Origin of the sequence: Klebsiella sp. A52 (assembly GCF_018388785.1) — a bacterium.
GTDB lineage: Bacteria > Pseudomonadota > Gammaproteobacteria > Enterobacterales > Enterobacteriaceae > Klebsiella > Klebsiella aerogenes.
The window spans coordinates 3331824-3793196 of sequence record NZ_CP074437.1 but is presented as its reverse complement, the minus strand read 5'-3'; the positions used below and the strand labels follow the sequence as shown (position 1 = coordinate 3793196).

The window sequence follows — 461373 nt, the reverse complement described above, 5'->3', positions numbered from 1 at the left end:
ATAAAAAACGCAAGCCGACGATGCTGGTAACGGACCTGACGCTGCGCTTCGACCCGGAATTCGGCAAAATCTCGCGCCGTTTCCTGAACGATCCGCAGGCCTTCAACGAAGCCTTCGCACGCGCCTGGTTTAAGCTGATTCACCGCGATATGGGGCCAAAATCCCGTTATCTCGGCCCTGAAGTACCAAAAGAAGATCTGATTTGGCAAGATCCGTTACCGGCACCGACGCATAACCCAACCGCCTCCGACATCGCCACGCTGAAAACGGCCATTGCGGATTCAGGCCTGTCGGTTAGCGAACTGGTCTCCGTTGCCTGGGCTTCCGCCTCAACCTTCCGCGGCGGTGATAAACGCGGCGGCGCTAACGGCGCGCGTCTGGCCCTGCTGCCGCAAAGAGAGTGGCCGGTAAACGCCATCGCCAGCAAAGTGCTGCCAACTCTGCAGGCCATCCAGAAAGCGTCGGGTAAAGCTTCTCTGGCGGATATCATCGTTCTGGCTGGGGTCGTGGGCGTTGAGCAGGCTGCCGCCGCTGCCGGCGTTCGCGTAAACGTGCCGTTTGCGCCGGGTCGCGTTGATGCGCGCCAGGATCAGACCGATGTTGAAGCAATGGATCTGCTGCAGCCGCTGGCCGACGGTTTCCGTAATTACCGTCGCATCGAAGGCGGCGTGTCGACGGAGACTCTGCTGATCGATAAAGCGCAGCAGCTAACCCTGACGGCGCCGGAAATGACGGCGCTGGTCGGCGGCCTGCGCGTGCTGGGCGCTAACTTCGACGGCAGCCAACATGGCGTCTTCACCGATCGCGTCGGCGTCCTCAGCACTGACTTCTTCGTCAACCTGCTGGATATGGCCACCGTATGGAAAGCCGCCGATGAACAGGCTGAGCTGTTTACCGGTCGCGACCGTAAGAGCGGCGAAGAGAAATATACCGCCACTCGCGTTGATCTGGTGTTCGGTTCTAACTCAGTCCTGCGCGCGCTGGCCGAAGTCTATGCCTGCGCCGATGCGCAACAGAAATTCGTTACTGATTTCGTTGCCGCATGGACGAAAGTGATGAATCTGGACCGCTTCGATCTGTAATTCCCCTGCCCGCCGGTGAATAATCGGCGGCAGGTTACTCTGTTAAAGCGCCGCTCATTATCGAGAGGCGCTTTTTTTATGCTTCCCGCGCGAGCTGCTGTAACCGGCTGTAGGTGCGCTGAATATCATCCAGCTCCACATCCGCCACCAGTGTTTCCAGCCCGCAATCGGTAATTAATATTAAGCGGCACTGTTTTTCATACAAAATATCCACCACGTTGATAAAGCGCTGCTGTGCCGCCGGGCTAACTCGCGCCAACGGCGGAACATTCTCGACGAGCCAGTTCTGGTGCTGCTCACATAGCGTCAGGTAATCCATGACCGAAGTGGGCGCAAGGCAGAGCTGCTCGAAAGTGAAATGCAGATAGGTCCCTTGCGGCGATGCCGTGTGCAGGGTTCGATAACCTACCTGCAGAGCCTGCGCCTGCGGGGCAATAGCCGGCAAACCGAGCGCCGCGCGGCTGCTGAGAGCTGGCTGCACCAACAATTTTCCCTGGCAGAAATCATTCTCTAGCGAGGTATGTCGCTCGCGATAATCCTGTTCGCCGTTGAGCGCCGTTACCGTCATATGCCGTTTAATGAGGTTAATGGAAGGCAAAAAACGTTCGTGATAAAGCGGATTCGCCAGCAAACGGTCGGGCGGATAATTGGAGGTCGCTAATAAGACGATATTTCGCGCGAATAAATGTTCCAGTAGCACCTTCATCAACATCGCGTCAGCCGGATCATGAAGGTGAAACTCATCAAAACAGAGCAGACGACAGTTGTCGGTCATTTGCGCGACGACCTGCGGCAATCGCGGCGCCGAAGGGGCGTTCAGCCGCTGATGGAGCTCGCGGAAAAAGTGATGAAAATGCACCCGCCGCTTTTCACGCAACGGCAAACTGGCAAAGAAACTATCGAGAATAAAGCTTTTCCCGCGCCCGGTTCGCCCCCAGACGTACAAGCCTTGTGTTGCCGTTTGCTGCCGGAATAACTGCTGACTCAGCGTTTGCAAATCGGCGACTAACGCGAGCTGGTCGGCATCAAGGGTGAGATTTTCTTTTGCCGCCCGTTGGGCCATCACGGCGCTAAAACAGAAATCAGCGTACTGTTGCATGGGATTCACTAACGCTATTTTTATCGAGAATGGTCGCCATGACATGGTCAAAGTGCGGCAGATCCTTAGCCACGCTAAATGCGGGATTCATCGCTTTACGGCCAATCAAACCATCGATTAACGCAAAGATGGTAAGCGTTGCTTCTTCGACATTAACGTGTGGGCTGAGCTCACCTGCGGCAATTCCGCGAGTAATAATCTGTGCCATTCCGTCGCGCATGATCCTGTCGCTATTGACGAAAATCTGCCGCAGCGCCGGCTTTCTTGCCGACTCAGCAATAATTTCCACCCACAGCTGGTGAGATGAGGGATATCCCACTTCTTCAATACAGGAAACGGCTAAGGCGCAAATCTGCGCAAAATGGGAACCTTCAAAGCGCTCCTGATGCTTAGCTAATGCCGATTTTTGCTCTTCAAGGATAATCGCCTCAATGAGTTCATCTTTGCCCTTGAAGTAGGTGTACATCGCGCCGAGGCTAATACCTGCGCGCAGTGCAATTTCGCGCACGCTGGTTCCATTAAATCCTTTTTCGGCAAAGCACGCCGCCGCGGCGACAATCAGCTTATGGTACGTTTCTGAATTATTTAACATTTCAACTACCTCCGGCGATGGGCAATTCTACCTGCTTCTGCCGTTTTTTGCTTGCCATCGTGCATCGCGCGTTTCATTATAAAATGAATGAACGTTCGTTCATTTAATTGCAAATACCTGAGGCGAGGATGATATGGCTCAAAATACTTACCACACACTGCGTTTACTTTTCCCGCAGTGGCAAGGCGGTAACAATCCGCCCTACTTTTTCGGTTCGCAGCTGCTGGCGTGGCTGGCGCCGCCGGCCCAGGGCGCCGTTGAGGAGGTCAGCGTACCTGCCCCGACCAAGGCTGCGCTGGTTAATGAAGAGGGTATTGTCGGCCGCCGTGCGGTGGTTGAACAGCTGCTTGATGCGCAAGACAAAATCACCAGAACTCAGCCAGAGTCCATTGTCACCTTAGGGGGCGATTGCCTGGTCTCTCTGGCCCCCTTTGCCTGGCTTGCGGAAAGATATGGCGATAAATTGGGGGTGTTATGGATTGATTCTCACCCGGACATTATGACGCCAGAGCAGTTCCCACATGCCCATGCCCACGTTCTTGGGGCGTTGATGGGCAATGGCGACGTGGAACTAACCCAGGTGGTCAGAAAGCCATTATCGCCTGGCAAAGCGCTTATTGCTGGGATCCATAACCCCCTCGATGTCGAAAAACAGTTTATTAGTGAACGCGGTATCGCCACCTTAAGCCCATCAGAGCTGCGTCAGAATCCGCAGGCGATCGACGAGTGGATAGCGCGCGAAGGTGTTGAGTACCTGGCCATCCACCTCGATCTCGATGTTCTCGACCCGGCCCTATTTCGAGCGGTGCTGTTTGCTCGTCCGGGGCGCGGCGTACACGACTTCGGCGATGTCGCCGAAGGGAAACTGACGATTGCCGAAGTGGTTAATTTTATCAATCAAGCTGCCGCTCAGGCCAAACCGGTGGGACTCACCGTCGCCGAACACTTGCCGTGGGATGCCCTAAGCCTGAAGAATATGCTCGAAGCTCTGCCATTATTGAGCTAATCGACGCGTTCCCCGTGGTGGAAAGCGCCAATTGCCATGTTGCAGGAATACCGCAGGCCCGGAGCAATAATGCCCCGGGCCTTAAACTACCTAATCCAGACGGTGAGTAAGACTATCACCACCATCATCAACACAGCCTGGATAAAGATTGGGTCTAATGATGTTTTGCGCATAGTCCCCCCGCTATTCAAAGATTTGCCGTATCGCCAGCGCCAGTACCAGCAAACCGGCCAGTAAAAACATCCAGGCGATGAGATCCTCCGGTGAACGATTCATCGTCATCCCTCCTTTTTGTCATCAGAACCACTGGCCAAAGCGCTTGATATAGAAACGTTTCATACCCTGCGCCACCAGGCAGTAGCTCAGCAGCGTGGCAACCAACCACGGGAAATAACTCAGCGGCAGCGGCTCAAGCCCCACCATGGCGCCAAGCGGCGAGAATGGGATATAAATGCCGATGGCCATAATGGCGGCGGTGGTGAGCAGTACCGGCAGCGTCGCGCGGCTCTGGATGAACGGTATTTTCTGCGTTCTCAACATATGCACCACCAGCGTCTGCGACAGCAGCCCTTCGATAAACCAGCCGGACTGGAACAACGCCTGCGCCTCCACATGATTGGCGGCGAAGACGTACCACATCAGAGCAAAGGTGGTGATATCGAATATCGACGACGTGGGGCCAATCCACAGCATAAAGCGGCCAATGTTCTTCGCATCCCACTTGCGCGGTTTACGCAAAAACTCCTTATCCATTTTGTCCCACGGCAGCGACAGCTGTGAGATGTCGTACATCAGATTCTGGATCAACAGATGAATAGCCAGCATCGGCAGGAACGGGATAAAGGCGCTGGCGACCAGCACCGAAAACACGTTGCCGAAGTTGGAGCTGGCGGTCATGTTCAGGTATTTGATAATGTTGCCAAAGGTCTCGCGTCCTTTAATAACGCCCTCTTCCAGCACCATCAGGTCTTTTTCCAGCAGAATAATATCCGAGGACTCCTTCGCGATATCCGCCGCGCTATCGACAGAAATACCGACATCGGCATCGCGCAGCGCCGGCGCGTCGTTAATGCCATCGCCCAGAAAACCAACGGTATGGCCATTTTTCTGTAGCATCTGTAGAATGCGCGACTTCTGCAGCGGCGTCAGTTTGGCAAACACCGCGCGTTTCTCGACCTCCTGCTGAAGCTGGCGGTCAGTCATTGACTCAACCTGTTGGCCGGTGAGAATGTCGTGCGAATCAATTCCCACTTCAAGACAAATCCGCGCCGTTACGACCGGGTTATCACCGGTAAGCACCTTAACCGCGACACCGTTATCACGCAGTGCGGTGATGGCTTTGCCCGCGCTTTCCTTCGGCGGATCGAGAAACGTTAACATGCCCTCAACGGTGAGCCCCTGTTCATCGGCGGCGGTGAGCGGCACGTTTAGCGCGGTGTCGTCCAGCTTGCGGGTAGCGACCAGCAATACCCGGAAGCCCTGAGCGTTATAATCTTCGGTTTTCGTCAGCAGCAGTTCCCGGCGCAGCGCATCCAGTTCAACGATCTTGTCGCCCTCACGGATATGGGTCGCGGCTTCGAGCATCTCTTCAACCGCCCCTTTGCAAATCAGGCTTTTATCGCCATAGCGGCTGTCTTCCACCGAGACCGATACGCGGCGACGTACAAAATCGAATGGCAATTCATCAAGCTTAACGAAGCGCTCTTTTTCCGTCGGCGCCAGCCGGCCTTCCCCATAACGGAGCACGGCCCTGTCCATCAGATTACGCGCTCCGCTTTGGCTGCTGCTATTCAGCCACGCCAGCATTAATACCCGATTACTTTCCGCGCCGCCGACGTCGAGATGATGCTCAAGAATGATATTGTCCTGGGTCAGGGTGCCGGTTTTATCCGTACACAGCACATCCATTGCACCAAAGTTTTGGATGGCATTAAGACGTTTAACGATCACCTTGCGTCGCGACATGGCAATCGCGCCCTTCGCCAGGTTCGAACTGACGATCATGGGTAACATCTCAGGCGTTAAACCGACCGCCACCGCCAGGGCGAATAGCGAGGCTTCAACCCAATCGCCCTTGCTGAAACCGTTAATCAACAACACGATCGGTACCATAATCAACATGAAGCGGATTAACAGCCAGCTGACGCTATTCACCCCGCGATCGAAGGCGGTCTGCGTGCGGGTGCCGACGATCGATTTTGCCAGTGAGCCAAACCAGGTCCGGTCGCCGGTCGCCACCACCACCGCCTGCGCCCTGCCGCTGGTGACGTTCGTCCCCATCAGACAGATATTGCCCATCTCTAACAGGCTTTTATTTTTATCCGGCGTCGGTAAACGATCGCTGCATTTACCTGAAACGCTGGCCATGAGGTCATATTTTTCCACCGGCAGCGATTCACCGCTTAAAATGGACTGACTGACGAAGAGGTCCCGTGATTCCAGCAGACGAACATCTGCCGGCACCAGATCGCCCGCGGCAAGAAAAATAATATCGCCCGGCACCAGCTCTTCAATGGGTATTTCCTCCTGGCTGGGGCCAATATTTCCCGGCCCGCGACGCAGTACCGTTGCGGTGGTACGGACCATGGATTTTAGCGCCTGCGCGGCTTTATTGGTCCTGAACTCCTGCCAGAAGCGTAATAGACCACTCAGACTCACCATCGTCAGGATAATAATAACTCCGGTGAGGTCGGTCTCTTCACCATTACGCAGCGGTAGCCAGTAATCGGTAATAAAACTGACTGCCGCCAGCGCCATCAGCACGTAAATAAACGGGTTATTAAATGCCTGCAGTAATTGAATAAAAAACGGCGGCGCGGTTTCTCGTGCCACTTCGTTACGGCCATAGTCTTCCAGCCGCTCCAGCGCATCGGCGGTCGTTAGCCCCTGCCGACTGCTATTTAAACGCGACAGCGTGTGATCCGGGCTATTAAAGGCCTCCGTTTCAATCGCAAAGCTCTTTTTATGCTGCTTATCATTTTCTGACGCAGACCGGTTGGTATTCCGGTTTTCTAATTTCATGTCAGTCATGATTCATCCCCAAATTTAGATGTGGTAGTCCCTGCATAAATAAATTATGCATAGTTAGATGTTATTTTTTTCACACTCATAATTGCGCGTATTAAATATCCCTGCGAGGTTAGCCAAACCGCAGTGAGAGAGCCTTAATGGCTAATATGAGCGTGTATTACCGCGGCAAAGGCGGAGGGAACAGTGCGTAAAAAAACAATAGCATGATGAATTACCTCGCAAAAAAGCGAATTCCAGTTCTCAGGAGGCAATCGGGTTCGGGAAAGGATTGCTGCCTGCCGGTTGGCAAACAGCGCAGAATAGATAGCGTCAGTTTGCCTTGATGTTTAAATAAGGGTGACTGTCCAACATATCTCTCCTGTGTGAAGTTGTGCTTAGTATAGACGTGACTTGCCGGGAGTAAAGCTCCGTAAGCCCGTCAGTGAGGTTTGGTTTAGATTTGCTCTCGTTTAACCTCTCTCGTCAGAGGAGTCACAGCGCACAATCGTGTCGGCTGCCCATGCGTCAGACCGCCATCATACAACTCTTATCGTGAACATTGTGCCACCCCCATCACCAAATCAGACAACATACCTATACGATAAACGTTATTTATATTAACATCTTAAATATTCGCATTATTTATTTATCTGTACAAAATACCATCATAATTTAAGCAAATTTACACAACCACGTAAAGGAAACGGTATGAGCAAGAGAGTTTATTTGGTTTCATGTTCCGGAAGACCAAATTATGGCGATGAATTAATCACCGCCACCTGGCTATCTTTCCTTTATAAAAATTATCCACAGTATGAAGTCTGGTTAGATACCCCTGAACCAGGTAACGTGCAATCGTTGTTTATGAAGTATCATCCCAACTTCAAAGCCATTAATACCTTGTGGAAAATCTGCTGGCGTTCCGTAGATATTCTAAATGATATAAATAATAAAACTGCCAGTCTTATTAAGGATTATGGTTCTCCTGATATTGACCTGAATATCGATATTTTACGCTCTGCTGATATTGTACATATTCTCGGCGGTGGCTATATCAATGCCAACTGGAAAGAAAACTATGCCATCCTGTTCGCTTGCCAGGCGCTAAAACAGGTCTCGCAAGCTAAAACGATTGCCACCGGCATCAGCATTTACCCGCACGAAGAGTTCCTTGCCGCTGAAATTTTTAACGATGCGATAACCTCATTTGATTATTTTTCCGTTCGCGATCCTGCAACGGCCAGTCGATTTGCGGTTGAAAATACTCAGGACGATGTGTTCCTGGGTTATGACCTGGATGTGGTATCCAAAAACAATAGCCCCGATCTGCCGGATATTTTATGCTGTATTCAGAATGAACTTTCTGAAGACGATATATTTCAAAAGCTTGTTTCCCTGGTTGCCGATTACCTTCAGCAACAGCATCAATGCGGCAAGAAAATAGGTTATATAGAAGCTATTCCAGGCGCCGACAACACGGCATTTGTCGAACTGCAGAAGGCCATCCCTGATATTCAGTTTTATCCTTTCTCGCATGTCTGGCATGGAGGTATCCCGGTTCAGGCTGATGGTGAGATTATTAGTACCCGTTTTCATCACCATCTGGTAGGCGCTTGCCTTGGAATTAAAGGCACCGCACTTAATATTGATAGTGAATATTATAAGAACAAGCACGAATCGTTGAGCCTGCTGGGTACCGGCTGGAATGTGCAATCGGCAGACACCCTTGCCGGTAATTTACACTCAACAATCAATGACGATTTTCATGCGCAACTCAGTAATATCGCCTCCGCCAAGTTAAACAAGGCTTTGGCGCTGTATCAGGAATAACGACACTCCAGTCCCCCGGCAACGCCGGGGGCTTCAGTTTAATCAAATACGCTATTAATAATCGCGGTGACCACAGCGGTACTGAGCGCAATCAGAACCAGATCGTCCCCGACGACCCGCCATTCATAGCCGGGATAATAAGGTAATTGGTTGAGCATCGTGGCAGGCACCGCTTTTTTGGCAATACCCGGAGGTAATGGTTTTCCACGCGCGAGATTTTTCGCAATCCCCGGAGGCAGCGCCTGATAGCCGGTTAAGCCATAGTTCACCGCTAGCGCGCGAGCGGTGGTATAGCTGATATCACTGTTGACGTGATCCGGTTTGCCGTAGTTCTTACGCTGTCCCTTGCCAGCGCCGTTATCGCTTTGGCCGACGCTATGGCCATTGTTGCCTTTGTCTCCATGGTTGCCGTTATTACCACTATTGCCATGGTTGCCGCTATTACCATGACCACCGTTGCCATTACCGTTGCCATTACCGTTTCCGGGATTAGCAAGCGCCGGTGCCGCAGCCATTGTTAGGGACAGCACCATAGCCAACGCTGCTTTTACTACCTGACGCTTTAACATGATCTTTTCCTTTAAATGCACAGAGTACACGCTGCAAATGTAGGTGATATTCGCCAACGATACCATTTCACTTATTCTGATTTCCATCACCGGTCGTTTACTTCAATTCCGCCGCTACGCCAGGCAAAAAACCAGCATATTTGCCATCTATAAACGCATTAAGCATGATTTCTGACTGTTAAATCGTGATGCCGCTAACAATTAAAAATTTAAAACCATTAACAACCAATTAACATTAGCAGGCAAACATTTCTCCTGAGGAAAATAATAATATGTCTACCACCCAGGTTCTCGGCGACGCCTCCTTTAGCCCGCCAGGACAACATCCCGACAGCTTAACCGCGCGTATCGACGCTCTGCCCTCCTCGCCCGGTCTATGGTCATTTATCACACTGCTGGCATTAGGCGGCTTTTTCGAACTCTACGACCTGTTCCAGACCGGTTATATCAGTACCGGCCTGCTCGCCGAGAATATTTTCCATACCGGGAAAGACGGGGTATTCGGTATCGCGGATCAGGCGGCCTTCGCCTCTTCGACCTTTATGGGCTTGTTTATCGGTGCCAGCCTGCTCGCGCCGCTGGCGGACAGGCTCGGACGCCGTCTGACCTTTATGTTCGCGCTGGCGTGGTATGGCATCTTTTCGCTGATTATGGCGCTGCAAAATAGCGCTGAAGGGGTCATTTTCTTTCGTTTCCTGGTCGGGATCGGCCTGGGAATTGAACTAGTGACTATTGATACTTATCTCAGCGAGTGGATGCCGACGCATTTACGCAATAAAGCCTTCGCGTATGCTTTCTTCATTCAGTTTCTCTCGGTACCGACAGTGGCGCTGATGTCCTGGCTACTGGTGCCAATGACCATCCTCGGCCTGAGCGGCTGGCGCTGGGTGATTATTCTTGGCGCACTGTGCTCATTGGTCATTTGGGTCATCCGCAAAAAGCTGCCGGAATCCGCCCGCTGGCTGGAAAGCAAAGGCCGCCACGATGACGCGCACCGGGTCATGGGTGAAATGGAGCAACGCTGCGGTTTATCGCCTTCCCGGCGCCATGCCAGCCCGGCGGTATCGGCGCCGCAACGCGGTAATTTTAAAGAAATTTGGGCGCCGCAGTACCGGCAACGCACCCTCATGTTAATGGTGATGAACTTCTTCCAGGCCATCGGCTTCTTTGGTTTCGGTAACTGGCTGCCCGCGCTGCTTTCCGGCCAGGGCGCCAGTATTACCCATAGCCTGCTGTACGCCTTCTTTATCACCCTGGCCTACCCGCTTGGCTGCCTGTTCTGCACTCGTTTCGTCCATCGTTTTGAAAACAAATGGCAAATTGTCCTGTCAGCGCTAATGACGGTCATCTTCGGCACACTGTTCGCTTTACAAAATAACCCGATACTGCTGGTTATCTGCGGCTTTATGATCACCTGGTCTAATGCCTGGCTCACCATCAGCTATCACGCCTACCAGGCCGAAGTTTTCCCGACCCATATACGCGCCCGGGCGGTAGGTTTTTGTTACTCCTTTAGCCGTCTGTCTACCGCGGTCACCAGTATTATGATTGGTGTGATCCTGCAATATGCCGGAACGCCAGGGGTGATTAGTTTTATCGTCGCCAGTATGCTGATGGTTATGCTGTCGGTCGGCATATTTGGGCCAAGAACCCGGGGAATTCGCCTGGAAAATATTTAAAGCTCACCAACGCCGCCGGTTACCCGTTCGGCGGCGTTATGTACGAGTATTTTTTCTTGATAGCGCAGTAAAAATGGCAGCAGCAAGGCGCTAGCTCCGCTAAATGCAATCAACCCCGTAGACGCCTGCTGACTCATCTCGCCGTCGGCCAGCCACACTGAACAGAGCACAAAAGCAATCGCCGTACTGAAGGACATGAAACCTCCTTGCAAAGTGGTAAATCCCGCTCGCCAGGTATCGTCCGGGAACCGAATCGCCACCGCCGAGGAGGCAACCAGCCGGCTATAAGATGCTCCCAGGAAGGCAATCATGAACAGCCAACTCGCACCGTCCAGCCAAAGCACCATCAGCAAACTGATGATAAAAACTACGGTTGCCGCCAGGCTCAGCCGATAGCCGCCAAAGCGTTGACACAGACTGCCGCTCAACTTTGTCGCCGCGAATCCCGCTATACCGCCGAGAAAGAACAACCACGGTAGCGCTTCGCTGCTTGCCCGCATATTGCCCATCAGCAAAGGCACCAGGATCGGCAGTAATAGCATCGGGCTAAACTGGGTTAACGCATTGCCGCTGGCGAATAACAGCATCGTTGGCGTGATGCGTATCTTTGTACCAGAGCCTGCACAGCCGGAAGTCTTCGGCAGGCCAACATAGATCATGATAAGCGCCAGCAGGCAGAGAACGCCAATCAATGCCGGCGCCGTCTGCCAGCCGAAACGTGCGCAGAGAAACAACATGGCGGGCATGCCGATAATACTGACCAGCGAAAAGGCCGAAATGACCGTTGCCAACAAGCGCGCGCGTTGTTGCTGGTCCGCCGCGTTGATCAATAAACTGCTGGCCACCCCCATCGTCATTCCGCCAAAGATCCCGGCAAAAAAGCGCAGCACCAACAGTAATATGAAATGCTGGGTGGCCAGCACCATCAGCGTTAACGCTCCCAGTAACGCCATATTAACCAGCAGAAACGTTCGCGGATTAAGCCTCCCCACCCAGCGCCACGCGCCAATGCCAGAAATGACCGATGCGAGCGTGTATATACCGCTGACATAACCTGCCCAGCTCACCGGCACCTGGAAAGTTGGCGCCATGTAGACAAATAGCGGATTGAAAATCATATATTCCAGCGCGTTGGTAAATTGGATAAAAGCGATAATCGCACCCATTCGTCGTAGATTTATGGTCATTACACGTCCTCTCATCAGGGGGAGCATCAGTTTATCGGCTAGTAAAAAAGCGCATAAGGCGGTAAAAATGGGCGGGTTAATTATCAAAAATGGGATAATCGGCGGTGAGTAAACTGGATTTGAATGCACTACGCGTGTTTGTGAATGTCGTGGAAAACGGCAGCTTCAGCGGGGCGGCGCGGGCGTTACGTATGCCTTCGTCAAATGTCAGTCGCCAGATTTCTCAACTGGAAGAAAAACTGCAATTGCGGCTTATCCAGCGCAGCACCAGACACATGCATCTCACCGATGCCGGACAGGCTTTTTTTAACAGCATGCGTCCCCTGCTCGATGAGCTCGCGGCAACCGAAGCGGCCTTGACTCAACAGCAGGCCGATCCTGAGGGGCTGTTGCGCTTATGTCTGCCTAACGAAATTGGACCGACGCTTTTTGGCCCCCTGCTGGCGCAGTTCGCCACGCGTTATCCCAAAATCGAAGTAAGCTGCGTGGTCAGCCTTGCCGGTGCCGATGCGCTTAAAGATGATATTGATATTGCCGTCGCCATCGTCCGTGGAAAAATGGAGGATGCCAGCTATATCGCCAGGCCGTTGGCGACGTTTCCCTGTTGTGTTGTCGCTGCGCCTTCGCTGCTGGAAAAATGCGGACAGCCAGTACGTTGCGAGCAGCTTGCCTCGCTTCCCTGCATCACCACCGTCAGCGCGCTGAAGGGGCAAGCCTGGCAATTCATCACCGCACAGAACGCGTTTAAAAAAGTGAACGTACAGGCCCATTTTCGGGTGAATAGCGGAGAGATCGCTCTTCATGCCGCCGTCGCCGGCGTGGGTTTCGCCATCCTTGCTGAACAGGCTTGCCGCCCGTTTATCGCCTCAGGTCAGTTAAAGGTGATTGAACTGGAACTACCGGCGGCACCGCTACATCTCATGGCGCTGTATCGCGAACGCCACTTTTTACCCGCTCGTTCTCGCGTCTGGCTCGATTTCATGCAACAGCATTTTGCCGCCGATTAAGTTTCTGACGTTTCGCCGAAAATCGCCTGCGCATCGGCGAAGCACTTCTCCGCCAGCGACGACACCGGCTCCTGGTTACGCATGATGAGCGCAAGCGTGGAGTCAACCTCGGTTTCCGCGATGGGAATAATCGCCAGGTTGTCGCTCAACGCCTCCAGGCCGTTATTGAGCGGCATGATGGCACAACAGATCCCGGCCTGGACCGCCTGGATTATCTGAAATGTCGAATCGCTTTCAAAGACATATTTCGGCGTTAACCCTTTGGCTTTGAAGCTCATTTCAATCGATTCACGATAATACATTCCCTTGGTAAGGAAACCCAGCGGCAGTCCCGCTAATGTCTCCCACTCGGGGATACCGGCGTCAAACTGGAAATGGCGACTGTCGTGCAGCAGGCCCATTCGCGTTTTCGGCAGCCAGGTGACGTTAAATAATTCGCTATCGACGTGGTGCAGATAGCAGATGCCAAGATCGAGCTGATTACGGCTGACGCCGTCGATAATTTGCTCAGAGGTCATCGACAGCAGACTGAACTGCAGTTCAGGGTATTTTTCCGCCAGCGGTTTGATAAGCTGCATAGGGTTCAGGCTGGCTAACGGCACCATGCCTACGCGTAACTGGCCAACCATCTGGCCGCGACAAATCGCCGCTTCTGCCGCCAGGCCGTCGTGCGCCGCCAGCAGCGCCCGCGCCCAGGCCAGAATGCGCTCCCCCTCCGGGGTAAAACCTTCGAAGCGTTGGCCGCGCTGAATCAGCGTGAGATTAAGTTCGTCTTCCAGGTTGCGAATACGCATTGAAAGCGTCGGTTGGGTGATATGACAGGCCGCCGCGGCCTGACCGAAATGGCGCGTCTGATCGAGCGCGATCAGATATTTCAGCTGTTTAATGTCCATCTTAACTTCCAGAATAGTGACGTCCGCTGGTCATTCGTGGACGCGATGCAGAACACAGCTGCGATAAGATATGTTATTTAAATGTTACTTGCGGTGGGGGCTTATTTCAAGATGCCATTTGCCAGTGGCCCGGTCTTAGGCCACTGGCAACATTCAGCAAATTAACGCAGACCGGGAACGGCGCGCACCTCTTTCGAACGCAGCGTCAGGCGGATAGGAACTGACTTGTACGACGGCGTTCCGCTCTCTTCATCGATGTAATCCAGCGGCACCAGCACGTTGGCTTCCGGGTAATAGGCGCCAACGGTGCCCGGCGCGATGCTGTATGCAACCACGGTGATATCCTCGAGGCGCAGATCGCTGTTCGGCAGCGCGGTGAAAATATCGACGCGGTCGCCATGCTCCAGCCCCTGCTCGGCCATATCCTGCTCGTTCATAAACAGCACATCGCGGCGGCCAAACACTCCGCGATAGCGATCGTCCATCGCGTAAATCGTGGTGTTGTACTGATCGTGGCTGCGCAGCGTAACCAGCCTCATCACGTCGTCGCCGTCAACCCGGCTGTTCTCATGGACGCCTTTGAACACCGAGAACATCGCTTTGCCGGTCGGCGTCGGCCAGATCCGCTCGGTTGGCGGCAGCGGCATTCGGAAACCGCCCGGATGACGAATACGTTCGTTATAATCCTCGAATCCGGGGATAGTGTGCTCGATGAGATCGCGGATGCGGTCGTAATCCGCCACCAACGATAACCAGTCGATCTTACTGTTCGGCAGCGTCGCCGTCGCCATCCCGGCGACGATAGCCGGTTCCGAGCGCAGTCGGTCAGAGGCCGGTTTCAGTTTGCCGGATGAAGCGTGGACCATCGACATCGAATCTTCCACGGTAATCGACTGACGTCCGCTCTCCTGCATATCAAGTTCGGTGCGGCCCAGACAAGGCAGAATAAAGGTCTCTTTCGCCACCAGCAGATGCGAACGGTTCAGTTTGGTGCCAATGTGCACGCTAAGATCGAGCCCGCGCATTGCCGGGAACGCCTGCTCATGATCCGGCATCGCCACCGCGAAATTACCGCCAAGACAGATAAGCGCTTTCGCTTCGCCGGCAACCATTGCCTGCAGCGCTTTCACCGCATCGTGACCATGTCCACGTGGAGCGGCAAAGCCAAACACGCTTTCAAGATTATTCAGAAACTCCGCACTCGGTTTTTCGGTAATGCCGACGGTACGGTTGCCCTGCACGTTAGAGTGACCGCGCAGCGGGCAGATCCCGGCTCCCGGTTTGCCGATATTGCCGCGCATCAGCAGAAGGTCGGCAATCAACCGGACGTTAGAGGTGCCTTTGTTATGCTGGGTGATCCCCATGCCATAGGTCACGATAGTGGCGTTGGATTTGGCGTAGGCAACGGCAACGCGCTGCAGATCGTCGCGGGTTAATCCGGACTCACGCTCAATTTCCGGCCAACTAGTCTGACGTAAATCTTCGGCAAAAGCATCGAAGCCGAGGGTGTGCTCGTTAATAAACGCCTGGTCCAGCACCTGGCCCTGGTCCGCTTCGATCTCCAGTAATGCCTTAGCGATCCCTTTCAGCGCCGCGGCATCGCCGCCCGCTCTCACCTGAAAATAGGTTGAGGCGATATTAGTTGAGCTGTAGGTCGCCATTTCAATAACGTTCTGCGGGTCGGCAAAACGCTCCAGCGCCCTTTCACGCAGCGGGTTAAAGACGATAATCGGCACACCGCGGCGGGACAGTTCATGCAACGTCCCCATCATGCGCGGATGGTTGGTTCCGGGGTTGTGACCGATGGAAATAACCAGTTCGGTTTTATCAAAGTCATCCAAAGACACCGTGCCTTTGCCGATGCCGATCGATTGCGGCAGACCGACGCTGGTCGCCTCGTGGCACATATTAGAGCAGTCCGGGAAGTTATTGGTGCCGAACTCGCGGGCGTAAAGCTGGAACAGATATGCCGCTTCGTTAGAGGCGCGCCCGGAGGTATAGAACTCAACTTCATCGGGCTGCATGCCCTGTAATACTTCGCCAATGCGGGAAAACGCGCTTTCCCAGGAGACCGGGCGCAGCGTGTCGCTTTCGCGATCGTAAGACAAGGGATGGGTAATACGTCCGTACCCTTCCAGTTCAAAGTCGCTTTTCGCCAGCAGCGAGGTCACGGTATTGGCAGCGAGGAACTCTGGCGTCACGCGTTTGCTGGTGGCTTCCCAGGTGACCGCCTTCGCGCCGTTCTCACAAAACTGGAAGGTTGATTTATGTTCTTTATCCGGCCATGCGCAGCCGGGGCAGTCAAAACCGTCAGGCTGGTTGGTACGCAGCAGCGTGACCGGGGCGTCAAGCGTGTCCATTTGCGTACGCACGGCGATGGCGGTCGCTTTTAACGCCCCCCATCCACCCGCTGGGCCATCATAGGGATGAACACCGGGGACAGCGCGTTTTTTCTTATTCATATGAACTCCTGAATACTCTCTTCAGCTAGCGGATGTTATTAACAACATTGGTCACGTTTTTTTGCGGCGATGTTAAATAACCACATTAATTAAGCGGGAAATACCGCATTTCATTTTGCAATGAATAGCAAATGACAGGGTTAACTCGTTGTTTTTAATGTTTAACTAAATGTCTGGTTAAAATGAAATGAGCAACTTTAATCGTTAACTAAATAATAACATCTCATTTCGTGTTGTATAATAGATGTTATCTATCGGGTGTTAAATTTAACCTATTTGATAATTAAAGAATTATTTTTAAACTTTATTATCAAGGGCATTAACATATTTCAATGCCCGTCAACGCCGTAATTTAATTGTCATCAACAGGAGGCTTTGCCCAGGTAAAGCCGTATCCGCTATGCAGAAAATATTCCATAAATACAATGAAGTAATGTCGTACAGGGGTGAGCCATGTTCGGATTAGATGCCTTTTATTTAGCCAGGATACAGTTTGCATTTACTGTATCTTTCCACATCATTTTCCCCGCTATTACCATTGGTCTCGCCAGCTACCTTGCGGTACTGGAAGGGCTGTGGTTAAAAACAAAAGAGGATACCTACCGCCAGCTCTACCATTTCTGGTCAAAAATATTTGCCGTTAATTTTGGTATGGGCGTCGTTTCCGGACTGGTGATGGCCTATCAGTTCGGCACTAACTGGAGCGGGTTCTCGCAGTTCGCCGGTAGTATTACCGGGCCGCTATTGACCTATGAAGTCCTGACCGCCTTCTTCCTCGAAGCCGGCTTTCTTGGCGTCATGCTGTTCGGCTGGCATCGCGTCGGCCGCGGACTGCACTTCTTCGCGACCTGTATGGTGGCGCTGGGCACGCTGTTTTCCACTTTCTGGATCCTCGCGTCCAATAGCTGGATGCATACACCCCAGGGCTACATTATCGAGAATGGCATCGTGGTGCCGGTAGACTGGCTGAAGGTCGTTTTTAACCCTTCATTCCCGTATCGCCTGCTGCACATGTCCACCGCCGCCTTCCTTGCCAGCGCCTTTTTCGTCGGCGCTTCGGCGGCCTGGCATCTGCTGAAAGGCAATGACACGCCGGCAATCCGCAAGATGTTCTCGATGGCGTTGTGGATGGCGCTGATCGTCGCCCCCATTCAGGCGATGATTGGCGATGCGCACGGCCTGAATACGCTCGAACATCAACCGGCAAAAATCGCCGCGATTGAAGGACACTGGGAGAATAAACCGGGTGAAGCCACGCCATTAGTGCTGTTTGGTCTGCCGGATATGGATGAGGAGCGCACCAAATATAAAATTGAGGTTCCCTATCTTGGCAGCATCATCCTGACTCATAGCCTCGATAAACAGGTTCCGGCCTTAAAAAGTTTCCCGAAAGAAGATCGCCCAAATTCCACCATTATCTTCTGGTCGTTCAGGGTGATGGCCGGGCTCGGTATGTTAATGGTACTGCTCGGCGTGGTCAGCGCCTGGCTGCGTTGGCGTGGCCGGCTTTACACGTCAAAACCGTTCCTGCGTTTTGCCCTGTTGATGGGCCCTTCCGGGCTGGTCGCGCTACTGGCAGGCTGGTTTACCACTGAAATTGGCCGCCAGCCGTGGGTAGTCTATGGCGTTCAGCGCACCCGGGATGCGGTCTCCGCCCATGGCGATCTGCATATGTCCCTCAGCCTGCTGGCCTTTATCGTGGTTTACGCCTCGGTGTTTGGCGTCGGCTACGTGTATCTGATTCGCCTGATAAAAAAGGGGCCGGAAAGTGCGCACACGCCGGAGGACCCGACTCAGAACCAAACCCCTGCCCGCCCGCTGTCAGCGGTACGCGAACCTATGAATACTTCGGGGAGAAAATAATATGGGTATCGACCTGTCAATTATCTGGTTCACGATCATCGTTTTTGCCACTCTGATGTATATCGTGATGGACGGTTTCGATCTCGGGATCGGCATTCTGTTCCCGTTTAATAAAAATGAAACCGACCGCGACATGATGATGAATAGCGTGGCGCCGGTGTGGGACGGTAACGAAACCTGGATGGTGCTGGGCGGCGCGGCGCTGTATGGCGCGTTTCCGCTGGCCTACGCGGTGATTATCGATGCGCTCAGCATCCCGTTAACCGCCATGTTACTGGGGCTGATTTTCCGCGGCGTAGCGTTTGAGTTTCGCTTTAAGGCGACGCCGGAACATCGCCCGTTGTGGGATAAGGCGTTTATCGGCGGTTCGCTACTGGCGACGTTTAGTCAGGGGATCGCCGTAGGCACCCTGCTCAACGGCCTCAGCGTCACGGGTCGCGAATTTAGCGGCTCAACCCTCGACTGGCTGGCGCCCTTCCCGCTATTTTGCGGCGTCGGGCTGGTGATTGCCTACGCCTTACTGGGCTGCACCTGGCTGATAATGAAAACTGAAGGCGCTCTGCATCGCAAAATGTCCGAGCTGGCGATCCCGCTGACGCTGGCGTTGTTAGCAGTGGTCGCTATTATCAGCATCTGGACGCCGCTGACTCACCCAGAAATCGCTCACCGCTGGTTTACCTTCCCCAATATCATCTGGTTTATGCCGGTGCCGTTGCTGGTGCTGGTTTGCTGCTGGGGGATTGTCCGTAGCGCCTATAATCGTCAGGCCAGCTATGGGCCGTTTTTACTCACTCTGGCGCTGGTGTTCCTCGGGTTCAGCGGCCTTGGGATCAGCATCTGGCCAAATATTATTCCACCGGCTATCTCTATCTGGCAGGCCGCTTCGCCGCCGCAGAGTCAGGGCTTTATGCTGGTCGGCGGGCTGCTGATCATTCCGGTTATTTTGATGTACACCTGCTGGAGCTACTACGTGTTCCGCGGCAAAATCAAACCCGATGAGGGGTATCATTGATGGCGACTCAATCTGATAAAACGTTAACGACGCATCATCGTCCGTTCTGGCATAAACTGATGTGGCTGGTGATTATCTGGGGGGCCAGCGTGCTGGCGCTCGGCGTGGTCGCCACCTTCTTTAAGCTATTGATGACGGCGGCAGGAATGCGTACTCACTAATACTAAACGCCGGACGGGGTGACCCGCCCGGCGTTTTTTTATGTAAGGTTGTAATAACGGTCAGGTTGCATTTTTTCCGGTAACGGATGTTGCCCGGTCATATCCATCAAATTACGTTCAATGGTATTGCACATTGCATTCAGCGGCAGGTCGTTGGCCGAGGTGCCAAACGGATCTTCCAGCTCTTCCGCCAGGGAATCCCATGACAGGAAGGTGTAGGAGATAAACACCGAAACAAACGGCGTCATGTAATGCAAATCGCCCACCAGCGCGAACGGCAGCAACGTACAAAAAAGATACACCGTGCGCTGTAAAATCAAGGTGTAGGCAAACGGCACCGGCGTACTCGCCAGACGTTCGCAGCCCCCCAGGACATGGGCTAACTCATCGAGTTTATTATCCATCAAGCCGTAGGTAATATCGCTGAGCTTACCCTGCTCTCGCAGCTTACCTAACTCATTACCAATCAATAATAATATTCGGTTAGTCGGCATTGAGCTGGCGAGAATTTCCGCCACTTTTTCTTTCGGCAACAGGCGATAGAGGTCGACCGCCGGGTCGGTTTTACGCAACTGGTGCTTAAGGCTCCAGCTGAACGCCACCAGGTAACTGACTAATGTTTTATGCGTTTCATCCTCGGCTGGAAGGATATTTTTCAGCTGCCGCACCAGCGTTCGTTCGGCAATCAGCACGGTTCCCCATAAATTACGCGCCTCAACGAAGCGGCTGTAGCTCGCGCTATTACGAAAGCCGAGAAAAATCGCAATCGCGATCCCCAACAGGCTAAATGGCGCAACGGTTAAATGAATGCCAAGTTGTTCATACCATTGATAGCTGATGATGGCGATGACCGACATCAGGACGTTCAATAGCAGGCGGAAAACAATTTTTGACAGCACGGAACCGTGCCAGTCAAACAGACGAAAAAACCAGTGTTGTTCTGGCCGGATGATCATTGTATTACTTCCTGAAGACCCAATGATGCTCAGTACATACCCTAATGAAAAATGATGGGTATATACCCGTCATACTTCAAGTTGCATGTGCGTTGGCAATAACTCGGCCCATCCCTGGGCCTCGCCCTTACGGGCGCAGTGAACTGCGTTCAAATTCGTTCCTGACGAATTTGTCCTCGCTCACCCCAGTCACTTACTGGAGTAAGCTCCTGGGGATTCCCTGCGTCGCCGCCTTCCTGCAACTCGAATTATTTAGGGTATAGATATTATCTATTAAGCCATTGGTTAATTTTATTGTACACAAACACGACATCGCGTTGATAACCGCCATTAATTAGCGATGAATTAATGGTGTTTTAATTATGGGCTGTTTTTATTTTCCACGCAATATACGGCCTGCAAAGCAGGCCGGAGAAATAAACTATCTGTAGCGGCGTAATGGCCGATATTATGCAGGGTTATTCAGCCTGACGGCTGGATAATTCTTCAAGTAGCGTCGCGGAAGGTACAAAGAACAGACTGCCGGTAACCGGGCGGCTGTAATCGAGCAGTCGATCGTAATTACCGGCCGGGCGACCGACGAACATGTTTTCCAGCATCTGTTCGATGGGCGCCGGGCTGCGCGCATAACCGATAAAATAGGTACCAAACTCGCCCATCCCGGGTTTGCCGAACGGCATGTTGTCGCGCAGGATTTTAATCTCCTCGCCGTTCTCTTCAAGCGTGGTCAGCGAACTGTGCGAACAGCTTGGTTTGACGTCGGCATCCAGTTCGATGTTGGTCATTTTTTTACGCCCGATAATACGCTCCTGCTGTTCGACGGTTAGCGCATTCCAGCCCGCCATATCGTGCAGATATTTCTGCACAATCACGTAGCTACCTCCGGCGAAATCCGGGTCTTCTTCGCCGATAATGGTGAAATCCGCCGCCGCGCGCCCCTGCGGGTTTTCACTGCCGTCAACGAAGCCAATCATCGCCCGACGGTCGAAATAGCGGAAGCCGTGAACTTCATCGACAACCGTCACCGCGTCACCCAGTTTATCCATCAACTGCGTCGCCAGCTCGAAGCTAAGCCCCATATCATCGGAACGGATATGCAGCAGCAGATCGCCAGGCGTAGAGACCGCCACGCGCTCTCCGCTGCCCACGCGGCGGAAAGGATGCAGTTGCTGCGGGGTGGGTTGACCAAACAACTGCGGCCAGATCTCAGCGCCAAATCCGCAGATGCAGGAAATTCCTGCCTCCGGCATGCGGGTACCAACGGAACGCACCACCGCGGCAAAATCATCGCACCAGTCGCGCACGCGGCTCAGGCTCTCAGCGCTGCGCGCTACGGTCGCGACGATGAATATCGCCGTTCGCGGCAGCGGTAAAGTAATCGCCTGAGGTTCGTTAATTTTCATATCATCCTCTGTTATTGCCAATTAACGGCAAGGTAGCGTTGGCTCCTGCAGGCAGGAGTCGAAAGTTGTTTACGCGTGAGCCAGTTCGCCGCCGGGCGCTTCGTATGGATCAATGTGAATCATCACCTGTAGCACCTCATGGCGCGCGAGCACATTTTCCCGCACCGCCAGCGCGATAGCATGGCCTGCACGAACCGACAGCTCGCCCGGAACTTCAATATGGACATCGACGAGGATCAGGTCGCCCGCCTTACGCGTTTTTAGATCGTGCAAACCCACTACGCCGCCGGTTGCGGCGATGGTGTCGCGTATCGCATTCTGGGTTTGCGCGTCGACCGAGCGATCCATTAAATCATGCAAAGCATCGCCGGCAAAAGTGTAACCCATTCGTGTAATCAATACCCCTACTAACAATGCCGCCACGGGATCCAACCAGGCAATACCGGCGAGGTTACCCACGATCCCCACCGCCACCACTACCGACGATGCCGCATCCGAGCGCGCATGCCAGGCGTTCGCAATTAATAATGACGATTGAATGCGCTTTGCTACCGCCAGCATGTAACGGAACAGCGTCTCTTTTGCGATCAGCGCCGTCAGGGCCACCCAAAGTGCCGTAATATGCACGGATTGAATGGTTTCCGGATGGAGTAGTTTATCCACCGCCGACCACAACATACCGACGCCGACAACCATTAAAATCGCGCCCAATATCAGCGACGCGCCATTTTCGTAGCGCCAGTGGCCATAATGATGATCGCTGTCTGAAGGTTTACGGCTTTTCTTATTGGCAATCAGAACCACAAAATCAGCAATTAAATCGGAAAGAGAGTGGATGCCATCGGCAATAAGCCCTTGCGATCCTGAAAACAGGCCAGCGATAATTTGCCCGGTCGATAAAAACAGATTAACCACGACGCTGACCAGGGTGCTTTTTCGCGCAGCCTGTGAACGCTGATGATATTTATTATCATTCTGTTGATTTTTATTTTCCATCATCCCTCCCGAATAAAGTGTGGATGATAGCCTGATATGAATCAGCGATATTCAATATTAATGGCTTGTTGATAATAAATTTAAAATAAATAGCCTGAGTTATAATATATAAATGCGAATTATTGCGCTTTAAAAATAGCCGACATTGAGCGGCTATTTTTTTATTTTATGACGTTGCCATTCGACGCATAGCGCAATGATAAGCCCCATTTCGCACCGAGGCGCGGAGCACCCGCGCTACGCCATTGACCGCCACTCTCGCGGTTCGCCGCTGCAGCGGATTGATGGGGATCGCCAGCATCTGCTGCGCCCAATCGGGGAGCAGATCGATTCCGGCGACCATTATCCAGCGCCCTACCGGCTGGCTTAGACGGCCCGGCAGACGGGTGTTGAGCAGCACCTGCGCCACTTCTTGCGTTCGCTCATCACAACGTAACTGTGGGCGCATATCCTGCAAATACTCCGCCACCTGACGTGGCGTTTCGGGGATGTCTTCGGCGCCAAGCCGACGGGCGACCTCCGCCGCTTCGCAGTAGTATTGCTCCTGACGCGCGGCAGTAACGATGGTGCGCTTATAACGCAGATGAGAGGCCATAAAGCTGCTGCACTCGGCCACGTGAACCCAGGTTAAGAGCGCCGGATCGCTGGCGCGATAGGGTGTGCCGTCCGGCGCAACGCCGCTGATGCGCTGATGGATCCCCTGCACTTTGGCGATTAATCTTTCGGCATCTGCGGTAGCGCCAAACGTGGTGGCTGAGATAAATTGACTGGTGCGGCGCAGACGGCCAAAGATATCCTCGCGAAAACGCGAATGATCCCACACACCGGCCAGCGCCAGCGGATGTAGCATCTGCAATAATAGCGCGCTAATGCCGCCGCAGAGCATTGAGGTAAAGTCGCCGTGTACCTGCCAGATAGCCGACTGCGGGCCAAATAAGCCTGGCTCGCCCTTCGGGTTTTCAAAATCAATCTCTTTTAACGCCATCCCGGTTAAACCCAGGACCTGTGATTCAATCATGCCGCGTATGCTGGTCATTGCGTTGCCCGTCGCTATCCGTAACGCCACCAACATAACACCATTCGCGGCGGCAGGCATTTGCCGACGGTGACTTTAAACGCCAACGCGCCCGCGTCCCCGCGGGCACGCCACGGATCAAGCGTTGAGCTGATAATCGAGGGAGATGTCGGCTTTCAGGACCTGCGAAACCGGGCAGCCGGCTTTGGCTTTCTGGATAATCGGATCAAAGGCCGCTTTGTCGATACCCGGCAGGACAATATTGCTCTGCAGCGCAATCTTGGTGATGGCGAAACCGCCGCCGCTCTTATCCAGCGTAACCACCGCAACGGTATCAATAGAGGTCGCCGTATAGCCCTCTTCGCTGAGCATTAATGACAGCGCCATTGAGAAGCAGGCGGCATGGGCCGCGCCGATAAGCTCTTCCGGGTTAGTCCCTTTAACACCTTCAAAGCGGGTATTAAAACCATAAGGTTGTTGGTTCAGCGCGCCGCTTTCCGTCGAGACGGTGCCTTTACCGCTTTTCAGATCCCCTTCCCAATGCGCCTGACCTTTCTTATGAATTGCCATCGTTTCACTCCTTTTTGACGTTAAAGGAGTAAGTATAGACAGCTCTAGCTGACCTGAGCCAACTGTTGCTGAATGGCCTCCAGAAACAACGGCAGCGCGCTGGGCTGATAATCCCGTGACAGATAGATGCCATAGACGGCCAGGGATTTTGGCGTATATCCAGTCAGCACCTGCTTTAGCGCGCCGCTGTTTAGCGCGCGCCGGGCTTCCAGTTCCGGCAGCATGGCGATGCCGCATCCGGCAACCGCCGCTTCCATCAGCAGAGAGGAGATCCCGGCGCTCAGATTGCCGGAGACGGCCACCGACACGGGTTCACCCTGCGGATCGGTAAACTGCCATGTCGGGGTGGCGAAATGGCTATAGTGCAGACAGTTATGTTGACTAAGCTCCTCCGGCGAATTTATCTGGCCATGCTGCTGTAGCCACCTCGGCGAGGCGCAGAGTACCGAGCGGCAAATGCCAAGCCGCCGCGCTATCGCCCCCGGCTCCGGATTATCGGTGATCCGGATGGCGACATCGATACGCTCGCCAATCAGACTCACCGGATGGTTATTGATATCCAGTTCGAGACGCAGTTGCGGGTAGCGGGCCAAAAACTCCGGTAGCAGCGGTGAGAGCAACTGCATGGCGGTAAAGTGCGCGCAGGCGACCCGCAGCGTGCCGCTCGGCACCGCGCGTTCCGTCTGCCCCGCGATCTCATCCGCCAATTGCGTGAGGCTACGCGTTTTCTGTAATACCTTTTCGCCAGCGCTGGTTAAAGTCAGTTTGCGTGTCGAACGATGAATGAGCCGGGTTCCGGCCCAGTGTTCCATCTGCTCCAGATAGCGACTCACCATCGGCCGCGACATACCAAGCGCCCTGGCCGCCGCGCTCAAACTGCCCAGCTCGCATATCCGCATATATACCTGGGCGGCGATCACTCGATCCATATCCGTATCCATCTGCACGTTTTATGAAACTCAGCATCTCTTTTTTCAGGAATTTTCGCAAATCAAGAATGACGTAAAATAAACCTATTCACCTGAAAGAGAGAAAACCAATATGAAAGTATCTGCCCTGGCCATCGCCACCGCCCTGTTCAGCACCACCACTTTTGCCGCGCCGTTGACCCTGCAAACCTACAACCCGCAGGAGAACGCGATCTTCGCGGTGAACTCCACGCTGGCCTCCGGCCCGCACGAGGCGGTGCTTTTTGACGCCCAGTTCAGCGTTAAAGATGGCGAAAAGCTGGTTGAGATGATCAACAAAAGCGGTAAGAAGCTCACGCACATTGTGATCACCTCCGGCGATCCGGATTTCTATTTTGGCCTCGAGCCGCTGGTGAAAGCCTTCCCGCAGGCCAAAGTGGTGGCGACCCCTCAAGTGGTTAAGCATATTGAAGAGACCAAAGCGGCGAAGCTGGCTTACTGGGGCCCGCAGATGAAAGACGGCGCGCCGAAGCAGGTCTATGTTCCACAGGTGTTAGCCGCAGATAGTTTCACCATCGACGGCGAGAAAGTGGAAATTCGTCAGCCGCAGAACTACGGCGCATTCGTCTGGATCCCGGCGAATAAAGCGATTCTTGGCGGCACCGGCGTCGCCTGGGGCATGCACGTCTGGACCGCCGATACCCAAAGCGCGGCGAGCCGTCAGCAGTGGCGCCAGACCCTTAACGATATGGCCGCGCTGCATCCGCAACAGGTGATCCCGGGCCACTACCTCGGCACGCCGCCGGCGGGCGACAAGGCTATCGTCTTTACCCGCGACTATCTGGAGAAATTCGAGCAGGCGCTGAAAGCGCATAAAGATTCCGCCAGCGTCATCAAAGCCATGCAGGCGCAATATCCGGGTCTCGCTGAAGAAAGTTCGCTGGAGTTGAGCGCGAAAGTGAACACCGGCGAAATGAAGTGGTAATCGCCCGCGCCTGAATCGAGAACGCTCTTAATCTGCCGACGCAAGGTTGCTATTCGCAAAAAAATGGACCACGATAATCCCGTCGCGTTAAAAAGCGCGGCGTACTTAGGGTTACGTTTCGTCCGGCTTGCGTCGGGCTTGTCCTTGAAACCAGAACAGGATTAAGGAGTAAGAATGAAATCGAACCATCAGGCACGTCATCTTCTCGGTCTGAACTACAAGCTTTCACGCCAGAAAAAAGTGGTGCTGGAAGGCGACGAAGAAACTACCGTTAACCATATCCATGCTACGGGCCGCAAACGCCGCGGTGGTTAATTTTCCAGCTGAGTGATGATAAAAACACCATCCGCTAAACAGGATGGTGTTTTTTTAAGACAATCCCACGCTTCGCATCCTTCTTTTGTTACCATCTGCTCTATACTCTGCCCGCTGCATTTCCTGCCAGCCCGATCGCTTATCGCCGCGCCCGGGTCTGAAGTGAACATCAAGGAGTTAGTGCGATGCAATTCATCTATAAAAAAAACCGTTCTCTTTATATCCCCTACGCTGGCCCGGTTCTGCTTGAGTTTCCGTTACTCAACAAAGGAAGCGCCTTCAGCATGGAAGAGCGTAGCAGCTTCAACCTGCTGGGCCTGCTGCCGGAAGTGGTCGAAACCATCGAAGAACAAGCTGAACGCGCGTGGATCCAGTATCAGGGATTTAAAACCGAGATCGATAAGCACATTTATCTGCGCAACATCCAGGACACCAACGAAACCCTGTTTTATCGCCTGATTGGTAATCATCTCGATGAGATGATGCCGGTTATCTATACCCCCACCGTCGGCGCCGCCTGTGAGCGTTTCTCGGAAATCTACCGTCGCGCGCGCGGCGTGTTCATCTCTTATCAGAATCGCCACAACCTCGACGATATCCTGCAAAACGTACCGAACCATAACGTCAAAGTGATCGTGGTGACCGACGGCGAGCGTATTCTCGGTCTCGGCGACCAGGGTATCGGCGGGATGGGCATCCCTATCGGTAAGCTGTCGCTCTATACCACTTGCGGCGGTATCAGCCCGGCCTACACCCTGCCTATCGTGCTGGATGTCGGCACCAACAACCAACAACTGCTCGACGACCCGCTGTATATGGGCTGGCGTCACCCGCGCGTGACCGACGATGAGTATTATCAATTCGTTGATGACGTTATCCAGGCCATCAAAAATCGTTGGCCGGACGTGCTGCTGCAGTTTGAAGATTTCGCGCAGAAAAACGCCATGCCGCTGCTTAACCGCTATCGTAACGAGATTTGCTCGTTTAACGATGATATTCAGGGCACCGCGGCGGTCACCGTCGGCACATTGATCGCCGCCAGCCGTGGCGCGGGCAGCCAGCTCAGCGAGCAAAAAATTGTCTTCCTCGGCGCGGGCTCCGCCGGTTGCGGTATTGCTGAACAGATCATCGCGCAAATCATGCGCGAAGGGCTAAGCGAAGAGGAAGCCCGCCAGCGCGTATTTATGGTGGACCGCTTTGGCCTGTTGACCGACGGCATGCCGAATCTGCTGTCGTTCCAGAGCAAGCTGGTGCAGAAGCGCGAAAACCTGCAAGGTTGGGATACGACCAACGAAGCGCTCTCGCTGCTTGACGTGGTGCGTAACGTGAAGCCGAATATTCTGATCGGCGTTTCCGGCCAGCCGGGGCTGTTCACGGAAGAAATTATTCGTGAAATGCACAAGCATTGTCCGCGCCCGATCGTCATGCCGCTGTCGAACCCGACCTCCCGCGTTGAAGCCACACCGCAGAACATCCTGACCTGGACCGACGGCGAAGCGCTGGTGGCCACCGGCAGTCCGTTCACCCCGGTGACGGTTAAAGGCAAGCAGTACGCCATCGCGCAGTGTAATAACTCCTATATCTTCCCGGGCATCGGCCTTGGCGTTATCGCCGCGGGGGCATCGCGCGTCACCGACGAGATGCTGATGGCGGCAAGCGAAACCTTAGCCAACCACTCGCCGCTGGTGAATAACGGCGAAGGCCCGGTACTGCCGGAACTGAAAGATATTCAGGCCGTGTCGCGCGCTATTGCGTTCGCTGTCGGTAAAGTGGCTCAGGAACAGGGCGTGGCGGTGAAAACATCGGCCGAGGCGCTGCTTCAGGCCATTAGCGATAATTTCTGGCAACCGGAATATCGCAACTATCGCCGAACCTCAATTTAATACGTTATCTCTAACCGGGCCAAATATCGGGCCCGGTTATTTTTTTGTCCAATCCGCCTGCCGCTTCTTTATATTTTCCCTCCTGATATTTCTTACGCCAATATATAAATAAAAACACTTGCTACTTTTCCTTACCCATGCAACATTTTCCAACCCCACATCAAACAAAGGAATGCAAAGTGGAAAATGTGACTTTCAAAGAAAACAAAAACACACAGACAATGATCCGCGTCGTATTAATCCTGATAGGTCTTACTGCTATCTTCGCGGGTCTCTCTCTCTTTAGTGGCGATATGTGGCGCATCATACCCGATGCCGACCCAGAAAAAACCGCAACCGGTACTCTCGTTGGTCTTATTATATATTCACCCAGTAAATTCTTTTTTGCGTTGCTTTATATTTTTATCGCCCCCTCTAATATGGCTTTTGCTTGTTCGAAAAATCAATTTTCACCTTCTGCACCACCCTATCATCCCTGCAATTTTGTTTCTCTGCGCAGGCATCTTTGTTTTTCTGCATCCAGAAGTGACACCGGGCGAAGACTTGAGCATTCAGTACAGTCGCCACAATAGTTATCATACTTCTATATTCTGGCGAGAAAGAATAACCCGTATTTATCTTAATAACACAATTAAATACGAAACATTTGTCGAGACTAAAGACTCCAGTTGGGATTTTAGTAAATATAATATTAAAAGCGCCTGGCGCTGCAAAGTCCAACAATATTCAAGTTTTTCAACTCTGGGCTTCAATGAAAGCTGGTACCCGGACGATGATCCGCAGGTAATGGCCGCGAACTGTAGACAAATTACGGATATTGAAGGACTCTCTAAAGAAACACTCTACAGTGCCCAGCGGATTGCCACTCAAAATCCCCCGTCAGCGTCGCAAAAAAAGAACGATGAGTAAAATACGACGAAAACCGACATAAACAGTCTGGCTGGCGCGCAATGCCACTATTACTGGTAAACGCGACTTCACTATCACAGACGAGTTAATAGCAAACTACCCGTTAAGTTAGCTGGCAGGAGTGCAAACAGGTCACTCCTGCCCTGGTTGCAGCCTCAGCAAGCCCCTTTGTTCCGTGCGACATCTCAAACTGCCGTCATCGGCAATAAACCCGTACCTGTCTGCTCCACTTTATTGCAATATTTATCGCCCTGTTTACTAAACACCCGTCCATCCTTACGAGTGGCTTCACATATGCTTTATTAACTCGCTCATCCGCGAGTAAAGGTCTTGCCCGCTTACCCGGTCGCCGATAAATTAGCAGTCAGATAACACGGTGCTGAAATAAGCGCGCAGCAAAAACAGAAGGTTTAGGTATGGCGAATATTCGTGATGTCGCCCGTCGGGCCGGGGTGTCAATTAGTAGCGTGTCCAACGTACTTAATAATCGCACACAGCAGATGCGCGAAGAGACCCGACAGCGGATAGTCAAAACGATGGCTGAGTTAAATTACCGCCCGCCGCGTTGCGCCCCGCCGGTCGCCGATTCAGCAACCAAAATGCTCGGCCTGATGGTACCGTCTATCGTCAATCCGAGCTTTTCAGCGCTGGCACATGAACTGGATACTGCCGCGCGCGCTTTTCGCCATCGCCTTTTATTAGGCATTTGCTGCCGCGATGCCGCCGAGGAGTCGGCATTTATCGCGGATATGTTTTTGCATGGCGTACGCGGATTGATCGTCGCCGCCAGCGACGTACGCAAAACCCACTTTGTACGTGCAGCCGAACAAGGCATGACCATTATTAGCTATGACAATCGGCTGGCCGAAAGCGTCCCGCCTCGGGCGCGCTACTTCGATAGTGTCTCAATGGACAACGTTGAAGCGGGACGTCTGGCGGCGCAACATCTGCTGGACAACGGTTGCCGCAATATCGTCTTTGCCACCGAAAGCGGGTTAACGCTAGGGCGCAGCCATAAAATCCTCGGCTTTCAGTCCGCGCTTGCCCAAAGCGGAACAGCGGCAAGAGGCGTGGTGATAGAAGGCAGAGGCAATCGGGAATTCGGCGACGCCGAGATGTTCGAACTGGGCGTAAGTCTGGCGCAAAAAATTAGCGCCCGCACGCCGCGAGTGGATGGCGTGGTGGCGATTAACGATGCGTTAGCCATCGGCATGATGGTTGGGCTCCGCGCGCAGGGCCTGAGAATTGCGGAAGATATTTCGGTCATTGGCATCGATAACATCGCCCTCTCAGCGCTCTCATCGCCCGGCCTTACCTCGGTAATGGCCCCGCTTTCGACAATGGCGTCGATGATGGTAGAGCGGCTCGTCCAGAGAATTGCTGAGCCGGGATTACAAACCGACGAATTTATCTTCGCTCCGGAAGTGATTCAGCGCCAGTCGGTAAGAATAAAGCAACCATAGTTGTTTTATAAATAAATAACACGATGCAGATAATATTTATTATCAGCAGGGAGGCTTACACCCTTTTAGACTCAATACGCATATTAATATCGGGATTCCCATCCCATTCTTTTGTACTTTAACGAGTATAACCGGAAATAATGATGAACCTACAATCTGCGCAAAATATAGAAAAGAGCGCCATTAAGAAATTGACATGGCACATTGTTCCATTAATGATATTGCTTTATTTTCTGGCTTTTCTTGATCGTAATAATATGGCCTACGCCGCAATGGCGTTAGAGGATAGCCTTGGTCTGACGGCCACCGCCTTTGGCTTTGCTTCGGGAATATTTTTCATCGGTTATTTTATGTTTGAAATCCCCAGCAACGCCGGCACGATTAAGTTCGGTCCGCGGCTGTGGTTCGCGCGTATTCTGATAACCTGGGGAATATTTGCCACCTTGATGGGCTTCGTCAGAACGCCGACCGAACTCTATATCTGTCGTTTTATGCTCGGCGTGTGCGAAGCCGGTTTCTTTCCTTCGGTGGTGTACTACTTCACGATCTTTTTTCCGCCCGCCTGGCGGACCAAAATTCTCGGCATGTTCATTATTGTTCAGCCGCTATCCAACGCCGTCGGTTCACCGATTTCAGGTTTAATTCTGCATATCGATAACGGCTGGTTTGGCCTTGAATCCTGGCAGTGGTTATTTATCCTCGAAGGTATTCCGCCGATCGTTATTGGCCTGTTCATCCCTTTTATTATCAAGAATTCACCACAGGAAGTCGGCTATCTCAACGCTGAAGAAAAAGCGTGGTTAATGAGTAGTACGAACCGTTCAAAATCAGGTAGTAAAGTCTCGCTGGCTGAGTTCGCCAGCGGTATTAAAAATCCCAAATATTTGCTTTATGCACTGCTGAACTTCGGGATGGTTTGCGGGATTTACGGCTTCGGAATGTGGCTACCGTCGATTATTACCGCCATTTCCGGCGATGACATTCTGCGCGTTAGTATGATTGCCCTCATCCCCTACGGCCTGGCGGCGCTACTGGTTTATCCATGGAGCATGCTGGCGAGTAAAACGCGAAAAATCGCCGTTTTTGCCGGTATCAGCATGGTCGTCGCCGCATTAGGACTCGCCGGCGCGGTGGTGTTCTTCAAGTACAACGTCGCGGTTTCACTCTCATTCCTGACCATTGCCGCCATTGGTATCTATACCGCGGTACCGTGTTTCTTATCGATGCCTGCCAACGTCTCGGCGGGCGCGGCGACGGCCGCGGGGCTCGCCGTAGTGAGCTGTATCGGCAACCTGGGCGGCTTCGTCGCCCCCTACGTGGTCGGCCTCCTTAACGACTTCAGCCACAGCAGCACGCCGGGTCTGATATTCCTCGCCATGTGCCTGCTAATCACCGGCCTGATTTGCATTTTCTACTGCGCCAGACAGCGCGAAGGCGTCATTCAATCCTGAAAATTTAAGGAAACATCATGGGAACTCTTATTGGTAAAAAAGCATTTATCACCGGCTCTGAACAAGGTATCGGCTGGGCTACGGCGGAAAAACTGATTCTGGCGGGATGCGATGTCTTTTTACACTATCACAGCGGTGAAGAAGGCCCGCAAGCGCTGGCGGCTATCGCCAGCTCGCGAGGGCAAAAAGCGGCCTGGCGCTATGCGGACTTGATTGACACTGAGGACGCGACCGCCTGCGTGCAGGCCGCCGCGGAATTCCTCGGCGGCATTGACATCCTGGTGAATAACGTCGGCGGCATCGTCGGGCGTAAGTGGCTTGGCGAAATTGACCGTCAGTTCTGGCAAACGGTGTTAGACGTCAATATGACCACCATGCTTAACGTCACCCAGGCGGCGCTTCCCTGGCTCAAATCGGCAACGGATGGCGCCAGCATCATTAACCTCGCCTCGCTGGCTGGGCGCTCCGGCGGGCATGCCGGATCTCTTGCCTATTCAACCACAAAAGGGGCCATCCTGACCTGGACACGCTCTCTGGCGGCTGAACTGGGCGAGCATGGCGTACGCGTCAATGCGGTTGCGCCGGGGCTTATTCTCGGCACCCGTTTTCATAACCGCCACACCACACAGGCATCGGCTGATGAAACCATCCGACAAATTCCGCTAAAGCGCGCGGGAACGCCGGATGACGTCGCCCGCGCCATTGCTTTCCTTGCCGGCGAGTATGACGGATTTATCTCCGGCGCCACTATCGATATTAACGGCGGAATTTATCGCATGTAATGCAAACCGGGCGGCCAGAAATCGCCGCCCGCCAGGGAGTACCTGATGATCAAATTCGAAATTATCCATCCACAACTGCTGGCTGCTCTGGCGTGCTGCGGCCATAAATCACAAATTCTCATCGCGGATAGCAATTTTGCCTGTCGCGTTAATGCCAATGCCGATGCCACGTTGATTCAGCTCAACCTCGCGCCAGGCATGGTACCGGCAACTTATATCGTCGAAAAACTGCTTACCTGCGTTAATGTCGAACACGCGACGCTGATGGCATCACCAGCGGAATTCACTAACACCATCGCCAGTGAATACCGGGAGCTTCTACCGACAAACTGCCCGCTTGAATATGTCGAACGCCAGGCGTTCTACGCTAAGTCCCGGCTGCCATTGACCCAACTGGTCATCGCTTCCGGCGAACAGCGTCGTTTTGCCAACCTACTACTCACCGTGGCCCCGGCCTAATCGTCATACCCGCCGCCGATAAGACCGGCGGCGCGATCCTCAATGCTGGTATCTGGTCAAAAGACAATTTAGCCACTACACTCCCTGCATCCATCAACCTACTGAAAAAATAAGGAGGATCCCCATGCTGTACTGTGAACTGTTTAATGTTTCACATACATTTGGCGATCGCACCAGCTCAAGCGTTATCGGTATCGTGCTGCGATAACTTTAGCTTGAGCGAAGAAGCCAACGACTAAATCCCTTCCTCGGGCTTACCGGGTTATCGTCAGCGATGTTTGACGAGGCATTCTCATGCCTGTAACTCTTGAGTAAGTTCACAATGAGCACATTTTTAAGCGCACAATCTCTCCACGTTGATACGGCCTTTGGCCCACTTTTCAACGACCTCTCCTTTACCCTGAAAAAAGGCGATCGCATTGGCCTGATTGGCTATAACGGTTGCGGGAAAAGCACGCTATTGCAGGTGCTGGACGGCACTCTCACGCCGAATTCTGGCAGCGTATCGCGGGCTAATCACTGCCTGCTGGCGCGAGTAGAACAACATCTTCCTGATGCCCTACTCAGCCAACCGTTATTACAGGTGGTACTGGAAAAACTGGCGCCTGGCGAACGGGATTCGCTGTGCTGGCAAGCGGAGCGGCTGCTCGCTGAAATGGGTTTTACCGTTCAACAGACCCAACAGCAAGCCGCCACCCTGAGCGGCGGACAACATACCCGTCTGTTGCTTGCCCGCGCCTTGATCCAACAGCCCGATTTGCTGTTGCTGGATGAGCCAGGCAACCATCTCGATCTGCCGACCCTGCTGTGGCTGGAAAGCTTTTTACAAACCTGGCAGGGGAGCTTCGTGGTGGTGTCGCACGATAACCTCTTACTGGATGCTGTAACTAATACCAGTTGGATTTTACGCGATAAAACGCTGCACGCTTTCTCACTCCCCTGCAGCGCCGCCCGTCGGGCGCTGGAAGAGCAAGATGCAAGCGATGCTCTGCGCCACAAAGCGGAACAAAAGGAGATCGACCGCGTCGCTGCCAGCGCCAAACGGCTGGCCATCTGGGGCCGGGTTTACGATAACGAAGATCTGGCGCGTAAAGCCAAGCAGATGGAAAGGCAGGTTTCACGCCTGAAGGATAGCCAGACGGAACTCACCGCCGGCACGCCGTGGCGTCTTGAGGTGCATGGCGACGCCGTTCGCGCCGATCGCCTGCTGGAGATGGAAAATCTCCCCGTGCCGCCGGCGCCGGGTCTTCCCGCCCTGTTCACCACCGGTGTGGCGCGGCTGCAAAGCGGCGACCGGGTAGCGATAATGGGTCGCAACGGCGGCGGGAAATCGTCGCTGCTGCGCCTGTTATGGCGGCAAATGCAGCAACCGGCTAGCGAAGCCGGCCTGCGTTTACATCCGCGGCTCCATGCGGGTTATTACGATCAAACCCTGCATCAACTGGCGAATGAGTCCAGCCTGCTGGAGGCGCTGGAGCCCTTTGAGCCTTCACCGGAAACGCGCAAGCGGGCGCTGATTTCCGCCGGCTTCGGCTGGGCGCGACACGGGCAGAAGGTCAGCACTCTCAGCGGCGGCGAACGTTCGCGACTGCTGTTTGTCGGCCTGTCGCTGGCAAGCTATAGCCTTCTGCTGCTCGATGAACCCACCAACCATCTGGATATGGAGGGTAAAGAGGCGCTGGCGGCGACGTTGCGGGAATATCCCGGCGGCCTGCTGCTGGTGAGCCACGATCGACAGCTCATCAGCCAGAGCTGTAACCGCTTCTGGTTAATTGATGAAGACGGGTTAAGCGAGTGGCACGACGTCGACGAGGTGTACCCCCGTCTGCGCGGCAACGAGCGCCTTCAGAGCCCGGCGACCCAAACGCCGCCGCAGGCGACGACCGTCGACGACCTGCAAGAGGGTCTGCTGGAACGTCTGGTGATGCTGGAGCAGTTATTGGCGGACGATCTGCAGCGTAAGCCGAAACATCAGAAACCGCAGCTACAAGCGCAGTGGCGTCAGGAGATTGAGGAAATTAATATACAGTTGAGTTAACACGTTTATGCCACCGGAGCTTTAGCGCCCCGGTGGCATGACGGCTTTAGCGGCGGGTAAACTGTTGCTCAAGCATGGTCTTCCCCCATTGATCGCCCCGCCACTCTTTACTCAGCGTAAACCCAAAGGATTCATATAATTTACGCGCCGCCTGCAAGCCGCTAAATGTCCATAGCTGAACCGCATCGAAGCGCTGATTATCACAAAAGTTGATGGCTTCAGTCAGCAAGCGCCGCCCCACGCCGCTGCCACGACAGCCATCGCCGAGAATAAACCAGCGCAGATGCGCTTCATTATTCCCGAGGTCTTCGCCATCAATGGCGACAGAGCCGACGACGACGCCATTTTTGACCGCCAGCCAAATCTGGTTACGTTGATTGTTCAGCCTGCCAGAAAACTCAGCCAGACCGCTGGCGACTTTACCTTCAAAAAAATGGCCAAAGCCGTAATGCCGGGCGTAATACTCACCGTGCATTTGCGCAATGCGGCCAATCATTCCCGGCTGATAGCCGGTGACTATCGTGATGTCGTTTGGTCTGGTCGTGACCGGCTGCTGACGACAACGCTCAAGCGCCCACGAATAGGCCGTCAACCCCTCGGCAACAATCTGCTGCTGTGCGCTATCCAAATGCGCCAGCGCCTCAATCACCCGCATGGCGCCGTACTCATGAATGCGGGCGACCGTCGCCTGCCCTTTGGTTGTCAACGAGAGTTGTTTAAAACGCCCGTCATCAACACAACCATTTTCCTCTATCTCGTTAGCGGCCTGCAGGCGCGATAGCATTCGGCTGACGCTCGATTTGTCCAGCCCCAATACCTGCACCAGTTGCGCGGCGGTCATCGCGCCATGAGTAGAAATCTCAAGAAGCGCATGCACCGCTGAAGGTGAATAGTCGGTGGCCGCCAGCGTGCTGTTCATAAAGCCGAGCTCGCGCACCATCAATCGTGATGCGCAACGAATTTGATCGATAAGTAAAGTGTCAGACATAGTGACATCCATGAATCGAGATGGTTGCATCATACAACCACTATTCGCTTACCCTGTCAATCACCCTGACGCACGTAGCGCAATGCCGATTAAGCCCCCTAAAATTAGTATAAACGGATGAATATAGTGCCAAATATGCGGCAAATCCCCCCATTCCCAACCATACCGCTTGTAATTAGCGACATAAGATCCAATCCTTAATGAGTATTATTTTCGCTGTTAGCACCTTCGTATCATTAACAAGGAGAAACGCATGAAAGCTGCTGTAGTCACCCACGACCACCAGATTGATGTAACCGACAAAAAGTTACGCCCGCTGGAGCATGGCGAAGCGCTGCTGAAAATGGAATGCTGCGGGGTCTGCCACACTGACCTGCACGTGAAAAACGGCGATTTCGGCGATAAAACCGGCGTCATTCTTGGCCATGAGGGCATCGGCATCGTGGAAAAAGTCGGCCCTGGCGTGACGTCGCTGAAGCCGGGCGATCGCGCGAGCGTGGCCTGGTTCTTCGAAGGCTGCGGCCACTGCGAATACTGTAATAGCGGCAACGAAACCCTGTGCCGCTCGGTGAAAAATGCCGGCTATACCGTCGATGGCGGAATGGCCGAAGAGTGCATCGTCACCGCTGATTACGCGGTCAAAGTGCCGGATGGACTGGATTCGGCCGCCGCCAGCAGCATCACCTGCGCCGGCGTCACCACCTATAAAGCGGTGAAGGTCTCACACATCAAACCCGGCCAGTGGATTGCCATTTATGGCCTCGGCGGCCTGGGTAACCTGGCGCTGCAATATGCCAAAAACGTCTTTAATGCCAAAGTGATCGCCGTTGACGTCAACGACGGACAGCTGGAGCTTGCCGCCTCGATGGGCGCCGACCTGACGGTTAATTCCCGCAACGAAGACGCCGCCAAAATCATTCAGGAAAAAACCGGCGGCGCCCACGCGGCCGTGGTTACCGCCGTTGCTAAAGCGGCATTTAACTCCGCCGTAGATGCGGTTCGCGCCGGCGGCCGCGTCGTCGCCGTTGGCCTACCGCCGGAAGCGATGAGCCTGGATATCCCTCGCCTGGTGCTGGACGGTATTGAAGTAGTGGGTTCGCTGGTCGGTACCCGTCAGGATCTGATTGAAGCCTTCCAGTTTGCCGCCGAAGGCAAAGTGGTGCCGAAAGTCACTCTGCGCCCGCTTGGCGATATCAACGCCATCTTTAAGGAGATGGAACAGGGCCAAATCCGCGGCCGCATGGTTATCGATTTCCGCCGTTAATTCTGTCTGACTCTGCCAGACGAAAAAGTCTAACCTGCTGACTATTCCCGCATGTTGGGAATAGTCAGAATTCGCAAATGCTTAGCGCAAATCGTTGGTTCCTTTGTATTCCGTCGCGCCCGATGATGGCAAGACAATAGATAACAAAGGAATTCACCATGCAAAATCGCTTTCGCCTGGCTACGCTTGCCGCCCTTTTTATCGCAGGCGCATTTTCAGTTTCGGCCGCGCAAACGCCGATCAAAGGCGGCACCTTAATTTATCTGGAACAACAGCCGCACACCAATCTCTATCCGCCGGCCGGCGGTTTTTACCCTAACGGCGGGATCCTCAATCAGATAACCGACAAGCTGACCTGGCAGAACCCGGAAACGCTAGCTATCGAGCCGTGGATCGCCGAAAGCTGGACTAGCAACGACGATAAGACCGAATATACCTTTAAGCTGCGACCTGGCGTCACTTTCTCTGACGGCACCCCACTCGATGCCAACGCGGTCGCAAAGAATTTTGATACTTACGGTTTGGGCAATAAAGCCCTACGTCTGCCGGTTTCCGAAGTGATCAACAATTACGATCGTAGCGAAGTCATCGATCCATTGACCGTCAAATTCTACTTCAAAAAACCCTCACCGGGATTCCTGCAAGGGACCGCAACGATTGGCTCCGGGCTGGTTTCCCTCAGCACCCTGGCGCGGAGCTTTGAGGCGCTGGGCGATGCCCGCCATATCATTGGTTCCGGCCCCTTTACGGTAAAAGATGAAAAACCCGGACGCGAACTAACCCTGGTGGCGCGGAAAGATTATCAGTGGGGGCCGAAAAATCTTGCTCAGCAAGGCCCGGCGAACCTCGACGGTATTACCTATATCGTCACGCCGGAAGATAGCGTACGTATTGGCGCGCTGCTGGCGGGACAGGCCGGGTTTATTCGCCAGGTACAGGCCTATGATGAAAAACAGGCGACCGACCAGGGCTTTAATATTTATGCCGCACCGACGCGTGGCGTTAACGATAGCCTGAGCTTCCGCCCTGATAATCCGCTGGTTGCCGACCTGCGGGTACGCCAGGCGCTACTGCATGCGACCAACGCCAAACAGGTTGTCGAAACCCTTTTCTCACCTAACTATCCGCAGGCAAGTTCCGTCATCGCCCGCACCGCCGCGGGATACGTCGACTTAAGCGACAAACTGGCCTTCGATCAGCAGAAAGCCAAACAGCTGCTGGATGAGGCGGGCTGGATCCCGGGCGCGGATGGTATCCGACAAAAAGCGGGGCAACGGCTGGCGCTCACCGTCTATGAATCCCTGCCCCAGCCGCAGAACAAAGAGGTGCTACAGCTGGTCGCGCAGCAGTGGCGTCAGGTTGGCGTGGCCTTAAGCGTGAAAGCCGGCGACGCCGGCAGCCGGGTACTGGATAATCTCGACCCGCTAAAAACGCCATTAACCGTTTCTGAAGTTGGTCGCGCCGACCCGGACGTGGTGAAGAGTATGTTCTTCCCGGCTAATCGCGATGCCTTGCTGCAACAGGGCGGTTCGAGCGACAAAGTAAAATCCTTCCGTGACGATAAGCTCAACGCCCTGTTAACCGCAATCTCTGCCGAAGTGGATGGGCAAAAGCGTCTGCAGCTAACTGGCGATGCACAGCGTTACCTACTGGATAACGCCTACGTCATTCCCATCTTTGAAGAACCGCAGGTCTTTGCCGGCGCGTCATGGGTAAAAGGCGTACGTTTTGAAGCCGTAGGCCGTCCGTCGTTTTACGGCGTATGGCTGGATAAACACTAAGGGGGCGCCATGAGCCACTATCTTTGGCGACGGTTGGGACAAGGCGTGCTGGTGCTGTGGGCGGCCTTCACCCTGACCTTTTTTCTGCTGCAGGTACTTCCCGGCGACGCGATTTTGATTAAGTTTCAGAACCCCGATCTGGGGCTGAGCCCGCAACAGATCGCTGAAATGCGTGTGGCCTATGGTGCAGACAGCCCGCTGTGGCGGCAATATTTGCATACCTTGCTGGCCATGCTGCAGGGGGATTTCGGCTATTCACTCCAGGCGGGACTGCCTGTCAGTTCCCTGATTGCCAGCAATTTACCCGACACGCTGGCGCTGGCGTTGCCGGCCTTTGCGCTGGCGGTTCTGCTGGCCTTTGCGATCGCTATCGCTTCGCGTTTGCCGGGGCTACGCGGTATCAGCAATTTGCTACAGTCGTTGCCGGTGCTGTTTATTTCACTGCCGACCTTTTGGCTCGGCATCGCCTTAATCCAAATCTTTTCATTCCAATTGCACTGGGTCCCGGTTATCAATCCCGGACCTCTGCAAGGCCTGGTGCTACCCGTTATCGCGGTGGCGATACCGATTTCCGCGCCGCTGGCGCAAATTCTGTTACGCACCATGGATCACATCGCCGCACAACCCTTCGTTGCCGTTGCTCGCGCCAAGGGAATGAGCGAAACGTGGGTGTTATGGCGGCATGTCACCGGCAATGCTCTGTTGCCGACATTAAACATTGCCGGCCTGCTGCTGGGAGAACTGATCGCCGGGGTCTTAATTACCGAAACCGTTTTTGGCCGCAGCGGGCTCGGCCAACTGACGCAGCAGGCGGTGAATAATCAGGACATTGCCATTCTTCAGGCCGTGGTGATGATTTCAGCGCTGGGCTTTGTCGCGATCAATCTGCTGGTCGACCTGCTGATGCCGATGCTCGACCCGCGCTTAAAACCCCTGCGCGGAGGTGCGCTATGAGTCTGGTCGATTATGCCTCGGCGGCACGACGCCGTCCGGTGAACTGGCGCCGTTTTTCCTTCCAGCCTGGACTGTGGCTGGCATGGTCGGTGATGACGGTTGCGGTACTAATGGCTTTCGCACCGCAATGGTTCACCGCGTTTAATCCGCTCGACGGCATCGCTGGCGCCCAGCGTCTGGCGCCGCAGGCGGGACACTGGCTGGGTACCGACCAGCTCGGTCGCGATGTGTGGAGCCGAATCGTCTACGGCGCAGGGCATTCGCTTTCCGCGGCCCTGGCCGCCGTCGCCATGGGACTGGTTGTCGGCACGGCGTTGGGCACCGTTGCCGGCGCGCTGGGGGGGCGGGTCGAAGCGGTCGTCATGCGGCTTGTCGATATTCTGCTGGCTATTCCCTCGCTCCTGCTATCACTAACGGTAATCATACTGCTCGGTTTTGGCACCCTGAACGCCGCCATGGCGGTTGGCGTTGCCGCTATCGCCAGTTTCGCCCGACTGTCGCGCGCCGAAGTCGTGCGCATTCGTCACAGCGACTATGTCGAAGCAGCCTACGGAAGCGGAGGCACTTTTTTGTCCGTATTCTGGCGGCATATTCTGCCTAACTCGCTTTCGCCGGTGCTGGCTTTCGCCACCCTACAATTCGGCCAGGCTATTCTCGCCCTCTCAACCCTGAGTTTCCTCGGCTATGGCACTCCACCGCCGGTGCCGGAATGGGGATTACTTATCGCCGAGGGGCGTAACTATCTTTCCACCGCCTGGTGGCTCACCACCTTCCCCGGAATCGCGGTCATTGCCGTGGTACTGGCAGCCAATCGTATCAGCCAACAACTCAATAGGGATCGCCGATGAACGTGCTTAACGTAGAAAATCTGACCATCAGCTACCGCTCGGGCGGGCAGTGGCGCGAAGTGGTTCATCGGGTGAGTTTTACGGTTAAACGCGGCGAGATGCTGGCGTTCGTCGGCGAATCCGGTTCGGGTAAAACCACAACCGCTCAGGCGATTATCGGCCTGCTGGCGGAAAACGCCCGCCTCGATGCCGGGGCGGTTCGCCTCAACGGTGAAGAGATTAGCCGCTGGTCTGGCAAGCGGCTGGATAGCCTGCGCGGGGCCAGAATCAGCCTGGTGCCGCAGGATCCCGGCAACTCGCTGAACCCGGTGCAAACCATTGGCGCACAGGTCGGCGAAATACTCCGCCTGCATCAAAAAAGCAGTAAAACGGAGCGTCGACAGCAAGTTATCGCCCTGCTGGAAAAAGTCGGCTTAAGCCATCCGGAGCTGCGCGTAGACCAATATCCGCACCAGCTCTCCGGCGGTATGAAACAGCGGGTGCTGATCGCCATTGCCATCGCCCTGAAGCCGGATTTGATTATTGCCGACGAACCCACCAGCGCGCTCGACGTGACGGTCCAAAAAAGAATCCTCGATCTGCTCGATCATCTGCGTCGTGAATCCGGCACCGCGGTGCTATTTGTCACCCATGACCTCGCGCTGGCGGCGCAGCGTGCCGACCGGCTGGTAGTTTTTCGTCACGGTGAAATTCAGGAACAGGGCAACACGGGTGATGTTATCCGCACCCCACAGCACGGCTATACCCGCCAGTTGCTGTGCGATCTACAGGGACAAAACCTGCACTTAACCACCGCCATTCACCCGTTTGTTACGCCGGCAATACGGGTTGAAGGCGTGAGCAAACGCTTTACGTTAGGGGGCAGCCATCTGCAGGCGCTGGATAACGTAAGCTTTATTTTACCGCGTGGCAGTACCCATGCGCTGGTCGGCGAATCGGGTTCAGGAAAAACCACCCTCGCCCGCATCTTGCTGGGTTTTGAGCAGGCCGATAGCGGACAGGTGACCATCGATGGTATTGCCAGCGGACAATTGAGCCGCGAGGCCCAGCGCCAGCTGCGGCGCAAAATTCAGTTTGTTTATCAAAACCCTTTCGCCTCTCTCGATCCCCGCCAGACCCTGTTCGACATCATCGAAGAGCCGTTGAAGAATTTTCAGCGCCTGACCAAAGATGCGCGGCGTCGACGGGTAGAGTCCGTCGCCGCCCGCGTCGCGCTGGCGCCGGAGCTACTCAACCGAACCGCTCGCGAGCTCTCCGGCGGCCAGCGTCAGCGGGTCGCTATCGCCAGGGCTCTGATCCTCGAGCCCACGATTCTGGTGCTCGATGAGGCCACCTCAGCGCTGGATGTCACGGTGCAGGCGCAAATTCTCGCCCTGTTGCTGCAATTACAGCAACAGCTTGGGTTGAGTTATCTGTTTATCACCCACGATCTGGCGACGGTGCGTCGCATCGCCCATAGCGTGACGGTGCTGCGCGCCGGGCAAGTCATCGAACAGGGCGAGGTAAAGCAGTTGTTCGCCGCGCCGCAGCACGACTATACCCGCGAGCTGCTCGCCGCCATTCCTCATTATCACGCACCCAGCATGGAGATTGCATGATGCCTAAACGTCTCGGATTTTTCACCCGGCTACTTGATCGCGCCACGCCGCAAGAGCGCTATCGCCTGGCGACGGAGCAGATCCGCCACGCGGAACGGCTGGGCTTTGATAGCGCCTGGGTGGCGCAACACCATTTTCATGAAAATGAAGGCGGATTACCGTCGCCGTTGGTGTTTCTTGCCCATGCGGCGGCCCATACGCAACGGATCCGTCTCGGTACCGCCATCATTACGCTGCCGATGGAAAACCCGCTGCGCGTTGCGGAAGATGCGGCAGTGCTGGATTTACTCGCTGAGGGTCGCCTGGAAGTGGGTTTTGGTTCCGGCGGGACGCCAACCTCTTTTCTCCCCTTTGGCCTGGCCTGCGAACAACGCGGCGCGGTCTTCGCCGATCATCTGCATTTGATTGAAAGCGCCTGGCGCGGCGATACGTTGGCTCATCCGGACAATCATCTTTATCCGCCTGCGCCGCAGCTGGCAAAACGGATTTGGATCGCCACCTTTTCAATTGAAGGCGCTATTCGGGCCGCTAAATCCGGCCATGGGTTGATGCTATCGCGCACACAGCCGCGCCCGCCAGGTCAAAGCGAGCTGCCGCTGGATGCGATTCAGAACCCGATTATCGACGCCTACCTCGCCGCGCTGCCATCCGGCGTGGCGCCGCGAATTCTGGCCTCCCGCACTGCGTTTATTGCCGACAGCCAGGGGTATGCGCTACAGGCCGCAGAGCCGGGTTTAAGTAAACAGGCGGCAGCCCATCGCGCCGCCGGCCACGAGATTATTGGTGACACTGTCACGGATTACGCTCGCCAGCTTGATGCCCACATTGGCGATGCGCCGCATGTGCTTGCATCGCTGGCTAAAGACAGCGTGCTAGCCCGGGTGACTGACATTTCGTTTCAGGTTCATTCGGTGGAGCCATCGCATCAGGACACGCTGCGTTCTATCGAACTCATCGCTAAACACATTGCCCCGCAATTCAGATAAGGAGTCGCTATGAGCTTAAGTCAGGATATTTTGGCTGAACTGGCGGAGATCGCCGCCGATTCACCGCTGGGCAAGGCCCGCGCGTTACGCGACGCTGCGACCCGCCACGCCCAGGGAAGTTACGAGGTGCTATTTAGCCAACAGGATGAGGATTTTCCGCTCGAGGAACGGTTCGCCATCGCCGCAAAAGTGGCCAGACTTCATCAGGCAGACGCGCTGGCGGCGCATTACGCCGGTTTCGGCATTGCCGACCCGACAACCCCACGGCTTGCCGCCGCGCTGGGGTTTGCCCGCCTGCTGACCTTTACTCCGGTGGAAGCGACGCCCGCGGCGTTACAAACGCTTAGCGACGCGGGCTGGAGCCTGCGCGGTATCGTAACGCTGGCGCAGCTTATTGCGTTTGTCAGTTTTCAAAGCCGATTGCTGAGCGGCTTGCGTTTGTTAAATGACAAACCAACCTCCGCGGCCGAGACCCCGGTGGTCGCCGGCTACTGGCACACACATCCCAGGACTGCCAGCGGTAAACCTGCGCCGGTGGCCTTTACGCGCGATGAATTACACTGGGAACCGTGGATTGCCGATAAGCCGCTCGCTGAATTTAATCCCGCCGAGCAGGCGCTGCTGGCGCAGTTCGGCCACAGTGACTCCCCCTACTTCCGCCTGCTGGCGCGCAACCAACCGGTGCTTGAACAGCGCACGCTGACCGATAAAGGGATCTTCTATACGCCGAGTGGCTTGCCGCGCGCCGAACGTGAACTGGCGGCAACGGTGGCCAGTAAAATCAACGGCTGCATCTACTGCGCGTCGGTACACGCGCGCAAGGCGGCGCAGTTGGCAAAAGATGAGCGAGCGGTGGAGACCCTGCTGGCGGTGACGCCTGGGGAGAATCTCAGCGATGGTCAAGAGCCGCGCTGGCAGGCGGAGATTGACGCCGCCGCCGCGCTTTCCGTTACCCCGCCTGCGATAACCTCAGCGCATCTCAGCGCGCTGGAGCAACAGGGTCTGGATATCGTCGAACAGTTGGATCTGCTGCAATCGGCGGCATTCTTCGCCTGGGCTAACCGCCTGATGCTAACCCTTGGCGAACCGTGGCGGGATTAATCAGACCTGCCCTGCCTGGGTAACGCGATGACGCGTTACCCGCCGCTGATATCGCGCATACAGCAGCAACGAGCTCATCGCCAGGAACGACAGCGCTGCCGCCGGCAGCGCCACCGAACGCCAACCTGCGCCAAAGGTAATCATCATTCCGCCGCAGTAGGCGCCTATCGCGCTGCCGAGGTTAAACGCTATTTGCCCGCCCGCCGCCCCGAGCATTTCTCCGCCTCTGGCATTTTGTAGCAGTAATATTTGCAGCGGCGCGGCGAGTGCGAAGAGCCCGGCGCAGCAGATAAACGCCAGCGCCAGCGAAGCCAGCGGCTGTATGCCGAAGGCAAAGATGAGCAGTAACGCCGCGACAATGACGCCGTTAGTCATCGCCGCAATACGCAGCGGACTGTAGCGTCCAGAGATCCTGCCGCTAAAGAGATTACCTAAAACCATCCCCAATCCGACCAGCATCATAATTAACATCATCGCCGACTCGCTAAAGCCGGAGACATTCATCATGAAGGGCTTGATATAGCTAAACCAGGCAAAAACGCCGGCATTGCCGAACATCGTGGCGGCGAAAATAAACCACGGCGCCGGGGTTTTAAGGAAATGGAATTGTTCGCTGAGCCGGGAGGCGGATTTGTCATATAGCGTCGGCACCCAGCGCAGTATCGCCAATAGCACCAGCACATCAAATAGCGCGATGGCCGTGAAGGTATAACGCCAGCTGAACTGATGGCCAAGCCAGGTGCCAGCCGGTACGCCAAGCAGGTTCGCCACCGTCATACCCGCGATCATCCCGGCGACCGCCGCGGTAACCCTGCCCGGCGAGGCGATTTTCGACAAGATAATCGCCCCGACGCCAAAATAAGCACCGTGAGGAAAACCTGAAATAAAGCGACCGAGCGCCAGCATGGGATAACTTGAGGAGAAGGTAAATAACGCGTTGCCTGCCACACATAGCGCCACCAGGAACAGCATCACCGATTTCAGCGAAAAACGGCTGGAAAACAACGCCATGACAGGCGCGCCAAACACCACGCCAAAGGCGTACCACGAGATCATGTTGCCGGCCGCGGGGATGGTAATGCCGACATCATGGGCGATTTCAGGCAATACCCCCATGATGCCAAACTCCGCCATTCCGAGGCCAAAGGTTCCCAGCGCTAAGGAAAAAATCGTTTTCTTCATCTAGTCGGTCACTTTAATGTGCATTCACGACGCTAGTGTAACCGATTTCACACCCTGTTTTCTCCCCTTACGACCGACGAAAACTTAACCCATCCCCAGATAAGCATTTCTGACTTCCGGGTTATCCAGCAACTCTGCGCCGCTACCGCTCAGACGTATTTCGCCGTTGACCAGTACATACGCGCGGTTAGCCAGTTTTAGCGCGTGGTACGCATTTTGCTCCACCAGCAGCAGCGTCATACCCTGGGCGGTCAACTCGCGCAAGATGCTGAAAATCTGCTTCACCACCAGCGGCGCCAGACCCAGGCTCGGTTCATCTAATAGCAATAGCTTTGGCCGACTCATCAGCGCGCGGGCGATCGCCAGCATTTGCTGCTCGCCGCCGGAGAGCGTCATCGCCCGCTGCGCGCGACGCTCTTCCAGCCGCGGAAACAGCCGATACATCCGCGCTTTATCTTCATTCTGATAACGATTACCAATGGGAATAGTGCCCATCAGCAGATTCTCTTCCACCGTCATGTCGGCAAAAATACGTCGTCCTTCCGGCGCCTGGGCAATACCGTTGGTGGCGATATAGTGCGTCGACTGGCGGCTAATATCATGTCCGCGATAGATAATACTGCCAGCGGAAATACGCGGCTGGCCGAAAATGGACATCAGCAGCGTGGATTTTCCGGCGCCGTTAGCGCCGATTAACGCCACCGTTTCGCCTTCATTGACCGTTAGCGATACCAACTTCAGCGCCTGGATTTGCCCGTAAAAAACATTAACCTCGCGAAATTCCAGCAACGGTTGGCTCATCAGGCAATCTCCTGTTCATCGGTACCAAGGTATGCGGCGATCACGCTCAGGTTGGCCTGGATCTCAGCCGGGGTGCCATGAGCAATAACATCGCCGTGGTCGAGCACAATCACGCGATCGGAGATTTCCATCACCATGCTCATATCATGTTCGATCAGCAGTATGGTGACGCCATGATGTTCTCGCAGAAAACGAATAATCCGGCTCAGGGCACGCGTTTCCGCCGGATTGAGTCCGGCTGCGGGTTCGTCAAGACACAGTATTTCCGGCCCGGTACACATCGCGCGGGCGATCTCCAGTCGCCGCTGCTGGCCATAAGAGAGCGTTCCCGCCAGTCGATTGGCGCAGTCAACCATTTCCACCACTTCCAGCCAGTAAAAGGCCCGCTCTAATGCGCGGTTCTCCGCCTGCCGATAGCCGCGGGTGTTCAGGATCCCGGCGATCAGGTGGCGGTTGACCTGCATATGCTGGGCCACCATCAGATTTTCAATCACCGTCATTTCGCGAAACAGGCGGATGTTCTGGAAGGTACGCGCCAGCCCGGCGCGGTTGACCAGATGCGCGCCGCCGAACATTTTGTAGTACATCCGCCGTCCCAGGCGCGCAGGATGGAAAAAATCATCGGCATGCAGTTTCTGCCCGAGAACCTGAATCACATCGGTCATTCGTTGCCGGGCATTAAGACGAATGGCGCCGCCGCTGGCGCGGTAGAATCCGGTCAGGCAATTAAACACCGTGGTCTTCCCCGCGCCGTTCGGGCCAATCAGGGCGGTAATCGATCCGCGTTCAACCTCAAGGTTGACATCATTCAGCGCTTTAATCCCGCCAAAATGCATCATCAGATGCTCGACCTGCAATATTGCATCGCTCATGGCGCGACTCCTTTGCGGATTTCCACCCCGGTACGCCCGGTGCGTACCAGCCCGCGCGGGCGCCAGATCATCATCAGGACCATCAGCACGCCAAAGAGCAGAACCCGGTATTCGTCAAAGCCGCGCAGAAGCTCCGGCGTGACCGTCAGGACGAAAGCCGCCAGCACCACCCCCAATGTCGAGCCCATGCCGCCTAATACCACGATGGCGAGGATCAGCGCCGATTCGAAAAAGGTGAACGACGTCGGGTTGACGAACCCCTGATAAGTCGCGAAAAAGACGCCAGCGATGCCGGCCGTCGACGCGCCAAGCATAAACGCGGACAGCTTAACCAGCACGTGATTCAGCCCCATCGCCCGGCAGGCGATTTCATCTTCCCGCAGCGCCTCCCAGGCCCGGCCAATCGGCATCCGGGTCAGGCGGTGTTTTATCAGCAACACCATTAACACCACGATAAACAACACGGCATAAATAAAGATAAATTTAAGGTTGGGGTTGTAGGCAATATGCAGAAACTCATGAATCGGAGTGCCGCCCTCTTTGGCTCGCCGGGCAAACTCGAGGCCGAAGAGCGTTGGCGATGGCACCGAAACGCCGTTGGGGCCGCCGGTAAAGCTCACCCAGTTGTTGAGCACCAGGCGGATGATTTCGCCGAATCCCAGCGTCACAATAGCCAGGTAGTCGCCATGCATTCGTAATACCGGAAAACCCAATAACGCCCCCGCCAAAGCCGCCATCACCGCCCCCAGCGGCAGCATTGCCCAGAAACCTAAGCCAAGGTATTGATAGCCAAGCGCCAGACCGTAGGCGCCAATGGCGTAGAAGGCGACGTACCCCAAATCAAGTAACCCCGCGAGACCCACCACGATGTTTAATCCCAGCCCCAGCAGGACGTAGATAAGCCCGAGGATCGCAACGGTAAGCAGATACTTGCTGGCCATTAACGGGAAAACGATAGCCACGATCGCCAGCAGCGGCAGGACAAAACGCAGCCGACTACGATAGCCGGGGGGACGGACAAATACCCCCTGGTCGTTGCCTTCAAAACGTCCGACAAACTGCTTCCCCCCGCGGGTTTGCAAAAGCAGACTGAGCAACAGCCGCCCCGCCATTACCACCGCCACCAGCACGATGACGCGCTGTGGAGAAAGCGTAAAGCTGTACCCCTTCAGCACAATGCCGACGATCGGGCCAAAGACTATCAGCGCGCATAAACCGGCCAGCACGCTATCAATAACGCTGCGTTTGACATCGATGCCGTCTAAACGGGAAATATCGGTCATATGTCCCCCTTAGACCTTGGCCACCACAGGACGGCCTAACAGCCCCTGCGGACGAAAAATCAGAATCGCCACCAGCAATGCGAACGAGAAGACATCCTTATAATCCGAGTTCACTAACCCGGCGAACTGCGCCTCGGCGACGCCCAGCAGCAGGCCGCCAAGCATCGCCCCCGGTAGCGAACCGATCCCGCCCAGTACCGCCGCGGTGAAGGCCTTAATGCCGATAATGAAGCCGATATAAAAATCAAACGTGCCGTAATTCATGGTCACCAGCACCCCGGCGAGGCCCGCCATGGCGGCGCCAATCATAAACACCAGCGAGATCACCCGATCGGTGTTAATGCCGAGAATGGCCGCCATCCGCCGATCCTGCTGGGTCGCGCGGCAAACCCGACCTAACTGCGTGTGGTTGATTATCCAGCTCAGTACCACCATGCCGACGAAGGCGGCGAGCAGGATGAAGATTTTGGTCCAGGTGATTTGCACCACGCCATCACCTACCGTAATCCGCAATACGCCGTGCATCAACGTCGGGATCCCCTGTTGATTGGGGCCCTGACTCAGTTGCACGTAGTTTTGTAAAATCAGCGACATACCGATTGCCGAGATCAGCGGCGCCAGACGCGTTGAGTTGCGTAGCGGCCGATAAGCAATGCGTTCGATGGCCCAGCCGTACACCCCGGTGACGATAATCGTAAACACCAGCGTGCCGAAAATAAGCAGCGGGAAGGAGTGAATACCGAAGTAGGCCAGCAGCGCCAGCCCGATAGCACACAGGTAGGCTGAGACCATATATACCTCGCCGTGGGCGAAGTTAATCATACCGATGATGCCATAAACCATGGTGTAGCCAATGGCGATAAGCCCATATACCGCGCCAAGCGTTAAGCCATTGATCAGTTGTTGCAGAAAGAATGCCGCCATATGAACCATCCTGCCAGTCAAGGTGCAGCAGACGCAGAGGCCTTAACGTCTGCTGCTTATGGTGGTACGACGCCCCTCTGATGAGGACGTTATGCGCACTACAATCCCGGGTTACAGCTGATGATATTTGCCTTTATCATCCCATTGATAAACCACGTAATCCGATACTTTCAGGTCGCCTTTGCCATCCCAGGCTTTTTTACCCATCACGGTATCGACGCTATGGTTTTTTAACCATTCGCTGGCTTTGGCATTATCGGTACCGGCGGCGTTATAGGCGGCGGCGATAGCCTGAATCGAAGCATAGGCGTAAAGGGTATAGCCCTCCGGTTCAAAACCGCTGGCGCGGAATTTGTCGATCACCGCTTTACCTTCAGGAATGGTGCGCGGATCCTTACCGAAGGTCATTAACACGCCATTGGTAAACTGCGGCCCGCCCGCGGCGGTAACTAACTCTTCGGTCACCACGCAGTCGCCGGAGAAGAACTTAGCCTGGACGCCCTGCTCGCGCATCTGGCGCACCAGCGGGCCGGCTTCCGGGTGGCAGCCGCCGAAATAAACCACATCCGGTTTCAGGGCGCCGATTTTGGTTACCAGGGCATTAAAGTCTTTTTCCCCGCGGGATAAGCCTTCATACAGCACTTCTTTCGTCCCGCGTTTAGCCAGCGCCGCGCGTGTCGCATCGGCTAATCCCTGACCGTAGGTGTCTTTATCGTGAATGACGGCGATCTTCTTCGCCTTCAGCACATCCAGCATGTAGTTGGCGGCAATCACCCCTTGCTGGTCATCGCGCCCGCACATGCGGAACATATCTTTCATTCCGCGTTCGGTGATTTGCGGATTGGTGGAACCCGGCGTGATGGTCAGGATGCCGGCTTCGTCATAGACCTCGGAGGCGGGCATCGTCGAGGAAGAGCAGAAGTGACCCACCACCGCCGAGACGCCGGAGTCGTCGACCAGGCGGTTAGCCACTGCCACCGCTTGCTTGGGTTCACAGGCATCATCGCCCTGTACCAGCACAATTTTTTCGCCTTTAATTCCCCCGGCTGCATTAATATCAGCCGCCGCCTGCGATGCCCCTTTCCAGTATTGGGCGCCATAGGTCGCATTCGGCCCGGTAAATGGGCCGGCCACGCCAATCTTCACATCCGCCTGTGCATAAAATGCCGCGCTCAAACAACCTGCTATTGCAAAATGCAGAGTCAACTTTTTAAGTTTTAAAGACATTCGGATAGTCCTCAGCGATATCGAACAGACGCCACAAACTGGCGCAGTAAAAACCACTTACAGCGTAACGTGCCAATGCTGGAATAAGCCGTAGCGGCTTCGGTAGATAAAGCAAAAAACCCGCCAGGAAGAGAGGTATCGCCAGATCGATTACTAATAGTCGCGTAGCGTGACCGCAATCGGTACCACCCCGGCAATGCGCCAGTCTTTACAGGTCAGGAGGTCTGTTGCCGTCACGTGGCCTGCCGGGAACGCTGGTGTCCATACCGACAGTGAGCTAAACATAGAACGACTTTAGCAACCTTGCGCACCGGGCTGGTGCAAAAGTGCGGTGATGATCAAAACTAGTGAAAATTTTGCTGCATTAATGTGAAATTAATAACGAGAGGATGGGGAATGCTCGGCAATACAGGTCGCCACCATAAAGAATTGCCGATGAATAGCAACTTTATGCTGCCAGACGGCGTTTACGCTTTGAAACATTAACTTCTTTTACGTATTATCTTAAGCCTTGCTCTTTTACCTGCCGCCGTGGCGGGTTTCGCCTCATGGATGAAAATCATGACTTTAAAAAAATTAATTATTATCGCCATCAGCGCGCTTTCTATTAACGCCTGCGCCTTCGCAGCGGGTAATCTCGCCGACCAGTTACATTATACGCCGCCGGAGCCGGCAGACCTTGCCGTTAATCCACCAGCAGAATCGCCTGAATCGAAAACGGAACAACCAAAATTAACGATGACGCCCGACGTTAATGCCTACACCTATTACAACGAAAAGGTGAATCCCGTTACCAATGATATTGACCGTATTGAACAAGGCGGCGTCGTCGAATTCTGATTTTTACCGGCGCATCGTGCGCGCCGGTAAACATTGACCATGGAGTATTCGCCATGATGAAGGATTATCTGATCATCGCCTGGATTACTATCGTCGCCTGCTGGCCCATTACGTTACCGGTGTTAGCCGTGGTCGCGGGAATACTATTTTATTCCCGCCATCGCGTGGCGGGTCTCGTTGTATCCGGGCTGTTTATCCTCGAAGCCGTGGCGGCATGGCAGTTTGAGCGCTATATGTAACCACGGTTTGTTTTAATTGAGCGGCCCGTGGTTAACCTGGCTGAGCGCTAAATTGACATCGAAAATCTTGTAGAACATCTCCTGCACGCCAAATTGCCGTAGGCGTGCGGCGTGTTTTTTTGCATAAGCCTGCGCGCTCTGTTCATCTTCGAACAGATATATGCCGCCGGCTTCCTGCGTAGCGCTATTCTCCGTCCAAATCTTCCAGATAAAACCGGGCTCCTGGTTAATAGATTGCGCGAGCTCGACTAATTGCGCCGACATTTCATCGCCAAACGGGCCGCTAAAAGCAAAGTGCACCTGCAAAAGTTTTTTCGACATACTCTCTCCCTGAATGATTTTAGCTAATTGACGAGACTATCCTACCCGATTCCTGATTAATCAGCAGTGAGATGATGCGCTTAATGGCTATCTTTCTCTCTCCGCCGGATGAGAAGTTTTCCGCCGCTTTGCCTGGGTCTGATTACACTTTAAACAGCGACCTGCCTTTCAGGCCGTCACGCAATGAGGACTGTCATGGGAAACAAGAAAAAAACCGTTGCGCCCGTCATACCCGCCAAAACGGAGCCGTTAAGCGAGAAAGAGTATCAGCAGGCGTTGCGTAAACTGCACGTCGAGTTGGTCAAGCTACAGCGGTGGGTAGTGCATAAAGGGCTTAAGATATGCATCGTCTTCGAGGGTCGCGATGGCGCAGGCAAAGGCGGCACCATCAAAGCGATAACCGAACGCGTCAGCCCGCGGGTTTTCCGCGTCGTCGCCCTGCCCGCACCAACCGATCGCGAACGCAGCCAGCTCTATTTTCAGCGTTATATCAAACATCTGCCCGCCGCCGGCGAGATAGTGATTTTCGATCGCAGCTGGTACAACCGGGCCGGCGTTGAGCGGGTGATGGGATTTTGTACCGAGGAGGAGGTGCAAAAATTCCTCGACGGCGCGCCGATGGTAGAGCGAGGGATGGTCGATTCCGGCATTATTTTACTGAAATACTGGCTGGAGGTAACGCCGCAGGAGCAAGAACGGCGCCTGCGCGACCGTATTGATGACGGACGCAAAATCTGGAAGCTATCGCCGATGGATATTAAATCCTTCAACCGCTGGGATGACTACACCGTAGCGCGTGATGCGATGTTTGCCGCCACCGATACCGCCTGGGCGCCGTGGTTTGTCGCCCGCTCGGAAGATAAAAAACGCGTACGCCTGAATATTATTACCCATCTGCTTTCGCAGATCCCCTACGAGGCTCTACCAACGGAACACATTACCTTACCGAAACGTAAAATTGGCAAAGTGAAACCGACCCATTTTCCTTTCCGGTTTATTCCTGAGAAGTTTTGAAGGAATAGCTTTATCACCTTTGCGCAGTATTCCCCCTGCGCAGAGGATTATTACAATAAACGTTAATATTTCATCTGTTGCGTTGCTCTGGAACCCGGCTCGCAAAATAAATATTAAAATTACTGCTGAGGTTTATTTTTAAGTGAGTAAAGAGAATAATCACTGAACCACCAGCAAGGAACCTACTATGAAAAGTAATACGCTACGTAAAAGATGTACTGACGTGCCAGCCCAGAAGGAGTCAGCGCAGACAGGAAAGGATTTACGAGAAACAGATAAGCAGCGCCAACATAAGGAATTCATTGCCGCAATGAATGAATTTATTGCAAAAGCAGGTACTCTCACAGATGATGAGTTTTTCAGGGTGCTATGATGCTTGAACAATTCAATGTCTATCGAAATTGTTCTGCGCAAACAAATAACACCCTACCGTATTATATGATAGTGCAGAATGATTACTATGCTGACCTGGCCACTAGAGTCATTATTCCTTTAATGCGGGCGCGACAGTTACCTCGGTGGCATCAGCATGTCGCCCCAAGGATAAATATAGAGTTTGACAGCTTTTTACTTTGTACGCCGATGATCAGTAATTTAAATAATAAACGAATCCAGCCACAGGATTTCGTCTGTAATCTGAGTTGTGCGCGTCAGGGGGTCATTGATTCAATCGATACACTTATCACTAACTGCTGAATGCCGGGAGCCCGCCCCGATATCACCGGAGCGGGTTTACCCCATAAAGGCTTACTTCATTCCCTCACGGCTCTCTTTTTGCGCTTCCAGGCGTTCGACATCGCGATACCAGCGCGGGTGATGTTTCTTCGCCCAACGGCGGCTGACCTTACCCTCAATCATGCCTTTAATCGACCCTTTCACCCAGAATGCCATATACATATGAATGAGGATCGCGTGGATCAGGATAATCGCCGAAGTAGCGTGTATCAGCAGGCTGTAACGGATAACCGGAATCGGGAAATAGTCCGCAAAATACGGGCGCCAGATAATCACCCCGGTCACCAGCAGCACAAAAATCATGCTCATAATGGTCCAGAACATCATCTTCTGCCCGGCGTTATATTTACCGACGCGCGCGACCTTATGTTCATTGCCTTTCAGAACCTCCACAATGCCTTTCAGCCAGGGGATATCCTGTTTATCAGGGATATTGTGGTGGACAAAACGCACAAACATAAACATCAGCGCGACAAAAATCAGCACCCCGAAAAACGGGTGCAGGATACGCCCCATCTGCGGGGTGCCGAAGGTTTCCGTCAACCACTGTAGCGTCGGGAAGAAAAACGAAATCCCCGACAGCGCCACCAGGAAGAAACAGATAACCACCGTCCAGTGACAGGCGCGGTCGATAAATTTGGTGCGCACTATCATTTTCGATTTATTCATCATGTTCCTCCTCATCGTCATCAACTTCCTTGTTCGGCCCGATACCGATGTAGTGGTAAATCAGCCCGGCAAAGGTGGCAATAAAGCCCGCCGCCGACAGCGGTTTCAGCGCCCCCTTCCACAGATTGATACTGGTATCGATCTGCGGCGCTTTCGGCAGCTTGTGATACAACTCCGGCTGGTCGGCATGATGCAGCACGTACATCACGTGGGTGCCGCCTACGCCCTGCGGGTTGTAGATCCCGGCGTTGGCATAACCGCGTTTTTTAAGCTTAGCCACCCGCTCCTGCGCCACTTCCAGCATCTCTTTTTTCGTGCCGAAGTGGATAGCGCCGGTAGGACAGGTTTTCACGCATGCCGGTTCCTGACCAACGCTGACCCTATCCACACACAGGGTGCATTTATAGACCCGGTTATCCTCTTTATTGAGGCGCGGGATATTAAACGGACACCCGGCAATGCAGTAGCCGCAGCCGATGCAGTTTTCCTGCTGGAAATCGACGATGCCGTTGGCGTACTGAATGATCGCCCCGGCGGACGGGCAGGCTTTCAGGCAACCCGGCTCTTCGCAGTGCATACAGCCATCTTTGCGGATAAGCCACTCCAGCTTGCCGTTCTGTTCGGTCTCGCTAAAACGCATTACCGTCCAGGATTTAGCGCTGAGATCCGCCGGGTTGTCGTACACGCCGACGCAGTGCCCCACTTCATCGCGAATGTCATTCCACTCGGAACAGGCCACCTGGCAGGCTTTACAGCCTACGCAGGAGGAGACATCGATAAGCTTGGCGACTTCGGCCTTATAGTCCCGCGCGCGTGGCGCGGGAGTCATCTGGTTGGTCGCGGAGCGTTTAATAATGTCTTGTGTTTCCATCGCCATTTAATCGCTCCTTACGCTTTCTCGATGTTGACCAAAAACGCCTTATACTCCGGCGTTTGCGAGTTGGAATCGCCGACGTTAGGCGTCAGGGTGTTGGCGATGTAACCTTTACGGGCCACGCCTTCAAAACCCCAGTGCAGCGGGATACCGACGGTTTCTACCTGCTGGCCGTTGACGTTCAGCGTGCGCAGTCGGCGGGTCACCACGGCAACCGCGCGAATAAAGCCGCGTTTGCTGCTGACTTTCACCCAGTCGCCGTTAACGATACCTTTGCTTTTCGCCAGCCCTTCGCTGATTTCGACAAACTGTTCCGGCTGCGCAATCGCATTAAGCAGCGCATGCTTGGTCCAGGTATGGAAGTGTTCGGTCAGGCGATAGGTAGTACCGACATACGGGAACTTATCCTTCTTACCTAAGCGAATAGCGTCATCTTCGTATAAACGCACTACCGGGCTGGAGACCACATTCGGGTGCAGCGGGTTGGTGCCAAGCGGCGTTTCCATCGGCTCGTAGTGTTCAGGGAACGGCCCTTCCGCCAGTTTATCGAGCGCAAACAGGCGCCCAAGCCCCTCTTGCTGCATAATAAACGGCCCGGTGTTGCTCCCCGGCGGCGCGGTATTGAAGTCCGGAATATCATTACCGACCCACTTACTGCCGTTCCACTGAATCAGCATTCGCTTCGCATCCCAAGGTTTGCCGTTAATATCGGCCGATGCGCGGTTATACAGCACGCGGCGATTGAGCGGCCAGGCCCAGGCCCAGCCCAGCGTATTGCCAAGCCCAGAAGGATCGGCGTTATCGCGATTCGCCATCTGGTTACCCTGCTCGGTCCAGCAGCCGGTGTAGATCCAGCAAGATGACGCGGTGCTGCCGTCATCGCGCAACAGCGCGAAGCTATTCAGCAACTGTCCTTTTTTCGCCAGTAGCACCCCATTGCCATCGTAGAGATCCGCCAGCGCGTAGCCGTTGTTCTCTTTTGCAACCTCTTCCGATTCCGGATGATCTGGCTGCTTATAACTCCAGCTCATTTTCAGCAGCGGTTCCGCGCCCTTACCGCCTTCGCGACGGTACAGCTCACGCAAACGGTGATAGATCCCGGCAAGAATTTCGCCATCGTTGCGTGCTTCACCCGGCGCGTCCTGGCCTTTCCAGTGCCACTGCAGCCAGCGACCGGAGTTGGCGATCGAACCGTCTTCTTCGGCAAAGCAGGTCGATGGCAGACGGAAGACTTCGGTCTGAATCGTAGCCGGGTCGACATCATTAGACTCGCCGTGGTTCTGCCAGAAAGTCGATGTCTCGGTCACCAACGGATCGATAACCACCATATATTTCAGCTTACTGAGGCTACGCACCACTTTGTTTTTGTCCGGGAAGGACGCAACCGGGTTGAAGCCCTGGCAGATATAGCCGGTGACGTTGCCGTTATCCATCATATTGAAGTACTTGATGACGTCGTAGGCTTGATCCCATTTCGGCAACCAGTTGAAGCCCCAGTCGTTCTCTTTCTGCGCCGCATCGCCGTAGAACGATTTCATCAGGCTGACGAAGAATTTCGGGTAGTTGCTCCAGTAGTTCACCTGGTCGGCCAGCGTCGCTTTCGGCGTGTTGGCGCTAAGATAACTTTGCAGATCGCTCTGTTTATCGGACGGCAGCGTCAAATAACCCGGCAGACTGGTCGACAACAGACCCAAATCGGTGAGCCCCTGAATATTGGAGTGTCCGCGCAGGGCGTTGACGCCGCCGCCAGCCATGCCCATGTTGCCGAGCAGCAGTTGGATCATCGCCATGGTGCGGATGTTCTGCGCGCCGACGGTGTGCTGCGTCCAGCCCAGCGCGTACAGGAAGGTGGTGGTGCGATCCGCGACGCTGGTTGAAGCCAGCACCTCGCATACTTTGAGGAAGTCTTCTTTCGGCGTACCGCAGATGTTTTCAACCACTTCCGGCGTGTAGCGGGAAACGTGCTGCTTGAGCAGATTCCACACGCAGCGCGGATGGCTGAGCGTTTCATCGCGTTTCGCGTAGCCATTTTCATCGAACTGGTAGTTCCAGGACGATTTATCATACTGGCGCTTTTCCGCATCGTAGCCGCTGAACAGGCCATCTTCGAAGGTAAAATCATCCCGTACCAGCAGGCTGGCATTGGTGTAATGCTTTACGTACTCGGCATTAATCTTATTATTTTCGATAAGGTACAACAGCACGCCCGACAGGAACGTAATGTCGGTACCGGAACGAATCGGCGCATAGATATCGGCCACCGACGCGGTACGCGTAAAGCGTGGGTCGACGACGATAAGCGTAGCATCGTTATTGTTCTTCGCTTCCATCGCCCAGCGGAATCCCACCGGATGCGCTTCCGCGGCGTTGCCGCCCATCACCATTACGACGTTTGCGTTTTTGATATCAACCCAGTGGTTGGTCATCGCACCGCGACCAAATGTTGGAGCAAGACTTGCTACCGTTGGTCCGTGTCAGACGCGCGCCTGGTTGTCTACCGCCAGCATGCCGAGCGAGCGCACAAATTTTTGCGTCAGCATGCCGGTCTCATTACTCGCCGCCGAGGCGCACAGCATTCCGGTGGAAAGCCAGCGGTTAACCGTCACGCCCTGTTCGTTCTTTTCAATAAAGTTGGCATCGCGGTCGGCTTTCATCAATTTGGCGATGCGGTTAAAAGCTTCATCCCAGGAGATGCGCTGCCATTTATCCGAACCCGGAGCGCGGTATTGCGGATATCGGAGGCGATTTTCACTGTGGACGTAGTCCAGCAGACCGGCGCCTTTCGGGCACAGCGCGCCGCGGCTTACCGGATGATCCGGATCCCCTTCGATATGATAAATCGCTTCTTTGGCGTTTTTCGCGCCGTCGCCCAGGCTATACATTAATAGCCCGCAGCCCACGGAGCAGTAAGTGCAGGTGTTGCGGATCTCTTTTGCGCGCAGCAATTTGAAATTGCGTGCCTGAGCCAGCGCCATTTTCGGGGCGAAGCCCAGTGCGGCAGCTGTTGTTCCGGCCATACCGCCTGCGCAGATTTTAAAAAACTTTCTGCGGCTGACGTCCATTGATTCCTCCATGCAGGATGTTTGTTCATCGCGCGGAGGAAACTAACAGCAATGTCCCTTTTTTTATTGCGTCAAATCAAGGTCGCCCACGCTAGCCCTCTAAAGAGTCATCGGCGACGAGTTTGACTAACCCCAAAGAGTTATGTGCTACGGAAAAGATCGACCGCCGGGCGCAAAAAGATGTTATAAATTCTGGCTGCGTTTGAGTCACTATCAGGTTAAACATGGAAAAAAAGAGAGCGACGTCAATAGGCTTCGCCGCCATTATATTATGGAGCACGATGGTCGGCTTGATTCGCGGCGTTAGCGAAGGGCTAGGTCCTGTCGGCGGCGCGGCGATGATTTATAGTCTCAGCGGCCTGCTGCTCATTTTTACCGTCGGCTTTCCCAACCTGCGCCAGATCCCGCGCCGCTATCTGTTAGCCGGCAGCGTGCTGTTTGTTAGCTATGAGATCTGCCTCGCCCTGTCGCTGGGCTTCGCCGCCACCCGCCAGCAGGCCATTGAAGTGGGAATGGTCAATTACCTGTGGCCCAGCCTGACCATTTTATTCGCCATTCTTTTTAACGGTCAGAAAAGCAGCTGGCTGGTGATCCCCGGCTTATTGCTGGCGCTGTTCGGCGTGAGCTGGGTGCTCGGCGGCGAGCACGGACTCAACCTCAATGAAATTATCAATAACGTCATCTCCAGCCCGCTGAGCTACTTTCTGGCATTTATCGGCGCATTTATCTGGGCAGCCTACTGCACGGTTACCGCGAAATATGCCAAAGGCAAAAATGGCATTACCCTCTTCGTCTTATTAACGGCGCTGACCCTGTGGCTGAAGTTTTTGGCCAGCGCGCAGCCGCCGATGCAGTTTAGCTGGCCGGTAGTCATTAAGCTGATTACGGTCTCCGTGGCGCTGGGGCTGGCCTACGCGGCGTGGAACGTTGGTATCCTGCACGGCAACGTCAGCCTGCTGGCGGCGGCGTCGTACTTTACGCCGGTACTCTCCTCCGCGCTGGCGGCGGTGCTGCTCAGCGCCGCGCTCTCATGGTCATTCTGGCAGGGGGCCGGGATGGTATGTCTCGGCTCCCTGCTCTGCTGGTATGCCACCCGCCGTTAGCCGAGGTCGCCGCCCGCCACCGGTAGCGTCACGCCGGTGATATAGCTGGCCTCATCGCTGGCGAGAAACAGGATCGCATTCGCCTGTTCCGCCAGCGTGCCGTAACGGCGCATCAGGCTGCTCGCCACCGTCTGATCGACAACCTGCTGATACCACGCCTTTTCCTGCTCGCTCGGCTGCTCTTCATTGCGCGGCGTCAGGCGCGGCGGGGCCTCCGTACCGCCCGGCGCGACGGCGTTAATCCGAATGCCGCTGCCGCTATACTCCATAGCGATAGACCGGGTCAGCGCGTTAACGCCGCCTTTCGCCGCCGAGTAAGGCACCCGGTTCACCCCTGCCGTCGCCACCGACGAGATATTGACGATGCTGCCTTTCCCCTGCTTCAGCATCCAGGGGAGCGCCGCGCGGCAGCCCCACAAGGTGGGGAACAGCGAGCGGCGGATCTCTTTCTCAATTTGTTCTGGCTGATACTCGGCGAAAGGTCGCGCCCAGATGGTGCCGCCGACGTTGTTGATAAGCACGTCGAGGCGGCCAAAATGCGCGACCCCGGCGGCAAACGCCTGTTCAGTACTCTGCCACTGCTCAAGGTCAGCCTCCAGCGCCAGTACCTGACTTCCGGCCTGGGCTAAAACGGCAGCCAGTTCATGTACGTAAGGCGAGCGGTCAATCAGCAACAGGGCGGCGCCTTCAGTTGCCGCCTGTTCCGCGGTCTGGCGACCAATGCCCTGCGCCGCGCCGGTGATAGCGACGACTTTATTGGTAAAACGCATCATGTCTCCTTACGCCGCCGCGCTCTGGCTGGCGATAAATTTTTCATACCAGAACCCTGCCGGGGAAATTCCTCGTTCGCGCAGCGCCGTGGCGACCGCATTCACCATCGGCGGCGGTCCACAAAGATAGATGTCAACGTCGCCGTTATTCAGCATCGCGTCATCGAGATGTTCGGTCACAAAGCCGCGCTGCGGGCAGGAACTGCTTTCATCCGCCACTACCGGCAGCCAGCGATATCCCGTCAGTTGCTGTTTAAACGCATCCAGCGCGTCGGTTTTCACCAGATCGTCGTCACGGGTCACCCCGTACAGTAACGTCACCGAACGCGGGCTACCCTGTGTCTGCAGGGTGTGTAACATGGACAGCAGCGGCGCCAGCCCGGTGCCACCCGCCAGCATGAGCAGCGGGCGTTCGCCACTGCGCAAATAGAAGCTGCCCATCGGGCCGCTGAGGGTCAGGCGGTCGCCGGGCCGCGCCTGCTGGGTTAACCACTGGCTCATCATGCCGCCAGGCACGTTGCGGATCAGAAAGCGCCCTTCGAGAGAACCCGGCAACGAGCTAAATGAGTAGGCGCGCACATGAGGCGTGCCCGGTACCTGAATGTTGATATATTGCCCCGGCAGAAAAGCCAGCGGCTCATCCAGCGCGACCACCAGTTCGATGGCGGTATCGGACAGTAAATTCACCTGTCGTACCTGCGCCCCGGTGTTCGTCAGCGCGGTTTTACACTGCGCGGCGGCCACCGGCACGTCGATCACACAGTCGCTGGTCGGGACCATCTGGCAGGTCAGCACCTGGCGAGCCTGCGCTTCGTCGTCGCTTAACGCCTCGTCGAGATAATCCTCCCCCAAATCGTATTCACCGCTGGCGCAGTGGCATTTGCAGGTGCCGCAAACGCCGTCAGAACAGTCCATCGGCAGGTTTACCTTCTGGCGATAGGCCGCATCCAGCACCTTCTCTCCGGTATTGCATTGAATAAATCGCGTAATGCCGTCCTCAAAATTAAGAACAATATTAAAAGTCATAAGCGCCTCTTAAATGTGGTAAACGTCGATAACCTGACGGATATAGTCGTTATTCAGGCGTACCGTTTTACGAACGATCTGCGGCCTGCCGTCCTGCTCAATTAGCGTGCAGCAGGTAGAGCCGAAATAGGCATCCGTGTGTTGATAGCGATGGCTCCAGGTGACCCAGTTGTAGCGCACCGCAAGCCCCTCATCGCTCTCGCCCATCAGCTCGACATTGCTGATAATGTGCGTGGTACGCGGCTCCGGCGTGCTGGCGCCGGAACGTTCGGTTTTAATGCGATAGACACGATCCTCCAGTCCTTCACGGTTGGGGTAGTAGATAAGTGAAATCTCTTTTTGCGGGTCGCGCGTCAGCTGGTCATCGTCGCCCCATGCCGGCATCCAGTAGACCACCTGCGGGCTGTAACAACTCAGCCACTCATCCCACTGACGGTCATCCAACAGGCGGGCTTCGTAATAGAGAAACTGACGAACTTGTTCGAGATTCAGCATCAGGCCACCTCCACGCGCTGGGTAATGGACTGGTTGTAGCGCTGCTGTTCCTGTTCCAGCGCCGCCAGCATGACCGTTTGCCAGTGGTGATGATGGGCAATATACAGCGCCTCATCTTCCGATTTCACCCCGCTTAGCCGCGGCGTAAAACCCGCGTGCCTGGCGTGTTCATCCGGGCCGTCGACCCAACGTAGCGCGCCGCGGCTGAGGTCGCTCCATGCCAGATTTTCGCCAAGATAGCCGCGCTGGCAGGCGCTGAACTCTTCCAGATCGTCCGGCGTCCCCATTCCGCTGACGTTAAAGAAATCTTCGTACTGGCGGATGCGTAACGCCCGGGCCTGGTCTGATTCCCCTTTCGGCGCAAAACACCAGATGGTGACTTCGGTTTTATCGACCGCAATCGGGCGGATTACGCGGATCTGGGTAGAAAACTGATCCATCAGGTAGACGTTGGGATACAGGCACAGGTTGCGGGTTTCATTGACCATCTGGTCGGCGCGCAGTTCACCGAACTCCGCCTGCAGACGGTCGCGGTGGGCATAGACCGGGCGCACTTCCGGGTTCAACGCGCGGGTCCACAGCAACATGTGGCCGTTGTCAAATCCGTAGCCGCCGCCGACGCTCTTTGACCAGCCGTTGGCGTCAACCGCATGCGTCCCTTCCGCTTCATAGTTGCGGCGTGACATGGTTGAGGCGTAATTCCAGTGTACCACGCTGACGTGATAACCATCGGCGCCGTTCTCCGCGCCCAGCTTCCAGTTGCCTTCGTAAACGTAGCTCGACGAGCCCTTCAGCACTTCCAGTCCTTCCGGCGCCTGATCGACGATCAGATCGATGATTTTGCGGGTTTCGCCGAGATACTCCTCCAGCGGCTGCACGTCCGCATTGAGGCTACCGAATAAGAAACCGCGGTAGGACTGAAAACGCGGCAATTTTTGCAGATCGTGAGACCCTTCATGTTTGAAGGTGTCAGGATAAGCGCCGGTGCTCTCATCTTTGGCTTTTAATAATTTGCCGTTATTGCTGAAGGTCCAACCGTGGAACGGACAGGTAAACGAATTTTTATTCCCGGTTTTGCGTCGACATAACATGGCGCCGCGGTGGGCGCAGCTATTAATTAATGCATGCAATTCATTCTTTTTATCGCGAGTAATAATAACCGGCTGCCGTCCCAGCGTCAGGGTATAATAATCTCCCGGCTCGGCAATCTGGCTTTCGTGGGCGAGAAACACCCAATTACCTTCGAAGATATGTTTCATTTCAAAATCAAATAACTGCTGATCGGTAAATATAGAGCGATGGCAACGGTAAATATGATTTTCACGATCGACAATTAACGCGTTGTTAATTTTGTCTTTAAGCGCTGATAGCGTTTTTTGCATGAGTTAACTCCTCCTGCAGGATTCAGGATTAAAGATATTTGGCAAATATGGTGATTATCGGGTGTAGAGCGCGGCCCGGGCCATCAGCGTGGCCGGGGCCGCTAAAGCAGATTACTCTTTGGCGCGCAGACGGGTGCCGCGGTGCTCTTCGTCGGGGCTCAGCGCTTTACAGAGGGTGAAATCAAAGCGCACTTCGGTGTGCTCGCCGTCCAGTTCACGCTGTGCAATCGTCTCGCGGTCGCTCACTTTCACCGGGTCGGCAATCAGTCCATCGCGGGTGGCAAAGGCAAAATCATCCCACAGGTATTTGTCGCCGCTGAGGTTGATCTGGCTGGTCAGATGTTTATGCCCCGGCGCGGAGACGAAGAAGTGAATGTGCGCCGGACGGTTGCCGTGGCGGCCTAACTGATCCAGCAACTTCTGGGTTGGACCATCCGGCGGGCAGCCGTAGCCGGATGGCATAATGCTGCGCACGCTATAGCGGCCATCGGCGCCGGTGCGAATACGACGACGCAGGTTGTAGTCGCTCTGGCTCTGATCGAAGAACGAGTAATTACCCAGGGTATTGGCGTGCCAGATATCAACGATGGCGTTAGCGATCGGCTGGCCCTGGCTATCTTTAACCTGGCCGTGCAGCCACATCACTTCGCCGGCGTCGGTGCCATCATCCATGCGGGCATGGCGGTCGGCCAGCGGCGCATTGGCCACATACAGCGGCCCTTCGATGGTGCGAGGGGTGCCGGTTTCACGATGCGCCGCCGCGTCGATAGCGTCCTGACGCAGGTCGAGGAAGTGTTCAAGACCCAGCCCCGCCGCCAGCAGCGCCGCTTCCTGGCGCCCACCCAGCTCGTGCAAATAGTTCACCGCATGCCAGAACTCTTCTTCTGTGACGTTATAGTCATCGATCAGCGTGCAGATATTCTCCAGCAAACGGTGGACAATGGCTTTAAAACGTTCGTTACCGCCAGGAACATTTAAACCCGCGCCTTCACGTAATAATTTCTGCACGGCTTCTTGTTGTACGAAAGCATTACTCATAATTATTCTCTCTTATCGTTGTAGGATATTTGCCGGGTGCCCCCGGCATGAGGTCATGTTTTATTATTATTAGCTATCGTCTTCACGAATAGACGAGGGATGACGGCACAGCGCCTCTACGCGAATATCCATAAATGGATATAACGGCAATCCCATTAAAATTTGATGCAACTCTTCGGCATCTTTTACATCGAAAATGCTGACATTGGCGTAAAGACCGGCGACGCGCCAAATATGTCGCCACTTGCCTTCACGTTGTAATTGTTGCGAATAGGCTTTTTCGCGTTGTTTAATTTCATCCGCTTCGGCGGCAGGAAACCCGATCGGAATATTAACGGTCATATCAACTTTAAATAGCATTATTTTCTCCTGTTATGCTTTACGGGAATAGAAGCGCAGCTTGTCTTCATCCAGCTCCACACCAAGCCCTGGCGTTTGCGGCAACGCCACCTGACCGTCGGCAAAGGTCAGCGGCACGCTGACGATATCGTCTTTGAGTAGCAACGGGCCGAACATCTCGGTTCCCCACTGCAGCGGCAATGTCGACCAGGCATGCAGAGAGGCAACGGTCCCCACGGTCCCTTCCAGCATCGTGCCGCCATACAGGCCAATCCCCGCCGCCTGCGCGACGCGGGCCAGCGCCAGCACGCTATTCGGCCCGCCCGCCTTGGCGATTTTCAGCGCGTAAGCGCCGGTAAAGCCCTGGTGCGCCAGTTGGTAACCATCGTAAGCGGTCGCGACCGCTTCATCCGCCAGGATCGCGGTTTCGATTTGCTGGCTCAGGCGCACCAGCGCTGCATTGTCCTGCGCGCTCACCGGCTGTTCGATGAGATCGACCCCCATCGCCGCCAGCTCGCGACAACCCTTCGCGCCGGTCGCGGCGTCCCAGGCCTGATTAACGTCAACGCGAATGCTGGCGCGATCGCCTAAGGCTTCCACAATGGCGCGGGTATGGCGGAGATCGGTGGCTAATTCCCGTGCGCCAATTTTCAGCTTGAATGCCTGATGACGGCGCTCGGCTAACAGCTTTTCCCCTTCGGCAATATCTTTCGCGGTATCGCCGCTGGCTAACGTCCACAGCACCGGCAACGACGTTTGCAGCGCGCCGCCGAGCAGCGCCGATACCGGTAGCCCTAAAGCTTTGCCCTGGGCATCAAGGAGTGCGGTTTCAATGGCAGATTTTGCGAAAGTATTGCCTCTAATGGCGCTATTCATCCGCGCCGTCAGCGCATTCAGGTTATCCGCCGGCTGCCCTTTCAGCAGCGGCGTCAGATAGTGGGTCAAGGCCGATGAGATAGCCTCCGGGCTCTCGACGCCGTAGCTCAGCCCGCCGATGGTCGTCGCTTCACCGATACCGCATACGCCATCGGAACGGGTAATGCGCACGATGACCAGCGTCTGGCAGCCCATGGTGGTCATCGATAATTTATGTGGCCGGATAGTCGGTACATCCACTAACCAGCTCTCAATGCGTTCTACGGTCGCAGTCATTTTTTGTTCCTGAAAGATGCATAACTTTTTGTACCCACATCCATAACGGGGATGTCTGTGCTTTGACAATAGGGTCCAGCCTGGCGGATGGTCAACGGCGATAATCGAAATGTTGTGCGATTATCGGCACGCTTGTTAAATTGCGGTTAATAATGTGATCGAGGTGGTAAAACAGGCACAATTCGCCGCACCCTGGTTTGCGCGCGGTATAGTGATTCCCCGTGAGCTTTACGTTGCAACGGAGAAAGATGCAATGAGCGACAATACCCACACTACGCTGAGCGCCAGGCAGGCCGAGCACGACCCCAATTTTATGCTGTCACTCGCCCGCGGGCTGGAGGTGCTCAATGCTTTTACTCCCCAGCGCCAGCGGCTGACCATTTCGCAGTTAAGTCAAAAAACGCAAATTTCCCGCGCGGCGGTGCGCCGCTGCCTGTATACCCTGGCGGCGCTGGGGATGGTGCATAGCCCGGACGGCCGCAGCTATGAACTGCTGCCGCGCGTGCTGGCAGTGGGCCACGCCTATCTGGCAGGAACCCCGCTGGCGAAGGTGGCGCAAACGGCGCTGGACAATCTTGGTAAGACGTTAGGTGAAAGCTGCTCCGCCGCCACGCTTGATGGCGACAACGTACTGTATATCGCCCGCGCGGCGGTCAATAACTTGCTCAGCGTCGATCTGGGCCGCGGCAGCCGCCTCCCGGCATGGACAACCTCAATGGGACGGGTATTGCTGAGCGCGTTGCCCGAAGATCAACTAGAAGTGACACTGTCACGCGCACATCTTATGCGCTACACCCCGTATACCCTGTGTGATTCTACAGCACTACGCGCGGAAATCGCCAAAGTTCGCATGCAGGGCTATGCGCTGGCGGACAGGCAAATTGAAGTTGGATTATGCTCGCTTGCGGTACCGCTGCTGTCGCGTAGCGGCCAGGTGGTGGCAGCGCTCAACGTTGGCGTCCCCGCCTCTTCGATGAGCGCCGCGGCGCTGAAGGAGAAAGCCCTGGCGCCGCTGCGTCGCGCGGCGATGGAGCTGTCTCTTCAGCTGTGACATTACCGTGGCGCCGGCGTATTGGCCAGCCCGCGCCAGATCCCCAGCGCCAGCAACAACAGCAGAACGCCAGCCGTCGCCAGAGAAATACTGTGAGCGCTGATAAATGCGGTTTTCGCCGCCGCGATTAGTGAATCAGCCGGTATCGCGGGTAATGATTGCGCCACCTTCATCGCCTCGCCAATGGACGATGAGGCCTGTACCGCTGCTTCACCGCCAATCCCGGCAGGCAGTTCAATCGCCGAACTGTAGCTGCGGGTCAGGATCAGGCCGAACAGCGCAATACCAAGCCCCGCGCCCAATTCATAGGCCATGGTTTCAATGGCGCCTGCCGCCGACGCCTTCTCTTTCGGCGCTGCCGCCATGATCGCCGACGTTGACGCCAGCAGCGCGCTGGCGGCGCTAAAGCCCAGCAGCGTCATTAACCCCCACGCCTGCCACTGTTGCGTGCTGAAGTCGGTCATCGACAGTCCCAAAAAGCTTAAAGCGCTCAGCAACATACCGCCGGTCGCCACCTGCCGCAGCCCCAGTTTCGAGACCAGCATTCCGGCAATCGGCCCGCTAAAGCCGCTGGCGACCATCACCGGCAGCATAAACAGCCCGGCCTCAAACGGCGTTTTCTGATGCACGAACTGTAGCTCCTGCGCCATCAGCAATTCAAAACCAACCAGCGTAATGAGCGCGGTCATCGCCATCATCACCCCGCTTAAAATAATGCGGTGGGTGAAGAGACGCATATCCACCATCGGCGTCGGCATCGACAGCTGTTTGCGGACAAACCAGGTCAACATGGCCGCCCCGCCGATGGCCACCAGCGCGATTAGCCACAGCGCCAGCTGCCCCTTTAGCGCCGACTTAGCGCTAAACACCAGCATCAGAATGGCCGCAATCAGGATCAGCGCCTGCGGCAGATTCAGCGGTTGCTCGCGGCGGGCGGGCTGACGGGGCACAACCTTAGCGTTGATGGCAATGACCAGCAGCACGATTGGCACGTTGATCAGGAACACCGATCCCCAGTAGAAGTGTTCCAGCAGCATACCGCCCACCAGCGGGCCAAATGCCGCGCCGCCGGATCCCACCGCGGCCCATAATCCCAGCGCCATGTTACGCTGGCTGGCTTCGGCGAAAGTGCCGCGGATCCCGGCAAGCGTCGCCGGCACAATCATTGCCGCGCCAACCGCCAGCAGCGCGCGGGAGATAATCAGCGTTATCGCCGTCGGTGACAGCGCGGCGCACAGCGAAGCGATACCAAAAATTGCGCTACCGAGCAGCAATAAGCGCTTAAAGCCGATTTTATCGCCCAATGCGCCCATCGGCAGCACCATACCGGCCATCACCAACGAATAGATATCAATGATCCACAGTAGCTCGTTGCCGCTGGTGCCAAGCGCGACGCCGAGCGTCGGGGCGGCCACATGCAGCACCGTTGCGTCAATTGCTACCGGGATATAAACCAGCAAAATCGCCATCAGCGTTAACCATTGCCGAGACATACTACTTTTCCTCAATTTTCGAAATTGGACACGCGTCCAGGATTGCGATCCTGCCGGATTGTTGAACGCCTGTCCAACTTTTTGTTACCATCATCCCATCACCTCTTGGTTACGGGTCGCTATGCACTATTTAAATCGGGAAGCGCGTCGGGAAGTTATCATGCAGGCCGCCATGCGAGTGGCGCTAAATGGCGGCTTCAGCGCCATGACCGTGCGCCAGATAGCCAGCGACGCCGGCGTCGCAGCAGGTCAGTTACATCATCATTTTGCCTCGACCGGCGAGCTAAAAGCGCAGGCCTTTATCCGCTTGATCCGCGAAATGCTCGATATTCAGCTGCTGACCGATGACGCCTCCTGGAGCGAACGCCTGTTTTCATTACTTGGCAGCGAAGATGGCCGTCTCGAACCCTATATCCGCCTGTGGCGGGAAGCGCAGATTTTGTCCGATAGCGATGAGGAAATTAAGGCCGCATATCTGCTTACCATGAGCATGTGGCATGATGAAACGGTCACGGCGATTAACCGCGGCGCCGAAGCCGGTGAATTTCAGCCGCAGGATACGGCTGATAATATCGCCTGGCGTCTGATTGCTCTGGTTTGCGGGCTGGATGGCATTTACGCGCTGGGGATGCAAGCGATTGACGACGCGGCATTTATCCGTTACTTAAAACATTATATCGCGCTGGAACTCCCTCAGGTTTAGGTTACATTTAGTAACAATTGACCGCCCTTCATTGTCGGCGTGAATTCTTTCACGCCTCGATTCTTATCTATCCTCAAACAATACAATTATTAAAAACAGCTGAAGCTTAATTCCAGCCTGCATAGTTTCAGCTGTTTTTTATTTATCCTTTTGATCTCGTACGCTTTAGTGAGGGTGTTATGTCGATAGAAGGTGATAAAAAGAATCATTATCTTTTAAAAGATTGGCGACCAGAAAATGAAGCCTTCTGGGAAAATAAAGGAAAAGCGATTGCGCGCAGGAACTTATGGATTTCCGTATTTTGTCTGTTACTCGCCTTCTGCGTCTGGATGTTATTTAGCGCAGTTGCGGTCAATCTCAATAAAGTGGGTTTTAATTTCACTACTGACCAGCTGTTTTTATTAACGGCGCTACCTTCGCTTTCCGGCGCAATATTACGCGTACCCTACTCCTTTATGGTACCTATTATGGGTGGGCGCTACTGGACGGTTATTAGCACGATTATTCTGGTGATTCCCTGTTTATGGCTGGGTTTGGCAGTACAAAATACAACTACCCCGTACTGGGTATTTATCGCAATTTCGTTACTCTGCGGTTTTGCCGGCGCCAACTTCGCCTCCAGTATGGGCAACATCAGCTTCTTCTTCCCCAAGGCCAAACAAGGCAGCGCATTAGGGATTAACGGCGGACTCGGCAATCTCGGGGTCAGCGTGATGCAACTGGTCTCTCCTATTTTTGTCTTCCTGCCGATTTTTACCTTTCTGGGCGTTCGCGGCGTAGAGCAACCTGGCGGCGCCATGCTGTGGCTCGGCAACTCACCGCTGCTGTGGGTGCCGTTACTGGTTATCGCCACCGTTTTCGCGTGGTTTGGCATGAACGATATTGCCAGTTCCAAAGCTTCAATTCGCGATCAGCTACCGGTGTTGAAACGCCCGCATATGTGGCTGCTAAGTCTGTTGTATCTGGCCACCTTCGGCTCGTTTATTGGCTTCTCTGCCGGCTTCGCGATGCTGGCGAAAACCCAGTTTCCGGATGTCGATATCCTGAAACTGGCCTTCTTCGGCCCGTTTATCGGCGCGCTGGCGCGCTCCTTCGGCGGTATCATTTCCGACCGTCTGGGCGGCGTACGGGTGACGCTGGTCAACTTCATTCTGATGGCGGTCTTTACCGGGCTGCTTTTCCTCACCCTGCCGGGCTCCGGTTCCGGCAGCTTCTTCGCCTTCTACGTGGTGTTTATGGGCCTGTTCTTAACTGCCGGGCTTGGCAGCGGTTCCACCTTCCAGATGATCGCCGTGATCTTCCGCCAGCTCACCATTGATAGCGTGAAAAAGCGCGGCGGCAGCGACGAACAGGCCCAGCATGAAGCGGTGACCGATACCGCCGCCGCGCTCGGTTTCATCGCTGCAATTGGCGCCATCGGCGGCTTCTTTATTCCAAAAGCCTTCGGTACCTCGCTGGCCATGACCGGCTCGCCGGTGGGCGCGATGAAAGTCTTTTTTGTCTTCTATGTGGTTTGCGTGCTGGTGACCTGGCTGGTCTATGGCCGCCGTAAACCAGCACAACCATAACGACCTATTTACCGGATGGCACGATGCCGGACATTAGCGGAGCAGGAGGAATGTCATGAGTAAATTACTGGATCGCTTTCGCTACTTTAAGCAGAAACGCGAGACCTTTGCCAACGGCCACGGTCAGGTCTACGACAATAACCGTGACTGGGAAGATAGCTACCGGCAACGCTGGCAATTCGACAAAATTGTCCGCTCCACGCACGGTGTGAACTGTACCGGCTCCTGTAGCTGGAAAATTTATGTCAAAAACGGTCTGGTCACCTGGGAAACCCAGCAGACCGATTATCCGCGCACCCGACCGGACCTGCCAAATCACGAACCGCGCGGCTGCCCGCGCGGCGCCAGCTACTCCTGGTATCTCTACAGCGCCAACCGCCTGAAGTACCCGCTGGCGCGTAAACGGCTGATTGAGCTGTGGCGCGAAGCCCTGACACAGCATCCCGACCCGGTACAGGCCTGGGATAGCATCATGCAGGACCCGCTGAAAACCCGCAGCTACAAAGAAATTCGCGGTAAAGGCGGCTTTGTACGCTCCAGTTGGAAAGAGTTAAATCAACTGATCGCCGCGGCCAACGTCTGGACCATTAAAAACTACGGTCCGGATCGCGTCGCGGGCTTTTCGCCGATCCCGGCGATGTCGATGGTCTCCTACGCCGCGGGCACCCGTTATTTATCGCTGCTCGGCGGCACCTGTCTGAGCTTCTATGACTGGTATTGCGATCTGCCGCCCGCCTCGCCGATGACCTGGGGCGAACAGACCGACGTGCCGGAATCCGCCGACTGGTACAACTCCAGCTACATTATTGCCTGGGGTTCAAACGTCCCGCAGACGCGAACCCCGGACGCCCACTTCTTCACCGAAGTGCGCTACAAGGGGACCAAAACCATCGCCATTACTCCGGACTATTCGGAAGTCGCCAAGCTCTGCGACCAGTGGCTGGCGCCGAAGCAAGGTACCGACAGCGCGCTGGCGATGGCGATGGGCCACGTGATCCTCAAAACTTTCCACCTCGACAATCCGAGCGATTACTTTCTCAACTACTGCCGTACCTATACCGATATGCCAATGTTGGTGATGCTCGACCGTCGTGACGACGGCAGCTATGCGCCGGGCCGTATGCTACGCGCTGCTGACCTGCTTAACGGACTGGGAGAAAGTAATAACCCGGAATGGAAAACCGTCGCCTTTAACGCCGACGGCGAACTGGTCGCGCCGAACGGATCCATCGGCTTCCGTTGGGGCGAAAAAGGCAAATGGAATCTCGAACAGCGGGCTAACGGCCGTGACGTCGACTTAAAACTGTCGCTGTTGGATATGCACGATAGCGTGGTGTCGGTCGGCTTCCCCTACTTCGGCGGCAATGAAAACCCGCATTTTCGCAGCGTAAAGCAGGAGCCGATAACGCTTCATCAACTGCCAGCGAAACAGCTGCCGTTAGCCAGTGGTGAAAACGCTCTGGTAGTGAGCGTGTATGACCTGGTGCTGGCGAACTACGGTCTGGATCGCGGCCTTGACGATGCCAATGCCGCGCGTGACTTTGCGGATGTCAAAGCCTATACCCCGGCGTGGGCCGAACAGATCACCGGCGTGCCGCGTCACCATATCGAGCAAATCGCCCGCGAGTTCGCCGATACGGCGCATAAAACCCATGGCCGTTCGATGATTATCCTTGGCGCCGGTGTGAACCACTGGTACCACATGGATATGAACTACCGCGGGATGATCAACATGCTGGTATTCTGCGGCTGCGTCGGTCAGAGCGGCGGCGGCTGGTCGCACTATGTCGGCCAGGAGAAACTACGCCCGCAGACCGGATGGCTGCCGCTGGCGTTCGCGCTGGACTGGACTCGTCCACCGCGGCAGATGAACAGTACCTCTTATTTCTACAACCACGCCAGCCAGTGGCGCTACGAAAAACTAACCGCTCAGGAGCTGCTCTCACCGCTGGCCGACGCCAGCAAATTCAGCGGCCATATGATCGACTTCAACGTTCGCGCCGAGCGCATGGGCTGGCTGCCGTCCGCGCCGCAGCTTAACGTTAACCCGCTGAGCATCAAGCAGCAGGCCGACGCTGCTGGGCTGTCCCCCGCAGAGTTCACCGTCCAGTCGTTAAAAGCAGGCGATATTCGCTTTGCCGCCGAGCAGCCGGATAGCGGCCACAACCACCCGCGCAACCTGTTTATCTGGCGTTCTAACCTGCTGGGATCGTCCGGTAAGGGCCATGAGTACATGCTCAAGTACCTGCTCGGTACCGATAACGGTATTCAGGGCGAGGAGTTTGGCGCCACCGCTGACGTGAAGCCGGAGGAAGTCGAGTGGCAGACCGCGGCGATTGAGGGCAAACTCGATCTACTGGTGACCCTCGATTTCCGCATGTCCAGTACCTGCCTGTTCTCAGATATCGTCCTGCCGACCGCCACCTGGTACGAAAAAGACGATATGAACACCTCCGACATGCACCCGTTTATCCACCCGCTTTCCGCCGCCGTCGACCCGGCCTGGGAGGCGAAAAGCGACTGGGAAATCTACAAGGACATTGCGAAAAGTTTTTCTGAAGTCTGCGTCGGTCACCTTGATAAAGAGACCGATGTGGTACTGGTGCCGCTGCAGCATGACTCTCCGGCGGAGCTATCACAGCCGTTTGATGTCCTCGACTGGCGCAAGGGCGAATGCGATCTCATTCCAGGCAAAACCGCGCCGTCAATTGCGCTGGTTGAACGTGACTACCCGGCCACCTGGGAGCGCTTCACCTCGCTGGGGCCGTTACTCGATAAGCTCGGCAACGGCGGTAAAGGCATTTCGTGGAATACGCAAAACGAAGTCGACTTCCTCGGTAAACTCAACTACGTCAAGCCCGACGGTCCGGCCAAAGGCCGCCCGCGCATCGACAGCGCGATCGACGCCAGTGAAGTCATCTTGAGCCTGGCGCCGGAAACCAATGGCCAGGTGGCGGTGAAAGCCTGGAAAGCGCTGGGAGAATTTACCGGCCGCGACCACACCCATCTGGCGCTGAATAAAGAGGATGAGAAAATCCGCTTCCGCGATATTCAGGCGCAGCCGCGCAAGATCATCTCCAGCCCAACGTGGTCTGGTCTGGAAAGCGAACATGTCTCTTATAATGCCGGTTATACCAACGTTCACGAACTGATCCCGTGGCGCACCCTCTCCGGGCGGCAACAGCTCTATCAGGATCATCCCTGGATGCGCGCCTTCGGCGAAAGTCTGGTGGCCTATCGCCCACCTATCGATACGCGCAGCGTCAGCCAGATGAAGGACGTGCCGCCAAACGGCTTCCCGGAAAAAGCGCTCAACTTCCTGACCCCGCATCAGAAATGGGGTATCCACTCTACCTATAGCGAAAACCTGCTGATGCTGACGTTGTCGCGCGGCGGACCCATCGTCTGGCTAAGCGAAACCGACGCAAAAGAACTGGGGATTGAAGATAACGACTGGATTGAAGCCTTCAACGCCAACGGCGCCCTCACCGCGCGTGCGGTGGTGAGCCAGCGCGTGCCGCCGGGAATGACCATGATGTATCACGCCCAGGAACGCATTATGAATATCCCAGGTTCGGAGGTGACCGGTCGTCGCGGCGGTATCCACAACTCCGTCACCCGCGTCTGTCCAAAACCCACGCATATGATTGGCGGCTACGCCCAACTGGCTTACGGCTTTAACTACTACGGCACCGTCGGCTCCAACCGCGACGAGTTCATTATGATCCGCAAAATGAAAAATATTGACTGGCTGGATGGCGAAGGTCGCGACCAGGTACAGGAGGCGAAAAAATGAAAATACGTTCACAAGTCGGAATGGTGCTGAATCTGGATAAATGCATCGGCTGCCATACCTGCTCCGTCACCTGTAAAAACGTCTGGAGCAGCCGCGAAGGGATGGAATATGCGTGGTTCAACAACGTGGAAACCAAGCCCGGTATCGGTTACCCCAAAAACTGGGAAGATCAGGACGAGTGGCAAGGCGGCTGGATCCGCGGTATCAGCGGCAAGCTCACTCCGCGTCTGGGCAACCGCGTCAGCGTGTTGTCGAAGATTTTCGCCAACCCGGTGCTGCCGCAGATTGACGATTATTACGAACCCTTTACCTACGATTATCAGCACCTGCACAACGCGCCGGAAGGCAAATACTTGCCTACCGCCCGTCCGCGTTCGCTGATTAGCGGCGAACGGATGGATAAAATCAGCTGGGGGCCAAACTGGGAGGAACTGCTCGGCGGCGAGTTTGAAAAACGCGCCAAAGACCGCAACTTCGAAGCGATGCAAAAAGAGATGTACGGCCAGTTTGAAAACACCTTCATGATGTATCTGCCGCGTCTTTGCGAACATTGCCTTAATCCGAGCTGCGTGGCGACCTGCCCAAGCGGCGCTATCTACAAGCGCGAAGAAGACGGCATCGTGCTGATCGACCAGGATAAATGCCGCGGCTGGCGGATGTGCATCAGCGGTTGTCCGTACAAAAAAATCTACTTTAACTGGAAGAGCGGCAAATCGGAAAAATGCATCTTCTGCTATCCGCGTATTGAGTCCGGGCAACCGACGGTGTGCTCCGAAACCTGCGTCGGCCGCATCCGCTATCTTGGCGTACTGCTGTACGACGCGGACCGCATCGAAGAGGCGGCCAGTACCGAACATGAAACCGACCTCTACGAGCGCCAGTGCGAGGTGTTCCTCAACCCTAACGACCCGGCGGTCATCGAAGAGGCGTTGAAGCAGGGTATTCCGCATAACGTGATCGAAGCCGCGCAACAATCACCGGTGTATAAACTAGCGATGGACTGGAAGCTGGCGCTGCCGCTGCACCCGGAATACCGCACCTTACCGATGGTCTGGTACGTCCCGCCTCTGTCGCCGATTCAGTCCGTCGCCGACGCCGGCGGCCTGCCGAGTAACGGCAATATCCTGCCAGCGGTCGAAAGCCTGCGTATACCGGTTCAGTATCTGGCGAACCTGCTGAGCGCCGGCGATACCGGCCCGGTCCTGCGCGCGTTAAAACGCATGATGGCGATGCGCCATTACAAACGTTCGCAAACCGTTGAAGGCGTGACCGATACCCGCGCCATTGAAGAAGTGGGCCTCAGCGTCGAGCAGGTGGAAGAGATGTATCGCTACCTGGCGATCGCCAATTACGAAGACCGCTTCGTAATCCCCACCAGCCACCGCGAACTGGCGGAAGACGCCTTCCCTGAACGCAACGGCTGCGGTTTTACCTTCGGCGATGGTTGCCATGGTTCTGATACTAAATTCAACCTGTTCAACAGTCGTCGCATCGACGCGATTGATGTGGGAGACGTTCGTCGACATGGGGAGGGAGAGTAATGCGGCTTCTCAAAGTCATCGCTTTACTGCTGGAGTATCCCGACGACGCGCTGTGGGATAACCGCGAGGAGGCGCTGGCGCTGGTCAGCGCCGATGCGCCCGCCCTGACGCCGTTTGTTACGCGATTACTGGCGGCGCCGCTGCTCGACCGTCAGGCCGAATGGTGTGAGGTGTTTGAGCGCGGTCGCGCCACCTCGCTGCTGCTGTTTGAACACGTTCACGCCGAATCGCGCGACCGCGGCCAGGCGATGGTCGATCTGATGAATCAGTATGAACAGGCGGGTCTGCAGATCGATTGTCGCGAACTCCCGGACCACCTGCCTTTATATCTTGAGTATCTCAGCACTCTCCCGTTGGCCGATGCCCGTGAAGGACTGCAGAACGTCGCGCCCATTCTGGCATTGCTCGGTGGGCGCTTAAAGCAGCGCGAATGCGATTACTATCAACTCTTTGACGCCCTCCTCACGCTGGCGGATAGCCCACTCAATAGTGACAGTGTCACCAGGCAGGTAGCGAGTGAGAAGCGTGACGACACGCGCCAGGCGCTGGATGCGGTGTGGGAAGAAGAACAGGTGAAGTTTATTGAAGATAATGCAACCGCTTGCGATAGCTCGCCAATGCAAGCTTATCAACGACGCTTTAGCCAGGATGTGGCGCCGCAGTACGTCGACATCCGCGCCGGAGGCCCGAAATGATACAGTACTTAAACGTCTTCTTTTACGATATCTACCCTTATCTCTGCGGCACCGTGTTCCTGGTGGGCAGTTGGCTGCGCTATGACTACGGTCAGTATACCTGGCGCGCGTCATCCAGCCAGATGCTCGATAAACGGGGCATGGTGCTGTGGTCGAACTTATTTCACATCGGCATCCTCGGCATCTTCTTCGGCCACTTCTTCGGGATGCTGACGCCGCACTGGGTCTATTCATGGTTCCTGCCGATGTCGCAGAAACAGGTGATGGCGATGGTGCTGGGCGGCGTCTGCGGCGTGCTGACCCTGGTCGGCGGCATAGGCCTGCTGGTGCGTCGTCTGACCAACCCGCGCATTCGCGCCACCTCCACCACTGCGGATATCCTGATCCTGTGCATTCTGCTGATTCAGTGCGCGCTGGGGCTGACGACTATTCCGTTCTCCGCCCAGCATCCGGACGGCAGCGAAATGCTGAAACTGGTAGATTGGGCGCAGGCGGTAGTCACCTTCCACGGCGGCGCATCGGCGCATCTGGATGGCGTCGCGTGGGTGTATCGCGTCCATCTGGTGCTGGGGATGACTATCTTCCTTATTTTCCCGTTCACCCGGCTGGTTCACGTCTGGAGCGCGCCGATAGAGTATTTCACCCGCCGCTATCAGGTGGTGCGTTCCCGGCGCTGAAAGCCAGCGGCTTTTATCATTCATCCATACCGGTAGATACTGTTATAGGTTTGCAACTGTTATGGTCCGGGAAAAACACGTGTTTTGTGTTAATTCAGAGCACATTGCGCTCCCGATATTTTTTCTGCGTTATGGCTCTCATGGCGCAGGGAGCGCACAGAGGGCGGCCAGTCGCCGCCGCCCTCTGTACTCCCGGGCTCTGGCCGCCAAAATCGCCACTTCGTGGTTCCTTCGACTTATCCCGGCAGGCTTCGGGTCGGGCCGAGGCAGCGTCCTTGCAAATCACGGCCCTCAGCCCGCATCCATGCGGGCTGCCCCGGCTTGCCGGGAACGTCTCAGCGATTTTGAGGCCACCAACATCGGCAGTTTCAGTCAGCATTGATGCGGTTGTAGCGGTGTAGCCCAGACGAGGCGCTCGCGCCGACTCCGGGGTCATATTCATCGGCCACGGCTCCAGCCTTTATTCCGGATGGCGGCTACGCCTTATCCGGCCTACGGCGACCATGCGCTTTCCTCGTCCCGTTATAAACGTTACTTCCCGGCTTCCGGATGGGTATCGAACGCCGCCATTACCGCTGCCAGCGCGGCTTCGCTGAACCCGTGTTTTGGGTCGTCTACACCTAATCCGAATCGGGTTTGCAGCGCTTCATACAGCGCCGACACGTCCGCAAGATCCACCTTCTCCACCACGTGGTTGTTCTCCCAGTGGGTAAAATGGAAATTGGTGAGCGTCATTTTCCCGCCGTCAGGCAGATGACGGCACATCAGCAGATGGTGACGAAAGTGGGACTGCGGCCAGTGCGCCGACCAGAAGTTACCCATCACATAATCAGAAGCATACTGTCGACCCAGATCGAAATGGTACATCGACTGCCAGTGCTCATGATGATTAAACTGCAACGTCCACTCATCGCCTTCATGCACCAGGCGATAAATCCCATGCGGCGTATGCTGCGGAATATCCGCCAGCAGCTTAATCGGCGCGGTCAGCGTCTGGCCGCCGAAACCGACGTCGGCGATCCAGCGTTCGCCTTCGACCTCCACCAGCAGCAAGCGATGGGTGCGCGGCGGCATTTGTGGTGGATTAGCCAACACCACGCGCCCCAGCAGGCTGCGAACCGAGAAACCAATCTCACTTAGCGCCCGCTGCAAAAGCCCGTTCTGCTCAAAGCAGTAACCGCCGCGGCGGGCGGTGATTAACTTCTCCTCGAGCGCCCGATCGTCAAGGTGGATTTCACGCGGCAGTAAAACGTCCAGATTCTCAAACGGGATCGCGCTATTGTGATGGCTATGCAACTCCCGCAGGGTGTCAATGGAAACATCGGGGGTTCCCGTCCAGGCCAGACGAGTAAAATACGCGCTTAAAAATGGGGTCATCAACGCCTCCAGCTTTTGGTGTCCGACATTTATAGCGTATTTTTTCCCCGCGACGGCGTATTTTGTGCGATCGCACCAGATGATTTCTGATTTAGGTCGCGGTTGACGTATTGATTACCTTTGTATTGTGAATAAACTACTTACAGGCATTCGCCACTCACCAAGGAACGCTTATGAGCCGTTTTCGCCACGTCGAACTTCAGTACGCCAGTCGCCTGCTCAACCACGGCCCGACCATTATGATCACCAGTTATGACGCGCAGTCAGGGCGGCGCAACGTGATGTCCGCCGCCTGGTCGATGCCGGTTGAATTTGCCCCGCCTCGCGTGGCTATTGTGGTGGATAAAAGCACCTGGACGCGTGATCTCATTGAGCGTAACGGCGCCTTTGGTATCGTGGTGCCAGGCGTGGCCGCCGCCAGTTGGGTCTATGCGGTAGGCAGCGTAAGCGGGCGCGATGAAGATAAGTTCAATGCTTACGGTATCCCGACGGTGCAGGGTCCCGAACTGGGGTTACCGTTAATTGAAGAGAAATGCCTGGCGTGGATGGAATGCCGTCTGCTACCCGCCACCGCGGCACAAGAACAATACGATACGCTGTTTGGCGAAGTGGTTGCCGCCGCGGCCGATGAACGCGTTTTCGTCAGCGGCCGCTGGCAGTTTGACGATGATAAACTCAATACCATTCACCATCTCGGTACCGGTAATTTTGTCGCCAGCGGACGTCACGTGCAGGCCAATACGCCAGAAAACAAATAAGGTTTCCTACGACGCCAGGTGTTGGCGGCGGCGGTCATCGCTGGGAGTCAGGCCAAAGACCTTTTTATACAGCGTCGTGAAGTGATTGCTATTGGCGAAACCGCATAAAAAGGCGATTTCTGTGATCGTCATTTCCGTTTCCCGCAGTTTTACTCGTGCGGATACCAGGCGCAGGCGCTTGACATAATTATCGGGCGTTAATCCAGTCGCCTCTTTAATATGACGAAAAGCAGTGCGTGACGTCAGGTGAAATTGTTCAGCAAGTTGCGGCCAGTTATGTTCCTCAAAGCAATGTTCCTGTAACCAAGTGAGCAGCTTATGGAGTTTGTATTTAGTGGTGCTATATTCGACTTCACTTTCCGCTCGTTGAATAAGCGTAATTAGCTGAAAAAAGGTGGCCTCACGCAGGGCGTTATTCTTAGTTTGTTGGTATTCGGCACTACATATTTTTTCAATCAATAGCTTACACTGTTGCCGGGTCGCCTGCGATAACCAACCGTAGCGCGAGGAGTCGGTGGCCGCAAAGTTTTGCAATAACGGTGCAAGTTCGCGTAAATAGATAAAATCAACCTGCGGATTAATTAATAGATTAATTAACTTCAGCGTCCCAAGCTCATCATAATAATGCGTATCGCCAGGAGAAACATAAAAAACATCCCCTTGTTGAATATACAAAGGCCGGCCATTAATAACGTGGAGGCCATGCCCTTGTTCAACTATCACTAACTCCGCGAATTCATGACCATGTTCGCGGTTATTATCCTCTGGATCGCTGGCGTAAATAGCCAGTTTAGCGAGTGGATTGCTGAAATAAGAATCAATAGTCAACGTCATCATCACTTAATATCCAATACGGCAAGGCAGCTGATAGCACGATAATGCATTTCCCAAACCACTATCGGTAAGATTTATCAAATTGTGATCGTCACCCGCCCCATCCCACTGCCATTGCCAACATGGCCATCGCGTTGGCATTGCCAGAGTGGTTGCCACTCACATCGTCATTTTATGCTGCGAGTCCCCTAACTTTGAGGACGCAGTATGTCACAAACCATGCAATACAACGCCCAAGTTGCGATGATCCGCCATCCGCAGTTTTTACGCACCGCGGAGTCGCTTAAACCCGCACTGCACAGCGAATACCGCGAACCGCAGGCCATTATTGACGCTCATGCCGATGCCAGCGCCCCCTTCGGCTGGCAGGCAGTGGAGCTTTGCACCCCACAGCAATTTTACCAGCGTGAATTCACCAGTGGCGACAGCGTCATCGTGGACTTCGGTAATCACTTTGTTGGCTATGTTGAGCTGGCATGTCTAAGCGTCGGCAGTCCTCCCGATGCCCCGGCGCACCTTCATTTTACCTTCGGCGAGACGCTGAGCGAGGTTTGTGAATCATTTGATGATTACCGGGGCTGGCTCAGCAGCAGCTGGTTGCAACAGCAGGATTTGTGGATTGATGAACTTCCTGGAGAAATCAGACTCCCGCGACGCTATTGCTTTCGTTATCTCAAAGTGGAGGTCAAGGCGGTTTCCAGAAAATTTAATCTGTGTTTCACCCGACTGCGCATCCATGCCGTCAGTTCGGCCCACTGTATCTGCCCCCCATCAACTACCCAAGACCCACGTTTACAGCTTATCGACCAGACAGCCGTACTGACGCTGAAGAATTGTATGCAAGACGTATTCGAAGATGGGCCCAAGCGCGACCGTCGTCTGTGGCTTGGCGATCTCCGCCTGCAGGCGCTGGTTAACGATGTCACGTTCGCGAATCACTCGCTGGTTCGCCGTTGTTTGTATCTTTTTGCTGGCCATACCCGGCAAGACGGTATGGTTTCCGCCAATATTTTCGTTCAGCCGCAAGTCATAGCCGACGACACCTTTTTGTTTGATTATTCGCTGTTTTTTGTTGATACGCTGTTCAACTATCTACGCAGTACCGGCGACGTAGCCACCGCGCAAGAGCTCTGGCCCACCGCCAGACGGCAAATCGAGTTGGCGCTTGAACGTTGCGATAAACAGCATTTGGTTCGCGATAGCGACGACTGGTGGGTATTTATCGACTGGCAAGAGACGCTAAACAAGCAAACTTCGGCCCAGGGCGTCTTAATTTACTGCCTGCAGCGCGCCGTATTGCTCGCCGGACAATTTCAGCCCGAGTTAGTAGCGGGTTATCAGATGCATCTGCAGCAGCTAAAGTCGGCTGCGCTGTCCTGCTTGTGGGACGAAGCGCAAGGATTTTTCATTAGCGGCGCGCAACGTCAAGTCTCCTGGGCATCACAAATCTGGATGGTGCTAGCCGAAGTCGGCAATAGTGCGCAACGAGAAACGCTCATGCGTCATTTGCTTTCCTCCCCGCCGTCGGTGGCCATCAACACGCCCTATCTGCGTCACCATTTTGTTGCTGCTCTGTTGCAATGTGGGCTACGCGCGGAAGCTATTAACGAAATCAAAGCCTACTGGGGCGCGATGATAGATTACGGCGCGGATACGTTCTGGGAGGTTTTTGATCCTGACAACCCTGAGTTTTCACCTTACGGCAGCAAGCTGATTAACAGCTATTGTCACGCGTGGAGCTGTACCCCGGCCTGGTTTATCCGCCAATATAATCTTTAATAACAATTAAATACGAGCATATCATTATGGCAAACAATATATTCACTCTTTGGCGGCAACGCCTGGGCTACGGCATCGCAGATCTCTCCTGCAATTTGGTGTGGCAGCTTATCTCTCTGTACCTGATGTTCTTCTACACCGATGTAATGAACTTACCCGCCTGGTACGTCGGCGTGATGTTCCTGGTGACACGTCTGGTGGATGGCGTGGCCGATGTACTGATGGGACTGGTAATAGACAATACCGCAACCCGTTGGGGCCGCTGTCGTCCCTATTTGCTGATTGGCGCCGTACCGTTCGGCCTGCTATGTATCCTCGCGTTTTACGTCCCCGACTTCTCCACTACCGGAAAATTGATTTACGCCTTTATTACCTATCTGTGTCTGTCGTTTCTTTACACACTGGTCAATATTCCGTTTTGCGCGATGCTGCCGTTTCTGACAAACGATTCCCAGGAGCGCACTACGCTCTCGGCAGTACGAATCTTACTTGGCTCGTTGGGGGCGACCATTGTCGCCGTCACCACGCTGCCGCTTGTCAGCACTCTCGGTCAGGGCGATCAGGCTCGTGGGTTTTTCTATACCGCGGTGATGTTCGGCGTGATTGCCACTTTTTTTCTACTGGTCAGTTTCCGCAACGTCAAAGAAACAATCACCATCACTCAAGAAAAAATGACTCTGAAACGCGCCTGGTTCAGCCTACGCGCCAACCGTCCGTGGTGGGTTTTCGCGATTAACATTTTCCTGATGTGGGGCGCATTTTTCTTCCAGACAGGCGCGTTGGTTTACTTCTTCCACTACTACGTCGGCAATAGAAGTCTGACGGCAATCGTCGCCGGTATTTCGACATTTGTGCCTCTGCTGGGGACATTGACCGTCCCACTGCTGGCCAGTCGGCTAAAAAAACGCCATGTCTACCTGATTGCCAGTGCTATCAATCTCATTGGAATGATCGTAATGATGGCGGCAGGGGTAAATAGTTGGGGTTTGGTTACTGGTGCGGTGATCCTTTCGCTCGGTGCCGGACAACGCACGGCTATTTACTTCTCGATGCAGGCGGATCCGGTGGATTATGGCGTCTGGAAAACCGGAGTGAATACCGCTGGGATCCTGACCTCAATCAATGGTTTTCTTGGCAAAGTGGCCATGGCTGGCGCTGGCGCGATTACGGGCGCCCTGCTCACTTCAGGCGGCTATATCGCCAACCAGGCGCAAAGTGAAACGGCGATGCTGGCGATAAAGTCCTGCTATCTCTACATTCCGGCGCTACTGATCTTTGCCTCGATGTTGTGGATGGGTCGTTTTTATCGGCTTGACGATCATTACGAGCAAATCCGCGCAGACCTCGATGCCGGGCGCTATGCCACGTCCGACATTCATTCAACAGACGGAGAACGTCAGGCGATTTAAGTTCGCCCCCTCTTTTATTACCTCTGAAACTGACAAGGATAAGTATGCGTCTCTCTTTGATTTGCGCAGCAGTTTGCTGCGCCCTTTTTTCGGCCTCCGACGCGTTGGCCGCGCCGCTCACTATCGAGCAGCGGCTGGCCCAACTTGAGGCCAGACTGAAACATGCGGAACACCAGGCAGCCGAAGCAAACCGCCGTGCGCAGCAGGCCGAACAGCGAACCTCCGTCGCGGAACAACGCGCCAGCAATGCCGAAAAACAGATACAAACCCTAAGTAAGCGCACTGATGCCGGCGAACAAAAACAGCAGCAGATCAGTCGTCAATTGGCCAAATCCACCGACGATAACGGTTTTGAATTTAATGCCTACGCCCGTTCCGGAATGCTGGTGAACAGCCACGGTAAAGGCGCGCGCGGCGGACCCGGTATTTCACCGGCCAGTTCGCTTAACGGCGACGCCCACGTGGGTCGTCTTGGCAATGAGAAAGATAACTATGTTGAACTGAGCTTTGGCAAAAAAATGACCTTTAGCGACGGTTCATGGGCACATTTCAAAACAATGCTTGCCGATGGCGCCACCAACCCGGATCCGTGGGTGCAGGATAATAATAGCCACCACCTTAACGTACGCCAACTGTATGTCGAGATGGGTAGCTTCGTTGATTTTAGCGGTCCATTTAACCACGCGTCGATTTGGGCCGGAAAACGCTTTGATCGGGATAACTTCGATATTCACTTTACCGATAGCGATATTATGTTCCTCGGCGGTACCGGCGGCGGAATCAATGATGTGCGTTGGAGTCAACAGCTTCGGGGCGATTATTCAGTCTACGCCCGCAACTTTGGCGATTTAGGTAGCGATAACTATGAAGATAACGATATTCAGAATCTGATGTTTACCGCCAATCATTTCTGGCGAAACTGGCAGTTAATGACCACGGTAATGACCGCGCAGGGTAATGACACGCTAAAAGACAACACCTCAACGACCGGCAGTTATGCGCTACGTAGCGACAACACCGCCAAAAATGGCTATTACGCGATGTTGGCTTATCACGACAAACAGCAGTTCTACGGCCTTGCTCCCGGCATCTCAGAAAGCGCCCTGCAGTACGGTGGCGGTTTAGGCGCAGAAGCTCGCCAGCCGGGCAGCGACGGCGATCTTACCGGGAATGCTAAATCCCTGCGTTTTGCTTCTTACGGCATTTTGCCGCTAGGGAAAAACTGGCAATTGGCGCCATCGGTCATCGCGCAACACAGCGAAAACCGTTATCGTGACGGCGACCGCTACGACTGGGCTACTCTTAACCTGCGTCTTTCCCAAGAGATCACCCGCAACTTTGCCCTGCTATATGAAGCCTCCTGGCAATATATGGATTTGAATCCTAATGGCCGAACCTATCGCTATAACGACAATGTTTATCAGTATCAGGCCGTCAGCGGCGATTTTTACAAGCTTACCTTCGCACCAACGTTTAAAGTCGGCGACATTTTCGATATTAAAGCTCGCCCGGAGATCCGCTTCTTCGCAACATGGATGAACTGGGACAAAGCACTGGATCACTACGCCATTAACGATGATTTTGGCAGTTCCGGTTTTACCGCCGGCGGCAACTGGAATTTTGGCGTACAGACTGAAATCTGGTTTTAAATAGGGTACAAAATGACGGCAACCCTGCCGTCATTCCCGGATGACCATCTTTTACAATAAGTGATAAGACAGCGGGCTTATCATAAAACGATGAAGATGACTGCCGCCTTTAAGGTTGAAGTTAGCTTTAATCTTGTCTAAATGCGCATAAATGGTTTTTACCCGCAGACCTAACACTCTGGCAACGACGTTCACCGACATGCCGGCTACGACATGATCGATAATCATCATCTCTCTTTCACTGAGCGGGGCTCCCCCCTTTGCCTTTATTAGACTAAAGTCCGGCTGACCGCCATGGTCATATAACTGCCGATGCTTAATGTCCAACAACAACTTTTGAATATTGGCTGTCGATTCGCGACTACTCACCCACAATATATTCCCCCGATAAATCAACCGTCCAGGGCGACTACTTCTGGACGTGCTTACTCCCAAAATAATGCCCTTAAACAATTGAGATAACGCATAGAGATGCTTGTAATCTTGATAGCCATGTAGCGGCAAAATAATAAGATCCGCTTGCTGTATAGAATGGTTAGTGTAAGCCAATTCAACGTAAGCGGGCTCATGACACTCAGAAGATATCTGTTGTAGACAATATTCTACACCCAGTCGAAACCAGATATCCTTGCTATTAATTATAACCTTCAATTTTATAACCCTGGCATAAGAACGACAGGCGCACCTTGAATATAGAAAATCCTACTCGGCTGTTAACTTACGTCGGATATTCCACGTAACTGTATGATAGCGCCATCATTCTGGCAGAACGGTTTATCACTTTTCACAGAATAAACAGTTGTAACGTAGTGACTGTTGATATAATAACCCTGAGTCTTGACGCGTAATATAATTTCTTGCTCAATGCCGACATCCTTAAGGAGTCGACGTAAATTTTGCATCACTTGCCATAAACGTTGTGATGAGGGCCTTAAATCATTTTTCTCCCAGACATGTACCATCAACTCTTCATCACTAACCATTCTTTCAAGACCATGTTCAAATAAATACTCAATTAAACAGGCCATCGTTTTTCGTAGACGGATGTTTTTTCTATTACCACTTACAGTAGCTATTTCCCGGTACTTCAAGAAGTAAAAAAAATCATCCTCTAATTGGTAACCAAGTAACGCACTACCTATTATCATTCATCTCTCCATGATAAAAATCATCATTTCAAAGGCAGGTTACATGGCAAATCAGCAATCGCCTAAACAATTTTGATATGCATAATAATCAAAACATAAAACTACATTTAAATACATACAAAGCGCAATGCACTATATAGTGCATTATTATCAGTTATTTATGTTGATTAGGATTATTCTTAAATGGCCAATTACTTTACAAAAGGTAAATTAATGAAAGGTATGGAAATCAAAAAAAAGCCACTTTTATTGATCTGGATCAATAAAGTGGCATATCTTTCGCTCAAGTAAAATTGACCTTGGTCGATAGTAGTCTAATTGGCGCGATGAAAAGCGGCCCGTCCTTTACATTCGGTAGCCCGGTATCTTAATCAAAGAATCCATTTGCGGCGCGATCTCATCATCCCACACCCGCTGCCAGTCGCTCTGCTGTACCTGATTAAGGGCAACGCTAACTGAACTGTCTTTGGTGCTGAGATGACGGATCAGAACCTCAGTGATTTCCGCAGCCAGCGCGCTTTTTTGCTCTTCGCTCAGTTCACGGGGAAAACATTTGATATCGACATGTGGCATAGCAGGCTCCTTATTATTGGGATTTTAAAACTATCACAGATTCCCTAACTCAAATCACGATTTGTGCCTTAGAGAAGATTATTGTCACGCAGTACCTGCTGCAGCTCCGCACGGCGATAAACCGCCTGAGCCACAGCGGCAAACTTTGGCGTATGCGCGGCAAACCACTCGCGCCGCGGCCCCCAGCTGTACATCGCGGCAATATAGCAATCCAACAACGTGATATTCCCGCCTAATGCGTAAGGCTCGGCTGCCAGCTGCTGTTCCAGCCAGAGATAGAGTGATTTGCGGTATTGCTGACAGCTCTCACGCAGTTCGTCAGGCGCTGAGGCTGTCCAGCGTTCGGGATAGTCGGCATAGGTGAAGGTCGGATAAACGTTAGCCACCAGCCAGATCAGCAAACGTTGAAACTGCTGGCGCTGTGGCGTACCGGCTGGCGGCGCCAGATCCGGGCGCTCATCAAGGATCATCAGCGCGATCGCCGCTGTTTCCGTCATCACGCTGCCATCCGCCAGTTGCAGGGTAGGCACCTGACACAGCGGGTTGATCGCCCGTAGTTTCTCTCGCTGCGCGCCTGGCTGGTCAAAGCCATCGACATTGATAAATTGATAAGGGATGTTGGCCAAGGTCAACATCATCTCGCTTATTGCCGAGCCCCACCCCGGCACACCATACAATTTCATGATAGTCAGTTCCCAGGCAGAAAACTTTTAGCGTAGCACTAATTCCGCGCGGCGCTGAATTCGCGCCAGGCGACGATGGCTACCAGTGCTACCGGAATAAGCACCGAGTAGAAACCCGTCAGGATGTAGCCCAGCGCCCCAAGCCCTGCTCCCAGCAGAAAACCGAGCACCGAAGCCCCCGATTTTTTGATTTTTTCTCTATTCTCGCGGTTGGGCGCCTGGCACCAGTTAACCACATCGATGGTTAACTGCGTGACGTTACCGGTCATCATCGTACTCGGGCTGGTGGTGGGTAATAATAATCGGGTGGTGGCGTTCCTCACCCCCATCGCCATCACGCCGGCCATGCCGGTGATTAACGCGGTCGCGCTATCCGCGCCGACAAAGGGCTGCCACAGCAGCCCCAACAGGCCGAAAAGGAGTAACAGCAGAATCTCAACGACGAACAAGCTGCCAAGAAAGCGTGGCGTAATGGTTTTTCGACTTTTGATAACCAGCGTGACGATCGCCACCGCCAGCATAAAAACAGGAATGGCGAGCAGTTTCGATAAAATACCTTCGCTGTTGGTGGCCAGGGCTGCCCCGGCCACTACCAGGTTTCCCGTGACGTGGGCGGTAAACAGGCCAAACAAGGTGATGAAGCTGATAGTGTCGATAGCGCCGCCGGAAGCGGCGAGTAACGCGGGCTCACGATGGTGCTGCCAGCGTTGCTCCAGTAAGAGTTGGTTTTCGGCCACAGAGATTAATCCATTAATAAGACACACGATGTAGCCATGAGTATAGCAATCCCTGGCTATTAATAATCACAGCATCAATATGTTATCCCCGGCGGATTGACCTCCGATTGCCTGACTACCTCCCCCTGTTCCCCCCAGCGCGCGAGAACCTGCTGATACTCGCCACGCGCGATCGCGCCATTCAGCGCCGCCTGCAGCGCGTATACCAGCCCATTGCCTTTTTTAGTGGTGGTGGCCACCCAAGCTTTTTTGGGACCGAGCCCGACAACTTTGGTTTTTCCGTTTAATGCAGCCTTATAAGAGGCCACCGACTGCGGACCAAAAAAGACGTCCGCCCTTCCCGACTGAATATAAAGATTGCCGGAGGCATCGTCGGTAAGATAAACCGGTAACGCCGGTTGCCGTCCCGCGGCTTCGTTTTCCGCATTCCATCCCAGCAGGATCCGCTCCTGGTTGGTACCAGAACCGACAATGACTTTACGTCCTGAGAGATCCTGCGCATTTGAGATCCGCGTAATGTCACTGGTTGATTTCACCGAGAAGGCCAGCGAGTCTACGCGGTAGGTGGCGAAATCGAACTTCTCTTTGCGCTTCTCGGTCACCGCGATGTTAATCAACGCCACATCGTAACGCCCTGACGCGATCCCCAAAGGCCAGTCCTCCCAGGCCGTTGGCACCAGCTTCAGTTTCAGACCAAGGCTACCCGCCAGTATACGGGCGATGTCCGGGTCGCTGCCGATACGCGTGCGGTTGTCGCTGGCCAGCAGCGCCAGCGGCGGTGAATTTAATGCCGAAATCGCCACCGTCAGCACACCGGGCTCCACAAAACGATAGTCCGGAGGAATTTTGCTAATCGCGTTATCATCTCGCGTCACCGGCAATGGCTGTTCATTGGCGCGCAAATCGAGTTCGGCGCGCGCCTCGCCGATGCTCAGGAGCAGCATGAGGGCTGCAGCTAATTTCCTCATGCCAGCACCCGTGATAAAAATTGCCGGGTACGCTGGTGTTGCGGATGATTTAACACTTCATCGCTGCTGCCCTGTTCAACGATTTTGCCATCGACCATAAACACCACCTGGTCGGCAACCTCGCGGGCAAAGCCGATTTCGTGTGTTACCACCACAAGCGTCGTCCCGGAGCGGGCAAGTTTCTTGATAACATCGAGCACTTCGCCAACCAGTTCCGGATCCAGCGCGGAAGTGGGTTCATCAAACAAGATCACGCGCGGATTGAGCGCCAGCGCGCGGGCGATGGCGATGCGCTGCTGCTGGCCGCCGGAAAGATGCCGCGACCAGGCATCGGCTTTGTTGCGCAAACCGACAATGTCCAACAATTCGTAAGCACGAGCGATGGCCTCCTTTCGACTGGCCCGTTTGTGGGCAATCGGCGCTTCAATTAAATTCTCCAGCACCGTCAGATGCGGAAACAAATTGAAGTTCTGAAATACGTATCCCACGTTGACCCGCTGGCGAAGGATCTCTTTTTCTTTCAGCTCGTACAGCTTGTCGCCTTTACGGCGATAGCCGATATAGTCGCCATCAATCTGGATAAACCCTTCATCGACCCGTTCAAGATGGTTAATTGTGCGCAGCAGCGTCGATTTTCCCGAACCGGACGGCCCGAGGATCACCGTCACCGTTCCCGGCGCTATCTCCAGCGAAACATCATCCAGCGCTTTATGACGGCCAAAGTATTTACTGACCCCGGTTATCGAAATATGACCATTACGAGAGTTGAGCATGGACGGCCTCCTGCGGCTGACGAACCGGTTGGGTCACGCGATTATTACGCACGCTGTTCACCGCCGAGCGGCGTTCGCTGCGCGCCAGCGCGCGTTCGACAAGGTACTGAATTGCGGAGAGCACGCTGGTAATCACCAGGTACCACGCGGCGCCCACCATCAGCAGCGGGATCACTTCCTGGGTGCGGTTATAAATCATCTGAATGGTGTAGAACAATTCCGGCATCGCCAGTACGTAAACCATCGCCGTCCCTTTTGCCAGGCTGATGATTTCATTGAACCCTGCCGGCAGAATGGTGCGCAGCGCTTGCGGCAAGATGATCCGCAGCGTGCGTCGCCAGGCGGGGAGTCCCAGCGCGGCGGCGGCCTCATACTGCCCGTGATCCACGCCCAAAAAGCCTCCGCGGATAATTTCAGCGGTATAGGCGCTCTGCACCAGCGTCAGGCCAACTACTGCCGTGGAGAACTGCCCCAGTACATTGATAGTCTGATAGCTCGCCCAGGTTACGCCGGTGAAAGGGATCCCCAGCGATAAGCTGTCGTACAGATAAGAGAAGTTATACAGAATGATCAACACCACAATAAGCGGCAGCGAACGGAACAGCCAGATATACCCCCATGCCAGGCTGCTGAGCAGCCATGACGACGACAGGCGGGCCAGCGCCAACAGGCCGCCGAAGATAACGCTTAAAAAGGTACCAAGTAGCGTGAGCAGCAGCGTTTGCCCCACCCCCTCGAGGATCACCGGGTCGAAGAACCAGTGGGCGAATACCCCCCACTCCCAGCGCGGGTTGAACGCGACCGACTGCACGACGACCGCCAGCACCAGCAGCGCCAATACCGCCCCGGCGACGCGCAGCGGGTAGCGCGCCGGAACCACTTTGATCGTTTCAGATGATTGCATAATGCCTCCTTAAGCGCTGTGGCTGAGGGCGCTAACCGCCAGCGCTTTACTGAACCGCAACCGGCCATCATAGGGCGGCCGGCTGTACTCTTCCGGGTCGCGAGCGAGGTCAAACTGCGCCTCATACCCCTGGCTTAAATAGAGCTTTACCGCTTCCGGCTGACGAAAACCGGTGGTGAGAAAAATATGGCTATAACCTGCCAGCACCGCCCGACGCTCCAGTTCTTGTACAACCCTGGCGGCCAGCCCCTGTTGACGCAGCCGACGATGCGTCCAGATCCGCTTAATTTCCGCGGTGTGCGTGTCTTTCGGCTTGTAGGCGCCGGTGGCGATGATTTCGCCGTCACGCTCCAGCACAATAAACAGCCCCTGCGGCGGCAGATACCATTCGGTTAACTCCACTTCCGCATCACGAGAAAAATAGTCGCCGTAACGAGCGGCGTACTCGGCAAACAGGCCGCTAATAATCGGCTGTAATTCCGGCGCGTCCGGAGAAATATCACGAAATGCTTCGCTCATAGCGCCCCCTGTTAATCGCCCAGCCCGGCGGGGTTGATTTCCGATTGTGGGATACTCTCCACTCCCTCGCCCCAGCGGTTGAGCACTTTGGCATAGTCACCGCTGGCGATAGCGCCGTTGAGCGCCGCCTGTACGGCATTAACCAGCCCGCTGCCTTTCTTCAGCGTCACCGCGATATGCGCCGCCTTCGGCCACCCGCCGTCCACGCTGCCCACCAGCTTGGTTTTGCCAGTAAGGGCCGCTTTCCAGGCGCCTATGACGTTAGGGCCGAAGAATGCGTCGGCGCGGCCCGTTTGCAAAGCCAGCGTCTGCGCGGCGTCGTCTTTGGTATAGACCGGTATAAACGGTTTAAGCCCGCGCTTAACGTTTTCCGCATTCCATGCGAGTAAGATAGCCTCCTGATTGGTGCCGGAGCCGACGATAATCTTCAGCCCGGCAATATCTTCCGCTTTGTCGATCTTGTTCAGTGGGCTGGTGCTTTTAACGTAAAAACCCAGCGAATCTTTACGATAAGTGGCGAAATCGAACTTCTCTTTGCGCTCTTTGGTGACGGTAATATTGCTGATCGCGGCATCATATTTGCCGGAGGCGACGCCGAGCGGCCAGTCTTCCCACGAGGTCGGAACAACGTTGACTTCGAGGCCGAGGCTGTCAGCCACCAGACGCGCAATATCCGCCTCGCTACCGAGCAACGTTTTGTTATCATCAGAAAACACCGTCAGCGGCGGCGAGTTTAGCGCCGCAACCGCGACGGTAAATTTCCCCGGCACCGCCAGGTGCAGATCTTTCGGCAACAGCGCAATTGCCTGCGGATTTTTTGCCGTATGAATCGGGGTTTTATTGGCTTCCAGGCTAACTCCGGTGCCATTGATATTGACGTCCTGCGCCCACGACGGGGCGCTAATTGCCAACGCGAAGGCCAGCAATAGCGTTGATTTCTGCATAGCGCGGTTCTCTTTTATTATTTTTCGAATTGGTTAATGGGCAGATCCAGCCCCAGGCTTTCCCGCAGCGTGGTGCCTGGATAGTCGCGGCGGAACAATCCGCGCGCCTGCAGCAATGGCACCACTTCATCAACAAAACGCGGGAAGGTTTCCGGCGTGCCGCCCTGAATAATGAAGCCATCGGCGGCGCGTTGTTCAAACCACAGCTGCAGGCCGTCGGCGACATCGCTGGCCGTGCCGGAGAAGCGCGGGCGCGGGCTGGCGGCCTCCAGCGCCACCTGGCGCAGGGTTAATCCCCGTTCACGGGCATTGCGTTTAATTTCATCGGTGGTGCTGCGGAAGCTGTTTTGCCCAAGATCGCCAATATCCGGGAAGGGTTCATCCAGCGGATATTGCGCAAAGTCGTGATGCTCGAAATAGCGCCCCAGGTAATTCAACGCGTCGTCGATCGAGACCAGCGCCGCCGTGGTCTGGTATTGACGCTCCGCATCCTCCGCGTCGTCACCGACGATTACGCTGACGCCCTGGAAAATATGCAGTTGATCCGCACTGCGCTGATAGGCAGCCAGTTGGCTTTTGACATCCTGATAAAACGCCTGCGCCTCGGCTAATGATTCCTGGTGGGTAAAAATGGCATCAGCGTGGCGAGCGGCTAATTTTTTGCCGTCATCGGAGGCGCCTGCCTGGAATATAATGGGCCGTCCCTGTGGCGTGCGGGCAATATTCAAAGGACCCGCGACTTTAAAGAAATCGCCATGATGATTAAGCGTATGCAGTTTATTTTTATCAAAAAACTGGCCGCTCTCTTTATTACGCACAAAAGCGCCGTCTTCCCAGGAATCCCACAATCCTTTAACCACCTGAAGATATTCGTCGGCGATACGATAGCGCAGCGCATGATCGGGATGCTGGGCGCGGGAGAAGTTTTTCGCCGAGCCTTCCAGCGGCGACGTCACCACGTTCCAGCCGGCGCGCCCGTGGCTTAAATGGTCAAGGCTGGCGAACTGTCGCGCGGTCGTGAACGGTTCGCTATAGGAGGTGGAGAGCGTGCCGACCAGCCCCAGACGATCGGTCACCGCCGCCAGCGTTGATAATACCGTTAACGGCTCAAAACGATTTAAAAAGTGCGGGATGGATTTTTCGTTAATATATAACCCGTCGGCGACAAAAATAAAATCGAGTTTCCCCTGCTCGGCTTTTTGCGCCGTTTCTTTCACAAATTCAAAATTAATACTGGCATCCGCCAACGCCGCCGGATGACGCCAGGCGGACATATTTCCTGAGGCGCCATGTAAAATCGTCCCCAGACGTAATTGCCGTTTTTCAGACATAGTGACCCCTTACCCTGTCAAAAATTAAATATGGTGTAATGCCTGTTCCGCCAGATCCGCGAAATAGCGCGCGGCTGGGGCAATGGCGTTTTCATCCGGATTAAAAGCCGGATGATGCAGGCCAAACTCGCTGGCGCTACCTATGCTGACGAAAGCGCCCGGAATATGCTGCAGATAGACGGCAAAGTCTTCGCCGCCCAGATGTAAATCGGCGTGATGCGTGCGATAACCGAAGCGGTCGGCCGCCGCGCTGGCGAACGCCGCCCAGCGCTCATCGTTAACCAGCGCCGTTGGCCCGGCATACCAGAAGACATCGATTTGCGCGCCAAAGGCGCTGGCGAAACCGGCGGCGATTTCGCTGACTCTCGCCTTAACCCGCTGCTGCACCTCGCTACTGTGGGTACGCAGCGTCCCTTCGAGCTCCACGCTTTCCGGCAAAACGTTCCAGGTATTCCCCCCCTGGATCCGCGTCACGCTGAGCACCACCGAATCCAGGGTATTCACTTCGCGGCTGGCGACGCTCTGTAGCAGCGTCACCAGTTGGCTCGCTAGCAGGATGGCATCTTTGCCTTCATGCGGCCGGGCGGCATGCGCCCCCTTGCCGGTCACTTTGAATACGAAGCGATCGACGTTGGCATAAAACGGGCCGCCGCGGGTGGCAAACTCGCCAACTGGTAAATTGGGCTCATTGTGCATGCCGAAGATTGCCGATACGCCGTCAAGCGCCCCGGCGCGGATCAACGTTTTTGCGCCGCCGAAACTCTCTTCCGCTGGCTGGAACAGGATCCGCACCCGCCCCGGCAGTTGCGCTTCTCGTTCCTTTAACAGCAACGCCGCGCCAAGCATCACGCTGGTATGTATATCGTGACCGCAGGCATGCATGACGCCGGGATTTTGCGAGCGGAACGGCAGTCCGGTGGCCTCTTCTATCGGTAGCGCGTCAATATCGGCGCGCAGGGCGATGATTTTATCGCCGCTGCCCACTTCCGTCACCGCGCCGGTGGTTAACTCGTAAGGCAGTAACGGCAGGCCGCCGCTTTGCAACCAGTCGCGGATACGCGCGGTAGTTGCCACTTCCTGTAATGAGAGTTCCGGGTTCTGATGCAGTTCGCGCCGCCAGCTAATCAACTGTTGCTCGAAATTCATGGCGTTACCTCCGCGCCAAGATGCGCCTGCGCCAGCAATCCCAACGACGCCAGCCGCGCACGCCCTTCGGCAATAGGGGTATCAATAATAAACTCATCAATGCCCCACTGCGCCTGAAGGGCATCGAGTTGTGCTTTAACCTCTTCTGCGGTACCAAACAACAGCGAGGACTCGCGGCGCTCAATGCGCGTCGGCGGGCTACCGGCCTGACGGGCAAAAGCCGCCGCCTGAGCTTCACTACCCACCGTTACCCGCTGGCCGTTTGCCAGTTCAACGCCCCAGACCTCCACCTGCTTCGCCAGTTCAGCGGCGCTGGCGGCGTCTTGCGCAACGATAACTTGTACGGCCACGATGACCTCCCGGCGGCTCAATTCGCGCCAGTTGGTTAACACTTCCCGCAACAGGTTTTTATCGCCGTTGAGATGCGCGGCAAAAACAAAGTTCCAGTCCAGACGGGCCGCCAGGCGGGCGCTCTCGACGCTGGCGCCGAGCAGGAAACCGTCCGCGCGGCGCGGCGGGATAGGGGTCGCGCGCAGGCTCTCCTCGCCCTGGCTTTCGGTCAACGTTAGCCAGTTATCAAGCTGGGCAAGCTGTTCGGCAAAACTGCCCTTCTCATGCTGATGGACGCCCTGTTGCAGCGCGCGAGTGGCAAGCGGCAGACCGCCTGGCGCCTTGCCAACGCCGAGATCGACGCGTCCTGGCGCAATACTGGCGAGCAAATTAAAGTTTTCGGCGACTTTGTAAGGGCTATAGTGCTGCAGCATCACGCCGCCGGATCCGACGCGGATCTGCCGGGTTTGCCCGAGGATCCAGGCAATCAGCAGCTCCGGCGACGGGCTCGCCAGCTGTTCCGCGTTGTGATGCTCGGCAATCCAGAAACGATGATACCCCCAGCGTTCTGCCTGTTGCGCAAGCGTTAACGTACGCGCCAGCGCCTGAGCAGCAGTTTCGCCAGGAGCAAGAGGACTTTTATCCAGGATACTGATTCGATAAGACATTTCGCAGGCTCGTTTTAATTAACATGCCTGCATTATTAGAATCTGCAGCGCGTACTGAGAAACAATTTATTCACATGTACTCTGCCGGAAATTAGATATGCACCCTGCCAGCCATTGCCTGCTGATGGACAATTTCAGCAATAAAGCGCTCTGTTTGTCGCTGATTACGTAAACGGACGAAACGGATATGACCATACTGCGCAGAATGCATATCCGCTAAATAGCGCTGACGATTAGAGCGCCACGTTTTCATGGTCCACAAAATTATCGAATCACGATTGCAGAAGGTGCGACGAAAGGTTTCGCGATTACCGGTACCCGGCCATAGCTCCTGCTGGTGCCAGGCGCGACTCAGCGCACGGCGAATGGCCTGATATAGTGTGCGAACAAAGCTATAATCTACCCATACCACCAGATCAATATCACGCCATTTGACTGCGCGACTGCGATTATAGTTGCCATCAAGAACCCAGCCAGCAGAGGCCGTGGCCTGCGCGATGCTGGCGAAAAACTCTTCATCCGGCGCCCCCTCCCACTCTGGCCGCCAGTAGAGCCTATCCAGTTCGATGTAGGGCAAAGAAAGCGCTGCCGCCAGGCGTTGCGCAAGTGTCGACTTCCCTACGCCGCTAGTGCCTACCACATTGATTTTCATGATGATTTCAAGCCCCTTTTTCTCCCGATAGTCAGCATATACTCTCTTCAGCTGCGTAGATCCTTGTGGCGAAAGCCGTCTACCGCGTTTAGACTCAATTTCCTGCCATGAATTCGCTAAATTAAATACGGTAACAGCATGTTAAAGGATAACTTCAACGATCTCCTGTCGTTTATGGTAGTCGCCCGCGAACGCAGTTTCACCCGCGCCGCTGCCCAACTTGGGGTATCGCAATCTGCGCTGAGCCATGCGATGCGCAACCTCGAAGCCCGGCTTGATGTTCGTCTGCTGACCCGTACCACCCGCAGCGTCGCCCCCACCGAAGCGGGTGAAAAATTGTTCCAGAATTTACGTCCGCATCTCACGGAAATTGAACGCGAGCTCGGCGCCTTGAGGGATAGCCGCGCCCTTCCGGCGGGTAATATTCGCCTTAACGCCGGTGAACACGCCGTCAGCGCGGTGTTGTGGCCGGCATTAAAGCCATTTATGTTGCGTTATCCGGATATCAATATCGAAATTACCGTCGATAACGGCCTGGCCGATATCGTCGATGGCCGCTTTGACGCCGGTATACGTCTCGGCGATCAGGTGGCAAAGGACATGATTGCGGTGCGCATCGCCCCGGACATGCGCATGGTCGTCGTGGGCTCGCCTGATTATCTTCAACGCCACGGCACACCACAGACGCCTTATCAACTGGATCAGCATCGCTGTATTAATATACGGCTACCGACCCGCGGCGGGCTCTACGCCTGGGAATTCAGCGACAATAATAAAACCTTCCAGGTTTATGTGGACGGACAACTGACGCTGAATAGCTTGCCGCAACGCATTGATGCCGCGGAATCCGGTCTCGGCCTGGCCTATGTCCCTGATGATGTCGTCGAGGAGGCGCTGGTTGCCGGTCGTTTAGTACGGGTACTCGATGCCTGGACACCCACCTTCCCTGGTTATCATCTGTATTATCCCAGCCGTCGTCAGCATACCGCTGCGTTTGCGCTACTCGTCGACGCGTTGCGTCATTGAACTCATTGATATTTAAGTAAGTGCTGTTGTGAAATGTTTTACGTGCGTCACTATCACGTTACGTGTAGGATGCAGCGCCGTGCATGATTTATCTCTACGACAGAATAGTGAGAAAGCCAGCACGATGTATCGCCGCTGCGCGATACGACAACCACTCATGGACATTGACAGGAAAATGGGTACATCAATGAATAACAAACACACTGACGCGGCGGAACATCATGCCGCGAAACGCCACTGGCTCAACTCGCACGAATCGGGTTACCACAAAGCAATGGGCAACCGTCAGGTACAGATGATCGCCATTGGCGGCGCCATCGGGACCGGTCTGTTTCTCGGCGCCGGGGCGCGTTTACAAATGGCGGGTCCGGCGCTGGCGCTGGTTTATCTGGTTTGCGGTATCTTCTCCTTCTTCATCCTTCGCGCCCTCGGCGAACTGGTTCTCCATCGCCCCTCCAGCGGTAGTTTCGTCTCTTACGCTCGTGAATTCCTCGGTGAAAAAGCCGCCTACGTCGCCGGCTGGATGTATTTCGTTAACTGGGCAATGACCGGTATCGTCGATATCACCGCCGTCGCCTTGTATATGCATTATTGGGGCGCTTTCGGCGATGTTCCGCAGTGGGTCTTCGCTCTTGGCGCGCTGGCGATCGTCGGCACCATGAATATGATCGGTGTGAAATGGTTCGCTGAGATGGAGTTCTGGTTCGCGTTGGTAAAAGTACTGGCTATTGTCGCATTCCTGGTAGTCGGCACGATTTTCCTCGGTACCGGAAAACCGCTCGATGGCAATGCCACCGGCTTCCATCTGATTACCGACAACGGCGGTTTCTTCCCCCACGGTCTGTTGCCGGCACTGGTGCTAGTTCAGGGCGTAGTCTTCGCCTTCGCTTCCATCGAGCTGGTGGGTACCGCGGCGGGCGAATGTAAAGACCCGGAAACCATGGTACCGAAAGCGATTAACAGCGTGATCTGGCGTATCGGCCTGTTCTACGTCGGTTCCGTCGTGCTATTGGTGCTGCTGCTGCCGTGGAACGCCTATCAGGCAGGGCAAAGCCCGTTCGTCACCTTCTTCTCGAAGCTCGGCGTACCATACATCGGTAGCGTGATGAACATCGTGGTATTAACGGCCGCCCTCTCCAGCCTGAACTCAGGCCTGTACTGCACCGGGCGAATTCTGCGTTCGATGTCGATGGGAGGTTCAGCGCCGAAGTTTATGTCGAAGATGAGCCGCCATCACGTCCCTTACGCCGGGATCCTCGCGACGCTGGCAGTCTACGTGGTGGGGGTTTTCCTCAACTATCTGGTGCCGTCGCAGGTATTTGAGATCGTGCTTAACGTCGCATCCCTGGGGATTATCGCTTCATGGGGCTTTATCGTGATCTGCCAGATGCGTCTGCGTAAGGCTATCAAGGAAGGCAAAGCGGCGGATGTGAGCTTCAAAATGCCGGGCGCGCCATTTACTTCATGGCTAACGCTGCTGTTCTTGCTGAGCGTACTGGTGTTGATGGCATTTGACTACCCGAACGGCACCTATACCATCGGGTCCATTCCGCTGCTGGCGGTGCTGCTGGTCGCAGGCTGGTTCGGCGTACGTAAACGCGTGGCTGATGTTCACAGCACGGCGCCGGGCGTTGAAAAACGCTAAGCGCTTTTCCATAACGGTTTGCCCCTCAGCGGGCAAACCGTCACCGAAAAATTAATTATCTTCCACCAGTTGAGCAACGTCGCTGCTGTTGATTTCGCGTTTGTTGCCAGACTCATCAATATAGCTGGTCATGCCGGTCTCTTTATCCAACTGCGGTTTGCCGTGGGTCACAATAGTTTGCCCACTTTTTGTCGTCATGACGTAATTAGAGCTGCAGCCTGCCAGAAGCGCCAGCATTGCCGCCGCGCAGATCACCATATATGGCTTTTTCATAATTTCTCCAGAATGATTACCACTCTCCCGCCGCGCGCGGGAAAAAGTAAGTGTATAACCTTTATAGTAATCAGGCTAATAGCGGTTTGTAACAGAGGATGAGACCCGGAGTAAGGAGGGGTCGCCCCCTCCCAGGGGATTACAGGGCAATGCGGATTACGTCGTCCGGCGCGGTGGCCTCTTTTTGACGAGTTGACTCCTGCTTCACGCTAACAAACAGCGTTTTTCCATCGGCGGACAGCGCCAGGCTATTCGGGAAGGTCGGCGTTTTGAAGGTTTTGACAACCTTATAGGTCTTAGCATCAATGACGCTGACTTCACCCGCTTTGCGATGGGTGACGTAGACTTCGTTGCGGGCCGGGTTAAACAGCACCGCTAAAGATTCCGGCGCGGCGATTTTTTGCAGCACTTTCCCGTCACGAATATCCACCACCAGCACTTCCGGCTGCTTGCTGTCGGTAATGAAAGCGCGGTGGCCGGCTGTATCCAGACTCAGGTTCAGGTAGAAATGCTCCTTACCGTCATCCTGCAGCTTCTTACGCGAGAGGATCTTATTGCTATCGGTATCGATAGTCAGCAGTTCGCCATCGGCATTGGTGGTGTAAAGACGTTTAGCGTCAGCATCGAGCGCCAGCCCGGTGGCCATCGCGCCGGTATTGGCAATGGTATCTTTCAGCGTCAGCTTGTCGCCATCCACCACCCAAATCACGCTCTCTTTACCCAGCCCGGAGATATACACGGTATTGGTTTTCTCATTCACCACCAGCTCACGCGGCTGCAGCGGGCGCACGGTATCACTACGTTTACGGTCATCGAGCACCAGTCTCCCTTTCACCGCGCTGGTTTTGGCATCTATTGCGGTCACGCTGCTATCAACGGTGTTGCCAAACCACAACGTCTGGGTGGTGTGATTGATGGTGGCGCCGAACGGTTTCAGGTCGTTATGAATAACCTGGGTGATGTCGAGCGTGGTCGGATCCAGACGATAGACGATGCCGCCCTTATCAAGGGAGCGGCTTTGCGAGGTGGCAACCCACAGCGCATTTTCCTGCTGGCTATACGCCATTTCGTACGCGCCTTTACCGACCGCTTTGCGCAGGAGCTCCTCGGCGGCGTGGGCGCTGAAGCTGCCTGCCAACAGTAACGACGTTAATAACAGAGAACGACGCAGACGCGGCGCGGATAACTGACGTAATGACATAACGATTCCCTTTATAGAACAATTAATTACTGGTTAGAGATGGCTTCCACAGCGTGAAGGTTAACTTCACTCTTTTTGTAAATGAGAATAGTAATCATTATTTATCGTAATGTGGAGTGTTAATTGCCTTTTTTGGTTAAAAGAATCACCTTTACTTGCCATTACTTAACGACCGGTTAGTTAATTCTTTTCAAAGAATTTACAAACGGTGTAACATATATACATATGTTCCATTTGGTACGTTTCTCTTTGCGAGTCGCTCTGATGAAGATTATTGCCATGCGCACGGTCGCGCTCCCCGCTTTATTACTCCCTCTCGTCGCCAACGTGCACGCCAGCACCAACGACGAACAAACCATGGTCGTCACGGCGACGCCTACCGCGGTTTCCGAACTGGATACCCCTGCCGCCGTCAGCGTAGTGAATGGCGATGATATGCGTCAGGCCGCCCCGCGAATTAACCTCTCGGAATCGCTCGGCGCGGTACCCGGTTTGCAGGTACAAAACCGGCAAAACTATGCTCAGGATTTGCAGTTGTCGATTCGTGGTTTCGGTTCCCGCTCCACCTACGGCGTGCGTGGCCTGCGGCTATATGTTGACGGTATCCCTGCCACCATGCCCGATGGCCAGGGGCAGACATCGAATATCGATATCGGCAGTATCGATAGCCTGGAAGTGTTACGCGGACCTTTTTCCGCGCTCTATGGCAACTCTTCCGGCGGCGTAATTAACGTCAATACCCAAACCGGCAGCCAGCCGCCGACCATCGAGGCCAGCAGCTACTACGGCAGCTTCGGTACCTGGCATTACGGACTGAAAGCAACCGGCGCCGTCGGCGACGGTAGCCAGGCAGGCGATGTCGACTACACGGTGTCGACCAACCGTTTCACCACTCATGGTTCTCGCGATCACAGCGGCGCGCGTAAAAATCTCGCCAACGCCAAATTAGGCGTGCGGATTAACGACGTCAGTAAATTAACATTGCTATTCAATAGTGTGGATATCAAAGCTAATGACCCGGGCGGATTGAGCTACGAGGAGTGGCAGAATAATCCGCGCCAATCGCCGCGCGGCGATCAATACAACACGCGTAAAACGGTGAAACAGACCCAGGCCGGGTTACGCTACGAACGCCAGCTTAGCCAGCAGGACGATCTGAGCGTGATGATGTACGCCGGCGAGCGCGAAACCACTCAGTACCAATCAATCCCGATGGCGCCGCAGCTGAAGCCCTCGCATTCCGGGGGCGTCATCGATTTAACTCGCCATTATCAGGGGATCGACACCCGCTGGACCCACCGCGGTGAATTACTGGTGCCGGTGACCTTTACCACCGGTCTTGATTACGAAAACATGAGCGAACGACGTAAGGGCTATGAAAACTACGTTCTGGTGAACGGCGCGCCGCAATACGGCGAACAGGGCGACCTGCGCCGTAATGAACGCAATCTGATGTGGAACCTGGATCCGTACCTGCAAACCCAGTGGCAGTTGACGCAGAAGCTTACCCTAGATGCTGGCGTCCGCTACAGTTCGGTGTGGTTTGACTCTAACGACTATTACGTCACTCCGGGTAACGGCGACGATAGCGGCGATGCCAGCTATCACAAATGGCTGCCAGCCGGTTCATTGAAATATGCCGTCACGGATGCCTGGAATATCTATCTTTCCGCCGGGCGCGGTTTTGAAACGCCGACAATCAATGAACTCTCGTATCGTTCCGGCAATCAGAGCGGATTAAACTTCGATCTCAAACCCTCCACAAATGAGACCGTGGAAATTGGCAGCAAAACGCGGATAGGCAACGGACTGTTCACCGCCGCGCTGTTCCAGACCGATACCGACAATGAGATTGTGGTCGACTCCAGCAGCGGCGGCCGCACCAGCTATAAAAACGCCGGTAAAACCCGTCGTCAGGGAATGGAACTTGGCCTCGACCAGCAGTTTGGCGATAGCTGGAAATTAAAAGCGGCATGGACCTGGCTCGATGCCACCTATCGCACGAACGTTTGCGGTTCGTCAGACTGCAACGGCAACCGCATTCCGGGCATCGCCCGCAATATGGGCTATGCCTCTTTCGGCTACCAGCCGGAACAGGGTTGGTACGCGGGGAGCGATATCCGTTATATGGGCGACATTATGGCCAACGACGCCAACACCGCCAAAGCGCCATCGTGGACCGTGGTTGGCCTGACCACCGGCTATAAGTGGAGCTACGGGAAAATGGATATGGATCTGTTCGGCCGGGTCGATAACCTGTTTGACCGTAATTACGCGGGCTCAGTGATTGTCAACGAATCCAATGGTCGTTATTACGAACCGGCGCCGGGCCGTAACTTCGGCATCGGTATGAATCTCGCCTGGCGTTTCGAGTAACTACGCCCGCCGATGGGTGATGATAAAAAAGGGATCCCAATTGGGATCCCTTTTTGATTCCGCCGCAGTCTGTTAGAACGCGCTTCTCAAGGACAATTCGAAAATAATTTTTTCCGCCTGGCAGGAGAAATTCACCGCCGCGTCCAGTTTCGCCTCATTACCCACCGGCTCAATCGTGTAATCTACGGACGGCGTTTCGCTGGCGGCGGCAACGGCGCGTTCGCGAATGGCCGCTACCGCGGACTCCGCCTCTTCACGGGTAGGGAAAAGTTTCTCGACCCGGTAAACGCAGTCTTCGTTATCGATAATGGTGCCAACATCAATGGCGCAGCCTTTGGTACTGCATTTATCAACTACATCTTTCATCGCATTAACCTCTTAAGTTTCCTTAAGGATAAAAAGCCGCTCACGGAAAAGCAAACCATTAATAAAAGTATGGATTAGTCATTTTGTTGGTTAAAGGCGGCGAAAGCGCCCCCGCACGCGTCTTCGGGGGCGTTAGAGAAGGCGGTGACGTTACTCGTCCGCTGCGACGTTAATCACCACTTTGCCGAAGTTTTCTCCCTTCAGCAGACCAATCAGCGCCTGCGGCGCCTGCGCCAGGCCATCAATCTGCTGCTCGCGATATTTGATTTTACCTTCCTGTACCCAGCGCCCCATTTGCTGCTGGAACTCGGCAATGCGATGGCCGTAATCCTGGCCGATGATAAAGCCCTGCATACGAATGCGTTTTTTAAGGATAGTCGCCATCAGCAGCGGCAGCCGATCCGGTCCATCCGGCAGCGAGGTGGCGTTGTAGCCGCTAACCAATCCGCACACGGGAACCCGCGCCGCGGTATTCAGCAACGGCAGAACCGCATCAAAGACTTTACCGCCGACGTTCTCATAATAGACATCGATTCCCTGCGGACACGCCTGCGCCAGCTGCTGGCTGAAATCCGCAGCGCGGTGATCAAGACAAACATCGAAGCCTAAAGTCTCTACCGCATAACGACATTTCTCGGCGCCGCCGGCAATGCCGACGGTGCGGCAGCCTTTAAGTTTGCCAATCTGCCCGACGGTGGCCCCCACCGGCCCGGTTGCCGCCGCCACCACCAGCGTTTCGCCCGCTTTCGGCTGGCCGATGTCCAGCAGCCCCATATAAGCGGTAAATCCCGGCATACCTAACACCCCCAGCGCCCAGGAAGGGTGTTCAGGATTGTCGCCGAGCTTAACCAAATCGCTACCATCGGAAAGCGCATAATCCTGCCAGCCACTATAGCCAAGCACCCACTCACCGGGTTTAAAATCAGGGTGATTAGAGCTCACCACACGGCTTACCGTCCCCCCGACCATCACCGCGCCAATCTCCACCGGTGGCGAATAAGAAGGCGCATCGCTCATCCGTCCGCGCATATAAGGGTCGAGTGACAAATAAATAGTCCGCAGCAGGATCTGGTTCGCTCCCGGCGTCGGCAGATCGCCCTCTTCCAGTCTGAAATTTTCGGCGGTAGGTTCACCGTGCGGGCGTGAAGCCAATATCCAGCGGTGATGGCGTTGTGGATTAGCGGTCATAGCAAACTCCTCTTGTTAACGGCCTGTACTGAGGCTAGCCGTTTTATGCTTAACGCGCTTTAACATTATGAGCCGGATTGATTCAGGCGTACCACCAGATAGACGCAAGTCTCGCTGGACTCATTGATAAACCGGCAATCGTTGGGCGGCCCCAGTTCCAGACAATCCCCCGCCTGCATCTGATGGCGAGTATTCCCTTCAACAAAAACTAATTCACCCTGCTGTAGCCAGATGAGCTGTCGCGCCAGCGCGTACGAAGAAGCGGGCATCGGTACATCGCTGCCAGCCGGCAACTCTATTTGCACCAGGTCGATCGGCAGATCGCTACGCGGCGAGACGTGCCGGCGCAAATAGTGGCTTTGCGGATCGCGCCACACCGGCTGGTTGGCAAAGCGCAAAAGCTTGCCCTCCTGCATCTCTGCACGCGCAATTAACGTCGACATACTGATGCCAAACGCGCCAGAGAGACGGCCCAGCATCGCCGCGGTGGGGCTACTCTCGCCACGTTCAATTTTATGCACCATTGCCCGCGAGGCCCCGGCGCGTTCAGCCAAATCGCTCAACGACCAGCCGCGGGACTCGCGTTCGATACGAATGCGTGCGCTAATGCGCTGGTTGAGGTTGTCTTCTATAGTATTCATGGCGTAACAATATAGTGCGCACCACCGTATTACACAACTGTCTGCTATCCCCGATACTGCAGCGTTCTGTGTAAAATTTATTGCTAAAACTGATGACAGCCTGCTGTTCATTATTGTAATAATACCGTACTACTATAGTGTACAGACTTTGAGGCTTTCTATGTCCATCCGCCATGCCAGTAAAGACGATTGCGCGGCGATCGCCGAAATCTATAATCACGCCGTACTGCATACCGCTGCCATCTGGAATGACAAAACCGTCGATACCGATAACCGTATTGCCTGGTTTGAAGCCCGGCAGATTGCCGGTTATCCGGTGCTGGTGAGTGAAGAAAACGGCGTCATTACCGGGTACTCCTCGTTCGGCGACTGGCGCGCATTTGACGGTTTCCGCCATACCGTTGAACATTCGGTGTATGTCCATCCCGATCATCAAGGTAAGGGGATCGGCCGCAAGTTGTTAGTCGCGCTTATCGCTGAAGCGCGACGCCTGCGTAAACATGTGATGGTAGCCGGAATTGAATCCCGCAATCACGCTTCGTTGCATCTGCATGAAACCCTGGGATTTATCACCAGTGGGCAGATGCCGCAGGTGGGGACTAAATTCGGCCGCTGGCTGGATCTGACCTTTATGCAGCTGCAGCTCGACGATCGCCTGGATCCGGACGGCGAGGCATGAATCAGTCGCTCACCCTTGCCTGCCTGATAGCGGCGGGTGTCGGTCTGGTGTTGCAAAACACCCTGATGGTCCGCATTACCCAATCCGCCTCGACGATTCTTATCGCCATGTTGCTCAATTCTCTGGTGGGAATTGTTATTTTTGTGACTATTTTGCTATTGCGCCACGGCGCGGCAGGTTTTCAGGAACTGGCGCTGAATATCAAATGGTGGACCCTCATCCCCGGCCTGCTGGGATCGTTTTTCGTCTTCGCCAGCATCAGCGGTTATCAAACCGTAGGGGCGGCGACGACCATTGCGGTACTGGTGGCCAGTCAGCTGGTTGGCGGGTTGATTATTGATTTGATTCGCGCCCACGGCGTGCCGATTAGGGCGTTAATCGGGCCAGTATGCGGGGCGGTGATGCTGGTGGCCGGCGCCTGGTTGGTGGCCAGGCGCCAGTTTTGAGCTCACCCTTAAAGGATCTCGCCGCCCTTGGTTAACTGCTCGCGGCGCGCTTCCTGATCTTCATGATGTTGACGCCCGTGATGGGCTATCGCCGTGCGCAGGCGCTGCTGCTGGGTATAGCGTTCTTCACGGCCCAGTTCAGCATCATCGCTTAACGCTATCAGTAGCTCGTTCATATGGCTAATCACGCCCCCGGCAATGGTCTCATCGACCCTGGCAATGACATCGTCCAGATGGGCCATCCTGCTCTCCTTTTTGATCAATTCAGCTTCGCTTTGGAAAAATCGCTTCCCATCAGACTCACGCTGTAGCCGCTGACGTTGCTGCGGGTGGCGTAGAAAGTTTTACCCGTCGCCAGCGTGATCCACGGCGCCTGCTGATAGAAAATTTCCTGGGCCTGTTGGTAAAGTTTGGCGCGCGCCTGCGGATCGCTTAGCAGAAGCGCTTTTTTCACCAGCGCATCATAGGACTTATCGCACCAGCGCGCCACGTTAGAGCCAGTTTTGATATTATCACAACTCAGCAGCGTGCCGGCGAAGTTATCCGGATCGCCATTATCGGACATCCAGCCAAACAGCGCGCTATCATGCTCGCCCTTGCGCATCCCGGAAAGGTATTCGCCCCATTCATAGCTAACGATTTTCGCTTTAATGCCGACCTTACTCCAGTCGTTCTGAATCATTTCAGCGACCCGCTTCGAGTTCGGGTTATACGGGCGCTGTACTGGCATCGACCACAGGGTCACTTCTGCGCCCTGCTCCAATCCCGCCTGCTTAAGCAGCTCTTTCGCCTTCTGCGGATTGTAGTCGTAATCCGGTAAATCCTTCTTGTAACCGAGCATATTGGCCGGGATCGGCGATTTCGCCACGTTGCCGGAATCAAGGAAGACCGCTTTCACAATCGCCTGTTTGTCGGTGGCGTAGTTCAGCGCCTGACGTACCAGCACGTTATCAAACGGTTTCTTTTCAGTATTAAATGCCAGATACCCCACGTTCAACGCTTCCACCGCGTGTAGCGCCAGATCTTTATTCCCTTTAATCACCGGGAACTGTACCGGCGATGGTGCGGGAATAATCTGGCATTCATTGGTCTGCAGCTTAGCCAGACGAGTCTCAACGTTCGGCGTAATCGAGAAGATCAGATGTTTAGTCGGCACCTCGCCTTCCCAATAGTGCGGGTTGGCAATATAGCGGATTTGTGAATCCACTTTATACTGCTGGAGCGCGTATGGGCCGGTGCCAATCGGCCAGCTATCGACGTATTCCGGCGTTCCTTTTTTCAACATCGCATCGGCATATTCCGCAGAAAGAATCGAAGCGAAGTCCATCCCCCAGTCGGCGAGAAACGCCGCGTTGGGCTCGCTCAGCACAAACTGAACGTGATAATCATCGATCTTCTTCACTTCTTTAATCAGCTTATCAAGACCGACGTCGTGGAAATATTCATAATTGCCCTGCGACACGTTGTGATAAGGATGCTGCGGATCCTGCTGGCGCAGCACCGAGAACAGCACATCATCCGCATTGAAATCGCGGGTCGGCTTAAAGTATTTATTGCTGTTGAACTGCACGCCTTTACGCAGCGTAAAGGTCCAGGTTTTACCATCCGGAGACACTTTCCATTCGGTCGCCAGCGACGGAATCGGCGTGTTTATAAGCGGGTCGAAGGTAATCAGGCGATTATAGAGCACCTGTGAGCTGGCAACGAATGAAGGGCCAGAGCTGGCGATTTGCGGGTTAAAGGATTCCGGCGAGGCTTCCGAGCAGTAGACCAGCGTGTCGTTGGATGCCGCCCACGCGGCGCCGGCCGGTAACAGCGCGCTTAAAGCCAGCGCAAGTAGTGATTTCCCTGTAGACATGGTTATAAACCTTATAAATTTGTTATATGCCTACTAATAACAGCACAGCGGAATACAACCAGCAAATAATGAATCGCTATTAGATTCACACTTTAACTCATAAGGTTAGCGCTGTTTGCTTTGCTTAACGTCACTATCATCAGCGACTCCCGCACCGGTACGACAAAATGATTATTTACGACTAAGATCCAATCGCGTGCCGCATTGTCCCATTTCAGTCAAAGGAGCGTTACATGACGAATTCGATTTATCAGCCTATCACTCTCAACGACCCGCGGTTGTTGCAATTTGCCGAAGAGTTGAATCCTGGCGCCAGTCCAATCTATCTCCCGGTTATTGATAAACCGGGGCCCGAGGGAAACGCCTACTGGAACGTCAGCGCGGCGATCGAACAGGTCGGTGGAAAAATGCTGCTGGGCTGGGAGATAAACTACTGGCCGGGCTGTTTTCTGGTCGCAACGCATCACGCCGCCTTACAGGCCGACGATGGAGGGATTTATGATGTAACCCGACGTTCGCCAGCGGCGGCAATACCCACCGTTAATCTATTCGTTCCCGACGACTCAATTGCTATTGATCTTGATAAAACGCCGGCCGTGAAATCACGATTTTATATATTACATTCCGCCGCGCAAATTACGGACTATCTCAGGGCTTATGACAATCTCAACGCTTTTGAGAAAAAGCTAAGCGATAGGCTTTATGAGATCGGCTATCGCTGTGAAACAAATAAAGCGTTGGCGAGCGGCGTCGTCGGCACAACGCCTGCCTTCGTGGAAGGCAGTTCGGTCGATATTGACGAAATAAAAATGCATATTTCCGAGTTAAGCTGGATTTTAAAAGATAAAATTAAAAGACTAAAACAATATTCTGACGCGCTACAGGAACAGCCATTACATTAACTATCCTCTGTGGGCTGTGGCGAATAGATTGTGTTTGCTGCGGCCCATGTTCGCCGTTCTCATTATTGTACTAAGTTGTGACCCGCTGAGAAATCTGCAAAAAAATTGTGCGATAACCGCCCTTTCGCCGCTACGCAATGAGGTAAGGCGGTAGACTCGACGCTCCGCAGACCAATGAGGTTACGCTAATGACAATAACCTGCAGCTTATATAGCGGCGGCCGCTGGCACGATGCCGAAGGTCACGCCACTTTCACTCGACGTTATCCGCAACATAGCGAGATAGCCTCTACCGCCGCAGCGGCGAGCATCAATGACGCTCGTCGCTGCGCAGAAGCAGCCGCCGCCGCATTCCCCTCATGGCGCGACACCATCCCCTCCGAACGTCGCCGGCTGTTGTTGGAAGCCGCCGAGCAAATGCAGCGTAGAGAGGCGAAATTTATCGCTACTATGGCGGCGGAGACCGGCGCGACAGCGCACTGGGCCGGATTCAACGTACACCTGGCGGCAGATATTTTGCGTGAAGCCGCGGCCTTAACCACGCAAATCGAAGGTCAAATTATTCCCTCCAACGTGGCCGGCAATCTGGCGATGGGCGTACGTCAGGGGGCCGGCGTGGTGCTGGCTATGGCGCCGTGGAATGCGCCGCTCATTCTGGCGACCCGTGCCATCGCCACGCCGCTGGCCTGTGGCAATACGGTTATCCTTAAGGGCTCGGAACTCTCACCGGCGACGCAAAGCTTAATCGTCGATGCCCTCGCGGCGGCGGGATTTCCCGATGGAGTAGTGAATTATCTTACCTGCTCGCCAGCCGATGCGCCTGCGCTGGTGGAGACGCTGATTGCTCACCCAGCCATACGACGGGTCAATTTTACCGGTTCAACGCCAGTGGGGCGCATTATTGCCCGCACCTGCGGAGAGCATCTGAAACCTGCGATACTTGAACTGGGTGGCAAAGCGCCTCTACTGGTACTGGATGATGCCGATCTGCAGCAAGCAGCGGCGGGCGCGATTTTTGGCGCTTTTGCCAACGCCGGACAGATTTGTATGTCCACCGAACGCATTATTGTCGATGAGAGCATCGCGGATGAGTTCGTCGCATTAATCAGCCAACGCGCTTCCGCACTACCTTCTACGCTTCTCGGCCCGGTGGTCGATTTGAAAACGGTACAACGCTGCAACGCGTTGATTGATGATGCGCTAAGTAAAGGCGCACATTTACTCTGCGGTGGAAAAGCGGATTCGACGCAAATGCGCGCCACCCTGCTGGATGGCGTGACGCGTGAAATGCGCATATGGCATGAGGAATCTTTTGGCCCGGTCAAATCGGTGATCCGGGTTAACGGCGAGGAAGAGGCTCTGGCCGTCGCGAACGATAGCGAATACGGCCTGGCGGCAGCGGTTTATAGCCGCGATAGCGCTCGCGCCTGGAATGTAGCGCAAAATCTGCAAACCGGTATTTGCCATATTAACGGCCCTACCGTACATGATGAAGCGCAGATGCCGTTCGGCGGCTGTAAATCGTCCGGCTATGGCCGCTTTGGAGGGCGCGCCGGGATCGCTGAATTCACCGAGCTTCGCTGGATAACCATGCAAACTCGCCCGCGCGAATTACCGTTCTGATTTACCGCGATGCTTTCAGACCAGCCCGGCAATCGCGCGCGCCAGCGCGGCCGGGTTTTCCCAAGCCATCGAATGCCCCGCCTGCGGTATGACAGCCAATGCGATACCCGCAGTTTCGACGTCTTCCGCTTCCTGTGAGGGTAGCGATAAACTACCGTAGATAAGCGTCTTACGGCATTGCAGGTGAATAAAACGCTCAAACCAGGAGGGAGAAACACCTACTACCAGGCTGGTAGCTCCCCGCCATAACGCCCACGGTGCGCTATTTTGTAGGCAACCTTTCCATGGGGACGTTTCTGCCGCCAGCATCGACTGATAGCCGTTGGCGATAAAATCATCTTCCGTCTGCCCGGCGATTTTACAGCTATAGAATCCCCCACCGGCATAGAGATTGGGCTCGGCGACAATTAAGGCCTCAACGCGTTTGCCCAACCGCTGCGCTGCCTCAATAGCCACACTGCCCCCCATACTATGGCCGTAGAGAATGCAGCGGCTGACCTGCAATTTGTTCAGCCACTCCACAACGACCGCAGCCTGGTCAGCAATTCGGTAGCCAAACTGAAGCGGTTTATCGCTGTAACCATAGCCTGGAAGATCAATTAGTAAGGCCCGGCGCCCATTCAATATAGGGTTAGAAACCACTGGCGGGTAATCGTATGAAGAGGCGCAACCTAACCCATGAATGAACACAATAGGGTCCCCCTGGCCTTGGAAATCAAACCAACGGACCGTTGCGCCGGCTAAATGCGAATAGAAGCTGTTCATCAGATGGCAACCTTATTATTTTTAACTGTATTTATATACAGCCATCAAGACAATTAGGCCAGCCATTTCTGTTGTTCAGAATAGAGAAACCAGCAACGCCATAGGAAAGCTGAACGGCCATGTCGCACCAATCAACAGCGCTGCCAGCAGCCGAATGCAACGGCTTTCCTTAGTTAAAAACCAGCTTATCAACGCACAAATACAGCCCATTACGGCATAAAAAACCAGCATCTTCTGGTATAAAGTCATTTTTTCCTTCCCTGTCAGACATCGCGCAACACGCGTTATCCTGTCCCGCACCACTTAGTACGTCAGAGATCAATACTTCACAAAACAAGCAACTGCAAAGACCATGGAAAAACGGTTGATTCAGTGTTGTCCGATAGCGCAACTCTACGCCACCGACTATAAATGTAGGGGCTTACTCATAAAGGTGGCGTTATGGATGTTTCCAGCAAAACCGTAATTCTGATTAATGTCGGCGCAGCGCTTGCGCTTATTAGCCTGTTATCCGTTCGTTTTGGTTGGTTTTAGTAATTTTTCAGCAACTAAACCTAAAAAAGCAGCCTCAACGGCTGCTTTTTTTATGATTTAATTATCGCGCGTTTCCCGTCGGCTTTCTGTTGAAGCACTACAATAGTCTTAAGACTTTCCGGGTTATATGACGGCAAGAAATTAAGCTTTTCGGTATCCCACTCGACCGCTGCACAACCCCCCTCTGTTGCCCCCAGGCTTTCACAGCCGCGAATTCGCTGGGCAGGGAGATTGTCGTAAAGCATTGCGCTTACGCCGATGAGTAACAGGATAAATGCTAGCTTTTTCAAAACCGATTCAACGTCAGAATAACAAATTATGTAAAATTTTCTCATGAGCGAGGCGAAAAAGTCAAATCGCCTACACGATAACAACTGTCCCGTGGCGATTTCATTCAGAATTTAACATTATGGCTACAATCATTCCCTTCCTGGAGAGCATTTCTGAGGAGTGCGATCCGTTATGTCCCCCTTCTGCTAGCGAGAGGATATTTATTTCATTGGAAATAACAAAATGATCTGGCAATCCGCATACCGGATTATGGATAGCTAACTATACTTGGCTTTTATGAGGTGAGAATTTTCTTAAATTAGCGACTGCCGATAATCAGCAATCGACTGCTCAACCTTATGGTTAATGCGGACTGTAGATTTCCAGGTGTTATTTTGTGCTCTATATTCCGGTAAGTGAAAGAAATTATTATTTGCAAACTCACGAACTTCCGCATAGGTTCATTACTATTAGTTATAACGTTTTTGCTTTTCCTGTTACTTATTTTTGAGGTCGCTTATGTCAGGAATACTTGCCCTGCTAATGGCTTTAGTCTTATTGGTGATCGCAATCTACAGTCTTATCTCTTATATTCGTGAGCGCCGCCACTCGGGCCTGCCATCAAAAAAAGACAAACATTGATTATTAAATCGGCATAAAAAGTCGATACGCAAAAAAATCCCCGCATCATCCTGCAGGGATCAACAATTAATAGCATGCTTAGTTGTTTACACCCCATCCGGCGCTTATCTCCGGCACTCACAATGGCTTAGCTCTTGAAGGGGTATAAGAATACTCTCATATTACCCCTTATCTTTTTTAACATTTATTGCTATTGCAACTATTAGCGTGATAATGCTGCCGGCACGTTAATATTCAATGTTTCACCATTACATGACGAACCACCGTGTAGTCCTCCAGGCCATACATCGACATGTCCTTGCCGTAACCAGATAGCTTCTGTCCGCCGTGCGGCATTTCGCTAACCAGCATGAAATGGGTATTCACCCAGGTGCAACCGTACTGCAAACGCGCGCTCAGGCGATGGGCGCGGCCCACGTCCTGCGTCCACACCGAGGAGGCAAGCCCATATTGCGAATCATTAGCCCAGGTTAATACTTGTTCCTCATCGCTAAACGGCGTCACGCTAACTACCGGGCCAAAAACTTCGCGTTGTACGATAGCGTCATCCTGCTGTGCGCCAGCCAACAGCGTGGGCTGGAAATAGTAACCACTCCCCGCCGCGCGGCTGCCGCCGGTTACCACTTTAATATGCGGTAAGGCGCGCGCAGCGTTGACAGCCGCTGTCACCCGTTCGAGATGCGCAAGCGAACTGACCGGCCCCAGTTCCGTGGATGGATCGTCCGGTTGCCCCATTTTCAGGCTGGCCACGGCCGCGCCTAGTTTTTCAACCAGCCGATCGTAGACGCCTTGTTGCGCGTAAATACGGCAAGCGGCAGTACAGTCCTGACCGGCGTTATAAAAACCGAAAGTACGAATGCCCTCGACGACGGCATCGATATCGGCATCATCGAAAACAATGACCGGCGCTTTACCGCCCAGCTCCATATGGGTGCGTTTAATCGAATTCGCCGTGTGACCAATAATATGGGCGCCGGTGGCAATCGAACCAGTCAACGAAACCATACGCACTTTACTATGGCCGGTGAGCGGGTCGCCAACAGTTGGGCCCCGGCCGAAAAGCACGTTGATAACGCCGGCCGGGAAAATGTCTTTTGCAAGTTCCGCCAGCTTCAAGGCCGTCAGTGGGGTGATTTCTGAAGGTTTAATCACCACGCAGTTACCGGCCGCCAGCGCGGGCGCCAGCTTCCACGCCGCCATCATTAGCGGATAGTTCCACGGCGCAATCGAGGCCACCACCCCCACCGGGTCGCGGCGGATCATTGAGGTATGCCCCTCAAGGTACTCCCCAGCAGCCATTCCCGGCAGGCAACGCGCGGCGCCGGCGAAGAAGCGAAATACATCGGCAATCGCCGGCATTTCATCATTGATAACGCAATGTAGCGGTTTACCGCAGTTTAAAGACTCCAGTTTGGCGAGCGTTTCTGCATGTTCAGTAATCACATCCGCCATTTTCAGCAAACATTCGGCGCGGGTTTTCGGCGTTGTCTGGCTCCAGCTGACAAACGCACGATCTGCAGCATTGACGGCGGCATCAACCTGCGCCTCGGTCGCCTCCGCAATCTCAATAATCGTTTCGCCATTGGCAGGATTGAATACCGGCAGCACCTCGCCTTCCCCCGCCACTAATTGACCGTTTATCAAAAGGTTATGTTGCATAGCATGATCCTGTAAAGTGTATTATTTTCCGCTTTCGGCGTTATTCTCACCGTCACGGGTTAGCCACCAGGCCCCCAGGATGGGTACAGTCGTCACTAACATCACCAACAGCGCGACCACGTTGGTGACCGGTACATCGCGCGGGCGCCCCAGTTGATTTAACAACCACAACGGTAACGTCCGCTCATGTCCGGCGGTAAAGGTAGTGACGATAATTTCATCAAAGGACAGAGCGAATGCCAGCATCCCGCCCGCCAGCAGTGCCGAACCCAAATTGGGCAGCACCACGTAACGGAAGGTTTGCCAGCCTGTAGCGCCAAGATCCATCGATGCTTCCACCAGACTCCATGATGTCCGGCGAAATCGGGCAATGACGTTGTTAAACACCACCACCACGCAGAAGGTCGCGTGACCCACCACGATGGTTAGCAAGCCAGGCTCAAGATTGACGGCTTTAAATGCCGTCAGCAGCGCCAGGCCGGTAATGATGCCAGGAAGTGCAATAGGTAATAGCAACAGCAGCGACACGGCATTCTTACCAAAAAACGAACTCCGCCACAGCGCGCCGGCAGCGAGAGTGCCCAACACCAGCGCAATCCCCGTGGATAAAGCGGCGATTTTAAGTGACAACGTCACTGATTCAATGATATCTGCGCGAGCGGCAGCCTCGCTGAACCAGCGGAGCGTCAGCCCTTTCGGCGGGAAGCTGAAAGCGGCATCCTCTGTATTAAAGGCGTACAAGGCGATAATCAGCAGTGGAAAATGGAGAAATACCACTCCGCCCCAGGTGGCGATTTTGAGAAACAACGGTGCGCGTTCAGAGTGCATCAAACGCTCCCAGGCGCTTAACAAACGCCAGATACAGTGCAATAAGAACAATCGGCACCAACGTGAACGCCGCCGCCATCGGCATATTGCCAATCGCGCCTTGCTGCGAATAAACCATGTTGCCGATAAAGAAACCGGGCGGTCCCACCAGTTGCGGCACAATAAAATCGCCAAGGGTGAGGGAAAAGGTAAAGATAGAACCTGCCGCGATACCCGGTATGGCTAAAGGCAGTACCACGTAGCGGAAGGTTTGTTGCGGTCGAGCGCCTAAATCGGCGGAGGCCTGCAGCAGCGACGGCGGCAGGCGTTCCAGCGCCGCCTGTACCGGCAGGATCATGAACGGCAGCCAGATATAGACGAACACCATGAATCGCCCGAGCCCGGAGGTCGATAAGGTATTGCCGCCGACCGCCGGGATGGTCAACACCATATTTAACACGCTCTCCAGACCAAGGTGGCCGAGAAACCATTGCGCCACGCCATCTTTCGCCAGCAATAGCGTCCAGGCGTACGCCTTAACGATATAGCTGGCCCACATCGGCAACATCACCGCGATATAAAAGAAGGCTTTCATCTTGCCGCGGGTATAACGCGCCATATACCACGCCATCGGCAACGCCAGGATTGCGCTGGCAATAGTCACGCAGATGGCCATCACCAGGGTACGGACAATGATGTCGTAGTTGGCGGGATTAAACAGCGCCTTCAGGTTAGCGAGCGTCAAATCCGTGGTGACCGACATCGTAAAGTCATCAAAGGTATAGAAGCTTTGCCACAACAGCGTCAGGAGCGATCCCAGATAGACAATCCCAAACCACATCAACGGGCCCAGCAGCAGTAAAAACAGGCCCAATGACGGTTTTCGCCAGAACAGCCCTGACATCCTCCCGGTCGTTGGTTGTACAAGCGCCATCGTCATCTCAGCCTCCGCTTTCCAGGGAGACCATCGCCGAACGCGACCAGCCGGCCAATACCTGTTGCCCCAACCGCGGCGCGCTCAACGCCGCCCCGCCATCAACGTTGGCCTGGCTGACTAGCAGCTTTTCGCCCGCTGCAAGTTTCAGTTCAATACGCGTTGATGCCCCCTGAAACTGCACCGCCTGCACGGTCCCCTGAACCTGAATATCACCGCCGCCATTCAGTCGAATATGTTCAGGACGGAGTGACCACGCGCCAGACACCCCGCATAGGCGCTGCGAAACTTCTGGGGTAAAAACGTTCGCGGTGCCGACAAATCCGGCGACAAAGGCGGTTTTAGGCTGTAAATAGAGCGAGTGCGGCGAATCGACCTGCTCAATACGGCCATTGTTAAACACCGCCACGCGATCGGACATCGACAGCGCCTCACCCTGATCGTGAGTAACAAAAATGAAAGTAATACCCAGCGACTGCTGAAGTTTTTTTAGCTCTACCTGCATCTGTTCGCGCAGTTTTAAATCCAGCGCGCCAAGCGGTTCATCTAATAACAGCACACGAGGTTGGTTGACCAGCGCGCGGGCAATGGCGACCCGTTGCCGTTGACCGCCGGATAGCTGCGAAGGCTTGCGAGCGTGCACAAACCCAAGCGCCACTTTTTCTAAGGCTTCCTGGGCGCGAAGCTGACGTTCTTTTTTGCCCACGCCTTTCACCATCAGCCCATAGGCGACGTTGTCGATAATCGACATATGCGGAAATAGCGCGTAATCCTGAAAAACCGTATTGACGTCACGCTGCCAGGGCGGTAATTCGCTGGCCTGCTGACCAAAAATACGAATAGAACCGCCGGATAGCTGTTCGAAGCCCGCGATTAAGCGCAGGCAGGTGGTTTTGCCGGAGCCTGACGGCCCCAGCATGGAAAAAAACTCGCCATCGCGAATGGCGATACTCACGCCATCCACCGCGCGTACGTCACCATACAAACGCGAAACGTCATCAAACTCTACCGCGTACGTCATGTTCAGTCTCCAGGCGCTTAGCGGCCACCCATAATCGCGATATAGTCCTGGGTCCAACGGCTATAAGGAACATACTTTCCGCCTTCGGCAATCGGCGTTTTCCAGAACGCAATCTTGTCGAATTGGTTGTAACCGTTGGTTTCACAGCCTTTGTCTCCCAGTAGCGTACTGGCTTTACAGCCCTGCGGCACCACGGGCAGCGACCCAAACCAGGCGGCGACATCGCCCTGTACTTTCGGCGTCAGCGACCAGTTCATCCACTTATAAGCGCATACCGGATGCTTTGCCTCACTATGCAACATCGTCGTATCGGACCAGCCGGTCACGCCTTCTTTTGGGAAGACGGTAGCGATAGGCTGACCTTCACCTTTCAGACCATTGGCCTGATACGGCCAGGAGCCCGAGGCAACCACGCCTTCGTTTTTAAAGTCGCTCATCTGCACGGTTGCATCGTGCCAGTAACGGTGAACCAGCGGATGCTGATCCTGCAGAACCTTCAACACCGCCTGATACTGCGCTTCGGTGAGTTCATAGGGATCGTTAATTCCTAACTGCGGCTGCGTTGCTTTGACAAATAGCGCCGCATCAGCGATATAAATCGGACCATCATAGGCCTGAACTCGCCCCTGATTGCTTTTTCCGTCCGGTAGATCCTGTTTGACGAAAACTACTTTCCAGCTATCAGGCGGCGTCGGGAAGGTTTTGGTGTTGTACATCAGCAGGTTCGGCCCCCATTGATAGGGCGTGCCGTACACTTTATCGCCGACGTTAAACCACGCGCCTTTGGCAACTCGCGGGTCAAGCGTTTTCCAGTTTGGGATCAGCGCGGTATTAATCGCCTGTACACGCTTGCCCATGATAAGGCGCAACGAGGCGTCGCCGGAGGCGGTCACCAGGTCGTAACCGCCCTTCGCCATCAGGCTGACCATTTCGTCTGAAGTGGCGGCAGTCTTCACATTAACCTGGCAGCCGCTCTCTTTTTCGAATTGGCTTACCCAGTCATAATTCTTATCCGTCTGACCGCGTTCGATATAACCCGGCCAGGCAATAATATCGAGCCGCCCTTCTCCTTTATCCAGCGAAGACGGCGGTTCAGCGGCTTGCGCTGTCAGCACAACCATACTCAGCGCGCACAGGCTACCACGGGCAAATTTTTTGCTCATTTGAACTTACTCCTGTCAGAATAAAAGTAGCGGCAGCCGTGCCGTAAAAATATCTCCCTTAATAAGGGTAGACGGCGGCCTGCGGGGCTCTGGGGAAATTTCCTCAGGTTGTGACCAGGTGCGCATTCCGCAAAAATCGCCACCACGATTCGATAATATGGATTATAGACAAGGAGTTATGGCAGGGGGATGAGTATGCATATTCCCTATGACGACCCGGTGCTGGTGGATATTTTAAACTGATTAATGAATACAAGAATGAAGTGGATAAATTGCCGGAAAAATAAAAACCGGCAATTAAAAAAAGCGATGAATAAGCTAAGACAAAAGTTGACGTATAAGTTCGCCGAGCCGTTTGACTCCCTGCTCTTCTTTTTCTCCCCAGCCCCAGGCGGTATTAAACCGGAAAAATGAGGTCCAGTTAGCGGTGGTAGAAAACATTTTACCCGGCGCAATACTGATGTTATCCCGTAACGCCAGAGCGCTGAGTTCGCCAGCATCGACGCCAGCGGGCAGCTCCAGCCACAGGAAATAACCGCTGTCGCTATGATGAATTTTGACCTCGGCGGGTAAAAAACGCAGTAGCGCTTGCCAGGCCAGCTGTTTCCGCTCGGCAAGCTGTCGCCGCAACCGGCGTAAATGCGCGTCGTAACGTTTGGTCGAGAGATAATCGACCAGCGCCAACTGCATCGGCGAACTGGTAGAAAGCGTACTCATCAGCTGTAACTGCTGAATACGGCGGGCATGCCTGCCAGCGGCAACCCAGCCGATACGAAACCCCGGGACAAGGCATTTTGAAAATGAGCTACAGTGCAGCGTCATCTCATCACGATCCCAGTACTTTGCGGGTAGCGGTTTTTCCCGACCAAAGTACAACTCACTGTAAACGTCATCTTCAATCAACATGACGTTGTAGCGTGTCAATAGCGCCACCAGTTGCGCTTTTTTGTCTGCCGTCAGCGTAAATCCGAGCGGGTTCTGGCTATTGGTCATCAGCCAGCAGGCTTTGACCGGGTAGCTCTGCAATGCCTGTTCCAGCGCCGCTAAATCGATCCCCTCTTTCACATCGCTGGCCACCGATAGCGCCTTAAGTCGCAACCGTTCGAGCGCCTGCAGCGCGCCGTAAAAGCATGGATTTTCGACGACGACCCAATCGCCGGGCTCAGTTACCGCCTGCAGGCTGAGGTTCAACGCCTCCAGCGCACCGGCGGTAATGACTATCTCATCCGGCGATACGTTCATTCCCTGCAACGCATAACGCCGGGCAATCGCATGACGAAGCTCATCATTGCCAGGCGGCAGGTTCTCGATCACGCTCATGGCGGTGGCGGTTTTACTCACTTGAGCCAGCGAACGATTTAGCTGCTGCAAGGGAAACAGACGCGGGTCGGGAAAAGCGGAAGCAAAAGGCAGCATCGACGCCTGGCGGCTCGCCTGCAGGACGTCGAAAATATAGGTGTTGATATCAACCGACTCATTGCGCGTCACTTGCGCGGGAGGCTCAGGCTGGCGCTGCTTCACCGGCTGCGGCGCCACATAATAACCGGATTGTGGACGAGCGATAATCCGTCCCTGGCTTTCCAGTAACTGGTAGGCATGGCTGACGGTCATAAAACTCATTCCGCTGCTGACAACCTGTTCGCGTAAGGAGGGTAGCCGATCGCCGGGTTGCCAAACGCCAAGCGCGATTTGTTCAGTTAACTGTCGCGCAAGCTGCTGATACTTTTTCATTACCGCATCCATTTCATCAACGGGATGCCATATCTTATAACAGATGGTCAAAAATGGCAGGTTTTAAAAACTGATATACCTGACAGATGCCACTGAGCGAGTATCTCATAGCACGGCAAGTGGTGATCTTGCCGCTGAAAGAACATGAAATTGTATTATCAATGATGAATTATTCGCATTTGAGGATAGCAATAAAGTATCAGGCAAGTCCGCAAGTTAGAAAAAATATGAATGATGCGCACGACGTATCGATGCCAACTCTAATCGTTTGAACATAGATACGCTTTATTTCTCATGTTGTGAATCAGCGATTAAATCAGCCCGACCGATAAATTCATCACACATCTAAAAATGAAGTGATTTCATGCCGGGATAATAGTAGCTCAAATAAGCAGATAGACTCCGCCGCCCACGGCAAGCCAAAAAATGCTCATGATCAACAATGAGATAAGTAAACTTCGCAGGCCTTTCTTTGACAAACCCTCTCCCTTTCTTTATCAATTAATATATTAAAAAATAATGGATATAAAATTCACATAATGAATACGGATATTTAAGAGGTAAACTTGACGGCAAAACATAACGCCAGCACAGGCTAGCAGAATAATTAACAAAAAACAGCGCAAGTCATAAGGAAAATCGTAAATAAAAGTGTGAAGTATAACTGATATAAATTCACAATACGAAATTGATTATTTATGATGACATGAAAATTAACTTCACAAATATGAAACATCAAGAGAAAGAATAACAATCCGCAACTGTTATCATAAAAAAGCGCTTTTCTGCGTCTGCTATCACGCCTCTCCCCCCTCTAAAATTGCGCAGAATCAATTTTGTTGTGGAGCCTTGCATGTTCGGTCTTGATGCATTTCATCTGGCGCGGATCCAATTCGCCTTTACCGTCTCATTTCATATCATCTTTCCAGCGATCACCATCGGTCTTGCCAGTTACCTGGCGGTACTTGAGGGATTGTGGTTAAAAACAAAAAATCCTGTCTGGCGCTCGCTGTATCATTTCTGGTCGAAAATCTTTGCCGTCAACTTTGGTATGGGAGTGGTCTCAGGGCTGGTTATGGCCTACCAGTTCGGCACAAACTGGAGCGGTTTTTCTCAGTTCGCCGGCAGCATTACCGGCCCATTGCTAACGTATGAAGTCCTTACCGCGTTCTTCCTGGAGGCCGGTTTCCTTGGCGTGATGTTATTTGGCTGGAACCGTGTCGGCCCCGGCCTGCATTTTTTCGCCACCTGTATGGTGGCGCTGGGCACCATCATTTCCACGTTCTGGATCCTGGCCTCAAATAGCTGGATGCAAACACCGCAAGGTTTTGAAATCGTTAACGGCCAGGTCGTACCCGTAGACTGGTTCGCCGTTATCTTTAACCCTTCTTTCCCTTACCGCTTATTCCATATGTCCGTTGCTGCGTTTCTTAGCAGCGCGTTATTCGTGGGCGCATCCGCCGCATGGCATTTGCTGCGCGGCAACCAAACCCATGCCATCCGCGCCATGTTCTCAATGGCGCTATGGATGACGCTGATTGTCGCCCCCATCCAGGCATTAATCGGCGATATGCATGGGCTTAATACCCTGAAACACCAACCGGCGAAGATTGCCGCCATCGAAGGCCACTGGGAAAATCCGCCCGGCGAACCGACGCCGCTGCTGCTGTTCGGCTGGCCGGACATGCAACAAGAGCGCACCCGCTACGGGTTGGAGATCCCCGCCCTCGGCAGTCTGATTCTTACCCATAGCCTCGATAAGCAGGTACCGGCGCTGAAGGAATTCGCCCCGCAAGATCGCCCTAACTCAACCATTGTCTTCTGGTCATTTCGTCTGATGGCCGGTCTGGGAATGCTGATGATATTGCTTGGCGCCATTGCGCTGTGGCTGCGCTATCGCCAGCGTCTGTATACCTCAAAACCTTTCCTGCGCTTCGCGTTATGGATGGGGCCTTCCGGACTGATTGCGATTCTTGCTGGGTGGGTGACCACCGAAGTTGGCCGCCAGCCATGGGTCGTCTACGGCGTACAGCGCACCTCCGAGGCCGTATCAGCTCACGGCGATCTGCATATGACCATTAGCCTGCTGGCCTTTATTGCCGTCTACAGTTCGGTGTTCGGCGTCGGTTATAGCTACATGCTGCGCCTGATCCGCAAAGGACCGCAGGAGCAGACACCGGCGCCAACAGGTACGCCCGCGCGTCCGCTTTCTGCCGTTATGGATGGTTTTCAGCATAAGGAGTCCCGCTAATGGGTATTGATTTATCGGTTATTTGGTTTGTTATCATCGTGTTCGCCACGCTGATGTACATCGTCATGGACGGTTTCGACTTAGGGATTGGGATTCTGTTTGTTACCGTACGCGGCGATGAAGAGCGCGACGTGATGGTCAACAGCGTCGCCCCGGTATGGGATGGCAATGAAACCTGGCTGGTGCTTGGCGGCGCAGGTCTTTTCGGCGCCTTCCCGTTGGCCTATGCGGTGATTATCGACGCGCTGTCGGTACCCTTAACCCTGATGCTGATCGGCCTTATTTTTCGCGGCGTGGCCTTCGAGTTTCGCTTCAAAGCTACCCCTACGCACCGCCCTTTCTGGGATAAAGCTTTTCTTGGCGGATCGCTACTGGCGACATTCAACCAGGGCATGGTCGTTGGCGCGGTCATTCATGGTTTTCCGGTCAGCGGTCGCAGCTTTAGCGGCGGAATGTGGGATTGGTTCACGCCATTTACCCTTTTCTGCGGCCTCGGCCTCACCGTTGCTTACGCGTTGTTGGGCGCCAGTTGGTTGGTGATGAAAAGCGAGAATCCGTTGCAGAATACCATGCGCAGAATTTCACGCTTTCTTCTGCTGGCCTTACTGGTGGCGATAGCCGCGATTAGTCTGTGGACGCCGCTCTCTCTGCCGGCGATCGCCGAGCGCTGGTTTAGCCTGCCGAACCTGTTTTACCTGCTGCCGGTGCCGCTACTGGTTATCGCCATCAGCGCCTGGTTATGGCGCACGCTTGGGAAACGCGACGCTCACGTCCTGCCGTTTATATTGACGCTGGGATTAGTCTTTCTTGGCTTTAGCGGGCTTGGGATCAGCATTTGGCCGAATATTATCCCGCCGGGGATTACGTTGTGGCAGGCCGCGGCGCCGCCGCAAAGCCAGGGCTTTATGCTGGTTGGCGCGCTACTGATTATTCCCGTCATTCTTGGTTATACCTTCTGGAGCTACTACGTATTCCGCGGCAAAGTTCAACCTGGCGAGGGATATCACTGATGGAGAGATCATGGATAAAACGTTTGCTATGGCTGGTGGCCATATGGGGGGCTAGCGTGCTGGCGCTGGGCGCCGTCAGCATGATTTTCCGCCTGCTGATGAACGCCGCCGGGCTTCGCGCCTGAGAAAAGAAACTGTTTCTTAGCCTGGCGCTTGACGCGTCAGGCTTTTTTTTCATCATTCTTCAGCCGCGCCTGACAAAGCCTTGCGCTTCTTTGATAACCATGCAAAAAAGCCGATATTAAATCAACCATATTACTCATGCGTTATCTATTGATATGGAAAATGATATGTGGCGAAAATTTTTGACAGCGGTTGTGTTGATGTGCGGGTTATTGTCCGGCCATGTGTTAGCCCAGCGTCAGGGGCATGAATATTTCCCGGTGCAAAGCCTCGAACAGCAGTTACTGCACGAGGCTGATTGCGATGAGCTACGCAGCCAGGCTGAGGAGACCGCCAGCTCGCTGCGCGAGCATCATCACCGGCAGTATGCGCGCAAAGCAAAGGCGCATAACGGCCCGCTGTGAGAACGGCCCTTACGCGCCTTTACGCTTGGGCAACGTTTTCATCAGCTCGTCCGGGCTAACGGAGGCGACGATGCTGCCCGGATGCGGCATCTTGAGGATATGATTTTTGATTTTACCCACCACGTGCATTTCGCACGGGCGACAATCAAATTTCAGCGTCAGGACTTCATCACCGTGGATCAGCTGCATCGGCGTCGCCTTCCAGCTTTTAATCGAGCCTTTAGCCTGCTTCGGACATAGGTTGAAGGCAAAACGCAGGCAGTGCTTGGTTATCATCACCGGTACGTCGCCCTTCTCTTCATGAGCTTCATACGCCGCATCAATCAGCTGTACGCCGTAACGCTGATAAAAAGCGCGCGCTTTGTGGTTATAAACGTTCGCCAGGAACGACAAATGCGTTTCCGGATACACCGGCGGAGGTACGGAGACCGGTTTACGCGTACCGCGCTGCCAGGCATCAAGGCGCGCCTGATCGAGCATCTCTGCCGTTTCGCGGCGAAGTTGGTTGAGCATACTGTTCGGTACAAACAGCGCCGGCAGATTAATCTGCACATCACGCGGGTAGTAAATAGTCTGCCCGAGCTTCGCCACGCCATCACGCAGATTAGCCAGCGCTTTTTCCGCCTGGGTCGCTTCGGCAAATTCGCCATCCAGCGTATGCGTGACGCTGACGCCGTCTTCACAGGTCATGGTCAGCACCAATTGTTCCTGCCAGCCGCTCAGCGCGATATCAACCGCAATGCGACGCTCGCTGGAAGTTTTCAGTAGCGCCTGCTGCCAGTTATGGTCGAGGTTACGATTAAGCGCCTCATGCGGACGTACTTTATGCAGGTCTGCCGGCATCTCGTTTGGCCAGACGCGATAACGGTTTTCCCCCGTTTTCTCCACCGTATTGGCACGGAAGCCGACAACTTCACGTTTGATCATGACATTCAGACCATCGCCGTTAGTCAACGCGTCGGTCACTTCGACATCGAGATAATCTTTTCCGACTTTTAATACTTCGCCTACCGGCAGACCGATAAATTTCGGCGAATCAAACGCGCCGATATCGCCCTTACGCGCGTTAACAAAATAGTCGGTGCTGCCGCGATGGAATGTTTTATCGGTAGACGGCACGAAAAAGTGCTCGGTGCGCCCGGCGGAAGAACGCGCGAGATCGCCGCGGTCTTCAATAATACGATCCAGCATCTGACGATAGTGAGCGGTGATATTTTTCACATAACTCATATCTTTATAGCGCCCTTCAATCTTAAAGGAGCGCACGCCGGCGTCGATCAATGCCGCCAGGTTGGCAGTTTGATCGTTATCTTTCATCGACAATAAATGTTTTTCATAAGCCACGACGCGCCCCTGATCGTCTTTCAGGGTGTAAGGCAGGCGGCAAGCCTGAGAGCAGTCGCCGCGGTTGGCGCTACGTCCGGTTTGCGCGTGAGAAATATAGCACTGGCCGGAATAGGCAACGCACAGGGCGCCGTGAATAAAGAACTCGATAGTCGCGTCGGTATTGTCGTAGATCGCTTTAATTTGATCGAGGTTGAGTTCGCGAGCCAGAACAATCTGGCTGAAGCCTGCATCAGAGAGAAACTTCGCCTTCTCGACGCTGCGAATATCGCACTGGGTGCTCGCATGCAGCTCGATTGGCGGCAGATCCAGCTCCATTATCCCCATATCCTGCACGATCAGCGCATCGACGCCGGTCTCGTACAGATCGGTAATCAGACGTTGCGCGGGTTCCAGTTCATCATCATGAAGAATGGTATTCAGCGTCACAAACACCTTAGCGCCAAAGCGATGCGCAAACGGCACCAGGTTGGCGATATCGCTCAGGCTATTACTGGCATTATGCCGCGCGCCGAAGCCCGGCCCGCCGATATAGACCGCATCGGCGCCGTGTAAAATCGCTTCACGGGCGATCCCGGCATCGCGGGCGGGACTAAGAAGTTCAAGATGATGGTTTTGCAGGCGCATACGCTCGTCGTTATCCGTTATAGGGGGTCGAAATGGCGGCTATTGTAGTCAGAACTGAGCGCAGACGAAAACATTTTCCGCCGCGCCCGCACAGCGAATTTGCAGAAATCGGCAAAGCATTGAAGAAAAAGCTATTTCTCATGAAAACCCGGCAAGGTTACAGTGGCTGCGTATTCCGGATTTTCCTCGTCACGTTGTGAATTTTAGTCTCAGTCATCTTGATTGGCCGCGGATTAGTCCGCGGCTTTTTCTTTTGGATAATGAATCAGCGAATGAAAGTGCACCGTCTGCGCGCCGCTATTGCGGTAAGCGTGCGTCAGGTCGCCGGCAAAGCGCCGCCCTTCTCCCGCCTGCAATGAATGCCACTGCCCCTGCAGACATAAATCCAGCGTACCGCTAATGACCACCACATGTTCAATGACGCCGGTCTCATGCGGCGTCGATTCGCTCAGCGCGCCGGGGGCGAGGGTAATCGAAAAATGGTCAAAACGCAGTTCGGGATCCCATGGGAAGATGGGCGTCACCACCATCGCCTGCTGCTGCGGGTCGAAGGCGGCGGGCGCTGCGGACTCATCAGCGACAATAAAAGTCGAAAACGCCACATTGAGGCCGGTGGCTATCTTCCACAATGTCGCAACCGTTGGGCTCGATTCATTACGTTCGATTTGCCCGAGCATCGCCTTTGATACTCCGGTTTCTTCCGCCAGCCGCGACAAACTCCAGCCGCGCTGCTGACGCAGGCTTTTCAGCGTCAATGCCAGATGTTGGGCAATATTCATTGGTGCTCCTCGTCATTTTCTTGATATTACCAGTTGTACGCTATAACGCACAATGCTACCTTCGTCGTATGTTATAACGCACAAGAGGTGTTCATGCGCTCCTTTACCCTTCCCATCCCCACGCTGCTCGCGGGATTTGTCGCCGTGCTGGTAGGCTACGCCAGCTCCGCCGCCATCATTTGGCAAGCGGCCGCCGCCGCTGGCGCCGACGCCGGGCAAATAGCCGGTTGGATGACCGCCCTTGGCCTGGCGATGGGCGTCAGCACGCTGGTATTAACGTTATGGCGGAAAGTCCCCATCCTCACCGCATGGTCAACCCCAGGCGCGGCTTTACTGGTCAGTGGATTACAGGGAGCGACGCTGGCGCAGGCGGTGGGAATATTTGTTTTCGCCAACGCGCTGATCCTGCTATGTGGCGTGACGGGACTGTTTGCCCGCCTCATGAAAATCATTCCGCATTCGCTGGCGGCGGCAATGCTGGCGGGAATCCTGCTACGCTTTGGTCTGCAGGCATTTGGCAGTTTGCAGGATAATCTCCTGCTATGCGGCGGGATGTTCGCCGCCTGGCTGTTATGCAAAGCGCTTTATCCACGTTTTGCGGTGGTCGCGGCATTAGCGGCAGGTGGGGTCATCGCCCTGCTAACCGGCGCGCTGTCACCAGTGGCAAACGATATGGTTTTTGTTGCTCCGCAGTGGATTACCCCGCAGTTCACTCCTTCGCTGTTACTCAGCGTCGGTGTACCGTTTTTTCTTGTCACCATGGCTTCGCAGAATGCGCCGGGGCTGGCGACTATTCAGGCATCAGGTTATCGGGTTCCGGTCTCGCCGCTTATCGTATTTACCGGCGCGCTGGCGCTGCTATTTTCACCATTTGGCGTCTATTCCGTATGCATCGCCGCCATTACCGCCGCGATCTGTCAAAGTCCGGATGCGCATCCGGATGCGGATAAGCGCTGGCTCGCCGCAGCGGCGGCCGGTTTTTTTTATCTGTTAGCGGGTCTATTTGGCGGTTCGATAACCGCGCTAATGGCGGCGCTGCCGCCGGTGTGGATCCAGATGCTGGCGGGACTGGCATTGTTGGGAACCATTAGCGGCAGTCTCTATCAGGCGCTGGGGCATGAGAGCGAACGCGATGCCGCAGTCGTAACATTTTTGGTCACCGCCAGCGGCGTTACCCTTGCAGGAGTCGGCTCGGCCTTTTGGGGGCTGGTCCTCGGCGGTATCAGCTATGCGCTGTTAACCGCGCTGCGCCGCGCGTAGCTGGCTTGGCGTAAGCCCCGTGGCGCTTTTTACCCGATGACTAAAATGGCTGGCGGAGCTAAAGCCACAGGCTAACGCTATCTCGGTCAACGGCTGCTGAGTATGGCAAATCAGATGTTGCGCCTTGAGCATCCGCCGCTGCATCACATACTGGTGCGGCGCCATATTCATTGACTGGCGGAACATCCGTGCAAAATGGTATTCGCTAAGCGACGCCTGGGCGGCCAGATCGGCGAGCGTTAGCGGCTGCTCGAGATGCTCCTCAATCCACGCCAACAGATTACGCAACAGATGCGGCGCCAGGCCGCCGGTAACGGTCGGCAACCGCCACTGGACGTTCGAATAGTTTTGAATCAGATGCGTCAACAGCAGCGTACTGGCCGAGCTTAACAGCAGTTGATTAGCCTGCTGGCGCCAGTCGTTGTCGAGCAGAAACTGACGATAGACCGCCGTAATTTTGTCATCGCTGGCAAAGGTCTTTTCCTGCAAGGTGAAAGAAGCAGGACTGCGATCCCAAATTTGCTCGCCGACACGGCGCAGGTGTTCATCGGTGCAATAGAGATGAACGAACGAAAGATCGCCGCGAATATCCCAGGTGCTTTCATCGCCCTTTGGCATCAGACAAAAACGATCCGGCCCGCCGCCGTTCTTCCAGCCGTAGGGCGTTTTTTGGTAGCTTTCGTAACCATCGGCGACATACAGGCTCAACGTGTGGTGGTCGCTGCGCACCGTGATTCGATCGAGGTCGTTGTACCACGCGGCAAGCTGGATCCCGGAATTGAGTTCTACGGTCCCCCGCAGCACCGCATTTTGTTGTTGTAATGTTTCGAACGTCCCGTATGCCATAGCCTTCACATCGTTTTTAATCCGCAGACCTCTAGTCTATAAATTGTCCTCTCCGCTTACCAGCATTGACCATGAGCTTGTGAAAAATAAGCGCAAGATTTTGCAAGTCGGCAACAAAAAGGTGACAGCGCTTTGCCCGGAAAAACCGCACACTCACGCCAGGCATATTAACAGGAGAGACATTTTGAACGCATTACTCTACGGGCTGGTGGTGGTTATCTGGGGTACCACATGGATTGCTATCTTTTTACAACAGGGGCCCGTTGCCGCGCCGGTGTCAATTTTCTGGCGTTTTGCCGTCGCCAGCGTCACCATGCTGACAATTTTGCTGATTACCCGGCGTCTGCGCCCGCTGGCAATGCGCGATCATCTGTTTTGCATGCTGCAAGGCTGCTGCGTCTTTTGCTTTAACTTCTGGTGTTTTTATACCGCCGCGGCGCATATCAATACCGGCCTTGAGTCGGTGATCTTTTCGATGGCGGTATTATTTAACGCGATCAACAGTTTTATTTTCTTCCGCCAGCAGCCGCCGGGGCGCTTTTGGCTGGCGGCGGCGCTGGGGCTCGCCGGAATCGTCACCCTCTTCTGGGACGATCTCCTCGCCAATGGTCTGAACGCGTCGCTACTGTGGGGAATCGGCCTGAGCGCCCTGGGAACGTACGGTTTTTCATTGGGCAACATGCTGAGTATTCGCCACCAGCGCCGCGGGCTTGAGACATTGACCACCAATAGCTGGGCCATGTTTTACGGCACGCTGGTGATGGGCGCGATCGCGCTGCTGCGCGGCGATAACTTTATGCCACAGTGGACCTGGAGTTATATGGGCGCCCTGCTGTATCTGGCGTTGTTCGGTTCTGTGATCGCCTTCGGCGCTTATTTCACCCTGGTAGGACGTATCGGCGCCAGTAAAGCGGCCTATAGCACGCTGCTTTTCCCGCTGGTGGCATTAACTATCTCCACCTTCTATGAAGGTTACATCTGGCATAGCAACGCGGTGATAGGTCTTGCGTTAATACTGGTAGGAAATCTGGTGATGTTCGCCCGCCCCGAGCAGCTATTTATGCGCCGCCGGCTGGCCTGATAATAAGCCCGTCAGGCATCGCGCCAGACGGGCTTAACGCATCAATTACTTCTGCGACGGGTCGAATTTCACCGCGTCGATCGCCATGTCATCAATCACCTGCTTCAACGTATCAGCGGTTAGCGGCGTGCTCTCATTAGACAGCGTTTTACCTTCGCCCTTACGCACAACCTTAATAACCGGCTTATTAGTCTTCGCGTCGATCAGTTCGCCTTCGAAGTAGAGATTCGTGTCCATCGTGCGATGGCCGGTTGCCGCCTGGGTACCCGCGACAATCATCGCTACCGGGATCACTTCATAGAACTGCAGCCCTTCTTTACTGGTATCAACACCGGTGATGGCGCCGCGGAAAATCAGGCTGCGAGGGCCAGCCGTGGTCGCCAACGGTTTACGTTCGCTGATGGCCTGTTTCATCTGCTTATTGGTGTAATTGAGGATGTCCTGCAGCGCTTTCTCCCCTACCTGAGTCGTTGGTTTCGGCACCGGGTAGTAGGTGATTGGACGATAAACAACATTGTCATAGTTGTTCGGATTGTAGTCCGGGGAGATCCAGCGCAGCTCTGGTTTGCCGGAAGCCGAGGTAGTCTCTTTTAACTTAGAGTAATCTTTTAAGAACCCGGAATACTGATCCGGTTGCGCCAGTTTGGATGCACAACCGGTTAATGCCAGTAGCCCGGCCAGAGCGGCTACTTTAAATAACATTTTCGTACGCATGGATGATCCCTGTAAATGCAGTTTGTCGGCAAGATTTATAACAAATTCCCACGCTAAGTTTTGTGACAAAAAAGGTGGTCCGTCAACTCCTTGCAAAAAATAAATCCGCCAACGCGGCGGATTTATTTACGATGCTTATTTTACGTCCACCTGATAAAAAATATGCTTCCCAAACGGGTCGATTTCATACCCGATCACCGATTTATTAACCGGCTCAAAAATAGTTGAGTGCGCAATCATCACGGCCGGCATTTGATCGTGCATCATCTGCTGCGCCTGTTTATACAAGGCTTCTCGTTGCGGCCTGTCGGTGATGGTTTTGGCTTCGGCGATAATTTTATCAAACGGCGCGTAGCACCATTTGGCCGAATTAGAACCGCCGTTGGCCGACTGGCAGGTAAATAATGGGCCAAAGAAGTTATCCGGGTCGCCGGTCGCGGTAGTCCAGCCCATTAACGCCGCCTGATGCTCGCCGTCTTTCACCCGCTTAAGGTATTCGCCCCATTCATAGGTGGTGATTTTGGTCTGCACGCCGATTTTCGCCCAATCGGCCTGGATCATTTCCGCCATTCGTTTCGCATTTGGGTTATAAGGACGCTGAACCGGCATCGCCCACAGGTCGATGGTAATGGGGCTCTTCACGCCGGATTCACGCAGCAGCGCTTTGGCTTTTTCCAGGTCCCAGCTGTAATCTTGCAGATCGGCATCGGCACTCCAGACGCCAGGCGGCAGCAGGTTTTTCGCTACTGTCCCGGTACCGTGGAACACCGCGTCGATAATTGCCGGTTTATTGATCGCCATGGCCAACGCCTGGCGCACCTTAACGTTATCCAGCGGCGCTTTCTGGGTGTTGAAGGCGAGGAAACCGGTATTAAGCCCGGCTTTGCTCATCAGATTGATCTGCGGATTATCTTTCATCCCCGGTAAATCGGCGGGATTGGGGAATGGCATGACCTGACACTCATTTTTCTCAAGCTTAGCGTAACGCACCGAGGCATCAGGCGTAATACTAAATACTAAACGATCGATTTTCGCTTTTCCCTGCCAGTAATCAGGAAATGCGGTAAACAAGATCCGCGAATCTTTTTGGTATTGCGCCAGCTTGAAAGGCCCGGTGCCGATGGGATCCATATCGACGCGCTGCGGGGTTCCGGCTTTCAGCATCGCATCGGCATATTCCGCAGAGAGGATTGAAGCAAAATACCAACCGAGGTCAGCGACAAAAGGCGCCTCGGGGTGCGCGAGGGTAAAACGCACCGTATATTCATCCGGTTTATCAATTGCGGTAATTAACGAACCAAACTCCAGGCTTTCAAAATTGGAGTAGTTGCCATTAGAGACATTATGATAAGGGTTATTCGGATCTTTTTGCCGCATAAAGGAAAAAATAACGTCATCGGCATTAAAATCACGGGTCGGTTTAAAATACTTATTACTTTGGAATTTAACGCCCTTGCGTAAGTGGAAAGTATAAACTTTGCCATCGTCGCTCACCTCCCAGCTTTCCGCCAGGCTGGGCTGCAATTCCGTGGTGCCAACTTTAAAGTCCACCAGCCGGTTATATATCGGTACCGCGCTGGCATCGACGCTGGTCCCGGAAGTATAAAGCTGCGGATTAAAGTTTTCCGGCGAGCCTTCAGAGCAATAAACCAGTGTTTTCGCATTCACAGCGGAACTCACCGCTAATGCCGCTATCGTCAGAGCTATTGAAGTAAATGTGCGTTGCATGCGTTTCCCTTTTCATTTTTTGACTAATGAATAGCTTGTTGTTTTATTGCCCATAGATAACACTAAAGCCAGATTGCAAACACCTTAAAAATAACTATACCCTAAATAATTCGAGTTGCAGGAAGGCGGCGACGCAGCGAATCCCCAGGAGCTTACTCCAGTAAGTGACTGGGGTGAGTGAGGACAAATTCGTCAGGAACGAATTTGAACGCAGTTCACTGCGCCCGTAAGGGCGAGGCCCAGGGATGGGCCGAGTTATTGCCAACGCACATGCAACTTGAAGTATGACGGGTATATAGAAGGAAACACTATGGCCTCGCCCTTAACCAGACAATTAACCCAGCGCTTCTTTCGCTATCTGGCTATCACCAGCCAAAGCGATCCACGAGCAACCACGTTACCCACGACGCCCGGACAACATCAGATGGCGCAGGCGTTAGCCGACGAGCTACGTCAGTTTGGCCTTGACGATATCGTTGTCGACGAGCATGCGACCGTCACGGCGGTAAAAAAAGGCACCGTCCCCGGGGCGCCGCGGATCGGCTTTATCACGCACATTGATACCGTTGATGTCGGGCTGTCGCCGGATATTCATCCGCAAATTCTGCGATTTACTGGTGAAGATCTCTGTCTTAATTCGGAACAGCAAATCTGGCTGCGGGTTGACGAGCATCCGGAAATCCTGGCCTATCGTGATGAAGAGATTATTTTCAGCGACGGCACCAGCGTACTGGGCGCCGATAACAAAGCGGCGGTGACCGTTGTCATGACGCTGCTGGAAAACCTGACCGCCGAACATAAGCATGGCGGTATCGTCGTGGCGTTCGTCCCGGACGAAGAAGTGGGTCTTCGCGGGGCAAAAGCGCTGGATCTCTCGCGTTTCGCCGTCGATTTTGCCTGGACCATCGACTGCTGCGAACTGGGCGAGCTCGTTTATGAAAACTTCAACGCCGCCTCTGCGGAGATACGGTTTACCGGCGTCACGGCGCACCCGATGTCCGCCAAAGGCGTATTAGTTAACCCGGTGTTAATGGCAACCGACTTTATGAGCCATTTCGACCGCCAGCAGACGCCGGAACATACCGCCGGGCGCGAAGGCTACGTGTGGTTTAACGGTATTCATGGCGACCAGAACAGCACACGGTTGCAGGCCAACATTCGCGATTTCGATCTGGACAGCTTTAACCGCCGCAAACAACAGATTGGCGAAGTGGCGGAGAAAATCGCCGCCCAGTACCCCACTGCCAGAGTTGAATTCACGATAAGCGATACTTACAGCAATATCAGCAACGCCATTGGAGAAGACCGCCGGGCTATTGACCTGATGTTCACCGCGATGGAAAGCCTCGGTATAACGCCAAAACCCACGCCGATGCGCGGCGGTACCGACGGCGCAGCGCTATCGGCAAAGGGTCTGCTGACGCCGAACTTCTTCACCGGCGCGCATAATTTCCATTCGAAATTCGAATTTTTGCCGCTGCGCGCCTTTGAGGCCTCCTATCTAACCGCCCTGCAGCTGTGCCTGCTGGCGGCGGATTAAGCCGGTTTACGCGCCAGCATCGTGGCGAAGCGTAGCTTGATGCGGTTGCCGCTGGCGTCGGTGCGGTGCAGTTCGCCGACGTCTTCGTTGTACTTGAGGAACTGCCAGCCAGCATAATAGTCACGCAGTTCTTCAGGTTTGAAGGCGAACGAGAAGCCCACGGTACAGGGGTAATCTTCGGTATCCATGGCGGCAACAATCAGGTTATAGCCGCCAGACTTAGTGCAGCGCTGCATGTTGGCGATAAGACCAGGGATGGTTTTGGCTTCCAGGAACATCATCACCACGGTAGAAAGAATAAAATCATACTCGCCATCAAAGCTCAGCGTATTCAGGTTCTTAATCGCCGTCTGCAGGTTCTCCAGCCCTTCAGCCTGACGAATGTTCTCCAGATTATCGATACTCATGGGATTTTTATCCCACGCCGTGACGTTGTAACCTTTCGCTGCCAGATACAGGCTGTTTCGTCCATTGCCGCAACCAAGGTCGAGCGTCTGTCCCGGCTGCATCAGCGAGGCGGCATACACTACTTCTGAGTGGGTGCGCGTCAGGCCATATTTTTCAGTAAAGTAGTTTTCGTCACGAGTCGTCATGATTAATCCTTGTTTGGCAATAAAGTGGCACGGTCTACGCGAATGAACAGTTTACCTCGCACCAGCAGCAGAAAGGTACGCAGCAGCAGCAGGCCGATAATCAGGTTGCTAAAAATAAATAAGGGGATCGCCAGCGTATGGAAAAAACCGTGCTGCTCACCGTGCCCCAAATGCAGGCCGGTGGTCGCCAGTGCGGAAATCCCGAACGAGAAGCTCCAGAATGAAGCATTAAACGGCTGCTGCAGATACCACGGCATCAGGCGCAGCATAAACAACAATTGCAGCAGACCGTAACCAAACAGCATTTTGGCAAACGTATCGGCTTCACCGCCGTTGACGCTGAGCCACCCGCTACAGGCCACCAGCGCCGGCGCCAGTTGGATGCCCAGCGAAGTCCGCAAAGCCGCCGGTAGCTCGCCGTTGCTGCGCAGCCGCTGCAGGATAACCGGCTCCAGGCTGAGCCAGGAAAAGACGCCAGCGCCGAGAAACGCCAGTCCGGCATCATTAAACCCCAGCGCACCGCAGGCCATGGCGCTGATAAAATTGTTGGCGACGGTCGGCAGATATAAACCGGGCGTCGTTGCCTCTTGCGGATGTTTACCCCGCCACAGCCCCGCGCTCTGCCAGGCCGCATAGCAAAGCTGCAGCGTAACGCCCGCAGCAAATAACGCCAGCGATAACGGTCGGTACCAGGGGACAAAGCCGATTGCCACCAACAGCGTTGTCGCCGGGAGCAAACTGACAAAACTGCTGGCCACCGGATGACGCATCTCCTGCAGCACGCTGCACGGGAAACGAATCGCCCGTGCAATAAACGCTAACATTAATAGCGCCCAGATCCCCGTCGCCAGCACCACCAGCGCATCGCCAATAAGCATGCTCACCGGCCAGAGAGTGCTGGCATAGCGCCAGGCAAACCCCATGCCGATAATTCCCAGCACCATACCAAAATAGCCAGCCGGTAGATTCAGCACCTGGCCGCTCGCTGCGTTTTTATTCATTTTAATTAAACTTTCAATTTAATTTTAAGTTGCATTTTAAAGGAACCTTATAAAACGCGCTACGGAGATTTTTGCTATGTTTGTGTTAACCAACGGTAAAGAGAAATACTGATGAAGAAATATCGTCTGAGCGACCACGTCCGCCTGTATCAGTTTGAAGAAGACGGGATTAAACATAGCGTAACTCTGCGGCAAATCGTGGCGCTGATTGATTTCTCAGACGTTAAGGCGGGTAGCGAAGGCGGCTGGCTCGATGATGAAGCCGCGTTAAGCCAGGGCGGCGACTGCTGGATTTATGATGCCAACAGCGTTGTCTTCGCTGGCGCGCGCGTTGACGACAACGCCCGCCTGACCGGCACCTGTGTAATAAGCCACGGGGCGACAATTAGCGATAACGCCTGGCTTGATAACGTTCAGGCAAGTCACGGCGCCAGAATAAGTGACAACGTCACAATAAAGCATTCACAAATTCGCGGCGTCTGTCGAATCGCCGACCAGGCGCGTGTTCTCCCCCACTGTCTGGTGATTGCCGCTCAGGGACTCACCTCTGATACCGATAAAGTGCTGCAAATTTATCAGCGCGCTACGGTTAGCGCCTCACGGATTGTTCACCAGGCGCAAATTTACGGCGATGCCGTGGTTGAGCACGCTTTTGTTGAACACCGTGCCGAAGTGTTCGATAACGCGCGTATTGAAGGTAATGAAGATAACGACGTATGGATATGTGACAACGCCCGGGTCTACGATTGCGCGCGGCTGGTCGCCGGGCGCGGCGAGGATCAGATCCCAACCCTGCGCTACAGTTCCCAGGTGGGCGAAAACGCCGTGGTCGAAGGCAACTGCTTGTTAAAACATCGTGTGATGGTCGGCGGGCACGCCCATCTTCTCGGCGGCCCCATTCTGCTGGATGACGAGGTCCTTATCGAAGGGCACGCGACGATTCGAGGCGATGTGATTATCGAACATCAGGTAGAAATCTGCGGTAACGCCTGTATCGAAGCGCTGGAGGGTGACAGAATTCATCTTCGCGGGCGCAAAATCGTCAGCGGCGACGAGCATATCACCCGCACACCGCTGCTGGGTTCGCTATAGCCGATTATTGCGGGTCGATAATCCGCGCGTAGATATTCTGATCGTCATACGCGCCATTTAAAAACTCGGCCTGCTTCAGACAACCTTCCAGTTCGAAACCATTACGCAGCGCCACCTGATTACTGCGCTGGTTGGCGACCCGGCATTTAATCACGAAACGGCGCACGACGCCCGTTTGCGCATAATGATGGATAAACGCCTGTAACGCCTGCGACAACAGTCCCTGCCCCTGATGGCTTTGATCGATCCAGTAACCGATATAGGCCGTCTTATTCAATGGTTCAATCTGGTTAAATGACAGAACGCCGATCATCTGCCCCTGTAAAAACAGCAGGAACATTTTTGCATAACCGCGCTGGTGAAGCATCACGTTTCCCTGCACGTGGCGCCGGGTTTCATCTTCACTCAGCACCTCCGCAGGCCAGCTTAACGTATGCTGCAGCCAATTACGGTTTTTGAGCACCAGTTGATGTAGCTCACTGACGTAACGTTCGTCAACCGCACGCAGCTCCAGCTGTTCGTTAACCGGGATAGTTTCGATGGTGGGGCTGTTTTCGCCAGTCATGACAATATCTCACTGATAAACAACAACGCCCGCAGTAGCGCACCGCGGGCGGGTAGCGACGGCCTGGGTTATTTCATAATCCGGTCATCAACGTAGTTACGCCGATCCGCCGCTGGCGGGAAGTACTGATACAGCCAGGTTTCGCTGATAGCGTCGCCGCGACAGCGCAGGAACATGCGCATCTCCACCGGATCGGTGGAATCTGAAGTCGGATACCAGTCAAAGAGAATACGATAGCCGTCAAACGGCTCGACGTAGAGGATCTCTACCTGCTTAGCCTCGCCGCTGGAGAGCGTAATCACCGGCTCAATACCTTTCGGCGCCGCAGCTTTCAGGTCGCCGCCGACAAAGTCGATGGCGAAACGACGCGCCCATTTGTCCGGATAGTGTTCACCCGGCGCCCATCCTTCCGGGAATCCGCCCATTCCGGTGCGTGTCGCCAGCACTCGCGCCAGCGGCGAGCGCACCGGCGGCTGCGCGCTCCAGTACAAGCGGTAGCTAAAGTCCAGTTCATCACCCGCTTTTACCGGTTTTTCCGGCTGCCAGAAGCAGACGATATTATCCAACGTTTCACCGGTGGTCGGGATTTCCATCAGGCTAACGGCGCCTTTACCCCACTGATTACGTGGCTCCACCCACAGGCTCGGGCGCTTGTTATACCAGCCCATCACGTCCTGATAATGACTGAAATCGCGATCCAGCTGCAGCAGGCCAAAACCTTTCGGGTTTTTATCCTGGAACGCGTTGAACTGCAGTTTTTGCGGATTATTCAGCGGACGGCAAATCCACTCGCCGTTGCCGCGCCACATCGACAGGCGGTCAGAATCGTGGATTTGCGGGTGGATGGTATCGCACATCCGGCGCTCATTATTACCGCAGCTGAACATGCTGGTCATTGGCGCAATACCCAACTGCTTAATGTCCTTGCGCGCATAGAGATGATTTTCGACATCCATGATCACCTGCGTTTCCTGGCAATTCACGGTGAACTTATAGGCACCGGTGACGCTCGGACTATCGAGCAGCGCGTAGACGGTGAACACCGTCGCGCCAGGTTTGACGGTTTCAAACCAGAATGACGTGAAATCAGGGAACTCTTCCGGCGTATCGGTAAAGGTGTCGACGGCAAGACCGCGCGCCGACAGGCCGTACTGATAAGTGCTGTCGACCGCGCGGAAGTAGCTGGCGCCCAGGAAAGCGACGATATCGCGGCGCGCCAGTTCAGGCGCCTTAAACACGCGAAAACCGGCGAAACCGAGATCGGTCTGCCCTTCCAGCTGTTTGGTATCAACGCCGGCGTCGTTGTACTGGAACAGCTCCGGACGGAAGTGTATCTCCCGCGCCTGCTGAGACTGGGAGTCCAGCGAGAACATACGCACCCGGCGGCGGAAACCCATACCAACATGGAAAAACTGGATATCCAGCTTGCGCTCTTCAACGTTATTCCACAGCGAATGCGCCGCATCATACTGGATGCTGTTATAGGCCTGAGGGGTCAGATTCGCCAGCGTCGGCGGCAGGTCGCGCGGCGCTCCGCCCCACGGCTGGCGGGCTAAGTCATGAGCCATCGCCTGCAGCACGGAAAAATCAAAGCGGCGCGTCTGACCATCGGCGATAGCGGAATCCGCGGCGAAAGCCGCTTTAGTGAATAACGAGGCGACTCCTGACGTTCCGCATACGGCGGCAACAGCCATGGATGATTTAAGAAAACGTCTGCGGTTCATGCCTGGAAAAGCGTCCTTTTTAAGAGTTCGACGGATACGCAACGTTGCAAACATCTGCGTCGTGAATTCCGCTCACTCTAGACAAAAATGATTGATAATCCAATTGTTGGCAGGCGAAAAGCATGAAAAAAAAGATGTCCACCGGAACAGACTGAATAACCGCCATACGATCGCTATCGCTGACCTGTTTTGGCGAACACACACTGATGCGATACCTACCCATTTTTACCCGCGTTTTGTTTATTTTCAGCACGAACAGGATAAATTTTCATCACACCAGGTGTAATCTCTATTCTCCAGGGAAAAATGTCAGGAGTATCTAATGAAAGTAAAAGCCGCCGTGACGTTGGGTTATCAACAGCCATTCAGCATTAAAAATATTCAGGTTAGCGCCCCTAAAAAAGACGAAGTGATGGTAAAAATTGTCGCTACCGGCGTCTGTCATACCGACGCGGTGATCCGCGATAACGCCGGGATCCTGCCGATGCCGGCCATTCTGGGCCACGAAGGCGCAGGTATCGTGGTTAACGTCGGTGATGCCGTTCGTGGGGTCGAAATTGGCGATCATGTAGTACTGAGCTACGCCGCCTGCCATCGCTGCGAAAACTGCCTCACCAACCATCCTTCCGCGTGCGAAAGTTTCAATGACTTAAACTTTGGTGGACGCTTAGACGATGGCTCCACCCCATATCGTCTTGATGATCAAGAATTATCCGTTTTCTTTGGCCAATCTTCGTTTAGTCAGTATGTGGTCACCAAAGCGACGAATGCTATTGTTGTCGACCGTGAAGTCGAACTTTCGCTTCTTGGTCCGCTGGGTTGCGGAATTCAAACCGGCAGCGGGACGGTGTTGAATCGACTTAAACCGGTTGCCGGGGAGTCGCTGGTGGTATTCGGCTGCGGCGCGGTTGGTTTAAGCGCCATTATGGCCGCAAAGCTTACCGGCTGTAGCCAAATCATCGCCGTCGATATTCATGCCAATCGCCTTGAGCTGGCACGTGAACTCGGCGCAACCCACGTGATCGATGGCAAACAGGAAGATAGCGTTGCGGTCATTCGCCAACTGACCGGCAAAGGGGCGCACTACGCCATCGAAACGACCGGCGTCGCCGCCATCGTCCTGCAGGCGATCCACGCGATTAAGCCGTTAGGCACGGTGGCGGTCGTCGGCTTTACCGGCGATATCACCTTTAATGTGCAAAACGATCTGATGGCGGAAGGTAAATCATTGATTGGAGTCATTGAAGGCGACGCTGTACCGCAGCTGTTTATTCCGCAGCTGGTACAGTTTTATAAACAAGGGAAATTCCCCATTGATAAGCTTATCGAGTTCTATCCGCTCGAAGAGATTAATCAGGCTTTCGCAGATTCAGCTTCCGGTAAAGTCATCAAACCGGTGGTACTGATGTAATGCGGGCGGCTCTTTGCGCAGCAAAGAGCCGCAAATAAAAATTATTTCACACTAACGTCGATACCGGGGAAGTACTTTGCCGCCAGACGGGTGATAGTGCCGTCGGCGCGCACTTTATCAATTGCCGCGTCGAGCTGTTTTTTAGTTGCCTCATCGCCCTTGCGCAAGCCGTAGCCAATACCACTACCCAGAATCGTATCATCAGCCACCGGCTTACCGATAAAGCCGAATCCCTTACCCTGCGGCTTACTGAGGAATCCGGCCTGGCCGGCGGCAGACATCACCAGCGAGGCGTCGATACGGCCGTTAAGCAGATCGGCCCACGCCATGTTCTGGTCTTTGTAGGAAACCACCGTGACGCCGTGTTTTTCCCAGTGCTCCTTGGCAAAGGTCTCCTGAATCGAGCCCTGTAGCACGCCGATGGTTTTGCCCTTCAGCCCTTCCGGCGTCGCCTGCATACCGCTGTCGGCCTTGCCCACCAGTTGTGAAGGAATACGGTAGATCGGCTGGGTGAAATCAATACTCTTGCGCCGCTGTTCGGTAATGTTCATCGCCGAATTAATCGCGTCGAATTTCTTCGCTACCAGCCCCGGAATGAGGGCATCAAAGGAAGTTTCGACCCAACTGCACTTCAACTGCGCGGCCTGACAAATCGCGTTGCCGAGGTCAATATCAAAACCCTGCAACTCCCCTGCCGGATTGCGGCTTTCGAACGGCGGATATTCCGCCTCCACGCCGTAGCGTAACTCGCTGGCGGCAAAGCTTGAAACGGTACACAGCATTCCCAAAGCAAGAGTTAGGGCTTTTATTTTCATCATCAGGCTCCTTAACGCGGCTTAACGCGGCACAGCGCCTGGGCGCCGGCCCGCAATGTGGCTTCATCTTTGGCAAAAGAGAGCCGAATCAGTTTGTTATCAGTGCCATCGGTATAAAATGCCGATAGCGGAATCGTGGCGACGCCGTATTCGGTAATCAGCCGCTTAACCATCTCACTGTCATGCTCATCGCTGAAATGGCGATAGTCCGCCAGCATGAAGAAAGAGCCGGCGCTCGGCAATAAACGGAACGGCGAGTCTTGCAGCAGTTGCTGGAGCAAATCACGCTTTTGCTGATAAAAAGCGGCCAGCGACAGCCATGAAGCCGGATTCTGCATATGCTCTGCGAAAGCGTACTGCATCGGCGTATCGGCAGAAAACATCAGAAACTGATGTACCTTGCAGATCTCATCCATCAGCGCCGCCGGCGCCACGCAGTAGCCAACGCGCCAGCCGGTCACGTGGTAAGTCTTACCGAAGGAAGAGATAATCACGCTGCGTTCCGCCAGCTGCGGATGGGTCGCCATGCCGTGATGCTTTTCGCCGTCGAAGACTACGTGCTCGTAGACTTCGTCGGACAAAACCACGATATCGGTATTGCGGATCAGCATCGCCAGTTGATTAAGGTCGTTGGCGGATAATACCTGGCCGCTTGGATTATGCGGCGTATTAATGATGATCATCCGCGTCCGCGGGGTAATCGCGGCACGCACCTCGTCCCAGTTAATCGCAAAATCCGGCACGGTGAGCTTAATCGCCACCGGCGTCGCGCCTTGCAGACGCACTATCGGGGCATAGCTATCAAACGAAGGCTCAAAGTAAATCACCTCGTCGCCAGCATGCACCAGCCCGGCAATGGCGGAATAGATCCCCTGGCTGGCGCTGGCGGTAACCAACACTTCGTTATCGACATCATATTGCGTGCCATATAACGTAGCGATTTTGTCAGCGATACGCTCTTTTAAAGCCCGCAGACCGGTCATTGGCGCGTATTGGTTATGTCCGGCGTTCATTGCCTGCGTCACGCCGGCCACCAGCTGTGGGTCGCAGGCAAAATTAGGCGCGCCCTGAGAGAGATTAATCGCATTATGCTGCGCTGAAAGCTGGCCGATAACGGTAAAAATCGTGGTGCCGACATCCGGCAATTTCGAGCGAGTGGTGACCGAAGCACTAAGAGCCATGATTAATCCTTTCTCGTTTTATTTGCATATCCATTCAAACCAAAGCGCCTTCAGGCGACAAGCGAATTGTTATCATAAGAGCTATGCATTCCGATCATGGCTCTCAGGACGCCTTTAAAACATGACAGGGCTAACACTCAGGCTATAAACCACAATTTTAGTATGCCTTATGCGATTCAATTCTTTATAATCCCCAGCGGTTCTAAGGCTACTGACCGCCTTAGAGAAATTTAGAATATATCTCTTTCCGGCATTTCAGGTGCTGAATGGGGCAAGAGGCAAATCATATGTTTATTACGTCAGCGTATATCGCGTTATTTTTAATCGCATCATGGGGACTTTTTAAACTCGACCAAAAAAGCAACTCGTTATCAAAAAGCGTTTTTATCGCAATCTTTCTCGGCGCCCTTCTCGGATTATCACTCCATTTCATTGCCAACGAACAACGTAAAACGGTCATTGACTGGTACAGTATCGTCGGCAACGGCTATGTTAATTTGCTGAAACTTGTCGCCGTACCGCTGATTTTTATTTCAATTTTGTCAGCGATTAACAAACTCGAAAATAGCGCCGGTATTGGCCGAATGTCCCTAACCATTGTTGCCTGCATGCTGTGCCTGGTAATGATTGCGGGTTGGGTCGGCCTGTTTACCGCTAACCTGATCGGTCTCGACGCCAGCGCATTCAGCCATATGCAATCGACGCTGACCGCCGAAGACGTCAGCAAAACCGCAGCCGTTTCGCTACCCCAACTGGTCACTTCGCTGATCCCGACAAATATTTTTCTCGACCTGACCGGCGCGCGCAGCGTATCGGTTATCGGCATCGTCATCTTTACCTTGCTGGCCGGCGTGGCGTTATTAAAGGTGAAAAAAGAGGCGCCGGAGGAAGGTCAAAAATTAAGTAGCGGGATTAACGCGATTCAAATTTGGGTGATGAAGATGGTGCGTATCGTCATAGCGCTGACGCCATACGGTGTCCTCGCACTGATGGCAAAAGTCTTTTCAACCTATCAGCTAGCGCAATTCACCAGCCTGCTAGGCTTTATCGCCGCCTGTTATCTGGCAGTCGCCATGATGTTTATCGTGCATGCGATTCTGCTGACTATTAGCGGTCAAAATCCTCTGCGCTACTTTAAAACGGTGTGGCCGGTGCTTACCTTCGCCTTTGTTTCCCGCAGCAGCGCGGCTTCGATTCCATTAGCGATTACCGCACAGGAAAAATTCGGCGTGCCGAATACCATCGCCAACATTGCCGCCTCCTTTGGTTCCAGTATGGGGCAAAACGGCTGCGCCGGGATCTATCCGGCCATCATGGTGGCCATGATCGCGCCAACGCTGGGTATCGACCCACTGTCGTTCTCGTTTTTAGCAAGCTTACTTCCGGCTATCGCTCTGGGCTCAATTGGCGTCGCAGGCGTCGGTGGCGGCGGGACATTTGCGGCGTTGATTGTCCTGTCTACGCTCAACTTCCCGGTGGCGCTGGTCGGCATTTTTATCGCCATTGAGCCAATTGTCGATATGGCGCGTACCGCGCTGAATGTGAATGGGTCGATGATGTCGGGCGTACTGGCGACGCGGCTATTGAAAAATCAACGTGCAAAGTCGCGCCCTGTCGCCTCGATGAGTGAATAATCCCGTCTGATTGAAGCGGCGGCCAGGCCTGAAAACTGGCCGCCAGCTGCTTATTTCTTGCTCAGCAGGTTAAAGCTGGTCATCAGGTTACGGTAGTCCGGAATGTGGTTGGAGAACAGGGTTCCCAATCCTTCGATATCATTGCGCCAGTCGCGGTGCAGCTCACAGGCCACGCCAAACCACGACATTAACTGCACGCCCGCCTGCGACATACGATCCCACGCCGCATCACGGGTGATCGGGTTAAAAGTACCGGACGCATCGGTCACCACAAAGACGTCGAATCCCTCTTCAATCGCCGACAGCGCCGGGAAGGCCACGCAGACTTCAGTGACGACACCGGCAATAATCAGCTGTTTCTTACCGGTGGCTTTTACCGCGTTAACGAAATCTTCGTTATCCCAGGCGTTAATATTGCCGGGACGAGCGATATAAGGGGCGTCAGGGAACTGTTCTTTCAGTTCCGGCACCAGCGGACCATTAGGGCCATTCTCAAAACTGGTGGTCAGAATAGTCGGTAGTTTAAAGTATTTAGCCAGATCGCTGAGGGCCAGGACATTGTTCTTGAATTTATCCGGCTCGATATCACGAACCAGTGACAGCAGCCCGGTCTGGTGGTCAACCAGTAATACTGCCGCATCATTTTTATCCAGACGAACGTAAGGTTTAGACATGATGGCTCCTTTTATACACATCAACTAATCGGTGAGAGACGTTGTATCAACGAGACTAATAATAGTGTAAGCACAGGATGACGATTAGATGGCAAAAACGGAACGCATCGTCCCAATTTCGCAACGATGCGTGGCATACTGCCTATGATCAAAATGCATAGCTGGAGCCAACATGTCGCGTAGCGCCCTGCCTTTTCATACCGTAGAAACGTTTCTGATAACCGCGAGGCATCTCAACTTAACCCATGCCGCGCAGGAGCTGTGCCTGACGCAGGGGGCGGTCAGCCGGCAGATTGCCGCGCTGGAGAGCTGGTTTGGCTTCCCGCTATTTGTACGCCACGCCCGCGGGCTGCGGCTATCTCCGCAGGGCAGCGCGCTTTATCCGGAGCTGCAGTCGGCATTTGGCCGCCTGTTAACGGTAGCCGAGCAGGCGCGCCAGCAGCAAACTGTCGTGCGCCTGAAAGCGCCTACCTGCGCGATCCGCTGGCTGGTGCCGAAACTGCTGGAGATAGAACGACGTTATCCGGAACTGCAGGTGGCGTTGACCACCACCACCGAGCATAACGTTAACTTTAAGACTGAACCCTACGATGCGGCGATTATCTTTGGCACCCATCAGAGCGCCGGGGATCTGCTGTTTGAAGAAGCCCTCACGCCGGTGGCCAGTCCCGATACGCCGTGCGATCCGCAGCTCTCCGCCATCACATTTTTACACCCGACGCGGGATAAAACCGACTGGCTGCTGTGGCTGGCGCACTATCCGCATGAACCAACGTTAAAAATGCATAAAAACCAATATTTCGACACCATGGACCTCGCCATCACCGCCGCGATGCAGGGGCTCGGCGTCGCCATGGCGGACGAGACGCTAATCGCCGAGGATCTTCGTACCGGGCGACTATGCCGCCCCTTCTCGCTCAGCGTCAAAACCGGCGCCAGCTACCGGTTGGTCGTTCGCCGCTCGCAAAGCAAAGCCGACGGCCTGGCGCGCTTTCGCGCCGCGCTGGTTAATCCAGCGTCACATGATGCTTCATCACCCGGCGAAACAGCGCCAGCCGCGCGCGCATAAAGCGGTTCTCGACTTTAAAACCCGCCCGCTTGTTAAGACCGATACGCAGCAACCGATCTCGCCCGCGCAAACAGGCGGGCCAGCGCACCGGGCCGGTTAACTCACTACACTGATTGCCTGCCAGCCTGGCAAAATTGGCCCAGTAGTCGGCGACCTGCGCGGCGAAGGCTCGGTCCGCCTCACTGGCGTACTGACACACCGGTTCGGCGCGGGTCAGATTGTCGAAAACGTAAACCACTTCGTTGCCATGCCACGCGCCGTGGAGATAAGTTTCATGTTCCGCTTGCGCAACATAATCAAACCAGTAGCGCCAGCACGGTTGCCCAACACGCTGCTGCGCCTGCATCACCACGTAACCCAGGGTGGTGAACGCCATATCGCGGCACACTTCTCTGCCTAACGCTTCATCCCCTTTGACGCCAGGATACAGCAGTTTGATAAGCCCAAGGCCAAAACGGCGTTCGCGACGCAGTTTTTGAATTTGGCCGGCAATATCGACGCCAAATACCGCCATCACGCTGGCCTCATCGCTATTGGAGCCAATCATCACCGGCATCGCATGCTGACGGCCCTTAAAGAACGTGTCGAGCATAGGCTCCGGCAGCACCGCATCGCCGACAATCGGCGCCGGGCCGATATTCAGCGGCGCCGTCAGCGCCCAAAAGGCATCGGCGGGGATTGCCCGCAGCTGTTCCGCGCTGGCATCGGCAAGAGAAAAATGTTCCGCCAGCAGCTTTCCCTTCGCCAGCGCCTTTTCCCGTGGTAAATCCGGTAAGGTATAACCGCTTTGCACGATGGCTTTATGGAACAATCCTTTCGCTTTCGGCGACGCCATTAACGACAGGACGCTGCGCGCCCCCGCGGATTCGCCGAACAAGGTGATATTGGCGGCGTCGCCGCCGAAGGCGTGGATATTATCCTGCACCCAGCGCAGCGCGGCTATCTGATCGAGCAGCGCAAAATTATACAACCGCTCGCCCTCTTCGCCTTCCAGGGCCGGATGAGCGAAAAAGCCGAGATGCCCAAGACGATAATTGACGGTGACCACCACCACCTCGCGGCTGGCCAACGCGCTACCGTCGTAGGGAGGCAGGCTGCCGGCGCCGATGGTGTAGCCGCCGCCGTGCAGCCAGACCATCACCGGGAGCGGCTGCGAGCGGGCAGCGGGCGCCCACACGTTGAGATACAGACAGTCTTCGGAAAAACGGCCAGGATCGCCGCCGCCCAGTTCACGACAATATTCGATATCCTGCCAGCTGGCGGCGGCAAAGGTATCGGCCTGACGCACGCCCTGCCAGCGCTCTGGAGGCTGCGGCGAACGCCAACGCAGCTCGCCTACCGGCGGCTGCGCGTAGGGAATACCGCGCCAGATATGGATCCCCTGTTCATTAGTGCCGGATAGCGTGCCCTGCCGCGTTTTTACTAGCGGCATAGATGAATTCTGCATAACAACGTCCTTTTGCAAGTTATGCCATGCAGAGTACCGATTTTAGAGCAGACCGCAACGGCGTTTACTCCGTTCCTCCGCCTGTTGATATAGTTCGAACTCATCGAGGACCTCACAGCCTAACGCCGCTTCAAAAGCGTCACGGCTGGCGTTACCGTGGCTGCGGGCCTGCGTTTCGTTGCCAAGATTTGATTGGAAAATCCCCGCGGCGCTCACCGGTAAAAAATCTTCATAAACAATCGGCTGCGCGACTACCCAACCGCGCTCGATCAGCGGTTGCGGATCGTCGCCGGGGCCAAAAGCATGGCGATGCGCTTCCCCCGCAGGCGTCAGGCGATAGCGGAACCACGCCAGCCCCTGCTGACGCAGCAAAAATTCGCTGTCAGGAAACTGGCTAAAGACCTCCTGCAAATGGCGCTGGTGGTTAAGATTGTCTTTACCGACCCCGGCCTCATTCAGTAAGCGGTCATACAGCGCTCGTCCTTTCGGCGTCAACGCGACGCCGCGTTGTTCAATTTCGCCAAAGCGCGCGCTGTGCGTACCTTTATGTTCGCCGGCGAACATCACCGGCTCTTCCAGCGCTTTAAAACTGGTTTGCCGCAGTAAAATCGGCACCTCGCGGCGCGGCGGTCCCTCAATGAGCGCTTTCGGTTCGATACCGCACTGCGGCATCAACGCCTGAACCCGATCGATATCGAGAGTGCGCGGCGTCAGATGGTTAATGTGGCAACCGGGGAAACAGACCACATCGGCAATCAACCGGTGCTCATTATGCAGCGCGTGATAGGTTTGCTCGTCGACGGTGGCATGACGGTGCCAACGGAAAGTCTCCAACGCTTCGTTGACGAATTCGCGCGCTTCTGCAGCCGTGAATTCCCCCCTATCTTCGTGTAACGCAATCAGCTCACGGCAGCGCGGCGTAAAGATATCGCGACGGGCGAGAATATCCGCCGCTCGCTGACGCAGCGCCTCGTTGCCGATCAGTTCAAGGCGCAGCAACGAGGTGAAAATACGAAACGGGTTACGCGCCAGCGCCGCGTCATCGACCGGGCGAAAGGCGGTAGAATGCACGGGTACCCCAGCCTGCGACAGATCGTAATAGCTAACGGGATACATCCCCATAATGGCAAACATGCGACGCAGGGTCGCCAGTTCTTCCGCCGTTCCCACGCGGATCGCGCCGTGGCGCTCAACGTTCAGCCGTGCCAGTTCGTCGGCATTAGCCAATTGTTCATGTAATTTCGGGTTGTGTTCCAGGACCGCCAGATTCACATCCGCCACCAACTCCAGGAGGGTTCCATACTGCGGAACTTCCTGCTGGTACATTGCCGACATAGCCTGTGAAAAGTTTTCCCGAATCTCATCAGCCGTGATGGTGTTCGCCATGATGTCTTACCTCCAGTGAATACTTCCTGGAGTGTAGGAAAGCGCGTTAAGAGTGGCGGGAAGAATTTACAAACTGTGATGCGGATAACCTGCTACCGCGTTTCGCCTGTACAAATCATAACCGTGGGTTATGAAAAATTAGATTTAATTTCACTTTAAATCAACAAAACATTTACAGAGACTGTTTCTGGCGAAATTACAACAACATGCCTCTCTTCCGTTTGATGGAGTACCCTATGAATAATAAATGGTCACCGCGCGAGGTCGTACATCGCGATTACAATAGCCATCCGCCGGCGCTGGCGCCGGGATACAAAACCAGCGTGCTACGCTCGCCGCGCAATGCGCTCATCTCCCTGCAAAATTCACTTTCTGAGATTACCGGCCCGGTGTTCAGCAGCGACGACCTTGGCCCGCTGGATAACGATCTCATTCTCAACTACGCCAAAGACGGCCTGCCGATTGGCGAACGAATTATCGTCCACGGCTACGTGCGCGACGGCTTTGGCCGGCCAATGAAAAATACGCTGGTCGAAGTATGGCAGGCCAATGCCGGCGGCCGTTACCGTCATAAGAAAGACCAGTATCTGGCGCCGATTGACCCCAACTTCGGCGGCTGCGGACGGGTTCTGACCGATGAAAATGGTTATTACTGCTTTCGCACGATCAAACCCGGCCCCTACCCGTGGCGTAATCAGGTTAGCGACTGGCGACCGGCGCATATTCACTTTTCGCTCTCAGGGGATGCCTGGGCGCAACGGCTGATTACCCAAATGTACTTTGAAGGCGATCCGCTTATCAAACAGTGTCCGATTGTCAGAACCATCAATAACGATGATGCCGTGCGTACCCTGATTGCCGAGCTGGATACCCACGCCGCCGTGCCGCTCGACAGTCTGGCCTATCGTTTTGACCTTGTGCTGCGCGGCCACCGCGCCACGCTGTTCGAAAATCGTACCCAGGGGGTCGCCCAATGAAAGACTATTTAGCTGAAACCGCCTCGCAGACTGCCGGGCCCTATGTGCATATTGGTCTGGCGCCGGACGCTGCAGGATTTCATATTTTTGAGAAAAACTTTGGCCCCAACTTAGTGAGCGCGGAAACCAAAGGCCAACGCATTACGATTGAAGGGCGGGTTTTCGATGGTTCCGGAACCCCGGTACGCGACGTGCTGCTGGAACTCTGGCAGGCTAACGCCGACGGGCGTTATAACCATCCCGACGACCGCCAGCAGAACAAGGCTCTGGACCCGAACTTCCGCGGCTGGGGCCGTACTTGTTCTGACTTTGCATCCGGCGTCTGGCGTTTTCAAACCATCAAACCCGGCGCGGTCGTCGGCCGTGACGGACGCATTATGGCGCCGCACCTCAATCTGTGGGTAGTGGCGCGGGGTATCAACATTGGCCTGAATACGCGGATGTATTTCGCTGATGAACAGGCGGCAAATGAACAGGATCCGGTACTGAATCTGATTGAATGGGAAGTTCGCCGCCAGACGCTTATCGCGCAACGTGAAGTGCGTGGAGATGAAGTCGTGTACCGCTTTGATATTTATTTACAGGGCGATAAAGAGACCGTGTTCTTCGATATTTAATTTCCCCCCCCAAATTACTCCCTTTACCCTGCCCCGCCGAGTGCGGGGCTTTTTATCGCCTCTGGTAGAAATGACTTGTAAGACAATAAGATCAAATGTTAATAATATTTTGCTAACTAGTTATCAAAATTAAACAACTTCGCTTGCTACCGAGACAGCTCTGTTTTTAACATCGATTATGGAAAAAAATGGTCTCTTCAGTCAGCGCATTCGCTTGCGCCATTTACATACTTTCGTCGCCGTCGCACAACAGGGAACCCTGGGGCGGGCGGCAGAAACCCTGAATCTTAGCCAACCTGCGCTATCAAAAACCCTCAACGAGCTTGAGCAGTTGACCGGTACCCGGCTTTTTGAGCGCGGGCGGCTTGGCGCGCAGTTGACGCTGGTTGGCGAACAGTTTCTAACCCATGCGGTCAAGGTGCTGGATGCTCTCAATACCGCAGGCCAGGCTCTCAATCGTAAAGAAGGCATGAATAGCGATGTGGTTAGGATTGGCGCCCTGCCAACCGCAGCGCTCGGTATTTTGCCTACGGTGATTGGTCAATTTCACAAACAGCAAAAAGACATCACCTTACAGGTCGCCACCATGAATAACACCATGCTGCTGGCGGGGCTGAAATCCGGCGATGTCGATATTGGTATTGGGCGCATGTCCGATCCGGAACTGATGAGTGGCCTCAACTATGAACTGCTGTTTCTTGAATCGCTAAAACTGGTCGTCCGCCCCGGCCACCCGCTGCTGCAGGAGACGGTAACGCTCAGCCGGGTGATGGAATGGCCGGTGGTGGTCTCACCAAAAGGGACCATTCCGCGGCAGAATGCGGAAACGCTGCTGCAAAGCCAGGGCTGTAAAATTCCCCCCGGCTGTATTGAAACGCTGTCGGCCTCGCTTTCACGCCAGCTCACCGTCGATTATGACTATGTCTGGTTCGTCCCTTCCGGCGCGGTGAAAGACGACCTGCGTCGCGGTTTGTTAACCTCATTACCTATCGCCACCGAAGGCGCCGGCGAGCCGATCGGTATTCTTACCCGAGTGGACGCCAGCTTGTCGCAGGGGGCGCAAACTCTACTCAGCGCGATACGCAAATCCATGCCTGCCTGATTATTCATGGTCGTTACCCCGAGCGAATACAACGGGGTAACGTACCGCTACGTTCATTCTTCTGCCCCTTAATATATACATCGTGCTAATCAATTAGTGCGAAATCATTCATTAACATTTGCGCTCATTTCATTAACAGATTTATCATAGCCATGATTTCACCATTTGGTTCATGTGAAATGAATTCATCTTTTGAAATCACCTTTATGAAGCTTTATGGAGCTTCACTCAAAAGCAATTTCCATTTGCACTTGATTCATTTGGTACACACCTGGCAAGGGGTGGTAAAAGGAGACAACATGGCTACGGGCAACGTGCCGCGCGGATTCCCCCGGATCCTGCAGTGGCTACTCGCCGGACTGATGTTAATCATCGGTCTGGCAATCGGTATTTTAGGCGCCAAACTGGCAAACGTCGGCGGCACCTGGTATTTCGCCATTATGGGGCTGGTGATGGTTATCGCCTCCCTGCTTATTTTCCGCAATCGTCGCGGCGGCATCATTCTTTATGCCGTCGCCTTCGCAGCTTCCATTGTTTGGGCTATCAGCGACGCCGGCTGGACCTACTGGCCGCTGTTCTCACGCCTGTTCGCGCTTGGCGTTCTGGCTTTTCTGTGCGCTATTGTTTGGCCTTTCCTTTCCAGCGCACCGGCCAAAAAAGGCGCGGCCTTCACCCTCGCGGGCGTGCTGGCCGTGGTACTGCTGGTCAGCTTTGGCTGGATGTTCAAATCCCAGCCGCTGGTCAGCGCCAGCGAACCCGTGCCGGTAAAACCGGTACAACCGGGTGAAGAACAAAAAAACTGGGAGCACTGGGGTAATACCACTCACGGCGACCGCTTCGCCGCGTTGGATCAGATCAATAAAAACAATATCAACCAGCTACAGGTTGCCTGGATTGCCCATACCGGCGATATTCCGCAGAGTAACGGTTCCGGCGCGGAAGACCAGAATACGCCGCTGCAGATTGGCGATACTCTCTATGTTTGTACGCCATATAGCAAAGTCCTGGCGCTGGATGTCGATAGCGGCAAAGAGAAATGGCGCTACGACTCAAAAGCGACGGCGCCGAACTGGCAACGTTGCCGCGGTTTAGGCTACTACGAAGATAGCCAGGCACAGGCTAATGCCGTTGCCGGGACCCAGCCTGCCGCCTGCGCCCGCCGCCTGTTCCTGCCAACTACCGATGCGCGTCTGATCGCAATCGATGCCGATACCGGTAAAGCCTGTGAAGCATTTGGTGAACACGGTACCGTCGATCTCAGCGTCGGCATGGGGGAAATCAAACCCGGTTATTATCAGCAGACCTCTACCCCGCTGGTTGCCGGTAACCTTGTTGTCGTTGGTGGTCGTATAGCGGATAACTACTCCACCGGTGAACCGCCGGGCGTGGTTCGCGCTTTTGACGTGCATACCGGTAAACTGGCCTGGGCCTGGGATCCGGGCAATCCGCAACTGACCGGCGTGCCGCCGGAAGGACAGACCTACACGCGCGGGACGCCGAATGTCTGGTCCGCGATGTCCTATGATGCCAAACTGAATCTTATTTATCTGCCAACCGGTAACGCCACGCCAGACTTCTTCGGCGGCGAACGTACGGCGCTGGATGATAAATACAGTTCCTCTATCGTTGCGGTCGATGCGACCACCGGTAAAGTACGCTGGCATTTCCAGACTACCCATCACGATCTGTGGGATTTCGATCTGCCTTCGCAACCGCTGCTGTACGATCTGCCGGACGGTAAAGGCGGTACGACGCCGGTACTGGTGCAAACCAGCAAGCAGGGCATGATCTTTATGCTTAACCGCGCGACGGGCGAACCGGTCGCTAAAGTGGAAGAACGTCCGGTCCCGGCTGGTAACGTTAAAGGTGAACGCTACTCGCCGACGCAACCGTACTCCGTCGGCATGCCGATGATCGGCAACGAAACGTTGAAAGAATCGGATATGTGGGGCGCCACCCCGGTTGACCTGCTGCTGTGCCGTATTCAGTTCAAAGAGATGCGCCATCAGGGGGTCTTTACTCCGCCGGGTGAGGACCGATCCTTGCAATATCCGGGCTCGCTTGGCGGGATGAACTGGGGCAGCGTGTCGGTTGATCCGAATAACGGCCTGATGTTCGTCAACGACATGCGTCTTGGACTGGCTAACTACATGGTGCCGCGAGCGAAAGTGGCCAAAGATGCCAGCGGTATCGAAATGGGTATCGTACCGATGGAAGGTACGCCGTATGGCGCAATGCGTGAGCGTTTCCTGTCGCCGTTGGGTATCCCCTGCCAGAAGCCGCCGTTCGGCACCATGTCGGCGGTCGATCTGAAAAGCGGTAAGCTGGTCTGGCAGGTTCCGGTAGGTACGGTAGAAGATACCGGTCCGTTGGGTATCCGCATGCATATGCCGATCCCTATCGGCATGCCAACGCTGGGAGCTTCGCTTTCTACCCAGTCTGGCCTGCTGTTCTTCGCCGGCACCCAGGATTTCTATCTGCGCGCCTTTGATACCGCCAACGGCAAAGAGATTTGGAAATCTCGCCTGCCGGTGGGCAGCCAATCCGGCCCAATGACCTACGTTTCACCGAAAACCGGTAAGCAATACATCATTATCAACGCCGGCGGCGCGCGTCAGTCTCCCGATCGCGGCGATTACATCATCGCTTACGCTTTACCCGATCAAAAATAAAACCAGGGCCCCGTTCAGGGGCCTTTCTTTATCTCTCCGGTTTCAGATTCCATTTAGGCGCCGATCTTCAGGCTTTTGTTACTATGGAACCTCATTTCTCAGGCAGAATAAACAGGGAGGAAGCCATTATGGCTTTGATGAAAGGCTCAAGCGCGCTGCTTTTGGCTGCGTTACTAACGGGATGCGCCAACAAGGAACCACCACAACTTTATCGCCACGACTTTGTGTTGAAGAATCCGCGTACGGGTATGCCGCTGCCCTATCTCCCTTACCAAATCACCACACCAGACGGTAGAGTATTTAAGGGCAGAACCGATAAAAACGGTTTAACCGTAGAAGCGATATCAACCATGCCGGGAGAATTTAAGATCAATATAATCCCTGAGTCAGCACTATAAGTTTCTTCGACAGGCTGCGATTTTAGAATGTTTTATTGCGTTATGTTATTATTGCGAACAGTTATCAATAACAACATAACAAGGATAAAAGATGAAAGGAGCCTTCCATCACCTGCCGATCGGCGCACTCTTATTAGCCGCAACCACCTCAGCCCAGGCGCTGAAAGCGCCAGAAGTGGATTTACGCGACCCGACGCTGTGGGAAGAAAAAAAGGTCAATCCGCTAAACGAAATCTCTGCCCCCTGCGAAGTGGCAAGCGGTCCGGATTGTCCAGTCTGGGAGGATCAAAAGTCAGATATTCAACGCGAAAGAGAACGGCGAGAGCAACGACGTTGGCAATCGGGCTATGAGCACTGGCGCAAGTATTAACACAGCCAGAAGTCAACCCGGGCGATAAATGGCCCGGGTTTCGCTATCGGTGATACTTAGTTATCACCGAAGTGAATAACCGTACGAATCGATTTACCTTCATGCATCAGATCGAAGGCTTCGTTGATCTGGTCGAGCGGTAACCGGTGGGTGATAAACGGATCGAGGCGAATCTTACCCGCCATCGCGTCTTCAACCATCCCCGGCAGCTGGCTACGCCCTTTCACGCCGCCGAAGGCGGAACCACGCCATACTCGGCCGGTGACCAACTGGAACGGACGAGTTTTAATTTCCTGACCCGCTCCGGCAACGCCAATGATAACGCTCTCACCCCAACCTTTATGACAGCACTCCAGCGCCGCGCGCATAACGTTGACGTTACCGATACATTCAAAACTGAAATCAACGCCGCCATCGGTTAGCTCGACAATCACGTCCTGAATCGGTTTATCGTAGTCGTTCGGGTTGATAAAGTCGGTGGCGCCCATCTCTTTGGCGAGGTTAAATTTATCCGGATTAGTGTCGACCGCCAGAATGCGTCCGGCCTTCGCCTGCACCGCTCCCTGAATCACCGCCAGGCCAATACCGCCCAGCCCGAACACCGCGACGCTGTCGCCCTCTTTCACCTTCGCCGTGTTATGTACCGCGCCGATACCGGTGGTGACGCCGCAGCCCAACAGACATACTTTTTCCAGCGGCGCCTGCGGGTTTACTTTTGCCAGCGAAATCTCGGCGCAGACGGTGTATTCGCTGAAGGTGCTGGTGCCCATATAGTGATAAATCGGCTCGCCGTTATAGGAGAATCGCGTAGTGCCATCCGGCATCAGACCTTTCCCTTGGGTGGCGCGGACCGCCTGGCAGAGGTTAGTTTTGCCAGACTTGCAGAATTTACATTCGCCGCACTCGGCGGTATACAGCGGAATAACGTGATCGCCAGGTTTCAGGCTGGTCACGCCCTCGCCGACTTCAACGACGATACCGCCGCCTTCATGGCCCAAAACCGCCGGGAACACGCCTTCCGGGTCGTCGCCAGAGAGAGTAAAAGCATCGGTGTGGCAAACACCGGTGTGGGTGATTTTGACCAGGACTTCGCCTTTCTTTGGCGGCGCGACGTCAATCTCCACGATTTTTAACGGCTGGCCGGGGCCAAAGGCAACTGCTGCACGTGATTTCATACTGTCCATTCCTCGTCGTGATTTTACTTTAAATAGGATCGTAGCAGGTGACCGACTTCCGCCATGCGGGCGGCGCGTTGGTCCGGGGTAGTATCGCCGCTAACCAGTTCATCCTGCAGATGCATCTCCACCAGCTCGCCCATCAAACCGTTGGCGGCGCCGCGAATGGAGGCAATCTGTTGCAGGATAGTCATGCAGGGTTCGCCGGACTCCAGCGCACGTTCCAGCGCTTCAACCTGCCCGCGAATACGGCGTACGCGGCTAAGCGCACGCTTCTTGTCTTCTGGTGAATGTGGCACGAGAGGCCCTCCATATCATATAGGGGGGTATACTATATTTATTTAGCTAAAGTGGCAAATTGAAACGCCGCTAACAACCATAGCATAGCGGCGCAAGTTTACCGTTAATCGAGAGTGAGGCTCATGGCTATACAGCGTAGCTCGGCGTTGGCCATTTTCGAATAATGACTCTTTTCACCATGTGAAACAAAGCCATGGCGTAGATAAAAGCCCGCCGCATTGGGGGTCGCCTCAAGCGTAATGGTTTCGAGCCCCCGTCGGCGAGCTTCGGCAATAACCGCCCTCATGATCAAATCCGCGCATCCCTGCCCGCCCCACTCCGGCAGCGTAAAGATCGCTTCCACGCTTAAGGACTCAATATCGAGATAGCCGGTAGCGACGGGTTGGCCCAGCCTATTTTCCACGATATAAAACGGATTATCGGCAACGGCGTGACGATACCCTTCGGGCATCTGTTCCGGCGTCCAGGCGTGAATCACTTCAGCGCCATAGCTTTGACGACAGCCATGGCGAATCGCCTGATTACGGATATTCCACAACGCAGGGGCTTCATCGGGTACCGCGCGTCTCACTCTCATCGCTACTCCTGTTTTTTTATGGCGTCGCTCGTGGACGGCTGGCCTTCATCGGGATGCGCGATACCACCAGCGCCCCCAAAACCAGGAACCCGGCAACGAGGTAAAATCCGGCGTTGAAGCTACCGGTTAAATCCTTCAGCCAGCCGAATAATAACGGACTCATGGCCGATCCCATATTACCTGTCGCGTTAATCACCGCAATGCCGATCGCTCGCGAGCGCAGGCTGATGGATTGATCCGGCGTGGTCCAGAAAATCACCATCGCCGCATAGGCACCCGCCGAGGCCATAATCACCCCCAACAGTTGCATGATGCTATTTGACCCGTGCGCCGCCAGCATCCAGCCCGCGGCGGCAAACAGGTAGGGCAATAACGTGTGCAGCTTACGTTCCTGTAAGCGGTCAGAACGTTTGCTCCACCAGATCATCGCCATAATGGTACAAATATGCGGTACGGCGCTGAGCAGGCCAATGGCGATATTGCTGCTGCCCTGGTTAAAGCTTTTGAGAATGAGAGGCGTCCAGACGCTAAGCGCGCTTAAAGTATTACAGAGAAAGAAATAGGCCAGCGTATACATCAACACCACCGGGGTGAAGACGTCGCGCCAGAGGCTGCCTTTCCCCTGCTGCAGCGCGCTCAGACTGGCGCTACCGTTCGGTTGCACTAGTCGTAGTTTGTCCTTTTCCATCATCTCGTTAAGGCAACGTTTGTCTTCATCGCTCAGCCATTTGGCCTTTTTCGGGCTATCATCGAGATAGAACCAGACCACCGCCCCCAACAGCACCGATGGGAATCCTTCCAGCAGGAACAACCACTGCCAGCCTTTAAGCGCCAGCATACCATCCATACTGAGAATATAGCCGGAGACCAGCGAGCCCAGCGCCATCGTCACCGGCATAGCAATCATAAACAACGCATTGGCGCGCGCCCGGTAGTAGGCCGGAAACCAGTAGGTTAAGTAGAGCAGAAGCCCCGGAAGAAAACCGGCTTCGGCAATCCCCACCAGCATGCGCAGCAGATACAGGCTATTCGGCCCGGTCGCAAACATGGTCGCTGTCGATGCAATCCCCCAAACCACCATAATGCTGGCAATCCAGCGACGGGCGCCAACGATCCCCAGCATGATGTTACTGGGAATACCAAAGATGACATACATCGCGTAGAACAACGTCGTCGCGAGGCCGAACATGGTGCTACTCAGCCCCAAATCCTGGCTCATCGTGAGCCCGGCAAAGCCAATATTGATACGGTCAAGAAACGAAAAGATAAAAAGCAGAAACAGAAAAGGGATCAAGCGCCGGAACAATTTATTGATCACCACCTGCTCGCGCGGGCTCAGGCGTTCAGCGCCACCGGCATCGGCATCGGCGACAGGCGGAGAAGTGGCCGGTATATTATCGGTCATGTCAGGGTTTCCTTTTGCTCATCGGTATTGAAAATGCAGGCGTTTTAGCCAATGACGCTGCGGATACCGCTGAACGTGCCAGGGTATCGTTTCGACGACCTCCCGGCTAGATTCAATCCACCGCACTGAGATTCTTATAGAACCTTTCGTTTCGTTTAGACATTTTTATTTACATAATTGATACAAATTTGCAGCATAAGTAACATTTCGCGAATCATTTATTGGCGAGTGATGGAAACAAAAAACCCGCCGGCCGGCGGGTTCAGTCGTGATAAGCGGGAATTCAGCGCTTACGCGGCATCATGCGCAGCAGCGTATTATCTTTCCATAAATAGTGATGCAGCAGAGCCGCCAGCGCGTGCAGGCCAATGACGAAATAGCCGATATTTGCCAGTACGCCGTGCAGTTCCTTCAGGGTGTTGACCAAAGCGAAGTTGCTTTGCGCCGCAAAGGGCATCGTCAGGCCGAAAGCAAACCACGGGTTACCGCGGTAATACATCATTACCATGCCAATCGCCGGTAGCGCGATAAACAGCAGATATATCACCAGATGGCCAAGATGGGCGAAACCGGTCATCATCGGCGAGGGTTTAGGAACAATCGGCGGCGCCGGAGACTTCAGGCGCACCAGCAGGCGTGCGATCATCAGGACAAAAATGGAAATACCGCAGGAGACGTGGATCATGTTTATCACCGGACGGTCGCTGCGCGGAAAGAAGCCGCGCAGTTCCATCGCCGCGTAGGCGACGACAACCAGTAAAAAGACCAGCCAGTGTATTCCTATCTGCAGGCCAGAATATTTATCGCGCATGAACAAACCTTAATGGAAGTGTGATGTTGTTAACATAACCGCCTTCCCTTAAATTTTCATTAACCTTTACCGAGGATTAAACAACAGCGTTGGCGCGAATTGAAGATCATAGGGCTCTTTTGCAAAGAGCCCTGGGCAATGTTACTGCTCGGTGAGCTGCAGTTCTGCAATGACCGGCAGATGGTCGCTGGCCGCTGACCAGTTAAATTCCGCCGAGTTATGCGGAATCTCCAGCTTCTTCACATCCCACTTTTGTCCTTTGAAGGTGAAAATGTGGTCGATATCAATAGCCGGGTTAACAGCAGGCCAGCTACGCGTATCCGTCCCCTGCTTCGACACTTCGTTAAAGAAATAACCGATCTCTTTCACCGGCTGTTCTTCACGGGTTGAATTAAAATCGCCGGCCAGGATCTTAATTGAGGAGGCGATATCTTTAAAATCAGACGCCGCATCGCCAATACTCAAATCGAGCAGATAGCGAGCCTGCTCTGTACGCATGGTGGGGTCTTTTTGCCAGTCAAGATGAGTCACCATGATAATCGGCGCGGAATCAAAGCCAGGTACGTCGACCTGCGCCAGCAGCGCCACACGCTGTTCCGCATTGCCTGATGGCAGCTTCACCACCTGAGAATGCAGGATTTTGTATTTTGACAGCAGCCCCAGTCCGTATTCGCCACCGTCGAAATCCAACGCTTTACCAAAGGCATAATGCATATTGTTAGCATCGGCAATCGTCTTAAGCTGATCGATTTTCTGGCTGCGCTGAGTTTTGTTATCGACTTCCGGGACGGCAATAATATCGGCGTTAATTTTTTTAATCGCTGAATTAAGTGCCGTAAAATCGGCCACATTATCAGAAGCTTCATTCTTGCCGATATTATAGGTTGCTATGCGCAATTTCGGCTGATGTTGGGTATAGACTTTATCTGGCACCCCGCCTTTTTGTACTGCAAGTATTTCATTACCCGCAAGTTTCTCAGCCGCCAGAACGTTAGCCGACAGACACGCCAGCGCCACCATCGTCAGTGCAATGCTCTTTTTCATTGGTATGTTATTCCCCTATTTAAGTATTCTTATATTAGGGTACCGAGTGAAGACATTGATTATCGTGATGTATGGCGCAAACTTATAACGCAGAGTGAATTAAGTATCCCGAAATATTTTAGGTTATCCACAAAACGGGTCAGTATCAGATCGCATAGTTTGTGGATAACTCGCCTCAGACCGCGTCAGCTCTACCCTCTCGCCATATGTTCATTATTCAACCACATACGCGTACATGCAGGATGGACGCCTGCCTAAATACCGTAACGACATGTAGGTAATGTTTACCATTTAACGCCGCATGATGAAGCAGGCAGGGTTATACTTCCTTCGCACCATCTCGCTCCACGTGACAGTGACCGAAGACGCTTAAGGTAGATAACTTAGCCATTGAAACACCGCAGGTGAATAGCTAAGTCAATGAAAGGAAGAGATATATCCTTCCCCACTCTATCTGAAGATAGTTTTAATGTATCAACTTCACCACCAGGAGAGTACCCATGAGTAAACTTGGTATTAATGGATTTGGTCGTATTGGACGCTTAGTACTTCGTCGTCTGTTGGAAGTAAATAGCCCGCTAGAGGTCGTGGCCATCAACGATCTCACCTCGCCGAAAGTCTTAGCCTATCTGCTTAAACATGACTCTAACTACGGCCCTTTCCCATGGAGCGTTGATTTTACAGAAGATGCGCTAATCGTTGATGGTAAGAAAATTACCGTTTATGCGGAAAAAGAGGCCCAGCATATTCCGTGGAAAGCCGCGGGCGCAGAGGTGATTGTTGAATGTACCGGCTTCTATACGTCGGCTGAAAAATCGCAGGCGCACCTGACCGCCGGCGCGAAGAAAGTGCTGATTTCCGCCCCTGCCGGCGAGATGAAAACCATCGTTTATCACGTCAATGACGACACCATGAGCCCGGATGACACCATTATTTCGGTTGCATCCTGCACCACCAACTGTCTGGCGCCAATGGCTAAAGTGCTGAACGATGCTTTCGGCATTACCGTGGGCACCATGACCACTATTCACGCTTATACCGGTACGCAATCGCTGGTCGACGGCCCCCGTGGCAAAGACCTGCGCGCCTCGCGAGCGGCGGCGGAGAACGTTATTCCCCACACCACCGGCGCGGCAAAAGCCATCGGTCTGGTGATCCCGGAGCTCAGCGGGAAACTGAAAGGTCACGCCCAGCGCGTGCCGACTAAAACCGGCTCAGTCACTGAGCTTGTGTCCGTGCTGGAGAAGAAAGTCACCGCGGAAGAGGTTAATCAGGCCATGAAAAATGCGGCGGCGAACAACGAGTCTTTTGGCTACACCGAAGAAGAAATTGTCTCCTCCGACATTATCGGCAGCCATTTCGGCTCAATCTATGATGCGACCCAGCTGGAGATCGTAGAGGCCGGCGGCGTACAGCTAGTGAAAACCGTGGCCTGGTACGATAACGAGTACGGTTTTGTCACCCAGCTTGTCCGCGTGCTGGATAAATTCGCGAAGTAATCCCAGAATCTGCGGATAGCTGCGGCTATCCGCCTTTCTCCCTACCCCAGCGTTCTGGCGTTCAGCGCCTGGCTCAATAGCGTATCTGCACGCAAGCATTGCCACGCCGCGCTAACATCGCGTGGGAAATCGACATGGGCAATAAAATCTTTACCGTTGGGGCCATAACCCTGCGGGTTATCCAGCAAACGCGGCAGCTCGCCAAGCAGCAGTTCCAGATAACGCCCCACCGGCCACAATCCACTATCATCTCCGCTGAATCTCAGGCCAGTAGCGCTATTTTCGAGCCGCGGCGAACAACCTGGGTAGCTCCACCACTGCGGCGGCGCCGGAGCATCCTGCCAGACGCGGGCAAACGTCGCCATCGTCCGACGCTGCATCGTCGGATCCTGAATCACCACGCCAGAGGTATGATCCAGCCCACGCTCTTCCAGTAACCGGCGGGTAAACCACGCGTTTTCGCCGCAGTTGGTTGAACGGTCTTCCACCACAATGCGATCGCGCGGTATTTGCCAGAAACGTTCGGCGATATCCGCCAGGATATGCGATTCCGGACGCCCCTCTACCTGCAGCGCCTGATAGTGCGGATGCTTTCGTACAGCGTTATATAAAAAGGTCGTCGAATGACCAATGCCGCCGCTTATCAGCAACGGGACCTGCGCCTGCGCCGCCAGGTGACAGGCGGCATCAATCGTCGGGATCACCGCATTGCCGGCCAGCACGACAATTTTCGGCTGTGGCTCCTGCGGTAAATCATCCTGCGCCAACCAGGCGCCAATCTGATTGGCCGCCGCTAACGTCTCGAGCGAAAGCGCCGGGAAATGCTCTGTCATACCCTTTCCTTCTATTGTCCTGGTCCATCAATGAAGTACCGGGCGACATCATAAACCGCGCTAAGGCGAAAAGGAAAATCCGGCAGCCACGCTTAAGCTGCCGGGTATCATCAGGCGTTGACATTATCCAAAGCCAGTTGCCCTTCGCGCTTCTGTTTCACTTTCCAGAAGCACCATAGCGCGATAAACCACAGCGGCGAGGCCATCAGCGCCAGCAGCGTATCCGGGTCGAAAATCATAATGAAGATCGAGAAGGCGAAAAACAGCAGGCTCAGCCAGCACATCACCACTCCCGCCGGCATTTTGAATTTCGACTGCGCGTGCAGGTCCGGGCGTTTATGACGATACACCAGATATGCCACGAGGATCATACCCCAGCTGAAAACCACCATGATCGCCGCCAGCGTCGACACAATGGTAAATAACGTCATCACGTTTGGCACCAGGAACAGCAGTAACGTGCCGCTTAGCATGCAGAAGCAGGAGAACAGCAGGCTACGTACCGGAATACGGGTATTACGCGACAGAATACGGAACTGCCAGTGCGCATGTTTTTCTACCGACAGGCCGTAGAGCATGCGGGTACTGGAGTAAACGCCGCTGTTCGCCGATGACATGGCCGACGTTAGGGCGACAAAGTTAATTACCGCGGCGGCGGCAGGCAGCCCGGCCTTGGCGAACAGGGTCACGAACGGACTGGCATCCGGCGAGACGCCAGGCCATGAAGCCACGGCAATAATGACCACCATCGACAGCAGATAGAAAATAATGATGCGCAGCGGCAGCGCGTTAATCGCCTTCGGCAAGATGCGCTCAGGATCGCGTGTTTCCGCCGTCATGGTGCCGAGCAGCTCAATACCGGTGAAGGAGAAAATCGCTATCTGGAAACCGGCGAAGAAACCGGTCACGCCGTGGGGCATAAAGGCCGTCGGGTCGGTAATATGGCCTAAAGAAGCCTTCACGCCATCCGGCGAAGTCCAGCCAATAGCAATCATCCACGCGCCGGTCAAAATCAGCGCGATGATGGTGATAACTTTAATCAGCGCAAACCAGAACTCGGCCTCGCCGAACATCTTTACCGACAACAGATTAAACAAGAACAGGATGCCAAGCGTACTCAGCGCGGGCATCCACGCCGACATCTCCGGGAACCAGTACTGCATATAGCTGCCGCAAACCACCACGTCGGCGATACAGGTCACCACCCAGCTAAGCCAGTAGGTCCAGCCCAGATAGAAGCTGGCCTGCGGGCCGAGATAATCGCCGACGAAATCCGCAAACGAACGATAATCCAGGCGGGTCAGCAACAGCTCCCCCATCGCCCGCATCACCATATAGGTAAAGAAACCTACCAGTAGATAAATAAGCAGAATGGACGTTCCGGCGACGGCGATGTTTCTGCCCGCCCCCATAAACAGTCCGGTGCCGATAGCGCCGCCCAGCGCAATCATCTGAATGTGCCGGGCGCCAAGGCCGCGTTTGAGCTGCGACGGGCACTCCCCGTCGGCGGCAGGATGAACCTGCCCCTCACGTTGATGTTCAGTCATGTTGATTCCTTCAAGCAGGCATGGAAAGGCTTGGCGCGGTAGCGGTCAGCAGCAGCCCGGCGCGTTGACCGGCGGCGACGCCCGCATTCGGAAACAGGATGTAGGGGGCGTCGGCATTGACCACCCAGGTTTTCTGCGCTTGACGGGCGATTTCATAGCCTGCCGGCAGCGCGGTAAAGTTTTCAATTTTCGGGTCGAGATTAAGGGTGAAACCGTTCTCGCTCTTGATGATGCTCTGCTGCACCACAAAGTATTCGACCGGCGCTTTGCTGCGCGGCGGCATGATGCCATCGGCGATCAGCGCGCCGATGGCCAGTTCGGTGGCGGCAAACAAGCGCAGATCATTTTCACCGAATGGCATCACCTTCCCCAGTTCCAGCGTGGCGCTTTGCGCGCCGAACTTCTCGCTGGTGAAGTGGGTAAAGGTGCCGCCCGGTTCGGTATGGCGCACGATGGCGTCCATACCGCTGGCCTGTAACAGCTGATAAAAATCCGCGCCGTAGTCGCCATCATGAGCGGGCAGCAGCGCAAACTGCCGATATTTCGACCCGCGAATGGCGGTATGCAGATCGAGATGCGTGCGCGGCACCTTGCCGTGGACATCGGCGCTACGGAAGAAGGCCTGTACGGCCATCTCCAGTTCAAAAGTGCGCCGCGATTCGTTACCGGGCATCGCCGCCAGATGGCGACCGCCAAACAGCCGGTTGAGATCGTTATGCAGATAGCGACGGCCGGCGCGAATGGCGGGCAGATTGCCGAACACCACCAGTAGCGCGTGGGTCAGCGGCTGTTCGCCATGGCTTAACCCCTGCAGGATCTGCAGCAACATTTCAATCGGCGCGGTTTCGTTACCGTGCACCCCGGCGGAAAGCACCGTCGCCTGTCGCCAGGGCGTTTTTGGCAGCAGTTGCAGAATGCCATCGCCTAACCAACTGGCTTCGATAGTCGGCGGAAAGGTCCATGTCTGCAGTTTACAATGCAGTAAATCGTTGACGTTTTGTTCCATTCCCGGCCCCTTATCGCTGGAAGTCATAAATCGCGCCCAGATGTAAAATCTGCGTCAGCTCGTCCAGCGCCTGATAAACCTCGCGCAGTAGCTGCGGGTCGGCGAGATCGCTGGCATGCAGGCGGTCGCGATAATGCTTTTCAACCCACGCGGTCAGCTGCCGGTAGCGTTCGTCATTCATCAGACTGTGAGCGTTGACCGCCGCGCGCTCGGCATCGTTAAGCACCACCCGCAGACGTAAACAGGCCGGGCCGCCGCCGTTGCGCATGCTTTCACGTAGATCGAATGCCGCCACTTCATCGATAGGCGATGCGCTATCGGCGGCGAGAGCGGAGAGATAACGCCAGACGTTTTCACGCTGACGACACTCTTCCGGCACCACGATCAGCATTTTGCCATCGGTTTTGCTCAGTAACTGGCTGTTGAACAGATAAGAGGCCACCGCGTCATCGAGGCTAACCTGCTCGTCCGGCACTTCAACGCTGGTAAATGGAATATTCAGACTGGCGTTTCTCTCCTTCAGCGTCGCCAGCACCTCCTGCTGTTGCAGGAAGGCGTGTTGATGATGGAACAGTACGTGACGGTTGCTGACGGCGATAACATCATTGTGGAATACGCCATGGTCGATAGCCTGCGGATTTTGCTGAGCGAATACGGTGTACTGCGGGTCGAGCTGATGCAGACGCGCCACCGCTTCGCTGGCCTCCAGCGTCTGGCGTGCGGGGTATTTTGCTGGCGTAACACCGCCGCTGGCGCGCTTACCGTAAACAAAAAACTGCACGCCCTGGCGGTCATAATCCCCGCAGAAACGGTTATGGTTAGCGGCCCCTTCATCACCTAAATCGCCATGCTGCGGCAGTGCCGCGTGATGCGCAAAGTAGCGCTCATCGGCGAAGGTCGCCCTGAGGATGGCCGAGGTGATCGGCGCTTCCTGCATGCGGTGCAGCTTATTGTTGAGGTTCGCCACCGTAAAATGCACTTTTCTATCAGCGCTATCGGCCGACGGCGACACGGTGGCGGCGTTGGCGGTCCACATCGAGGAAGCGGAGCTAAAAGCCGATAATAACTGCGGGGCCTCTTTGGCCGCACGCTGGATCACCTGCTCATCGCTGCCCTGAAAACCAATGCTGCGCAGCATCGTCATATTTGGCCGCGGCTGCGGCGGCAGAATGCCCTGTACAAAGCCACGATCGGCCAGGGTCTTCATCTTATAAAGTCCCTGCAGCGCCGCCTTCTTCGGGTTAGATAAACCGTCACGGTTGTTTTGTGACGCTTCGTTGCCTACCGACAACCCGGCGTAGTGGTGCGTTGGCCCCACCAGGCCGTCAAAATTCGCTTCAAATCCAGACATAGTGTCCTCACAAAAACGGTTATCAGAATGGCAGACCTGGCGACGTCGTCGCCGGAAGCGTCAGCGTTTCGCTGACCAGAGAAGCCATCGGCCAGGCGCAATAATCGGCGGCATACCACGCCGAGGCGCGATGGTTGCCGGAGGCGCCGACACCGCCGAATGGCGCTTTGCTGGAGGCCCCGGTGAGCGGTTTGTTCCAGTTAACGATCCCGGCGCGCGCTTCGTCGGCCAGCTTGTCGAACAGCGCCGGGTCGGCGGAAATAAGCCCGACCGCCAGACCGTAGCGGGTGTTATTGGCAATCGCGATCGCCTCATCGAACCGGTCGTATCGAATCACGGTAAGCAGCGGGCCGAAGTACTCTTCATCCGGTACCGTAATCCCGGTAACGTCGATAATCCCCGGCGTTAACACGGTAGAGTGAGGGTCCGGCTGGCTCATGCGCAGCAGCACTTTGCCGCCCAGCGCTTCCAGCTTCGCCTGCGCCGCCAGCATGCCCTGCGCCGCGCTTTGCGAAATCACCCCGCCCATAAACGGCTGCGGTTCGGCGTCCCATTTACCGGCGCGGATCTGCCGGCTGGCATCAATCAGTTGTTCGACTAGCGCATCGCCCTGTTCGCCGCGCGGTACCAGTAAACGACGCGCGCAGGTGCAGCGCTGCCCGGCGGAGATAAAGGCCGATTGAATAATCACGTTCAGCGCCGCAACGCTATCGGTAACGTCGGCCACGATCAGCGAGTTATTGCCGCCCATTTCAAGCGCCAACATTTTCTCCGGCTGACCGCCGAGGTAACGGTGGAAGTGGAAGCCAGCGGCGGCGCTACCGGTAAACAGCACGCCGTCGATATCGCGATTTTCCAGCAGCGCCTGGCCGGTATCTTTCGCCCCCTGCACCAGGTTTAGCACCCCATCCGGGATCCCAGCCTGCTGCCATAGCTGAACGGTGAGTTCCGCGGTCGCCGGCGTCAATTCGCTCGGTTTAAATACCACGGTGTTACCGGCGATCAGCGCCGGGATAATATGGCCGTTCGGCAGATGCCCCGGGAAGTTGTAAGGGCCAAACACCGCCATCACGCCGTGCGGCTTATGGCGCAGCAGCGCTTTGCCATCCGGCATAGCGGACTCGCGATAACCGGTGCGTTCGGCGTAGGCATCAATGGAAATCCCGGCTTTGCCGATCATCGCCTGTACTTCAGTGCGGGTTTCCCACAGCGGCTTGCTGGTTTCACGGGAAATTAACGTCGCCAGCGCCTCTTTATTCTCTTCCAGCAGCGCCGCGAAACGCTGAACAACGGCAATGCGTTCGCTTAATGGACGATGCGACCAGCCATAAAACGCCTCGCGCGCGGCGGCGCAGGCGGCCTGCACGTCGGCCGCGCCCGCACTTTGCGCCTGCCATAAAACGGACTGGTCTTCCGGCGCCAGCTTAGTTAACGGCGCGCCTGCGCCCTGCTGCCACTTACCTGCTATAAACTGTGCGTTTACCGCCATGATCTGTTTTCCTCTGGATTGAGTGTCACCGCGTGAACCCGGTCGGTGGCATTGACCTGCAGGGCGTCCAGCGCCTGCTGATCGAGCGCTCCCGGCGTCTCTTGCGCGATGAGCACCGCGCGGAAATTATCAAACTGTCCGTTGGCGACGATGGTTGGCGTCGCCTGCGGCGTCATGAGTTGCAGCGCCGGCAGCGAATAGCTCTCTCTGATAGCGCGAATATTATCGGTTTCAGCTTCCAGTACCGGGCCGGCATCGAAGATGTCGACGGACCCGCGCCAGCTAAACCCTTCTTTTTCGAGAATAGCCCGCGCCGGCGCGGTGTTAGCATGAACCTGGCCTATCACCTCGCGGGCATCATCCGGCAGCAGCGAGATGTAAATCGGGTAAGCCGGCATCAGTTCGGCGATAAAGGTTTTCATCCCTGTACCGGTGAGGCGATCGGCATCGGCGAAAGGAATGTCGAAAAAGTGGTGCCCCAACGCATCCCAGAACGGCGAATTACCCTGCTCGTCGCTGCGCCCGCGCAGCTCGGCAAACAGATGAGGCGAAAACCACTCGCGGAACGCGGCAATAAAGACAAACCGCGCTTTGGAGAGCAGCAGGCCGTTGCGGTTCTTCTGGTACTCCGGGTCCAGAAACAGGGTACAGAGTTCGCTATGGCCGGTATGGTCGTAGCTTAAATTGAGCAATTCCTGATGCTTGTATACCCCAAGCTCTTTAGATGCCCGTACCGTCTTTTGAATACGAAAATTGTAGAACGGTTCGTCGAGCCCCACTGCGACCTCAATGGCGCTGACGCCGACAACCCGGCTCAGTTCGGTATCTTCCAGAACAAACAGAAACCCCTGTTCGCCGCGCGTCAGCTTGCCGGCAAAGGTTTCTACGCTGCGTTTGATCCGTGCGGCGAGGCGCACGGCATCATTGGGCAGCGATGTCATTCCCACGCCCGCCCGGGAGGCCAGGCGGACAATATCATCAAGGTCGTTTTCCCGTACGGGACGAAATAACATCATAGGCCGTCTCCCGGATTAGCTGGTTAAGCGGGCGACGGCGCGCTCAAGGCGCACGAAGGCTTCATCAATATCCGCCAGGGGAATATTGAGCGCCGGGGCGAAACGCAGTACGTCCGGCCCGGCTATCAGCGCGATCAGCCCCTCTTCCGCCGCCAGATTGGTCAGCGCTTTGGCTTTGCCGCGCAGATGGCTAGCCAGTTCGGCGCCAATCAGCAGCCCCATCCCACGCACGGCGCTAAAGACATCATATTTGGCGTTCAGCGCATTGAGTTTATCGACGATAAGGGTATGGCGTTCGCCCACGCCCGCCAGCAGCGCGCTATCCATTTGCGCCAGCACGCTATTAGCGACGGTCGCCGCCAGCGGGTTGCCGCCGAAAGTCGTGCCGTGAGTACCGGGCTGGAACACCTGCGCCCAGGCCTCTTTCGCCAGCATCGCGCCAATTGGGAAGCCGCCGCCCAGCCCTTTCGCGCTGGTGAGAATATCCGGAACCACGTTGTAATGCTGGTAAGCATACAGTTGGCCGGTACGCCCGGCGCCGGTCTGCACTTCATCAAAAATCAGCGTTGCTTCATGCTCATCGCACAGCTCGCGCAGCGCCTGCAGGAATTGCGGATCCGCCGGCATGACGCCGCCTTCGCCGATAATCGGTTCGACGATGACCGCGCAGGTGCGGGAAGAGAACGCCGCTTTCACCGCGTCGATGTCGTTATACGGCAGATGGGTGATGTCCTGCGGTAATGGCGCATAGTCGCTGGAATACTTCGGCTGTCCTCCCACGGTGACGGTAAACAGAGTGCGCCCATGGAAAGAGTTCTTGAAGGCGATGATTTCGCTCTTGTCGGCGCCGAATTTGTCGTGCGCATACTTGCGCGCCAGCTTCAGCGCGGCTTCGTTGGCTTCAGCGCCGGAGTTACAGAAGAAAATTTTATCGGCGAAGGTCGACTCCACCAGGGTTTTCGCCAGCTGCAGCACCGGTTCGTTGGTATAGCCGTTGCCGATGTGCCACAGCTTATCCAGCTGCGCTTTCAGCGCGTTAGCCAGCGCCGGATTCGCATGACCCAGCGCGTTAACCGCAATGCCGCCAGCCACGTCAATGTACTCTTTGCCCCGCTGGTCCCAGACGCGGGAGCCCGCTGCTTTCACCGGGATAAACGGCGCGGGAGCGAAACACGGAACCATATAAGCATCAAAATCTTCGCGAGTGATACTGCCTGACATAACAATTCTCCGGAACGAGGATCGGCGGCATAAATTGGCCAATCGTGAATAGTCGAATTTAACAATTCCCTTTAGCCGTTTTCAGGGCGCAAACGTCCCGCTGCGATGACAAATATTTTCACCACAACTGAAATAAGCCATTTTATTTGTATGGGTATATGTTAATTCACGGTTAATACCTTGTGTATTGCGTGAGCTAATGCTGGGCCCTGACGCGCAACAAAGTCAATACAACCACGAATCATTTTATTCACTTTTAGAGGATCATCAAGATAATGAAAAATATGAAAAAATTATTTCAGTATTCACTTATTTGCATAAAATATGCATATTGATGCATGACATACAGGCGCCAGAGTGTGCTTATTTATTCAAATGCAACCCCAAAAAACTAACAAAAATGTAAAATTCGGAATAGCCGTCAAATACTGGTTTATAAAATTGGTGATAACATTCATCACACAGATTTTACTGCTGTACCTATTCCACGGTTTTACACGACACAAATAACATTGAGATACAGGACTCTTATGGAAAAGTTATCTTACGCATCTGAAAGTAGTACATCTCCATGGACCACTTACCTGCGCCAGATCGACCGCGTCGCGCCGTATCTGGGCGACCTCGCCTACTGGGTGGAAACCCTGCGCCACCCGAAACGCGCGCTAATCGTTGATATTCCAGTGCAGATGGATGATGGCACCATCCGCCATTTCGAAGGCTATCGCGTACAGCACAATCTATCGCGTGGACCGGGTAAAGGTGGTGTTCGCTACCATCCGGATGTCGATCTTAACGAGGTAATGGCGCTTTCTGCCTGGATGACCATCAAGTGCGCCGCGGTCAATATTCCTTACGGCGGGGCCAAAGGCGGCATCCGCGTCGACCCGTTCTCACTGTCAGAAGGCGAGCTGGAACGTCTGACCCGTCGCTATACCAGCGAAATCGGCATTATCATTGGACCACAGAAAGATATTCCGGCGCCGGACGTAGGTACCAACGGTAAAGTGATGGCGTGGATGATGGACACCTACTCCATGAACCACGGCACCACTATCACCGGCGTGGTTACCGGTAAGCCGATTCATCTCGGCGGTTCGCTGGGGCGTGAAAAAGCTACCGGCCGCGGCGTCTTCGTCACCGGTCGTGAAGTGGCTCGTCGTAACGGTATCGAAATCGAAGGCGCGAAAGTCGCGCTGCAAGGTTTTGGTAACGTCGGCAGCGAAGCCGCTCGTCTATTCGCCGACGTTGGCGCGCGTATTGTCGTGATCCAGGACCACACCGCGACTCTGTTCAACGAAGGCGGCATCGACATGCAGGCGCTGACCGCATGGCAGGCCGAGAACAAGAAGATCGCCGGCTTCCCGGGCGCGCGTGAAATCGCTAAAGAAGATTTCTGGACCACCGAGATGGATATCCTGATCCCGGCGGCGCTGGAAGGCCAAATCACCCGTGAACGCGCGGAAAAAATCAGCTGTAAGCTGATCCTCGAAGGCGCCAACGGCCCGACCTATCCGGACGCCGACGACGTGCTCGCCGACCGCGGAGTGATCGTGGTTCCGGACGTTATCTGTAACGCCGGCGGCGTGACCGTCAGCTACTTCGAATGGGTTCAGGATATGGCGAGCTTCTTCTGGAGTGAAGAAGAGATCAACGCCAAGATGGACCGCATCATGACCGATGCTATCGTTCATGTCTGCGATAAAGCCGCCGAGAAAGCCTGTTCTCTGCGTACCGCGGCCTATATCGTCGCCTGTGAGCGCATCCTGCTGGCGCGTAAAGATCGCGGCATCTACCCGGGCTAATGTCCTGGTAATCCAGATGTTCAACCCGGGCTCGCCCGGGTTTTTTATTTTTTTCTCCACGTGTCAGCCGGCCTTTTCCACAAAAAACGCACATTGCGTTAACCTATTTTTATCTTCGTGACTTGAAATCGGTAAATCGCCGCGCCTAAAATCATTAGAGCTCTAATGAATTTGCAGGCGGAACATGGATAACCGACAGCTTAACTTTTCCCATCTCTTATACTTAACCGCGCATCACTGGCGGCTGGCAGTTAACCGGCGGTTGAAAAATCTTGGCATGAGCCAGGCGTCATGGGTGGCGGTCTCAGCCATTGCCCGCAACGAGCAGCCCCTCTCGCAAAGCGAACTGGCGCAGGAACTCGGTGTTGAAAGCGCCACCATCGTCCCGCTCATTAACCGCCTGGTCGAACTTGAACTGGTGGAGCGCGTTAAGCCTGACAGCGATAAACGTAAGCGTCTGCTGGTCGCCACTGAAAAAGGGATGGCGCTTTTCCATCAGGTGAAAGCGGTCGCCGACGACCTGCGCGAGGAGATCCTCACCGCCATCACTGCGGAAGAGCGTGAGCAAACCCACCGGGTACTGGAAAAGCTGCTGCACGAGGTGGAAAAGAAATAATGCCTCGTCGCGATGCTAATCCCTATGTGCCCCACGACTGGGCGCCGCATGAAAAACCGGCGATGCTCGGCTCGCCCTCGACGCCGATTCACAGTACGCCGAAACGCGTCGCTTACGGCATCGTCGGGCTGCTGGTGTGTCTGACCGGCGCGCTGGGTAATGCCGTCGTTACCGCCAATCTGCAGCTGCTGCAGGGCACTTTTGCCGCCTGGTCGACGGAAATTGCGTGGCTGCCGGCGGTCTACGTGATGACTAACGTTTCTATCAACCTGCTGCTGGTGAAATTTCGCCAGCAGTTTGGCCTGCGCGCCTTTACCGAAGGCTTCCTGGTACTGTATGTACTGGTCACTTTCTTCCACCTGTTCGTCAACGACCTCAGCTCGGCAATGATGGTGCGCGCGGCGCACGGCATGGTGGCCGCGGCGCTGAGTTCTCTGGGGATTTACTATCAGGTGCAGGCCTGGCCGGCGCGCCACCGTCTGAAGGCGTTGACCATTGGGATCACCGGATCGTCGCTGGCAATCCCGCTGGCGCGTCTGTTCTCGACCGAACTGCTGCAGATTGACGAATGGCGCGGGCTCTACTTCTTTGAGCTCGGGCTGGCGCTGGTGTCGCTGGCCTGCGTCATCGCGCTGAAACTGCCGCCAAGCGACCGCAAAAAGGTGTTTGAGAAGAAGGATTTTATTACCTTCTTCCTGCTGGCTCCCGGCATGGCTTTGGTCTGCGCGGTGCTGTCGCTGGGCCGTCTGGACTGGTGGTTTGAGGCGCCGTGGCTTGGCTGGTCGCTGGCGGGGGCGGTGGTGCTGATCGTTTCGGCTATCGCCTTTGAACATAATCGAACGAATCCGCTGCTTAACACCAAATGGCTTTCCAGCGGCAGTATCATTCGTCTGGGGCTGATTATGCTGCTGATTCGTATCGTACTGGCGGAACAGAATACCGGGGTCATCGGCTGGCTGCAGTACGTCGGCTTGCAAAACGAGCAGATGACTAACCTGGCGTGGTCGATTTTCGCCGGTATCGTCTGCGGTATCGTCGCCAGTTGTCTGACGCTTAACCCGCAGCGCCTTTACTGGCCCACCGCGACCGCGCTGGCGTTGATCATGATTGCCTCATTGCTTGATAGTCAGTCCACTGCCCTGACCCGTCCGGAACAGTTAATGTTCAGCCAGTTTTTACTTGGTTTCGGCAGCGCCTTCTTCCTCGCGCCGGCCATGCTGGCGGGAATTGGCGGGGTGATTGCCGACCAGCGCAATCTGGTCAGCTTCTCGGTACTGTTTGGCATGAGCCAAAATATCGGTGGCCTACTCGGCTCAGCTATCCTCGGTACCTTTCAGACCTGGCGCGAAAAATTTCATTCCAGCCAGTTGGCCGATCAGATAACCACGCTGAACCCGCTGATCGCCGAGCGACTGCAGCAGTATAGCCAGATGTATCAAAGCCAAATTGGCGACAGCACGCTATTGAACGTGCAGGCTACCACGTTGCTGCAAAACGCCTCGACGCTACAGGCCAATATTCTCGCCTACAATGACACTTATCTCCTGACGGCGGCGATCTCTGCCGCAACGCTGGTGTGGATTTTCTGGCGCTTAATCAGATTGCGAATCACCGCCCGTATCGCGTTAAAACGCGCAACCGGCAACAAATAATAAGATAATTTTTACTCTGGAGTGGTTATGAGTCAGCAGGACGCGGCCAGGCAACAGGCCAATACCCGAAACAACATCCGCGTGGTGTCTATTTTTACCGCCGCGGCGATCGGCATCGTCGGCGTATTGGTTATTCTTTACGCCTGGCAGTTGCCCCCTTTCACCCGGCATAGTCAGTTTACCGATAACGCTTATGTGCGCGGTCAGACGACGTTTATCAGCCCACAGGTTAACGGGTATATCACCGCGGTGAACGTCAAAGATTTTGATACCGTTCAGCCGGGACAGGTACTGTTCCAGATTGACGATCGTATCTATAAGCAGCGGGTACACCAGGCGCAGGCGACGTTGGCGATGAAACAGGCGGCGCTGAAAAACAACCAGCAGCAGCGGAAAAGCGCCGAAGCGACGATCGCCAAAAACGAGGCCGCCTTGCAAAACGCCCGCGCGCAGAATCAGAAAACTCAGGCCGATTTAAAACGCGTCCAGGAGCTTACCGCGGACGGGTCGTTATCCATTCGCGAACGCGATTCCGCGCGGGCCAGCGCGGCTCAAGGCGCTGCCGATATCGAACAGGCGAAAGCCACGCTGGAGATGTCGCGCCAGGATCTGCAGTCCACTATCGTCAATCGCGATTCGCTGGAGGCCGATGTAGCCAGCGCCAAAGCAGCGCTCGAGCTTGCCGAAATCGACCTGCAGAATACGCGGATTATCGCCCCGACGACCGGGCAACTGGGGCAAATCTCCGTACGCCTTGGCGCTTATGTCAGCGCGGGGACGCATTTGACCTCGCTGGTACCGCCTCAGCATTGGGTTATCGCCAACCTGAAAGAGACGCAGCTCGCCGAGGTGCGCGTCGGCCAGCCGGTTACCTTCTCGGTCGATGCGCTGAATAGCGAAACCTTCCACGGCAAGGTACAAAGTATTTCGCCAGCAACCGGCGTCGAATTCAGCGCGATCTCGCCGGATAACGCGACCGGCAACTTTGTCAAAATCGCCCAGCGAATTCCTGTCCGTATCGCGGTCGATGAGGGGCAGAAAAACAGCTATCGTCTGCGTCCGGGTATGTCGGTGCAGGTGACGATTGATACCCGCGCGGAGAATAAACAATGATCCGCCCGTTAACTCTTGCCGTGGCGCTGGCGCTGGTCGGTTGTCAGTCTGCCGATGTACCACGCGCGGATCCCACGCTGGCGATCCCGGCTGCCTGGCGGGCCGATGTGGGTCCATCCAGCCCGGTAGAAGGCGTGTGGTGGCGTAATTTCCACGACAGCGCCCTTAATCAGTATGTCGATCGGGCGTTGCGCTACAACAGCGACGTCCTGATCGCCCGTGAGCGGGTTAACGAGTATCAGGCGCGTGCCTACGCTGCTAATAGCAGCTTATTCCCCTCGCTTGATGCCAGCCTGACCGGTACCCGCGCTCGCGCACAGTCCGCCGCGACTGGCCTGCCCATTCACAGCACGCTGTACAAAGGGGGCCTGACCGCCAGCTATGACGTCGATATATGGGGAGCCAACCGCAGCGCCGCCAGCGCCGCCGAGGCCAGCCTTGAAGCGCAGAAAGCCGCTGCCGCCGCGGCTAATCTGACCGTGGCGACATCGGTCGCCGTCGGCTACGTCACCTTGTTGTCATTAGACGAGCAGTTGCGGGTCACCCGCCAAACGCTGAAATCGCGAGAAGATGCGTGGAATCTGGCTAAACGGCAGTATGAAACCGGCTATACCTCGCGCCTGGAGCTCATGCAGGCGGATTCAGAGCTACGCTCCACGCGGGCGCAGATCCCGCCGTTGCAACATCAAATTGCCCAGCAGGAGAACGCCCTGAGCGTGCTGTTGGGCGACAATCCCGGTACGGTGAAACGCAATGAATTCGCGCAACTTACCCCACTACGGCTGCCCTCGCAGCTGCCATCATCGCTAATGAGCCGCCGTCCTGACATTGTACAGGCTCAACGACAGCTGGTGGCCGCCGATGCCACCCTTGCCTCGTCGCAAGCGCAGTTGCTGCCATCGATTAACCTGACCGCCACCGGCAGCCTGCAGGACCGGACGCTGCCGGAACTGCTCGATAATCCGCTGCGGCTCTGGAGCATCGGCGGCAGCATTCTGGCGCCGTTACTCAACCGCCAGGCGCTAAATGCGCAGGTTGATGTCTCGATGGCCCAGCGCAATCAGGCGCTGTACGGGTATGAGAAAACGGTACGCGGCGCGTTCAAAGAGGTGAACGATAGCCTGGATGCCATCAGCCGCTACGGGGAACAGTTAACCGAGCTCAAGGAGCAGGAATCGGTCGCCGCAGAGACGTTGCGTATCGCGCAGAACCGCTATCGTAACGGCTACTCTTCTTATCTGGACGTGTTGGATGCGCAAAGAACGTTGTTCTCCACTCAATTAAGCGTGGTGCAGGTGAAAAATAATCTTCTGCTGGCGCAGATTGATTTGTACCGGGCGCTGGGAGGCGGCTGGTCTGACTCATCAGGGAGCTAAATGGGGAAGCGTAATATGCAACAACAGTGGTCGGCAGTAGACAATTATTTGATTGAGGCCTTAATCCCCGGCGATCCTATGCTCGATCGGGTACTGGAAAACAACCATCGAGCCGGGCTGCCGGCACACGATGTCGCCGCCAATCAGGGGCAGTTTCTCGCCCTGCTGGTAAGACTTACCCAGGCTAAGCGGATACTGGAGATCGGTACTCTCGGCGGCTATAGCACCATCTGGATGGCGCGCGAGCTTCCTGCCGACGGCCAACTACTCACGCTGGAGGCCGACGCGCATCATGCCCAGGTGGCGCGGGAGAATCTGCAGCTGGCGGGCGTTGACCAGCGGGTCACGCTGCGGGAGGGGCCGGCGCTACAGTCTCTGGAGGCGCTTGGCGAATGTCCCGCTTTCGACCTGATCTTCATCGATGCCGATAAGCCGAATAATCCCCATTATCTGCGCTGGGCGCTACGTTATTCCCGCCCAGGAACCTTAATTATTGGCGATAACGTGGTACGCGACGGCGAAGTGGTTAACCCACAGAGCGCCGACGAGCGCGTTCAGGGCGTGCGTCAATTCATTGAGATGATGGGCGCCGAGCCACGGTTGACGGCAACGGCGCTGCAGACCGTGGGTACTAAAGGCTGGGACGGCTTTACTCTGGCGTGGGTAAACGCTTAAGCGAGTAGCCCCGGTAAGCGCAGCGCCACCGGGGATAACCAGCCAGGCTACGGCGTAATTTGCTCCATCGCCTGTAACACGCGTTTGTCCGAGATCGGATACGGGGTACCCAACTGCTGAGCAAAGAAGCTGACGCGCAGCTCTTCGATCATCCAGCGGATCTCCTGTACGTCGTCATCATCACGGCGATTCGGCGGCAGCTTATTCAACCACTGCTGCCACGCCTGTTGCACGCTCTCGACTTTCAGCATCTGGGCGCGGTCACGGTGTGGATCGATTGCCAGCTTCTCAAGACGCTTTTCAATTGCCTGCAGATAACGCAGCGTATCGCCGAGACGGCGGAAACCGTTGCCGGTCACAAAGCCGCGATAAACCAGACCTGTCATCTGCGCTTTAATATCCGACAGCCCCAGGGCCATCGTCATATCTACCCGCCCTTTCAGACGCTTATTGATGTTAAATACCGCCGTCAGGATCTGCTCGACCTGCTTCGCGATATCGACCACCGTGTCGTTCAGTTCGGCGCGCACTTTATCGTGCAATTTACTAAAGCCCTCTTCAGTCCATACCGGACCGCCGGCTTCATCGATAAGCTTGTCAACGCCGCAGGAGATGCAGTCGTCAATCAAATCCAGCACCTTGCCATAAGGGTTGAAATAGAGTCCCAGCTTGGCTTTGTTTGGCAGTTTCTCGTGCAGATACTTAATCGGCGACGGAATATTGAGCAACAGTAAACGGCGTAAACCACGCCACATTGCCTGCTGCTGTTCCTGTGGATTATCAAACAGTTTGATGGCTACGCTGTCACGCTCGTCCACCAGCGCCGGCCAGGCTTTCACCTTATAATTACCGCGCTTCTGTTCGTAACTCTCCGCCAGCGTGCCGAAACTCCAGATATGCAGCCCACTTTGTTCAATACCGTCGTCGGCCACCGCTGATAGCGTCTCCTGAACTTTGCCTTTCAGCGCGTCCTTCAACGCCTGCAAAGAGCGCCCTTCCTGCAGTTTCTTATTTTTGTCATCCACCACCCGGAAAGTGATTTTCAGGTGATCGGGCACCTGATCCCACTGCCAGGACTCGCGGTCGATAGTCACGCCGGTCATTTTACGCAGCTCACGCTCCAGCGAATCCAGTAACGGCAACGCCAGCGGCGTCGCGCGGCCTAAAAAAGCCTCCGCATAGTTTGGCGCCGGGACAAAATTCCGTCGTACCGGTTTCGGTAGAGATTTGATTAACGCAATGACCAGCTCGCGACGCAGGCCGGGGATCTGCCATTCAAACCCGGCTTCCTCCACCTGATTGAGCAGCGGCAGAGGGATATGCACCGTTACGCCATCGGCATCGGCACCGGGCTCAAACTGATAGCTGAGACGCAGTTTAAGATTGCCCTGATGCCAGAAGTTCGGGTAGTCCAGTTTACTGACCTGCTCCGCCCCCTCTTTAATCAGCATGCTCTTTTCAAAATTGAGCAAGTCTGGCGTTTCGCGGCTGGCCTGCTTCCACCACTTATCAAAGTGGCGAGCGGAGATGACATCGTGGCTAATGCGCTGGTCGTAAAACTCGAACATCGTCTCGTCATCCACCAGGATGTCGCGACGACGCGACTTATGCTCCAGCTCTTCGATTTCAGCGCGCAGCTTCAGGTTATCGCGGAAGAAAGCATGCCGCGTCTGCCAGTCGCCCTCTACCAGCGCGTGGCGGATAAACAGCTCACGGCACAGCGCCGGGTCAATCTGGCTATAGTTCACCTTACGCGCGGCGACGATCGGCAGGCCATAAACGGTCACCTTTTCTGTCGCCATCACCGCACCCTGCGACCGCTCCCAGTGCGGTTCGCTATAGGAGCGTTTGATCAGATGCTGCGCCACCGGCTCAACCCACTCAGGCTCAATGCGGGCGGCAATACGCCCCCACAGGCGGCTGGTCTCGACCAGTTCCGCAACCATCGTCCACTTCGGCGGTTTCTTGAATAGACCGGAACCTGGGAAGATAGAGAACCGCGCATTACGGGCGCCGGTGTACTCCTGTTTATCAGAGTCTTTCATCCCGATATGCGACAATAAACCGGTCAGCAGCGCGGTATGAATCTCCCGGTACTCCGCCGGCTCACTGTTGATAGGCAGGCCGAGTTCTTTCACGACCTGGCGCAGTTGGGTGTAAATATCCTGCCATTCACGCACGCGTAAATAGTTGAGGAAATCCACCCGGCACTGGCGGCGGAACTGATTCGACGAGAGCGCCTTTTGTTGTTCGCCGAGATAGTTCCACAAATTAACAAACGCAAGGAAATCAGACTCTTTATCGTGGAAACGGCGATGTTTCTCATCAGACGCCTGCTGCTTGTCCATGGGACGCTCGCGCGGATCCTGAATCGACAGCGCGGAAGTGATGATCATCGCTTCACGCACGCAGCCATGTTTCTGCGCTTCCAGCACCATCCGCGCCAGACGCGGATCCACCGGTAGCTGGCTGAGCTGACGGCCCAGTGGGGTTAGCCTATAAGCCGTTGCCTGCTCATCGGTGGTGATGGCGCCGAGCTCTTCCAACAGGCGTACGCCATCCTGGATGTTGCGCTTATCCGGCGCTTCGACAAACGGAAACGCGGCGATATCGCCCAGCCCCAGAGCGGTCATTTGCAGAATGACCGAGGCCAGGTTGGTACGCAGAATTTCCGGGTCGGTAAATTCCGGCCGCGACAGGAAATCGTCTTCCGAATAAAGACGAATACAGATACCTTCCGATACGCGCCCGCAGCGACCTTTACGCTGATTAGCGGAGGCCTGTGATACCGGCTCGATAGGCAGGCGCTGCACTTTGGTGCGATAGCTATAGCGACTGATGCGCGCGGTACCCGGATCGATAACGTATTTAATTCCAGGTACCGTCAGCGACGTTTCGGCAACATTGGTCGCCAGGACAATACGCCGCCCGCTATGCGACTGGAAAACCCGGTTTTGCTCGCTGTTAGATAAACGCGCATATAGCGGCAGCACTTCGGTATGACGCAAATTGAGCTTATTCAATGCATCAGCGGTATCGCGGATTTCCCGCTCGCCGCTCATAAAGATCAGGATATCGCCGGGGCCTTCGCGCCCCAGTTCATCGACGGCATCAAAAATCGCCTGCAGCTGATCGCGTTCGGTATCGTCTGCCTCTTCAACAATGGGACGATAACGCACTTCAACCGGATAAGTCCGCCCGGAGACTTCGATAATCGGCGCATGATTAAAATGGCGCGAAAATCGTTCCGGATCGATGGTGGCGGAAGTGATGATAATTTTCAGGTCCGGGCGCCGTGGCAACAGCTCTTTGAGATAGCCCAGCAGAAAATCAATGTTCAGGCTGCGCTCATGCGCTTCATCGATAATGATAGTGTCATACTGCATCAGCAGGCGATCCTGCTGGATTTCCGCCAGCAGGATACCGTCGGTCATCAGCTTAACCATGGTGTTTTCGCTGACGTGGTCGCTGAAGCGGACTTTATATCCGATACAACCGCCCGGCTCGCTCTGCAGCTCTTCAGCAATGCGGTTAGCGACGGTTCGCGCCGCCAGTCTACGCGGCTGGGTGTGCCCAATCAGGCCTTTCAGGCCGCGCCCCAGCTCCATGCAGATTTTAGGTAACTGAGTGGTTTTACCTGAACCGGTCTCACCGGCGACGATCACCACCTGGTGATCGCGCACCGCTTCGAGAATCTCTTGTTTTTTCTGGCTAACCGGCAGGTTTTCCGGATAGGTAATCGTCGGACGCGCGGCTTCTCGCAGCAGGACTTTCCCTGCTGCTTGTTCTATCTCCTGCGTCATCTCCTGCAGAATGGCCTGCTGAGCATCAGGATTTTTAACCTTCTTTACGCCATGCAGGCGACGGCTGTAGCGCGATTTATCGCGCAGCATCAGGTCATCAAGCCGTGCATAAAGCTGCGAGAAAGTAATTTTTTGTTGTTCTGTCATAGCGTTATCGGGCAGTGCTCTGCCGGAAAAATCTCTTATGAAATATTGCTGTAGATTACCACATCTGTTGAACTCATGCCTTGTTCAAAAAAACTGAACATAGGATTCGATATATTGCGCTATCTCTACGGCATGATTGTGAATACAGTGTCACCAGGCACCAGGGCATTGTCCCGTCAATCACATTAAAAAGGAAACACCCATGAGCAAAGTATTAGTTCTGAAGTCCAGTATTCTTGCAGGGTACTCACAATCTGGCCAGCTGTCCGACTATTTTGTTGAACAATGGCGCGAAAAACACCCGGGCGACGTGGTCACCGTGCGCGATCTGGCGGCAAATCCGATTCCGGTACTGGATGGTGAACTGGTTGGCGCGCTGCGTCCGAGCGATGCTCAGCTGACTGCGCGTCAACAGGAAGCGCTGGCGCTCTCCGATGAGCTGATTGCTGAACTGAAAGCTAACGATGTGATTGTTATCGCTGCGCCGATGTACAACTTCAACATCCCGACTCAGCTGAAAAACTATTTTGACCTGGTTGCCCGTGCAGGTGTCACCTTCCGTTACACCGAGAAAGGCCCTGAAGGTCTGGTTACCGGCAAACGTGCAGTGGTTCTGACCAGCCGCGGCGGTATCCATAAAGATACGCCAACCGATCTGGTCACGCCGTATCTCTCTACCTTCCTTGGCTTCATCGGTATCACCGACGTGAACTTCGTATTTGCAGAAGGCATCGCCTATGGTCCAGAAGTTGCGGCCAAAGCACAGTCCGATGCCAAAGCGGCAATCGACAGCGTGGTTGCAGCCTGATAAAACCAACCTCCCGCACCAGCGGGAGGTTTTATTCTTGCCAGGAATTAAACGCTAACGCCATGCGCGGAAGCTAACGCCGCCAGCCCACCCGCAAATCCCTGACCAACCGCTTTAAATTTCCATTCCGCACCGTGACGATAAAGCTCGCCAAAAATCATCGCCGTTTCCGTTGATGCATCTTCGGATAGATCAAAGCGCGCAATTTCCTGGCCATTATCGTGGTTATACACCCGCATATAGCTGTTCTGCACCATGCCAAAGTTTTGTTTCCGCGTTTCTGCGTCGTAGATGGTGACGGAGAAAACCAGCTTCTTGACCTCAGCGGCCACCCGGGAAAGCGTGATTTTGACCTGCTCATCATCGCCATCACCTTCACCGGTGCGGTTGTCGCCCTGATGTTCTACGCCGCCGCAAGGACTCTTCTTATTATTGAAGAAGATAAAATTCGCATCCGATAGCACCTTGCCATCTTCGCCAACCATAAAGACCGATGCATCGAGATCGAAATCTTGCCCATCCGTGACTCGCGCATCCCAACCCAATCCCACCATCGCAATATTCATCGACGGCGCTTCTTTAGTGAGTGATACGTTACCGCCTTTAACGAGGGAAACAGCCATTTTAAACCTCCTGTTATAAACTACTGTATGGCCCGACGGACGGTCGGGCTGCTCGGTTTTTAAGATGCATTAATGCCATACTGGGCGCAGACGCTGGATAATCCGCCAGCGTATCCCTGCCCAACGGCGCGGAATTTCCACTCGCCGTTATGGCGATAAAGTTCACCAAATAGCATTGCCGTCTCGCTGGAAGCGTCTTCCGTCAAATCGTAACGGGCCACTTCAAGTTGTGAATCGTTGTTGACCAGGCGAATAAAAGCGCCTGACACCTGACCAAAACTCTGACGACGCATTTGTGCATCGTGAATGGTAACCACGAAGACGATTTTGGCGACGTTGGCCGGGATCATATCCAGTTTGATGATTAGCGATTCATCATCGCCATCGCCTTCCCCGGTGCGGTTGTCGCCGGTGTGGGTGACCGAACCGTCTGCCGATTTTAAGTTGTTGTAGAAGATGAAATCGCTATCGCTGCGCACCTTTCCCGTCTCTGATAACAGGAAGGCAGATGCATCGAGGTCAAAATCCTGGCCGTCGGTAGTGCGGACATCCCACCCTAATCCAACCAGCACGTTTTTCATTGACGGATCGCTTTTGCTAAGAGAAACGTTACCGCCTTTTGACAGTGATACGCTCATATTAAATCCTTTTTAAAGTGAACATGAAGAAGGACAGCGCGAGGAATTAATGCTCCCCTGGCTGTTCCTCGTTTTTATCCTGAAAGACAAAACTGGCGACAATACCAACAATAAGCACCAGTAGAACGACATACAGACTGGCGGTCGCCGAAATACTATAGCCATGGTGCCAAAGATGATCGGTGGCGTTCAGACCAAGCTTAAAGGCAATAAAGAAAAGCAATACGATGACCGCTTTTTCAAGATGCACTAAATAATGTTTGAGTGCCTCCAATACAAAATAAAGCGTACGTAGGCCAAGGATGGCAAACATCATCGCGCTATAGACAATCAGCGGCTCCTGGCTTATTGCAATAATGGCCGGCACGGAATCAAAAGCAAACATCACATCAGAGAGTTCTACTACTGCCACGCATAGCATCAGCGGCGTTGCATATAACGCGACGCGCTTTCCGGTGCTGATAATGAGATCTTTATTTTCCGGCTTCGCCCGTTCACGCTCGACCTCTTTCGCGGTAAGTAAAAAAGCATGCCCCACTAATTTTGGCCAGATAGGGAATACACGTTTTACAAGACGGTAAGCGAGATGCTGCGAGTAATCTTCAATTTCATCGCTCTCCTCCCCGCTTTTTAACATCATGACGGCCGTCCAAAGCACAATTAAGGCAAAGACTATTTCAACATACGGGCCCAGCGCTAATAGTCCTGTGCCAATGGCGACAAAAATAGCGCGGAAAATAATCGCGCCGATCACTCCCCAGTAAAGGACACGGTGGCGATAGCGTTCCGGAATGCCAAACCAGGAGAAGATCGCCATCATCACGAAAAGATTATCGACCGAAAGCACTTTTTCTAAGGCGTAACCAGTAACAAATAAACTAGCCACTTCCGCGCCGTGGTGCACCAGTAGAAACCCGGCAAAAACCATCGCCACCGCAACCCAAAATAGTGACCATAACGCCGCGCTTTTCAGCGATATGACGCTATCGTTACGATGCATTACGAGGTCAATAACGATCGCCCCAATGGCGAGAATAATAAAAACGCTCACCGTTTCAACGGGAAAACCTAAATGAGTGGAGACCATGAAATACCTTTAAGTGCTGTGGTTAAAGACCAAACTCTTCAGCGTTAAAACCGAGCGCAGCGATTATTTCTCGGGTTGCCGCCTGTTCATCCGGGTCGAAATTACCATCGCTTTTACCCACCGCAATTCCTACCCGTACAGCCAATTGCGCAGCTTCTGGCTGATCCTTTAAGGCCAGAATATATTTCATGGTTTCACCTTTGCCGATTTCCATATCGAAATCGAAGCTGGATACCAATTTATTAAAAAAGTCGATTACTTCGTTGGTATCAAAAACTTTCATTTCTTCCGACGAGCGCAGAAAACCCATCATTTTCTGTTTTTCTTCGGCGCTAACACCATCACTGGAAACGGCAATACGAGCACATACCGCAACAGTTACTTGCATGAATTTCTTATTTTTAAATCGCCCAACCTGTTTGACCAGTTCTACGCGGCTGGCGCTCAATGTCGATTTTACTTTATTGAATAATCCCATCGTTCCCTCACTTGGTTTTCTTTATTTTGAACCGGCTCGCCAGCGGAATCCCCAGCCGAATGCGCGATCCATCTCTTTATGGCCGGTGAAATATTGATTGATACGCTCTACTTTTATGGCGCCGTTATCATTGACTAAGCGAGCAATAGCGCACATTGTTCGACGATTATTGCCTTCGGTCAGTCGGGTTTCGATTGGCGGCTGCCCGGGAACATGTAGCGTGACGACACCATCTGTTTTATCCCAACTGGCGACCCCCTCATAAATAAAGGCATAGATTAATATCTGGTTAATTTTTTGCCATTCGCTACCATTTATCCAGATCCATTCTCCATCGTTAACCGCCCCCGTGCGATCGTCACCCTGAAGCTGAATAAAAGGCGGTTGTTGATATCGCCCAAATGCATTACCCAGTGCTTGTACTACGCTTAAATCGCCATTTTTTAATTCGACAAAAGCGCCCAGATCCAGATCAACGCTGCTGGCGCCTGCCCCTAATAATGAACCAAATAAACCTGTAGCCGAGCTTTGGCGATGCCAATTCAGATTTACGCGTATCTCGCCATAATCGTCACGTTTAGCGAGGCTGATTGCCGGTTTCTCTTTAGTCAAAGTGACCTTACTGAGGTTCACTTTCACGGGTTCATCTGCAGGGGGCAAGGCTTCATCGGCAATATCAACGCCATAGTATTCAGCGAGCGGTTTTAGGCCGCCAGTAAATCCCTGTGCGACAAAGCGAAACTTCCACTCGCCATTACGCCGATAAAGTTCGCCCAGTATCAGCGCTGCTTCATTTCGACCGTGAACATCGACCTGACACTCAATCAGCGTAGTACCGTTATGCTCCACCGCGATCGTCAAATGGCCTAATTCACCGATAGTCCTGTTATTATCGCAGGTTGCGGTAAAGGCCACTTTCTGGACATCCGCCTGCAGCAGCCCTAATGTTACCTGAAATACAGTAGCGGTATTATTAGTACTCAGCTCAATGGTATTATCATCATTTCGCGGCTGGCCGTAAAAACACATATCCGCATCGCCTCTTACCTTATTATTGGCATAGAGACGAAATGACGACACATCAATACTACTGCCCGCGCTTATTTTGATACTAAGGTTAGCAACAGGAACCGCGCTATTTCCTCCGGGTAATAGTTTCATTAGCGCACCACAATGCGTAATACGTCACTTTTCATATCGTCGATGGTGCGCCCCTGAGCTGCTTGACCATGGGCGGTAAAATCCCAACTGCCGTTCTGGCGGCTTAATGAAGCAATAATAATGCCGGTATGAGAACCTTGCTCGGTTAGCTGATAGCGGGCCAATTCCTGATTATTTTGATCGAGCACGCGGCAATGGGCATTCTCAACTTCGTTAAACGTTTGGCCGCAAAAACTATTGACGGTAAAGGCCAGATATTCCACGTTAGCGGAAAGTTTCTCCAGATTAACGCGAATGACTTCATCATCACCGTCACCTTCTCCCGTTAAGTTATCGCCGCTATGCACGACAGCGCCACAGCGAGATTTCAGCTGGCCAAACCAAATGGTATCCAGCACGTTGCCATTCTTATTCAATAGAATGCAGCTTGCATCAAGGTCGATAGAACCTGCGCCACCGGAGAACAACCCGCCGAATAGCCCTTTTTTCTTTGCCCGCAGAGGATCCCAGCCCAGACCAAAAGTCAGCTGCGATAATGCCGGAGATACTTTGCTTAATGATATTGTCTGATTTTTAGTAAGTGAGACCATTTATTCTTCCCTATTAAATACATTTAGCAAATCAATATGCGTTAAAGACTCAAAAAAATCATATCATGATAAAGAACTGACACAAGGCAATTTAGAAAATTAAGAAAAAGAAAAACTCGCCGATGATCAATTATTTTAAAAATCATTACGGAGATATGAACACATTCATTTCATAAATAATCATTCCGAAAACAAAAAAAGCGCCTCATATTATGATTGACATGCCAACATAGCGCTTTTAGACTCCAGTTAAATTTAACGCTGGACGCGTGGAAATAATATCAATGGAAAGAAAAATATGGATTATGGAGGGACTATCTTCCCAACGCGATATCATTTTCGGCATTAATGGTTTCACAATCAATAATAACGAACATCCTATAACCACCTACGCCTCACACAGTCAACCCCGACATGAAATATTATCAACGGCACATTTTTCATTAAGTGAACCCACCGAAATCAATTCACGGATGCCATTTATTTCATCAATAGTAAAAGAGTATGGCATTGCCGCAATTCAGGTTGGCAAAGCGTGCCGCTGGTACGAACAGCACCGACGGCAGATTGAAGCGCTGGGCGTGACTCTCACCACGGGCGCCTGCCAGGTGTCCACATTTGAAATTGCCGATGACAAAGTTAACTTTGCGAAAGCCATGCAAGCATGTGGGCTTCCCGTGGTGCCATCCATACGAGTCAATGATGCCAACACGCTGGAATATCTACTCAAAGCTTCGCCTTTCCCCGGCAGCCGCCTATGTGTGAAACCCGTTACCGGCATTTATGGCGCGGGGTTTTGGCTATTTGATGAGCACGCGCTTTCTACAGGTATTATTAATCATCCGGAACAGCGACGTATCCGCCCGGAACAATATATTGAAGCCGTTAAGACCAGTGAGACGTTTACTCCACTGGTACTCATGCCCTGGCTTCCAGGTCCAGAATACTCTGTCGACATGCTGCTTAGTCATGGCAAAGTACTGACAGCCATTGGCAGGCGAAAAGAAGGTGCATTGCAGTATCTGGAAAATAAAGGAGCGGCGATCGAACTTGCCTGCGCCTGCGCCGAATCACTGCATGCTGATGGTATGGTAAACGTACAGACTCGTCACAATACAGAGGGCAAACCGCTTTTACTGGAGATTAATCTACGCCCCTCCGGTGGTATTGGGTATACCCGCCACAGCGGCGTGAATTTGCCCGGGTTGTTCGCCGCGCAGCGGCTGGGTTTACTGACGGCGGATGACATTGTGCAGCGCGTAGCGCATCAATTCACCCCTGCAACCATCAGAGTCATGACAGAGAGCTGTCAATATCCTCAGCAACTCAATAATGCGCTTGCGCCTTCGCATAATGCGGAGGTGAAATGATGAAAAACGAAAACTGCTACCTCCGTCAGCTCTCAAGTGGCGAATTACGCGTGTTTCACCACGGCGAGGAAAACGAACTTCATGCGCTGTTCGACATCGCTGAACGGCGCAACCCTAAAAGGGCGTTTCTCTTTGTCAGCCATGTTTTAGGTCGGCATATTCCTGTTTCGCCCGCAACCATGCGCGCAGTTTACCAGCGGCTTGCCGTAAGTTTCCCCGCCGACCTCGCCGGTCCGGTGTTGTTCGTCGGGATGGCTGAGACTGCCGTTGGTCTCGGCGCTGGCGTGTTTGACGAACTCCGCAAACGCGTTGACCGGGCAATCTATCTCACCTCTACGCGTCATCCGCAAGAGGCGGAACTACTGTGCGAATTTAAAGAAGCGCACAGCCATGCCACGGACCATTTGATTTATCTCCCCCACGATCGAGAGATGCGCCGACGGGTGCTGGAAGCTAAAACTCTGGTGCTCATCGACGATGAAGCCACGACCGGCAATACCTTCATCAATCTCGTGTCCGCGTTACACCCGCACCTGACACATTTGCAAAGTGCTGTCTCCGTGACGCTTACCGACTGGAGCGGCGATGCCTTCGCCAGGCGTTGTAACCTGCCGGTGAGCCAGATCGCGTTAGTTAAAGGACGTTGGGAATGGCATCCGCTGTCCAACGCTACGCCTCCCGACATGCCTGCCGTCAATATCACCTCGCGTGGGGAGTATGCTCTTTCCCGGCGCCAGACGTGGGGGCGTCTGGGAATGATACGTCCCGCGGCAGACCTTGGCATCGAGATCAACGCAACCACAGGAGAGACTATCCTGGTATTGGGCAGCGGTGAGTTTGTCTGGGAACCATTTTTGCTGGCCGAACGCCTTGAGCAACAAGGCGCCACTGTTAAGTTCAGCGCGACCAGTCGCTCGCCGATTGCGCCTGGCATGGCGATCCAATCGCTGTTGTCATTTAACGATAATTACGGGCTGGGCATCCCAAACTTTGTCTACAACGTCGCCCACCAGCGTTTCGATCGCATTATTTTATGTATAGAGACCCCTACGAAAAGCGTTGATCCCCACCTGGCCCACGCGCTGGAGTCGCTTTGTTCGCGACTGGAGATTTTATCTTATGAATAAGCCAGTAGTATTTTCCGATCTCGACGATACGCTATTTCAGACCAGACGAAAAATGGTCAATGAACTTTCTGCGGCCCCCTTTCGTTGCGCCGCGCTGGACAGTGAAATGCGTCCGCGCAGCTATATGAACGAAGCTCAGGCCATGTTCGTCGATTGGTTGCTTGAACACGCCGAACTGATCCCCGTCACCGCCAGAGGGAGCGAAGAGTTGACGCGGGTGCAAATCCCATTTCGCTCATGGGCTATAACCACCCACGGCGCAGTCATCATGACGCCTGAAGGGCTACCGGATACCGAGTGGCAACATCATATGGTGGCTATCCTGGCGCCCTATGCTGACAGACTTAAAGCCATGCAACACGACATAACTACCCAGATGGCTATTCAAGGTATCGACGGCTGGGCGCGCATCAACGAAGAGTATGACGACGTGCCCGTTTACCTGGTGATGAAACATCGCGACAGCACCAGAATCGCCGAGCTCTACGCCTTTGCCGACTGGCTGACGCAGCGTTTCACGCTGCAGGGGTTTTATCTTCACCGCAACGGCAATAACGTTGCCTGGATACCGGAGCCTGTCGATAAAGGGCTGGCCGTCGGTTGGCTAATAAATAAATTGCAGGCCCAGCGCGGTACGTTCCCGGTGCTCGGGTTTGGCGACAGTCTTAGCGACCATCGCTTTTTGCAACTTTGCCATTGGTTTGCCGTCCCCCAGCAGAGCCAGTTTGCCACAGCTATCAATCACCACATTTTCGCAGGTTCTTAATATGCACAAGCTCCATCACTTTTCCGGCGCTTTTGCGCAAAATGACGTCCGCTTTTTGCTCAATCCTGTGAATATCGCCATGACGTCGGTTGATGAAAAAGAGGCTTTGATTCAATCGGGTAAAGCGCATTATTCCGACTTGCTAAGCCAGGAGCCCGCGCCAAGTCAGTGGCATCTTAATCTTTTTGCCAAAGCCCTACAGCGCGAAACGCCACGTATGGCTAACGAAGTGCAGCAGCTCAGTCACACGCTCATCGCGCAGTTCAACAATACGCCTATCATCCTGGTGAGTTTGGTGCGTGCGGGTGTCCCGCTGGGGGTGATGCTACAGCGGGCGCTGCGCGACGCGGGTAAAACGTCCTTCCACTACGGTATCAGCATTATTCGCGATCGCGGTATTGATAGCGCCGCACTTGAATGGATTGAAAATCGTCACGGTACGCAAGGTATCGTATTTGTCGACGGATGGACCGGTAAAGGCGCCATTCGCTCACAGCTGCAGCGTTCGCTTCACGGCCGAAAAGGCTACCCTCCCGAACCAAAGCTGGTGGTGTTAGCCGACCCCTGCGGCTGCGCATGGTTGTCCGCGTCTGACGATGACTGGTTAATCCCCTTCGGTATCATGGGGGCGCCGGTATCGGGTCTGATTTCTCGCTCACTATGGTCACCGGTCGGCTTTCACGGTTGTGTGCAATGCGATCATTTAGCTGATTTTGAATGCGGCCAACTACTAGTTGATACCGTTGATAATTATCGACAGACGCTAGTTTCTGCCGCGCAGATTAAACCCGATTTAGCGCAGAAAGCCAAACTTCGACGCAAAAGCGAAGCGGTAGTGCTTCATCTCGCTGAACGATATGCCGTCGACAATCTTAACCGCATCAAACCAGGCATCGCAGAAGCAACGCGCGCGGTGCTTCGCAGGGTACCCGATCATGTTCTGGTGCGCGCCATTAACGATCCGGATGTTGCGCTACTGATGGCGTTAGCCCGCGATAAAGGTATTCATATAAGCGAAGTTGGCGATGAAATTGGCCAATACCGCGCCGTCACTATTATTAAGAAGGTATTTTAATGAAAACACGTCTCTCGGCATGGAATCTGGGAGCGACCCTATACATGCCCGCCACTCGCCACGATATTGCCTCCACTATTATTGACGGCAAAATTAAAGGGCTACGCTCATTAGTGATCTGTCTTGAAGATTCGGTTAACGAAAGCGATATCAAACATGCTCTGGTAAACCTCAAAAACCTCTGTATACAGCTAGCCCGTGCCAAAACAACGCAAGAGCATCATTACTGGCCGCTGGTATTTATTCGCCCACGACATCTAACCATGGCGAAACTGCTAATTAAGAACTTTGATTTAACGGCCATTGACGGTCTGGTCATTCCCAAATTTACGCATCATTCATTGGCTGGCTGGTGGCGCGCGATCGGCAGCACGCCTTTGAGCATAATGCCAACGCTGGAAACCGAAGAGGTGTTTGATTGCGAGAAAATGCGCCAGCTTGCCGGAGAGCTCAGCGCCCATCCATGTCGGGCCAGGATAATTGCCTTGCGTATCGGTGGTAACGATCTCATGAATGTTATCTCGCTTCGTCGTTCGCGTAATCTGACGCTGTATGACGGGCCAATGGGATACGTTATCAAAATGCTGGTATCCGTTTTCTCTCCCTATCATTTTGCCCTGACAGCACCGGTCTGCGAACATATCGACAGCCAGGAGATCATGGAGCGGGAATTGCAACTGGATATGGCCCACGGCCTGGTCGGAAAAACAGCCATCCATCCCAATCAGTTACTGACTATTGAGCGTGCGCTAATGGTCACGCCCGGCGAACACGCTGATGCGCTACGGATCCTTAACTCCAGCCAGGCAGTGTTTAAATCTCAGGGAACAATGTGCGAACCGGCCACCCATCGCAACTGGGCAGCGGCAATTCTGGCCAGAGCAGCCTATTACGGCATTGTTAATGATTTCGCCCCTGATGCTTTAGCCCAAGGTTAGATAAATTAATCAACATACCCACTATGGATAATGCGATGGTCTCAGGATGAGATTAAATAGTAAACAAGAGCGCATTTTTAAACTGGCGCTTATTCTCGGCAACGGGCAACCGGTATCCTCAGCGGAACTGCTGGAAAAGCTGGATTGTTCGGATCCAACGTTATCAAGAACGTTGAAAACGTTGCGGGACACCTATGAGGCGGAAATAAAATATAGTAAAGCCGCCCATACCTATCAACTTGTCGCCAGTGGCTCCTTGACTAAGGATATGATGGAGCGAATGGCAGAAGCGCTCCGTGTCAATAGCGGCCTGAAAATGCCGATGCCATCAGGTAAAGTGGTATTGAATAAGGATCAAAAAAAGGCTATTTCGCTGTCGGTTAAACGCTCAGTGCTACGTAAACTGGACCGCCTGGCCTGCCTGGCGATGCTTACCCGTAGCGGCGCTGTAGAGATGCTGGCGCAGAAGTTTATTGATGAATTAATTGATTCCTTTTACAAGCAGAAGCGCTGATTATGACGTTCGCCGCCCCGTGTCCGGGCGGCAACAAACCTGTACCGGAGCGGTCACGCTATAATAAAAACAATAGTCACATTCAGCTCGCCGATTTTGGCCGCAGGTTTTCATCAAATTCCAGACGCTTACGCCCGGCCTCCATCTCTTTTAATGGCTCCACCTGATGCAGCGACTGCTTACAGCGTTCCACCAGCACCTGGTATTCACGGGTACCGTGTTTTTTCCACTCCAGTTCCTGCTCGCTCAGCGTACGAATCGCTTTCGCCGGACTGCCGATAATTAAATGATTGGCGGGCATTTCCGCTTTCGCTTTTACGAAGGCCGATGCGCCGACAATACTGTTTTCGCCAATTACCGCCCCGTCGATAATTACCGCGCTCATCCCCACCAGCGCGTTGCGACCAATCACGCAGCCGTGCAGAATTGCGCCGTGGCCGATGTGACCGTCCTCTTCCACCACGGTATCCTGGCCGGGGAAGCCGTGCATGACGCAATTATCCTGAATATTGGCTCCGTCTTTTACTACAATACGGCCAAAATCGCCGCGCAGGCTGGCATTTGGCCCAACATAGACCCCTTTTCCCAGGATCACATCGCCAATCAGCACCGCCGTCGGATGAACATAGCTCTCGTCCGGCACCACTGGCGTCAGCCCATCAATCTGATAAATCGGCATGCAACCTCCTTAGACGCCCGGCAAACCGCCAAAGCGTTGAAAATAAAGCGGCCCCGGCGCGGGAAGCTCGCCAACCGAGCTTTCGCCTTTTTCGCCGACAAAGGCCAGCGCGCCGGGCGTCACGCGTTGATAAATATTGATACACAGCTGCCGCGCGGTTTGCCCGGCCCAGTGCGCAGGCAGGAGCTCTTCCGGCAGCAGCGGGTCTTTTAATACCACCCGGCGATAGAAATGGATAAGCAGCAGTTGGATCTGGAAACAGCGCTCCGGCGTCAGCTCTGACGGTTCGCTGTCGCGCAGCAGCGGCAGTAACGGTCGGAACAATGCGATAAACGCCTCGTACATCTCATTTTGTTCGGTGAGATGCCAGCACTCTTCTACGCGGTCGCGCAGCGCCGCCCTTGAGAGCGCCAGCGGCGAATGGGCTTCAAAACAGATGACGTTTTCAGCGACGCCCGCTTCATGTAGCAGCGATTGGACATCGGCCAGCTTTTGCGACGGCGAGGCCAGCAGGCTCGGCGCCAGCGCGCCAAATCCCTGCCATAGCAGTTGCTTTTTGACTTCCGCCAGAACCGTTTTTTCTAATCCTTCCGACAGTAGCAGCAGCCAGGTTCCGTCCCATTCGGGAGCGTTCGCCCGATAAATTTTATGTTCCGCGCGCCGGGTCAGACGTAGTCCTTTATCGCTCAGGCGATAAAAGCTGCGCCGGCCGATACGGACGACGTCGAGCCACTCTTCTTTATTGAGACGAAATAGCGCGGTGCGTACAAAGCGCTCGCCGAAACCTAATCCTTCCAGCAGCGCCGCGACGCTACCCAACCACACTTCCCCACCGCGTTGTAATAAGGCGTCGCCATACAGAGAGGCAATTAATGACGTGCCGCTAATCGGCATCGCCGTTACAGCTTGTTGAATAAAGGCGTCGAGTTTACTCATCTGATTCATTCTGTTGTTATATTTTTCCTTTATGAATCATAGCACAGGAAATTCCCGGCTTACGGCGTAAAGGCCTCAGCCGGGTTACCGGGAGAGATTTAACCGCTAACCACCGCTTTACGCAGATCGAATACCCGGCAAGCTTTTCCTTCAGAGCGAGGAATGCTGCCACAGTTGACGATAGTAATATCGGTAGAAATCCCGACCATTGACTTAATACGGTGACGCAACTGATGGCAAATCTGGCAGCGTTGTTCATGACTCAGCGCCAGCCCACTCTCTTTCAGCTCAACGCGTACCGCCAGCGAATCAAGATGACCGCGGCGATTCACCTCTAACTGATAGTGCGGCGCCAGGTGTTCAAACTTGAGGATCTCCTCTTCCAGCTGCGAGGGGAAGACGTTAACTCCGCGGATAATCAACATATCGTCGCTGCGTCCACTGATGCGATCCATGCGGCGCATGGTCCGCGCGGTTCCCGGCAGCAGACGCGTCAGGTCGCGGGTACGATAGCGGATCACCGGCAGCGCTTCTTTGGTCAAGGTGGTAAACAGCAGTTCGCCATGCTCGCCATCTTCCAGCGGCGTACCGTCGTCCGGGTTGACGATTTCCGGGAAGAAGTGGTCTTCCCAGATGGTCGGGCCGTCAACGGTTTCCAGACACTCCATCGCTACGCCCGGACCCATGACTTCCGACAAACCGTAAATATCCAGCGCGGTGATCCCCAGGCGGCGCTCGATTTCCGCGCGCATCGCCAGCGTCCACGGCTCGGCGCCAAACACGCCGACCCGCAATGAACAACCGCGGGCATCGCCGCCCATCTGGCGTTCCAGCTCTTCAATCAGATTCAGGCAGTAGGACGGCGTCACCATGATCATATCCGGCTGAAAATCGCGGATTAACTGCGCCTGTTTCTCGGTCTGACCGCCGGACATCGGGATCACCGTCGCGCCTAAACGTTCCGCGCCGTAGTGCGCGCCAAGGCCGCCGGTAAACAGGCCGTAGCCGTAGGCGACGTGAATTTTGTCTTTCGCTGAACCACCGGCCGCACGCAGCGAACGGGCGACAATATTGGCCCAGTTATCAATATCGTTTTGCGTATAACCCACCACCGTCGGTTTGCCGGTGGTGCCGGATGAGGCGTGAATGCGCACCACCTGCTCCATCGGCACCGCGAAGGTATCGAACGGATAGTTGTCGCGCAGATCTTGTTTGGTAGTACAGGGGAATTTTTTCAGATCGTTTAATTCCCGGAAGTCGTCAGGGTGCACGCCTGCTGCGTCGAATTTGCGGCGATACATCGGCACATTTTCATACGCATGCTTCAGCGTCCATTTCAGGCGCTGGGTTTGCAGGGCCTGCAGTTCGTCACGCGATGCGGTTTCAATCGGATCTAATTTTGTAGTAGTTATCATTGTAGGGTACTCGCAGGTAAATTAGCTCACACTCGCTCAAGGATCATGGCAATGCCCTGACCCACGCCAATACACATCGTACACAGCGCATAGCGCCCGCCCCGGCGTTGCAGCTCAAGGCTGGCGCTCAGCGCCAGCCGCGCGCCGCTCATGCCCAGCGGATGACCTAACGCGATGGCGCCGCCGTTGGGATTCACGTGCGCCGCATCATCCGGCACGCCGAGTTGTCTGAGCACCCCCAGCGCCTGCGCGGCGAAGGCCTCATTCAGCTCTATCAGATCCATATCGTTAATATTGAGTCCGGCGCGCTCCAGCACTTTACGCACCGCCGGTACCGGCCCCAAACCCATCAGGCGCGGCTCAACACCCGCCGTCGCCATCGCCACGATACGCGCGCGCGGCGTGAGTCCCTGTACGCTGGCCTGCTGTTCACTGGCGATAATCAGCGCCGCTGCGCCATCGTTAACGCCGGATGCATTCCCGGCCGTAATGACTCCGCCTTTACGGAACGGCGCTTTTAATAGCGCGAGTTGCTCAAGCGTAGTTTCCGGGCGGGGATGCTCATCATCGCGTACCGCGCTGACCGCGCCTTTCTTGCCGATGATCTGCACCGGCACGATTTCCTGCGCCAGAATGCCATCGCGCTGGGCCTGCGCCGTGCGCTGCTGGCTGCGCCAGGCGAAAGCGTCCTGGTCGGCCCGGCTGATATTTAACAATTCAGCTACATTCTCTGCCGTTTCCGGCATGCTGTCAGTTCCGAATTGTTGCGCCATGAGCGGGTTCACAAAACGCCAGCCAATCGTGGTATCGAAGAGTTCCGCCTGACGCTGATAAGGCGCGCTGGCTTTTCCCATCACGAACGGCGCGCGCGACATCGATTCCACGCCGCCGGCAATCAACAGATCGGCATCGCCGGCTTTGATCGCCCTGGCGGCAAAACCGATTGCATCCAGACCCGATCCGCACAAGCGGTTAATCGTGGTGCCCGGCACGGTATGCGGATAACCGGCCAACAACGTCGCCATATGCGCTACGTTGCGGTTATCTTCACCGGCCTGGTTAGCACAGCCGAAAATCACATCATCAATCGCTGCCGGGTCGAGCCCGGGATTGCGGCTCAGCAGCTCACGCAGCGGGATCACCGCCAGATCGTCGGCGCGGACGCCGGCCAGCGCTCCGCCGTAGCGGCCAATCGGCGTGCGGATCCCGTCACAAATAAAGGCGTCGCGCATTACACTTCTCCCGTGATTGTGCCGCCGATGCGGTGCGATTTGCCGCGAAACAGGGCCACAATCTTTTGCTGTTGATTAACAATTTCGATGTCGTAGACGCCGGTCAGCTTGCCCTGCTGTTTGACCCTGGCGGTAGCGACCAGCCTGTCGCCGGCAAACGCCGGACGAAGAAAATCAATGCTCGCCGCCGAGGCCACCGCCGCCAGCCCCTGGCTGTTACAGGCGTAAGCGAAAGCGGTATCGGCAAGCGTAAATAGCTGACCGCCGTGGCAGGTTTGATGGCCGTTAAGCATGTCCGCCGAGACGGTCATGCTCATCTGCGCAAAGCCGTCGTCCATTTCGATAAGTTCGATCCCCATCTTTCTGGCGCAGGTATCTTTTTCGTACATCACGCGCGCGTTGCGCCACGGATCATTGCTCATGGTGCTTCTCCATCAGCGCCTTCTGGCGCAACAGGGAACAGGGGCGATAGCGCTCCTCGCCATAATGACGTTGCAGGTTCTCCAGCAGTTGCAGCACCCGTCGCCAGCCAAGGCTTTCTCCCCACGCCAGCGGGCCTTGCGGATAGTTGACGCCAAGGCGCATGGCGGTATCGATGTCTTGCGCGCTGGCGACCCCTTTTTGCACCGCATCCAACGCTTCGTTGATTAGCATCGCCACCGTGCGCCACACCAGCAGTCCGGGATAATCGGCGATACGTAGCACTTTCTTGCCCTGCTGTTGGAAGTAATGCACGGCCTTATCAGTGGCCGCTGGCGCGTTGGTCGCCGCTGCGGCCAACACCACCGTATCGCTGGCGCACAGGTCATACACCACCACCGGGCGGTGGTGCTTCACACTCAGCGCCAGCGCCGTCTCGCCTTCGGTCTCCAGCAACAAGAGATCATCTAATTCAGTGACGTTGTCACTTACATCCGTAATGGATTGAGCGCCAGTAGATACCGACGGCAGCGCCGCGTCCGGCTGCGTCTCCGCGGGCCAGCGATAGACGCCGTGACCGCTCTTTTTACCCAATCGCCCGGCCAGCGCCAGCTCTTGCTGGAGGAGCGACGGCAAGTAACGGCGGTCCTGCCAGAAGGCGTTAAACACCGAACAGGTCACGGCGAAGTTGACGTCCTGGCCAATCAGGTCAGTCAACGCCAGCGGTCCCATCGGAAAACCGCCGCCGTCACGCAAAGCGGCATCGATAACCTCAGGGGCGGCAACCTGCTCTTCCAGCGCGCGCCAGGCCTCGGCGTAGAACGGACGCGCTACGCGGTTAACGATAAAACCGGGCGTTGAGCGGCAGTGCACCGGCTGTTTCCCCCAGCCGCTTACGCACTGGCACAGCTGCTCTACCACCTCCGCAGAAGTCTCCAGGCCACTCACCACCTCGACCAGCTTCATCACCGGCGCCGGATTAAAAAAGTGCAGCCCGGCCACCCGCTCCGGGTTTTTGACCCCGGCGGCGATGGCGGTAATCGAAATAGACGAGGTATTACTGGTCAACAACGTTGACGGCGCGCAGATCTCCGCCAGCTGCGCGAACAGCGCCTTTTTTACTTCCAGACGTTCAGAGGCCGCTTCGATCACTAAATCTGCATCGGCAAGCGCGGCTAAATCGTGGGCCGGATGCAGGCGCGCCAGCAGCGCGTCGGCCTGCTCAGGGGCCAGTTTGCCCCGCGCAACGCGCGACGCCAGACGCCCGGCGATACCCTCTATCGCCTGGCCTACGGCCTTAGGGTTAATATCAAAAATACGCACCGGATGTCCGGCTGCGGCGGCCACTTCAGCAATACCAGCTCCCATGGTGCCGCTGCCGATCACTGCCACCGTGGATAAGGATGTTGTCATGGCCTATTTCCCGCTGAACTGTGGTGGTCGTTTGGCCAGAAACGCGCTGACCCCTTCGCGGTAATCATCGCTGCGCCCGGCCAGACGCTGATAATCGCGCTCCAGGTCCAGCTGCGCGTCGAGACTGTTGGTTTCAGAAGCCAGCAGCGCCTTTTTAATCAGCCCAAGACCAAACGTCGGTTGCGCCGCCAGATGGCGCGCCAGCTGCAGACTGGTATCCGCCAGTTCTGAATCGTCCACTAGCTGCCAGATCATTCCCCACTGCGCGGCTTGTTCCGCGCTTAGGCTATCGCCCAGCAGCGCCAGCCCCATTGCGCGCGCGCGACCGGCCACCCGCGGCAGGAACCAGCTGCCGCCGCAGTCCGGCACCAGGCCGAGCTTACTGAACGCCATCACAAATTTGGCCGAACGCGCGGCCAGCACGATATCGCAGCCCAGCGCCAGGGTAGCGCCTGCGCCAGCGGCCACGCCGTTGACCGCGCAGATGACCGGCTTCGGCAGCGCCGCCAGACGGCGCACTAACGGGTTGTAAAAGCGTTCTACCGACATGCCGAGATCCGGCCGCGGGCCGCTGGGGTCGACATTGCGGTCGTTCAAATCCTGGCCGGCGCAAAAGCCGCGACCAGCGCCGGTGATCAGCAAGCAACGTATGCCGTCATCGCGCTCGGCCTGCTTCAGACATTCCGCCAGCTGTTGATGCATCAGATCGTTAAAACTGTTGAGGCGGTCCGGGCGATTGAGGGTAATGGTCATGACGCCCTGTTCCACTGCGCTGAGAATGAAAGCTTCCACGATTAGCGTCCTTTAAATTCCGGTGTACGTTTTTGTAAGAAGGCGTCGATGCCTTCGCGGCGGTCCTCGGTGGCGCTCAGCAGGCTAAACAGCTGGCGCTCCTGTTGCAGACCGGCCTGCAGGCTGACTTCCTGCGACAGGCGCAGCGACTGTTTTGCCGCCCGTAGCGCCAGCGGCGAATGGCGGGCGATGGTGGCAGCCAGTTTCAGGGCGTACTCATCGGTTAACGCCGCCGGATGGATATCGCTGACCAACCCGGCCTGCTGGGCCTGGCGGGCGTCAATACTTTCGCCGCTCAGCACCATCCGGCTGGCCAGCGCCTTACCTACGCTGCGGATCAGCCGCTGGGTGCCGCCAGCGCCCGGCATAATGCCGAGGGTAATTTCCGGCAGGCCAAAACGGGCGTTGTCACCGGCGACAATCAGGTCGCACAGCAGGGCCAGCTCGCAGCCGGCGCCGAGCGCGTAGCCGTTGACCGAAGCGATGAGCGGTTTAGTAAAGGCATCGATTCGCCCCCACAACCGTGGGCGAATATCATCAAGGGTGGCAGGCAGATCTTTTTCAGCCATTTCGTTGAGGTCAGCCCCGGCGGCGAAAAAACGCGCGTTACCGCTGATAACGCAGACGCCGACGCTGTCATCAATTGACGCTGCCTCCAGCACCTCGGCAATCTGGGTTAAGAGGGCATTGTTCAGCGCGTTGCGGGCCTGCGGGCGGTTCAGCGTCAGCTGTAACACCCGGCCATGACGGTGGATCAGCAGGTCACTCATGCCATCCCCCGCGCGTCAAAGTCGACTACCACATCGCCGCTGGTCGGTAACGACTGGCAGCTCAGTACGTAACCCGCCGCCAGCTCATCCGCTTCCAGACTGTAATTGGCGGCCATCGCCACTTCGCCACGCAGCACTTTGCATTTACAGGTGGCGCATACCCCGCCCTTACAGGCAAATGGTAGATCCGCGCCCTGACGCAATGCGGCATCCAGGATGCTGTCGTCTTCGGCGCTGAGGGCGATCAGCCGATCGCGCCCGTCCTGGCGGATGGTTACCGTGCGCCCTTCCGCCTGTACGCCGGCGGCGCGCTTCACATTGCCGCCAGGTGTATTAAAGCGTTCGAGATGAATCGATTTCTCCGCTACGCCAAGTTCACGTAACGTTGCTTCCGCGTCGTCCATCATCGCCGCCGGTCCACAGATAAAGGCGTCATCGAAACGGCTGAAATCCAATAAACGCGCGGAGAGCTGGCGCAGTTTGTCGCCGTCAATGCGCCCCTGTAAAAGATCGCTGTCCATCGACTCCTGGCTAAACAGGTGTATCACCTGCAGGCGCTGCGGATAGCGGTCTTTTAAATCGGCCAGCGCCTGGCGGAACATCATGCTATGGCTGCTGCGGTTGCCGTAGATCAGCGTGAAGCGGCTTTGCGGCTCGGTCGCCAGCGTCGCGCTAATGATTGCCATCATCGGCGTGATCCCGGAACCGGCGGCAATCGCCAGATATTCACCCTGCCGTTCAGCCTGCGGTTGATAACCGAAATGCCCCTGCGGCACCATCACTTCCAGCTCCATACCCTGCTGGATATCGTGCTGGGCGTAGCGCGAAAAGCGCCCGCCGTCGATAGCTTTGACCGCGACGCTAATTTCGCCGGGCGTGCGGCTGCGACAAATGGAATAACAGCGGCGCAGTTCTTCGCCGCCCAGACGGGCTTTTAGCGTCAGATGCTGGCCCGGACGAAAGCAGTACTCCGCCTGCAGGGCTTGCGGAATCGCAAAAGTGATGGTCACCGCATCGCGGGTTTCCGGCTCGACTCTCGCCACCTTAAGCGAATGGAACGTCGTCATGGCAACCTCAAATACATTTAAAGTAATCAAAAGGTTCGCGGCAGCTGTCGCAGCGATAGAGCGCTTTACAGGCCGTGGAACCGAATTCGCTAATCAGCGAGGTATGGATGCTGCCGCAGCGCGGGCAGCTCACCTCGGCGGGCATGTCCGCATGGCAGGCGTGCCCCTGCGGTGGGCTGATGCCGTACTGGCGCAGTCGCTCGCGAGCATCCTGGCTCATCCAGTCGGTGGTCCACGGCGGATCCAGCTGCAGGACGATATGTACCGGCACAAAGCCATGCTCGCTCATGACCGTGCGGATCTCGCCCAGCAGATGCTCCGTCGCCGGACAGCCCGAATAGGTCGGGGTAAAGCCAATCACCCAGCCGTCGCCGTGGCGCGCGACGCTACGCACCATTCCGAGGTCGGTGATGGTGAGTACCGGCACTTCCGGATCCGGGATCGCGCTTAATAATCCCCAGATGGTACGAACCTCTGCTGGAGCGATGTCGGCAAGACGTTGCATAGTCACCTCACTTACCACTGCAGTCCGGGATGCGAACGCTGCAGATACTGCATCTCCGCCAACAGTGGGCCGAGATGTTCACTGTGCAGCCCCTGTTTGCCGCCGCTGCGGAAAGCCGCTTCCTGCGGGATCTGTAAGCCGGAGTCGAGCAGCGCCGTGTGTACCGCGCTTTGCCATTCGGCCTGAAGCTCGCGCGGATCAACCGCAATGCCCTGCTCAACCAGGAGGAGATCCACTTCATCGGCAAGGAACAGTTCGCCGGTGAAGCGCCACAGATTGTCGACCGCCTGCTGCATTTTGCGATTTGATACCTCGGTGCCGTTACCGAGACGCTCCAGCCAGCCGTGGCTAAAGCGCTGGTGGTAACGCACCTCTTTCAGCCCTTTAGCGGCAATGGCCGCCAGCTGCGTATCGCGGCTGTTCACCAGACGGCTGAACAGGGCGACGTGCCAGACGTCGATAAAGAACTGACGGGCGATAGTGTCGGCAAAATTGCCGTTTGGCTGTTCCACCAGCAGCAGGTTGCTGAACTGGCGCTCATCGCGGCCAAAGGCCAGCGTATCTTCGTCGCCGCAGCCGTTAAGCTCGGCGGCATAGCTTAAAAAATTGCGCGCCTGGCCGAGCAGGTCGAGGCCGATGTTGGCCAGCGCAAGATCGATCTCGAGCTCGGGCGCATGGCCGCACCAGGCGCCTAAACGCTGGGACAGAATAAGACCATTGTCGCCAAGACGCAGGGCGTAGGTGGCTACGGGGTTAGGGGTATTCATCGCCGCCTCACATATGTTCCATGCCGTCCGGCACGGTATAGAAAGTCGGATGACGGTAGACTTTGCTTTCCGCCGGGTCGAAGAATTCGCCGCGCTCTTCCGGCTGCGAAGCAACGATTTCGCTGGCCTTCACCACCCAAATCGAGCAGCCTTCGCTGCGGCGGGTATAGGCATCGCGGGCGTTCTCCAGCGCCATTTGATCGTCGGCGGCGTGCAGACTGCCAACGTGGCGATGGGATAATCCCTGTTTGCTACGAACGAACACTTCATATAACGGCCAGTAAACTTTGCTCATGTTCTCTCTCCTCATGCCGCGCTGCGGGCCTGCTGTTTTTGCGCATGAGCCAGCGCGGCCTCGCGCACCCACTCGCCCTCTTCCCAGGCCTTACGCTTGGCGGCCAGCCGTTCGTGATTGCAAATCCCACGGCCGCTAATTACCTCGTTAAATTCCTGCCAGTCGATTTCGCCAAAGCGGTAGTGGCCGCTGGCTTCATCAAAGCGCAAATCCGGGTCCGGTACGGTCATGCCGAGGATCTCTACCTGCGGCACGGTGTTATCGACGAAGCGCTGACGCAGCTCGTCGTTGGAGTGCAGTTTGATTTTCCACGCCATGCTGCGGGCGCTGTTCGGCGAGTTGTCATCGTTGGGGCCAAACATCATCAGCGCCGGCCACCAGAAGCGGTTAATGGCGTCCTGCAGCATCTGCCGCTGCGCGTCATTGCCCTGCGCCAGCGCCATGCAGGCTTCAAATCCCTGACGCTGGTGAAAGCTCTCTTCTTTGCAGATTTTGACCATCGCCCGGGCATAGGGGCCGTAGGAGGTTCGGCACAGCGCCACCTGGTTGACGATGGCCGCGCCATCGACCAGCCAGCCGATCACGCCGATATCCGCCCAGCTGAGGGTCGGGTAGTTAAAAATGGAGGAGTATTTCATCTGCCCGTCGAGCATTTTCTGATACAGGTCTTCCCGCGCGCAGCCCAGCGTTTCCGCGGCGCTATAGAGATAAAGCCCATGCCCGGCCTCATCCTGTACCTTAGCCAGCAGGATCGCTTTGCGGCGCAGCGTCGGCGCGCGGGTGATCCAGTTGCCTTCCGGCAGCATGCCGACAATTTCCGAGTGCGCGTGCTGGCCTATCTGCCGAATCAAGGTCTTACGATAGGCATCCGGCATCCAGTCCTGCGGTTCGATGGCCGTTTCCTGCGCGATGCGCTGGTCAAAGCGTTGTTCTTCTGTCACGTCATCACCTTTATGATTCCGATATTCACAACAAAAACATTTATGTGAATCACTTTGTTTATTGAAGGTTACATATTGGTTAAATAAAACCACAAATTTTGTTTGTTCTTTTTGTGATGATAACCGCAAAACCTTTTGTAAATAGCCGATAAAACAGCGATATAAGTACAACAACCAATTAACCACCGATCACAATGTTAATAAAATATTAAATACGGGCTTGATTTTTATGATTCATAAAAGAACTATTTATAGATATCACACGTAACATATTTGGAGATTTGCGATGCAGCAGTTAGCCAGTTACTTATCCGGCGCCTGGCAGACCGGCCGGGGCAGCGCCCGTACTATCCATCACGCCATTACCGGCGCGGCGCTTTGGGAGGTGACCAGTGAAGGACTGGATATGGCGCAGGCGCGCCGCTTCGCGATTGAACGCGGTGGCAAAGCCCTGCAGGCGATGACCTTTATTGAACGTAGCGCGATGCTGAAAGCAGTGGCGAAACACCTGCTGGAGCAGAAAGCCGAGTTCTACGCCATCTCGGCGCAAACCGGCGCAACCCGCGCCGACAGTTGGGTGGATATTGAAGGCGGTATCGGTACTTTGTTCACTTATGCCGGGCTGGGTAGTCGCGAACTGCCGGACGATATCCTGTGGCCGGAGGACGAGCTAATTCCGCTCTCCAAACAGGGCAGTTTTGCCGCACGTCACGTGCTGACCTCGAAGTCGGGCGTCGCCGTACATATCAACGCCTTCAACTTCCCCTGCTGGGGAATGCTGGAAAAACTGGCGCCCACGTGGCTTGCCGGTATGCCGGCTATCATTAAACCGGCAACCGCTACCGCCCAGCTCACCCAGGCGATGGTAAAAGCGATTGTCGACAGCGGCCTGGTGCCTGAAGGCGCCATCAGCCTGATTTGCGGCGGCGCGGGCGATCTTCTCGACCATCTCGATAGCCAGGACGTGGTGACCTTTACCGGCTCTGCCGCCACCGGCCAGCAGCTACGGTCGCATCCTAACCTGCTGGCCAAATCCATTCCCTTTACCATGGAAGCAGATTCGCTCAACTGCTGCGTATTAGGCGAAGATGTCACCCCGGAGCAACCGGAATTCGCGCTGTTTATTCGGGAAGTGGTCCGCGAGATGACCGCGAAAGCCGGGCAAAAATGTACCGCTATCCGCAGAATCATTGTGCCACTAGCTCAGATTAATGCGGTTAGCGATGCACTGATCTCCCGCCTGCATAAAGTAACCGTCGGTGACCCTGCGCAGGAGGGCGTTAAAATGGGGGCCCTGGTTAATAGCGAACAGCGTCAGGATGTGCAGGATAACGTCAATAAACTGATTGCCGCCGGCTGCGAAGCCCTGCTTGGCGGACAGGCAGATCTTAATGCTGACGGCGCATTCTTCCCGCCGACCCTGTTGTACTGCTCACAGCCAGATGAAACGCCGGCAGTCCACGCCATAGAAGCTTTTGGCCCGGTAGCGACGCTGATGCCATATCGTGACCGCCAGCATGCGCTGACGCTGGCGCGCGCCGGCGGCGGTAGTCTGGCCGGGACGTTGGTCACCGCCAGCGGCGAACTGGCGCGCGAGTTTATCCTTGGCGCCGCGCGCGCGCATGGTCGTATTCAGATCCTTAACGAGGAGTCCTCGGCAGAGTCGACCGGCCACGGCTCGCCGCTGCCGCAGCTGGTACACGGCGGCCCCGGCCGCGCTGGCGGCGGAGAAGAGCTTGGCGGGCTGCGCTCGGTGAAACACTATATGCAGCGTACCGCGGTCCAGGGCAGCCCAACGATGCTGGCGACCATCGGCCAGCAGTGGGTGCGTGGCGCGCAGGTTAGCGAAGACCGCATTCATCCCTTCCGTAAATACTTCGAAGAAATCCAGCCCGGCGATAGCTTATTAACCCCGCGGAGAACCCTGACCGAAGCGGATATCGTTAACTTCGCCTGCCTGAGCGGCGACCATTTCTATGCGCATATGGACAAAATCGCCGCCGCCGAGTCGATTTTCGGCGAGCGGGTGGTTCACGGCTATTTCCTGATCTCCGCAGCGGCCGGGCTGTTCGTCGATGCCGGCGTCGGGCCGGTTATCGCTAACTACGGCATGGAAAACCTGCGCTTTATTGAACCCGTCAAACCGGGAGACACCATTCAGGTTCGCCTGACCTGTAAGCGGAAAACGGTTAAACGTCAGCGCAGCGCCGATGAGAAAGCCACCGGCGTCGTTGAATGGGCTGTTGAGATTTTCAACCAGCACCAGCAGGCGGTGGCGCTGTATTCCATTCTTACCCTGGTGGCGCGCCAGCAGGGAGATTTCCCGACGTGATGCGCTGAAAATCGCCCGGCGGCGCTGCGCTTGCGCGGGCCTACAGACAGTCAGGCCCGGTTGGGTAGGCCGGGTAAGGCGTCAGCCGCCACCCGGCAAAAAAATCGGCGCACGTTCTCAATGCCTCTTCGGAGGCATTTTTTACGTCCGTCTGGCAAAACTGACAAACAAGCTGGCAAAAGCAAACAAACGTTCCTGGGCGGCAGACTGCTAGGGTAAGCGTAACAAAGCCGACATTCGCAGCGGCAATAACAACACAACAATAAGATGAGGTCACAATGGCAAACGGCTTAATGTTTTCCCCTCGTAAAACCGCGCTGGCCCTCGCTGTCGCGGTGATTTGCGCCTGGCAATCACCGGTCTTCGCTCACGGTAGCGAAGCGCACATGGTGCCGTTGGATAAAACGCTGCAGGAATTCGGCGCCGATGTGCAGTGGGATGACTACGCGCAAATGTTTACCCTGATAAAAGACGGCGCTTACGTCAAAGTCAAGCCCGGCGCCAAAACGGCGATCGTCAACGGTAAATCCCTTGATCTACAGGTGCCGGTGGTAATGAAGGAAGGTAAAGCCTGGGTCTCCGATACCTTTATCAACGATGTGTTCCAGTCCGGTCTCGATCAGACCTTCCAGGTAGAAAAGCGCCCTCACCCGTTAAACTCGCTCTCGGCGGCGGAAATCGGTGAAGCGGTGACCATTGTTAAAGCTGCGCCGGAGTTCCAGCCGAATACCCGCTTTACTGAGATTTCCTTACACGAGCCGGACAAGGCGGCGGTATGGGCCTTTGCCCTGCAAGGAACGCCCGTTGATGCCCCGCGCACCGCCGATGTGGTGATGCTCGATGGCAAACATGTCATTGAAGCCGTCGTCGATCTGCAAAACAAAAAAATCCTCTCATGGACGCCAATTAAAGGCGCCCATGGGATGGTGCTGCTCGATGATTTTGTCAGCGTGCAGAACATTATCAATGCCAGCAGCGAATTCGCTGAGGTGCTGAAAAAGCACGGTATCACCGATCCCAGCAAAGTGGTCACCACCCCGCTCACCGTTGGCTACTTTGATGGCAAAGATGGCCTGCAGCAGGATGCGCGTCTGCTGAAGGTCGTCAGTTACCTGGATACCGGCGACGGCAACTACTGGGCGCACCCGATTGAAAACCTGGTGGCGGTGGTCGACCTTGAAGCGAAGAAAATTATCAAAATTGAAGAAGGCCCGGTGATCCCGGTCCCAATGGAACCACGACCTTATGATGGCCGGGACCGCAACGCCGCGGCGGTGAAACCGCTGGATATTACCGAACCGGAAGGCAAAAACTATACGATTACCGGCGATACCATCCACTGGCGGAACTGGGATTTCCACCTGCGCCTTAACTCGCGCGTCGGGCCCATTCTCTCGACGGTGACTTACAACGATAACGGCACAAAACGCCAGGTGATGTATGAAGGTTCCCTCGGCGGGATGATCGTGCCCTACGGCGACCCGGACGTCGGCTGGTATTTCAAAGCCTACCTCGACTCCGGCGATTACGGCATGGGCACTCTGACATCGCCGATCGTCCGCGGCAAAGATGCGCCATCGAATGCGGTACTGCTGGATGAAACTATCGCCGATTACACCGGCAAACCGACCACGATTCCCGGCGCGGTCGCCATATTTGAACGCTACGCCGGGCCGGAATATAAGCATCTGGAAATGGGCAAACCTAACGTCAGCACCGAGCGCCGGGAACTGGTGGTACGCTGGATCAGTACCGTCGGGAACTATGATTATATCTTTGACTGGGTGTTCCACGACAACGGCACCATCGGCATCGATGCCGGCGCCACCGGGATTGAAGCCGTTAAAGGCGTGATGGCGAAGACCATGCACGACCCCAGCGCCAAAGAGGATACCCGCTACGGGACGCTGATCGACCATAATATTGTCGGCACCACCCACCAGCATATTTATAATTTCCGCCTCGATCTCGACGTGGACGGCGAAAACAACACCCTGGTGGCGATGGATCCTGAAGTGAAGCCAAACACCGCCGGCGGCCCGCGCACCAGCACCATGCAGGTGAATCAGTACACAATCGATAGCGAGCAGAAAGCGGCGCAGAAATTCGACCCTGGCACCATCCGCCTGCTGAGCAACACCAGCAAAGAGAACCGCATGGGTAACCCGGTCTCTTACCAGATTATCCCTTATGCCGGCGGCACGCACCCGGCGGCGACCGGCGCCCGGTTCGCCCCGGACGAGTGGATATATCATCGTCTGAGCTTTATGGATAAACAGCTGTGGGTGACGCGCTACCATCCAGGCGAACGTTATCCGGAAGGAAAATATCCCAACCGCTCCGCCCAGGATACCGGCTTAGGCCAGTACGCAAAGGATGATGAGTCGCTGACTAACCACGATGACGTCGTATGGATTACCACCGGCACCACGCACGTCGCGCGCGCCGAAGAGTGGCCGATCATGCCGACCGAGTGGGCGCACGCGCTGCTCAAGCCGTGGAACTTCTTTGACGAAACCCCAACGCTTGGCGAGAAGAAAAAATAATCTTAACCCGCGGTAAAATCGAGCAGGATTTTACCGCTTCTTCCCGGCTGGCCTGCGGCGGCAATCGCTTCACGCCAGTCGCGCAGCTTTATCACCTGCGCTGCAGGCTGCGCCGTGGTCGACAGCTGGCGCCAGATCGCCTTAAAAGCAGCCTGCCAGGCATCGACGCTGAGTGTTGGTAAGGCCTCCCGCAGATGAAATTTGCGTACCGATGCGCTGCCTCGCGTCTGGGTGAGCGGTTTACCGGCTAGCAGGCCGTAAGAGACAAGCGTTGACGACTGCGGCAGTACCGATAGCAGAAAGTCAGCCAGCTCACCGCCCACCGCATCAAACACCAGATCGCTGTACTGACTCACTTGTTCAATCAGCGCCCTGTCACCTTCGAGTAGCGGATAGACGCCATACTGCTGTAAGCGCGGGATGTGCTGCGGCGAGCGAATAATACCGCTTACCGAACGCGCGCCCATGGCGAGCGCCCACTGTCCCAGCAGGCTGGCGCAGGACGATGAAGCAGCGGTCAAAAGCAGATGTTTCCCCGCCACCGGCCAGCGCGTCAGCATCAGCATTGCGGTCAGCGGATTGATATAGCCGCGCGCGGCCAGGATGTCATCTATCTCTTCAGCGACCGGCACCAGCCAGCGCGGGTCAATATCAAGATAACGCTGCCAGGTTCCGGCGCCGCGCAGCGGCAGAACCCGCAGCCCCAGTCGTGGACGCCCACTCGTCGCGTCTTCAATCACCACACCAACACCTTCATAGCCCGCTACCGATGGCAGCGTCGTACGATGGCGGTAAGCGCCGGTAATGGGAATCAGATCGGAAGGGTTGACCGGCGCATAGCGCATTTGCACGCGTACTCGTCCGGGCGCCAGCGGCGGCAACGGCAGGTGATGCAGCGCGAGCGCCGTTTCCGGCGCGCCGTACTGCTGATAGCAAAGCGCATCATTCCACATAGCGGGGCAACATCAGAAAAAAAGAGCGCCGATCATAGCAAATCAGCGCTCGGGGGGAAGAGGTATGTGCGCCTTCTCCGGGCTACCAAATCGCACAGCGCTGTAGCCCCGGTAAGCGGCAGCGCCACCGGGGGGTTTTGAGATCACCAGCACCAGTAGTGTCAGCCAGCGTGGTGAATAAATTAAAGGCAGGCCGCACGAACCGTAGGTCGGATAAGCGTAGCGCCATCCGACAAAAAATCAGTAGCGCACGCACACCGATTTGGTTTCGCACCAGTCGTCCAGCCAATCCGGACCAAAATCGCGCCCGGTACCGGACTGCTTCATCCCGCCGAACGGCAGGTTGGCATCAATCAGCGTATGGCTGTTGACCCATACTGTACCGGCCTGCAGACGATCGGTATAGTTCAGCGCCTGAGTCAGGTCGCGGGTCCAGACGCTGGCGGTGAGGCCAAAATCACTGTCGTTGGCTAAGCGTAGCGCCTCTTCGCCATCGGCGACGCGCACCAGGTTCACCACCGGGCCAAACACCTCTTCGCGATTCAGGCGCAGCCCGGCATCCGGATTAATCACCAGCGTCGGCGCAATATAAAAACCGTTACCATTCGGCCCAACGTTACCGCTGATCAGCTCGGCGTTTTGCTTACGCGCTTCGTCCAGATAAGCGGCCACTTTGGCGCAGTGCGCCTGCGACACCACCGGGTTAATTTGCGTCGTTTCAACCATTCCCGGCCCCACCTGCAGCGACTTGACCGCCTGCTCAAAGCCAGCGACCAGGTTATCAAACAGCGGCGCTTCGATATAGATCCGCGAACTGGCGGCGCATACCTGCCCCTGATTGAGGAAACTTCCGGTCATTAACCCTTCAATCACCCACTGCGGATCGGCATCTTTCAGCACGATGGCCGGGTTTTTGCCGCCGAGTTCAAGGGTTACACGGGTCAGGCGATCGGCCGCCGCGCGGGCAATCTGTTTGCCGGTGGCGGTCGAACCGGTGAAGCTCACTTTCGCCACCTGCGGATGGGTCGTTAAGGCCGCCCCGCACTCGGCGCCGCTACCGGTGACGACGTTAAAGACGCCGTCCGGGATCCCGGCCTCCGTGGCCAGCTCCGCGACTCGCAGCAGGGTTAACGGCGTGGTCTCAGAGGGTTTAATCACAATGGAACAACCGGAGGCCAGCGCCGGCATCACCTTCCACATGCCGATCATCAGGGGGAAGTTCCAGGGAACAATCCCCGCCACCACCCCAACCGGCTCTTTACGGGTCCACGCCTGATAGCGCGCGCCTTCCGGGAACGGAATGGAAACGTCCAGCGTACGGCCGCTGATTTTAGTGGTCAATCCGGCGGTGTAGCGCATCCAGTTGAGGGTGCAACCGACTTCAAACGCGCGCGAAATATTGATCGACTTCCCCTGTTCAAGGGTTTCGAGCTGCGCCAGCTCTTCACCATGCTGTTCCACCAGATCGGCGAAACGTAGCAGGATCCGTTCGCGGTCGGCCGGCGTTCGCCCGGCCCAGCTACGGGCGACAAAAGCGCGCCAGGCGGACATCACCGCGCGGTCAACGTCGGCGGCATTAGCATCTGCCGTAGTGGCAATCGCCTGGCCGGTGGCCGGGTCCCAGACGGTTAAGCGTTTTTCGCTCTGTGCCGCCTGCTGGTTGCCATCAATATATAAGCCATGCTGTCTGTCGAGAAATTGCTGTACGCTGGCGAGCAGCGCGACCTGTGATGTGGACATGCGACTTCCTTATTGTTCGCGGATAGTGCACACAGTCTAGGACGGGTCAGCCATTTGCGCTTTTTTCTCTGTGACAATCATTTTTGCCGCTGTGACAGGTCCCGCAATTAAGCACCCTGGCAGGCGGCGAAATGTGCCGTAGGTAATAGTTCTTTCATATACTCCACGCTGCGCTCTTGCCACTCACGGCGTAAATGCAACAATACAGAAACATTATTTTTACAGGGTGCAGACGATGGCGACGGTAGAAAGCGGGCAGGACTATCAGCGTTGGTTAGCGAAGATTAATCAGGTATGCGGCCATTTTGCCGCCCGTCCGCTGGAAGGCGCGTTCCATGGCGAGATTGATGCAAGCTATACCGGCAGCCTCAAAGTCAGTACCGTCACCGCCCGCGGCGTCAATCTTTACCGCACCCGTAATGAAATTAAACGCGACAACGACGCCTGGTTCTATACCGTTTTTCAGCTCGAGGGCCAGGCGGCTATCGAGCAGGACGAGCGCCAGGTAGTGCTTGAGGCCGGCGATATCACGCTCATTGATGCCTCACGTCCCTGCTCTATATTCTGGCAACAAACGTCAAAACAGGCTTCGCTGCTGCTGCCCCGCCAGCTTGTGGAAAGCCAGCTGCACGGCAGCGACATCAGCATCGCCACCCGGCTGAATAAAACGCTGCCGATGGTCCAGCTTAGCCAACGGCTGCTGCAAGAAAGTATGCGCAGCCCGGCGCTCTCAGAAAGCGAAGGCGAAGCGGCGCTGGAGGCTATCGTCTGTCTGCTGCGGCCAATGCTGCAGCAGCATGACGCGCCGCCGACGCGCCGGGACAAGCAATTTCAAAAAATCATGGCGTTGATAGATGAGTCGATACAGTCGGAGCAGCTGCGTCCGGAGTGGCTGGCCGGGGAAACCGGCATGTCGGTACGCAGCCTGTACCGCCTGTTTGCCGATAAGGGGCTGGTGGTCGCGCAGTATATTAAGAACCGGCGTCTCGACCTGTGCGCACGGGCGCTACAAAACGCTCATGATGAAGAGAAGCTGGCGGGAATTGGCTACAGTTGGGGCTTTACCGACCATAGCCATTTTTCGACAGCGTTTAAGCAGCGCTTCGGCGTATCGCCCGGCGAATACCGTAAGCGCTATCGGTAACTATTTGCGCAGCCATTTGCCGTTAATACCCTGCACATATTCCCCCGGCTGCGCCCGGGCGACCAGCTTCTGCCCGGCCATTTTCGCCACTTCATCCACCGGCAGATTATTGTCATCCGCCAGTTGCTGATAGCTTTCGCTGCGCGCGGCATTAATCTGTTTAACTAACGCCAACGTCTGCGCATCCTGTTTCAGCGGCGCCAGGTAGCCGTTCAGCGTTTCCCCCACCCGCCCCTGCGCCCGCGCCTCATTCAAGGTCAGCGCCAGCGCCGGGCTACTCAACAGCATTAACGCCAGGGTGGCTGTCAGCAGTCGTTTTTTCATTATCGCCTCAGAACAGATCGCTACGCGACTTCAGTAGATTTTCGACGTCCTTATCCACCTTAATATGAATCTCATGCTCAATTTTGACATTCATATTGATGGTGATCGGCTCCTTGGACGCGGCGATTTCAATACGCGGCGTACAGCCTGCCAGCAGCAGGGTCGCCAGCGCCGCGGCGAACAGTTTTATCATTTTGGTTCCTTACATGTATCCGTACAGCGCGGGGCGGGCAGTTTCGCATTCTGCTCAAGCCATGCCTGCAAATTATCGCCGAAGCGCAAGCTGCGCCACAGATCGAAAATATTCTCTTCATGGGTATAGTTTAAATGCACGGTGCTGCTTTTTCCGTCCACCCGGCTGGTGCCGCTAATCGCCGCGCTCATCGTCAGCTTGCCGAGATTATCAAGGTTGATACGCGTCCAGGATTTCGAGACTTCCATATAGCGCAGCCAGTTGATCGCCGCGCCGGCGGAAACGTTGTCGGCCACCAGCGCATCGGCGGTATCTTTATCCAGACGCATGGTCATCGGGCCGGGGTTGCTAAACCAGCCGTCTTTAATAATCCACTGATCGTTGTTCAGCCATAACGGTAACGCGCCGTTAAACGCGCCAGACACCGCAAACTGTTTTACTTTGATGGCGCTGATTAATTCACTACTGGAGATATTCTGCAGACGCAGTAGCGCCGGCTGATGCTGCGGCATCCTTAGCTGCTGCATGGTCAGCTTGCCGCCAAGGATATCAACATTGACGTTGCTCAATTCCAGCGGATCCTGCTCGCTCCAGGGCCATGTTCCCTGGAGATCGGCGCTGAGATTTTTGGCGGTAAACTGGTTGACGATTTCGCCAATGCGCAGCGAAACCGGACGGCGGGTACCGAGCTGCCAGCTTCCGCCGCTGAAGCGGAATGGCAGAACAAAGTCGACGCCGTTGATCTGGTTGTCCGGCATCCAGGCGCTACCGCCTTTTAAGACGCCGTGGCCCCCGGCCTCAAAACCCTGCCCGGCTGCCGCGGAAAATGCTACCTGCGCATACATATCACCTTCACGCAGGGTCATTTTCCAGTCCGGCGGGATCAGCGGCTGGAATACGCTTAGCGACTGTTTCGGCCACCAGGCCTGGCCACGCAGGCGTTCGCCGTCCCAACGGCCGGTCAGACGAATCGGGCCGATTTTCTCCGCGTGTAATGAGCCGTTAAACAGGAACCAGGTCGGATCGCGGCCATCAATATTGAACTTGAGCGTTGACGGCGGCAGAACGCTGCCGCCGCTGAAAGTGGTTTTACCGGCATCAAGCGACAACGCGCCGCTGAATTTTGGATGCTGTTCATTGCGCAGCCAGTGAATGGGTTTATCGAGGGTCAGGCGCGGCGTGCTGACCAGCATGGTGCCGTACTGTAGCTTATCGAACCCGGTCGACAGGCTGTTAAGAATAATGGCGCTGTCCCGCCACTCGCCGGCGCCCTTCACATCCCAGCGCGCCTGCATCGGCGTAAAGTGACCATCTCCCCAGTATCGCCACGACCAGCGACCGCGGTCGGGCATAAAGTTGTCGGCTTGCCCATCCAGGTGCAGGATGAAATCGCCCATTTCCTGTTCGTGGGCGCGCAGTATCGCCTGCAGGCGGCCATCCACCCCCTGCTGAGTCACTTTCACTCCCGCCAACGGCAGGCGGATCTCATCGATATTCAGCGAGTCAATCACCCGCCCGCGCGATCGCAGCAGCGCGCCGGGATGAAAAGCCAGCTCAGGCGTCGTTAGCGGCCCGCTGAGTTTGGCGGGCAGCACGGCGTAAAAAATCATATCGTCGAGCTTGGCTTCGCCGGTCAGGCTGAGCGGCATGTCGCTGTGATCCATGCTTAGCTTACCTGGACCAATGTTCAGCACGGCGTTCCCCTTACCGGCTTCACCGTGCGTTAACACATTGAGCCGGCCGCTGATTTCCATCTCTTCGGTGCCTTTTTGCCAGTCGCCAACCGATAGCGCCACCCGCCCGCTAAGCGGATAGCCGGCATAAACCGCGTTCCAGCGCCCGTCGCTGATGGTGATACGTTCCGGGGTTATCTCCCACGGCAGGTCGAGCATCGGCTCAACCTCACCGCGCGGCGTGACCAGCAGCTGGCCGCGATTTTTCTGCCATTCCAGTTCCGCATCCACCAGACCCGGCGTTTGCGGGAATTCGAAAGTGCTGACCAGATGACCATCGACCGGTAGGCCATCCGGCACCAGCGGCATTTCGAATTCACCGACCAGCTTAACCGGCGCCTGATCTTCCACCAGCCGCGCGCTAAAATTGCTGACCATTAAGGTCTGGCCGCGCAGTTTCGCCTGTAGCGTGACCTCTTTGCCTGAATAACCGATATCCTGCTGCCCAGGCGTCAACGACATCACCAGTTTTCCCTGCCATTTTTCCCACGGCGACAGGCGCAGATTGTCGATAGTTAACCAGCTATATGGCAGCATTGATTGCCACTCGGCGAGGGTTCGCGGCGCGCCGGAGAGCGGTTCGCTGGAGGGGATCTTAGCCAGGCAGGCGCTATTGATATCCAGTTCACTCAGGTGTAACCGCCAGCGGCTGGGATGGGTAAGACGCGCGTTGCTGACGCGAGCAATTTCACAATCGCCCACCAGGTAGCGTAAATCGGGGATAACCAACGAGGAGCGCGTCAGGCGCGGACTTTCGCCAAGCGAGATCCGCGTGCCGACCGGCAGCCAGATACCCGCCAGCGTCGGAACCCAATGCGTTAATGTGGCCAGCAGGGCCAACGGCAGCAAAATTAGAGCTAATAACAGCGCAAGAGCGGCTTTATATTTACCCTTCATGGGCAGTCAAATCCTGATTCTAAGTAAAAGCCGATAAGTGCCTATTGTGGCACGTTCGACCCGCGAGTGAAAGTTAACGTCCAGATTAAGGATAGCCGCACTCATTTCTGCTGAAAAAATATTTAGTCTTCGTTTAAATTATGCCTGCGACACTTGGAAAAACAGGTAATAAGGAGCCGTTATTCCGTGGAGCTCATTATCTCGCTGATCGAACGCGCGCAGAGCCACTATTCATTGGTATTACTGATTGTTTTCCTGCTGACCTTCAGTAAATCCTGCGCCCTCATCTCTTTTGTGATCCCCGGGACCTCCGGTTTGCTGGTGCTCGGGGCGTTGGCGTCAACCAGTATCGGTCATTTCTTGCTAATGTGGCTAAGCGCCAGCCTCGGCGCAATCGGCGGATTCTGGCTCTCATGGCAAATTGGCCGTCGCTATCAGCATCATCTGCAGCGTCTGCGCTGGCTCAGCGCCGAACGAGTGCTGCGCAGCCAGCTATTCCTGCGCCGTCACGGCGGTTGGGCGGTATTCTTTGGCCGCTTTCTGTCGCCGCTGCGAGCAACGTTACCGCTGGTTACCGGCGCCAGCGGTACGCCGCTATGGCGTTTTCAGGTGGCCAACGTTGCATCGGGTTTACTCTGGCCATTTATCCTGCTGGCGCCGGGAGCATTTAGCCTTAGTTTTTGGTGAAACGTATTGTCTTTTAAAGAGATTTCTTAAGACTGCGATATGCTCTAGAATTAATATCATAACCTGATGATTAAACTAATTTTTAATATTTGTAAGATTATTTTAATTATGCTACCGTGACGGTATTATCACTAGAGGAAAGCCTTATGAAAATCGCTGTTTATAGTACCAAGCAGTACGATAAAAAGTATCTGCAGCATGTTAACGACGCATACGGCTTTGAACTGGAATTTTTCGACTTCCTGCTGACCGAAAAGACCGCAAAAACGGCCAACGGTTGTGAAGCGGTATGTATCTTCGTTAACGACGACGGTAGCCGTCCGGTGCTGGAAGAGCTGAAAGCCCACGGCGTGAAATACATCGCGCTGCGCTGCGCCGGGTTTAACAACGTCGATCTTGACGCTGCTAAAGAGCTGGGTCTGCGCGTCGTGCGCGTTCCGGCCTACTCGCCGGAGGCCGTAGCAGAACACGCCATCGGTATGATGATGTCCCTGAACCGCCGTATCCACCGTGCTTACCAACGTACCCGCGATGCCAACTTCTCGCTGGAAGGGCTGACCGGCTTCACGATGTACGGTAAAACCGCGGGAGTGATCGGCACCGGTAAAATCGGCGTCGCGACGCTGCGGATCCTTAAAGGTTTCGGTATGCGCCTGCTGGCGTTTGATCCCTATCCGAGCGCGGCGGCGCTGGATCTCGGCGTTGAATATGTCGACCTGCCGACGCTGTACGCGCAGTCCGACGTTATCTCGCTGCACTGCCCGCTTACCGACGAAAACTATCACCTGCTCAATCAGGCAGCCTTCGATCAGATGAAAGACGGCGTGATGGTCATTAATACCAGCCGCGGCGCGCTAATCGATTCTCAAGCGGCTATCGACGCGCTGAAGCATCAGAAAATCGGCGCGCTGGGAATGGACGTGTATGAAAATGAACGCGATCTGTTCTTTGAAGATAAATCGAACGATGTCATTCAGGATGACGTGTTCCGCCGGCTCTCCGCCTGCCACAACGTGTTGTTTACCGGCCACCAGGCGTTCCTGACGGCTGAAGCGCTGATCGGTATTTCCGAAACAACGTTGAGTAATCTTCAGCAGGTTGCTAAGGGCGAAACCTGCCCGAACGCGCTGGTCTAAGCTTCTTTCCCCTTTTGTGCTCCCCGTTAGCGGGGGGCACATTCAGACAATCCCCACAGATCCTGCCTGCATTACAGTTACACTGTTTTTCGTTTTATTGATATGACAAATGTTTTGGAGTACGAATGAATAAGTTTGCTGCACTGCTGGCGGCGGGAATGCTGCTATCGGGCTGCGTATACAACAGTAAAGTTTCTACCAACGCCGAACAACTGCAACATCATCGTTTTGTGCTGACCAGCGTTAACGGCCAGGCGCTGCCGACAGGCCAGACGCCACCGCCGGAAATTAGCTTCGGCGAAAAAATGTATGTGTCAGGCACGATGTGCAACGGCTTCAGCGGCCAGGGCAAGCTGTCTGACGGCGAGCTAAAAGTTGAACAGCTGGCGATGACGCGTAAGCTGTGCGCGGATCCGCAACGGAACGCGCTGGATAATACCCTCAGCAAAATGCTGCGCGATGGCGCGCAGGTCGATCTGACGGAGAATCAGCTCACGCTGGCGACCGCCGACCAATCACTGGTGTATAAACTCGCCGATTTAATGTAGCGAGACGCGTTGCGTATTAGTAGTTTCCGCAGCTTCCGCCCGCTAATGCCTGCTCGCTGCAGCGTTTACCATTCGGTAGCGCGCACATGCCAATAGCGCTGCCATCAAGCTGGCGGGCAACGGATAATGAACCGCCAACCATCGCGCAATTCGCCTGGCCGCTGTCGCTCATCGCCGCGCGCATGCCGGGCGGTACGTGTGCCGCGGTGGCCTGTTGCACCGGCTCGTTGCTACAAGCCGACAGTAATAACGCAGCGCACCCCACTAAAAACGCAGCTCGCATCCTCTCCCCCTTTCAGAAACATCTTAGAATAAACAAACTCAAGAATAATAGGCAGCGCAGCGCCTGCCGTCGAGAGGCGAAATACGTATTTATGCGCCTCATTAACATTTTCTAGCAAATTTTCCGCTTAAAGCTTGATCTCGGCAGGCAAAGCGCCTTACCAGCGAGGCTTTCATCCCAGCCCGAAATATTTTCCCGACGAAAAAATCACGGTTGCAGCGACCGGGCGGCATAGTTTGCACATGATGATTGCGGTGCCGGGTGCCTCCCGGTGAATTAGCCAGTTCGAGCTAATTCGCGTGCTAATTTTCGCCAACAGGGAACTGAACTGAACGCTCCGCCGCAGAGGGGAATTCACCGCAGCAAATAAATAGCACGCGATTGCCGGTTGGCTAAAAGCTATTAAATTTAAAAATATATTTTGCTTTGTTTAAGCGATGCATCGCCGGTATCCGTCACTACCTTTTGAGCTCTCTGGTCAGCCACTTTTCTGTTTTTCCGCCAAAAAATTGATCCAAACATAGATAAGGACATTCCCAAGGACACAAATGCGAAAATGGTCGCGGCGGGCGTTTGCTAAAATATGGAAATAACAACAGGACTCGTCGCCGTTTCACGAGTCCCTTCTTTTTGCGCAATGTAAGGGTGTCTTCTTATGATTACGATTGACGGTAATGGCGCGGTCGCTTCAGTCGCGTTTCGCACGAGTGAAGTTATCGCCATCTACCCGATTACGCCCAGTTCAACGATGGCGGAGCAGGCCGACGCCTGGTCTGGCGATGGGCTGAAAAACGTCTGGGGGGACGTCCCCCGCGTGGTCGAAATGCAGTCGGAAGCCGGGGCTATCGGCGCCGTGCACGGCGCGCTGCAGACCGGCGCCCTTTCCACTTCCTTTACGTCATCGCAGGGCCTGCTGCTGATGATCCCGACGCTGTACAAGCTGGCCGGCCAGTTGATGCCTTTTGTCCTGCATGTCGCCGCCCGTACCGTCGCCACTCATGCGCTGTCAATTTTCGGCGATCATTCCGACGTGATGGCCGTGCGTCAGACCGGCTGCGCGATGCTCTGCGCCAGCAGCGTCCAGGAAGCGCAGGACTTCGCGCTGATTTCCCATATCGCCACGCTGCAAAGCCGCGTGCCGTTTATTCATTTCTTTGATGGTTTCCGCACCTCGCACGAAATCAACAAAATCGCTCCGCTGGCGGATGACACCATTCGTTCCCTGCTGCCGCAGGATAAAATCGCCGAGCATCGCCAACGCGCCCTTAACCCGGAGCATCCGGTCATTCGCGGCACCTCCGCCAATCCCGACACTTATTTCCAGTCCCGTGAAGCAACCAACCCTTGGTACGACGCGGTGTACGAGCACGTTGAAACGGCGATGAATGATTTCGCCGCCGCCACCGGTCGCCAGTACAAACCGTTCGAATTTTACGGTCATCCGCAGGCGGAACGAGTTATTGTCATCATGGGGTCCGCTATCGGTACCTGTGAAGAGGTCGTTGATGAACTGCTGAGCCGTGGGGAAAAAGTCGGTGTGCTGAAAGTTCGCCTCTATCGCCCGTTCTCCGCCGCGCATCTGCTGCAGGCCTTACCGGAAAGCGCCCGCGCGGTTGCCGTACTGGATCGCACCAAAGAACCCGGCGCGCTGGCCGAACCGCTATACCTCGATGTTATGACCGCACTGGCGGAAGCCTTCAACCGCGGCGAGCGCGAAACGCTACCGCGTACTATTGGCGGCCGTTATGGTCTCTCGTCCAAAGAGTTTGGCCCGGAATGCGTGCTGGCTATCTTCAATGAATTACAAGCCGCACAGCCCAAGCCTCGTTTTACCGTTGGCATTTACGATGATGTGACGAACCTTTCGCTGCCGCTGGCGGAAAACACGTTACCTGCGGAAGCGAAGCTGGAAGCGCTGTTTTACGGCCTCGGCAGCGACGGTAGCGTCTCGGCGACCAAAAACAATATCAAGATTATCGGCAACTCCACGCCGTGGTTCTCGCAGGGCTATTTTGTCTATGATTCGAAGAAGGCCGGCGGCCTGACCGTCTCGCACCTGCGCGTTAGCGAAAAACCGATCCGCTCGTCGTATTTGATCTCACAGGCCGATTTCGTTGGCTGCCACCAGCTGCAATTTATCGATAAATATCAGATGGTAGAGCGGTTGAAGCCCGGAGGCATTTTCCTGCTCAATACGCCCTACAGCGCTGATGAGGTATGGTCCCGCCTGCCGCAGGAAGTACAGGCCGCGCTGAATCAAAAGCAAGCGCGCTTTTATGTGGTTAACGCGGCGAAAATCGCCCGCGAGTGCAGCCTTGGCGCGCGCATCAACACCGTTATGCAGATGGCTTTTTTCCATTTAACCCAAATCCTGCCGGGCGACAGCGCGCTGGCCGAACTGCAGGGTGCGATTGCCAAAAGTTATAGCAGTAAAGGTCAGGAGCTGGTGGAACGCAACTGGCAGGCGCTGGCGCTGGCCCGCGAATCGCTGGCGGAAGTGCCGCTGCAGCCGGTTAACGCCAGCAGCCCTAATCGTCCGCCAGTGGTCTCCGATGCCGCGCCGGACTTTGTCAAAGCCGTCACCGCGGCGATGCTTGCCGGTCTTGGCGATGCGCTGCCGGTCTCCGCGCTGCCGCCAGATGGTACCTGGCCCATGGGCACAACCCGTTGGGAAAAACGCAACATTGCCGAAGAGATCCCTATCTGGAAGGAGGAGCTGTGCACCCAGTGCAACCACTGCGTCGCCGCCTGTCCGCATTCGGCAATCCGCGCCAAAGTGGTCTCACCGCAAGAGATGGAAAACGCCCCTGCCAGCCTGCACTCGCTGGATGTGAAATCACGCGATATGCGCGGGCAGAAGTACGTTTTGCAGGTCGCGCCGGAAGATTGCACCGGCTGCAACCTGTGCGTCGAAGTGTGTCCGGCGAAAGATCGCCAGAATCCTGACATCAAGGCCATCAATATGATGTCGCGCCTTGAGCACGTTGAAGAAGAGAAAGTCAATTATGATTACTTCCTCAATCTGCCGGAAATCGATCGCACGAAACTTGAGCGCATTGATATTCGTACCTCGCAGCTGATTAGTCCGCTGTTTGAATACTCCGGCGCCTGCTCCGGCTGCGGCGAAACGCCGTATATCAAGCTGTTGACCCAGCTGTATGGCGATCGGATGTTGATTGCCAACGCCACCGGCTGTTCCTCTATTTACGGCGGCAACCTTCCCTCAACGCCTTATACCACTGACGCTAACGGCCGCGGTCCGGCGTGGGCCAACTCGTTGTTTGAAGACAACGCCGAATTCGGCCTGGGCTTCCGCTTAACCGTCGATCAACACCGCCAGCGCGTAATGCGGCTGTTGAGCGAATTTGCCGATAAGCTGCCGGCTGAACTGAATGCCGCGCTACATGCGCAAGCGTCGCCGGAAGCGCGCCGCGAACAGGTCGCCGAGCTGCGTCAGGCGCTGACGGGCGTCGCCGGAGCCGAAGAGCTGCTCACCGATGCGGATGCGTTAGTTGAGAAATCGGTCTGGCTTATCGGCGGTGATGGCTGGGCCTATGATATTGGCTTTGGCGGCCTTGACCACGTGCTGAGCCTGACGGAAAACGTCAATATCCTGGTACTCGATACCCAGTGTTATTCTAACACCGGCGGGCAGGCATCGAAGGCGACGCCGCTCGGCGCGGTCACCAAGTTTGGCGAGCACGGTAAACGTAAGGCACGCAAAGATCTCGGCGTGAGCATGATGATGTACGGTCATGTCTATGTGGCGCAGATTTCGCTCGGTGCGCAGCTTAACCAGACGGTGAAAGCCATTCAGGAAGCGGAAGCCTATCCGGGTCCTTCGTTGATTATCGCCTATAGCCCGTGCGAGGAGCACGGCTACGACCTGGCGCTAAGCCATGACCAGATGCGCCAGCTGACGGCCACCGGCTTCTGGCCGCTGTACCGCTTCGACCCGCGTCGCGCCGATGAAGGTAAGCTGCCGCTGGCGCTGGACTCACGCCCGCCGTCAGACGCGCTGGCTGAGACGCTGCTCAACGAGCAACGCTTCCGCCGCCTGAACGCCCAGCAGCCGGAAGTTGCCGAGCAGTTGTGGAAAGACGCGGCCGCCGACCTACAAAAACGCTATGACTTCCTGGCCCAGCTGGCAGGTAAAGCGGAGAAACCGACAACCGAAAGCTAAACCGGCTGACGCAAATCTGGTGCTATAAAAAAAGCCCGAATAGTAAATCTATTCGGGCTTGTCATTTTCCGACAAATTAATCATTCAATATGAATGAGACGGCAACAATATAAGGATTCAATGACAATAAAGGCATATAACGCAGTCAGAATACGATATTCAATCTGTATTGTATAATTTTTATTTTATATATTTACCCGCAAACCATTCATACGGAAAATTATCATTACTGTATATTTGTTTGCTTTAGAATTTACTTATATTGTAACAATTGATACTTATCATATCAGAATGCGCTCCTTTAGCATGGCCGTACTTCCACCCAGGAAGTTAAAACAAAAATAGTTAAAGGAATATCCAAATGAAAAGAAAAGCACTGGCATTGGTTATCCCGGCATTATTGGCTGCCGGCGCTGCTCACGCGGCAGAAATTTATAATAAAGATGGCAACAAATTAGATCTCTACGGCAAGGTAGACGGTTTACATTATTTCTCCAGCGACTCCAGCAAAGACGGCGACCAGACCTACCTGCGTTTCGGCTTTAAAGGTGAAACGCAAATTAACAATATGCTCACCGGCTATGGTCAGTGGGAATACAACGTTCAGGCCAACAACACCGAAAGCTCCGGCGATCAGGCATGGACTCGTCTGGCGTTCGCCGGGATCAAAGCGGGCGACTACGGTTCATTCGACTATGGCCGTAACTACGGCGTCCTGTACGACGTGGAAGCCTGGACCGATATGCTACCAGAGTTCGGCGGCGACTCTTATACCCAGTCCGACAACTTTATGACCGGCCGCGCCAACGGTGTCGCGACCTATCGTAACAGCGATTTCTTCGGCCTGGTTAACGGCCTGAACTTCGCGCTTCAGTATCAGGGTAAAAACGAAAACCAAGCCAGCCATGAATTTAACTCTTCCGCCAGCCAGGAAGGAACCGCTAACGGCGATGGCCGCAGCGTCAAAAACTCCAATGGCGACGGCTTCGGTATCTCCTCTACCTATGATTTAGGTATGGGCGTTAGCTTCGGCGCAGCCTACAGCTCTTCTGACCGTACCAACGAGCAGACCCATCAGTCTACCGCGGGCGGCGATAAAGCCGACGCCTGGACCGCAGGCGTTAAATATGATGCGAACAACATCTATCTGGCGACCATGTATTCCGAAACCCGTAACATGACGCCATACGGCAATCAGAATGGCACCATTGCTAACAAAACGCAGAACTTTGAAGTTACCGCACAGTACCAGTTCGATTTCGGCCTGCGTCCGGCAATTTCCTACCTGCAATCCAAAGGTAAAGATCTGGTCTACAAAGGTCAGTATGCCGATCAAGACCTGGTTAAATATATGGATGTCGGCGCGACCTATTACTTCAACCGTAATATGTCCACCTACGTTGATTACAAAATCAACCTGCTCGACGGCAATGACGACTTCTATAAAGACAACGGTATTTCTACCGACAATATCGTAGCACTGGGTCTGGTATATCAGTTCTAATGCTTGCGCCCGCCGTTCACGGCGGGCGTTTCACTTAAACCAACTATAAATTGCCGGTTGTCGTACCAATTTGTGATTCACGCAGTAGTAGAACCTCAATCCTGATGGCATACTGTTTTGGTGGTTATTAAAACAGGAGGTTTTATGAGTAGAATGATTCTGGTACCCATCGATATTTCTGATAAAGAATTTACTCAACGTGTGATCCGCCACGTTGAATCCGAAGCACGCGTCGATGACGCGCAGGTGCATTTCCTCACCGTTATCCCTTCGCTACCCTACTACGCCTCTCTGGGTATGGCCTATACCGCTGAACTGCCGGCAATGGATGAACTGCGCGCCGAATCGGAAGCGCAACTGCGCGAATTAGCCAAAGGCTTCGCCATTCCGGAAGACAGAATGCATTTCCACGTTGCCGAAGGCTCGCCAAAAGATAAGATCCTGGCGCTGGCTAAATCGCTGCCCGCCGACCTGGTCATTATCGCCTCGCATCGCCCGGACATCACCACTTATCTGCTCGGCTCTAACGCCGCGGCGGTAGTGCGCCATGCCGAGTGCTCGGTACTGGTCGTCAGATAATCGCAAAGCCCGCCGCCCGGCGGGCTTTATTATCTTTACTCCTCGCGGATTAAAGTGCCGGAAAGATGCTGACATTGCCCCCCCGAATCCGTACCATACACGCCACGGTTTTCTATCAGACCTCACTCATTGCTACGCGCCAGCGGGAATTGCTCCAGCGACTGGCACAACGCGTGCTCTTCTGATGCCACACTATGAATTGAGCCACTATTAAATGCTGCAAAATCAAGAAATTAGTAAAAAAGAAAAATACAACATCGACAAGCTGCAGAAACGTCTGCGCCGTAATGTCGGTGAGGCGATCGCCGACTTCAACATGATTGAAGATGGCGACCGTATTATGGTCTGTCTTTCCGGCGGCAAAGACAGCTATACCATGCTGGAAATTCTGCGCAGCCTGCAAAAAAGCGCGCCTATTTCTTTTTCGCTGGTAGCCGTTAACCTCGATCAGAAACAGCCGGGCTTCCCGGAGCACATTCTGCCGGCGTATCTGGAACAGCTGGGCGTTGAGTATAAGATTGTCGAAGAGAACACTTACGGCATCGTTAAAGAGAAAATCCCGGAAGGCAAAACCACTTGCTCACTGTGCTCTCGTCTGCGCCGCGGCATTCTCTACCGTACGGCGACCGAACTGGGCGCGACCAAAATCGCGCTCGGCCATCACCGCGACGATATCCTGCAGACGCTGTTCCTCAACATGTTCTACGGCGGCAAAATGAAAGGTATGCCGCCGAAGCTGATGAGCGATGACGGCAAGCATATCGTTATCCGCCCGCTGGCCTACTGCCGCGAAAAAGATATCGAACGCTTCTCGCAGGCCAAAGGCTTCCCGATCATTCCTTGCAACCTGTGCGGATCCCAACCTAACCTGCAGCGTCAGGTGATCGCCGATATGCTGCGCGATTGGGATAAACGCTATCCTGGCCGTATCGAAACCATGTTTAGCGCAATGCAGAACGTGGTGCCGTCGCACCTGAGCGACGTCAATCTGTTTGATTTTAAATCCATCACTCACGGATCTGCGGTGGTTGACGGCGGCGATCTGGCTTTTGACCGCGAAGAGATCCCGCTGCAGCCTGCGGGCTGGCAACCGGAAGAAGAAGACGCTCAGTTAGATGAACTGCGTCTGAATGTGGTTGAAGTAAAATAACAGGCAACACGTCTCCGGCAACCGCCGGAGACTGTCACTTGCCGCCCCTTACTTCAGCAGACGTACGCGGCAGGACTTGCCTTTAATCTTGCCGTTTTGCAACTGCTTATACGCCTTCTGCGCCACGCCCTGGCGGATAGCGACATAAACATGCGCGGGATGAACGTTAATCTTACCGATATCGGCGCCATCAAACCCCATATCGCCAGTTAACGCCCCCAGCACATCGCCCGGACGCATCTTCGCCTTCTTACCGCCATCGATACACAGGGTCGCCATCTCCGCCTGCAGCGGCGCAATATGATTACCCGCCGGCGCGTTAGCCCAGTTGAGTTTTATCTGCAGCATTTCGGCAAGAATGTTAGCGCGCTGCGCCTCTTCCGGCGCGCAGAAACTAATCGCCAGGCCGCTTTCGCCTGCGCGGGCGGTTCGCCCGATACGGTGGACGTGCACTTCAGGATCCCACGCCAGTTCAAAGTTAACCACCAGCTCCAGCGATTTGATATCCAGGCCGCGCGCCGCGACATCGGTCGCCACCAGTACGCGGGCGCTACCGTTAGCAAAACGTACCAACGTCTGATCGCGGTCACGCTGTTCCAGGTCGCCATGAAGCGACAGCGCGCTCTGGCCGGCAGCGTTCAATGCATCGCACACCGCCTGACAATCGCGCTTAGTATTACAAAATACCACGCAGGAAGCCGGCTGATGCTGGCTGAGCAATTTTTGCAGCAGCTTGATTTTACCGCTTTGCGAAACGTCGAAGAACTGCTGTTCAATAGACGGCAGCGCATCAACGCTATCGATTTCGATCGTCTGCGGATCCCGCTGCACCCGGCCGCTGATCGCGGCGATGGCTTCCGGCCAGGTCGCGGAGAACAGTAAAGTCTGGCGCGAAGCCGGCGCATAACGAATCACTTCATCGATAGCATCGCTGAAGCCCATATCAAGCATGCGATCGGCTTCATCCATAACCAGCGTCTGCAGCGCTTCCAGCGACATGGTCCCCTTCTGCAGGTGGTCAAGCAGGCGACCCGGCGTGGCGACAATAATATGCGGCGCATGCTGTAAGGAATCGCGCTGGGCGCCGAAAGGCTGGCCGCCGCAGAGGGTTAATATTTTAATATTTGGCAAAAAGCGCGCCAGGCGACGCAGTTCGCCAGCAACCTGATCCGCCAGTTCGCGGGTCGGGCACAGAACCAGTGACTGGGTCTGGAACAGACCGGCGTCAACGTGCTGCAGCAATCCCAGACCAAAGGCCGCCGTTTTACCGCTGCCGGTTTTCGCCTGTACGCGCACATCCTTCCCAGCAAGGATTGCCGGCAACGCGGCGGCCTGCACCGGCGTCATCGCGTGGTATCCCAGTTCGTTAAGGTTGTTCAGTTGAGCTTCGGGCAAAAGGTTCAGTGTTGAAAAAGCGGTCACAATGTTTTCTCGCATTAAAGGGCGGACAATCTGCAGGCGCGTATCCTCGCAGATCTCCGCTCTTGATGCGACAATTTAATCGGGTCATCGTCCGGCGGCGGGTCGGGAAGCGGGTGTGGACGAGGCCGCGGATCGGGAACGGGCACCGGATCGTTAGGCTCAGGGCCGATGGGTATCGACTGCAATGATAGCGCCATTTTACGCATAGTTTATCCCCTCTATTTACAGGACTATTCTTTAAGCGTAGAAGTTAGCTGGCAGAGGGCAAAAAAAAGCCGACTCAATAAAGTCGGCGTCGTACGAATCAATTGTGCTATGCAGTAATTCAAAAAAGGAAGTAAGACAATATGGAGCGCAACGCCCATCGCTTGACGTTGCATTCACCTGCGAGAGAGATATTGCCCTGAATGGGTAGAAGGTTTATTGATTTCGCTCAAATATTGCCGGGGTTTCAACGGCAAAATCGCCTGTAAAGACAATTTCTTACAACCATTTACTACGATGTAACCACCAAGTAACACCGCCAATTAGAACAACTAACATTACGCAAAAAATCGAAAAACCAAGATGCCAGCTGTTCCCCGGGATACCGCCAAGGTTGACGCCAAACAGCCCGGTCAGGAAGGTGCTGGGCAAAAAGACCATCGCCATCAACGACATCGTGTAAGTCCGCCGCGACAGCGACTCCTGCATAATCTGTGCGATTTCATCGCTCATGATCGCCGTGCGGGCAATACAGCTGTCAATCTCATCAAGCCCCCGTCCAAGACGGTCGGCAATATCCTGCATCCGGCGACGATGATCGTCACTCATCCACGGCAGGCGTTCACTGGCGAGGCGGGCGTAGACATCGCGCTGCGGGGCCATATAGCGGCGCATCACGATAAGCTGCTTACGCAGCAACGCCAGAAAACCGCGCGGCGGCACCTGCTGGTCAAGCAGGTCATCTTCAAGGTCGATAATCCGGTCGTGCAGCTGTTCAATAAACTCGCTGGCGTGATCGGTCAACGCATCGCAGATTTCCACCAGCCAGCTGCCGCAATCCGTCGGCCCGTTGCCCTCCTGCAGATCGCCCAGCACATCATCCAGCGCCAGTACTTTACGCTGACGGGTGGAGACGATCAGCCGCTCGTCCATATACAGACGCATCGCCACCAGTTGATCGGGGCGTTCATCGGTGCTGCCGTTAATACAACGCAAGGTGATTAGCGCGCCGTCGCCGATGCGCGTTACCCGCGGGCGCGTACTTTCTCCGGCCAGCGCGTCGCGAACGTTATTCGGCAACAGCGGCGTGGCGGCTAACCAGTCGGCGCTGTCGGTATGGGTATAATTGAGATGTAGCCAGCAGGGATTGCTCTTATCGATATTATCGTTATCAGCCAGCGGCTTTACGCCGCCCTGCCCGTCGAGCACCCATGCAAAGATGGCGTCCGGCACTTTCAGCTCCGAGCCCTTAATCGCGTCCACTGAACCTCCATTAATGCATGCCTGTAAAAAGCGTGAATAATCCATAAGGTACGCTATTCGGCTGAATTTCGCCTCCCGCAATCGTCGCAATCGCCTAACAAATAGGCAGCATACCGCTTTTGGCGACAGCTGATCATATTTGTATTACAATTACATCCGTAATTTTAATGAGGTTTTAGTATGAATATTTATCAAGCCCAGCCCCAGGATGTCGATACCGTCCTGCCGCTGTATCTCGCCTATCGTCGTTTCTATCAGGTCGAAGAAAATCTCGTTCAGGCGCGGGAGTTCATCCTTAAGCGCCTGCAACTGAATGAGTCGGTCATTTTCTTCGCAGAAGTGGACGGCAAAGCGGTGGGCTTTACCCAGCTCTATCCCCTGTTCTGCTCGCTGGAAATGAAGCGCATCTGGCTGCTTTACGATCTGTACGTTGATGAGTCTGCCCGCCAGCACGGCGTAGCGCAGCAGTTGATTGCCCGTGCCGAACAGCTGGCAAAAGAGAGTGATTCAGCATTTATTATGCTTAGCACGGCAACCGATAATACTAAAGCGCAGGCGTTATACGAGCGTAGCGGCTTCGTACGTGATACGGATTTTTACGTCTATAACAAAATGCTCAAGTAAGTTGGTCAGGCCGTCATAAAGGGAGAACCCGCCATTGGCGGGTTCTTATTAGTTCGTATCAGTCGTCGGCTAATCCACAGTAGTAACCCTTGCCATCGTCTGGGCGGGCACAGGACGGGATTAGCAGCAAGCGTTCATTTTTTCTCTTCCGCATAGCGGCGGGCGTTATCGTGTAAATTGGTGCACATGGTTATTACTCCATTTTTATAAGCAGACTAAGAGCCTATCCCATTAGGGCTATTTTACTTGCCATTTTGAACCAGGGCAGTGCTCGAAATCCTCACGTACTACGTGTACGCTCCGGTTTCTGCGCGCTGTCCGTGTTCAAACTGGCTGCGCCAATTACGCCTACTGGGATAGGCTCTAATCCTAGAAGCTTCCGTCAGATTTGCCACATTCCTGGCTAAAATTTTTCCCAGCCCAGCACCGATGCCCCCAGTAATCCCCCTTCGCGACTAAATTGCCCGGCGACCAGTAGTGGCTCAGCGCTCTTCAGCAGAATCTTTGCCCGCAACGCGGTATCAAGGCGCGCCAGCAGAGACGTTTCGCTCGCCAGCCCGCCGCCTGCGACGATTTTATGCGGCCCGAGGATATTTACCGCATGTGCCAACGGTTCGCTCACCAGATCAAGCCATACTTCAAGGGTGAACGCCGCTATCTCTTCTCCGGCCATGCCCTGCGTCACGATCTCGACACTGCTTAGCGCCTGACCGCTGAGCAGTTGATGCAGCCGCTGCATCCCTTTTGCCCCGCCAAGGGTGTCAAGACACCCCTGCTGTCCGCAGCCGCAGGGCAGCCGCGGCAACTCAACTCCCCGCAGATGAGTGCGCGTAATGGGTCCGTGCCCCCACTCGGCGCCGATCCCCTGATTGCCGTAGAGGATTTTGCCGTTGATGGCAATCCCGCCGCCGATCCCGCTGCCGAGGATCACCCCTAACACCACCGGCAGATCTTTTGCCGCGCCGAAACGCGCTTCGGCCAGGGTAAAACAGTCAGCATCGTTAGCCATCGCCACCGGGCGCCCGAGCTCAGCCTGCAGGGATTGGATAATATCGATACCGGCAAACGGCGGAATGTTGCTCGACAGAATACGATCGTTGGCAACATCCACCACTCCGGCGCAGGAGAGCGCCAACGGACTCTGTCCGCTAATCGCATCGCCATATTGCGCGATAATCTCCTGTACGGCGTCGATGAATGCCGGCCAGGAAGTCAGCGGCATCGCCCGCTGACGCGGCATTACTACCTGGCCAGGCGCCGGAGAGATAGCGCTTTTAATAAAGGTTCCGCCAATATCCAGGCACAGCACGCTATTACTCATAGGCGAGAGTCCATGATGTCACGCAGGCCATCGCCCAGCAGGTTGAAGCCTAATACCGAAAAGACAATAGCCAGCCCCGGCCACAGCGAAATCCCCAGGCTGATGCCAAGGAAGTTACGCCCGTCGCTCATCATCGTTCCCCACTCCGGCATCGGCGGTTGCACGCCCATGCCGAGGAAGGAGAGCGAAGCGGCGGCCAGGATCACCGAGCCGCCGGTCAATGTCGCCTGCACGGTAATCGGCCCCAGGGTATTACGCAGAATGTAGTGGATTATCTGTCGGCGATAGCCAATTCCCAGCGCCCGCGCCGCTTCCATGTACTCCATATTCTTGATACCCAAGGTCAGGTTACGGCTGAGGCGCGCGTAAACCGGCACGGAGAAGATAGCGATCGCCAACAGCATATTCAGCAACCCTGCGCCGAGGACGCTGACCAGCAGGATAGCCAGCACGATGCCGGGAAAAGCGAAAATGACATCCATCACCCACATAATCAGGTGATCGACACTTTTCCCGCACAACGCGGCGATGATGCCCAGAGGCAGCCCCATCAGTAGCGACAGCGCCACGCTGACCACCACTTCAATCAGTGAGATCCTGGCGCCGTAAATAGTGCGGGAAAAGATATCGCGGCCATAGTCATCGGTGCCCAACCAGTGGTCGGCCGACGGCGCGGAGAGAATATTCAGCAGGTCCTGCGCGTAGGGATCGTAGTGGCTTAACCATGGCGCGAAGATGGCGCATACCACGATTAAGGCGACGATGATGCCGCCGAGGGTCAGCGAGGGATGCTCCATCCCCCAACGCAGGCCGCTGAGTACGCCGCTGCGCGATTTGGCGAGTGAAATTTCCGACATATCAGTCAAACCTTATTTTCGGGTTGATTCTGGCGATAATCATCTCGCCAACCAGGTTCATCACCACCACGCTTGCCACCGTAATCATCGTCACGCCCTGGATAACGGGATAATCGCGATAGCGCACCGAATCCACCAGATAGCGGCCTATCCCCGGCCAGTTAAACACCGACTCGGTCACCACCGCGCCGCCGATCAGGCTGCCGAAATTAAGCGCGATAATGGTCACGATGGGGATCAGCGCATTGCGCAGCGCATGTTTAAAATAGACCTGAAACGGCGCCAGCCCTTTGGCCCGCGCGGTGCGGATATAATCTTCGCCTAACACGTCAACCATACTGGAGCGGGTCATCCGCGACATTACCGCCATTGGGAAAATCCCCAGGCAGACCGACGGCAGGATATAGCTTTTCCAGCCATCCGCGCCCAGCAAAGGCAGCCAGCCCAGCTTCACCGAAAAAGTATCCATGGCGATCAGCGCCAGCCAGAAGTTGGCTATCGACGCGCCGGCAATCGCCACCAGCATCAGCACATGGTCGGCAACATGATTGCGGTAAATGGCCGCGCACATCCCCATGGGAATACCGAGGATCACCGCCATCATCCACGCCAGCAGCGCCAGGCCTAAGGTATAAGGAACCCGCTCGCTCATTTCGGTGGAGACCGGCTGGCCGGACTTCAGCGAGGTGCCAAAATCCCCCTTCAGCATTCCGCTGACGAAATGGCCATACTGCACCGCCAGCGGATCGTCCAGGCCGAGGCGCGTATGCATACGGCTGACATCATCCTGGGTGGCCTGCGGCCCTGCCATCAGGCGGGCCGGGTCACCGGGGAGCATCCTGATCGCCAGAAAGACAATCAGCGATGCGCCCAGTAGGATCAGCGGCAAAGAAAGCAGTTTTTTAATCACATAAGCTTTCATAACAACTCCACCCTGACCCCAGCGTTACGGTTTTTGCGCTTCGGTTACGATAATTTCGCCGCCCGGCTCCATCCGCACGCCTTTAATGGTGGCGCGGGTGGCGTACAGATCGTCCTGGAAATAGAGCATCACATGCGGCGCGTCCTGCATAATGGCCTTTTGCGCCGCCACATATTCGGCGATACGCGCGTTGTTATCCATGGTGGTCGCGGCTTTATCTAACAGCTCATCTACCTGCGGGTTGCGGTAGAAACCAAGGTTAGCCCCGGCCGGCGCGGCGCTCTGTGAGTAGTACAGCGGGCGCAGTTGCAAATCAGAACCATTAAGGCCGGAAGACCAGGAGGCCAGCACCGCATCGGTACGGTTGGCCAACTTTTCCGCCGCCGGGGCAAACGCCGCTTTGCTCCAGACGCCGCTCTCCATCTGCTGGATGTTAAGTTTCACGCCAACTTTGCCCCACATCGCCTGCAGGATTTGCGCGGTACGCGCATCCGGTCCCTGCACGGCGATGTTCATCTCAAAGCCCTGCGGGTACCCGGCCTCTTTTAATAGCGCTTTCGCTTTATCGAGATCCCACGGATAGTCGTTGAGGGTTTTATCATATCCTTCGTTCACCGGCGCCAGCGGCGAGTTGGCGGCAGAAGCAAAACCAAACATCACCGCCTTCAGCAGCGCTTCTTTGTCGGTCGCCAGGTTCAGCGCCTGACGCACGCGGACATCATTCAGCGGCTTTTGCTCAACGTTGAGCGCTACCCAGAATACCGACGCTCCCTGCCCCTGCTCCAGCTTCACCTGCGGGTTGCTTTTCAACTGCAGACCAAACTGCGGCGGTACCGGGTTAATCACATCGACCTGGCCGGAAAGCAGCGCCATGTTCATCACCGACGGCTCCGCGCTCCAGGTCCACTTAATCTCATCCGGGCCGTGATTCTCGCCCCAGTATTTCGGGTTTTTCTTCTCCAGCACATATTCACCGGTTTTATACTCCTGCAGCATATATGGGCCGGTACCGTCCGCTTTACGGCCAATGGTGCCGGCTTTCGCCGCCGTGGGGCTCACCATCTTCGCCGAGCCGCCGGTCAACAGATTGAGGAAAGAGGGATAGACCTTTTTCAGCGTAATCTCGACGTTGTCATCATCGAGCTTCTTCACGGAAGCGATCACGTTGCGCATCCGCGAACTGGCTGCCAGTCCGCCTTTCGGGTCGATATGTCGTTCAATATTGGCGACGACCGCATCGGCATTGAACGGCGAGCCGTCATGGAAAGTGACGTTTTTACGCAGGGTAAAAGTCCAGACTTTACCGTCATCGCTGACCTTCCAGGCGGTGGCCAGCGCCGGGGCGATTTTGAAATCCGGCGACAAATCCACCAGACCTTCATACATCGGTTTTAAAACGGTATCGGTAAAGGTCGCGGTTTGGTCGCCCGGATCCATGCTACGCGGAGGTTCGTTTTGCATCACGTTCAGCGTCGCTGCCTGCAGCGCCGTCGCCCCGCCGGTTGCCAGTAAGCCTGCCAGAATGGCAAGTCGATATTTATTCATAATTGCCTTCATCCGTTAACCCCTACCTGTCTGTTATGTCGCCAGTTGTGGCTGTTATGTTGCGATTAGGTTTTCTTTTTACCCAAAACAGAGTCCCATAAATGTGATATTAGCCATGATTAACGCTTAATTAGGTAATAAATTTAACTTATATGTGATGGTTTAGTTATTTTTGAAAATAAACTGGTTGCTAAAGCGCCAGCCCGCGATTATGTTCAGAAAAAAGCGTTATGGCTGAGTAACTATGCTGAACAAACTCCACCAACAATTGATTCATCTGGTCTGTAGCGAGGAAGGCGCCAGCCGCGCAGACCTCGCCCGCCTGACGGGTATGAGTAAAGCGGCCATTGGCGCACTGGTAAAAGAGATGCTGGCCGATGGGCTGCTAGAGGAGAGCGATATGGCCGCTTCCGGCGGCCAAGGGCGCCCCTCCGTCACCCTTTCGCTGGCGCCGGACGCCGCTTACGCCATCGGCATCTCGCTGATTGATAATCAGCTGGTGTTGGTACTGATGAATGCCAGCGGTGAGAAAATCGCCGAGCGGCTGCTCACGCCGCTGCTTGAAATCCCCGCCTTAATCCAGCAACTGGCGGATGAAATCCGCAGTTTGTTAAACGATACGCTTATCGAGCGCCAACGGCTGGTCGGCATCGGTTTTGCTCTGTCTGCCTTTGTCGACGCCGCGCAATCGGTCTGCGTACAGTCGGCGCTGCTGGGCTGGCATCAGGTACCGCTAGCTGAACTGTTAAGCCGCGCGACCGGCGGGATCCCGGTATTGATTGAAAACGACACCCGGGCGCTGGCGAACTGGGAGAAAACTTTTGGCCATCTACGCAAGCTGGAGAGCGCAGTGGTGATTTCTCACGGCAGCGGCATCGGCAGCGCGGCGGTCATCTGTAACCGAATCTGGCGCGGCGCCCACGGCGGCGCGGGAGAAATAGCCCACTGCACCATCGTACCAGCGGGCACGCCTTGTCGCTGCGGGAAGCGTGGCTGTCTCGACACCATTGCGTCTCTCACCGCCATCTTTGAACAGGCGCGTATGGCCGGTATCGACACTGACCAACTGGATGAACTGGAAGCCATGGCGCGTAAGGGCCACAGCGCCGCCATCCAGATCCTGCATCGGGCCGGCGATGCCTTAGGGTTAGCCATTTCACATCAGATCCAGACTCACGATCCGGCGGCGATCATGCTTGCCCACCAGCCGGAAAGCTTTAACGGTTTACTGAATACCGTGATGCAACAAGCCATTGAAACCAACCTGCTGCCGGGGATGGCGGGAAAAACGCCGCTTATCTATCGTCCGCTGGCTCAGGACAGCTGGGCGCTCGCCGCGGCGAGCGTCGCGCTGACTCACGTTCTCTTTCCAGGATAATTTCGAGGTCCTTATGCGCATTGCCGTTGGCGGAATACATATTGAATGCAGCACGTTTAATCCGGTCCTGACTCATGAAGCGGAGTTTCGCACCGTCAAGGACGAAGCCCTGCTGGAAGCGCCTCACTTTCAGTTTTTACGCGATTATCCGGCGACATTTCTGCCGACGCTGCACACCCGGGCGATTCCCGGAGGCCCGGTGGCGCGAGAGACCTATGAGCAGTTCAAGGCCGAATTCTTAAGCCGGCTGCAGGCGCAACTGCCGATCGACGGCCTGTACCTTGCGATGCACGGCGCAATGTACGTTGAAGGTATGGAAGACGCTGAAGGCGACTGGATCACCGCCGCCCGCGCCTGCGTCGGCGATGACTGCCCGATTGCCGTCAGCTACGATCTTCACGGTAACGTGACCCAGCGCATCATCGACGCCATCGATATCTACTCAACCTATCGCACCGCGCCGCATATCGATATCGAAGAGACCATGCGCCGTTCGGTCAGTATGCTGGTGAATAGTCTGCAAAGCGGCGTGCGCCCGGGCATAGTGTGGGCCCCTATCCCGGTATTACTGCCTGGCGAGCGAACCAGTACGGAAGATGAACCGGCAAAAAGCCTGTACGCCATGTTGCCGCACAGCGACCAGATCGACGGCGTACTCGATAGCTCATTAATGGTCGGCTACGTGTGGGCCGATGAACCGCGCGCCACCGCCGCGGCCATTTTTACCGGCACCGATCGCGCGGTACTGGAGCAACAGGCCGCAAAACTGGCGCAGGCCTATTGGGACGCGCGGGAAGATTTTGTTTTCGGCTGTCGGACGGGCAGCGTCGCCGAATGCGTAGCTCAGGCCATCGCCAGCGCCACGGGCCCGGTTATCCTGGCGGATTCTGGCGATAATCCAACCGGCGGCGGCGTCGGCGATCGCGGCGATGTGCTCGCCGAGCTGCTACGCCAGCAGGCGCAAAATACCCTGGTGGCCGGCATTACCGACGCGCCGGCGACGCGTGCGGCCTTTGAGGCCGGCATTGGCGCAGAACTGCAGTTGACTATCGGCGCCAGCCTCGATCCGGCGGGTATCAGCGCGAGCGCGCGTTTTACCGTCACCGGTCTGCTGGCGGCGGATCCGCAGCGCCCGGCCAATCAGGCGGTGCTACAGACAGGCGGTGTTACCGTGGTGGTAGCCGACCGCCGACGCCCGTATCACGATATCGCTGACTTTAGCGCGTTGGGGCTCAACCCGCGGCAGGTGAAAATCCTGGTGGTCAAATCCGGCTATTTATCGCCGGAGCTGGCGCCGTTGGCCAATCCGAACCTGATGGCGCTCTCGGAAGGGGTGGTCGATCAGGATATTGAACGGGTGGCGCGTCTGCGGATGCTGACACCGACCTGGCCATTTAAGCGTGATCTCGAATTCACCCCACTGGTGCGGGTTTCCGCTCGCGCGCCCTTTGCCGGGGAGTGCTGACTCATGAACCGTGAAACGCCTGCGCCAGTGCTGGCCGTCGACAATCTGAGCGTCGCATTCCGCCACGGCGATAGCTGGCAGAAAGTGGTGCGTAATATCTATTTTAGCCTCTATCCAGGTAAGACGCTGGCGATCGTCGGCGAATCCGGCTCGGGTAAAAGCGTGACGGCGATGGCCATTATGCGTCTGCTTTCTGCCCGGCATAGCCGTACCGAGGGACGGGTGCTGCTCGGCGGCAAATCCCTGCTCGACCTTCCTGAAGAGGAGATGCGTCGCGTGCGCGGCGCCGAGGTGGCGATGATTTTTCAGGAGCCGATGACCAGTCTTAACCCGGCATTTACTATCGGCAACCAGATAGCGGAAGTTTTTATCCGCCATCAGGGCTTATCGGCGCGCCAGGCGAAGCAGGAGGCCATCGCCCTGCTGGAAAAAGTCCGCATTCCGCATGCCGCGCAACGTTTCGATGAATATCCGCATCAGTTTTCCGGGGGTATGCGCCAGCGTGCGATGATCGCGATGGCGCTGGCCCTGAAGCCGAAACTGCTGATCGCCGATGAACCCACGACCGCGCTGGACGTCACTATCCAGGGGCAAATCCTCGATCTGATTAAAACCCTGCAGGCAGAAAACAATACCGCGGTGCTGTTTATTACCCATGATATGGGCGTAGTCGCGGAAACCGCCGACGATACGCTGGTGATGTTTCGCGGCGATGCCATCGAATGCGAGCGTACGCCGACGCTATTCGCCACCCCGCAGCAGCCCTATACCCGTACGCTGCTGGCCTCGGTACCCGCGGCAGGTGAAATGGATATAAGCTCGACCCCCTGTAAGTTCCCATCGGTGAACCTGCAAACCGGGGAAATCCGTCGTTACCCGCCAGAGCCTGACCTCAGCCTGACCAGCAACGAGCCGGTATTATCGGTCAAAAATCTGGTCACCCGTTTTCCAGTTAAAAAAGGCTTTTTTAATCAGTTAGCCGGGCATATCCACGCCGTAGAAAACGTTAGCTTTGATCTATGGCCCGGAGAAACGCTATCGCTGGTGGGCGAATCAGGCTGCGGTAAATCGACCACCGGTCGCAGTCTCATTCGCCTGGTCCAGGCGCAATCCGGCCATGTTCGCCTTAATGGCTATGACGTCCTGCAAGCCGGGCGCCAACAGCAAAAGCGGATGCGTCAGGATATCCAGATGATTTTTCAGGATCCGTTCGCCAGCCTGAATCCACGGCTGAAAATCCAGGAAACGTTGATTGAACCACTGCTGGAAAATGGCCTCGCCACACGCCAGCTGGCGCTGGCGCGCGCCCATGAATTGATTGAGAAAGTGGGACTCAGCGTCGCGGTGCTTAACCGCTATCCGCATGAATTTTCCGGTGGTCAGCGCCAGCGCATCTGCATTGCCCGCGCGCTGGCGATGAATCCCAAGGTGATTATCGCCGACGAGTCGGTGTCGGCGCTGGATGTGTCGGTCAAAGCGCAGGTGGTCAACCTGATTATCGAACTGCAACGAACGATGAAAATCGCCTTTCTGTTCATCTCTCATGATATGGCGGTGATTGAACGCATCAGTCACCGGGTAGCGGTCATGTATCTCGGCGAAATCGTCGAAATTGGCCCGCGGCAGGCAATTTTCGCCAATCCGCAACACCCCTACACGCAGAAGTTAATTGCGGCGATCCCGAAAACCGATCCGTCTCGCCGACATCTTCTGCGCGAAGCCAATAACGATGAACTACCCTCGCCGTTTCGCGATAAAGACTGGCAGCCGCCGACGCGCCGCTACGAACAAGTCGGTAATCAGCACTGGGTAATGCGCTGAGCGGAGTACCTTTAAATAGACCGGCTTAACGCTCTGTAGTCTGCGCTGAGCCGGTCCCCCTTCCCAAAAAGCGATGCACAATCCCCCCTTTTAGCTGGCAACGCATTTTTTGCTGCTTTTTGCGATTCACATTCTCACTTCATGCTGTATTATGCGGTTTATTGCAGTCTTTTGCAGGAACAGCGATTATGCATAAAACCGCCCGACAACAGTTTTTACTCGAACTACTGAGCGAAAACGGTCAAATTAGTATCAGCGAACTGGTCGAACGATTGCAGGTCTCGCCCGATACCGTTCGCCGCGATCTTAGTGACCTGGAAAAACGCGGACTGGTACAGAAAAACCATGGCGGCGCTATCGCTCTCGATCTTCCAGCTATGAATCGTCAGGCGCGCAATGCGCTGCTGCCCGAGACTAAGCAACGCCTCGGCGCGCTGGTCGCCCGTGAGATTCCTCCAGGATCAACGCTATTTTTAGACGCCGGCAGCACGGTACTGGCCGTCGCCGCTCATCTAAAAGGACCGCTGACGGTCATCACCCCTTCGCTGGATATTGCCCAACTATTTAGCGAACGGCCCGATATCGAGTTGGTTTTACTTGGCGGAAAATGGGATATGCGGCAGCGGCTGTTTGCCGGTAGCGCCACGCTGGCGCTGCTTTCTCGTTACCGCGCGGATATCGCCATTCTCGGCGCCTGCGCGATCCATGCGCAACAAGGGCTTAGCGCCAGCCAGGAAGCGGATGCGGAGGTAAAGCGCGCGATGCTGGCAGCCAGCGTCGAGCACTGGCTGGTGGCTGACCATCTGAAACTTAATCGCTGCGAACCATACCTGGTCGCCGAACTGAAACACATCGATCGTCTGTTCCTCGACAAGCCATGGCACGCGCTTGGCGAAGACAATTCAATGCAGGTCAGCATTGCTGACGCTGAATAACGTGGAGAAAGTCATGCATAAAGTTATCACCGGCGCAGGTAAACCTATTAACATTGCGCTGATCGGCTATGGATTTGTCGGCAAAACGTTTCACGCGCCGCTCATTAACTCGGTCGAGGGGTTAAAGCTTGCCGTCGTCGCCTCCCGCGACGAAGCCAAAGTGAAGCAGGACCTGCCAGATGTCACGGTAATCGCTTCTCCGGAAGAGGCCATTCAGCATCCGGATGTCGATCTGGTGGTACTCGCTTCGCCGAACGCCACCCACGCCCCACTGGCTCGACTGGCGTTGAACGCCGGTAAGCACGTGGTGGTGGATAAGCCCTTCACTCTCGATATCCAGGAAGCGCGCGAGCTGATCGCGCTGGCGGACGAAAAGCAACGACTGCTTTCAGTCTTCCACAATCGCCGTTGGGATAGCGATTATCTCGGCGTTAAGCAGGCCATCGAGCAGGGGCTGATCGGCAAGGTTAAGCATTTCGAGTCGCATATCGACCGCTTCCGCCCGGAAGTACGCGTTCGCTGGCGCGAGCAAAACGTGCCGGGCAGCGGCCTGTGGTTTGACATCGGCCCGCACCTGATCGACCAGACGCTACAACTTTTCGGCCTGCCGCAATCGGTACAAGGCAATATCGCTACCCTCCGACAGGGCGCGGAGATCAACGATTGGGCGCACGTGGTGCTGAATTATCCGCAGCACAAAGTGGTTTTGCACTGTAGCATGCTGGTGGCCGGCGGCGTCTCGCGCTTCACGGTCCACGGCGATAGCGGCAGCCTCGTTAAACTGAAAGCAGACCAGCAAGAGAGCCAGCTGCTAGCTGGGGTCATCCCAGGGAGCGAAAGCTGGGGCCAGGATGACGACAGCATGACGCTGTTCGACGCCAGCCTGCAGGCGCACACGCTCGCCACGCCGAAAGGCGATCAGCGTCAGTACTATATTCAGGTTCGCGATGCCCTGCAGGGCAAAATCGCCAACCCGGTGCCGCCGCTACAGGCGCTGGCGGTGATGGCGGTGCTGGAAGCCGCTGTTGCTTCAGCAGAAAGCGGCAGCGTGCAAAAGCTGGCGTTAACCACCGACGAACTGACCGGGCTTCAGTAATCCCTTGATGGAATAGCGGCTGCAGCTCCGCGCGGCCGCTACGCTTATCTCTCCTGTCGGGCGTATAAATAGGCGGTCGCCCGCGAAATGCCGAGATGCTGCGCGACCATTTCCATTGATTTGCGCAGATCCAATAGCCCCTCTTTACGCAATTGTCGAATCACCGTTTTACGATCCGCCGCACTCAGCGCCCTGGCTGTTGTCGCCCGCGCGGCGGCGAATGCATCAATTCGTTGGCGAATGGCCGCTGCGCCGCCCGGTTCAAGATGTTCAACCACCGTGGCGCTTTCCGTGGCGGTAAAGCGCGCCAACGCGCTCTGCATACCGCGAAACAACGTCATATCGACGTTAAGACAGAGGGCGGCAACATATTCACCGTTATCGCCCTTAATACCGATGGAGGTACTTTTCACCGCACGTCCGTCAGCAAACTGATTGGCATAGTTGGCAACGACGGCCGGGAACTCGGCGCTGGCAATCCGCGCTAACCCCATCTCGGTCGCCGGCTGACCAACCTCTCTGCCGGAGAGATTATTGTGGATTGATAAAATGGCCTGTTGAGGATGCGTCAGGTCATGGACGACCACTTCACAAAACGGCGCGAAGGTTTCGCTTAACCCCTGGGCGATGAGATCAAGCTGTGCCAACAAGGGCGACATCTCGCTACTCATAATTCGTTCCCGGTGGCCAATAAAGCGCTGTAACGACTCATATCCACATTACCGCCGCTGATGATAATGCCGACTTTTTTACCCCGCAGATGCGCCATGGCGCCCCTTGCGGCAGCGAAGCCCAGACAGCCGGTCGGTTCGACCACCATTTTCATCCGCTCGGCGAGAAATTTCATCGCTGCGACCAATTCATCGTCACTCACGGTCAGGATATCGTCGACGTGTTGCTGTATTAGCGGAAAAGTATATTGCCCCAGATGCTGGGTCTGCGCGCCGTCGGCGATGGTTTTCGGCGTCTCAATATGCACAATGCTGCCGCAACGAAAAGATTGCTGGCCGTCATTGCCAGCTTCGGGCTCTACGCCATAGATTTTACACCCCGGAGACAGATGACGCGTCGCCAGCGCCGAGCCTGACAACAGCCCACCGCCGCCGAGGCAGACAAATAGCGCATCCAGCGGACCGACCTCTTCTATTAGCTCTTTCGCCGCCGTCCCCTGCCCGGCAATCACGTGCGGATGATCGTAAGGAGGGATAAGGGTTAGCCCATTCTGTTGCGCCAGATCGCGACCGATCTGCTCGCGATCCTCCGTGTAACGGTCATAAAAAACGACTTTACCGCCGTAGCCCCGGGTGGCGGCGACTTTAGCCGCAGGCGCATCGTGTGGCATGACGATAGTCGCCGGAATGTCCAGTAGTTTAGCCGCTAGTGCAATGGCCTGCGCGTGATTGCCAGAAGAAAACGCCACTACCCCGGCCCGTTTTTGCATTGGGCTAAACTGCTGCAACGCGTTCATCGCGCCGCGGAATTTAAATGCCCCCATGCGCTGATAATTTTCACACTTTAAAAACAGCTGCGCTGAGTATTGCTCATCCAGGGTACGGGAGGTCATCACAGGAGTAGAGTTGGCGTAACCGGCAATCCGCCGGGCGGCCGCTGCCACGTCGCGATAATCGGGAAGTTGTAGAGTCATTGTTTCGCCTTGTTGTTCAATGAGTAATCAGGATTTAATACAATTAGTCTAATTAAATACATTATGTGTGATCAATATTCAACCGCAAATGGCATCGATCGCAACCAGAAGAAAATGTGCTCCGCTTGCCTATTACCTGCTGGAAATTTCCCACATTTGGGAGCAGGATATAATCAAATACCTGATTATTTTGGTAACGCCCCATCAGCTTCTGCGGACGCAACCCGACACACTGGACAGGAGAAAGTCATGTATTACACGTTAGGAGAAAAGACCCTCCACTTTTATCGCTATCAGTGCCGTTACTACGTTGCTCATTGGGACGGCGGTCACGTGATGGCCGAGCAGTTCAAGCCGTTTATCGCCGGGATCAGCGAAAAGACCGGCCTGGAAGCAAAGCGTGTGGAAGCAGTCGCTCGCGATTACTTTACTAACGTGGATTAACACAACCCTTTGATATCGCCAGAAAAGACTAAACGGCACCTCAAAGGTGCCGTTTTATATTCACTTTGGTGAGAACCAATCAGGCGGTGGGGATTTTTGAAATAATATATTCGAGTGATTCATCAATATTCTCACCTGCCAGCATTTTCTTGCGCACGTCAAATGCCCGGCCTGTACGTAAGAATTTTAGGGATACAGTGTCATTAGTAACACCTTTGCCTGTTAATACGATTTCATTCAGCGGTACGATAAAAGTATCTGAGTACAATTTTGGTTTAACTATCAATTTATCACCAGAAAGACCAATCATAACGCGCTCCTTGAGGCGTACCCCATTCCAGATATTGAGAATGCCTACTGCGACCAATAAATAGCCAATTCCCACGCCCATCACCAGCACAATAACTCCCATGCATAAAGCAATAGCACCAGTAGGCGCAAATCGGGATGTATCGCATGTTAATTTATAGTTTTTATCTTCAGGCTTAGATATATCAACCTCTGCTTCAGGGTTATAAACATCAAGGTTTGCATTGCAGTATCTTTCGTAGCTAAAAATATAACCGATTAAAAACAACAAACCAATCGGCACCATAGCAATCCCACCGATATAAGCAAACACAATACCAACACGCGGGGCTTTCGGTAATAAAAAAACGCTTACCACCTGAACAACTATAGCAAGGGGAAGTACAATTGTGACCAAATCTTTAATCAAACGCAGCGTTCGATCGTAGCCATAATAATCTGAAAGCGAGTTGACCTCATTGAGCACCAAAAGAAACATGGCTAAGTTAATTATAATACCAATCAATGTCAGACGGTGAATTTTATTCATTCATACTCCATTATGCTTACTCATCGCAACATATTAATTTAATTAATAGGTTTACACTATGCCGCCAATAACAAAAGGCATTTTTAACACCTGGCGCCGTTCAACAATTCGAAATATCCGAATATATTCTCGCATGTAAAAAAGACAATACACACATAAGATAAAGAATATATCCCAAAGATTCGCACGCCAATAAAAAGAGCCAGCCGATATTAACAAATACACCCTCCCCGTCAACAAAAAAAGCAAAACGCAATATTCAGGCGTCATTTCTTTTTAATGTAAACTTCCCTGGTGCGGAATTTAATTCATGCGTTAAATTTATTTCTCTTGATCCGATACATCAGGTCTATATTTTATCGAAATTGCTGCTTTCATTCTTATTCATGCATTAACCATTGGCATTATTCATTTTACCAGGCTATACCTTAGGCATCATTATTCATCAAGGATCTGTTGCAATGGGCAAGAAAATTTTAATGCTGGTGGGTGATTACGCTGAAGATTACGAAACCATGGTCCCGTTTCAGGCATTACAGATGATTGGCCATCAGGTCGATGCTGTCTGCCCGGATAAAAACAAAGGCGACTATATTATGACGGCGATTCATGATTTTGACGGCGCACAAACCTATAGCGAAAAACCCGGTCATCGCTTCGTACTGAACGCTGACTTCGATAGCGCCAATGAGCAAGACTACGACGCACTGCTCATCCCCGGCGGCCGTGCGCCAGAATATCTGCGCCTGAATGAGCAGGTGATTAAGCTGGTACAGGCTTTTGACGCTGCGCGTAAACCGATTGCCGCCGTCTGCCACGGCCCACAGCTTCTCGCGGCCGCCGGCATTCTTAAAGGCCGTACCTGCAGCGCTTATCCAGCTTGCGCTCCCGAAGTTCGCCTCAGTGGCGGACATTACGCCGATATCGGTATCGACCAGGCGCACGTTGATGGCAATCTGGTTACTGCTCCCGCCTGGCCCGCCCACCCGCAGTGGCTTGCTAAATTTGCCGAGGTGTTGCAGCGGTAAGCGCCTTTTCCAGGGCTGGAGTCGCTACGGTACGATATGCCCCCCAGCCCTTACTCCTTGCGCGAAGCTATTCCACGGTTTTATTTTTTACTAGTGCATAAGAGACTATCAGCTGCTGCAGGTGCTGTTCCGCTTGTTGCTGCTGCGCGGCGCGGCTGATTTGCCCTTCTGTCATCGCCGATAGTTGGCGTAACTGTTCTTCAGCCGGAACGGTTCGATTAAGAGACTGAGTAATGGCGAACACCGCGGATTTCAGTTCACTGACCGTCAGGTATTTTCCCTTCTGCTCATCCAGGGCATTCAGACACTGAGTTAATTGCTGCAGTTGCTGCATTCCCTGATACCACCCGGTGAGGTTTTCCGCTGGCAGCGCGGCAGCTATGATCTGCTGCCGCCACTGCGAGGACAATGTTTTCGCCTGCTCCGGCCATAGCGCCAGTGCCTGTTGTACCAGTTGATCGCTATAGTCGATGGCCCAATTAGGTTTGAGTTGAGCCAGATGTGTAAGCTGCTGCCGGGTCTGCTTTATCCCACTGTCTGCTGGCGGTGCGTGCAGAGAAAAGGAGCGTAACTGATCTGGCGAAAGTACCGTCGGCAATGGCGCCAGACTGAGAGCGAATTGCTGCTGTTCCGGATCTGGTTGATTCATCGCCTGCCACCCCCACCCTGCCGCTGCGGTCAGCACCAGCATCGTCAGCATACCGGCCATAAAAGGTCGCCATCGTTTTTCAGAGTTCTGACGCTCATTGCCGACTTGCACGTTTGGCAGCGTTTCCGGCGGCGCAATATAAACCCACTTTGTTCGCTCAACCCGCTCATCCAAATGGGTGGACGCGTTCTCCATCGTGACTACGTGCGGTAGGGTATCAGCGCTGGTCACGCCATCGCTATTCTCCAGCCGTACAGCCGCGTTATGCATCAAATTGAGCAACGCATCAAACTGACTGGCGTGCTTTAATTCCAGACGCTGCAGCGCAGCATCCAGCGCTTTCAGATGCACTTCCGCCTCATAAATCAAACTAAGATCGACATAGGCTAGCGTCAGCGTACGCAGCGCTTGCAGTAGCCGTTTACCCAAACCGCTAAGGATTTCCATCCGCGCGTGTACCGGCTGTGGCCAAAGGCTCCCCCACTGACGGGTAATCAGCGTTTCCAGGATAGCCAGTCCTTCATTCAGCCCGCATAAGCCGGTTAACTGCGTACGGGCAAGCGTATACCAAGCCGCGGTCTGCAGCTCTACGCCGTTACGGTCAAATAATGACAGGCAAAGCCGTTCTGCGTATAGCCAGTCAACGTCGGGGCGCGCCGGGTGGCTGAGTTTGTGCATTTCTTCACGCAGCTTTGCGTAGTCTGCCAGCGTGCGCGGGTCGCCGCCGGTAATCAGGTGACGCTTAGGATAAGTTGTCATAGGGGTAACCAGAGTGAGGGCTAAATAGCGGTGCGGGCATTCAGATACTGTTGCTGTTTCAGATGGCGAAGGAGAACCCTGCCTTCAGGCATAAATTCCGTGCCATAGCGTACCAGACCAATTTCCTTCAGTTCCGCGTCGATGGCATAACGCAGTTCGCCTGGCTGTGTCTGTTCGAGCATCTCCACACGGAGGCTGTTCAGCCGCGGTTCGTATTTGAGCAGTACCGCGGACAGCGTGGTCATTAACTGGTGCGCGCTACCCGGCATCCCCTGGAGAATTTTTGTCATATCCGGCAGACCGTAATCCGGAAGATGCGCCAGCGTGCCAGCCCGGCAGTTGAGGATACGCTGTATATTATCAAGCACCGATAAAATGACCTGATTTTCTTCACCGATCTGATGCAGCTCGAGACCGCCGGAGAAATTACCAAACAGGGTGTCGTAAAGTGAGGGGCGCGGCATTTTAGTTACCTTTTAACGGTTGCAGCGTCAGCCGGTTGTGACCGGCTTCGATAATACGCGGCTTGTCGGGGTCGAGGTCGTCGCGGGTCAACACTAACCGCCAGCTGTCCTTGACCCGATCCGGCGCGATAAACATCCCCGCCACCGCGACGTATTGCGCCGCCGTCTCCAGCGGCATATCCAGCGCCACGGATTCCCCCGGGTGTAGACGGATATCTTTTTGGGCCAGCCAATCGCTTGGTATTGCCCGGCTATCGTCAGCAAATAGCGAGGGATAATCGCTGGCGTCAAACGCTTTGCGCTCTTTGAGTTGGTAAATTCGCACTACGGTTGCCAATGACGCCCCTTGCGCATTGTGGTTCACCCCTTCCCGGGCCCGAATATCCAAATGCAGCGTTTTGATCTGTTTATAAAAAATAGCGTAGGTCACTGAGACGGCTCCATCTTTTACGCTCTGCGTCAGGCCGCAGCCGGTTAAGGCTGCAGTGAGAGTGATGGGCAGCAATGTGGCGCAATTTTTACCAGCGATAGTTGCCATCTTCATCGTTCTCCCTTCGGTGAATATTTTTCGGACGCGCTGATAACGCCCCAGATGAATGGTGATAATGTCAGTAGCAGGGTATTGCGCGTTAAGCGGGCGCAGTACCGCGGTCTGCCCTAACCGCGCCGCGTTTTTGGGTTGGCAAGAGCGTTGCGCAGCCGGTAATAAATGGCGGGCCACATACAGCTGTAGCCGTACATCCAAATGGGCGCCCAGCCAGGGCATTCAGCGTGGAGTCTGCGGTGTCGGACATACGATCTCCTCCTTGATATGTTTGAAAATAACGTTATCTGCTTTTTTATCCTCATCAGGATGAGGAAGTATCGGGTATTTCGGATCTGCGCGACCGTAGCAGGAACGGACTATCCGCACCTTATCGCAGGGGAAAATATGCACATCAAAACCGCACGCCTGCCCCTTCTCCCAGCGTTCAATGGGGACAGTAATCGGCCCATGTTTCTGATAGTGAGTCTCATAATCATCGGGCATCTCACTCGATTTCATCCAGGCATTAGGATCGGAGGTCCAGGTGATTTTTGCCGTCAGTCCCGGGCGCCAGACATCAGGCACCATCACGCAGCAGAATCCGCCACCGCCACCGTAGGGATTCGCCCTGGGCCCTCCGTAGCCATCAACCTGCACCGAAACGATGGCATCAGGTCCGTGGTTTAATACGGCTATATCAGCGCCGCTCATGCCGTCATGACTGTGATCGCGGCAGGCCGTCAATAGACAGAGAAAAACGGCGACCAGTACCGCCAGCCCTGTGGACAAAATACGGGTATGCTTTATCATTGATGTATCCTTACAAAAATAAAATAAAGTAATGAATTATTAAGAGATGACGTAATTTCAGATTTTTATTTTTACGACGCCGTCCATAGTAATATGGTAATTAAAGTGTCAGGGAAGCAGTATTTTAAAAGCCTCGCTTTTTATATCCCGATATATTTTCCCCAGCACGCCCGATACCGTATTCAGATCTTTCATATCCGTTCGCGCCTGCACTAATATATCGCCAACATTAATATCAATAATCGCTTTTACCCGCTGGCCAAATTGTTTCACCGAATCCCACGTATCGTCATCGTTATCGTAAATCGTCCGCGACGCAAAATAACCGTGGGAAAACGAGGAATGCAGCGGATCATGATTATATTTGGCCAGCGTGTCATGCACGTAGTTATCGTAAAAATCCAGCATCGTCGGCGAGCCCATCAGCGCCGCCCGCCGGGCATCGCCGCTTTTCTTGATCTGGATATATTCCGACTCCTGCGCCGCCACCAGCGGACCGCCAAGCTGGTCGGTTTGCGTGGTGGGGATCACATCCAGCAGCACCTGGCCCAGCAGCGCCACGATACCGGTATGGGCAAAGTCATAACCCCACGCCGCGCGGTCCAGCCGATCCTTATCGATAAACGGCACTTCTCGCGGCCCTTCGCTTTCCGCGGGCGCCGTCGCCGACGGCAGCGCGCCGGTCTGCTCATTCAGCGCCTGCTGATAAAAAGGCTTACGCTGATAATACTTATCGGCGTATTGCGGGCTGGCAAAGCGCTCGGTGCGCCAGGCGGTGATCCAGCTCAGCTGGTCCGCCAGCATCACCTCCAGCGCTTTGGCCTTCAGCGGCACATACACCGGATCCGGCAGTTTGCCCAGCGGACCGTTCTCCGGCGGCTTCGCGGCGGCGGCCGCAGCTTTCGCCTTATCGCTATCCGCCTTGTCGTGAGCCGCCTTCAGCGCGGCGACCGGATCCCGGCCCTGAGCCACGGCGATGGCCACCACCTCCGCCTCGTTGACGGCCGGCGTTTCGGTCTTCGCCCCCGCCTGCTGCGCCCCGGCCTGCTGCCAGGCGTTAAACAGGGCGATCGCCTGTTCGGAGATTTTGAAATAATCAGCAACGTAGCCTTGCATTACCCGATATTTTTTGTCCTGAGCCCCACCGGGTAATACTTCTTCAGGTACGCTCAGCGGCGCCCCGGCATCGAAGGCGGCGGCATACATATCATGCAGCACGATCTTTGACAACAGGCTGCGGGCGTCGGTCTGCACCTTGCCGAGCTCCGCAGGCTTACAGTCGCCACCGACATCGGCATGCATCCCGGGGTAGACCACCTCCACCGCTCCCGCCGGGTATTTCCCGTCCGGACCGCGGATAGAGTCCAGCGGCAGGTCGCCGTGCTGCTCGTGGCCGGCGACAAAGTGGTAGCAGCTTTTTAAAAAACCTTTGGTGGTCGGTAGCCGCAGGCTGTTGGCCGCCCAGCCCAGATGACCGGTGGCCGACGGCAGGATATGCGGCACACCAACCGCAGAGACCGAATCCAGCAGTCCCATAAACTCGATACTGATGGGGATGCCCAGCAGCGTGGGTCCCCCCGGAACCACCGTCCCCGCCGGCAGCATATTTGTCGCATCGAGCGGCATTTTAGCGTCATCGAGCAGCGACTCCAGCCCGCGGTCGAAGGCGCGGGCGGTGGCGGCCCCCCGGCAGTAGCCGTAGACGAACAGCTTGATTTTGGCGATGCGCCGCTGCGAGCGCTGCATATACAGCCGCGTCGGCTGCCGCGGCCACTGGTTGACCACGCCCCCCAGATGGTCGTCGCAGAATTTGTCAAGCGCGCTTTTACGGTTGAACTTCTGGGTCAGCCGCGAGAAGGGCCAGACGGTGGCCATCTGAGGCCGAAAGGTATCCAGTTCGCTGTCCTCGATCCTTTCCTTTTTCACCGCATAGCAAATGCTGCTGTAGGTTTTAAGCAGCGCCTGGTTGATACGGTCCTCACCGCCGTTGGCAAACAGCTCGCCGTCCAGCGAGTAGTGCTCTTCGCCAATCTCCGGAAAGCGCGCCCCGCAGCCGGGAAAATAGTAACAAAAGTAACCATCATTCTCCGCCTTATCTAACCAGTTTGCCGCATGGTAGAGTCGGCCGATATTGGTCAGCGGCGGGTTTCGCGAGCCGTAGACTTCATCACCATCTTCTTCGTTACAGCAGGTACCGTCAAAGAACAGGCTGATATGCAGGCTGGCCGGGCAGCCCGGCTCCGTTTTTTTGTCCGAGGGATGATCGGACTCTTTAACATACCCCTCCAGGTACTGCCTGGCGTAGTTGCCTTCGGTCTGCGTTCTGCTCGCTGGCAGGCGGCCGCGCTCGTTGTATTCGGTTTTCTGCTGCGTGGAGTTATCTGCTGGTTTTTCCCCTTTTTTATCATCCGGCCCGGGAAACTTTGGCGGTAAACTGGCCGCTTCTGCGGTGGAGGTTTTAACCGTGACCGGAGTGGCACCGGTCTGGAAGGCCGCAATAAGCGCCTTCAGGGCATTCAGCGTGGAATCTGCGGTGTCGGACATACAACTTCCTCCTTGATATGTTCGATAAGTATTTTGTGTGCCCTTTCCCTCCAGTCAGGTGGAGACTGAGGGACTGGATATTCAGGTTGACCTGGCTGAACCGGCCCCCCCGGGAGCACACAGGAACGCACTATCCGCACCTTATCGCAGGGGAAAATATGCACATGAAAACCGCAGGCCTGACCCTTCTCCCAGCGTTCAATCGGCACGGTAATCGGCCCATGGTGCTGATAGTATTGCGCGTAGTTGTCAGGCATATCGCTTAGCCTCATCCAGGAGTTAGGATCGGAGGTCCAGGTGATTTTTGCCGTCAGCCCCGGCCGCCAGTCGTTGGGCACCATCACACAGCAGAAGCCGCCGCCGCCGCCGTAGGAATTGGCCCTTGGCCCGCCGTAGCCATTCACCTGCACCGAAACGATGGCATCCGGGCCGTGGTTTAACAACGTTATGTCGGCGGCGCTCATGCCGTCGCGACTGTGATCGCGGCAGGCCGTCAGCAGGCAGAGAAAAACGGCGGCCAGCACCGCCAGCCCGCCGGGCAAAATACGGATATGCTTTATCATTGATGTGTCCTTACAAATACAAAGTGATGACTTATTAATAAATGGCGTAATTAAATGCTTGTATTTATGCTAATAGATGAACCTCCATATATAACTGATGATGATATTTGTAGCGGTCAATGAATATTGGCCACGATAAATATTCTCAGCAGTTATTTCATATCCGTTCGTGCGTGTATTAATTATTTCGCCGATATTAAGTTCAATAATTGTTTTACTCGCAGGCCCGGCAGGACGCTATTATCGTAAAAATCCAGCATCTGCGGCGAACCCAGCTGCGCCACGATGCCGGTGTGGGCAAAGTCATAGCCCCACGCCGCGTGGTCCAGCCGATCCTTGTCGATAAACGGTACCTCACGCGGCCCCACGCTCTGCGCAGGCGGCGCAGCAGACGGTATTTTTCGGCCCCAGCGGGCGGGAATATATCTCCAGCCCGGCAGGCACCGTTTCCGCCATCTTCATCGTCGGTAGTTCCGGCGTCAGCGCCACCACCGATAGCCACGGAATGGTGCGCAGATAGTGCGGCCACAGCATGCTAACCAGCCCTTCGGTAAGCTCAGGCAGGTCGTCATCAATCTTTTCCCGCAAGCGCTCCATGGAAAAAGCAACCCCTTCAAACAGACGCTCTACGTAGGGATCCGGCGTACCGGCTTTGTCGAGATCCAGCATCGAAATAGCACAAGGTTAAATCATCGATCGTATGTTATCCGTTACTCGTCCATGACGATCATCAGGCGTTTAAACGCACAGCACCGCCGCGCGGGCGGGGTCAATAGCAATCAGGTCCGCCAGCAAACGGTCCATCTGCGACTGCAGACGAGCTCTTTCCGTTTCGCTGCGTCCGGCCTTACCGCGCAACAGCCGCAGATGACGCGCTCGGACTTCAAACAGTAGTTCCGGTTCCCATTGCGCCAGTGACAGCGTGGCTGCCAGCACGTCCAGTTCCGCCAGCAGATGTTGCGCCAGTTCGTTTTTCCCGCTCTGCTCGGCAATCCGCGCCATCAATAATCGCAGTAACCAGCGGCTTCTGGGGGTGGTGATACCCGGACGATGTTGCAGCCAGGTCAGCGCCGCCTCAGCGCCATCGCTGTCGACCAGAGCCAGCGCCTCCGGCTCTAACTGAAGGATGTTGTCGTCGCCGGAAGCGGTGACGGCGCGGGAAGCGGTGTCGTCCAGCCAGATGGTTGCATTATCCAGCACCTGTTGCTGTATCCAGTTCAGCGTCACCTCATCGGCAAACGGCGTACCATCGTTAAACGCCAACCCTTCCAGGCCGATCAAACGTGCCAGCAGTCCTTGCAGATCATGCTGAATAATAGCGGCCTGCGCGTCGCGCCCGGATTTCAACAGCGCCTGGTGAACATACCACTGCAGATCCAGCCACAGATGGTTTGCGCCGCGGGAAAACATCTCGCTGGCCTGCTCGAGTAATTCCATCCAGCTCTGTTGGAGATACAGCCTTTTCAGCAGCGCCCGCTGGTCCGGTTTTGGCGGATCAATACGAGTTCTGCCGTCCGCCAGTAACGGCGGCAACTGATGCAGCGTATCATGGCGAATGCTCTTTATCAGGTGGTGGGCAGAGAGCCAGCCATCCGGCTGGTCGCTGAGATACTTTGCCAGCACCCGCGCCTGCGTCAGCAGCTCCTGACCAGAGGTGATACCGCTGAGCACTGGCGCGCTGCCCCCCACCGCCGCTAGCGGCGCATCGCTGATATTCTGCGGGACCACAGCTTCTGGCCCGCCGGATTTCATTAACCGGGTTTCGAGGGCGGCGCACAACGCGCCGGGGACCGCCCCTTCTTGCGTCTGCTCCATGATCAGCAACGCGCCGGTGATACGTAGCGCATCGCTGTTGCATACCTCCGGGTATAACGACAGGCTGTCGAGCATGCGCTGGCTCGCCAGCCAGTCAAGGGCAGCTCTCCTGCTGCGATCCCGCTGCGGGTGTAGACTCACGCCAAAACGCTGCATTAATCCAGCCAGTAATTCCAGCCCATCAGCCAGACCCGCTTCGCCATCGCGGTGCAGGCGGGCCCAGGCGTAGTATGAGGCGACGCGGATATCCTGGGTGACGGTGGTCAGCAGCTTTTCCGCAAGCTGACAAATCAGATCGGTATTGGCGCCGGATAGCTTATTCACTTCTTCGCGCATCAACTGGAAATCATCGTCATAGCCGGGATCATCGCCCGTTGGTTGCTCGGTCGTGACCGGCTGCAGCCAGTTTTCCCACAGCAGCAAACGCTGCTGGGTCTGTGCGGCCAGCGCTTCCGGCGCTACCTGGCTCGCACTAATCAATGTAAGAACTGATGCCATTAATAAAGATCCTCCCTGCGCTGTTCACTCTCCGCCTCGCAGCCCCATACGGACTCCGCCCCGCTGTCGCTCATTCCCGACGGGCTGTTGACGGGGAGTGTCTTACCAAATATCAACGTGCGCTGCGCATCGGCGAAATTCACCACTTCGCTCTGCGCCTCTTCCTGCAGGGTGAAATAATAGAATATGCCGACTTCAGCCAGCAGGCGCTGAATAAACGCCAGGTCGCTCTCGCGATACTGGTTTATCTGTTCGCGTTTTGGGTAGCTTTGCTTGAGATTAAATTCATATTCCCAACCATGCAGGTTATGCTCCTGCGGTTGTGTTGCGCTCACGGCCCAACGAACTCATCCAGGTCATATTTTTTCTCCATAAGACCGCAATGCCCTGCAGATAGTGTTCTGCTTGCCCATCGCCCGCGCCATCCTGTACCGGGATGGGGTTGACGCTAAGAAATTCTCATCAGGAGTGGCTAAATTCCATGACCACGTCGCCTTCTTCATCGACATCCAGAGAAAGGCTCTGCGGCTTCAACCCTGCCGCCAGATGGCTCAACAGTTGCTGACTCAGCACCGGTAGAATTTGTTGATTAAGCAGGCTGTCAATGTTACGTGCGCCGGTATCCGGCAACAGGCAGGCGTCCGTCAACGCGTCGTACAAGCCTTCGGCAATATCGGTTGTCATACCGTAGTGACGATACAAACGCTGGCTAACCTGGTTGAGTTTCATGTTGACAATTTTGCGCATCGCCAGCTGGCTGAGCGGACGGTAAATAATGGTCTGGAAACGCGCGAGCAGCGCTGGTTGAAAATGTTCTCGCAGCACCGGGCGCAACAGGTCATGTAAATCGGATTCTGTCGCTTCCGGCCGCTCCTCCAGCCTCTGCATCAGCCGATCGCTGCCGAGGTTTGAGGTCATCAGGATCACCGTATTGCGAAAGTCGATTTCGCGTCCCTCGCCATCGCGCATAAAGCCACGGTCGAACACCTGGTAGAACACATTCATCACATCACGATGCGCTTTTTCCACTTCATCAAGCAGTACCACGCTGTACGGGCGTTTGCGTACCGCTTCGGTGAGAATCCCCCCTTGACCGTAGCCGACATAACCGGGAGGCGAACCTTTCAGTTGGGACACCGTATGCGGCTCCTGATATTCGGAAAGGTTGATGGTAATCAGCGATCTCTCACCACCGAACAGCTCATCAGCCAGCGCCAGCGCGGTTTCCGTTTTTCCAGTGCCGCTCGGACCGACAAGCAGAAATACGCCCTGCGGGCCGTTATCCGGTGCAAGCCCGGTTTTGGTCGCCCGCAGTCTCTTGGCAATGGCGTTTAGCGCCATATCCTGCCCCACCACTCGTTTATCCAAATGAGATTCGAGACTCAGCAGTTCCGTCTGCTCGTCCTTCAGCAATGAAGAGAGCGGTACCCCGGTCCAGTCGGCAATCACCGTTGCTACGGTACGTAAATCGACATCCAGCCCCAACAACGGATGGTTATTCTGGACGCTGGCAAGTTGGCTCTGTAATGCGCCGATCTCCTTGCGGCGGGAAGGATCGGCTCGGCAGCTCAGCAGTTGCTCGGTCAGCTTCAGTTCCAGGCCGTACTGCGTTTCCAGATCACCAAGCTGTAAAATAATACGCGATTCTTCCAGCTCAATTGCCGCCAGCCGCGCTTCGTCGCTACCGCTACCGACCATGGCATCTTCAAGCAACGCCTGTTTTTCCATTTCCAGCGCCGTGATTTGCGCTTTCATACGCGTCAACAATTCCGGCACCGTATCGATTCCCATGCGAATGCGGGCCGATGCGGTATCCAGTAGGTCCACCGCTTTATCTGGCAACTGGCGGCCGGTGAGATAGCGTCGGGAAAGTGTCACGGCAGCGCGAATGGCTTCATCGGTGATATGTACCCCGTGATGCTGAGCATAGCGAGATTTTAGCCCGCGTAGCATCAGACAGGCGGTGTCATCGTCCGGTTCGTCGACTTTGACCATCTGGAAGCGGCGCTCCAGCGCGGCATCACGCTCGAAGTACTGCTTATACTCACTCCAGGTCGTGGCGGCGATAGTTCGCAGTTCGCCGCGCGCCAGGGCCGGTTTGAGCAAATTAGCGGCATCCGCGCCACCGGCCTGGTTGCCTGCGCCGATGATAGTATGAGCTTCATCGATAAACAGCAGCACCGGAACAGGCGACTGCTGTACCGCTTCGATAATGTTCTTAAGCCGCTGTTCGAATTCCCCTTTAACGCCTGCGCCGGCCTGCAGTAAGCCGAGATCCAACGTACGCAATGAAACCGGCTTCAGACTGTCCGGCACGTTGCCCTCCGCGATACGCAACGCCAGCCCTTCGACCAGCGCAGTTTTGCCGACTCCGGGTTCGCCAACCAGGATTGGGTTGTTTTTTCGCCTGCGCGACAGGATATCCACCATTTGACGAATTTCGTTATCGCGACCAAAGACCGGGTCGATTTTGCCTTCGCGGGCGCGAGCAGTGATATCAAGGGTAAATTTGTCCAGCGCGTTCTGTAACGCAGGGGTCATCTCAGCGGACTTCACGGCCGATTCCACGGGGCGGCCGACAAACTCCACATCGCCAACGTGGCCTGGTTCATCTGGCTGTAATTCCGGGCGCTCATCAGACTGCATATCTAATAGTGGTCGCAGGTGTTCAAGCTGCGCTTGTCCCAACGTTAACAGCGGCCACAGACTGTCACAGCGCACCCGCGTTGGGTTGCTGACTAACGCCATCAGTAGATGAACACTGCGTAGAGAGGTCTCGCCCGCCAGTGAAGCCCTTAACCACGCCTCCTGCATCAGGCTCTGGATGCTGCCGGACAGCTGCGGCCGGCTGTGTACCGAGCGCGGAAGCGTTTCCAGAAAAGAGAGCAGATCCTGCCAGATAGCGTCCATATCCCACTCATAACGCCGCGCTAATACGGTCAGGTCTCCCTCGCCCTGCTCCAATAGTTTTAGCAGCCAGTGTTCGGGAAGGATTTGCGCATGCGCGCGGGCCTGGCACAACGAAGCGGCGCCTTCCAGGGCGCGGGCGCAATAAGGGTTTAAACGGCGTAACAGAATGGCTGGGTTTTCCATGAGGCTCTCTCTTTGTCGATTCCGGACACGCTACCGCCCATCGCCGTTTCCCGTGATGCAGGAGACCAAAGCGCACAAGGTCGGGCAGGCTGATTATTTTTGCTAAAAGCCAACGGTCACTGGCGCTTAGCAAAAAAGCAGACGGCGAACCGCCTGCTTCGGGCGTCAGGCTGTCGTTCGTTCATTCCATGAATCGGAATGAATGATGTTGCCGTCTTTATAGGTCCAGGTGATTTTTTCGTAGCGCAGTTCAATCTGCTCAAGATGGCTGTGCTTCTCGTAGGCTGGGTTCTTGATGTCGTGCATCAGCGGATTGACCTTCACCACTTTCACGTTTTCCAGTTTGGTGTTGAAGTATTCCACTTCCTGACCAGCATCATTGATTTTGTACCACTTGAATTCGGCAGACTTCAGCGTCTGGCCGGTAGTCACCGCCTTGTAGAGATAGGGGCTTGAGGAGTCGATTTCCTTGGTAAACAGAAACGGCGTGTGGATACGCGTGCCGGTTAGCTTTCCGGTGTTGTTGTCGGTCGGGATGTACAGGTTATGCTCCTGCGCCACTACTTCGATGCTGCCTTCACGATCTTTCACATCTACGGAACCTTTAATGTCCGCCCCGCCGTCGTCTTTCAACCATAAATAGACTGGTATTGCCATGTTAATTACTCCATTTCATTTTTTAACACGCCATCATCCTGAGATGGCGCGGGTGTGTTGTCTGTCGCCAGACAGGCTGTAGCCTGTCGAGCCAGACGACTTGGATAGTGACAGGCGTGTTACCCTTTCGCCTTCGGCATCTGGCTAACCAGAGACAAATTGACGTCCATGCCTTCCACCTGGAAGTGCGGCACCGCGAACAGCTTGACGCGGAAGAAGCCAGGGTTATCCTCGATATCTTCCACTACCACTTTCGCATCACGCAGCGGATGTGAGGCCTGCAGCTCGTCGCCCGGATCGGTCATTTCCGTAACCAGGCCACGAACCCAGGTATTGAGCTCCAGCTCAAGCAGGCGGCGATCTTTGGTGGTGCCGATGTTCTCGCGTTGGATCAGTTTCAGGTAGTGGGCGATGCGCGATAGCAGGAAGATGTACGGCAGGCGGGCGTTGATACGGCTATTGGCTGTCGCATCCGCGGTGTCGTACAGCGCGGGTTTCTGAGTTGAGTTAGCTGAGAAGAAGCAGGCATAGTCACGGTTCTTATAATAAGACAGCGGAATAAAGCCCAGATTGGCGAATTCGAACTCACGGGTTTCCGGGATCATCACCTCGGAAGGGATTTTCACCTGATTTCCTGTGCCGAGATCATAGAGGTGGATGGGAAGATCTTTCACCGCGCCGCCCGCCTGCGGGCCACGGATTTGCACGCACCAGCCGTTTTGAATAAAGCTGCGTACCATGTTCGAGGCGAAGGCGAATGACGCGCTGGTCCACAGATACTTTTCGTGATCCGGCCCCTTTACCTGCTCAATGTAGTTAAAGCTGCGCACCGGAACCGTGTCCGGCCCATACGGCAGACGGCCCAATACCCGCGGCATGACCAGGCCGATATAGCGCGAGTCATCGGTATCGCGGAACGATTTCCATTTAATGTACTCAGCGCGATCGAAATAGTTGCCGATATCTTTAATTGCCGCGACTTCTTCCATTGAATCCTTGAGGAAAAATTTCGGCCCTACGGCGCCGATAAATGGCATATGCGCCGCAGCGGAGACTTTCGAAATATTACGCAACAGCGCCATGTCCTGCGGGCTGGCGTCAAACTCGTACGCCGATATTACCGATCCTATCGGCTCGCCGCCGGGGGTGTCGTATTCGGCGGTGTAAGTATGCCAGTACAGGCCGCTCTGTATCACCTCTGGCGCATCTTCAAAATCCTGACGTAAATCGTCTTTGGACACATCGAGGATTTCGGTTTTCACGTTCTGGCGATAGTCGGTGTTATCTACCAGTTGCTTCAGGCCGCGCCACAGAGATTCCACCTTCTGGAACTCCGGGTGATGCATAACAGCATCAAGTTGACGGCTTATACGAAAATCCAGGTCCGCGATGTGGTGGTCAATAAGCGTTTTATCGAGTTTCTCCACCTGCTGGCCGGATTGACGAATGCAGTCCATAAAAACCTGCATCGCCGCGGTCAGGCGTTCCCCCGCCGTGGCCTCTGATAGCGCCGTGTCGTCCAGAAAGACATTAATATCGCCAAGGCTTGATGCCGGGCTCAGATTGATTTTTTCAAACAGAGAAGCGTAAACGCTTTCTTTGTTCATTACGGCAGTTTGCCCCTGTGCGGGGTTCGTTTCAGTATTTACAGACATCAGCATATTCCCGGTTAATCCATTAAAAGAGATGACCGCCGTTTACTTCCCGGCAAGGGCACTCATTTCGGCGCGTAATTCGCTGGACAGAGCTGGATCTTTAAGGATTCTCTCAAGCTCTTTTCTGAAAGTAGCGTTATCAAGCAGGTTTGATTTGAGATCGCGTAATAAATTACGCATCGCCAGCATGGCGCGGAGTTGAGGGATTTGCCGGGCAACCTGTTCGGGCTCAAAGTCTTTTATATCGGAAAAACGCAGTTTAACATTGTCTTCTGAGTTATCCCCAGCCAGCGTATTCTCAACGGTGAGATTGATCTCTGGGTTAAATTCAGAAAGCACACTATTAAAATTATTCTTATTGATATCTATTTTCTGGCGCTCGGCCAATGGTCGATGCTCTTTTCCATTACTGAAATCACCAACGGTGAGCAATTTAAGCGGTAGTTCAACCTTCTTCTGCGCCCCCCCGGTATGTAAGGATAATTTTAAATTAATACGTGCCTTCGGCACCTCATTCTGGAATGAATCAGCCATAGCGGTCCCTTTTCCTTAAGGAATGATTGTGGAGTAAATTTCGTTTTATTCACAACGTTATGTTTAAAGAAATCAGGGCAATATATCAACCAGCAGATACGAAGATCCAGAGATAACAAGTCATTTAATTGGCATAGATCAATATCGCCGGCAAGCAATCATTTCAACCAATAACTTATGCAATCTCAACACGATAACCAATATATAATTCACTCAATCACAGATGGAAACTATTTAAATGTGATAAATTCAACTTTCAGCGTCGAAATAAACTCATTCCTTTTAATAAATGAATTATTAAAAGGAACTATTAATAGAGACGTTAATAAAATAGCATTCTGGGTGTCAAAAACTACCAGACTGGCGTAGGCCAGTCTGGTATTCCCGTAAAAAACATTCTCTCAGAACCAGGCCTCAAACATACCGCCGATGTTCAGCGAATCCAGCCGCTCGTCGCTGGTGTCGTTGACCTTCGCGGTGTGCTCGTTATCCACCTGGCCGCCGGTAACATAGAAGCGCAGCATCGGGCGGAACTCCGGCCCCATGCCGATGGCGATGTTCTGCGACAGCGTCAGCTTCCAGCCGTGGTTATCCCCGCCCTGGTCGTAGTCAACGCGCTGGTAGCCCGCTTCCAGCCAGGTCGAGTGCACGTCGTTCCAGAAGTACATCGGCCGGACGATCGCACCGTAGTTTTTACGGTTATCGGTATTGTCCTTGCCGTTGTCGTAATCGTGGAAGGCCAGCAGATACTCGATCTGCGCCTGCTGAGTGAATTTATGGCTGCCCTCGAAGCTGGCATAGACCGTGGTCAGGTCGTCGGTCTTGTTATAGACGCTGTTATCCGAGTTGTCGGAGTAACGCAGAATAACTTTGTTCACCCCGCTGTCGTTGCTATGGCTCAGCACCAGCCCGCCCTGCCAGGCATCGAGGCGCGCGTCGCTGTCCACCGCTTTTGAGTCAAAGCCGTAGTTGGCATATACCTCGACGTCGATCGGCCCGGCCTTGATGTTGTGGGTTTTAGTGGTCAGCGCGTAGTGGCCGTTATCGCCGGTATCGGAGCTGCCGGTACAGGTGATCCGCGACGGGTTGGTCTCGTCGGCCATCACTTCCGGGCTACAGGATTTCACCTGCGACACTGTCGCCACGTCGAACTGCACGCCGCCGATATCGAAATTCTTCACCCCGGCGCCCTGGCCGTCGTGGTTCATCCAGAAGTAGTCGTTGATCCCCTGTTGCGGGCGCTGGTGGAAGTCGCGGCCGGCCCAGATATAGGCGTTGGGGTTAGATTCGAGGACGTTGGTGACGCCGACGTAGGCTTTTTTCAGGTTAACCTCGTCGCTCCAGTGGTCAAACATGACGTTGAGATCCCAGATAGCCCCCTGCGCGCTTTTGAACGCTTTGCTGATCTGGAATTCCCCACCGTTGCTTTCGTTACCGAGACGACCGATCGCTGAGGCGCCGTTATAGGAGCCGTCGACGCCGACATATTTCTGGTCGCCGGTCTGGAAGTGGGCGCCATAGCGGGCGTAACCGCTAAATTTCAGGCCGAAAGGGATCGCCAGATCCGGCGAAGCCGCGGTGGTTTGCGGGTTGGTTATAACATCGACCTTCTTATTAGCCGCGGCGTCGATTTTGGCCTGGCGGTCGGCCAGCGCTTTATCGACAGCTTTCGCGACGATGGCGTCGATCTGCTCCTGGGTAAATTCTTGGGCTGTTACAGAGGTAAGCGGAGAAAACACGGCGATGACCGCCATAGTTAATGGAAGCTTTCTTATCATTGTCATCATTATCTCAATAGAGGTTAATTTTATTCAGGCAATAACAATCTGACTCTGGCCACGCAGAATATGTTGCTACTGTGAGAACAATTTAATTTTTATTTTGTTCGACTACAGAGGTTTTATACGAATAACGTTCTCCTTTCCCACAATTAAATTAATGATTAGCGCTAAAACAAGCAACGCCGCAGAGACTTGCCAGATGAATTTCATTGTATGGTGAACAAAACCATTAATCGCGCTGCACTTGACCTAAGATTGCATGAACACTCCAATATTGGTGGATGTAAGAAATGTAACAACTATGACACATCCTGTATTCTATAAACCGGTTGCTCAATTACGTTATTTCACTCAGCGATTGAGAAAACACTCAAATGTGAGCCATCTCGCAAATATCACTTTCATATATTCAACATCATAAAATCCATATAGAGTACAGAGATAATGCCAAACGGCCTTTGCTTTGAGGATCACAGAAGTAAAAAAACATAATTAATTAATTTAAAAACGTAATAGATTCTTCGCGATCTTTTGTGTCAGAAAGTGTTTCACATTCACACAACAAACCGGAGTCTGCTCAGAATGAGTAAAAACATAATGCAAAATCGCAATGATGAATATCATAAATTAACTCGCGGGGAACGTATTGGCTACGGTATGGGCGATTTTGCGCAAAACCTGGTTTTCGGCACGATCGGCGGCTTTCTTGCTCTACATATGTTGACGGTAAATACGATCAGTACAGCCACTGCGGGGTTCATTTTTCTTTTTGTCCGAATCATCAATGTTTTTTGGGATCCGATGGTTGGAACCTATGTGGACAAAAGGACCTCCGCGGCAGGGAAATATCGTCCCTGGCTATTAAGAGCCGGAGTGCCGCTAGTGATCCTTTCCGCTTTGCTTTTTGCCCCCATTCCGGGCGTCAGAGGCTCCGTACCGTTTGCTTTTATCATCTATTTAGCGCTGGATTTAGTCTATTCCCTGGTCAATATTCCTTACGGTTCTCTTAATGCCTCGCTAACCAGAGATCCCGAATCCATTGATAAATTAACCAGTACGCGAATGATGCTGGCTAATAGCGCCAACCTTTTGGTCTATACCCTGTTTCCGATGTTCGTACAAATGGCTTCACCAAAAGATCGTAGCCTCAAGGATACTGGTTTTTTTGGCATTGAACTCAACCTTGGTAACTATACCGACCCATCAGCGAATTACGCCTGGTTTGGCGTCTACTCCGTTTATATGTTATTAGGCGCGGTGGCACTTTTTATTTGTTATAAATTCACCAAAGAACGCGTCGTTGCAACCGCAGAACAGACGGCGAATGTCAAAACAACCGATCTGTTCCTTGAGCTCAAAAATAACCGTCCTCTTGTCATTCTTGGACTATTTTTCATGCTGGCCTTTACCTTTATGTTCTTTATGAACACGGTAAATGGCTTTTTCAATCAGTATGTGGTTGGTCACTCTGAGTGGATGGGCGCCGTCGGTCTGGTCGCCTCAATACCGGGTATTGCGTTCCCTATTTTTTGGCCAAAACTTAAGAAAATTTTTGGTAAGAAAGGCTTCTTCCACATTTTCCTGGGGATGTTTATTGTCGGTGAGTTATTAACGTATGTCTGGTCACGGGAAGGTATGCACGATGCGCTGTGGCTTGCTTATATCGCCACATTTATTAAACAGTGGGGCTTAACCTCAGCCACCGGATTTATGTGGGCACTGGTACCTGAAGTGATTGCCTATGGCGAATTAAAGTCTGGTAAGCGAAATGCGGCAATCATCAACGCGATTATGGGACTCTTTTTCAAGATTGGCTTTACCATCGGGGGCGCTATTCCTCTGTGGTTGCTGGCCGTCTATGGTTTTAATGAAACCGGCGCGCAACAAAGCGCGAGCGCTATCGACGGGATCATGATGACAGCGGTCTGGATCCCCATCGCCTTAGCGATTGTCTCGATGATCATCATGCAAATTTATCCTATCTCAGACAAACACGTCAGCGACATTAACCGCCAACTTGATGAGATTCGGGTGTAAAACCAATACGATTAAATTTATAAAGGTATAATGATATGTCTCTTATCCAAAACCCTATTTTGCGTGGCTTTAATGCCGACCCCAGCATTATCCGTGTTGAGGACACCTACTATATAGCCAACTCGACGTTTGAATGGTTTCCCGGCGTCCGTTTGCATGAGTCAAAGGATTTGCAGCACTGGAATCTGCTGCCGTCACCATTGTCGACCACTACTCTTTTAGATATGAAAGGCAATCCGTCTTCAGGCGGCATCTGGGCTCCGGCGCTCTCTTATGCGGATGGCAAATTCTGGTTAGTGTATACCGATGTGAAAGTCACCGAGGGTGCCTTTAAAGACATGACAAACTACCTGACCACCGCAACTGATATTCGCGGCCCGTGGAGTTCGCCGGTCAAACTTAATGGCGTAGGTTTTGATGCTTCACTTTTTCATGATGATGATGGCCGTAAATATATCGTGCAGCAAACGTGGGACCATCGAGAGTACAATCATCCTTTTGACGGCATTACCTTGACTGAACTCGATACTAAAACGCTAAAACTGATGCCCGAAACAGCAAGAACCATTTATCGCGGTACCGCAGTGGCGCTCGTTGAGGGGCCGCATCTCTATAAACTGCACGGCTATTACTATCTCTTTGCCGCTCAGGGGGGAACGGTATTTACTCATCAGGAGGTGGTGGCGCGTTCCACGACATTAAACGCCGATAGCTTTGAAACTGAGCCTGGGGAGGTATTTTTAACTAACGTTGATACTCCTGACAGCTATATCCAGAAACAAGGACACGGGGCTTTGGTTTCGACGCCCGAAGGCGAGTGGTATTATGCTTCGCTGTGCGCTCGTCCATGGAATCGCCCTGGTGAGTCAATTTATGATCCACGCGGTTGGTCCACGCTTGGCCGGGAAACGGCTATCCAAAAGGTGTACTGGGATGACGATGGCTGGCCACGAGTGGAAGGCGGTCACGGCGGTAGAACGTTTGTCGAGGGACCAAAAGACGCCATTTATACCGAAAGCACGAAAGACAACAGCCAACATGATGAATTTACAACGCCAGCGCTCAATCTCAACTGGAATACCCTTCGGGTACCTTTTAGCGAAAAAATGGGTAGCACAGGCAACGGAAAGCTAACCTTAATCGGCCAGGGGTCATTAGCGAACACCCATGACCTGTCGTTGATTGCCCGCCGCTGGCAAGCCTTTTACTTTAATGCTGAAGTTAAAGTAGTCTTTAATCCCTTTAGTTACCAACAAATGGCCGGGTTAACAAATTACTACAACGATCGCCACTGGAGTTTTGCTTTTATCACCTGGAATGAAATTAACGGTAGAGTCATTGAGGTCGCCGAAAACAACCGTGGAAAATATACTTCATATTTGAAAGATAATGCGATTAAGGTTCCTGAAAACGTCGAATACGTATGGTTACGGACGAAAGTCAGGAAGCAGACCTATAGCTATGAGTATAGTTTTGACGGCATCGCGTTTATTGAAATCCCGGTGATATTAGATGCCGCTGTTCTTTCTGATGACTATGTCCTGCAGAGCTATGGCGGTTTCTTTACCGGGGCATTTGTAGGTCTTGCTGCAGTAGACTACTCCGGTTATGACGTCAGCGCCGAGTTTTACCATTTCGATTATCAGGAACTGGGCGACTCATTAATTGGCGATGATGTTTATAGCTGGGAGGCTGGCGAGTTACGTGCTGATTAGTTTGATGAACATCTTTTATAGTCAACCTGGCGCAGGTTAACCCGGTAAGATGAAAGCGAAGATCTGTGGATTGGCAATGTTTATATCAGGACGGTGGGTTCCCCCACCGTCTCATTATGACTTTTCTACTGCTTTTTAACCCCCAGACAACCGCGAACAAATTCAGGATTAAAGTGTTTCACCGCTTCACCCACATAGCCTAAATCCAGTGCGCTGATTTGCGCCATTTCGCTGTCAGTCAGTGAGAAATCCCAGATTGCAAAGTTCTCTGCAATCCGTTCCTGCCGAGTGGATTTAGGAATCACCGTGACACCGCGCTGCACGTTCCAGCGCAGGACAACCTGAGCAATGGTTTTTTGATGAGCGGCGGCAATCCCCTGAAGCATTGCATTTTCATAAGGTTTATATCTGCCACCGCCTAACGGCGCCCAGGCTTCAGGCTGAACGTTATAATGCTTCATGGTTTCCAGCGCTGCGGGTTGCGCAAAGTAAGGATGCAGTTCGACTTGATTGACCATAGGTTTAATTCTGACGGTTTCGCAAAAGTTGGCCAAGACATGCGCATAGAAGTTGGACACGCCAATGGCTTTCAATTTACCAGCTTCATAAGCCTGTTCCAACGCGCGCCAGGCGCTGAAATAATCGCCCATGGCCTGATGCAATAAATAGAGATCGAAGTAATCCAGGCCCGATTTTTTCAGTGACGCCTCGATACCGGCTTTGGCCATATCGCCGTTGGCCATGTCCTGAACCCACAGTTTTGAGGTAATAAATAATTCCTCACGGGTACACAGCCCTTCGGCGATAGCTTCACGAACCGCCTCGCCCACGGCGTCTTCATTGCCATAGACGGCAGCGGTATCAATCAGGCGATAACCGGTACGAATAGCGCTTAATACCGACTGCTTACACTCTTCTTTATCGGTAACCTTAAACACGCCAAAACCGACCATCGGCATGTTGAGGTTGTTACTTAAAACTGTGTATTCCATGAAAAGGCTCCCGTCATGTGAAAACATCATTTTAGGACCGGAATGCCAGCATGATTAGTCTGTCATTTCTGATTTGACCTATGCATTGAATTCATAAATACAGGCATGTTTGATTGGCGCAACGCTACAGAGCGGCGAACGTATTGAATTAATGCCGGATATGGAAACGACGATTAAGACTGAACCACAAAATATTGCTGCTATTTACCCTCATGCTCTTCACCCAACGTTAATCGTCAGGGCCGTAATTGATTATTAGATAGTCTTTTTAAGTAACTCTGATAACATGCCTGTAAAAAATGGGCCACCATGGCGACCCATTTTTTACTCGTGGCGATTAGAACAGAATGCAGAAATAATATATGTCGCGATAATAATAACATTCTATTATCACATTACATTGTGAACGCACATCATGTTACGGCATGCCATTATGCATATATCTAACTAATCTTAATATCATCGAAGTTGATATCTTCCTCTTCTTGATCGTTATTGATAACAACATCGCGAGGAACATCTTTTTTGATGACAGCATAAATGGTTGCTGTTACTAATATATTAACTATCAATGCCATAATACCTGCCATGGGATTTGACATTGTTGGGAGCATTAATACCCCGCCAAAAGGTACAGTTGCATCCGCACCATACACCATGGTGATTGCACCACCACAAGCACCGCCGATTGCCGCTGCTGCAATACCGCGAACGATATCATTCATCACTATAGGGATAGATCCTTCAACAATATTCACTACCCCCATAGGAACCGCTGACTTCAACATTTCGATTTCTTCGTTATTATAGATATTTTTGCGAAGCAGCTTAGCGATAAAAAATGCAAGCCCAAAACCGATAGGTGTTGCCGTGTTGACTAACTGAAGGGCCGTAACTGGCTCATTTATACCCTGTGCCTGGAGGGTTAAGACGAATGCAAAGCACGTTTTATTGATCGGCCCACCAAAGTCAACGATACACAACGCCCCAATAACAGCACCTAACACTAAATTAGATGAAGTTCCCATACTTCTCAGGAACGATGTGAGTGCATCGGTAAAAATACCAATAGGCGTGCCGATGATATAGACCATGAGCAGAGCACTGAAAATGGATGCAAAAAATGGCACAATCAATGTCGGCATTAAACCCCGAGCCCAGCCAGGAACCTTCACATTTTTAATGATAGCAAGAGCAATATACCCGGAAATGTAGCCGCCGATCATTCCCCCGATAAAACCCGCACCAATAGCATTAGCGGCCAGACCGACAACAAAACCAGGGGCAATACCGGGCTTACCTGCGATCGAACCGGAAATTCCGATAGCAATAACGACGGGTAATAGTCCGAGCGCCTTAGCTCCCATGGTAGCGAAAGCCTGCCACAGATCAAATTGACCCGATACTAAAGTGTCCTGAACTGTCCCGCCAAAACCCATACCGATGGCAATAATAAACCCAGCGCCACAGACAATCGGAATCAAGAATGAGATGGCAGTCAGCAGATGACCTTTAGGGTTTGCTGCTTTCCATATTTCTTTTATATTCATAAATTACGCCCTTTATTTTATATAGGATACGCATAGGTAGGGGTTATGAATTGACTAATTCACCAAGCTTTTCAATAAGCTTATTTGGTGATTTAACTGCCATTTCCGTTGGTACTTTGACGACTTTCTTTCCGGCAAACCTTTCTTCACCGGAAACTTTAACATCGGCGGCTAACAGAACAATGTCGGCTTGTGCAATTTCTTCAGCGGTCAAGGCATTCTCAATACCTATAGTGCCTTGCGTTTCGATTTTGACATTGTGACCGGCCTTTTTTGCAGCTATTTCAATTTTCTTTTGCGCAATATAGGTGTGTGCAATACCTACAGTGCAGGCTGTAATTCCAACAATATTCATAACTATTCTCCAGAATGGTTTTTTAGATACTATGGCAGATCTGACAATTAATTTAAGCGCTGGTACCTTCAGCATTTAAAAGATCAATAATTTTTTGAGGGGAATCTTCCATCAGCAATTTTTCTACTATCTCTTCATCGGCAAGTGAACCTGAAACCTGGGATAATAATCGGATGTGGGTGGTATTTTGATCCACCAGGCATACAGCAAATAAAATAATACAACGAACGTCACTATCATCCATCGTTTCCCAGGGGATATGATATTGGGTTCGTCCAATGGCCAATGCCGTACGGGCTACGCCTGAGGATTTACCATGCGGGATCGCTATATGATTTTCGAATCCAGTGGAGCCCTGTTCTTCACGTAACCAAACATCTTTCAAAAAAATATCTTTATTAATAACCGCTCCATCACGTACTAATAAGTCAGCTAATTCTTCAATTGCTTCTTCTTTACTCTTAGCCATCATGTTCAATTTGATATTTTTTACGTTCAGTACACTCGAAATATCCATAAGTTACCTTCGTTAATATAAATAATCATCAGTAATCAGCGATACCAGCTTCTGCCACCACGTAGTCTGCCAAACCCGTCGGGGCCGGACAGCATAATAGATAGCATCCACAAGCGTACGAAGAGGCGTCGCAAGCGAACTCCAGATATAAAAAGGGTTACAGCGCTCTCAACCATATAAATCTAACGCGAAGGCAAAGAGACAGACCGGTTAAATAGACTCTTTGCACCGCACAATGGCTCAATACGGCTGAGCGCGCTGCAATTTTCAGGCAGCGATTTCGCGTTGATAGATATCGACCATTTTATCCCATGCATCGCTGACATTATCCGCCAGGGAGAACAGGCCCGAGGTTCCCACAATAAAGACGTCAACGCCCGATTGGGAGATAACATTAAAAGTTTTCTCGTTACAGGAGCCGTCAATTTCGGTCAGATAGTGGTACCCATGCGCTTCGCGCATCGCGATCAGTTGTTTAATTTTATTGAGTGACTCCGGGATAAACTTCTGGCCTGCGTAACCTGGGTCAACCGACATGACGGTCACTTTATCCAGCAGATGCGCATACTCTTTAATAGCTTCCGCCGGAGTCGCTGGGTTCAACACCACGCCGCAGCGACGACCAGCGTCTTTAATCTGGTTCAACAGACGGAATATTTTGTTATTCGCCGTCTCAGGGTGGAAGCTGATAATATCGGCCCCGGCATCAATACACATTGGAATTATATCTTCCGGGTGATTCACCATTAGATGTACGTCGATCGGCACATCGGTAATTTTTTTCAGGTTTTCGATAAAAAACGGTGATAGCGTAATATTCTTCACATAGTTACCGTCCATAATATCGACGTGATAAAAATCAGCCCGACCGTTCATTGCCGTAATTTGCTCTCTGAATTGCGTTAAATCCATACACATTAACGAGGGCGAAAATTTAGCTGCCATACCTCACCTCTTTAAAATTAGTTAGTTAAACAGTGACACGACATGCCCAAGAATGATGCCAACAACGCCAAAGTCCGCATCGCCAAAGGTGGTGGATGCAAAGCCAAGGTCGCCCATCAGGGGCAGCAAAATCGCGGGCAAAAAAGAAATCAACAGACCGTGGGCGAATGCCCCCACCACCGCGCCGCGACGACCGCCGCAGATGTTGCCGTAAACGCCCGCCGTCGCGCCGCAGAAAAAGTGCGGCACCAGGCCGGGAACAATGACGCTCAGGCCAAGCAGCGGACACAGGAACATACTCACCAGACCAGCGGCAAAACTTGACAGGAAGCCGACGATCACCGCGTTCGGGGCGAACGGAAAAACGGTTGGACAGTCGAGCGCCGGTTTCGCGTCTTTCACCAGCTTGTCGGCGATGCCTTTAAAGGCCGGAACAATTTCGGCAATAATCATGCGAACACCCGCAAGGATGATCCACACGCCTGCCGCGAAGGTCAGCGATTGGATAATGGCGAAGATAATAAAGTTCTGGCCACCACTGATGCTGGTCTCAACAAACTCTTTACCTGCGACCAGTACCAGAATCAGGAACAGAATCATCATCGTCAGCGAGATGGCCACCGAGGAGTCACGCAGGAAGTTCAGCGTTTTCGGCACCTTTAGCTCTTCAATCGACGGGCTGCCTTTACCGATCGCCTTCCCCACCAGCGCCGATAGCAGATACCCGGTTGAACCAAAGTGGCCCAGCGCCAGGTCATCAGTGCCTGTAATTTTGCGGGTAAATGGCTGCAGAATAGCCGGAGAGACCACCATCATGATACCGAGGATTACCGCCCCCACCAGTACCACCCAGAACGGCGACAGACCGCCGACAGAAAGAATGACAGCCAGCATCGCCGACATATACAGCGTGTGGTGGCCGGTCAGGAAGATGTATTTCAGCGGCGTAATACGGGCAAGGACGATGTTAAACAACATCCCCAGCACCATGATCATGGCTGTCGCAGTACCGTAGTTTTTCTGCGCCAGCGCCGCCATGGCGTCAGTATTGGGTACAACCCCCTGAATATGGAAGGAGTGCTCAAACAGCTGGCTAAACGTCGTTAACGTCGTGGCGACAATCGCCGCCCCGGATGTTAATATCACAAACCCCATAATGGTTTTGAGGGTTCCGGAAATAACGTCGGAAACTGCTTTTTTCTGCAATAATAAGCCGATCAGGGAGAACAGACCGACCAGTATTGCTGGTGTGCCCAACACATCATGAATAATAAACTGCAGCATAGAATGACTCCGTAAGGCCGCAAATAATTAATCAGAGATTCTCGGAAAGAATTTCTTTGATTTTATTGTTATCCAGCAGGTTAGATAAACCAAAAACCTGTGCAGAATGGCTGGACAGATGTTCAGCTATATCCCTGGCGCTAAGAATAATATCGGCAGTTTCGCTTTTTGCTGAAGTCAGATCGGTATGGGAAACCTCTGCTTCTTTATTTAACTCTGTAATGATTTTTTTTACGTTCATTTCAACGATAAAGCTACTACCTAAACCGTTACCGCAAACAATCAGAATCTTTTTCATCTCTACCTCATTATCCATTGATAACGGCTTGAATTGTTTTCATTGATGATGCTTTCAGCAGTGCTGAGAGTCGTTCATCATCGCTAAAAATGTCCGCCAGTGCTGTAATCATATTGATGTGTTCATCTCCCGAAAGCGCACACAGCATAATCACGACGTAAATAGGGTCATTATCTTCCGAATCAAAAGAAACGCCTTTTTTAATATGTAATAGCGATAGCCCGTTTTTAATAGCCCCTTGCTCCGGGCGAGCATGTGGCATCGCCAGACCAGGCGCTAAAACATAATAAGGACCAAGTTTTTGGTGGCTGTTAAAAATGGCCTGAATATAATTTTCAGTAATCGCCTCTTTCGCCAATAACGGTTGGGCCGATAATGTAATTGCCTGTTTCCAGTCACTAATTGAATCTACAATCTGGATATTTTCCGTGGGTAGCCAGGTCGTAATCATAAATACCCCGATGGCGTTGAAGGTGCGCCTACTATAGTGGAATGCCTTTACGGCTTACCGTGATCTCCCTCGCAAAGTTAGCGCTAACATAGTAACTATGTTAAAATTATTGTTACCGCTAACTTGATAAACCATACTTATCATTACTTTGCTGTTGGGCAATGCGCAAAGCGCTAAATATCATTTACAATGGCTGCCCAGTCAGGCGAAAGGAGGAAATCAGTGCAGACGTTAGAAGCGGACGATGGCGCGAGAGAAAAACGCAGAAAAAATACCGGTAAAATTACGCTCGCTGAAGTAGCAAAACTGGTTGGCGTTAGCACAATGACCGTGTCTCGCGCGTTACGGATGCCTGAAAAAGTGAATCCTGAACTGCGCACACGCATTGAAGCAGCGGTAAGCGAACTGGGTTATGTGCCAAATCTGCAGGCCCGCAACCTTGCCTCCGCTGACTCTAGCCTGGTGATGGGCGTGGTTCCCTCTTTTTCCTCCCCAGGCTTTCTTGCCGTCTCCGAATCACTGCAGACTGTGCTCGCGACCCAGGGCTATAGCATGATGTTTATCGAATCCGGCCAGGGTGGACAGAGTGAAGAAAAAGCTTTTGCGCAAATGCTCGCTTACAACCCGGCTGCGATTGTTCAATTCAATATTGATAACATCAGCAGTTGTTCGCAAATGATAAGTAATACCGGCGTGCCGGTGGTTGAGATTGGCGCCATCAATCGCGATGCGAGCTGGGTTAGCATTGGTGTTGACTATGCTGCAGCCATCAAAAAGTTGGTCACCTCACTTGTACAAGCCGGATATAAAAATATCGGCCTGCTTTGCACGGCTTCCAATAACATTATGTTTCGCCAGGTCCTGAGCGGCTGGAACAGCGCGATGCTCTCCGTTAACCACTCTCCGCATCGCGTGGTGACCTCTCACCTGGCGGCAGGTATTACGACCGGCCTGAACCTGCTCGGCGATATTCGTATCACCTGGCCCGAACTGGATGCGCTGATTTGCACATCCGATGAAATCGCCTGCGGTTGCATTATGGCCTGCCATGGCGCGGGGCAAAAAGTGCCCGACTCTCTGGCACTGGCAAGCCTGAGCGGGGGGACTCTTGCCGCCGTTTGTTCACCGGCGCTGACTGCCGTCGAATTTCCCTGGAGTGAAACGGGAACCCTCGCAGGACAGACATTGCTGGAGCTCCTGGCGGGTAATTCAACGGATAAATTCATTGAATTACCTTCAGCGTTACAAGTTCGCGCCAGCACCAGAAAGCCGTAGTTTTAGTGACATATTTATTGATTTGTTATCCCACCGAATACGGCAGGATAACTATGAGTCAGAAAAGTGATGTTTTCATCTGCGGCGGGAGATGGTCAGAAGGAGAAACTGGCGCTGCAAGCCGCGCCAGCTCTGGGTTTATACGTGGTTACCTTGTGGTATCAGGAAACCAATACCGATTAATGCTTCACAATATACATCGTGCGGCTGTAGGCCACGTCTTCCGGATTGGTGATCGGGTATCCTTTTAACCACGGCTTGATCAGGCGGCCATTGGTATACTGATAAATCGGCGCAATAGGCGCTTTGGCCATGATGATTTTCTCTGCCGCATTGTAATCATCGTTACGCGCTTTTTCCGAGGTTTCCTGCGCCGCCTGAGCGAGGATCTTATCGTATGCCGGATCGTTAAACCGCGAGATATTACCGCTATGAGTAGAAGTGAGTAGCGACAGGAAGGTCGACGGCTCGTTGTAGTCCCCTACCCACGACGCGCGGATAACGTCGAAATTACCGGTATTACGACTATCGATGTAGGTCTTCCACTCCTGGTTTTGCAGTTTCACGTCGACACCGAGGTTTTTCTTCCACATTGACGCCACGGCGATGGCGATCTTTTGGTGATTTTCCGACGTGTTGTACAGCAGCGTCAGCTTCAGCGGACGGTCCGGGCCATATCCTGCCGCCGATAGCAGCGCTTTAGCCTGGGCATTAAGCTCGGCCTGGCTCATACTTTCAAACTGCGAAGGCTGCGGGGTAAAGCCTGCGGTGACATCTGGCGTGAATCGCCAGGCCGGTTTCTCGCCGGTGCCGAGGATCTTCTCCGCCATAATCCGCCGGTCGATAGTCATGCTTAACGCCAGGCGCACGCGCTCATCGGCGGTTGGCCCTTTCTGGGTATTGAAGGCGTAATAATAGGTACCTAACTGCGGCGGCGTGTAGACCTGTCCGGGAATATCCTTCAGCAGCTTCTGATACATATTTTTCGGGAAGGATTCGGTGATATCAATATCCCCCGCCAGATAGCGTTTGGTCGCCGAGGATTCCTGGTTAATCGGCACGAAAGTCACCTGCTTAATCACCGTTTTGGCGTTATCCCAGTACTGTGTATTCGGCACGACGACCAGTTTCTCATTCACCACCCGGTCTTTCAGCACATAGGCGCCGTTGCCGATAAGGCTGCCCGGGCGCGTCCAGTTAGCGCCGCTTTCAACGTTAGCCTTCTGCACCGGGTAGAACGCAAAGCTGGCGGTCAGGTTGCTGAACCACGGCAGCGGTTTATCCAACTGCACGCGCAGCGTGTGGGCATCTACCGCCGTCACCCCGAGGGTGTCTGGCGCCGCTTTACCATCAATAATATTTTGCGCATTACTGATACCCGCTAAGGCGGCAAACCAGGCAAATGGCGAGGTGGTTTTCGGATCGACCAGCCGCTGCCAGCTATAGACGAAATCCTGCGCCGTCACCGGAGTGCCGTCGGACCAGCGCGCATTATCGCGCAGGGTAAAGGTCCAGACGCGGTTATCGTTGCTCTGCCAGCGGGTTGCCACGCCAGGAATAATATTGCCCTTCGCATCCTGGTTCACCAGCCCTTCGAACAGATCGCGGATAACCTGAATTTCCGGCAGGCCGACGGCTTTAGCGGGATCTAATGAAGCGGGCTCGTCTTTGATATGGCGTACCAGCTGCTGTTTTTCAGCTAATACGGTTCCCGGAGGCACGTCAGCCGCCCAGGTAAGAGAAGAAACGCTGGCTAACCACAGCGCGCCGCATGTCAATGTGACAGGATACTTCATGAGATCCCCTTTTAAATGAACAAACCAGTGCTGGCAGAGCGATAATTATTTGTTTCCCCAGCTGAAATTGCAAACGGCTTATGATAGAAAATTGACATGACGAGTTTTTTCGCCAGCCATGGAAACTATTTGATTCCGGGGCGCTTTTCTACAACACTGCTAACAATAACCTGATGACAGGATACCCTATGCCCGTTTCACGCCCTCGCCCCTTGCGCGGCGCTTTCCCGCCAGGCACGCAACGCTACGGCCAGTCGCATCTCGGCGCGCCGCTGCTGTGGTTCCCCGCTCCGCTGGCCGATAGCCGCAGCGGTCTGATTATCGCCGGCACGCACGGCGACGAAAACTCGTCGATCGTCACCCTATCCTGCGCGTTGCGCACGCTAAAACCGGAGCTGCGTCGCCACCACGTCGTTCTCACAGTCAATCCCGATGGCTGTCAGTTAGGGCTACGCGCCAACGCCCGCGGCATCGATCTCAACCGTAACTTTCCGGCCGCTAACTGGAAGGCGGGAGAAACGGTGTATCGCTGGAATAGCGCCGCGGAAGAGCGCGATGTAGTGCTGCTGACCGGTGAAGAGCCAGGTTCGGAACCCGAAACCCAGGCGCTGTGCCAGCTGATCCACCAGATCCACCCGGCGTGGGTGGTCTCCTTCCACGATCCGCTAGCCTGCATTGAAGACCCCGGCCACAGCGAGCTTGGACAATGGCTCGCCGGGGCTTTTAATTTACCGCTGGTGGGCAGCGTTGGTTACGAAACGCCAGGCTCTTTCGGCAGCTGGTGCGCCGATATCGGCCTGCCGTGCATTACCGCCGAATTCCCACCGGTCTCCGCCGACGAGGCCACAGAAAAGTACCTCGCGGCGATGACCGATTTACTGCACTGGCACACTCACAGATGAAGCAGGCCGGTGCTGAACTGCAGCGCCGGCTCGACATCCACCGCCAGCCAGGTCGGTCCATCAAGGTCCGCGAAACGGGCTAACGGCGCCAGCGGCAGCGCGGCGGAAATAGCCCGTGAAGTGCAGAGCATACAGCCCAGCATCCGCGTATAGCCCAGCCGCTCAGCCTCCTGCGCCAATAGCAATGCCTCGGTCAAACCACCGGTTTTATCCAACTTAATGTTGACCATTTCGTAGCGGCCCGCCAGCGCCGGCAGGCTTTCCCGCGTATGACAGCTCTCATCGGCGCAGATCGGCAGCGGATGAATAAAGTTTTCCAACGCCTCATCCGCGCCGGCCGGCAACGGCTGCTCCAGCATCGCCACGCCAAGATCGGCCAGCAGCTGGCAGCGCGCCGCCAGACCCTCGCCACGCCACGCTTCGTTAGCATCCACGATCAAGGTCGCCTGCGGCACCGCGTCGCGAATAGCAACCAGCCGCTCGCTAATCAAATGATCGTCGAGCTTGACCTTCAGCAGCCGCGCGCCTTTCTCCCACAGCGCGGCGGCGCTGGCCGCCATCTGTTCCGGCGTGCCGATTACCACGGTTTGCGCCGTCACTACTTCGCGCGGCAGATTGACGCCAAGCAGCTGCGGCAACGTTTTCCCTGCGCGGCGCGCCTCCAGATCCCACAGCGCACAGTCGACGGCGTTGCGCGCGGCTCCTGCCGGCAGTAGCTGTTGCACCTGCTCGCGGGTAGCGCCGCGCTCAAGCTGCTCGCCGATTGCCATAATCTGCGCCATCACCGAGGCGATGCTCTCACCGTAGCGCGGATAAGGCGTACATTCCCCGGCTCCTTTTACCCCATCCTCTTCTATTTCCACTACGACAACTTTGGCCTCGCTGCGGCTGCCGCGAGAAATAACAAACGGCGTGTGTAGCGGCCATGATTCTTCAAAAACTCGAAGGTTGCGCATTCCCTGGGCCTCTTAGGTAAATGTTAAATAGAGTTTGCCGTGTTGCTGGCTGATGTCATACACTAACTACGACGTTAACTATATGTAAACAGGAAGATAACCATGTCGCAAACCGTACATTTCCAGGGTAACCCAGTGTCCGTTCAGGGCTCCATTCCGCAGGCTGGCGCGAAGGCGCAGCCGTTTACGCTGGTCGCCAAAGATCTCTCTGACGTCACGCTGAGCCAATACGCTGGTAAACGTAAAGTACTGAATATTTTCCCAAGCATCGATACCGGCGTCTGCGCGGCATCGGTTCGCAAATTCAACCAACTGGCTTCTGAGCTGAACAACACCGTGGTGCTGTGCATCTCCGCTGACCTGCCGTTCGCGCAGTCCCGTTTCTGCGGCGCAGAAGGCCTGAGCAATGTGGTCACCCTGTCCACCCTGCGCGCGCCGCAGTTCCTGGCAGATTATGGCGTTGCTATCTCCGCAGGCCCGCTGGCTGGTCTGGCAGCACGTGCAGTCGTCGTTATCGATGAAAACGACCAGGTGGTTTACAGCCAACTGGTTAACGAAATCACCGAAGAGCCGGATTACGATGCGGCGCTGGCTGCGCTGAAAGCGTAATCGCCCTCCTTCTGTTATCAAGCCTCCTTCAACGGAGGCTTTTTTCTTTGCGCGGCGCATAGCGCGAAATCAACCGCGCGGTGGCCGGGCCGGTGAGCAATATGGTAAACAGGCGCAGCGTTTGCATCGCCATGATAAAAGACATATCCGCCCGGGTCCCGACGGCGATTATCGCTACCGTATCCAGGCCGCCGGGGCTGGTCGCCAGATAGGCGGTGAGAAAATCCAGCGGCAGCAGGTGCGTTAACGCTAAAGCCATCAGCGCGCATAGCGCGATCAAGCCAACGATGGCGGCGATGATTTGCGGTAGCGTCTTCAACGCCAGCAGAAAAATCTCGCGATTAAACTGCAGGCCAACCGTCCAGCCGAGCGCGGTATACGCCAGCACCAGTAACCATTCCGGTAGCTCCAGCAACAGCACGCCCTCGCCCTGCGCCAACGCGCCGGCCAGCATCGGTAATAACATTGCCCCGGACGGGATGCGTAAACGTAACCCCAACCAACCGGCGACCGCGGTCAATAGCAGCGTTAAGGGTAGATTAAAAGTCAGTGGCGGGAACCAGACGATATGCTGGGTCATCTCCTGCGCCTCGCCGCCAAGCGCCAAACGCACCACCATCACCGCCGCGCCGACCACAAAGAGCACCCGCAGATACTGCATCAGAGCCACCAGCCGAACATCGGCGCCATACTCCTGCGCCATCACCACCATCGCCGATGCGCCGCCCGGCGAGCTTCCCCACGCGCCGGTTGCCCCGGGTAGCGAACTGTAGCGCACCAGCAGCCAGCCGGTCAGCGCGCTGATGGCTAGCGTGGAAAAGAGGATAATCAACACCAGCGCCCAGTTGGCGGCCAGAACGCCGAAAATAGACGGCGTGAGCGCACGGGCGATCATGCAGCCGATGATAGCCTGAGCGGCGATAAAGAAGGGACGAGGGAGACGAATCGTGGCGCCGCGAAGGCTGAGGATTATTCCGGCGATCAGTGGGCCAAGCAGCGGCGCGGCAGGGAGATGAAAGCGGAACAGCACAAAGGAGAGCACGGCGGAGAGTACCAGTAATATCATCCACTGAGGCCAATCCCGTTGCAGCACCAACCGTCACCTTCCCGGAAAAAAGAATAATAAAATAAGTATATACAGAAATATCGCTAAAAAAACGCAGATAATTGCGGCCGCGCCGAGCCGGCCGCAACCTGTGACTTACTCGTCGCCTTTCTTCTGGCTCAGACCGTACTCACGCAGCTTGTTAGCAATCGCGGTATGCGAAACGCCGAGACGTTTGGCTAATTTACGCGTGCTGGGGAAACTGCGATACAACTGCGTCAATACCGAACGCTCAAAGCGGCGGGTAATATCGTCGAGCGATCCTTCCATCGCCTCTTCGCCAACCGGCAGCGACGACACATCGTGATCTGGCAGCAGGATATCCTGCGGGCGCAGTTCGAAGCCATCAAGCTGGGTTAACGCCCGGTACACTGCGTTTTTCAACTGACGCACGTTGCCCGGCCAGCTATAGCGGGTCAACACGGTATTAAGGTCGGCAGAGAGTTTGGGCCGCGGGATGCCCTGCTCATCGGCAAAGCGCGCGACGAACAGTTCGGTGAGCGGCATGATGTCCTGCGGACAATCACGCAGCGGCGGCAGGTTCAGCGTCAACACATTCAGACGATAATAAAGATCTTCGCGGAACAGCCCTTTCTGCACCAGTTCGACGAGATTTTTTTGCGTCGCGCAGATAACGCGGACATCGACATGCACTTCGTGATCTTCACCGACGCGACGGAAAGTGCCATCGTTGAGAAAGCGCAACAGCTTCGTTTGCATGCCCGGCGACATTTCGCCGATCTCATCCAGCAGCACAGAGCCGCCGTTGGCCTGCTCAAAGAAACCTTTTTTCCCCTGCGACGCATCGCCGAACAGCTCGCTCTCCACCGCGTTTTCCGGAATCGAACCGCAGTTCAGCGCCAGATACGGTTTGCTGGCGCGCGGGCTGGCCAGATGGCAGGCATGGGCCAGCAAATCTTTACCGGTACCGGTATCGCCGACAATCAGCAACGGGGCGCTAAGCATCGCCAGCTTGCGGGCCTGTTCAACGACGTGGCGCATTTTCGGCCCAACGGCGAGGATCTGGCTAAAGGCGCTGGTATCCTGGGTCGTTAGCGTTTGCAGTTGACGCCCCATACGTACGGTGGAGCGCAACATCACCACGGCGCCGGTTAGCACACGTTCGGCGTGTTCACCTTCCAGATACACCGGCGTTACTTCCAGCATAAAGTTTTGGCCATTAACGACCACATGCTCGGTATGCGACTCCAGCGGATTGCCTTCCAGCCAGCGCTGCAGGTTGAAATCAGTAATGAGTTGCGCCACCGGATGGCTGCGTAAGCGGGCCTGGGTTTGACCAAACAGCTGGCAACTGGCCGGGTTGGCAAGCTCTACTTTGCCTTTGGCATCCAGCGACAGCACCGGTTCAGGCATTGCCACCAGCAGCGCGCTCAGCGCCAGATGTTCCCGTTCTGACGGCATCCACGCCACGGTACGTACATCGGTTACGCCGGAGATTCGGCGGATTTCCGCCATTAAACTGCTGAAGCTAGCGAACTCCAGCTCGGCGAAATTAAGGTAGATTCGGCCAATCGGGTCGATATCGATACCGCGCAGGTCAATACCGCGCAGCACCAGCAAATCGAGTAATTCACGGGTCAGACCAAGACGGTCCTGACAAAAGACTTCCAGACGCATAGGAGTTTTCACCCTAAAAAGGCCAATGACGGATGAATGATAGGACAGATATGGGCTTACGTGAAGATAGCTGTCAACAATTATTGACAGTATGGCGGAAAAATGGGCTTTATGCCGTAAAGTTATGCGGGCATTTCTTCTGCGTTATGGCTCTCATGGCACAGAGAGCGCACAGAGGGCTCTGGTCGCCAGGGGGGTTCCCGGGGGCGGCGCGTTGCGCCTTCTCCGGGCTACCAAATCGCAAAGCGCTGTAGCCCTTGTAAGCGGCAGCGCCACCGGGGAGGGTGAGGCCGCCAACACCGGCAGTTTCAGCCAGCGCGGTGAATAAATTAATGACAGGCCGCACGAACCGTAGGCCGGGTAAGGCGCAGCCGCCACCCGGCATTTACGCTTGCCGGCGTTATTTCTCCGCGCCGGTTTTGCTTTTCTGCAGCGTCTCTTTCAACTGGCCGATCAGCTCGCGGCGGAAATCGCCGAGCCGCGGTTTATCATCCGCGATCCACGGCAGCGGACGGCACAGCTCCATCGCTTTAATCCCCAGACGGGCGGTCAACAAGCCGGCACCGATACCCTGGGCGGCGCGCGCCGACAAGCGGGCCGCCAGATCCTGCGACATCCAGTCCATTCCGACTTCACGCACCAGTTCGCTGGCGCCGGCAAAGGCGATATTCAACAACACCAGGCGGAATAAACGCAGGCGGCTATAATAGCCGAGTTCAATACCGTAGAGGGTGGCGATACGGTTAATCAGCCGCAGGTTACGCCAGGCGATAAACGCCATATCGACCAGCGCCAGCGGGCTGACGGCGATCATCAGCGTCGATTCCGCCGCCGAGCGGCTGATTTCCCGCCGCGCCTGCGCGTCCAGCACCGGCTGTACCAGTTGCGCGTACAGGCTCACCACTTCGCGATCGTTTTGCGTTTCATGGATGGCCGCATACCAGCGCTGCAGCGCCGGATGCGATTGATCGAGCCCGGCCTGCTGCGCCAGCTTCTCACAGAACGCGCGCCCTTTGCCCACCGCGTGGCTATGCATCAGATCCCGCGCTTCATCGCGTTCGTGCGCGCGCTGGCGCAAACGCCACAGGCGACGCCATTCGGTCGCCACCGAGCCCACGCCCGCGCCGACAATCAACGCCCCGGCCGCACAGCCGCCGAGCGCAATCCAGTCCTGGGTCTGCCAGGCCGTCGCCGTCCACTGTACGCCCTGCGCCACCACGCTAATGCCAAAAATCGCCAGCCCGGCGCTAACCATCCGCCGCCACAGGCTGCGTTTCGGGCGCAGTACCGATTCCACCACCGCTTCGGCGGCCCCCTCCTCTTCAGCCACCATTTCAGGCAGCATCGGAGAGAAGGTTTGCGCATCGGCCGCGTCAAAGGCGCGGGCCGATTTTAAGGTCTGGCTCTTTTCCGTTTCCAAAGGGCCATCGAAATCGATCCGCGGTTTTATCGGCTCGCTCATCGCAATTTATCTCCAATCAAAAATTCCAGCGCCGCGTCGAGGCGAATATGCGGCAGCGGTTTATCGACATCCATCGCTCTCGGGCGGAAGTTCTCAAACTGGAAGCCCTGCTGTTCCCAGAAGGCCTGACCCGGCAGCCGCGCCGGCACCTCGCCCGGGAAAATGGTGAGCGGCTGCCCATCGCTCAGACGATCGCCGCGCAGCGCCGGGATCTTCTCGCCGTCAACCTCGATAAGCCCGCCCTGGGTAGCCTGAATTGACGCCAGCCCCAGACAATCCATGCTGATGCCCTCAAAGGCGGCATTCTGCCAGGCGTCCTGAATCAGTTGCTGAAGTAGCGACACCATGTTGCCATGCTGATCGACGGTCACGTGATCGGCTTTGGTGGCGGCAAACAGTAACTTGTCGATAACCGGTGAAAACAGGCGGCGGAACAGCGTTCGCTGGCCGTAATGGAAGCTTTGCATCAACTGGGTCAGCGCCAGGCGCATATCGTTAAACGCCTGCGGCCCGCTGTTTAATGGCTGCAGACAGTCCACCAGTACAATCTGGCGGTCAAAGCGCAGGAAGTGATCTTTATAAAAGCCTTTCACCACTTTCTCGCAGTAGTATTTGAAACGCTCGCGCAGCATCCCGGCATTGGTGTGTTTATCAGCCTGCGCCAGTCTGGCTTCGCCAATCGCATCGACATCCGGCCAGGGGAAGAACTGCAGCGCCGGCGCGCCCGCCATGTCGCCGGGAAGCACAAACCGCCCCGGCTGAATAAAGTGCAACCCCTCGCGCTTGCAGGCGTGCAGATAATCGGTCCAGGCGGCGGCGATCTCCGCCAGACGGGTTTCGTCGGCGGGCGCCAGCGGATCGAGCCCATCGCACAGCTGTCGCCAGCGGGCAGACCATTCCCCGCGCTGCCCCTGTAAAAGCCCGGTCATCTGCCGCGACCAGCTTAAATAATCCTGCGCCAGCATCGGCAGGTCGAGCAGCCATTCTCCCGGATAATCCACGATTTCCAGATACAGCGTTGAAGTGTCTTTGAAATGACGTAGCAGAGAATCGTTAGAGCGATAGCGCAGCGCGAGACGAATTTCGCTCACCCCACGGGTCGGCGTCGGCCAGGCCGGGGGCTGGCCATAAAGCTGTGCCAGGCCTTCATCATAGGTAAAACGCGGAATACCGAAATCACGCTGCGGAACCCGTTTCACGCCCAACAGACGTTCTTCGCGCGCCGCGCTCAGCAGCGGCAACCGGGCCCCGGCGTGGATATTCAGCAGTTGATTAACCATCGCGGTGATAAAAGCCGTTTTACCGCTACGGCTTAGCCCGGTCACGGCAAGACGTAAATGCCGGTCAACCCCGCGGTTGACCAGCGCATTGAATTCAGTTTTGAGTCGCTTCATCGCCAGTCCGTTATGCCCAGAAGGAATGTCGTTTAATGATAAGCTAAATAGATGGGGATAATCAGGGCCAATATAAAGCGCACCGGTATTCCTCCCCCTGAGGAATTATTTCATTCCACGAGCAAAACGATTGGCCAGCCGACTGAGCAGCGGCTCAAGCGCTACCGCCAGCAACATTTTCAGCGGCCGACGCGCCACCGATTTCACCGCCCAACCGGCAACGCCCGCCGGGCCGTACCGCAGCGCGGTCAGCAGCACTAGTTTACCGGCGATCTTAAGACCCGGTTTCACTTTTTGCCCTGCCTGTTGCCATTTCATATTCATGCGTTGCCTCATGGGTTATATGGAAAAAGTTTTACAGTTGACGAAAACGGCTGCGCAGCGTGAAGGTATCGGAGGTGATGTAACGCTCCATATCACGCAGGCGCTGTTCGCCGGAAGCCAGTTCGGCATCCACTGCGGCCAGTAAATCGCCATTGCTCGGTCCTTTCTCGCCGTACAGTTCGCTATCCGGTATCGGATCCAGCGCGAAAGTCAGAATGATGTAGGCCACCAGCACAAAAAAGAACAGGCCAAAAATCATCGCCAGTACGGTTATCAAACGCACCAGCTTCACCGGCACATCCAGGTGCTGCGCGATACCGGCGCAGACCCCTTTCACCATGCCGCGCTGCGGAATGCGCCACAGCTTTTTATTAAAATCCAATCCGGCCATTATTTGTCTCTCCAGTTCGGATGTTCCGCATCAAGGATCGCTTCCAGCGCCTGAATACGCTCGCGCATCCGTTTCGCCTCATCGGTCAGCTGCAGCAGGCGCTGCTGTTCATTCTGGGTTAATGCCCCGTCCGCCGAGCGATTGTTGTAGTGCAGCCATAACCAGACCGGCAACACGAACAGCACAAACAGCGTGAGCGGGATGGCAAGAAAAAGCATGCTCATGTGTACTCCTTACAGGTGGTGAGCCGCGGCGCAACACCGCGCCGCGCAATATGCATTACTGGTTATTCTGATTCATTTTGGCTTTCAGCGCCGCCAGTTGCTCGCTGATTTCATCATCCGCTTTCAGTTCGGCAAACTGCTGATCCAGCGATTGTTGTTTGCCAAAACGATGGCTCTCCGCCTCGGCTTCCATTTGGTCAATACGGCGTTCGAACGACTCAAAACGCGCCATCGCTTCATCCATTTTACCGCTATCCAGCTGGCGGCGGACATCGCGCGAAGAGCTGGCAGCCTGATGACGCAGCATCAGCGCCTGCTGACGAGCGCGGGTTTCGCTGAGCTTATTCTCCAGCTCGCCAATCTCTTTTTTCATCCGCGCCAGGGTTTCATCCACCAGTTGCGCTTCGTGCTCCAGGCTGCCGATAAGGTCGGTCAGCTTCTGTTTTTCGATCAGCGCCGCACGCGCCAGATCTTCTTTCTCTTTACGCAGGGCCAGCTCGGCCTTTTCTTGCCATTCCACCTGCTGCGCCTGCGCCTGTTCGATACGACGGGTCAGCTGTTTCTTTTCCGCCAGCGCGCGGGCGGAGGTCGAACGCACTTCAACCAGCGTGTCTTCCATCTCCTGAATCATCAGGCGGACCAGCTTCTGCGGATCCTCCGCTTTCTCCAGCAGGGAGTTGATGTTGGCGTTCACGATGTCGGCAAAGCGAGAAAAAATACCCATAATTTCAATCCTCATAGTTCTGATAGCAGGCAGCGGCCTGTGCAGTAGTTAATACAAATGGCGTGCCAACTTTTTATCTTGTTGATTTTAAACAAGGTAGTTGAGGAATGGCCGCCTGCTTGCTACAGTGAGTTGGTGAATCACACTACTTAATGGCGAAATTCATCATGACGGAATACAAGGATAACCTGCTTGGCGAGGCCAACAGCTTTCTGGAGGTGCTCGAGCAGGTCTCGCAGCTGGCGCCGCTGGATAAACCGGTGCTGGTGATCGGGGAACGCGGGACCGGCAAAGAGCTCATTGCCAACCGACTGCACTTTCTCTCTTCGCGCTGGCAGGGGCCGTTTATTTCGCTCAACTGCGCGGCGCTGAATGAAAACCTTCTCGATTCCGAATTGTTTGGTCATGAAGCCGGCGCCTTTACCGGCGCCAGCAAACGGCATCCGGGGCGCTTTGAACGTGCCGACGGCGGCACGCTGTTTCTCGATGAGCTGGCCACCGCTCCGATGCTGGTGCAGGAAAAATTGCTGCGGGTAATTGAATACGGCGAACTGGAACGCGTCGGCGGCAGTCAACCGCTGCAGGTTAACGTACGGCTGGTGTGCGCCACCAACGCGGATTTACCTAAAATGGTGGAAGAAGGCCATTTTCGCGCCGACCTGCTCGACCGGCTGGCGTTTGACGTCGTGCAACTACCGCCATTGCGTGAGCGCCAGAGCGACATCATGCTGCTTGCCAACCAGTTTGCCATTCAGATGTGCCGCGAACTGGGGCTTCCTCTGTTTCCCGGCTTTAGCGAGCGAGCCGTCGACACGCTGCTCGCATACCGCTGGCCGGGCAATATTCGTGAGCTGAAAAACGTGGTTGAACGTTCGGTTTACCGCCACGGCAGCAGCGATAGCGAGCTGGATAATATCATTATCAACCCATTTCGCCGCGCGGCCCCATCGCCTGCTCCAGGCGATGAATCTGCGCTTCCCAAACTACCACTGGACCTGCGCGCCTTTCAGCTGGAGCAAGAAAAAAGCCTGCTGCAGTCAAGCCTGCAGCAGGCGAAGTACAATCAAAAGCAGGCGGCGGCGCTGCTGGGGCTTACCTACCACCAGCTACGCGCATTACTGAAGAAGCATCAGCTATGAGCGACGCGCGGCAGCATCGCCGCGCTGACCAGCATTGAGCCTAAACACAGCGCGGCGTTAAACCACAGCGCGTACTGCGCGGCGCTGGCCATCCCCAACGGCAGGAATAGCGCAAAAAGTGACGCCGTCACGGCAATACCCATCGCGCCGCCAAGCGAGCTTCCCATCTTATACACCCCTGACGCGACGCCAATTTTATTCTCCGGCGCATTGGCGACGGCGGTGTCGGTCGATGGCGTGGCGTAACAACCGAGCCCGAGGCCAAACAGGATATTGCTGAAGAAGACGGTCCCGATATAGAGCGACTTATCGAGGAAGGTACAGGAGATCAGCAAAATGCCGATGGCGGTAAAGACCGGCCCGGTCATCATCGGCAGCCGTGCGCCGTAGCGCTGGAGCAGCTTTTCCCCGACGCGGATCATCGCCAGTACCGTCACCAGATAGCCCAGCGTCATCATGCCGGTTTCCAGCGGACTGAGATGATGCCCCTGTTGCAGCCAGATGCTGGTAATCATCATGGTGCCGATAGCGCCGTTGAGCATAAAGTTCGATAGCACCGCCGCGCCGTAGGCTCGGTTGCGAAATAAAGCGAAGTCGATCAGTGCCGCTTCACCTTTACGCAGGCCGCTGCGGATAAATACTGCTGCCGCCAGCACCGCGCCACACAGCATCGACAGCGATAAACCACTACTCCAGCCCCATTGATGACCCTTGCTGATAAACAGATTAAGCAGCACCAGCGACGCGATCAGGCTTAATAATCCGCCCACATCCAGCTTATGCCGATCGGCGCTGGCGCTGCGGCTCTCCGGGGTGCCGCGCAGCAGCAGCAACGCCAGCAGCGCCACTGCAATCGAGAACACGAAGATCCACCGCCAGCCAAGACCGGTGGCAATCGCACCGCCGACAAACGAGCAAAGCCCGCTGCCGCCCCAGGAACCAATGACCCAGAAACTCACCGCCCGCTGCCGCGCTTTGCCTTCATACCAGGTTTTAATCAGCGCCAGCGTCGCCGGCATAATGCAGGCCGCCGAGAGCCCTTGCAGGATACGGCCGGTGATAAATAGCCCCGGCCCCTGCGACGCCGCCAGAAATGCGCTACCGATAATACTCAGCGCCAGGCCGAGATAGGTCATCCGCACCCTGCCGAATTTATCCGCCAGCCCGCCGCTGGCCACCACAAAACAGCCGCTGAATAAGGCGCTAAGACTCACCGCCAGGGTTAGCGTCTCCAGTGAAATATCGAGGCTGCTTTTCATCGCCGGAACAACATTGATAACCGATTGCGCAAACAGCCAGAACGTCAGCACGCTGAGCACAATACCCGCCAGCAGGCGATCGCTACCGACGAACTGAGATTCGCTTAACGATACAGAACTCATAATCGGGTCCCCCGTCGCGATAGGTTAACGCAGATAGCGTTCCGTCAGGCCGCACCACAGCGCCGCGCCGGTAAGCAGGATTTGATCGTTAAAATCGTACCCTGGGTTATGCACCATGCAACGGTCGGCTTCATCACCCACGCCGATAGTGAAATAGCAGCCGTTGGGATTGCTCTCCAGCATGAAGGCGAAATCTTCGCTACCCATAAATGGATTCACGGTACCAACCTGTTCTTTGCCAAACAGCGTGGTCGCCACTTCACGGACCAGCTCATTAGCCGCCGGATCGTTACGCAATACCGGGCTGCCGTTGACGTGGGTTAAGGTAGCGCTGGCGTTAAAACTTTCCGCCTGAGCGACCGCGATGTCGTGAATACGCTGCAGCACCGTCTCGCGCACCTGCTGGTTAAGGGTACGTACGGTTAGCTTCATCAATACCTTATCGTTGATGATGTTCGGCGCATGGCCCGCCTGAATGCTGCCGACGGTGACTACCGCGGGTTCAAATGGCGTGATGTTGCGTGAAACGATTGATTGCAGCGCGAGAGTAATGTGGCAGGCCACCAGCGTCGCATCGACGGTATGTTCCGGCACCGCGCCATGGCCGCCAATGCCCTTCACCTCGATATGCAGCGTATCGGAAGAGGCCATCATCGCGCCGTCGCGCAGGCCGATTTTGCCCAGTTTCTGGCCCGGCATGTTATGCAGGCCAAAGATGGCGTCACAGGGGAATTTCGTGAACAGGCCATCTTCGACCATCACCCGTCCGCCGTACAGCAGCTCTTCCGCCGGTTGAAAAATTAAATGCAGCGTACCGTTAAACTGACGCGTACGCGCCAGATATTCCGCGGCATACAGTAGCGTGGTGGTGTGACCGTCATGGCCGCAGCCGTGAAAACGCCCGTCGACCTGGCTTGCCCATGCTTTACCGCTCATTTCCTGCATCGGCAGCGCATCCATATCCGCGCGCAATCCCAGACGTTTTTCGCCGCTGCCGACTTTCAGCGTCCCGACCACGCCGGTACCGGCGAGGCCGCGATGCACTTCATACCCCCACTCAGTAAGCAGCCGGGCGACTTCATCGCTGGTTTTATGTTCTTCAAAGCCAATCTCGGGCTGTTGGTGGAAGCGGCGACGTAACGCCACAAACTGCGCTTCATTAACTTGCAAGGATTCAATCAGTGGATGTGTCATTTTTATTATTCCTGTGTTGTGTTTGCACGACACTTTCGAGTTTATGCGTCCCAACCGGCTTTAAAATGCCTTTTTTTGTTTTATATTGACGAAATATCAATGACTATTTTCTATACAATTCTGTTATGACAAAAAACAGCCTGCTATTTTTTGTCTTTTAAGGAGCGGCGCATGGAACATCATCTCGGCGATTTCAGCCTCACTGTTCGCGATATTCGCCATTTCAGCCCGCCGGAAAACGACGGATTAACGCTGCTATGGCTGCTGGAAGGTAGCGCAACGTTGCAACTCGGCGAATCGTCGCAACCGATGCGGGTTGATGAACTGGCGATTATTAACCGCCGCCAGCGCTGGCAGATTGCCGGCGAAGAGGCCAATGCGGTCATGATCCTCAACCTTGCCGCCGGTTGGCTCACCCGCCTTGATAGCGATTTTTTTGCCAGTGATTATCGGGTTAGCAGCGAAACCAGGGATGCCACAGATAATCTACGCCAGCTGATGCGCCAGTTGCTGGTAGCCGGGCTGGTCAATCATCAGTCGCGCTATCGGCTGGAGGCCAACCGTTGGCTGAGTGAAATTGCCCTGCTGCTGGCAACCCGTTTTACCCAACCTATCGTGCCCAGCCTGCGCCGCGGGGCCGAGAACTGGAGCCGACGAATTACCAACGTGGTAGCGCGCATCGAAGCCAACTATCAGCGGCGGATCTCGCTGCAGGAACTGGCTGCCGCCGAATTTGTCTCTGAGGCCTGGCTTTCGCGCCTGTTCCATAAAGAGGTCGGCATTAGCTTCGTTCAGTACATTACCGCCCTGCGTCTCGGCAAAGCCGCCGAGCAACTGCTGACTACCCGCCGCTCGGTTCAGCAGGTGGCGCAGGATAACGGCTTCGCCAGTACTCGCATCATGAGCGATCTGTTTAAGCGCCAGCACGGCGTCACACCGCGACAATTTCGCCAGCAGCAGCCGCAGTCCAGCGCTCGTCCACGAGCGAACGCCAGCGAAATCTGGCGCCCGGTCGCGGTCGAGAGGCTTTACGCCCGTCTTAACGAGGCGGAAAAAAGCAGCGATGATACGCCGCCGCTGCTGCTCAACCCGCGTCAGACACGGCTGGTGGATATCCGCCAGCTGCCAGCGCGCGCGCCGGTATTGCGCCATACCCGTACCATCGTTACCGTCCGTGAACTCGATGATTTACTCCGCGAAGATGTGCGACGCGAGCTGGAGCAACTGCAGCAAACGCTACCCGTTTACGGCATCGATATTCACGATCCGTTTCTCAGCAGCCGCTTGTTTGGCGAGGGCTGGGACGACCCGACGCTCGCAGGCTATGCCTGTTGGTACAATCTTCAGCAGCTGTTTAGCTGGCTGGCGCAGAAAGGCTGGACGGTGCTGCTACATACCGGCTTAACCACCCGCTGCGATTTATTACAACGTTTTCTGCAACTCGCCGCCAATCACTTCCCACCCGCGACGCTCGCGAGCTGGCGTTTTGTCTGGCACTGGTCGCCGCAGGCCAGTGAAGCGGCGCGACAGCTGGCCTGGCGACAACAGCGAGAAGTGCTCGCGTCCACCTTGCAACAACCGCAAATGGGTATCTGGCATCGTTTCCCGCAAAGCGGTATTGGCGACGATCCGCTACTGTCTTCCCCGCTGCTCAGCGAGGCCGACTTTCTCGCCTGCCAGGCGGATGCCAACGAACTGCTTGACCTGGCGCAGGCCGATAGCAGCAAACTATCCGCCAGCGAAGACTATCCACGACAAAAATTACGCCAAATCCATAATGCCCTACGGCAACGGCAGCTCTCGTTACCGCTGTGGCTGCTATCGTGGAATACCTTAACCGGCGATACACGCGATACCAACGGGCGTTTTTTCCGCGGCGCGCTGTTGATGGATAACCTGTTGGGCATTGCCGATCGGGTGTGGCTGGCCGGCTTCTGGCTTAATTCAGGTCTTCAGGGGGAAGCGCGGGACAACGGTAAACTCGACACCTCCAGCCTGGCGCTGCACTACCTGCATGGTCTGCCGCGCCCGGTGTACTGGGTATTATGGCTGTGGCGGCGTCTACGCGGCGAAGTCTTAATCAATGACAAAAACCTGTTGTTATTGCGCCATAACGGACACTACCAGTTGCTACTGCGCAATACGGTGATTTTCAACCCCTGGCTGTCGAGCGAAGAGGCCTTTACCCAGCGTTTTCGCCAGCCCTATACCCTGCGGCTTGCAGGGCTGAAGGGACGCTGGCGCATCAAACAGCATCTGTTCGATCAGCACCATGGCGCGCTATTCCCGCTATTTGAGGCATTTCGTAGCCGCAGCGGCCCTGACGAAGAAGATTATCGCTGGCTCCAGCACCACGCCCGTCCGGCGCTGAGCGTGCATGAGGAACAACTGGATGATGGCTGGCTACGGGTGGATTCACTGCAGAGCAATGCGCTGGCGTTATATGAATTCACACCGCTGGAGGATTAAAACGTGACAACGTCACTATCAATTCACATATAAAAACGCGAGGAGTTAATAATATGTAACTGGTAAGATGTCTTAATGTGAATTATCATCGACGGTAATATCATTCAATGGATTGAAAATTCACGTGATTCCGGTTAATTCTCATACGCTCACCCGCTATGCCGCCCATGCCAGTTTGATCCACACCATGAAAAATCATCACGCCCCGGCCCTCTCATTAATGATGATTTTCTCGGATCTCTGCGTGCGTTCCACCCGTGATGCCTACAATGAACAAGGCTGGGAGATATCAGAGCGTAAAAGCGGATTCGTGCTGCGTACTTTCGTCGCCATCCATCGCGATGGCGGAGAACTGGAGATCACGCCAAAAGATTATATTGCCCGCTATAATCAGCTCCTTCCGCTCTGATCCCCACAGCCCACCCGCGCCGATACCAGAACGCCTGCAGATGGCTAACTGGAGAAATTGGCAATAAAAAGATACCATGTTTGATAATACTGGTTTAGTTCCGACACTATTTTGACCAACTGGCTGGACAACATGCGCTGCCGGTGACCGCATTATCCCCCTCGATGTCGTAAAGGTGGTGGTAAATGTCATTTAATATTAATAAGATAGAGCTCTGCTCTATGATCAAAAAGAAAATATGCGCCTGAAATTGTCCTCTCTTTTAGCGGCAGCCTCGATGCTGTGCGGGCAGGCTTTTGCCGCGCCGGCCCCGACTCCGGCGCTGCCAGCTAATGCCGATATCCGCGATAGCGGATTTGTCTATTGCGTCAGCGGGCAGGTAAATACCTTTAACCCGCAAAAAGTCAGCAGCGGCCTGATTGTCGACACCCTCGCCGCCCAGATCTACGATCGCCTGCTCGACGTCGACCCTTATACCTACCGTCTGGTGCCTGAACTGGCGGAAAGCTGGGAAGTGCTTGATAACGGCGCCACCTACCGCTTCCATCTGCGCGATAAGGTCCAGTTCCAGACCACCGACTGGTTTAAACCGACCCGCGCTTTTAACGCTGATGATGTCATATTCACCTTCGGGCGCATCTTTAACCGTGACGACCCGTGGCACAGCGTCAACGGCAGTAGCTTCCCCTATTTCGATAGTCTGCAGTTCGCCGACACCGTAGAAAGCGTTCGGAAACTGGATAACCATACCGTCGAGTTTCGCCTGAAACGTCCCGACGCCTCTTTCCTGTGGCACCTGGCGACGCACTATGCTTCGGTCATGTCCGCAGAGTATGCCGCGCAGCTGACCAAAAGCGATCGCGAAGAACAACTCGACCGCCAGCCCGTCGGTACCGGTCCGTTCAAGCTAGAAGAGTATCGTACCGGGCAGTACATCCGCCTGCAGCGCCACGCGGCCTACTGGCGCGGCAAGCCATTGATGCCGCAGGTGGTGGTGGATCTCGGTTCCGGCGGCACCGGCCGGCTGTCAAAACTGCTGACCGGCGAATGCGATGTGCTCGCCTGGCCGGCCGCCAGCCAGCTCACCATCCTGCGCGACGATCCGCGCCTGCGTCTGACGCTGCGCCCGGGTATGAATATCGCCTGGCTGGCTTTCAACACCGCCAAACCGCCGCTGGATAACCCGGAAGTTCGCCACGCGCTGGCGCTGGCGATCAACAACCAGCGGCTGATGCAATCGATCTACTACGGCACCGCGGAAACCGCGGCTTCAATGCTGCCGCGCGCCTCGTGGGCCTACGACAACGACGCTAAAATCACCGAATACAACCCCGCGGAGGCGCGTCGTCGCCTGCAGGCGCTGGGCTTGAGTAATTTGACCTTAAAACTGTGGGTGCCGACCAGTTCTCAGGCGTGGAACCCCAGCCCATTGAAAACCGCCGAGTTGATACAGGCGGATATGGCGCAGGTGGGTGTAAAAGTGATTATTATTCCTGTTGAAGGCCGCTTCCAGGAGGCGCGTTTGATGGACATGAGCCACGATTTGACGCTTTCCGGCTGGGCCACCGACAGTAATGACCCGGATAGTTTCTTCCGCCCGCTGTTGAGCTGCGCGGCGATTGGTTCGCAGACCAACCTCGCCCACTGGTGCAACCGCGAGTTTGACGAGGTGTTACAGAAAGCGCTGATTTCTCAGCAGCTGGCCTCGCGCATCGAAGCCTACAAAGAGGCGCAGCATATTCTCGCCCGCGAACTACCGGTGCTGCCGCTGGCCTCTTCGCTGCGGCTGCAGGCCTATCGTTATGATATGAAAGGACTGGTGCTGAGTCCGTTTGGCAACGCCTCCTTCGCAGGCGTGTCGCGCGAAAAAGAAGAGGTGAAAAAACCATGATTATTTTTACCCTGCGCCGCCTGCTGCTGTTACTTGTGACGCTGTTTTTCCTCACCTTTATCGGCTTTAGCCTCAGCTATTTCACGCCGCACGCGCCGCTGCAGGGTGCATCGCTGTGGAATGCCTGGCTGTTTTGGTTCAAAGGGGTTCTGCACTGGGACTTTGGCGTCTCCAGCATCAATGGCCAACTGATTTCCGAACAGCTGAAAGTGGTCTTCCCGGCCACAATGGAGCTGTGCATTCTGGCATTTGGTTTTGCGCTGCTGGTCGGCATTCCCGTGGGAATGATTGCCGGGATCATGCGTAATAAGTGGCCGGACACGCTCATTAGCGCCCTGGCGCTGGTGGGGTTCTCTATTCCGGTATTCTGGCTGGCATTACTGTTTACCCTGTTCTTCTCGCTGACGCTGGGTTGGTTCCCGGTATCCGGTCGCTTTGACTTATTATACGAAGTGAAGACGGTGACCGGCTTCGCGCTCATCGATGCCTGGCTCTCTGATTCGCCGTGGCGCCATGAGATGATCGTCAGCGCTGCGCGGCATATGGTGCTGCCGGTGTTGACCCTGGCCGTCGCGCCGACCACCGAAGTGATCCGCCTGATGCGCATCAGTACCAGCGAAGTCTACGATACTAACTATGTTAAAGCGGCGGCGACACGCGGCGTCACCCGACGGACAATCCTGCATCGTCACGTGTTGCACAATGCCCTGCCGCCGGTGATCCCACGCCTGGGGCTGCAGTTTTCCACCATGCTAACGCTGGCGATGATTACCGAAATGGTCTTCAGCTGGCCGGGTCTGGGGCGCTGGCTGATCAACGCCATCCGCCAACAGGATTACGCGGCGATTTCCGCCGGAGTGATGGTAATCGGCGCGCTGGTCATTATCGTCAACGTCATCTCGGATATTTTAGGAGCCATGGCTAACCCACTGAAACATAAGGAATGGTATGCCCTACGATAGCGTCTATCTTGAAAAGCGCCCGCCCGGCGCATTGCGCACCGTATGGCGTAAATTCTACGGCGATACCACCGCGATGATTGGTTTATACGGCTGCGGCGCGCTGGTGCTGCTGTGCGTATTCGGCGGCTGGTTCGCGCCTTATGGCATCGATCAGCAGTTCCTCGGCTACCAGCTGCTGCCGCCCTCGTGGTCGCGCTACGGCGAAGTGTCGTTCTTCCTCGGTACCGACGATCTCGGCCGCGACGTTCTGAGCCGCTTGCTCAGCGGCGCGGCGCCGACCGTTGGCGGCGCCTTTGTGGTCACGCTCGGCGCCGCACTGTTCGGCCTGGTGCTTGGCGTCATTGCCGGCTCCACCCATGGTTTGCGTTCAGCGATAATGAACCACATCCTCGACACTCTGCTGTCGATCCCCTCGCTGCTATTGGCGATTATCGTCGTCGCTTTCGCCGGGCCGCATCTGAGCCATGCAATGTTCGCCGTCTGGCTGGCGCTGCTGCCGCGCATGGTGCGTTCGGTCTATAGCATGGTGCACGATGAACTGGAAAAAGAGTACGTGATTGCCGCCCGCCTCGACGGCGCTTCCACGCTCAATATTCTCTGGTTTGCGGTTCTGCCTAATATTACCGCCGGGCTGGTCACCGAAATTACCCGCGCGCTGTCAATGGCGATCCTCGACATTGCCGCACTCGGTTTTCTCGACCTCGGCGCCCAGCTACCGTCTCCGGAATGGGGCGCCATGCTCGGCGACGCGCTGGAACTGATTTACGTCGCTCCCTGGACGGTTATGCTGCCGGGCGCGGCCATCATGATAAGCGTACTGCTCATCAATCTGCTGGGCGACGGTATTCGCCGCGCAATTATTGCCGGGGTTCAATAATGCCGTTACTGGATATTCGTAATCTTACCATTGAGTTTAAAACCAACGAGGGTTGGGTAAAGGCCGTCGACCGGGTCAGCCTGACGCTGGCTGAAGGTGAAGTCCGTGGTCTGGTCGGTGAGTCTGGCTCCGGCAAAAGCTTGATCGCCAAGGCGATTTGCGGCGTCACCAAAGACAACTGGCGGGTTACCGCCGACCGTATGCGTTTTGATGATATCGATCTGCTGCGCCTGTCTAACCGCGAGCGCCGCAAACTGATTGGCCACAACGTGTCAATGATCTTTCAGGAGCCGCAGTCTTGCCTCGACCCTTCCGAGCGTATCGGTCTGCAGTTGATGCAAAATATCCCCGGCTGGACCTTTAAAGGCCACTGGTGGCAACGCTTTGGCTGGCGCAAACGCCGCGCTATCGAACTGCTGCACCGGGTGGGGATTAAAGACCACAAAGATATTATGCGCAGCTTCCCCTACGAGCTGACCGACGGCGAATGTCAGAAGGTCATGATCGCCATCGCGCTTGCCAACCAGCCGCGCCTGCTGATTGCTGATGAACCCACTAACGCCATGGAGCCAACCACCCAGGCGCAAATTATTCGCCTGTTGACCCGGCTCAACCAGAATAACAACACCACCATTTTGCTGATCAGTCACGATATGCAGATGCTCAGCAAATGGGCGGATAAAATTAACGTCATGTACTGCGGGCAGACGGTGGAAACCGCGCCGAGCGAAGAGCTGGTGACCATCCCTCATCACCCCTACACGCAGGCGCTGATTCGCGCGATCCCGGACTTCGGCAGCTCAATGCCGCATAAAAGCCGGCTGAATACCCTGCCCGGCGCCATTCCGCTGCTGGAACAGCTTCCCATCGGTTGTCGGCTGGGGCCGCGCTGTCCCTATGCGCAACGCGAGTGTATCGTTACGCCGCGTTTGACCGGCGCGCGTAATCATCTGTACGCCTGTCATTTCCCGCTGAACATGGAGAAAGAGTGAAATGGTCGAAACATTGCTGGAAGTTCGCAATCTGAGTAAGACCTTTCGCTACCGCACCGGCTGGTTCCATCGCCAGACGGTAGAGGCGGTGAAGCCGCTCAGCTTTACCCTGCGCGAGCGGCAGACGCTGGCAATTATTGGTGAAAACGGCTCCGGGAAATCCACGCTGGCCAAAATGCTGGCCGGCATGGTCGAGCCGACCACCGGCGAACTGTTGATTGACGACCATCCGCTGGAGTTTGGCGACTACTCATTCCGTAGCCAGCGTATTCGTATGATTTTTCAGGATCCCTCGACCTCGCTCAACCCGCGTCAGCGTATTTCGCAGATCCTCGATTTCCCGCTGCGTCTCAATACCGATCTCGAACCGGAAGCCCGGGAAAAGCAGATTATCGAAACCATGCGCATGGTGGGCCTGCTGCCGGACCACGTCAGCTACTATCCGCATATGCTGGCGCCGGGGCAAAAGCAGCGCCTGGGGCTTGCTCGCGCCTTGATCCTGCGCCCGAAAGTCATTATCTGCGATGAGGCGCTGGCCTCGTTGGATATGTCGATGCGTTCGCAGCTAATCAACCTGATGCTGGAGCTGCAGGAGAAACAGGGAATATCCTACATCTACGTGACCCAGCATCTGGGGATGATGAAGCATATCAGCGATCAGGTGCTGGTGATGCATGAGGGCGAAGTAGTCGAACGCGGAAGCACCGCCGATGTGTTGGCCTCGCCGCTCCATGAACTGACCAAACGGCTGATCGCCGGCCATTTCGGCGAGGCGCTGACTGCCGACGCCTGGCGAAAAGATGGCAAATAGCGTTAAGATTCCTTCAGGGGCGGCACAATAGCCGCCCCTGCTGTTTATGACTGCGGGAACACGCTCTGCGCCGGTAATGGACGGCGGTCGAAGCGGCGCAGCGCAAAATACAACCATCCGGTACCTACCCAGCCGATAATCCATGACACATCATTGCCGGCGAATATCCACGTCAGCGAACCATGAAACAGCGGGTTCTCAATAAACGGCAGTTGAATCAGCACGCCAATGATATAAATGGTAATGGCATACCAATTCCAGAAACCATAGCGCTGATGCGGATCGCTCAACGCAGGAATATCGACCGCGCCTTTAGAGATAATGTAGTAATCCGTCAGGCTGATGGCGCTCCAGGGAACGAAAAAGGCCAGCAGGAATAACAGGAAATGGGTAAAGTGCTTTAAGAAAGCCGGTTCGCTGAGCAGCGCGATAATACATGAAGCCGCCACCATCATGACGACGAAAGCAACCCGGCATTGCTGCGACAACGCGGTCTGACGACGAAAACCGGAAACAATGGTAGTCAGAGACATAAAACTGCCGTAAGCGTTGAGCGTCGTGAAGGTGATTTTGCCAAAGCAGATAGCAAAATAGATAACCATCGCCATCACCTGGCTTTTACCTAATCCCACCAGATAACTCACTTCATGACCGGGGAATGCGCTGCCGGCAATCGCGGCGGTAAACACACCCAGCGTCATGGATGTCTGGGTTCCCAATACGGTTCCGAAAAACACCGAGCAGAACGTTTTCGTTGCCGATACATTACGTGGCAGGTAGCGCGAATAGTCGGACACGTACGGGCAGAAAGCGATTTGCCACGACGAAGATAGAGACACCGCCAGCAGGAACATCGGCAGGGAGAAATGGTTATTTTGCGCCAGGGCCGTGAGATCCGCCGACATCAGCAGGGTAACGAACATATAGACGAAGGCCAGAATGCCGATAATGCTCGCCAGTTTACCCAGCTTATGAATCACCTTATAACCCAGCACCGCAATAACAATAATAATTGCACTGAATAGCAGCATTCCAGCTACATTGCTGATACTCAACAGTTTTGCCATTGCCTGCCCCGCCAGTACGGTACCGCTCGCGGAGAAACCGACATACATAATGCAGACCAGTACCAACGGCACTACCGCGCCAAAGACGCCAAACTGGGCGCGGCTTATTATCATCTGCGGCAAACCCAGCCGTGGTCCCTGCAGCGCATGCAGCGACATCACCGCCGCCCCCAGCACCTGTCCAAGAAGAAGACCTATCAGCGACCACACCACGTCACCACCCAGCACTACGGCTAAAGCGCCGGTGACAATAGCGGTAATTTGCAGGTTGCCGCCAAACCATAGGGTAAACTGGCTAAAGGGATGCCCATGCCTTTCGCGCTCGGGGATGTAATCAATCGACCGCGTTTCCTTTAATCCTGCCTCATTACTTTTTGATTGCCCGTCTGTAGACGAAAAAGAAGACATAGGTACCTCGCTATTATTATTTCACTCACTCCCCATCTGACCGATCCTGTATATACAAGCATTGACAACTGCCCGCACCGCACGCATCCTATTTTTGTGATGAATATGTAAATTCTTTGTATTGCAAAAGGTAACAAAACCATAACAATAACGTTGATTAACGCCTGCGCAGGCAGCGCTTAACCGAGGTGTACCGCTCATGATCGTTCCCGTCCAACTATCCACTCTGCCCGTCACACCCTGGAAAAATGGCGCAGGCGAGACCCGTGAGATAGTCTGTGTGCCTTCACCTGATGCCCCTTTTTTATGGCGAGCCAGCATTGCCACTCTGCAAAATGATGGTCCGTTTTCCTGCTTTCCCGGCGTCGATCGGGTCATTACCCTGCTGACCGGGCAACCGCTCCGTCTGAAAGGCGAAGCTATCGATCACCCTTTAGCGTTGTGGCAACCCTGGGCTTTTGCCGGCGAGTGGCAGCTGCGTAGCGAAGGGATCCGCGAGCGCGGTCTCGACTTTAATATCATGACCCAGCGCAGTCGCGCCGCCGCCGAGGTACGCGTCGTGGACGATGTACAGACCCCCGGCGACGAAGGCGTCGCGTGGGTATTACAGGGGCGCTGGCAACTTGGTGAACGGCAATGTGAAGCGCAATCGGGTATTTTCTGGCGCCAACAAGCGCCGGGCGAACTCGCGCCGCTAACGACGGACGCCCTGCTTTTACTAACCACGATCGTGCGCCGTTAACCGCAGAAATTTCGGCAACGCGTTGCGATCTGTCGCTAAAACACAGTGATTATCCGGTGATATACTGGAGCGAGCGCATTTATCATTACGCGCTGCCTTGCGACAGGCGACACAAAAAATCGTGACACAAGGGGTCTTCAGTGGGATATAATTCCCGGCTAAATTTGAGTTATTTTGAAATAACAACGTTAACCTTTTGATTGTTAGAGTAAAAATAAGCAATAACGATAAGGATTAAAGCTATGGGTTTTCTTTCCGGTAAGCGCATTCTGATCACTGGCGTGGCCAGTAAACTGTCCATCGCCTACGGTATTGCGCAAGCAATGCACCGTGAAGGGGCTGAACTGGCATTCACCTATCAGAACGAAAAACTGAAAGGCCGCGTAGAAGAGTTTGCTGCTGCGCTGGGTTCCAACATTGTGCTGCCGTGCGATGTGGCTGAAGACGAAAGCATCACCGCGCTGTTCACTGAGCTTGAGAAAGTATGGCCGAAATTTGATGGTTTCGTGCACTCTATCGGTTATGCGCCGGCTGACCAGTTAGATGGCGACTATGTCAATGTCGTAACTCGCGAAGGTTTCAAAATCGCCCACGACATCAGCGCCTACAGCTTCGTGGCGATGGCGAAAGCCTGCCGCGCGATGCTGAACCCGAACTCCGCGCTGCTGACCCTCTCCTATCTGGGCGCTGAGCGCGCGATCCCGAACTATAACGTTATGGGTCTGGCGAAAGCGTCTCTGGAAGCCAACGTCCGCTATATGGCGAACGCGATGGGTCCGGAAGGTATTCGTGTTAACGCCATCTCCGCTGGTCCGATCCGTACTCTGGCGGCATCCGGTATCAAAGATTTCCGTAAAATGCTGGCTCATTGCGAAGCGGTCACCCCGATCCGTCGCACCGTCACCATCGAAGACGTGGGCAACAGCGCGGCTTTCCTGTGCTCTAACCTGTCTGCAGGTATCTCCGGCGAAGTCGTTCACGTTGACGGCGGCTTTAACATCGCTGCGATGAACGAACTGGAACTGAAATAAGTGCCTTATCCTCCTCACCCCGGTGAGGAGGATGTCTCCTACCCCTCTCTACCTACGCTTTTCCTCTGTTATTCCAATCCGCTATTTATTAGTACGTATCAATATTTTCTCCTGCTTCAGGGTTACGCCAGGATAGTTGTGCATAGAGGTACCGCGAAACGGCGGTTCGCCACCTACCGAACAAGGAACGCCCATGGAGCAACGCCGCGTGTATGGCAAAAACCACTGGTATCACGAGACCCAGTCAACCAACAGCCCGGTCGAGGTTCTTCCTCTGGTGCCAGAAGCCGCTGACGTTGATGACCGTTTTTTGCTCGATCTGTCGCTTGCAGCCGATGTCAGCCACCCACATGAAGGCTGGCTGGCGCCCGCGCGTCAATTGGCAAAGGTACTTTTCCCGGACAGCGTCACGGTAACCCGATTACAAACCTTCAGCGCCTACGACCGTCTCAGCACCGCCCTGACCGTCGCTCAAGTCTACGGCGTACAGCGCTTATGTAACCACTATGCCGCGCGTCTGGCGCCGTTGCCGGGCCCTGACTCCTCACGAGAGAGTAATCGCCGACTGGCGCAGATTACCCAGTACGCACGCCAGTTAGCCAGTTCCCCTTCGGTTATCAACGAGGTCTCCCGCCGCCAGCTTGATGAGGTCGGACTGACCAGCCGCGATATTGTGTTAATTAACCAGATTATTGGTTTCGTGGGCTTTCAGGCCCGCGCGGTAGCTGCCTTTCAGGCCGCGCTCGGACAACCGGTACGCTGGCTTCCGGGTATGCCGCAGCAGGAAGATGCCCCGTCAGAACGCTTCACGGACGTGACAGGAGAGTGGTCTGCGGATATCGATGATGCCGACCTGCGTTACGCCAATGACGATAGGCAAGCAAGGCTCGCCGCATGGCACCGTCATCCCGGCCTACAGCCTCTCGCCCCTATTCTGGCAACGGATGAAGGGGCGTTAGCGCTGCTGCATCAACTGCTAACTGAACTGGATAACTCTGCGCAGCCCTTAAGCACAATGGCGGCGTTGCTGGCGGCGCGAATCAACGGTAGCGTCAGCTGTTTTAACGCCTGGGCAGCGCGCTGGACAGCTGATAACGGATTGTTGCAAGCATTGCGCGGCGATGAACGAACGATTCAGCGCTGGGCGCAAAGCCATTCTTTGGAACACGTTTTCCTGCAGGCGGGGCAGCTATTGACCCGTGCGCCGGACCGTTTTAGCGCCGCACAGCTAACTCCCCTCACTGAATATGGGCTTTCCCGCGTTGAGGCTATCAATCTGCTGGCGTGGTGCGGCCTCTGCGGCTGGCTGAACCGGCTTAAAATCGCCCTCGGCGAGGTACGTCAAGCGACGTAAAATGCTGAAACAGCGCTTGCTGAGGCAGGCATATTCGCGTAAAAATGTCAGCCGCTCTTTTAGCCACGAAAAAACCTAATTATGTTTCAGGACAACCCGCTGCTAGCGCAGCTTAAACAGCAATTGCATTCCCAGACTCCGCGCGTTGAAGGGGTCGTTAAAGGTACGGAAAAAGGTTTTGGCTTCCTCGAAGTCGACTCGCAGAAAAGCTACTTCATTCCGCCGCCGCAAATGAAAAAAGTGATGCATGGCGATCGTATTATCGCCGTGGTCCATACGGAAAAAGAACGTGAAAGCGCCGAGCCGGAAGAGCTGGTTGAGCCTTTCCTGACCCGTTTTGTCGGTAAAGTGCAGAAAAAAGACGATCGCCTGTCTATTGTTCCTGATCATCCGCTGCTGAAAGACGCCATCCCTTGCCGCGCCGCGCGTGGCGTTGAACACGACTTCAAACAGGGTGACTGGGCGGTGGCTGAAATGCGTCGCCATCCGCTGAAAGGCGACCGCGGATTTTATGCCGAATTAACGCAGTTCATCACCTTCAGCGACGATCATTTCGTGCCGTGGTGGGTGACGCTGGCGCGTCATAACCTGGAAAAAGAAGCGCCGAATGGCGTTGCTACCGAGATGCTCGATGAAGGACTGGAACGTCGCGATCTGACGGCGCTTGAGTTCGTGACCATCGACAGCGCCAGCACCGAAGATATGGACGATGCGCTATATGTCGAGCGCGCCGACGACGGTAAACTGCTGCTGACCGTCGCTATCGCCGATCCGACGGCGTGGATTGCCGAGGGCAGCAAACTGGACAACGCGGCGAAAATCCGCGCCTTCACCAACTATCTGCCGGGCTTTAATATCCCGATGCTGCCGCGCGAACTGTCTGATGATTTGTGCTCGCTGCGCGCCAACGAAGTGCGCCCGGTGCTCGCCTGCCGCATGACCCTGGCAGCCGACGGCGCCATTGAAGATAATATCGAATTCTTCGCCGCGACCATCGAATCAAAAGCCAAACTGGCTTATGACGACGTCTCCAACTGGCTGGAAAATATCGGCGCCTGGCAACCTGCCGATGACGCTATCGCGCAGCAAATCAAACTGCTGCAGGAAGTCTGCCAACGCCGCAGCGAATGGCGTCAAACCCACGCCCTGGTGTTCAAAGACCGCCCTGATTATCGCTTCGTGTTGGGTGAGAAAGGTGAAGTACTGGATATCGTTGCCGAACCTCGCCGCATCGCCAACCGCATTGTTGAAGAGTCAATGATTGCCGCTAATATCTGCGCGGCACGCGTGCTGCGCGATAACCTCGGCTTCGGCGTATATAACGTGCATACCGGTTTCGACCCGGCTAACACCGAGCAACTGGCCGCGCTGCTAAAAACGCACGATGTACACGTTGATCCGCAGGAAGTCCTGACGCTCGAAGGTTTCTGTAAACTACGCCGCGAACTGGATGCTCAGCCTTCAGGTTTCCTTGATAGCCGCATCCGCCGCTTCCAGTCGTTCGCTGAGATTAGCACCGAGCCGGGCCCACACTTCGGCCTTGGGCTGGAAGCTTACGCGACCTGGACTTCGCCAATCCGTAAATACGGCGATATGATCAACCACCGTCTGTTAAAGGCCATCATTAAAGGCGAGACCATTGGCCGCCCGCAGGATGATGTCACCGTGCAGATGGCGGAACGTCGTCGTCTGAACCGTATGGCGGAACGCGACGTCGCAGATTGGCTGTACGCTCGCTTCCTCAACGATAAAGCCGGAACCGATACCCGTTATGCGGCAGAAATCATTGATGTCAGCCGCGGCGGCATGCGCGTACGCCTGGTTGATAACGGCGCTGTCGCCTTTATCCCGGCACCTTTCCTGCACGCGGTACGCGATGAACTGGTTTGCAGCCAGGAGAACGGAACCGTACAGATTAAAGGTGAAGTCGTTTATAAAGTCACCGATGTTATCGACGTGACTATCGCTGAAGTCCGTATGGAAACCCGCAGCGTCATCGCCCGTCCGGCGGCGTAACGCTTTTATGGCCCCTGCCCAGGGGCCATACATTTCTCGTTTTGAGTGAATATCGCCAGCTGCGCAAGGATGTGCGTTTTTTTCGCTTCTCTTTTGCAGTCGTTTTTTGCATCATTGATTTCATTCATTTTTGTAACCAGGATAATGCTATGTCTGATCTGAATGCCCGCCTGCTCGCCCAACGTATCGATACCGTGCTGGATATTCTGGTTGCCGGAGATTATCACTCGGCTATCCATAACCTGGAGATCCTCAAAGCCGAGCTGCAGGCGTTGTCTCACGACGAGCCAGAGAAGGACTCAGGGCAAACGAAAGCGCCGTGGGAAATCTGATTCATTCCTGTCCCCCAGCACGCCCGAAGGCCTGCTGGGCGCCGTATAGACCTCTAACTGTGATGTAGCTATGAACGCCCGACAACAAAGTATTTTACAAATGGTCATCGATAAAGGCCGCATGAGCGTTGCCGATCTGGCCAGGATGACCGGTGTCTCCGAAGTCACTATTCGTCAGGATCTGAATTCGCTGGAAAAGCAAAGCTATCTGCGCCGCACCCACGGCTTTGCCGTACCGCTTGATAGCGAAGACGTCGAAACCCGCATGATGACCAACTTTGCCATTAAGCGTGAACTCGCCGCGCGCGCCGCGTCGCTGGTAGCGGCCGGAGAGACGGTGTTCATCGAAAATGGCAGTTCAAACGCCCTGCTGGCCCGCACGCTGGCGGAACGCGGCGATATCACGATCATCACCGTTAGCAGCTATATCGCGCATTTACTCAAGGAAACGCCGGGTGAGGTCATTCTGCTGGGCGGCATTTATCAGAAACGCAGTGAAAGCATGGTTGGCCCGTTAACCCGTCAATGCATCCAGCAGGTGCACTTCAGCAAGGCATTTATCGGCGTTGACGGCTGGCAGAGTGAAACTGGTTTTACCGGCCGCGACATGATGCGCGCCGATGTGGTTAACGCAGTGCTGGAAAAACAGTGCGAAGCTATTGTGCTCAGCGACAGTTCGAAATTCAGCGTCGTGCATCCTTATCCACTGGGCCCAATTGCCCGTTTCAATCGCGTCATCACCGACAATAACCTGAGCGAAACTATTCGCCAGCAGCTCTGCGCAAGCGGTTTAACCCTCGATATTGTCAACCCCGCCTAATCGCTTCCGCCAGCGCCCAGGAATGGCGTTGGCAGCCCCTCTGTGTCTGAGAGTATTCTGACCTGCAATTAAGATTTTTTACCTGACGTTAAATTTTAAAATAAGTAGAATTATTATTAGCGATATAACAGGAAGTGACTATCACCTGCGTGATTAGAGCAACACCTGCGCAACTTAAGTTTCATGGAATAACCCTTAAGTCATAGTCAGTTGCTATGCTTAAAGGAAGTTGTATCCATGAATAGATTATTCAGGAGAATAAAATGATGACTTCGATGAGCAAAAAAATGGCTGCGGCCGTACTGGCGGTTACTGTAGTAATGTCCCTGAGCGCTTGCTCTAACTGGTCTAAACGCGACCGTAACACCGCAATCGGCGCAGGCGCCGGCGCACTGGGCGGCGCGGTATTAACTGACGGCAGCACCCTGGGCACCCTGGGCGGCGCAGCGGTTGGCGGCATCATTGGCCACCAGGTTGGTAAATAACCACCCCGCGTATTAAATTAATAATAATTTCGTAGTTACTGACTCACGCATCTACAAATAATTAAGGCCACGGTAAATACCGTGGCCTTGTTGTTTATTTCGCAGAAATTATCTTAGCCACCCGCTAATTTCACTTTCATCCCTTTGGCTTCCAGCAGTGATTTCAGCAAGTCGCGTTTATCACCCTGAATTTCAATCACTCCATCTTTCAGTGAACCGCCGCAGCCGCATTTCTTTTTCAGCTCAGCGGCCAACTTCGCCAGCGCGTCATCATCGAGATCGATACCGGTAATCAGGCAGACGCCCTTCCCTTTGCGCCCGCTGGTCTGGCGTTGAATACGCACAATACCATCGCCCTTCGCTCTTTGCGGCGCCGCTTTCGGCTCTTCGATACGTCCGCTCTCGGTAGAGTAAACCAGGCGGCTGTTAGAATCGCTCATTACGCCTCCAATTTCAGCGACGCGTTGATCGCCGCAAGCGTTGCAGCCGGATCGGCTGACTGGGTAACCGGTCGGCCGATTACCATATAATCAACCCCCGCCTGCTGCGCCTGTTCCGGAGTCATAATCCGGCGTTGGTCGCCAGCATCACTGCCTGTGGGGCGGATCCCTGGGGTAACTAACTTAAATTCTTGTCCTAACTCTTGTTTAAAGCGGACGGCTTCCTGCGCTGAGCAGACGACGCCGTCGAGACCACAGCGTTTGGTTAGCGCCGCCAGTTTAGCAGCATGATCGGCTGGAGAAAGCGTAATACCGAGATCCTGTAAATCGCTGGCCTCCATGCTGGTCAGTACGGTGACCGCTATCAGTAACGGCGCCTCTTTCCCAAACGGCAGCAGCGCCTCGCGGGCGGCAGTCATCATACGCGCGCCGCCGGAAGCGTGGACGTTTACCATCCATACGCCAAGCTCTGCGGCGGCGGCGACCGCGCGTGCGGTGGTGTTCGGGATATCGTGGAACTTCAGGTCGAGGAATACTTCAAAGCCGCGCTGATGCAGGTCGCGAACAAACTGCGGGCCCAGCAGCGTGAACATCTCCTTACCTACCTTCAACCGGCAATCGCGCGGATCGATTCGATCAACAAAGGCTAACGCCTTATCGCGGTTATCATAATCAAGCGCAACAACCACGGGAGAAGATGTGATAACGCGAGGAGAAGAGCTAGCAGTAGACGTCATGACCGGACCTTAATTGTTGATGAGCGCCTGCACGGCGCAAAAAAGGTAAACGGGCAGCATTCTACCTGCGAACCAGGGAAAATGACAGGCTGGTTTTGCCCGGCTACAGACAAAAGCGGGCACGTGGCAACAGAAGCGGGTACGATAAATTACAGATAAGTATGTTGTAACTAAAGCCAGGCTTTTTTTAGACGTTACTGGCCATCAAGGCCGCGAATCGGCTTGATAGTCGCCCACGAACGGCAGGACGGGCAGTGCCAGTACAGGGTGTGGGAAGTAAAACCGCACTTCTGGCAGCGGTAACGCGGTTTGCTCCGCACCTGCTCGCCAACCATGTTGCGCAGAACCCCCAGGCTCGCCTTCGCGCGCCCTTCTTCCGCCTCATTAAGATGGTAGTCCATCAGTTTATGGAACACGCGCATCGTTGGGTGGCGCTCAAGCTGGCGAGTCACATAGCTCTGTGCGGCTTCGGCGCCTTCCTGCTGCTCGATAATTTGCGCCAGCATAAGCTCCGCGGTCGCCCCGGTGTTCTCTTCAACACAGCGGCGCAGGAACGCTTCCCACTCCTCATGCTTACCCAATTGCTGATAACAGGTTTGCAGCATTTCCAGGGTTTCACCAACCAGTTCTTTATCCTGGCCAATCACCCGTTCCAAGCTTTCTACCGCTTTCGCGTAGTCGCCTTTTTCCATCCACACGCGCCCCATCATAATCGAGACGCGGGCGCTGTTACGGTCAGCTGACGCGCCTTTTTTCAGCAGCGTCATTGCTTTATCGAGATCGTTACTGGCCATCTGCTGCAGCGCCAGCTCACACCAGAAGTTGGCGATATCGCTGCGATGCTTTTCTTTGCCCAATTTTACCAGCCTTTCGGCGACTTCAATGGCGGACTGCCAATCGCTGGTTAGCTGGTAGATTTGTAGCAGTTGCTGTAGCGCGCCCAGGCGGAAGTCGGTTTCATCCACCAGCTGCTTGAACATATCTTCCGCGCGATCGTACAGACCGGCGGCCATGTAATCTCGCCCCAGCTGTTGGACGGCAAGCAGGCGCTGATCGTAGGTGAGCGAGGCGCTCTCCATCAGGCTTTGGTGAATGCGGATGGCGCGGTCGACTTCACCACGCGAACGAAACAGGTTGCCAAGGGTCAAGTGGGCTTCAACGGTGCCGGTATCCTCTTTTAACATATCGAGGAACAGATCTACGGCTTTGTCCTGCTGATTGCTCAGCAGGAAGTTGACCCCGGCCACGTAATCACGCGACAGGCGACTGGCATCGTCCTGTTTGGACTGTTGTGCGCTCCTGCGCCCCATATACCATCCATAGGCAGCGGCAACGGGAAGAAGCAGAAACAACAACTCCAGCATAGAAGGTTATTCCTTGACCGCAGGGACGCCGGCATCAGCAGGCGCTACGGTCACTGGCGCGATCTGCTGCTCCAGGCGTTTAATTTTACGTTCGGCGCGCGCCAGCGATACACGGACCCGCAGCCAGAACAGGCCGCAAATCAGCCAGCCAATCGCAAACCCGGCAGCGAATAACACCGCCAGCAACGTGGAGATGCGGAATTCACCCTGCGCGAGCAAATAGTTGAACGTGACCAGTTGGTCGTTTTGCGCACCCAGCGTCACAGAGATGACGAAGATAGCTAACACCAGTAAGAAAATAAGTAAATATTTCACATGACTTCCCGTTCTGTGGGTTGCGCGAGTAAAACGCGTTCAAGCCCTATAAAGTATCATTTTCACCGCAGTGGTGAAATGGAAAAGCATGACACCCGTCATGATATGCGGCCAGGTGTCGCGAAATTCAACATAAACGGCGTCAGGTTGCGCGTTTTTTGATATCCGTCGCCTCTTCGACAGGCGGGGTTAACGGGCCGCAAAAACGCTGAGTGAGCCAGGTCGCCGCGGTAACCAGCAGCCAGGAAAGACTGGTCGCCACGATAAGATCCTGCGGCCAGTGCATGCCTAACGCCAGACGGCTGCCCATGACCGCTGTAGCCCATCCCAACAGCAGGCCGATAGTCACCCAGCGCCGACGTGGCCACAACAGTCCTACCCCCAGCAGCGCCCAACTGGCGGCAAACATGGTATGGCCGGACGGAAAGGCAAAACCGGTCTCTTTTTGCCAGTGTTTACGCAAGAATCCCGGTATTGTCTGTTGTTCAGCCAATTGCTCATGCACCAGTTTAGCGCGTTCTTTACGTTTTAACTCATAGAATTGCGCCACCGGTACCTGTTGGGTTCTTTCTAACCAAATCACAAATGGCCGTGGTTCCTGCACCCGTTCTTTGATCCAGGATTTAAGCCCCTGACCTGCCAGGATGGCGGCGCCGAGAATGAGAAACAGCACCAGCGCTTCGCGCAGACGAAACCGTAAACACCACAAAAACCAGCCAAATAGCGCTACATGAGTAATTATTCCCCACGGCTGGGTGACGGTTTCAGTCACCCAGTACCACATTTTCAACATGGCCGGGGCTTGACCCGGCTGCCACTGCCAGCCGGAGAGCCAGACTATAACGGGCATAACAAGCAATAGCGCCGCCCCGATGGCGGTCCTTTTGGCAATCAACAGCATCATATCTCCTTCTCTTTCCTTCTGAATATCATAACGGAAAGTAGATCGTTTGTGCGCTTTCCGCGCAGGCGGTCGTTGGTAATTAGGAGAACGTCGCGGCGTTGTGGCAAAATAGTAGTAAACAGAAAGCACATTCAGGTGCTGTCAGAATCTGGAGAATCACATGCAGCTTAAACGTGTGGCAGAAGCCAAACTGCCAACCCCCTGGGGCGATTTCCTGATGGTGGGCTTTGAAGAACTGGCAACCGGGCAGGATCATGTCGCGCTGGTGTATGGCGATATTTCGGGGCAAGCCCCGGTACTGGCTCGCGTACACTCAGAATGTCTGACGGGCGATGCCCTTTTTAGTCTGCGTTGTGATTGCGGTTTTCAGCTGGAAGCGGCGCTGTCGCACATCGCTGAAGAGGGGCGCGGGATCCTGCTTTATCATCGTCAGGAAGGCCGAAATATCGGTTTGCTGAATAAAATTCGCGCCTACGCGCTTCAGGATCAAGGTTACGATACCGTCGAAGCCAACCACCAGCTAGGCTTTGCCGCCGATGAGCGCGATTTTACGCTGTGCGCCGATATGTTCAAACTGCTCGGCGTTGAGCAGGTTCGACTGTTGACCAACAACCCGAAGAAAGTCGAAATTCTGACCGAGGCGGGAATCAATATCGTCGAACGCGTTCCGCTCATCGTCGGCCGTAACCCGAAAAACGAGCACTACCTGGATACCAAAGCGGCCAAGATGGGGCATCTGCTGAATAAATAAGTCAGCTCCAGAATGAATCAGGGCCAGCATTCGCTGGCCCTTTCTTTTACAGCATATTACGAATCACATAATGCAGAATGCCGTCATTCTGATAGTAGGTAAGTTCAGTCGCGGTATCGATACGACAGCGACACTGAATGACCTCCTGCTGTCCATCGGCGCGGGTGATGGTGACTGGAACCGTTGCCGCAGGATGCAGCGCCTGCAGGTTACTGATATCGATCCGCTCTTCGCCGGTCAGCTGTAGCGTTTTACGCGTCACGCCTTGCGGAAACTCCAACGGTAATATCCCCATGCCAATAAGGTTAGAGCGGTGAATACGCTCGAAGGACTCGGCAATCACTACCCGCACGCCCAACAGACGCGGCCCTTTTGCCGCCCAGTCGCGGCTGGAACCTGAACCATATTCTTTACCGGCAATCACCGCCAGAGGCGTGCCCTCGGCTTTATACAGCATAGCCGCATCGTAGATGGCAACAGGCTGCGTGTCTGGTAAATGACGCGTCATCCCCCCTTCCACGCCCGGCACCATTTCGTTACGGATACGAATATTGGCAAAGGTACCGCGCATCATCACCTCATGGTTGCCACGTCGTGAACCATAAGAGTTGAAATCGGCGCGCGCCACGCCGTGCTCCTGCAAATAGCGTCCTGCAGGGCTGTCTGCCTTGATACTTCCTGCCGGAGAGATATGGTCGGTGGTCACCGAATCGCCTAACATCGCCAGGATCCGCGCGCCGTGAATATCTTCTACCGGTTTCGGCTCAACGCCCATCTCATCAAAGAATGGCGACAGGCGAATATAGGTAGAGTCATCCTGCCAGCGATAGGTATCGGAACGGTCTACCTGAATAGCTTTCCACTCCTCGGTACCTTCGAAGACTTCGGCATATTCTTTACGGAACATCTCGGTGGAAACCTGCTGCACCGCGCGAGCAATCTCCTCGCCGCTCGGCCAGATATCCTTCAGGAACACCGGCTTACCGTCTTTACCAACCCCAAGCGGTTCACGGGTCAGGTCAATGTTCATATTGCCAGCCAGCGCATAGGCCACGACCAGCGGTGGCGACGCCAGCCAGTTGGTTTTCACCAACGGATGGATACGACCTTCGAAGTTGCGGTTACCGGAGAGCACCGCCCCCACGGTCAGGTCACCTTTTTTAATTGCCTCTTCGATAGGTTCCGGCAGCGGCCCGGAGTTACCGATACAGGTTGTACAACCATACCCTACGAGGTTAAAGCCCAATTCATCGAGATAAGGCGTCAAACCGGCATGCGCCAGATAATCGGAAACCACTTTCGAACCCGGCGCCAGCGAGGCTTTCACCCACGGCTGCGGTTTCAGGCCGCGCTCAACGGCGTTCTTCGCCAGCAGGCCGGCGGCCATCAACACGCTCGGGTTGGAAGTATTGGTACATGAAGTGATTGCCGCAATCGCCACCGCGCCTTCCGGCAGCGAATAGCGTTGCCCATTGAGAGTATAATCAACCGGCTGACGCGATTTTTGCGTTTGATTCACTTCCAGTTCGTTGCTGGCGGCAAACGCTTTCGGCACATCGCCCAACGCGACGCGGTCCTGCGGCCGTTTCGGCCCGGCGAGGCTGGCCTCAACCGTACCCATATCCAGCGCCAGGGTGCTGGTGAATACCGGCTCATCGCCCGTCTGGCGCCACATCCCCTGCGCTTTGGCATAAGCTTCAACCAATGCCACCTGCTCTTCGCTGCGCCCGCTCAGGCGCATATAGCTGAGGGTTACCGCATCGATCGGGAAGAAGCCGCAGGTCGCGCCATATTCTGGCGACATATTCGCAATGGTGGCCCGGTCGGCCAGCGGTAAGGAGTCGAGACCGTCGCCGTAGAATTCTACGAACTTGCCAACCACACCATGTTTGCGCAGCATCTGGGTCACTGTCAGCACCAGGTCAGTCGCGGTGATCCCCTCACGCAGTTTACCGGTCAGCTTGAAACCGACGACATCAGGTATGAGCATGGATACCGGCTGCCCAAGCATCGCCGCTTCCGCTTCAATCCCGCCGACGCCCCACCCTAATACGCCCAGACCGTTAATCATGGTGGTGTGCGAATCGGTACCCACCAGCGTATCCGGGTAAGCCACCCATTCGCCATCCTGTAGTTCGCTCCACACGGCACGGCCGAGATATTCAAGGTTCACCTGGTGGCAGATCCCGGTTCCCGGCGGCACAACGCTAAAGCGGCTGAAGGCCTGCTGCCCCCAGCGCAGGAAAGCATAACGTTCGTGGTTTCGCTCCATTTCAAGGCGCACGTTATCTTCAAAGGCGTTTTCATTACCAAAACGGTCCACCGTTACCGAGTGGTCAATCACCAGGTCAACCGGCGAGAGCGGATTCACCTTTGCCGTATCGCCGCCCAGCCGTTTTACCGCTTCACGCATGGCGGCTAAATCGACCACCGCCGGTACGCCGGTAAAATCCTGCATCAATACGCGCGCCGGACGATAGGCTATTTCGCGGTCGGCATGCGCTTTCTGCAGCCAGCCGGCCAGCGCCTGAATATCTTGTTCCGTCACCGAGTCGCCATCCTGCCAGCGCAGGAGGTTTTCAAGCAGAACTTTGAGGGATTTGGGCAGTCGGGTGAGATCGCCCAGTTGTTTAGCGGCCAGCGCCAGGCTGTAGTAATGGTAGGTTTTGTCTTTGACCTGTAGCGTATCCTTACTGGCTGCTCGTAGTGTTGACGACATAGCTCCTCCTTTATCACAGGGATGCATGCCCTGAACTCCTCAGGGTCTTTATTAAAGATAACACAAACTTGACATAACACTTTGATAACAACTCAAATTGCTAAAATTGACAAAACCATACAGTTCAGAAATTTTGAAGATAACAGTGTTACAGCACGGAGATATTTGATGAGGTTGAGTAAGTTCCGATCCTATTCTCTGAACGGGAAAAGAAAAAGAGCTAATCACGGATAGACAATGATTAGCTCAGGATGGATTAACATTTAAAGCTGATAAGTCGGAAAATAATTTCTTCCACCGTGTTCCACAATTCCGGGTGCTAATTTTACCAACCTCCTTTTGTCACAAAAGTGAAATATAACCTTCTCTGATAAACTGCTTTAGCTAATAATCCAGATGAATAATGCAACGATGCACCAGAAAGCGCTAAGCCCCATCAGTAGTGAGCCCCAGACCTGACTGCGCAGCGTTGGATCGATTTCCGCTTTGTGACGTTCATACGACATCGCGAGCTTTGCATAATCGATATTGTTTATCATTTCATCACCACCAATTGCTAAAATCATCAGGTACAGATAAATCTTAATAAGATATATAAAATAGATCCAGCTAATTCAGGAACAGGTAAAAGGCTTTTAACCGTTATTTTGATCGCAGCGGGTATATTGGAGAAATAACGAAGTGAAAATCCGTAGAAATGTGATTACAACGAGGTTTATAAGTTCTGATAAGGTCCATAATAGAAAATGGCACTCCCCGGAGGAAATGCCATTTATCAATTCGATTATTTTTCCGGCAGTTTAATATCTTTGAACATGGCCTCTATATCCTCATTCGAACGTAGCGCCACGGCCGTATCGACCACATCTCGCGTCAAATGCGGCGCAAAACGTTGAATAAAATCATACATATAACTTCTGAGGAAGGTGCTTCGGCGGAAGCCTATCTTGGTGGTGCTGTGGCTGAAAATACCATTGGCATCGAGTTTTACCAGGTCTGGATCGGACACGGGATCGACCGCCATGCTGGCAATAACTCCAACGCCAAGCCCTAAGCGCACATAGGTTTTGATAACATCGGCATCAGTCGCCGTGAAGACGATACGCGGAGTCAGCCCGGCGCGATTAAACGCGGTATCCAACTCAGAACGTCCGGTGAAGCCGAAGGTATAAGTTACCAGCGGATACTGCGCCAGCTCTTCAATGGTCACCGAACCTTTCGAAGCGAGCGGGTGGTCCGGCGTCACCACAATTGAACGGTTCCAGTGATAGCACGGCAGCATCACCAAATCGTCGTACAGATGCAGCGCTTCGGTAGCAATGGCAAAGTCGGCATTACCCTTCGAAACCGCTTCTGCAATCTGCGTCGGCGACCCCTGATGCATATGCAAAGAGACCCGAGGATAACGCTCAATAAAGCCTTTAATCACTCCAGGGAGCGCGTAACGCGCCTGCGTATGGGTGGTGGCAACGTACAACGAGCCCTTATCCGGCCAGGTGTGCTCGCCTGCCACGGATTTAATGGCCTCAACTTTAGATAACACTTCACGCGCGATGCGAATAATTTCCTGACCGGCTGGAGTGACCTGAGTTAAATGCTTACCGCTGCGGGCAAATATCTGAATTCCCAACTCATCTTCCAGCATGCGTACCTGCTTGCTGATGCCTGGCTGTGAAGTATACAAGCCTTCGGCGGTAGAGGAGACATTCAGGTTATGGTTAACAACCTCAACGATGTAGCGGAGTTGCTGTAGTTTCATGGCTGATATCCGTAAACGCGTCAAATGAATCCGCTTAATACCCATTACGTTCAGACTGCTGCCTGCCGGCGGCAAAATGCCAGAGATGCCCTGCGGCACGCCGAACCTGCGCCACAACGCGTGCTGAGACCGATGGTGTATAAGACGATTTAATAATAAAAAAGTGATTCGCTATAACCACTATATCATTTATATCTACAGTGTATAGATGGTAACAAAAAATAATAAGTCGGTTATAAAGCGACAATGACGAGGCGGTAGTGCGAGGAAAATCGAAGAAAGAATGGGCCGCATCGCGGCCCATTCAGAAGGTTACTTTTTCGCTTCAGTCCATTTACCGTCGATAAAGAAGGCGGACCAGCCGGTCGCTTTACCCTCTTTCTCGGAGGAAACGTACTGTTGCTTGGTCTTACGACTAAAGCGTACCAGCGTTTTATTGCCCTCAGGATCCTGCTGCGGCGCATCGGCCAGATAACGCAGCTTTTCAGGCAGACGATCGCGGAAGCGGTACAACTCTTCCACTAACGGCGCACGTGTTTCACGTGATTTCGGGAAGGTGTTTGCCGCCAGGAAAACGCCCGCCGCGCCATCGCGCAGGACGAAATAAGCGTCGGACTTCTCGCAGGGCAGTTCCGGTAAAGGCACCGGATCTTCCTTCGGCGGAGCCACTTCGCCATTACGCAGGATCTTACGCGTATTTTTACATTCGTCATTGGTGCAAGCCATGTACTTACCAAAACGCCCCATTTTGAGGTGCATTTCGGAACCACATTTCTCACACTCCACGATAGGGCCGTCATAGCCTTTGATACGGAACTCGCCCTCTTCAATCTCGTAGCCGTCGCAGGTCGGGTTGTTACCGCAGACATGCAGTTTACGCTTCGGATCGATAAGATAGCTGTCCATCGCGGTGCCGCATTTCTGACAGCGACGTTTAGCGCGCAGCGCGTTGGTTTCGGCATCATCGCCTTCCAGCACGTTGAGAACTTCGTTTTCCGGTACCAGGTTAATGGTGGTTTTGCAACGCTCTTTCGGCGACAAAGCGTAGCCAGAGCAGCCGAGGAATACCCCGGTACTGGCGGTACGAATGCCCATTTTACGCCCGCAGGTCGGACAGTCGATGCTGGTCAGCACCATTGGGTTCGGCTGCATACCGCCTTCTTCAGGATCCTTCTCAGCCGTTTGTAGCTGGGAAGTGAAATCGCCAAAGAAGTTATCAAGCACCTGTTTCCACTCGGCCTGATGATTGGCCACCTGATCGAGGCGGTCTTCCATCTGTGCGGTAAAATCGTAGTTCATCAGATCGCGGAAGTTTTCTTCCAGACGGTCGGTGACGATTTCACCCATTTTTTCAGCGTAAAAGCGGCGGTTCTCGGCGCGTACATAACCGCGGTCCTGGATGGTCGAAATGATCGACGCATAAGTGGACGGACGACCGATGCCGCGTTTTTCCAGTTCTTTTACCAGCGAGGCTTCGCTGAAACGCGCAGGCGGTTTGGTGAAGTGCTGCGCAGGTGTCAGTTCCACCAGGCTGAGGCTGTCGCCCTGATTGACCACCGGTAACGTCCGGTCTTCATCGCCTTTACGCAGCGCTGGCATCACTTTCGTCCAGCCGTCAAAGCGCAGCGTACGACCGCGGGCTTTTAGTTTGAACTCGCCAGCCTGTACCGTCAGGGTGGTTGAGTCGTATTTTGCCGGCGTCATCTGACAGGCGACGAACTGACGCCAAATCAGTTGATATAACTTCTGCGCATCGGCTTCCATGTCTTTCAGCGATTCCGCCATCACATTCACGTCAGAAGGACGAATCGCTTCGTGCGCTTCCTGCGAGTTTTCTTTGCTGGCGTACTGATTCGCGCTTTCAGGCAAGTATTTTTTGCCGAAGTTATCGCCGATATAGCCGCGTACCATATTCAGCGCATCCTGACTCAGATTGGTAGAGTCGGTACGCATGTAGGTAATATGGCCGGCCTCATACAGACGCTGGGCCATCATCATGGTTTTCTTCACGCCGAAGCCAAGACGGGTACTGGCGGCCTGCTGCAGCGTGGAGGTGATAAACGGCGCGCCCGGCTTGCTGCTGGTCGGCTTATCTTCGCGCTCCAGCACGCTATATCGCGCTTTTTCCAGCAACGCGACGGCCGCCATGGTTTCGTCACGGTTAACCGGACGGAACGGCTTGTCATTCTTGTGAGTCACCTGCAACGGTAACGCGTCGCCGCCCGGCGTGGTAGTACTGGCGTCGATCTCCCAGAACTCTTCCGGAACGAAGGCTTTAATTTCGCGTTCGCGCTCCACGACCAGGCGGACTGCGACAGACTGCACGCGGCCAGCGGACAGACCGCGGGCAATTTTTTTCCACAGCAGTGGAGAAACCATATACCCCACCACGCGGTCCATAAAGCGGCGCGCCTGCTGGGCATTAACACGATCGATATTCAGCTCGCCCGGCTTCTCAAAGGCCTGACGAATCGCGTTTTTGGTGATTTCGTTGAACACCACGCGGCTGTACCGTTGCTCATCACCACCGATAACTTCCCGCAGGTGCCAGGCAATGGCTTCCCCTTCGCGGTCAAGGTCGGTTGCGAGATAGATGTGGTCGGCTTTTTCCGCCAACTGTTTGAGTTCTGAAACTACCTTTTCTTTACCCGGAAGTACTTCATAATGCGCATTCCAGTCGTGCCATGGGTCTACACCCATGCGGTTGACCAGAGCGCCACGTTCATCCTTTTTAGGCTTTTTAGCCCCTTTGGTGGAGGTAGAGTCGGCGCTCTTTTTGGAAGCTGAGCCACTGGTCGGCAAATCGCGGATATGACCAACGCTGGATTTCACCACGTAGTCATTACCCAGATACTTATTGATCGTTTTGGCTTTTGCCGGGGACTCAACGATAACGAGAGCTTTACCCATATTCACCTTTACCTAATTTAATTCATCCAGGAATACATCGCACATTGATTCACCATCCACTAGCGACGTGCCTGATATGTTGCGGCCACGTCGATGGATATCAACCCTCTGCACGCCCAGTTTCACATCCATAAAACCAGATAGCTGAGTTTGCTGGCTTTAGCGAGCCAGGTTGCATAGCACGAAGAATTTTTGGCCGAATGTCAAGCAAATCTGTTGCCAGATCGCTGAAAGCGTCACACTGTACCTGATAAAATTCGTTACGCAACTTTATTAGCATGCAAAAGCCAACTCCGCCAGTAAAGTGATGTTTCTTAGCCAGTTGCAATTACCCCTGCACAATCAATGGAAAATTTGCCCGTTGCCCTCTCGCGGCGTAGACTACCGGCGAAGAACTACAGGAGTCCGTTATGCAAGGTACAACCCAACCCATCGAACGCCAGGCGTTACTTGAAATTGCCAATCAACTCATTCGCGATCATGAAGATACGTTAGCCGGAATTGAAGCCACCAACGTCGTTCAGCGTAACGGGGTTTTGGTGTTCAGCGGCGAGTTTTATCTTGATGAGCAAGGTTTGCCGACAGCGAAGAGCACCGCGGTATTTAACATGTTCAAGTATCTCGCTCATGAGTTGTCAGATAAGTATCACCTGGTTGATTAATAGCCAGTCATTGATGGGCCGGCTCTCGGCTTAAGCCAGCCAGAAACAGCAACGCGAGGTATCAGCCTCGCGTTGTTTTATCTTACATTAAGGGCTTTTGCCCACGCTGCCACCAGCGAAGTAATAGACGGTCCGCGCTTTCTGCCGCGCTACCGGTAACGCGATCGAGCAACTTCTTACGCTGCTGATAACGCACGCTAATGACTTCATGGTTATCCATCATGCTCAACAGGAGTTCATCGCTGGTCTGTACCGCATCCGCCAGCCCTTTTTCCAGCGCCTGCACGCCGTACCAGTGCTCGCCGGTCGCTACCTTTTCGATATCCAGCGACGGGCGCATCTGATGTACGAAATCTTTAAAAAGCTGATGGGTTTCATTGAGATCTTCGCGGAATTTCTGCCGGCCTTCCTCGGTGTTTTCACCCAACATGGTTAACGTGCGTTTATATTGCCCGGCGGTATGGAGTTCAATATCGATGTCTTTGTTTTTCAGGAAGCGATTGATGTTGGGGATCTGCGCCACTACGCCAATCGAGCCAAGGATAGCAAACGGCGCGCAGACGATTTTGTTCGCCACGCAGGCCATCATATAGCCGCCGCTGGCAGCGACCTTATCGACCGCAACCGTCAGTGGGATCTGTTTATCACGTAAGCGCTGCAGCTGCGATGCAGCCAGGCCATAGCCGTGAACCACCCCGCCGGGGCTTTCCAGACGCACCACCACCTGGTCACGCGCCTTCGCCGAAGCCAGCACCGCCGTAATTTCTTCGCGCAGACCGCTTACCTCGTGGGCATCCATGCTGCCTTTAAAATCCAGCACCCAGATACGCGCCTTGCCGCTGGGCTCCGCGGTGCCCAATTTTGCCCGCGCTTTGGCCTCTTTGGCTTCCTGCTTATGCTTTTTCTTCTGCGCTTTATGCCAGAGTTTTTGCTGCGGGCCATCCAGCAGCGCCACCGCCAGCTCTTCTTTCATCTCCTTATATTGCTCGCTAAGATTCGTCACCCGCAGCTCGCCGCGCTGCTTCTTACGCTGTGTCAGATTAACGATAATGGCGGCGATAACCGCAATGGCAACGACGATAGTCGCAGCCTTGGCTAAAAATAAGCCGTATTGAGCAAGTAATTCCACGTTTTCACCTTGTGTAAAGCACTGACGTTGACGCACAGTGTACATCAGCCTTTATCATCAAGTCTCTGCGCTTTCCGTGCGCTGCGAGGCGCATTCCCGTTTTTTTTTGTCGCAATGAAATCGTTGCAAGATATTAATTCTGCGAAGAGTTTCCCTTTGACTGATTGCAATCATCAATCGTTTGAGGCATAAAGCGCAAAAGTAAGATACCGAATAAGATGTGGCCATAAGCAGGCCAGCAGAGGAGTCGCCGTGCACTATCAACCGCAGTATCACCTACTTAAAGACCGTATCATTCTGGTCACCGGCGCCAGCGACGGCATCGGCCGTGAAGCCGCCCTTACCTATGCGCGCTACAGCGCAAGCGTGGTACTGGTCGGCCGCAATGAAGAAAAGCTGCGCGGCGTCGCGCAAGAAATTGAACAGGCTGGCGGTATTGCGGCACGCTGGTTCACTCTCGACCTGTTGACCTGCACGCCTCAGGAGTGCCAGCAACTGGCGCAGAAAATCGCCATTCACTACCCGCGTCTCGACGGCGTATTGCACAACGCGGGCCTGCTTGGCGACGTATGTCCGATGGACCAGCAGGATCCTGAGGTATGGCAGCAGGTGATGCAGGTGAACGTTAATGGCACTTTTATGCTCACCCAGGCGCTTCTTCCTTTATTACTCAAGTCTGATTCCGGTTCGCTGGTGTTTACCTCTTCCAGCGTTGGCCGCCAGGGCCGCGCCAACTGGGGCGCTTACGCGGCCTCGAAATTCGCCACCGAAGGGATGATGCAGGTACTGGCCGAAGAGTACCAAAGCCGTCATCTGCGGGTAAATTGTATTAATCCTGGCGGGACGCGCACCAAAATGCGCGCCAGCGCTTTCCCGACCGAAGATCCGCAAAAACTGAAAACCCCTGCCGATATCATGCCGGTCTATTTATGGCTGATGGGCGACGATAGCCGACGTAAAACCGGTATGACCTTTGATGCCCAGCCAGGGCGTAAACCAGGGATATCCCAATGAGCGATCAACGTTACCGCGAGCGCCAGCAGCGGGTAAAAGACAAAGTCGATGCGCGGGTCGCCGCCGCCCAGCAAGAACGCGGGCTGATCATGGTATTTACCGGAAACGGCAAAGGCAAAACTACCGCCGCCTTCGGTACCGTCACCCGCGCGGTTGGACACGGCAAAAAAGCCGGCGTGGTGCAATTCATCAAAGGTACCTGGCCTAACGGCGAGCGTAATTTACTGGAGCCGCACGGCGTCGAGTTTCAGGTAATGGCCACTGGATTTACCTGGGATACGCAAAATCGCGAAAGCGATACCGCTGCCTGCCTCGATGTCTGGCAGCACGGGCGGCGTATGCTGGCCGACGACAGCCTGGATCTGGTACTACTGGATGAACTTACCTACATGGTGGCCTATGACTATCTGCCGCTGGAAGAGGTGCTGACGGCGCTGAGAAACCGCCCTGCGCATCAAACGGTGATGATTACCGGGCGCGGCTGCCATCGCGAAATTATCGAGTTAGCCGATACCGTCAGCGAGCTACGCCCGATAAAGCATGCCTTTGACGCGGGGGTTAAAGCGCAGATGGGGATTGATTACTAACCGCCAGCCGCGCCAGCAGTTGGCCGTTTAATGGCAGGCATACACAGTCCTCGCCAAGCGCCAGCTGCTGGTCGAGGACGTTTTGCCGCGAAACAAAGCGTTTACGGTACTCGGTCGGCGTCAGTCCGCAGTATTTGTTAAAGGCGGCGATCAGGTATTTGTGCTCCTGAAAACCGCAGCTATGGCTGATTTCGGTGATCGGCGTACGCGTATCCCGCAGCAGATTACGGGCCTTATTCAGCCGTACCAGGGTCAGATACTCTTTAAAGTTGTAACGACTCACCCGCTTAAACAGCCGGGAAAACCACGAATAGCTCATGCCGCTGTGCTCGGCCACTTCGCTCAACGTCAGTGGCCGATCGTAATGCAGATTAATATAATCAATGCCTTTTTTAATCATCGACTCTTCGCGTAGCGAGCTCTCTTCGCGCTCCTGCGGCTCCCCTGCCGTCACCAGCGCATCAAGCAGTAAATAAATCGCCGCGATGCGCTGGAATGGCGTACGGTTATCGACGAGCTGTTGCAGCAGCGCCGTTAGCCGCTGTCGCACCTGCCAATCCGCGTTCTGCGCAATACGTCCGGCGGTACACCACTCCAGCCGTGGAGAGGGATGCATTTCATCAAACAGACCTGGCGAAAATTGCACGGTGACCAGCTGGCTACCGGCCACCTCCGCGCTGAGTGAATGCACTTCCTCCGCGTTGATATACAGCATATCGCCCTCGCGCAATAGCCACTCCCGCTGACCGACAGCCAGCGTAAAACCGCCATGAAGGACGGTGATAAGCTCCGGCGCCGGGTGCCAGTGAGGTTCGCAGTAGCGTACCTCGGCGGCAAAGACGTTGAGTTTCTCGGCGTCGAAGGCGATCAGCTCGTAGCCGCTATTGGTCGCCGGCTGCCCGCTTTGCGTTACCTGACGAGGATGCGTCACTGAAAACGGGAACACGGATTACCTCCTGAACTTTTGTTTATTGATGACCCGCCAGCACGGCATTGAGTTCATCGCGATCGATATCCAGCGCCAGGAATTCAGTCAATGCAATCAGCAAACCACAGAACAGATCCGGGGCCAGGCGGATAAGCTTTTCCCGTACCAGGTCTGGCGCTACACCGCTTTTCGCCGATATCAGCGTCACCACGCGGGCAAAGGCTTCCGGCTGTTGAATAAGCTGCTGGAGAGAATTGTCGTCGCGCAGCGGTACGTAGCGCGCAGGGCAATCAATCTCAACGCTTGCCGTTAATGGAAGATCGCGTGACGAAGCGCCCACGTAGATTTGCCACTGCCCAGGGGTCACCAGCCAATCCGCCAGCCCCGGATGATAGCAGGCTAAATCAGCGACAGGCAGTGCGAGCTCGACCCGACGCGTTTCTCCCGCCAGCAACGGCACTTTGCTAAAGGCTTTCAGCGCGCGAACCTCGCGGATAAGCTCCCCCTTCGGGGCCGCAACGTAGAGTTGTACAATCTCTTTGCCCTCATAGTCGCCGGTATTCGTTAAATCAAACGCTACATACAGGGTGTCGCCTTCGGCAAGCCGCGCTGTGGAAAGCGAAAGATTGGCATAGCTGAATTGGGTATAGCTCAGGCCAAAGCCAAACGGGAAAAGAGGCGTAAGGCGACGTTTATCATAATAGCGATAGCCGACAAATAGCCCTTCGCCATAATGATGGCGCAGGTTTTCCCCAGGATACTGCAGCCAGGCGGGCGTCTCTTCGAGCGTATTTGGCACCGTGACGGTCAGCTTACCGCAGGGGTTGCGCTTACCGAAGAGAATTTCAGCAACGGCGCGCCCCATCCCCTGTCCGGCAAAGAAGGTTTCCAGCAGCGCCCGGCATTCGCCAAGCCATGGCATCACCACCGCATCGCTGTTGGCCAACACCACCACCACGTTCGGCTGTACCGCAGCGACCTCGCGGATCAGCTGTTCGTGCGCGGGGAGAATATTCAGATCCTGGCGATCGCCATTTTCGCCATCTTCGCCAACCGCCGTGCTGACAAAAACCACTGCCACATCGGCGGCCCCGGCAACATCGCGCGCCTGCGCCAGAGCCTGCTTGTCGCTTTGGTTGTCGTCTGGCGCGCCCGGCGACCACGTAACCTTAAAGTCGTCCCCGGCAAGATCGAAAATCTCATCCAGCGGACGGTCGAGCAAATACGGAACCGTGGTGGCACAACCTGAGCCCTGAATAACCGGCTCCTGTGCGGGCTTACCGATCACCGCGATGCGCGGAGTTTTATCTGGTTTCAGCGGCAGCAGGTTGTCTTCATTTTTCAGCAATACGATGGATTCTGCCGCTAAACGCTGCGATAACGCATGGTGTGCGGCAAAGTCAGCGCGCATTTGCGGCCGGCGATGTCGTTGTACTTTATCGACCAGCTCCAGCATCCGCAAACAAGCCCGGTCAACCACCGACATCGGTACCTCGCCGCGGGTGATGGCCGCCAGCAGGGTTTGTTTGTCCCGGCGGGTTTCCGGCATCGCCAGGTCGTTGCCGGCAAGCAGCGATGCCGGACGGTCTTTAATACCGTACCAGTCGGACATCACCAGACCGTCATATCCCCATTCATCACGCAATACCTGGGTCAGTAAGAACGGATCCTGCGATGTTTGGACGCCATTAAGACGGTTATAAGAAGACATCACCGTCCACGGCCGGGATTTGGCAATCGCTCGTTGAAATCCGGCGAGATAGATTTCACGCAGCGCTCGCTCCTCAATAATCGAATCCATTTCGGTACGCCGATACTCGGAGTTATTGGCGGCAAAATGTTTAAGGCTGGCGCCGACGCCTTCGGCCTGTAAGCCGTTAATTAGCGCCGCAGCGATATCACCGCTGACGATCGGGTCTTCAGAGTAGTATTCATAGCCGCGTCCAGCCAGCGGGGTGCGCCGAATGTTAATTCCCGGCCCCAATAGAATGCCCACCCCCATCTGTTGGCATTCGCGACCCAGCGCTTCCCCCATCTCCCGTACCAGTTCAACATCCCAGCTACAGGCCAGACTGGAGCCATTCGGAAAACAGGTGGCCGGCAGCGACGCGCTGAACAACGCTTCACTGCCGCCCTTCGCGACAGGCTCATCGGCGCTGGCCTGGTCGGCGGTTTGAGTAATCACCGAGATGAAGTCATCCATGCTCCACTTTTCATTACCATCTATTTGCGCGCTGCTATAGCGCACGCCGTAGGTACCATCGGTCATCACGATATCGGGGATACCATGCTGCGGCAACGAAGCCGTGCGCCACAGGCCGCTGCCGGTCAGCAGCGCCACTTTTTCCTCTGCCGTCATGGCGGCGATAAGGGTACTAAAATCGTTATTCATCTCTCTGACTCCTTGAGGTTAAAGCGCGTTTTGCTTACGCAGGCTGATTTTTTGCACAATATCGCGATAGGTTTTTTCATCCAACGAATAGCAGGCCACGAAGATGGCGCTGATGGCGAACATCGCGCCGGGGAAAAGCGTCATCAGAATATTGATGCCATTAATTGCATCGCTGGTCACATTACCCGCATCATAGTGATAGAGATCCAGCATCCAGCCCGCACAACCGCCGCCAATCGCCATCGCAATTTTGGTGATGAAGTTAAAGAAACCGTAGATTGCGCCTTCAGAGCGTACGCCGTGATGCCATTCAGCATATTCGACGGTGTCGGCAATCATCGACCACATGGCGACAAAGCCCATGCCTAGCGTAATGCTGTAAAGGCACACGCCAATCATTATCAGCCACAGATTATTACCGGCGATAAAATATTGCATCAGCACTCCCAGCACGCCAATTAACAATGCCAGTAGCGCCATTTTCTTTTTCCCCATTAGCGCAATCACTTTCTCGGAAACAATGGTACCAATGATATAAGCGCCTGACTGAACCATGAAGAAAGTAGCGGTGAAACCTTCGCTGCCGATGATGTATTTAATAAAGTAAATGGCGATCGCCATCCATACGGTATAAGCGATATAGAAAAATACGGTAAATAATGACAGATGAATTAGTGGCGCATTACCTAATACCGCACGGAACATTTCCCGAAGCGTCGGCGCATTCATTTTATCCTCTTCGCCAACTCGCTCCGTGGTCATGGCAAAACAGGCAAGAAACATAAAAGTCGCTAACAGCGCAAAACAGGAAACGGCAAAGACATAGCCCATTTGTTTATCGTTAAAAGGCGAAATCAGCCAGTCGGCGGTCGTGGAAACAATCAGATAGCCGACAATCGCCAACACAAAGCGGTATACCGACAGCGACGAGCGCGAGGCTTCATGCTGCGTCAGGCGGTTGGTCAATGCCGAATAAGGCGTGTTAACCGCCGTATAGGCCAGACAATAAATGGTATAAGAAGCAAGCGCGAAATAAAATTTAGCCTCCCCGCCAAACGGCACAAAACACAGCACGGTTAAAAAACCTAACGGTATTGCACCATATAATAGCCAGGGACGCAGTTTGCCATATTTACTCTGCGTCTTATCAATTGCAAAGCCAATCAGGATATTAAATATTGCGTCAATCACCCGGGCAATCACAAAGATCAGGCTCGCTTGTACCGCGCTGATGCCATAAATATTCGTATAAAAAAACAGTAGGAATAAAGAGACAAAACCGAACGATAAATTAGAGGCGAAATCACCTAAGCCATAGCCTATCTTTTCTTTTACGCCGATGACCACATAGCTTGCCGATAACTTTGTTGTTGTACTCATTGCGGGCTACCTGTTTTGTAATCAGTGCCAACAGTATATGGCGACGCTAATAACATCACTTTGCGTTATTTGTCTGCGTAATTCCTGTTTCTTGTCTTTATGCAAAAGTGTGAAAAATGTCACAAGCGAAGGGATAAAGGAGGAGCGTTCCGGCGGGAGACCGCCGGAACGGACAGCATTAGCCGTTAGTCTTGTTGCGGGTGCTGGAACGGCGGTTACCGTTATTACCCTGACGCGGATTGCCGCTGGTCTGGCTATGACGCTTGACGGCACGGCGAATCTGATTCGCTTTCATGCGACGGCGATCTTTCTCCACCGCCACTTTGCTTTCGGTTTCCGCCGGCAGCTCCACCAGTTCACGCAGATAGTTGGTCTGAGCCAAATCCAGTTCCGTCCAGCCGCCGCGCGGCAGGCCTTTCGGCAGCAGAATATCGCCGTAGCGTACGCGGATAAGACGGCTAACCTGAACGCCGACCGCTTCCCACAGGCGACGCACTTCGCGGTTGCGGCCTTCGGTCAGAGTGACGTTATACCATTGGTTGATCCCTTCACCGCCGGTGAACTTAATCGTTTTAAATGCTGCAGGGCCATCTTCTAACTGTACCCCACGCGCCAGCTGGCGCAGTTTGTCTTCATCAACCTGGCCGAAAACGCGAACGGCGTACTCACGCTCGACTTCGCGGCTTGGGTGCATCAAACGGTTCGCCAGTTCACCATCGGTGGTAAACAGCAGCAGGCCGCAGGTGTTCACATCAAGGCGACCTACCGCGATCCAGCGCGCGCCGCGCAGTTTCGGCAGACGGTCAAATACCGTCGGGCGCCCTTCCGGGTCGTTACGGGTGCAGAGTTCGCCTTCTGGTTTGTAATAGGCCAATACCCGGCAAATCTGCTCGGCAGATTCTTTTACCGAAATAAGATGACCGTCGATACGAATTTTCAAACCAGGTACGATTTCTACGCGATCGCCGAGGGTTGCGACCTTACCATCCACGCTGACGCGGCCAGCTTCGATGATAGTTTCAATTTCACGGCGGGAGCCATGGCCAGCACGAGCCAGCACTTTCTGTAATTTCTCGCTCATAGAGCTTCCTTTAGGTGTCGCCTTCCCAGGCGTCTGATATGCTTTGGCGACAACAGGTCATTAAAAACATCAACCTGTTGTTATATAAACACTTTACACAATTTAAGGCGCCATTCGTCAGCGCTGTAAAACAGCGCGCGCGCCTGCGTGGGCGAACATACTACACTAACTTCAAAATGAATGCTTCACTGCGATACATTTCTCCGTCTATTGCTCATCATCCGCCGTCAGCGAACTTGCCTGGATGGGAAAGTGGGTAAATGGCGCCGGATGACCAAATAGATAACCTTGCGCTTTCTGGCAGCCGAGGTCGCGTAACTGGTTTTTTATCGCCTCATCTTCAATACCCTCAACAACAACAGGCACCTTAAAACCCTGAGCCAGCACAATCAACGATGCAATCATCGATTCTGCTTTATCCTCATCGGCAAATTGGCAAATCAGTCGGCGGTCAATTTTGATGCTATCAAATGACAGCGAGTGTAAATAAGACAGGCTGGATAAATTGACGCCAAAATCATCCAGCGCTACGGCAATACCATGGCGGCGCAGATAAGCAATCATTCGACTAATTCTGGCAGCATCATTCATCAGTAACCGTTCGGTTATCTCAAGACAAATATTGCCCGTGACCAGACCATGACGATAGATAACATCCATCAAATGCCAGGCAAAATCCTGTTGCAGAAGCTGAATCGCCGATACGTTGATATGCAGTATAAAGTTCGCCGGCGCCCCACGGCGAATCATAGCGGAGAGTTCACGACAGGCCTCTTCAATAATCCAGCGCCCTAACGGGATTATCAGCCCACTCTCTTCCGCCAGGGGAATGAAACGATCGGGTGGAATTTCCCCTTCCGCTTCAGAGCACCAGCGAAGCAAGCACTCTCCTTCCTGAAAAGCGCTCTGATCCTGTAAATCCACAATCGGCTGCAGCACCAGATGAAATTCATGATGCTGGATCGCGTCATGAAGAGACTCATGAAGTTGGATATTATAAAGCTCGGCCTCATGCATCTCACCGCTGAAAAATGTCGCGACGCCATTTCCCTGTTTCTGCGCATGGCGTAGGGCAATCCACGCCTCACGCAGCGTTTGTTCAATATTCTCTTCGCGGATCTCAGCCGTAACCAGGCCTATATTCCCGGTATAAACGTATTTGTTTGCCGTAAGAGACGCTTCATTTTTGACGTCGATAAACAGTGAGGAAAGCAGTTCGCTGTAGCGCCGACGCTCTTTTGGCTGAGTTTGCCCTGGAAAAACCACGATAAGCTTATCCACTTTATCGCGGGCGATCAGCGTATTCGTCGGCAACAAATTACGCAGGCGAAGAATATAATCGCTGATGAATTTTTCACCATACTCCGTACTTAATGAATTGATAACCGTGTTCATGTTGCTGATATGCAGCAACGCAAGTAAATTTCTGCTTTGATATAACGATGCTTGCCGTAATAATCCGGCCCGCGTCAATAAGCCCGTTGGTTGATCTTCCTCTATTTCGCGCCGCTGAGCGTCGAAGCTTTCCGCTAACTGGTACGACAGCGCCATGAAGGTAGTTTCCAGAGAGGCAATTTCCGGGAAATGACGCTTATTATCGGGAGGCAACCAGCGGTGAGTCACCAGTTGTTCTGCTTTACGTACGATATCCCGAAGTGGCTTAACCGCGCGGGATAAGCCACAAAACACCACCAGCAGACCAAGCGAAAAAATGATAAACAACATGCCCATAGTGATGGCTATATATTTTATTATGGTACGAGTAATCATTCTCGCCGGACTAATCACGATCCCTGTCCAGTGTAATAAACCATCACGATCGGTGATAGGGAAAGCATCAATGTAATATTCCTCGTTGCCGGAGGTGAAAAAATGCACTCCGGATTGCTGGTGTGCTTTTAAGATACGACTCGCGGCCACTAGCACCGGTAAATGGGTGTTCTCCAGCGTGGGCAGATTAAGGCTCGAATGTTTTCCTCCCGCCAGCATACTTCGGGTCAACGAGGGGACGGATGAGGAAATTAACTCATTACTTTCATTAACAATGAGTAAAATACTGTCTGGATGAGGTTTGAATTTTTCCAAGCTTTTATTTAATTCGTTGAGGTGCAACTCGCTGGCCACTACGCCAACAAACTGCCCGGCGCGGTTGAAAGCCGGTGAACTGAACGCGACGCCAATTTCATTATCATACTCATAATCGCGAAAGGGTTTTGTCCAGTGAGAACTCTGGTCTTTAGCAACCGCCGCATACCATTCGCGCTGCGTTATTTGATAATCCGGTAGCACCGCTTTTACCAATGAATTCACAGTGAGATGACTATACACCGTCAGATGATGAGCTGTTCGCGCATCTTTTACCGCAAGATAATCATTCGACGCGACTTTACCATGTGCCGCCTGAAGGAAATCGCCATTCACCGCGCCAAATTCAACCAGATTGAGATAATGTTTGTTGCTGAATACGTTATTGGTGATATTGACCATTTCTCCAATCAAACTGCGAACCGGGATCGCCGCACTGGATTGGCGCCCAATGGCATGGACCAGTATCGCATTCGCTTGTACGGGAACATCAATATAATCGTGGATAACTTCCTCGATATTGACTCTTTTCGCGCGCAGAATATCAGCACTCACCTCATCAAAAAAAGCATAACCTTCGTAGTAAAGAAAAGCATATGTCGTCAGCAGCACGACGATAATTGTCGTAACTAAAGTAAATATGATGGCCTGCGTTAAGGTGAACGGGTAGCTGTTGACCGAAAGCTGTTTTTTTAATATTTGCATCGTTATTATCGCCGTTTGTCTGGCACATCACTCGGGGTCAACAACAAATAAACCATTAGTAAATTCAAAGCTATCAAACGTTTTCGGCCGGGAATAATAATACCCCTGCGCCAAATCACAGCCCATCTCCTGCAGTTTTTCCGCCATTTCGCACGTTTCAACGCCTTCGGCCACCAGAGGCACGGAAAAGCTTCGAGCCAGCATTAACACCGAGGCGATAACCGCTTCATTTTTTTTGTCGTCAAGCACATTGCTGACAAACCCACGGTCGATCTTCAAACAATCAAACGGCAGTGAATGCAGATATGAAAGGCTGGAGTAACCGGAGCCAAAATCATCAATCGCGACGCAAACGCCAAGGCGGCGTAAATAAGCCAGTATCTCGACAATTCGCCACGTGTCTTGTAGCAAGACGCTTTCGGTGATTTCAAGGCAAATATTACTGTTCATCAAATCACAAGCGTGAATTGATTCCAGCAGATGCTGAGCAAAATCAGGTTGCTGAAGCTGAATTGGCGAGATATTGACGTGAAGTTTAAAATCCCGTGGCGCGCCGCGCGCGATAAACGCGGCAAGTTCACGACAGGCGGTTTCAATTATCCATTTCCCTAACGGCACAATCATGCCGGTGTTCTCGGCGAGGGAAATGAATTTATCGGGCGGCACGAAGCCAAGCACATTGGATTGCCAGCGAACCAGGCATTCACCTTCTTTACAAGGGCGCAGCGATTCAAATGCGACGATCGGCTGCATAACCAAATGAAAACCTTCTGAACGGAGATCATCGCATAACGCCTGATGCAGACGCAGATTATTGACTTCCTCTTCACGCATAGCGACGGTGAAAAGTTTACTCATGCCGCTACGCTGCATTTGAGCATGCTGTAAAGCCAGGCTAACATTCATCAGACATTCGCTGATATTCTCTGGCGTGAGCGACTCAATCAACATGCCAATATGGCCTGTAAATATATGCGATTCACCCGGCATATCAGAAGTAGACATACGAAAAACGGAAGCAATTAGCGCACTATACCAGGCAACATCTTTTTCGGCATAAATGCCGTCAAAAGCAATGATGAACAAGTCTTCGCGATCGCGGCAACATAGCGCCCCTGCAGGCAACATTTTGCGAATGCGTAAAGCAAACTGATGAATAAACTGCCGCGCCTGGGCGGTACCAAGTACATGCTTTACCGAGTTGTAATTGTTGACGTGAATCATCGCCAACATATTGCGGTGATAGTAAAGAGATTCACAATTCAGTAGACCACTACGGGTTAAAAAGCCGGTTTCGCTATCCTCTTCCAGTTTCCGGCGTTTCAATTCAAACGTATCAGGAATAATTGAACAAAGATTGCTCAAGGCCGTATCCAGTGACGCTATTTCCGGAAATACTCGTTTAGTTTGTTTCTTCCACGGCATCAATCCGAGACGCACTTTATCTGCAACATCCTTTAAGGCGCCGGTAAAATGCGAAATAATCATCAGTAGAACCAACATCAAAATAAAAATAAACAGCGTCGTGGTGAAGGTCAAAAGTAGACGCTGCTTATTCATTTCAGCCATTTCCGCATGCTGCGGGGCGATAAGAACCGCCTTCCAGTTCAACAGATGTTGGCTGTCCTGCACGCTAAAGGCGGTCGCCAGCAAAGTCTTCTCCCCAGCACGTAAGGAAAATGACGTTGGCGACGGTGGCGCGGAAGTCAGTTTTTCTATCAGTTGGCGATCCTGCTGCCAGATCTGTTGGTTACCGGTACGCGCGACAATACGATTGTTGTCATCAATAAGCAGGAGAGCATAGCTTTTGTCCGGCAGGAGACTCTGTAAATAAGCGGTCATATCTGCGGGTGTGGCGCCACTGGCGATCGCCCCGACAAAGCGACCTTGCTTGTCGTACACCGGCTGGTTCCAGCTCATGATGATGCTGCCGGTAGAGAGGGAGCGTTGCCAGAAACCGCTCGTTTGCTGGCGTGCGCGGCGAAACTGCGGAAAATCAGCGACATTAAAGGCGTGATTAACTTTGACAATATTGGTCTGCGGGCTTAAACCGCTGTATTTTACCAGGGAGTGATGATTATCGCGCTGGGTTCGCTGCAAATAAATTTGATTACTGTGATTGTCGCGAATGACAGCAATACAGGCGCCATTTTCTGCAAACCACGACAGGCTTTGAAAGGCAGGCATGGTTTTAAACGCGCTCGCGGTCAAATACACCATTTCAGGAACCAAAGCATCCTTATCGATATTGTTACCTTCCCCCTGAATATATTGTAAAAATAGATTCGTTATTTGTCGCGGGCGGTCAACGGCATCCTCAAGTTTATGCTGAATCAACGCATACTGAGTTCCGATGATTTTTTTATCAATGGCGGTACTGACCTGACGCGACTGATAGTTAAACAGGCCGGTCAGGCTGACAATAATCAGCATTAACGCCAGCAGTGAAACAACCAGCACGCTTTTCACCAGGGTGATGGGATAAGTATTTGGGGTCAGTTTGAGCATAAATTAACTGTATTCAATCACAAGTAAAAGGTCATTATTATTGAGTTTCACCAGCTTAAATCTCGACTATGAGCCGGTAACATTGTTATTTATTAGAGGAGAGGCGCTGATACGATTGCGCCCCGTTTTTTTAGACTGATAAAGATAGCTATCTGCCTCAGATAATAACCGATCAAAGCTGTCAACAATATTCCAGCGCATCACCTGCCCGTAGCTAAGACCAATACTGACGGTTAGCGATAAATTCGCACTTTGCCAGGCAATATTCATCTCTTCAATCGCCTGACGAATATCTTCAGCTAAACGATAGCCATCTTCACCCGGTTTTCCCGTCATTACCACGGCAAACTCTTCACCGCCCAGTCGGGCAATCACCCCTCGATCGGCTACAGTGTTTTTGACCCGCCGGGCGAAAGTCATCAAAACATTATCGCCACAATCATGGCCCCAGGTGTCGTTAATTTTTTTAAAATGGTCAATATCAAGCACCAGCACGTTTAGCGACGTCTCATTGTCCGTTACTTCTAGTTCCCGCAGATGTTCATAAAGACCAAAACGAGAATGAACCCGGGTCAGGTAATCGTAGCGAACCTGTCGCGATAGCTGTTTCACCATCTTGTTGACCGCCTCCACGCTGACCGCGACGATAACCGGACTAATGGCAATAGATGCGATGCCAAGGCGCGTGGAGATAATCATAGGCAGAAATGACGTCATGTTCGATTCAATAGCGTGCCGGTCGATCAGCATCATTTCCACCATACCGGAGCACAAAGTCAGCAAGCAGGTTGTTGATAATGAATAGTTTAGCGCGCACCAAATTAACGCCGGAAGAATCATCGCCAGCGTTCCCATACTTCCCGTCACTCCGCTGAGAATAGAGACCAGCAGCGAGGCCATTAACATGCCAACCGGTACTAACCGCCGCAAAGTCAATGGGCTAAAAAACTCTTTTTTCTGACACAACAGCGTAAAAGGTAGAATGAGCACACTAGTGGTAAACTCCTCGCTAAACCAAACAGGATAGATTTGCCAGAATTCAGCGTGAATACCGCAGGAATAAATATAACTCCCCAGGGCTGAACATATTAACGCGGAGATAAAACAATAGCTGTAAATTCGAAAGATGGTTATTTTTAAATTATCTTCATCTGCCTTCTCTTCTCTGATTATCAGCCAGTACATTATTAACATAAATAGCAAATCGGAGAAATCCACCAGAATACTATAGACTCCTCGCTCACCCGTAGCAAAGCTTGATAATAGCATTGCGGCTAAAACAACTGCGGCGTATTTTTTATAACGCAACGCCTTATTCCTGATAAATAATCCGACAATGACCGCATTCAGTGGCCAGAACAAAGCAATATCGCTATGGCGTATAGCTTTTCCCACCAGATATAAAGTAACGGTAATGCTTGAAAGCATGAAAAAATTGAATAGCACTTTCTCCCTCTTAATAACATCAGAGGGTTGAATAGTCAGCTTATGCATAATGTTGAGTTTCTTTCTGGAAGCGATATCAATGAGTAATATCGTAAGCAGGCTAATAATATACCAGGAAAGAAATGACTCAATATGAAAGGTGTTTTAAATTAAATTTAAGCCGCGGGCGGCGGGTGAAACGCCGCCCGCGAGAAGCATCACAGGAAGGGTTTGATATCACCGACGCCTTCACGCAGCACCACCGGAGCGTCTTCGGTCAGGTCGATAACCGTCGTCGGCTGCTGGCCGAGATAACCGCCGTGAATAATCAGATCGACCACCTTCTCCAGACGGTCTTTAATCTCTTCCGGATCGGACTCCGTGAATTCATTACCTGGCAGCATTAATGATGTCGAAAGCATCGGCTCGCCAAGCGTTTCCAGCAGCATCTGGGCGATAGGGTTCGCCGGCACGCGCATACCAATGGTTTTACGCTTTTCTTGCAACAGGCGTCGCGGCACCTCTTTCGTTCCCTTAAGAATGAACGTGTAGTTGCCCGGCGTGTTGTTTTTGATTAGACGAAACGCCACGTTATCGACAAACGCGTAGGTCGACAACTCGGAGAGATCGCGGCACATCAGGGTGAAATTGTGGCCATCCGGCAACTGACGGATACGGCAGATCCGCTCCATCGCCCCTTTATCTTCGATTTTGCAACCCAGGGCATAGCCAGAGTCCGTTGGATAAACGATAACCCCGCCCTTACGCACGATTTCCACCGCCTGATTAATCAACCGCGCCTGCGGATTATCGGGATGGATATAGAAAAACTGGCTCATACTTCCCTCTCAATTTGTTCAGCGGCCACTTCCCAACTGCGCCAGATCCCTTCCACGCCAGCGGGTAGCCAAAGTTTACGCCCCAGTTCAATCCACGGGCAGGGCTGGTGGAAATCTGAACCCTGCGACGCCATCAAACCAAACTGTTTCGCGTAGCTCGCCAGCTGCGCGCGCTCATGCGGCGCCTGCTGACATTGGGCGACCTCCATCGCGTCGCCGCCCTGCTCGCTAAAATGGGCCAACAGCCGTTTCAACCATTTGGCGGAAAGATCGTAGCGCCCTGGGTGGGCGATCACCGCTTTGCCGCCAGAATGATGAATGACATCAATCGCTTGTTTTATTGTACACCACTGCGGCGGAACGTATCCGGTTTTCCCGCGGGCGAGATATTTTTTGAATACGTCGGCGATATTGCCGGCGAAACCCGCTTCAACCAAAAAGCGCGCGAAATGGCCGCGGGTGACCGCGCCGCCATCGGCGAGCTTTAACGCCCCTTCCCAGGCGCCGGGGATACGCGCTTTCTCCAACCGTTCGGCAATCATCCGCCCGCGCTGGTTGCGCCGCTCTTTCTGTTCGCAAAGGAGTTGCGTCATCGCCGGATGGTCGATATCAATATTCAGTCCGACGATATGAATTTCGTGATTTTCCCATAGGGTGGAAATTTCTACCCCGGTGATAAGCGTGAGCGGCAGTCCAGCCCGCGCAATTTCGGCACGTGCCGCCGGTATGGCCGCCACGCTATCGTGATCGGTGATAGCCAGCGTACCCACCCGCATCTCATGCGCGCGGTGTACCAACTCTTCTGGAGTCAATCGCCCATCGGAGGCGACGGTATGGCTGTGCAGGTCATAAATGACCGCGTAATTAGTGTCGCTCAAGATGGCTCCTGGTGGACCTGAACTGAAATAAGCGCATTATGATAACGACTGAGAAAGAAAATCTGCAAACAAGGGTTGACTTTATTTTCATGAACCAGTTAACTAGTACGCAAGTTCACAAAACGGGTATCTCTGATGAAAACGCAAATTATTACTCTTCATAGCTGGTGGCGTCGTTCCTGGAATCGGGCGGCGTGATCGCGTTTTGCACTCAGCAAACAGATACCTGGCCCGCCACTGAGCGGGCTTTTTTTTGAACAAAATAATGAACAGAACAGGCGAGAATGATAATGCAAACATCAAAACCAGCGCTCGAGCTTCTCACCAGCGACGCCATCTATCGCGAAAACCCGACGGCGTTATTCCATCAATTATGCGGCGCGCGCCCGGCAACCCTGCTGCTGGAATCGGCCGACATCGATAGTAAAGACGATTTAAAAAGCCTGCTGCTGGTGGATAGCGCCCTGCGTATTACCGCGCTTGGCAATACCGTCACTGTCCAGGCGCTGTCGGCGAACGGCGCCGCGCTGCTTGAACTGCTGGATAACGCATTGCCGTCCGGCATTGAGAATCTGCGCCAGCCGAACAGCCGGGTACTCACCTTCCCGCCGGTTAGCGCCCTGCTGGATGAAGACGCTCGCCTGTGTTCGTTATCGGTGTTCGATGCGTTTCGTCTGTTACAGGAGTTAGTCAGCGTCCCGCAGGCCGAGCGCGAAGCGATGTTCTTTGGCGGCCTGTTCGCTTACGACCTGGTGGCCGGTTTCGAGGATTTACCGCCGCTCGACGCCGATACCGCCTGCCCGGATTACTGTTTCTACCTGGCTGAAACCCTGTTGGTGATTGACCATCAGACCAAAAACACCCGCATTCAGGCGAGCCTGTTCACGCCGCTGGAGAATGAGAAACAGCGTCTTCTGCAACGTATCGCCCAGCTTCGCCAGCAGTTAAATGAACCGCCTGCGCCGCTGCCGGTCACTACCGTCGCCGAGATGCGTTGCGACGTCGATCAGAGCGATGAGGAGTACGGCGCCGTGGTGCGCAAAATGCAGCGCGCCATTCGCGCGGGCGAAATCTTCCAGGTCGTGCCGTCGCGCCGTTTCTCCCTCCCCTGCCCGTCGCCGCTGGCCTCGTACGATGTGCTGAAAAAGAGCAATCCCAGCCCATATATGTTCTTTATACAGGATAACGATTTCACCCTGTTCGGCGCCTCGCCGGAAAGCTCGCTGAAATACGACGCCGTCAGCCGCCAGATTGAGATCTACCCCATTGCCGGCACCCGTCCGCGCGGCCGCCGCGCCGACGGTTCGCTGGATCGCGATCTCGATAGCCGTATTGAGCTGGAGATGCGTACCGACCACAAAGAGCTTTCCGAACATCTGATGCTGGTTGACCTGGCCCGTAACGACCTGGCCCGCATCTGTACGCCGGGTAGCCGCTACGTGGCGGATTTGACTAAAGTCGATCGCTACTCCTTTGTGATGCATCTGGTTTCCCGCGTGGTTGGTGAACTGCGCCGCGACCTGGACGTCCTGCACGCCTACCGCGCCTGCATGAATATGGGCACTCTTAGCGGCGCGCCGAAAGTTCGCGCCATGCAGCTAATCGCCGCCGCGGAAGGCAAGCGGCGCGGTAGTTATGGCGGCGCGGTCGGCTACTTTACCGCCCATGGCGACCTCGATACCTGCATCGTGATCCGCTCAGCCTACGTTGAAGATGGTATCGCCACCGTGCAGGCGGGCGCCGGTATCGTGCTCGATTCCGTTCCGCAATCCGAGGCGGATGAAACCCGTAATAAAGCTCGCGCCGTGCTGCGCGCCATTGCTCAGGCCCATCACGCGAAGGAGACTTTCTAATGGCCGACATCCTGCTGCTCGATAATATCGACTCCTTTACCTATAACCTCGCCGACCAGCTGCGGGCTAACGGCCACAACGTGGTTATTTATCGCAATACCGTTCCGGCACAATCGCTGATTGAACGTATCGGCACCATGGATAACCCGGTGCTGATGCTCTCTCCGGGGCCGGGAACCCCAAGCGAAGCCGGCTGCATGCCGGAGCTGCTGACCCGCCTGCGCGGCAAGTTACCGATTATCGGTATCTGCCTCGGCCACCAGGCCATCGTGGAAGCCTACGGCGGCTATGTCGGCCAGGCGGGAGAAATCCTTCACGGCAAAGCCTCCAGCATTGAGCATGACGGCCAGGCGATGTTCGCCGGTCTTGCCAACCCGCTGCCGGTGGCCCGCTACCATTCACTGGTCGGCAGCAATATTCCGGCCGGGCTCACCATTAACGCCAATTTCAACGGTATGGTGATGGCGGTTCGCCACGACGCCGATCGCGTCTGCGGCTTCCAGTTCCATCCGGAGTCGATTCTGACTACCCAGGGGGCGCTGCTGCTGGAGCAAACGCTGGCATGGGCGCTGCAGAAACTGGAACAGACCAATGTCGTACAACCGATTCTGGAAAAATTGTACCAGGCACAGACGCTGAGCCAGCAGGAGAGTCACGTGCTGTTTTCCGCCGTCGTGCGCGGCGAAGTGAAGCCGGAACAGCTGGCCGCCGCGCTGGTGAGCATGAAAGTGCGCGGCGAGCAACCACAGGAAATTGCCGGCGCTGCCACCGCGCTGCTGGAAAACGCCGCGCCCTTCCCGCGTCCGGATTATCAGTTTGCCGATATTGTCGGCACCGGCGGCGATGGCAGCAACAGCATCAATATCTCAACCGCCAGCGCCTTTGTCGCCGCCGCCTGCGGTTTAAAGGTGGCGAAACACGGCAACCGCAGCGTCTCCAGTAAATCCGGTTCGTCCGACCTGCTGGCCGCGTTTGGTATTAATCTGGATATGAATGCCGATAAATCGCGCGCCGCGCTGGATGAACTGGGCGTCTGCTTCCTGTTCGCGCCGAAATACCATACCGGTTTCCGCCACGCGATGCCGGTCCGCCAACAGTTGAAAACGCGCACCCTGTTTAACGTCTTGGGGCCGCTTATTAACCCTGCGCACCCGCCGCTGGCGTTGATTGGCGTCTACAGCCCGGAACTGGTGTTGCCGATTGCCGAAACCTTACGCGTACTCGGCTATCAACGCGCCGCCGTGGTACACAGCGGCGGTATGGACGAGGTCTCGTTGCATGCGCCGACCGTGGTCGCCGAACTCAATAACGGCGAAATTCAGAGCTATCAGCTGACCGCCGCCGACTTCGGCCTGACGCCTTATCATCAAGAGCAACTGGCCGGCGGCACGCCGGAAGAAAACCGTGACATTCTCACGCGCTTGCTACAAGGTAAAGGTGAAGCCGCTCACGAAGCCGCCGTCGCCGCCAACGTCGCCATGTTGATGCGTTTACACGGGCATGAAGACCTGAAAGCCAACGCCCGGCAGGTACTGGATGTGCTGCACAGCGGAGCGGCCTATGACAGAGTGACCGCATTAGCGGCAAGAGGGTAAATAATGCAGACCGTTTTAGCAAAAATCGTTGCCGACAAAGCGATTTGGGTAGAAGCCCGCAAACAACAACAACCGTTAGCCAGTTTTCAGAATGATATCGTGCCGTCCGAACGCCATTTTTACGATGCGCTGGCCGGCGCCCGTACCGCCTTTATTCTTGAGTGCAAAAAGGCGTCGCCGTCGAAGGGACTGATTCGGGAAGATTTCGACCCGGCGACCATCGCCGGGGTTTATAAGCACTACGCTTCGGCAATTTCAGTACTGTGCGATGAGAAATATTTTCAGGGCAGCTTTGATTTTCTGCCGATCGTCAGCAAGGTCGCGCCGCAGCCGATTCTGTGTAAAGACTTCACCATCGATCCTTACCAGATTTACCTCGCGCGTTACTACCAGGCCGATGCCTGCCTGCTGATGCTCTCGGTGCTCGATGATGACCAATATCGGCAGCTCGCCGCTGTCGCCCACAGCCTCAATATGGGCGTTCTGACCGAGGTCAGCAACGAAGAGGAGCTGGAGCGCGCGATTGCGCTGAAGGCCAAAGTCGTCGGCATTAACAACCGCGATCTGCGCGATATGTCGATTGATCTGAACCGCACGCGTCAACTGGCGCCGCGACTCGGCCCGGATGTCACCGTGATCAGCGAATCCGGAATTCATACCTACGGCGAAGTCCGCGAACTGAGCCACTTCGCCAACGGCTTCCTGATTGGCTCGGCGCTAATGGAGCAACCGGACCTAAGCGCTGCGGTGAAGCGCGTGCTGTTAGGTGAGAACAAGGTCTGCGGCCTGACTCGTCCGCAGGATGCGCAAGTCGCCTGGGAGGCGGGCGCTATCTACGGCGGCTTGATTTTCGTCGCCAGTTCGCCGCGCGCAGTTGACGACCAGCAGGCACAGGCGGTAATGGCCGCCGCGCCGCTCAGCTACGTTGGCGTTTTCCGCGATGCAGCCATTGAAGAGGTCGTCACCCGTGCGACCAACTTGAAACTCGCCGCGGTCCAGCTTCATGGGAGCGAAGACCAGGCCTGGATTGATGCCCTGCGCGCGGCGCTGCCGGAGCAGATCCAAATCTGGAAGGCGCTGAGCGTCGGCGAAACGCTGCCGCCGCGTAACCTCAATCATGTGGACAGATATGTCTTTGACAACGGTCAGGGCGGTAGCGGTCAACGCTTCGACTGGTCGCTGCTGCAGGGCCAGGACCTGCGTAACGTGATGCTGGCAGGCGGCCTCAGCGCCGATAACTGCGTAGAAGCCGCGAAAAGCGGCTGTGCCGGACTCGATTTCAACTCAGGCGTAGAGTCGCAGCCGGGAATAAAAGAGGCAAGCCTGGTGGCTGCCGTTTTCCAGACGCTGCGCGCATATTAAGGAGCAATGCAATAATGAGCACTTTACTGAACCCGTATTTCGGCGAATTCGGCGGTATGTACGTTCCGCAGATCCTGATGCCCGCCCTGCGCCAGCTGGAAGAAGCTTTCGTCAGCGCGCAAAAAGATCCTGAGTTTCAGGCCGAATTCACCGACCTGCTGAAAAACTACGCGGGCCGCCCGACGGCGCTGACCAAATGCCGCAATCTGACCGAAGGCACCCGCACCACGCTATACCTCAAGCGTGAAGATCTGCTCCACGGCGGCGCGCACAAAACCAACCAGGTGCTGGGCCAGGCGCTACTGGCCAAACGTATGGGCAAAACGGAAATTATCGCCGAAACCGGCGCCGGCCAACACGGCGTCGCCTCGGCGCTGGCCAGCGCCCTGCTCGGTCTGAAATGCCGCATCTATATGGGCGCCAAAGACGTCGAGCGGCAGTCGCCGAACGTGTTCCGCATGCGCCTGATGGGTGCGGAAGTCATTCCAGTGCACAGCGGTTCCGCCACCCTGAAAGATGCCTGTAACGAAGCGCTGCGCGACTGGTCCGGCAGCTACGAGAAGGCGCACTACATGCTCGGCACCGCCGCTGGCCCGCACCCATTCCCGACTATCGTGCGTGAATTCCAGCGCATGATCGGCGAAGAAACCAAAGCGCAGATCCTCGAGAAAGAAGGACGCCTGCCGGACGCGGTGATCGCCTGCGTTGGCGGTGGTTCTAACGCCATCGGCATGTTCGCTGATTTCATTGATGAATCCCGCGTTGGCCTGATTGGCGTCGAGCCTGCCGGCCACGGTATCGAAACCGGCGAGCACGGCGCGCCGCTGAAGCATGGTCGCGTCGGCATTTATTTCGGCATGAAGTCGCCGATGATGCAAACCTCCGACGGGCAGATTGAAGAATCTTATTCTATCTCCGCCGGGCTGGATTTCCCGTCAGTGGGGCCTCAGCATGCGTTCCTTAATAGCACCGGGCGCGCTGAGTATGTGTCAATTACCGACAACGAAGCGCTGGATGCCTTTAAAGCGCTCTCCCGCCATGAAGGCATTATTCCGGCGCTGGAGTCGTCGCACGCTCTGGCGCACGCGCTGAAGATGATGCGCGAGAATCCGGATAAAGAGCAGCTGCTGGTGGTTAACCTGTCCGGCCGCGGCGATAAAGACATCTTCACCGTACACGACATTTTGAAAGCGCGAGGGGAAATCTGATGGAACGTTACGAGACGCTATTTGCACAGTTAAAAAACCGCCAGGAAGGCGCCTTTGTTCCCTTCGTCACCCTCGGCGATCCGGGGCCGGAACAGTCGCTGAAAATCATCGATGCGCTGATTGAAGCCGGCGCCGATGCGCTGGAATTGGGGATCCCCTTCTCCGACCCGCTGGCCGACGGCCCGACGATTCAGGGCGCCACATTGCGCGCTTTTGCCGCCGGTGTTACCCCGGCGCAGTGCTTCGAGATGCTGGCGGCGATCCGCCACAAGCATCCGACCATTCCAATCGGCCTGTTGATGTACGCGAACCTGGTGTTCAGCCCAGGGATTGATGAGTTCTACGCCGAATGCGCGCGTGTCGGCGTGGATTCCGTGCTGGTCGCCGACGTGCCGGTCGAAGAGTCCGCCCCGTTCCGTCAGGCAGCGCTGCGCCATAACATTGCGCCGATTTTCATCTGCCCGCCAAATGCCGATGACGATTTACTGCGCCAGATTGCCTCCTATGGCCGCGGCTATACCTACCTGCTATCGCGCGCTGGCGTGACAGGCGCGGAAAACCGCGCCGCGCTGCCGCTGCATCATCTGATTGAAAAATTGGCGGAATATAACGCCGCGCCGCCGCTGCAGGGCTTTGGTATCTCGGCGCCGGAGCAGGTTTCGGCCGCTATTGACGCCGGTGCCGCCGGGGCAATATCCGGCTCGGCCATCGTCAAGATTATCGAGCGCAACCTTGAACAGCCGCAAAAAATGCTCGAAGAGCTAAAAACCTTCGTGCAGAGCCTGAAAGCGGCAACCAAAACCGCCTGACCCTTTGTCGCCCGGCCTCACGCCGGGCGGCTATTTCCGCTGCAGGCTGTTGGCGTATTTTCGCGTTAGGCGAAACAGCGCCAGCACCTCGTCTTCTGACCATCCAGCCAGCACCTGATTCATTAACTGCCGCCGCGCAACGGCAATAGCGTCGATCATCCGCTGCCCCTTTTCGCTGAGCGTCACCTCGCTTATCCGCCGGTCTTTGGCATTGGCCTGCTTGCAGGCAAGCCCCTGAGCCTCCAGCTTTTTCACCTGACGACTGACGGTGGTGTAATCGCGGCCTAAATGCTCCGCCAGTTCAACTACCCCCACCGGGCCATAGCGCCCTACCGCCACCAGTAGCGGAAATAGTATCTGTTCAAGCTGCACCCCTGCCGCCTGCAATATCTGCTCATCGCGAAGAGGTTGATTCATCACGCTAATGATATCCAGCAGTGCGCCGTGAAAGTCGGTGATGTCGTAATTATTATGTGCATCTTGCATGTATTAGTTAACCGCGTATAGTGCTCCTGAAGAATATGTGCATATTACACATAATTATCATCAGGAGATAATGTTATGAAAGCCGCCGTGGTATTTGATCTAAGCGAAGGCCCGGTATGGGCCGATTTTAGCGAACCGCAGCCCGCCGTCGGACACACGCTGATCGACGTTCGCGCCGCCGCCATTAGCCACGTGGTTAAAGGCCGGGCATCAGGACATCATTATAGTTTTGACGGCACTCTGCCGTTTGTCGTCGGTATCGATGGCGTCGGTATGACCCCTGACGGCCAGCGCGTCTATTTCGCTTTCCCCGGCGCGCCGTTCGGCAGTATGGCGCAACGCGCGCCGGTCGCAATGCAGAATTGCCTGCCGCTGCCGGATGAACTTGACGATATCAGCGCCGCGGCCATGGCCAATCCGGGCATGTCTGCCTGGGCTGCGCTTGTAAAGCGGGCGCAGTTTCAGGCCGGCGAAACGGTACTGATTAACGGCGCCACCGGCAGCGCCGGGCAGTTGGCGGTGCAGATTGCCCGCTACCTCGGTGCGAAAAAAATCATTGCCACCGGGCGCAATGCGCAAGCGCTGGCCACCCTCGCAGCCGATGAGTGTATTGATTTAACCGCCGATGAGCAGACGCTTAGCGCACAATTCGCCGCCGCCAGCGCCGGGCAAGTTGATGCGATCGTGGATTATTTGTGGGGACGCAGCGCAGAGTTGCTGCTGCCCATGCTGGCGAAATATACCCCCGGCGATAAGCCGGTGCGTTATGTGCAGGTGGGTTCCCTTGCCGGGGCGGATATCGCGTTAACTGGCGCCGTGCTGCGCGCCGCGCCGCTACAGCTTATGGGCAGCGGCATCGGCAGCCTGACCATGCCGCAACTGCTGGCGGCAACCGGGGAGATGCTGCAGGCTGCGGTTCCCGGTCAGTTTACCATCGCCACCACGCCGCTGCCGCTCCGCGATGTCGCTGCGGCCTGGCCGCGTGATAACAGCCAGAAACGTACGGTTTTCACCCTTGATTAAAAAAATTCGCCTCCGCACAAAATCTGGGGTTGATATCTTAAATGAGAAATATTATCTTTCTCATTACCGAATAGTTGAGTGAACAACTCAGGTATTCGGTACGACATTGCTCACATTGCTTCCAGTATTTTTGCCCGCGTTTATCGCGGGCTTTTTTTCGCTCAACTTCGGCCTTTAGTGGTCGAGATACAGATAATGCAACCAGCTGGTCATCCGTAACAGCACCTTACGCATCACCGACACGTGGGCAAAATGGTCGGTATAGACCGCCGCCTGGGCACTGACGCCATCAGGGAGATGGGCGAGATCGCGGCTCGCCGCGAGGTCAATCATCACATAAACCCCTTCCCGACCGGGCGTGGCGCTTAAACCCTGTAACGCGCCGCTGGCCTGGTAGCTGCCGTCGGGAATAGTTGGCAATACTTTTGTGACCTTGCCGGCATACACCTGCCCCGGTAGACCATTGAATACCACCTCTGCCTCGTCCCCTTGCTCCAGGCGCAGGATAGCGTTCTGGCGAAATACCGCCACCACCTGCCGTTTCTGCTGCGGAATAAAAATCATCACCGGTTTGAACGGCAGACGAACTGCCGTGGTTCCCGGTCGCGCCAGCACCTGGGTGACATAACCATCGCTGGGCGCGCGGAATACCGTCTGTTCAAGGTCATAACGCGCCTCGGCAATCTGCGATTTCAGGCTGGCGATTTGCGCATCCTCGCCATTGAAACGCGCAGAAAGTCTTTCTAACTCCTGTTGATACTGTGCCTTAGCCGCCCGCAGGGCCGCGGATTGCGCCTGATATTGCTGCTCGGCGTGATTCACGTCCTGCTCAGAAAAAGGGTTAACCGGCATGGCCGCGCCTTTCGCATAGCGTTGATAATCCTGACGGGCACGTTCATATTCCGCCGTCATCCGCTGGACGTTAGCGGCGGATTCACTTAATGCCGCTTTCCGGGTTCTGATATCCGCTTCGGCGGCGCTGAGATCCGCCTCCAGTTTATTCAGTCGCGCGCGATAGCGGCTATCATCAAGACGAAACAGTACCTCGCCTTTGCGTAATAACACATTCGTTTTATCGGTAACTTCTACGATGGCCCCCGACACCTGCGGCACAATCGGGATCGACAGAGCTATTTTTTGCGCCCGGTCGGTGTACGGGTGATTATAATTCATAGTCAGAATTAGCGCGCCGACAATAAACACCCCACCAAGGACCGCCGTGGGTACCGTCCATTTATTTACCGGGATACGGAAAATTTTAAATACGCCATAGGCCAACGCCACATAGCAAAGAATAATGAGTAAATCCATACATTAGCCTCAGCGGTTATTTGACGAGTTTGTCGTTACAGTTATCTGTTGCTCCTGCAGACGCTTCAGCTCGCTTTCAAGTTGCCTGATTCGCTGATGCATTTCGGCGCTATCTTCGACTTTATGCGCCATTCCCCACCCGCGCTCGGGGCGATACAGCGTTGCCCAGATCCATAACAGCGGCCAAATCGCATGCAGGGTAAACAGGCTCACCCAGCCGGCCACATGGATCGCATCCTGATGAGGATGCTGACGTTTTTTGGCTAATAAATAGGGAATATCATGAATAATAATAATGCCGTAAAATAAAATCAAAAACACGGCAATTAACACGCCTAAGGCGAAGTAGTTAAGGAACATAATAACACCTGGTAATAAAAAAGGTAAACCGTACTAACTACGCTGTTTTATAATTAGCAATGCCACTCACTGTAATCGTGGGGCTGTGCCGAGAATAATCATTTTCCGACTGATAGACCAAATATTGGTAACGGTAAAAATCAGTACTTTTATCTTTCCGGTATAATATCTCTTCCCCCGAAACCGATAGTCCCTTGATAATATCGTCATATTCAATATATTTTTCTTTTTCGGTTACGCTGGAAGCGCACGCAGCCAGCAGCAACATTGCAGATAACGCAGCCATTCTTGTTATTTTCATCGAATTATTTCTCTGTATTTTTCGGCTGTAACAAATAATCCACGCAAATGATACCCAGCTCCCAACCAGAAGTCATATGACAATGACAGCAAAGATGTATATCATTTTTGATATAGCAAAACCAAAAGAAGCGACCTCGTGAAAGAAAAAGACCTGCGCATAGACGAACTCCGCATCGTCCGCGTGATTGCCGAAACGGCAAGCGTTAGCAAAGCCGCCCAGCTACTGGATATGCCGCAGTCGAACGTGTCGCGGGCGCTGAATGCGCTGGAACGGCGCCTGGGGCTGGAAATCTTTATCCGCCACCCACGGGCATTAATCCTGAGCGAGTTTGGCGAGCAGTTCCTGCGCCGGGCGGACATTCTGCTGGATAAGCATAATGACCTGCTTGATATGTCCGGTACCTGGAAACGCAGCCTCAACGGTATGGTGACGCTCGGCGCGCCAATCGGCATTCAGGCTTTCCTTGCCCGATATCTTTTGCCGCCGGTGCTGCGCTCAGCGCCGGAGTTAACCGTCAATCTTCTCACCCGCAATCCCGACGAGCGCGAACAGAAACACGGGACGCTTTTCGATAGCGATTGCGATCTGCTGATTAGCTTTTTCCAGCCCCAGGACGAAAGCCTGATCGCAAGGCCTCTCACCCGCTTTCGCATGGGGCTGTTTGCCTGCGCGGATTATATTACGCAGTCGCCTCTGCACGATGTTGATGAGCTTGCGCAGCATCGTTGCATCACTTTGCGTACGTTGGGCGGGATCCGCAACAGCTGGCATTGCTATAACGCAGCGGGTGAAAGCATTCAGGTGGAGGTCAACGGTTCCAGCGTATGCGATAACATTTTGCCGGCCATCGAGCTTGCCAAGCAGGGTCTGGGCATCGTTTATGCCCCTTTTTACTCCGTCGCGGCGGAATTGGAGGCCGGTACGTTACAACCCTGTCTGCCACGGGAACGCGGCGTGAATATGCAGGCGTGGTTGATTTATCGTCAGCGAGGCGTGTTGCCGCATCGCGTGCAGGTGATAATGGATAGCATTATGGAAAGCGCCAAACTGCACGCCCATCGGCTGGTCTGAAGAGGATAAAACTGGCCGCAGGCGGCCAGTTTTTTTAAAGCATTAGAAGCGATAACCGGCAGAGAACATAAACACCCACGGATCCAGACGGGTGCTGACTTTCTGGTCAACGCCGTTAGCTTTAAATTTCACATCGGTGTCGATATCCATGTACCAGACCGACATGTTAAGCAGCCAGTTGCGGTCAATCAGATAATCCAGGCCAACCTGTCCTGCCGCGCCCCATGAATCTTTCAGACTCAGGTCGGAAAGCCCGGCGTCCTTACCGGTATCGTTGAAATCATTGTTAAAGAAGGTCGTATAGTTAATACCGGCGCCGATATACGGGCGCACTTTACTTTGCGCATCGCCAAAGTACCACTGCGCCATCAGCGTCGGTGGCAGCTGATGTACGGTGGCGATAGTGCCGGTCGGCCCGGTACCGACCTTATGGCGGAACGGCGTTGCCGCCAGCAGTTCGATACCGATATTGTCGGTCGCCATATAGGTAAAGGTTAAACCCAACTGGGTGTTATTACTGACGTTAAAACCGCCGAGACTACCCAGCACGTTGTCAGAGCCCTCAGTCGGGCGAACCGTCGCCGAGCCCGCGCGAATAAAAAACTCCCCCGCTTCATGCGCCCAGGCGCTACCACCAGAAAGCGTACCTAAGATCAATGCCGCCGCTGCTATTTTCTTCATATCCATGTCCCCATTATGGTTTTTATCAGCGGCTGCAAATATACCTACAATGAGTTAGCTTTGATCTGTTTTAGATCACACCAGGCCATTAGATTTAACATTTATTGATCCAGATTAATTTTTGCAGCAGTTAGTAACGTTCTGATTTGTCTTTACATCAATTTTTACCCATGAGAAAAATTTTTGCTTGCCCCTCTTGTCGCCGATCGCGCGGATAGCTAATTTAATTGCCGACAATTTGTGTTGATGCGTTTTTTTCAGGTGTAATTATGAGTGAAATCAACCCGTGCATGACGTGCGGTGCCTGTTGTGCGTATTTTCGAGTCTCCTTCTACTGGGCTGAAGCCGACGACGCTGGCGGCGTGGTACCCACACAGCTCACCGAACCCCTTACCCCTTTTCTGCGCTGCATGAGCGGTACCAATCAGCGGCAAAGCCGCTGTACCGCCTTAAGCGGTGAAATCGGCGAATCGGTACACTGCTCCATCTATCACCAGCGGCCTTCCCCCTGCCGCGAGTTTGCCATGTCAGGCGAAGGCGGCGAACTCAACGAAGCCTGCGATCGCGCCCGTGCCCGCTATGGCCTGCCGCCGCTGGGAACTCTTTACAAAGATATACCTACCGTGACCTCGGCAGAGACTGCTACCCAACCACGTTTTGCGGTACAATCCCCGGCTAGTTAAAACACCTGCAAGACTCAAGGAGAATGCATGTCTATCACGGCGAAGTCCGTCTACCGTGACACGGGGAATTTTTTTCGTAATCAGTTCGTTACTATTCTGCTGATTGCGTTGTTATGCGCGTTCATCACGGTAGTCATTGGCCATGCCTTTTCGCCCAGCGACGAGCAGTTATCGATTCTCAGCGAGGGCGATAACCTCGTGGGCAGCGCCGGCTTGTTTGAGCTGGTGCAGAACATGACGCCGGAACAGCAGCAGATCCTGCTGCGCGCGTCGGCAGCCTCAACCTTCTCGGGCCTGGTGGGGAATGCCATCCTCGTCGGCGGCGTACTGTTGCTGATTCAGCTGATCTCCGCCGGGCATCGCGTCAGCGCGCTGCGGGCGATCGGCGCGGCGGCGCCGGTTCTGCCGAAGCTGTTGCTGCTTATTCTGTTCACCACCTTCGTGGTACAGATGGGGATGATGCTGGTGCTGGTGCCGGGCGTGCTGCTGGCGATAGTTCTGGCGTTCGCGCCGGTGATGCTGGTGCAGGATAAAATCGGCATCTTTAGCGCAATGCGCGGCAGTATGCGTCTGGCGTGGGCGAATATGCGCCTGGTGGCGCCAGCGGTACTCGGCTGGCTGCTGGCAAAAACGGCGCTGCTGCTGCTTGCTTCAAGCTTTGCAACGCTGTCGCCCAACGTTGCCGCCGTGGTCATTAATACCATCAGCAATCTGTTCTCTGCGCTGTTGCTGATCTATTTGTTCCGCTTGTATATGCTTATTCGCAACTAACTTTAATCAGGGCCGGGCATTCCGGCCCTTCCTGAACGACGGAATTGATGTATGAAGCAGTTTCTCGATTTTTTACCGCTCGTAGTCTTCTTCGCTTTTTATAAGATTTACGATATCTACGCCGCAACCACCGCGCTGATCGTCGCCACCGCGGTAGTCCTCATTTATAGCTGGGTGCGCTATCGTAAAGTTGAAAAGATGGCGTTGATCACTTTTGTGCTGGTCGCCGTATTCGGCGGGCTGACAATCTTCTTCCACAACGATGAATTTATTAAGTGGAAAGTGACCGTCATCTACGCCCTGTTTGCCGGCGCCCTGCTGTTCAGCCAGTGGGTAATGAAAAAGCCGCTGATCCAACGCATGCTTGGTAAAGAGCTGACGCTGCCGCAGCAGGTGTGGTCGCGGCTGAATCTGGCCTGGGCGCTGTTCTTTATTCTCTGCGGGCTGGCTAATATCTACATCGCGTTCTGGCTGCCGCAGAATATCTGGGTCAACTTCAAAGTCTTCGGTTTAACGGCATTGACCCTGGTCTTTACCCTGTTGAGCGGCGTTTATATCTACCGCCACATGCCACAGGACGATAAGCACTAATACCCCTTAACGGTACGCGCTAGCCGGCGCGTACCGCCTTCTATTATCAACTCGCGCCCCGACCTTTGCCAAAACCCCGTTTTAACCGTACCGGCGGGCGTATTCCCCTATTCTCTCTGCGCCGTTTTCATAGTAGCATCGCGCCTGATCTCCTTTGACTAGTACAGAGTATAGAATGACAACAACAGATCTCGCCCCGAAGGGCGAATTGGTTTTACGCACCCTGGCCATGCCGGCGGATACCAACGCGAACGGCGATATTTTTGGCGGCTGGCTGATGTCGCAGATGGATATCGGCGGCGCGATTATGGCCAAAGAGATTGCCCGCGGCCGCGTTGTGACTGTCCGTGTTGATGGTATGACTTTTTTACGCCCGGTCGCCGTTGGCGATGTTGTGTGCTGCTATGCCCGCTGCGTAAAGCGCGGCAACACCTCAATCACTATTAATATTGAGGTATGGGTGAAAAAAGTATCGACGGAACCGCTGGGCCAGCGTTATAAGGCGACGGAAGCCTTGTTTATTTATGTGGCGGTAGACAATGAAGGCAAGCCGCGAGCGCTGCCTGCCGAGTAAGACATTGCCCGGCTTGCCGGGCAGATCTTCTGCTTAAAGAAAGCCAAGCAGCGAGAAGAAAATATAACCGATCACAATCACCACAATCGGCAGCACGTAAAGCGTGAAATACTGCTTCAGAATAGTATGACGCGGAACGACAATACGTTCGGCAAGCTGTTCGCGAGACAGGCCTTCCGCGCCTTTAGCCTGTTCCAGAATCAACTGATCTTCCACGCCTTCGCGTAGAAACTTCGCCTGGCGGGCCATCCGCGCGCCGGAAGCCTGCAACGCCATACCGACAAACACCAGCGCGTAGATAATCCAGAAACCGATGTTCAACGCATGTTTGAACTCCGGCAGCGGCGAGTTGTACCAGAAGAAATTCAGGAACGGCGTATTGAAACGCACCATCTCAATCATCAGGTGGGCGAAATCCATCATCACCGCATCAATACCCGGTTTCTTTTCGCTATGCTCGTACATAAACTTCAGTACGGAAATCAGCGTAGACAGCACGGCTGGAATGAAGATGACCCATCCCAAAATGCGTTTAATGACCGCAATGCGTCCAGCTTGTTGATACGTCATGAGTTCCCCTTGTTTAAAACGCCAGACTCTCCATGCCGACATAGAGTCAGGTATAAGTCTATCTTCCGCAGCGAATTTCGCCTGCTTCAGCGCGGTATGATATACCATATGGACAATTTCGTTATCTACTTACGCCAATGGAGAGGAACTTATGTCAGCAAAGCGTCAGATTCTTGCCGCTATTTTCGATATGGATGGCCTGCTTATCGATTCAGAGCCGCTATGGGACCGCGCAGAGCTGGAGGTACTGGAAAGCCTCGGAGTGGATATTAGCCGCCGTGATGAATTACCTGACCTGCTGGGGCTGCGCATCGACCTGGTGGTCGATTTATGGTTTGCGCAACAGCCCTGGCGCGGCCCGGACCGCGCGGAGGTAACCGCCAGCATTATCCGCCGGGCCATTCAGCTGGTCGAGGAGTCACGGCCGCTACTGCCCGGCGTGCGTGAAGCCGTGGCGTTGTGTAAGGCCGAAGGACTAAAAATCGGCCTCGCCTCCGCGTCGCCGCTGCATATGCTGGAAAAAGTGCTGGAAATGTTTGAACTTCGCGACCAGTTCGACGCGCTGGCCTCAGCCGAACATCTGCCTTACAGCAAACCGCATCCCCAGGTTTATCTTGATTGCGCCGCGAAGCTTGGCGTCGCGCCAATGTCCTGCGTGGCGCTGGAGGATTCTGTTAACGGCATGATTGCCAGTAAAGCGGCGCGGATGCGCTCGATTGTGGTTCCGGAAGCAGAAAACAGCCGCGATCCGCGCTTCGTACTGGCCGATGTGAAACTGGCGTCTCTGCAGCAGCTGACGGTAGCAGACCTGCGCGGCTAAACGACTTGCGCTGGCATTAATGTCGTCAAAATATGTCAACCTTGTGACAAAGAGTTACACCGTCACCTCTTCCGTATACTGTATAAAAACCCTATACTGTATGAATTGACAGTTTAGGGTTTTTATCATGACGGCGGAAGGCCACCTCTTCTTTTCTATCGCCTGTGCGGTATTTGCAAAAAATGCAGAATTAACCCCCGTGCTGGCGCAGGGGGACTGGTGGCATATCGTTCCTTCCGCCGTGCTGACCTGCCTGCTGCCCGATATCGACCATCCTAAATCTTTCCTCGGGCAGCGTTTAAGCTGGGTCTCAAAACCGGTAGCCCGCGCCTTTGGCCACCGGGGTTTTACCCACAGCCTGCTGGCGGTATTCGGCGGGCTGGCGCTGTTCTATCTAAAAGTGCCGGAGAGCTGGATAATCCCGGCCGATGCGCTGCAGGGTTTAGTGCTTGGCTACCTCAGTCATATACTCGCCGATATGCTCACCCCGGCCGGCGTACCGCTGCTGTGGCCTTGTCGCTGGCGGTTCCGTCTGCCGATCCTCGCGCCGCGCAAAGGCAATCAACTCGAGCGCGCGCTGTGCATGGCGCTGTTCATTTACGCCGTCTGGATGCCGCAAAGCATGGCCGAAAATAGCGCCGTGCGCTGGTCATCAAATATGATTAATTCGCTGCAAATAACCTTTAATCGTTTTATTAACCATCAGGCTGAACGATAAATACGCTAAATAATTTTTTGGTTATAACCCATTCCATTTGAGTATAAGAAAGCAATAAGGCCTTCTGCTACTCTTGGCGCCATAAGAGTTGGTTTCAGACCAACCCAGGTAACAAGATATCAGGAGAACGGGGATGAATTTTCCATTAATAGCGAACGTTGTCGTGTTCGCGGTTTTACTGTTTGCGCTGGCTCAAACCCGCCACAAACAGTGGAGCCTCGCTAAAAAAGTACTGGTCGGTCTCGTTATCGGCGTTATTTTTGGTCTTGGCCTGCAGCTGGTTTACGGCTCCGACAGTCAGGTTCTGAAAGATTCTATTCAGTGGTTCAATATCGTCGGTAACGGCTACGTGCAACTGCTGCAGATGATTGTCATGCCGCTGGTCTTCGCCTCCATTTTGAGCGCGGTGGCGCGCCTGCACAATGCATCACAGCTGGGGAAAATCAGTTTCCTGAGCATCGGTACGCTGCTGTTCACCACCCTAATCGCCGCGCTGGTCGGCGTGCTGGTGACCAACCTGTTTGGCCTCACCGCTGAAGGCCTGGTGCAGGGCAGCGCGGAAACCGCTCGTCTGAACGCCATCCAGAGCAACTATGTCGGTAAAGTATCAGATCTGAGCGTTCCGCAGCTGATCCTGTCGTTTGTGCCGAAAAACCCGTTTGCCGATCTGACCGGCGCGAACCCGACCTCGATCATCAGTATCGTTATCTTCTCGGCGTTCCTTGGCGTCGCGGCGCTGAAGCTGCTGAAAAACGATGTGGAGAAAGGCCAACGCGTCCTGACCGCCATCGACACGCTGCAGGGCTGGGTGATGAAGCTGGTGCGTCTGGTGATGCAGTTGACCCCGTACGGCGTACTGGCACTGATGACCAAAGTGGTTGCCGGTTCCAACCTGCATGACATCATCAAGCTCGGCGGTTTCGTGGTGGCCTCTTACATCGCGCTGGGGATCATGTTTGTGGTACACGGTCTGCTGTTAGCCGTCAATGGCGTCAGTCCGCTGAAGTATTTCCGTAAAGTCTGGCCGGTGATTACCTTCGCTTTCACCAGCCGTTCCAGCGCGGCGTCTATTCCGCTGAACGTGGAAGCGCAGACGCGCCGTCTGGGCGTGCCGGAATCTATTGCCAGCTTCTCCGCCTCATTTGGCGCGACGATTGGTCAGAACGGCTGCGCCGGTATCTATCCGGCGATGCTGGCGGTAATGGTAGCGCCAACCGTTGGCATCAACCCGCTGGATCCAATGTGGATTGCCACCCTCGTGGGTATCGTCACCGTAAGCTCCGCGGGCGTAGCCGGCGTTGGCGGCGGCGCGACCTTCGCAGCCTTGATCGTGCTGCCGGCGATGGGTCTGCCGGTCACGCTGGTCGCACTGCTGATTTCCGTCGAGCCGCTGATTGATATGGGCCGTACCGCCCTTAACGTTAACGGTTCAATGACCGCCGGCACGCTGACCAGCCAGTGGCTGCGCCAGACGGATAAAGCCATCCTCGATAGCGAAGAAGACGCCGAACTGGCGCATCGCTAACGTTAACAGCCACAAAAAAGCCGCTGAATTTCAGCGGCTTTTTTATTTTACCCGCGAGGTCAGGCCTCTATTTCACCTTCCTGGCGTATCTGATTAGCCCAACGCTGCGCCGATTCCGGCACGGTGAACGCCGGTGAACGGCGGAAACGCTCGCCCATCAGTACAAAGGCGACATATTTGCCCCGCAATATCCAGACATCGCGAAAATGGTCCATTTTAACGGCATGATCCGGCGGCGCAGGCTCGACGCGCGGCACGTAGCTAATGACAGGGCGATTTTGTTGGCGCAATGTTTTCATAACAGATGGATTCACTAAGCAAAGCGGGAACATAAACCCCTATCATAGCCGATCGCCCCCCTTTTCGTCGCCCCTCCTCCGCTAATGCGCATTTTAGGATAACTCTATTCGTTTCTGCCCGGCGAACCCAGAACAATGTTCTATAGTTAGAAGGGTTTTGGTTTAGCAACGACCACTTTTAGCAATGAAAGCAGGAGACGAGCAGATGTCAGAAAAACACCACGACCCACACAGCCGACAGGCTCCGGTACACGATAGCGATGAAGCAAAACCGGGCCTCGATTCACTGGCGCCAGAAGACCGCGAGTGGCGCCCTACTCCCCAGCCAACCGCACCCGGGGAGGAGCCGACGGCGCCCGGCAGCCTGAAAGCGCCGGATACTCACAGCATAAAATTAGATACGCTTGAGCCGCAGCGTAAAGGCGGCGAAAACTTCCCGCTGACCACCAATCAGGGGGTACGCATCGCCGACGATCAAAACTCGTTACGCGCCGGCAACCGCGGACCAACGTTGCTGGAAGATTTTATCTTACGTGAGAAAATTACCCACTTTGACCATGAACGCATTCCCGAGCGTATCGTTCATGCTCGCGGTTCCGCCGCGCACGGCTATTTCCAGCCTTACAAAAGCCTGAAAGAGATTACCAAAGCCGATTTTCTGTCCGCGCCGGAAAAAATCACCCCTGTTTTTGTCCGCTTCTCCACCGTTCAGGGCGGCGCGGGCTCGGCCGATACCGTGCGTGATATCCGCGGCTTCGCCACCAAATTCTATACCGAAGAGGGCATTTTCGACCTGGTGGGCAATAACACGCCTATTTTCTTTATCCAGGATGCGATTAAATTTCCTGACTTTGTCCATGCGGTGAAACCCGAACCGCACTGGGCAATTCCGCAGGGACAAAGCGCCCATGACACCTTCTGGGACTATGTTTCGCTGCAGCCGGAAACATTGCATAACGTGATGTGGGCCATGTCCGACCGCGGCTTGCCGCGCAGCTATCGCACGATGGAAGGTTTCGGCATACATACTTTCCGTTTCATCAACGCCGAAGGCAAAGCCACCTTCGTACGCTTCCACTGGAAGCCGGTGGCCGGTAAAGCATCCCTGGTGTGGGATGAGGCGCAGAAATTGACCGGCCGCGACCCGGATTTTCATCGCCGCGACCTATGGGAAGCCATCGAGGCTGGCGATTATCCGGAGTTTGAGCTCGGCCTGCAGTTAATTCCAGAGGAAAACGAGTTCGATTTCGACTTCGATCTGCTGGATCCGACCAAACTCATTCCGGAAGCGCTGGTGCCCGTGCAACGAGTCGGCAAAATGGTGCTTAACCGTAACCCCGACAACTTCTTCGCTGAGAACGAACAGGCGGCATTCCATCCGGGTCATATCGTGCCGGGTATCGATTTTAGTAACGACCCGCTGCTGCAAGGGCGACTCTTCTCCTATACCGATACGCAAATTAGCCGCCTCGGCGGGCCAAATTTCCACGAAATTCCGATTAACCGCCCTACCTGCCCGTATCATAATTTCCAGCGTGACGGCATGCACCGAATGGAGATTGATACCAATCCAGCAAACTATGAGCCCAACTCTATCAACGATAACTGGCCTCGCGAAACGCCGCCGGCGCCGAAACGCGGCGGCTTTGAATCACTGGCGGAACGCGTTGATGGCGAGAAAATCCGTAACCGTAGCCCCTCCTTCGGCGAGTACTACGCCCAGCCTCGCGTGTTCTGGCTCAGCCAGACGCCGATTGAGCAGCAGCACATTATCGGCGGCTTTAGTTTTGAGCTGAGCAAAGTGGTCAGAGTCTGGATCCGCGAGCGGGTGGTCGATCATCTGGCGCATATTGATATCGGGCTGGCGGAAGCGGTAGCCAACAATCTCGGTATCGAACTCAGCGATGAGCAGAGGAATATTGCCCCGCCAGCGCCGGTTAACGGCGTGGAGAAAGATCCAACCCTCAGTCTTTACGCTGATGGCGATGGCGACGTAAAAGGACGAATTGTCGCGGTATTACTCAACGAGAAGACCTGCGCGCAGGATGTACTCAACCTGTTGCAAGCGCTGCAGGCCAGAGGCGTCCACAGCAAACTGCTCTATTCGCGTATGGGCGAAGTCAGCGCCGATGATGGATCGCAGCTACCGATCGCCGGAACCTTCGCCGGCTCGCCATCGTTGACGGTTGATGCGGTTATCGTTCCCGGCGGCGATCTGAGCAGCATCAGCGATAACGGAGATGCCCGCTACTATCTGCTGGAAGCTTATAAGCATCTGAAGCCTATTTTACTGGCGGGCGATGCGCGGCAGTTTAGTTCGCTGCTACAGGTGCCCGCTGCGGGTGAAGAAGGGGTTATCGAATGCGACGCGATTAATACGCTTAGCGTCGATAAACTGCTGACGCTACTGGCCGCGCATCGCGTCTGGTCAAGAAGCAGTAAAGTTGCGGCCATACCCGCGTAACAAAAAGCCCGGCAGTTCATGGCTGCCGGGCTTTCCTCTCTTTATACGTCGCGATAGTTTCCGAGCCGGTAGCCGCGTTCCGCAATAGCGTACTTCAGTTCGCCGGACGTCAGCACGTCCAGTTCGGTCAGCCGCGGATAGCAGTAAGCGCTGCCCATAATGGTGTTATCGACAAATGCCGGATGACACATCACTTCCAGCGAGTTTTCCTGCCGTTCAAGTGAGGCATCCAGCGTCTGCAGGAACAGCGCTTGTGAAACCGCTTCACCGTAAAATTCGCTGCTGAAGCCATCGCTACTGCGCGCCGCATCCTGATCGAGGCCATTCAGCGCCGCCACCTGGCGGTCGATACGCAAAGCGACGCCCTTTTCGCGCGCAAAAGCGGCGACGATGTGGTAGATCTGCGCGATCATATGCACGTGGTGGTGGCTGTCGATATGGGTCGGTTCGCAACCAAACAGTTCTATAAAACGCCGGTACTGGCACTCCAGTTCGTGGGCGATCTCATCCAGCGGCAGGCTGTCTTCTTCCGCCATCTGCCAAATCCATTTGCCCAACCGCCCGTCGCGGGTTAACCCCGGCATCGCCGATAATGGCTCGCCCAGCGTCAACACAAAGTGCATGCCCACCGCCAGCTCGGGCAGGCTGCGACTCAACTGGGCGGCGTGGCCGATAGCCGCGCCGTTGACCAACGCCGTGGTCGACGTCACCAGTCCGTTCCTGCAGGCTTCGATAATGCCGTAGTTCTGCCCTTTGCTCAGGCCATAATCATCGGCGTTAACGATCAATACGCGTTCCATCGGCCGCTCCCGTTACTGTTTCAGTTTTTCGATAGTCGCTGCAAAGTTCGGCAGCCACTTCTCATGGGCGAGGATCATCTCCCGCGCCAGCTGCTCGGCATCGCGATCCGAATGAATCAGCGGACTTAAATTCAGCGCCAACAGTACGTCATTAAGCTCGCCGCTTATTGCCGCCTGGCTGGCCGCCACTTCAAAGCCTTTGATGGTATAAATCAGCCCCAGCACTTTTTCATCAAAATGCGTGATTCGCGGCGTGGGCTTCGCACCGTCGCGGCCCAGCGTACAGGTCATTTCTACCGCCCAGTCGGCCGGAATATTATCAACGTGGCCATGGTGCGGAATATTCACATAGTGCTCGGCCTGCTTATCATTGTAAATGGCGTTAATCACCTCGCAGGCGGCATCAGAGTAGTAAGCACCGCCTCGCTGCTCAAGCTCCTTCGGCTTAATGTTCAGATCCGGATTTTTGTACAGTTCGAACAGCTGTTTTTCAACCTTCTGTACGACCTGAGCGCGCGCGCCGCCTTTGTAGTACTCGCCCATCTCAATCGCCAGCATCTCTTTTGGCTTGAAGTAATAAAGCAGATACGAGCATGGGATCAGGCGCAGTGAGCGAATCAACCCTTCGCTAAACGGCAGGTCGAAGATATTTTTCACCGAGTTCGCGGTCAGGCGGCCAGAAGCCACGCCGTCCAGCAGTTCATCGAAGCGCGACACGCCATTGACCAGCACATCGCGAACGAACACCAGGTGGTTAAGGCCGAACAGATCGATATTCAGTTCATCGCTCGGGCTCAGCTGCAGCACATCGGTAATAAACATCTTCATACCGATTGGAATGTTGCACACGCCGATAAAGCGTTTGAAATTGGTGTGGCGATATACCGCCTCGGTGACCATACCCGCCGGGTTGGTAAAGTTAATGATCCACGCATCGGGGCAAATTTCCTGCACATCTTTGACGATATCGAAAATCACCGGGATGGTACGCAGGCCTTTAAACAGGCCCCCAGCACCGTTGGTTTCCTGGCCAAGATAGCCATGGCTTAGCGGGATACGTTCATCTTTTTCACGCGCTTTCAGCTGGCCAACGCGCAGCTGCGTGGTGACGAAATCCGCCCCTTCCAGCGCCGCGCGGCGATCCAGCGTTTTGTAGACTTTCATCGGCACGCCGGCTTTTTCCACCATCCTCTGGCACAGCGCATGGATGATATCGAGCTTTTCCTGCCCTTCTTCCACGTCCACCAGCCACAGTTCCGTTACCGGCAGCTCGTGATAGCGTTTGAGGAAACCTTCCAGTAATTCCGGGGTATAGCTGCTGCCGCCGCCGATAGTCACGACTTTTAATTTCTGGCTCATATCTTTCTCCCTTAGGCGCTACGCGTAGACGTAGACCGCTCTCCGCATAAATGCGGACAGTTAACTTGAATGAATAAACCGCGCGGTAAATACCGCTGCGAGTTAATTAATATTGGTCAGTTGTTTGCGATAACTGCTTGGCGTAAAGGAAGTCAGCTTTTTGAATGTTTTAATAAACAGACTTGGGCTGCTATATCCTGATTCATACGCAATATCAGTGACCGAATAGTTGGTAATTTCCAGCTGTTTTTTCGCGAAATTGATGCGGATATCATTAATGATCTGCATCGGCGTCTTACCATAATAGCGCTGGGTCGCCCGGGTTAAATATTCTTGCGTTTTCCCGGACAATTGCACCATATTTTCCAGCGCGCTTTCGCCAAATTTGTTTTTATCGTGCATATCTTCTACGGTATTTTTCAGCCAGTGAGGAATCACATCTTCAACGGGCTCTTCACGATAATGACGTAAGCGGTTAATGGTGTAAAACGAGACCAGTTCAATAAACTCGTCAAATTCAGTCTCGCGAAAATTCAGTGAAGCAATAACCGACTCGATATAACTGAGAAAGGCGCTTTGCACCGCATAGACCTGAGAGGCGACCAGACCGAACGGCAGCAGCGGCAGATAATGTTTCTCAAAGAAGCGTCTGCTGATGCCAACGTTAAGAATGCGCGTCGCACCAAACTCGTAAAAGCTCTGATGGTGCGACCCCATTGGGATAAAGACAAAGTCCCCGCGCTCCAGCAACACCCGCTTGCCATTAATTTCCTGATAATAGCGCCCGGTTAAAACGATAGTGAACTCGTAGTAATCATGCTGGTGAAGCCCGCTCACGCTCTCCGTTTTGTTATAGATGACCACATGAAAGTTTTTCCCGTTGAAGAGCTGTTGTTCCCTGGCGGTACTGATCTCGGTGGTCATCATCTTCGGCTGCCTCATCGTTCGGATAGCCTATTGTACCTTCTCGTGCAGCTCGATCAATTCGGCCACCAGTTCACGGGCCAGCATTGAGGTCATCAGATGATCCTGCGCATGAACCAGCACCAGACTCACCTTCATCTTGCCCTCGCCTTCATCGCTTTCAATAAGCTGGGTCTGGACGCGATGCGCTTCGCTCAGCGCCATCCGCGATTGCTCCATCATCGATTTCGCGGCGGCAAAATCCCCCTGCTTCGCCTGCTTCAGCGCCGCATAGGCCAGGCTACGCGCCTGTCCGGAGTTGATAATCAGCCCCATCACCACCTCTTCGAGGTCATTTTCCGGGGTTTCTACCGCGTCGATGTTATCCAGATCAAACATAATATTTCCCTCGTTTCTCAGGCGGTACGGGGAGAGCCCGTACCGCTCGACATCAGAATTTCAGTGCGTTAGCAATATCTTCTTCGCTTTCTTCCTGCTCGATGGTGCTCTGCGCTTTGTTCGACAGGATGACGAACGGCAGGTACACGGCAGTAGCGACACAAAGGTTGAAGAGCGCGACCAGCAGGGCAGCAACGCTACCGTTACTGTTAAAGAAAGCGCCCAAACCGGTTGGCATCGTCCACGGCGCAAGGTTGGTCACCGGTGGGATAATGCCCAGGCTATAAGCGGCCAGCGTAATCGCGGCCAGAATCGGTTGGACCAGAACGAACGGGATGAACATGACCGGGTTCATGATGATCGGCAGACCGAACAGAATCGGTTCGTTAATCTGGAAGATGCCTGACGGCAGCGCCAGCTTAGCGACCTGACGATGATCGGCGCGGCGAGAAGCGATGAAGATGGCGATAATCAGACCCAGCGTCGCACCGGAACCACCCAGCAGGATGTAGGAGTCGAGCATCGGCTTCGCCCAGAAGTGGAACTGTTTGCCGGCTTCGATGGCCGCGTCGACAGAACCATACTGGTTATACAGCGCGATGTTTTCCAGCGCCCACGGCGTCATAATGCCGTTATCCAGCGCGGTCAGCGCCAGCGAACCGTGCACCCCGAAGAACCACAGCAGGGAGTTAAAGATTACGTACGCCCAGCCAACGACGCTGCCCATCGCCGCCAGCGGCGTGGAGATGGAGTCCATGATGATCTGATGGAAGTTGCTGCCGTAGTTTGACAGAATCCACGAAATAATGCCGAAGACCGACAAAATCAGGAAGCCCGGGATCAGCGCCGAGAAGGAACGCGATACCGATGACGGCACGCTATCCGGCAGTTTAATGACCCAGTTGCGACGAATGACAAAGGTGAACAGTTCCGCCACCACCAGGCCGATAATCATCCCGGAGATAATGTTCTGCCCGCCGAGCCAGTTGGCGCCGACGGCGTAGGCTTCACCCACGCTATAAGGCGTGACGGTCATAAAGGCGGCGACCGCCAGCAGACCGGCAGCCATGGGGTCGACTTTACGCTCTTCGGCCAGCGCGGCGCCGATAAAGAACGGCGCCATCAGCGACATAATGCCCAACGTACCGTTATAGACATTACCGCCGATGGCTTTAAAGCCGTTTAAGGTTTCAATGGTGGAGGCATCCAGGCGAATCCCCATTGAATAAAAGAAAGAACCTTCACCAAAGCTCAGAAAAACGTTGTTGATTAATACGAACATGGCCCCGGCGAGGGTCAGCGGCATTAATTTAATAAAGCCGTTTTTAATCGCATTAATGTGCGGTTGCTTTCCTATTTTAACAGCAAAAGGAAGGAGTACCTTTTCAAGCGAATCGATCACTTTACTCATAGTCAATACCCTTAAAAGCCGCAATAAAATATTACGGCGATGATGTATGAAATTACTCTTTGACGGGAAAATAAACTGTTGAATATAGTGGCGGCTAGTATTAATTAACTACCAGACGCCAGAATATCGCGAGTTTAAAAAATAAAATTATTGTGCAGCAGCTTTCTTAATGGCCGCGACGGCCGCTTTCAATACACCTAAGCCATCAACTTTACCGTACAGAATGGAATCAATGACCTCTACCGGCTTGTTCGGCAGCAAACGTTGGATTTCCGGCAGCATATACGCAATTTGTGGCCCTAATAATACGACATCAGCTTCCGGCCCTTTTTCACCGGCCAGCGTTTCAGGATACGCTTCAATAATTACCGGGACTTCATATTTTTCTGCCTGGGCACGCATTTTGGAGACCAGTAGTGAAGTGGACATGCCAGCCGAGCAGAACAGATAGATATGTTTCTTTTCCATGAACGCTTCCTCAATTTGTAGGACCTGGGCCTCAGCAATGACTGAGAGCCGGTAAGACTGGTAACTTTAGGTTAGTTTTGTTTATGCATTGAGTATACGGCAACATTTGGCGGCAGGATAATTCCCTGTTGAACAGAATTGTCTCTCATTGACCTCGCGTTTTGACTACCCTCACATTTCCCCCAAATAATTCGCGCAATTAAATAAGCATTAGCCGCCATAAAAAAGCCCGACCAATGGTCGGGCTTTCGTAGCTCTCAGCTTGTGACGCGTAGTTATTTGCTGTTACGCGGATCGGTGTCGTACTCGGCGCAGGTCTGGTAGCCGGAGTTCATCACGTGGCCGGTCTCGTCCAGCGCGACGAAGTAGGTTTCAATTTTACCATCCCGTTGACCCAGGATATAAGTCTGGCAAGTTCCGCGAGCGTGAATCATGGTGACTTCAGACGACGGTTTACCGGCAATCTGCATAACCTGGCTGCGGGTCATGCCTTTTTTGACATCCTTAACAACTGGCTGTGTGAACTGGTCTTTGGTGCGGTCATAGGCCGTACACCCCGCCAGCATGGTTAATACTGCCGCTGCGCCCATCAATCCTGCTAATTTTTTGTTCATATTCCGTCCTCATTATGTAATCGGCGTGTTTTAAGCCTGGAATAAAAAGCGTTATTTTTCAAGCCAAACGTCGAATTCATGTAAATTCAGAACTTTTCTGGTAACCAGATATGTGCAAAAAAACAGCGGCGCAGCGCACTCTACTTCCAACTACCTTCCGCACCATAATTAAATGCTATGCCATTGGTTGCCTTCTTTTCCGTCAGTCAGCGGTACCAGCCTTGTCGTTTCAGCAGCAAAGAGGTAGTTTTAGACCATGCTGGTTGCCATACAGGCTCACTTTCCGGAGGGCGTAATGACGCTTCAACAACAAATTATTCAGGCGCTGGGCGCGAAGCCGCAGATTGATGTCGAAGGCGAAATTCGCCGCAGCGTGGATTTCCTGAAATCCTATCTGCAGACCTACCCGTTCATTAAATCACTGGTGCTCGGCATTAGCGGCGGCCAGGATTCGACCCTTACCGGCAAACTATGCCAGATGGCGATCGATGAGCTGCGTGCCGAAAGCGGCGATCGCAGCCTGCAATTTATCGCCGTGCGCCTGCCTTATGGCGTCCAGGCCGATGAGCAGGATTGCCAGGATGCCATCGAATTTATCCAGCCCGACCGCGTGCTGACCGTCAATATTAAAGGCGCGGTGCTGGCCAGCGAGCAGGCGTTGCGAGAAGCGGGTATTGAGCTGAGCGATTTTGTTCGCGGCAACGAGAAAGCCCGTGAGCGAATGAAAGCGCAATACAGTATCGCCGGCATGACCAAAGGCGTGGTCGTGGGAACAGATCATGCCGCAGAAGCGATCACCGGCTTCTTTACCAAATACGGCGATGGCGGTACCGACATTAATCCTATCTTCCGTCTCAATAAACGTCAGGGCAAACAGCTACTGGCGCAGTTGGGCTGTCCTGAGCACCTTTATATGAAGCAGCCGACCGCCGACCTCGAAGATGACCGCCCTTCTCTGCCGGATGAAGTCGCGCTGGGCGTGACCTACGAAAACATTGATGACTATCTGGAAGGCAAAACCCTGGACGAGAACATCGCCAAAACCATCGAAGGCTGGTATCTGAAAACCGAGCATAAGCGCCGCCCGCCGATTACCGTCTTCGACGATTTCTGGAAGAAGTAACTACTCCCCTGTACCCCGGCCAGCGCCGGGGTTATTTTTTGTTCTTTTCGCCATAAAACTCGCCTGCTATACTGGATGTATGAACAGTATCAGGAGTTGTTGTGGCCAGAAAACAATCTGCCCCGCGTCTGGAATTTGAAGCGGCGGCAATCTATGAGTACCCCGAACACTTGCGTCCATGGCTTGAGGCCTTGCCAAAGCTGCCTGGGGTGTATCAGTTCCATGGTGAAAGCGAGACGCTGCCGCTTTATATCGGTAAGAGCGTGAATATCCGCAGCCGGGTGCTGTCGCATTTGCGTACCGCTGATGAAGCCTCCATGCTGCGCCAGGCGCGGCGCATCAGCTGGCAGCGGACCGCCGGGGAATTAGGCGCGCTGTTACTTGAAGCGCGGTTAATTAAAGAACAGCAGCCGCTGTTTAATAAACGACTGCGGCGTAATAAGCAGCTCTGCTCCTGGCTGCTGGAGGCGGGTAAACCGCAAGTTGTGTATGCGCGAGAAGTCGATTTCTCCCATCAGCAGCACCTGTACGGCCTGTTCGCTAACCGCCGCGCGGCATTAAAGGCGCTGCAAACCATCGCCGATGAGCACCGTCTGTGTTATGGCATTCTGGGGCTGGAGCCGCTGAGTCGCGGGCGCGCCTGTTTTCGTTCCGCGCTGGGGCGCTGCGCCGGCGCCTGCTGCGGTAGAGAGCGCGTCGAAGATCATAACCAGCGGCTGCTGGCGCAGATGAGTAAGCTTCAGCTGGTGTGCTGGCCGTGGGCGGGTCCGGTGGCGCTGGAGGAGCGCGGTCCGGATATGGTCCAGTACCACATCATTCATAACTGGCTGTGGCTGGGCGCGGTGGATTCGCTGGCGCAAGCTGCTGAACTCACCGCACTGCCAGCCGGTTTCGATCACGATGGCTACAAGATCCTTTGTAAGCCTTTGCTCAGCGGTGAGTATCAGCTGCACCCGCTTGGCTAATGATATCGTAAACGTAAAAAACCGCCGGCCCTGCCCAAAGCCTTACTGGCAATGATTGGGCAAGACCGGCGGTCTTCATTCTTCGCGCTGAGTTACTCAGCAGGTACAGGCATTTTACCTTCCGGCGCTTTACGTTCTGTCAGATGCTTCTCAAAATTCGCATTGAACTGTTTTTTCTGTTCCGGCGTCAGGATGTTGTAAATCTTGTTCTGGGTTTCCATGCGGGAAAGCATCATCTCTTTATGCTGCGCTTCCATTTTGTCGATCTGCGCGCTGGCTTTCGCTTTGTCGAAAGTATCGCTGGCGATCAGATCGTGCATGGCGCGACGTTCGTCAAGGGACGGACGTTTCATGTTTTGGCGTTGGCTTTTCATGATGTCACGAACCTGCTGTTTTTGCGCATCGGTCAGGTTCAGGTCTTTGAACATCATATCGTGATGACCCGGCATACCTTTATGGTGCATCATCGGTTTGCTATCGGTTTGGGTGGTAGCGGTGGTATCGGCCGCGTGAGCCAGGTTAGCAGCACCCAGAGCCAGAGTAGAGGCAACAAACAGAGCAGTAATCTTCTTCATGGTTATGTCCTTACTATCAGTTATTCTGACGGCGCATTGCCGTGTTGACGAGATTAACTTTACGCGCTTTATCGTCAATTAGTCAGTGCAAGCGTAAAACAATGAAAGTGTAAAAAACATTTTCTCACCAATTGTGGAGAAAATAAGGAAAATGAGGAAGGATATGCAACAAAAAATAAATAACAGGCTGTTTTATAAGGAAAGTATGAAGATTATAAAACAGTGGAGATTAAAAACAAAGCATTTAACCAGGAATAATCCGCAAACTATGCCAATGGCACAAATAAATAAGATCGGCGCGCAGCCATATTTCACTCGATATTCACAACCGCGAACGACAACGGCTGTGAATAGTTAAGAAAGGAAATTACAACCGTTCCAGCATCAGCCCAGCCCGTAGCCCTGGCGCCACGCCGGGGTTGGGAAACAGCACGTACTCCTGCGCCTTTTCGACGACATAGCGCGTTTCGCCATCCTCAGCCAACAGCGTCCCGGCGCTGAACGGCGTAAAATTGAGCGTCTCCCCTGACATATACAACCGGAACTGGTCGCTGTGGCGCGTGATCTGCTGCACCACCCGGTAGCGCAGCGGCGCAGTCGTTTCTTCCACCGCCAAATCGCCCACCAACAGCCTGCTTAACGCCCGCTGCGTCGCTGAGAACTGGGTTAAATCGTTGTCGCCAAAAGGCAGCGCTTTGCCCAACTCCAGCGTACAGGCCAGCGCGGCAAAACGTTCGCAGCTAAAGTGGGTAAAGGTTCCCGCCGGTTGTTGATGGAACACCAGCGCCTCCAGCCCGGCCGCGCCAAGCCAGCTGAGAAAATCTTCGCCCCACGGCTTCTCGCGTGCCGGCAACACGCCAAAGCGCGGATGCAGCGAGCCGCGAATAGCGGTATGCATATCCATGTGCCAGCGCACGCCATGGCTATCGCTAAAAAAACGCGTCACAGCGCTTTCCAACTGCCGCGCCCGCACCGTTTCACCACTGGGCGCGAACTTGCGCCAGCGTTCGCCGAACATGCGGTTCATATCGCTATCGAGATAGCGTTTATTTTGCCGCAGCGCCGGCGGGTTGCCGAATATCACCAAAACACGCCAGCGCAGCGGCAGTTCGCCGCTAAACAACTGCTGAAGCAAAGCGTTGACTATCTCCACCGGCGCGGTTTCATTGCCGTGAATACCGCAGGAGAGCACCAGTGAACGTTCGCAGCGCGCATGCGGGGTCAGCAGCAGGATGCCGCAATCGATCCAGTGCCAACGAAAATGGGCGGTTTCGCCATGAAAATGATGCGGCCAGCGCCCCGCCAGAGTTAGTGCCAGAAAGTCGTCCACGACGCCTCCTCTATTACTGAAACGGATCGAGGAAAACTCGCAGGGCCGAGAATCCCGGCCCCGCGAACTTTCATCAACTTGCCTGCGATGAAAAATCCAGCCCCGGACTGAGCGTCTCCGGTAGCGTCAGTTCGGCGGATTCCAGGCTGGCCATCGGCCAGGCGCAATAATCGGCGGCGTACCAGGCGCCTGGACGATGATTTCCCGAGGCGCCGGTTCCGCCAAACGGCGCGGTACTGGCAGCGCCGGTGAGCGGCTTGTTCCAGTTGACGATCCCGGCGCGGGCCTCCAGCAACAGGCGCTCGAACTTATCGCGCTCGGCGGAAATCAACCCGCAGGAGAGACCAAACCGGGTGGCGTTAGCCATCGCGATCGCTTGCTCGAAATTGTCATAGCGCCACACGCACAACAGCGGGCCAAAAACTTCTTCATCCGCCACCTGCTGCACGTTGCTCATGTCGATGATCCCCGGCGTCAGCAGCGAGGTACCGTCGCGCAGCAGGCGCGGCTCCAGTAACGTCTGTCCGCCGCTCGCCACGTGCCCAAGCCAGGCCTGATGCACCTTTTGCGCGGCCTGCGGCGATACCAGTCCGCCCAGGAACGGCTGCGGCTCCGCATCCCACTCGGCGGGAATAAGACGTTGTGACACCGTCACTAAACGCTGTAAAAACGCATCGCCCGTCGCGCCGCGCTTCACCAACAGACGGCGCGCGCAGGTGCAGCGCTGCCCGGCGGTGATAAACGCCGACTGAATTGTCAGGTGGACCGCAGCGTCAATATCCTGCGGTTCGTCAACAATCAGCGGGTTGTTACCGCCCATTTCGAGGGCGAGGATTTTTTGCGGCTGCCCGGCCAGTTGACGGTGCAGTTGGAAGCCGGTCGCGGAACTGCCGGTGAACAAGAGACCGTCGATATCCGCCTGCCCGCTCAGCGCCTCGCCGGTCTCCCGGCCGCCCTGCAGTAGATTCACGACTCCAGCGGGTAAGCCCGCCTCCGCCCACAGCTTAACCACCGCTTCGCCGCTTTGCGGCGTAAGCTCGCTGGGTTTAAAGACGATGGTATTACCGGCGAGTAGCGCCGGTACAATATGTCCGTTAGGTAAATGGCCCGGGAAATTATAAGGCCCGAATACTGCCAGTACCCCGTGGGGACGGTGGCGCAGGGTGGCGGCGCCGTCGGCCATCGCCGTCTCGCTCTCGCCGGTGCGGCTATGATAGGCGCGCACCGAGATCGCCACCTTATTTATCATGGCGGTAATTTCCGTGGCCGCCTCCCAGCGCGGTTTACCGGTCTCAGCGGCAATAATCGCCGTCAGCTGGCTTTTGTTCGCTTCCAGCAGCGCCGCAAACTTCTCGACGATCGCCTGACGCGCGCTAAATGGCAGGCGGGCCCAGGCGGGAAAAGCCTGACGCGCGGCGCTAACCGCCTGCGCGACCTGCCCGGCGTCGGCGTCATTCCCCTGCCACAGCAGCGCCTGGTTGACCGGGTTATATTTACTGCGCTGCGGGCCGCGCCCGTTTTGCCATTCGCCGTTAATCCATAAACTCATGATGCTTTCTCCTCGGGGATCAGGCGGACCATCCGTACGCGGTCGCCTGGGTGGCATTTCAGCGTATCCAGCTCACGCGCGCTCAGCAGCAACGTTTCGCTATCCGGGTCGGCATGGACCAGGATGGCGCGGAACTGCTGATACTGCTCGTTGGTGACAAGACACTGCGGCCACTCTCCCGGCGCAGGCTGCCCTTCCTCCACCGTCAGCAGGCGACTTTTGCGTATCGCCCGCACCCGGTCAATTTCGCACTCCAGCGTCGGGCCGCCGTCAAAAATGTCGATGTAGTTGTTAAAACGGAAGCCTTCTTTTTCCAGTACCGCACGCGCAGGCGCCGTTTGCGGATGAACCTGGCCGATGACCGCCCGCGCTTCATCGGAGAGAAAGTCGATATATAACGGATGTTTTGGCATTAATGCGGCGATAAACGCTTTTTTACCGGTGCCGGAGAGATAGTCGGCGCGGGAAAATTCTATCGCGAAGAAGCGCTTGCCAAGGCTTTCCCAGAACGGCGAATAACCATGCTCATCAATCACGCCGCGCATCTCGGCGACCACTTTGTCATTAAAGTGGTCGCGGAAACCGGCCATAAACAGCAGTCGCGATTTCGACAACAGGTAGCCGTTGCCCTCTTTACGCCATGCCGGATCGAGAAACAGCGTGCAGAGTTCGCTACAGCCGGTGTGATCGTTGCTAAGGAACAGCGTCGGCAGCGCGTGATAAACATTGAGCTCTTTTGAAGCATGTACCTGGGTGCCGACCCGATAGTTGTACCAGGGATCGTTGAGGCCAACGGCGACTTCAATCGCGCAGATCCCAACGACCGCACCGCTGACGCTATCTTCCAGCACAAAGACATAGCCCTGTTCGCTTTTCGGCAGTTCGCCGCGCCAGGTCCGCTGGGAGCGTTCAATGCGGGCAGCCAGAGTGGGTTCGTCCGCCGGCAGCGACGTCAGGCCGCCGCCGGTTTCTCCCGCCAGGGCCATCAGCCCCGGCAAATCGGCTTTTTCAACCGGTCGGATCACCATCATGATGAAACTCCCGCAAGGAAGTGACGGCAGGCCAGCTCAAAGCGATCGAGACCGGTTTTAACCTCTTCCTCGCTCACGTTAAGGGCCGGGGCGAAGCGAACGACGTTTGCCCCGGCTATCAATACCATCAGCCCGTCTTCCGCCGCCTGGGTACTGATGGCTTTTGCTTTTCCGGCATATTCGTCGTTCAGTACGCAGCCAATCAGCAGCCCCAGTCCGCGAATTTCCTTGAACAGGCCGTATCTGGCGTTAATCGCGCTCAGGCGTTCGCTAAACCACTGATGACGCTGTTTAACGCCGTTCAAAAGCGTCGGGGTATTGACGATAGACAGCAGTTCCCCGGCAACAGCGGTGGCGAGTGGGTTACCGCCGTAGGTCGTGCCATGAGTGCCGACGGTCATCACGCTGGCGCATTTCTCCGTCGCCAACAGCGCGCCGATCGGGAAGCCGCCGCCCAGCGCTTTCGCCGTCGACAGGACATCCGGCGTCACCCCGTAGTGCATATAGGCATACAATTCGCCGGTACGCCCGACGCCGGTTTGTACCTCATCAAAAATCAGCAGCGCGTTGTGCTGGTCACACAATTCGCGCAGGCCGCGCAAAAATTCCGCTTTCGCCGGCACCACGCCGCCCTCGCCCTGCATCGGCTCGACGATTACCGCGCAGGTGTCGTCATTAATCAGCGCGCGCGCCGAGTCGAGGTCGTTATAGGTAGCATGCTGGATCTGCGGCGGCAGCGGCGCAAAATCCTGCGAATAGGAAGGCTGACCGCCGGCGGAGACGGTGAACAACGTGCGCCCGTGGAAAGCGTTTTTGAAGGCGACAATGCCGCTTTTGTGGCTGCCGTAATGATCGTGGGCGTATTTACGCGCCAGTTTCAGCGCCGCTTCGTTGGCTTCGGCGCCGGAGTTACAGAAGAAAACGCGGTCGGCAAAGGTGGCGTCGATCAGCTGTTTGGCAAGGCGCAGCGCCGGTTCATTGGTGTAACCGTTACCGGTATGCCAGAATTTTCCCGCCTGCTCGGTCAGCGCTTTTACTAGCTGTGGGTTAGCGTGTCCCAGCGCATTCACCGCGATACCGCCGGCAAAATCGATATACTCTTTCCCCTGCTGATCCCACAACCGTGAACCTTCGCCGCGTACCGGAATAAAAGCCGCCGGCGCATATACCGGCATCATCCATTGATCAAAATTGCTACGCGTAATTGACTGAGACATATCGACCTCTTCCGGTAAATTAAAAGTAAGAACAATGTTAAAATTTATGAGTTATTACGCTGTAAATGTAGATTGCACGCATCGTGCCAGCCAGAGGCAAAAATGCATAAATTGAGCTCAATCACGTGATATCAACGAGTTACAGGCACTAATTATTCAACAAAAATGCATATCTAGTGAATAATTATCAGGTAAACGGCGCTGGATAGTGGAAAAAGACGATAAGTTATGCAGCGATAAGATATAATTCTGTAATTGTGATCCTCTACGAAATTTATCGTAGATATCTGCGCTTTTTTGGCGCGACATGCGCCAAAACGGTGCATAATTTGTGCGATTCGCTCGCCAACCGCAGTAATCGGTAGAATTAACCACCTGCCGGCAGCCACCATGATGAAATTCTGCTAACATCCTTGCACTATTCACCTTGCACAGTGGCAGCGACTATGAAATTCATCTCTTTTAATATCAACGGCCTGCGTGCCCGCCCCCATCAACTGGCCGCCATCGTCGATAAACATCAGCCCGATGTTATCGGTCTCCAGGAAACCAAAGTTCACGACGATATGTTTCCTCTCGAAGAGGTGGCGAAGCTGGGCTACAACGTCTTTTACCATGGGCAAAAAGGCCATTACGGCGTGGCGCTGCTGACCAAAGAGACTCCGATAGCCGTGCGTCGCGGCTTCCCGGGCGACGGCGAAGATGCGCAGCGCCGCATCATCATGGCGGAAATCCCCTCACCGTTTGGCAATGTCACGGTAATTAACGGCTATTTCCCGCAGGGTGAAAGCCGCGACCACGAGACCAAGTTCCCGGCAAAGGCGGCGTTTTATCAGAATCTGCAGAACTACCTCGATACCGAGCTGAACAAAGAAAATCCGGTGCTTATCATGGGCGATATGAATATTAGCCCTACCGACCTTGATATCGGCATCGGCGAAGAGAACCGCAAGCGCTGGCTGCGCACCGGTAAATGTTCGTTCCTGCCGGAAGAGCGTGAATGGATGGATCGTCTGCTGGGCTGGGGCCTGGTCGATACCTGGCGTCACGCCAACCCGGATAATCATGACCGCTTCTCATGGTTCGATTACCGCTCTAAAGGTTTTGATGACAACCGCGGTCTGCGTATCGACCTGCTGCTGGCAAGCTCGCCGCTGGCCCAGCGCTGCGTCGAAACCGGCATCGATTACGACATCCGCGGCATGGAAAAGCCTTCCGACCATGCGCCGGTATGGGCAACCTTTAAGCCGTAATTCTTCTTTGGGGCTCCGGCGTGGAGCCCCGCTATCCTGAGCAAAATCAATAAAGTGAACGGTATACATTGTCGCTCACGGCAATTTACTATACTGTCGCGCGCACCCGGCGTTTCCTGCCGGGCAAAACGAAGACAGGAGACCCCTCATGCAAAAGAAGCCGTTACCAGGCACGCTATAAACTGCTGTTTGCCGTACTCCTGTTTGCCCTGCTGGCATGGCTTGTTCATCACGCCGGGCTGACGAGACTGTTCAGCCACCTTCACGATCTTCAATTACTTATTCTGCACAGCGGTAGCGCAGGTTATGCGCTTTATATCCTGTTGTTTATCATCGCCACCTTGTGCCTGATGCCCGGCAGCGCGTTGGTCATCGTCGGCGGTATGATATTTGGCCCCTGGTTGGGCACGTTACTGTCGCTTATCGCCGCAACTGTCGCCTCATCGCTGTCGTTCCTGCTGGCCCGCTGGCTGGGGCGCGAAGCGCTGCAGCGCTATTGTGGTCACCATGCCGTTTTTCAGGCGTTCGAGCGCGGTATTGCCCGCAGCGGCTGCGATTTTCTGATTTTCACCAGGCTGGTGCCGCTGTTTCCTTATAATCTGCAGAACTATGCCTATGGACTGACGGCGATCCCCTTCTGGTCCTTTACGTTTATCTCCACCATCGCCACCCTGCCGGGATTGTTTATTTATACTTTTATGGCCAGCGAACTGGCCCGCGATGGCATCACCCCGGCCTTTATTGGCAAACTCAGCATCGCCGGCCTGGCGCTATTTGTATTAACTCAGGCCGCCAGGCGTTATGGCCGCTATAAACACATTAGTGTCGCAACATCCGCGGTAGGCGATGAAAATGGATAACAGAAAACGGCTGTGGCTCTCACGCGGCGCTATCGTCCTGCTGGCGCTGGCAGCACTCGTCGGCTGGTGGTTAATACCGGGCGTACGCTCCTTTCTGCAACATAGCCTTAGCGCGTTTGCCACCCTCGATCAGCAGGCGCTGGAGCGTTTTATTGACGCTTATGGCCCGCTGGCGGCACTGGTCTCTTTCGGTCTGATGATCCTGCAGGCAATTGTCGCGCCGCTGCCGGCGTTTTTAATAACTTTTGCCAACGCTTCGCTGTTCGGCGCACTGTGGGGCGGCGTATTGTCATGGGTCAGCGCGATGGCTGGCGCGGCGCTGTGCTTTTTTATTGCCCGCGTACTGGGCCGTGAAGTGGTAGAAAAACTGACCGGCAAGGCGGTATTACAGAGCGTAGATGGCTTTTTTAGGCGCTACGGCAAGCACACCATCCTGGTTTGCCGCCTGCTGCCCTTCGTCCCTTTCGATCCGGTGAGCTATGCCGCTGGGCTAACCTCAATCCGCTTTCGCCATTTTATGTTTGCCACCGGCGTCGGCCAATTACCGGCGACTATCGTCTACTCGTGGGCCGGAAGCCTGCTGACGGGGGGGCGGTTCTGGCTGCTCAGCGGGTTATCTATTATGTTCGCTTTGGCTATCGTAGTCGCGATAGCCAGGGCGCAATACGTTGTGCATCACAACAGGAAATCGCCATGAATCTACCGCCGTTAACGTCGATTCCATTGATCCTGCGCCCGCAGGCATGGCTACACCGTCGCCATTATGGCGCGGTGCTCAGCCCTATCCGCTGGTGGGGTCGCATCCCGCTGGCGTTTTATCTGGTTTCGATGTTTGTCGGATATCTGGAGCGCCGGCGCTCGCCGCTCGATCCGCTGCTACGCTCGTTGGTGAGCGCCCGTATCGCCCAACTGTGTCACTGTGAATTTTGCATTGATATCACCAGCATGAAACTGGCGCAGCGCGCCGGCGGCAGCGAAAAACTATTGGCGGTTAACGACTGGCGCAATAGCGGATTATTCAGCGATAGCGAACGGTTGGCGCTGGAATATGCCGAAGCGGCGAGCATGACGCCGCCCGCCGTCGATGACGCGCTGCGCGCCCGGCTGGCGCAGCAGTTCGATGCTCAGGCGTTAACCGAGCTAACCGCGCTGATCGGCCTGCAAAATTTATCCGCGCGCTTTAATTCCGCGTTGGCGATCCCGGCGCAGGGCCTGTGCCAAATCCCGAAGCCCGATGTTTCCGACACTCATCCCTAAGGAGTCAATATGCGCAGTCTGCGTTATTGTTTAATTTGGCTTGCCGCGCTGCTGCTGGCCCCGACTCTCGCCAACGCCGACGAGAGCTGGCAGAGCATCAGCCAGCAGGCGCGTGGCCAGACGGTATGGTTCAACGCCTGGGGCGGCGACCCGGCGGTTAACCGCTACCTCGACTGGGTCAGCGCCGAGGTTAAACGTGATTACGCCGTCGATCTGCGTATTGTACATATCGCCGATGCCGCCGATGCGGTTAAGCGTATTCAGACCGAGGCGCGTGCCGGTCGTTCCCGCGGCGGTTCAATCGATTTATTGTGGGTTAATGGCGAGAATTTCCGCACGTTGAAGCAGGCGAATTTACTGCGCAGCGGCTGGGCTGAAAAGCTGCCTAACTGGCGCTACGTCGATACGCGAAAACCGGTTCGGGAAGATTTCTCCCTCGCCACCGATGGCGCGGAGTCCCCGTGGGGTGGCGCGCAGCTGACCTTTATCGCTCGCCGCTCGCAGCTGTCTGCCCCCCTGGACAGCGCACAGGCGCTATTGGCGTTCGCCACAGCGCATCCAGGCAGCGTCACCTATCCGCGGCCGCCGGATTTTACCGGCACCGCTTTCCTTGAGCAGTTGCTGATCTCGCTAACCGATCGACCGGATGCCCTGCGCCAGCCGCCGCAGGCGGCCAGTTTCGCCGCGGTGACCGCGCCGCTATGGGACTATCTCGCCAGGCTACACCCGCTGCTCTGGCGCCAGGGTCGCGATTTTCCGCTGTCACCGGCGCGGATGGACGCGATGCTGTCGCAAGGCACGCTACAACTATCACTCACTTTCAATCCGCTGCATGCGCAGCAAAAAGCCGCCAGCGGCGAACTTCCGCAAGACAGTTATAGCTTCGGTTTCAAACAAGGGATGCTCGGCAACGTGCATTTTGTCGCTATCCCCGCCAACGCCCGCGCTACGGCAGGCGCACAGGTGGTTGCCAACTTCCTGCTATCGCCGCAGGCTCAGCTACGCAAAGCCGATCCGCAAATCTGGGGCGATCCCAGCGTACTCGATCCCGAAAAACTCAACGACGCCCAGCGCGCCGCATTGTACGCCGTGCAACCGAAAGCGACGCCGCCGATGCTGGCTGAACCGCACGCCGCCTGGGTTGACGCGCTGGAGCAGGAATGGTTGCGCCGCTACGGTACCCACTAATTGCGCTGACGTGGGGAGCGATAGCGCTTGTCTATCTCCCTCTGCTTCCCGCCGCCGCGCTGATGGCGGTACCTGCCGTCGACGCCGCGGCCTGGCGGGCGCTATTAAGCGATCCGCAGTTGCCGCAGGCGCTGGCGGCGACGCTAGCTTCTACGCTGCTGGCGGTGGGCGGCGCGCTGTTCATCACCCTGACGGTGATTGGCGCGTTATGGCCAGCCGCCGGCTGGCAGCGCCTGGCGAGAAGATTACCGCTGCTGCTGGCGGTACCCCATGTCGCTTTCGCCACGGCCGCCCTGCTGCTATTTGCCGAAGGCGGCTGGCTGTATCGGCTGTTTCCCGCGTTGAGCCCACCGGCCGATCGCTACGGTATCGGTCTGGGCCTGACGATGGCGGTCAAAGAGAGCGCTTTTTTACTGTGGGTGGCGTATGGCGTACTGGGTGAAAAACAGCTGGCGGCCCACACCGTAGTCATGAAAACCCTCGGCTACAACCGCTGGCAATGTCTGCAGTGGATTATTGTGCCGGCGCTACTGCCATCGATGAGCCTTGTTCTGCTGGCCACCGTTGCATGGAGTCTGTCGGCGGTGGATGTCGCTTTAGTGATCGGTCCGGGAAATCCGCCAACGCTGGCGGTACTGGCGTGGCAGTGGCTTAATCAGGGCGATCCGCTGCAACAGGCGAAAGGTGCGTTGGCCAGCCTGCTGTTGTTGGCGTTCACGTTAATCTTCGCGGCCATAGCATCGGCAGGCTGGCGCCGTTGGCGGCAAACTATTCCCGCACTATGCGGCAAGCGCGCCGCCCCCGCCAACGCTGCGACCGGACGTATTCTGGCGCAGGTGGTACCCGCCTGCGGTCTGGTTTGCGCATTGTTGTTGGCTGGCATTTCGCAATGGACGCAGCCAACGGCTGAGGCGATCGGTAACAGCCTCTGGCTGGCATTGGGCGCAGCGATACTGGGAGCCGCGCTGTGTCTGCTGTGGCTGGAGTTCGGTCCCGCCAGATATAACGGACTCTGGCTGCCATTAATCATCCCGACGCTGCCGCTTGCCGATGGTCAATATCAATTAGCACTCGTGGGCTGGCTCGACGGTCAATTGATGACGGTATTATGGGGGCATCTGTTATGGGTCGTGCCATGGATGCTGTTTATCCTCTCCCCGGCGTGGCGCAATCTTGATCCACGGTTGTTATTAATTGCCCGTACGCTTGGCTGGCGGCGCGGCCGCCTGTTTTGGCGGGTCAAACTGCCGTCAATGGCGCGACCGCTGCTCACCGCGCTGGCGGTCGGATTTTCGGTGAGTATCGCGCAATATCTGCCGACCGTGTGGCTCGGCGGCGGACGGACGCCGACGTTGACCAGCGAAGCGGTAGCGCTGAGCAGCGGCGGCGACAGCACACGGCTTGCCGCACAAGCGCTGTGGCAATTGCTGCTACCGGCGATCTGCTTTATGGTTACTGCGCTGATGGCCTGGTTTATGGGCCGTCGCCGCCGGGGATTACGCTAATGCTAACCGTTAACGACCTGACATTAACCCTCCACCGCCAACCGCTGTTGTGTGGAGTCAATTTTTCTGTCGCTCCCGGCGAAGTGTTGACCCTGATGGGCCCTTCCGGCAGCGGTAAATCAACCCTTTTTGCCTGGATGATCGGCGCGCTTGCCGACACCTTTCGCGCTGAAGGTGAATTATGGCTCAACGAACGCCGCTGCGACGGGCTCGCCACCGAAGCGCGGCGCATTGGCATCCTGTTTCAGGATGCGCTACTGTTTGACCACTTCAGCGTGGGGCACAATTTACAGCTCGCCCTGCCTGCGGAGATCCGCGGCGCGGCGCGGCGGGCCGAAGTCGAGCACGCGCTGGCGCGCGCCGGTATGCCGGGCTTCGCCTCGCGCGATCCGGCCACGCTCTCCGGCGGACAGCGCGCGCGCGTCAGCCTGCTGCGCGCCCTGCTGGCGAGGCCGCAAGCGCTGCTGCTGGATGAGCCTTTTAATCGCCTGGACGCAGAACGCCGCGCCGATTTTCGCCAGTGGGTATTTGCGGAAATTGACCGGCTGGCAATCCCGGCGGTGCTGGTGACTCACGACAGCCAGGATCTCCCGCCGGGCGGACGCTATATTAATATCGCCGCCTGGCAGGCAAATTCCGTCTAACCTGCGTTATCGCAAAGAAATTCCCTTATCAGGAGCAGAGAATGAGCCCTCCTCTTTCTACCGTCGGGCATTTCGATGAAACGTGTTTCTCAATTGACCGCACTCGCCCTGCTCATGGGGCTTGCTGCTTCCTCTTCTTTCGCCGCTGATACCATGCCAACGCTGGACTTTTCAACGCTGCAACAGCGGCACGGCGTGGCGATAGACACCCGCCTCAGCGCTTTCTATAACGGTTGGCCGCAGAGCGCCAACGGGCCACAGGGCCATGAACCTCAGGCGCTAAACCTCTCCGCTACCTGGCTTGGCGCAATGAGCGACGAACAACTGCGCGCATGGGCAACTCAGCACCAGCTGCAGGCCGATACGCCAATCGCGTTATATGGCGGCGCTGAGGATAACGCCAGAGTTGCGGCGCGCCTGAAAGAAGCCGGATTCACGAAGCTCAGCACGCTTAGCGACGCCTTCAGTCAGAGCGAGCGCCTGCAGAAGCTGCCGCACTTTGAGCAGCTGGTGTATCCGCAGTGGATCCACGATTTACAGCAAGGTAAAACCGTTACCGCCGCCCCGCAAGGCGATTGGAAACTGTTTGAAGTGGCCTGGGGCGCGCCGAAATTTTATCTGCTGAATCACATTCCCGGCGCCGGTTATATCGATACCAATGAAGTGGAAAGCGAGCCGCTGTGGAACAAAGTGTCCGATGAACAGCTAAAAGCGATGCTGGCTAAACACGGTATTCGCCATGACACCACGGTGATTCTGTACGGCCGCGACGTCTACGCCGCCGCGCGCGTCGCGCAGATCATGCTGTATGCCGGGGTGAAAGATGTACGCCTGCTCGACGGCGGTTGGAAAAGCTGGTCCGACGCGAATCTGCCGGTCGAACGCGGTATGCCAGCCGCAGAAAAAGCGGCAGCGGATTTCGGCGCGCCGATCCCCGGTCAGCCGCAGTTAATGCTCAATACCGAACAGGCGCGTGGGTTACTACACCGCCAGGATGCTTCGCTGGTCAGCGTCCGCTCGTGGCCGGAATTTATCGGCACCACCAGCGGCTACAGCTACATCAAGCCGAAGGGCGATATTGCCGGCGCGCGCTGGGGCCATGCCGGCAGCGATTCCACCCATATGGAAGACTTCCATAATCCGGACGGCACGATGCGCAGCGCCGACGATATCGCGGCGATGTGGAAACAGTGGAACATTCTGCCCAACCAGCAGGTCTCTTTTTACTGTGGCACAGGCTGGCGCGCCTCAGAGACTTTCATGTACGCCAGAGCGATGGGCTGGAAAAACGTCTCCGTTTACGACGGCGGCTGGTATGAATGGAGCGGTAATCCGCAAAATCCGGTAGCCACCGGCGAACGCGGCCCGGACAGCAGCAAATAATCCGACTACTGAGGGAGGTTCTGGCTTTGCGCCTCCCTCAGCGTCAGGTAGCCGCTCCAGATACGGGTGAAGGTCGTCAGCCAGCATAGCGCGCCGAAGCACCACGCCAGCCAGGTGAAGTGCGCCGGAAACAGGCAACACAGTACAAATAGCAGGATCGTCTCCGTTCCTTCCGTCAACCCGCCAAGATAATAAAATGATTTATGCGCATAGCCCGGATTGGCAATTTGATGCTTTGCCGCGAGGGTCGCAAACGCCAGGAAGCTGCTGCCGGTGCCGATAAACGCAAACAGCAGCCAGCCGCCCGCCAGCGCATTTTGCGTCGGGTCGGCGACAATAAAACCGAACGGCACCAGCGCGTAAAACAAAAAATCGAGCGAAATATCCAAAAACCCGCCCGCATCGCTGAGGCCGCGCCGCCGCGCCAGCGCGCCATCCAGGCCATCCAGCAACCGGTTGAGCAAAATGGCCGCCAGCGCGGCGCCGTACCAGCCGAGCGCCAGAAACGGCAGGGCCAGCACGCCGATAGCAAAACCGAAAAGCGTCAGGCCGTCAGGGGAGATCCCCGGGCGATCGAGCACGCGGGCGATGGCATTCAGTACGGGCTTCAATCGGGGGTGCAGGCGGCTATCAAGCACGGTGACGCTCCATCAGGCTAAAAGGTTGTCGGTACAGGGGAAAGACGGAGATAATACGCCATTATAAGCAAGGCCGGTATTTGAATGATTCAGGACAACTATGCAAAAAATCATTGATGTCGTCGCCGCGATTATCGAACGCGACGGCAAAATTCTCCTGGCGCAGCGCCCGCCGCATGCCGATCAGCCGGGGCTGTGGGAGTTCGCCGGCGGCAAGATCGAACCCGGAGAAAGCCAGGCGCAGGCGTTAGCGCGCGAGCTGGAAGAGGAGCTGGCTATCGTCGCGAGGCCAACCCGCTATATCGCCAGCCATCAGCGGGAAGTTTCCGGACGTTTGATCCACCTGCACGCCTGGTGGGTTGGCGAGTTTAGCGGTGAACCCGTCGCCCATTACCATAGCGAACTGCGCTGGTGTACGCCGTCGCAAGCATTAGAATTTGATCTGGCGCCAGCGGATATTCCTCTGCTGAATGCCTTTATAAACCAACAAGCAGGCTAGCTTCTCTCCCCCTCATCTCCGGCCTGGGTCATCGTTTTTAGTTATGACCCTCGTCGGATTATAAATTTTTCTCCGCGCTCAATTTTTCCTTGTCAGCCTAACTATTTCCGGTGTTATAGTCGGAAAATCGGCTTTTTCAAGGCCGGGTATAAAAAATAACAAGCAACCACAACCGTAAGGGGAAATTACATCTATGGATCAGGCGTGTACTCTGGAAAGTTTTCTCGCCCGCGTTCAACAGCGCGACCCGCATCAAACTGAATTCGCTCAGGCCGTCCGCGAAGTGATGACCACTCTGTGGCCGTTCCTTGAACAGAATCCGCGCTATCGTCAGCTCAATTTGCTGGAACGCCTGGTCGAACCGGAGCGCGTCATCCAGTTCCGCGTCGTCTGGGTTGACGATCGCAATCAGGTTCAGGTTAACCGCGCCTGGCGCGTGCAGTTCAACTCCGCGATTGGCCCGTACAAAGGTGGTATGCGCTTCCATCCGTCGGTCAACCTGTCGATCCTTAAGTTCCTGGGCTTCGAACAGACCTTCAAAAACGCCCTCACCACGCTGCCGATGGGCGGCGGTAAAGGCGGCAGCGATTTCGACCCGAAAGGTAAAAGCGACGGCGAAGTGATGCGCTTCTGCCAGGCTTTGATGACGGAACTGTATCGTCACCTCGGCCCGGATACCGACGTTCCGGCGGGCGATATCGGCGTTGGCGGCCGCGAAGTCGGCTTTATGGCCGGCATGATGCGCAAACTTTCCAACAACAGCGCCTGCGTCTTCACCGGCAAGGGTCTCTCCTTCGGCGGCAGTCTCATCCGCCCGGAGGCCACCGGTTACGGTCTGGTTTACTTTACGGAAGCGATGCTTAAGCGCCACGGTCTGGGCTTCGAAGGGATGCGCGTCGCGGTATCCGGCTCCGGCAACGTGGCGCAGTTCGCCATTGAGAAAGCGATGGAATTCGGCGCGCGCGTCATTACCGCCTCCGACTCCAACGGTACGGTGGTAGACGAAGCCGGCTTCACTAAAGAGAAACTGGCCCGTCTGATCGATATTAAAGAGCGTAGCCACGGCCGCGTCGCCGACTACGCGCGCGAATTCGGTCTGACCTACCTCGAAGGCCAGCAGCCGTGGTCAGTGCCGGTAGATATCGCGCTGCCGTGCGCGACCCAGAACGAACTGGATGTCGATGCCGCGCAAATCCTGATCGCCAATGGCGTTAAGGCGGTTGCAGAAGGCGCCAACATGCCCACCACCATTGCCGCCACCGATCTGTTCCTCGACGCTGGCGTGCTGTTCGCGCCGGGCAAAGCAGCCAACGCCGGCGGCGTTGCCACATCCGGCCTTGAAATGGCGCAAAACGCCGCGCGTATGGGCTGGAAAGCGGAGAAAGTGGATGCGCGTCTGCATCACATCATGTTGGATATTCACCACGCCTGCGTCGAGTACGGCGGTGAAGAGAAACAGACCAACTACGTCCGCGGCGCCAATATCGCCGGCTTCGTCAAGGTCGCTGACGCCATGCTGGCGCAGGGTGTGATTTAATCTGTGTCTTTATCCCCGACGCCTGGCGTCGGGGATATCAACTCTACTCCATGGTAATCACCACTTTCCCCAGATGATTACCGCTATCGAGGCAGGCATGCGCCTGCGCGATTTCAGCCATCGGATAGCTGGCGTAAATCAGCGGCTTACATTTACCCTGCGACAGCAGCGGCCAGACGTGGTCCTTCAACGCCTGAGCGATCTGCCTTTTTTCTTCTGCGCTTCGGCCGCGCATCGTTGAACCGGTCACGGTCGCGCGCTTGAGCATCAAGGTTTGAATATCAACATCATGGGCGATTCGCCCGCCCATAAAGCCGATAATAACCAGCCGCCCGTCTCGTTTCAGCAGTTCCAGGTTACGATTAAAATAGGGTCCACCCACGATATCGAGAATAACGTCGACGCCTTTACCATCGGTCAGCTGAGTGATTTTCTCTGCGAAATCATCGGTTTTATAATTGATGGCCGTGGCATAAGGACGCAGCGCCGCCACTTTTTCTTCCTGCCCGACGGTGGTATAGACTTTCATACCTAACTCATGACACAACAGGATCGCCGTCGTCCCGATGCCGCTGGCCCCGCCGTGAATCAGGACGCTTTCATGAGGTTGCGCCCGGCCCATCTGAAACAGGTTCGCCCACACGGTAAAGAAAGTTTCAGGTATCGCCGCCGCTTCGCTAAAACTCAGCCCAGGCGGTATTGGCAACGTTTGCCCCGCCGGTACCGCGCAATACTCCGCATAGCCGCCGCCGTTGGTCAGGGCGCAAACCTTATCGCCGGGATGAAAATCCGTCACCTGCGATCCTACCGCCGCGACCACCCCAGCGACTTCCAGTCCGGGTATCGGCGTTACCCCTTCCGGCATCGGATAAACGCCCTGTCGCTGTAAGATATCCGGCCGATTGACGCCAGCGGCTTTAACCTGGATCAGGACGTCGTTATCACCGACCGAGGGGATGTCGCCTTCACCAATCTGAAGAACCTCCGGGCCGCCCGGTTGACTAATTGAGATATACTTCACTGCTCCCCCTCATCATCAGATTGCTGTTACTTTGCATATTCGTCGAGCAACGCTTTTGCCGCCAACTGACCGAGCGCATTCGCCGCAAAAGGGCTGTCCCCGGTCAGCACTTTACGGTCCTGATGTACACGACCTTTAATATCGCTGTTTACGATCTCAAGCCCCATTGCTTTTAACGCTTCGCCAAAATACCAGGTCAGGTGACCAGGCATATAGCCGATATCAGGGGTTTGTTTATCGGCGGCATCCGGAAACGCGCAAATAGCATAACCGTTTAACGGATTCTCCCCCTGTCGTAACGCGAGGAACGCCGCCGGGCCGTGACAGAGCGAAATCACAAACCGATCGTGTCGTAGCGCCCAGCGCAGCGTTTCGGCGACGGCTTCGCTCTCCGGCAGGCCGATAAGCGCACCGTGGCCGCCGGGAATAAATACCGCCGCATAATCGCTATCAGCATCCAGCTGCGCTACGACGTCAGAAAGGGCCAGAGGCTGGCGGAACTGCGGAAGATAACGCTCGAAGAACGGCATAATCTTTTGGTCTTCGCGCGGCATCGCCCAGTATTCAAACTTGACCATTTGCCCGGAGAGCGTCGCAATATCAAAATCGAAACCTGCGGCGTGCAGATGGTACATCGGCAGCAGCGTCTCTACCGGATGATTACCGGTCGAAAAGAGCGCGCCGTTATCGGTAGGCAGATAACGTTCATCGGCGGCGATAACCAGCACTTTCCGCCGTCCATTATAGCGCCGCGTGTAATCAGCGCCGCTAAGGTCAGACACCGGGCTGGTAAACTGGCTGAGGGAATAGGCCGAAGGAAAAAAAGCATTCTCTTCAGCATGGTCCACTTGCGGTTGTTTACTGATTTGTTCGCTCATCATCTTTTCCTTTTCATCTGCGGATATAGAGATTATTCACTGTGAGGCGGCGATATTTCACCGTTCAGCATCGCCACCTGGACGGCCTGCGCCGTGGTCACCACTCTCAGGCGACCGCGCGCATGGCGCAAATGATTTTCCACCGTACGTTCAGAGATCCCCAGCACGGCGGCAATGTCTCCCTGCCTAAGCCCTTTGGCTACCAGAGTGAGTACTTCGATTTCTCTCCGGGTCAGTACGGTTGCGTTACCTTCCTCAACAGAGCTCAACAATCTCCGCGCGCAATGAAATGCCTCTATGCCCAGTAACATCAGCAGCATTTCGGCTCGTGGAGAAGCGTCGATGGCCATGCCGCCAAGGCTCAGCGCCCCTTCAATCCCCGTGCGGCCGAAAATGGGGATCTGCATGCCATGAAGCGCGCCTTTCAGGGGAATGTCGACAATTTGATACTCACCGCTGGCCGTGTCACTACCTGTTTTTCGCCACAAAAATGGCCGGGAGGTATGGATGAAATGCTGGTTGACCGGGCAGCGCTGCAGGTAGGTTTGTTCATCTACCTCATCGTCAAACCAGTGCCCTTCAATCCAGTAAATGCGTTCAATATAGGGAGTACGTAGTGGGGAAATAGAAAATAGTACGATCCGGTCATAGCCAAAAGCGGACATCACGTTTCTGACGTGTCGTTGCAGTTCAGCCATAGTGCTGACCGATCTGATTTTGAGGATACTGTCCATTGGATCGTTTGCCATCATCATCCCTTCTTTAACATCAATGACCCTATTTTAGAGCAGGGAGGCGGAAATGATATGCGGGAAAACCCTCAACCGGGTTAAGCGCCCTCAGACGGAAGGGCGTTTTAGCTAAGCCCCTCCGTGGCGAGGGGCGGAGACATTATTGCGGACTTTCCGGCGCGATATCCGCCGCCGGCTTTTTGCCTTTCGGCTTACCCTTCCCTTTACTAAACGATTTTTTCGCTCCGCCTGGCGCAACCAGCCCGCGGAACTGGCGCACCGGCGTGCTCCGCGCCTGATCGATAAGCTGGAAAAGCGTCCCTACCAGCGGCTGCATAAAGTCCTGATAGCGGCACTGTTTTTCGCTGATTTGCGTCAATACCGACTCCCAATGGGCGGTCATATCCGGGCGTGCGGCCATTTCCGGCAGGGAATGGATTAGCGCCCGACCGGCGTCCGATGAGTGGATATAGCGCCCCTTTTTATTCAGAAAACCGCGCTTAAACAGCAGCTCGATAATCCCTGCACGGGTCGCTTCCGTCCCCAAACCGTCGGTTGCGCGGAGGATTTTTTTCAGTTCTTTATCCTGCACAAAGCGGGCAATACCGGTCATCGCCGACAGTAGCGTCGCGTCGGTAAAGTGGCGCGGCGGCTGGGTCTGTCGCTCCACCACTTCACCTTTTTCGCACAATAGCTCATCGCCTTTGGCGACCACCGGCAGCGGCGTACCGTCGTTCTCTTCGTCGCGCTCTTTGTTGCCAAGCAGCGCGCGCCAGCCCGCTTCGGCGAGGAAGCGCGCCTTAGCGACAAATTTGCCGTTAGCAATATCAAGGTCAATCTGACACTTGCGGAATACCGCATCCGGGCAGAACTGCATCAGATACTGACGAGCGATCAGGTTGTACACCTTCTCTTCGTTATCGTTGAGTTTGACCTGACTGCTGCGCGCGGTCGGGATAATCGCGTGGTGCGCATCGACCTTTTTATCATCCCAGCAGCGGTTGCGGATCTCCGGATCCATCACCGGCTGCGGTAGTAGATCCGGCGCATGGACGCTAATCGCGTTCAGTACCGCATGGCGGCCAGCAAAGTGTTCTTCCGGCAGATAGCGGCTATCCGAACGCGGATAGGTAATTAGCTTATGGGTCTCATACAGCTTCTGGCAGATATCCAGCACGTTCTGCGCGCTGAAGCCGAAGCGTTTCGCCGCCTCAATCTGCAACGCCGACAGCGAAAACGGCAGCGGCGCCGGTTCGGAATCGCGTTTATCGTTATAGCCGGTTACGATTGCCGGCTGCCCTTCTATGCGTTTAACGACATGCTCGGCCAGCGGACGATGTAGTAAACGCCCCTCTTCATCCTGATAGGGTTCGCAGGCTTCGCTTGGCACCCAGGTGGCGATAAACCGCTCGTCTTGCGGCGTGACAATATGCGCTTTGACGTCAAAGAAATCTTTGGCGACGAAGTTTTCAATCTCTTCATCGCGACGGACTACCAGCCCCAATACCGGCGTCTGTACGCGGCCAACCGACAACACTCCCTGATAGCCGGCATTACGCCCGAGAATGGTGTAGGCGCGGGTCATGTTGATGCCATACAGCCAGTCGGCGCGAGCGCGGGCCAGCGCCGACACGCACAGCGGGACAAACTCGCTATTCGCGCGCAGGCGGTTAATCGCCCGTTCAACCGCCTGTGGGTTAAGGTCGTTAATCAGGCAACGCTGCACCTGCTGGCGCTTTTCCGGCGCCAGTTGCAGGTAGTCCAGCACTTCATCGACCAGCAGTTGCCCTTCTCTATCCGGGTCACCCGCATGAACCACTTCCTGCGCCTCGCCAAGCAAGCGCTTGATGACGTTCAGCTGTTTCGTGACCGACGGTTTTGGTTGTAGTTGCCACTTTTCCGGAACGATGGGCAGGTCGAGCAGATTCCAGCGCGCATAGCGGCCGTCGTAAACATCCGGCTGCGCCTGCTCCAGCAGGTGGCCGATACACCAGGTGACCACCTGCCCGTTGCCGCACTCAATAAAACCATCACCTTTGCGATGCGGTTTCGGCAACACATCGGCGATAGCGCGACCGAGACTCGGTTTTTCTGCAATAAACAACCGCATCTAATCAACGGATCTCGATCATTGGACGCCCGCCGCGGGCGGTTACCAGCTCGCCAATGGCGGCCAGCTTGATGCCAAATTCCGCGGCAGCGGCCTGGACTTCGGCTTCAGCTTCCGGCGTTACCGCCAGCAGCAGGCCGCCGGAAGTTTGCGGATCGCACAGCAGATCGCGCCATTCCGCCGGCATCTCGCCCATCAAATGACCGTAGCTGGCAAAGTTGCGCCCGGTGCCGCCCGGCACCGCTCCGGCGGCGATATAGGCTTCAACGCCCGGCAGTTTCGGGATATCGGCGTAATTTAGCTGCGCCTGAACGCCCGCGCCGCGGCAGACTTCGCTGAGATGCCCCAGCAGGCCGAAACCGGTGACGTCCGTCATCGCTTTTACCCCTTCGATATTGGCAAATGCGGCGCCGGCAAGGTTCATCTGGCACATGGTCTCCGTCGCCAGCCCCTGATGTTCCGGCTTCAGCAGCGATTTCTTCTCGGCGGTAGTCAGCACGCCAATGCCCAGTGGTTTGGTCAGATACAGCTTACAGCCCGCCTGCGCGGTGCTATTTTTCTTGATACGTTCGGTTGGTACCACGCCGGTCACCGCGAGCCCGAAAATCGGTTCTGGCGCATCGATGGAGTGACCGCCCGCCAGCGCAATTCCGGCCTGCTGGCAGGCAAAACGCCCGCCTTCAACCACTTCGCGAGCAATCTCCGGCGCCAGCGTGTTGATTGGCCAGCCAAGTATCGCAATCGCCATAATCGGTTTGCCGCCCATGGCGAAAATGTCGCTGATGGCGTTAGTCGCCGCAATACGGCCAAAATCAAAAGGATTATCGACGATCGGCATGAAAAAATCGGTGGTGCTGATGATCGACGTCCCGTTACCCAGATCGTAGACCGCCGCATCATCGCTGGTTTCGTTGCCGACAAGCAGGTTCGGGTCGACAAACTTCGCCTGCTCGCTATGCAGAATGGTTTCCAGCACTTTGGGGGAAATTTTACAACCGCAACCGGCTCCGTGGCTGTATTGCGTTAAACGAATAGCTTGCTCGCTCATGGACATCTCCTGTCATTGCAATCCCGCTATGGTAGCGCCCAAACGGCAAGGTGATAAGTGCGACAGTCCGAAATCGCGAGTGGTTGCTCATTAAGCAGACAAATATGCGTTTTTGCGATACCGAACAATTTTTTCAATGTGATTTTAACTTTTACTTACAGATGACAAAAATGTGACTAAAAACAAAACCATTGTTCTGGACATATAACACCGTAAGGAAATGTAGATGAAAAAGCGCGTTCTCGCCCTCTGCCTCGCCAGCCTGTTTTCCGTTAACGCTTTCGCACTGGTCCCTGCCGGCAACGATGCGACAACCAAACCCGATCTCTATTATCTGAAAAATGCCCAGGCCATCGATAGCCTGGCGCTGCTGCCGCCGCCGCCGGAAGTTGGCAGTATCGCATTTTTAAACGATCAGGCGATGTATGAGAAAGGACGACTGCTGCGCAATACCGAACGCGGTAAACTGGCGGCTGAAGATGCCAACCTTAGCGCCGGCGGCGTGGCGAATGCCTTCTCCAGCGCCTTTGGTTCGCCCATCACCGAAAAAGACGCGCCGCAGCTGCATAAGCTGCTGACGAATATGATTGAGGATGCCGGCGATCTGGCCACCCGCAGCGCGAAAGAAAAATATATGCGCATTCGCCCGTTTGCGTTCTACGGCGTCTCAACCTGTAACACCACCGAGCAGGACAAGCTGTCGAAAAACGGCTCTTATCCTTCCGGCCACACCTCAATCGGTTGGGCAACCGCGCTGGTACTGGCGGAGATCAACCCGCAACGACAAAACGAAATTCTCAAGCGCGGCTATGAGCTGGGCGAAAGCCGGGTTATCTGCGGCTATCATTGGCAGAGCGACGTCGATGCGGCGCGTATTGTCGGCTCGGCGGTAGTGGCGACCCTGCATACCAATCCGGCTTTCCAGCAGCAGTTGCAGAAAGCCAAAGATGAATTCGCCAAAACGCAGAAGTAACGTCATCGCCTTTGCATTCCCGGAGGCGGCGCGCTGCGCCTTCTCCGGGCTACCAAATCGCAAAGCGCTGTAGCCCCGGTAAGCGGCAACGCCACCGGGGATTTTGAGATAGCCAGCATCAGTAGTTTCAGCCAGCATGGTGAATAAATTAAAGGCAGGCCGCACGCCCCGTAGGCCGGGTAAGGCGCCAGCCGCCACCCGGCGTAACAAGCGTTGACTCAGAAGCGCGTGACGAACGGCGCGGTATCCGGTCGCGCAAACGTGGTTGCTGCTTTTAACTGCGGCGTGCCGAGGTAAAGGAAACCGACAATTTTGTCCTGCTCGCGGCAGCCAAAGCCTTCGCGGACAACCGGACTCTCGGTTAACGCACCGCTACGCCAGATACCGTTAAAGCCCTGCGCCACTGCGGCCATTTGCATCGCCATCACCGCGCATCCCGCGGACATCTCCTGTTCCCACTGCGGCACCTTCGGATGCTCTTCGCAGCGCGCGACCACCGCGATAATCAGCGGTGCGCGAAACGGCGCATTGCGTGCTTTTTCAATGGCTTTTTCATCCTGCCCGGCGGCCATCGCCCCTTTTTCCAGCAGTTGACTAAAGCGTTCGCGGCCATCATCGGCAATAATAAAGAACCGCCACGGCTGTAACGTACCGTGATCCGGCGCGCGCATCCCCGCATGAAGGATATTTTCCAGCTGTTCGCCAGCCGGAGCCGGGTCGGTCAGGCGCGACGCGCTGCGGCGATTTATCAGTAGTTCGAGAGCATCCATCTGTGTAACTCCTGTGATGTCATTTTGCATAAAATTAACATGCGCATGGATTTTGTTACAGCCCGATGGGTGATTCCTGCTGACAAGCGTCGGCACTCTCTTTAGGATAGCCAGACGCGGCAGCCCCTGCGGCTGACCCATCATCAAAATATTAGGGAGAATACATGCGAACCCTTTGGCGATTTCTTGCCGGATTTTTTAAATGGACATGGCGAATACTCAATTTCATTCGCCAATTCGCGCTGAACCTGGTGTTCCTGGCACTGGTGCTGATTTGCGTCGGCATCTGGGCGCAGTTTAGCAGCAGCACCGCGGAACATACCGCACGCGGCGCGCTGCTGATGAACATCACCGGCGTGGTAGTTGATAAGCCTTCTGCCAGCAGCAAACTGGGAGTCATCGGTCGCCAGCTGTTCGGCGCCAGTTCCGATCGTCTGCAGGAGAACTCACTGTTCGATATCGTGCAGACGATTCGCCAGGCGAAAGACGACCGTAATATCACCGGTATCGTACTGGATCTGAAAAACTTCGTCGGCGGCGATCAGCCTTCGATGCAGTACATCGGTAAAGCGCTTCGCGAGTTCCGCGACAGCGGTAAACCGGTATATGCCGTCGGCAGCAGCTACACCCAGGGGCAATACTACCTGGCGAGCTTCGCCAATAAAATTTGGCTCTCGCCGCAGGGTGAAGTCGACCTGCACGGCTTTGCCACCAACGGTCTGTACTACAAATCGCTGCTGGATAAACTGAAAGTCTCGACCCACGTTTTCCGCGTCGGTACCTACAAATCCGCCGTCGAGCCGTTTATTCGCGACGACATGTCGCCGGCTGCGCGTGAAGCGGACAGCCGTTGGATCGGCGAACTGTGGCAGAACTATCTCAACACTATTGCCGCTAACCGCCAGATCACCGCGCAGCAGCTGTTCCCCGGCGCTCAGGGCGTGATCGACGGCCTGCGTAAAGTCGATGGCGATACCGCGAAATACGCGCTGGATAACAAGCTGGTCGACGAGCTGGCCACCTCGACGGAAGTGGAAAAGGCGCTCACTAAGCAGTTTGGCTGGAGCAAAGCGGATAACAACTATCGCGCCATCAGCTACTACGATTACAACGTCAAAGCGCCTGCTGAACAGGGTTCAGCGGTAGCGGTTATCTTTGCGAACGGCGCCATCATGGATGGTGAAGAAACGCCGGGTAACGTCGGCGGCGACACCACCGCGGCGCAAATCCGCGACGCGCGCCTGGATCCGAAAGTGAAAGCGATCGTTCTGCGCGTCAACAGTCCTGGCGGCAGCGTCAGCGCCTCGGAGGTCATCCGCGAAGAACTGGCGGCGGCGAAAGCGGCGGGTAAACCGGTGGTGGTCTCAATGGGCGGCATGGCGGCATCCGGCGGTTACTGGATCTCCACCCCTGCGGATTACATCGTGGCGAACCCGAGCACCCTTACCGGCTCCATCGGTATCTTTGGCGTGATTAACACGGTGGAAAATACGCTCGGTTCAATTGGCGTCCATACCGATGGCGTCGCCACCTCGCCGTTGGCCGATGTCTCAACCACCAAATCGCTGCCGCCGGAAGTGCAGCAGTTAATACAGCTGAGCATCGAAAACGGCTATAAGCGCTTTATCACCCTGGTGGCTAACGCGCGTAAGAGCACGCCGGAGAAGATTGACCAAATCGCGCAAGGCCACGTCTGGACCGGTGAAGACGCCAAGGCCAACGGTCTGGTGGATAGCCTCGGCGATTTTGACGATGCGGTGGCGAAAGCCGCGGAGCTGGCGAAACTGAAACAGTGGCATATCACCTGGTACCAGGAAGAACCAACGTTCTTCGCGATGGTGATGGATAGCCTGACCGGTTCAGTGCGCGCGGCTCTGCCGGCCGCCATCCAGGCATACCTGCCTGCGCCGGTTGCGGCAGCCGCGGACGTTGTGAAAACGGAAAGCGATAAACTGGCGGCATTTAACGATCCGCAGAATCGCTATGCCTTCTGTCTGACCTGCGCCAATATTCGTTAATCCCCCGTCTGCCCCCGCCGTGGGGCAGCGTTTCAACGACATTAAATTCAAGCGCTTCTCTGCAACTCCCAGGGTTAGCGCTTTATTTTTTTGCCTGCCACTTTATACTGCGCCTGTTCACATCCAACCTAAGCGATGCTATGCAAAAGAAATCGATTTACGTTGCCTACACCGGTGGGACCATCGGTATGCAGCGCTCCGATCACGGTTATATCCCCGTTTCCGGCCACCTGCAGCGCCAGCTGGCGCTGATGCCCGAGTTCCACCGCCCGGAGATGCCGGACTTCACTATTCATGAATATGCGCCGTTGATGGATTCGTCTGATATGACGCCGGAAGACTGGCAGCATATCGCTGACGATATTCGCGACCACTACGACCAATACGATGGCTTTGTTATCCTGCACGGCACCGACACCATGGCCTTTACCGCTTCGGCGCTGTCGTTCATGCTGGAGAATTTAGGTAAGCCGGTGATTGTGACAGGGTCACAAATCCCGCTAGCCGAGCTGCGTTCCGATGGGCAAATCAATTTGCTCAATGCGCTGTACGTCGCCGCCAACTATCCCATCAACGAAGTTTCGCTGTTCTTCAATAATCGTTTGTATCGCGGCAACCGCACGACTAAGGCCCACGCAGACGGTTTTGATGCCTTTGCTTCGCCAAACCTCGCGCCACTGCTGGAGGCCGGCATCCATATCCGCCGTCTCGGTACCCCGCCGGCGCCGCACGGAAATGGCGAGCTGATCGTTCACCCGATTACGCCGCAGCCGATCGGCGTGGTCACCATCTATCCGGGGATTTCTGCCGATGTGGTGCGTAACTTCCTGCGTCAGCCGGTGAAAGCGCTGATCCTGCGCTCTTATGGCGTAGGCAATGCGCCGCAGAACGGCGAGTTTATTCAGGTCCTGGCGGAAGCCAGCCAGCGCGGTATCGTGGTGGTGAATCTGACGCAATGCATGTCGGGTAAGGTGAATATGGGCGGCTACGCCACCGGCAACGCACTGGCGCAGGCCGGTGTCATTAGCGGTTTTGATATGACCGTGGAAGCGACGCTGACCAAGCTACACTATCTGCTCAGTCAGAACCTTGATGGTGCGGCCATTCGGAACGCCATGCAGCAAAACCTGCGCGGCGAGCTGACCCCCGATGAATAAGGAGCATGCTATGAGCCACCGCGCACTGCTATTGGTCGACCTGCAAAACGATTTCTGCGCCGGCGGCGCGCTAGCCGTCCCCGAAGGCGATAGCACCATTGATATCGCAAATCAGCTGATCGACTGGAGCCTGGCGCGCGGCGACGCCATCATCGCAAGCCAGGACTGGCATCCGGCCAACCACGGCAGCTTTGCCAGCCAGCATCAGGCAGAACCCTATGCCCAGGGCGAGCTTGATGGCCTGCCGCAGACTTTCTGGCCCGATCACTGCGTGCAGCATAGCGATGGCGCCGCGCTGCACCCGTTACTGAAACAGCAGGCCATCAACGCCGTGTTTCATAAAGGGCAAAACCCGGCAATCGACAGCTACAGCGCGTTTTTCGACAACGGTCACCGGCAGAAAACCGAACTGGATGGCTGGCTACGCGCGCACGGCGTGACGGAGCTGAACATTCTCGGCCTCGCGACGGATTACTGCGTTAAATTTACCGCGCTCGATGCGCTGGATTTGGGCTACACCGTTAACGTTATCACCGACGGCTGTCGCGGCGTCAACCTGCAGCCGCAGGACAGCGCCGTTGCCTTTATGGACATGGCCGCTGCCGGAGCCACGCTCTACACCCTCGATGACTGGCTGGAAACTCAGCCCTGACGTCTCGCCCGGCGTGCCTCACGCCGGGCGGTATTTACCGCCTCGTTGACCTCGATAAATTGAGCTGTCTCGCAGTTTCCCCGGATAAGGGCTGATACTGTGGGCAGGCTGTTTTTTCGCCACGCCATTTCCGTGGCGTGTGCATTTTTATTATTGTCAAAGAGGAACTCCGATGAAACTTTTGCCCTTGCTGGCAGCATTACCCCTGCTCTGCGCCTCTGTCGTTTCCGCGCAATCTTACATGTCGGTCGGCTACTTTAACGGCGGCGGCGACGTCACCGCTGGCCCCGGCGGCGATATCGACAAGCTTGATGTCCGACAAATAACCCATCTTAACTACTCGTTCGGCCTTATCTACAACGATGAAAAAGACGAGACCAACGACGCGCTGAAAGACCCTGACCATCTCCATCAAATCTGGCTGTCGCCGAAAGTACAGGCGGATTTACAAAAACTGCCGGCGCTACGTCAGCAAAACCCGGATCTAAAAGTCCTGCTCTCCGTCGGCGGCTGGGGCGCGCGTGGATTTTCCGGCGCGGCGGCCACGCCGGAAAGCCGGGCGGTGTTTATTCGTTCGGTTCAGCAGGTCATTAACCAGTATGGCCTTGATGGCATCGATCTTGACTGGGAATTTCCGGTTAACGGCGCCTGGGGATTAGTGGCTAGCCAACCGGCGGATCGCGATAACTTTACCGCGTTGCTTAAAGAACTGCGTGCCGCCGTTGGCACTAAGAAACTGGTGACCATCGCCGTGGGCGCTAATGTTGAAAGTCCAAAAAGCTGGGTCGACGTGAAAGCGGTCGCCCCGCAGCTGGATTACATCAACCTGATGACCTACGACATGGCCTACGGCACGCAATATTTCAACTCCAATCTGTATGACTCCCGCCACTGGCCGACGGCGGCCGCAGCGGATAAATACAGCGCCGATTTTGTGGTTAATAACTATCTGGCTGCTGGTCTCAAACCCAGCCAGATGAATCTCGGTATCGGTTTCTATGGCCGGGTACCGAAACGTGCCGTCGAGCCAGGCATCGACTGGAGTAAGCCGGATGCGCAGAAAAACCCGGCCACCCAACCTTACTTCGGGGCGCAGCAAATCGAGTTGTTTAAATCGCTGGGTTATGACCTTAGCAAAGATACCTATGTGAAATACAACGATATTGTCGCCAAACTACTAAACGATCCGCAGAAACGCTTTACTGAACATTGGGATGACGAAGCGAAGGTGCCGTGGTTATCGGTAAAATCAACCGATGGCAAAGCGCTATTCGCCCTGTCCTACGAGAACCCTCGTTCGGTGGCGATCAAAGCCGATTACATCAAGAGCAAAGGGTTAGCGGGCGGCATGTTCTGGGAATATGGCGCAGATGACAAAAACCAGCTTGCCCGACAGCTGGCCGAGTCGCTAGGTATCAAGACGCAGTAAAGCGCGAGCCCCGGAAGCACGACGCGACCGGGGTGACTTAAAGAGCCGCCCGGTTAAACCGGGCGCTCAGTGCAGCAGATTACTGCGGTTTGAACGTCGCAATCGGCTTCGGCACGATTCCGAAATCCTCTTTCAATTGCTGTTTGCTCTTCATCACCATCTGACCGTTGGTGTCGATGGTCATATGCTGCGCATCCGTGTTATTGCGCGCCTGCCACAACATCACCAGCTGCATGCTGTTTTCTTTTTGTTCCGGGGTCAGCGCAACGCCGTCCGGCCATTTTCCTAACTCCACCGCGGTGGCTAAACGTTGGTACAGTTCCGGCGTCATACTGGCAATAATTTGCTCGATATCCATCTTCTGCTCATCCGACTTGGAATAATTTGCTGAATCGTTTCTTAGCCTTTGGTTCGCTCGCCGTTTTGGTCATCGGTGAAGCTTAATGAGGCCGAATTGACGCAAAAACGCTCGCCGGTCGGCTGCGGGCCATCCGGGAAGACATGCCCCAGGTGTGCATCGCAATTGCCACAGCGAATTTCCGTACGCTGCATACCGTGGGAGTAATCATTGAGATAACGAATCGCGTCGTCGCTCACCGGCTCATAGAAGCTCGGCCAGCCACAGCCGGAGTCATACTTGGATTGTGAGTGAAACAGCGGCGCATCGCAGACCAGGCAGTGGTAGATGCCGTCTTTTTTGTTATGCAGCAACCGACCGGTAAACGGCGGTTCGGTACCGTGATTCTGCGTCACATAAAACTGCATCTCGCTCAATTCTTGTTTGAGCTCGTCAGGAGATGGTTTATTAGCCATGTGATTACTTCTCGCTTTGAAAGGGCAACTTTACCCGTCGATTCTAACAAAACATTAACAATGAAACCTGTACTTTTGTTCTAAACTTATCCGATGCCATCAGGCAGCCAGATAATTGTGATACCAATCACATTTTTATCTTATATGACCTTTAAAATTCCGGACGCAGTCCCCATATGGAATTGGGCTCAAAGGGAGAGTGAGGCAAATCAATCGCGCAAAGGTCTGCTCAGGATTGATTTGTCGCAATGATTGACACGATTCCGCTTGACGCTGCGTAAGGTTTTTGTAATTTTACAGGCAACCTTTTATTCACTAACAAATAGCTGGTGGAATATATGACTATCAAAGTAGGTATCAACGGTTTTGGCCGTATCGGTCGCATTGTTTTCCGTGCTGCTCAGAAACGTTCTGACATCGAGATCGTTGCAATCAACGACCTGTTAGACGCAGAGTACATGGCTTACATGCTGAAGTATGACTCCACTCACGGTCGTTTCGACGGCACCGTTGAAGTGAAAGACGGTCATCTGGTCGTTAACGGTAAAAAAATCCGTGTTACCGCTGAACGTGACCCGGCTAACCTGAAATGGGACGAAGTTGGTGTTGACGTTGTTGCTGAAGCAACCGGTATCTTCCTGACCGACGAAACCGCTCGTAAACACATCACCGCTGGCGCGAAAAAAGTCGTTCTGACTGGCCCGTCCAAAGACAACACTCCGATGTTCGTTCGCGGCGCTAACTTCGACACTTACGCAGGCCAGGACATCGTTTCTAACGCATCCTGCACCACTAACTGCCTGGCTCCGCTGGCTAAAGTTATCAACGACAACTTCGGTATCGTTGAAGGCCTGATGACCACCGTTCACGCTACCACCGCAACTCAGAAAACCGTTGATGGCCCGTCTCACAAAGACTGGCGCGGCGGCCGCGGCGCAGCTCAGAACATCATCCCGTCCTCTACCGGCGCTGCTAAAGCTGTAGGTAAAGTACTGCCAGAACTGAACGGCAAACTGACCGGTATGGCGTTCCGCGTTCCGACTCCGAACGTATCCGTTGTTGACCTGACCGTTCGTCTGGAAAAAGCAGCGTCCTACGAAGAAATCAAGAAAGCAATCAAAGCGGCTTCTGAAGGCGCAATGAAAGGCGTTCTGGGTTACACCGAAGACGACGTTGTATCTACCGATTTCAACGGCGAAGTTTGCACTTCCGTGTTCGATGCTAAAGCTGGTATCGCACTGAACGACAACTTCGTGAAACTGGTTTCCTGGTACGACAACGAAACTGGTTACTCCAACAAAGTTCTGGACCTGATTGCTCACATCTCCAAATAAGTTGAGATGAACAAGTAATTAATAAGAGCGGCTTCGGTCGCTCTTTTTTTTGCCTGAAAGAGGATGGCGTAATGATTAATAAAATTTTTGCTCTCCCGGTGATTGAACAACTTTCTCCTGCTTTATCCCGCCGCCAGCTGGACGATCTTGAACTTATCGTGGTTGACCACCCGCAGGTAAAAGCTTCCGTCGCCCTACAGGGCGCTCACCTGCTCTCCTGGCAACCGGCCGGTGAAGAAGAAGTTTTGTGGTTGAGCAACAATACCCCATTTAAAAGCGGCGTCGCCCTGCGCGGTGGCGTACCCATCTGCTGGCCGTGGTTCGGCCCATCAGCGCAACAGGGGCTGCCGTCGCACGGTTTCGCACGTAACCTGCCGTGGGCGCTAAAATGCCAGGACGAAGATGAAAACGGCGTGATGCTGACCTTCGAACTGCAGAGCAGTGACGAAACCCGCAAATACTGGCCGCACGACTTCACGCTGTATGCGCGCTTCAAGCTGGGTAAGACCTGCGAGATCGAACTGGAAGCCCACGGCGAGTTTGAAACCACTTCTGCCCTGCACACCTATTTCAACGTTGGCGATATCGCGGCGGTGAAAGTTAGCGGCCTTGGCAATCGCTATGTTGATAAAGTGCTGAATGCCGAAGAAGGCGTGCTGAAAGACGGCATCCAGACCTTCCCTGACCGTACCGACCGCGTTTATCTGAACGCCGAAGCCTGCAGCGTGATTCATGATGATGTCCTGAAGCGCAACATCGATGTGATCCATCGCCACCACGGTAACGTCGTTGCCTGGAACCCGGGCCCGGCGCTTTCCGTCAGCATGGGCGATATGCCGGATGATGGCTACAAAACTTTCGTTTGCGTCGAAACCTGCTGCGTGACCGTGCCGCAGAAAGCCAGCGAAGAGAAACCCACCCGCCTGGCGCAGACCATTCGCGTCGTGAAGCGTTAATCAACGCGCAAACCCTGCACGAAAACGCCCGATAACCGTCGGGCGTGAGCGGGTAGCCTATGTGCGCCTGATGGCGCTTCGCTTATCAGGCCTACTTAAATGGGGCGACAGGGAGCGGCCAGTCGCCACCAACACCGGCAGTGTCAGTAACCATGGGTACGAGATAGAGATTTAAGCTCACAATAGCGCGGACCGTAGGCCGGATAAGGCGTAGCCGCCACCCGGCATAAACGCGAATTGTCGTGGGAGTTCGCCACTTTCGCGCCACCGGATAGTAAAACAGGGCATAACGCCCTGTTTTGATGCACAAAAAAGTCTGTCGTAGTGCGCTGTTAGAAGGAGTAGGTAATCCCGGTCGAAATCAGGCCGCTCCAGGATTTGTCCACCATCGGGCTATCGGTGATTTCGTCAGACAAACGAGTGTAGCGGGCGATACCGTAAACGCTCCAGTCGCCGAGGAAACGATAGTTCGCCGCCAGCTCCAGATACGGGTTCCAGCTGCTGTCAGGATCGTAGCTGCGCATGCCGCTGCGATTAGACTCATGCTTCGAGACGCCGTAGTAGTATTCGTTTTGATTGTCGCTGTTCCACTCCACGCCAATACCCGGCGTCAGGGTCAGGTTGCCGTTGGTATAACGGTACAGCCAGGCCAGATCCCAGGTGATACCGTTGCTGTTGTCCAGCGTATCACCAGCAAGCGTCGTACGCAGGAATCCGTACTGAGTGTTATGAACGTAGCTCAAACCCGCCATCATGGTGGATTTGCGGCGGTCCAGCTTGCGCATCTGCGAATTGTCGCTGTCGCCCGGCTTGAAATACATCGGCGACCAGTAAGCGGTCACGGACAGTTTGTCGTTGGTATCATTCCACAGGTAGTAACCACCACCCAAACCGTGGAACCAGAAATTATCACTTTCATAACTAATGACAGGTACCGGATAAACATCTGCATCATATTGTTTATAAGGATGCTCGACGACGCCCACGCCGGCCCCCAGCGTTAACTTCCCGTCAGCGTGCGCTGCGCTAGCTGACGTCGCGATGAACACACCCAGTGCCAGAAGTTTGATTTTAGTCACGATCCATATTCCTGTTGTCAAATAATTAGCGCGTGCAGTTTAACGTCGTAGAGGTCATGCCTCAAATGCTTTACTTGCTCTTACACTAAACCGAACAATTTCCCACTGCTTGATGACCGCCCTCTTGCAACTTCATGACGCATTGATGAACGGCTTTGGCAAGATATGCGAAAAATTGCCTGGTTTCCGGATGAGTTATTGATATGTCATTGAAATTGAGTTTTAGCTGCATGCAAGTTTTCTAAATGCATCTACGCTTAAATTTAGAAGGTGTAGTCGCAGAGCACGTTATCCAAATCGCTTCTGTAACCTGGCACGAGGGTTGCTGAGAAGTGAAGGATGTCGTTCAGCCTGCTCCTTCCGGGGGCCCCTACTATTCATATGAACGGCTCTCAACCTGTGCTAAAAAACGAAAGGACGGCATGCCATGAATATATTCGATCACTATCGCCAGCGCTATGAAGCTGCCAAGGACGAAGAGTTCACACTGCAGGAGTTTCTTACCATCTGCCGGCAAGATCGCAGTGCTTATGCCAACGCGGCTGAGCGGCTATTGACGGCCATTGGTGAACCAGTCATGGTCGATACGGCCCTGGAGCCGCGGCTGTCCCGCCTCTTTTCAAACCGGGTTGTTGCACGCTATCCGGCGTTTGAAGAGTTTTATGGTATGGAAGATGCCATCGAGCAGATTGTTTCCTATCTGAAACATGCTGCGCAGGGTCTGGAAGAGAAAAAACAGATTCTGTATCTGCTGGGGCCGGTCGGCGGTGGTAAGTCCTCGCTGGCGGAACGACTGAAATCGCTGATGCAGCGAGTGCCAATCTATGTACTGAGCGCCAACGGCGAACGCAGCCCGGTCAACGATCATCCGCTGTGCCTGTTTAACCCGCAGGAGGACGCGCAGATCCTCAACAAAGAATACGGTATTCCTAACCGTTATCTCGGCACAATTATGTCGCCATGGGCGGCGAAACGCCTGCACGAGTTCGGCGGCGATATCACTAAATTCCGCGTCGTGAAAGTGTGGCCGTCAATCCTCGAACAGATTGCCATCGCCAAAACGGAACCCGGTGATGAAAATAACCAGGACATTTCGGCGCTGGTGGGGAAAGTGGATATCCGCAAACTGGAACACTATGCGCAAAACGACCCGGATGCCTATGGTTACTCCGGCGCGCTGTGCCGCGCCAACCAGGGGATCATGGAATTCGTCGAGATGTTTAAAGCGCCGATTAAGGTACTGCACCCACTGCTGACGGCGACCCAGGAAGGCAACTATAACGGTACCGAGGGGATCTCCGCCCTGCCGTTCAACGGCATTATCCTCGCGCACTCCAACGAATCCGAGTGGGTAACCTTCCGTAATAACAAAAACAACGAGGCGTTCCTTGACCGTGTCTATATCGTCAAAGTGCCTTATTGCCTGCGCATCTCGGAAGAGATCCGTATTTATGAAAAACTGTTGAATAACAGTGAGCTGACCCATGCGCCATGCGCCCCAGGAACGCTTGAAACGCTGTCGCGCTTCTCTATTCTGTCGCGCCTGAAAGAGCCGGAAAACTCGAGCATCTACTCGAAGATGCGCGTCTATGACGGCGAAAGCCTGAAAGATACCGACCCGAAAGCGAAATCCTACCAGGAGTATCGCGATTACGCCGGCGTCGACGAAGGGATGAACGGTCTCTCTACCCGTTTTGCCTTTAAAATTCTCTCAAGGGTGTTTAACTTCGATCATGCCGAAGTGGCGGCCAATCCGGTCCATCTGTTCTACGTCCTGGAACAGCAAATCGAACGCGAACAGTTCCCGCAAGAGCAGGCCGAACGTTATCTGGAATTCCTCAAAGGCTATCTGATCCCGAAATACGCCGAGTTTATCGGCAAAGAGATCCAGACGGCGTATCTTGAGTCTTATTCCGAATATGGACAGAACATTTTTGACAGATATGTCACTTATGCAGATTTCTGGATTCAGGATCAGGAGTACCGCGATCCGGATACCGGGCAACTGTTCGACCGTGAATCGCTGAATTCGGAACTGGAGAAAATCGAGAAACCTGCGGGGATCAGCAACCCGAAAGATTTCCGTAATGAAATCGTCAACTTCGTGCTCCGCGCCAGAGCGAATAACAGCGGACGTAATCCGAACTGGACCAGCTATGAAAAACTGCGCACGGTTATTGAGAAGAAAATGTTCTCCAATACCGAGGAGCTGTTGCCGGTCATTTCGTTCAATGCCAAAACGTCTACCGACGAGCAGAAAAAACACGACGACTTTGTCGATCGCATGATGGAAAAAGGCTATACCCGTAAACAGGTGCGCCTGCTGTGCGAATGGTACCTGCGGGTACGTAAATCGTCCTGATAGCGACAAACCCGGTAGCCGCGGCTGCCGGGTTTCAGCACCACGGCTCGTATAATGAAAGACATCTACCCTAATCAACATCAGGGTACAGTTGGCAAATGCAGTACAGGAGGGCATATGACCTGGTTCATAGACCGACGCCTGAACGGGAAGAACAAAAGCGCTGTCAATCGTCAGCGCTTTCTGCGCCGTTACAAGGCGCAGATAAAGCAGTCGATCTCCGAAGCCATCAATAAACGTTCGGTGACCGACATTGACAGCGGTGAGTCCGTCTCTATTCCGACGGACGATATTAACGAGCCGATGTTTCATCAGGGGCGCGGCGGGCTACGTAATCGCGTCCATCCCGGCAACGATCACTTTGTGCAGAACGACCGCATTGAACGCCCTCAGGGCGGCGGCGGTGGAGGCGGCGGTGGTCAGGGGCAGGCCAGCGCCGATGGCGAGGGCCAGGATGAATTCGTCTTTCAGATTTCCAAAGATGAATATCTTGACCTGCTGTTTGAAGATCTGGCCCTTCCCAACCTGAAGAAAAACCAGCAACGCCAGTTGAACGAGTTCAAAACCCATCGTGCGGGTTTTACCGCCAACGGCGTACCGGCCAATATCAGCGTGGTGCGCTCGCTACAGAATTCGCTGGCGCGGCGAACCGCGATGACCGCCGGTAAACGGCGCGAACTGCGGGCGCTGGAAGACGATCTCGATACCATTGCCAAAAGCGAACCAGCGCAGTTGCTGGAAGAGGAGCGGCTACGTAAAGAGATTGCTGAACTGCGGGCTAAAATTGAGCGCGTGCCGTTTATCGACACCTTTGATTTACGCTATAAAAACTATGAGAAACGACCGGAGCCTTCAAGCCAGGCGGTAATGTTCTGCCTGATGGATGTTTCTGGTTCAATGGACCAGTCCACAAAAGACATGGCGAAACGTTTTTACATTCTGCTGTATTTGTTCCTCAGCCGAACCTATAAAAACGTTGAGGTGGTCTATATTCGCCACCACACCCAGGCGAAAGAGGTGGATGAACATGAGTTTTTCTATTCCCAGGAAACCGGCGGCACGATCGTTTCAAGCGCCTTAAAGCTGATGGATGAGGTTGTTAAAGCCCGCTATGACCCGGCGCAGTGGAATATTTACGCCGCGCAGGCGTCGGATGGCGATAACTGGGCGGACGACTCGCCGCTGTGTCATGAACTGCTGGCGAAGAAAATATTGCCGGTGGTTCGTTACTACAGCTATATCGAAATCACCCGCCGCGCCCACCAGACGCTGTGGCGCGAGTATGAGCATCTGCAGGCGACGTTTGAGAATTTTGCAATGCAGCATATTCGCGATCAGGAAGATATTTACCCGGTCTTCCGCGAGTTGTTCCATAAACAAGGCGCCACCAGTAATACTTAGTCTCATAAATCAGCCAGATAAATACCCATTCTGGCTGATTTATCTGTCACGAAAACACATTGCCAGGCAGATTCTGGCTCCGTCCATTTACATTTTGATAATTGCCGAATTAATCCTTTACGCATCGGGCCTCCGGACGGCTAAAATAAAGGTTGCACTATTTTTTCTACTATGCGTTAATGGTTGCGTCGATTTGAAAGACAGAAAGATATTACCCAAGCAGTTACTCACACCTCCAGGCGCTATCGCTGATACCACCTTTCCTGAGTCTCTCCAATAGTATTAAGATTCTTCTGCAAATCAAATCCTGTATGCTTTGATACATTAAAAACTGGATAGAAGATGACTAATAAGAGTAATGGCTTAGTAAGACGGTTAAACGCCGGCTAAATTTGATGCGAACTTCTGATTTACGATAACGATGACGGCCTTGACCTGAGTAGATAAATAAGAAGCATCCCATTCAAATCAACACAAAATGGCATAAATTGATAACATAATTTGTCAGGCATGCTATTTTTAGTAGTAACGCAAACGATATTTCCGTTTTGCAGTTCAGCCCATCAGAAATTTACATATCCATCTGTGGGTCAGTAACAAAATGTAAAAAAACATAATAATATAAAAGGATAAAATTATGATTAACAATATTCATTTCCGATGCCCGTGCTGCCATGGGTCACAGTACAGAACCTCACATTTTGATGTGAGCGAAAAAAACCCCTTCGGCGCGAAATGCATTTTTTGCAAATCCGACATGGTGACTTTTGACAATATCGAATCTATCGATGTTTATCAGCCTGTCATGTCACAAGTCGCCGGAAGCAAAATGTTTGCCTCCGCCGCCTCATGAGTGGCCTTTGGCCAGTCCTGCGCACTCTTCAGACACGCGTCATGAAGAGTGCCGCATTTTAGTTAATCTGCCCTGCCTCGCTCTCCACACCTACACTATCTGTCAGCATAGTTAATCTGACCAGCCGTTCGTTCACCCACGCTCTGGTAGCCTGTTTATCCACTATGATAAAATCAGCTAAACGGGTAAGACGAATCCAAACATCATGAAATTACAGAATAAATTACTGCGACATGTTATTTCCGCAGGCGTTGTGGTGTTGACGTCTTCATTTCTTGTATACGAATTAATCGCTACCCATCGCGATATGTCAGGCTATATGCGATACATCATAGAAAAAGGAGAATCGACCTTTCTCTATGATAAGTATCAGAATCAACTCATCATCTCTCAATTTCTGCGCAAACTGGATACTCCCCCAAATCAAACGGAGCTAGAGCAGGTCTGCAATAGCGTACAACACCACGGGGATGTCAGTGGTTTGAATATCGCCGGATATACCTATCCCCAACTGCATGGCACGCTAAGCGCCGCGCATGCCGACTGCGGCAAGTGGCGTGGCGATATTCCTGCGCTCCAGGCATTCGATCGCGCGGTTGCCAGGAATGATAGCTGGCAACCAGAGGTACCTGCGACGCTCAAATCAGAAAAACGCTTTCGCTATTACATAGATCTGGTAAATAAATATATCTATTTTTATGCGCCCGTCAGAATTAAAAGCAATCCGATACAGAACTGGAATTTTCTTCAGGACAGTAAACTGGGTATTAGCCAGGCCAGCCTCGATGGTTTAGAACAGGGTCGCTCGCTCATCTCAACCGTGTATGTTGATGCGATGACGGGAAAGAATATTTTATCGTTTTTAACGCCGGTGTATTTCAAGGATAAGCTAAAAGGCGTAGTGATGGTCGATGTGACCGCGCAAGAGATTGAGGCGTTGTTATATACCAGCGACCGGCCTTTAGTGTGGCGCTATCTGGATATTACCTTGAAGGATTCCGATACTGGCGCCCTCATTGAGGTACATCATAGTAAAACACATCTGTTGAATTACGCCCATTACACCCATCAGGTGGCAGAAAACTTACGGATAAGCTTATCTCTTGATATTATGTATTTTCTGCTCAGTTCGTGGAAACTCTTCCTGTTTTATTTACTCTCTACCGCCGCGTTACTGCATCTGGTGCGGGTTCATTTCCGCCTTTATAACTCGGTATCGAAAGAGAATATCAGCGATACCATGACCGGCCTTTATAATCGTAAGATCCTTACCCCGATGCTGGAGTCGCGCCTGCAACGGCTTACCGCGCAAGGGGTTAACGTGGTAACGATGGCGCTTGACTGCGATGGACTGAAAAAGATCAACGATACCTGGGGGCATACCGCCGGCGACGAAGCGATTATTCTTCTGGCGCGGGCTATTTCCGCTTCCATTCGTAGCAGCGATTATGGCGTGCGCTTAGGAGGTGATGAGTTCTTTCTAATTCTGATCGATTATCCGCATGATGAAGCGGAAAATATCGCGGCGAAGATCCGGCAATATCTGGCGATTCATGACCATCAACAGCGCGTCGATTTTTCCTGGGGCGGGGAACATCTCGCGCCAGAACAATCACTCAGCGACGCAATGAAAGCTGCCGATGCGCGCCTGTATATGAACAAAAAGCAGAAAAAAAGCCCCGACCTTCGCAGATAAGTTTTCATTGCCATCGCGCGGGGTTAAGCTTTGCCTTTTCTGTAGAGGAACTATCGCAACATGCAATCGCCAGAGACCGCAGACATACACCAGCGGTTATGTCGCCTCCTTGATCGGCAACAGGCTCGCTACCGGGTTATGGAACATGAAGCCGTTGGTAAATGTGAAGCCGTATCTGCAATCCGCGGTACCGCGCTGGGACAGGGCGCCAAAGCGCTGGTCTGTAAAGTGAAAGGTAATGGGATAAACCAGCACGTGCTGGCTATCCTTGCCGCCGATCAGCAGGCCGATTTATCCCGCCTGGCGCAGCATATTGGCGGCAGTAAAGCGTCACTCGCCAGCCCGGCAGAAGTCGATGCCCTTACCGCCTGCGTATTCGGCGCTATTCCGCCGTTTAGCTTCCACCCTAAGCTAAAACTGGTCGCCGACCCGTTGCTGTTCGAACGTTTTACAGAGATAGCCTTTAATGCCGGCCTGCTGGAAAAATCGATCATTATGAATACCGACGATTATCTGCGTATCGCCCGTCCTGAGCTGGTAGCGTTCCGTCGCGTCATTTAACGCATCGCCGGTATGCGACAAGGTTCACGGGCGGCGCTGGTAGTCTTATTTGCAGCTAATAAATTAAAAGCCTGTTTATTCACGCGATTATGCGTAGAGTAAGCAGGTTTTCTTTTTTTATTTTGGCAAGGATCTCTGGCATGTTCGATACAACCCTGTTTATTTTGCTGGGGCTGGCGGCGCTCGGCTTTATCAGTCATAACACCACTGTCGCTATCTCAATACTGGTGCTCATCATCGTGCGGGTGACGCCGCTTAATGTTTTCTTCCCCTGGATTGAAAAGCAGGGGCTGACCATTGGTATCATCATTCTGACCATCGGCGTGATGGCTCCCATCGCCAGCGGAACGTTACCGCCCTCGACGCTGATCCACTCTTTTGTGAACTGGAAGTCACTGCTGGCGATTGCCGTGGGCGTGTTCGTCTCGTGGCTTGGCGGACGCGGAGTCGCGCTCATGGGTTCGCAGCCTCAGCTGGTCGCCGGGCTGCTGGTGGGTACCGTGCTGGGCGTGGCGCTGTTTCGCGGCGTCCCGGTCGGGCCGCTTATCGCCGCCGGCATTATTTCACTTTTTATCGGAAAGGCTTAGATAAACTGGCGTGGTAGCGGCCAGGCGTTTGCCCTAATCCTTTTTTAAACATGGTGATAAAGGCGGTTGTTGAATCATAACCGAGCGTCTGAGCGGTTTGCTGTACCGTCTGTCCGCGCACCAGCATCTGCAGCGCCAGAATCAACTGCAGCTGATGCCGCCAGCGGCGAAAGCTTAGCCCGGTTTCCCGCACCACCAGCCGCGCCAGGTTGCGTTCGCTCATGGCGAACGCCGCCGCCCACTGCGACAGCGTCTGCCAGTGCGCCGGATCGCGAGCCATGGTGTCGGCCATCCGGCGGATCTTCGGATGTCCTGAAACCGGCAACTGCAGGTGCTCCTGCGGTTGTTGCGGTAGCTCATCAAATAACACCTGCACCAGGCGCTGCGTAGGCGGCGCGTCAAGCGCCTCCCTGCCGCGTTCGGCAAGGGCCATAATCAACTCTCGCACCAGGGGTGAGATTTTTAACGTGCAGCAATGCTCAGGCATCGGCGCCGCCCCCGGTTCGATAAACAAAAAGCACACCTGCGCCCCTGGCGTTGCGCGATTGCTGTGTGGAAGCTGACCCGGAACCCACACCGCATACAGCGGCGGCACCATCCACATAGCGTTATCCACTTCGCAGGTTAAAGCGCCGTGCAGCGCGAGGATCAGTTGACCTTTGCGGTGCTGATGGCGCGGAATAAACTGCTCGTCGTCCACCACCTGGATGCGAAACGCCAGCGCCGCTTCATGCCCGCTGTCTGGTTCATAGCCGTCTAAACCCAGTCCAATCATCAAATTGTCCGATATTAGCGATAATCTGTCATTTTAGCTTGATTCAAACAGCGGTTAAACAGGCTATTGTTACGACCCTGTTTATTAGTCTGAGAATGTTATGAGTCCTGTTTCTTCCTCTGCCAACGGCAGCAAGCTGCTGCTGATTGTCGGCATTTTATTTATCGCCGCCACGCTACGGGTAACTTTCACCGGTATCGCCCCACTGCTGGATGCGATACGCGCTGAATACCAACTGACGACGGCGCAAACCGGGCTGCTCACTACACTACCTTTGCTGGCCTTCGGACTGGTCTCTCCGCTGGCGGCCGGCGTCGCCCGCCGTTTCGGCATTGAGCGTAGCCTGCTGCTGGCGATGGTGATTATTTGCCTCGGGATCGGATTACGTTCCCTCCCCTCAACAGCCTGGCTATATCTCGGTACAGCGCTCATTGGCTGCGGCATCGCGCTGGGTAACGTGCTGCTGCCTGGGTTAATTAAGCGTGATTTTTCCGGCCATGTGGCCCGTATGACCGGCGCCTACTCCATTACCATGGGCGCGGCGGCGGCGGCAGGTTCCGCAATGGTGGTGCCGCTGGCGCTAGTGGGTTTTGGCTGGCGCGGCGCGCTGCTGCTACTGATGATTTTCCCCCTATTTGCGCTCTTTCTCTGGCTGCCGCAGGCCCGCCGCCAGGCTTCCACGCCGATGACCGGTTCGGGCGCCGCGCATAATCGGGGGATCTGGCGCTCGGCGCTGGCCTGGCAGGTAACGCTGTTCCTCGGCATTAATTCACTGGTCTATTACGTGATCGTTGGTTGGCTGCCCGCAATCCTGCAGAGTATGGGCTACAGCGAAGCGCAGGCTGGCTCTCTGCATGGTCTGTTGCAGCTGGCGACCGCTGCGCCTGGCCTGGCCATCCCGCTGGTACTCCATCGCCTGAAAGATCAGCGTGGCATCGCCGTTCTGGTAGCCTTAATGTGCGTGTTCAGCACGCTCGGTCTGTGGTTACTGCCCGGTCAGGCGGTGATCTGGACATTGATTTTTGGTTTCGGATCCGGCGCTACTATGATCCTTGGCCTGACGTTTATTGGCCTGCGCGCCAGCTCAGCGCATCAGGCCGCGGCGCTCTCCGGCATGGCGCAGACTATCGGTTATCTGCTGGCCGCCTGCGGGCCGCCACTCATCGGTAAAATCCATGATGCTTACGGCGATTGGCATATACCGTTAATTATCGTCGCACTCATCGCAGTGATCATGGCGCTGTTTGGCGCCCTTGCCGGCAGGGCGCGGGAAATTCATTAATCACAAGAGTCGGCAGCCGGGGCTGCCGATTTTTTATTGTCGGGCTGCGTGCAGGAAAGCCTGTACCAGCGGCGCCGGACGCCCTTCCAGCGCGTTGCGCTCGTGCTGGAACAACGTGGCGACGAAGAACGGATGGGTGGTTAACTCCACGGCGCGGATCTCGCCGTTCTCATCCCAACCGGTCACCCGCAGCGCGCCCTGCTCCAGCTCATGGGCAAAGCTTTCGGCAATGCCGTAGTTACAATGATATCCCTCTTCAATGCTGTCCCGGCCATAAGCGCGAGCAATCAGCGTGTTCGCGCGCAGCTCGATAGCGTCTGATTTCTCCACCAGCGAACAGCTTAACGGCGCAATGACCATTCGCCCTTCGCTATCGGTTTCGGCGTGCGCCGCATCCTGCCATCCCATTACATTACGGGCGTATTCGATAATCGCGTGCTGGAAACCGCCGCAGGTGCCGAGGAACGGAATGCCATTTTCACGGGCGTAGCGAATGGCGATAAATGCGCCTTCGGCGTTTTTATACGGGCTGGCGGGAACCACCCAGATAGCGTCATAATCGGTGAGCCGGTCTGCGCTGGTAATCTCGCTGGTGGCTATCCAGTCATAACTCACCGGTTGTTCCAGAACCGCGGCAGCGTCATCAATAGCCAGCGGAATCGCCTTATGGGCAATCACGTCAGGGTTGTAATCGCCAACAAGAGCAATGCGCAAAGGGGTATTCATAGCAGGATCCTTATGTCTGTGGATTATCGGGCAACACAAGGAACCTCAGATTAGCGTTATCATTCGCGGAACACAATGGTTATTTATCGGTGCGCTGCAAGGGCTTGCCGCCAGATTGACATAACGACGGGAGAATAATGATGATTCAATGTAAACGCGTTTTTGACCCTACAGAGGCCAGCGACGGTTACCGCGTGCTGGTCGATCGCCTGTGGCCACGGGGGATAAAAAAAGAGGATTTGCATTATGACGAGTGGTGTAAAACCCTGACGCCTTCCAGCGATTTACGCAAGGCTCTGCATGGAGAAGCGATTGACTTCCCTCACTTCCGCCAGCAGTACCACAAAGAACTGGAAAACCATCGCGATGAAGGGCTACGGCTCGCCAAATTGGCCAACCAGCAACCATTAACCCTGCTCTATGCGGCAAAAGATACGCAACAAAACCATGCGCTGGTGCTGGCGGAGTGGCTAAAGAGCTTAATTTAGCGGCGGCGAATTATTTTTTCGCCGGATGATCGCGCCGCCACAGTTCCCATTCATCGAGCGTTTCGCCACTGGGAAGTTTACAGTCGGTGCGCACGCCCTGAGGTGTCTGGACCGGAACCTGCTTACCGCCCTTCTGGTCGCAATAGACGGCGGCCGGATTGGCCATCCCGATCGAGTTTGGCGGCGGCGGCGCATCAGGCTGTTGTGACTGAGCGCAGCCCGCTAACGCCAGCGGCAACATCATTACTATCCACTTCATAATTGCTCCTGTTTTATTCAAAGCGACCTTTCGCCCTGAATCTCCACGGTTTCTCCATTTTAACTACACTTTTGCCCTTTAGAGTAGCGCTCGTTCTCGAATTGACCAGAGAACAGATCATTCCATAATCAATGAGTTTTGCCCCATCGCCCCCGATGGGGCTTTTTTTTACCGTCGCGATAGCAGATATCCCCCTGCCAAATGTGATACATTCGTTATAAATATGTTTGTTATTAGCTGTTCGCTGCGCCAGCTCGCAGTACTGCGCTAACGTCCGGGGGCCGTTTCATTCATGTCAGACTTCATTCTTGCCCGCGTCTCACAGACGCTTGCTACCGAACGAACGCTCGAAACGTTGGTGCGACAATTGCTGGAAATGCTGGAGCTGGTGACCCGTATGGAGTCAACTTATCTCACCCGCATTGACTTCGAAGCGCAGCGCCAGCTCGTCATGTATGCCCACAACAGCAGCGAAATGCAGATCCCCGAAGGGTTCTCCGTTCCCTGGGACGAGTCGCTTTGCAAACGCGCGCTCGATGATAACTGTATATTTTGCAACGACGTTGGCCAACGTTGGCGCTCCTGTATTGCCGCGCAGGAGCTCGGTATCGCTACGTTCTTCAGTATCCCGGTCCATCTTGCCGATGGTTCCTTATATGGCACGTTGTGCGCCACCAGCCGCGTCAAGCAGCCCTTTAACCTGGAAGGCGAGCAGGTTATGATCCTGTTCGCCAGCCTGATCTCTCATTACGTGGAGAAAGAGACGCTGGTTCAGCAACTGCGCAGCGCGAATGCGGCGCTGGAGATGCACTCCTATACCGATGAGTTGACAGGTTTAGCTAATCGTCGCGCATTGTTTAAACATCTTAAGACGCTGTTTATTACAGCTGGCGCCCAACAACGCAGACTTCTGCTTATCTTCATCGACCTCGATGATTTTAAAGCGATTAACGATAAACTGGGCCACCCCTGCGGCGACAGTTTTCTCATCCAGATAGGCGAACGATTAAGTGCCAGCGTGCGTGACGAAGATACCGTTGGCCGCCTCGGCGGCGATGAGTTTTTAATCATCGGCCCGGCGCTTGAATCATCCGCGCAGGAGGCGTTTATTGCCCACTTACGCCAGCAGCTTACCGGACGTTACCGCCTGGCCGGACACGGTATAGAATATCCTGGCGCCAGCTTTGGGGTGATCGAAGTCGATCCGCGAAATATGGATGTTGAGCAGGCGCTACGCGCGGCGGATGAGGCTATGTACCACGACAAAAACGCACGCCGCATGCTGACCCGGTTCGATATTGACCAAAAAGCATAACTTTCCAGTATGATAGATAACATAACGTTAATAGACAGGAACTGAGCATGAAATTGGGTATTCTTTTTCCGGTGGTGATTTTCATCGTCGCCGTGGTCTTTCTGGGCTGGTTTTTTGTTGGTGGCTATGCGGCGCCAGGGGGGGCATCATGAAAAAGACGACCATTATTATGATTATCGTCGCCATCGTAGTGGTCGCCGGTACCGAATTGGGCTGGTGGTAATCTCATTTTTCCCCTCCGCCCGGTATTGCAGAGTTGTCTTATCTACTCAATAAGTTAAGACGATACACTCACTTCATCAGCCGCTTCGCTGTATTTATTTGCTAAAGCGGGCATTAACTGGAGAAGTGAGTAATGAAAAAACCGATGGTGTTACCGTTGATTATTGCGCTGTGCACGCTGTTATCGGGATGTATCGTAGATGATGGTTATCATCATCGACACCACCACCATCATCATGACCGTGGCTGGTGACAGATAGGATCATTCAAAAAGGCGAACAAGAGTTCGCCTTGTTGCATTTAGTCCTGACGATCAGAACCTAAAAACAGAAAGCCCAGCGGGATAGCAAATAACACGGTGAACACGGTACTGTAAACCATCACCATCGCGCCTTGCAGGAAGAACATTGAAGTTGTCCACTCCGAGTACGGCATGTTGTACTCGCTCACCACGCCACCGAACGTTGCGCGGCCCACGACGGCAAGCGCAATAGCAAATACCGTCGCCATCGACAACAGAAACTTCTTGCCGTTTTTATTACTGAGGATTTTTTGCAGAATCATCCGGGTTCCCTTCTCTGTGAGCGATAATCGGCTGTATATGTAACACCAATGCAATAAAAATTGAAGGGTTTTTGTTACAACACAGCGATTATCGCTGGCAGATAGTTTCCGGGATCAGGACTGCAGCGTCGCCAGGCGTGCGGCAAAGCCGACAAAGACCAGGCCGATCAAGCTGTTGCCCAATTTCGCCAGTTTCTTTTTGGTTTTCACATAGCGCGTAACAAACGAACCAGACAGGATAAGGAAGCTCATGTAGATAAAACTAATGATCTCCAGCGTTAGCGCCAGGATAAAGAACGCGACGCCCGGCGATGTCGCATTAACGTCAATGAACTGGACGAAAAAAGAGACATAGAAAAGGATCGCTTTCGGGTTGGTCAGACTCAGGGTTAACGAGCGTTTGAGGATCGCGCTCCCCGGCTCAGCATCGGCGGCATCATGCCCCTCGCGCTGTTTAAATACCGAGTAGAGCATTTTGGCGCCCAACCAAAGCAGATAAATCGCGCCGAGATAGCGCACAATATTAAACAGCACCGGGGTCGTTTTGATAAGCGTCGCAACGCCAGCAAAAGCCAGGAACATCAGAACCGCATCGCCGATAAATACGCCAGCGGCGGCAAGGTATCCTTTCTTAACGCCGTGCGCGATACCGGTTTTCAGTACAAAAAAAGTATTGGGACCTGGTACGAGAATGATAAAAATAGCCCCGACCAGGTAGGTCAGATAATTCAAAACACCAAACTCAGCGAACACGCTGCACTCCTTCGCTTTCAACAAAAAGTATGATCCGGCTCACGTTAACGCAACTGCGGTCATTTTGAAAGCGTGGAGCGCAACTGTGGTACTAATATACCGAAGTTTCGCCAAGCGGGCGGGTTTTGAACCGGCGATGCACCCACAGGTACTGCTCCGGCGCACGCAGAATTTCGCGTTCAATGACCTTGTTGATATAACTGGCGGCAATCTGTTTATCTTCGCCGGGATAATCATTCATGACTTCACTGATATGCAGGCTGTAGCCTTTACGATCCAGCTTGCGCACCATACTGATACTCAGCATTTTTGAACCGGAGAGGCGCGACAGCACCCAGGTACCATTAGTCGTCGCCGCCTGTGGAACCGAGAAGAACGGCGCAAATACGCTGCCCTTCGGGCCGTAATCCTGATCCGGCGCAAACCACACCGCCTCACCGGATTTCAGCGCATGTACCAGACCGGAGAGATTACGACGGTCGATCATCGCTTTATTCGAGCGCAGACGAGCGCGAGTCTGCACCCACTCCATAAGCGGGCTATTGTGCGGGCGATACGTCGCCATCATCGGACGACACAAGCCCATTGCGCGGCCACCCAGTTCCAGTGACATAAAGTGAATGCCAACAACCATCACGCCTTTATCGGCGCTGAGCGCGTTGTTCAGATTGGCGATACCGTCGACGTCAAACCATTTTTTAACGCGTTCATCGCTCCAGAACCACGCCATACCCGTTTCGATAAGCCCCATGCCGAGAGACATAAAGTTCTCTTCCAACAGCTTTTCGCGGGCAGCGCAGGACATCTCCGGAAAGCACAGCTCAATGTTACGCCGGGCAATGTGTTCCCGACGTTTCAGAAAACGACGTGATAACCGCCCTGCGCTAGTACCGAGCGTATGTAACACGGGATAAGGGAGTTGGACGATTAACCAAAGAATGGCCAGGCCAAACCAGGTCACCCAATAGCGGGGAAGCAATAGATGTTTTTTAAAGGCGCAAGACATGGTTTTTCCTGTAAACATTAAAATATAGGGTAACGCTTAAGGAAAAAACGAGTCCCTTCATCCGTCATTAGGCGATACAGCAAGTCAGACAATAGTAATCCTGGTAAATTCACGGCAGCAAGAAAAAATTACACTTAATGCCAAAATACATAATAGATTCACAGATGTTACAAATTGTAAAGCGGAAATGAAGTCCGTTCATTCATATTCACGCTGATAATCATTTTCGCGCTAATGATTTTTTCTGATATAGGAATGGACTTAAACTGCTATCTGGCGTTTTTACAGGCATGACATCACGCAGGCCGCTGTTGACGCCGCCTTCCGGCACATTAGGCCCTGAACGCGCACGGGCAAAAAACATACATACATCAAATATAGTCAGTGCAAACAATCACTGTGGATAATAATATTTGCGACCGCGCTGGCCGATTAAAAATGTTAGCTATTAATAAATATAAATAAGAACAGGATTATTTATGCTTACTGATAAATACTGACAAAAGTATAACATTGCAATTAACTAATAGTCGCGTTCGCAGGAATCTCAACTATTCCCTGGTTGTTACTTTTTGCTGCACTCCTGGTAATTAAACCGCATTGCCGATGCCATCTCGCAAAATTGAGACTGACAACACATTATCGCTGATTTGGGTTTGTCAGTCCGCGCCTATCGCCTCCTGAAAGGTGATGTAAAAGCAATCACTCCTCATCGCAACTAGATATGAATCAAACTGTGAAAGGATTCATCAAGTGATTAGCAGAATGAAAGCGACTATGTGAGCTAAAATGAATTGTTTACGGAGCGTGGATGAAGCCTCAGATATACATCTCTTCACTCATGCAGCGTCCGGGAGGCATTTGAGCATGCTTTCGGATGCCACAGGATTAACGGCAACAGCGGTTTACATGGACGGAGAGAAAAATGCGTATTGCCTTAAAGTCGGCTTTAATGCTGGTCACGCGCGTCATTAACGCCATCAACCCAAGGTTGGACCTGCATTTACTGCGCACGGCGCTGATAAGCTACAAATTATCGCTGGCGTTGGAGCTTCCAGCACTGCAGCAAAAAACCATCTTTCTGGCCGCGCTGCTGCATGATATCGGCGTACTGGGTGATAAGCGGCGCATTGACTCACTGAATGCGATAGATAACCTTTATGACCCACACCAAATCCGCGGCGTACAGATGCTTGCCGGCCTGGACACTTTTACCCTTATTCGCCCTATTATTGGCGATCACCACTTTGATCCAACCCGCAAAGGCACTCTGGAGCAGCATATCGTCTATTTTGCGGACTGCTTTGAGCGTCTCCTTCCTACGCAAGGCGTCGTTGCCCCGGACCAACAAAAGGCGCTCGTCGCCCGCTTTGTCGATGACTATCGCGATATCGATCCACCACTTTGCGATACTCTGCGTGAACTAGCGCAACACCCTACCTTCTGGCGCCATATGCAAGCAGAGCATATTCAGCGGTTGCTGGAAATTGTGGGGCCGATTAACGACGTATATATTGACATCGATGGTCTGAAAGATATTTGTTTGCTGATCGCGAAAATTGTTGATACCTACAGTAGTTTCACCGCCAGCCACAGCATCATGGTTGGCGAAATTTCTTATGCCCTCGCCGTCTATATGAATTTACCGCCGCTGGTGTGCCGTAAAATTGAAATTGCCGGCTATTTGCATGATATCGGCAAAATATATATTCCACTGGCGATCCTCGAAAAACAGGCTGAACTTAGCGATGACGAAGCCGAATTGATTCGCGAACACAGCTATATGACCGGTGAAATATTACGAGATTTCACCGATCTGGCGGAAATCATCGATTGGGCCGCTAATCACCATGAAAAACTCGATGGCAGCGGCTATCCACTTCATTTGAATCATCGTTATTTGCACCTTCCAGACAGAATTATCGCCGTTGCGGATATCTTTACCGCGCTCGTAGAGGATCGCCCTTATCGGCTCGGTATGCCGTATCAAGAGGCGTTACATCTTATCGAAACTGATGTTATAAATGGCGCTCTGGATAACGATGTGTATCTTGTTTTGCGCCAGCATGCCGAGGAGTTACACCACCTCGTCACCCGCATACCGCGCCTCTGAATCTTCCGGTTGGCTGCGGGGTTCTATAATAAAAAGACGAATGTCTCATTCATCTGCCTGCAAGGAAATATTCGGTGAGAATCGCCACCATGACTAACTGGGCCTACGGGATCACCGTAGGCCTGACCATTGCATCCGGTATGGCGATGCTAATGGCTTCCGGCGCCGATCGCGCTGAACGCCAGGCTGTACAACAACGGGATGCGTTCGTTCGTCTTGCCGATGAGATAGAAAGCGACGCGTGGGAGCTTTCGGACCTCACGCGACTGTACGTCATCGAAAAACAACCAGAGACCCTGCAACAGTATCGTCAGCAGATCCAAACTCTCAAATCAATTGAAGATCGGTTGCTTAAACTAAAAGACATTGGCGCCAGCCAGCAGGAGTTGGCGCTGTTGCGCGACGGCCTGCGTATTGCCGATGAATTACAAGATGAACAGCAGGCCGCCATCGATCGCGTCGCTCGCGGCGAAGAGAAAGAGGCGATTTTGCAGGTTTACGGCAAGCCTTATGAGCAGGAGTTGGATCGGGTGCAAACGCAGATCGATCATTTCCGCCTGCTGCTGGAAGGCCGAACGAACAACGCCATGCAGCAAGCTACTGAAAAATCGCACCTCTGGCGGACGCTTTCGGAAGCGATGGTCGGCCTGACCGCCTTAATGTTTTTATTTGTTCTCGGTTTTATTCTCAAACGCCGGGTACTCACCCCTGTGGTACGACTCAGCGATGTGGTACAACGTCTGGCATCACAGGATTATGCCGTCGAACCACCGCACTTCAAACAGATCGATGAAATCGGCGATATGGCGCAGGCAATCCGCATCTTTCGCGAAAATGGCCTTGCCCGCCAGCGCCTTGAACAACAACGCGATGCCGACTGGGCGGTTCGTGAACTGCTGGCGCGAATGACTCAACGCTTGCAGGGATGTGAGTCATTCGAGGATGTGGTGAAGGTTGCTGAACTTTTCGCGCCCAACATCGCGCCGGACGTTCCTGGCCGACTGTATATTCTGGATACCGATCCCTGGCAAATGCGCTGCGTCGCGCAGTGGCTTTCGCCACCTGACGAGCCCGCAGTCTTTTATCCTGATAACTGCTGGGCAGTACGCCGCGGTCTGAGCCATCCGCCGGTTAACGGCGAGCCGGACATCGCCTGCTATCATCTGCCGCAAGAATGTAACGAGCAATCATTGTGCGTCCCACTGATCGCCCAGGGTGAAGCCATTGGCCTGCTCTCTTTTCGTAATGTCACCAGTGAGACAGCCCCTTCCCGCGCCTATCTCGAACTCATGGCGGAAGCGCTGGGCCTGGCGCTGTCCAATCAGCGTCTGCGCAACGCGCTGCTGGAAAAAGCGTTGTTTGATTCTCTGACCGGGTTGCGAAACCGCCACCATCTTGAGGAAGCGCTGCATACGCAGATGAATCTGGCGGTGCGCAACAACAGTCCGCTGAGCTGCCTGATGATTGATATCGATCACTTTAAGGCGGTTAACGATAATTACGGCCATGAAGCGGGCGATCTGGTGATTAAAAACGTCGCAGCGATCATCCAGCGCGCGGTTCGCGATATTGGCATGGCATTCCGCTATGGCGGCGAAGAGTTTTTGGTGCTGCTTTCCGGCAGCGATGAGGCCAGAGCGGAAGCCTGCGCGACTGAAATCTACAACAACGTGAGAAATATGACTTTACGCTGCGGGCTGACGGATATAGGCCAGGTGAATGTCTCTATCGGTATCGCCAGCTATCCGCAACACGCGCAAAGCGACAGCCTGCTACGTGCTGCAGATGCCGCGCTGTATCGGGCGAAAGAGCTGGGACGTTCGCGGATTATCCGCTTTGATATGCTGAAATCAGCATAACGTGTCACGCCAACCGGGAGTATATTGGCTCCCGCTTGGCGCATTACACCGATTTATCCACCCGGGTATCATTTCCCGACGTCAGGATACGCACCTTATCTCCCTTGTTGAAGATAAGCCGACCGTCGTAACCCTGTAGCACCTGTATCACCTGGCCGCTATTGGTTTTGATTAGCAGTTCAACCTGCTGAGCGCCCTGCTGCCGATCCTGGTGATAGCGTGAAGCGCCAGCTCCGGCCAGGGCGCCTGCGGCGGTCATTGCCGTCTGCCCTTTACCATTACCGAATTGATGGCCGACAACGCCGCCCAGCGTTCCCGCAGCCAGCGTGCGAAGCGGCTGGCGCTGATGCGGGTTGCTAATAATATGGCTTTCCTGTACGACGCCATAATCGACCAACGTTTTAGTCCCGGCGACCCCAGCCTGGCTAAACAACGCGGTCATTCCCAGCGCAATAAAGAGAAACTTCTTCATGATGGCACCCTTGTCTTTTCATTGCGGAAAGTCATTACGCATGTTCCGCCAAAGGGCGGAACATGCGTACATTGTTTAGTTTAGTGCCTGCTGCAGATCTTTTTTTACCTGCTCGCGCTGTTCAGCCGTCAGTACCTGATTAATACCGAAGTAATATTTCACTCGGTAATAACGCGTTTGCTGATCCAATTGCGCAAAAGCGGCTAACTGCTGTTTTACTTTCGCATCATCCCATTTGCCGGATTGAATCACATCAACCAGAGCCCCATCCTGGTAACCACCAATTTTGATATTTTTGAGGTTTGTTTCCAGCTCCTGACGCAGGGCCTGAATTTTGCTGACCTGATCGTTGCTCAGCTTGAGATGTTGCACCACCGGGTCCTGGGATAACGGCGGTACTTCGGTTGTCGTCGCGGCCTGAGCGGCAACGGAAAGACCCGCAGTCATCAACACGGCGGCCAGGGTGTTACGCAAGAAAGTATTCACGATAAATTGTCCTTAATACGCTTTATAAAGAGTGCGGATTATTACCTCCGGAATATGATCCATCTGTAACTAAGCGTTAAATTTAAATCTGAACAAATTTACAATAGATTTTATTTAATAGATAAAATAGCCGGGATGTCAGCAGCGGATCTTTTTTTAACTACACTTATTGCTAAATTGGTTGAATATTCTCTTCGATTCATCAGGAACGCCTTATGTCTCCACGTAGCGCCAGCGATCTGTACGCCGAAATGAAAAATATGTCAGTAGAAGAGCGTATTCGCTTTTTCTCGCTTTCGCTTGCGGAAATGCATCGTGAGCTACAGGAGAGCATCAGCGAGATTGAGTCGATGCAGCGAGCGCTGGCCGAAAGCGAGGAGAACCATCGACAGCTGGTTGAGACTGCACAGGATGCGGTGATTACCATCAATCATGCTGGCGTGGTGATTAACTGGAACCAGGCCGCGGAAAGAATGTTCGGCTGGTCCGCTGGGGAAGCTATCGGCAACAACCTGGGCGAGATGATCGTGCCGGAAGAGTTTCGCGAGCAGCACGCCCGTGGTTTAATGCGCTTTCAGGCGGCTCAGCCGTCGAATATCCTTAATCGCACCATCGAAATTACCGCCCTGCATCGCACTAAAGGCAAATTCCCTATCGAACTGTCGATCTGGCCTCATCAGCAATCAGGCAAGCAGATTTTCTCCGCGTTTATTCGCGATATCACCGACCGTAAACAGCGGGAGCAGGTGGTCTGGTTGCACGCCAACTTCGACGCGCTGACCGGATTACCAAACCGCAGGCTGTTGGTTAATCGCCTGGAGCTGGCGATTACTCAGGCCATCGCCAATGAGACAGAAGTAGCGCTGCTCTTTATCGATCTCGACCGCTTTAAGCCGGTGAATGACGTTTACGGCCACGCCGTGGGTGACGAACTGCTGCGGCTGGTGGCGTTTCGTCTACAAAGCGTTTTACGAGAAGGTGATACGGTGGCCCGCCTCGGTGGCGATGAGTTTATCGCCCTGCTCCCTGGTTTAAAAGCAAACGATCCGCTCCCCCGACAAACGGCGGAAAAAATCAGCAATGCGCTGACTCAGTCATTTTTGATCCACGAGCATGTTATTACGATTTCCGGCAGCATCGGCATTGCGCTTTTCCCTCACGATGCCGCAGATGCCGATACATTGCTGAACAGTGCGGATAAAGCGATGTACAGTAGTAAGAAGGCGACGCCGCGAGAGAGGTAAGTAAGGTATTCAGCCGTTTCAGCGTCAAAATACTGGCCCCGGAAGCGCAGCGGGTTGTTGATACGATCGGCGTAGACCTCCCCTTTTTCTCCCCATACGCCCGTCTTCTCTGACCACACTATCTCGCCCTGCAATGGCGTCAGGCGGTGCTGCCGGCTGCCAGTATCAAAAATACCCTGTGCCGCCGGCTGGAATCTTTTTTCCCGACATTATTCCATTTGCTAAAAGGGCTTTCGCATTGCAAAAACCACACAGTAGCGTGGATTTTTATCATTTAAAGAAATAGTTCTTACTCTCGCTAAAAAATAAACTCTCTCATTTTCGATTACTTTATAAAATTTCCACTATGCCCTTTTATTTAAAAAAAACTCAAGGTACTTCTTAGGTCTGCCTTTAAATGCTCTCTCTTTTCCATAGCTATAAGCATCGTTAAAATATTTGTAAGCTTCATCAAATTGTTCTAGCTCATAACAAACCATACCCAGATCGATCGATGGCGCTGTATCTATCTCCGACCCTCTCGTTTGCAACGTCATTTCGCCCCATTTTTTTGCCTCATTGTAATCACCAAGGTCAAAATAAGCGCTGAATATATTTGCGGAAATCCAGTTAGCAACTTGCCATTCTGGTTTTGGTTCAGGCAAAATACTCCAGGCTTTTTCATATTGCTCTAACGCCTGTGCATATTTTTTGTCATCATGCAACTCATTCCCTTTTTCAACAAAGGAGTTAACTTTGGATTCAATTCTTGGATTTTCGAGTTCTTTCATAGTGCAATACTCCTTTACTGGAAATACTGAGATTTTTCTTCTGGGCCAATAAAATTTTCAAAATGTTTATATCTATCAGGAAGCAAGACTCCCTAAGCCCTATGATTCCATTTATAACTTTTTAATGCTTGACATTATAGATATGCAATCCAATTTATTATTGAACCCTGCATGATAATTAACCAAGCAGGGTATTAAAGAAGTACATCCTTAAATTAAGAATATCATTACAATCCCGTAGATAACATCATTCCTTTATTAACTGTTAGATTCATTATACTTCCAAAAAAATCTGAAAAGGTTTTATTCATAAGATAAAGATGATTTAAATCATCATCATCACTAATATCATAGCTTTGTTTATTATCTTCAGCATGTAGGCAAGTCCGGTCCCAGTAATAAACTCCGGCTAAATCATTTTTAGTTATCAGGACATAACCATTGTCACTTGGATCCATGCCAATTATTAGCGCGCCATCAATAAACGATATTTCATCTAGTAACTCTTCATTAATTTCAATTATATCAAAATTACTATTACTAGTCTTATAACCAAGAAGCACATCGAATGAAATAAAATCATTATCAACCTTGTCGAATGGTAGATCGCAATAGTCAGGTGCAACGATTCTATATCCATTGTGTTTTTTTAAAAAATCTTTGTAATCATCAGGAAAAGCAACAGAGAAATGTCCCTCCAGATAACTAATATCTTGTTTATCAATACTTAATCCAGTCAAAATAGGCATTCTATAACTCCTGATATTATTGACAGTTGCTTTTTATTTTAGATACACCACCTCTATGGGTGAACCGGCGATGAATATTTTTGGGCACTTCCTGCATTGTGATGCCATTTTGATGATGATGCCACGTATTAAGATCATAATTCGCCTGACCTTTTGGCGCTAATGCATCTGCTTTACCAAAATCTCCTCCAGGTGACTTACTATGATCTCCCCTTAAGTCTGGAACATTAACACTCTGCCTTTCATATGGTGTAAAATCTGGAAACCCTTCTGGATAGCGAACAACATTGCCAGCACTATCTTGGTATACCCAAACTTTGCTTTCAACTTCTTGCCAAACCGTTCCCCCTTTATTAAGCCACTTGCTTATATCAGGTGAGTTTAACGGTTTTCCAGTCAGCCCCCACGGATCCACCCATCCCAGCGGGTTCGGCGCATACTGATAAACATTCAGCCCACCGGCTAATCCAATCGGATCAGACGAACAATCCTATCCCCTGGGCCAATCGTACCGTCAACCCGCACCAATCTAAGCTCTAAGATAGAGTTCCCAAAGCGCAGCGTTGCTATAAAGGCCGGGAAGAGTTAATTTATTACCCGGCTTTGCTTTGTTATTTACATGGATTCCAAAATGAAAAATCCCCTATATATATTTCATTCAATTTCAAGTCGGACGGAATGTTATCTATACTGTCAGCTATCTCATCAAATGGTGAGGGTAATATAAATTGAATGCCAAAATCCTCGTCTATAATAATGGAACCATTAAATATTCTTTGCCGATAAGTGAGTTTTTTTATCTCACCAAATTCTTGACCGGCATATAATAAGTTTTTGTATAACCCTTTGTAATTTTGATTGCATCCAATAGAAAATATATTTCCATCAGGTTCGGTTGATATAGTTAAAGTATCATCCAATACATAGGCAAATCTCTTACTCGCATCAGGTAGAAGATACTCTTTGTACTCAACACAATGGTCAGCATACATTTCAGCAAGATAGACAGATATATTTGTATTTAACAGCACATCGCCTAACGAATGAAATGATTTTATTTCTGCAGAAAAATCAAACATTTTACATCCCACCATTTACTAATACACCGTCGACATAAACAGGAGAGTCCTTTATTAGATCATAATTTTCAAAACCACCATGACCTATACGTCCATATACGATATCCTCACCTTCACTATTAGTCCTATAAACCTTCCAGTAATCATTTCCATGAATATTTTGTTGTTTTGCGTTACCACCAGGATGATAATCTAATTTATATGTTGTACCAGATTTTGTCGTTTTCACATATTGTATATGTCGAATAGCCTCAGGCCTACCAGCTTGTGGATAGATCTTCGTCCAACCTTTAGATGTTAAAAGGGAGTCTATTTCAGCCGGAGTTTTACCTGTTAATTTATTTACCCACCTTTGGGTTATATTGTCCTTTTCCGCGAAGCCACATTTTAGTCCCAGCGGATCGATCCAGCTTAATGGGTTCGGCGCATACTGATAAACATTCAGCCCACCGGCTAATCCAATCGGATCCTGGCTAATAAATCCCGCAATTTCAGGATCATAGTAACGATGTCGATTATAGTGCAGCCCCGTTTCAGCGTCAAAATACTGGCCCTGAAAACGCAGCGGGTCACAATGATAGTGCCAGCTCTCCTTCCTGCCCGCTTCCTGCGTCAGCAGCGCCAACAGCTGAAAACTTACAGGATAGTTGTTAATATCACCGGACTTAGAATATTTAAAGAGCGAATATATTATGATAAATTCACTTTAATATCCCGCCTATCCAGATACAGCTGTAAAAAAAAATAAGGTACCCCGCTCTGGGAATCACAATATCACAACAGTACATTTAATTAATTTATAACATAAATGTTTTTGTATTAAACTCTCAATATGCTTCCAATCTCCGCCACCTAATCCAGCTCCAATTTTTGGCATTTGTACAACCAATCGATTAATCAATGCAAACTCCGATAGTTTTTCAAGACATTCCTCAAGTGCGTGATATGATAAATATTGTTTTTTATCAGCATGGTTTTTTCTTATCCCATCTTGAGAAACCATATTAGCCACAAATATTCTATCCTTTTCATCTACAGATATGAACTGTATATCACCCAAAGTTAAATCTGATGTGTTAGAATATTTATCCAAATAAACCTTCTTGGCTGCTGGGTATTTTTTTGATAATGATAAAACAAATCCTTTCCCCCATTTACCTTTGTTATTAACTATATGAGCAATGATAGTGGCAGAACTTAATGGGACAGCAGCATCTCCAGTTACATATTGAATGATTTCTTTTTCTTTGTGATCATTCATAGCTATTAACCACACAGCCTCAAATTCGTCTTTTGATATAATCTGTGAATCAGATAGTTCTAATTCACTTTTTTTTCCATCATAAAGAAGGAAACCTATTTTATCATTTTCATCACTCAACGAGGCTGATGGGTAATATAAGCTATCCAAAACACTTATCTGTCTTGTGGCAATTTCCCCCATAAACTCTGTATACAGGATGCCTTCCCCAGACGTAAATTCCGCATTAGACTTATAATATTCAACCACAACTTGTGGACTTTCCACTGCTGACGATTCTATCCGAAACATTCAGTTCTCCTGTATTTGCAACTCTAAATGTATTTTTTCTTGGTTCTGTGACATTTAGCCCAGTTACATCTATTTCTACAAAATGAGTAATACCATTCAACTTTCTGGAATCACCATATATGTTACTTGCCAGTTGGCCCAGAGACATTTTACCTGTCCCTGAAGCATCTTTTAATGTCCTTCCGCCGATCATGGCTGGTGTAATATCTGTAAAATATTGCCCCTCACCAAAACGCGCATGTATATCACCTGATGAGGCGCGAATAGTCCCACTTTCCATAATCCCATTCATCCCCTCCTCGGTCGTATAATGATACAATGTCTTCGGTGTTAAACCTTTTGGATCTATATAACCCAGCGGGTTCGGCGCATACTGATAAACATTCAGCCCACCGGCTAATCCAATCGGATCCTGGCTAATAAATCCCGCAATTTCAGGATCATAGTAACGATATCGATTATAGTGCAGCCCCGTTTCAGCGTCAAAATACTGGCCCTGGAAACGCAGCGGGTTGCTGATACGATCGGCGTAGATCTCCCCTTTTTCTCCCCATACGCCCGTCTTCTCTGACCACACTATCTCGCCCTGCAATGACGTCAGGCGGACCGGCGCGCCGTTCGGGTCACAATGATAGTGCCAGCTCTCCTTCCTGCCCGCTTCCTGCGTCAGCAGCGCCAGCGGCTGAAAACTTCCCGGATAGTACACGTACTCGCGCATACTGCCGAACAGCGCGGCCTGCGCTTTCTGCCGCTGCAGCCGGCTGCCGGTATCAAAAATGTTCTGTGCCGCCAGCGGTTCGCGGGTGATAGTGACCGTTTCCCCCGCCAGCGCGTCGCCCTGCCAGTAGAACCAGCGCGTCTCTTCCGCCGTCTGCTTGAACACCCGGCGCCCCAGCCCGTCGTAACCGTAGCGCACCAGCCGCTCGCCCTTGCGCACCGCCACCAGCTGGCGGTTATCGTCCCAGCTAAAATCCTCTTTCTCGCCGTTATGCCGGACATCGCGCCGCTGTCGCAGCTCGCCCGCGCGATCGAATACATAACGCACCCCGCGCTGCTGCCCCTCGCGGAACCAGCCTCCGGCGCTCTCATTCACCGCCCGGGTCTGCGTCTGCAGGTGGCTGCCTGCCGCATCCTGCACAAACTGCCGCAGCGTACCGTCCGGCGCGGTATGGGCCGTCAAGCGCCCCACCGGATCGTAAGCGTAACGATCGCTGCCCCACAGGCTGTCATCGCGCCGGGTCAGGTTACCCAGCCTATCCCAGCTGAAGCCGCTGGTGAACAGCGGTAAATCATTCTGCAACACCTGCTGCGACGTCAGCTGGCCGAGCCGGTCGTAGGTGAAATGACGCGTCACTTCAGCCGACAGCTGCTCGCTGACCCGCCGCCCGGCCTCATCGTAACCCAGCACGATCGGCGCATCGTCATTCAGCTGGATCTGGCTCAACCGGTCATACTCATCCATGGCGTAACGCACCTGATGACCGCTGTCGCTGCGCCGGGAGACCAGCAGGCCGCGCTCGTTATAGCCATAATGCAGCTGAAAACCGTCCTGCTCCTCCAGCAGCACCCGCCCGGCGTCATCATAGCGCCACGCCAGCCGCCGCCACGGATTCTCACACAGCACCATCCGCCCGCAGGGATCGTAATGATACTTCGCCTGCAGGGTATCGCCGCTGCGCCGCTCGCTTAGCCGCCCACCGCGGTCGTAACCGTAGCGCACCAGCCGCCCCAGCGGATCCTCACGGCCGATCAGCCGGTTGCCTTTATCCCAGCCATAACGGGTCACCTGTCCCCAGTAATCGGTCTCCGCGGCGATGCGCCCCAGCGCGTCGCGGTCCAGCTGCCAGCGCTGACCGTTCTGGTTGATCACCGCCAGCAGGCGATCTTCCAGGTCGTACTGATAGCCAAGCGTCGCGCCATCCGGCGTCTCGCAGGCGGCCAGCATTCCTGTGCGGTTATAACGAAAACGGGTTATCTGGCCGGCTTCATCGGTGAAGTGAAGCGGTGAATCTTCCCGGTCGTAAGCGACGCGAATTTCGCCACCCTGCGGATTGACCATCGCCACCAGCCTATCCTTGCTGTCCCAGTGGAAACGGCTGCTGCCACCACTAGCGTCAATACGCTCCAGCAGCGTACCGCGCGCGGAATGCCGCAGTTGAGTGGTTCCCGCGCCGGCCTGGCTCAGCGCCTGCAAAAAACCAAACCGATCATAGCGATAACGACTCTGCCCGGAACCCGGCACGTCCGCCGCGCTCAGTTGTCCGTACTCATCATACTGATAGCGCGTGGTGACGCCGGTAGGGTCCGTTCCCGCCAGCAGGTTGCCGCGTTCGTCATAGTCCGAACGCCAGCACGCGCCTTTCTCATCAATCAGCGTCAGCAGATCGCCGTCTTCATTGTAGGCCGCCTGAATCTGGCTACCGTCCGGCAGATGTTCGGCGATCATTCGCCCCTGTTCATCATACTCCCAGCGACGCGCGCTGCCGTCCGGCTCAATGAGTTCGACGGTACGGCCAAAATCATCGTAGTGGAAGACGGTATTGCCGCCGATCGGATCGACCTCCGAAACCGGCAGGCCGTTATCATCAAAGCTGACAGACGTTACATGGCCGTTGGAATCGGTGATTTCCACTTCGTTGAGCAAGTCGTGCCAGGCGAAATGGTAATCCCATACGCCGCCGTCGCCCCAGGCGTGGACCACCTGCCACTCGTCATTGAACTGGTAGTGGAAGCCCTGGCCGTTACGGTCGACATGGCTGGTCATATGACGCTGTTGATAGTAGAAGCGCCGCGGATGCGAAAGCGCATCGATCTCCGCGCTCAACTGATTATCGCTATCGTATTCATAGCGGGTCAACGGCGTGATCTCGTCATCCAGCGCGTTGCGCAGGCGTAGCGCCCGCAGGCGGCCATCCTGCCAGGTGACGAGGATCTCCCTGCCGCTCATGCCGCGCGTGCTGACCTCGCGGATGCGCTCAAGTTCGCGTCCCTGCCAGTCGAACTGCCAGCCGTTACCGTTACGGTCCGCCAGCCGGTAAATCGCCAGCGGCCCGCGCTTACCGCGAAATTGCAGCCGCGCGCTCCCTTCCTGCTCAACATGCCAGAAGCATTCGCCATTGCGGGTTTCCCGCCACAGGCGGCTGCCGTCCGGCAGGCCGACAATAGCCTGCTCGCGGCCGTCGGACTGCGGCAGCGCCGCAAACAGCGTCATCCCTTCCGGCTGAGTCAACACCGCGACGCCTTCATCGGCCAGTATTTCAAGGCGGGTGTCCGCCGGGGTTGACCAGCCGTAACCGCACAGCCCTTCTTCATCGAGATCCGCCGACGAGTAGCTTCGCGTCCACGCCAGCGGCAGGCGGCCGGGTAACAAAAAATCCTCATGCTCCAGGCTCACGCTACCGTCGCGGATATCAACCGGTTCGGCGCGTAGCACCCGGCATTTCAGGACGCCGGGATCCATGTTGCGAAACAGCTTCTGGCGCAGCTTTTTAAACCGCCGCATAAACAGTCGCCACTGCGGCGTTTTTTTAACTTTCTTCAACCCCTTGCCCAACCCGCTTAACCCGGCGCGCATCAGCAGCGCCATCAGGTTGATGGTTGGCGGCCCGCCGACAATCACATTGTTGGGAATCGCGAGGTTAAACGTCAGCGGCAGCGTTAGCGAAAGCGGCTTTGGTTTGCTCAGCCGCTTCAGGCGGAACGGCGGCACCATCCCGAGGATGTTACAGCTCAGCACCGGCATGCCGATACGGGAAAACGGCTCACCGTCGACGGCGACGGTTTTACTGCCTATAAACAGCTCGTCTTCCATCTGCGGGCCGCCGGGCGCGCGCAGCGGCGGTACCCACACGCCGCCGACCGGAATATGTACCGCAATACCGCCGGTCCCCGCGCTGGCGCGTTTGATGCCGTTGACGTGTACGGTAGTGCCCAGCAGCGGCAGATAATCAAACACGTCGAAAACGATGCCAATATGCGGCGTCGGCAGCGGCCAGGGATAAGTATGGATATCCAGGCCAAGCTGCGGGTCGAAGTGAGCGCCGGAGTGCATCAGACGCGCCTCAGAACATGGCGCGCAGCAGCGCGCGCAGGAAGGTGCGCACTTCGGTGGCGAAACCGCCGTCCGAGAGGCTTAAAAACAGGATTGCCAGCAGCGTCACGGCAACAATAATAATAATCCGGGTCTTCATAGCGGGTTGCTCCCTGCAGTTTCAGTGGATGATGCATCGGTATTTCCCCAGGCAGGCAGGCTTTGCCATTCACCCGGCGGGGCATCAAAGGGGTGGGCGATCTCCGGCAGGCCGTTCCAGTGCGGATGCAGCGTCTCCCGCGCCAGACGGATCACGCGGCGAAAGCTGTCATCGCCGCCGCGGATCAGTTTTTCCCGCGCTTCGCGGATCAGCGCGAACGCGGCTTCCAGCTGTAGCTGTAACTGCCGATCCACGCGTTTTACCTGTTCGACGACGGGTTCCCGCGGCAAGCGGTCTTCCGCCTGCTGGATTAAGCGCTGTTTTTCGCTTTGCCAGCGCGTCGCGCAGGCCTCAAGCGCCTCGGTCCGCCGTTTATCATGGATGCGCAGCAGATCCTGAAATGCCAGCGGCAGCGTGGTCTGGGCGCGCTCTTGCCGTGGGATCGGCTCCGCCGCCTGGATGGCGTGGGCATACTCCTCCATCGCTTTTGCCCGATGCCCGGCGAGGTTGAGACAAAAACCGGACATCCGCCAGCCTTCTACGGCAAATACCGGATGTGGAATGGCTTGCGCTTCACCCGCCGCCCGACGATAGCCTTTCGCCGCCTGGAGATACTCTTTGCGCGCGAACCAGGCGCCGGCCTCGCCAAAAGTGCTTTGGGTACGCAGTTGTCCTTTAAGCGCCGGATCGGCAATTTCGCCGCTGATGTTTTGCGCCTGGCGGTAGTGTTCGACGGCCCGTTGATGATCGTTACCTTTCAACCAACCGCCGGCGATCAGGTTATGCATCATCGCCTGCTGGTCGGCCCAACCGCAGCGCTGGGCGACGCCGAGCGCCATGCCGCCGCGCGCGGCCACCTGCGCGGCGCTGCCTTTTTCCAGCAGCAGCATGGCGTCAGCCAGATAGCGGCGAAACAGCAGGCGATCGGGATTCGGATCGCTCTGCCCGCGCGCGGTTTGGTGCATCACTTTCATACTGTCGACATCATCGGTCAGCAGCCGTACCCTGCGCGGATGCGCCTCATACAGCGGCTGCCAGATCGGTTGCTCAAGGGTGTCGATCAGTAACAGTCTGGCGTTGCACGCCTCCTGCGCCAGCCAGCCGTTCAACCAGCGGTTCAACGCCTTTTCATCGCTGACGGCGGAGGGTTTCAGCACCAACACCAGATAACGTAAATCGTCATGAAATGTCGTCGCAAAATCCTGCAGCATCTGCCGCAACTGCGCCGGGCTATAGGTCGGAAGAAAGCGTTCGGCATCCCATATAGCGGCATCCGGCGTCGCTTCGTAATGTTCCACAAACTCGCGCCCAAGCGCGTCGCTGTAGCCATAGCTGGTCTCAAACGGCGTGGTTAGCCCCAGCAGCAGATCCGGCAGCGAGCGCCCTTCAGGGTGCTGCTGCAGCGCGATAAAACCATCAAGCAGCGACTCGCCGCCGGCAGGCACCCGCCAGATAAATAAGCGGATCTGCTCCGCCTGCTCGCTGGCGTCCAGCCAGCTAAGCTCAAGCTCGTTCATCACTTTTTCGGTCGGATTCTTCGCCGCGTTCATTCCTTTTCCCTGTCAGGCATTGAGCTCAATCTTCTTACCATTCACCATCACGCCGGCGGCGTTAATGGTGATCGTCGACCCGCCAGCGGTAATCTCCACGCTGCCGTTGCTTATCAGAATGCCGCTTTCACCCACGTTGATATGTACGGTATCGGTAGCGCTGTCGGTTACGCTCCCTTGCGTAAAGCGGGTATCACCGCCGGTGATGCTCAGGGTACGCCCGGCGCCGATCGTCACCTCTTGCTTGCTGGCAATGGTCTGCGTTTGCTTACCGGTCACGGAAATATCGTGATTGCCGGTCACTCCCAGCGTCTGATTGCCGGTGACCTGCACGTTACGGTTCTGCTGGACGCTGACGCTTTCGTTACCCTGCACCTGACGGGTGCGATCCTGTACGACCGCCAGAGACTGCTTGCCTTCGACGGTCGCGGTATGGTTGCTTTTCACCGTGGTGGTATGGTTGCCGCTAATAGTTTCATCGCGGTTCTGCTCAACGCTTAGGGTCTCATTCCCCTTCACGCTCTCGGTACGGTTCTGCTCAACGGTGGTGGTTTCATTACCATTGATGGTTTTGCTGCGATCTTTGCCGACGGTAACGCTTTCATTGCCATCCACCGTGCGGGTTCGATTCTGTTTGATATGGCTGGTTTCGTCTTTGCCGACGGTTTTGGTGCGGTTATTGCCGACATCATGGGTCTCGTCGTTTTCGACTTCAGTATCCATGTTGCGCTCGGCGTGCAGCCAGAGCTGCTCTTCGCCGGGTTTATCTTCAAAACGCAGGGCGTTGGCGTTGTCCGGCGAACCATCCTTTGAACGGCTCATAAAGCCCATCTGCGTGGCTGCCGCCGGTAGCGCCCACGGCGGCATACTGGCTTCGTTATAGACGCGGCCAATGACAATCGGCCGGTCCGGCTCGCCGTTAATAAAGTCCACCACCACTTCATCACCGACGCGTGGGATCTGAACCCCGCCGTAACCCTGGCCGGCCCAGGCGCTGGAAACGCGCACCCAACAGGAGCTATTTTCATCGCCCTGGCTTTCGCGGTCCCAGTGGAATTTCACCTTAATCCGGCCATATTTATCGGTCCAGATCGATTCTCCTTTCGGCCCTACCACGCGGGCGGTTTGCGGCCCGTAGGTGCGCGGCCAGTCGGTCCTTGACGCAGGGACAAATGGCGTCGCGGCGGGAATGACGGTGAACGCGATGCGGTGCTGCGCGGTATTTCCGCCGCCGGAGGCGTACTGATTCTCTTCAAAATCATAACGGGCGCCCACCACCAGCCATTTAGCGTTATCAGCCATATTGGGCGCATGCGTCAGCGTAAACGTGTGTCCCGGGACGATACCGGTCGCGGTGGCGATACCCTGCGTTTGCTGCTGTTCGGCCTGCCAGGACTGCTGACGAATGCGGGCGTAGGCTTCGCCGTCGCCGTGCTCCATAAAGCGCCCCGGCCAGTCGTAAACGTCGATTTTGCCCGGCGTCGGCGAGACCGGGTTCTGCAGCGTTTGCAGCATCCAGGCGTGGGGCTTGCGAAAATCATAGTCATCGGTGCTGTAAAGCCCCGGCGTGACGACGTGGCTCGCCATCAGCTGGCTGATGCCCTCTTCGCCGACCGCGCCGCCGCCCGGCTGCGCATGCCAGGGAATAGTTTCATAACCGGGGAAGGATTCAGCCTGCTGATAGTCATCCATCAGCACCAGGGTATGGCCGTCTTTATCGTGGCGGAACAGATAGCTAATACCTTCCAGCTCCAGCAAACGGCTGATGAAATGGAAGCTGCTTTCCGCGTACTGCACACAATAATCCCACTGCCGGTAGCTACGCGTAAGTTTGTCCTCAAACTTAACGTTATGCTCGCTAAACAGTTTGGCCACGATATCCGGCACCCGCTGCTGCTGGAAAATACGGAAGTTGCGGTCGCGCATCATCGGCCAAAAATCGGGTTCCAGCGTGGTCTGATAGACGGCGTAGCGCGTCTCGCCAAGATCTTCGGCGCGCACGGTAACGGCGGTGATTTTGCCGGAAAGATAACGCTCCTGCCCCCATTGGCCGGGGACCGCCACCGTCATGTTTTTGCCAAGCATGGCCTGACGGTCGATAGCAAAATCCTGGCTGAGTAAATCGACCTGAAAGTGGAAAGGTTCGGACAGTTTCTCCTGCCCGCTGAATTTCCAGAATAATAACGAGGAGCTGTCGACAGATGACAGGATCGATATCCGATTAACCATATGGATTCCTTTATGGTACAGGCAGCCGCGGGGCAAATTCCTTAAGATTGATAAATTATCCTGAATATTTATCAGAAGTCATCTCTCTGCCCGATAATTCCCCCAGGAATACTCTTAATTATTCAACTCTGTGCTTTTGTTCATCTTTATACCGTCATTATTAGTAGTGGAGCTTTCTTAACAGGCGTTAATTAGTGGTTTGACTTATTAGCAACGGTAATGAGGTAAGTCTGAAAATAGCCTCCTGGCGCGAAGAAATATGTTTAAGCCTGCGCGGACGCTTTAAAATAACCGCGGCTGCGAACTGCCATCACAGCCATTTGCTCACCGGCCAGCTCTTGCATACGGTCGGCCGGTGAGCAATCCCAGCGCGTTAATCGCGCAGACATCCCGGTCTCGTTAATATCAGATCCTTTACCCAGTCATATTCAGATTCTTTTTACATAAAATCGCCGCGCTATTTTCGCCAGCTAAACGGCGAAGTCGTTAATATTAGCGATGAGGTAATCTATTGTTTATCAACCGGCTTCAGACATAAAACCCCCGCCAGCCGGGCGCTGGCGCAGGTTTTGATAAGGTACGCCCCTCTTGATCTCTGCCACCGATCTACAATACTGTATATGCATACAGTAAAAATAATCGGTGATCATCATGCAGTTTTTCACACTAACCGAACTACGCCAGATCGTGGCATTACCGCTGTTCAGCGACCTTGTTCCCTGCGGTTTTCCTAGCCCCGCACAGGATTATGTTGAGCGGCGTATCGACTTGAATGAACTGCTGATTCAGCATCCAGGCGCCACCTACTTTGTGAAATCAAGCGGTGACTCAATGATTGACGCTGGCATTGGCGATGGTGATTTACTGGTGGTGGATAGCTCCCGCAAGGCCGTCCATGGCAGCATCGTTATTGCCGCAGTGGATGGAGAATTCACGGTTAAGCGCCTCCAGTTACATCCTGTTGTCATGCTCAAACCTGACAATCCCGCCTACCAGCCGATTATGCCAGGCAGTGAAGAGTGTCTGGAAATTTTTGGCGTGGTGACCTACATCGTGAAATCGGCGGGCTGATCGTGTTTGCCCTGTGTGATGTGAACTCGTTCTATGCTTCCTGTGAAACCGTCTTTCGCCCGGACTTACGCGGCCGCCCGGTGGTCGTTTTGTCCAATAATGACGGTTGTGTGATTTCACGTTCTGCGGAAGCCAAACCGTTTGTGAAAATGGGTGAACCGTACTTTAAACAAAAAGATATCTTCAGACATCATGGGGTGGTTTGCTTTAGTAGCAACTATGAACTCTACGCCGATATGTCCAACCGGGTAATGACGACGCTTGAAGAGATGTCGCCTCGCTGTGAAAAATACTCCATTGATGAAGTTTTTTGCGATCTTACCGGCGTGCGTAACTGCCGCGTTCTTACCGAGTTTGGACATGAGCTCAGAGCCACGGTGCGGCAACGCACGCACCTGACGGTAGGCGTCGGTATAGCCCAGACAAAAACGCTGGCTAAACTGGCGAATCATGCGGCAAAACGCTGGCAACAGCAGACAGGAGGCGTGGTTGACCTGTCGAATGCGGAGCGGCAAAGAAAATTGATGGCGGCGCTACCGGTGGAAGAGGTTTGGGGAGTGGGTCGACGCATTGCGAAGAAGCTTGAAGCGATGGGGATCCGGACGGTATTGCAGCTGGCTGACACGGATATTCGATTCATCAGAAAACACTTTAATGTCGTACTGGAAAGAACCGTCCGTGAATTACGCGGCGAACCCTGCCTTGAGCTGGAAGAGTTTGCCCCGGTAAAGCAAGAGATCGTCTGCTCCCGTTCGTTCGGCCATCGCATTACGGAGTACGAAGAAATGCGCCAGGCCATCTGTAGTTATGCCTCCCGGGCAGCAGAGAAACTTCGTCAGGAACATCAATACTGCCGGTTTATCTCCGTCTTTGTAAAAACCTCACCCTTCGCGCCTGACGAACGGTATTACGCCAATAATGCCTCGGTGGCCCTGCTTACCCCAACGCAGGACAGCAGAGATATTATCGCCGCCGCGACGCGTTGTCTGGATGCCATCTGGCAAAGTGGCTGCCGGTATCAGAAGGCCGGGGTAATGCTGGGCGATTTTTATAGCCAGGGCGTCGCGCAACTTAATCTGTTTGACGAAAATGCGCCGCGAAAAAACAGCCAAAAATTGATGGAGGTGCTGGACTGCCTGAATGCAGAAGACGGACGTGGGACGCTTTACTTCGCCGGCCAGGGTATCCAGCAACCGTGGCAGATGAAGCGGGAAATGCTCTCCCCGCGATACACCACCCGATATAGCGATCTGCCCACGGTTAAATGATTCCCCAACAGGCCAAACCTTAAATAAAATCAGGTTTGGCCGTCATGGCGTCCGTGAGGTTATTAATTGAATATAAAATTGCGCAGCGCGTTTCTCACTTGTCCTTCTGCGGTTGCAGAACAAGTTGATGATGGCTGGCCTCAATGACGCGCGCGCGGTCCGGGTCAAGATCCTCACGGGCAAGCACCAGCTTCCAGTCGTTTTTCGTCAGATCCGGCGCCCGGAACAGCGCCACCACGGCGACATACTGAGCCTGTTCATCCAGCGGCATGGTGAGACTCATCGCCGTTCCCGGTTTGAGCACCAGGCCGCGGCTGGCCAGTTGGTCGTCTTTTAAAATGTCCTCTCCTTCCACCGCCAGCTGCTGGTACACCGTCTTATCGAAGGTCTTGCGATCTTTCAGCACATAGACCCGCACCATCACCGGCTGGGAGGCGCTGTTATCCTCGCGGTTATCGGTGTTTAACGCATTGCGCGCGCTAAAATCCAGACGCAGCGTTTTCACCTGGCGATAAAATACTGACTTTACGGCGGACGAAGCGCCGTCGCTGATTTTCTGTGTTAGCCCACAACCCGCCAGCATGAACGGCAGAAGAATCAGTGCGGATAGTTTAAGCGAAGTGATATGCAACACGTTGGTTTCCTTGTGATAATGATGCAAGCGGCATGCCGCGGTAGCCGCCCAGTTCCGTGGTAAACGTGGCCGGTAAATCCGGCGGAACCGCGTCCCCCTCCATGCCCAGAACGCCGGTAATACCGAGCATAAACGGCGTTTCGCCGAGCACCGGCGCGGGTAACAGCGGCGTGGGAAGCGTTAAGGTGATTTTGGCCTTATAGCGCCAGCCGAGATAAACCCGCAGCAGAACCAGAAAGTCCGCATAGATTTGCCCTTCCGGCATCCAGCCTGCGGCTTCGGCGATATCATCGGTATACAGCGCGATCAGCAACTGGCTGGCAATCTCGGTCGTTTCATCGCCCAGTAACGTATAGCCATCAAGCAGGAAATCGTTATCGTCGTAAAAACCCAGCGGCTGCGCCGGGTACACCGTCCGTGGGCAGTGCGGCGACGCTTCCGCCCGCGTATGGGGCGCCAACAATCGTACCAGCGCCTGAATTCCCTCTTCAGTGCGCGCGGGCAGGCGCATCACGCTGAGTAATGCCAGAAAGCGAGATACCGGCGCGGCAATATGCTGCGCGGTGCCGGGAATGCCCAGCCCGATCAGCCCCAGCAGGCTCTGCGAAGTACGGTCGCGACCGCCGTCTTCAAAGGTTGCCGGATACGAGTATTTGCGCCAGATGCGATAAAACTGGCTCAGAATGCGGTGGTTGAAAATATCGAGAAATGCTTCCTGCGCCTCATGCCCTTCTCTTTGCTGCGCAATATCATCCAGCCAGGCGGTGGGCAACGGCGAATCGACACCGTATAGCCCCATAAAGGTGGTGCGCAGCGTCGGCGGCGCGTCGGGATGCGCCTCATCATACTCCACCGCTTTGAGTTCGCTGACCGGAAAACCCATCCCCGGATGCGGGCGAAAGCGTACCGGATCATCCGCCGGGTTCAGCGTGCTGCCTAATGCCGGCGCGCCAGGTCGCGATTTTTCCAGTAGCTGACAGAAGCGGTAAAAGTTGATGCGCTGAATATCCCGCTCAAGCCGCGGGCTCAGCCGGGAATGCGGCGTTTGTGGTTCTCCTGCCATTCGAGACGCTCTCCGGTAGGTTGCAGTATCAGAATCAGACGATTAAACAGGTGGATGTCGGTATACAGGGCAAAGAAGCGGTTGAGCATCTCGCCAAACAGACAGATGTCGCCGTGCCCGGCGAAGCCGTTACCGTCAAGCGTCACTTCTATCTGCACGCCGCGTAGAAAATGCCCCTCGGCAAAACGTTCCACCTCACAGTGGCTCACATCGACGATCGCCTGCAGACGACGGCGGTTCATTTCGTTATCCGTCCAGTCATACAACGCCAGCGCGCCGCGCAACACCTCGGCGTTATCCATCATCCACAGGAAGCTGCTGCCGAGATGACTCAACACCCGCCAGTGAAAACGGTCGCGATCCGGTGGATAACACGGCAACGTCGGCGCGGTGAGATTACGCACCTGGAGGCGCGACGTCGTGGATTTCACCACCGTGTCCAGCAGCGTGCTTTGCAGCGCCCGGCGCGGCAGCTGGCCGTTGGTGCCGATCAGGCTCAATGACAGGGTTTCATTCTGCGGCACGCGATGCTGGTCAAACGCCTCGCCGCCAAGCGTCAGCCAGGTATCATGTAGCCCGGACGGGCCACGTTTAACGCGCGTGTGGTAATAATATTCCGGCGCATCATGGCGCAACATGCCGCCTTTGTGGCGAAAACTGGTAAACGGCACATACGCCTGGGTGCCGGAAAGGTGAGAAGAGGTGACGGACTCCACCGAATAGATTTCGGTGTGTCCATCCTGGACGCGCATGGGGCGCAGCAGATACTCACTTTGTAGTGAATCCAGATGCAGCGGGTCCGACTCCAGCGGGAACAGGTTAATAACCGGGGTGCAGTGTAAGCGCAGATGTTTCTCTGACAACGCGTATTCCTGCGGCCACGATTTATCCAGCACCACGTCTATCTCAAACCATCCCGGCGCATCAGGAAACGTCATATTCTCCAGGCCGCACAGCGCGACCGACATAAATTTTTCACGAAAGCTGAAATACTCCAGCAGCAACTGGTAGCCGCTGAACCCGCCGCTTTGAGGCAGCAGCGCCTCATCGTTGGCAAACCCGCAGACGGCAAAATGGGCCGCCAGCGGTCTACTATCAGTCTCCCCCGCCAGACATATGCCGATGTGCGCCACGTTCAGGGTCAGCGCTTCATGCAGCGCGCAGGCCAGCGGCGCATCGGCATTCAGGTATAGCGGGATACGGCGCAGGTCGAGCGTGCTCCAGTCAACCAGCTCGCCACAATCAAAACGCAGACAAATCGCCTGGCGGCCATCCGCCAGCGTCCTGATACTGGCGCGGGAGAGCGCGAGCGGCTGTAAGGTTAGCGGCTGGGTCGTGGTGTAACGGCAGCGGGTGCCCGTCTCGCCGATAGGCCGGGAGATCACCTCCGTCCCCTTCTCCAGCCGCTGTGGCTCTTTCATCTCCCGCCAGTCGATGCTGAACTCCACCATCGCCAGCGACGGAATGGTACGTAGATAATGCGGCCAGATCATACTCACCAGCCCGCCGGTCAGCTCCGGCAGATCGTCGTCGAGCTTTTCGCGCAGCCGCCCTATCAGGAAAGCAAAGCCCTCGAACAGCCGCTCAACATAGGGATCGCGGGCGCCGGCTTTATCGAGGTTTAACGCCGCGGCGCGATCGGGATGGGCGCGGGCAAACTCCTCGCCAGCCTCGCGCAGATAGCGCATTTCAGCGTCAAAATAACGCAGAGTTAAATCGTCCATGGAATATCTCAGATGTCAGAATTAGAAAACTCGCTGCTTGTAAAGCAGCGCTTGCAGAGTGAATGTCGGCCCTTATTCCTCTACGTCACCGTCAGCAAACGGTTCCGCACGGGAGGCCTCCACGATGAAAATCTGTGTCGGCAACGTGAAGTTTCGCAGTTTCAGCAACGCCAGCGGGCCATCGCCGAGTTCGGTACGCAGCAGCCACTGCAGTTGCCGGTTATCCGGCGTATTGACCGTCAGACGAAACAGCCCATCGCCGATCTGCTGGCGCTTCATTCTCTCCAGCATACGCAGCGTGCCCCACGGGCCGCTGTCGTTCGCCAATAGCCGAGCGCCCGCCGCCACTGAGCTCCAGCTCAGCATCGCGCCGGGTTTGTTGAACGTCCCCGGCCAGCGGAAACTTTTCCATTCGGCAAGCTGGTTAAAGTAGTGCAGATTCTGGCCGTCGAGGGTGAGCTGCGTTTCAACAATGCCCGGCGTCGCCACCCCCTGTAGTTCAAACCCCATTCCCTGACTGCCGTCGGTAAACAGGATGTCGGACAAGGAACTCAGTTGATTAATCGCCTTCAGGAAGGCCGGATTGAAAGTCAGCCCCTGACTGTGCGCGCTATCGGCCACCCAGCGGCTACCCTCGCGGTTGAGCACGCCGCCCAACTGTCGGGCAAGAAACTGGTCGATTCGCCCGCTATCGCGACGGATGAATGCCGCCAGCATCGGTAGCGAGACATCGTTTTTGCCCGCGGCAAACGGATAGCGGCCGTCGAAAGCCGAATGCCAGTTAGCGACCACAGAACGCTGCCACGCCTCGTTCAGGCTGGCAGCCGATGGCTGCAGCACCGTTTCCCAGGCCTGCGTCAGCGGCTGGACGAACATGGTCTGGCCGAAACCGCTCCACTCTTCGCCGAGGCTGGCCGCCACCAGGCTGCCGTACTCCTGGGTGTCGGTCAGGTCGACGCTTTTACCCTGGAACACGGTCTGCGCCAGCTGCTGCATCATCGCCTGCGGGTCGGGGGCGTTTGCCACCTGCTGGAGCCGCAGGCGTACGCGGGTCAGGCGCGTCAGCCAGGTCTGTAAACTGAGGGTGCTGTCTGCGGCGACCACGCTCTGAGAGGGATTTTTGCCCATCAGCGCCAGCAGCGGCCCAAAGGTACTTTCCAGCGGGCCGCGCGCGCCGCCGGCCTGCTGATCGATAAACGGCTGCTTATCCTTATCAAGTAGATTTTTAGCCGACTTCACCAGCGAATCCGCCACACCCTCACGCTGCTGCCCGGTCTGCCCCTGCCAGGCAAGGGTATTCATCAACGCAATCAGCGGCGACTGACGAACGTCGCCCGCCAACGTCAGCTGATCGGTCACATCGGCAATATTGCGCGCCGGATTCAAGCGGATGCTATTGAGAAAACCCAGCCACGCCCCGGCGAAATCGGTGAAATAACGATCGGTCAGCCGCTGTTTCAACGCCTCCGGGGAGACGTCGCCGCTGACGGTCTGGCGGCTATCGCTCAGCACCCAGTCGATCTCATCGCGCCTGGTCGCCACCGCCTTATCGATCGCCTCGCGCACGCCGCCCTCCCACGCCTGACGGGTAAACATCCCCGGCACCACCTCTTCCGTGGTAAACAACCGGCTGGCATTGGTCTGCGGCGTCATATCTTCCAGCGTCATGTCGGCATAGTTGCGGCGCACCTGCAGCAACATGTTCTCGTAAAGCGTGCTTTCAGCGTTGCGCCGCCCGATTTGCGCCAGCAGCACCTGACGCGCTTGCGTCACCAGCGCGGCGTCCGGGGTGATTTTCCACGCCGGCTGCGACGGCAAGTTGTCCATATAGAAGGCCCATAGATCGGGGGCGATACTCTGCCATAGCGCCTGGGCGACTCCCTGACGCGTCTGCTGCGCGGCGGTCATTGTCTGGCGGTAAAACGCCGCATCGGCTTTATCCGGACGCGCCATCATCAGATAGGCCTTTAACTGGTCATAACCCGCTTTCGCCAGCTGCGCCCGCTGCGGGCTGCGCGGCGGCAGGTTGACCAACACCGTCAGTTGCCGGGTGAGCGCTTCTGCCGCCGCGTCGCGGATCAGACGCTGGTTAGCCCGCCCATACCACGGCAGCAGCGCGGTAGAAAGCGGCGCATTATGATTAAGACCAAAGCGCTGATACCAGGGCGCGCCGTTGGCGAGCTGATTCTGTAGACGGCCGATATCGTTACGCAGCACCTGCAAATCGATCAGCTGTTGGTCGTTAACGACGGGCTGCCGCAGCAGCTGTACCCGCTGGGTGGCGCTGACAATTTGCTGGCGGTTGACGATAAAAGAGAGCAGGCTTCCCGCCGCCCACAAGCCAAACAGCGCCAGCAGGCCGACGCCGAGGGAGCGGCGCCACGCCCCCCCCACCGGCACGCCGCGCGCGCGGCCGCAGTCTGCGATGATCCCCTGCCAGACGGCCGGGGCCGGCCAATGGTGGGGATAGAGCCCATTGTCCACCGCTTCTTCCGCCTTTAACGAGGGGCTGAACAGCAGACCGCGGAGCGGGATCTGTTGCAGATGCCCGGTAAGCCACGGCGTCAGTAGCGTCTTCCAGCCGCTGATACCGCCCTCCTTCAGCCATTTAGCGATACGCAGCAGGTAATCGTGGGACGAATCAGCGCACAACTGCTGGGTCCCCTGCGCCAGCATGGCGGGCAGAATGGCGCGAAGCTGCCGTTCAACATCCTGCGGGACGGCCCGCGGCGGGAACAACGCCCCCAGCGTCTGGGTAATGCGTGTATCCTGCGGCCAGTCGCTGTCGCGGAGTTGCCACAGATAGACCGGCGGCTGGTAGCGCAGGACCTGCGCAACCTGCTCCAGCGTACGCAAATACTCGTCCAGGGTCGCGGCGGTGGCCTGAGCATTGTCCAGCGCCAGCACGATACCATCCAGCGGCCGGCAGCCGCGCAGCCGACGCAGGGCGCTGAGCCGCTCGTTATCCACCGTCGCCGACAGGCTACCGCCGTGAATTAGCACCGTACCGCGGCCCTCCAGCCATTGCTGTTGCGCAAGGCCTGGAGCGATGGCGGCAATCTGCGACGCCTCGCCAGCGACCCACAGCAGGCGGACCTTATTGCGCCACAATCGGCCGTAGCGGCGACGGAGAAAGTGCTTTAAGGACGCAAACGGCTGCGCCGGTTTTGTCTGCTGGCTAATAAAAGTCCGCGTCTGACGCTGTTGCCCATCGGCTTTTTGCCTGATAAACAGGTGGAAAGCAATAAAGCCCAATATCCAGAGACAGAGACCATACGCCCAGATCAGGCCACAGACGGTCACTATCTCGCGGATCGCCGTCCACTGCAGCGTGCGGTTGGCGTGCCAGTTCCACCATCCCAGACCGCTCAGCAGGACCACAATTGTCCAGACGGCAAGACACAGGGTCGCGGTAGCCGCTACGGTCATTACCGCGGCATTTTTTTCCTTGAACATAAAATTGATGATTCCCTTAGCCACGGGCGTGCATCATCACGCCCGTATAGCGTTATTAAGGATACTTAGCGGATATAATGAATATGGCGATAACGAATTAAGGCAGCAGTATTTTAAAAGCCTCGCTTTTTATATCGCGATATATTTTACCCAACACGCCCGATACCGTATTCAGTTCTTTCATATCCGTTCGCGCCTGCACTAATATATCGCCAACATTAATATCTATAATCGCTTTTACCCGCTGGCCAAATTGTTTCACCGAATCCCACGTATCGTCATCGTTATCGTAAATCGTCCGCGACGCAAAATAACCGTGGGAAAACGAGGAGTGCAGCGGGTCGTGATTATATTTGGCCAGCGTGTCATGCACGTAGTTATCGTAAAAATCCAGCATCGTCGGCGAGCCCATCAGCGCCGCCCGCCGGGCATCGCCGCTTTTCTTGATCTGGATATATTCTGACTCCTGCGCCGCCACCAGCGGACCGCCAAGCTGGTTGGTCTGCGTGGTGGGGATCACATCCAGCAGTACCTGAGCCAGCAGCGCCACGATACCGGTATGGGCAAAGTCATAGCCCCACGCCGCGCGGTCCAGCCGATCCTTATCGATAAACGGCACTTCACGCGGCCCTTCGTTTTCCACGGGCGCCGCCGCCGACGGCAGCGCGCCGGACGATTCATTCAGCGCCTGCTGATAGAAAGGCTTGCGCTGATAATACTTATCGGCGTATTGCGGGCTGGCAAAGCGCTCGGTGCGCCAGGCGGTGATCCAGCTCAGCTGGTCCGCCAGCATCACCTCCAGCGCTTTGGCCTTCAGCGGCACATACACCGGATCCGGCAGTTTACCCAGCGGGCCGTTCTCCGGCGGCTTCGCGGCGGCGGCGGCTTTCGCCTTATCGCTATCCGCCTTGTCGTGAGCCGCCTTCAGCGCGGCAACCGGATCCCGGCCCTGAGCCACGGCGATGGCCACCACCTCCGCCTCGTTGACGGCCGGCGTTTCGCTCTTCGCCCCCGCCTGCTGCGCCCCGGCCTGCTGCCAGGCGTTAAACAGGGCGATGGCCTGGGCGGAGATTTTGAATTGGTCCAATACATAAACAGACATCATTCGATAGGTTTTATCTTTGGCGCCGCCGGGCAATACCTCAGGAGGCACGCTCAGCGGCGCCCCGGCATCAAAGGCAGCGGCATACATATCGTGCAGCACAATCTTTGACAGCAGGCTGGCGGCATCGGTCTGCACTTTGCCGAGTTCGGTGGGTTTACAGTCGCCGCCAACATCGGCATGCATCCCGGGATAGACCACCTCCACCGCTCCTGCCGGGTATTTACCGTCCGGACCGCGGATGGAGTCCAGCGGCAGGTCGCCATGCTGCTCGTGACCGGCGACAAAGTGGTAGCAGCTTTTTAAAAAACCTTTGGTGGCCGGCAGCCGCAGGCTGTTGGCCGCCCAGCCCAGATGCCCGGTGGCCGACGGCAGGATATGCGGCACGCCAACCGCGGAGACCGTATCCAGCAGTCCCATAAACTCGATACTGATGGGGATGCCCAGCAGCGTGGGTCCCCCCGGAATCACCGTCCCCGCCGGCAGCATATTTGTCGCATCGAGCGGCATTTTAGCATCATCGAGCAGCGACTCCAGCCCGCGGGCGAAGGCGCGGGCGGTGGCTGCCCCCCGGCAGTAGCCGTAGACGAACAGCTTGATTTTGGCGATGCGCCGCTGCGAGCGCTGGATATGCAGCCGCGTCGGTTGCCGCGGCCACTGATTGACCACGCAGCCCAGATGATCGTCGCAGAATTTTTCAAGCGCGCTTTTACGGTTAAACTTCTGGGTCAGCCGCGAGAAGGGCCAGACGGTGGCCATCTGTGGCCGAAAGGTATCCAGCTCGCTGTCCTCGATCCTTTCCTTTTTCACCGCATAGCAGATACTGCTGTAGATTTTAAGCAGCGCCTGGTTGATACGATCCTCACCGCCGTTGGCAAACAACTCGCCGTCCAGCGAGTAGTGCTTCTCACCAATCTCCGGAAAGCTTGCGCCACAGCCGGGGAAGTAGTAACAAAAGAATCCGTCATCTTCCGCTGGCGGCAGCTGGCCACTCCAGTTAGCCGCATGGTAGAGCCTGCCGATATTGGTCAGCGGCGGATTACGCGAGCCGTAGACCTCATCGGCCCCCTTTTCATTACAGCAGGTACCGTCGAAGAACAGGCTGATATGCAGGCTGGCCGGGCAGCCCGGTTCCGTTTTTTTGTCCGATGGATGATCGGACTCCCCGATATACCCCTCCAGGTACTGCCTGGCATGGTTGCCTTCGGTCTGCGTTCTGCTCGCCGGCAGGCGGCCGCGCTCGTTGTATTCGGTTTTCTGCTGCGTAGAGTTATCGGCAGGCTTTTCTCCCTTTTTATCATCCGGCTCGGGAAACTTCGGCGGTAAACTGGCGGCTTCCGCGGTGGAGGCTTTAACCGTAACCGGAGTGGCGCCGGTCTGAAAGGCGGCAATAAGCGCCTTCAGGGCATTCAGCGTGGAGTCTGCGGTGTCGGACATACGATCTCCTCCTTAATATGATTTATAAGCACATTTTGCGCTTTTTTTAGTCCGTCAGCCTCAGGCTGTATCGGATATTCAGGGGCCGCTCGACCGTAGCAGGAACGCACTATCCGCACCTTATCGCAAGGGAAAATATGGATATCAAAACCACAAGCCTGCCCTTTCTCCCAGCGTTCAATCGGCACGGTGATCGGTCCATGGTGCTGGTAGTGACTCGCATGATCGCCAGGGATATGTTTCGGGTCTATCCATGCGTTAGGATCGGAGGTCCAGGTGATTTTTGCCGTCAGTCCCGGCCGCCAGACATCCGGCACCATCACACAGCAGAAGCCACCGCCGCCGCCGTAGGAATTGGCGCCTGGCCCGCCGTAGCCATTCACCTGCACCGAAACGATGGCGTCCGGGCCGTGGTTTAAGACGGCTATATCAGCGGCGCTCATGCCGTCGCGACTGTGGTCGCGACAGGCCGTCAGCAGGCAGAGAAAAACAGCGGCCAGCACCGCCAGCCCGCCGGACAAAATACGGGTATGCTTTATCATTGATGTGTCCTTACAAAAGAAATTAAATGCGTCGTTATTAAGAGATAACGTGATGACAGAATTGTATTTTTGCTGATATATATACCTCCCGAATATTTGTGATAATGATATTTATAGCGGTCAAATAAAATTGGCCGCTATAAATATCTTCAGCTGTATTTTCATATCCGTTCGCGCCTGCACTAATATATCGCCAACATTAATATCTATAATCGCTTTTACCCGCTGGCCAAATTGTTTCACCGAATCCCACGTATCATCATCGTTATCGTAAATCGTCCGCGACGCAAAATAACCGTGGGAAAACGAGGAGTGCAGCGGATCATGATTATATTTGGCCAGCGTGTCATGCACGTAGTTATCATAAAAATCCAGCATCGTCGGCGAGCCCATCAGCGCCGCCCGCCGGGCATCGCCGCTTTTCTTGATCTGGATATATTCCGACTCCTGCGCCGCCACCAGCGGACCGCCAAGCTGGTTGGTCTGCGTGGTGGGGATCACATCCAGCAGTACCTGAGCCAGCAGCGCCACGATACCGGTATGGGCAAAGTCATAGCCCCACGCCGCGCGGTCCAGCCGATCCTTATCGATAAACGGCACTTCACGCGGCCCTTCGTTTTCCACGGGCGCCGCCGCCGACGGCAGCGCGCCGGACGATTCATTCAGCGCCTGCTGATAGAAAGGCTTGCGCTGATAATACTTATCGGCGTATTGCGGGCTGGCAAAGCGCTCGGTGCGCCAGGCGGTGATCCAGCTCAGCTGGTCCGCCAGCATCACCTCCAGCGCTTTGGCCTTCAGCGGCACATACACCGGATCCGGCAGTTTACCCAGCGGGCCGTTCTCCGGCGGCTTCGCGGCGGCGGCGGCTTTCGCCTTATCGCTATCCGCCTTGTCGTGAGCCGCCTTCAGCGCGGCAACCGGATCCCGGCCCTGAGCCACGGCGATGGCCACCACCTCCGCCTCGTTGACGGCCGGCGTTTCGCTCTTCGCCCCCGCCTGCTGCGCCCCGGCCTGCTGCCAGGCGTTAAACAGGGCGATGGCCTGGGCGGAGATTTTGAATTGTTTTAATACGTCACCTTGCATTATCCGATAGGTTTTCTCTTTAGCCCCGCCAGGCATCACCTCCTCAGGTACGCTCAGCGGCGCCCCGGCATCAAAGGCGGCGGCATACATATCGTGCAGCACAACCTTTGACAGCAGGCTGGCGGCATCGGTCTGTACCTTACCGAGTTCGGTGGGTTTACAGTCACCGCCGACATCGGCATGCATCCCGGGGTAGACCACCTCCACCGCCCCGGCCGGGTATTTACCGTCCGGCCCGCGGATAGAGTCCAGCGGCAGGTCGCCGTGCTGCTCGTGGCCGGCGACAAAGTGGTAGCAGCTTTTTAAGAAGCCTTTGGTGGTCGGCAGCCGCAGGCTGTTGGCCGCCCAGCCCAGATGCCCGGTGGCCGACGGCAGGATATGCGGCACGCCAACCGCAGAGACCGTATCCAGCAGCCCCATAAACTCGATACTGATGGGGATACCCAGCAGGGTCGGACCGCCGGGCACCACCGTTCCCGCCGGCAGCATATTTGTCGCATCGAGCGGCATTTTTGCATCATCAAGCAGCGACTCCAGCCCGCGGGCGAAGGCGCGGGCGGTGGCGGCCCCCCGGCAGTAGCCGTAGACGAACAGCTTGATTTTGGCGATGCGCCGCTGCGAGCGCTGGATATGCAGCCGCGTGGGCTGCCGCGGCCACTGATTGACCACGGCACCCAGATGCTTGTTGCAGAACTCATCGAGCGCGCTTTTACGGTTGAACTTCTGGGTCAGCCGCGAGAAGGGCCAGACGGTGGCCATACTTTGCCGATATCTGGTCAGTTCGCTGTCTTTGATCGCGGTTTTGTTCACCGCATAGCAGATGCTGCTGTAGGTTTTTAGCAGTGCCTGATTGATACGGTCCTCACCGCCGTTGGCAAACAGTTCGCCGTCCAGCGAGTAGTGCTCTTCGCCAATCTCCGGAAAGCGCGCCCCACAGCCGGGAAAGTAGTAACAAAAGAAACCATCGTTATCAGCTGAAAAGCTCTGATCCGTCCAATTGGCCGCATGGTAAAGGCGGCCAATATTGGTCAGCGGCGGATTGCGCGAGCCGTATATCTCATCAGCCCCTTCTTCATTACAGCAGGTACCGTCAAAGAACAGGCTGATATGCAGGCTGGCGGGGCAGCCCGGTTCCGTTTTTTTATCCGATTGATGATCGGACTCTTTGACATACCCCTCCAGGTACTGCCTGGCATAGTTACCTTCGGTCTGCGTTCTGCTCGCCGGCAGGCGCCCGCGCTCGTTGTATTCGGTTTTCTGCTGCGTGGAGTCATCAGCTGGCGCTTTCCCCTTTTTATCATCCGGCCCGGGAAACTTCGGCGGTAAGCTGGCCGCTTCCGCGGTGGAGGTTTTAACCGTGACCGGGGTAGCACCGGTCTGAAAAGCCGCAATAAGCGCCTTCAGTGAATTCAGCGTGGACTCTGCGGTGTCGGACATACGATGTTCTCCTTAACATGCTTATAAAGTATATTTTTTGCTCTTTCCTTCCAGTCTGGCGGCGACTGGGGAACCGGATACTCCGGTTGTCCCGGTGGAATGCAGGAACGGACTATCCGCACCTTATCGCAGGGGAAAATATGCACATGAAAACCGCAAGCCTGATCCTCCTCCCAGCGTTCGATAGGGACGATGATCGGCCCATGGCGCTGATAGTGAGTTTCATAATCATCGGGCATCTCACTCGATTTCATCCAGGAGTTAGGATCGGAAGTCCAGGTGATTTTTGCCGTCAGGCCCGGCCGCCAGACATCTGGCACCATCACGCAGCAGAAGCCGCCGCCGCCGCCGTAGGAGTTCGCCCTTGGCCCGCCGTAGCCGTTCACCTGCACCGAAACGATGGCATCCGGGCCGTGGTTTAACAACGTTATGTCGGCGGCGCTCATGCCGTCGCGACTGTGGTCGCGACAGCCCGTCAGCAGGCAGAGAAAAACGGCGACCAGCACCGCCAGTCCGCCGGGCAAAATACGGATATGCTTTATCATTGATGTGTCCTTACAAAAGAAATTAAATGCGTCGTTATTAAGAGATGACGTGATGACAGAATTATATTTTTGCTGATATATATACCTCCCGGATATTTGTGATGATGATATTTGTAGCGGTCAAATAAAATGGGCCGCTATAAATATCTTCAGCTGTATTCTCATATCCGTTCGCGCCTGCACTACTATATCGCCGACATTAATATCAATAATCATTTTTACCCGCAGGCTTGCGTGGTGGGAATAATATCCAGCAGCACCTGAGCCAGCAGCGCCACGATACCGGTATGGGCAAAGTCATAGCCCCACGCCGCGCGGTCCAGCCGATCCTTATCGATAAACGGCACTTCACGCGGCCCTTCGCTTTCCGCGGGCGCCGCCGCCGACGGCAGCGCGCTGGTCTGCTCATTCAGCGCCTGCTGATAAAAAGGTTTGCGCTGATAATACTTATCGGCGTATTGCGGGCTGGCAAAGCGCTCGGTGCGCCAGGCGGTGATCCAGCTCAGCTGGTCCGCCAGCATCACCTCCAGCGCTTTGGCCTTCAGCGGCACATACACCGGATCCGGCAGTTTGCCCAGCGGACCGTTCTCCGGCGGCTTCGCGGCGGCGGCTTTCGCCTTATCGCTATCCGCCTTGTCGTGAGCCGCCTTCAGCGCGGCAACCGGATCCCGGCCCTGAGCCACGGCGATGGCCACCACCTCCGCCTCATTGACGGCCGGCGTTAAGCAGGGCAATGGCCTGTTCGGAGATTTTGAAATAATCAGCAACGTAGCCTTGCATAACACGATATTTTTTGTCCTGAGCCCCACCGGGCAATACCTCCTCAAGTACGCTCAGCGGCGCCCCGGCATCGAAGGCGGCGGCATACATATCATGCAGCACAATCTTTGACAGCAGGCTGCGGGAGTCGGTCTGCACCTTACCGAGTTCCGTGGGCTTACAGTCGCCGCCGACATCGGCATGCATCCCGGGGTAGACCACCTCCACCGCCCCGGCCGGGTATTTACCATCCGGACCGCGAATGGAGTCCAGCGGCAGGTCGCCGTGCTGCTCGTGGCCGGCGACAAAGTGGTAGCAGCTTTTTAAAAAACCTTTGGTGGTCGGCAGGCGCAGACTGTTGGCCGCCCAGCCCAGATGCCCGGTGGCCGACGGCAGGATATGCGGCACGCCAACCGCAGAGACCGAATCCAGCAGCCCCATAAACTCGATACTGATGGGGATACCCAGCAGGGTCGGACCGCCGGGCACCACCGTTCCCGCCGGCAGCATATTTGTCGCATCGAGCGGCATCTTTGCATCATCGAGCAGCGACTCCAGCCCGCGGGCGAAGGCGCGCGCGGTGGCGGCCCCCCGGCAGTAGCCGTAGACGAACAGCTTGATTTTGGCGATGCGCCGCTGCGAGCGCTGGATATGCAGCCGCGTTGGCTGCCGCGGCCACTGGTTGACAACGTACCCCAGATGATCGTTGCAGAATTTGTCAAGCGCGCTTTTACGGTTGAACTTCTGGGTCAGCCGCGAGAAGGGCCAGACGGTGGCCATACTGTTCCGGTATCCGGTCAGTTCGCTGTCTTCTATCCTTTCCTTTTTCACCGCATAGCAGATGCTGCTGTAGGTTTTAAGCAGCGCCTGGTTGATACGGTCCTCACCGCCGTTGGCAAACAGCTCGCCGTCCAGCGAGTAGTGCTCTTCACCAATCTCCGGAAAGCGCGCTCCGCAGCCGGGAAAGTAATAACTGAAGTAACCATCATCCTCCGCCTTATCTAACCAGTTTGCCGCATGGTAGAGGCGGCCGATATTGGTCAGCGGCGGGTTTCGCGAGCCATACTCTTCATCACCATCTTCTTCATTACAACAGGTACCGTCGAAGAACAGGCTGATATGCAGGCTGGCCGGGCAGCCCGGTTCCGTTTTTTTGTCCGAGGGATCTTCTGACTCCCCGACATATCCTTCCAGGTACTGCCTGGCGTAGTTACCTTCGGTCTGCGTTCTGCTCGCCGGCAGGCGCCCGCGCTCGTTGTATTCGGTTTTCTGCTGCATGGAGTTATCCGCGGGCTTTTTGTCATCCGGCCCGGGAAACTTCGGCGGTAAACTGGCGGCTTCCGCGGTGGAGACTTTAACCGTAACCGGAGTGGCACCGGTCTGAAAGGCCGCAATAAGCGCCTTCAGGGCATTCAGCGTGGAGTCTGCGGTGTCGGACATACGACTTCCTCCTTGATATGTTTAAAAATGACGTTATCTGCTTTTTTATCCTCATCGGGCGCACGCTGTATCGGATATTCCGGAGATGAACGACCGTAACAGGAACGTACAATTCTTACCTTATCGCAGGGAAAGACATGCACTTCAAAGCCGCAACCCTGCCCTTTCTCCCAGCGCTCAATAGGCACGGTAATCGGTCCATGGCGCTGATAGTATTGTGAATAGTTGTCAGGCATATCGCTTATTTTCATCCAGGAATTAGGATCGGAAGTCCAGGTAATTTTTGCCGTCAGTCCCGGACGCCAGACATCAGGCACCATCACACAGCAGAAGCCGCCGCCGCCGTAGGAATTGGCCCTTGGTCCCCCATAGCCGTTCACCTGCAACGAGACAATGGCATCCGGACCGTGGTTTAAGACGTTTATATCAGCGCCGCTCATGCCGTCGCGACTGTGATCGCGGCAGGCCGTCAGCAGGCAGAACAAAACGGCGGCCAGCACCGCCAGCCCGCCAGGTAAAATACGGATATGCTTTATCATTGATGTGTCCTTACAAATATAAAGTGATGACTTGTTAATAAATGACGTAATTAAATGCTTTTATTTATGCTAATAGATGCCCCCCATATATAACTGGTAATGATATTTGTAGCGGTCAAATAAAATGGGCCGCTACAGACATTAATACCAGTTTTTCAGAGGTTAGAGCCGAGCAATATTGGTCAGCGGCGGGTTTCGCGAGCCATACACTTCATCACCATCTTCTTCATTACAGCAGGTACCGTCGAAGAACAGGCTGATATGCAGGCTGGCCGGGCAGCCCGGCTCCGTTTTTTTGTCCGAGGGATGATCGGACTCTTTAACATACCCCTCCAGGTACTGCCTGGCGTAGTTACCTTCGGTCTGCGTTCTGCTCGCCGGCAGGCGCCCGCGCTCGTTGTATTCGGTTTTCTGCTGCGTGGAGTTATCCGCGGGCTTTTTGTCATCCGGCCCGGGAAACTTTGGCGGTAAGCTGGCCGCTTCTGCGGTGGACGTTTTGACCGCGACCGGGGTGGCGCCGGTCTGAAAGGCGGCAATAAGCGCCTTCAGGGCATTCAGCGTGGACTCTGCGGTGTCGGACATACGATGTTCTCCTTAACATGCTTATAAAGTATATTTTTTGCTCTTTCCTTCCAGTCTGGCGGCGACTGGGGTACCGGGTAGCCCGGCTGTCCCGGCGGGATGCAGGAACGCACTATCCGCACCTTATCGCAGGGGAAAATATGCACATCAAAGCCACAGGCCTGTCCCTTTTCCCAACGTTCAATAGGTACAATAATCGGCCCATGGCGCTGATAGTGAGTTTCATAATCATCCGGCATCTCACTGGATTTCATCCAGTAATTGGGATCGGAGGTCCAGGTAATTTTTGCCATCAGCCCCGGGCGCCAGACATCAGGCACCATCACACAGCAGAAGCCGCCGCCGCCGCCGTAGGAGTTAGCGCCTGGCCCGCCGTAGCCATTCACCTGCACCGAAACGATGGCATCCGGACCGTGATTGTAGAGGTTTAAATCGGCGCCGCTCATGCCGTCGCGACTGTGGTCGCGGCAGGCCGTCAGCAGGCAGAACAAAACGGCGGCCAGCACCGCCAGTCCGCCAGGTAAAATACGGATATGCTTTATCATTGATGTGTCCTTACAAATATAAAGTGATGACTTGTTAATAAATGACGTAATTAAATGCTTTTATTTATGCTAATAGATGCCCCCCATATATAACTGGTAATGATATTTGTAGCGGTCAAATAAAATGGGCCGCTACAGACATTAATACCAGTTTTTCAGAGGTTAGAGCCGAGCAATATTGGTCAGCGGCGGGTTTCGCGAGCCATACACTTCATCACCATCTTCTTCATTACAACAGGTACCGTCGAAGAACAGGCTGATATGCAGGCTGGCCGGGCAGCCCGGTTCCGTTTTTTTGTCCGAGGGATCTTCTGACTCCCCGACATATCCTTCCAGGTACTGCCTGGCGTAGTTACCTTCGGTCTGCGTTCTGCTCGCCGGCAGGCGCCCGCGCTCGTTGTATTCGGTTTTCTGCTGCGTGGAGTTATCCGCGGGCTTTTTGTCATCCGGCCCGGGAAACTTCGGTGGTAAGCTGGCCGCTTCTGCGGTGGAGGTTTTAACAGCGACCGGAGTGGCACCGGTCTGGAAGGCCGCAATAAGCGCCTTCAGGGCATTCAGAGTGGAGTCTGTGTTGTCGGACATACGATCTCCTCCTTAATATGATTTATAAGCACGTTTTGCGCTTTTTTTAGTCCGTCAGTCTCAGGCTGTATCGGATATTCAGGGGCCGCTCGACCGTAGCAGGAACGCACTATCCGCACTTTATCGCAAGGGAAAATATGGATATCAAAACCACAAGCCTGCCCTTTCTCCCAGCGCTCAATCGGCACGGTAATCGGTCCATGGTGCTGGTAGTGAGTCTCATAATCATCTGGCATCTCACTTGATTTCATCCAGGAGTTAGGATCGGAGGTCCAGGTGATTTTTGCCGTCAGTCCCGGGCGCCAGACATCAGGCACCATCACGCAACAGAAGCCGCCTCCGCCGCCGTAAGAATTGGCGCCTGGCCCGCCGTAGCCATTCACCTGCACCGAAACGATGGCGTCCGGGCCGTGGTTTAAAACGGCTATATCAGCAGCGCTCATGCCGTCGCGACTGTGATCGCGACAGGCCGTCAGCAGGCAGAGCAAAACGGCGGTCAGCACCACCAGTCCGCCGGGCAAAATACGGATATGCTTTATCATTGATGTGTCCTTACAAAAAATTAAATGCGTCGTTATTAAGAGATGACGTGATGACAGAATTATATTTTTGCTGATATATATACCTCCCGAATATTTGTGATAATGATATTTGTAGCGGTCAAATAAAATTGGCCGCTACAGACATTAATACCAGTTTTCCAGAGGTTAGAGCCGAGCAATATTGGTCAACGGCGGGTTACGCGAACCGTATACCTCATCGGCTCCCTCTTCATTACAACAGGTACCGTCGAAGAACAGGCTGATATGCAGGCTGGCGGGGCAGCCCGGTTCCGTTTTTTTGTCCGATTGATGATCGGACTCCCCGATATACCCTTCCAGGTACTGCCTGGCATAGTTGCCTTCGGTCTGCGTTCTGCTCGCCGGCAGGCGACCGCGCTCGTTGTATTCGGTTTTCTGCTGCGTGGGGTTATCCGCTGACGTTTTCCCCTTTTTATCATCCGGCCCGGGAAACTTCGGCGGTAAACTAGCCGCTTCTGCGGTGGAGGTTTTAACCGTGACCGGAGTGGCACCGGTCTGAAAGGCCGCAATAAGCGCCTTCAGGGCATTCAGCGTGGAGTCTGCGGTGTCGGACATACAACTTCCTCCTTAATATTTTTCATAATGATATTTTGTGCTCTTTGCTTCCAGTCCGGAGGGGAAGGTGGCACCGGATACCCCGGCTGTCCCGGTGGAATACAGGAACGGACTATCCGCACCTTATCGCAGGGGAAAATATGCACGTCAAAACCGCAGGCCTGCCCCTTCTCCCAACGTTCAATGGGGACGGTGATAGGGCCATGGCGCTGATAATATTGCGAATAGTTGTCAGGCATATCGCTCAGTTTCATCCAGGAGTTAGGGTCGGAGGTCCAGGTAATTTTTGCCGTCAGCCCCGGGCGCCAGACATCTGGCACCATCACACAGCAGAAGCCGCCGCCGCCGCCGTAGGAGTTAGCGCCTGGCCCGCCGTAGCCATTCACCTGCAACGAGACAATGGCATCCGGACCGTGGTTTAAGACGTTTATATCAGCGCCGCTCATGCCGTCGCGACTGTGGTCGCGACAGGCCGTCAGCAGGCAGAGAAAAGCGGCGGCCAGCACCTTCAGTCCGCCGGGCAAAATACGGATATGCTTTATCATTGATGTGTCCATACAGAACTGATAATCGCCTATTGATTATCAAAAGGGAGGATGTTTCATTCCTCAAAGTGACTTTCAAACCAGGAAGCTAAATCACCGATAAAATTCTGCTGATGCGCCTGCCAGCCGAGCTGCCAAAGGGTATTAAATTTGTCCTCCTGAGTCGTAAAAAAGGTGCTGAATTTTTCAGAAACCGTAAATCGCTGGGCATCGATAGCGACATCCAGTTTCATTATTTGCTCATCGCTGAAATTAATCTTGATCGCCTCCGGGATCGTTGCCTGAACTGGCGAACACTCGCCTTCCAGCCAGCAGATCTTGTTGTCTCTATCGCGGTAGCTCCAGAGATAAACCGGTTCTAAAAACCACGCTTTTTGTTCTTCAGTGAGCACATGCTGCATCAGCAAGGGGAACATGCGAGTATCGTAATAGCGCACCAGGCCAGAACGGTCTTCCCAGGCGCCATCGGCCAGATTGCGCAAGTGGGCGGCGAGCGTTGAAAAACTTAGCGGTGAGAGAAAGATCAGCAGACCCGGCTTGTAGGAAAATGCGGCGATCAGATCGGCGAGCCACTGACGATGCTGCCAGCAAGCTAGCTCAAGCCGCATCAATAAAGGCGCCATCTCCAGCAGCGGCTCTTCCGGTTGCCCCTGATAGAGCGAGAACCATTGCACCGGAGGAGAAAGTCTATTTAAGCCATCCAACAACGGATTGCTTAAAACACCTTGATCGGCAATGAGATAGACGTCGCGCAGCGCGAGCTTTCGGGCAAATTGTTCCAGCTTGCTAGTCCATTCCTGATTCATTAACGACATGTTCATTCCTTCTTATCTTAAGGTTGCGGTGCCGGCACGGCTGCGGTGACGATGCCCAGAGAGAGAGCATGACGCGGATCGCGGGCGATCCAGCCGCAAGACTGATGAAAGCGGCGGGCAAATATCGCCGCCAGCGCGATGGTGATGAGCTGCTCCATCTGCCCCGTCTCTCCCCAGTTTTCATCCTGCAGGAGTTGGTTGCTGTTCCAGCCGCTTTGCGCCAGTTCCGGGATTTGCGGCTGTGTAAATGCGATACAGGGATCGGGCGGACGTTCGGCCCCGCTTTGCTGCATCGCCCGCTGACAGACCTGCTGGATATTTTCCACCGCGGCGCCTTCATAAACCTCGCCGCGGGTCAGTCGCGCCTCCCCCTCCCGGGCCAGTAACCACAGCACGGCGGATTCACCCGCCGGTCTTGCGGTATCAGCCGTCGCCGCTACCGACTGGCACCCTGCTACCAGAATGAAACATGCGTCGCCAGCCACATTCATTCGCTCGGTAATCTCCGATAAGCTGGCCTCACCTTGCCAGGGTTCCGCCATATGCGGCAACTGGGCGGTGGGATAGCGCTTTCGCAGCTCGGCGCAAAATTCTCGCCATGCCGGTTCGCTGCCCTGCCAGTAACAGCCACTCAGGCAGGGAAATTGATGGTCGCCTCGCTGAGCCAACCATTGCCGCACCAGCATCCGGGCCAGCTGTTGTTCGCGCAGGTCGATATCAACGATGTCCGAGTGGATCAGCCGCAGCGCCCGCGCACCGGCCTCCAGTTTCTCTTTTGGCGCCTGATGTTCTCGCTTCAGCAGCGTCTGCCAGTGCTCGGGCTCACACCCCACCGGCCCCAGCAGCACCGTTTCCCCCAGCCCTACGCTATATTGATGCCGGGCCCACCACGTTTGATGATCGAGATCGATCAACCGCTGGTAGTACTGGGTGTAGTGGACCGACAGGCGGTAATAAAGCAGACGCAGCATCCAGATGATGAAGACCAAGAGCACGGCGCTAACGATCGCGACGGCAATTAACGCCCCTCCACGCGCTTCGGCAGGCATTAACGCCGCGCCTCCTCCGCTGATAAACGTCAGCCCCGCGCCAAAGGACAACCACCGTCCGTTGTGGGGTGGCGTGGCGGTTTTGTAAGGCAGATAGTCGGTGAGCTGTCTCATAGCGCGACTTCGCAATCAGGGCGTGAACTCACCAGCGTACAGCCGCAGGCGCAACGATGCCCGTCAAGAGCCACCGGAGCACCATCCACTTCATACAGCGAGCTTCCTTCGGCTATGACCGTCAGGCCATGTTTATTGCAGCTCACCTGGTCGCCTTTACAGGCGATACCTTTACCAAAACAGAGGTAATGGCCGCCGATCACCGTACCGCCATGCTCACGCAAGCTATCACCCTGCCGAATAATGGGTTTCAAGGTCTGTTCCTCCGGGTAAGTTATATCAATAAGCGATTGTCAGGCGGCACGCGGAACAAAGGTCTGAGCCAGTTCTTGCGCATGAATCAGGCAATCTTTACAAATCGATGTGGGAAGGTCGGGAAGCGGAAATGTCTCGCCGGCGGGCCCTTGCATCTTATGTGTGCCCTTAAAACTGAGCAGGCTCGGGCTATGAAGGTGGATTTCCCCCTGCGGAGTCAGACGAATGTAGCCGCCGCCGCAGCCCAGGGTGATACCATTTTTGGCGGTAAGCTGCAGATGACCCTGCGTTGACTGAACGGTAATATCTTTCAGTGAAGTGAGCGCCAGAGTATCGCCGTGCGACTCTATCTCCAGCGGGCCTTTCACCGATACCATACGCATCCCTTCGCGGTGGGAAAGCAGTGAGATAGCGTTTTTGGTATTCACCGACAAACGATTACCGCTGGCCAGCGCAATATCGCTGGCGCTTTGCAGATACAGTCCTTTACCACTCTGCAACAGCGTCGTTTCCGCCGTCACCATGCCGATGCCCTTCGGCGCGCTCATCAGCAGGACGGGGCTCGCCAGATTGACGGCTTTGCCGACGAACTGCTTTAACGTGCTGATATCCGGTGGGGTGTTGTAGTGGGTGCGGGCAATCTCCTGCCAGTCGTTGAGCTGAACTGCGGCGGCGCTGAGCAATTTACTGGCGGGCTCCATTTCCGCGACCGCCCCCATCGCTTTCAGCTGTTCGTCAGCGGTGATAAATATCCCTTTGCCTGCGCGGATCGCGCCGTAGCTGTCGGTGCGTAACTCAAACCCTTCTCCCCGCGGCGTGTTCTGATGATTAACCAGATGGCCGAGGTTCAGTTGGCTCTTGCCGCCATATTCGGTGCTGACCTTAACGTGCTCTTTACCTCGGGTATCATCGAGGCGAATTTTGTTGTTCGCTGGCGTGCGCAGCACGTTGCGCTTGTAGTTGTAAAGCGTCACATGGTCCTGGTGCGTGGAATCGTGCAGCGCGCCGGCGATGTAGGGCCGATCCGGATCCCCCTGCTCAAAAGCGATCGCCACTTCGGTTCCCGCTAACAACGGCAGATGCAGGCCAAAAGTTTCACCGGCGTAAGGGCGTGCCTGCCGCACCCACAGGCTTTCCTCACCCGGCTGCCAGCGATCGCGGTCGAATAATAAGTTCACCCGATAACGTCCGTCGCGATCGATATGGCCGTAGAGATCGTTGATTTTGGTGCTGGTGACGCGCGCTGGCAACGTCCCGGCCATCTTGGGTTTGCTGATGATTGCCGGGCGAAAGCAATAGGTTTCTACACTGGGAATGGCCTGAAACGTCACTTCGAAGCTGCGATCGCGGCGGGCGCGACAGTGAATAGCGGTGATCGCCACGCCCCGGCGCCAGACCTCCGTCACCTCCTCGCCGCCGTTCACTTTTAGCAGTTGGCCGGGAGCCAATGTCGCGCAGTTTGTTTCCCCGCTCAGCCGCGTCTGCTGGTTCAGGTAGCGCTCATGGCGAATACGGGCATAAAAGGCCCCGCTCTCCGGGTCCGGCGTATGCTGGTAGCGATTACCCGGCGCCAGATAGTTGTCCGCCCAGTGATAGGCTTCACCATAGGTGGTACTATCGCCGCGGCTGACATTGATGTTGAGATTCATGTCCTCGGGCGCGTTACGATAGTTGTAGTCACGGGTGAAGACCGAACGCTCAACCACGTGGTGTCGGCTCTGCAAATCCCACACCGACTCGCTGCCGCCATCATGCTGCCCTGACGGGGCGACCGAGGGCAACATCAGCCCCGCCTCGTAGTGTTGCTGGTCGTCGAAGAACTCCGCCACATCAATATTTAGCCGGGTATCTGCGGTGAAGCGAAACCAGATCCCCACCTCGCCCAACAGCCGGGAGATAAAAGTCAGATCGTCCTCGCCGTACTGCATCACCTGTTCACGGCGCGGATATTCATGCGCCAGTCGAAATACAAAATCTTCCCCGCGCATGTGGTGACGGGTTCTGAGAATGTGCTCCACAATCTGCGGCACCGACATGTCCTGGTAAATTCGATTCTGATGGCTCTTCGACAGTAACGCCAGACGCGGCTGTAACGTCAAGGCGTAACGCGTTTCCTCCTTTGAGGTGGAAATCCGTTCAAAAGTGGTGATCGTCCCCTGCAGCACGCGCACCGGTTGCTGGATCTTAATGCCAAATCCCTGGTCAACCGGCGCCTGCAAGGTCAGCGAGGTGTTTTGCAGCAACATCTGCTGCGGGGTGATGGCGCGATCGCTGCTGGTAAATTCAATGGTATAGCGGAAAGGCTCGCTTAAGTTTTCCTCGCCTTCGAAGCACAGAACATCCAGCGAGGAGTTACAACCATGCACCTGTAAAAGATGATGACTGTGGTTGAAAAACAAAGGCTTTATGTTACTCATGGTTTATTTTCCCTTATCAAACACCATTTTCTTTATCTCCCTTCCATCACTTTCAGCCACGCTACCGCCCGTCGCTGTTTCCTGTTGATGAGGAGCCCAAAAGCGCACAAGGTTGGGCAGATTGTGTTGACCCCGGTCCCCGGCAACAAAAACGACGGACAGGAAAACCTGCCCGCACGGAGATTGATGAGATAGTCGGTTTAGAAAGCACCATCCGCCGGGGATGAGGCGGAGTTGGTCGCCACCCGGCAGGCATCGGCCTGCGGCACCAGGCTAATTTCGACCCGGCGGTTCAGCGCCCGGCCTTGCTGCGCCTCGTTGCTGGCGATAGGTCGGCTTTCGCCATAACCCTGTACCGCAAAACAACTTTCCGGCACGTCACCGGTGTCGCGCATCCAGTTGCGCACCGATTCGGCACGCTTCAGAGAGAGTGTCTGGTTGGATTTATCATCACCCACGCTGTCGGTATGCCCGGCGATGACGATAAGCCAACCTGGCCTGGCCTTTATCCCCAGCAGCGAGTTCACCAGCAGCTTGGTGGAGCCCGGTTTCAGCGTCCACTTGCCGGTATCGAAAAGTGACATGCTGTCGAGGCGGATAATTTTCGGCACGATTTTTTCTACCGCTTTCGGCGGTGGCGGGGGGACGTAGGAGCGAATCGTTTCCAGTACCGTCTGACGCAGACGCTCGCCGCGATATAGCCCGAGCCCCAGCGCCAGCGGCGCGCCATCACGCGCGAAGGCGTCCAGTTGCGCCGCATCCTGACGTAAAATCTGTACGGCGCGGGCTTTTGCTGCATGGTCGTCCATCGCCGTCCGTTCATAGCGCTGAACATCAAAGCCGATCCGCTGAAGGAGTTGATGGTTATTCCATGCGCTGCAGCACAGCGCGATCATGGCCGCGAGGGAGAACAGGCAGAATGCCCGCCGCAGAGCACGGTTTTTCGGCGTGATGCCACCGCCCAGCGGTAGTATTGGCAAAATGAAATCAGGCAATGCCCGCGCTTCTGAAGTCATTTCCGGCAACCAGCCCGGTAGTGAGTTGAGGGCGGTATGACCAGACAGCCAGCGCTGCCATAAGTTATCCGCCACGACAGGCGCCCCGGCAGGCGTGAAATGATACAGTACGACCGCCGGAGCGATCGGGGGAACATCGTCGGTGCCCGCCGTCAGTACGCTCAACGCTATCTGCTGCGTAAAGCGGGCAAGCGCATTTATCCTAAGCTGCGCCGCCAGGCGATGAGCGCCATCAGCCTGCATCAACCAGCTTGCGCTGCTGCACGGCACGCCGTCAGGCAGCCACACCTGCAACGTCTCTCCAGCACGCGCTGTCTGCCATAACGGTTCCAGCGATGCGCCGGACAGAGAGCTGTTCAGCAGTAACGGTATCGCCCGACGGGTATCGCCCCGCACCTGGGCAAGCTGCCAGCGCAACTCGCGTAGCCGCGTCGCCAGCACCGCGTCATCATCATGTTGTTGCGGCTGCATGCAGAACATCACCGCCAGTTGCGCGATGAGCGCCGGGCGCTCATTGCGCACATAACGCACCGTCTGCTGCAACGCGGCGGTGGCGACTCTCAGCCAGCACCCCTGAGCCGTACGGTAAACCGCTCCTTCTCCCGGCCAGTCCGCCGTGTCGCCGCAGACCAGCACAACCGGCAGTCGGTAAGGCGCCGGCGGTAGCTCAACCATCCAGTCGGCATCCTCTGGTCGCCCGCGTCGTTGCCGCTCGACGTAGACCACTCCGGCCGCTACGCCCGCCACCGTCAACCCAACAGCCAGCAACCGGCCGCCGGTGGTTAACGGCAGAAACAGCAGGCTCAGCAGCACTACCAGCAGCCCCGCCCACAACCATAACAGGCGCTGATAGCGCGCGTTCATTGCCCGCTCCCCAGTTGCAAAGCCGCTACCAGACCATCCAGCCAGTAGTTCAACCCCAGCCACAGCGCGGCCACCGCCGCCAGCGACAATCCAATGCAGATAGGCCAACGGCGCAGCCAGTCAGCCATGCCGTTGCGCCCGGAGAGCGCCGCCAGTATCGGCTGATGCGGGTCGCTCGCAAACGGCGGTACACGCTCGCCGAGCGTGCTGACAAGCGCTGCGCGCGCCGGGTCATTAAGGCTATACCTGCCCTTAAACCCCAGCGCCAGCACCCGATGAAAACAGGTCAGTACGGCTAGATCCGGCGCAGGTTCGCGCAGCACCTGGCGGATGCGCTCATAGAGCGCATCCCCGGCTTCCATGCCGCCAAAATATTTGACCTCCAGCGGTCGATCGTACCAGGTGATACTGGCGTCATCTTCCTCTTTGCGGCCTTTGGCGGTTTCATCCAGCAGCGCGCACCAGCTATAAAGGATATGCTGGCGGTTCGCCTCACTGACATCCGCGGCCACAAGCTGCGCCATCACCTGTTCAATGTTGTTTACACAACGCTGCCAGAGGAGTTTCCCCTCCCCCTCGGCCAGTTTGGCGCCGAGACGCAGTTCCGTCACCGTAAGCCAGCTATCCGCCAGCAGAGCATCAATATTGAGATCCTGAGTCATGAGCGCAGCACCGCATACAGTTCGAGTTCAGGGTCGCCCAGCAGGCCGGGCACATAAAAGACGCAACTCCCTTCCGCCAGCATCGCCTGCGCCGCCGGATGAGTCATATCAAGGGTGAAATACTGATTTTCCAGTCGCAGCGGGATGGCGGCGGGAACATGGCTCATGGCCTTTAGCGGAATACCCGGCTGCGAACCGTTGACCACCCGGTCAACCTCATCGGGGCTACCGGCTTTACACTGTTGCGGAAATTGCTCCAGCAGCTGCGCCGCTGGTAGCGCGGAACGCACCGAGAGATAAAAATCGGCCTCTTCGCGCAACCTTGGATCGTGCAGACGGGCATGCCAGCGCTTACGCCGGTCATCGTGCGTCATTTCAATCGCCACGACCCTGGATGGCAGGCTGGCTTCGAGCAGTACGCCGAGTAATTTGAACAACGGTGGAAAGACTTCTGTCAGCGCCTGATGGCGATAAGGCGGAATATCCGCCGTAGTATGGTCAAGGGAGAAGGTCAGCAGACTGCCCGCCAGGCTGGCCAGCGCTTCATACAGCCGTTCCGGATGTACCTGTGGATGGCGTAGAAAATGGCTCAACACCGGCTCCGCGCTGTTGAGCGCGTTCAGTAGCCAGAACAGTGATACATCCGCTACCGCAAAATCCGCCATCCTGGCGTTGCTCTCCCGGCGCATCGCCATCAGGCGCTGCAGGCGCGCGCGCAGCTGATTCGTCAGCTGTTCCGTCTGTTCGTAAAGCCAGCGGCTGGCCAACACTTTCAGCAGCGGCGGGATAAAGTGCTCATCCAGCGACCAACAGTTCTGACTGTCGCGACGTAGTCTGGCGAGGGCGACGGTTTGATAATCGCCGTTATCGTCATCCGCAGCGCGCAGCGTCAGTTGCGCAAGCAGCACCGCAATTTGTCGACTGTCTTCGCCATATCTGTTGCGCACTTCTCGCCAGGCCAGACGCCAACGTACCGGCCGCTCTGCGCGCTCTTCCATCTGCAGGCAGTTGCCGCCGTTTTCATGCTCATGAGGCAGCGCCAGCACCACGGTTAATTCACGGCAGTCCTCCTGCGGCAATACCATTACCGCAGGAAGCGCATCAGCGTTATCGCTATCGATAAGCGTGCCGTCAGGAAAGCGCACGTACAGGTGGCTGGCTTTCAGTGTCCCTTGCTTTAGCAGGGCGGCGTCAAATTCGACGCGAATGACGCCCCAGGGGTTCATTACTCCCAGACGGGCAATACATTCGCTTTGCCAGGCCGCCTGGTTCACCTGTTGTTGAAAATGTTGTGGGGAGATCATCTGACCCCTGCCCCACAGTGGTCGTAATGTTTTCATCGCACCTCCTGTGCGTTACTTTTGCTTCTTCAATAAGACGTTCTTAAACCCCAGATTTCATTTCACCTTGCTAACTCACGGGCGAACGGCGCTCCAAAAGAGAAAAACTTGAATTATTGTTATTGGTATTTATTTTTTCTTGAACGAATATTGGGTGGGCTTTAATATTATCGAAACGACTAACGGCCAGAAGTTTAACTGTCAACTCGACGGCCCTCGGTTCAATTTCGATATGCAGTGACAATTGTGAATGAATACGGGTATTGAGTCGCTCACCTGGGAAGGCGTTGTTCATTACATCCCTTATATATCCGAACCACATCAGAATGAATCACTAGTTACCGTTAACCACCCAGATTAATGAACCATATTTAGATTGATATCAAGAATATTCACTATAGAAATAACAAACAAAATAACCAGCAATCGCAATATTGCAATATATCGCGTGGGTTCATGTGTTTTTAGTAGGGAATTAAACCAAAAACTCACTGACTAACGGGGCATGCGCCAATGATGCCTATTCCATTGATATAAATCATCACTTACCGCTATGCCGCAACAATATTGACCTGAAAGAATTTCCGGCTCAATTATATTTCTGGCGAATTATTTACAAACATTCTACCTCCCACAAAAGCGCACCAGCCAGAAAAGTCACCTCTTCAACGGCGGCGAATAATTTTATATTCGGCGAATAACATTCATTCAAATAATAAAACCCATTAATTGCGCGCAATTAATGGGTTTTATTAGCCTTGACCCGGCTTATCGTGTTGCCCGCATCAGCAGACTAACAATAAACGCGCCGCCAAGCCCGGCAGTAATAATACCAATCGGTAATTCTTGATTCGCTATCAGGCTTCGGCTAAGTATATCGCCGCCAATGAGCAATATCGCGCCCAGCAGAGCGCACATTGGCACGGCCATTCGGTGCCTGACGCCCACGACCCGACGCGCCAGATAAGGCACCATCAGGCCGACAAAACCAATGACCCCGGTTAAAGAGACCAGCAAAGCGGTAGCCAACGCGCAGCAGAGAAAGGTTTCGCTTCTCAACCGCTCCACGTCGACGCCCAGCGAGCAGGCCGTCTGCTCCCCCGCCAGCAGCGCATCCAACGCCCGCCAGCGAATCAGGGTAAATCCGCTCAACAACGCCAGGCTCAATAACGGAATGAACAGGTTGTCCCATCGCGCCAGTCCCAGACCGCCCAATGACCAGAATAGCAACGAACCGGCCGCTCGCTGATCGCCGGAAAAGACCAGATAGCTGGTCAGCGCGCTGAAAAGAAACGACACCGCCAGGCCGCAGATAATTAACTGTTCCGCTCGCCTTAACTGGTTGACGCGAAACAACATCATCACCGCCAGCGCGGATAATATCCCGCCGATGAAGGCCGAGACCGGAAGCGTAAACGCCCCCAGTATCTCGCCGAAACGGGTGATCACCAGCACCGCGCCGGCGGAAGCGCCTGAAGAGAGACCGAACAAGAATGGATCGGCCAGTTCGTTACGTGT

423 protein-coding genes, 11 pseudogenes and 1 other annotated feature (2 of these 435 running past the window's edge) are annotated in these 461373 nt (G+C 54.7%); of the genes and pseudogenes, 175 read left to right on the top strand and 259 right to left on the bottom strand.

The genetic code is table 11. From position 1 onward, the window contains the following. A protein-coding gene (gene katG / locus KGA69_RS17865) for a catalase/peroxidase HPI (RefSeq protein WP_213292532.1) crosses the window boundary here: on the top strand, nt 1-1082 show its 3' portion. It extends 1096 nt beyond the left edge of the window; 1082 of the gene's 2178 nt are visible here — the last part of the coding sequence; its start codon lies off the left edge, out of view; the stop codon is at nt 1080-1082. Nucleotides 1083-1158: 76 nt separating this feature from the next. Here the strand turns inward: katG and zapE are convergent, their stop codons facing one another. Together zapE and KGA69_RS17855 are read right to left on the bottom strand one after the other, a co-directional pair. Then, the gene (gene zapE, locus KGA69_RS17860) at nt 1159-2181 is read right to left on the bottom strand and encodes a cell division protein ZapE (RefSeq protein WP_045394218.1); all 1023 of its coding nucleotides are present in this window, start codon (nt 2179-2181) and stop codon (nt 1159-1161) included. After that, nucleotides 2165-2773 (bottom strand): TetR/AcrR family transcriptional regulator, encoded by a 609-nt coding sequence (locus KGA69_RS17855; protein WP_045394217.1) that lies wholly within the window; start codon nt 2771-2773, stop codon nt 2165-2167. Before KGA69_RS17855 ends, zapE begins: the two co-directional genes overlap by 17 nt. 133 nt (nt 2774-2906) lie before the next feature. Here KGA69_RS17855 and KGA69_RS17850 point away from each other — a divergent pair, with 133 nt between their 5' ends. After that, nucleotides 2907-3779 (top strand): arginase family protein, encoded by an 873-nt coding sequence (locus tag KGA69_RS17850; protein ID WP_045394216.1) that lies wholly within the window; start codon nt 2907-2909, stop codon nt 3777-3779. 86 nt (nt 3780-3865) lie between these two features. On the opposite strand, the gene mgtU is transcribed toward KGA69_RS17850, so the two are convergent. Genes mgtU through mgtA form a run of 3 tightly spaced genes read right to left on the bottom strand, consistent with a single transcriptional unit; the run spans nt 3866 to nt 6809 of the window. Next, nucleotides 3866-3952 (bottom strand): magnesium transporter protection protein MgtU, encoded by an 87-nt coding sequence (gene mgtU / locus KGA69_RS24245; protein ID WP_257880777.1) that lies wholly within the window; start codon nt 3950-3952, stop codon nt 3866-3868. 10 nt (nt 3953-3962) lie between these two features. After that, on the bottom strand, nt 3963-4055 hold the full coding sequence (mgtR, locus tag KGA69_RS17845; protein ID WP_020078726.1) for a protein MgtR: 93 nt from the start codon (nt 4053-4055) through the stop codon (nt 3963-3965). 21 nt (nt 4056-4076) lie between these two features. Next, nucleotides 4077-6809 (bottom strand): magnesium-translocating P-type ATPase, encoded by a 2733-nt coding sequence (gene mgtA / locus KGA69_RS17840; protein ID WP_047048549.1) that lies wholly within the window; start codon nt 6807-6809, stop codon nt 4077-4079. Nucleotides 6810-7496: 687 nt separating this feature from the next. On the opposite strand from mgtA, the gene KGA69_RS17835 reads away from it, so the two are divergent. After that, on the top strand, nt 7497-8618 hold the full coding sequence (locus KGA69_RS17835; RefSeq protein ID WP_063447134.1) for a polysaccharide pyruvyl transferase family protein: 1122 nt from the start codon (nt 7497-7499) through the stop codon (nt 8616-8618). Between the two features lie 38 nt (nt 8619-8656). Here the strand turns inward: KGA69_RS17835 and KGA69_RS17830 are convergent, their stop codons facing one another. Next, nucleotides 8657-9187, bottom strand: coding sequence for an anti-virulence regulator CigR family protein (locus KGA69_RS17830; protein ID WP_063447135.1), 531 nt, complete (start codon nt 9185-9187; stop codon nt 8657-8659). A gap of 272 nt (nt 9188-9459) precedes the next feature. Here KGA69_RS17830 and KGA69_RS17825 point away from each other — a divergent pair, with 272 nt between their 5' ends. After that, on the top strand, nt 9460-10866 hold the full coding sequence (locus KGA69_RS17825) for an MFS transporter (RefSeq protein WP_045394207.1): 1407 nt from the start codon (nt 9460-9462) through the stop codon (nt 10864-10866). Here KGA69_RS17825 and KGA69_RS17820 read toward each other — a convergent pair. Next, nucleotides 10863-12053, bottom strand: coding sequence for an MFS transporter (locus KGA69_RS17820; RefSeq protein ID WP_045394205.1), 1191 nt, complete (start codon nt 12051-12053; stop codon nt 10863-10865). The two genes, KGA69_RS17825 and KGA69_RS17820, sit on opposite strands and share 4 nt — an antisense overlap. Nucleotides 12054-12157: 104 nt before the next feature. Between KGA69_RS17820 and KGA69_RS17815 the strand changes: the two genes are divergently transcribed. After that, nucleotides 12158-13060, top strand: coding sequence for a LysR family transcriptional regulator (locus KGA69_RS17815; RefSeq protein ID WP_047048560.1), 903 nt, complete (start codon nt 12158-12160; stop codon nt 13058-13060). Here KGA69_RS17815 and KGA69_RS17810 read toward each other — a convergent pair. Both KGA69_RS17810 and KGA69_RS17805 read right to left on the bottom strand, forming a co-directional pair. Continuing rightward, nucleotides 13057-13953, bottom strand: a complete 897-nt coding sequence (locus KGA69_RS17810) for a LysR family transcriptional regulator (RefSeq protein WP_045394200.1) — start codon at nt 13951-13953, stop codon at nt 13057-13059. The genes KGA69_RS17815 and KGA69_RS17810 overlap by 4 nt on opposite strands. A gap of 161 nt (nt 13954-14114) precedes the next feature. Further along, nucleotides 14115-16415, bottom strand: coding sequence for an FdhF/YdeP family oxidoreductase (locus KGA69_RS17805; RefSeq protein WP_045394197.1), 2301 nt, complete (start codon nt 16413-16415; stop codon nt 14115-14117). Nucleotides 16416-16868: 453 nt separating this feature from the next. On the opposite strand from KGA69_RS17805, the gene KGA69_RS17800 reads away from it, so the two are divergent. The 3 genes from KGA69_RS17800 to KGA69_RS17790 are packed head-to-tail and all read left to right on the top strand — an operon-like array spanning nt 16869 to nt 19451. Continuing rightward, the gene (locus tag KGA69_RS17800; protein WP_015366505.1) at nt 16869-18278 is read left to right on the top strand and encodes a cytochrome ubiquinol oxidase subunit I; all 1410 of its coding nucleotides are present in this window, start codon (nt 16869-16871) and stop codon (nt 18276-18278) included. A gap of 1 nt (nt 18279) precedes the next feature. Further along, nucleotides 18280-19290, top strand: a complete 1011-nt coding sequence (gene cydB, locus KGA69_RS17795) for a cytochrome d ubiquinol oxidase subunit II (protein ID WP_015705494.1) — start codon at nt 18280-18282, stop codon at nt 19288-19290. Then, the gene (locus tag KGA69_RS17790; RefSeq protein WP_064568862.1) at nt 19290-19451 is read left to right on the top strand and encodes a DUF2474 domain-containing protein; all 162 of its coding nucleotides are present in this window, start codon (nt 19290-19292) and stop codon (nt 19449-19451) included. The genes cydB (KGA69_RS17795) and KGA69_RS17790 overlap by 1 nt, the downstream gene beginning before the upstream one ends. 38 nt (nt 19452-19489) lie before the next feature. Here the strand turns inward: KGA69_RS17790 and KGA69_RS17785 are convergent, their stop codons facing one another. The 6 genes from KGA69_RS17785 to KGA69_RS17760 form a co-directional block, all read right to left on the bottom strand. Next, nucleotides 19490-20407, bottom strand: a complete 918-nt coding sequence (locus tag KGA69_RS17785; RefSeq protein ID WP_045394194.1) for a bestrophin family protein — start codon at nt 20405-20407, stop codon at nt 19490-19492. Between the two features lie 458 nt (nt 20408-20865). Next, on the bottom strand, nt 20866-21810 hold the full coding sequence (locus tag KGA69_RS17780; RefSeq protein WP_045394192.1) for a Dyp-type peroxidase: 945 nt from the start codon (nt 21808-21810) through the stop codon (nt 20866-20868). Between the two features lie 69 nt (nt 21811-21879). Further along, nucleotides 21880-22806, bottom strand: coding sequence for a cation diffusion facilitator family transporter (locus KGA69_RS17775; protein ID WP_045394190.1), 927 nt, complete (start codon nt 22804-22806; stop codon nt 21880-21882). A gap of 166 nt (nt 22807-22972) precedes the next feature. Continuing rightward, nucleotides 22973-23842, bottom strand: a complete 870-nt coding sequence (locus KGA69_RS17770) for an oxygenase MpaB family protein (protein ID WP_213292531.1) — start codon at nt 23840-23842, stop codon at nt 22973-22975. A 117-nt stretch (nt 23843-23959) separates the two neighbouring features. Beyond that, on the bottom strand, nt 23960-24391 hold the full coding sequence (locus KGA69_RS17765) for an OsmC family protein (protein WP_015366497.1): 432 nt from the start codon (nt 24389-24391) through the stop codon (nt 23960-23962). A 44-nt stretch (nt 24392-24435) separates the two neighbouring features. Beyond that, nucleotides 24436-25320 carry a LysR family transcriptional regulator gene (locus KGA69_RS17760; RefSeq protein ID WP_045394185.1) on the bottom strand — a complete coding sequence of 295 codons (885 nt, stop codon included), beginning with the start codon at nt 25318-25320 and terminating at the stop codon, nt 24436-24438. Between the two features lie 112 nt (nt 25321-25432). Between KGA69_RS17760 and KGA69_RS17755 the strand changes: the two genes are divergently transcribed. The 9 genes and pseudogenes from KGA69_RS17755 (at nt 25433) to KGA69_RS17715 (ending at nt 35584) form a co-directional block, all read left to right on the top strand. Next, entirely contained in the window at nt 25433-26284 is an 852-nt protein-coding gene (locus KGA69_RS17755) for a Vmh family MBL fold metallo-hydrolase (protein ID WP_047048579.1), read from the top strand. 174 nt (nt 26285-26458) lie between these two features. After that, complete coding sequence (gene sra, locus KGA69_RS17750) at nt 26459-26599, top strand: stationary-phase-induced ribosome-associated protein (protein WP_015366494.1); 141 nt, start codon at nt 26459-26461, stop codon at nt 26597-26599. A 185-nt stretch (nt 26600-26784) separates the two neighbouring features. Continuing rightward, nucleotides 26785-28482 (top strand): NAD-dependent malic enzyme, encoded by a 1698-nt coding sequence (locus KGA69_RS17745; protein ID WP_015366493.1) that lies wholly within the window; start codon nt 26785-26787, stop codon nt 28480-28482. Nucleotides 28483-28703: 221 nt separating this feature from the next. Then, nucleotides 28704-29391, top strand: a pseudogene (locus tag KGA69_RS17740) (glycosyl transferase). A 416-nt stretch (nt 29392-29807) separates the two neighbouring features. Continuing rightward, nucleotides 29808-30854, top strand: a complete 1047-nt coding sequence (locus KGA69_RS17735; protein WP_045394180.1) for a LacI family DNA-binding transcriptional regulator — start codon at nt 29808-29810, stop codon at nt 30852-30854. 143 nt (nt 30855-30997) lie between these two features. Beyond that, nucleotides 30998-32305, top strand: coding sequence for an MFS transporter (locus tag KGA69_RS17730; protein ID WP_045394178.1), 1308 nt, complete (start codon nt 30998-31000; stop codon nt 32303-32305). Nucleotides 32306-32322: 17 nt separating this feature from the next. Then, entirely contained in the window at nt 32323-33087 is a 765-nt protein-coding gene (locus tag KGA69_RS17725; protein ID WP_047050876.1) for an SDR family NAD(P)-dependent oxidoreductase, read from the top strand. 45 nt (nt 33088-33132) lie between these two features. Next, nucleotides 33133-33546 carry an RbsD/FucU domain-containing protein gene (locus KGA69_RS17720; protein WP_045394174.1) on the top strand — a complete coding sequence of 138 codons (414 nt, stop codon included), beginning with the start codon at nt 33133-33135 and terminating at the stop codon, nt 33544-33546. Between the two features lie 322 nt (nt 33547-33868). Beyond that, nucleotides 33869-35584 (top strand): ABC-F family ATP-binding cassette domain-containing protein, encoded by a 1716-nt coding sequence (locus KGA69_RS17715; RefSeq protein WP_213292530.1) that lies wholly within the window; start codon nt 33869-33871, stop codon nt 35582-35584. A gap of 46 nt (nt 35585-35630) precedes the next feature. Here KGA69_RS17715 and KGA69_RS17710 read toward each other — a convergent pair whose 3' ends face one another. Next, a complete protein-coding gene (locus KGA69_RS17710) occupies nt 35631-36572 on the bottom strand; it encodes a bifunctional helix-turn-helix transcriptional regulator/GNAT family N-acetyltransferase (protein WP_063447141.1) in 942 nt (313 codons plus the stop codon). A 253-nt stretch (nt 36573-36825) separates the two neighbouring features. Here KGA69_RS17710 and adhP point away from each other — a divergent pair, with 253 nt between their 5' ends. From adhP to KGA69_RS17675, 7 genes are all read left to right on the top strand, one after another. Continuing rightward, the gene (adhP, locus tag KGA69_RS17705; RefSeq protein WP_015366486.1) at nt 36826-37836 is read left to right on the top strand and encodes an alcohol dehydrogenase AdhP; all 1011 of its coding nucleotides are present in this window, start codon (nt 36826-36828) and stop codon (nt 37834-37836) included. 158 nt (nt 37837-37994) lie between these two features. After that, on the top strand, nt 37995-39617 hold the full coding sequence (locus KGA69_RS17700) for a TIGR04028 family ABC transporter substrate-binding protein (protein ID WP_045394169.1): 1623 nt from the start codon (nt 37995-37997) through the stop codon (nt 39615-39617). A 9-nt stretch (nt 39618-39626) separates the two neighbouring features. Then, a complete protein-coding gene (locus KGA69_RS17695; RefSeq protein ID WP_045394166.1) occupies nt 39627-40571 on the top strand; it encodes an ABC transporter permease in 945 nt (314 codons plus the stop codon). Continuing rightward, nucleotides 40568-41419 (top strand): ABC transporter permease, encoded by an 852-nt coding sequence (locus KGA69_RS17690; RefSeq protein ID WP_045394163.1) that lies wholly within the window; start codon nt 40568-40570, stop codon nt 41417-41419. Before KGA69_RS17695 ends, KGA69_RS17690 begins: the two co-directional genes overlap by 4 nt. Next, on the top strand, nt 41416-43017 hold the full coding sequence (locus KGA69_RS17685) for a dipeptide ABC transporter ATP-binding protein (RefSeq protein WP_045394160.1): 1602 nt from the start codon (nt 41416-41418) through the stop codon (nt 43015-43017). Before KGA69_RS17690 ends, KGA69_RS17685 begins: the two co-directional genes overlap by 4 nt. After that, nucleotides 43017-44003 carry a putative FMN-dependent luciferase-like monooxygenase gene (locus tag KGA69_RS17680; RefSeq protein ID WP_045394639.1) on the top strand — a complete coding sequence of 329 codons (987 nt, stop codon included), beginning with the start codon at nt 43017-43019 and terminating at the stop codon, nt 44001-44003. The genes KGA69_RS17685 and KGA69_RS17680 overlap by 1 nt, the downstream gene beginning before the upstream one ends. Nucleotides 44004-44012: 9 nt before the next feature. Further along, nucleotides 44013-45104 carry an alkylhydroperoxidase domain protein gene (locus KGA69_RS17675; RefSeq protein ID WP_045394158.1) on the top strand — a complete coding sequence of 364 codons (1092 nt, stop codon included), beginning with the start codon at nt 44013-44015 and terminating at the stop codon, nt 45102-45104. Here the strand turns inward: KGA69_RS17675 and araJ are convergent, their stop codons facing one another. The 7 genes from araJ to KGA69_RS24240 all read right to left on the bottom strand — a co-directional run bounded on the left by araJ (nt 45105) and on the right by KGA69_RS24240 (nt 51678). Continuing rightward, the gene (araJ, locus tag KGA69_RS17670; RefSeq protein WP_045394155.1) at nt 45105-46286 is read right to left on the bottom strand and encodes an MFS transporter AraJ; all 1182 of its coding nucleotides are present in this window, start codon (nt 46284-46286) and stop codon (nt 45105-45107) included. Between the two features lie 84 nt (nt 46287-46370). Next, nucleotides 46371-47087, bottom strand: a complete 717-nt coding sequence (locus tag KGA69_RS17665) for an ABC transporter ATP-binding protein (RefSeq protein WP_213292529.1) — start codon at nt 47085-47087, stop codon at nt 46371-46373. Beyond that, nucleotides 47087-47959, bottom strand: coding sequence for an ABC transporter ATP-binding protein (locus tag KGA69_RS17660; protein ID WP_063447145.1), 873 nt, complete (start codon nt 47957-47959; stop codon nt 47087-47089). Before KGA69_RS17660 ends, KGA69_RS17665 begins: the two co-directional genes overlap by 1 nt. Then, nucleotides 47956-49242 (bottom strand): high-affinity branched-chain amino acid ABC transporter permease LivM, encoded by a 1287-nt coding sequence (livM, locus tag KGA69_RS17655; RefSeq protein WP_063447146.1) that lies wholly within the window; start codon nt 49240-49242, stop codon nt 47956-47958. The genes KGA69_RS17660 and livM overlap by 4 nt, the downstream gene beginning before the upstream one ends. A 9-nt stretch (nt 49243-49251) precedes the next feature. Further along, complete coding sequence (locus KGA69_RS17650; RefSeq protein WP_032711708.1) at nt 49252-50166, bottom strand: ABC transporter permease subunit; 915 nt, start codon at nt 50164-50166, stop codon at nt 49252-49254. Nucleotides 50167-50277: 111 nt separating this feature from the next. Further along, nucleotides 50278-51393: a branched-chain amino acid ABC transporter substrate-binding protein gene (locus tag KGA69_RS17645; protein ID WP_015366474.1), complete on the bottom strand. Its 1116-nt coding sequence runs from the start codon at nt 51391-51393 to the stop codon at nt 50278-50280. Nucleotides 51394-51546: 153 nt separating this feature from the next. After that, nucleotides 51547-51678: a hypothetical protein gene (locus tag KGA69_RS24240; RefSeq protein ID WP_015366472.1), complete on the bottom strand. Its 132-nt coding sequence runs from the start codon at nt 51676-51678 to the stop codon at nt 51547-51549. A 276-nt stretch (nt 51679-51954) separates the two neighbouring features. On the opposite strand from KGA69_RS24240, the gene KGA69_RS17640 reads away from it, so the two are divergent. Beyond that, a complete protein-coding gene (locus KGA69_RS17640; RefSeq protein WP_047048636.1) occupies nt 51955-52233 on the top strand; it encodes a hypothetical protein in 279 nt (92 codons plus the stop codon). A gap of 53 nt (nt 52234-52286) precedes the next feature. Further along, nucleotides 52287-52472, top strand: coding sequence for a hypothetical protein (locus tag KGA69_RS17635; RefSeq protein WP_045394141.1), 186 nt, complete (start codon nt 52287-52289; stop codon nt 52470-52472). Between the two features lie 12 nt (nt 52473-52484). Here the strand turns inward: KGA69_RS17635 and KGA69_RS17630 are convergent, their stop codons facing one another. Then, complete coding sequence (locus tag KGA69_RS17630) at nt 52485-52793, bottom strand: monooxygenase (protein WP_213292528.1); 309 nt, start codon at nt 52791-52793, stop codon at nt 52485-52487. A gap of 195 nt (nt 52794-52988) precedes the next feature. Between KGA69_RS17630 and ppk2 the strand changes: the two genes are divergently transcribed. The 3 genes from ppk2 to KGA69_RS17615 all read left to right on the top strand — a co-directional run bounded on the left by ppk2 (nt 52989) and on the right by KGA69_RS17615 (nt 54503). Next, nucleotides 52989-53807, top strand: a complete 819-nt coding sequence (gene ppk2 / locus KGA69_RS17625) for a polyphosphate kinase 2 (protein WP_213292527.1) — start codon at nt 52989-52991, stop codon at nt 53805-53807. Between the two features lie 187 nt (nt 53808-53994). After that, a complete protein-coding gene (locus tag KGA69_RS17620; protein WP_213292526.1) occupies nt 53995-54180 on the top strand; it encodes a hypothetical protein in 186 nt (61 codons plus the stop codon). Continuing rightward, nucleotides 54177-54503 (top strand): CcdB family protein, encoded by a 327-nt coding sequence (locus tag KGA69_RS17615; protein WP_015705519.1) that lies wholly within the window; start codon nt 54177-54179, stop codon nt 54501-54503. The genes KGA69_RS17620 and KGA69_RS17615 overlap by 4 nt, the downstream gene beginning before the upstream one ends. 51 nt (nt 54504-54554) lie before the next feature. Here the strand turns inward: KGA69_RS17615 and fdnI are convergent, their stop codons facing one another. The 3 genes from fdnI to fdnG are packed head-to-tail and all read right to left on the bottom strand — an operon-like array spanning nt 54555 to nt 59147. After that, nucleotides 54555-55211 (bottom strand): formate dehydrogenase-N subunit gamma, encoded by a 657-nt coding sequence (fdnI, locus tag KGA69_RS17610; RefSeq protein WP_045366159.1) that lies wholly within the window; start codon nt 55209-55211, stop codon nt 54555-54557. Continuing rightward, nucleotides 55204-56088: a formate dehydrogenase subunit beta gene (fdxH, locus tag KGA69_RS17605; protein ID WP_045394130.1), complete on the bottom strand. Its 885-nt coding sequence runs from the start codon at nt 56086-56088 to the stop codon at nt 55204-55206. The genes fdnI and fdxH overlap by 8 nt, the downstream gene beginning before the upstream one ends. Nucleotides 56089-56099: 11 nt before the next feature. Beyond that, nucleotides 56100-59147 (bottom strand): formate dehydrogenase-N subunit alpha, encoded by a 3048-nt coding sequence (gene fdnG, locus KGA69_RS17600; protein ID WP_113771823.1) that lies wholly within the window; start codon nt 59145-59147, stop codon nt 56100-56102. 224 nt (nt 59148-59371) lie between these two features. On the opposite strand from fdnG, the gene yddG reads away from it, so the two are divergent. Beyond that, a complete protein-coding gene (gene yddG, locus KGA69_RS17595; RefSeq protein ID WP_163310964.1) occupies nt 59372-60250 on the top strand; it encodes an aromatic amino acid DMT transporter YddG in 879 nt (292 codons plus the stop codon). Here yddG and KGA69_RS17590 read toward each other — a convergent pair. From KGA69_RS17590 to KGA69_RS17560, 7 genes and pseudogenes are all read right to left on the bottom strand, one after another. Next, on the bottom strand, nt 60247-61020 hold the full coding sequence (locus KGA69_RS17590) for a 1,6-dihydroxycyclohexa-2,4-diene-1-carboxylate dehydrogenase (RefSeq protein WP_213293147.1): 774 nt from the start codon (nt 61018-61020) through the stop codon (nt 60247-60249). The genes yddG and KGA69_RS17590 overlap by 4 nt on opposite strands. Nucleotides 61021-61029: 9 nt before the next feature. Next, nucleotides 61030-62046, bottom strand: a complete 1017-nt coding sequence (gene benC / locus KGA69_RS17585; RefSeq protein WP_213292525.1) for a benzoate 1,2-dioxygenase electron transfer component BenC — start codon at nt 62044-62046, stop codon at nt 61030-61032. A 9-nt stretch (nt 62047-62055) separates the two neighbouring features. After that, nucleotides 62056-62541, bottom strand: a complete 486-nt coding sequence (benB, locus tag KGA69_RS17580) for a benzoate 1,2-dioxygenase small subunit (protein ID WP_015366457.1) — start codon at nt 62539-62541, stop codon at nt 62056-62058. After that, complete coding sequence (locus tag KGA69_RS17575) at nt 62541-63923, bottom strand: Rieske 2Fe-2S domain-containing protein (RefSeq protein WP_045394118.1); 1383 nt, start codon at nt 63921-63923, stop codon at nt 62541-62543. The genes benB and KGA69_RS17575 overlap by 1 nt, the downstream gene beginning before the upstream one ends. 111 nt (nt 63924-64034) lie before the next feature. Beyond that, a complete protein-coding gene (gene catA, locus KGA69_RS17570) occupies nt 64035-64961 on the bottom strand; it encodes a catechol 1,2-dioxygenase (protein WP_015705528.1) in 927 nt (308 codons plus the stop codon). A gap of 69 nt (nt 64962-65030) precedes the next feature. Continuing rightward, on the bottom strand, nt 65031-65321 hold the full coding sequence (gene catC / locus KGA69_RS17565) for a muconolactone Delta-isomerase (protein WP_015366454.1): 291 nt from the start codon (nt 65319-65321) through the stop codon (nt 65031-65033). A 12-nt stretch (nt 65322-65333) separates the two neighbouring features. Beyond that, a pseudogene (locus KGA69_RS17560) lies at nt 65334-66496 on the bottom strand (muconate cycloisomerase family protein). Between the two features lie 209 nt (nt 66497-66705). Between KGA69_RS17560 and KGA69_RS17555 the strand changes: the two are divergent. Next, nucleotides 66706-67503, top strand: a complete 798-nt coding sequence (locus KGA69_RS17555) for an IclR family transcriptional regulator domain-containing protein (RefSeq protein WP_223683733.1) — start codon at nt 66706-66708, stop codon at nt 67501-67503. Nucleotides 67504-67505: 2 nt separating this feature from the next. On the opposite strand, the gene KGA69_RS17550 is transcribed toward KGA69_RS17555, so the two are convergent. After that, nucleotides 67506-68996, bottom strand: coding sequence for an MFS transporter (locus KGA69_RS17550; protein WP_213292524.1), 1491 nt, complete (start codon nt 68994-68996; stop codon nt 67506-67508). A 121-nt stretch (nt 68997-69117) separates the two neighbouring features. Between KGA69_RS17550 and KGA69_RS17545 the strand changes: the two genes are divergently transcribed. The 6 genes from KGA69_RS17545 to narI all read left to right on the top strand — a co-directional run bounded on the left by KGA69_RS17545 (nt 69118) and on the right by narI (nt 77976). Further along, nucleotides 69118-69699: a TetR family transcriptional regulator gene (locus KGA69_RS17545; protein ID WP_032714581.1), complete on the top strand. Its 582-nt coding sequence runs from the start codon at nt 69118-69120 to the stop codon at nt 69697-69699. A 179-nt stretch (nt 69700-69878) separates the two neighbouring features. Beyond that, a complete protein-coding gene (locus KGA69_RS17540) occupies nt 69879-71267 on the top strand; it encodes a NarK family nitrate/nitrite MFS transporter (protein WP_015705533.1) in 1389 nt (462 codons plus the stop codon). Nucleotides 71268-71322: 55 nt separating this feature from the next. Beyond that, entirely contained in the window at nt 71323-75063 is a 3741-nt protein-coding gene (locus KGA69_RS17535; protein WP_213292523.1) for a nitrate reductase subunit alpha, read from the top strand. After that, nucleotides 75060-76604: a nitrate reductase subunit beta gene (gene narH, locus KGA69_RS17530; protein WP_047048682.1), complete on the top strand. Its 1545-nt coding sequence runs from the start codon at nt 75060-75062 to the stop codon at nt 76602-76604. The genes KGA69_RS17535 and narH overlap by 4 nt, the downstream gene beginning before the upstream one ends. Next, nucleotides 76604-77299 (top strand): nitrate reductase molybdenum cofactor assembly chaperone, encoded by a 696-nt coding sequence (gene narW / locus KGA69_RS17525; RefSeq protein ID WP_045394098.1) that lies wholly within the window; start codon nt 76604-76606, stop codon nt 77297-77299. Before narH ends, narW begins: the two co-directional genes overlap by 1 nt. Continuing rightward, a complete protein-coding gene (gene narI / locus KGA69_RS17520; protein WP_045394095.1) occupies nt 77296-77976 on the top strand; it encodes a respiratory nitrate reductase subunit gamma in 681 nt (226 codons plus the stop codon). The genes narW and narI overlap by 4 nt, the downstream gene beginning before the upstream one ends. A 531-nt stretch (nt 77977-78507) precedes the next feature. Here the strand turns inward: narI and nhoA are convergent. Beyond that, entirely contained in the window at nt 78508-79353 is an 846-nt protein-coding gene (nhoA, locus tag KGA69_RS17515; protein ID WP_045394092.1) for an N-hydroxyarylamine O-acetyltransferase, read from the bottom strand. Nucleotides 79354-79526: 173 nt separating this feature from the next. Here nhoA and KGA69_RS17510 point away from each other — a divergent pair, with 173 nt between their 5' ends. Further along, nucleotides 79527-80111 (top strand): flavin reductase family protein, encoded by a 585-nt coding sequence (locus tag KGA69_RS17510; protein WP_045394090.1) that lies wholly within the window; start codon nt 79527-79529, stop codon nt 80109-80111. A gap of 6 nt (nt 80112-80117) precedes the next feature. Here the strand turns inward: KGA69_RS17510 and KGA69_RS17505 are convergent, their stop codons facing one another. Continuing rightward, nucleotides 80118-80948, bottom strand: coding sequence for a helix-turn-helix domain-containing protein (locus KGA69_RS17505; protein ID WP_063447813.1), 831 nt, complete (start codon nt 80946-80948; stop codon nt 80118-80120). A gap of 204 nt (nt 80949-81152) precedes the next feature. On the opposite strand from KGA69_RS17505, the gene KGA69_RS17500 reads away from it, so the two are divergent. Genes KGA69_RS17500 through KGA69_RS17490 form a run of 3 tightly spaced genes read left to right on the top strand, consistent with a single transcriptional unit; the run spans nt 81153 to nt 85782 of the window. Beyond that, on the top strand, nt 81153-82724 hold the full coding sequence (locus KGA69_RS17500; protein ID WP_213292522.1) for an alpha-L-rhamnosidase-related protein: 1572 nt from the start codon (nt 81153-81155) through the stop codon (nt 82722-82724). A 26-nt stretch (nt 82725-82750) separates the two neighbouring features. Further along, nucleotides 82751-84133, top strand: a complete 1383-nt coding sequence (locus KGA69_RS17495) for an MFS transporter (protein ID WP_213292521.1) — start codon at nt 82751-82753, stop codon at nt 84131-84133. A 44-nt stretch (nt 84134-84177) separates the two neighbouring features. Then, nucleotides 84178-85782, top strand: coding sequence for a carbohydrate porin (locus tag KGA69_RS17490; RefSeq protein ID WP_213292520.1), 1605 nt, complete (start codon nt 84178-84180; stop codon nt 85780-85782). Nucleotides 85783-85833: 51 nt separating this feature from the next. Here KGA69_RS17490 and KGA69_RS17485 read toward each other — a convergent pair whose 3' ends face one another. The 13 genes and pseudogenes from KGA69_RS17485 to KGA69_RS17420 all read right to left on the bottom strand — a co-directional run bounded on the left by KGA69_RS17485 (nt 85834) and on the right by KGA69_RS17420 (nt 97158). Continuing rightward, entirely contained in the window at nt 85834-86433 is a 600-nt protein-coding gene (locus tag KGA69_RS17485; protein ID WP_045394080.1) for a helix-turn-helix transcriptional regulator, read from the bottom strand. A 62-nt stretch (nt 86434-86495) separates the two neighbouring features. After that, a complete protein-coding gene (locus KGA69_RS17480) occupies nt 86496-86930 on the bottom strand; it encodes a winged helix-turn-helix domain-containing protein (protein ID WP_213292519.1) in 435 nt (144 codons plus the stop codon). 345 nt (nt 86931-87275) lie between these two features. Next, nucleotides 87276-87503, bottom strand: coding sequence for a tautomerase PptA (gene pptA / locus KGA69_RS17475; protein WP_213292518.1), 228 nt, complete (start codon nt 87501-87503; stop codon nt 87276-87278). A 68-nt stretch (nt 87504-87571) separates the two neighbouring features. Next, entirely contained in the window at nt 87572-88189 is a 618-nt protein-coding gene (locus KGA69_RS17470; RefSeq protein ID WP_045394072.1) for a glutathione S-transferase family protein, read from the bottom strand. Between the two features lie 35 nt (nt 88190-88224). Then, nucleotides 88225-88923 carry a YoaK family protein gene (locus KGA69_RS17465; protein WP_045394070.1) on the bottom strand — a complete coding sequence of 233 codons (699 nt, stop codon included), beginning with the start codon at nt 88921-88923 and terminating at the stop codon, nt 88225-88227. A gap of 74 nt (nt 88924-88997) precedes the next feature. Continuing rightward, nucleotides 88998-89867, bottom strand: a complete 870-nt coding sequence (locus KGA69_RS17460; RefSeq protein WP_074165414.1) for a transporter substrate-binding domain-containing protein — start codon at nt 89865-89867, stop codon at nt 88998-89000. A 20-nt stretch (nt 89868-89887) separates the two neighbouring features. Continuing rightward, complete coding sequence (locus tag KGA69_RS17455; protein ID WP_045394065.1) at nt 89888-90664, bottom strand: amino acid ABC transporter ATP-binding protein; 777 nt, start codon at nt 90662-90664, stop codon at nt 89888-89890. Then, nucleotides 90648-91568 (bottom strand): amino acid ABC transporter permease, encoded by a 921-nt coding sequence (locus tag KGA69_RS17450; RefSeq protein ID WP_213292517.1) that lies wholly within the window; start codon nt 91566-91568, stop codon nt 90648-90650. Before KGA69_RS17450 ends, KGA69_RS17455 begins: the two co-directional genes overlap by 17 nt. Nucleotides 91569-91577: 9 nt before the next feature. Further along, on the bottom strand, nt 91578-92087 hold the full coding sequence (locus tag KGA69_RS17445) for a GNAT family N-acetyltransferase (RefSeq protein WP_045394059.1): 510 nt from the start codon (nt 92085-92087) through the stop codon (nt 91578-91580). 11 nt (nt 92088-92098) lie between these two features. Continuing rightward, nucleotides 92099-94362, bottom strand: a pseudogene (locus KGA69_RS24170) (NtaA/DmoA family FMN-dependent monooxygenase). Nucleotides 94363-94386: 24 nt separating this feature from the next. Further along, entirely contained in the window at nt 94387-95508 is a 1122-nt protein-coding gene (locus KGA69_RS17430; protein ID WP_049060660.1) for an amidohydrolase, read from the bottom strand. After that, nucleotides 95505-96506 (bottom strand): MsnO8 family LLM class oxidoreductase, encoded by a 1002-nt coding sequence (locus KGA69_RS17425; RefSeq protein WP_213292516.1) that lies wholly within the window; start codon nt 96504-96506, stop codon nt 95505-95507. The genes KGA69_RS17430 and KGA69_RS17425 overlap by 4 nt, the downstream gene beginning before the upstream one ends. A 91-nt stretch (nt 96507-96597) precedes the next feature. Next, on the bottom strand, nt 96598-97158 hold the full coding sequence (locus tag KGA69_RS17420) for a P-loop NTPase family protein (RefSeq protein WP_015366428.1): 561 nt from the start codon (nt 97156-97158) through the stop codon (nt 96598-96600). Between the two features lie 138 nt (nt 97159-97296). On the opposite strand from KGA69_RS17420, the gene KGA69_RS17415 reads away from it, so the two are divergent. Both KGA69_RS17415 and ansP read left to right on the top strand, forming a co-directional pair. Continuing rightward, on the top strand, nt 97297-98184 hold the full coding sequence (locus KGA69_RS17415; RefSeq protein WP_063447822.1) for a LysR family transcriptional regulator: 888 nt from the start codon (nt 97297-97299) through the stop codon (nt 98182-98184). Nucleotides 98185-98371: 187 nt separating this feature from the next. After that, nucleotides 98372-99829 (top strand): L-asparagine permease, encoded by a 1458-nt coding sequence (gene ansP / locus KGA69_RS17410; protein WP_045382500.1) that lies wholly within the window; start codon nt 98372-98374, stop codon nt 99827-99829. Nucleotides 99830-99880: 51 nt separating this feature from the next. Here the strand turns inward: ansP and KGA69_RS17405 are convergent, their stop codons facing one another. Both KGA69_RS17405 and KGA69_RS17400 read right to left on the bottom strand, forming a co-directional pair. Continuing rightward, complete coding sequence (locus tag KGA69_RS17405; protein WP_015366425.1) at nt 99881-100102, bottom strand: YgdI/YgdR family lipoprotein; 222 nt, start codon at nt 100100-100102, stop codon at nt 99881-99883. Between the two features lie 139 nt (nt 100103-100241). Next, nucleotides 100242-101303: a 7-bladed beta-propeller protein YncE gene (locus tag KGA69_RS17400; RefSeq protein ID WP_213292515.1), complete on the bottom strand. Its 1062-nt coding sequence runs from the start codon at nt 101301-101303 to the stop codon at nt 100242-100244. A 264-nt stretch (nt 101304-101567) separates the two neighbouring features. Between KGA69_RS17400 and pqqU the strand changes: the two genes are divergently transcribed. Next, entirely contained in the window at nt 101568-103679 is a 2112-nt protein-coding gene (pqqU, locus tag KGA69_RS17395; RefSeq protein ID WP_047048732.1) for a TonB-dependent receptor PqqU, read from the top strand. Between the two features lie 72 nt (nt 103680-103751). Here the strand turns inward: pqqU and KGA69_RS17390 are convergent, their stop codons facing one another. The 3 genes from KGA69_RS17390 to KGA69_RS17380 all read right to left on the bottom strand — a co-directional run bounded on the left by KGA69_RS17390 (nt 103752) and on the right by KGA69_RS17380 (nt 105874). Then, complete coding sequence (locus tag KGA69_RS17390; protein WP_015705548.1) at nt 103752-104045, bottom strand: DUF406 domain-containing protein; 294 nt, start codon at nt 104043-104045, stop codon at nt 103752-103754. 150 nt (nt 104046-104195) lie between these two features. After that, nucleotides 104196-105233: an NADP-dependent oxidoreductase gene (locus KGA69_RS17385; RefSeq protein ID WP_045394047.1), complete on the bottom strand. Its 1038-nt coding sequence runs from the start codon at nt 105231-105233 to the stop codon at nt 104196-104198. 65 nt (nt 105234-105298) lie between these two features. Further along, complete coding sequence (locus KGA69_RS17380) at nt 105299-105874, bottom strand: helix-turn-helix domain-containing protein (RefSeq protein ID WP_015366420.1); 576 nt, start codon at nt 105872-105874, stop codon at nt 105299-105301. A gap of 160 nt (nt 105875-106034) precedes the next feature. On the opposite strand from KGA69_RS17380, the gene KGA69_RS17375 reads away from it, so the two are divergent. Both KGA69_RS17375 and KGA69_RS17370 read left to right on the top strand, forming a co-directional pair. Further along, complete coding sequence (locus KGA69_RS17375) at nt 106035-106553, top strand: GNAT family N-acetyltransferase (RefSeq protein ID WP_045394042.1); 519 nt, start codon at nt 106035-106037, stop codon at nt 106551-106553. Beyond that, the gene (locus KGA69_RS17370; RefSeq protein WP_045394039.1) at nt 106550-106999 is read left to right on the top strand and encodes a DMT family transporter; all 450 of its coding nucleotides are present in this window, start codon (nt 106550-106552) and stop codon (nt 106997-106999) included. The genes KGA69_RS17375 and KGA69_RS17370 overlap by 4 nt, the downstream gene beginning before the upstream one ends. A gap of 8 nt (nt 107000-107007) precedes the next feature. On the opposite strand, the gene KGA69_RS17365 is transcribed toward KGA69_RS17370, so the two are convergent. Together KGA69_RS17365 and KGA69_RS17360 are read right to left on the bottom strand one after the other, a co-directional pair. Beyond that, entirely contained in the window at nt 107008-107241 is a 234-nt protein-coding gene (locus KGA69_RS17365) for a YdcY family protein (RefSeq protein ID WP_047048747.1), read from the bottom strand. Nucleotides 107242-107258: 17 nt separating this feature from the next. Beyond that, nucleotides 107259-108857 (bottom strand): ABC transporter substrate-binding protein, encoded by a 1599-nt coding sequence (locus KGA69_RS17360; protein WP_213292514.1) that lies wholly within the window; start codon nt 108855-108857, stop codon nt 107259-107261. Between the two features lie 233 nt (nt 108858-109090). Between KGA69_RS17360 and KGA69_RS17355 the strand changes: the two genes are divergently transcribed. Both KGA69_RS17355 and KGA69_RS17350 read left to right on the top strand, forming a co-directional pair. Further along, the gene (locus tag KGA69_RS17355) at nt 109091-109759 is read left to right on the top strand and encodes a hypothetical protein (RefSeq protein WP_049060330.1); all 669 of its coding nucleotides are present in this window, start codon (nt 109091-109093) and stop codon (nt 109757-109759) included. Nucleotides 109760-109947: 188 nt separating this feature from the next. Further along, nucleotides 109948-111381 (top strand): aldehyde dehydrogenase, encoded by a 1434-nt coding sequence (locus KGA69_RS17350; RefSeq protein ID WP_213292513.1) that lies wholly within the window; start codon nt 109948-109950, stop codon nt 111379-111381. Nucleotides 111382-111396: 15 nt separating this feature from the next. Here KGA69_RS17350 and KGA69_RS17345 read toward each other — a convergent pair whose 3' ends face one another. Together KGA69_RS17345 and KGA69_RS17340 are read right to left on the bottom strand one after the other, a co-directional pair. Then, the gene (locus tag KGA69_RS17345) at nt 111397-112146 is read right to left on the bottom strand and encodes an alpha/beta fold hydrolase (RefSeq protein WP_213292512.1); all 750 of its coding nucleotides are present in this window, start codon (nt 112144-112146) and stop codon (nt 111397-111399) included. A 75-nt stretch (nt 112147-112221) separates the two neighbouring features. After that, a complete protein-coding gene (locus KGA69_RS17340; RefSeq protein WP_015366412.1) occupies nt 112222-112395 on the bottom strand; it encodes a GhoT/OrtT family toxin in 174 nt (57 codons plus the stop codon). Between the two features lie 192 nt (nt 112396-112587). Between KGA69_RS17340 and yncL the strand changes: the two genes are divergently transcribed. Beyond that, complete coding sequence (gene yncL, locus KGA69_RS17335; protein ID WP_064571558.1) at nt 112588-112680, top strand: stress response membrane protein YncL; 93 nt, start codon at nt 112588-112590, stop codon at nt 112678-112680. A gap of 789 nt (nt 112681-113469) precedes the next feature. After that, the gene (locus KGA69_RS17330; protein ID WP_072251384.1) at nt 113470-113592 is read left to right on the top strand and encodes a small membrane protein; all 123 of its coding nucleotides are present in this window, start codon (nt 113470-113472) and stop codon (nt 113590-113592) included. Nucleotides 113593-113826: 234 nt separating this feature from the next. Here the strand turns inward: KGA69_RS17330 and patD are convergent, their stop codons facing one another. From patD to KGA69_RS17300, 6 genes are all read right to left on the bottom strand, one after another. Continuing rightward, the gene (gene patD / locus KGA69_RS17325) at nt 113827-115251 is read right to left on the bottom strand and encodes an aminobutyraldehyde dehydrogenase (protein WP_045394023.1); all 1425 of its coding nucleotides are present in this window, start codon (nt 115249-115251) and stop codon (nt 113827-113829) included. 21 nt (nt 115252-115272) lie between these two features. Beyond that, a complete protein-coding gene (locus KGA69_RS17320) occupies nt 115273-116079 on the bottom strand; it encodes an ABC transporter permease (RefSeq protein ID WP_045394020.1) in 807 nt (268 codons plus the stop codon). Next, the gene (locus KGA69_RS17315) at nt 116069-116998 is read right to left on the bottom strand and encodes an ABC transporter permease (protein WP_045394017.1); all 930 of its coding nucleotides are present in this window, start codon (nt 116996-116998) and stop codon (nt 116069-116071) included. The genes KGA69_RS17320 and KGA69_RS17315 overlap by 11 nt, the downstream gene beginning before the upstream one ends. A gap of 1 nt (nt 116999) precedes the next feature. After that, on the bottom strand, nt 117000-118013 hold the full coding sequence (locus tag KGA69_RS17310; protein ID WP_063447829.1) for an ABC transporter ATP-binding protein: 1014 nt from the start codon (nt 118011-118013) through the stop codon (nt 117000-117002). Nucleotides 118014-118030: 17 nt separating this feature from the next. Beyond that, complete coding sequence (gene ydcS / locus KGA69_RS17305; protein ID WP_045394012.1) at nt 118031-119176, bottom strand: putative ABC transporter substrate-binding protein YdcS; 1146 nt, start codon at nt 119174-119176, stop codon at nt 118031-118033. Nucleotides 119177-119494: 318 nt separating this feature from the next. Beyond that, nucleotides 119495-120907: an aminotransferase-like domain-containing protein gene (locus KGA69_RS17300; protein ID WP_045394010.1), complete on the bottom strand. Its 1413-nt coding sequence runs from the start codon at nt 120905-120907 to the stop codon at nt 119495-119497. Nucleotides 120908-121760: 853 nt separating this feature from the next. On the opposite strand from KGA69_RS17300, the gene KGA69_RS17295 reads away from it, so the two are divergent. From KGA69_RS17295 to KGA69_RS17280, 4 genes are all read left to right on the top strand, one after another. Further along, nucleotides 121761-123158: a cytochrome ubiquinol oxidase subunit I gene (locus KGA69_RS17295; protein ID WP_045394007.1), complete on the top strand. Its 1398-nt coding sequence runs from the start codon at nt 121761-121763 to the stop codon at nt 123156-123158. Next, a complete protein-coding gene (gene cydB / locus KGA69_RS17290; protein ID WP_045394005.1) occupies nt 123158-124168 on the top strand; it encodes a cytochrome d ubiquinol oxidase subunit II in 1011 nt (336 codons plus the stop codon). Before KGA69_RS17295 ends, cydB (KGA69_RS17290) begins: the two co-directional genes overlap by 1 nt. Next, complete coding sequence (locus tag KGA69_RS17285) at nt 124168-124293, top strand: DUF2474 domain-containing protein (protein ID WP_064571560.1); 126 nt, start codon at nt 124168-124170, stop codon at nt 124291-124293. The genes cydB (KGA69_RS17290) and KGA69_RS17285 overlap by 1 nt, the downstream gene beginning before the upstream one ends. A gap of 165 nt (nt 124294-124458) precedes the next feature. Then, nucleotides 124459-124695 (top strand): DUF2554 family protein, encoded by a 237-nt coding sequence (locus KGA69_RS17280; protein WP_045394002.1) that lies wholly within the window; start codon nt 124459-124461, stop codon nt 124693-124695. 9 nt (nt 124696-124704) lie between these two features. Here the strand turns inward: KGA69_RS17280 and KGA69_RS17275 are convergent, their stop codons facing one another. Together KGA69_RS17275 and KGA69_RS17270 are read right to left on the bottom strand one after the other, a co-directional pair. Beyond that, complete coding sequence (locus tag KGA69_RS17275; protein ID WP_015366399.1) at nt 124705-126666, bottom strand: peptidase U32 family protein; 1962 nt, start codon at nt 126664-126666, stop codon at nt 124705-124707. A 233-nt stretch (nt 126667-126899) separates the two neighbouring features. Continuing rightward, nucleotides 126900-127445, bottom strand: a complete 546-nt coding sequence (locus KGA69_RS17270; protein WP_045394000.1) for a helix-turn-helix domain-containing protein — start codon at nt 127443-127445, stop codon at nt 126900-126902. 93 nt (nt 127446-127538) lie between these two features. Here KGA69_RS17270 and KGA69_RS17265 point away from each other — a divergent pair, with 93 nt between their 5' ends. Further along, on the top strand, nt 127539-128705 hold the full coding sequence (locus tag KGA69_RS17265; protein ID WP_045393997.1) for a benzoate/H(+) symporter BenE family transporter: 1167 nt from the start codon (nt 127539-127541) through the stop codon (nt 128703-128705). Here the strand turns inward: KGA69_RS17265 and KGA69_RS17260 are convergent. After that, complete coding sequence (locus KGA69_RS17260) at nt 128682-129551, bottom strand: helix-turn-helix domain-containing protein (RefSeq protein WP_047038408.1); 870 nt, start codon at nt 129549-129551, stop codon at nt 128682-128684. The genes KGA69_RS17265 and KGA69_RS17260 overlap by 24 nt on opposite strands. A gap of 184 nt (nt 129552-129735) precedes the next feature. On the opposite strand from KGA69_RS17260, the gene KGA69_RS17255 reads away from it, so the two are divergent. Further along, complete coding sequence (locus KGA69_RS17255) at nt 129736-130632, top strand: DMT family transporter (RefSeq protein ID WP_047048775.1); 897 nt, start codon at nt 129736-129738, stop codon at nt 130630-130632. Nucleotides 130633-130677: 45 nt separating this feature from the next. Here KGA69_RS17255 and KGA69_RS17250 read toward each other — a convergent pair whose 3' ends face one another. Together KGA69_RS17250 and KGA69_RS17245 are read right to left on the bottom strand one after the other, a co-directional pair. Further along, nucleotides 130678-131346, bottom strand: coding sequence for a DUF3313 domain-containing protein (locus KGA69_RS17250; protein ID WP_045393989.1), 669 nt, complete (start codon nt 131344-131346; stop codon nt 130678-130680). A gap of 135 nt (nt 131347-131481) precedes the next feature. Continuing rightward, nucleotides 131482-133074: an ABC transporter substrate-binding protein gene (locus KGA69_RS17245; protein WP_213292511.1), complete on the bottom strand. Its 1593-nt coding sequence runs from the start codon at nt 133072-133074 to the stop codon at nt 131482-131484. Nucleotides 133075-133384: 310 nt separating this feature from the next. Between KGA69_RS17245 and pepT the strand changes: the two genes are divergently transcribed. Beyond that, nucleotides 133385-134614, top strand: a complete 1230-nt coding sequence (gene pepT / locus KGA69_RS17240; protein WP_049059751.1) for a peptidase T — start codon at nt 133385-133387, stop codon at nt 134612-134614. Here the strand turns inward: pepT and tehB are convergent. After that, nucleotides 134611-135207, bottom strand: a complete 597-nt coding sequence (gene tehB / locus KGA69_RS17235) for a tellurite resistance methyltransferase TehB (RefSeq protein WP_213292510.1) — start codon at nt 135205-135207, stop codon at nt 134611-134613. The two genes, pepT and tehB, sit on opposite strands and share 4 nt — an antisense overlap. A 2-nt stretch (nt 135208-135209) precedes the next feature. Continuing rightward, nucleotides 135210-136208: a dicarboxylate transporter/tellurite-resistance protein TehA gene (gene tehA, locus KGA69_RS17230; protein ID WP_213292509.1), complete on the bottom strand. Its 999-nt coding sequence runs from the start codon at nt 136206-136208 to the stop codon at nt 135210-135212. 111 nt (nt 136209-136319) lie between these two features. On the opposite strand from tehA, the gene ydcK reads away from it, so the two are divergent. Beyond that, the gene (ydcK, locus tag KGA69_RS17225; RefSeq protein ID WP_213292508.1) at nt 136320-137300 is read left to right on the top strand and encodes a YdcK family protein; all 981 of its coding nucleotides are present in this window, start codon (nt 136320-136322) and stop codon (nt 137298-137300) included. A gap of 4 nt (nt 137301-137304) precedes the next feature. Here ydcK and rimL read toward each other — a convergent pair whose 3' ends face one another. Together rimL and KGA69_RS17215 are read right to left on the bottom strand one after the other, a co-directional pair. Then, the gene (gene rimL, locus KGA69_RS17220) at nt 137305-137865 is read right to left on the bottom strand and encodes a 50S ribosomal protein L7/L12-serine acetyltransferase (RefSeq protein ID WP_045393973.1); all 561 of its coding nucleotides are present in this window, start codon (nt 137863-137865) and stop codon (nt 137305-137307) included. A gap of 68 nt (nt 137866-137933) precedes the next feature. Beyond that, nucleotides 137934-139589 (bottom strand): glucan biosynthesis protein D, encoded by a 1656-nt coding sequence (locus KGA69_RS17215; RefSeq protein ID WP_045393970.1) that lies wholly within the window; start codon nt 139587-139589, stop codon nt 137934-137936. A 322-nt stretch (nt 139590-139911) separates the two neighbouring features. Between KGA69_RS17215 and KGA69_RS17210 the strand changes: the two genes are divergently transcribed. Beyond that, on the top strand, nt 139912-141000 hold the full coding sequence (locus tag KGA69_RS17210) for an NAD(P)-dependent alcohol dehydrogenase (protein ID WP_045393968.1): 1089 nt from the start codon (nt 139912-139914) through the stop codon (nt 140998-141000). 41 nt (nt 141001-141041) lie between these two features. On the opposite strand, the gene KGA69_RS17205 is transcribed toward KGA69_RS17210, so the two are convergent. Beyond that, nucleotides 141042-141815, bottom strand: a complete 774-nt coding sequence (locus KGA69_RS17205; protein WP_015366384.1) for an ABC transporter substrate-binding protein — start codon at nt 141813-141815, stop codon at nt 141042-141044. An 11-nt stretch (nt 141816-141826) separates the two neighbouring features. Then, complete coding sequence (locus KGA69_RS17200) at nt 141827-142996, bottom strand: pyridoxal phosphate-dependent aminotransferase (protein ID WP_045393965.1); 1170 nt, start codon at nt 142994-142996, stop codon at nt 141827-141829. A gap of 287 nt (nt 142997-143283) precedes the next feature. On the opposite strand from KGA69_RS17200, the gene KGA69_RS17195 reads away from it, so the two are divergent. Next, entirely contained in the window at nt 143284-144630 is a 1347-nt protein-coding gene (locus KGA69_RS17195; protein ID WP_045393963.1) for an L-cystine transporter, read from the top strand. 50 nt (nt 144631-144680) lie between these two features. On the opposite strand, the gene ycaC is transcribed toward KGA69_RS17195, so the two are convergent. After that, on the bottom strand, nt 144681-145304 hold the full coding sequence (gene ycaC / locus KGA69_RS17190) for an isochorismate family cysteine hydrolase YcaC (RefSeq protein ID WP_015366381.1): 624 nt from the start codon (nt 145302-145304) through the stop codon (nt 144681-144683). 172 nt (nt 145305-145476) lie between these two features. Here ycaC and KGA69_RS17185 point away from each other — a divergent pair, with 172 nt between their 5' ends. Next, complete coding sequence (locus KGA69_RS17185) at nt 145477-146373, top strand: LysR family transcriptional regulator (protein WP_049061249.1); 897 nt, start codon at nt 145477-145479, stop codon at nt 146371-146373. Here the strand turns inward: KGA69_RS17185 and KGA69_RS17180 are convergent. Together KGA69_RS17180 and KGA69_RS17175 are read right to left on the bottom strand one after the other, a co-directional pair. Further along, on the bottom strand, nt 146312-147820 hold the full coding sequence (locus KGA69_RS17180) for a carboxylesterase/lipase family protein (RefSeq protein WP_045393954.1): 1509 nt from the start codon (nt 147818-147820) through the stop codon (nt 146312-146314). The two genes, KGA69_RS17185 and KGA69_RS17180, sit on opposite strands and share 62 nt — an antisense overlap. Nucleotides 147821-147862: 42 nt before the next feature. After that, nucleotides 147863-149206: a 2-oxoadipate dioxygenase/decarboxylase HglS gene (locus KGA69_RS17175; protein WP_045393952.1), complete on the bottom strand. Its 1344-nt coding sequence runs from the start codon at nt 149204-149206 to the stop codon at nt 147863-147865. A 236-nt stretch (nt 149207-149442) separates the two neighbouring features. Here KGA69_RS17175 and pcaH point away from each other — a divergent pair, with 236 nt between their 5' ends. From pcaH to KGA69_RS17145, 6 genes are all read left to right on the top strand, one after another. Continuing rightward, nucleotides 149443-150183: a protocatechuate 3,4-dioxygenase subunit beta gene (pcaH, locus tag KGA69_RS17170; RefSeq protein WP_045393949.1), complete on the top strand. Its 741-nt coding sequence runs from the start codon at nt 149443-149445 to the stop codon at nt 150181-150183. Then, a complete protein-coding gene (gene pcaG / locus KGA69_RS17165) occupies nt 150180-150800 on the top strand; it encodes a protocatechuate 3,4-dioxygenase subunit alpha (RefSeq protein ID WP_047048808.1) in 621 nt (206 codons plus the stop codon). Before pcaH ends, pcaG begins: the two co-directional genes overlap by 4 nt. A gap of 178 nt (nt 150801-150978) precedes the next feature. Continuing rightward, the gene (locus tag KGA69_RS17160; protein WP_045382604.1) at nt 150979-151902 is read left to right on the top strand and encodes a LysR substrate-binding domain-containing protein; all 924 of its coding nucleotides are present in this window, start codon (nt 150979-150981) and stop codon (nt 151900-151902) included. A gap of 299 nt (nt 151903-152201) precedes the next feature. Further along, nucleotides 152202-154574 (top strand): glucose/quinate/shikimate family membrane-bound PQQ-dependent dehydrogenase, encoded by a 2373-nt coding sequence (locus KGA69_RS17155; protein WP_213292507.1) that lies wholly within the window; start codon nt 152202-152204, stop codon nt 154572-154574. 128 nt (nt 154575-154702) lie between these two features. Continuing rightward, nucleotides 154703-154972 carry a hypothetical protein gene (locus KGA69_RS17150; RefSeq protein WP_045393942.1) on the top strand — a complete coding sequence of 90 codons (270 nt, stop codon included), beginning with the start codon at nt 154703-154705 and terminating at the stop codon, nt 154970-154972. Nucleotides 154973-155063: 91 nt separating this feature from the next. Beyond that, nucleotides 155064-155342 (top strand): hypothetical protein, encoded by a 279-nt coding sequence (locus KGA69_RS17145; RefSeq protein WP_045393939.1) that lies wholly within the window; start codon nt 155064-155066, stop codon nt 155340-155342. 56 nt (nt 155343-155398) lie between these two features. Here KGA69_RS17145 and KGA69_RS17140 read toward each other — a convergent pair whose 3' ends face one another. The 6 genes from KGA69_RS17140 to KGA69_RS17115 form a co-directional block, all read right to left on the bottom strand. Beyond that, nucleotides 155399-156517 carry an S-(hydroxymethyl)glutathione dehydrogenase/class III alcohol dehydrogenase gene (locus KGA69_RS17140; protein WP_213292506.1) on the bottom strand — a complete coding sequence of 373 codons (1119 nt, stop codon included), beginning with the start codon at nt 156515-156517 and terminating at the stop codon, nt 155399-155401. Nucleotides 156518-156540: 23 nt separating this feature from the next. Continuing rightward, nucleotides 156541-156816: a metal/formaldehyde-sensitive transcriptional repressor gene (locus KGA69_RS17135; RefSeq protein WP_015705585.1), complete on the bottom strand. Its 276-nt coding sequence runs from the start codon at nt 156814-156816 to the stop codon at nt 156541-156543. Nucleotides 156817-156920: 104 nt separating this feature from the next. Then, nucleotides 156921-157394 (bottom strand): GNAT family N-acetyltransferase, encoded by a 474-nt coding sequence (locus KGA69_RS17130; protein WP_045393933.1) that lies wholly within the window; start codon nt 157392-157394, stop codon nt 156921-156923. A gap of 16 nt (nt 157395-157410) precedes the next feature. After that, complete coding sequence (gene hpaX / locus KGA69_RS17125; RefSeq protein WP_047050862.1) at nt 157411-158799, bottom strand: 4-hydroxyphenylacetate permease; 1389 nt, start codon at nt 158797-158799, stop codon at nt 157411-157413. A gap of 283 nt (nt 158800-159082) precedes the next feature. Beyond that, a complete protein-coding gene (gene cybB / locus KGA69_RS17120) occupies nt 159083-159610 on the bottom strand; it encodes a cytochrome b561 (RefSeq protein WP_045393929.1) in 528 nt (175 codons plus the stop codon). A gap of 141 nt (nt 159611-159751) precedes the next feature. Beyond that, nucleotides 159752-160654: an endonuclease/exonuclease/phosphatase family protein gene (locus KGA69_RS17115; protein WP_053093107.1), complete on the bottom strand. Its 903-nt coding sequence runs from the start codon at nt 160652-160654 to the stop codon at nt 159752-159754. Between the two features lie 500 nt (nt 160655-161154). Here KGA69_RS17115 and gap point away from each other — a divergent pair, with 500 nt between their 5' ends. After that, on the top strand, nt 161155-162153 hold the full coding sequence (gap, locus tag KGA69_RS17110; protein ID WP_063447833.1) for a type I glyceraldehyde-3-phosphate dehydrogenase: 999 nt from the start codon (nt 161155-161157) through the stop codon (nt 162151-162153). A 41-nt stretch (nt 162154-162194) separates the two neighbouring features. Here gap and KGA69_RS17105 read toward each other — a convergent pair whose 3' ends face one another. The 7 genes from KGA69_RS17105 to KGA69_RS17075 all read right to left on the bottom strand — a co-directional run bounded on the left by KGA69_RS17105 (nt 162195) and on the right by KGA69_RS17075 (nt 170616). After that, nucleotides 162195-162986: a YdcF family protein gene (locus KGA69_RS17105; RefSeq protein WP_047079077.1), complete on the bottom strand. Its 792-nt coding sequence runs from the start codon at nt 162984-162986 to the stop codon at nt 162195-162197. 110 nt (nt 162987-163096) lie between these two features. Beyond that, entirely contained in the window at nt 163097-164533 is a 1437-nt protein-coding gene (locus KGA69_RS17100) for an amino acid permease (protein ID WP_045393922.1), read from the bottom strand. A 10-nt stretch (nt 164534-164543) separates the two neighbouring features. Beyond that, the gene (astE, locus tag KGA69_RS17095; RefSeq protein ID WP_213292505.1) at nt 164544-165539 is read right to left on the bottom strand and encodes a succinylglutamate desuccinylase; all 996 of its coding nucleotides are present in this window, start codon (nt 165537-165539) and stop codon (nt 164544-164546) included. 10 nt (nt 165540-165549) lie between these two features. Continuing rightward, on the bottom strand, nt 165550-166890 hold the full coding sequence (gene astB, locus KGA69_RS17090) for an N-succinylarginine dihydrolase (protein WP_045393918.1): 1341 nt from the start codon (nt 166888-166890) through the stop codon (nt 165550-165552). 22 nt (nt 166891-166912) lie between these two features. Next, complete coding sequence (gene astD, locus KGA69_RS17085; RefSeq protein WP_049060835.1) at nt 166913-168379, bottom strand: succinylglutamate-semialdehyde dehydrogenase; 1467 nt, start codon at nt 168377-168379, stop codon at nt 166913-166915. Continuing rightward, nucleotides 168370-169392 (bottom strand): arginine N-succinyltransferase, encoded by a 1023-nt coding sequence (gene astA, locus KGA69_RS17080; RefSeq protein WP_161801935.1) that lies wholly within the window; start codon nt 169390-169392, stop codon nt 168370-168372. The genes astD (KGA69_RS17085) and astA (KGA69_RS17080) overlap by 10 nt, the downstream gene beginning before the upstream one ends. A gap of 18 nt (nt 169393-169410) precedes the next feature. Next, the gene (locus KGA69_RS17075; protein ID WP_047048848.1) at nt 169411-170616 is read right to left on the bottom strand and encodes a bifunctional succinylornithine transaminase/acetylornithine transaminase; all 1206 of its coding nucleotides are present in this window, start codon (nt 170614-170616) and stop codon (nt 169411-169413) included. Nucleotides 170617-171146: 530 nt separating this feature from the next. Here KGA69_RS17075 and KGA69_RS17070 point away from each other — a divergent pair. From KGA69_RS17070 to KGA69_RS17045, 6 genes are all read left to right on the top strand, one after another. Continuing rightward, the gene (locus tag KGA69_RS17070) at nt 171147-172421 is read left to right on the top strand and encodes a Glu/Leu/Phe/Val family dehydrogenase (RefSeq protein ID WP_015366353.1); all 1275 of its coding nucleotides are present in this window, start codon (nt 171147-171149) and stop codon (nt 172419-172421) included. 184 nt (nt 172422-172605) lie between these two features. Next, complete coding sequence (locus KGA69_RS17065) at nt 172606-173037, top strand: MarR family winged helix-turn-helix transcriptional regulator (RefSeq protein WP_049060836.1); 432 nt, start codon at nt 172606-172608, stop codon at nt 173035-173037. Next, complete coding sequence (locus KGA69_RS17060; protein ID WP_045393910.1) at nt 173037-174689, top strand: MFS transporter; 1653 nt, start codon at nt 173037-173039, stop codon at nt 174687-174689. The genes KGA69_RS17065 and KGA69_RS17060 overlap by 1 nt, the downstream gene beginning before the upstream one ends. A gap of 27 nt (nt 174690-174716) precedes the next feature. Then, a complete protein-coding gene (locus KGA69_RS17055; RefSeq protein ID WP_047048854.1) occupies nt 174717-175802 on the top strand; it encodes an HlyD family secretion protein in 1086 nt (361 codons plus the stop codon). Then, nucleotides 175799-177178, top strand: coding sequence for an efflux transporter outer membrane subunit (locus tag KGA69_RS17050; RefSeq protein ID WP_049060838.1), 1380 nt, complete (start codon nt 175799-175801; stop codon nt 177176-177178). The genes KGA69_RS17055 and KGA69_RS17050 overlap by 4 nt, the downstream gene beginning before the upstream one ends. Next, entirely contained in the window at nt 177179-177853 is a 675-nt protein-coding gene (locus tag KGA69_RS17045; RefSeq protein ID WP_074165855.1) for an O-methyltransferase, read from the top strand. Between the two features lie 47 nt (nt 177854-177900). On the opposite strand, the gene hrpA is transcribed toward KGA69_RS17045, so the two are convergent. Further along, nucleotides 177901-181746, bottom strand: a complete 3846-nt coding sequence (hrpA, locus tag KGA69_RS17040) for an ATP-dependent RNA helicase HrpA (RefSeq protein WP_266098915.1) — start codon at nt 181744-181746, stop codon at nt 177901-177903. 259 nt (nt 181747-182005) lie between these two features. Here hrpA and azoR point away from each other — a divergent pair, with 259 nt between their 5' ends. After that, entirely contained in the window at nt 182006-182611 is a 606-nt protein-coding gene (gene azoR / locus KGA69_RS17035; RefSeq protein ID WP_045393899.1) for an FMN-dependent NADH-azoreductase, read from the top strand. Between the two features lie 47 nt (nt 182612-182658). On the opposite strand, the gene KGA69_RS17030 is transcribed toward azoR, so the two are convergent. The 6 genes from KGA69_RS17030 to KGA69_RS17005 are packed head-to-tail and all read right to left on the bottom strand — an operon-like array spanning nt 182659 to nt 187188. Next, the gene (locus KGA69_RS17030) at nt 182659-183234 is read right to left on the bottom strand and encodes a TerD family protein (RefSeq protein WP_045393896.1); all 576 of its coding nucleotides are present in this window, start codon (nt 183232-183234) and stop codon (nt 182659-182661) included. Between the two features lie 59 nt (nt 183235-183293). Beyond that, on the bottom strand, nt 183294-183872 hold the full coding sequence (locus tag KGA69_RS17025) for a TerD family protein (RefSeq protein WP_045393893.1): 579 nt from the start codon (nt 183870-183872) through the stop codon (nt 183294-183296). Between the two features lie 46 nt (nt 183873-183918). Continuing rightward, nucleotides 183919-184959 carry a TerC/Alx family metal homeostasis membrane protein gene (locus tag KGA69_RS17020; protein WP_045393891.1) on the bottom strand — a complete coding sequence of 347 codons (1041 nt, stop codon included), beginning with the start codon at nt 184957-184959 and terminating at the stop codon, nt 183919-183921. 22 nt (nt 184960-184981) lie between these two features. After that, nucleotides 184982-185437: a tellurite resistance TerB family protein gene (locus tag KGA69_RS17015; protein WP_213292504.1), complete on the bottom strand. Its 456-nt coding sequence runs from the start codon at nt 185435-185437 to the stop codon at nt 184982-184984. A gap of 21 nt (nt 185438-185458) precedes the next feature. Continuing rightward, the gene (locus KGA69_RS17010; protein WP_213292503.1) at nt 185459-186598 is read right to left on the bottom strand and encodes a TerD family protein; all 1140 of its coding nucleotides are present in this window, start codon (nt 186596-186598) and stop codon (nt 185459-185461) included. Continuing rightward, nucleotides 186598-187188 carry a TerD family protein gene (locus KGA69_RS17005; protein WP_213292502.1) on the bottom strand — a complete coding sequence of 197 codons (591 nt, stop codon included), beginning with the start codon at nt 187186-187188 and terminating at the stop codon, nt 186598-186600. The genes KGA69_RS17010 and KGA69_RS17005 overlap by 1 nt, the downstream gene beginning before the upstream one ends. 284 nt (nt 187189-187472) lie before the next feature. On the opposite strand from KGA69_RS17005, the gene KGA69_RS17000 reads away from it, so the two are divergent. The 6 genes from KGA69_RS17000 to KGA69_RS16975 are packed head-to-tail and all read left to right on the top strand — an operon-like array spanning nt 187473 to nt 192978. Further along, on the top strand, nt 187473-188558 hold the full coding sequence (locus KGA69_RS17000) for an ATP-grasp domain-containing protein (protein WP_213292501.1): 1086 nt from the start codon (nt 187473-187475) through the stop codon (nt 188556-188558). Then, nucleotides 188555-189685 (top strand): phosphoribosyltransferase domain-containing protein, encoded by a 1131-nt coding sequence (locus KGA69_RS16995; protein WP_223683749.1) that lies wholly within the window; start codon nt 188555-188557, stop codon nt 189683-189685. The genes KGA69_RS17000 and KGA69_RS16995 overlap by 4 nt, the downstream gene beginning before the upstream one ends. After that, nucleotides 189678-190451: an HAD family hydrolase gene (locus KGA69_RS16990; protein ID WP_213292500.1), complete on the top strand. Its 774-nt coding sequence runs from the start codon at nt 189678-189680 to the stop codon at nt 190449-190451. The genes KGA69_RS16995 and KGA69_RS16990 overlap by 8 nt, the downstream gene beginning before the upstream one ends. Before the next feature lies 1 nt (nt 190452). After that, a complete protein-coding gene (locus tag KGA69_RS16985; protein WP_049059293.1) occupies nt 190453-191526 on the top strand; it encodes a cysteine protease StiP family protein in 1074 nt (357 codons plus the stop codon). Beyond that, entirely contained in the window at nt 191526-192464 is a 939-nt protein-coding gene (locus KGA69_RS16980; protein ID WP_045393873.1) for an HpcH/HpaI aldolase/citrate lyase family protein, read from the top strand. The genes KGA69_RS16985 and KGA69_RS16980 overlap by 1 nt, the downstream gene beginning before the upstream one ends. Before the next feature lie 46 nt (nt 192465-192510). After that, nucleotides 192511-192978 (top strand): HTH domain-containing protein, encoded by a 468-nt coding sequence (locus KGA69_RS16975; RefSeq protein WP_047050846.1) that lies wholly within the window; start codon nt 192511-192513, stop codon nt 192976-192978. A gap of 82 nt (nt 192979-193060) precedes the next feature. On the opposite strand, the gene paaY is transcribed toward KGA69_RS16975, so the two are convergent. The 13 genes from paaY to paaA form a co-directional block, all read right to left on the bottom strand. Beyond that, the gene (gene paaY / locus KGA69_RS16970) at nt 193061-193657 is read right to left on the bottom strand and encodes a phenylacetic acid degradation protein PaaY (RefSeq protein WP_045393870.1); all 597 of its coding nucleotides are present in this window, start codon (nt 193655-193657) and stop codon (nt 193061-193063) included. Nucleotides 193658-193666: 9 nt separating this feature from the next. Continuing rightward, nucleotides 193667-194593 (bottom strand): phenylacetic acid degradation operon negative regulatory protein PaaX, encoded by a 927-nt coding sequence (gene paaX / locus KGA69_RS16965; protein ID WP_026612287.1) that lies wholly within the window; start codon nt 194591-194593, stop codon nt 193667-193669. 98 nt (nt 194594-194691) lie between these two features. Next, nucleotides 194692-196008, bottom strand: coding sequence for a phenylacetate--CoA ligase PaaK (gene paaK, locus KGA69_RS16960; RefSeq protein WP_004224503.1), 1317 nt, complete (start codon nt 196006-196008; stop codon nt 194692-194694). Between the two features lie 26 nt (nt 196009-196034). Then, nucleotides 196035-197240, bottom strand: coding sequence for a 3-oxoadipyl-CoA thiolase (gene pcaF / locus KGA69_RS16955; RefSeq protein WP_213292499.1), 1206 nt, complete (start codon nt 197238-197240; stop codon nt 196035-196037). Next, nucleotides 197240-197662 carry a hydroxyphenylacetyl-CoA thioesterase PaaI gene (paaI, locus tag KGA69_RS16950; protein WP_023279988.1) on the bottom strand — a complete coding sequence of 141 codons (423 nt, stop codon included), beginning with the start codon at nt 197660-197662 and terminating at the stop codon, nt 197240-197242. The genes pcaF and paaI overlap by 1 nt, the downstream gene beginning before the upstream one ends. Then, a complete protein-coding gene (gene paaH / locus KGA69_RS16945) occupies nt 197652-199073 on the bottom strand; it encodes a 3-hydroxyacyl-CoA dehydrogenase PaaH (RefSeq protein WP_213292498.1) in 1422 nt (473 codons plus the stop codon). Before paaH ends, paaI begins: the two co-directional genes overlap by 11 nt. 3 nt (nt 199074-199076) lie before the next feature. Continuing rightward, a complete protein-coding gene (gene paaG, locus KGA69_RS16940) occupies nt 199077-199865 on the bottom strand; it encodes a 2-(1,2-epoxy-1,2-dihydrophenyl)acetyl-CoA isomerase PaaG (RefSeq protein WP_045393862.1) in 789 nt (262 codons plus the stop codon). Between the two features lie 2 nt (nt 199866-199867). Beyond that, on the bottom strand, nt 199868-200635 hold the full coding sequence (paaF, locus tag KGA69_RS16935) for a 2,3-dehydroadipyl-CoA hydratase PaaF (protein WP_038422444.1): 768 nt from the start codon (nt 200633-200635) through the stop codon (nt 199868-199870). Beyond that, nucleotides 200632-201702 carry a 1,2-phenylacetyl-CoA epoxidase subunit PaaE gene (gene paaE / locus KGA69_RS16930; RefSeq protein WP_213292497.1) on the bottom strand — a complete coding sequence of 357 codons (1071 nt, stop codon included), beginning with the start codon at nt 201700-201702 and terminating at the stop codon, nt 200632-200634. The genes paaF and paaE overlap by 4 nt, the downstream gene beginning before the upstream one ends. Nucleotides 201703-201709: 7 nt before the next feature. Further along, entirely contained in the window at nt 201710-202207 is a 498-nt protein-coding gene (gene paaD, locus KGA69_RS16925; RefSeq protein ID WP_213292496.1) for a 1,2-phenylacetyl-CoA epoxidase subunit PaaD, read from the bottom strand. 11 nt (nt 202208-202218) lie between these two features. Then, nucleotides 202219-202974 (bottom strand): 1,2-phenylacetyl-CoA epoxidase subunit PaaC, encoded by a 756-nt coding sequence (paaC, locus tag KGA69_RS16920; RefSeq protein WP_213292495.1) that lies wholly within the window; start codon nt 202972-202974, stop codon nt 202219-202221. 7 nt (nt 202975-202981) lie between these two features. Continuing rightward, the gene (gene paaB, locus KGA69_RS16915; RefSeq protein WP_004224492.1) at nt 202982-203269 is read right to left on the bottom strand and encodes a 1,2-phenylacetyl-CoA epoxidase subunit PaaB; all 288 of its coding nucleotides are present in this window, start codon (nt 203267-203269) and stop codon (nt 202982-202984) included. Nucleotides 203270-203280: 11 nt separating this feature from the next. Beyond that, nucleotides 203281-204210 carry a 1,2-phenylacetyl-CoA epoxidase subunit PaaA gene (paaA, locus tag KGA69_RS16910; RefSeq protein ID WP_025713674.1) on the bottom strand — a complete coding sequence of 310 codons (930 nt, stop codon included), beginning with the start codon at nt 204208-204210 and terminating at the stop codon, nt 203281-203283. A 286-nt stretch (nt 204211-204496) separates the two neighbouring features. On the opposite strand from paaA, the gene paaZ reads away from it, so the two are divergent. Together paaZ and tynA are read left to right on the top strand one after the other, a co-directional pair. Then, entirely contained in the window at nt 204497-206542 is a 2046-nt protein-coding gene (gene paaZ, locus KGA69_RS16905) for a phenylacetic acid degradation bifunctional protein PaaZ (protein ID WP_213292494.1), read from the top strand. Between the two features lie 278 nt (nt 206543-206820). Beyond that, nucleotides 206821-209088, top strand: a complete 2268-nt coding sequence (gene tynA / locus KGA69_RS16900) for a primary-amine oxidase (RefSeq protein WP_047038140.1) — start codon at nt 206821-206823, stop codon at nt 209086-209088. A gap of 2 nt (nt 209089-209090) precedes the next feature. On the opposite strand, the gene KGA69_RS16895 is transcribed toward tynA, so the two are convergent. Both KGA69_RS16895 and KGA69_RS16890 read right to left on the bottom strand, forming a co-directional pair. Then, nucleotides 209091-210041, bottom strand: coding sequence for a zinc-dependent alcohol dehydrogenase family protein (locus tag KGA69_RS16895; protein ID WP_213292493.1), 951 nt, complete (start codon nt 210039-210041; stop codon nt 209091-209093). Between the two features lie 240 nt (nt 210042-210281). Continuing rightward, entirely contained in the window at nt 210282-211781 is a 1500-nt protein-coding gene (locus KGA69_RS16890; RefSeq protein ID WP_045393844.1) for an aldehyde dehydrogenase family protein, read from the bottom strand. A 235-nt stretch (nt 211782-212016) separates the two neighbouring features. Here KGA69_RS16890 and feaR point away from each other — a divergent pair, with 235 nt between their 5' ends. After that, nucleotides 212017-212925 carry a transcriptional regulator FeaR gene (gene feaR, locus KGA69_RS16885; RefSeq protein WP_045393841.1) on the top strand — a complete coding sequence of 303 codons (909 nt, stop codon included), beginning with the start codon at nt 212017-212019 and terminating at the stop codon, nt 212923-212925. Here feaR and KGA69_RS16880 read toward each other — a convergent pair whose 3' ends face one another. From KGA69_RS16880 to KGA69_RS16870, 3 genes are read right to left on the bottom strand one after another with little or no spacing between them, the layout of a single operon-like run. Then, complete coding sequence (locus KGA69_RS16880; RefSeq protein ID WP_047048925.1) at nt 212926-213249, bottom strand: YdbL family probable chaperone protein; 324 nt, start codon at nt 213247-213249, stop codon at nt 212926-212928. A 7-nt stretch (nt 213250-213256) separates the two neighbouring features. Further along, nucleotides 213257-213442 carry a YnbE family lipoprotein gene (locus KGA69_RS16875; RefSeq protein WP_015366326.1) on the bottom strand — a complete coding sequence of 62 codons (186 nt, stop codon included), beginning with the start codon at nt 213440-213442 and terminating at the stop codon, nt 213257-213259. Further along, nucleotides 213439-216072, bottom strand: a complete 2634-nt coding sequence (locus KGA69_RS16870; RefSeq protein ID WP_213292492.1) for a YdbH family protein — start codon at nt 216070-216072, stop codon at nt 213439-213441. The genes KGA69_RS16875 and KGA69_RS16870 overlap by 4 nt, the downstream gene beginning before the upstream one ends. Nucleotides 216073-216258: 186 nt before the next feature. Between KGA69_RS16870 and KGA69_RS16865 the strand changes: the two genes are divergently transcribed. The 3 genes from KGA69_RS16865 (at nt 216259) to hslJ (ending at nt 218443) form a co-directional block, all read left to right on the top strand. Next, nucleotides 216259-216759 (top strand): DedA family protein, encoded by a 501-nt coding sequence (locus KGA69_RS16865; protein WP_032708230.1) that lies wholly within the window; start codon nt 216259-216261, stop codon nt 216757-216759. Between the two features lie 146 nt (nt 216760-216905). Then, nucleotides 216906-217895 (top strand): 2-hydroxyacid dehydrogenase, encoded by a 990-nt coding sequence (locus KGA69_RS16860; protein ID WP_032711778.1) that lies wholly within the window; start codon nt 216906-216908, stop codon nt 217893-217895. A gap of 125 nt (nt 217896-218020) precedes the next feature. Further along, complete coding sequence (hslJ, locus tag KGA69_RS16855; protein ID WP_032711779.1) at nt 218021-218443, top strand: heat shock protein HslJ; 423 nt, start codon at nt 218021-218023, stop codon at nt 218441-218443. Between the two features lie 16 nt (nt 218444-218459). Here hslJ and KGA69_RS16850 read toward each other — a convergent pair whose 3' ends face one another. Beyond that, nucleotides 218460-218726 carry a putative hemolysin gene (locus tag KGA69_RS16850; protein WP_032711780.1) on the bottom strand — a complete coding sequence of 89 codons (267 nt, stop codon included), beginning with the start codon at nt 218724-218726 and terminating at the stop codon, nt 218460-218462. A 655-nt stretch (nt 218727-219381) separates the two neighbouring features. On the opposite strand from KGA69_RS16850, the gene nifJ reads away from it, so the two are divergent. From nifJ to ttcA, 4 genes are all read left to right on the top strand, one after another. Further along, nucleotides 219382-222909, top strand: a complete 3528-nt coding sequence (nifJ, locus tag KGA69_RS16845; RefSeq protein WP_045397464.1) for a pyruvate:ferredoxin (flavodoxin) oxidoreductase — start codon at nt 219382-219384, stop codon at nt 222907-222909. A 361-nt stretch (nt 222910-223270) separates the two neighbouring features. Continuing rightward, nucleotides 223271-224413 (top strand): porin OmpC, encoded by a 1143-nt coding sequence (gene ompC, locus KGA69_RS16840; RefSeq protein ID WP_045397467.1) that lies wholly within the window; start codon nt 223271-223273, stop codon nt 224411-224413. Nucleotides 224414-224557: 144 nt separating this feature from the next. Continuing rightward, nucleotides 224558-224992: a universal stress protein UspF gene (gene uspF / locus KGA69_RS16835; protein WP_015366316.1), complete on the top strand. Its 435-nt coding sequence runs from the start codon at nt 224558-224560 to the stop codon at nt 224990-224992. A gap of 214 nt (nt 224993-225206) precedes the next feature. Continuing rightward, nucleotides 225207-226142, top strand: a complete 936-nt coding sequence (gene ttcA, locus KGA69_RS16830; RefSeq protein ID WP_015366315.1) for a tRNA 2-thiocytidine(32) synthetase TtcA — start codon at nt 225207-225209, stop codon at nt 226140-226142. A 48-nt stretch (nt 226143-226190) separates the two neighbouring features. Here the strand turns inward: ttcA and dbpA are convergent, their stop codons facing one another. The 3 genes from dbpA to zntB form a co-directional block, all read right to left on the bottom strand. Further along, nucleotides 226191-227564 carry an ATP-dependent RNA helicase DbpA gene (gene dbpA, locus KGA69_RS16825; RefSeq protein ID WP_213292491.1) on the bottom strand — a complete coding sequence of 458 codons (1374 nt, stop codon included), beginning with the start codon at nt 227562-227564 and terminating at the stop codon, nt 226191-226193. A 14-nt stretch (nt 227565-227578) separates the two neighbouring features. Next, nucleotides 227579-227761 (bottom strand): proline-rich small protein YnaL, encoded by a 183-nt coding sequence (locus KGA69_RS24285; RefSeq protein ID WP_071596126.1) that lies wholly within the window; start codon nt 227759-227761, stop codon nt 227579-227581. Nucleotides 227762-228047: 286 nt separating this feature from the next. Beyond that, entirely contained in the window at nt 228048-229031 is a 984-nt protein-coding gene (gene zntB, locus KGA69_RS16820) for a zinc transporter ZntB (protein WP_045397470.1), read from the bottom strand. 180 nt (nt 229032-229211) lie between these two features. Between zntB and KGA69_RS16815 the strand changes: the two genes are divergently transcribed. Next, the gene (locus KGA69_RS16815; RefSeq protein ID WP_045397472.1) at nt 229212-229655 is read left to right on the top strand and encodes a GNAT family N-acetyltransferase; all 444 of its coding nucleotides are present in this window, start codon (nt 229212-229214) and stop codon (nt 229653-229655) included. Between the two features lie 403 nt (nt 229656-230058). Here the strand turns inward: KGA69_RS16815 and KGA69_RS16810 are convergent, their stop codons facing one another. The 4 genes from KGA69_RS16810 to KGA69_RS16795 are packed head-to-tail and all read right to left on the bottom strand — an operon-like array spanning nt 230059 to nt 234312. Next, nucleotides 230059-230976, bottom strand: a complete 918-nt coding sequence (locus KGA69_RS16810; protein WP_045397475.1) for an ROK family protein — start codon at nt 230974-230976, stop codon at nt 230059-230061. Further along, a complete protein-coding gene (locus tag KGA69_RS16805) occupies nt 230973-231833 on the bottom strand; it encodes an ABC transporter permease (RefSeq protein ID WP_045397478.1) in 861 nt (286 codons plus the stop codon). Before KGA69_RS16805 ends, KGA69_RS16810 begins: the two co-directional genes overlap by 4 nt. 1 nt (nt 231834) lies before the next feature. Next, on the bottom strand, nt 231835-232755 hold the full coding sequence (locus tag KGA69_RS16800; RefSeq protein WP_045397480.1) for an ABC transporter permease: 921 nt from the start codon (nt 232753-232755) through the stop codon (nt 231835-231837). A 24-nt stretch (nt 232756-232779) separates the two neighbouring features. Continuing rightward, nucleotides 232780-234312: an ABC transporter substrate-binding protein gene (locus KGA69_RS16795; RefSeq protein ID WP_045397482.1), complete on the bottom strand. Its 1533-nt coding sequence runs from the start codon at nt 234310-234312 to the stop codon at nt 232780-232782. Nucleotides 234313-234544: 232 nt separating this feature from the next. Between KGA69_RS16795 and KGA69_RS16790 the strand changes: the two genes are divergently transcribed. From KGA69_RS16790 to KGA69_RS16770, 5 genes are all read left to right on the top strand, one after another. Then, a complete protein-coding gene (locus KGA69_RS16790) occupies nt 234545-235678 on the top strand; it encodes an ROK family transcriptional regulator (RefSeq protein ID WP_213292490.1) in 1134 nt (377 codons plus the stop codon). Nucleotides 235679-235691: 13 nt separating this feature from the next. Then, nucleotides 235692-237143 carry a M81 family metallopeptidase gene (locus tag KGA69_RS16785; protein ID WP_213292489.1) on the top strand — a complete coding sequence of 484 codons (1452 nt, stop codon included), beginning with the start codon at nt 235692-235694 and terminating at the stop codon, nt 237141-237143. Between the two features lie 3 nt (nt 237144-237146). Beyond that, nucleotides 237147-238964 carry an ABC transporter ATP-binding protein gene (locus KGA69_RS16780; RefSeq protein WP_213292488.1) on the top strand — a complete coding sequence of 606 codons (1818 nt, stop codon included), beginning with the start codon at nt 237147-237149 and terminating at the stop codon, nt 238962-238964. A gap of 188 nt (nt 238965-239152) precedes the next feature. Then, on the top strand, nt 239153-239899 hold the full coding sequence (locus tag KGA69_RS16775; protein ID WP_045397495.1) for a DeoR/GlpR family DNA-binding transcription regulator: 747 nt from the start codon (nt 239153-239155) through the stop codon (nt 239897-239899). Between the two features lie 13 nt (nt 239900-239912). After that, nucleotides 239913-240995, top strand: coding sequence for an oxidoreductase (locus KGA69_RS16770; RefSeq protein ID WP_213292487.1), 1083 nt, complete (start codon nt 239913-239915; stop codon nt 240993-240995). Between the two features lie 44 nt (nt 240996-241039). Here KGA69_RS16770 and KGA69_RS16765 read toward each other — a convergent pair whose 3' ends face one another. Then, on the bottom strand, nt 241040-241666 hold the full coding sequence (locus KGA69_RS16765; RefSeq protein WP_213292486.1) for a helix-turn-helix transcriptional regulator: 627 nt from the start codon (nt 241664-241666) through the stop codon (nt 241040-241042). Continuing rightward, the gene (locus tag KGA69_RS16760; protein WP_213292485.1) at nt 241663-242640 is read right to left on the bottom strand and encodes a threo-3-hydroxy-L-aspartate ammonia-lyase; all 978 of its coding nucleotides are present in this window, start codon (nt 242638-242640) and stop codon (nt 241663-241665) included. The genes KGA69_RS16765 and KGA69_RS16760 overlap by 4 nt, the downstream gene beginning before the upstream one ends. A 249-nt stretch (nt 242641-242889) precedes the next feature. On the opposite strand from KGA69_RS16760, the gene KGA69_RS16755 reads away from it, so the two are divergent. After that, complete coding sequence (locus KGA69_RS16755) at nt 242890-243084, top strand: hypothetical protein (protein WP_045397506.1); 195 nt, start codon at nt 242890-242892, stop codon at nt 243082-243084. Between the two features lie 79 nt (nt 243085-243163). On the opposite strand, the gene KGA69_RS16750 is transcribed toward KGA69_RS16755, so the two are convergent. Further along, entirely contained in the window at nt 243164-243922 is a 759-nt protein-coding gene (locus KGA69_RS16750) for a hypothetical protein (protein ID WP_213292484.1), read from the bottom strand. A gap of 461 nt (nt 243923-244383) precedes the next feature. On the opposite strand from KGA69_RS16750, the gene KGA69_RS16745 reads away from it, so the two are divergent. After that, nucleotides 244384-244950 (top strand): DJ-1/PfpI family protein, encoded by a 567-nt coding sequence (locus tag KGA69_RS16745; protein WP_045397511.1) that lies wholly within the window; start codon nt 244384-244386, stop codon nt 244948-244950. Nucleotides 244951-245017: 67 nt separating this feature from the next. Here KGA69_RS16745 and KGA69_RS16740 read toward each other — a convergent pair whose 3' ends face one another. From KGA69_RS16740 to KGA69_RS16670, 16 genes and pseudogenes are all read right to left on the bottom strand, one after another. Continuing rightward, nucleotides 245018-246358: a VasL domain-containing protein gene (locus tag KGA69_RS16740; protein WP_213292483.1), complete on the bottom strand. Its 1341-nt coding sequence runs from the start codon at nt 246356-246358 to the stop codon at nt 245018-245020. Between the two features lie 20 nt (nt 246359-246378). Further along, nucleotides 246379-246822, bottom strand: a complete 444-nt coding sequence (gene tssE, locus KGA69_RS16735) for a type VI secretion system baseplate subunit TssE (RefSeq protein ID WP_213292482.1) — start codon at nt 246820-246822, stop codon at nt 246379-246381. Between the two features lies 1 nt (nt 246823). Then, nucleotides 246824-247360 carry a type VI secretion system lipoprotein TssJ gene (gene tssJ / locus KGA69_RS16730; RefSeq protein WP_074165857.1) on the bottom strand — a complete coding sequence of 179 codons (537 nt, stop codon included), beginning with the start codon at nt 247358-247360 and terminating at the stop codon, nt 246824-246826. Then, nucleotides 247341-247582 (bottom strand): annotated as a pseudogene (locus tag KGA69_RS24365) (type VI secretion system baseplate subunit TssG); the annotation flags it as partial. The pseudogene KGA69_RS24365 and the gene tssJ (KGA69_RS16730), both read right to left, overlap by 20 nt. A 6-nt stretch (nt 247583-247588) precedes the next feature. Then, a complete protein-coding gene (locus KGA69_RS16725; RefSeq protein ID WP_045397514.1) occupies nt 247589-248158 on the bottom strand; it encodes a DUF3304 domain-containing protein in 570 nt (189 codons plus the stop codon). A 108-nt stretch (nt 248159-248266) separates the two neighbouring features. After that, complete coding sequence (locus tag KGA69_RS16720; protein ID WP_213292481.1) at nt 248267-250702, bottom strand: phospholipase effector Tle1 domain-containing protein; 2436 nt, start codon at nt 250700-250702, stop codon at nt 248267-248269. Next, on the bottom strand, nt 250675-251265 hold the full coding sequence (locus KGA69_RS16715; protein WP_213292480.1) for a DUF3304 domain-containing protein: 591 nt from the start codon (nt 251263-251265) through the stop codon (nt 250675-250677). The genes KGA69_RS16720 and KGA69_RS16715 overlap by 28 nt, the downstream gene beginning before the upstream one ends. Before the next feature lie 182 nt (nt 251266-251447). Next, nucleotides 251448-251633: a hypothetical protein gene (locus KGA69_RS16710; RefSeq protein WP_015705642.1), complete on the bottom strand. Its 186-nt coding sequence runs from the start codon at nt 251631-251633 to the stop codon at nt 251448-251450. Nucleotides 251634-251652: 19 nt separating this feature from the next. After that, nucleotides 251653-251949 (bottom strand): annotated as a pseudogene (locus tag KGA69_RS16705) (type VI secretion system baseplate subunit TssF); the annotation flags it as partial. 54 nt (nt 251950-252003) lie between these two features. Then, entirely contained in the window at nt 252004-253578 is a 1575-nt protein-coding gene (gene tssA / locus KGA69_RS16700; protein ID WP_045398046.1) for a type VI secretion system protein TssA, read from the bottom strand. A 41-nt stretch (nt 253579-253619) separates the two neighbouring features. Then, nucleotides 253620-253895: pseudogene (locus KGA69_RS16695) on the bottom strand (contractile injection system protein, VgrG/Pvc8 family); the annotation flags it as partial. A 145-nt stretch (nt 253896-254040) separates the two neighbouring features. Beyond that, complete coding sequence (gene tssH / locus KGA69_RS16690; protein WP_063447851.1) at nt 254041-256671, bottom strand: type VI secretion system ATPase TssH; 2631 nt, start codon at nt 256669-256671, stop codon at nt 254041-254043. A gap of 165 nt (nt 256672-256836) precedes the next feature. After that, nucleotides 256837-257328, bottom strand: coding sequence for a type VI secretion system effector Hcp (gene hcp / locus KGA69_RS16685; protein ID WP_015366299.1), 492 nt, complete (start codon nt 257326-257328; stop codon nt 256837-256839). A 119-nt stretch (nt 257329-257447) separates the two neighbouring features. Beyond that, nucleotides 257448-258983, bottom strand: coding sequence for a type VI secretion system contractile sheath large subunit (tssC, locus tag KGA69_RS16680; RefSeq protein ID WP_045398057.1), 1536 nt, complete (start codon nt 258981-258983; stop codon nt 257448-257450). Between the two features lie 42 nt (nt 258984-259025). Then, nucleotides 259026-259517: a type VI secretion system contractile sheath small subunit gene (tssB, locus tag KGA69_RS16675; RefSeq protein WP_015366297.1), complete on the bottom strand. Its 492-nt coding sequence runs from the start codon at nt 259515-259517 to the stop codon at nt 259026-259028. A gap of 401 nt (nt 259518-259918) precedes the next feature. After that, complete coding sequence (locus KGA69_RS16670; RefSeq protein WP_213293145.1) at nt 259919-261301, bottom strand: carbohydrate porin; 1383 nt, start codon at nt 261299-261301, stop codon at nt 259919-259921. A gap of 594 nt (nt 261302-261895) precedes the next feature. Here KGA69_RS16670 and KGA69_RS16665 point away from each other — a divergent pair. After that, nucleotides 261896-263335 (top strand): MFS transporter, encoded by a 1440-nt coding sequence (locus tag KGA69_RS16665; RefSeq protein ID WP_161801886.1) that lies wholly within the window; start codon nt 261896-261898, stop codon nt 263333-263335. 35 nt (nt 263336-263370) lie between these two features. Beyond that, nucleotides 263371-265050 carry a glycoside hydrolase family 43 protein gene (locus KGA69_RS16660; RefSeq protein WP_045393066.1) on the top strand — a complete coding sequence of 560 codons (1680 nt, stop codon included), beginning with the start codon at nt 263371-263373 and terminating at the stop codon, nt 265048-265050. A gap of 125 nt (nt 265051-265175) precedes the next feature. Here KGA69_RS16660 and KGA69_RS16655 read toward each other — a convergent pair whose 3' ends face one another. Then, on the bottom strand, nt 265176-266042 hold the full coding sequence (locus KGA69_RS16655; RefSeq protein ID WP_213293144.1) for an aldo/keto reductase: 867 nt from the start codon (nt 266040-266042) through the stop codon (nt 265176-265178). A gap of 109 nt (nt 266043-266151) precedes the next feature. On the opposite strand from KGA69_RS16655, the pseudogene KGA69_RS24160 reads away from it, so the two are divergent. Continuing rightward, a pseudogene (locus KGA69_RS24160) lies at nt 266152-266301 on the top strand (LysR family transcriptional regulator); the annotation flags it as partial. Nucleotides 266302-266485: 184 nt separating this feature from the next. On the opposite strand, the gene KGA69_RS16650 reads toward KGA69_RS24160, so the two are convergent. The 7 genes from KGA69_RS16650 to KGA69_RS16620 form a co-directional block, all read right to left on the bottom strand. Further along, nucleotides 266486-267592, bottom strand: coding sequence for a PTS fructose transporter subunit IIC (locus KGA69_RS16650; RefSeq protein WP_015366291.1), 1107 nt, complete (start codon nt 267590-267592; stop codon nt 266486-266488). Nucleotides 267593-267635: 43 nt separating this feature from the next. After that, entirely contained in the window at nt 267636-267947 is a 312-nt protein-coding gene (locus tag KGA69_RS16645) for a PTS fructose transporter subunit IIB (RefSeq protein ID WP_001028229.1), read from the bottom strand. 52 nt (nt 267948-267999) lie between these two features. Then, nucleotides 268000-268464 (bottom strand): PTS sugar transporter subunit IIA, encoded by a 465-nt coding sequence (locus tag KGA69_RS16640; protein WP_213292479.1) that lies wholly within the window; start codon nt 268462-268464, stop codon nt 268000-268002. A 267-nt stretch (nt 268465-268731) separates the two neighbouring features. Then, nucleotides 268732-269409, bottom strand: a complete 678-nt coding sequence (alsE, locus tag KGA69_RS16635; RefSeq protein WP_047067025.1) for a D-allulose 6-phosphate 3-epimerase — start codon at nt 269407-269409, stop codon at nt 268732-268734. 21 nt (nt 269410-269430) lie between these two features. Then, complete coding sequence (locus KGA69_RS16630) at nt 269431-270693, bottom strand: PTS ascorbate transporter subunit IIC (RefSeq protein ID WP_015366288.1); 1263 nt, start codon at nt 270691-270693, stop codon at nt 269431-269433. A gap of 31 nt (nt 270694-270724) precedes the next feature. Beyond that, entirely contained in the window at nt 270725-270991 is a 267-nt protein-coding gene (locus KGA69_RS16625) for a PTS sugar transporter subunit IIB (RefSeq protein ID WP_045393078.1), read from the bottom strand. Nucleotides 270992-271001: 10 nt separating this feature from the next. Further along, nucleotides 271002-271442, bottom strand: a complete 441-nt coding sequence (locus KGA69_RS16620; protein ID WP_045393081.1) for a PTS sugar transporter subunit IIA — start codon at nt 271440-271442, stop codon at nt 271002-271004. 222 nt (nt 271443-271664) lie between these two features. On the opposite strand from KGA69_RS16620, the gene KGA69_RS16615 reads away from it, so the two are divergent. Continuing rightward, a complete protein-coding gene (locus tag KGA69_RS16615) occupies nt 271665-272717 on the top strand; it encodes a LacI family DNA-binding transcriptional regulator (RefSeq protein ID WP_080941126.1) in 1053 nt (350 codons plus the stop codon). Between the two features lie 179 nt (nt 272718-272896). Here the strand turns inward: KGA69_RS16615 and KGA69_RS16610 are convergent, their stop codons facing one another. Further along, on the bottom strand, nt 272897-274513 hold the full coding sequence (locus KGA69_RS16610; RefSeq protein ID WP_049059486.1) for a peptide ABC transporter substrate-binding protein: 1617 nt from the start codon (nt 274511-274513) through the stop codon (nt 272897-272899). 188 nt (nt 274514-274701) lie between these two features. On the opposite strand from KGA69_RS16610, the gene mpaA reads away from it, so the two are divergent. Further along, complete coding sequence (mpaA, locus tag KGA69_RS16605; RefSeq protein ID WP_045393090.1) at nt 274702-275415, top strand: murein tripeptide amidase MpaA; 714 nt, start codon at nt 274702-274704, stop codon at nt 275413-275415. Here the strand turns inward: mpaA and ycjG are convergent. Then, complete coding sequence (gene ycjG / locus KGA69_RS16600) at nt 275406-276371, bottom strand: L-Ala-D/L-Glu epimerase (protein WP_045393093.1); 966 nt, start codon at nt 276369-276371, stop codon at nt 275406-275408. The two genes, mpaA and ycjG, sit on opposite strands and share 10 nt — an antisense overlap. A gap of 102 nt (nt 276372-276473) precedes the next feature. Between ycjG and tpx the strand changes: the two genes are divergently transcribed. Beyond that, a complete protein-coding gene (gene tpx, locus KGA69_RS16595; RefSeq protein WP_015366280.1) occupies nt 276474-276980 on the top strand; it encodes a thiol peroxidase in 507 nt (168 codons plus the stop codon). Between the two features lie 28 nt (nt 276981-277008). Here tpx and KGA69_RS16590 read toward each other — a convergent pair whose 3' ends face one another. The 8 genes from KGA69_RS16590 to pspA all read right to left on the bottom strand — a co-directional run bounded on the left by KGA69_RS16590 (nt 277009) and on the right by pspA (nt 284242). Further along, nucleotides 277009-278046 (bottom strand): AbrB family transcriptional regulator, encoded by a 1038-nt coding sequence (locus tag KGA69_RS16590; RefSeq protein ID WP_045393096.1) that lies wholly within the window; start codon nt 278044-278046, stop codon nt 277009-277011. Nucleotides 278047-278181: 135 nt separating this feature from the next. Next, on the bottom strand, nt 278182-279723 hold the full coding sequence (gene tyrR, locus KGA69_RS16585) for a transcriptional regulator TyrR (protein WP_045393099.1): 1542 nt from the start codon (nt 279721-279723) through the stop codon (nt 278182-278184). Nucleotides 279724-280123: 400 nt separating this feature from the next. Beyond that, entirely contained in the window at nt 280124-281185 is a 1062-nt protein-coding gene (locus tag KGA69_RS16580) for a TIGR01620 family protein (protein WP_047067032.1), read from the bottom strand. After that, a complete protein-coding gene (locus KGA69_RS16575; protein WP_213292478.1) occupies nt 281182-282579 on the bottom strand; it encodes a YcjX family GTP-binding protein in 1398 nt (465 codons plus the stop codon). The genes KGA69_RS16580 and KGA69_RS16575 overlap by 4 nt, the downstream gene beginning before the upstream one ends. Nucleotides 282580-282684: 105 nt before the next feature. Then, entirely contained in the window at nt 282685-282903 is a 219-nt protein-coding gene (gene pspD, locus KGA69_RS16570) for a phage shock protein PspD (protein ID WP_015366275.1), read from the bottom strand. 31 nt (nt 282904-282934) lie between these two features. Then, nucleotides 282935-283294, bottom strand: coding sequence for an envelope stress response membrane protein PspC (gene pspC / locus KGA69_RS16565; protein ID WP_015366274.1), 360 nt, complete (start codon nt 283292-283294; stop codon nt 282935-282937). After that, nucleotides 283294-283518, bottom strand: coding sequence for an envelope stress response membrane protein PspB (pspB, locus tag KGA69_RS16560; protein ID WP_045393114.1), 225 nt, complete (start codon nt 283516-283518; stop codon nt 283294-283296). Before pspB ends, pspC begins: the two co-directional genes overlap by 1 nt. Before the next feature lie 55 nt (nt 283519-283573). Beyond that, nucleotides 283574-284242 carry a phage shock protein PspA gene (gene pspA / locus KGA69_RS16555; RefSeq protein WP_015366272.1) on the bottom strand — a complete coding sequence of 223 codons (669 nt, stop codon included), beginning with the start codon at nt 284240-284242 and terminating at the stop codon, nt 283574-283576. 152 nt (nt 284243-284394) lie between these two features. Here pspA and pspF point away from each other — a divergent pair, with 152 nt between their 5' ends. Further along, nucleotides 284395-285381: a phage shock protein operon transcriptional activator gene (gene pspF, locus KGA69_RS16550; RefSeq protein WP_213292477.1), complete on the top strand. Its 987-nt coding sequence runs from the start codon at nt 284395-284397 to the stop codon at nt 285379-285381. On the opposite strand, the gene KGA69_RS16545 is transcribed toward pspF, so the two are convergent. Together KGA69_RS16545 and KGA69_RS16540 are read right to left on the bottom strand one after the other, a co-directional pair. Next, nucleotides 285372-286763 (bottom strand): MFS transporter, encoded by a 1392-nt coding sequence (locus KGA69_RS16545; RefSeq protein WP_213292476.1) that lies wholly within the window; start codon nt 286761-286763, stop codon nt 285372-285374. The two genes, pspF and KGA69_RS16545, sit on opposite strands and share 10 nt — an antisense overlap. A 24-nt stretch (nt 286764-286787) precedes the next feature. Beyond that, nucleotides 286788-287957: a M20 aminoacylase family protein gene (locus KGA69_RS16540; RefSeq protein ID WP_213292475.1), complete on the bottom strand. Its 1170-nt coding sequence runs from the start codon at nt 287955-287957 to the stop codon at nt 286788-286790. A 171-nt stretch (nt 287958-288128) separates the two neighbouring features. Between KGA69_RS16540 and KGA69_RS16535 the strand changes: the two genes are divergently transcribed. The 7 genes from KGA69_RS16535 to sapF all read left to right on the top strand — a co-directional run bounded on the left by KGA69_RS16535 (nt 288129) and on the right by sapF (nt 296368). Next, nucleotides 288129-290426 carry a helix-turn-helix domain-containing protein gene (locus KGA69_RS16535; RefSeq protein WP_213292474.1) on the top strand — a complete coding sequence of 766 codons (2298 nt, stop codon included), beginning with the start codon at nt 288129-288131 and terminating at the stop codon, nt 290424-290426. Between the two features lie 124 nt (nt 290427-290550). Continuing rightward, nucleotides 290551-290835 (top strand): hypothetical protein, encoded by a 285-nt coding sequence (locus KGA69_RS16530; RefSeq protein WP_045393127.1) that lies wholly within the window; start codon nt 290551-290553, stop codon nt 290833-290835. A gap of 238 nt (nt 290836-291073) precedes the next feature. Beyond that, a complete protein-coding gene (gene sapA / locus KGA69_RS16525; protein ID WP_045393130.1) occupies nt 291074-292726 on the top strand; it encodes an ABC transporter substrate-binding protein SapA in 1653 nt (550 codons plus the stop codon). Then, nucleotides 292723-293688, top strand: a complete 966-nt coding sequence (gene sapB / locus KGA69_RS16520) for a putrescine export ABC transporter permease SapB (protein WP_020078599.1) — start codon at nt 292723-292725, stop codon at nt 293686-293688. The genes sapA and sapB overlap by 4 nt, the downstream gene beginning before the upstream one ends. Continuing rightward, a complete protein-coding gene (sapC, locus tag KGA69_RS16515) occupies nt 293675-294565 on the top strand; it encodes a putrescine export ABC transporter permease SapC (protein WP_020078584.1) in 891 nt (296 codons plus the stop codon). Before sapB ends, sapC begins: the two co-directional genes overlap by 14 nt. After that, nucleotides 294565-295557 (top strand): putrescine export ABC transporter ATP-binding protein SapD, encoded by a 993-nt coding sequence (sapD, locus tag KGA69_RS16510; protein WP_015366243.1) that lies wholly within the window; start codon nt 294565-294567, stop codon nt 295555-295557. The genes sapC and sapD overlap by 1 nt, the downstream gene beginning before the upstream one ends. A gap of 1 nt (nt 295558) precedes the next feature. Next, nucleotides 295559-296368, top strand: coding sequence for a peptide ABC transporter ATP-binding protein SapF (sapF, locus tag KGA69_RS16505; RefSeq protein WP_015366242.1), 810 nt, complete (start codon nt 295559-295561; stop codon nt 296366-296368). 44 nt (nt 296369-296412) lie between these two features. Here the strand turns inward: sapF and KGA69_RS16500 are convergent, their stop codons facing one another. Beyond that, nucleotides 296413-297843, bottom strand: a complete 1431-nt coding sequence (locus tag KGA69_RS16500) for a purine-cytosine permease family protein (RefSeq protein WP_213292473.1) — start codon at nt 297841-297843, stop codon at nt 296413-296415. Between the two features lie 199 nt (nt 297844-298042). Between KGA69_RS16500 and KGA69_RS16495 the strand changes: the two genes are divergently transcribed. From KGA69_RS16495 to osmB, 7 genes are all read left to right on the top strand, one after another. Next, complete coding sequence (locus KGA69_RS16495) at nt 298043-298585, top strand: HutD/Ves family protein (RefSeq protein ID WP_045393134.1); 543 nt, start codon at nt 298043-298045, stop codon at nt 298583-298585. Nucleotides 298586-298827: 242 nt separating this feature from the next. Then, nucleotides 298828-299616: an enoyl-ACP reductase FabI gene (gene fabI, locus KGA69_RS16490; RefSeq protein WP_045393136.1), complete on the top strand. Its 789-nt coding sequence runs from the start codon at nt 298828-298830 to the stop codon at nt 299614-299616. Nucleotides 299617-299809: 193 nt separating this feature from the next. Continuing rightward, a complete protein-coding gene (locus KGA69_RS16485; RefSeq protein WP_045393138.1) occupies nt 299810-300970 on the top strand; it encodes a carboxymuconolactone decarboxylase family protein in 1161 nt (386 codons plus the stop codon). Between the two features lie 81 nt (nt 300971-301051). Continuing rightward, on the top strand, nt 301052-302986 hold the full coding sequence (locus tag KGA69_RS16480) for an exoribonuclease II (protein WP_047045001.1): 1935 nt from the start codon (nt 301052-301054) through the stop codon (nt 302984-302986). Nucleotides 302987-303135: 149 nt separating this feature from the next. Next, a complete protein-coding gene (locus tag KGA69_RS16475) occupies nt 303136-303318 on the top strand; it encodes a YciZ family protein (protein WP_045393142.1) in 183 nt (60 codons plus the stop codon). A 70-nt stretch (nt 303319-303388) separates the two neighbouring features. After that, nucleotides 303389-304138, top strand: coding sequence for a DNA-binding transcriptional regulator YciT (locus KGA69_RS16470; protein ID WP_045393144.1), 750 nt, complete (start codon nt 303389-303391; stop codon nt 304136-304138). Between the two features lie 266 nt (nt 304139-304404). Continuing rightward, nucleotides 304405-304623, top strand: a complete 219-nt coding sequence (gene osmB, locus KGA69_RS16465; RefSeq protein ID WP_032688354.1) for an osmotically-inducible lipoprotein OsmB — start codon at nt 304405-304407, stop codon at nt 304621-304623. Nucleotides 304624-304736: 113 nt separating this feature from the next. Here osmB and yciH read toward each other — a convergent pair whose 3' ends face one another. The 5 genes from yciH to pgpB all read right to left on the bottom strand — a co-directional run bounded on the left by yciH (nt 304737) and on the right by pgpB (nt 308380). Next, on the bottom strand, nt 304737-305063 hold the full coding sequence (gene yciH, locus KGA69_RS16460; RefSeq protein ID WP_045393146.1) for a stress response translation initiation inhibitor YciH: 327 nt from the start codon (nt 305061-305063) through the stop codon (nt 304737-304739). Further along, complete coding sequence (pyrF, locus tag KGA69_RS16455; RefSeq protein ID WP_045393148.1) at nt 305063-305800, bottom strand: orotidine-5'-phosphate decarboxylase; 738 nt, start codon at nt 305798-305800, stop codon at nt 305063-305065. Before pyrF ends, yciH begins: the two co-directional genes overlap by 1 nt. A gap of 194 nt (nt 305801-305994) precedes the next feature. After that, nucleotides 305995-307164, bottom strand: a complete 1170-nt coding sequence (lapB, locus tag KGA69_RS16450) for a lipopolysaccharide assembly protein LapB (RefSeq protein WP_045374683.1) — start codon at nt 307162-307164, stop codon at nt 305995-305997. A gap of 6 nt (nt 307165-307170) precedes the next feature. After that, complete coding sequence (locus KGA69_RS16445) at nt 307171-307479, bottom strand: LapA family protein (protein WP_045374686.1); 309 nt, start codon at nt 307477-307479, stop codon at nt 307171-307173. Between the two features lie 142 nt (nt 307480-307621). Continuing rightward, nucleotides 307622-308380 (bottom strand): phosphatidylglycerophosphatase B, encoded by a 759-nt coding sequence (gene pgpB / locus KGA69_RS16440; protein WP_045393152.1) that lies wholly within the window; start codon nt 308378-308380, stop codon nt 307622-307624. A gap of 163 nt (nt 308381-308543) precedes the next feature. Between pgpB and ribA the strand changes: the two genes are divergently transcribed. Next, nucleotides 308544-309134, top strand: a complete 591-nt coding sequence (ribA, locus tag KGA69_RS16435; RefSeq protein WP_015366227.1) for a GTP cyclohydrolase II — start codon at nt 308544-308546, stop codon at nt 309132-309134. A 46-nt stretch (nt 309135-309180) separates the two neighbouring features. Here the strand turns inward: ribA and acnA are convergent, their stop codons facing one another. The 4 genes from acnA to topA all read right to left on the bottom strand — a co-directional run bounded on the left by acnA (nt 309181) and on the right by topA (nt 316522). Next, nucleotides 309181-311853, bottom strand: coding sequence for an aconitate hydratase AcnA (gene acnA / locus KGA69_RS16430; protein WP_213292472.1), 2673 nt, complete (start codon nt 311851-311853; stop codon nt 309181-309183). A gap of 380 nt (nt 311854-312233) precedes the next feature. Beyond that, nucleotides 312234-312392, bottom strand: coding sequence for a YmiA family putative membrane protein (locus KGA69_RS16425; protein WP_072056445.1), 159 nt, complete (start codon nt 312390-312392; stop codon nt 312234-312236). Nucleotides 312393-312637: 245 nt separating this feature from the next. Then, on the bottom strand, nt 312638-313612 hold the full coding sequence (gene cysB, locus KGA69_RS16420; RefSeq protein ID WP_015705738.1) for an HTH-type transcriptional regulator CysB: 975 nt from the start codon (nt 313610-313612) through the stop codon (nt 312638-312640). Between the two features lie 312 nt (nt 313613-313924). After that, nucleotides 313925-316522 (bottom strand): type I DNA topoisomerase, encoded by a 2598-nt coding sequence (gene topA, locus KGA69_RS16415; protein ID WP_045393156.1) that lies wholly within the window; start codon nt 316520-316522, stop codon nt 313925-313927. A gap of 410 nt (nt 316523-316932) precedes the next feature. Between topA and KGA69_RS16410 the strand changes: the two genes are divergently transcribed. Next, entirely contained in the window at nt 316933-317184 is a 252-nt protein-coding gene (locus KGA69_RS16410) for a YciN family protein (RefSeq protein WP_015366222.1), read from the top strand. Nucleotides 317185-317266: 82 nt separating this feature from the next. Here the strand turns inward: KGA69_RS16410 and sohB are convergent, their stop codons facing one another. Further along, on the bottom strand, nt 317267-318313 hold the full coding sequence (gene sohB, locus KGA69_RS16405; protein ID WP_063447169.1) for a protease SohB: 1047 nt from the start codon (nt 318311-318313) through the stop codon (nt 317267-317269). Between the two features lie 252 nt (nt 318314-318565). Between sohB and KGA69_RS16400 the strand changes: the two genes are divergently transcribed. Together KGA69_RS16400 and cobO are read left to right on the top strand one after the other, a co-directional pair. Then, the gene (locus tag KGA69_RS16400; protein WP_015366220.1) at nt 318566-319327 is read left to right on the top strand and encodes a YciK family oxidoreductase; all 762 of its coding nucleotides are present in this window, start codon (nt 318566-318568) and stop codon (nt 319325-319327) included. Then, nucleotides 319324-319914 carry a cob(I)yrinic acid a,c-diamide adenosyltransferase gene (gene cobO / locus KGA69_RS16395; protein WP_045393160.1) on the top strand — a complete coding sequence of 197 codons (591 nt, stop codon included), beginning with the start codon at nt 319324-319326 and terminating at the stop codon, nt 319912-319914. The genes KGA69_RS16400 and cobO overlap by 4 nt, the downstream gene beginning before the upstream one ends. Here the strand turns inward: cobO and KGA69_RS16390 are convergent. The 9 genes from KGA69_RS16390 to rnm form a co-directional block, all read right to left on the bottom strand. After that, nucleotides 319886-320860 carry a helix-turn-helix transcriptional regulator gene (locus KGA69_RS16390; protein ID WP_047050029.1) on the bottom strand — a complete coding sequence of 325 codons (975 nt, stop codon included), beginning with the start codon at nt 320858-320860 and terminating at the stop codon, nt 319886-319888. The two genes, cobO and KGA69_RS16390, sit on opposite strands and share 29 nt — an antisense overlap. A gap of 22 nt (nt 320861-320882) precedes the next feature. Beyond that, nucleotides 320883-323234, bottom strand: a complete 2352-nt coding sequence (locus KGA69_RS16385) for a beta-glucosidase family protein (protein ID WP_213292471.1) — start codon at nt 323232-323234, stop codon at nt 320883-320885. A gap of 18 nt (nt 323235-323252) precedes the next feature. Further along, nucleotides 323253-324614, bottom strand: a complete 1362-nt coding sequence (locus tag KGA69_RS16380; RefSeq protein WP_045393167.1) for an MFS transporter — start codon at nt 324612-324614, stop codon at nt 323253-323255. A gap of 178 nt (nt 324615-324792) precedes the next feature. Then, nucleotides 324793-325695: a 23S rRNA pseudouridine(2605) synthase RluB gene (gene rluB / locus KGA69_RS16375; RefSeq protein WP_045393170.1), complete on the bottom strand. Its 903-nt coding sequence runs from the start codon at nt 325693-325695 to the stop codon at nt 324793-324795. Between the two features lie 207 nt (nt 325696-325902). Further along, nucleotides 325903-328485 carry an EAL domain-containing protein gene (locus KGA69_RS16370; RefSeq protein WP_213292470.1) on the bottom strand — a complete coding sequence of 861 codons (2583 nt, stop codon included), beginning with the start codon at nt 328483-328485 and terminating at the stop codon, nt 325903-325905. A 27-nt stretch (nt 328486-328512) separates the two neighbouring features. Then, on the bottom strand, nt 328513-330918 hold the full coding sequence (locus KGA69_RS16365) for a bifunctional diguanylate cyclase/phosphodiesterase (RefSeq protein WP_223683752.1): 2406 nt from the start codon (nt 330916-330918) through the stop codon (nt 328513-328515). A gap of 141 nt (nt 330919-331059) precedes the next feature. Continuing rightward, on the bottom strand, nt 331060-332487 hold the full coding sequence (locus KGA69_RS16360) for a GGDEF domain-containing protein (protein ID WP_213292468.1): 1428 nt from the start codon (nt 332485-332487) through the stop codon (nt 331060-331062). A gap of 149 nt (nt 332488-332636) precedes the next feature. Beyond that, complete coding sequence (locus KGA69_RS16355) at nt 332637-333257, bottom strand: L-threonylcarbamoyladenylate synthase (RefSeq protein ID WP_020078571.1); 621 nt, start codon at nt 333255-333257, stop codon at nt 332637-332639. Then, nucleotides 333254-334135, bottom strand: coding sequence for an RNase RNM (gene rnm, locus KGA69_RS16350; RefSeq protein ID WP_047066979.1), 882 nt, complete (start codon nt 334133-334135; stop codon nt 333254-333256). Before rnm ends, KGA69_RS16355 begins: the two co-directional genes overlap by 4 nt. Before the next feature lie 159 nt (nt 334136-334294). Further along, nucleotides 334295-334390, top strand: a sequence feature (Trp leader region). Between the two features lie 35 nt (nt 334391-334425). On the opposite strand from rnm, the gene KGA69_RS16345 reads away from it, so the two are divergent. The 5 genes from KGA69_RS16345 to trpA are packed head-to-tail and all read left to right on the top strand — an operon-like array spanning nt 334426 to nt 340962. Beyond that, nucleotides 334426-335988 carry an anthranilate synthase component 1 gene (locus KGA69_RS16345; protein WP_213292467.1) on the top strand — a complete coding sequence of 521 codons (1563 nt, stop codon included), beginning with the start codon at nt 334426-334428 and terminating at the stop codon, nt 335986-335988. Further along, entirely contained in the window at nt 335988-337583 is a 1596-nt protein-coding gene (trpD, locus tag KGA69_RS16340) for a bifunctional anthranilate synthase glutamate amidotransferase component TrpG/anthranilate phosphoribosyltransferase TrpD (RefSeq protein ID WP_047045032.1), read from the top strand. Before KGA69_RS16345 ends, trpD begins: the two co-directional genes overlap by 1 nt. Nucleotides 337584-337586: 3 nt before the next feature. Continuing rightward, nucleotides 337587-338945 carry a bifunctional indole-3-glycerol-phosphate synthase TrpC/phosphoribosylanthranilate isomerase TrpF gene (gene trpCF, locus KGA69_RS16335; RefSeq protein WP_045393187.1) on the top strand — a complete coding sequence of 453 codons (1359 nt, stop codon included), beginning with the start codon at nt 337587-337589 and terminating at the stop codon, nt 338943-338945. 14 nt (nt 338946-338959) lie between these two features. Then, entirely contained in the window at nt 338960-340153 is a 1194-nt protein-coding gene (gene trpB / locus KGA69_RS16330; RefSeq protein ID WP_015366207.1) for a tryptophan synthase subunit beta, read from the top strand. Beyond that, nucleotides 340153-340962 carry a tryptophan synthase subunit alpha gene (gene trpA / locus KGA69_RS16325; protein ID WP_045374732.1) on the top strand — a complete coding sequence of 270 codons (810 nt, stop codon included), beginning with the start codon at nt 340153-340155 and terminating at the stop codon, nt 340960-340962. The genes trpB and trpA overlap by 1 nt, the downstream gene beginning before the upstream one ends. A gap of 30 nt (nt 340963-340992) precedes the next feature. Here trpA and KGA69_RS16320 read toward each other — a convergent pair whose 3' ends face one another. Next, on the bottom strand, nt 340993-341448 hold the full coding sequence (locus KGA69_RS16320; protein WP_045393193.1) for a MarR family winged helix-turn-helix transcriptional regulator: 456 nt from the start codon (nt 341446-341448) through the stop codon (nt 340993-340995). A 75-nt stretch (nt 341449-341523) separates the two neighbouring features. Here KGA69_RS16320 and KGA69_RS16315 point away from each other — a divergent pair, with 75 nt between their 5' ends. Next, on the top strand, nt 341524-342471 hold the full coding sequence (locus KGA69_RS16315) for a quinone oxidoreductase family protein (RefSeq protein ID WP_045393196.1): 948 nt from the start codon (nt 341524-341526) through the stop codon (nt 342469-342471). 174 nt (nt 342472-342645) lie between these two features. Here KGA69_RS16315 and KGA69_RS16310 read toward each other — a convergent pair whose 3' ends face one another. From KGA69_RS16310 to KGA69_RS16300, 3 genes are read right to left on the bottom strand one after another with little or no spacing between them, the layout of a single operon-like run. Beyond that, a complete protein-coding gene (locus tag KGA69_RS16310; RefSeq protein ID WP_045393199.1) occupies nt 342646-343782 on the bottom strand; it encodes an HlyD family secretion protein in 1137 nt (378 codons plus the stop codon). A gap of 9 nt (nt 343783-343791) precedes the next feature. After that, complete coding sequence (locus KGA69_RS16305; RefSeq protein WP_045393202.1) at nt 343792-344142, bottom strand: DUF3302 domain-containing protein; 351 nt, start codon at nt 344140-344142, stop codon at nt 343792-343794. A gap of 37 nt (nt 344143-344179) precedes the next feature. Next, nucleotides 344180-344443, bottom strand: a complete 264-nt coding sequence (locus tag KGA69_RS16300) for a hypothetical protein (protein ID WP_049060844.1) — start codon at nt 344441-344443, stop codon at nt 344180-344182. Nucleotides 344444-344581: 138 nt separating this feature from the next. On the opposite strand from KGA69_RS16300, the gene KGA69_RS16295 reads away from it, so the two are divergent. Beyond that, on the top strand, nt 344582-345517 hold the full coding sequence (locus KGA69_RS16295) for a LysR family transcriptional regulator (protein WP_045393208.1): 936 nt from the start codon (nt 344582-344584) through the stop codon (nt 345515-345517). Between the two features lie 42 nt (nt 345518-345559). On the opposite strand, the gene ompW is transcribed toward KGA69_RS16295, so the two are convergent. Further along, nucleotides 345560-346198, bottom strand: a complete 639-nt coding sequence (ompW, locus tag KGA69_RS16290; protein ID WP_045374891.1) for an outer membrane protein OmpW — start codon at nt 346196-346198, stop codon at nt 345560-345562. 269 nt (nt 346199-346467) lie between these two features. Here ompW and KGA69_RS16285 point away from each other — a divergent pair, with 269 nt between their 5' ends. The 4 genes from KGA69_RS16285 (at nt 346468) to yciA (ending at nt 348817) form a co-directional block, all read left to right on the top strand. Next, nucleotides 346468-346881 (top strand): YkgJ family cysteine cluster protein, encoded by a 414-nt coding sequence (locus KGA69_RS16285; RefSeq protein WP_045393211.1) that lies wholly within the window; start codon nt 346468-346470, stop codon nt 346879-346881. Between the two features lie 27 nt (nt 346882-346908). Beyond that, nucleotides 346909-347652 carry a YciC family protein gene (locus tag KGA69_RS16280; RefSeq protein WP_045387665.1) on the top strand — a complete coding sequence of 248 codons (744 nt, stop codon included), beginning with the start codon at nt 346909-346911 and terminating at the stop codon, nt 347650-347652. 51 nt (nt 347653-347703) lie between these two features. Continuing rightward, entirely contained in the window at nt 347704-348243 is a 540-nt protein-coding gene (locus tag KGA69_RS16275; RefSeq protein WP_015366196.1) for a septation protein A, read from the top strand. 175 nt (nt 348244-348418) lie between these two features. After that, the gene (gene yciA, locus KGA69_RS16270; RefSeq protein WP_015705756.1) at nt 348419-348817 is read left to right on the top strand and encodes an acyl-CoA thioester hydrolase YciA; all 399 of its coding nucleotides are present in this window, start codon (nt 348419-348421) and stop codon (nt 348815-348817) included. A 33-nt stretch (nt 348818-348850) separates the two neighbouring features. On the opposite strand, the gene KGA69_RS16265 is transcribed toward yciA, so the two are convergent. Further along, a complete protein-coding gene (locus KGA69_RS16265; protein WP_047045057.1) occupies nt 348851-349387 on the bottom strand; it encodes a YniB family protein in 537 nt (178 codons plus the stop codon). A 151-nt stretch (nt 349388-349538) separates the two neighbouring features. On the opposite strand from KGA69_RS16265, the gene hxpB reads away from it, so the two are divergent. The 3 genes from hxpB (at nt 349539) to KGA69_RS16250 (ending at nt 352450) form a co-directional block, all read left to right on the top strand. Then, entirely contained in the window at nt 349539-350207 is a 669-nt protein-coding gene (gene hxpB / locus KGA69_RS16260; RefSeq protein WP_045393217.1) for a hexitol phosphatase HxpB, read from the top strand. Nucleotides 350208-350334: 127 nt separating this feature from the next. Further along, the gene (locus KGA69_RS16255; protein WP_213292466.1) at nt 350335-350925 is read left to right on the top strand and encodes a metal-dependent hydrolase; all 591 of its coding nucleotides are present in this window, start codon (nt 350335-350337) and stop codon (nt 350923-350925) included. 133 nt (nt 350926-351058) lie between these two features. Further along, the gene (locus KGA69_RS16250; RefSeq protein ID WP_213292465.1) at nt 351059-352450 is read left to right on the top strand and encodes an L-cystine transporter; all 1392 of its coding nucleotides are present in this window, start codon (nt 351059-351061) and stop codon (nt 352448-352450) included. Between the two features lie 59 nt (nt 352451-352509). On the opposite strand, the gene cedA is transcribed toward KGA69_RS16250, so the two are convergent. Beyond that, nucleotides 352510-352749, bottom strand: coding sequence for a cell division activator CedA (gene cedA / locus KGA69_RS16245; RefSeq protein WP_045393220.1), 240 nt, complete (start codon nt 352747-352749; stop codon nt 352510-352512). A gap of 205 nt (nt 352750-352954) precedes the next feature. Here cedA and katE point away from each other — a divergent pair, with 205 nt between their 5' ends. After that, nucleotides 352955-355213: a catalase HPII gene (gene katE, locus KGA69_RS16240; protein ID WP_213292464.1), complete on the top strand. Its 2259-nt coding sequence runs from the start codon at nt 352955-352957 to the stop codon at nt 355211-355213. Nucleotides 355214-355254: 41 nt separating this feature from the next. Here katE and chbG read toward each other — a convergent pair whose 3' ends face one another. The 8 genes and pseudogenes from chbG to osmE form a co-directional block, all read right to left on the bottom strand. Continuing rightward, nucleotides 355255-356013 (bottom strand): chitin disaccharide deacetylase, encoded by a 759-nt coding sequence (chbG, locus tag KGA69_RS16235; protein ID WP_045393226.1) that lies wholly within the window; start codon nt 356011-356013, stop codon nt 355255-355257. A 12-nt stretch (nt 356014-356025) separates the two neighbouring features. Then, nucleotides 356026-357372 (bottom strand): 6-phospho-beta-glucosidase, encoded by a 1347-nt coding sequence (locus KGA69_RS16230; RefSeq protein WP_045374759.1) that lies wholly within the window; start codon nt 357370-357372, stop codon nt 356026-356028. Between the two features lie 102 nt (nt 357373-357474). Continuing rightward, nucleotides 357475-358299: a transcriptional regulator ChbR gene (chbR, locus tag KGA69_RS16225; RefSeq protein ID WP_072251555.1), complete on the bottom strand. Its 825-nt coding sequence runs from the start codon at nt 358297-358299 to the stop codon at nt 357475-357477. A 27-nt stretch (nt 358300-358326) separates the two neighbouring features. Next, complete coding sequence (chbA, locus tag KGA69_RS16220; protein WP_015366185.1) at nt 358327-358674, bottom strand: PTS N,N'-diacetylchitobiose transporter subunit IIA; 348 nt, start codon at nt 358672-358674, stop codon at nt 358327-358329. A 52-nt stretch (nt 358675-358726) separates the two neighbouring features. Further along, entirely contained in the window at nt 358727-360085 is a 1359-nt protein-coding gene (gene chbC / locus KGA69_RS16215; RefSeq protein WP_015366184.1) for a PTS N,N'-diacetylchitobiose transporter subunit IIC, read from the bottom strand. Nucleotides 360086-360096: 11 nt separating this feature from the next. Next, nucleotides 360097-360162 (bottom strand): annotated as a pseudogene (locus KGA69_RS24150) (hypothetical protein); the annotation flags it as partial. 70 nt (nt 360163-360232) lie between these two features. Further along, on the bottom strand, nt 360233-360553 hold the full coding sequence (gene chbB, locus KGA69_RS16210) for a PTS N,N'-diacetylchitobiose transporter subunit IIB (protein WP_015366183.1): 321 nt from the start codon (nt 360551-360553) through the stop codon (nt 360233-360235). Nucleotides 360554-360828: 275 nt separating this feature from the next. Further along, a complete protein-coding gene (osmE, locus tag KGA69_RS16205) occupies nt 360829-361167 on the bottom strand; it encodes an osmotically-inducible lipoprotein OsmE (RefSeq protein ID WP_045393231.1) in 339 nt (112 codons plus the stop codon). Nucleotides 361168-361462: 295 nt separating this feature from the next. Here osmE and nadE point away from each other — a divergent pair, with 295 nt between their 5' ends. Next, a complete protein-coding gene (nadE, locus tag KGA69_RS16200) occupies nt 361463-362290 on the top strand; it encodes an ammonia-dependent NAD(+) synthetase (RefSeq protein ID WP_045393234.1) in 828 nt (275 codons plus the stop codon). A gap of 101 nt (nt 362291-362391) precedes the next feature. Then, entirely contained in the window at nt 362392-363255 is an 864-nt protein-coding gene (gene cho / locus KGA69_RS16195) for an excinuclease Cho (RefSeq protein WP_045393237.1), read from the top strand. 92 nt (nt 363256-363347) lie between these two features. On the opposite strand, the gene spy is transcribed toward cho, so the two are convergent. The 5 genes from spy to KGA69_RS16170 form a co-directional block, all read right to left on the bottom strand. After that, complete coding sequence (gene spy, locus KGA69_RS16190; protein WP_045393240.1) at nt 363348-363830, bottom strand: ATP-independent periplasmic protein-refolding chaperone Spy; 483 nt, start codon at nt 363828-363830, stop codon at nt 363348-363350. A 367-nt stretch (nt 363831-364197) separates the two neighbouring features. Beyond that, complete coding sequence (gene astE / locus KGA69_RS16185) at nt 364198-365160, bottom strand: succinylglutamate desuccinylase (RefSeq protein ID WP_213292463.1); 963 nt, start codon at nt 365158-365160, stop codon at nt 364198-364200. A 73-nt stretch (nt 365161-365233) separates the two neighbouring features. Then, entirely contained in the window at nt 365234-366709 is a 1476-nt protein-coding gene (gene astD / locus KGA69_RS16180; RefSeq protein ID WP_213292462.1) for a succinylglutamate-semialdehyde dehydrogenase, read from the bottom strand. Continuing rightward, nucleotides 366706-367740 (bottom strand): arginine N-succinyltransferase, encoded by a 1035-nt coding sequence (astA, locus tag KGA69_RS16175; protein WP_032711851.1) that lies wholly within the window; start codon nt 367738-367740, stop codon nt 366706-366708. The genes astD (KGA69_RS16180) and astA (KGA69_RS16175) overlap by 4 nt, the downstream gene beginning before the upstream one ends. Continuing rightward, nucleotides 367737-368957, bottom strand: coding sequence for a succinylornithine/acetylornithine transaminase (locus KGA69_RS16170; RefSeq protein WP_045393249.1), 1221 nt, complete (start codon nt 368955-368957; stop codon nt 367737-367739). The genes astA (KGA69_RS16175) and KGA69_RS16170 overlap by 4 nt, the downstream gene beginning before the upstream one ends. Nucleotides 368958-369403: 446 nt before the next feature. On the opposite strand from KGA69_RS16170, the gene xthA reads away from it, so the two are divergent. From xthA to KGA69_RS16130, 8 genes are all read left to right on the top strand, one after another. After that, nucleotides 369404-370210 (top strand): exodeoxyribonuclease III, encoded by an 807-nt coding sequence (gene xthA, locus KGA69_RS16165; protein ID WP_015366172.1) that lies wholly within the window; start codon nt 369404-369406, stop codon nt 370208-370210. A 200-nt stretch (nt 370211-370410) separates the two neighbouring features. After that, nucleotides 370411-371070, top strand: coding sequence for a TVP38/TMEM64 family protein (locus tag KGA69_RS16160; RefSeq protein WP_411710447.1), 660 nt, complete (start codon nt 370411-370413; stop codon nt 371068-371070). Beyond that, nucleotides 371063-371767 (top strand): TVP38/TMEM64 family protein, encoded by a 705-nt coding sequence (locus tag KGA69_RS16155; protein ID WP_049060476.1) that lies wholly within the window; start codon nt 371063-371065, stop codon nt 371765-371767. Before KGA69_RS16160 ends, KGA69_RS16155 begins: the two co-directional genes overlap by 8 nt. Continuing rightward, nucleotides 371764-372327, top strand: coding sequence for a carboxymuconolactone decarboxylase family protein (locus KGA69_RS16150; protein ID WP_015366168.1), 564 nt, complete (start codon nt 371764-371766; stop codon nt 372325-372327). The genes KGA69_RS16155 and KGA69_RS16150 overlap by 4 nt, the downstream gene beginning before the upstream one ends. 9 nt (nt 372328-372336) lie before the next feature. Beyond that, the gene (locus KGA69_RS16145; RefSeq protein ID WP_045393254.1) at nt 372337-373515 is read left to right on the top strand and encodes an ABC transporter substrate-binding protein; all 1179 of its coding nucleotides are present in this window, start codon (nt 372337-372339) and stop codon (nt 373513-373515) included. Next, a complete protein-coding gene (locus KGA69_RS16140; protein ID WP_045393256.1) occupies nt 373488-375020 on the top strand; it encodes an ABC transporter permease subunit in 1533 nt (510 codons plus the stop codon). The genes KGA69_RS16145 and KGA69_RS16140 overlap by 28 nt, the downstream gene beginning before the upstream one ends. Next, nucleotides 375020-375664, top strand: a complete 645-nt coding sequence (locus KGA69_RS16135; RefSeq protein WP_047045092.1) for an ATP-binding cassette domain-containing protein — start codon at nt 375020-375022, stop codon at nt 375662-375664. Before KGA69_RS16140 ends, KGA69_RS16135 begins: the two co-directional genes overlap by 1 nt. Before the next feature lie 75 nt (nt 375665-375739). Next, nucleotides 375740-377047 (top strand): rhodanese-like domain-containing protein, encoded by a 1308-nt coding sequence (locus KGA69_RS16130; RefSeq protein WP_047045093.1) that lies wholly within the window; start codon nt 375740-375742, stop codon nt 377045-377047. A gap of 5 nt (nt 377048-377052) precedes the next feature. Here KGA69_RS16130 and KGA69_RS16125 read toward each other — a convergent pair whose 3' ends face one another. After that, nucleotides 377053-377685, bottom strand: coding sequence for a CDP-alcohol phosphatidyltransferase family protein (locus KGA69_RS16125; RefSeq protein ID WP_063447184.1), 633 nt, complete (start codon nt 377683-377685; stop codon nt 377053-377055). 100 nt (nt 377686-377785) lie between these two features. Here KGA69_RS16125 and KGA69_RS16120 point away from each other — a divergent pair, with 100 nt between their 5' ends. Then, a complete protein-coding gene (locus tag KGA69_RS16120; protein WP_045393266.1) occupies nt 377786-378184 on the top strand; it encodes a pyrimidine (deoxy)nucleoside triphosphate diphosphatase in 399 nt (132 codons plus the stop codon). A gap of 193 nt (nt 378185-378377) precedes the next feature. Further along, nucleotides 378378-379721 carry an NADP-specific glutamate dehydrogenase gene (gdhA, locus tag KGA69_RS16115; RefSeq protein WP_063447185.1) on the top strand — a complete coding sequence of 448 codons (1344 nt, stop codon included), beginning with the start codon at nt 378378-378380 and terminating at the stop codon, nt 379719-379721. 43 nt (nt 379722-379764) lie between these two features. Here the strand turns inward: gdhA and KGA69_RS16110 are convergent, their stop codons facing one another. From KGA69_RS16110 to selD, 5 genes are all read right to left on the bottom strand, one after another. Further along, nucleotides 379765-380742, bottom strand: coding sequence for an NAD(P)H-quinone oxidoreductase (locus KGA69_RS16110; protein WP_045393270.1), 978 nt, complete (start codon nt 380740-380742; stop codon nt 379765-379767). A gap of 26 nt (nt 380743-380768) precedes the next feature. Continuing rightward, the gene (hchA, locus tag KGA69_RS16105) at nt 380769-381620 is read right to left on the bottom strand and encodes a glyoxalase III HchA (protein ID WP_045393272.1); all 852 of its coding nucleotides are present in this window, start codon (nt 381618-381620) and stop codon (nt 380769-380771) included. Between the two features lie 32 nt (nt 381621-381652). Beyond that, nucleotides 381653-382375, bottom strand: coding sequence for a PA1136 family autoinducer-binding transcriptional regulator (locus KGA69_RS16100; protein WP_049060688.1), 723 nt, complete (start codon nt 382373-382375; stop codon nt 381653-381655). 136 nt (nt 382376-382511) lie between these two features. Continuing rightward, complete coding sequence (locus tag KGA69_RS16095) at nt 382512-384461, bottom strand: DNA topoisomerase III (RefSeq protein WP_015366158.1); 1950 nt, start codon at nt 384459-384461, stop codon at nt 382512-382514. Between the two features lie 4 nt (nt 384462-384465). Beyond that, entirely contained in the window at nt 384466-385509 is a 1044-nt protein-coding gene (selD, locus tag KGA69_RS16090; protein WP_045360482.1) for a selenide, water dikinase SelD, read from the bottom strand. Nucleotides 385510-385735: 226 nt separating this feature from the next. On the opposite strand from selD, the gene phoC reads away from it, so the two are divergent. Continuing rightward, on the top strand, nt 385736-386482 hold the full coding sequence (phoC, locus tag KGA69_RS16085; RefSeq protein WP_015705781.1) for an acid phosphatase PhoC: 747 nt from the start codon (nt 385736-385738) through the stop codon (nt 386480-386482). Between the two features lie 218 nt (nt 386483-386700). Here the strand turns inward: phoC and KGA69_RS16080 are convergent, their stop codons facing one another. Then, entirely contained in the window at nt 386701-387252 is a 552-nt protein-coding gene (locus KGA69_RS16080; protein WP_045393276.1) for an NAD(P)H nitroreductase, read from the bottom strand. A gap of 164 nt (nt 387253-387416) precedes the next feature. Here KGA69_RS16080 and sppA point away from each other — a divergent pair, with 164 nt between their 5' ends. The 4 genes from sppA to KGA69_RS16060 all read left to right on the top strand — a co-directional run bounded on the left by sppA (nt 387417) and on the right by KGA69_RS16060 (nt 392508). After that, entirely contained in the window at nt 387417-389270 is a 1854-nt protein-coding gene (gene sppA / locus KGA69_RS16075; protein WP_047045111.1) for a signal peptide peptidase SppA, read from the top strand. A gap of 140 nt (nt 389271-389410) precedes the next feature. Further along, nucleotides 389411-390427, top strand: coding sequence for an asparaginase (ansA, locus tag KGA69_RS16070; protein WP_045393280.1), 1017 nt, complete (start codon nt 389411-389413; stop codon nt 390425-390427). Between the two features lie 10 nt (nt 390428-390437). Next, nucleotides 390438-391079 (top strand): bifunctional nicotinamidase/pyrazinamidase, encoded by a 642-nt coding sequence (gene pncA / locus KGA69_RS16065; protein WP_213292461.1) that lies wholly within the window; start codon nt 390438-390440, stop codon nt 391077-391079. Nucleotides 391080-391251: 172 nt separating this feature from the next. Continuing rightward, nucleotides 391252-392508 (top strand): chitinase ChiD, encoded by a 1257-nt coding sequence (locus KGA69_RS16060; protein ID WP_047077933.1) that lies wholly within the window; start codon nt 391252-391254, stop codon nt 392506-392508. Nucleotides 392509-392587: 79 nt separating this feature from the next. On the opposite strand, the gene KGA69_RS16055 is transcribed toward KGA69_RS16060, so the two are convergent. Both KGA69_RS16055 and msrB read right to left on the bottom strand, forming a co-directional pair. Beyond that, nucleotides 392588-392866, bottom strand: coding sequence for a YeaC family protein (locus KGA69_RS16055; RefSeq protein ID WP_015366149.1), 279 nt, complete (start codon nt 392864-392866; stop codon nt 392588-392590). 41 nt (nt 392867-392907) lie between these two features. Beyond that, on the bottom strand, nt 392908-393321 hold the full coding sequence (gene msrB, locus KGA69_RS16050) for a peptide-methionine (R)-S-oxide reductase MsrB (protein ID WP_045393286.1): 414 nt from the start codon (nt 393319-393321) through the stop codon (nt 392908-392910). Nucleotides 393322-393659: 338 nt separating this feature from the next. On the opposite strand from msrB, the gene gapA reads away from it, so the two are divergent. Continuing rightward, a complete protein-coding gene (gapA, locus tag KGA69_RS16045) occupies nt 393660-394655 on the top strand; it encodes a glyceraldehyde-3-phosphate dehydrogenase (protein WP_004203784.1) in 996 nt (331 codons plus the stop codon). Nucleotides 394656-394726: 71 nt separating this feature from the next. Then, on the top strand, nt 394727-395611 hold the full coding sequence (locus KGA69_RS16040) for a D-hexose-6-phosphate mutarotase (protein WP_045393288.1): 885 nt from the start codon (nt 394727-394729) through the stop codon (nt 395609-395611). Nucleotides 395612-395943: 332 nt separating this feature from the next. Here KGA69_RS16040 and KGA69_RS16035 read toward each other — a convergent pair whose 3' ends face one another. Further along, nucleotides 395944-396690, bottom strand: coding sequence for a MipA/OmpV family protein (locus KGA69_RS16035; protein WP_045393290.1), 747 nt, complete (start codon nt 396688-396690; stop codon nt 395944-395946). A gap of 427 nt (nt 396691-397117) precedes the next feature. Between KGA69_RS16035 and yeaG the strand changes: the two genes are divergently transcribed. The 6 genes from yeaG (at nt 397118) to KGA69_RS16005 (ending at nt 404150) form a co-directional block, all read left to right on the top strand. Further along, on the top strand, nt 397118-399052 hold the full coding sequence (yeaG, locus tag KGA69_RS16030; protein ID WP_015366145.1) for a protein kinase YeaG: 1935 nt from the start codon (nt 397118-397120) through the stop codon (nt 399050-399052). Between the two features lie 117 nt (nt 399053-399169). Beyond that, nucleotides 399170-400453 (top strand): YeaH/YhbH family protein, encoded by a 1284-nt coding sequence (locus KGA69_RS16025; protein WP_015366144.1) that lies wholly within the window; start codon nt 399170-399172, stop codon nt 400451-400453. Between the two features lie 637 nt (nt 400454-401090). Then, on the top strand, nt 401091-401306 hold the full coding sequence (locus KGA69_RS16020) for a cold shock small protein YmcF (protein ID WP_047077931.1): 216 nt from the start codon (nt 401091-401093) through the stop codon (nt 401304-401306). Between the two features lie 205 nt (nt 401307-401511). Further along, complete coding sequence (gene dgcJ / locus KGA69_RS16015; RefSeq protein WP_213292460.1) at nt 401512-403002, top strand: diguanylate cyclase DgcJ; 1491 nt, start codon at nt 401512-401514, stop codon at nt 403000-403002. Nucleotides 403003-403062: 60 nt separating this feature from the next. After that, entirely contained in the window at nt 403063-403563 is a 501-nt protein-coding gene (locus tag KGA69_RS16010) for a YbaK/prolyl-tRNA synthetase associated domain-containing protein (RefSeq protein WP_045393294.1), read from the top strand. Nucleotides 403564-403703: 140 nt separating this feature from the next. Then, nucleotides 403704-404150 carry a DUF441 domain-containing protein gene (locus tag KGA69_RS16005; protein ID WP_045393296.1) on the top strand — a complete coding sequence of 149 codons (447 nt, stop codon included), beginning with the start codon at nt 403704-403706 and terminating at the stop codon, nt 404148-404150. Here the strand turns inward: KGA69_RS16005 and KGA69_RS16000 are convergent. Then, on the bottom strand, nt 404134-404928 hold the full coding sequence (locus KGA69_RS16000; RefSeq protein ID WP_161801878.1) for an AraC family transcriptional regulator: 795 nt from the start codon (nt 404926-404928) through the stop codon (nt 404134-404136). The two genes, KGA69_RS16005 and KGA69_RS16000, sit on opposite strands and share 17 nt — an antisense overlap. A 97-nt stretch (nt 404929-405025) precedes the next feature. Here KGA69_RS16000 and KGA69_RS15995 point away from each other — a divergent pair, with 97 nt between their 5' ends. Continuing rightward, nucleotides 405026-406207 carry a CynX/NimT family MFS transporter gene (locus KGA69_RS15995; protein WP_045393300.1) on the top strand — a complete coding sequence of 394 codons (1182 nt, stop codon included), beginning with the start codon at nt 405026-405028 and terminating at the stop codon, nt 406205-406207. 33 nt (nt 406208-406240) lie between these two features. Here the strand turns inward: KGA69_RS15995 and KGA69_RS15990 are convergent, their stop codons facing one another. Then, nucleotides 406241-406933 (bottom strand): CTP synthase C-terminal region-related (seleno)protein, encoded by a 693-nt coding sequence (locus KGA69_RS15990; protein WP_047066927.1) that lies wholly within the window; start codon nt 406931-406933, stop codon nt 406241-406243. A 140-nt stretch (nt 406934-407073) separates the two neighbouring features. Here KGA69_RS15990 and KGA69_RS15985 point away from each other — a divergent pair, with 140 nt between their 5' ends. After that, nucleotides 407074-407421: a DUF488 domain-containing protein gene (locus KGA69_RS15985; protein ID WP_213293142.1), complete on the top strand. Its 348-nt coding sequence runs from the start codon at nt 407074-407076 to the stop codon at nt 407419-407421. A 10-nt stretch (nt 407422-407431) separates the two neighbouring features. Here KGA69_RS15985 and KGA69_RS15980 read toward each other — a convergent pair whose 3' ends face one another. Continuing rightward, nucleotides 407432-407680 (bottom strand): putative hemolysin, encoded by a 249-nt coding sequence (locus KGA69_RS15980; protein WP_045374851.1) that lies wholly within the window; start codon nt 407678-407680, stop codon nt 407432-407434. 292 nt (nt 407681-407972) lie between these two features. On the opposite strand from KGA69_RS15980, the gene KGA69_RS15975 reads away from it, so the two are divergent. The 4 genes from KGA69_RS15975 (at nt 407973) to KGA69_RS15960 (ending at nt 409470) form a co-directional block, all read left to right on the top strand. Then, nucleotides 407973-408995, top strand: coding sequence for a sensor domain-containing diguanylate cyclase (locus tag KGA69_RS15975; protein WP_045397993.1), 1023 nt, complete (start codon nt 407973-407975; stop codon nt 408993-408995). 47 nt (nt 408996-409042) lie between these two features. Next, the gene (locus KGA69_RS15970; protein WP_045374857.1) at nt 409043-409147 is read left to right on the top strand and encodes a YoaK family small membrane protein; all 105 of its coding nucleotides are present in this window, start codon (nt 409043-409045) and stop codon (nt 409145-409147) included. Further along, on the top strand, nt 409144-409218 hold the full coding sequence (gene yoaJ / locus KGA69_RS15965; protein WP_100279139.1) for a protein YoaJ: 75 nt from the start codon (nt 409144-409146) through the stop codon (nt 409216-409218). Before KGA69_RS15970 ends, yoaJ begins: the two co-directional genes overlap by 4 nt. Nucleotides 409219-409350: 132 nt before the next feature. Then, nucleotides 409351-409470: a hypothetical protein gene (locus tag KGA69_RS15960; protein ID WP_072201265.1), complete on the top strand. Its 120-nt coding sequence runs from the start codon at nt 409351-409353 to the stop codon at nt 409468-409470. Between the two features lie 47 nt (nt 409471-409517). On the opposite strand, the gene KGA69_RS15955 is transcribed toward KGA69_RS15960, so the two are convergent. The 3 genes from KGA69_RS15955 to lpxP all read right to left on the bottom strand — a co-directional run bounded on the left by KGA69_RS15955 (nt 409518) and on the right by lpxP (nt 411540). Further along, nucleotides 409518-409781 (bottom strand): DUF2534 family protein, encoded by a 264-nt coding sequence (locus KGA69_RS15955; protein ID WP_015366132.1) that lies wholly within the window; start codon nt 409779-409781, stop codon nt 409518-409520. 114 nt (nt 409782-409895) lie between these two features. Continuing rightward, complete coding sequence (gene leuE, locus KGA69_RS15950) at nt 409896-410534, bottom strand: leucine efflux protein LeuE (protein ID WP_047045141.1); 639 nt, start codon at nt 410532-410534, stop codon at nt 409896-409898. 91 nt (nt 410535-410625) lie between these two features. Further along, nucleotides 410626-411540: a kdo(2)-lipid IV(A) palmitoleoyltransferase gene (lpxP, locus tag KGA69_RS15945; protein ID WP_045397989.1), complete on the bottom strand. Its 915-nt coding sequence runs from the start codon at nt 411538-411540 to the stop codon at nt 410626-410628. Nucleotides 411541-412465: 925 nt separating this feature from the next. On the opposite strand from lpxP, the gene KGA69_RS15940 reads away from it, so the two are divergent. Then, complete coding sequence (locus tag KGA69_RS15940) at nt 412466-413653, top strand: HD-GYP domain-containing protein (RefSeq protein ID WP_047045147.1); 1188 nt, start codon at nt 412466-412468, stop codon at nt 413651-413653. Nucleotides 413654-413727: 74 nt separating this feature from the next. Beyond that, entirely contained in the window at nt 413728-415512 is a 1785-nt protein-coding gene (locus KGA69_RS15935) for a diguanylate cyclase (RefSeq protein WP_045397984.1), read from the top strand. 43 nt (nt 415513-415555) lie between these two features. Here the strand turns inward: KGA69_RS15935 and KGA69_RS15930 are convergent, their stop codons facing one another. Beyond that, the gene (locus tag KGA69_RS15930; RefSeq protein WP_047045152.1) at nt 415556-415984 is read right to left on the bottom strand and encodes a glycine zipper 2TM domain-containing protein; all 429 of its coding nucleotides are present in this window, start codon (nt 415982-415984) and stop codon (nt 415556-415558) included. Between the two features lie 75 nt (nt 415985-416059). Then, on the bottom strand, nt 416060-416470 hold the full coding sequence (locus tag KGA69_RS15925; RefSeq protein ID WP_072251527.1) for a Spy/CpxP family protein refolding chaperone: 411 nt from the start codon (nt 416468-416470) through the stop codon (nt 416060-416062). 215 nt (nt 416471-416685) lie between these two features. Between KGA69_RS15925 and KGA69_RS15920 the strand changes: the two genes are divergently transcribed. Continuing rightward, the gene (locus KGA69_RS15920; protein ID WP_045360499.1) at nt 416686-417714 is read left to right on the top strand and encodes a diguanylate cyclase domain-containing protein; all 1029 of its coding nucleotides are present in this window, start codon (nt 416686-416688) and stop codon (nt 417712-417714) included. Nucleotides 417715-417728: 14 nt separating this feature from the next. Here the strand turns inward: KGA69_RS15920 and KGA69_RS24360 are convergent. From KGA69_RS24360 to KGA69_RS15865, 12 genes and pseudogenes are all read right to left on the bottom strand, one after another. Further along, nucleotides 417729-417860, bottom strand: a pseudogene (locus KGA69_RS24360) (sugar-binding protein); the annotation flags it as partial. A gap of 198 nt (nt 417861-418058) precedes the next feature. Continuing rightward, nucleotides 418059-418484: a tetratricopeptide repeat protein gene (locus KGA69_RS15915; RefSeq protein WP_045413618.1), complete on the bottom strand. Its 426-nt coding sequence runs from the start codon at nt 418482-418484 to the stop codon at nt 418059-418061. A gap of 227 nt (nt 418485-418711) precedes the next feature. After that, entirely contained in the window at nt 418712-419233 is a 522-nt protein-coding gene (locus tag KGA69_RS15910) for an SMI1/KNR4 family protein (protein ID WP_049059672.1), read from the bottom strand. Nucleotides 419234-419249: 16 nt separating this feature from the next. Further along, entirely contained in the window at nt 419250-419648 is a 399-nt protein-coding gene (locus tag KGA69_RS15905) for an HNH endonuclease (RefSeq protein WP_072048046.1), read from the bottom strand. Next, nucleotides 419634-419717 (bottom strand): annotated as a pseudogene (locus KGA69_RS15900) (RHS repeat-associated core domain-containing protein); the annotation flags it as partial. The pseudogene KGA69_RS15900 and the gene KGA69_RS15905, both read right to left, overlap by 15 nt. A gap of 127 nt (nt 419718-419844) precedes the next feature. Continuing rightward, nucleotides 419845-420312 carry a hypothetical protein gene (locus KGA69_RS15895; protein ID WP_047045164.1) on the bottom strand — a complete coding sequence of 156 codons (468 nt, stop codon included), beginning with the start codon at nt 420310-420312 and terminating at the stop codon, nt 419845-419847. 385 nt (nt 420313-420697) lie between these two features. Next, a pseudogene (locus KGA69_RS24355) lies at nt 420698-420958 on the bottom strand (RHS repeat-associated core domain-containing protein); the annotation flags it as partial. Nucleotides 420959-421078: 120 nt separating this feature from the next. Further along, on the bottom strand, nt 421079-421864 hold the full coding sequence (locus KGA69_RS15880) for a macro domain-containing protein (protein ID WP_020078516.1): 786 nt from the start codon (nt 421862-421864) through the stop codon (nt 421079-421081). Next, nucleotides 421815-425915, bottom strand: a complete 4101-nt coding sequence (locus KGA69_RS15875) for an RHS repeat-associated core domain-containing protein (RefSeq protein ID WP_213292459.1) — start codon at nt 425913-425915, stop codon at nt 421815-421817. Before KGA69_RS15875 ends, KGA69_RS15880 begins: the two co-directional genes overlap by 50 nt. A 10-nt stretch (nt 425916-425925) precedes the next feature. Continuing rightward, entirely contained in the window at nt 425926-426054 is a 129-nt protein-coding gene (locus KGA69_RS24235) for a hypothetical protein (protein WP_015366119.1), read from the bottom strand. After that, complete coding sequence (locus tag KGA69_RS15870; RefSeq protein ID WP_045398205.1) at nt 426051-427604, bottom strand: hypothetical protein; 1554 nt, start codon at nt 427602-427604, stop codon at nt 426051-426053. Before KGA69_RS15870 ends, KGA69_RS24235 begins: the two co-directional genes overlap by 4 nt. Before the next feature lie 12 nt (nt 427605-427616). After that, nucleotides 427617-429833, bottom strand: a complete 2217-nt coding sequence (locus KGA69_RS15865) for a type VI secretion system Vgr family protein (RefSeq protein WP_045398202.1) — start codon at nt 429831-429833, stop codon at nt 427617-427619. A 651-nt stretch (nt 429834-430484) separates the two neighbouring features. Between KGA69_RS15865 and KGA69_RS15860 the strand changes: the two genes are divergently transcribed. Both KGA69_RS15860 and KGA69_RS15855 read left to right on the top strand, forming a co-directional pair. Further along, nucleotides 430485-430904: a translesion error-prone DNA polymerase V autoproteolytic subunit gene (locus KGA69_RS15860; RefSeq protein WP_045398198.1), complete on the top strand. Its 420-nt coding sequence runs from the start codon at nt 430485-430487 to the stop codon at nt 430902-430904. Between the two features lie 2 nt (nt 430905-430906). Further along, the gene (locus tag KGA69_RS15855) at nt 430907-432172 is read left to right on the top strand and encodes a Y-family DNA polymerase (RefSeq protein WP_213293141.1); all 1266 of its coding nucleotides are present in this window, start codon (nt 430907-430909) and stop codon (nt 432170-432172) included. A gap of 94 nt (nt 432173-432266) precedes the next feature. Here KGA69_RS15855 and tssJ (KGA69_RS15850) read toward each other — a convergent pair whose 3' ends face one another. The 25 genes from tssJ (KGA69_RS15850) to KGA69_RS15730 form a co-directional block, all read right to left on the bottom strand. Next, the gene (gene tssJ, locus KGA69_RS15850; RefSeq protein ID WP_049060371.1) at nt 432267-432806 is read right to left on the bottom strand and encodes a type VI secretion system lipoprotein TssJ; all 540 of its coding nucleotides are present in this window, start codon (nt 432804-432806) and stop codon (nt 432267-432269) included. After that, complete coding sequence (gene tssG, locus KGA69_RS15845) at nt 432784-433869, bottom strand: type VI secretion system baseplate subunit TssG (protein ID WP_049060372.1); 1086 nt, start codon at nt 433867-433869, stop codon at nt 432784-432786. The genes tssJ (KGA69_RS15850) and tssG overlap by 23 nt, the downstream gene beginning before the upstream one ends. Further along, nucleotides 433833-435593, bottom strand: a complete 1761-nt coding sequence (gene tssF, locus KGA69_RS15840; protein ID WP_213292458.1) for a type VI secretion system baseplate subunit TssF — start codon at nt 435591-435593, stop codon at nt 433833-433835. Before tssF ends, tssG begins: the two co-directional genes overlap by 37 nt. 72 nt (nt 435594-435665) lie before the next feature. Beyond that, nucleotides 435666-439049, bottom strand: a complete 3384-nt coding sequence (locus tag KGA69_RS15835; protein ID WP_213292457.1) for an ImcF-related family protein — start codon at nt 439047-439049, stop codon at nt 435666-435668. Nucleotides 439050-439146: 97 nt separating this feature from the next. Next, entirely contained in the window at nt 439147-441588 is a 2442-nt protein-coding gene (locus KGA69_RS15830) for a T6SS phospholipase effector Tle1-like catalytic domain-containing protein (protein WP_213292456.1), read from the bottom strand. Then, complete coding sequence (locus KGA69_RS15825) at nt 441561-442130, bottom strand: DUF3304 domain-containing protein (protein ID WP_063447956.1); 570 nt, start codon at nt 442128-442130, stop codon at nt 441561-441563. The genes KGA69_RS15830 and KGA69_RS15825 overlap by 28 nt, the downstream gene beginning before the upstream one ends. Nucleotides 442131-442250: 120 nt before the next feature. Next, the gene (locus KGA69_RS15820; protein ID WP_213292455.1) at nt 442251-444650 is read right to left on the bottom strand and encodes a T6SS phospholipase effector Tle1-like catalytic domain-containing protein; all 2400 of its coding nucleotides are present in this window, start codon (nt 444648-444650) and stop codon (nt 442251-442253) included. Next, the gene (locus KGA69_RS15815; protein WP_045389854.1) at nt 444623-445195 is read right to left on the bottom strand and encodes a DUF3304 domain-containing protein; all 573 of its coding nucleotides are present in this window, start codon (nt 445193-445195) and stop codon (nt 444623-444625) included. Before KGA69_RS15815 ends, KGA69_RS15820 begins: the two co-directional genes overlap by 28 nt. A 218-nt stretch (nt 445196-445413) precedes the next feature. Beyond that, complete coding sequence (locus tag KGA69_RS15810) at nt 445414-445893, bottom strand: hypothetical protein (protein WP_045422230.1); 480 nt, start codon at nt 445891-445893, stop codon at nt 445414-445416. Nucleotides 445894-445900: 7 nt separating this feature from the next. After that, complete coding sequence (locus KGA69_RS15805) at nt 445901-447394, bottom strand: T6SS phospholipase effector Tle1-like catalytic domain-containing protein (protein ID WP_213292454.1); 1494 nt, start codon at nt 447392-447394, stop codon at nt 445901-445903. Continuing rightward, entirely contained in the window at nt 447367-447933 is a 567-nt protein-coding gene (locus KGA69_RS15800) for a DUF3304 domain-containing protein (protein ID WP_149270269.1), read from the bottom strand. Before KGA69_RS15800 ends, KGA69_RS15805 begins: the two co-directional genes overlap by 28 nt. A gap of 162 nt (nt 447934-448095) precedes the next feature. Beyond that, a complete protein-coding gene (locus tag KGA69_RS15795) occupies nt 448096-448515 on the bottom strand; it encodes a hypothetical protein (RefSeq protein ID WP_015366105.1) in 420 nt (139 codons plus the stop codon). After that, nucleotides 448488-449060: a DUF3304 domain-containing protein gene (locus tag KGA69_RS15790; RefSeq protein ID WP_213292453.1), complete on the bottom strand. Its 573-nt coding sequence runs from the start codon at nt 449058-449060 to the stop codon at nt 448488-448490. The genes KGA69_RS15795 and KGA69_RS15790 overlap by 28 nt, the downstream gene beginning before the upstream one ends. A gap of 162 nt (nt 449061-449222) precedes the next feature. Further along, a complete protein-coding gene (locus KGA69_RS15785; protein WP_213292452.1) occupies nt 449223-449642 on the bottom strand; it encodes a hypothetical protein in 420 nt (139 codons plus the stop codon). Continuing rightward, the gene (locus KGA69_RS15780; RefSeq protein ID WP_213292451.1) at nt 449615-450184 is read right to left on the bottom strand and encodes a DUF3304 domain-containing protein; all 570 of its coding nucleotides are present in this window, start codon (nt 450182-450184) and stop codon (nt 449615-449617) included. Before KGA69_RS15780 ends, KGA69_RS15785 begins: the two co-directional genes overlap by 28 nt. Nucleotides 450185-450349: 165 nt before the next feature. Further along, nucleotides 450350-450778, bottom strand: a complete 429-nt coding sequence (locus tag KGA69_RS15775) for a hypothetical protein (RefSeq protein WP_213292450.1) — start codon at nt 450776-450778, stop codon at nt 450350-450352. Continuing rightward, nucleotides 450751-451323 (bottom strand): DUF3304 domain-containing protein, encoded by a 573-nt coding sequence (locus KGA69_RS15770; RefSeq protein ID WP_213292449.1) that lies wholly within the window; start codon nt 451321-451323, stop codon nt 450751-450753. The genes KGA69_RS15775 and KGA69_RS15770 overlap by 28 nt, the downstream gene beginning before the upstream one ends. A 56-nt stretch (nt 451324-451379) precedes the next feature. After that, on the bottom strand, nt 451380-452138 hold the full coding sequence (locus tag KGA69_RS15765) for a DUF4123 domain-containing protein (protein ID WP_045390483.1): 759 nt from the start codon (nt 452136-452138) through the stop codon (nt 451380-451382). 17 nt (nt 452139-452155) lie between these two features. After that, a complete protein-coding gene (locus KGA69_RS15760) occupies nt 452156-453301 on the bottom strand; it encodes a hypothetical protein (protein ID WP_063447867.1) in 1146 nt (381 codons plus the stop codon). Then, a complete protein-coding gene (locus KGA69_RS15755; protein WP_045390479.1) occupies nt 453298-453555 on the bottom strand; it encodes a PAAR domain-containing protein in 258 nt (85 codons plus the stop codon). Before KGA69_RS15755 ends, KGA69_RS15760 begins: the two co-directional genes overlap by 4 nt. 39 nt (nt 453556-453594) lie before the next feature. After that, nucleotides 453595-455973 carry a type VI secretion system Vgr family protein gene (locus KGA69_RS15750; protein ID WP_213292448.1) on the bottom strand — a complete coding sequence of 793 codons (2379 nt, stop codon included), beginning with the start codon at nt 455971-455973 and terminating at the stop codon, nt 453595-453597. A 200-nt stretch (nt 455974-456173) separates the two neighbouring features. Beyond that, complete coding sequence (locus KGA69_RS15745; protein WP_213292447.1) at nt 456174-457853, bottom strand: OmpA family protein; 1680 nt, start codon at nt 457851-457853, stop codon at nt 456174-456176. Continuing rightward, nucleotides 457850-458515: a type VI secretion system protein TssL, short form gene (gene tssL, locus KGA69_RS15740; protein WP_047045208.1), complete on the bottom strand. Its 666-nt coding sequence runs from the start codon at nt 458513-458515 to the stop codon at nt 457850-457852. Before tssL ends, KGA69_RS15745 begins: the two co-directional genes overlap by 4 nt. Further along, nucleotides 458512-459855 (bottom strand): type VI secretion system baseplate subunit TssK, encoded by a 1344-nt coding sequence (tssK, locus tag KGA69_RS15735; RefSeq protein WP_213292446.1) that lies wholly within the window; start codon nt 459853-459855, stop codon nt 458512-458514. Before tssK ends, tssL begins: the two co-directional genes overlap by 4 nt. A 768-nt stretch (nt 459856-460623) precedes the next feature. Then, nucleotides 460624-461373 carry the 3' portion of a FecCD family ABC transporter permease gene (locus KGA69_RS15730; protein WP_223683736.1) on the bottom strand. It continues 246 nt past the right edge of the window, so only the last 750 of its 996 coding nucleotides appear in the window; its start codon lies beyond the right edge, outside the window; it ends in the stop codon at nt 460624-460626.

Excerpts from the sequence above, each read along its gene's own strand:
- zapE (WP_045394218.1), bottom strand. The coding sequence starts at position 2,181 with ATGCAACAGTACGCTGATTTCTGTTTTAGCGCCGTGATGGCCCAACGG.
- KGA69_RS17855 (WP_045394217.1), bottom strand. The coding sequence starts at position 2,773 with ATGTTAAATAATTCAGAAACGTACCATAAGCTGATTGTCGCCGCGGCG.
- KGA69_RS17850 (WP_045394216.1), top strand. The coding sequence starts at position 2,907 with ATGGCTCAAAATACTTACCACACACTGCGTTTACTTTTCCCGCAGTGG.
- mgtU (WP_257880777.1), bottom strand. The coding sequence starts at position 3,952 with ATGCGCAAAACATCATTAGACCCAATCTTTATCCAGGCTGTGTTGATG.
- mgtR (WP_020078726.1), bottom strand. The coding sequence starts at position 4,055 with ATGAATCGTTCACCGGAGGATCTCATCGCCTGGATGTTTTTACTGGCC.
- mgtA (WP_047048549.1), bottom strand. The coding sequence starts at position 6,809 with ATGACTGACATGAAATTAGAAAACCGGAATACCAACCGGTCTGCGTCA.
- KGA69_RS17835 (WP_063447134.1), top strand. The coding sequence starts at position 7,497 with ATGAGCAAGAGAGTTTATTTGGTTTCATGTTCCGGAAGACCAAATTAT.
- KGA69_RS17830 (WP_063447135.1), bottom strand. The coding sequence starts at position 9,187 with ATGTTAAAGCGTCAGGTAGTAAAAGCAGCGTTGGCTATGGTGCTGTCC.
- KGA69_RS17825 (WP_045394207.1), top strand. The coding sequence starts at position 9,460 with ATGTCTACCACCCAGGTTCTCGGCGACGCCTCCTTTAGCCCGCCAGGA.
- KGA69_RS17820 (WP_045394205.1), bottom strand. The coding sequence starts at position 12,053 with ATGACCATAAATCTACGACGAATGGGTGCGATTATCGCTTTTATCCAA.
- KGA69_RS17810 (WP_045394200.1), bottom strand. The coding sequence starts at position 13,953 with ATGGACATTAAACAGCTGAAATATCTGATCGCGCTCGATCAGACGCGC.
- KGA69_RS17805 (WP_045394197.1), bottom strand. The coding sequence starts at position 16,415 with ATGAATAAGAAAAAACGCGCTGTCCCCGGTGTTCATCCCTATGATGGC.
- KGA69_RS17800 (WP_015366505.1), top strand. The coding sequence starts at position 16,869 with ATGTTCGGATTAGATGCCTTTTATTTAGCCAGGATACAGTTTGCATTT.
- cydB (WP_015705494.1), top strand. The coding sequence starts at position 18,280 with ATGGGTATCGACCTGTCAATTATCTGGTTCACGATCATCGTTTTTGCC.
- KGA69_RS17790 (WP_064568862.1), top strand. The coding sequence starts at position 19,290 with ATGGCGACTCAATCTGATAAAACGTTAACGACGCATCATCGTCCGTTC.
- KGA69_RS17785 (WP_045394194.1), bottom strand. The coding sequence starts at position 20,407 with ATGATCATCCGGCCAGAACAACACTGGTTTTTTCGTCTGTTTGACTGG.
- KGA69_RS17780 (WP_045394192.1), bottom strand. The coding sequence starts at position 21,810 with ATGAAAATTAACGAACCTCAGGCGATTACTTTACCGCTGCCGCGAACG.
- KGA69_RS17775 (WP_045394190.1), bottom strand. The coding sequence starts at position 22,806 with ATGGAAAATAAAAATCAACAGAATGATAATAAATATCATCAGCGTTCA.
- KGA69_RS17770 (WP_213292531.1), bottom strand. The coding sequence starts at position 23,842 with ATGACCAGCATACGCGGCATGATTGAATCACAGGTCCTGGGTTTAACC.
- KGA69_RS17765 (WP_015366497.1), bottom strand. The coding sequence starts at position 24,391 with ATGGCAATTCATAAGAAAGGTCAGGCGCATTGGGAAGGGGATCTGAAA.
- KGA69_RS17760 (WP_045394185.1), bottom strand. The coding sequence starts at position 25,320 with ATGGATCGAGTGATCGCCGCCCAGGTATATATGCGGATATGCGAGCTG.
- KGA69_RS17755 (WP_047048579.1), top strand. The coding sequence starts at position 25,433 with ATGAAAGTATCTGCCCTGGCCATCGCCACCGCCCTGTTCAGCACCACC.
- sra (WP_015366494.1), top strand. The coding sequence starts at position 26,459 with ATGAAATCGAACCATCAGGCACGTCATCTTCTCGGTCTGAACTACAAG.
- KGA69_RS17745 (WP_015366493.1), top strand. The coding sequence starts at position 26,785 with ATGCAATTCATCTATAAAAAAAACCGTTCTCTTTATATCCCCTACGCT.
- KGA69_RS17735 (WP_045394180.1), top strand. The coding sequence starts at position 29,808 with ATGGCGAATATTCGTGATGTCGCCCGTCGGGCCGGGGTGTCAATTAGT.
- KGA69_RS17730 (WP_045394178.1), top strand. The coding sequence starts at position 30,998 with ATGAACCTACAATCTGCGCAAAATATAGAAAAGAGCGCCATTAAGAAA.
- KGA69_RS17725 (WP_047050876.1), top strand. The coding sequence starts at position 32,323 with ATGGGAACTCTTATTGGTAAAAAAGCATTTATCACCGGCTCTGAACAA.
- KGA69_RS17720 (WP_045394174.1), top strand. The coding sequence starts at position 33,133 with ATGATCAAATTCGAAATTATCCATCCACAACTGCTGGCTGCTCTGGCG.
- KGA69_RS17715 (WP_213292530.1), top strand. The coding sequence starts at position 33,869 with ATGAGCACATTTTTAAGCGCACAATCTCTCCACGTTGATACGGCCTTT.
- KGA69_RS17710 (WP_063447141.1), bottom strand. The coding sequence starts at position 36,572 with ATGTCTGACACTTTACTTATCGATCAAATTCGTTGCGCATCACGATTG.
- adhP (WP_015366486.1), top strand. The coding sequence starts at position 36,826 with ATGAAAGCTGCTGTAGTCACCCACGACCACCAGATTGATGTAACCGAC.
- KGA69_RS17700 (WP_045394169.1), top strand. The coding sequence starts at position 37,995 with ATGCAAAATCGCTTTCGCCTGGCTACGCTTGCCGCCCTTTTTATCGCA.
- KGA69_RS17695 (WP_045394166.1), top strand. The coding sequence starts at position 39,627 with ATGAGCCACTATCTTTGGCGACGGTTGGGACAAGGCGTGCTGGTGCTG.
- KGA69_RS17690 (WP_045394163.1), top strand. The coding sequence starts at position 40,568 with ATGAGTCTGGTCGATTATGCCTCGGCGGCACGACGCCGTCCGGTGAAC.
- KGA69_RS17685 (WP_045394160.1), top strand. The coding sequence starts at position 41,416 with ATGAACGTGCTTAACGTAGAAAATCTGACCATCAGCTACCGCTCGGGC.
- KGA69_RS17680 (WP_045394639.1), top strand. The coding sequence starts at position 43,017 with ATGCCTAAACGTCTCGGATTTTTCACCCGGCTACTTGATCGCGCCACG.
- KGA69_RS17675 (WP_045394158.1), top strand. The coding sequence starts at position 44,013 with ATGAGCTTAAGTCAGGATATTTTGGCTGAACTGGCGGAGATCGCCGCC.
- araJ (WP_045394155.1), bottom strand. The coding sequence starts at position 46,286 with ATGAAGAAAACGATTTTTTCCTTAGCGCTGGGAACCTTTGGCCTCGGA.
- KGA69_RS17665 (WP_213292529.1), bottom strand. The coding sequence starts at position 47,087 with ATGAGCCAACCGTTGCTGGAATTTCGCGAGGTTAATGTTTTTTACGGG.
- KGA69_RS17660 (WP_063447145.1), bottom strand. The coding sequence starts at position 47,959 with ATGAGCGATGCAATATTGCAGGTCGAGCATCTGATGATGCATTTTGGC.
- livM (WP_063447146.1), bottom strand. The coding sequence starts at position 49,242 with ATGACCGATATTTCCCGTTTAGACGGCATCGATGTCAAACGCAGCGTT.
- KGA69_RS17650 (WP_032711708.1), bottom strand. The coding sequence starts at position 50,166 with ATGGCGGCATTCTTTCTGCAACAACTGATCAATGGCTTAACGCTTGGC.
- KGA69_RS17645 (WP_015366474.1), bottom strand. The coding sequence starts at position 51,393 with ATGTCTTTAAAACTTAAAAAGTTGACTCTGCATTTTGCAATAGCAGGT.
- KGA69_RS24240 (WP_015366472.1), bottom strand. The coding sequence starts at position 51,678 with ATGTTTAGCTCACTGTCGGTATGGACACCAGCGTTCCCGGCAGGCCAC.
- KGA69_RS17640 (WP_047048636.1), top strand. The coding sequence starts at position 51,955 with ATGACTTTAAAAAAATTAATTATTATCGCCATCAGCGCGCTTTCTATT.
- KGA69_RS17635 (WP_045394141.1), top strand. The coding sequence starts at position 52,287 with ATGATGAAGGATTATCTGATCATCGCCTGGATTACTATCGTCGCCTGC.
- KGA69_RS17630 (WP_213292528.1), bottom strand. The coding sequence starts at position 52,793 with ATGTCGAAAAAACTTTTGCAGGTGCACTTTGCTTTTAGCGGCCCGTTT.
- ppk2 (WP_213292527.1), top strand. The coding sequence starts at position 52,989 with ATGGGAAACAAGAAAAAAACCGTTGCGCCCGTCATACCCGCCAAAACG.
- KGA69_RS17620 (WP_213292526.1), top strand. The coding sequence starts at position 53,995 with ATGAAAAGTAATACGCTACGTAAAAGATGTACTGACGTGCCAGCCCAG.
- KGA69_RS17615 (WP_015705519.1), top strand. The coding sequence starts at position 54,177 with ATGATGCTTGAACAATTCAATGTCTATCGAAATTGTTCTGCGCAAACA.
- fdnI (WP_045366159.1), bottom strand. The coding sequence starts at position 55,211 with ATGAATAAATCGAAAATGATAGTGCGCACCAAATTTATCGACCGCGCC.
- fdxH (WP_045394130.1), bottom strand. The coding sequence starts at position 56,088 with ATGGCGATGGAAACACAAGACATTATTAAACGCTCCGCGACCAACCAG.
- yddG (WP_163310964.1), top strand. The coding sequence starts at position 59,372 with ATGGAAAAAAAGAGAGCGACGTCAATAGGCTTCGCCGCCATTATATTA.
- KGA69_RS17590 (WP_213293147.1), bottom strand. The coding sequence starts at position 61,020 with ATGCGTTTTACCAATAAAGTCGTCGCTATCACCGGCGCGGCGCAGGGC.
- benC (WP_213292525.1), bottom strand. The coding sequence starts at position 62,046 with ATGACTTTTAATATTGTTCTTAATTTTGAGGACGGCATTACGCGATTT.
- benB (WP_015366457.1), bottom strand. The coding sequence starts at position 62,541 with ATGCTGAATCTCGAACAAGTTCGTCAGTTTCTCTATTACGAAGCCCGC.
- KGA69_RS17575 (WP_045394118.1), bottom strand. The coding sequence starts at position 63,923 with ATGCAAAAAACGCTATCAGCGCTTAAAGACAAAATTAACAACGCGTTA.
- catA (WP_015705528.1), bottom strand. The coding sequence starts at position 64,961 with ATGAGTAATGCTTTCGTACAACAAGAAGCCGTGCAGAAATTATTACGT.
- catC (WP_015366454.1), bottom strand. The coding sequence starts at position 65,321 with ATGCTATTTAAAGTTGATATGACCGTTAATATTCCGATCGGGTTTCCT.
- KGA69_RS17555 (WP_223683733.1), top strand. The coding sequence starts at position 66,706 with ATGAGCGACAATACCCACACTACGCTGAGCGCCAGGCAGGCCGAGCAC.
- KGA69_RS17550 (WP_213292524.1), bottom strand. The coding sequence starts at position 68,996 with ATGTCTCGGCAATGGTTAACGCTGATGGCGATTTTGCTGGTTTATATC.
- KGA69_RS17545 (WP_032714581.1), top strand. The coding sequence starts at position 69,118 with ATGCACTATTTAAATCGGGAAGCGCGTCGGGAAGTTATCATGCAGGCC.
- KGA69_RS17540 (WP_015705533.1), top strand. The coding sequence starts at position 69,879 with ATGTCGATAGAAGGTGATAAAAAGAATCATTATCTTTTAAAAGATTGG.
- KGA69_RS17535 (WP_213292523.1), top strand. The coding sequence starts at position 71,323 with ATGAGTAAATTACTGGATCGCTTTCGCTACTTTAAGCAGAAACGCGAG.
- narH (WP_047048682.1), top strand. The coding sequence starts at position 75,060 with ATGAAAATACGTTCACAAGTCGGAATGGTGCTGAATCTGGATAAATGC.
- narW (WP_045394098.1), top strand. The coding sequence starts at position 76,604 with ATGCGGCTTCTCAAAGTCATCGCTTTACTGCTGGAGTATCCCGACGAC.
- narI (WP_045394095.1), top strand. The coding sequence starts at position 77,296 with ATGATACAGTACTTAAACGTCTTCTTTTACGATATCTACCCTTATCTC.
- nhoA (WP_045394092.1), bottom strand. The coding sequence starts at position 79,353 with ATGACCCCATTTTTAAGCGCGTATTTTACTCGTCTGGCCTGGACGGGA.
- KGA69_RS17510 (WP_045394090.1), top strand. The coding sequence starts at position 79,527 with ATGAGCCGTTTTCGCCACGTCGAACTTCAGTACGCCAGTCGCCTGCTC.
- KGA69_RS17505 (WP_063447813.1), bottom strand. The coding sequence starts at position 80,948 with ATGATGACGTTGACTATTGATTCTTATTTCAGCAATCCACTCGCTAAA.
- KGA69_RS17500 (WP_213292522.1), top strand. The coding sequence starts at position 81,153 with ATGTCACAAACCATGCAATACAACGCCCAAGTTGCGATGATCCGCCAT.
- KGA69_RS17495 (WP_213292521.1), top strand. The coding sequence starts at position 82,751 with ATGGCAAACAATATATTCACTCTTTGGCGGCAACGCCTGGGCTACGGC.
- KGA69_RS17490 (WP_213292520.1), top strand. The coding sequence starts at position 84,178 with ATGCGTCTCTCTTTGATTTGCGCAGCAGTTTGCTGCGCCCTTTTTTCG.
- KGA69_RS17480 (WP_213292519.1), bottom strand. The coding sequence starts at position 86,930 with ATGATAATAGGTAGTGCGTTACTTGGTTACCAATTAGAGGATGATTTT.
- pptA (WP_213292518.1), bottom strand. The coding sequence starts at position 87,503 with ATGCCACATGTCGATATCAAATGTTTTCCCCGTGAACTGAGCGAAGAG.
- KGA69_RS17460 (WP_074165414.1), bottom strand. The coding sequence starts at position 89,867 with ATGCTGCTCCTGAGCATCGGCGAGGCGCGCGCCGAACTCGATTTGCGC.
- KGA69_RS17455 (WP_045394065.1), bottom strand. The coding sequence starts at position 90,664 with ATGCTCAACTCTCGTAATGGTCATATTTCGATAACCGGGGTCAGTAAA.
- KGA69_RS17450 (WP_213292517.1), bottom strand. The coding sequence starts at position 91,568 with ATGCAATCATCTGAAACGATCAAAGTGGTTCCGGCGCGCTACCCGCTG.
- KGA69_RS17445 (WP_045394059.1), bottom strand. The coding sequence starts at position 92,087 with ATGAGCGAAGCATTTCGTGATATTTCTCCGGACGCGCCGGAATTACAG.
- KGA69_RS17430 (WP_049060660.1), bottom strand. The coding sequence starts at position 95,508 with ATGAATTTCGAGCAACAGTTGATTAGCTGGCGGCGCGAACTGCATCAG.
- KGA69_RS17425 (WP_213292516.1), bottom strand. The coding sequence starts at position 96,506 with ATGTCTTATCGAATCAGTATCCTGGATAAAAGTCCTCTTGCTCCTGGC.
- KGA69_RS17420 (WP_015366428.1), bottom strand. The coding sequence starts at position 97,158 with ATGAAAATCAATGTGGTAGGCACTAGCGGCGTAGGGAAGTCGACACTT.
- KGA69_RS17415 (WP_063447822.1), top strand. The coding sequence starts at position 97,297 with ATGTTAAAGGATAACTTCAACGATCTCCTGTCGTTTATGGTAGTCGCC.
- ansP (WP_045382500.1), top strand. The coding sequence starts at position 98,372 with ATGAATAACAAACACACTGACGCGGCGGAACATCATGCCGCGAAACGC.
- KGA69_RS17405 (WP_015366425.1), bottom strand. The coding sequence starts at position 100,102 with ATGAAAAAGCCATATATGGTGATCTGCGCGGCGGCAATGCTGGCGCTT.
- KGA69_RS17400 (WP_213292515.1), bottom strand. The coding sequence starts at position 101,303 with ATGTCATTACGTCAGTTATCCGCGCCGCGTCTGCGTCGTTCTCTGTTA.
- pqqU (WP_047048732.1), top strand. The coding sequence starts at position 101,568 with ATGAAGATTATTGCCATGCGCACGGTCGCGCTCCCCGCTTTATTACTC.
- KGA69_RS17390 (WP_015705548.1), bottom strand. The coding sequence starts at position 104,045 with ATGAAAGATGTAGTTGATAAATGCAGTACCAAAGGCTGCGCCATTGAT.
- KGA69_RS17385 (WP_045394047.1), bottom strand. The coding sequence starts at position 105,233 with ATGACCGCTAATCCACAACGCCATCACCGCTGGATATTGGCTTCACGC.
- KGA69_RS17380 (WP_015366420.1), bottom strand. The coding sequence starts at position 105,874 with ATGAATACTATAGAAGACAACCTCAACCAGCGCATTAGCGCACGCATT.
- KGA69_RS17375 (WP_045394042.1), top strand. The coding sequence starts at position 106,035 with ATGTCCATCCGCCATGCCAGTAAAGACGATTGCGCGGCGATCGCCGAA.
- KGA69_RS17370 (WP_045394039.1), top strand. The coding sequence starts at position 106,550 with ATGAATCAGTCGCTCACCCTTGCCTGCCTGATAGCGGCGGGTGTCGGT.
- KGA69_RS17365 (WP_047048747.1), bottom strand. The coding sequence starts at position 107,241 with ATGGCCCATCTGGACGATGTCATTGCCAGGGTCGATGAGACCATTGCC.
- KGA69_RS17360 (WP_213292514.1), bottom strand. The coding sequence starts at position 108,857 with ATGTCTACAGGGAAATCACTACTTGCGCTGGCTTTAAGCGCGCTGTTA.
- KGA69_RS17355 (WP_049060330.1), top strand. The coding sequence starts at position 109,091 with ATGACGAATTCGATTTATCAGCCTATCACTCTCAACGACCCGCGGTTG.
- KGA69_RS17350 (WP_213292513.1), top strand. The coding sequence starts at position 109,948 with ATGACAATAACCTGCAGCTTATATAGCGGCGGCCGCTGGCACGATGCC.
- KGA69_RS17345 (WP_213292512.1), bottom strand. The coding sequence starts at position 112,146 with ATGAACAGCTTCTATTCGCATTTAGCCGGCGCAACGGTCCGTTGGTTT.
- KGA69_RS17340 (WP_015366412.1), bottom strand. The coding sequence starts at position 112,395 with ATGACTTTATACCAGAAGATGCTGGTTTTTTATGCCGTAATGGGCTGT.
- yncL (WP_064571558.1), top strand. The coding sequence starts at position 112,588 with ATGGATGTTTCCAGCAAAACCGTAATTCTGATTAATGTCGGCGCAGCG.
- KGA69_RS17330 (WP_072251384.1), top strand. The coding sequence starts at position 113,470 with ATGTCAGGAATACTTGCCCTGCTAATGGCTTTAGTCTTATTGGTGATC.
- patD (WP_045394023.1), bottom strand. The coding sequence starts at position 115,251 with ATGCAACATAACCTTTTGATAAACGGTCAATTAGTGGCGGGGGAAGGC.
- KGA69_RS17320 (WP_045394020.1), bottom strand. The coding sequence starts at position 116,079 with ATGCACTCTGAACGCGCACCGTTGTTTCTCAAAATCGCCACCTGGGGC.
- KGA69_RS17315 (WP_045394017.1), bottom strand. The coding sequence starts at position 116,998 with ATGACGATGGCGCTTGTACAACCAACGACCGGGAGGATGTCAGGGCTG.
- KGA69_RS17310 (WP_063447829.1), bottom strand. The coding sequence starts at position 118,013 with ATGACGTACGCGGTAGAGTTTGATGACGTTTCGCGTTTGTATGGTGAC.
- ydcS (WP_045394012.1), bottom strand. The coding sequence starts at position 119,176 with ATGAGCAAAAAATTTGCCCGTGGTAGCCTGTGCGCGCTGAGTATGGTT.
- KGA69_RS17300 (WP_045394010.1), bottom strand. The coding sequence starts at position 120,907 with ATGAAAAAGTATCAGCAGCTTGCGCGACAGTTAACTGAACAAATCGCG.
- KGA69_RS17295 (WP_045394007.1), top strand. The coding sequence starts at position 121,761 with ATGTTCGGTCTTGATGCATTTCATCTGGCGCGGATCCAATTCGCCTTT.
- cydB (WP_045394005.1), top strand. The coding sequence starts at position 123,158 with ATGGGTATTGATTTATCGGTTATTTGGTTTGTTATCATCGTGTTCGCC.
- KGA69_RS17285 (WP_064571560.1), top strand. The coding sequence starts at position 124,168 with ATGGAGAGATCATGGATAAAACGTTTGCTATGGCTGGTGGCCATATGG.
- KGA69_RS17280 (WP_045394002.1), top strand. The coding sequence starts at position 124,459 with ATGTGGCGAAAATTTTTGACAGCGGTTGTGTTGATGTGCGGGTTATTG.
- KGA69_RS17275 (WP_015366399.1), bottom strand. The coding sequence starts at position 126,666 with ATGCGCCTGCAAAACCATCATCTTGAACTTCTTAGTCCCGCCCGCGAT.
- KGA69_RS17270 (WP_045394000.1), bottom strand. The coding sequence starts at position 127,445 with ATGAATATTGCCCAACATCTGGCATTGACGCTGAAAAGCCTGCGTCAG.
- KGA69_RS17265 (WP_045393997.1), top strand. The coding sequence starts at position 127,539 with ATGCGCTCCTTTACCCTTCCCATCCCCACGCTGCTCGCGGGATTTGTC.
- KGA69_RS17260 (WP_047038408.1), bottom strand. The coding sequence starts at position 129,551 with ATGGCATACGGGACGTTCGAAACATTACAACAACAAAATGCGGTGCTG.
- KGA69_RS17250 (WP_045393989.1), bottom strand. The coding sequence starts at position 131,346 with ATGCGTACGAAAATGTTATTTAAAGTAGCCGCTCTGGCCGGGCTACTG.
- KGA69_RS17245 (WP_213292511.1), bottom strand. The coding sequence starts at position 133,074 with ATGCAACGCACATTTACTTCAATAGCTCTGACGATAGCGGCATTAGCG.
- pepT (WP_049059751.1), top strand. The coding sequence starts at position 133,385 with ATGGCCTCGCCCTTAACCAGACAATTAACCCAGCGCTTCTTTCGCTAT.
- tehB (WP_213292510.1), bottom strand. The coding sequence starts at position 135,207 with ATGACGACTCGTGACGAAAACTACTTTACTGAAAAATATGGCCTGACG.
- tehA (WP_213292509.1), bottom strand. The coding sequence starts at position 136,208 with ATGAATAAAAACGCAGCGAGCGGCCAGGTGCTGAATCTACCGGCTGGC.
- ydcK (WP_213292508.1), top strand. The coding sequence starts at position 136,320 with ATGAAGAAATATCGTCTGAGCGACCACGTCCGCCTGTATCAGTTTGAA.
- rimL (WP_045393973.1), bottom strand. The coding sequence starts at position 137,865 with ATGACTGGCGAAAACAGCCCCACCATCGAAACTATCCCGGTTAACGAA.
- KGA69_RS17215 (WP_045393970.1), bottom strand. The coding sequence starts at position 139,589 with ATGAACCGCAGACGTTTTCTTAAATCATCCATGGCTGTTGCCGCCGTA.
- KGA69_RS17210 (WP_045393968.1), top strand. The coding sequence starts at position 139,912 with ATGAAAGTAAAAGCCGCCGTGACGTTGGGTTATCAACAGCCATTCAGC.
- KGA69_RS17205 (WP_015366384.1), bottom strand. The coding sequence starts at position 141,815 with ATGAAAATAAAAGCCCTAACTCTTGCTTTGGGAATGCTGTGTACCGTT.
- KGA69_RS17200 (WP_045393965.1), bottom strand. The coding sequence starts at position 142,996 with ATGGCTCTTAGTGCTTCGGTCACCACTCGCTCGAAATTGCCGGATGTC.
- KGA69_RS17195 (WP_045393963.1), top strand. The coding sequence starts at position 143,284 with ATGTTTATTACGTCAGCGTATATCGCGTTATTTTTAATCGCATCATGG.
- ycaC (WP_015366381.1), bottom strand. The coding sequence starts at position 145,304 with ATGTCTAAACCTTACGTTCGTCTGGATAAAAATGATGCGGCAGTATTA.
- KGA69_RS17185 (WP_049061249.1), top strand. The coding sequence starts at position 145,477 with ATGTCGCGTAGCGCCCTGCCTTTTCATACCGTAGAAACGTTTCTGATA.
- KGA69_RS17180 (WP_045393954.1), bottom strand. The coding sequence starts at position 147,820 with ATGCAGAATTCATCTATGCCGCTAGTAAAAACGCGGCAGGGCACGCTA.
- KGA69_RS17175 (WP_045393952.1), bottom strand. The coding sequence starts at position 149,206 with ATGGCGAACACCATCACGGCTGATGAGATTCGGGAAAACTTTTCACAG.
- pcaH (WP_045393949.1), top strand. The coding sequence starts at position 149,443 with ATGAATAATAAATGGTCACCGCGCGAGGTCGTACATCGCGATTACAAT.
- pcaG (WP_047048808.1), top strand. The coding sequence starts at position 150,180 with ATGAAAGACTATTTAGCTGAAACCGCCTCGCAGACTGCCGGGCCCTAT.
- KGA69_RS17160 (WP_045382604.1), top strand. The coding sequence starts at position 150,979 with ATGGAAAAAAATGGTCTCTTCAGTCAGCGCATTCGCTTGCGCCATTTA.
- KGA69_RS17155 (WP_213292507.1), top strand. The coding sequence starts at position 152,202 with ATGGCTACGGGCAACGTGCCGCGCGGATTCCCCCGGATCCTGCAGTGG.
- KGA69_RS17150 (WP_045393942.1), top strand. The coding sequence starts at position 154,703 with ATGGCTTTGATGAAAGGCTCAAGCGCGCTGCTTTTGGCTGCGTTACTA.
- KGA69_RS17145 (WP_045393939.1), top strand. The coding sequence starts at position 155,064 with ATGAAAGGAGCCTTCCATCACCTGCCGATCGGCGCACTCTTATTAGCC.
- KGA69_RS17140 (WP_213292506.1), bottom strand. The coding sequence starts at position 156,517 with ATGAAATCACGTGCAGCAGTTGCCTTTGGCCCCGGCCAGCCGTTAAAA.
- KGA69_RS17130 (WP_045393933.1), bottom strand. The coding sequence starts at position 157,394 with ATGAGAGTGAGACGCGCGGTACCCGATGAAGCCCCTGCGTTGTGGAAT.
- hpaX (WP_047050862.1), bottom strand. The coding sequence starts at position 158,799 with ATGACCGATAATATACCGGCCACTTCTCCGCCTGTCGCCGATGCCGAT.
- cybB (WP_045393929.1), bottom strand. The coding sequence starts at position 159,610 with ATGCGCGATAAATATTCTGGCCTGCAGATAGGAATACACTGGCTGGTC.
- KGA69_RS17115 (WP_053093107.1), bottom strand. The coding sequence starts at position 160,654 with ATGAAAAAGAGCATTGCACTGACGATGGTGGCGCTGGCGTGTCTGTCG.
- gap (WP_063447833.1), top strand. The coding sequence starts at position 161,155 with ATGAGTAAACTTGGTATTAATGGATTTGGTCGTATTGGACGCTTAGTA.
- KGA69_RS17105 (WP_047079077.1), bottom strand. The coding sequence starts at position 162,986 with ATGACAGAGCATTTCCCGGCGCTTTCGCTCGAGACGTTAGCGGCGGCC.
- KGA69_RS17100 (WP_045393922.1), bottom strand. The coding sequence starts at position 164,533 with ATGACTGAACATCAACGTGAGGGGCAGGTTCATCCTGCCGCCGACGGG.
- astE (WP_213292505.1), bottom strand. The coding sequence starts at position 165,539 with ATGGAACAAAACGTCAACGATTTACTGCATTGTAAACTGCAGACATGG.
- astB (WP_045393918.1), bottom strand. The coding sequence starts at position 166,890 with ATGTCTGGATTTGAAGCGAATTTTGACGGCCTGGTGGGGCCAACGCAC.
- astD (WP_049060835.1), bottom strand. The coding sequence starts at position 168,379 with ATGGCGGTAAACGCACAGTTTATAGCAGGTAAGTGGCAGCAGGGCGCA.
- astA (WP_161801935.1), bottom strand. The coding sequence starts at position 169,392 with ATGTTATTTCGTCCCGTACGGGAAAACGACCTTGATGATATTGTCCGC.
- KGA69_RS17075 (WP_047048848.1), bottom strand. The coding sequence starts at position 170,616 with ATGTCAGGCAGTATCACTCGCGAAGATTTTGATGCTTATATGGTTCCG.
- KGA69_RS17070 (WP_015366353.1), top strand. The coding sequence starts at position 171,147 with ATGGAAAAGTTATCTTACGCATCTGAAAGTAGTACATCTCCATGGACC.
- KGA69_RS17065 (WP_049060836.1), top strand. The coding sequence starts at position 172,606 with ATGGATAACCGACAGCTTAACTTTTCCCATCTCTTATACTTAACCGCG.
- KGA69_RS17060 (WP_045393910.1), top strand. The coding sequence starts at position 173,037 with ATGCCTCGTCGCGATGCTAATCCCTATGTGCCCCACGACTGGGCGCCG.
- KGA69_RS17055 (WP_047048854.1), top strand. The coding sequence starts at position 174,717 with ATGAGTCAGCAGGACGCGGCCAGGCAACAGGCCAATACCCGAAACAAC.
- KGA69_RS17050 (WP_049060838.1), top strand. The coding sequence starts at position 175,799 with ATGATCCGCCCGTTAACTCTTGCCGTGGCGCTGGCGCTGGTCGGTTGT.
- KGA69_RS17045 (WP_074165855.1), top strand. The coding sequence starts at position 177,179 with ATGGGGAAGCGTAATATGCAACAACAGTGGTCGGCAGTAGACAATTAT.
- hrpA (WP_266098915.1), bottom strand. The coding sequence starts at position 181,746 with ATGCTGCGCGATAAATCGCGCTACAGCCGTCGCCTGCATGGCGTAAAG.
- azoR (WP_045393899.1), top strand. The coding sequence starts at position 182,006 with ATGAGCAAAGTATTAGTTCTGAAGTCCAGTATTCTTGCAGGGTACTCA.
- KGA69_RS17030 (WP_045393896.1), bottom strand. The coding sequence starts at position 183,234 with ATGGCTGTTTCCCTCGTTAAAGGCGGTAACGTATCACTCACTAAAGAA.
- KGA69_RS17025 (WP_045393893.1), bottom strand. The coding sequence starts at position 183,872 with ATGAGCGTATCACTGTCAAAAGGCGGTAACGTTTCTCTTAGCAAAAGC.
- KGA69_RS17020 (WP_045393891.1), bottom strand. The coding sequence starts at position 184,959 with ATGGTCTCCACTCATTTAGGTTTTCCCGTTGAAACGGTGAGCGTTTTT.
- KGA69_RS17015 (WP_213292504.1), bottom strand. The coding sequence starts at position 185,437 with ATGGGATTATTCAATAAAGTAAAATCGACATTGAGCGCCAGCCGCGTA.
- KGA69_RS17010 (WP_213292503.1), bottom strand. The coding sequence starts at position 186,598 with ATGAAACTATTACCCGGAGGAAATAGCGCGGTTCCTGTTGCTAACCTT.
- KGA69_RS17005 (WP_213292502.1), bottom strand. The coding sequence starts at position 187,188 with ATGGTCTCACTTACTAAAAATCAGACAATATCATTAAGCAAAGTATCT.
- KGA69_RS17000 (WP_213292501.1), top strand. The coding sequence starts at position 187,473 with ATGGAAAGAAAAATATGGATTATGGAGGGACTATCTTCCCAACGCGAT.
- KGA69_RS16995 (WP_223683749.1), top strand. The coding sequence starts at position 188,555 with ATGATGAAAAACGAAAACTGCTACCTCCGTCAGCTCTCAAGTGGCGAA.
- KGA69_RS16990 (WP_213292500.1), top strand. The coding sequence starts at position 189,678 with ATGAATAAGCCAGTAGTATTTTCCGATCTCGACGATACGCTATTTCAG.
- KGA69_RS16985 (WP_049059293.1), top strand. The coding sequence starts at position 190,453 with ATGCACAAGCTCCATCACTTTTCCGGCGCTTTTGCGCAAAATGACGTC.
- KGA69_RS16980 (WP_045393873.1), top strand. The coding sequence starts at position 191,526 with ATGAAAACACGTCTCTCGGCATGGAATCTGGGAGCGACCCTATACATG.
- KGA69_RS16975 (WP_047050846.1), top strand. The coding sequence starts at position 192,511 with ATGAGATTAAATAGTAAACAAGAGCGCATTTTTAAACTGGCGCTTATT.
- paaY (WP_045393870.1), bottom strand. The coding sequence starts at position 193,657 with ATGCCGATTTATCAGATTGATGGGCTGACGCCAGTGGTGCCGGACGAG.
- paaX (WP_026612287.1), bottom strand. The coding sequence starts at position 194,593 with ATGAGTAAACTCGACGCCTTTATTCAACAAGCTGTAACGGCGATGCCG.
- paaK (WP_004224503.1), bottom strand. The coding sequence starts at position 196,008 with ATGATAACTACTACAAAATTAGATCCGATTGAAACCGCATCGCGTGAC.
- pcaF (WP_213292499.1), bottom strand. The coding sequence starts at position 197,240 with ATGCGCGACGCCTTTATTTGTGACGGGATCCGCACGCCGATTGGCCGC.
- paaI (WP_023279988.1), bottom strand. The coding sequence starts at position 197,662 with ATGAGCAATGATCCGTGGCGCAACGCGCGCGTGATGTACGAAAAAGAT.
- paaH (WP_213292498.1), bottom strand. The coding sequence starts at position 199,073 with ATGACAACATCCTTATCCACGGTGGCAGTGATCGGCAGCGGCACCATG.
- paaF (WP_038422444.1), bottom strand. The coding sequence starts at position 200,635 with ATGAGTGACCTGCTGATCCACCGTCATGGCCGGGTGTTACAGCTGACG.
- paaE (WP_213292497.1), bottom strand. The coding sequence starts at position 201,702 with ATGACGACGTTCCATTCGCTTAAGGTGGCGAGAGTCGAGCCGGAAACC.
- paaD (WP_213292496.1), bottom strand. The coding sequence starts at position 202,207 with ATGCAACGTCTTGCCGACATCGCTCCAGCAGAGGTTCGTACCATCTGG.
- paaC (WP_213292495.1), bottom strand. The coding sequence starts at position 202,974 with ATGAATACCCCTAACCCCGTAGCCACCTACGCCCTGCGTCTTGGCGAC.
- paaB (WP_004224492.1), bottom strand. The coding sequence starts at position 203,269 with ATGAGCAAAGTTTACTGGCCGTTATATGAAGTGTTCGTTCGTAGCAAA.
- paaZ (WP_213292494.1), top strand. The coding sequence starts at position 204,497 with ATGCAGCAGTTAGCCAGTTACTTATCCGGCGCCTGGCAGACCGGCCGG.
- tynA (WP_047038140.1), top strand. The coding sequence starts at position 206,821 with ATGGCAAACGGCTTAATGTTTTCCCCTCGTAAAACCGCGCTGGCCCTC.
- KGA69_RS16895 (WP_213292493.1), bottom strand. The coding sequence starts at position 210,041 with ATGTGGAATGATGCGCTTTGCTATCAGCAGTACGGCGCGCCGGAAACG.
- KGA69_RS16890 (WP_045393844.1), bottom strand. The coding sequence starts at position 211,781 with ATGTCCACATCACAGGTCGCGCTGCTCGCCAGCGTACAGCAATTTCTC.
- feaR (WP_045393841.1), top strand. The coding sequence starts at position 212,017 with ATGGCGACGGTAGAAAGCGGGCAGGACTATCAGCGTTGGTTAGCGAAG.
- KGA69_RS16880 (WP_047048925.1), bottom strand. The coding sequence starts at position 213,249 with ATGAAAAAACGACTGCTGACAGCCACCCTGGCGTTAATGCTGTTGAGT.
- KGA69_RS16875 (WP_015366326.1), bottom strand. The coding sequence starts at position 213,442 with ATGATAAAACTGTTCGCCGCGGCGCTGGCGACCCTGCTGCTGGCAGGC.
- KGA69_RS16870 (WP_213292492.1), bottom strand. The coding sequence starts at position 216,072 with ATGAAGGGTAAATATAAAGCCGCTCTTGCGCTGTTATTAGCTCTAATT.
- KGA69_RS16860 (WP_032711778.1), top strand. The coding sequence starts at position 216,906 with ATGAAAATCGCTGTTTATAGTACCAAGCAGTACGATAAAAAGTATCTG.
- hslJ (WP_032711779.1), top strand. The coding sequence starts at position 218,021 with ATGAATAAGTTTGCTGCACTGCTGGCGGCGGGAATGCTGCTATCGGGC.
- KGA69_RS16850 (WP_032711780.1), bottom strand. The coding sequence starts at position 218,726 with ATGCGAGCTGCGTTTTTAGTGGGGTGCGCTGCGTTATTACTGTCGGCT.
- nifJ (WP_045397464.1), top strand. The coding sequence starts at position 219,382 with ATGATTACGATTGACGGTAATGGCGCGGTCGCTTCAGTCGCGTTTCGC.
- ompC (WP_045397467.1), top strand. The coding sequence starts at position 223,271 with ATGAAAAGAAAAGCACTGGCATTGGTTATCCCGGCATTATTGGCTGCC.
- uspF (WP_015366316.1), top strand. The coding sequence starts at position 224,558 with ATGAGTAGAATGATTCTGGTACCCATCGATATTTCTGATAAAGAATTT.
- ttcA (WP_015366315.1), top strand. The coding sequence starts at position 225,207 with ATGCTGCAAAATCAAGAAATTAGTAAAAAAGAAAAATACAACATCGAC.
- KGA69_RS24285 (WP_071596126.1), bottom strand. The coding sequence starts at position 227,761 with ATGGCGCTATCATTGCAGTCGATACCCATCGGCCCTGAGCCTAACGAT.
- KGA69_RS16815 (WP_045397472.1), top strand. The coding sequence starts at position 229,212 with ATGAATATTTATCAAGCCCAGCCCCAGGATGTCGATACCGTCCTGCCG.
- KGA69_RS16810 (WP_045397475.1), bottom strand. The coding sequence starts at position 230,976 with ATGAGTAATAGCGTGCTGTGCCTGGATATTGGCGGAACCTTTATTAAA.
- KGA69_RS16805 (WP_045397478.1), bottom strand. The coding sequence starts at position 231,833 with ATGTCGGAAATTTCACTCGCCAAATCGCGCAGCGGCGTACTCAGCGGC.
- KGA69_RS16800 (WP_045397480.1), bottom strand. The coding sequence starts at position 232,755 with ATGAAAGCTTATGTGATTAAAAAACTGCTTTCTTTGCCGCTGATCCTA.
- KGA69_RS16795 (WP_045397482.1), bottom strand. The coding sequence starts at position 234,312 with ATGAAGGCAATTATGAATAAATATCGACTTGCCATTCTGGCAGGCTTA.
- KGA69_RS16790 (WP_213292490.1), top strand. The coding sequence starts at position 234,545 with ATGCTGAACAAACTCCACCAACAATTGATTCATCTGGTCTGTAGCGAG.
- KGA69_RS16785 (WP_213292489.1), top strand. The coding sequence starts at position 235,692 with ATGCGCATTGCCGTTGGCGGAATACATATTGAATGCAGCACGTTTAAT.
- KGA69_RS16780 (WP_213292488.1), top strand. The coding sequence starts at position 237,147 with ATGAACCGTGAAACGCCTGCGCCAGTGCTGGCCGTCGACAATCTGAGC.
- KGA69_RS16775 (WP_045397495.1), top strand. The coding sequence starts at position 239,153 with ATGCATAAAACCGCCCGACAACAGTTTTTACTCGAACTACTGAGCGAA.
- KGA69_RS16770 (WP_213292487.1), top strand. The coding sequence starts at position 239,913 with ATGCATAAAGTTATCACCGGCGCAGGTAAACCTATTAACATTGCGCTG.
- KGA69_RS16765 (WP_213292486.1), bottom strand. The coding sequence starts at position 241,666 with ATGAGTAGCGAGATGTCGCCCTTGTTGGCACAGCTTGATCTCATCGCC.
- KGA69_RS16760 (WP_213292485.1), bottom strand. The coding sequence starts at position 242,640 with ATGACTCTACAACTTCCCGATTATCGCGACGTGGCAGCGGCCGCCCGG.
- KGA69_RS16755 (WP_045397506.1), top strand. The coding sequence starts at position 242,890 with ATGTATTACACGTTAGGAGAAAAGACCCTCCACTTTTATCGCTATCAG.
- KGA69_RS16750 (WP_213292484.1), bottom strand. The coding sequence starts at position 243,922 with ATGAATAAAATTCACCGTCTGACATTGATTGGTATTATAATTAACTTA.
- KGA69_RS16745 (WP_045397511.1), top strand. The coding sequence starts at position 244,384 with ATGGGCAAGAAAATTTTAATGCTGGTGGGTGATTACGCTGAAGATTAC.
- KGA69_RS16740 (WP_213292483.1), bottom strand. The coding sequence starts at position 246,358 with ATGACAACTTATCCTAAGCGTCACCTGATTACCGGCGGCGACCCGCGC.
- tssE (WP_213292482.1), bottom strand. The coding sequence starts at position 246,822 with ATGCCGCGCCCCTCACTTTACGACACCCTGTTTGGTAATTTCTCCGGC.
- tssJ (WP_074165857.1), bottom strand. The coding sequence starts at position 247,360 with ATGGCAACTATCGCTGGTAAAAATTGCGCCACATTGCTGCCCATCACT.
- KGA69_RS16725 (WP_045397514.1), bottom strand. The coding sequence starts at position 248,158 with ATGATAAAGCATACCCGTATTTTGTCCACAGGGCTGGCGGTACTGGTC.
- KGA69_RS16720 (WP_213292481.1), bottom strand. The coding sequence starts at position 250,702 with ATGTCCGACACCGCAGATTCCACGCTGAATGCCCTGAAGGCGCTTATT.
- KGA69_RS16715 (WP_213292480.1), bottom strand. The coding sequence starts at position 251,265 with ATGATAAAGCATATCCGTATTTTGCCCGGCGGGCTGGCGGTGCTGGCC.
- tssA (WP_045398046.1), bottom strand. The coding sequence starts at position 253,578 with ATGGCATCAGTTCTTACATTGATTAGTGCGAGCCAGGTAGCGCCGGAA.
- tssH (WP_063447851.1), bottom strand. The coding sequence starts at position 256,671 with ATGGAAAACCCAGCCATTCTGTTACGCCGTTTAAACCCTTATTGCGCC.
- hcp (WP_015366299.1), bottom strand. The coding sequence starts at position 257,328 with ATGGCAATACCAGTCTATTTATGGTTGAAAGACGACGGCGGGGCGGAC.
- tssC (WP_045398057.1), bottom strand. The coding sequence starts at position 258,983 with ATGTCTGTAAATACTGAAACGAACCCCGCACAGGGGCAAACTGCCGTA.
- tssB (WP_015366297.1), bottom strand. The coding sequence starts at position 259,517 with ATGGCTGATTCATTCCAGAATGAGGTGCCGAAGGCACGTATTAATTTA.
- KGA69_RS16670 (WP_213293145.1), bottom strand. The coding sequence starts at position 261,301 with ATGACAATGATAAGAAAGCTTCCATTAACTATGGCGGTCATCGCCGTG.
- KGA69_RS16665 (WP_161801886.1), top strand. The coding sequence starts at position 261,896 with ATGCAAAATCGCAATGATGAATATCATAAATTAACTCGCGGGGAACGT.
- KGA69_RS16660 (WP_045393066.1), top strand. The coding sequence starts at position 263,371 with ATGTCTCTTATCCAAAACCCTATTTTGCGTGGCTTTAATGCCGACCCC.
- KGA69_RS16655 (WP_213293144.1), bottom strand. The coding sequence starts at position 266,042 with ATGGAATACACAGTTTTAAGTAACAACCTCAACATGCCGATGGTCGGT.
- KGA69_RS16650 (WP_015366291.1), bottom strand. The coding sequence starts at position 267,592 with ATGAATATAAAAGAAATATGGAAAGCAGCAAACCCTAAAGGTCATCTG.
- KGA69_RS16645 (WP_001028229.1), bottom strand. The coding sequence starts at position 267,947 with ATGAATATTGTTGGAATTACAGCCTGCACTGTAGGTATTGCACACACC.
- KGA69_RS16640 (WP_213292479.1), bottom strand. The coding sequence starts at position 268,464 with ATGGATATTTCGAGTGTACTGAACGTAAAAAATATCAAATTGAACATG.
- alsE (WP_047067025.1), bottom strand. The coding sequence starts at position 269,409 with ATGGCAGCTAAATTTTCGCCCTCGTTAATGTGTATGGATTTAACGCAA.
- KGA69_RS16630 (WP_015366288.1), bottom strand. The coding sequence starts at position 270,693 with ATGCTGCAGTTTATTATTCATGATGTGTTGGGCACACCAGCAATACTG.
- KGA69_RS16625 (WP_045393078.1), bottom strand. The coding sequence starts at position 270,991 with ATGAAAAAGATTCTGATTGTTTGCGGTAACGGTTTAGGTAGTAGCTTT.
- KGA69_RS16620 (WP_045393081.1), bottom strand. The coding sequence starts at position 271,442 with ATGATTACGACCTGGCTACCCACGGAAAATATCCAGATTGTAGATTCA.
- KGA69_RS16610 (WP_049059486.1), bottom strand. The coding sequence starts at position 274,513 with ATGAAGTATCCTGTCACATTGACATGCGGCGCGCTGTGGTTAGCCAGC.
- mpaA (WP_045393090.1), top strand. The coding sequence starts at position 274,702 with ATGCCCGTTTCACGCCCTCGCCCCTTGCGCGGCGCTTTCCCGCCAGGC.
- ycjG (WP_045393093.1), bottom strand. The coding sequence starts at position 276,371 with ATGCGCAACCTTCGAGTTTTTGAAGAATCATGGCCGCTACACACGCCG.
- tpx (WP_015366280.1), top strand. The coding sequence starts at position 276,474 with ATGTCGCAAACCGTACATTTCCAGGGTAACCCAGTGTCCGTTCAGGGC.
- KGA69_RS16590 (WP_045393096.1), bottom strand. The coding sequence starts at position 278,046 with ATGATATTACTGGTACTCTCCGCCGTGCTCTCCTTTGTGCTGTTCCGC.
- tyrR (WP_045393099.1), bottom strand. The coding sequence starts at position 279,723 with ATGCGTCTGGAAGTCTTTTGTCAGGACCGTCTTGGTCTGACCCGTGAA.
- KGA69_RS16580 (WP_047067032.1), bottom strand. The coding sequence starts at position 281,185 with ATGAGCGAGCCGATAAAACCGCGGATCGATTTCGATGGCCCTTTGGAA.
- KGA69_RS16575 (WP_213292478.1), bottom strand. The coding sequence starts at position 282,579 with ATGAAGCGACTCAAAACTGAATTCAATGCGCTGGTCAACCGCGGGGTT.
- pspD (WP_015366275.1), bottom strand. The coding sequence starts at position 282,903 with ATGAATATGAAATGGCAACAGGCAGGGCAAAAAGTGAAACCGGGTCTT.
- pspC (WP_015366274.1), bottom strand. The coding sequence starts at position 283,294 with ATGGCCGGATTGGATTTTAATAAAAAGCTGTGGCGCATTCCGCAGCGC.
- pspB (WP_045393114.1), bottom strand. The coding sequence starts at position 283,518 with ATGAGCATGCTTTTTCTTGCCATCCCGCTCACGCTGTTTGTGCTGTTC.
- pspA (WP_015366272.1), bottom strand. The coding sequence starts at position 284,242 with ATGGGTATTTTTTCTCGCTTTGCCGACATCGTGAACGCCAACATCAAC.
- pspF (WP_213292477.1), top strand. The coding sequence starts at position 284,395 with ATGGCGAAATTCATCATGACGGAATACAAGGATAACCTGCTTGGCGAG.
- KGA69_RS16545 (WP_213292476.1), bottom strand. The coding sequence starts at position 286,763 with ATGAGTTCTGTATCGTTAAGCGAATCTCAGTTCGTCGGTAGCGATCGC.
- KGA69_RS16540 (WP_213292475.1), bottom strand. The coding sequence starts at position 287,957 with ATGACACATCCACTGATTGAATCCTTGCAAGTTAATGAAGCGCAGTTT.
- KGA69_RS16535 (WP_213292474.1), top strand. The coding sequence starts at position 288,129 with ATGGAACATCATCTCGGCGATTTCAGCCTCACTGTTCGCGATATTCGC.
- sapA (WP_045393130.1), top strand. The coding sequence starts at position 291,074 with ATGCGCCTGAAATTGTCCTCTCTTTTAGCGGCAGCCTCGATGCTGTGC.
- sapB (WP_020078599.1), top strand. The coding sequence starts at position 292,723 with ATGATTATTTTTACCCTGCGCCGCCTGCTGCTGTTACTTGTGACGCTG.
- sapC (WP_020078584.1), top strand. The coding sequence starts at position 293,675 with ATGCCCTACGATAGCGTCTATCTTGAAAAGCGCCCGCCCGGCGCATTG.
- sapD (WP_015366243.1), top strand. The coding sequence starts at position 294,565 with ATGCCGTTACTGGATATTCGTAATCTTACCATTGAGTTTAAAACCAAC.
- sapF (WP_015366242.1), top strand. The coding sequence starts at position 295,559 with ATGGTCGAAACATTGCTGGAAGTTCGCAATCTGAGTAAGACCTTTCGC.
- KGA69_RS16500 (WP_213292473.1), bottom strand. The coding sequence starts at position 297,843 with ATGTCTTCTTTTTCGTCTACAGACGGGCAATCAAAAAGTAATGAGGCA.
- KGA69_RS16495 (WP_045393134.1), top strand. The coding sequence starts at position 298,043 with ATGATCGTTCCCGTCCAACTATCCACTCTGCCCGTCACACCCTGGAAA.
- fabI (WP_045393136.1), top strand. The coding sequence starts at position 298,828 with ATGGGTTTTCTTTCCGGTAAGCGCATTCTGATCACTGGCGTGGCCAGT.
- KGA69_RS16485 (WP_045393138.1), top strand. The coding sequence starts at position 299,810 with ATGGAGCAACGCCGCGTGTATGGCAAAAACCACTGGTATCACGAGACC.
- KGA69_RS16480 (WP_047045001.1), top strand. The coding sequence starts at position 301,052 with ATGTTTCAGGACAACCCGCTGCTAGCGCAGCTTAAACAGCAATTGCAT.
- KGA69_RS16475 (WP_045393142.1), top strand. The coding sequence starts at position 303,136 with ATGTCTGATCTGAATGCCCGCCTGCTCGCCCAACGTATCGATACCGTG.
- KGA69_RS16470 (WP_045393144.1), top strand. The coding sequence starts at position 303,389 with ATGAACGCCCGACAACAAAGTATTTTACAAATGGTCATCGATAAAGGC.
- osmB (WP_032688354.1), top strand. The coding sequence starts at position 304,405 with ATGACTTCGATGAGCAAAAAAATGGCTGCGGCCGTACTGGCGGTTACT.
- yciH (WP_045393146.1), bottom strand. The coding sequence starts at position 305,063 with ATGAGCGATTCTAACAGCCGCCTGGTTTACTCTACCGAGAGCGGACGT.
- pyrF (WP_045393148.1), bottom strand. The coding sequence starts at position 305,800 with ATGACGTCTACTGCTAGCTCTTCTCCTCGCGTTATCACATCTTCTCCC.
- lapB (WP_045374683.1), bottom strand. The coding sequence starts at position 307,164 with ATGCTGGAGTTGTTGTTTCTGCTTCTTCCCGTTGCCGCTGCCTATGGA.
- pgpB (WP_045393152.1), bottom strand. The coding sequence starts at position 308,380 with ATGCTGTTGATTGCCAAAAGGACCGCCATCGGGGCGGCGCTATTGCTT.
- ribA (WP_015366227.1), top strand. The coding sequence starts at position 308,544 with ATGCAGCTTAAACGTGTGGCAGAAGCCAAACTGCCAACCCCCTGGGGC.
- acnA (WP_213292472.1), bottom strand. The coding sequence starts at position 311,853 with ATGTCGTCAACACTACGAGCAGCCAGTAAGGATACGCTACAGGTCAAA.
- KGA69_RS16425 (WP_072056445.1), bottom strand. The coding sequence starts at position 312,392 with ATGATAAACAATATCGATTATGCAAAGCTCGCGATGTCGTATGAACGT.
- cysB (WP_015705738.1), bottom strand. The coding sequence starts at position 313,612 with ATGAAACTACAGCAACTCCGCTACATCGTTGAGGTTGTTAACCATAAC.
- topA (WP_045393156.1), bottom strand. The coding sequence starts at position 316,522 with ATGGGTAAAGCTCTCGTTATCGTTGAGTCCCCGGCAAAAGCCAAAACG.
- KGA69_RS16410 (WP_015366222.1), top strand. The coding sequence starts at position 316,933 with ATGCAAGGTACAACCCAACCCATCGAACGCCAGGCGTTACTTGAAATT.
- cobO (WP_045393160.1), top strand. The coding sequence starts at position 319,324 with ATGAGCGATCAACGTTACCGCGAGCGCCAGCAGCGGGTAAAAGACAAA.
- KGA69_RS16385 (WP_213292471.1), bottom strand. The coding sequence starts at position 323,234 with ATGAATAACGATTTTAGTACCCTTATCGCCGCCATGACGGCAGAGGAA.
- KGA69_RS16380 (WP_045393167.1), bottom strand. The coding sequence starts at position 324,614 with ATGAGTACAACAACAAAGTTATCGGCAAGCTATGTGGTCATCGGCGTA.
- rluB (WP_045393170.1), bottom strand. The coding sequence starts at position 325,695 with ATGAGCGAGAAATTACAGAAAGTGCTGGCTCGTGCTGGCCATGGCTCC.
- KGA69_RS16370 (WP_213292470.1), bottom strand. The coding sequence starts at position 328,485 with ATGCAAATATTAAAAAAACAGCTTTCGGTCAACAGCTACCCGTTCACC.
- KGA69_RS16365 (WP_223683752.1), bottom strand. The coding sequence starts at position 330,918 with ATGCTGATTATTGTCAGCCTGACCGGCCTGTTTAACTATCAGTCGCGT.
- KGA69_RS16360 (WP_213292468.1), bottom strand. The coding sequence starts at position 332,487 with ATGCATAAGCTGACTATTCAACCCTCTGATGTTATTAAGAGGGAGAAA.
- KGA69_RS16355 (WP_020078571.1), bottom strand. The coding sequence starts at position 333,257 with ATGAGCCAGTTTTTCTATATCCATCCCGATAATCCGCAGGCGCGGTTG.
- KGA69_RS16345 (WP_213292467.1), top strand. The coding sequence starts at position 334,426 with ATGCAAACATCAAAACCAGCGCTCGAGCTTCTCACCAGCGACGCCATC.
- trpD (WP_047045032.1), top strand. The coding sequence starts at position 335,988 with ATGGCCGACATCCTGCTGCTCGATAATATCGACTCCTTTACCTATAAC.
- trpCF (WP_045393187.1), top strand. The coding sequence starts at position 337,587 with ATGCAGACCGTTTTAGCAAAAATCGTTGCCGACAAAGCGATTTGGGTA.
- trpB (WP_015366207.1), top strand. The coding sequence starts at position 338,960 with ATGAGCACTTTACTGAACCCGTATTTCGGCGAATTCGGCGGTATGTAC.
- trpA (WP_045374732.1), top strand. The coding sequence starts at position 340,153 with ATGGAACGTTACGAGACGCTATTTGCACAGTTAAAAAACCGCCAGGAA.
- KGA69_RS16320 (WP_045393193.1), bottom strand. The coding sequence starts at position 341,448 with ATGCAAGATGCACATAATAATTACGACATCACCGACTTTCACGGCGCA.
- KGA69_RS16315 (WP_045393196.1), top strand. The coding sequence starts at position 341,524 with ATGAAAGCCGCCGTGGTATTTGATCTAAGCGAAGGCCCGGTATGGGCC.
- KGA69_RS16310 (WP_045393199.1), bottom strand. The coding sequence starts at position 343,782 with ATGGATTTACTCATTATTCTTTGCTATGTGGCGTTGGCCTATGGCGTA.
- KGA69_RS16305 (WP_045393202.1), bottom strand. The coding sequence starts at position 344,142 with ATGTTCCTTAACTACTTCGCCTTAGGCGTGTTAATTGCCGTGTTTTTG.
- KGA69_RS16300 (WP_049060844.1), bottom strand. The coding sequence starts at position 344,443 with ATGAAAATAACAAGAATGGCTGCGTTATCTGCAATGTTGCTGCTGGCT.
- ompW (WP_045374891.1), bottom strand. The coding sequence starts at position 346,198 with ATGAAGAAAATAGCAGCGGCGGCATTGATCTTAGGTACGCTTTCTGGT.
- KGA69_RS16285 (WP_045393211.1), top strand. The coding sequence starts at position 346,468 with ATGAGTGAAATCAACCCGTGCATGACGTGCGGTGCCTGTTGTGCGTAT.
- KGA69_RS16280 (WP_045387665.1), top strand. The coding sequence starts at position 346,909 with ATGTCTATCACGGCGAAGTCCGTCTACCGTGACACGGGGAATTTTTTT.
- KGA69_RS16275 (WP_015366196.1), top strand. The coding sequence starts at position 347,704 with ATGAAGCAGTTTCTCGATTTTTTACCGCTCGTAGTCTTCTTCGCTTTT.
- yciA (WP_015705756.1), top strand. The coding sequence starts at position 348,419 with ATGACAACAACAGATCTCGCCCCGAAGGGCGAATTGGTTTTACGCACC.
- KGA69_RS16265 (WP_047045057.1), bottom strand. The coding sequence starts at position 349,387 with ATGACGTATCAACAAGCTGGACGCATTGCGGTCATTAAACGCATTTTG.
- hxpB (WP_045393217.1), top strand. The coding sequence starts at position 349,539 with ATGTCAGCAAAGCGTCAGATTCTTGCCGCTATTTTCGATATGGATGGC.
- KGA69_RS16255 (WP_213292466.1), top strand. The coding sequence starts at position 350,335 with ATGACGGCGGAAGGCCACCTCTTCTTTTCTATCGCCTGTGCGGTATTT.
- KGA69_RS16250 (WP_213292465.1), top strand. The coding sequence starts at position 351,059 with ATGAATTTTCCATTAATAGCGAACGTTGTCGTGTTCGCGGTTTTACTG.
- cedA (WP_045393220.1), bottom strand. The coding sequence starts at position 352,749 with ATGAAAACATTGCGCCAACAAAATCGCCCTGTCATTAGCTACGTGCCG.
- katE (WP_213292464.1), top strand. The coding sequence starts at position 352,955 with ATGTCAGAAAAACACCACGACCCACACAGCCGACAGGCTCCGGTACAC.
- chbG (WP_045393226.1), bottom strand. The coding sequence starts at position 356,013 with ATGGAACGCGTATTGATCGTTAACGCCGATGATTATGGCCTGAGCAAA.
- KGA69_RS16230 (WP_045374759.1), bottom strand. The coding sequence starts at position 357,372 with ATGAGCCAGAAATTAAAAGTCGTGACTATCGGCGGCGGCAGCAGCTAT.
- chbR (WP_072251555.1), bottom strand. The coding sequence starts at position 358,299 with ATGATGACCACCGAGATCAGTACCGCCAGGGAACAACAGCTCTTCAAC.
- chbA (WP_015366185.1), bottom strand. The coding sequence starts at position 358,674 with ATGTTTGATCTGGATAACATCGACGCGGTAGAAACCCCGGAAAATGAC.
- chbC (WP_015366184.1), bottom strand. The coding sequence starts at position 360,085 with ATGAGTAAAGTGATCGATTCGCTTGAAAAGGTACTCCTTCCTTTTGCT.
- chbB (WP_015366183.1), bottom strand. The coding sequence starts at position 360,553 with ATGGAAAAGAAACATATCTATCTGTTCTGCTCGGCTGGCATGTCCACT.
- osmE (WP_045393231.1), bottom strand. The coding sequence starts at position 361,167 with ATGAACAAAAAATTAGCAGGATTGATGGGCGCAGCGGCAGTATTAACC.
- nadE (WP_045393234.1), top strand. The coding sequence starts at position 361,463 with ATGACGCTTCAACAACAAATTATTCAGGCGCTGGGCGCGAAGCCGCAG.
- spy (WP_045393240.1), bottom strand. The coding sequence starts at position 363,830 with ATGAAGAAGATTACTGCTCTGTTTGTTGCCTCTACTCTGGCTCTGGGT.
- astD (WP_213292462.1), bottom strand. The coding sequence starts at position 366,709 with ATGAGTTTATGGATTAACGGCGAATGGCAAAACGGGCGCGGCCCGCAG.
- astA (WP_032711851.1), bottom strand. The coding sequence starts at position 367,740 with ATGATGGTGATCCGACCGGTTGAAAAAGCCGATTTGCCGGGGCTGATG.
- KGA69_RS16170 (WP_045393249.1), bottom strand. The coding sequence starts at position 368,957 with ATGTCTCAGTCAATTACGCGTAGCAATTTTGATCAATGGATGATGCCG.
- xthA (WP_015366172.1), top strand. The coding sequence starts at position 369,404 with ATGAAATTCATCTCTTTTAATATCAACGGCCTGCGTGCCCGCCCCCAT.
- KGA69_RS16155 (WP_049060476.1), top strand. The coding sequence starts at position 371,063 with ATGGATAACAGAAAACGGCTGTGGCTCTCACGCGGCGCTATCGTCCTG.
- KGA69_RS16150 (WP_015366168.1), top strand. The coding sequence starts at position 371,764 with ATGAATCTACCGCCGTTAACGTCGATTCCATTGATCCTGCGCCCGCAG.
- KGA69_RS16145 (WP_045393254.1), top strand. The coding sequence starts at position 372,337 with ATGCGCAGTCTGCGTTATTGTTTAATTTGGCTTGCCGCGCTGCTGCTG.
- KGA69_RS16140 (WP_045393256.1), top strand. The coding sequence starts at position 373,488 with ATGGTTGCGCCGCTACGGTACCCACTAATTGCGCTGACGTGGGGAGCG.
- KGA69_RS16135 (WP_047045092.1), top strand. The coding sequence starts at position 375,020 with ATGCTAACCGTTAACGACCTGACATTAACCCTCCACCGCCAACCGCTG.
- KGA69_RS16130 (WP_047045093.1), top strand. The coding sequence starts at position 375,740 with ATGAAACGTGTTTCTCAATTGACCGCACTCGCCCTGCTCATGGGGCTT.
- KGA69_RS16120 (WP_045393266.1), top strand. The coding sequence starts at position 377,786 with ATGCAAAAAATCATTGATGTCGTCGCCGCGATTATCGAACGCGACGGC.
- gdhA (WP_063447185.1), top strand. The coding sequence starts at position 378,378 with ATGGATCAGGCGTGTACTCTGGAAAGTTTTCTCGCCCGCGTTCAACAG.
- hchA (WP_045393272.1), bottom strand. The coding sequence starts at position 381,620 with ATGAGCGAACAAATCAGTAAACAACCGCAAGTGGACCATGCTGAAGAG.
- KGA69_RS16100 (WP_049060688.1), bottom strand. The coding sequence starts at position 382,375 with ATGATGATGGCAAACGATCCAATGGACAGTATCCTCAAAATCAGATCG.
- KGA69_RS16095 (WP_015366158.1), bottom strand. The coding sequence starts at position 384,461 with ATGCGGTTGTTTATTGCAGAAAAACCGAGTCTCGGTCGCGCTATCGCC.
- selD (WP_045360482.1), bottom strand. The coding sequence starts at position 385,509 with ATGAGCGAGCAAGCTATTCGTTTAACGCAATACAGCCACGGAGCCGGT.
- phoC (WP_015705781.1), top strand. The coding sequence starts at position 385,736 with ATGAAAAAGCGCGTTCTCGCCCTCTGCCTCGCCAGCCTGTTTTCCGTT.
- KGA69_RS16080 (WP_045393276.1), bottom strand. The coding sequence starts at position 387,252 with ATGGATGCTCTCGAACTACTGATAAATCGCCGCAGCGCGTCGCGCCTG.
- sppA (WP_047045111.1), top strand. The coding sequence starts at position 387,417 with ATGCGAACCCTTTGGCGATTTCTTGCCGGATTTTTTAAATGGACATGG.
- ansA (WP_045393280.1), top strand. The coding sequence starts at position 389,411 with ATGCAAAAGAAATCGATTTACGTTGCCTACACCGGTGGGACCATCGGT.
- pncA (WP_213292461.1), top strand. The coding sequence starts at position 390,438 with ATGAGCCACCGCGCACTGCTATTGGTCGACCTGCAAAACGATTTCTGC.
- KGA69_RS16060 (WP_047077933.1), top strand. The coding sequence starts at position 391,252 with ATGAAACTTTTGCCCTTGCTGGCAGCATTACCCCTGCTCTGCGCCTCT.
- KGA69_RS16055 (WP_015366149.1), bottom strand. The coding sequence starts at position 392,866 with ATGGATATCGAGCAAATTATTGCCAGTATGACGCCGGAACTGTACCAA.
- msrB (WP_045393286.1), bottom strand. The coding sequence starts at position 393,321 with ATGGCTAATAAACCATCTCCTGACGAGCTCAAACAAGAATTGAGCGAG.
- gapA (WP_004203784.1), top strand. The coding sequence starts at position 393,660 with ATGACTATCAAAGTAGGTATCAACGGTTTTGGCCGTATCGGTCGCATT.
- KGA69_RS16040 (WP_045393288.1), top strand. The coding sequence starts at position 394,727 with ATGATTAATAAAATTTTTGCTCTCCCGGTGATTGAACAACTTTCTCCT.
- yeaG (WP_015366145.1), top strand. The coding sequence starts at position 397,118 with ATGAATATATTCGATCACTATCGCCAGCGCTATGAAGCTGCCAAGGAC.
- KGA69_RS16025 (WP_015366144.1), top strand. The coding sequence starts at position 399,170 with ATGACCTGGTTCATAGACCGACGCCTGAACGGGAAGAACAAAAGCGCT.
- KGA69_RS16020 (WP_047077931.1), top strand. The coding sequence starts at position 401,091 with ATGATTAACAATATTCATTTCCGATGCCCGTGCTGCCATGGGTCACAG.
- dgcJ (WP_213292460.1), top strand. The coding sequence starts at position 401,512 with ATGAAATTACAGAATAAATTACTGCGACATGTTATTTCCGCAGGCGTT.
- KGA69_RS16010 (WP_045393294.1), top strand. The coding sequence starts at position 403,063 with ATGCAATCGCCAGAGACCGCAGACATACACCAGCGGTTATGTCGCCTC.
- KGA69_RS16005 (WP_045393296.1), top strand. The coding sequence starts at position 403,704 with ATGTTCGATACAACCCTGTTTATTTTGCTGGGGCTGGCGGCGCTCGGC.
- KGA69_RS15995 (WP_045393300.1), top strand. The coding sequence starts at position 405,026 with ATGAGTCCTGTTTCTTCCTCTGCCAACGGCAGCAAGCTGCTGCTGATT.
- KGA69_RS15990 (WP_047066927.1), bottom strand. The coding sequence starts at position 406,933 with ATGAATACCCCTTTGCGCATTGCTCTTGTTGGCGATTACAACCCTGAC.
- KGA69_RS15985 (WP_213293142.1), top strand. The coding sequence starts at position 407,074 with ATGATTCAATGTAAACGCGTTTTTGACCCTACAGAGGCCAGCGACGGT.
- KGA69_RS15980 (WP_045374851.1), bottom strand. The coding sequence starts at position 407,680 with ATGAAGTGGATAGTAATGATGTTGCCGCTGGCGTTAGCGGGCTGCGCT.
- KGA69_RS15975 (WP_045397993.1), top strand. The coding sequence starts at position 407,973 with ATGTCAGACTTCATTCTTGCCCGCGTCTCACAGACGCTTGCTACCGAA.
- KGA69_RS15970 (WP_045374857.1), top strand. The coding sequence starts at position 409,043 with ATGAAATTGGGTATTCTTTTTCCGGTGGTGATTTTCATCGTCGCCGTG.
- KGA69_RS15960 (WP_072201265.1), top strand. The coding sequence starts at position 409,351 with ATGAAAAAACCGATGGTGTTACCGTTGATTATTGCGCTGTGCACGCTG.
- KGA69_RS15955 (WP_015366132.1), bottom strand. The coding sequence starts at position 409,781 with ATGATTCTGCAAAAAATCCTCAGTAATAAAAACGGCAAGAAGTTTCTG.
- lpxP (WP_045397989.1), bottom strand. The coding sequence starts at position 411,540 with ATGTCTTGCGCCTTTAAAAAACATCTATTGCTTCCCCGCTATTGGGTG.
- KGA69_RS15940 (WP_047045147.1), top strand. The coding sequence starts at position 412,466 with ATGCGTATTGCCTTAAAGTCGGCTTTAATGCTGGTCACGCGCGTCATT.
- KGA69_RS15930 (WP_047045152.1), bottom strand. The coding sequence starts at position 415,984 with ATGAAGAAGTTTCTCTTTATTGCGCTGGGAATGACCGCGTTGTTTAGC.
- KGA69_RS15920 (WP_045360499.1), top strand. The coding sequence starts at position 416,686 with ATGTCTCCACGTAGCGCCAGCGATCTGTACGCCGAAATGAAAAATATG.
- KGA69_RS15915 (WP_045413618.1), bottom strand. The coding sequence starts at position 418,484 with ATGAAAGAACTCGAAAATCCAAGAATTGAATCCAAAGTTAACTCCTTT.
- KGA69_RS15910 (WP_049059672.1), bottom strand. The coding sequence starts at position 419,233 with ATGCCTATTTTGACTGGATTAAGTATTGATAAACAAGATATTAGTTAT.
- KGA69_RS15895 (WP_047045164.1), bottom strand. The coding sequence starts at position 420,312 with ATGTTTGATTTTTCTGCAGAAATAAAATCATTTCATTCGTTAGGCGAT.
- KGA69_RS15880 (WP_020078516.1), bottom strand. The coding sequence starts at position 421,864 with ATGTTTCGGATAGAATCGTCAGCAGTGGAAAGTCCACAAGTTGTGGTT.
- KGA69_RS15875 (WP_213292459.1), bottom strand. The coding sequence starts at position 425,915 with ATGCACTCCGGCGCTCACTTCGACCCGCAGCTTGGCCTGGATATCCAT.
- KGA69_RS24235 (WP_015366119.1), bottom strand. The coding sequence starts at position 426,054 with ATGAAGACCCGGATTATTATTATTGTTGCCGTGACGCTGCTGGCAATC.
- KGA69_RS15870 (WP_045398205.1), bottom strand. The coding sequence starts at position 427,604 with ATGAACGCGGCGAAGAATCCGACCGAAAAAGTGATGAACGAGCTTGAG.
- KGA69_RS15865 (WP_045398202.1), bottom strand. The coding sequence starts at position 429,833 with ATGGTTAATCGGATATCGATCCTGTCATCTGTCGACAGCTCCTCGTTA.
- KGA69_RS15860 (WP_045398198.1), top strand. The coding sequence starts at position 430,485 with ATGCAGTTTTTCACACTAACCGAACTACGCCAGATCGTGGCATTACCG.
- tssG (WP_049060372.1), bottom strand. The coding sequence starts at position 433,869 with ATGGCAGGAGAACCACAAACGCCGCATTCCCGGCTGAGCCCGCGGCTT.
- tssF (WP_213292458.1), bottom strand. The coding sequence starts at position 435,593 with ATGGACGATTTAACTCTGCGTTATTTTGACGCTGAAATGCGCTATCTG.
- KGA69_RS15835 (WP_213292457.1), bottom strand. The coding sequence starts at position 439,049 with ATGTTCAAGGAAAAAAATGCCGCGGTAATGACCGTAGCGGCTACCGCG.
- KGA69_RS15830 (WP_213292456.1), bottom strand. The coding sequence starts at position 441,588 with ATGTCCGACACCGCAGACTCCACGCTGAATGCCCTGAAGGCGCTTATT.
- KGA69_RS15825 (WP_063447956.1), bottom strand. The coding sequence starts at position 442,130 with ATGATAAAGCATACCCGTATTTTGTCCGGCGGGCTGGCGGTGCTGGCC.
- KGA69_RS15820 (WP_213292455.1), bottom strand. The coding sequence starts at position 444,650 with ATGTCCGACACCGCAGAGTCCACGCTGAATTCACTGAAGGCGCTTATT.
- KGA69_RS15815 (WP_045389854.1), bottom strand. The coding sequence starts at position 445,195 with ATGATAAAGCATATCCGTATTTTGCCCGGCGGACTGGCGGTGCTGGTC.
- KGA69_RS15805 (WP_213292454.1), bottom strand. The coding sequence starts at position 447,394 with ATGTCCGACACCGCAGACTCCACGCTGAATGCCCTGAAGGCGCTTATT.
- KGA69_RS15800 (WP_149270269.1), bottom strand. The coding sequence starts at position 447,933 with ATGATAAAGCATATCCGTATTTTACCTGGCGGGCTGGCGGTGCTGGCC.
- KGA69_RS15795 (WP_015366105.1), bottom strand. The coding sequence starts at position 448,515 with ATGTCCGACACCGCAGAGTCCACGCTGAATGCCCTGAAGGCGCTTATT.
- KGA69_RS15790 (WP_213292453.1), bottom strand. The coding sequence starts at position 449,060 with ATGATAAAGCATATCCGTATTTTACCTGGCGGACTGGCGGTGCTGGCC.
- KGA69_RS15785 (WP_213292452.1), bottom strand. The coding sequence starts at position 449,642 with ATGTCCGACAACACAGACTCCACTCTGAATGCCCTGAAGGCGCTTATT.
- KGA69_RS15780 (WP_213292451.1), bottom strand. The coding sequence starts at position 450,184 with ATGATAAAGCATATCCGTATTTTGCCCGGCGGACTGGTGGTGCTGACC.
- KGA69_RS15775 (WP_213292450.1), bottom strand. The coding sequence starts at position 450,778 with ATGTCCGACACCGCAGACTCCACGCTGAATGCCCTGAAGGCGCTTATT.
- KGA69_RS15770 (WP_213292449.1), bottom strand. The coding sequence starts at position 451,323 with ATGATAAAGCATATCCGTATTTTGCCCGGCGGACTGAAGGTGCTGGCC.
- KGA69_RS15765 (WP_045390483.1), bottom strand. The coding sequence starts at position 452,138 with ATGTCGTTAATGAATCAGGAATGGACTAGCAAGCTGGAACAATTTGCC.
- KGA69_RS15760 (WP_063447867.1), bottom strand. The coding sequence starts at position 453,301 with ATGAGACAGCTCACCGACTATCTGCCTTACAAAACCGCCACGCCACCC.
- KGA69_RS15750 (WP_213292448.1), bottom strand. The coding sequence starts at position 455,973 with ATGAGTAACATAAAGCCTTTGTTTTTCAACCACAGTCATCATCTTTTA.
- KGA69_RS15745 (WP_213292447.1), bottom strand. The coding sequence starts at position 457,853 with ATGAACGCGCGCTATCAGCGCCTGTTATGGTTGTGGGCGGGGCTGCTG.
- tssL (WP_047045208.1), bottom strand. The coding sequence starts at position 458,515 with ATGACTCAGGATCTCAATATTGATGCTCTGCTGGCGGATAGCTGGCTT.
- tssK (WP_213292446.1), bottom strand. The coding sequence starts at position 459,855 with ATGAAAACATTACGACCACTGTGGGGCAGGGGTCAGATGATCTCCCCA.